Genomic DNA, 461373 nt, shown 5'->3' on the forward strand with positions numbered 1-461373 from the left:
GCCAAGGGGGACACGGTCACCCGGGGTCAGCCGGTGGTGCGCTGGGATCCGGCGGCCGTGGAGGAGAAGGGCAAGTCGCCCGTCTCTCCGGTCATCGCGCTCGAGGCAACCGCGGAGGCTCTCGGGGACGTACTGGAGGACGGGGACATCGAGCGCGGGCAGACGCTCTTCGGTTGGAGCTGACGTACGCGCCCGGCCCTTCTGTCGTGTCGTACCTCCACGCGTCGTCGGAAGTCCCTTCCCCGCGCGCGTGCGGGCCGGGTGGAAACCACTGCGGTGGCCTGAGGCCGCCGCCGAGCGGAGACGGGTGAGATGGACACAACGCTTCGAGGCGTGGGCGTGAGCCACGGGGTGGCGATCGGCGAGGCGCGGCACATGGGCACAGCCGTGCTGGAGCCCCCGGCCAAGCAGATCGCCGCCGATGAGGCGCCGCGTGAGCAGCAGCGCGCGAGGCAGGCCGTGGAGGCCGTCGCCGCCGATCTGGTCGCCCGGGGACATCTCGCCGGCGGCGAGGCGCAGGCCGTGCTGGAAGCACAGGCCATGATGGCGCAGGACCCTGAGCTGATGTCCGATGTGGAGCGGCGGATCACCGTCGGGAGCACGGCCGAGCGCGCGGTGTACGACGCATTCGCCGCCTATCGCGCGCTGCTGGCGCAGGCGGGCGACTACCTGGCCGGGCGGGTGGCGGACCTGGACGACGTGCGGAACCGTATCGTCGCCAGGCTGCTGGGCGTCCCCATGCCGGGGGTACCGGACAGCGACCGTCCCTACGTGCTGATCGCACGGGACCTGGCGCCTGCCGACACGGCGCTGCTGGACACCTCGCTGGTGCTGGGCTTCGTCACCGAGGAGGGCGGTCCGACCAGCCACAGTGCGATTCTGGCCCGCGCTCTCGGCGTGCCTGCCGTGGTGGCGCTCCCCGGCGCGGGTGAGCTGGCGGAGGGCACCGTCGTCGCGGTGGACGGGAGCACCGGTGAGGTCGCGGTGAATCCGACCGCCGAGGAGCGGGAGGAGTTGGCGCGTGCCGCCGAGGGCCGGAGGGCCGCCGTGGAGGCTGCCAAGGGTCCCGGCGCCACCTCGGACGGCCACAAGGTGCCGCTGCTGGCGAACGTGGGTGGCCCCGGTGACGTACCGGCCGCCGTGGAGGCGGGGGCCGAGGGCGTCGGTCTGTTCCGTACGGAGTTCCTCTTCCTGGACGACAGCGAGCAGGCGCCCGGCGAGGACAAGCAGGTCGAGGCGTACCGGCAGGTGCTGGAGGCGTTCCCGGAGGGGCGCGTCGTGGTGCGGGTGCTGGACGCGGGTGCCGACAAGCCGCTGAGTTTCCTGACGCCGGCCGACGAGCCGAACCCCGCTCTGGGGGTGCGTGGGCTGCGTACGCTGCTCGACCACCCGGAGGTCCTGCAGGGGCAGCTGCGGGCTCTCGCGAAGGCCGCCGAGGGGCTGCCGGTGTACCTGGAGGTCATGGCTCCGATGGTGGCGGACCGGACGGACGCGCGGGCGTTCGCCGCCGCCTGCCGGGAGGCCGGGCTGAGCGCGAAGTTCGGGGCGATGGTCGAGATCCCGTCCGCCGCGCTGCGGGCGCGTTCGGTGCTGCAGGAGGTGGAGTTCCTCTCGCTGGGCACCAACGATCTGGCGCAGTACACGTTCGCGGCCGACCGGCAGGTCGGTGCGGTCTCGCGGCTGCAGGATCCGTGGCAGCCCGCGCTGCTGGACCTGGTGGCCGTCTCGGCCGAGGCGGCGAAGGCGGAGGGCAAGAGCTGCGGGGTCTGCGGCGAGGCCGCTTCGGACCCGCTGCTGGCGTGCGTGCTGACCGGGCTCGGGGTGACCAGCCTGTCGATGGGCGCGTCGGCGATCCCGTTCGTGCGGGCGCAGCTGGCGAAGCACACGCTGGCGCAGTGTGAGCGTGCGGCCGCTGCGGCTCGGGCGGCGGACAGCGGTCCGGACGCGCGGGCCGCGGCGCAGGCGGTGCTCTCCGGCGAGTGACCGGGCGGGCGGCGCCGGGTCGTGCCGGGCCCGGCGCCGCCCGATTGACCGGTGCGCGGCGACTGTCGCAGAAGTGCGTGAGGGCCGTCCCGCTGATGCGCTGATGCGGGGCGGCCCGCACGCACACGTGGACGGCCTTCTGTCGCGGCCCGGCCGCGGTCGGGTCAGGCGGTGCGCTCGCGGCCGAGCTGTTCGTAGAAGCGGAGCAGTTCGGCGTTGTCGACCGAGCCGGGGTTGACGGCCTTCTCCATGGCGGTGCCCTGGAGGAGGCGTTTGACGGGGACCTCCAGGCGCTTGCCCGTGAGGGTGTGCGGGACGGCGGGGATCTCGATGATCTCGTCGGGTACGTGCCGGGGCGAGAGGCTCTGCCGGATGGTCTGCTTGACGCGGTCACGCAGTGCGTCGTCGAGTGCTGCGTTCTCCGCGAGGTGGACGAAGAGCGGCATCCAGTAGCCGCCGTCGGCCTGTTCGACGCCGATGACGAGGGACTCGCGGATCTCCGGGAGCCGTTCGACGGCTTCGTAGATGTCCGCTGAGCCCATCCGGACGCCCTGACGGTTGAGGGTGGAGTCGGAACGACCGTGGATGACGACGGTGTTGCGGCTGGTGAGGGTGATCCAGTCGCCGTGGCGCCAGACTCCGGGGTACATGTCGAAGTAGCTGTCGTGGTATCGCGCGCCGTCGGGGTCGTTCCAGAACCGGACGGGCATGGAGGGCATGGGCTGGGTGACGACCAGTTCGCCGACCTCGTCCACCAGCGGTCTGCCCTGCGGGTCCCAGGCGGCCAGATCGGTGGCGAGGGAGGGGGCCTGCAGCTCTCCGGTGTGGACGGGGAGTGTGGGGACCGCGCCGGCGAAGCAGCTGCACACGTCGGTGCCGCCGCTGACCGAGGCGATCCACATGTCGGCCGCGACCTCGTCGTGGATCCAGCGGAAGCCGTCGGGCGGGAGCGGCGACCCGGTGGTGGCCACACACTTGACCCGGGAGAGGTCGAAGTCCCGGCCCGGATGCACGTCCGCCTTGCGGCAGGCCATGATGTAGGCGGCCGAGGTGCCGTAGATCGTCGTACCGGTGCGCTCGGCGACGCGCCACTGGGCGGCCGTGTCGGGGTAGCCGGGGCTGCCGTCGTAGGTGACGACCGTGGCGCCGGTGAGGAGCCCGGAGACCAGCAGGTTCCACATCATCCAGCCGGTGGAGGTGAACCAGAAGAAGCGGTCGCCGGGTCCCATGTCGTTGTGCAGGGTGAGCTGTTTCAGATGTTCGAGCAGGATGCCGCCCTGGGACTGGACGATGGCCTTGGGCAGTCCCGTGGTGCCGGAGGAGTAGAGGACCCACAGCGGGTGGTCGAAGGGCACCTGCTCGTAGCGGGGTTCGGCGTCGAGGGAGGTGAGGTCGGCCCACTCCAGTGCCCCCTCGGGCGCCGGGGTGCCCAGCAGCGGCACATGGACGACCGCACGCAGGGTGGGCAGCGCGGAGCGGAGTTCGGCGACCGTCGTACGGCGGTCGTGCTCCTTGCCGCCGTAGCGGTAGCCGTCGACGGTGATCAGCACGACGGGCTCGACCTGCTGGAAGCGGTCCAGGACACTGCGCGCGCCGAAGTCGGGTGCGCAGGAGGTCCAGACGCCCCCGACCGCGGCGGTGGCCAGCAGGGCGACCGCCGCCTCGGGGATGTTGGGCAGATATCCGCTGATCCGGTCGCCGGGACGGACGCCCAGTCGGCGCAGTTCCTGGGCCAGCGAGGCGACCTGGGAGCGCAGTTGCGCCCAACTCACGGGGGTGGGCTCGTGCGATTCGTCGACGTGCAGCAGCGCGGGCCCGGCGGCGCGCTCGGGGTCCGCCGCCGGACGCAGCGCGTGCTCGGCGTAGTTGAGCCTGGCGCCGGGGAACCAGGTGGCTCCGGGCATGGCGGCGTCGGCGAGGACGGTCTCGTACGGGGTGCTGAAGCGGACGCCGGACCAGTCGGCGAAGGCTCCCCAGAAGGTGGCCAGGTGCTCGGTCGACCAGCGGTGCAGCGCGGCGTACGAGGCGACGGGGTCGCTCGGATCGGGCTCCGGGGCGCCGTGGTGCCGGGCCGCCCACTCCTGGAAGCGGGTGAGGCGGGCCGAGGAGAAGGCACCGGGGTCGGGCCGCCAGAGCGCCTCGGGCTGCGAGGTCCGGGCGGTCCTGTCGCTGTGTGCTGCGGTCATGGCGTGGCGGCTCCCTGACGTCCTGTACGCGTCGTCGCGTCCCTTCGCGCGGGACGATGCCATGTGGTCATCCGTTGTGCCAGGGCGGGTGTCACACACTGCGGCTGTGAGCGGTGTGGGGAGCACACGGCGCGCCGGGTGACCACCGGGTGAACGGCCACTGAACAGCCCTGACGTGGGCGGTCGCCGGTGGCAGGCTGAGCAGCATGGACGGGCGGGGCCTGGGGCGGTCGATGAGGGTGGTCGGTGCGGGGCAGGGGGCGCGGGCGCTGCGGGCGGCGTGGCGCCGGCGGCGGGCCGACGCGGCGGGGCTGCCCCGGCAGCGCGCGGAGCGGGCGCGCACCCCGGGCGAGGCCGCGGGGGCGGAGGCGGGGCCGGGCGGCGGGCGGGTGTGCTTCGCCCGGTCGGCCCTGGAGGTGCGGGTGACGGCGGGCGGTGCGGTGTTCCTCGGGTGGGACGGCGCGGAGCCCGAACCGTCGTACGCGCTGGCGGGTGCCTGCCCGGAGGCCGACCCGCGAGCGCGGCTGGAGCCGGACAAGGACGGCGGCTGGCGGGTGGTCTCGGAGCGGATGCTGGTGACGGTGTCGCGCCGCGGGGCGGTGGAGGTGCGCACGCCGGGCGGAGCGCTGCTGCGCCGGGACCTTCCGCCCCGCTGGTGGGAGTCGGACGGGGCTGTCGCGGGCGGTCCCCGCTGGATGCAGCGCTCGGAGCTGCCCGCCGACGCGCGCTTCTTCGGGTTGGGCGGCAGGAGCGCGGGCCCGCGGCTGCGGGAGGGTGCCTATCGGCTGTGGAACGGCGGCCCCGACACCCGCGGCCGGGGCGCGGGCCCGGTGCCGGTCGCCATGCCGGTGCTGGTGAGTGTGGCCGACGCGGGGACCCTGCTCGTCTTCCACGACAACTCCTGGGACGGCTGGGTGACGGTGCGGGAGGGCGCCGAGGGGTGTGGGTCGGGGCACGATCGGCCGGCGCGCTGCGAGGTGCGGATGGGCGGGGGCCCGATGCGGTACTGGGTGGTGGCGGGGGCGCCCTCCCGGGTGCTGCACGGCTGGGCGGCGCTGACCGGGGCGCCCGCCGTGCCGCCCCGCTGGGCACTGGGCCACCAGCATGTGCACCAGGGCCCGGCCGGGGAGCGCGAGCTGCGGCGGCTCGCGGAGGGCCATCGCGCGCACGGGCTGCCGCTGAGCGCACTGCAGCTGGATTCCGGCGCCGGGTGGGGCGGGCGCACCGCGGGCACGGACGGCTCGGCGGACAAGGCGGGTACGGGCCGGGCGGCGGGCGCGGACGGCGCGCCGGACGGGGGCGGCGCGGCGGGCCGGTCGGAGGCGGCGCGGCTGCGGCAGGACGGGGTGGAGCTGGTGTCGGTGGTGCGGCCGGGGGTGGTGGCCGAGCCGGGCTGCCCGGTGTTCGACAGCGGCACCGCTGCGGACGTGTTCGTCCGGGACGCGGCCGGCCGCACGGTGCTGGGCGGTGCGCGCCGGGGGGATGCGGCCTTCCCCGACTTCACGGACCGGCGGGCGCGCAAGTGGTGGGGCGCGCTGTTCGCGGAGCGGGTCGAGCAGGGCTTCACCGCGGTCTGGCACACCGGTGACGAGCCCACTTCGCTGTGCGCGTTCGGCGAGGCGACGCTGCCCCGCTCGGCACGGCACGCGCTGGAGGGCCGGGGCGGCGACCACCGGGAGGCGCACAATCTCTACGCGCTGTCGATGGCGGAGGCGGGCTGCGCCGGGATGCGGGAGCTGCACCCCGGGGAGCGCCCGTTCGTGGTCGCGGGCTCGGGGTGGGCGGGGATCCAGCGCTACGGCGGCATCGGCACCAGTGTGCCGGAGGCCGGGTGGGAGGGCCTGCGGACCGCGCTGTCGCTGGTGCTGGGTCTGGGGTTGTGCGGAGTGCCCTTCGCGGGGCCGGACGTCGCGGGGGCGACCCGGCGCTCCTCCCCCGAGCTGTATCTGCGCCGTCTTCAGTTGGCCGCGTATCTGACGCTGCTGCGCACCCGCACGACGGGACGCGCCGCCGGTGCGTCCTGGGAGGCCTCGGCGCCGTGGGGCGTCGGTGAGGAACTGCTGGGACACGTGCGTACGGCGCTGGCGGAGCGGGAGCGGCTGCTGCCGTATCTGATGACGCTGGCTCAACTGGCGCACCGTACGGGTACCCCCTGTGTGCGGCCGGTCTGGTGGCAGCATCCCCGGGACCGGGCGCTGCGCGACTGCGAGGACGCGTTCCTGCTGGGGGACGCGCTGCTGATCGCGCCGGTGCTGGAGCCGGGTGCGCGGGCGCGTGCGGTGCGGTTGCCGCCGGGCCGGTGGTATGACACCCGTACCGGGCGCTGTCACCGCGGCCCGGCGACGGTGCGGCTGCCGACGCCGTTGGCGGGGCTTCCGGTGCTGGCCCGGGCGGGCTCGGCGATACCGGTGCGGGGTGCCGACGGACGCACGGAGCTGGAGGTGTGGCCGCCGGTTCCGGGGCGTACCGGAGGCGGGCTGCTGATCCCCGATCCGGGTCTCGGAGGGCAGCGCCCGGCCGCCGAGAAATTCACGGTGCGCGACGGGCGGGGCGGGGCCGTCCTGGTGGAGGGGGAGGACGGTGCGGCGGTGGTGTACGCGGTGCGGCTGGGCCGCCCGCCCGGCCCGTCAGCCGGGTGAGCCGCCTGCCGTATCGCAGCCGCCGGGCCGGCGGCCTGCCGGAGCCGGCTCGGTGGGCGTGCCGGGCCAAGCCCCGTGGGCTCACGGCTTGCGGCCGACTCCTCCGTAGCAGGCGATATGGGGCGGCTGGCCGAACGGCAGTGCCTCAGGACGCCAGTGCGGGAGGGAGACGATGCCCGGTTCCAGCACTTCCAGTCCCTCGAAGAAGCCCGCCATCTGCTCGGGGGTGCGCGGCGTGTAGGGCACGGCTCCGCTCCCGGCGTTGAAGCGGCGGATGGCCTCGACGTAGGCGGGGTCGGTGGTGCTGCCGTCGTTGTAGCCCAGATAGCTGCCGGAGGGCAGTGCGTCCAGCAGTTCGCGGGTGACGGCCCGTGCCTCGTCCTCGTCCGGCACCAGGCCAAGGACGCCCATCAGCATCAGGCCGACGGGCCGGTCGAGGTCGAGGGTCTCGGCGGCGGCCGCGAGGATGCCGGCGGGGTCGCGCACGTCGGCGTGCAGGTAGCTGGTGGCGCCCTCGCGGGTGCTGGTGAGCAGGGCTTGTGCGTGGGCGAGGACGAGGGGATCGTTGTCGACGTAGACGATCCGGGACTCCGGTGCCACCCGCTGGGCGATCTCGTGGGTGTTGTCGACGGTGGGCAGGCCGGTGCCTATGTCGAGGAACTGGCGGATACCCGCCTCTCCCGCGAGGTGGCGTACGACGCGGCCGATGAAGGCCCGCGAGTGCCGGGTGATGTCGACCATTCCGGGGAATACCTCGCAGACCTTGTCACCTGCGGCACGGTCGACGGCGTAGTGGTCCTTGCCGCCCAGGAGGTAGTTCCAGATGCGCGCGGAGTGCGGGACCGTGGTGTCGATCTGCGTCGCGGGCCGTTGTGCCTTCGTCCGGTCGGTCATGGTGGGCTCCCCTGCTCGACGGTGCTGCTGCGGGTCCGGTGTCCGGCTGCCGCCTCAACCTAGCGTCAAAGGTGCGGCCACCGGAGCCACCCGGGCGCTTTCGTCCGGGTGGCTCGGGTGGCGGCGGCCTCAGTGGTGCGAGGTCAGCGAGCGGCGGGAGACGGGAAAGTCGAAGTAGGTGTCCGGGAAGGTCTCCGGCTCATGGGTGAAGTGCCACCACTCCTCCGGCAGGTTGGTGAAGCCCTCGTGCTCCAGGGTGCGCTTGAGCAGCAGCCGGTTAGCGCGCTGTTTCCCGGTGACGCGGGGGTCGTCGGTGTGCGCGAGGGTGTCGAAGCAGTCGAAGCCGGTGCCGGTGTCGACGGAATTGTCGGGGAACCGTTCCTGCTGGGGCGCGTGGCACGGCACCAGGGGTTCGCCGGGACGGTAGGGGCGGGTGGGCCGGGCGGGCAGCTCGGCGACGGTGATGTCGACGGTGCTGCCGCGGCTGTGTCCGGACTTCTCCGCGATGTAGCCGTCCTCGAAGAGCCGGTTCTTGGCCACGCGCGGGTAGAACTCGCGCTTCATCCGCTGGTCGTCCAGGTCCTTGGCCCAGCGCACGAAGTGGTCCACGGCCCGCTGCGGGCGGTAGCAGTCGTAGACCTTGAGCGTGTAGCCGCGCCGCAGGAGAGAGCGCTGGGCGCGGGCGAGGGCACGGCCGGTGTCCCGGGTGACGAGGCACATCGGCCGGCGGTAGCCGTCGATGCGCTCGCCGACGAAGTTGTGCCGGGTGAAGTAGCGGATGTCCTGGCGGATGGTCGGGGCCACGTCGTGCAGGGCGACGAACTCCTCGGGTGCCTTGGGCTCATGCCCCTGCCCCGATGCGGCTCGAGCTGCGGGGACGGGGGCGGCCGCGAGGACGAGGAGAGCAGCGGCTGCGGCGAGCGGGGCCCGGGGGGCGGTGCGGATGCGTCTCATGCCCCTCTCCTCTACCAGGGAACGGGGAAATGCGGAACGGTGGCTCGGGATCACCCCCGTCGGTCCCGTGCCACCGTTCCTGATTCGTGTGGACGCCGACCCTCGAGGAGCGGTTCACGTGAGGGGTGGGACGTGCGGGGACGTGAGGATCTGGTGACACCCTGGTGACAGTCGCGACAGGAGCGTCGCAGACTGGGCGCGTCGAGGCGGTCGTGCGCCCGGCCTTGACTGCCCCTCAGTCGCGCTGAACACTGCCGTCACGCTCATCGCGGGCACCGCCGTCAGCCGGGTGGAGCCGCCGATCGGCGGGGCCTGCGGGCTCTGCTCGGCGGGGCTGCGGCGTACCGCTCCGCAAGGCCGCATTCTGATCATGACGTCCGAACGCACCTATCGAGGGGTCGTCACAACATGACGGACAAGTACGTCGCTGCCATCGACCAGGGCACCACCTCCAGCCGCTGCATCGTCTTCGACCAACGGGGCGGAATCGTCGCCGTCGACCAGCAGGAGCACCGACAGATCTTCCCGAAGCCCGGCTGGGTGGAACATGACGCCGACGAGATCTGGACGAAGGTCCAGGCCGTGGTCGGGGGCGCGTTGGAGCGGGCAGGGCTGCGCGCCGACCAGCTCAGCGCCATCGGCATCACCAACCAGCGCGAGACCACGGTGCTGTGGGACCGCGCGACGGGCCGGCCGGTGCACAACGCGATCGTCTGGCAGGACACCCGGACCTCGGGACTCTGCACGGAGCTGGGCGGCGAGGTGGGCCAGGACCGCTTCCGGGACCGGACGGGGCTTCCGCTGGCCAGCTATTTCGCCGGGCCGAAAGTCGCCTGGCTGCTGGACAACGTACCCGGGCTGCGGCAGCGCGCAGTCGACGGGGAGATCGCCTTCGGCACCATGGACTCCTGGCTGATCTGGAACCTGACCGGCGGTGTCGACGGCGGACGGCACGTCACCGATGTCACCAACGCCTCCCGCACCATGCTGATGAACCTGGAGTCCCTGGAGTGGGACGCCTCGGTCCTGGAGGCGATGGATGTACCCGCCGCCGTGCTGCCGGAGATCAGGTCATCCTCGGAGGTGTACGGCACGGCCGTCGGGCAGCTGGCCGGGGTGCCGGTGGCCTCGGCGCTCGGCGACCAGCAGGCGGCCGTCTTCGGACAGACGTGCTACGGGGTGGGCGAGGCCAAGAACACCTACGGCACCGGTTCCTTCCTGTTGCTGAACACCGGCAACCGGCCGGTGCCCAGCAAGCACGGACTGCTGACGACGATGGGCTACCGGCTGGGCGACGAGGCGCCGGTCTACTGCCTGGAGGGCTCCATCGCGATCACCGGCGCACTGGTGCAGTGGTTCCGCGACCAGCTCGGCATCATCGACGACGCGGCGGAGATCGAGACGCTGGCCGCCAGTGTCGAGGACAACGGCGGGGCCTACATCGTGCCCGCGTTCTCCGGCCTGTTCGCGCCGTACTGGCGTTCGGACGCGCGCGGTGTCATCGCGGGGCTGACCCGGTACGTGACCAAGGCGCACCTGGCACGAGCCGTACTGGAGGCCACGAGCTGGCAGACCCGCGAGGTGGTCGACGCGATGTACCAGGACAGCGGCGTGGAGATCACCTCGCTGAAGGTGGACGGCGGCATGACCGCCAACAGCCTGCTGATGCAGCACCAGGCAGATGTGCTGGGGGTACCGGTGATCCGGCCGGTGATCGCCGAGACCACCTGTCTGGGCGCGGCGTACGCCGCGGGGCTGGCGACCGGCGTGTGGTCCGGCCTGGAGGAGTTGCGCGCCCACTGGAAGCGGGACGCCGAGTGGACTCCCTCGATGGGCGAGGAGGAGCGCGAGAAGGAGTACGCCAACTGGCACAAGGCCGTGGAGCGGAGCTTCGGCTGGGAGCAGTCCGGCTGAGGCCGAGCCGGGCGGGGCCGCGGCGGGCCCCGCCCGGGGCCCGCCGCGCCGCGCCCCCCGGGAGACGCCACGAGCGGCCCGCGGGGTCCGAGGCCGGTGCGCGGGGTCCGACGGAGGCCGCCCGGCCGGGAGAGGGGCCGGGCTGCGGCACAGCGCGCGGAGCTCCGCCTCAGGTGGCGGCTGTCGTCCGGGTGGCGAGATGCCTGGCGTGCTGGACCACCGAGACGAGGACGTCCCGCGCGGACTCGCGCTGCCGCGCGTCGCACAGCAGCACCGGTATCCCGCCGTCCAGGTCGAGGGCCTCGCGGACGTGCTCGACGGGGTATTGCTCGGCGTCGTCGAAACAGTTGACCGCCACCGTGAAGGGGATACCGCGGCGCTCGAAGTAGTCGACGGCGGCGAAACTGTTCTCCAGCCGCCGGGTGTCGGCGAGCACCACGGCACCCAGCGCACCGGTCGCCAGCTCGTCCCACAGGAACCAGAACCGGTCCTGGCCCGGGGTGCCGAACAGGTACAGCACCAGCTCTTCGTTGATGGTGATCCGGCCGAAGTCCATGGCGACGGTCGTGGTGGTCTTCGCCTCCACACCGCGAGTGCTGTCCACGGAACGGCTGGCCTCGGTCAGCAGTTCCTCGGTGCGCAGCGGTTTGATCTCGCTGACCGCCCCCACCAGTGTGGTCTTGCCGACCCCGAACCCGCCGGCCACCAGGATCTTCAGTGTGACCGGCTCGGCGGGGGCCTTGCTGCCGCGCCGCTCAGAGCGCCCGAAGACCATTGATCACCTCTCTGAGGATGCTCTCGTCCGGCAGTTCCGCCGGAGGAACGGGGCGGGTGACGCGCACCAGTGCGGCCGCCAGCAGGTCGCCGATCAGCACGCGCACCACCCCCACGGGAAGGTCGAGCTCCGCCGCCACTTCCGCCACCGACAGCGGCTGGCGGCGGCAGAGCACGACGATGTCGTGGTGCTCGGGGACGAAGGAGTGATCGGAGAGAAGCGGGTCCTCGGCCGCGGACACCGCGTCCGGCTCCGCCCCGCCCGGGTCGTCGACGATGACGAGGGCGATGAGGTCGAGCTGCGTGCCCGTGCCGCCGCTGCGGGTGCGGCCGCGCGTCATCGCATACGGCCGCACCACGGGTCCCGCCGCGTCATCGAACCACTGGTCCGCCATGGCCGGCCCGTCTCCTCCCGCTCCTCGTCCCGTCGCCTGTCATCCTCGCGGCGCCGTCACCCGGCTCCGGGCGTGCCGCTGTCGCCCGGGGTGCTGCGCGGTGCGGTGCCCAGATGCGCGCCGACGCGCTTGACCAGGAGCGTCATCTCGTAGGCGACCTGGCCGACATCGGCATCCTGGTCGGCCAGGACGGCGAGGCAGCTCCCGTCCCCGGCGGCCGTCACGAAGAGGAACGCTTCGTCCAGTTCGACCACGGTCTGCCGTACGCCGCCGACGCCGAAGTGGTGGCCCACCCCCTTGGCGAGGCTGTGGAACCCGGAGGCGACAGCCGCCAGGTGTTCGCTGTCCTCGCGGGACAGGCCCTGTGAGGCGCCTCTGGCGAGGCCGTCCCCGGAGAGCACGAGCGCCTTGCGAATACTGCCGACGCGTTGGACCAGCTCGTCGAGGAGCCAGTTGAGTTCACCGCTTCCGGCCTGGTGCGATGCGGTGTCTGGTGCGGTCATCGACCGTCCCTTTCCGGTGTTGTTCCTGGTGCTGACTCCCCCGCCTCGTGCGGCGGTTCGCTCTCGCGTCTGCCGCGTTCCCAGCCGCGCTGGAGGGATGCCATCTTGCTGCGCACTTCGTCGGCGTCGCGGTCGGCGACCTCCGGCGCGCTGGATCCTGGGGGGTCCGTCCGCGGCTGCGGCATACGGGTGTTGACCGTGGGCGCGTCCCCTTTGAGCTGCGGAGCGAGGCTGGCCTGTCGCACCCGGCGGGGCAGGCCGCCGGGGCGCCCGGGCCCGGTGCCCGACTCCCCGGACGGCGAGTCCTCGCCACGGGGGCCGTCCTCGCGTCCGGACGGGCCGCCGGCGCCGGCGGAATCCTCGGGGCTGTGCGGCCCGACGGCGGTGCCTCGGGGCCCGGTGGCCGCCGCCGGAGGCGCGGCGCCCTCCGGCTCGCCCGCGGAGGCCGTCCTGGAGGTGGCGTCGGACCCCTCAGCGGAGGACGCCTGCCCGGACGGAGCCTGCTCCTCCGCTCCGGTGTGCGGAGAGGTACGGGGCTTCTTGCGGCGGGGCAGCGGTGCGGGGCCGCTGCCCGCGGGGCGCTCCGCCGGGGGTTGCCGGTCCGGATCGACGGTGCGCCCGTTGTCGGAGACCAGGACCGGGGCGCCCGGCCGACGCCGGGGCAGAGGCTTGCGGCCGCCGTCCTCGGGGTCGGTTCCGCCGGTGCGGGAGTCCGCGTCCCCGCCGGGCGCCGGGGTGCCCTCGCAACCGTCGCGGGAGTCCGCGCGGGAGGCGGGAGCGGCCTCGTCGCGCGCCTGCTGGTGCTGCTCGCCCGCCGGGGCGATCGCGGGCGCCGGGCCGCGGGGCAGCTTGCGGGACCCGCTCTCCCGAGCGGACCGGCTCCCCTCCTCCAGCGGGGCCTCCAGCTCGACGGGGCCGTCCAGTGGCCGGGCCGGCCCCGTACCGGCCCCCGCGGCACCGCGCGGCTCGTCGTCGCGGCCGGGGGTCTCGGTGAGGACCGCGCCGGGGATGAGGACGACCGCTGTCGTGCCACCGTAGGGCGAGGGCTGCAGCGAGACCCGGACGCCCTGGCGCTGGGCCAGCCGCGAGACCACGAACAGGCCCAGCCGGTCGGTGTCGGACAGCTCGAACTCGGGGGTCTCGGCGAGCCGCAGATTGGCGTCCAGCATCGCTTCGGCCGTCATGCCCAGCCCGCGATCGTGGATCTCCAGCGTGAAACCGTTGGCGACCCGCTCACCCAGCACCTGCACGGCAGTGTGCGGCGGGGAGAAGACCGTGGCGTTCTCCAGCAGTTCGGCGATCAGGTGGGTCAGGTCGGCGACCGCGCTGCCGTCCACGGCGAGCCGCGGCAGCCTGCGCACCTCGATCCGCTCGTAGTCCTCGACCTCGGCGACGGCCGCCCGTACGACATCCATCAGCTGGACGGGCTTGCGCCACTGCCGCGACGGCGTCGCACCGGAGAGGATGACCAGGCCCTCGGCGTGCCGGCGCATCCGGGTCGTCATGTGATCGAGCCTGAAGAGGTCGGCGAGTTCGTCCGCGTCCTCGGTACGGCGCTCCATGGCGTCGAGCAGGGTGAGCTGGCGGTGCAGCAGCACCTGGTTGCGGCGGGCGAGGTTGACGAACACCTCGGAGACGCCGCGCCGCATGTCGGCCTGTTTGACGGCGGCTTCGACGGCCGCGCGCTGGAGGGTGTCGAGTGCCTGGCCCACCTGGCCGATCTCGTCCTGCGGATACTCCAGGCGAGGCGACTCGCTCTCGACGTCCACCCGTTCACCGGCGGCCAGCCGGCGCATCACGTTCGGCAGCCGCTCACCGGCGGCCTCGCCGGCCTCCTTGCGGAGTGTGTTCAGGTCGCGGACCAGACCGCGGCCGACGCGGATGGAGATGACGAGGGAGGCGAGCACCGCGAGGAAGCCCAGCACCCCGGCGGCGGCCGCCTGGACGAGCACCCGGGTGGCGACCGGGTCGACGCGTTCGTGGTAGCGCTGGTCGGTCTGCTTCGCCATCTTCCGGAGGTCCTGCATGACGGCGTTCATGGCGAACCGCCAGCGCTCCTCGCTGACCGGCCCCTCGGTGGTGCGCGGTCCGGCGGCGATGACGGCGTCCTCGTAGCTGCGCAGGGTGCGGCCGTCGCTGCTGTTCCAGTAGTTCTCGAACAACTGCCGGTCCTCGGCCGGCAGCGTGGGGAGGTTGCTCTCGTAGGCGATGTTGCGCTCGGCGACCCGGTCCGACAGTGCCCGCTGGTCGCCGCGGGTGAACTGCCCGGCCGCGTACGCGGCCGCCATCAGCGCATCCTCCCGGGAGAGGTACTCACGCGCGCGGTTCACACCGACCAGGGCCCGGCCCTGCTTCTCCAGGTCGATGTCGTCCACCGCGCTGAGCGAGTTGACCAGCGCATAGGCGGGATCGATCAGCTCGTTGTACGCCTGGAAGGCGCCGCCGCGGGTGATGGTGTCCTGCTCCACCCGCGTCCGCAGCGTCTTCAGCCCGCCGAGGGCCTCCAGAAAGTCGTCCAACCGGGCCTCGGAGTCGGGGCCGAGCTCGGCGCGCAAACCGCCGTCGTCCGCGTTGCGGCGTACCGCGGCGACCTCGCGGTCCGTGGTGCGCTGGAGTGCGTGCAGGGTCGACAGCTCCTTGTCGCCACGGGGCTCGGCCACATGGACCATGATCTGGCGGCGCTCCTGCTGGAGGGCGCGGACCGCGTCCTCGGACGGCTCACCGATCTTGTGGGTCACCTCGTCCAGGCGCAGCAGGCTGTTCGCCTCGGTGGCGGTGATGTAGGTCGCGAAGCCCCAGATGGACAGCAGGGAGACCAGCGGCACCAGCAGCAGCACCACGATCTTCCGGCGGATGGACTTCCCGCGAAAGCGCATGGCCTCCCCTACGTCTTCCCCAGCGCACGGGGGTGTGAACCGACAGCAAACGGCCTGAGCTTACTACCGGGGCACCGGCAACTCGTAGGCGTACGGGAGCGTTCGACCAGGCAATCCAGGGTGCCTCATCCTGAGTTGTCCGTCGATGCCCCTCCGGACGTTCGCAGTGTGTGGCACAGCCCACGTTTACGGAAGCGTGGGAGGATCGGGGGTAGTGAAGGGGGAGTGAAAGAGATGTATACGAAGCCCCGCCTACCGGACCCGGTACGGACGGCGGCGGTGCGTGCGGTGATCGTCGCGGCGCTGACGCTGGTGCAGCTCATGGTCGCGTTCTTCTGCTCGCTGGCCGCCGTCTGGCTGGCGTTCCCGATGGTGCTGTCGACCATCGGCAGCACCGTCGTGGCGACGTGGGCGGTCCTCGACGTGTGGATCACCCGGCAGGTGTGGGTGCAGCGGCACGGGGTGCTCTCCGAGCCCAGCAGCGCCGCCCGACGGCGGGCGCTGGCCGACCGCCACCGCTCGGCGGGCGCCGGGGCGGGACGGGGCGGCGCCGGCGCTGCGGGCGACGCCCCCGGAGTCAGCCGTGCGGGGAGTGTGCCGCATCCGACGCGTCACCCGGCTGCTGAGGCGCGGGAACGTCCGGCCGGGCGTCCGGCTCCTGCGGCCGTGCGGGCGGCTCGTCCTGACCGTCGGACGGATCCTGGCCGGGCCGGCGGAACATCCGTGTCGCGGTGATCTCCCCGTGCACCGCGGCCTCGTCCTCGTCGGCCTCCGGCCGGGGCACCCCGGGGCGCATGTGCTCCTCCACGCTGATGTACTTCAGCCCGGCGCGCAGGTCCGCGTCGTTGCGCAGCCGGATCACCAGCGGGAACTCCGCCAGCGCCGTGGTGTCGAACAGCCCGGTGGTGTACAGGAGTTGGACGCCCAGCGCGTCGGCGACCGCCCGCTGGAGTTCCAGCAGATAGGTGGCGTTGGCCCGTCCGATGGGGTTGTCCAGGAAGAGGGTGCCCGCGTGCCGGTGCTTGTCGTGCCCCCGGTCGTTGCTGCGCAGCGCCGCCATCGTGCAGTACAGGGCGATGGCGGCGGTCAGCAGTTGTCCGCCGGAGAAGACGTCGCCCATCTGCCCGACCGGTACGCGCTCGGCCCGCAGCACGGCGTCCGGCTTGAGGATCTCCACCGCGACACCCCGCGGCTGGAGCGCCGCATGCACTCCGCGCAGCAGCAGCGTCATGCCGTCCCGGCGCAGATCGGAGTTCTTGCGGACCGCCGCACGGGTGGCCTCGTCGATGACCTCGCCCAGCCGTTCGGTCAAGGTGGCCTGATCGGGATCGTCGAAGCGGATGCGCAGGAACTCCTGGCCGGACCACTCCCCCAGCCCCTCCGGCAGCCGCGAGAGCCGCTGCGCCGAGCGCAGCGTGGTCAGTGACGATTCGGCCAGGCCACGCAACCGGTCCACGATGCTGTCGCGGTTGCGCTCCAACTGGGCCAGCTCGTCGGTGAGGACCCGCAGCCGAGGGGCGAACGCCGTCGCCCACGCGGCCGCGTGGTCGGGCAGCGCGGCGGCCGGGAGTTCGCGGACCTGCTGCCGGGCCGGCGTGCGGACCTGCTCGTAGCGGCTGGAGTTGGCGTGCCGTACCAGCATCTCGCAGGCCTCCCGCACCGACTGCTCGGCCGTGCTGAGGTCGGCGGCGCAGCCGCGCAGCGACCTTCTGGCCTCGGCTGCCGCCTGCCGGGCCTCGGCCGGACCGCCCGCGTACGGCTCGGAGGCCTCCTCGCCGTCGCCGCCGGGGGCGGGGGCGGTCGGCTCGCGCAGCAGGTCGCGCAGGACGGCCGCGGTCTCGTCGAAGCCGCCGGCGGCGTCCTCCGCCGCGGAGTGGTCACGCTGGAGCGCGGTGTGGGCGGCCCGGGCGGCTTCCAGTTCGTCGCCGCGGGTTGCGAGTTCGGCGTTGGCGGTCCGCAGCAGGGTCTGGGCCTGCGCGGCGTCGGAGGGCACCAGTGTGTCCGGCAGTTCGGTGTGACGCTCGCCTTCGCTGGGCGAGAGGCGCTCGGCCTCGCCGCGGAACCTGCCGAGCTGCTCGCTGATGTCGGAGCCGCGCGCCTCCAGCCGCTGGACGAGCGCCTCGGCCCGGGCCGCCGCCGCCTGCCGGGAGGGACCGTCGGCGCCGTCCGGGCCCTCGAGCAGCTGGGCCGCGCGGGTGCGCACCTTGTTGCTGAGCCGGTCCAAGGCGGCCTTGGCAGCGGACTCGTCACCCTCCGAGCGGGCCTGTTCGGCGCGCAGGTCGGCACCGACACCCACCTTCTCGTAGAGCTGGGAGGCGGAGCGGTAGGCGGCACGCAGGTCCGGCAGGGACGACGTGCGCTCGGCCGCCGGGGTTCCGCCCTCCGCATCCGCATCCGGCTGCGCGGGAGCGTCGGGAACGCCGGCGATCTCGGCCCGTTCGGCGCGCAGGGTGCGCGCCGTGCGGCGCGCGTCGTCCGCGGCACGCTGCGCCTCGCGGCGGTCCGCGTCGGCCGCGCGTGCCCGTTCCAGGCACTGTTCGGCGCGCTCCCGCGCGGCGGCCACCTCATCCGTCAACTCGCGCAGCCTCGCCTGCCGGCCGGCGCGCTCCCGCAGCCGGAAGGCGAGCCCCGCGAGCGCGTCGGCGGCACGGCGCGCGCGCTGGGCCGCCTCCTGACGCTCGTCGCGGACCCGGGCGGTCTCGGCGGCCTGTTCGTCGGCCTCCGCGCGGTCCTCGCGGACCTGGGCGAGGTGCTGCCGGGCGGCCTCGGCGGCCTCGCGGGCCCGGGCCGCGGCCTCGGCGAGCTCGAGGAGGCGGCCTTCGGGGCAGCCCCCGCGCCAGGAGGCGAGCCGGGCGGCGAGCGCCCGGTCGGCGGAGAGCCGCGCGGCGAGGCAGCGGATCTCCTCGTCCCGGGTGGCGGCGCGCTCCCGCAGCCGGCCACGTTCACCGTCGGCCGCGTCCTCGTCGTGCATCGCCGGGTTGGGCGGTACGAGGAACACCTGCGCGGCGGCGGAACCCTCCCCGCCGCCGTCCGGCGCGGGGGCGGGGGCCAGCAGCGCGGCGGAGGTGCCGACGGCCACCGCCGAGCGGGGCAGCAGCACCGCGCCGGCCAGCACTTCGCGGGCGCGCGCGTGGCTCTGCGGGTCGGTGATGATGACACCGTCGACCAGTTCCGGCCGGGCCGCGAGCACCGCGGCGTGGTCGGCCGGGTCGACGGCCTGGGCGAGGTAGCGCCAGCCGGGCAGCGCGGGGACGCCGTGCTCGCCCAGGTACTCGACGGTGGCGGTCACATCGGGCCCGGGCGGCAGGAGGCCGCCGTCGCCGAGCGCGCCGAGCATCCTGGAGTCGTCCGCGGCCGCTGTCCGCAGCTCGAACAGCTGCCGCTCGGCCGCGGCCACGCCCTCGTCCAGCAGTTCTTGCAGCGTCTCGGCGCTGCGGTCCAGCTCCTCAGCCGAGAGCGGCACCTGGCCGGTGGGGGTGTCGCGGTCGGGCACCGCGCGGGGAGCGGGGCGCGCGCCGCGTCCCGCTCCGTCCTCCGGGGCGCCGCCCTGGCCCGGTACCGCGCCGGCGCCGGCCGCGGGTGCGGTGTCCGCCGCGGACGCCCGGGGGCCGCGGGCGCTGCCCGCGTCCCGCTGGCCCGGTACGGAGGGGCGGGAAGGCCCGGCGGCCCCCGCGTTCTCCGCGGCCGCCGGGTGGTCGGGCAGTCCGAGGAGTTCGGCCAGGCGCTCCTCGGCGCCGAGGGTTTCGGCGGCGGCACGCTCGGCGGTGTACGCCCCCTCGGCGGCCTCCGCTGCGTCCGCGGCCCGGGCGGCGGCGAGTTCGGCGCCCGCGTGCCCCTCGGCCAGCTCCCGGGCGCGCTCGCCGCTGCGGACCGCCGCCTCCCGGGCCGAGTCGAACGCGGCGACCGCGCTCTTCTCCGCGTCGCCGGCCGCCAGTGCGGCGCGTGCCGGGTCGGACTCGGGGTCGCTGTCGTCGAGCCAGCCGGCCCGGACCGCCTGCTCCATCTCCGCTTCCACCTCGGCGCGGCGCTGGCGCAGGTGTTCAGTCTCGCTGCGGGCGCGCTCCCCCTCGGTGGCCGCCGCGGTGGCGTCCTGGTGCGCGGCCTCGCTCTCGTGCTGCAGCGCGGCGGAGCGCTCCTCCTGCTCACCGGCGATGCGCTCGCTGTCCCGGGCCGCGGCGTTGAGGGCGCCGACCAGCGCTTCGGCGGCCCGGGCGCGGGCCTCCAGCGCGGGTGCGGCGTCCCGCTCGGCCTCCTGGATGGCGGCGGCCACCCGGGCCGAACGGTCGGCGGCAGTCCGGTGCGCGAGTACGGTTTCGGCCGCCTGCCACGCGGAGTGCAGGGTGCGGGCCTCGCTCAGTTCACGCTTGTGCGCCGCCGCCGACTTCTCCGCTGCGGCCAGCGCCAGCGAGGCGTGCCGGTAGGCCAGTTCGGCGGCGGTGCGGGAGGCGCGGGTGCGCGCGTCCTCCACGCCGGTCACCGACTCCTGCGCCTGCTGGAGCTGCTCGGCCAGTTCGGCGGCGCGGCCCCGCTCCCGGGAGCCGCGCGCCGCGAGGCGGCGGGCCAGCTGCCGGGTGCGGCGCTCGGCCCCGGCGTGGATCTCCCGGGCTCTGGCCCGGGTCTCGGCGGCCTCGGTGATGCGGTGCAGATGCTCCAGGGAACCGGCGGTGAAGTCGCGTTCGGCCGTCAGCTCGGCACGGCGGCCGAGCTTGTGCGCGAAGCCGTGCACGAGGTCGGCGAGTCCGTCGGTGTCCCGGGTGTCGGTGACGGCGCGCAGCAGCAGGTCGGTGAAGTCCGAGTCGTTCTTGACGGCGAACAGACCCGCGGCCTCGCCCTCGTCGGCGTTCATCTCGCGCTGGTAGCGGAAGAGTTCGGGATCGAGGCCGAGTGTGGTCAGGTGCTCGTTCCAGCGTTCGTGGATCTCCTCCCAGACCACGTCCAGGTTCGGGTACGCCTTGCCCGTCTCGGCCAGGACGTCGCGGAAGCCCTTCATGGTGCGTCGCCTGCCGCGTGCCGAGGACGCGCCCTCGGCACGCGGCCGCAGCGCCGCCGACTCGGCGACCGGGAGGGAGTCCAGGGACAGGCCGGGGCCCGGCCGGAAGGAGTACCACGCCTCGGCGAACTTGCGCGGGTCGCCGGAGACCTGGCGGCCGCGCCACTCGCTGACCTTGCCGACGACGATGGTCTCGCCGGTCCTGGTGTGCTGCCACTCCAGCGCGACGTGCCCGCAGTCGTCCGCGAGCAGGAACTTGCGCAGCACGCCCGAGCTGGCGCCGCCCAGGGTGTTGCGGTGGCCGGGCAGCATCACCGAAAAGATCAGCTTGAGCAGGACGGACTTGCCGCCGCCGTTCTCCAGGAAGAGCACCCCGGCGGGAGCGGGACGGCGCGGCGAGCCCTGCGGCTCCTCCTCGAAGAAGTCCGCCTGCTTCGGTGCGGGGCTGGGCACCGGCTCTCCCACCCCGCGCAGGTCCAGCACGGTGTCGGCGTAGCGCGCACCGGCGGGCCCGATCGAGTAGAGGCGGATCCGGGACAGCTCGTACATGGCGGCGGGGCTCTCGTTGGTGTGGCGGGCGGTGCCCGGAGGGGGCGGTCGGTCAGGGTCGGTCAGGAGTGGAAGGGCAGTCCGGCGTCCGGAACCAGTTCCGGATCGTCGTCCCGGGGCGGCAGCAGGCTGGCCGTGCCGTCCGAGACGGGTACGACGCCCAGTTCCAGCAATTCGGCCATGGCCGCGCTGCCCGCCATGTCGCGGACCTGCAACTGGTAGCGCGCGGTGGTGCGGTAGGTGCCGCCCGCGTCGTCCCCGGTGCGCTGGAGGAACCCGGAGTCGGCGAGGAAGGCGACGGCCTTGGCGATGATGCCGGTGGTGGAGCCGGCGAGGCGCCGCGCGTCCTTGGTGGCGCCGGTCGCGCTGCGCCGGGCGTAGACCCGCCAGGCGGCCTCCAGTCCGGGCGCGTCGGTCGCCGGGTCGGTGTTCTCGCCCTCGGCCTCGGCACGCTCCTCCAGCCTGCGGCATGCCTGCCGCACGAAGGAGTCCACGCCGTTGACGCTGATCCGGCCGATGTACCCGTCGTCGGCCAGGTCCTCCGGGCGCGGGAAGGCCATCGCGGCGCAGGCCAGATGGGCGAGGCCGTGCAGGAAACGGTCCGCAGAGTCGGCGCCGGCCCGGCGCGCGTAGTCGCCCATGCGGACCGCGAAGGCGGAATCCTCGGCGGCGGCCAGCGCCATACCGGCGCGGGTGGAGACCTCCAGCACGACCAGGCCCAGTCCGGTGGCGACGGCGTCGGCCAGCCGTGCGAAGGGCGGTTCGTCACGGTAGCGGCGCAGGAGTTCGGTGTACTCGGCGTCCCGGGCGGGCGCCAGCTTCGGTTGCAGGCCGAAGGAGACCAGGCGGGCCGCGTCGGCGGCGTCCGCGGGGGTCACCCGCGGCGCCGGGCCGGTGTCGGCGGGCCCCGCCGCGTGCTCGGGCTCCGGCGCGGGGTCAGTCATGGTCGCTCCAGTTCACAGTGGTGCCGGGCCGGACGGCTGCGGGCAACGGGCTCACGCGGCCTCCGTCCGGTCCGCGGCCATGCCCGCCGCGTCCAGCAGGGCCGTGCCCACGATCAGGTCGGCTCCGCCGAACTCGGGGTCTTCGAGCTGCTCTCCGTCGTCGACGGCGAACAGCAGCCGCTGTTCACCCTGCCGGTAGGCCGTGCCCACCGGTGGGCTCGCGGCGTGGATGGCGAGGAGGGCGATCAGATACGGCAGCTCCGGATCGCGTCGACGGGCGTCGGCCAGCAGTCCGGACAGCCGCCGGGGCGCGTCCGGCGGCAGCTCCAGCAGCTCGGTGGCCGCCGCGAACTGCTCCTCGCTGAAGCGGCTGTCGTCGGGGGTGGCGACCAGGTCGGGCTCGGGCATCTCGGCACCGAGGTGCTCGCGCGGCGCCGGCGGGGTCAGCAGCAGGTCGGTGAGGTCGCCCAGCCGTACGGTGCCGGGCGTGCGCAGCCCGGCGCCGCGGGCGAAGAAGGCGTCGGTCACCCGGCACGCATCCGACAGCGCCAGCGGCAGCACGGGCGCCAGGAGCTGGCCGTGCAGGTCGAGCCCGGCGCGGGCCGCGGGCGGCGCGAAGGACTGCCGGTCCTGTTCGGCGCGGAAGAGCGGTCCGGCCTCCAGCAGCCGGGACTGCAGCTGGGTGTGGCGGCGGATGCAGTCCTTGACGATGTCGACCAGTTCGGCGGCCCGGCGCTTGTGGTCCGGCCCCCGTTCGGCGGCGGCCTCGTCGCGGGCCTTGCGGATGTTGGTGAGGATGGCGTTCTCGTGTCGGTAGCGGTCGGCGACGTGGTCGAGGGCTTCGTTGATCATGTCGGGGACGGCGCTCAGCCAGTCGACGGCCCGTACGTCGCGCCGGGTGGCCTCCAGGGTGCGGCGCAGCGTCTCCGCGTACTGGACCGTGCGGTAGCGGGCCTGTTCCGCGGCGAGCTGGGCGTCGGCGAGGCGGCCGCGGCTGATGAGGACCTCCAGCTTGACCTCGGCGGCGATCTGGGCGCTGGTGACGTCCGTGTCCAGCGCACCGACCAGGACGTTGACGGCCTCGTCGGTGGTGCGCAGGTACACGCTGCCGCCGGGGCCGGGCACTTCTTCGACGAGTTTGAAGTCGTAGTCCCGGCGCACGTAGCTGCCGTCGGGGCCGAACGTGCCGTAGACGGCGCGGAAACCGCGGTCCACACTGCCGACGTTGATCATGTTCTCCAGCACCCAGCGGGCCACGCGTTCGTGTTCGGCGGTGGCGCGCTCGGGCGCCTGCGCCGCGACCCGCGGCAGCAGCTTGGCGACGACCTGGTCGTGGTCGGCGCCGGTGTCGAAGTCCATCTGGAGCGTGACCAGGTCGATGGCGGCCAGCGCCAGCTCGGCCATCTCATAGGCGCGGTACTCGCCCGCGAGGTTGGCCTTGCGGGTGTCGAGGTCGTGCAGCGGCGCGGTGCAGGCGAGCGCGCGCAGGCGGCGGGCCAGGCCCTCGTCGGCCGCGGGGCCCGGAGCCGGGGAGGATGCGGCCGCACCGGTCCGTACCGGGATGCTCGTCGTGGTGGCGCTCTCAGTCACGACGCACACATTATGCGGTCCCCCCGACAGGATCCGAAACGGCACGGTTGTCACGGTCCGGGCGGTTGCCGCACACCGCGCGGCAGCCCGGCCCGCACGACCACCTCGGTGCGGCGCGGCAGCAGCGGTGCACCGGGTCAGCCGAGCCGGCGGGCGTACGCCTGAGCGAGCTGGCGGCGGGAGTCGTCGAGGTAGTCGGCGAGCAGCAGCTCCGCACCCGGTCCGTCGCCGTCCCGGAGGGTACGCAGGATCTGCTCGTTGCGGGGCAGATAGGGCTCGTGGAAGCGGCGGGGGTCGTCCATCACCTGGAATACCAGCCGCAGTTCGGCCAGCACCCCGCGCATCATCTCATCGGCCCGCGGGCTGCCGGCGAGCTGCACGAGTCCCTCGTGGAAGCGCATGTTGGCGGTCCCCAGATCGCGCCAGCGGTGCGCGGCCGCCGCGGCCCGCCCCGCCGCGACCGCCGCCGCCATCGCCGCCACGGCCTGCTCCGGGCAGGGCGGCCCGGCCGGTTCGCGCAGCGCGGCGCACTCCAGAAGGCGGCGCACGCGGTAGAGGTCCTCCAGGTCCTCGACGGTGAGCTTGCGCACGAACATGCCCCGGTTGAGCTCGTGCACCAGCAGCCGCTCGTGGGTGAGCAGCCGGAACGCCTCACGCAGGGTGTTGCGCGAGACTCCGAGCGCGCTGCCGATCTCCTCCTCCGCGAGCCGCATGCCGGGCAGGAAGCCGCCCTCGATGATCCGGGCGCGCAGGATGCCCGCGACCCGCTCCGCGGTGCTGGTGCGCTCCAACGACGCTCGTTCGCCGCGGAGTTGTTCCAGCACGTGGTCGGTCATGGGTTGCAGTGAACCGCACCGGCCGAAAGGGGACAACACGGGGGTCCCGGACCGGTCGGTGCGCCCGTCCGCTCGCCCTCCGGGTGGCCGGCGCCGCGGGTCAGCCCGGCGGCGGGGTGCCGTAGCCGCCGCCACCGGGAGTGCGCAGCACCAGCACGTCGCCCGCCGCCACTTCCGCCACGTCGCGCCCGGCCAGCGGGGTGCGGGTGCCGTCGGCGCGCTCCACCGCGTTGTCCCCGAGCGCGCCCGGCGAGCCCCCCGCCATCCCGTAGGGCGGCACCCGCCGGTGGCTGGTCAGCAGTGCCACGGTGACCGGTTCCAGGAAGCGCAGCCGCCGCACCACGCCGTCGCCTCCGTGCCGGCGCCCGGCGCCTCCACTGCCGCGGCGGATGTGGAAGTCCTCCACCCGCACCGGACAGCAGGACTCCAGCACCTCGGGGTCGGTGAGCCGCGAGTTGGTCATGTGGGTCTGGACCGCGTCGGCGCCGTCGAAACCGTCCCCCGCACCCGCCCCGCTGGCGACGGTCTCGTAGTACTGGACGCGCGCGTTCCCGAAGGTGAGATTGTTCATCGTTCCCGAACCCTCCGCCTGCACGCCCAGCGCCGCGTAGAGCGCGCCGGTGACGGCCTGCGACGTCTCCACGTTGCCCGCGACGGTGGCGGCGGGCCGGACGGGCGCGAGCATCGACCCGGCCGGGAGGCGCACCTCCAGCGGGGCCAGGCAGCCGCTGTTGAGCGGGATGTCCTCGGCCACCAGCGTGCGCAGGACGTAGAGCACCGCGGCCCGCACCACGGAGCTGGGCGCGTTGAGGTTGTCCTCGCGCTGCGCCGAGGTGCCGGTGAAGTCGAGCAGTGCGGAGCGGCCGGCCCGGTCCACGGTGACGGCCAGCCGGATCACGGCACCGCTGTCGGTCTCGTACGCGCATGCGCCGTCGGGCAGTCCGGCGACGAGCCGACGCACGGATTCCTCCGCATGGTCGCGGACATGCCGCATGTAGGCCTGTGTCACGTCGAGGCCGTACTGTTCGATCGTCGCGCGCAGCTCCGCGATGCCCTTCTCGTTCGCCGCGATCTGGGCGCGCAGATCGGCGAGGTTGGCGTCCGGGTCCCGGGAGGGGTGGCGGGCCCCGGTGAGCAGTGCGCGGGTCTCCCCCGTGCGCAACCGCCCGCCGCGCACCAGCAGCCAGGTGTCGAACAGCACGCCCTCCTCCTCGACGGTGCGGCTGAAGGCCGGCATCGAGCCGGGTGTCAGGCCCCCGATCTCGGCGTGGTGGCCCCGCGAGGCGACCAGGAACAGCAGCCGGTCGCCTTCCTGGTCGAAGACGGGGGTCACCACCGTGATGTCCGGCAGGTGGGTGCCCCCGTGATACGGGTCGTTGACGGCGTAGACGTCCCCCGGGCGCATCCCGCCGGCCGTGCGCCGCAGCACCTCCTTGACGGTGTCACCCATGGAGCCCAGGTGCACCGGAATGTGCGGCGCGTTGGCGACGAGGTTGCCCTCCGGGTCGAAGAGCGCGCACGAGAAGTCGAGCCGCTCCTTGATGTTGACGGAATGCGCCGTCTTCTCCAGGCGCGCGCCCATCTGTTCGGCGATCGCCATGAAGAGGTTGTTGAAGACCTCCAGCCGCACCGGGTCGACCCCGGTACCCACCGCCGGCCCCGCCGCCCTGGCCCGGACCCGGGTCAGCACCAGATGCCCATGCGGGTCGGCCGCGGCCGCCCAGCCCGGTTCCACCACGGTGGTGGCGTCGGGCTCCACGACGACGGCCGGCCCGGCCACCCGCTGCCCGGGACGCAGTTCCTCCCGCCGGTGGAGCGGGGTGTCCTGCCATCGCCCGTCCGTGCACATCCGCACCACGTCGTGCGGCCGCGCGGCACTCCGTGCGGAGCCGGACACGGGCGCGGGCGCCGCGACCCGCCCAGCCCTGCCGGTCGCCTCCGCCACCGCGGTGGCGACCACCAGCGGCTTGTCCATGGTGAACCCGTAGCGCGACCGGTGCTCGGCCGCGAAGTCCCGGGCCATCCGCTCCGCGCCGCCCAGCGGGACGGTCAGCGCGGCGTCCGTTCCCGCGTACCGCAACTGGAGCCTTGCGGTGGTGCTGATGGCCTCGTCGGGGATGCCGTCGTCGCGCAGCTCCTCCCGCGTCTGCCGCTCCAGGCGAGCGCACAGGTCGCGCACCCGGGAGAGCCGCTCTTCGCCGAGCTCCTCCTCGACGGACTGCTCCCGCAGCACGGTGGCGTCGGCCACACCGATCCCGTACGCGGACAGCACTCCGGCCATCGGGGGCACCACCACGGTGCCGATGCCCAGTTCGTCGGCGACCGCGCAGGCGTGCTGCCCGCCCGCGCCGCCGAAGCCGGCGAGCGCGTAGCGGGTGACGTCGTGGCCGCGCTGGACGGAGATCTTCTTGACCGCGTTGGCCATGTTGAGGACGGCGATCTCCAGGAATCCGGCCGCGACCTGCTCGGGGGTGCGGCCGTCGCCGGTCTGCGCGGCGAGCCGCCCGAAGCCCGCGCGGACCTCCGCCACATCCGGCGGAAGGTCGCCGTCCGGGCCGAGGACGGCAGGGAAGTACGCGGGCTGGATGCGGCCCAGCATCACCTGCGCATCGGTGACGGTCAGCGGGCCGCCGCGGCGGTAGCAGGCGGGGCCGGGGACCGCACCCGCCGAATCGGGGCCGACGCGGTAGCGGGCGCCGTCGAAGTGCAGCACCGAGCCGCCACCGGCCGCCACTGTGTGGATGTCCATCATCGGGGCCCGCATCCGCACCCCGGCGACCTGCGTACCGAACACCCGCTCCAGCGCGCCCGCGTAGTGCGACACATCGGTGGAGGTGCCGCCCATGTCGAAGCCGATGACCCGCCCCTGGCCGATCTCCGCACAACTGCGGGCCATGCCCACCACACCGCCGGCCGGACCCGAGAGCACGGCGTCCTTGCCCCGGAAGTGCCGCGCCTCCCGCAGTCCGCCGTTCGACTGCATGAACATCAGCCGCACACCCTGCAACTCGTCCGCCACATCCGCCACGTAGCGGCGCAGCACGGGCGAGAGGTAGGCGTCGGCGACGGTCGTGTCGCCGCGCGGCACCAGTTTGATCAGCGGGCTGACCTCGTGCGAACAGCTCACCTGGGAAAAGCCCGCCGCACGGGCGAGACGGGCGATCTCACGCTCGTGCGCGGGATACCGGTAGGCGTGCAGCAGGACGACGGCGGCGCTGCGGAAACCCGCCTCCCGTGCCTCCTGGAGGGCGCGGGCCGCTGCTTCACGGTCCAGCGGCAGCACCACTGTGCCGTCCGCGCCCAACCGCTCCGGGATCTCCACGACGCGGTCGTGCAGCGCCTCGGGCAGCACGATCCGGCGGTCGAAGAGGCGGGGCCGGTTCTGATAGGCGATGGTGAGGGCGTCCCGAAAGCCCTGGGTGGTGACCAGAACCGTCGGCTCGCCCGTACGTTCCAGCAGCGCGTTGGTGGCGACCGTGGTGCCGATCTTGACGACGTCGATCCGGTCCGCCGGGACGGGCTCGTGCGGCGGCACCTCCAGCAGCGCGCGGATCCCGGCGACCGCGGCGTCCCGGCCGGGCCGGACCGGGTCATGGGAGAGCACCTTGCTGCTCACGAGCGTGCCGTCGGGCCGTCGGCCGACCACGTCCGTGAACGTTCCGCCCCTGTCCACCCAGAACTCCCAGCGGCCACCCACCTCTCCCATGGTGCCCGTGGCGCGCAGCGCCGCAAGGCGGGGAAGCCCGGCCGCACCCTCCCGCCGTACGGCGCCGAAGGAGGGCGGAAGAGTCAGGCGGCGGGCGGGGTGAGGCGGCCGCGCACGGCGATCTGGACTCCCGCCTCCTCGGCCGGATCGGCGGCCAGCCGGCGCAGCCGCTCCACGACTCGTGCGTCTCCGGTGGCGGCGTGCTCGGCGGCGACCTCCCGGGTGGACTCCTCGCAGTCCCACAGGCACTCGATGGCGAACCCCGCGGGGAAGGAGGGGTCGGTGGCGGCGAGGGAGCGGGCGGTGCGCCCGCGCAGCTGGGAGGAGGCGGTCTCCCGGTAGATGTGCCGCAGCACCGGTGCCGCGCAGCCGATGGACAGCCGCCCGGCGCCGTCCACCAGCGGCCACAGTGCCGGGCTGTCGGGTCCTTCCAGGCGGATGGTGCGGCGCAGCGCTGCGAGGACGGCCTCGGCATCCTGCTCACCGCCCCGGCAGGCCAGCATCTCGGCGGCGACAGTCGCGAGCCCGGGCGGCAGCGCCCCCTCGGGAGCGGCGGCCCACCGGCGGGCGCGCTCCAGCGCGGCCGGCGACCGCATGCGGGCGAAGGCGGAGGTGGCGGCGTCGGCGACGGTCTCGGCCGGGTCGGCGGCGGCTTCCTCGACGAGATCGAGGACCGCGGGGTCGTTGCGGTCGGTCAGGTGCCGCAGGGCGGCGGCTCGCGCGGCCTCGTGGGGTCCGCGCGCCGCGGCCAGCAGCAGCGGGCGGTCCTCGGGCCCGGCGACGGCGGACAGGCAGCGGGCGGCGGGGGCCTCGCGGTGCTGGCGGGGGTGCTGGTCGTGGCCGTCCTGTGCCCAGTGGAGGATCTCCCGCACGCTCCAGCCGGGCCGCGGTCCGGGGCTGCGGAGCTGGCGCTGCCAGCGGTCGAAGGAGCGGCACTCCCGGGCCCGGCGCAGCCGCTCGGCCTGCTCGGGATGCGCGGGGTCCTCCGCCCACAGCCGCCATGGGCGGGGTTCGAAGGCGTCACGCGCGGCTTCGGCGAGCTCGGCGTCGCCCTCCGGAGTGCGGGGGAAGCGGGCCAGCACGGCAGGGCCCAGGGGGCGCAGGCCGGCGTCGGTGTCGCGGACGGCGAGCTCGTCCAGCGCCCATTGCCAGTTCGCGCCGGTGGTGGCATAGCGGCGCAGCAGTTCCAGGGGTGCGTTGTCCTGGCTGCCGCCCCGGGCCGCCGCGTAGGAGGCGAGGTGGCCGAGCACGGAGAGGGCGAGCCCGGTGCGGCTCTCGGCCTCTTCGGGGGTGCAGAGCAGGTCCGCGGGGTCGAAGAGGTGCGCGGCGATGTCGTCGAGCCCGGCGTCCAGCTCGCTGTGCAGACGGGCGTAGTACAGGGAGCGGTGCTCGACCTGCCAGTCCCGCCTGGGGTCGTGCAGCACGCAGTGCCGTAGCGCGGCGAGCGCCTCGGCGCGCGGCGCGGCGAGCGCGTGCAGCGTTCCGTCGCCGCGGCCCCTCTGGAGGAGGCCGAGCAGCGTACCGCTGGGCGCTATGTCTGAATCGACGGAATCGACGAACATAAGAGTCAGCATCCGGTGCGGGGTATTCGACTGGCAACGGGATTTCCGTTGCCGGGCATTCTTGCCGGTGACCACGGTTCTACTCCTGGGTTTCACCTTTCGGAGCGAGGACACCCGGCCGGCAGCCGGAGCTTACCCGGAGTGACGCATTCCGCCGAGCCCGGCCGCCCGCGGCACCCGGACCGGGCCTCCCGCCCGGGCCCGGGCGGCCTACCGGGACATATGACGGCAGCACCACCGCATCGAGTGTGGCCGAATCCCTTACGGGGAGTCGTGGGCTGTGTCACAGTCGTAATCGACTCTCCCCCGTATCGGAGTTCTCCATGGCCTCCTACCTCCATGCGGACCGCTCGGCACCGCGGCCTCCGGACCGCGGCACGCTGGACGCTCTGATCACCCAGGCACGCACCCTGCGGGGGCGCCTCGACGCCGTGCGCCGGGGCGCGGACGAAGCGAGCGAGCCGGACCCGGGGGTCGCCGGTGCCGATCCGCGCACGCGGTGGCGGCGCGCGCTGTGCGAGCTGGCCGTGCACCAGCTCGACGACCTGGGCAGCCAGCTCGACCAGTTACGGGAGGGCATGCCCCCCGAGATGCCCCGGGCGTGGCCGACCGCCGACCAGCCGCCCGCGGAGGTGGCGGACATCCCGGGCACCGCCTACCCCGCGTCCCGGCCCCCCGAAGAGCCCGCGCCCTCCCGGCGCGACCGGGTGGGCAGCGCCGAGTGGAACCTGCTGACCGACGAGGTGTCCTGGTCACCGGAGCTGTACGGGATCTTCGGCAGGACCGACCGGGACGGCCCGCTCTCGCTGGACGAACTGCCCTCCTGGGTGGTCCCCGAGGACCAGCCCGCGCTCGCCACCGCATTCACCGACTGCCTGGTGGACGGCAGGGCCATCGACCAGGAGTTCCGGCTGGTACGGCCCGACGGCTCGGTGGGCACGGTCCACATGGTCGGCGAGCCGGTGCTGGACGGCGACGGGAGCACCGCCGCCATGTGGGCGGTGGTGCGGGACGTCAGCGCACTGCGCCGCAGCGAGCACACCGTGCGGGAGAGCCGGGACTCACTCCAGCGCGAGCGGCACCTCGCCCGGACCGAGCACCGGCTGGCCGTCGAACTCCAGGAGGCCGTGCTCCCTCCCTGGCGCGGCTCGCTGCGGTTCCCGCAGGGCGACGAACGGACCACCGGCGCACTCGATCTGGCGGCGCACTATCTGCCCTCCGCGTCCAGCTCGCTGATCGGCGGCGACTGGTACGACGCGATGGAACTGCCCGGCGGTGCGACGCTGCTGACGGCGGGTGACCTGACGGGGCACGGTGTCACCGCGACCTCGGGCATGGCCATGCTGCTGGGCGCCGTACGCGGAATGGCGCTGGCCGACGTCGGGCCGGGGGCGCTGATAGGGCATCTGAACCAGCTCCTGGACTCGACCGCCCAGCCGTCCCTGGGCAGCGCCCTGTGCTGCCGGTACGAACCGCGCGCCCGCACCCTCACCTGGGCGCAGGCCGGCCACCCGGCGCCGCTGCTCTTCCGCGGCGGCTCGGGCAGCGTGCTGCCGCGCCCGGAGGGCGTGCTGCTGGGCGTCACCTCGGGCGCCGCCTATGGACAGCGCACCGTGCAGCTGCAGCCCGGCGACCTGCTGGTGCTGCACACCGACGGGCTGGCGCCCGACGACACGCTCCGGCCCTCCGGCCCCGGCCACGGATCCCGGTCGGCCGCTCTGCACGCGGGCAGCGCCCGCCTCCTGGCCCTCGCCGACCGGTTCACCGCGGCCGGCTCCGCACAGGAGTGCGTCCGGGCCGTCGCCGAAGCGTTCGCCGACCGGGAGCGCGAGGACGACGCGTGCGTGCTGGTGGCCCGTGTGACGTCCTGACGGCGGCGGCCCCGGGATGGCGGCCGCCCGGGAGCGACCGCCGCGGTCCGCAGGGCCGGCCCCCGGAGGGTCCGGCACCCCCCGGCCGGTGACCGCGGAGTGCCGGTGCTCCGGACCGGTGCCGGCGAGCTGCCACCGAGGACGGCCCGGCCTCCCTCTCACACCGTCTCGGCCCCCTTCACTCCGCGTACTCTGCGGATGTCGCCGGGGGCCCGCCGCAGCTCCCCCGCGTCCTTGAGGCTCCTGCCGGTCCGCGACGGCTTCGGCGCCCGGGGAAGCGCCTCCTCGATCTCCGCGCGCAGCTCCCCGACCATGCTGTGACCGGCGTACTGCCCCGTGAGCCGGTACATCTCGCGCAGCCGGTCCCAGGTGCGGTGCGAGGAGTTCTCACTGATGGACAGCAGGGCCAGGCGGGCGTAGCGGTCCGCCTGTTCCGGGTCGTCGGAGATGTAGCAGGCCGAGGCCACCGAGAGGTAGTCGAAGATCTGGGAGCGCCGACGTCCCTCCTCGCGGAGCGCCAGTGCCCGCTTGGCGTGGTGTTCGGCGGTCCTGGCGGCGGCGGGTTCGTGGTCGGCGAGGGTGCGGAAGGCCAGCGCCTCCATGCCGTACAGGTCGGCCTCGTCGAACATCTGCATCCAGCCGGGCGGTGCGACGTCGCCCCTGTCCGAGGCGAACAGCTCTTCGGCCTGCCCCAGGGTGCGCCGCATCTCCCGCCCTCGGCCCATGGATGCCTGCGCCCACGCCTCGATCGTGCGGAACATGGCGCGGGTGCGGGGCAGGGCCTCGTCGCCGGCTCCGGAACGGGCCAGCTTCACCAGGTCGAGCGCATCGTCGGGGCGACCCAGGTGCACCATCTGGCGGGCGGCGCGGGAGAGTGCTTCTCCGGCCCGCGGCCGGTCGCCGCCCTCCCGCGCCGCGTGCGCGGCGATGACGAAGTACTTCTGGGCTGTGGGCTCCAGGCCGACGTCGTGCGACATCCAGCCGGCGAGCACCGCGAGGTTGGCGGCGACGCCCCACAGCCGTTGCTGCAGCTGCTGCGGGTGGTGGTAGGAGAGCATCCCGCCCACCTCGTTGAGCTGGCCCACCACGGCCTTGCGCTGGAGTCCGCCGCCGCGTTCGGCGTCCCAGGCGCGGAAGACCTCCACGGAGTGCTCCAGCGCCTCGACCTCCTGCCGCCCCACCGGAGCGGCCTCGTAGCGGTCGTGGGTCGAGTGGCCGGCGGGGGCCGCGTGGGCCACCCCTCCGGTGCCCTGTGCGCGGGACGTCACCGGGTCGCTGCCGAGCCAGTTGTGCATGGCACTGCTGAGTGCCGATCCTGCGGCGAGCGCGGCGCCCGCGCCCACCATGCCGCGTCGGTTGAGCATGAGGTCCATTCCCGTGAATTCGGTGAGGACCGCGGCGACCTGGCCGGACGGCAGGGGCAGCCCGTCGACGGGCTCCGCCTGCGCTGTCTGCCCCGGCCCGGTGAACCCGAGGTCCTCGATGGTCACGACACGGCCGAGTCGCTCGGTGAACAGGGACGCCAGCACCTTGGGCACCGGATCACGCGGAGTCTCCCCGGTGTCGATCCAGCGCCGCACCCGGGAGGTGTCCGTCGCCAACTGCGCGTACCCCATCGCTGCCGCCTGCCGGTTGACCAGCCGGGCGAGCTCGCCCTTCGACCATCCGGCAAGTGCGAAGAGGTCCGCGAGGCGCGCATTGGGTCCCTTTGTCACGTCAAGCCCCCAGGTTCTCGGCTGAGTTGACAGTAGCTCCCGTACGCACGAGTACGCCGGGCCCGAGAACATTCGCCAGGGTTCGCCAGGGTCCGCCAGATGGTGTGCCACCCGCGCCCGGGTGTCGTGTAGGAACGCGCCACCCCGGTCATCCGCCCGGCCCGCATTCCCCAGGGTGCTCAGGTCCGGACGGGCAGCCGGGGAGGCGCGGAAACCCCGTCGGCACACGAAGGGATCTCGCGCGCCCATGTATTCAGCATCATCCCCCGTGTCCGTGCAGCGTCGGCCGCGTGCGGCCCCGGTGCCCCCGCCCCGCGGAAGGGGACCGGCGGTGCTGGCCCCCGATCCGGCACGCGATCCCGCGCGGGCGCCGGGCCCGGTCGTCCCGCACCCCGGCGCCCGCATGGATCTCCGCGCGCCCAGCACCGTGTCCCCACCCGTCAGCGGGAGGCTGGACTTGTCCGGCCCGCAAGGCACCCGGCTCCGTGCCGCCATCTCCTCGATCCACCGGATCTGCCCGGAGTTCACCCCTGTCCAACTGCTCCGCAGGCGCGGGCGCTCGGTGCTGTTGGCCGGCACCGCCGGACGGAACACCGTCATCGCCAAGTGCCTGCTGGACCACTCCTCCGCTTGGGCCGAGCGCTTCCGGCACGAAATAGCGGCCTACCGTGCCTTCGTACGGCACCGTCCGCCGGTACGGACTCCGCGGCTGATCGCCGCCGACCCGGACGCCTGCACACTGGTGATCGAGCGGGTTCCGGGGCGGGTGGCGGCGGCTCAGCGACACCCGGTCGAGGCCCCGCCCCGGGCGGATCTGCGGGCGGTGATCGGCTGCTTCCGCCGGCTCAACGAGTGGGAGCCGCCACCATCGGCGTTCGAGCGCCCGCTCGACTACCCGGCGCGGCTGACCCGCTTCCACGAACAGGGCCTGCTGACCGACCGCGATCTGGGCGATCTGCAGAAGCTGCTGCACGGACTGGTGCAGTACCGCGGTCCGGGCGGCCGACGCGGGGTGCCCTGGCAGTTCTGCCACGGGGACGCCCTGCTGACCAACGTCATGCTGGGCCCGGCCGGCCCCTCGCTGGTCGACTGGGAGCACGCGGGCTGGTATCTGCCCGGCTACGACCTGGCCTCCCTGTGGGCGGCGCTGGGGGACGCGCCGCTGGCGCGCCGTCAGATCAGCCAGCTCGCCCAGGCAGCCGGTCCGGCGGCACGGGACGCCTTCCTGGTGAATCTGATGCTCATCCTCACCCGGGAGATCCGCACCTACGAGGCGGCCGTGCAGCGCACCATGCGGGCTCCCTCGCCGCAGGTCGCGGCGGAGGCTGCCGCGGCGGTCCGGGCGGGCGGCATTCCGACGGGCGAGGAACAGCGGCTGTTGCTGCGCAGGCTGCACGACGACTGCGCCACGGCGCGGCGGGCCGTGCGCGCGGCGGTCGGCACCCGCTGAACCGGCGGCCGAGGGGGCCGTTCGGGTCATCCGGCCGGAGCGGCGCCGGGACGCGGGGGCGCCCCGGGGCTTCACCGGTCTGCACCGGTGACACCCCGGGCGCGGACGCCCAGCCGGGCCCGGAACGACGGGCGAGGACGGGTTCGGTGGTGTGGCGTCGAACTGACAGCCGCGCGGAATGATTGACGGATCGTCGGCCAATGGGTACGTCTGAGGACTGCTCGCGTCCGTGACCTCACGGCGCACAGTCCGAGGAGGCGGCATTGCCACGATCCTTCCGTGACCCAGACAGCGCACCCGCCGACGACAGCAGTGCCGGACGCGGTCGCCGCGGCGAAAGACGCACCGGCCGCCGCGGCTCCCGCTCCGCGGTCGTCGCCGCGGCGGCGGCCGCGCTGGTCGTCCCGCTGTTGACGGCGGGCAGCCCGGCGACGGCTGACCAGCCCGACGGCGGAACGCTCCAGCAGCAGTTCGCCGCTGCCGCGGACCGCTACCACGTGCCCGAGAAGGTCCTGCTCGGCGTCTCGTACCTGCAGTCGCGCTGGAATGCGCACCAGGGGGCACCCAGTGTCTCCGGCGGGTACGGGCCGATGCATCTCACCGACGCGCGCACGGCCCTGGCCTCCTCCCGCACGCAGGGCCGCACCTCCGGCGAGGACGCCCGCGGTGACAGCGCCCGCCCGCTCCGCTCCACCGCGCTGCCCGCTCGTCCGCAGCCGACGGGAAAGCTCCCGGCGCGGCTGCGGACGCTGGCGCGTGCCGCCGAGCTGACCGGGCTCGACGCGGCCCGGCTGCGCTCCTCCACGGAAGCCAATCTGCGCGGCGGCGCCGCCCTTCTCGCGGACGCGCAGCGACGGCTCGGCCACCCGCTGAGCGCCGATCCGGAGGACTGGTACGAGGCCGTGGCCGCCTATCCGGGCGGCGGGCGTGGCGAGCCGAGCGCCACGGCGTTCGCCGACGACGTGTTCGACGTGCTGCGCACGGGTGAGAGCCGGACCACCGACACCGGCGCCGCCGTCACCCTCCGGGCCACACCCGAGCTGCGCTCCCCGCAGGCGTCCGACCGGGCACGCCGTCCCCGGGGCAGGGTGGAGTGCCCGCGGAGCGTGGACTGCGAGTGGTATCCGGCGGCGTACGAGAAGTGGACGGACGACTCCGGCACCGAGGACTACGGCAACCACGACAAGGCGCGGCGCCCCGGGTCGCAGAAGATCGACTACATCGTCGTCCACGACACCGAGGGGACGTACGAAACGACACTGGGCCTGGTGACCAACCCGAAGTACGTCTCGTGGAACTACACGCTCAGGTCGTCCGACGGGCACGTGGCGCAGCATGTGCGGGCCAAGGACGCCGCCTGGCACGCGGGCAACTGGTACGTGAACTCCAAGTCCGTCGGCCTGGAGCACGAGGGATTCCTGACCGACCCGGACGCCTGGTACACCGAGGCGATGTACCGCAGTTCGGCGCGCCTGGTGAAGTACCTCGCCAGGCGGTACGACATCCCGCTGGACCGCCAGCACATCCTCGGCCACGACAACGTGCCCGGTCCGACCGCCTCCAGCGTCCCCGGCATGCACACCGATCCCGGTCCCTACTGGGACTGGCAGCACTACTTCACGCTGATGGGCAAGCCCTTCACGCCCAAGGCCGGCCCGCGGTCGGGCGTGGTGACGATCCGGCCCGACTACGACGAGCACAAGCCGCTCTACACCGGCTGCGAGGGCGCGGCCAAGCCCTGCCCCGAGCACGGTTCGTCCGCGGTCCGGCTGCACCAGGCGCCGGACACGTCCTCGCCGCTGGTCGAGGACGTCGGGCTGCGGCCCGACGGCTCACCGTCGACCACCGGGGTCAACGACACCGGCGCCCGTGCCACCACAGGCCAGCAGTACGCGGTCGCCGGCCGGAAGGGCGACTGGACGGCCGTCTGGTATCTCGGCCAGAAGGCGTGGTTCCACGATCCCGCCGGCCGGCGCACCGCCGTACCCGGCCGGGGCACGGTGCTCACGCCCCGCGAAGGGCGTACGGAGATCCCGGTGTACGGCCGGGCCTACCCCGAGGCGGACGCCTTCCCTCAGGACGTACCGGTGCAGGCCCTCTCACCGCTGCCGTACAAGATCGCCGCGGGGCAGCGCTACGTCGCGGGGCTGAAGACTGCGGGCGAGTATCTGTACGCCGTCACCTATGACCCGGACGCGGAGAACTTCCAGGTGGTCCGGGGCAAGCAGCGGTACTACCAGATCCAGCTCGGCCACCGCGTCGCGTTCGTGAAGGCGGCGGACGTACGCGTGGTCCGCTGAGCGGACCACCCCGGAAGGCAGGCACCGTCTCCGGACCCGGAGGCGGTGCCGTCGGCCGCCGGGCCGGCGCCCGGGACGGCTACTGCTGGAACATCTCGGCGGGCAGCGGCTTGAGGAGCGCGTAGAGGTCGTTGGTGACGGGACGGTCCCAGCTCGCGATGGTGACCAGCACTCCGTCGCTGCGGTCGAACTGGACGCAGGAGATCCGGTCTTCGGAGAGCTTGACCCGGCGGACGATCAGCAGGTTGTCCTCGTGCATGACCGGGTCGTCCTCGGTGCTGACGACCTCGATGTGCTCGTCGTTCTCCAGCGCGGCCAGAAGCTGCACCACCTCGAAGGGTGCCTCGTTGTCGGCGACCTCACGCGCCGGGGAGCCCTCCGGGAGATTCCCGATGATCATCGCCGGGCCGCGGCCGCCGAACAGGTCGTACCGCAGGAAGACGCCCTGGCAGGTGCCGTCCGGGGCGGGCAGCAGTCCCGCGCCGAGATTCCCCGGCCAGTCGGACGGGTCCATGGCCAGGACATCGAAGTCCGGGCCCGCGGGCACGGCGGCGCTGCGGCGGCGGAGGAACGACATGCCGCAATAATACGTGTCCCTCGACGGTCGCCCTCGGTCAGTGCCCCGCCACCCGCATGGTGAGGGCATTCCCGGCGGCGGGGCGTCCGCACGAGGCGCTGCGCGGGCGGGCAGCAGGTCGGCAGGCACTTCCCGGTGCCGGAGACGGGCAAGGCGGGCGGGGCGGGCAGGGTGCAGGTGGTGGACGAGGGTCAGGTGCTCACCGTGTGCCCCTGTGCGCTCGCGCTCCGCGGTGCCCTGCCGCAGCGGCGGCCGGACATCCGGTCCGGCGCGGTGCAGCGGTCCGGGCGCGGGCGGAGGGGGACCGGGGAGCCGCACCCCCGCCGATCGTCGGCCCGGGCGCTCCGCCCGCTGCGCGCATCCGGGCAGCGCCCGCTGCCCTGTGCGGCGGCGCGGGCAGCGGTCCCGCGGCCGGGGCCTCACGTCAGGTCGAACTCGCCCTCGCGCGCCCCGCGGACGAAGGCGCGCCACTCCCCCGGGTCGAAGATGAGCGCGGGCTTGTCGGGCTGGCGGCCGTGCCGCATCGCCACGAACCCCTCGACGAAGGCGATCTCGACATCGCCGGTGCCCCGGCTGCTCGACTGCCACTGCGCCCGGCTGAGGTCGAGTTCGGGCTGCCTGATGGTGCTGTCGGCCACGCTGGTGCTCCTCCCGGTCGTCGTACCGCCGGCGTCACCCTAACCAGCGGCGCGGTCGCCGGGACAGGGCGCGGCAGCGGGAAATCGGAGGGCGGGCGACTCCTCCCGCGCCGGGGCGGCGGCGGACCCGGCGCGGCGAGACGGCGCCCTGCCCGCGAAGAGGGCGGTCTGGCCCGGTGGCTCCTGCGGAGGCGCACGCACCCGCGCGCCCCGGAACGGCTGAGCCGCACCGGCTGCCCGGAGGCGGGCGCTTCGGGCAGCTCAGGATTCGGCGAGGAAGTCCAGCACCGCCCTGGTGAACTCCATGGGGCGGGTCTCGTGGACGAGATGACCCGCGCCGTCGATGGTCACGACGCGTGCGTCGGGCATCCGGTCTGCCATCAGGTGCAGGTCCTGCTGCGGGAGATGGCTGCCGTTGCCGCCGCCCACCAGCAGGGTGGGGGCCGTGACGGCCGGGAGCCGGTCCCACCACCGCGGGTCGGGATCGTTGCGCTGCCGCGTCCACTGGACCACGACGTCCCAGTCGAAGAGCGCGGGCTCCTCCGGTGGTTCGGGCACCTCCCGCGGCGGCCGGACCGGCCGCATGGCGGTGGTCTCCTCCAGGACGAGGCGGTCCACGCGGGCGGGGTGTTCCTGCGCGAACAGGTAGGCGACCACAGAGCCGAAGGAGTGTCCGACGAGAATCACCCTGTCGATGCCCAGCACATCCAGGAACCCGCGCAGGTCGCCGACGAAGTCGTCCATCGCGTAGCTGCCGGGCCGGTCGCTCTCTCCGTGGCCGCGCAGGTCGAGCGCGTGGACCGGATGCTCGCCGGCCAGCCCCGGGACGAGCGGGCCGCGCCAGTCCTCACCGTCCTCACCGAGGCAGTGCAGCAGCACGACGGGGACACCCTTGCCGCTGCCCCAGGACCGATAGCCGAGCCGGACTCCGTCGGTGTGCACCGTCCGCGTTCCGTTGTCGCTCATACGGGGGACCGTACTCCGTCACTCGTCCCGCTTGTCGAAGGGGCCGCGCCGGGTGTCGCCGGGCCGTGCGGCCAACTCGGACTTCCGGTAGGAGTAGCCGAAGTAGACGATCAGGCCGATGACGAACCACACCAGGAAGCGCACCCAGGTCTGCCAGTCGAGATAGGTGGTCAGCCAGATCGAGAAGATGACGCCGAGCGCCGGTGTGACGGGCATGCCCGGGACCCGGAAGGTGCGCGGCAGGTCCGGGCGCCGGTAGCGCAGGACGATGACCGCGACGCAGACCACGACGAAGGCCAGCAGGATGCCGATGTTGGTCAGTTCGGCGGCCTCCTGGATCGGCAGCAGGCCCGCGATGACGGCGGAGACGACGCCCACGATCCAGGTGACGCGGACCGGCACGTGGTGGACGGCGTCGGTCTTGGCGAACCACTTGGGCAGCAGCCCGTCCCGGCTCATGGAGAACCACACCCGGGTGACGCCGAGCATGAAGGTGAACATGACGGTCAGGATGCCGATGATGGCGCCGACGGCGATGACGTCGGCGATGCCGCTCAGCCCCACGGACTTGAACGCGGTGGAGAAGCCGCTGTCGGGGTCGATGTCACGGTAGTTCTGCATACCGGTCAACACCAGGCTGACGGCCACGTACAGCACCATGGAGATGGCCAGCGAGTAGATGATCGCCTTGGGCATGTGTTTCTGAGCGTCGACCGACTCCTCGGCCGCCGTGCTCATCGCGTCGTAGCCGAAGACGGCGAAGAAGACCGTCGCCGCACCGGTGAAGGCACCCGAGACACCATAGGGGAAGAAGGGGTGCCAGTTGCCGGTCTTCACGTGGAAGACGCCGACGACGATCACCAGCAGCACCACCGCGACCTTGAGGCCCACGACGATCAGTTCGAAGCGGGCCGCGTTCTTGATGCCCCGGGTGAGCAGATAGGCGATCAGCAGACAGAGCACCGCTGCGAACAGATCGACGCGGTGCCCGGCACCGGTGCCGGGCGCCCCCAGCATCCACGCCGGCAGGTCGAGGCCCGTCTCGCCGAGCAGGAAGGAGAAGTACCCGGAGATGCCGATCGCCACCACCGCGACGATGGCCGTGTACTCCAGCAGCAGGTCCCAGCCGATGAACCAGCCGCCGAGTTCGCCCAGCACCGCGTAGCCGTAGGTGTAGGCGGAGCCCGCCTTCGGGATGAGCCCGGCGAACTCGGCGTAGGAGAGGGCCGCGCAGGCGCTGGCCAGCCCGGCCACCAGGAACGAGATCAGTACGGCGGGACCCGCCTTGCCGTTGGCGACCGTTCCGGCGAGGCTGAAGACGCCGGCCCCGATGATGCCGCCGACTCCGATCGCGGTCAGGTGCCGCAGGCCGAGGGTGCGGGAGAGCTGCTGTCCGGCTCCGCCCTCGGTCTGTTCGATGTGCTCGATCGGTTTACGGCGCAGTACGCCTTCGCCGCTCCAGAGCCCGGCCATGGGTCCTCCTGACATCGATGCGTGTGACGGCGGCCCCGCGGACGCTGCCCACGACGCCCCGTCAGCATCATGGCCGTGCCGGGAAGGGGGGAAAAGCGGCCACGAGGTCCGCGGAGGCCACCGCTCCCAGACGTACCCGTCTGGCCCTGCGCGGCAGCCGCCGGTCACGGCCGTCGCGTCCGGTCCGCCCGGTACGGCTCCCGCAGCCTGCGCGTGAAGTGCTTGCCGTTGGGGTCGCGGGGCAGCTCCTCGATGAAGTCCACCGCCGCGGGGCACTTGTAGCCCGCGAGCCGCCCGGCGCAGTGCGCCAGGATCGCGGCGGCCGTCTCCGGGCCGGGCCGGTGACCCGGTGCGGCCTCGCAGAACGGCCTTGACCTGCTCGCCCCGGACCTCGTACGGCACGCCGAAGGCGGTGGCGTCAGGTCCGGCCGCGGGCGCCGCCCGGTCACCGGCACCCGTACGCGGCCCCTTCGACGCCCGCACCGGTCAGCGTGCGCCCGCGGTCAGCACCCGCGCGCCAGTTCGCGGTAGACCTCGTCCGCCTCCGAGCGGCGGCCCAGCCGCTCCAGGCAGTGCGCCTCCTCGTTCCGGCTGGCCACCGTCGCCGGGTCGGCTGAGCCGAGCGCCTGTTCGCGCACAAAGGCGAGTTGCCGGTGCACCTCCAGCGCCTCCTCCCAGCGACCGAGCCGGCCCAGTGCGTGCCCGAGTTCGTGCCGGACGGCGAGCGTGTCCGGATGGTCGGGGCCCAGCACTCCGGCACAGTCGGCAGCGGTGCGGGCGTACTCCTCCAGCGCTTCCGGATGACGTCCCGACCGGGCCAGTGCGGTGCCGGTCTCGTGCCGGCTCGCGAGCGTGTCCGGGTGGTAGGACCCGAGCAGCAGCTCACGCTCGGCGGCGACCGCGCGGTGCACCTCGTACGCCTCCTCCCAACGACCGGCCCGGCCCAGCCGCAGTCCCGCGTCGCGCCTGTCCGCCAGGTCGGCGAGCCGCTCCCGCGGCGGAGCGCCCTGCGCGGGGATGCGCGCCGGAGCCGGGCGGGCGGCCGCGTGGGTGCGATCCGCGGCGGCGCACGCCTCGGGCGCCCGTGCGACGCCCCACGACGCCACCGGTTCCCGGAGAGCGGGCCCTGCGGGGGCGGCAAGCGCCCCGTCCGGCGGCGCGCCTGCCCGACGGCGGCCGGCGGCCGGCAGGCCGGCGTCCATCCCGCGCGTCCACGGCGGCATCCACAGCGGCGCGATCCCGGCGACCGCGGCCGGTGCGACCGCTGCGCCGGGGTAGGCCGCGCCCCACACCCCCGCCCGCGCAGCGGGCGGATGAGCGCGGGCGGCGGCGAGTTCGCCCGCCAGCCCGGCTGCGGCATCCGGCCGGTCGTCCGGCGCCTTGGCCAGCAGCCGCAGGATCGCGGTCGCCAGTGGCGGGGGCAGGTCGGGGCGGTGAGCGCGCGGCGGTACGGGCGGCGTGTCCCGGTGGCCGACGAGCACCGCCCAGGGGTCGCCGCCCTCGAACGGGGGCGAGCCGGTGGCGATCTCGTAGAGGACGCAGCCGAACGAGTAGAGGTCGCTGCGGTGGTCGACGGCGGAGTCCGCGATCTGCTCGGGTGACATGTAGTGCGGGGTGCCCATGGCCATGCCGGTGCCGGAGATCCGGGCGGTGAAACCGATGTCGTGTGCCAGCCGGGCGATACCGAAGTCGCAGATCTTCACGGTCCCGTCCTCGGACCGCATGACGTTGGCCGGTTTCAGGTCCCGGTGCACGACGCCCTGGGCATGGGTGTACGCGAGGGCCGCCGCGACCTGTTCGGCCACGTCGAGTACCTCCGCCAAAGGGAGCGGCTGCCCTTTGTTGTCCGCCAGCAGCTGGCTGAGGTTGCGGCCCTCCAGCAACTCCATGACGAGGTAGAGCAGTCCGTCGTCGTCCCCGAAGTCGTGCACGACCGTCACCCCGCGGTGCTGGAGCGAGGCGGCGACCCGCGCCTCCCGCCGGAAGCGTTCCCGCAGGACGCGCTGGAATCCCGCGTCCTCACGCCGCGCCGGCGGCTTCAGACACTTGACGGCCACGCGTCTGCCCAGCGACTCGTCGCGTGCCCGCCACACTTCGCCCATACCGCCGCGCCCCACAAGATCGAGCAGCCGGTACCGGCCATGGATCAGGGTGCTCTGCGCCATCCCCGTCTCTCGCCCCCGTCGTTGCCGCGTTCTTCCCTCCCCTGTCTGTCCAGTATGGCTGCCTCGTTCCTGCGTGTGTATGCCAACCGATGACGAGGTGTACGCGTTTGACTGGTTCGATGCGTTACTGATGTATACAGACGTTTTCGGTGTCGCGCCTGGGTCGGGGGTTTCCTGCCCCCCGTCGCCGCGCGGGGCACCGGACTCGGCGCGGGCGGCGGTCAGTCGGGCTTCGGACGCGGCGCCAGCCAGGCCAGCGCGGCGGTCACCAGGGCCCGTACCCCGGTGTCGAGGGTGGGCTGGACGACGGGAGCGAAGCGCGGACTGTGGTTGCCGGGGATGTCCTGGTCGACGGTTCCGGCACGCTCCGCCTTGCGGTAGGCGGCCGGGTCGGTGCCGCCCAGCCCCCAGTACGTGGCGGGACAGCCGAGACCTGCGGGCAGCTCACCGAAGTCCTCGCTGGCCGACAGCGGGCCCGTGGTCCGGGCACGCTCTCCGAAGTAGCCGCCGAAGGCGCTCGCGACCCGCTCGGTGGCCTCCACGTCGTTCTCGGTCACGGAGAACGCGCCGATCGTCTCGAACTCCGCGGCCTCCGCGCCCGATGCGGCGCACTCGCCCGCGATGATCCGGCGTACCGCGGCCAGCACCCGGGCGCGGGTCTCCTCGCCGAACGTGCGGATGTTGAGCTGGATCTCGGCGCGGTCGGGAATGATGTTCGGCCCGCTGCCCGCGTGGATCGCCCCGACGGTCACCACGGCGGGCGTGGTCGCAGCGGTCTCCCGGGCGACGACCGTCTGCAGCCGGAGCACGGTCGAGGCGGCCAGCACCACCGGGTCCACGGCCCGTTCGGGCATGGAGCCGTGCGCGCCCCGCCCGCGGAAGGTGACCCGCAGACTGTCGGACGCGGCCATCATGACGCCGGGCCGGGTCAGCAGCGTCCCCGCCGGCGCCGGAAGCACGTGCTGGCCCAGCGCGACGTCCGGACGGGGGATCCGCCGGGCGAGTCCGTCGTCGATCATCGCCCGCGCTCCGGAACCGTTCTCCTCGTTGGGCTGGAAGAGGACGACCAGGGTGCCGCGCCATGCGTCGGTCCCGGCCGCCATCAGGCGCGCCGCACCCAGCAGGCAGATGACATGGACGTCGTGGCCGCAGGCGTGCATCACCGGCTGCTCCGCGCCGTCCGGGCCGCGGGCGGTGTCGGTCGAGGCGTAGGGCAGCCCGGTCTGCTCGCGCACCGGCAGTGCGTCCATGTCGGCACGGAGGAGAACGGTGGGGCCCGCCCCGTTGTGCAGCACGCCGAGGACGCCGGTCCCGCCGATCCCTTCGGTGACCTCGTAGTCGCACTCGTTCAGGGCCTGGGCGGCGTGGCCGGCCGTGCGGCGCTCCTGGAAACCGAGTTCGGGGTGCTGGTGGAGGTCCTTGTAGCGGAATTCGAGGCTGTCGCGGATGTCGGGCAGCCCGGTGAGCACCGCGTCCGCGGCGACAGTCGTGGGATCTTTCTCGGTCATACGGTCCTGGTCCTCCGGCGGTGGGGCGGCGGTTCGGGGCGCGGGCTTCCGCGTCGGCACCGGCCCCGGGCGCGCTGGTCACCGGACCCGCGGGCGGGGCAGGCGGTGCTCCCGCATCCGACGGAGCGCGGCGTCCCACGAGGCGGCGGTGTCACCAGTGGGCGCTTCCACCGGGAGCAGGCCGTCGACACGACCCGTTCAGGGGCGTTAGCGGATGAATCACCCACTTGCCAGCTTCATACGATACGTCCTTTCTGTGAAGCTGGTGACACTCATGGTGATCGTCCCCTACATCAGGAGTACTGGTGATTCTCTCGATCTCGGGCGTCGTACTGCTTGGCTTGATCGTCTTCCTGTTCTTCCGCAAGGACAATCTCAAGGTCTCCCACGCGCTGGTGTGCGCACTCTTCGGCTTCTACCTGGCGGGCACCGCCATGGCGCCCAGCATCAAGGCGGGCGGCGAGAGCCTGGCCGGCCTGCTGGGCGGCCTCAAGTTCTAGTCGCCCGGCCACCGGTCGCACGGCGGCCGTGCCGAACGACGGCGGCCCGGGCGGCAGCAAGCCGGGCGTGGCGGAGGCCCGACGGTCCGGGAGGCCGACGGGCCTGAGCAGCAGTCAGCGGGCCGGGAGGAGCCGGGTGTGGGGCGGTGGGCGGTACCGTCACGGCGGCACGCACGCGAAGCCGTGCGTGCCGGTACCGACGGAGCGCTCGACGTGCTGCATCCGCTGCTCGTGCTCGGCAGGGGGGCCTGCCATCTGGCTGCGAAGGGCCGGAACTGGTGGCTGGGCACCCCACGGGAGCGGCGGGGCCCCACGATGCTGGCCGTCGCCGCGTGCGGGGTCCTGCTCTGGCTGCTGCCCTACGGGCCGTTCCTGGCCGGGTTCGCGCTGCTGGGCTCGACCGCCTGGTACGGGAGGCGGCAGGCGGGACCCGCACCGCCTCGTGCGGCTCCCACGGACACGCAGCGGGCGCGACTGCAGGCGCTGTACGAGGCACTGGTGCCGTACCTCGCGCCGCCGGGCGCCGCGCCGGGGGAGCCGCTGTACGCGTCCGACGGCGGATGGGAGCGCGCGTTCGAGGAGTTCGCCTTCCGGGACGGGCGGATCAGCGGCCTGCTGCTGCGCTATCCGACCTCGTTCCGCGACAGCGAACCCGCCGAGCGGCTGCGGCTCGAACGCCTGCTGGCCGCCAAGACGGGCCGCGGTCGCGAGTACCGCTTCTGCTGGGACGAGGAGTGCAACCTGCTGGAGATGACGGCACTGGAACCGCTGCCCGGCGGAATCCGCGCCCAGCCGTTCGAGACCGCACCCGACGAGGCCGTCCTCGGCTTCACGGACGGCGACGAGACCAGCCGGACGCTACCCGCCCACTTCCCGGGCGAGGACCGGGCCGACGAGGTACCGGCAGCGGTCTGGCGCACCGGGTCCCGCTCGACCGAGCCGCACCTGCTGGCCGTCGGCACGCCCGGGGCCGGCACCAGCACGCTGCTGCGCTCACTCGCTCTCCAGGCGCTCGGCCACGGCGAGGTGCTGCTGGTGGACGGCGACGGGGGCGGCGGGTTCGCCGCCTTCGCGGCACGGCGCGGGGTGCTGGGAGTGGAGTCCACCCTGCCGGGCGCGCTCGCGGCGCTGGAGTGGGCCGCGCGCGAGACGGAACGGCGGCTCCTGGCCGCGAGCCGCTCGCGGCAGCACGGTACGCGCTCCCCGGGGGAGGCGCCCCTGCCGCTGTGCGTGCTGGTGGACCGGCCCGCCCTGCTCAGCCACCTCGCCCGCTCCCGGGGCCTGGCCGACCCGCAGGAACTGCTGCGGACCCCGCTGCGCCACGGCCGCGCCGCGGGGGTGACCGTGGCGGTCGCCGAACAGTTCGACGGACTGGACGAGCTGACCGAAGCGGTCCTCGCCGGTACTCGCGCCCGGGTGGTGCTGGGCGCCGTCACCCCCGGACAGGCGGGAAGCGTGCTGGGGCGGGCACCGCAGACGGGACCGGCCGCCGAGGTGCCGCGGGGCCGGGGCTTCGCCCGGCTGGGCGACGGACCGGTGCTGCGGCTGCAGGTGCCCGCGACCCCCGACCCGGGGGACGAGAGCGCGGACGAGGCCGAGCGGACCGCCGTCCGGGAACTGCTCCCGGCCTCGGTGCGTAGCCCCCACCCCGCGGCGGCTGCCGAGGTGGCGGCCGCCGCGCACGACGCACCGCGGGGCCCCGCCGGGCCGGTACCGTAGCTCCGGCGGATCCCGGAGCACGGGAGGCAGCCTGCCGAGGGGTCGTCAGGCCACGTAGGAGCGCGGTACGTCGGAGGGGGTGGGCGCCCCGGAGCGCACCAGTTCGGCGGCGGCCGCCAGCCGCGAGGCCGCCTCCCGGGCCAGTGGTTCGGCAATGGTGAAGGGCAGCCGCACGAATCCCTCGAAGGCACCGTCCACCCCGAACCGCGGCCCGGAGGGCACCCGTACTCCGAGCCGTTCACCGACCTCGGCGATCCGGGACCCGGAGAGGCCGCCGGTACGCACCCACAGGGTGAGGCCCCCGTGCGGGACGGCGAACTCCCAGTCGGGCAGATGGTCGCGCAGGGCGGCCGTCAGCGACTCGCGGTTCTCCCGGGCCCGGGCCCGGCGCTCGGTGACCGCCTGCTCCCAGCCCGCACCGTTCAGCAGCTCGGCCACGGCGAGCTGTTCGAGGACGGGGCTGCCCAGGTCGACGTAGGCGCGCGCGGCGGTGAGGCCGCGGATCACCTCGGGTGCGGCCCGGATCCAGCCGATCCGCATCCCGGCCCAGATGGACTTGCTCACGGAGCCGACCGTGATGACGGCCGAGCCGCCCGGGTCGAAGGCAGCCATCGGCCGCGGCATCTCCAGACCCGGGGAGCCGGTGCTCGGCGTACCGGTGGCGCCGGGTGGACCCAGCGGCAGGTCGGCCATGGTCTCGTCGGCGATCAGCACCGTCCCCGAGGCGCGGGCCGCCGCGACCAGTTCGCGGCGCTGTTCGGTACCGGCCAGCGCCCCGGTGGGGTTGTGGAAGTCGGCGACGACGTACGCGAGCCGGGGTGCGGACTCCCGCAGTGTGCGGTGCCAGGCGGGCAGATCCCAGCCCGCCAGGTCGTCGGCCATGGGGACCGGGACGAGGCGGCCGCCGGTCTCGCGCAGGAGTTGCAGGACGTTGGCGTACGAGGGGTGCTCGACGGCGATGCGCTCGCCGCGCGGCACCAGCATCCGGGTCAGGGCACCGACCCCGCCCAGCGCGCCGGTGGTGACCATGATCTGCTGCGGCATCGTGGGCACGCCGAGTGCGGTGTAGCGCTCGGCGAGCGCCTCGCGGAGCACGGGCAGTCCGGCCGGGTAGTCGCCGTGGGTGTGCGCGTACGGCGGGAGCGCCTCCAGGGCGCTGCCGAACGCCTCGTTCATGACCGGCTGGGCGGGCAGCGCGGCACAGCCCAGGTCGATGACGGTGCCCTCGTTCTCCGGCGGCAGCGGGTGGAGGCCGCGGGTGGGCAGCGGGTTGCCCGCGGGGACGGTCGTCCAGCTGCCCGAGCCGCGGCGGGACTCCAGGAATCCGTCCGAGCGCAGCGCCTCGAAGGCGGCGGCCACGGTGGTGCGGCTGACCGAGAGGGCCGCGGCCAGTTCCCGCTCGGCGGGCAACCGGGTGGCGACGGGGATGCGCCCCTCCAGGACGAGCATCCGCAGTCCCTCGGCCAGGGATCGATAGGCGGGCAGCTTCCGGGCCGCGGGTGCCGGGTGCGCGCCGATGCCCCCGACCCGGACTCCGGCGGTGCCTGCCGGGTCCGCCGCGGCCGCGTGCGGCCGGGCCGCTCCGGGGCCCTCCTGTCGCACGCTGTGCTGCGAACCGAGGAGCCGCGCGAGCTGAGCGGCCCCCACAGCGGAGTTCCAGTGCGCCATCTTGCGGTCCACCTCTCCTGGATTGGCCGTTCAAATGGCCTGCTTCCATGCCACAGAGTGCCACGAGACGGTCCAATGACACGAGAAGGGGTAGTCCTTTGTCCCATTCGAGGGGTTCTGACAGGCATCTGGTCCGCCGGCTCACCCAGCTCTACGTGGGCCTGGTGCTGTACGGGGCGAGTGCGGCACTGATGGTGCGCGCCGGGCTGGGGCTGGACCCCTGGGACGTCCTCCACCAGGGCGTCGCCGAGCACACCGGACTGTCCATCGGCACCGTGGCGATCCTCGCCGGGGCGGCGGTGCTGCTGCTGTGGTGGCCCCTGCGCGAACGCCCGGGTCTGGGCACCGTCTCCAACGTCTTTCTGGTGGGCCTGTCCATGGACGCCACGCTCTGGCTCCTCCCGCACCCCGAGGCACTGGCCTACCGGATCCCGCTCCTGGTGGGCGGCGTGGTGCTGAACGGCGCCGCGACCGGCCTCTACATCTCGGCCCGGTTCGGACCGGGACCGCGCGACGGGCTGATGACCGGGCTGCACAAGGTGACCGGCCGCTCGATCCGGCTGGTGCGGACGGCGATCGAGAGCGTGGTCCTGGTTCTCGGTATCCTGCTGGGCGGCTCGGCCGGTGCGGGCACCGTGCTGTACGCGCTGGCGATCGGCCCCCTCGCGCAGTTCTTCCTGCGCCTCTTCGCCGTGCCGGGCGGCGCCGGAGGCTCGCACGTGGTGACCGGCGGCGGCCGGAAGGGAGCACGCGGCGGCGCACCGGTGGACCGCAGGCGGTGAACCGCCGACGACGGACGGGCGCGACTGCGGCGATACTGCCGGGGTGACGAGAGCGAGAGATCCCCGCGGCCGCCCCGGCCACCCCTTCCTGGACTCGGCAGTGCCGCTGGCCTTCGCGCACCGCGGCGGTGCGGCGGCCGGCCTGGAGAATACCCACGCGGCCTTCTCCCGCGCGGCGGAGCTGGGCTACCGCTACCTGGAGACGGACGTGCACACCACGGCGGACGGCGCCCTGGTGGCCTTCCACGACACCACCCTGGATCGCACCACCGGCAGCGGCGGCCGCCTCGCGGAGCTCAGCTGGGCCGAGGTGAGCCGGGCACGCGTGGCCGGGCGCGAGCCGGTCCCGCTCTTCGCCGACCTGCTGCGCTCGTTCCCCCGAGCACGCTGGAACATCGACGTGAAGTCCGACGACGCGCTCGTCCCGCTGCTGGAGCTGCTGGCTGCCGAGGACGCCTGGGACCGGGTGTGCGTGGGCGCGTTCGCCGAGGCGCGGGTGGCGCGGGCGCGGGCGCTGGCGGGGCCGCGGCTGCTGACCTCGCTGGGCACCGGCGGTGTGCTCGCGCTGCGGCTGCGCTCCCGTCGGCTGCCCTGGCGGCTGCCGTCCGGCGCAGGATGCGCACAGGTACCCGAACGGCACGGGCCGGTCCGCGTGGTGGACCGCGCCTTCGTACGCGCGGCGCACGCACGGGGACTGCGGGTGCACGTCTGGACGGTCAACGATCCCGTCCGGGCCGCGGCGCTGCTGGACCTGGGCGTGGACGGGATCATGACCGACGAACTGGAGATGCTGCGCGAGGTGCTGGACGCGCGGGGCTCCTGGCCCCCGGACTGAACCGCCACCCGGACGGCACCGGCCCGCCCCCCCTCCGGCGGCGCACCGGACCGCCGAGGGCGGGCTGTAGTCTCCCGGCACCGGCTGCGCAGGCGCTCGGCTCCGGCGCGGCCGGTCAGGAACCCGCGCAGCGGGCCGACGGGGAGGAACGGGGATGGGAACGGTCGCACCGGACGCGCCGCGGGCGCCGCAGGAGGGCGCGGGATCCGGGGAGCGGACCCCGCTCGGCGAGCGCCGCCGCGAACAGCGCGGCTGGTACTTCTACGACTGGGCGAACTCCGTCTTCTCCACGAGTGTGCTCACCGTCTTCCTCGGTCCGTATCTGACCTCGGTCACCGAGGCCGCCGCGGACGCGGACGGCTATGTGCACCCGCTGGGCATCCCGGTGCGGGCGGGGTCCTTCTTCCCCTACGCGGTCTCGGCCTCCGTACTGCTGTCGGTACTGGTGATGCCGCTGGCGGCGGCCTTCGCCGACCGCACGGGGCGCAAGAAGCCGCTGCTGGGCGTCGCGGCCTATCTGGGCGCCGGGGCGACCACCGGGATGTACTTCCTGGACGGCGACCGGTATCTGCTGGGCGGCGTGCTGCTGGTGGTGGCGAACGTCAGCTACGCGGTCTCCATCGTGCTCTACCACGCCTTCCTGCCGCAGATAGCCCCGCCCGAGGAACGCGACGCGGTCTCCTCGCGCGGCTGGGCCTTCGGTTACGGGTCGGGCGCGCTGGTCCTGGTCGCGAATCTCGGGCTGTTCCTGGGGCACGAGGCGCTGGGTGTCGCGGAGTCGACGGCGGTGCGGATCTGCCTGTCCTCGGCCGGAGTGTGGTGGGCCGTGTTCACGGTCGTACCGCTGCTGCGGCTGCGGGAGCGCCCGGCGGCTCGCCCGACGGCGGGATCCGGGCGACGCACCGGGCCCGGTCAGGGGTTCCGCCAGCTGGCCGGAACGTTCCGCCAGTTGCGCCGCTATCCGCTCACGCTGCTGTTCCTGCTGGCCTACCTGCTCTACAACGACGGCATCCAGACGGTGATCACCCAGGCGTCGGTCTACGGCTCGGAAGCGCTGGGCCTGGACCAGACGACGCTGATCGGCGCCATCCTGCTGGTGCAGGTCCTGGCGGTGGCGGGCGCGCTGCTGCTGGGCAGGCTCGCCGCCCGCTACGGGGCCAAGCGCACCATTCTGGGGTCCCTGGTGGCGTGGACCGCGACCGTGAGCGCGGGGTACTTCCTGCCGCGGGAGGATCCGCTGTGGTTCTACGCGCTGGCGGTGGGCATCGGCCTGGTGCTGGGCGGCAGCCAGGCACTGTCCCGCTCGCTCTTCTCGCACCTGGTACCGGCCGGCAAGGAGGCGGAGTACTTCGCGCTGTACGAGATCAGCGACCGCGGCACCAGTTGGCTGGGACCGCTGGTGTTCGGACTGGCCTACCAGCTCTCGGGGGATTACCGGAACGCGATCCTGTCGCTGGTGGTCTTCTTCGCACTCGGTTTCGTACTGCTGCTGCGGGTACCCGTACAGCGAGCGGCGGCGGCAGTGGGCAACGTCGCTCCGGATCGGATTTAGACGTGTGGGTGCCGGACCGGTAGTGTACGCCTTTGGCCCACCGGGATGGACCGATACTGCGCGCCGAAGAGATGCGAACAGTGGGTGACATCTTCTGCCAATTGTGACAAACCGGTCACCGACGGGTACCGCAGATCAACGAAGCGGCGGCACGAAGCAGCGGCGCGCAGCCTTCCCTCAGGTTGGAGGTGCGTGAAGGGTGGGCGATCTCCCGATTGCGGGAATCTTCACCAGCAGCCGGACGTTGACCGGATGACGACGACAGCGACACCTGTCCTGTGGGCGACCAGCCCGGGAGGCACGAATTCATGAGTGAGCGAGCTCTTCGCGGCACGCGACTCGTGGTGACCAGCTACGAGACCGACCGCGGCATCGACCTGGCCCCGCGCCAGGCCGTGGAGTACGCATGCCAGAACGGACATCGTTTCGAGATGCCGTTCTCGGTAGAGGCCGAGATTCCGTCCGAGTGGGAGTGCAAGGTGTGCGGTGCACAGGCGCTCCTGGTGGACGGCGAGGGTCCGGAGGAGAAGAAGGGCAAGCCCGCGCGCACGCACTGGGACATGCTCATGGAGCGGCGCACCCGTGAGGAACTCGAGGAAGTCCTCGCCGAGCGGCTCGCCGTACTGCGCTCCGGCACCATGAACCTCGCGGTGCACCCCCGCGACGACGGCGGAAACAAGCGCAAGTCCGCCTGACAACCCTGCGCTCCCGGCGTTACGGAGCGCAGCAGGAGGGCCCCGGCCACGCAGTTCACAGCGTGACCGGGGCCCTCTTGCGCGCTCACCGACTCCTCCGGGACAGCAGCCCGGGCGCCCCGCCCGTGCCACCGAGCTCTTCCGGCGTGCCCGGCAGTCGTGTCCCGCAAGCCCGCAAGCCACCGGCGCACGGCTCCGCGACCGGGGCCCGGCGAGCGGCGCTCAGCCTCCGCCCTGACCGCCCTCGCGCCCCTGCGGGTCGTCGTCGCGGACGACCTCGCCCTGGACGACCTTGCCGTCCGGGCGGTGCATCCGCACCTGCTGCTCGGCCGTGCGCGCCTGCTGGTAGGCGTCGCCCAGGGTGCCCGGCGCGAAGCCGCTGCGGCGGTCCAGGGAGCGCTGCACCGCGCCACGCAGCAGCCTTCCCGTCGGCGGGAGAATCAGCAGCAGCCCGGCCGCATCCGAGACCAGCCCGGGAATCATCAGCAGCAGCCCGCCCAGCATGGTCGTCCCGTTACCGCCGCGGCTCTCCGCAGCGTCTTCGCGGGAGGGCTCGGCTCCGGTGCGGGCCTGCTCCTGGGCGCGCTGAACCGTCTCGGCGAGGTTGCGCCAGGCGCGGCGCCCGGCTCGCTTGATCACCACGGCGCCGAGCACGAAGCCGCCGGCCAGCACCAGGAAGACCGTGAACCCGCCGGCGGCCTGGCCGAGCAGGGTCAGCAGCCAGATTTCCAGAACCGCCCACAGCGCGACCGCCAGCGGCAGCAGAGTGCGGGTCCTCGGCCGGTTCCGCCGGGACCGGTGGCCTCCCTCGGAGCCTGTCCCGGCACCCGGGCCGCCGGCCGCACCGCCCGGTTCCTGCGGAAGTCCGTGGGGAAAGGGTGCGCGCGTCGTCATGCCTCCAGTGTGCCTGCTACCGCGTAGGCCCGGGATCAGCTCGGCGGGCGGCCGTCCCCACCGCCGTCCCTGCGGTGCTCGGCGCGGCCGAGGACCTTCTTGACCCGTCCCTCGACCCCCCAGGCGGCGATCCGCCAGAGCGCCTCGGCCATGATGTCCCGGCTCATCTTGGAGTCGCCGCGCTCGCGCTCGACGAAAGTGATCGGAACCTCCACCACGTGGTAGCCGGCGTGCACCGTGCGGCGGGTGAGGTCGACCTGGAAGCAGTAGCCCTGGGAGGCGATGGAATCCAGGCCGATGCCCTCCAGGGTCTCCTTGCGGAAGGCCCGGAAGCCCGCCGTCACATCGCGTACGTCGACGTCCAGGAGCAGCCGCGAGTAGGTGCTGGCGCCGCGGGAGAGGAACTCCCGGGACTTGGGCCAGTTGACGATCCGGCCGCCCGGCACCCAGCGCGAGCCGATCACCAGGTCGGCGCCGCCCAGCGCGGTCAGCAGCCGGGGCAGTTCCTCGGGCGGGTGGGAGCCGTCCGCGTCCATCTCGACCAGGACGCCGTAGCCGTTGTCGATGCCCCACCGGAAGCCCGCCAGATAGGCCGCGCCGAGCCCTTCCTTGCCCTTGCGGTGCAGGACGTGGACGTGGTCGTCCTCGGCCGCCAGTTCGTCGGCGATCTTCCCGGTGCCGTCGGGGCTGTTGTCGTCCGCGACGAGGACGTGCGCCTCGGGCACCGCCTCGCGCACCCGGGAGACGATCGGCCGGATGTTGTCGGCCTCGTCATAGGTCGGGATGATGACCAGGGCCGTTCCCAGCGGGCCGTACCGCCGTTGTCCGCCGTCCGTCACTGGTGCTGCCCCTCCGCTTGAGCCTGTCGGTCCTGCCTGTCGGTCCCGTCCCCGTCACCCGCCGCGTCCGGCGCGGTACGGGCCCGGGCACCGGTGCCGCCGCGTCCGCGGCCCAGGATCCAGGCCCCGGCGCAGGCGAGCACGCCCACGATAGCGATCACCCATTCGGGAGCGGCACCGACGCGGTCGGCGAGGGTGATCTCGTCGCGCAGCGGGAGCTTCCCGGTGAGCACGTCCTGGGTGAACTCGTCCGTCTGCTGCCGCACGGTGCCGTCGGGCGCGACGATGGCGCTGATGCCGCTGGTCGCCGCGGTGACCACGGCGCGGCCGTGCTCGACCGCGCGCAGCTTGGACATCGCCAGCTGCTGCTCGGGCTGCCCGGTCCGGCCGTAGGTGGCGTTGTTGGTCTGGACGACGAGCGCGCGGGCTCCGTCCTTGACGGTGTCCCGGGGGATCTCGTCGTAGGCGACCTCGAAGCAGATCACGTCGCCGAGGCGTGCGGGGCCGGTCTGCAGGACACCGGTGTGGTCGCCCGGATAGAAGTCGCGCGGCACCTGCTGGAGGCGGGTGATGACCTTGCTCAGCTGGTCGCGGAAGGGGACGTATTCGCCGAAGGGGACCGGGTGCTGCTTGGTGTAGGACGCGCCGGGCCCCTTCTCCGGGTCCCAGACGATGCCCTGGTTCTCGACGTAGCCCTCCTTGGTCGGGTGGTCGACGAGGGCACCCACCAGGACGGGGACGCCGACGGCCTTGACGGCCCGGTCGATGCGGTCGCCCGCCTCCGCATACTTGTAGGGGTCCAGGTCGGAGGAGTTCTCCGGCCAGATCACCAGGTCGGGCCGGGGCTCCTTGCCCTGCTCGATCCGCTCGGCCAGGTCGAGGGTCGCCTCGACATGGTTGTTGAGGATCTGCATCGGGCGGCCCAGGAAGTGCATGCCGGGCTGCTGGACGTTCCCCTGCACGACGGCGACCCGCACCGTGTCGGCCGCCTTCGTCGGCACCGGTACCGCGAGACCGGCCGCGGTGGCGGCGCAGGCGAGCGCGAGCGCGCCGAAGCAGGTGGCGTAGGCGCGGCCGGTGCGGGCCCCGGCGGACCGCAACTGCAGGCCCCGCAACACGACCGCGGCCAGCAGGGTGCCGGTCAGAGCCACCGCGAAGGACACCAGCGGGGCTCCGCCGAGCGCGGCCAGCGGGGTGTAGGGGGAGTCGGTGTTGGCGAAGGCCAGTCGTCCCCAGGAGAAGCCGCCGAACGGCAGCCGGTCGCGCAGGAATTCCTCGGTCAGCCACAGGCACGCGCCCCACAGGGGCCAGAGCGGCAGCCGCGCGGTGAGCGCCAGCCCCGCTCCGAGCCCGAGGACGAACAGGCTCTGCAGAAACGCGAGTCCGATGACCGCGTCCCAGCCGACGACGTGCAGCCACTTGAGCAGCACGATGAAGAAGGGCCAGCCGAACGCGAATCCGAGCCAGGCGCCCTGGCGGCCGGTCCGCCCGCGGGTGAGCAGGCTGAGCGCGGCGACGGCCAGCAGCGAGAGCGGCCAGATCCCGTAGGGCGGGAAGGCGAACGCCAGGGCGACACCGCCGAGTGCGGCCAGCGCGGACCGGCCGGCCTCACGCCGCGCGAGCGCGGCCAGTCGGCGCATCCGGCCCGGGCGGCCCTCCGGCTCCGGGGCCGCGCAGACGCCGGTCGGAACGTCACTGCCCGGGTCGGCTCCGCTCGCGCGCGTCGGCCCCTCCGGGGTGCCAGGCTGCGCGGCGGGTGCCGCCTTCCGCTCCCGGGAGCCGTCCGGGGCGGAGGCGGAGGTGGTGTCGGGGCCCGATGCCAAGGTCGCGGCCTTCCTAGCAGGTCGTGCGGTGGTGTGTGGTGACGGTACAACGCGCGGGGGGCTGCGCGGAGCGCGGGACCGTAAAGCGGCGGAAAAGCAGGAGAACACGGCCCGTGGGTACCGGGTACAGCACGGGACGGTAGCCGCCGCGTCGCGGAGCGTCACCGGCGGGCATGCGCGCCCCGGTTCGGGGCGCTGTCTGCGGATCGGGGCCCGGTGCCCTTCGGGCCGACCTGGGACCCGCTGGCTGCGGATCGTCCGAAAGCCGTTGTCTACTGAGCGTCCGGGCCCCGTCCCGGGTCACACCCGCCGACCGGCGGAAACCATCTGTCCCCGTGCCGCGGGCGCTGGACCTGGCTCGCAGTGGTGGTGCGCCGGTGCGGTACACCACCCCGTGGCCCAGCGGCGTTCGACGACAGCGCGGAAGCTCCCCGGTCGGACGTCCTGTGGTGGACGCCGCCGAACCTACCGGGCTCCGGGCAATCATTGTCAACAGCCGAGTTACCTGGGGTGTTTCGGTGAAATCCCAGGTCAGTGCGGAGACGACGGCGTCCCGGTGACCGGCGGAGGGGGTCTCGTTCGGCCGTATCGCCCTCCTCTATGTCACTCGTCCGGCCGTGCGTAGACCTCGCGTCCACCCACCACCGTCCGCAGGCAGACGGGGACTTGACCGCCCGGCGTCAGGTCGGGCAGCCCCGGCGTGCCGGAGCGCGGGTCGGTGGACCAGTTCGCGACGCGGGTGTCGGGGGCCTGGACGACCAGCGGACCGGTGCGCCAGAGCGCGTAGTCCGCCGGGGCGCCGGGGACCAGCACTCCGGCGTCGTCCGTACCGAGCGCACGCCAGCCGCCGCGGGTGTGCGCGGTGAAGGCCCCGCGTACGGAGATCCGGTGGTCGTGGGTGCGGTGGAAGGCCGCGGCGCGGACCGCCTCCCAGGGGCCGAGCGAGGTGACCGGACTGTCGGAGCCGAGCGCGAGCGGGACCCCGGCCCGCAGCAGCGCCGCGTAGGGGTTGAGCGTGGCGGCGCGCTCGGCCCCCAGACGGCGCGCGTACATACCGTCCGCTCCTCCCCAGGCCGCGTCGAACCCGGGCTGCACCGAGGCGGTGAGCGCGAGGTCCGCGAAATCCTCGATGGTGCGGGCGGTGAGCATCTCGGCGTGCTCGACACGGTGCCGGGCCGCGCGGACCCGGGCGACGCCCACCTTGTCGGCGGCGCGCCGCACTCCGTCGGTGACGGCCTGGACGGCCGCGTCCCCGATGGCGTGGAACCCGGCCTGGACCCCCGCCTCGGTACAGGCGGCGACGTGGACCGCCACCGCTTCGGCGTCCAGCAGGGCGCTGCCGCTGGTGTCCGGCGCGTCCGCATAGGGGGCGCACAGCCGCGCCGTGTGCGAGCCGAGGGACCCGTCGGCGAACAGGTCACCCGCGGCACCGACGGCGCCGAGTTCCCGGACGCGGGCGGCCTCCTTTGCCGAAGTGACGAGTTCGGCCCAGTACCCGTGCACGCGGGGACCGGGTTCCTCGGCGGCCAGCGCGAGCAGCCCGCGCAGATCCTCCTCGCCGGAGATGTCCGGGCCCGCGCACTCGTGCAGCGAGCCGATGCCGAGGGACGCGGCGCGGGCGCGGGCCGCACGCTGGGCCTCGGTGCGCTGCCGGGCGGTGAGCGTGCCGTGCGCCGCCTCCCGCACGGCATGGTGCGCGGCACCGGTCAGCGGGGCGTCGGGCCGGTAGCCCTCGAGGGTGGTGATGCCGGGGACCAGGTCCAGCATGGCCGTGCCGGCGAGCGCGGAGTGCACGTCGACCCGGGTCAGATACAGCGGACGTCCGCCGCTCGCCTCGTCGAGTTCGGCGCGGCTCGGATGGCGCTGCTCGGGCCAGGCGTGCGCGTCCCAGCCGGTGCCCAGCAGCACCCGGTCGTCCGGTCGCGCCCGCGCGTACGCGCGCACCCGGGACAGCGCGTCGGCCAGCGTGGGCGCTCCCGACAGGTCGAGCCCGGTCAGCGCGAGACCGGTCGCGGTGGTGTGCACGTGCGCGTCGGTGAAGGCCGGGGTGACCAGTGCGCCGTCGAGGTGCACCACCTCGTCGACGCCCTCGGCGAACGAGTCGGCGGCCCCTTCCGAGCCGACCCAGGCGATGCGGTCACCCTCGACGACCATCGCGGTCGCGAACGGGTCGGCGGGGCTGTGCACCTCGCCCTCGCGCAGCAGGACGGTACGGGGCCGGGAGGGGGTCGTGCGCTCGGTCATGGGAACAGTCTCCCGCTTTCCGACGGCTGCCCGGCGCGCGGGGGCGGAGAGCGTCTCCGGAGTGCCTGCCGGAAGGGGCGGGGGCTGTCTCCGGCGGGGTTTCGGCGGGTGACCGCCGCCCTCGGTCCGCCCTCGGCGGATTGCGGACCGGGGGCGGGTCAGATGCGGGGTGGACGCGCCTCGTAGGGGGTGGACAGCACGACGGTGGTGCGGGTGGAGACTCCCGCGAGGCTCCGGATCCTGGCCAGCAGGTGTTCCAGCTCGATCGGCGTGGCCACCCGCACCTTGAGGATGTAGTTCTCGTCTCCCGCCACGCTGTGGCACGCCTCGATCTCGGGTACGTCGGCGAGCCGGTCCGCGATGTCGTCGGGGGCGCTGGGATCGAAGGGTTTGACCGAGATGAACGCCGTCATCGGCAGGCCGACCGCCTCGGAGTCCACCAGTGCGGCATAGCCGCGGATGACCCCGCGCTGTTCGAGACGGCGCACCCGCTGGTGCACGGCCGAAGTGGACAGGCCGGTGGCCTTGCCCAGGTCGGTATAGCTCATCCGCCCGTCCTTGACGAGCAGTTCCACGATCTGACGGTCGAGTTCCTCCACAGCGGATCACCGTACTGCCCTCGCGCGCCCGCCGCAGCGGAAATAGCTCCGGCGCGCGCATACGGCGCACCGGGCCCGGTGGACGCCCCGCGGCGAATCTCCGAATGCTAAGTATGTGACCAAGGCCACACTTATGCATCCGCGTGCTCCCGTGCAGAGTGATTATGCGCGCGGCACGACGGGAAGTGCTTGCTGTGGCCGGAGCCCTGTCGCCCGGCCGTTCCATCAAGGGGGATCACATGCGCACGACGAAATCCGCCCAGTCCGCCCGCCCGCGAACCGCTCTCCGGAGCGAGACGCACCGCGACGAGGCGCGACCCGACGAAGCGGCCGCTCCCCCGGACGGCCCCGATACCCCCACCGACCCGTCCGGACCGGTCGCCGAGGACGAGATGTACGAAGGTCTCCGCGTCAAGTGCCCCGAATGCCACCAGGCGATCGCGGTGTTCGCGCAGGAGGAGAAGCTGCCGCGGCACGGGCTGTGCGCCTCCCCCTGGGACCCGTTCGGCCTGACGGTGTGCCAGGGATCCGGCCGCCCGGTGGGCGAGGCCGCGCCCTGGGACAGCGAGACCCGCGGCCGCGCGGTCAGCGAACTGCTCACGCTTCCCGAGGGGTTGGACTGGCGCACCCAGCCCTTCTCGCACGCGGGGCGCCCGGACCGCCGGCCGGTTCCGGTCGGCGCCGACTGATCGGCCGGGCCACCGCGGCACGGGCCGGCCCGGCACACGCCGCGCGGCTCGCGGGGCACGCCGGCAGACCCCGCTGCCGGGGCGACTTGACTTCCCGCTGAACGGCCGGTACGCCGCCGGTCGTCGGCATCTCGGCTGTCGAGCGCGCGGCAGGTCTGCACGGACGCCGGACGCGAACTGCACCACACCACCCGAGCGGTGCGGCCCGCACGCGGCGCGGCAGGGCGGGCACGGCACGGCAGCGCCGCGGGTCTCCAGCCCGGACGCACGCGGGCCGCCGGAGACCGCACGGTCGGTGTTCCCCGGTGGTCGCGACACAACGGCACGGCCTACGCAACACGCCTGGCCGACCATGACCCTTCTCATCGCTCCCCGCCACTGGGCAGGCGCCGGGCGACCGGCGTCGCCCGGCCCGGCGCTTCACCCCACCGAGCCGAACGACGACGCAGCGTGACGCTCCGACGTACTGCTCCCGGCCGCACTCCGCGCCCCGGGCGCGCGCCCCGGGCCCGCGCCGGAATCCCTGTACGGGCCCGGCGTGGATCCCGCACGGCTGGGAACTTCGGGGGGCCGAGGAGGCATCATGGCGAACACGCGTACAAAGAACAGGACAACCGCGTCCACCCGTCGCAGCGAACGGGCCCAGCAGCAGGCCGTGGTGCGGGAACTGCTGCGACGGCACGGGAGCACCTACGCGGAAGACGCCGGCATCACGCTGCGTGACACCCCGCAGCCGCTGTACCGCCTTCTGGTGCTCTCCCTGCTGCTGAGCGCTCGCATCCGGGCGGACATCGCGGTCGCCGGCGCGCGGGCGCTGTCACGGGCCGGATTGCGGGACCCGCGGCGGATGGCGGAGGCCACCTGGCAGCAGCGGGTCGACGCACTCGGCGAGGGCGGCTACCGGCGGTACGACGAGCGCACCGCCACCCAGCTCGGCCGAGGAGCGGAACTGCTGCTGGAGGGGTGGGGCGGCGATCTGCGCAGGATGCGGCGGAGCGGCGACGTCGCGGCCGCGCTGCGCGAGATCCCCGGTATCGGCCCGCTGGGGGCGTCGATCTTCCTACGCGAGGCCCAGGCGGTGTGGCCCGAGTACCGGCCCTGGCTGGGCCAGAAGGCGTTGCAGGGCGCGGAGCGGCTGGGGCTGCCGGCGTCCGCGGAGACGCTGGCCGGCATGGTGCGCAAGGACGAGCTGGCGCCGCTGGCGGCCGGGCTGGTGCGGGTCGCGCTCAGCAAGGACGTCGCCGAGGACGTCTGGGACGCCGCGCGCGGATGAGGAACGCCACACCCGGCGGCGGTCGGCTCGGCGACCGCCGCCGCCGGTGACCGGCCCGCTGGTCACACCCCGTTCACCGCGGAGCCGGAACGGTTGCGGAGCCGCGGGCCGGACTCCCCGGGTCGGAGCGCGCCTCGACCCCGTTCGGTGCCCGCCCGCTCAGTCCGCTCGGCTCTTGCGCTCCGGCCCCGCCACGTGCCGGGCGATGACCATGCGCTGGATCTGGTTGGTCCCCTCCACGATCTGGAGGACCTTGGCCTCGCGCATGTACCGCTCGGCGGGGAAGTCCGTGGTGTAGCCGTATCCGCCGAGGAGTTGCACCGCGTCGGTGGTGACGGACATGGCGGCGTCGGTGCAGAACAGTTTGGCCATCGCCGCCTGCCGCGAGAACGGCTGCCCCGCGTCCCGCCGCCGGGCCGCCGCGAGGTAGAGGGCCCGCCCGGCCTCGATCCGGGTCGCCATGTCGGCGAGCATGAAGCGCAGCCCCTGGAAGTCCGCGAGGGGGCGGCCGAACTGCTCGCGTTCGGCGGTGTAGGCCAGCGCTTCGTCCAGTGCCGCCTGTGCGACGCCGACGGCGCAGGCCGCGATCCCCAGCCGGCCCGAGTCGAGGGAGGAGAGAGCGACCGCGAAGCCCTGGCCCTCGTCTCCGAGTCGGCGGGTGTCGGGAACCCGCACCTCGTCGAGGTGGAGCTGCGCCGTGGGAGAGCCGTTCAGCCCCATCTTGTGCTCGGGTGCCGCCGCGCTCAGCCCTTGGGCGTCGGCGGGGACGAGGAAGGCGGTGATACCGCCCGGCCCCTCGCCGCCGGTCCGGGCGAGCACGGTGTAGAAGTCGGCGACGCCGCCGTGGGTGATCCACGCCTTGGTGCCGTTCAGCACCCAGTCGTCCCCGTCGCGGACGGCCCGGGTGCGCAGTGCGGCGGCGTCCGAGCCGGAGGACGGTTCGGAGAGGCAGTAGGCGCCCAGCAGGCCGCCGCCGAGCATGTCGGGCAGCCACTCGGTGCGCTGCTCCTTGCTGCCGAAGTGCGCCAGGCCGTGGCAGGAGAGCGAGTGCACGCTGGTGCCGAGTCCCACGGTGAGACGCGCGGCGGCGAGCTCCTCGAGGACCTGGAGGTAGACCTGGTACGGCTGGCTCCCGCCGCCGTACTCCTCGGGGAAGGGCAGGCCCAGGAGCCCCGCGTCGGAGAGCAGTCGGAAGGTCTCGCGGGGGAAGACGCCCGCGGCCTCCTGCTCCGCGGCGACGGGCTTGATCTCCCGCTGCACCAGGTCGCGGACGAGGCCCAGCAGGTCGCGTGACTCGTCCGTGGGCAGTTCACGTTCCACCGGCTGCGGACCGTCCTTGGGCATGGCGCGCTCTCCTTCGGGTCAGGAATCGCGGCGACCGGCACCGGGGTGTGGCGGGTCGCCGAGGGACACCGGCCCGCTGGCGGACCGGGGGTGCCGCTGCCCCTGCCGTGATACTGCACCGTCGGGTCGCGAGGGTGGCTGACCAGCGGCTGCGGCGAGTTGGAGTATGCCCGATCGAGCGCCGGACGTCACCGGCGTAGGGGTGTGAACCGCTCGGTGATCGCTCAGGAGTGCCGGGTGCACGACCGGACGACGGGATTGGTCCGAACCATTGACGGACTGGTCTAGTCCATCTACATTCCCCGAACGTACGACCGGCGCCACCCCCCACACCCTCCGCACCCCACACGCGAGGTGACCATGCTCGGATCGGACAGCCAGCACTCCCCACGCATCGAACGCTCCCGCCTCCCCCGCCGCCGCGGACTCATCGCCCTCCTGGGCGCTCTGTGCGCGGCCGTACTGACCACGACGCTGCTCTCGGCCACGGCCTCCGCCGGTCCCCGTCCGGCAGCGGACGAGAACCGCCAGGGCTCCGTCGCCGCACCGTCGGCAGCCGGTGGAAAGACGGTCGGATACTTCACCAACTGGGGCGTCTACCAGCGCAATTACCACGTCAAGAACATCGAGACCTCCGGCTCGGCGGACAAGCTCACACACATCAACTACGCCTTCGGCAACGTCCAGGGCGGCAAGTGCACCGTCGGCGACAGCTACGCCGACTACGAGAAGTCCTACACCGCCGCCCAGAGCGTCGACGGCAAGGCCGACACCTGGGACCAGCCGCTGCGCGGCAACTTCAACCAACTGCTGAAGCTCAAGAAGAAGCACCCGGACCTGAAGGTGCTGTGGTCGTTCGGCGGCTGGACCTGGTCCGGCGGGTTCGGCCAGGCGGCCCGGAACCCGGCGGCCTTCGCCGAGTCCTGCTACAACCTGCTCAACGACTCCCGCTGGAAGGGGCTCTTCGACGGCATCGACATCGACTGGGAGTACCCCAACGCCTGCGGGCTGAGCTGCGACACCAGCGGCCGGAACGCCTTCGCGAACCTGATGCAGGCGCTGCGCGCCAAGTTCGGCGACAAGCTGGTGACCGCGGCGATCACCGCTGACGCGTCCCCCGGCGGCAAGCTGGAGGCAACGGACTACAAGACGGCCGCCCAATACGTCGACTGGTACATGCCGATGACCTACGACTACTTCGGCGCCTGGGACGCGAAGGGCCCCACGGCACCGCACTCGCCGCTGAGTGCCTACTCGGGCATCCCCAAGGAGGGCTTCAACACCCAGGCGACCATCGCCAAGCTCAAGGGCATGGGCATACCCGGCAGCAAGCTGCTGTACGGCCTCGGCTTCTACGGCCGCGGCTGGACCGGGGTGACGCAGTCGGAGCCCGGCGGCACCGCGACGGGCCCGGCCCCCGGCACCTACGAGCAGGGCATCGAGGACTACAAGGTCCTCAAGAGCAAGTGCCCGACCACCGGCACGGTCGGCGGTACCGCCTACGCCCACTGCGGCAACCAGTGGTGGAGCTACGACACTCCGCAGACGATCGGTGCCAAGGGCGACTGGGCCGCGCAGCAGGGTCTCGCCGGCTCCTTTTTCTGGGAGCTGAGCGGCGACACCGCGAACGGAGAGCTGATCAAGGCCATCCGGTAGCGCCCACGACGCTCGGCAGAGCGCCAGGGGCCCCGCGGCGCACCACCGCGGGGCCCCTGGCCGCGAAAGAGCTGATCAGCGGCGGTCACCGAGCGCTCGCGCACAGGCCGGGGAGGGCTCTTCCGGCATGCCGGGTCAGCTCCGTCCGCCCGTCCGGCAGGGCCGGCCCCGGGACTCCCTAACGCCGCACCCGTCCGCCCGCGCGTGCCCGCTCGAGCGCGCCGACGCCGACCGCGGCGAGGGCGACCTGGATGATCAGCTCGATCCAGTCGAATCCCCGGGTGTCGGCCACCCCCAGGCCGCTGGCGATTCCGGTGCCGACGAACGCCGCGGCGATGCCCACCACCACCGTCCACAGCAGGCCGACCCGCTGCCGGCCCGGCAGCACCAGCCGACCGAGCGCGCCGATGACGACGCCGACGACGAGCGCACTGATGATTCCGGAAATGTCCATGACCGCCTCCCGGGCCCGGGGACACTGCTACCGGAACGAGTGTCCCGGAACCACGCGGATCATGCGGAGCCCCGCACGGCAGCGGCCGCCGGCTGCGCGTGCAGCGGCTCCCGGCGGTCGGCACCCGGCGGGAGCGTGCTCTCGAACCGCGCGATGATCTCCAGCGTGCCCTGCAGCGTGCGGGTGAGCAGGTCGCACAGCACCTCGGGGGAGAACTCCTCCCCGCGCGCGAGCCAGTCCAGAGTGACGCCCTCCACCGAGGAGAGCCAGCCCACCAGGGCGGCCCGGGCGAGCGGCGGGACGCGGGTGCAGCCCCAGGAGCCCTCGGCGATCACGCCCAGCAACTGCTCGCGCACCCGGTCGCGGATCGCCAGTACCTGCGCGTCGTGGCCCACTCCCCCGGTGACGACCGTGCGGTACGCGGCCTGGTTCTGCTGTGCGTAGCGGAGATAGCCGTCGATGGTGCGCCGGACACGTTCGGCGCGGGGAAGCTCACGGCAGCTCGTCGCGCGGAGCACCAGTTCGGCGACGGCATCCTCGATGACGGCGAGGTAGTAGCCGCGTTTGCTGGTGAAGTAGTAGTAGATCAGCCCCTTGGCCACGCCCGCGCTGCGCGCGATGTCGTCCATGGACAGGGCGTCGTAGGACGTGTCGGCGAAGAGGGTGCGCCCCGTCGCCAGCAGTTCGGCGCGACGCGCCTGGGACCGCTCGGTACCACGGGGCCCGGGGAGCGGGCGCGCCTCGTGCGCCCGGCCGTCAGCCACCGCGCGCCCTTCTGTTCTCCAAGTGGGTCGGCATGGCGGGAGTATGACACTCCCTCATCTGTTCTCGCCGCCGGAATGCGCCGACCGGTGGCACCCTCCGGCTCCGCCTGCCGCCACTCGCGCGCGGACGGCGGTGGGCGCGGTCCGGCGGGCCTTGTCAGAGGTGGCTGGGAGACTCCCGGCATGGACGACGGGACGGGGGGCGCGGAGGACGGGCACCGCACGCGGGGGACACCGGACGGCAGGTGGGCGCTGGCACCGGCGGGCGGCACCCGGGTGCGGGTGTGCCCGCTGGACGCGCGCGGCCGGGCTGCGGGGCCCGTGCACACGGAGGAGTCGGCGGCGGCTGCCGTACGCGCCCGCCCGGAGGTGGCCCGATGGGTGTGGCGGGCCACCCCGCAGGTGCAGTCGGAGCTGCTGGCCGCCGGGGTCCGGGTGACGCGCTGCTATGACGTGGAGACGGCCGAGGCGCTGCTGCTCGCGCACGAGGGTTTTGCGGGCGATCCCCGCTCGCTGCCCGCCGCCTGGGCCCGGCTGCACGGGCGTCCGGTGCCCCCGGACCGGCCGCCGGAGCACCCGGAGTCCGACGTCCCGCCCTCGCTGTTCGAGACGGGTCCGGTACCGCTGCCGGACGGCGTGGATCCACTGGAGGCCCTGCTGGAGGTGTACGCGGCACAGCTGGACCGGACGGCACGGGTGCCGTATCCGGAGCGGATGCGGCTCCTGCTGGCCGGGGAGTCCGCGGGGACGCTGGTGGCCGGGGAGATGACTCAGGCGGGGCTGCCCTGGAGCGCGGAGATCCACCGGGAGCTGCTGGAGGAACTGCTGGGCGAACGATACGCGGGCAACGGGCTGCCGAGGCGCCTGGTGGAGCTGGAGGAGGAGATCTCGCAGGCGTTCGGTCCCGGCGAGCGGGTACGTCCCGACCTTGCCGCGGAGGTGCTGCAGGCGTTCGCCCGCGCGGGGGTCCGGTTGGAGTCCACGCGGGCCTGGGAGCTGCGGAAGGTGGACCATCCGGCGGTCGAGCCGCTGCTGCGCTACAAGAAGCTGTACCGCCTCTACACCGCGCACGGCTGGAGCTGGCTGCGCTCCTGGGTGCGGGACGGCCGCTTCCACGCCGCGTACGTGCCCGGCGGCGCGGCCTCCGGCCGCTGGACCACCAACGGAGGCGGTGCGCTGCAGATTCCGAAGGTGGTGCGAAGGGCCGTGGTCGCCGACCCGGGGCATCTGCTGGTGGTGGCCGACGCCGACCAGCTGGAGCCACGGGTGCTCGCGGCCGTCTCCCGGGACCCGGGGCTGATGGCGGTGGCGAGCAGCGGGCAGGACCTGTACTCGGCGCTGTCGCAGCGGGCCTTCGCGGGCGACCGCGACCGCGCCAAGCTCGCGGTGCTGGGCGCGGTCTACGGCCAGACCAGCGGTGACGGCCTGCGCAACCTCGCCGCGTTGCGGAAGCGGTTCCCCGCCGCGGTCTCCTATGTGGACGAGGCGGCCCGCGCGGGAGAGGAGGGCCGCCTCGTCCGCACCCATCTGGGCCGTACCTCCCCGCCCGTGGGCCGCGGCGGGGACGAGGACGCGGGCGGCACCGGGCCCGAGGCGGGCGCGGAGGCGTCCGGTCCACGGGAGGGTGCCCCCGGGAGCGCGGCGGGCGCCGCGCGGGCCCGGGGCCGCTTCACCCGGAACTTCGTGGTCCAGGGCAGTGCGGCGGACTGGGCGGTGCTGATGCTCGCGGCGCTGCGCCGGCGCCTCCTGCCCCTCGCCGCCGAACTGGTGTTCTTTCAGCACGACGAGGTCATCGTGCACTGTCCCGCCGAGGAGGCGCCCCGGGTGCGGGAGGCCATCACGGCGGCCGCCGAGGAGGCCGGCGTCGCCGCGTTCGGGCCGACTCCCGTACGTTTCGCCTTCACCACCGCCGCGGTGGAGTGCTACGCCGATGCCAAGTGACCGGGCAGAACCGGGCCCCGTGGCACGGCGGCGAGCGCCGGGGCGCGTGTCGGGGGACGATCGAGGGGTGCGGCCGGGCCGACCGGCGCGGGAGCCCCGCGCGGGCGCTCGCGGCGCACGGAAGCTTCCCCGTCCGAAAGGTGTGGCCATGACAGCGTCGGCGCGGATCGGTGTCACCGGATTGGCCGTCATGGGGCGCAACCTCGCCCGGAACTTCGCCCGGAACGGCTTCACGGTCGCCCTGCACAACCGCACCGAGGCGCGGACCACGGAGCTGATGGACGAGTTCGGCCACGAGGGCGACTTCGTACCGGCCGGCTCCGCACGGGAGTGCGTCGCGGCCCTGCGGCGGCCCCGCTGTCTGGTGGTGATGGTCAAGGCGGGCGAGCCCACGGACGCGGTCCTCGAGGAGTTCGCCGAGCTGCTGGAGCCCGGCGACATCCTCGTCGACGGAGGGAATGCGCACTTCGAGGACACCCGCAGGCGGGAGGCCGCGCTGCGGGAGCGCGGCATCCACTTCGTGGGCACGGGCATCTCCGGCGGCGAGGAAGGTGCCCTGCTGGGCCCGAGCATCATGCCGGGCGGCTCGGACGAGTCCTGGGAAGCACTGGGTCCGCTGCTGGAGCGGATCGCCGCGCGGGCTCCGGACGGCGCCCCGTGCACCGCGCACATGGGTCCGGACGGGGCCGGCCACTTCGTGAAAATGGTGCACAACGGCATCGAGTACGCGGACATGCAGCTCATCGCGGAGGCGTACGACCTGCTGCGGAAGGTCGCGGGCCGGTCCCCCGCCGAGATCGCCGAGATCTTCCGGCGCTGGAACCAGGGGCGGCTGGAGTCCTACCTGATCGAGATCACCGCACAGGTGCTCACCCACACCGACGCGGAGACCGGCCGGCCGTTCCTCGACGTCGTCGCCGACCGCGCGGAGCAGAAGGGCACCGGCCGCTGGACCGTGCAGACCGCCCTCGACCTGGGGGTTCCGGTCCCCGGCATCGCTGAGGCCGTCTTCGCCCGCTCGGTCTCCGGGCACGCGGAGCTGCGCGCCGCCTCCCGCCGGCTGGCGGGACCCGCCGCGCGCCCCCTCGGCGCAGAGGAGGCGGCCGCGTTCACCGACCGCGTCGAACAGGCCCTGTACGCGTCGAAGCTCGTCTCCTACACCCAGGGCTTCCACGAGATCGCCGCCGGCAGCGAGAAGTACGGCTGGCACATCGACCTCGGAGAGGTCGCCGCGATCTGGCGCGGCGGCTGCATCATCAGGGCCGCCTTCCTCGACCGGATCACCAGGGCCTACGCCGCACAGCCCGGACTGCCCAGCCTGCTCACCGACAAGGGGTTCGCGACCGAGATCGGCGCCGCGCAGGACGACTGGCGGGCGGTCGTCGCCACAGCCGCCGCTCAGGGCGTCCCCGTCCCGGGCTTCGCCTCCGCCCTCGCCTACTACGACTCCCTGCGCGCCGAACGCCTTCCGGCCGCACTCACCCAAGGGCAGCGCGACTACTTCGGAGCGCACACCTACCGCCGCACCGACCGCGACGGCGTCTTCCACACCCTCTGGGGCGGCGACCGGACCGAAGTCGAGAGCTGACCCCGCACCCCCTCCGGTCCGGAGGACCCGGCGCCCCCGGCGACGGTGTCCGCCGCTCGACGTGCCGCATCAACCGCTTGCCCGCGGCCGGATGGGTGCGGAGTGCCGGGGGGATCCGCGCCACGCACCACGATGCACGGACCGCGGCCCGCGGCCCGCTGTCACAGGCGCGTCCCCGGACCGTCGCGGCACGGTACCGGAGGCACCCGTGCGCGGCCCTGCTCACGTCCTTCCGGGCAGAACCACCGAACAGGACGAAGGCGAGGGATCCGCGATGGCCGGCGGCTGCCGGGACTGCGAGAGCTGCACCAAGTCGGGACTGGGAAAACTGCTGCAGGCGACGGGAGTCGGCCTGGTGTACGTGTGCACGGCGGGCATCGGGTACCTGCTCAAGCGGGCGCTGCGGCGCCACTGCCCGCTGTGCGGGCACCTGCTGGCTCGGCACGCGCGGCGGGCCGACGGCTCGTTCCGCGACTGAGTCCGTCGCGGCCGGCACCGGGGGCGGACCGCCGGGGGCGCATCCGACCCCCCGCGGGGCGCGCGCCGACTAGCGTGCGGGGATGGCTGAGGTACTGCACATCACCGAGCGAGTCCTGTGGGACGAAGCCCGCGCGCGGGGGACGTACGAGATGTCCACCCGCGGCCGGACGCTGAGCGAGGTCGGCTTCATCCACCTCTCGCTGCGGCACCAACTCCCCGCCGTGGCGGCCGCGCTCTACGGCGGCCGGGTGGCACCGGACCGGCTGGTCGTCCTCGTCGTCGACACCGAGCGGCTCTCCTCGCCGGTCCGCTACGAGCCGGCCGTGCCCGGCGGTGAGGACTTCCCGCACCTCTACGGCCCGCTTCCGGTGTCGGCGGTCGTGGCCACCGACCCCTGGGCCGACGGGGCCTGAGGGGCTGTACGGCCCGGCGGGGAACCGGCGCGGCGTGCCACCCGGCCGGTGAACGGCTCCGGATAGCGGACGTGAACGCACGGACAACGGACCGTTTCCGGCCAAACCCTTGATGCGCTCCTGACAGGAGCTTGCCCCGAGTGGCAGTCTGCGACTGGCCGCTCGTACCACTGCACGAACGACGAGCGGCAGTTCCCCACACGCGGTGCTGGTCGTTCCGGTCGCCGCACCAGCAACACCGTTCCACCAGCTCGCGTTTGCTCCGCCTTGCTCTGCCGAGATCCGCCGGACGGTCGTCCGCCGCCCGGTCTCCCAGGCCGCACAACCGTGCGGTCAGCAGAAGGAGCCAGTCTTGCGAAGATCAACCTCCCACAGAGGCACCACCGCCACCTCCCACAGACGCCTCCTGCCACCCAAGGCATCGGCGGGCGTCGCGCTCGGCGCCGTGGCCGCCCTGCTCTCGGTCGCCGTCCAGACCGGCCCGGCCGCCGCCGACGACCAGAGCCACGACACCGCGGCGGCAGCCGCCAAGGGCGCCGACACCGGAGCCCTGCCCGTCAAGCTCTCGCCCGCCCAACGCGACGCGCTGCTGCGGAAGGCGGACAGCAAGAAGGCCGCCACCGCCGACAAGCTCGGCCTGGGCGCCAAGGAGAAGCTGGTCGTCCGCGACGTGCTCAAGGACCGCGACGGCACCGTCCACACGCGCTACGAGCGCACCTACCGCGGAATGCCCGTGCTCGGCGGCGACCTCGTCGTGGAGACCACCGCGAAGGGCGCCACCAAGGAGGTCGGCCGGGCCTCCAAGCACGCGCTCAAGAACCTCTCCGCCAAGGCGGGTGTCCGCCCCGGCACGGCGGAACGGCAGGCCCTGAAGGCCGCCGACGCCGCGGGGTCGAAGAAGACCGACGCGGACCGCGGACCGCGCAAGGTCGTGTGGCTGGTCGAGGGGAAGCCCACCCTCGCCTTCGAGACGGTCGTCGGCGGACTGCAGCACGACGGCACGCCCAGCGAGCTGCACGTCGTCACGGACGCGCGCACCGGCAAGAAGATCAGCCAGTGGGAGGGCGTCCAGACCGGCATCGGCAACACCCAGTACAGCGGCCAGGTCACCCTCGGCACCGCGCAGTCGGGATCGAACTACACGCTGACCGACAACGCCCGCGGCGGCCACAAGACCTACAACCTCAACCACGGGACCTCCGGCACCGGCTCCCTCTTCTCCCAGTCCTCGGACACCTGGGGGAACGGCAGCCCGTCCGATCCCGCCACCGCGGGTGCGGACGCGCACTTCGGTGCCGCGGAGACCTGGGACTACTACAAGGAGGTCTACGGCCGCTCCGGCATCCGTGGTGACGGCCAGGCCGCCTACTCCCGGGTCCACTACGGCAACAGCTACGTCAACGCGTTCTGGAGCGACTCCTGCTTCTGCATGACGTACGGCGACGGCTCGGGCAACAGCAAGCCGCTGACCTCGCTGGACGTGGCGGGGCACGAGATGACCCACGGTGTCACCTCGGCCACCGCCGGCCTGATCTACAGCGGTGAGTCCGGCGGCCTCAACGAGGCGACCTCGGACATCTTCGGCACGGCCGTGGAGTTCCACGCCGCCAACTCGACCGACAAGGGCGACTACCTGATCGGCGAGAAGATCGACATCAACGGTGACGGCTCTCCGCTGCGCTACATGGACAAGCCCAGCCGGGACGGCGCCTCCAAGGACTACTGGTACTCGGGCATCGGGAACAGCGACGTGCACTACTCGTCGGGTCCCGCCAACCACTGGTTCTACCTGCTGAGCGAGGGCAGCGGCGCCAAGGTCATCAACGGCGTCAGCTACGACTCGCCCACCTCCGACGGTCTCCCGGTCACCGGGATCGGCCGCGAGAAGGCCGCGCTGATCTGGTACAAGGCGCTGACCACCAAGTTCACCTCCACCACCAACTACGCCGGGGCACGCGCCGGCACCCTCGCGGTGGCCGGTGACCTGTACGGCACCGACAGCGCCGAGTACAAGTCGGTGGCGGATGCCTGGGCCGGTGTCAACGTCGGCGAACGCCCCGGCGGCGACCCCGACCCCGGCGACGGCAAGACGTTCACCAACGACACGGACGTCTCCATCCCGGACTACCCCGGCTCCGCGGTGACCTCCAAGATCACCACCACCGGTCTGAGCGGCAAGGCGCCCAGCAACCTCAAGGTGGGCGTGAACATCGTGCACACCTACAGCGGTGACCTGCAGGTCGACCTGGTGGGCCCGAGCGGCAGGTCGTACCGCCTGCACAGCTCCTCCGGCGACTCGACGCCGAACATCGACACCACCTACACCGTCAACGCCTCGTCCGAGAACGCCAACGGTGTCTGGAAGCTGAAGGTCCGGGACAGGGGCTACTTCGACACCGGATACATCAACAGCTTCAAGCTCACCTTCCCGTAACCCTCCGCAGCACCGGTCCGGCGCGCTGCGCGCCGGACCGCCGCGCCCCGGACGTGCGCCGTGCCGGGAGCCATGGCTCCCGGCACGGCGCACGTCCGGGTCGCCGTACGCGTCCCTTCGGGTGTCCTTCCCGGTGCAGGGCCGGACCCCTCAGCCCTGCCGGGCGAAGTGTCCGTGCAGCATTCCGGTCGCCTGACCGACCTCGATCAGATAGCCGTCGGGATCGCGCAGGTAGCAGCGCAGTTCGGCCTCCCGGTCGATGGGCGGAGTGAGGAACTCGGCGCCCTTGGCCGTCCACTCCTCGTACACGGACTGGATGTCGGCCACCCGGAGGTTCATGAAGCTGGAGACCGTGTCCCGGGTCTCGGGGGGCTGCAGCGTCACCCCGGGTTTGTCAGGTGTGGGCCCGCCGCCGGGATTCATGATGACCCAGCTGTTGGCGAGCCGGATGGTGCAGGGGTTTTCCTCCAGGACGATCTCTCCGCCCAGCACCTCGCTGTAGAACCGGCGCGAGCGCGCCACATCGTCCACGGTGAGGAAGACGGTCACCACCATTCCCTCGCCGGGCGCGGGAAAGGCGTTGTCGCTCGACAGGCTCTCGGGCATGACGCGCGCTCCTTCACTGGGGGCAGCCGCACACCGGTGGAGAGCACCGGCAGGCTCCGTGGCCCGACGCGCACCCGGCCGGCGGCCGGGGCGGCCCGGCATGCTTCGAGCCTAGGCGACCGGGACGGCGAGGGCATCCCGGGAGCGGCGCAGCCGGCCCCGCGGCAGCGCCGCCCGACCCGCCGTTCCGGCACCGGACGGCGTGCAGGCGCACGCTCGCCACCCGGACACCCCGGACTCCCGGGCCCCCGCACGGCCCGGAACACGGAAAGCATGGCGGGGGTACTCCCGTTCAGTGAGAATTCCGACCGGTGCAGAATACGGGTCACCGGGAATTCACCGGCCGCACGGATAGCTTTCCGATGCGGGGACCCACTGCCTCTCCAGACGGCCGGCAATCGCCTGCGACCTTCAGAAACGCCTGACCGAGAGGGTAGGCTCACCACTTGTGCCGCACATCCGGTCGCCTCGCGCCATTCCGATCCGGATACCGGCCGGCACAATGATTCTTTTACACAGTCGACCGCCGAAATTCACTGCCAGTTCACCGCCCCGCCCACTTCACGCTATCCCCTGGACCGCATATGCCCAAACTCTCCGTCATCGTGCCGTGCCACAATGTGCAGGAATTCGCGGAAGACACCCTGAGAAGTCTCGCCAACAACGCGGGGCCGACAACGGAGTTCATCCTGGTCGACGACTGCTCCACGGACTCCACCCCGGAGATTCTGGACCGGTGGGAGCACCGCCTCCCCGGCTCCACCGTCATCCGGCACGAGGAGAACCGGGGTATCGCCCGCAGCCGCAACGCCGGGATCGAGGCGGCCAGCGGGGACTACCTGACCTTCCTGGACGGTGACGACTGGTACGGCCCCGGCCACCTCGACGAACTCGTCCGCGTCATCGAGCGGTCGGGCTGCGACTTCGTACGCACCGACCACGTCCAGAGCACCAGCACCAAGCGTGTCGTGCGCCGCGCCCCCGCGCCGGTACGCGACACGGTGCTGGACCCGCGCGATGTGATCGCTCCTCCGCAGGCGGAGACGATGGTGGACTACCCGTTCGTCTGGGCCGGCATCTACCGCCGCACCCTGTTCGAGGACGGGGCGCTGCGGTTCGCCGCCGATCTGCGCACCGCCGAGGACCGGCTGTGGACCTGGCGACTGCACCTGGCGGCCCGCTCGTTCGCGGTCACGGGCCTGCTCGGAGTGTTCTACCGGCGCGGGGTGACCACCTCGCTCACCCAGATCCGCGACGCCCGGCAGTTGGACTTCATCCCCGCCCACGACGCGCTCCTCGCCGACCTGGCCGCCGATCCGGAAGGGGACCGCTTCCTGCCCAAGGCGGTGCGGACGTACTGCGCGCTGATCGCCTTCCACCTGGCCAACATCCGGCGCTACCACGCCCCGGTGGCACGGCAGCTGAAGAAGAGGGTGGCCTCCGCGCTGCAGCGCATGCCCCAGGACGTGCTCGACCTGACACTGGCGGGGATGGACCACGCACGCGCCGACAGACTGCAGCGCATGCGCGCGGTCGGAAGGGCGGCCTGACCCATGCCGGATCCCCGTGGGCCGGCGCAGCAGCGCCGCGCCGACCAGCAGTCCGCCCGCCCAGTCCAGATCTTCGAGGTCTCCACGCTCTACGGAGCCGCGACCCTGGCCGCCTCCGTGGACGCGGGACAGTTCGGGCAGCCGGAGGCGGCCCGCCGTATCCTCCTGGTCTCCAACAACGCCGCCACTCCGGAGGCGGCCACCCGCCTCCCCGCGATGAACGGCTTCGAGCGGCTGGCGGCGCGGTTCGACGAGATCGTCGACTGGAACGAGGCCATCCAGCCGTACCACCCCAGCACCTGGACCCCGCTGCGGGACGAGGCACCGGTGTGGGAGCGGATGTTCCGGCACGCCTGGGGGCTGGGGAGCGCACCCGTGGAGCTGGTGGTGGAATCCGTCCACGTCAGCCCGGCCAAAGCGCTGGCCACCGTCTTCAGCGGCAGTGCGGTGCACGTCTACGCCGACGGTCTGATGAGCTACGGACCCACCCGGGAGCGGCTCCCGCAGTGGCTGGGCTGCCGCGTCCAGCGGCTGCTGCATCTCGATCTGGTGCCCGGACTGCGCCCTCTGCTGCTGGCGGAGCACACCGTCCCGCCCGAGGCCGTGCCCGACGCGGCGTTCCTGAAGGTGCTCGGCGAGCTGGGAGAGGCCGCCGCCGGGGAGCCGGAGCTGGCCCGCGTCGCACAGGACCGCCCGAGCGCCGTGCTGCTGGGGCAGTACCTCGCGGCGCTGGGCATCCTCACCCCCGAGGAGGAGGAAGAGCTGCACGCCCGGATGCTGCGCGGGGCGGTGGCCGCGGGCCACTCGGGTGTGGTGTTCAAGCCCCATCCCACAGCGCCGGCGCGCTACTCCCGCGTCCTGGAGCAGGAAGCCGCTCGGGCGGGAGTGCGGCTGCACGTCCTGGAAGGCCCCGTGCTGGCCGAGGCCGTGTACGACCGGTGCCGTCCCACGCTGGTCGTGGGCTGCTTCTCCACCGCCCTGCTGACTGCGGCCGCCTACTACGGCATCGCGATCGCCAGGGTGGGCACGGAGGCGCTGCTGGAGCGGCTGACGCCGTATCAGAACAGCAACCGCGTTCCCGTCACGATCGTCGACTACGCCGTGCCGGAGCTGTCCGACCGCCCGCAGGAGGCCCCCGGCATCGCGGAGCGGGCCGACGAACTCGGCGCGCTGGTGCGGACCGTGGGCTACTGCATGCAGGCCAAGCTCCATCCGGAGCTGCGCCAGGAGGCCGCCGCCTGGCTGGAGGAGCACCTCGGTGAAGCCACCGAACGCTACTTCAAGCGCCGCCGGCTGACCGCGCTCGCCCTTCCCGGAGGCGGTACGTCGGTCCGGGCCAGGCTGCTGCGGACCAGCCCCTCGGCGCGCTGGGCGGCCCGCCGGATCCGCGCGGCGCAGTCGGCGGTACGGGGATGAGCACGACGGGTGGGCCGGTGCCGGACAGCTGTTGTCCGGCACCGGCCCTCCCGTCGTCGGACCGCGGCCGGCGGCCACGGTGGCAGCTGCCTACCCGAGGTAGCGCCTCAGCTTGAACCGCCCCCACAGCATGCTCAGTCCGAAGGACGGCACCACCGTGACGACCGTCAGCGCGGCCGCGGCTCCCGCTGCCCCCAGCCATCCGCGGTCGGCGGAGAGAAACGCGGGCGCGATCGTCTTCAGCAGCAGCACATGGAACATGAACGCCCCCAGCCCGGCGTCCGTCAGCTTGGTCAGCGCGGGACGCATCCGCTCCGGGATCCGCACCCCGTTGGCGGCGAACAGCACGCAGACGCTGAGCGCGGCGACGAAGATGCTGGCGTTGGGGATCACGAAGTGGATGCGGTCCTGCGACCAGAGCACCGGGCCCATGGACGCCACGGCGCCCGCGAGCCACCAGCCGCGGTGCCTGCGCCGGGTGGCGGGCAGGCTGAGCAGCAGAGCTCCGATCACGGCGTAGACGAGTGAGTAGCTGCCGACCTGCCAGCCGAAGTGCGGTACGTCCCAGCCGGTCAGCCTCGCCAGATCACTGAAGGCCGTAGGACCCGCCGAGATGACCACGAGTGCGGCCACCACGCCCCAGGGACGCTTGCCCGCCTTGAGCAGCATCACGAAGCCCAGGATCAGGATGAGCGGCACGTGGGCGTAGAAATACCACAGGTGGAAGGCCGGTTGGACGGTGCCGAAGAGCGCGTCCAGGGCCAGCTTCGAGGTCGGACCGCCGTTCGTGTCCCGCAGCCGCCCCCACAGCAGGTAGACCGCCGACCAGATGCCCACCGGGATGATCATGCGCAGCGAACGCTTGCGCAGCGTCCCGCCGTTCCGCGGCGGCGCGCCCACCAGCACCGCCCAGCCGGCGATCGCGAAGTACATCGGAACGGCCCAGCTGGTCACCGAGTCGAGGAAGAGCCCCGTCCAGTAGACAGCGCGGCCGTTCTCCGCACTCTTGCCGACCGCGAGCATGCACTCGCCGCCGACGTGCCCGGTGATGACCGCGCAGGCACAGATCACCCGCAGCAGGTCGATGTCGAAGCGGTGTTCGCGACGCGCCGGCGGCGCGGCGGGCGCCTGCCCGGAAGCGGCCGGCCCGGGGCCGGGTCCGGTCTCGGTGACAGCGGTGGCCGCCGCCGGATCCGGGGAGGGAACCACCGGACTCGCGGGCGGAGTCACCGGGCCCGCGGAAACTTCATCAGTTGACATGCCCAGCCTTGTGAGGACGAGGATTTCCTGTACCACCTCGCCGGTCACCGGCGAGCAGACCCGCAAGAGCGTGCCAGCCGCCCGGGCCCGCAACCTGTACGGAAGGGGAACAGCAGCGGAACTCCTCCGCCGGGCCCGTGCCGCGGGCGCCGGATGCCGGCGTTGCCATGTTCGGGCAGCGGAGAGCCGGGTACAGGCGCAGGGGTCGTCGGCATCCTCCGCGCGAGTGGTGCGCGGTCGCCGGTGTCCGACGACAACCGGCTGTCCCGTTCCAGGAGGTTCCCGCAGGTGTCCGAGCCCACGTCCACGACCGCCCCCGCGCACGGCGGCGAACCCGGCCCGCGCCGGCTCGGAGGCGCGTCCCGGCCGTCGGGCCGGGAGGCGGCCTCGCGTCCGCTGACCGTGCAGATCGGCCACGAGGAGCTGGTGATCCGCCGGCGGTACGCCACCGCGAGCATCGTCAACGACATCCTCATCGCCCTCTGGTTCATCGTCGGCAGCGTGATGTTCTTCTCCGAGGCGTGGACCGAGCCGGGCACCTGGTGCTTTCTCCTGGGGAGCGTGGAACTCCTCGTCCGCCCGGTCATCCGGCTCGGCCGGCACATCCATCTCCGGCGCGTGGGCGGCAGCCCGGAGACGGCGCACATGGCGCCCTCGCAGGACTACTGAGACCTGTCGGGGTGTCGTCGCGGCCGGGTGAGCCAGCCCGGCCGCGGGACGGAACCGCTCCCCCCGATGCCCGGCGGCGGGCAGGCCGGTTCCGGAAGCGCGATCCGATCTCCCCCTTTAATCTGAAAATGGTGGATAAGACAGCGACCCCTGAGGTGCGGCATGCGGGATCACAGAGACGTCGATGCCGAATCGGACGAGCCGGACGAGGGCGAGGACGAACATGACGCCCCTCCCCCCGACGGCGGCGAAGGGGAGGCCGAGACGGAGTGGAGCGAGGAGGGGGACGGCGAAGAGCCACTGGAAGGCGAGCTTACCGAGGCCTCCTCCGCACAGCCGACAGAGAGGTCCGACGCCCCGGATGTCCTCCTCGACGTACCGCAACTCCGGGTCGAGGAGATCAATCTGCAGGTCGAGGACCTGCAGGCCCGGGTGTCCCTGCAGGCTGAGGTCCTGGACCTGCTCAAGCTCAACGTCGGCGCCGATGTGTCGCTCGGCCGCGTGGAGCTGGACATCAAGGGCGTGGAGGCACAGGCCCTGCTCAAGGTCCGGCTCGACAACGTCGCCGCGATCGTGGGCAGGGTGCTGTCCACCATCGACCGCAACCCGCAGATCCTGGAGCAGATCACCTCCGGTGTCGGCTCCGCGGCGGAAAGCCTGGGCGGCGGCGCCGGAAAGGCCGTCGGGGAGCTGGGGGAGGGCGCGGGCGAAGCCGTACAGGATGTCGGGCAGGGCGCGGGCCGGGCCGTGGAGAACGTCGGGGAAGGCGCGGGAGAGGCCGTCCAGGATGTCGGGGAAGGCGCGGGCCGGGCGGTGGAGGATGTCGGGGGAGGCGCGGGAAAGGCGGCGCAGGACGTCGGGGAAGGCGCGGGAAAGGCGGCCGGAGAGGTCGGCCAGGGAGCCGGAAGAGCGACCGAGAAAGTCGGCGGGGAAGCCGGGGAGGCGGTCGGAGAGGCGGGTACCGAAGCCGCCGAGACCGCCGGCTCGGCCGGACGTGCGGCGAAGCGGGCCACCGGTGGAGCGTCCGGCGCGGCCTCGAGCCGCGGCAACAGCCCCGGGACCGCTGGGCGGACGAAGAAGGCTTCGGGCTCCAGGAGCCGAGACGAGTCCGGGCGGACATCGCACAAGGACGGGTCTTCGTTCCGCAGCCGCGGGCGAGGGCGGCCGCCATGAACGCCCGATCCGGACATCGAGGCCACCTCGACCGTCGAGGCTGACCGCCCCGGCTCCGCCGAGTCCGGGCTCCGCGGGCCGGGCCAGCCGGACGGCCCGCACCGGAGGCGGATCTTCCGCTCGGTGCGCCGCCGTCTGTCTCTCGACCCGCCGACGTAAGACATGCCCCCGGTCGACGGAGGTCCGGCTCCCGCTCCCACCCCGCGGCCGTCGGAACACAAGCCGCGCCGGGACCGGCAGCCGTATGGCGTCGCTTGTCCGGCATGGTCGGCATGTCGATACCGACACCATCCCGCCCTGATTCCCGCCCTCTCGGCAGCAGTTGCTCTCAGCCGTTGTCCGGAGTTCCATCGAGCGCACCCCGGGAGAAGAGCACATCAGCCACGGCCAGGCGCAGCGCTTCGAGTGTGTCGATCTGCCCGAGAGCCCGCTCCAGCAGCGCGCTGAGCCGGGCCTCGTCCCATGCGCCTTCCTGCTGCGCCCTCCTCAGCAGGGTGCGCCAGAGCAGGCTCTTCCCCTCGACACCCAACCGCAGCGTCTCCAGGTCCATGAGAGTGCTCAGCCCGGAGGGGCCACGCAGAGCCCCGTTGGACCTCAGACGCGAAAGCCGCTCGGCGGCCCATCCGCCGCAGACCTTGTACCGGTGGGCGGGTATTCCCAGCCCGTCCATGAGGGTCAACAGGGCCTGCCGGTCGGCCGCGATCTGCTCGGCGAGGCGCTCCAGTTCGGCACGGTGCACCCCGCCGCGACCCCGGCGGGATATCCGGCGCGCGAGCGCGGTGCCGAACGTCGCGCCGGCCAGGTGGTCGTTGAGGTAGACCGAGAGTCTGTCGGCATGCATGGTGGCCCTTCCCCGGTTGGACCGGGACTTCCTCAGGGAGCGCCTCCGCACGCGGGGAGAGCTCCGGAACGGAGCGTCCCGCCCCGTCAGGAAGGCCCTACTTCCGCCGGTCCTCGCCTTCGACGGTCTCCTCGCCGTTCTGCTCCTCCTCGGCAGATCCTTCGTCATCGTGGTCGTGCTCCGCGCCTTCCTGTTCCTCGCGCTCCTCCCGCACGACCTCGTCATGGCTGCGGACGACCTCCCCGTCGCGGATCTCGCACCGCCGGCCCTCCACTTCTTCGGCCTGGAGAGTGACATAGCGCTGGAAGTGCTTGAGGTCGAGGCGAAGGCGCCGGCCCTGAGCCCGCCAGATGTTGCCGAGCTTCTCGAAGAAGCCGGAGGGGTAGTACTCCACGACCACCGTGACCCGTGTCAGCTTCTCGTCGAGCCAGTGGAAGCTGACCGCGCCGCGAGTAGTGCCCTTCGAGCCTTCCGACGTCCACACGATCCGCTCGTCCGGCACCATCTCCAGCGTGGTGGCCTGCCAACTGCGGGTGGACGGCCAGACGCGGACCTTCCAGTCGGTGGTGGTCTCGTCCTCGTCGTCCACCGACACGCTGCTGACGCCGTTGGTGAACGTGCCGAAGTCCTCGAACTGCGAGAAATGGTTGTAGACGACACGAAGCGGCCGGCCGATGTCCACATGCTCGATGATGTTGATGGCCTTGAGGTCCCCGGCTTCGCTGCCGCCGCCGTCCGCACCGACCGCTTCCTTGGCCTTCCCCACGGCTTTGTCCTTGGCACTCACGGCCTTCTCCTTGACGACAGCCTTGACCGGGTTCTCGCCCCTGGCCGCGGCTGCCGCAGCGCCTGCGACAGCTCCGCCGTCTCCGTCCGCCACACTTCCGAGCTTGTCCGTCACCTTGCCGACGGCCTGCTTGCCCACCGCGCCCAGGTACTCGAGGAACTGCTCACGAAGTTGGTCGAGAGGGGAGCCGCCCTCATCCGGCTTCGTCCTCTCCGGCTTTCCGGCCACGCCACTCACCTCCTACGGCTCGTGCGGGCGGCGGACCTTTTGCTCGACGTGCTGGAGCTCTTCTTGGCGGACGAGCCCTCCGTCGTCCGCCTGCTCGACCGGGCGGGCGCCGTCTTCCTGCCTCCGGCCGCGGCGCTCTTCGTCCGCTCGCGGGAGCTGCCCGCCGTCCTGGCCGACGCCCTCTCGGCAGGCTTGCGGCGCGGCTCCCCGTCTTCCTCCCGGGCCCCCTCCTCCGCTTCTTCCTCGCCCTCGCCGCCCTGGTCGCCCTCGTCGCCCTTCTCTCGAGAGCCCTCTTCGTCCTGCACCTCTCCCCTGGAGCCCAGGCGCTCGGTACGACCGCGGAGCGACTCGGTGACGGCCTCGATGCGCCGGTCGGTGACGGAGCTGAGCGCTGTGCGCGCGGCGCCCACCAGTTCCTCCTGCACCTGCTCGGTGAGGGCCGCGAACTGGGGAGTCCCGGAGAGCTTCCGGAGCCCCTTGCTCACCAGTTCCTGCGGATCGAGTCCCAGTCGGCGCCCGGCGACCGCGGTTCCCAGTACGAGCGCGAGCTTCGCCTTCCTCGTCCTGCCGAGCAGGTATCCGCCCGCGACTGCGGCGATGACCGCCTTCTTGCAGCTTTCTTCCATGGCCGTTTCCTTGGACTCGTCGGCGAATGCCTCAGTGCCGTCGCCGGATTCCGGGACGGTGTCGTCCCGCGTGGCGGGCCGGGTGGGCCGGACACAGCAGCGCAGTGCCACGCCGTGCTCCTGAAGAGGCGGCGCTCTCCCCGAGCCACCCGCCGGCTGGGGGCTCTCGGCGTCTGGAGCCGCGGGGCACACCGGGGCGGGGACGCTCCCGACGCCGGCACCCACCTCGGTGACATTGATACGACATGTAGATATTGTGAGCAGACGCCCCTGTATGTCGCACCCCGTGCCCGGCATACGCGGTACGCAGCCACTGGATCGGAAAGGGGGGCCGGCCGCACATCCGAAGTGCAGCCGTGCTGCCTCCGCGAGGCTCCGCGCGCGCCGGATGTCCGCCGCGACCAGCGCAGCGAACGCCCGCCCGCGGCGCCGGCGCCGCCCTTGTCGCCACCCTCGTCATCCTCCAGAAGCGCGACCCCGGGGACGACGCGTCCACCTCCACGACCTCGCTGAACTGCGGCGATCGCGGCTTCGACGGCTGCCGCACGGGGTGGCCCGCACAGCGCCGGGTGACCGGCCGCGGTGGTCGCCGAGCCGTCCCGTGCGGGCGGCACGGGACGGCTCGGGCAGCGGCGCGAAGGTGGCCGACCGCCGCCGGTGGATCAGGCCCCGCCGCGTCCGCTCACCGCTGTGCGGAGGGGCCACGGAGCTCCACGACTCCCCGCGGTGCGTTCAGCACTCGCCCCGCCACTCGACCTTCTGGATGACGAGCGTGCGGTAGGCGGTCCACTTGTACTGGCCGGGCCCGGGGTTGTAGTGGAAGCAGGAGGTCGTCGTCCCCTCCTACCAGTAGGTTGTGCTTCCGTGCCGGGTCCGGGCAGCGGCTTCCTCCCGTCGCCGCCGGACAGCGTCCCCGGCTGTCAGTCCGCCGGGTGGGAACCCGGGGTGTGCCCGAAGGTCCGCCGGAAGACGTCGATGAACGCGCTGGTCGAAGACCAGCCGCAGCGGTGGGCGACCGAGGTGACCGGCTCCTTCTCGGCCAGCAGGACCAGGGCGTGCTGGAGCCGCAGTTGGGTGCGCCACTGCGGGAAGGTCATGCCGAGGTCGTCGCGGAACAGCCGGGAGAGGGTGCGGTCGCTCGCGCCGACCTGGCGACCGAGGTCGCCGAGGGTGCGGCCGTCGGCCGGGTCGGCGCGCAGGATCCCGCACAGGGCACGCAGTGCGGGTGAGGCGGGGGCGGGCAGGTGCAGCGGCTGCTGTTGCGGGGAGGCGCGCAACTGGTCGAGCAGCACCGCGCGGAGCCGGGCGCGTTCGGGGCTCTCGTCGTCGGGTGCGCGGGTGTAGGCGATGATCAGCTCACGCAGCAGCGGGCCCACGGCGAGCACCGTGGGGGCGTCCAGGCGGAGCGGGTTGTCGGTCCCGGGCAGCCCCACCAGGTGCAGGTCGAGTTCCCCACGGGCCTCGTGGGCGTGCACGGTGCCGGCCGGCACCCAGATGGCGCGGTTCCCCGGGGCGACCCAGGAGCCGGAGCCGGTCGTGACGATCAGCACCCCGCGCCCGGCGTAGACGATCTGGTGGTCGTCGTGCCGGTGCGGGTCGATCGCGCCACCGGGGGCCAGTCGCCGGGTGTGCGTCGGAGCGATCGGAGTGTGGCGGTTCTCCGTCATCATCTGGCAGATTATCGGAAGCCCGACAGCGGCGCCGCCCCGGAGCATGGCGGTGTGCGAAGAAACCTCTCGATCACTCTGCTGTCCGTCGGGCACGCCTGCGTCGACGTGTACCAGGGCGCGGTGGCGTCCCTGGTCCCGTTCTTCGTCGCCGAGCGCGCCTACGGCTATGCCACCGTCTCCGGCCTGGTGCTGGCCGCCTCCCTGCTGTCCTCGGTGGTGCAACCGGCGTTCGGCGCCGTGACCGACCGCTGGTCGATGCCGTGGCTCCTGCCGGTCAGCACGCTGGTGGGCGGCGCGGGCATCGCGCTGAGCGGGACCGGCGGCTCCTACGGTGTGACCGTGCTGTTCGTGGCCGTCTCCGGGATCGGCGTGGCCGCCTATCATCCCGAGTCCGCCCGGATCGCCCGGATCGCGTCCCGTGGCAGCCACAGCGCCATGGGCTGGTTCTCCACGGGCGGCAACCTCGGCTTCGCCCTCGCCCCGCCGATGGTCGGCGCGGTGGTGGGCACCGGCGGACTGCGCCTGACTCCGCTGCTGGCGCTGCCCGCGCTCGTCGGGAGCGTGCTGTGCCTGCCGGTGCTGCGCGCGCTGGGACGGCGGCACGCCGCCGGGGTCTCCGCGGCGCGGACGGACGGAGGCGACGACCGGGCCGCGTTCGTGCGACTGTCGCTGGCCGTGGTGTGCCGCTCGATCGTCTTCGTCGGACTGAGTACGTTCCTCTCGCTGTACGCGCGGCAGCGGATGGGCGGCGGCCCCGCGACGGGCACGGCGGCCCTGTTCGTGCTCTACCTGGGCGGCGCGGTCGGCTCCGTGCTGGGCGGAACGCTGGCGGGCCGCTGGGGGCGGGTCGCGGTCGCCCGCCGGTCGTACCTGGTCGCGACCGGCGCGGTCGCGGGGGTGCTGGTCGCGCCGGGCCCGGCCCTGTACCTGTTCGTGGCGCTCACATCGGTCGGTCTCTACGTGCCCTTCTCGCTGCAGGTCACCCTCGGCCAGGACTATCTGCCCTCGCGGGTCGGCACCGCGGGCGGGATCACACTCGGGCTGGCCGTCAGCGTCGGCGGTCTGGCCGGCCCCCCGCTGGGCGTCCTCGCCGACGCGACCTCGCTGCGGACCGCGCTGGCCCCGCTCGTCCTGATGCCGGTGCTGTGCTGGCTGCTGTTCCGCACCCTGCCGGAACCGGCCGCACCGCTCCCGGCCCCCGGGCCGCCAGGGGGCCCGGCCGCCGCGGAGGCGGATTCGGGCACGACGGAAGCGGACGCGACGGCCGCGGGGCCCGGTCGGCAGTCCCGCCGGGGCTGAGCCGAGCCGCCCCCGTTCGCAGGGGCGCCGCGGACGAGCCACCTGAGCCTGAGCTGCCCGCCGCCGCGCTCAGCGACGGCGGGCGGGGCTCTCAGGGTCCCTACGACCGCGTCGGCCAGACCAGCGCCTGGGCGACGACGACGTTCTCCCCGTCGAAAGTGACGGCGGGGCCTTCGTGCAACTCGTAGCCCATGCCCATCACCTCGCTCACACGGTGGCAGAACGCGGCATCGTCCGGCCCGGTCAAGACCCGGTAGAGGGGCCATCCCTCAGGCGGTGTACTCATGGGCGAAGGATCTCACGCAGACTCCGGGTCCACCCCCAACTCCTTCGCCCCCCAGGTCGTGGGGCGACCGCGCGTCAGGCGTGGAGCCCGTCGTCCGGCGGGCGGTGCGGGCACGGACCGTGAGGAATCGGCTGCCGGGCGGACACTCCGTGGTGGGCACGGGCGGGCGGCCGACTGGTCAGTGACTGCCGTTCAGTTGCCCGGCCAACTGCGAGTGCATGGTGGCGCTGGGCTCGTTCAGGCCGATGATCGTGACCTGCTTGCCGCGCTCCGCGTACTTGGTCTCCACGGCGTCGAGAGCGGCGACGGAGGAGGCGTCCCAGATGTGGGCGTCGGACAGGTCGATGACGACGTCGTCCGGGTCGTCCTTGTAGTCGAACTGGTAGACGAGGTCGTTGGAGGAGGCGAAGAACAGCTCGCCGGTGACGGCGTAGACGACCTGCGTACCCTCGGGGTCGACGACGCCGGTGACTTCGGCGAGACGGGCCACCCGCTTGGCGAAGATCACCATGGCGGTGACCGAGCCGACGACGACGCCGATGGCGAGGTTGCCGGTGGCGACGACCACGATGACCGTGATGGCCATGACCGCGATCTCACCGGCCGGCATGCGCTTGAGGGTCTTGGGCCGGATCGAGTGCCAGTCGAAGGTGCCGACAGCCACCAGGACCATGACCGCGACGAGCGCTGCCATGGGGATGTCGGAGACCACGGGGCCGAAGGCGATGCACAGCACGAGCAGGAAGGCCCCGGCCAGAAAGGTGGACAGGCGGGTGCGCGCGCCGGACGTCTTCACGTTGATCATGGTCTGGCCGATCATGGCGCAGCCGCCCATCCCGCCGAAGAAGCCCGTGACGATGTTGGCGACGCCCTGGCCCACCGACTCGCGGGTCTTGTCGGAGTGGGTGTCGGTGATGTCGTCCACCAGCTTGGCCGTCATCAGGGATTCCATGAGACCGACCAGTGCGAGCGCGAGGGCGTAGGGGGCGATGACGGTGAGCGTGTGCAGGGTGAGGGGCACATCGGGCAGGCCGGGGACGGGAAGGGAACCGGGCAGCTTGCCCTTGTCGCCGACTGTGGGGACGGCGATACCCGCGGCAAGGGTGACCACCGTGAGAATGATGATGGACACCAGCGGTGCGGGCACCGTCTTGGTGAGCTTCGGGAAGAGGACCATCAGCAGCAGTCCCGCCGCGATCAGCGGGTAGACGGGCCATGGCACATGCGTCATCTCTGGCACCTGGGCCATGAAGATCATGACGGCCAGGGCGTTGACGAAGCCCACCATGACGCTGCGGGGGACGAACCGCATCAGCTTGGCGACGCCGAGAGCCCCGAGGATCATCTGGAAGACACCGCCGAGGATGACGGTGGCGATCAGGTAGTCCAGCCCGTACTCGTGGTTCAGCGGTGCGACAACGAGGGCGACGGCGCCGGTGGCGGCCGAGATCATCGCCTTGCGGCCGCCGACGAACGAGATGACCACGGCCATGACACAAGCGGCATACAGGCCGACCTTCGGGTCGACGCCGGCGATGATCGAGAAAGAGATCGCCTCGGGAATCAGCGCGAGGGCCACCACCAGACCGGCCAGCACCTCGGTGCGCAGCACCTTGGGGGAGGCGAGCCATTCGGGCTTGGACAGGCGCAGCTTGGCAGCCGCGGACAGCGGTGAGGACATGCAACCGTTTCTGTTCAGGCGCGCGTCCAGGCCGTGGACGCACACGCGTCGTACTGGCTCCGCAAGGAATGGGAACCCCCGGTGGCCCGGCCGCCTCAGCGGGGCCGGACCAGGGCGGCAACCGCGCGGTGGCCGATCGGGCATCATTGCCCGGAAGACTCGGGCGCCGCCGGGCCCCCACCGGGGCCTTCGCTACGGCGAGATCGCCTCTACCGTGTACGGACGGCGGAGGCGGACACTTCGAAACTCTACCCTGACGTGAGGGCAGAGTGCGACCCGTGGGCTGTGAAGCGCAGGTGAACCCTCTCAAGATCCTGTGATTCATCTCATGCGCACACGGAGCCGTCCGTCTTCGAAAACAGCGAATGACAGAAGGAGAAGACGCGGCCATGAGTGAGCGGCAGATGCAGATCGGTGAGGTCGCCGAACGGACCGGTTTGTCGCTGCGCACCATCCGCCACTACGAGGAAGTCGACCTCGTCATCCCGTCCGCCCGCAGCAAGGGCGGGTTCCGGCTCTACACCGAGGCCGATGTCGAGCGCCTGATGGTCATCCGCCGGATGAAGCCGCTGGACTTCTCCCTGGAGGAGATGCGGGACCTGCTGGAGATCACCGACCGGATCGCCGCCACGGACGACCCACCCGCCGACGAGGAGCGCGAGCGGCTCCGCGAAAGGCTCGACGCGTACCGCAAGGTGGCTGACGCGCGCTGCGAGACGCTGCGCGCCCGCCTGGAGATGGCCGAGGACTTCGCCTCCACCCTGCGCCACCGCCTGGGTTCGTAGAGCCGCGGCTGACCGGGCACGGCTGGTCCGGCCGGGGGGCATTGCCATGCGGAGCAGCCCGAACGGGAGCACCCGCCCCGGACGGAGCACATCCTCCAGCCGGACCGCAGCGGCAGGCATCTCCCGGCCTGCGGGCCCGCCTTCGCCCCGAGGAGTCTCGCGTGCGGGTGGGCCCGTGCCCGTCTGCTCGTCTCGCGCGCTCCGCACAGGTCCGCAGCGCCTCGCGGTCACCCGTGGGCGGGGTACGGCCGTCCGACGACGGACTGCAACGCGCTGCCGTCAGTGCACCTGAACAGCCGCCTCAGCACACCCCGTGCTTGCGCAGCATCCGCCGCTGGGCGCCGGTCAGCTTCGTCGGGAAGTAGAGGTAGCAGATACCGCCGGTGCCGCCGACGACCTTGCCGTCGGCGTTCTTGCGCTTGGTCCGCAGCCAGATGTTCTCGAACTGCCGCCGCTGGTAGACGTGCCGGACCGAGGAGTTGTCCGGTGAGTTGGGGTCGTTGGCGATGACGTCGCCGGAGGCGGTGAAGCCGATGACGGTCATCAGGTGACCGGAGGTGCCGTAGCCGGCGCCGTCCAGTTCGGACTCGAGGAAGGACTGGGAGGTGATCAGCGGGATGCCCGCCGCGACGAGTTCCTCGGCCTCGTTCAGCGAGTTCATGCGGGTGACGACCGCGTTCATGTCCCGGTAGGTACTGGCGTAGGCACCGTTGAAGGGCCAGTTGCCGCAGCCCTCGTACCGGTAGTCGAAGGTGTACCGGGCGGCATGGCAGATCTGCGGGTCGGCGTAGTCGGGGTTGACCCAGGCCAGGTCCTCGGCGCTGGGTCTGCGGCCCCAGTACTCGATGATCATCTGCGAGGAGGTGGGGCTGCACCACGCCTCTCCCCCGTTGTCGTACTCGGGGTACTGGCCCTTGTGGATCTCCTGCGAGTAGCGCGGCACCTTCAGCTCGACGGCCCGGCCGAGGCCGGGCTCGGAGGCGGGGACCTCGAAGCGGTCGGGTACGTCCGAGCACATCGCGCCGACGCGCCAGACGGTGGGGGTGGCGCGGCTGCCCGGGGCCCGGTACAGCGTCAGGCGGAGCCGATAGGACGTCAGGCGGAGCCCCGTGGAGGGGTCGTCGACGGCGAAGGTGTCGGTGTAGATGGTGCTCTTGCCGTCCTTCTGGCCGCCGACCGAGGTGCGGCGCGGTACGTCGTCGCCGTCGCCCGAGGTCCAGATGCCCATGGTGTACCAGGGGGTGTGCCCGCCGTCCGAGTAGCTGCCGCGCAGTTCGACGCGGATCCAGGTGCCCTCGGGGGTGTGGGCGTTCCAGGAGGCGATGGCCTCGCTCGCGGGGACGGTGCAGGTGTGGCGGGGCGAGGTCCAGGTGGCGTACTCCCAGTCGGCCGCCCTGCCGGTGTGCGGGTCGTTGTAGGTGGTGGTGCCCGCGGGGTGGCCGAGCACGAGTCCCGGGCGCCGGCCCGACCGCACCCGGGTGCCTTCGGTCTCGCCCCCGGCCCAGTCGCGCCGGGAGGCCCAGTCGTGGAACTCCACCCGCCCCGCCTTCCCCGGCCGGGGCGGGCGGCCGGTGTACGGCGCGCCGGTGGTTCCACCCGTCCGGGCGTCGGCTGCCAGAGCGGTGGGGACCGCGCCGGCCGAGGCGGCCACGGCGACCGCGGCGGCCAGGACGGTACGGCGGTTGGCGGATCTGCTGGTCATGCGGAGTGCCCCCAGTCGTGGGTCGGTGCGGTGGTGCCTCACGGTGGTGCGCGGCGTCGTACCCGGTCCTGCCCTGCGGTCCGGTCCGGGCCGTACGCGGAAGCCAACTATCGCGGCTCGGCGGGGCGTGTGCCAGGGCTTCGGCCGCCCGGCATGCCGCCGTCATTGGCTCAGACCGGTGACGCACCGTGGCTGTCCGTCAGGCGCGGGCCCGTTCCGCACATCTGTGTGAACCGGGACGTACGCTGGGAGGATGCCTGTTCCGCCCCCGCTCGACGCGCTTGCCGACCGGCTTGCCGCGCTGCCCCCCTCGTGTGGGCCGGTGCGCCTCGTCGGCGTGGACGGGCATGCCGGTTCGGGCAAGACGACCCTGGCCCGGGAGCTGTCGGAGCGGCTCGGCGGGGCACCGGTGCTGCACCTGGACGACCTGGCCTGCCACGAAGGACTGTTCGACTGGACGGAGCGGCTGACCCGGCAGGTCCTCGAACCGCTGGAGCGGGGGGTCCGCGCACGCTACGTGGTCTACGACTGGGTGGCACACGCTTTCACGGCGGAAGCGGGGCTGCCACCCGCGCCGGTCGTTCTCGTCGAGGGCGTGGGGGCCGGACGGGCAGCGCTGCGGCCCCGGCTGGCCTGCCTGCTGTGGCTCGAGATGGCGGCCGAGGACGCGTGGCGGCGCGGGCGCCGCCGCGACGGCCCGGCGCAGCGGGACTTCTGGGCACGGTGGGTCCCCGCGGAGCGCGCGCATTTCGCGGCCGACCCGTCGCGCCCGTTCGCGGACTTCCTGGTACGCGAAACGGGCTCGGGACGTTTGGGATACGAGGTGCGGGAGAGGCGTGACGAGACACCCGGCCCGCCGCTGAATATGACGCTCCGTATAAGCGACGGCCGTTGACGGCATGCTGTCGGTACGGTGTGCAACCGAGCGGCTTGACCATCGGCGCGGGACCGATTACTTTTCCAACAAGCGGCCTGCGCAGGCCGTCTTGGACGCGAAGCCCCCGGTTGTTCCCCCGTGACCGGGGGCTTCGTTCTGCCTCGGAACAGTCGAAGCGGAACAAGCGGCTCTAATTTTCCTCACCCTCCGTATCGGCTCTACGGGTACCCTCCCGTGCCGGATCCCCCTCGCATCCCACCGCGGCAGGTCGTTCCGCGCGCCCGGAAGCCGGGTAGACCGCCCTTCGACAGCGCCCTGAGCACGGGTACGATGCGGAACAGCGTGGGAACCCCGGGTGATAACCGGCAGATGACGGGGGACATTTCGTGGGGGACGTGATGAACTTCGGCACGCAGGACCCCCAGGGCCTGCACGCCCCGGCCGAACTCGCCTGGCTGCGCGGGGTGGACGCGTACACGATCGGTGGATACGCGCAGGCCGAGGAGGAGTTCCGCACGGCGGTGCGACTCGATCCGGGGATGGCCGACGCGTGGCTGGGCCTGCACGCCCTGCGCGCCGACACCGCGACCGCGCTGCTGCGGATGCACCACCACCGGGAACGCTTCGGCGAGCAGCGCGCCCGGCACGGGCGCACCCTCAACTCCTGGTACTGGCTGGGCTGGTGGGTGCAGCCGGTGCTGGAGTACGAACGGGACCTGCTGCTGGCGCACGCCTCGCACTGGCTGGACGGACGCCATGTCGCCGAACTCGACCGAGCCCTGGCGGGCTGTCCTCCGGTGGACGCCGACCCGCAGGTACGGTTCCTGCACGCGTGCCGGGCCTACCTGGCCAAGGACTGGGAGGGGCTGGTCGCACACACCGAGCCGCTGGTGGACGATCCCCTGCTGGGCATCGAGGCCGGGCTGTTCGCGGGCATGGCCCGGGTCCGGCTGGAGATGTACGGGCAGGCCGAACCGCTGCTCGCGGCCGCCCTGATGCGCTGCCGAAGCGAGCAGCCGCAGCGCAAGGAGCTGCGCTACTGGCTGGCGCGCGCCCGGGAGGGCACCGGGCGCAGCGCGGCGGCGCTGCCGCTCTACCGTGCGGTCCACCGGATCGACCCGACGTTCATGGACACGGCGGCCCGGCTGACGACGATCGCGGACAGCGACGGTGGCGGCGGCACGGCGGAGGACCTGGCAGCCGCCGTGCTCTCCGGCTCGCTGGGCGGCCCCGCCCCGGCCGCGGCCCCGGAGCTGTTCGACAGGGGTACCGAACCGCCCGGCGACCCGGCGGATCCCGCCGACTGCGCCGCAGCCGGGGACGGCCGCTCCCCCGGCAGCTCGGAGTTCCAGGAGGGTGGCGTGCGCCGCAAGGGCCCGGGCTCCCCGCCGCCGGGCACCACCGACGGCGGGGAGCCGGCGGACGACACCGGGACCGCCGACCCGCTGCTGGACCCGGAGGCGGACGCGCTGCGGCTGGAGGACTCCGGCGACCCGGCCGAACCCGTCCGCGTCGACACGGGCGTGCTGCGGGAGCGCGATACCACCGCCGGGGACGGCAGCATTCCGGCCGGGCCCTCGGATCCGGTGCTGCTGGCACAGGCGCTGGAGGAGCTGGAGCGAATGGTCGGACTCGAGCCGGTCAAGCGCCAGGTCCGGGCGCTCTCCGCGCAGTTGCACATGGCCCGGCTGCGAGCCGGCCAAGGGCTGCCCGTCCAGCCGCCGAAGCGGCACTTCGTCTTCTCCGGCCCTTCCGGCACGGGCAAGACCACGGTGGCCCGCATCCTGGGCCGGGCCTTCTACGCGCTCGGGCTGCTGGGCGGCGACCATCTGGTCGAGGCGCAGCGCGCCGACCTGGTCGGCGAATTCCTGGGGCAGACAGCGGTCAAGGCCAACGAGCTGATCGACTCGGCGCTGGGCGGGGTGCTGTTCGTCGACGAAGCGTACGCGCTCTCCAACTCCGGTTACACCAAGGGCGACGCGTACGGCGACGAGGCGCTGCAGGTGCTGCTCAAGCGCGCGGAGGACAACCGGGACCAGCTCGTGGTGATCCTGGCCGGCTACCCGGAGGGGATGGACCGGCTGCTGGCGGCCAACCCGGGGCTCTCCTCCCGTTTCACGACCCGGGTCGACTTCCCCAGCTACCGCCCGCTGGAACTGACGGCGATCGGCGAGGTGCTGGCCGCCGACAACGGCGATGTCTGGGACGAGGAGGCGCTGGAGGAGCTGCGCAGCATCAGCGGGCACGTCGTCGACCAGGGCTGGATCGACGAGTTGGGCAACGGCCGCTTCCTGCGCACCCTGTACGAGAAGAGCTGTGCCTACCGGGATCTGCGGCTGTCCGGGTACGCGGGCACACCGTCCCGCGACGACCTGGCGACGCTCCGGCTGCCCGACCTCATGCAGGCGTACGGCGAGGTGCTGTCGGGGCGGGGGCCGGACGGCTCTCCGCCGGGTCCGCAGCCGCCACCGGGTTAGCGCCCTCCGCGCCGCTGCCCCGGACGTCCGGCAGCCGCCGGGCGCCCGGTACGGCACCTCCGGCCCCGGCGGGCGGCACCGCGGCGGCGGCGCGTCCGGGCCCGGGGCCGCCCGGGTCGGTGTGGGCGGGATCGTGCACCTCGCCGACCAGGATCTCCAGCACGTCCTCCAGGGCGGCCACCCCCAGCACCCGCCCGGTGGCGTCGGCGACGGCGGCCAGGTGCGAGGCGCCGGCCCGCATGGCTGTCAGCGCGTCGTCCAGCGGCAGCTCGCCGCGGAGTGTGGCGATCGGACGCCACAGCCGCTGTGGTACGGCCCGGTCGGCTTCCTCCAGGTCGAGTACGTCCTTGACGTGCAGATACCCGAGGAAGCCGCCGTCCTCGGAACGCACCGGGAAGCGGGAGTAGCCGGTGCGCACCGTCAGCTCCTCCACCTGGCGAGGAGTGACGTCGGTGCCGACGGTGATCAGCTCGGTGCGGCCCAGCAGGACGTCGGTCAGCGGTCGGGAGCCGAGTTCCAGCGCGTCGGCCAGCCGCTCGTGTTCGTCCGGTGCCAGCAGGCCGGCCTGGCGGGAGTCGTCCACCAGCTGGTTGAGCTGTTCGCTGGTGAAGGCGGCCGCCACCTCGTCCTTGGGTTCGACACGGAAGAGCCGCAGGACGAGGGTGGCGCACGTCCCGAGTGCCGCGGTGACCGGCCGGGTCAGCCGCGCGAAGGCGACCAGCGCGGGGCCGAGCCACAGCGCGGTGCGCTCGGGTGCCGCCATCGCCAGGTTCTTGGGCACCATCTCGCCCACGACCAGGTGGAAGAAGACGACCACGGCCAGCGCGATCACATATCCCACCGGGTGCACGAGCGCCTCGGGCAGCCGGGCGGCGTGGAAGGCGGGCTCCAGCAGGTGGGCCAGCGTGGGTTCGGCCACCGCGCCCAGGGTCAACGAGCAGACGGTGATCCCGAACTGCGCGGCCGCCATCATCTGCGGCAGTGTCTCCAGCCCGCGCAGCACGCGCCGGGCGCGCGCCGATCCGCCGGCCGCGAGCGGCTCGATCTGGCTGCGGCGCACCGAGACCAGCGCGAACTCGGCACCGACGAAGAAGCCGTTGGCGAGCACGAGCAGTGCGGCGAAGAGGAGTTGCAGCAGGCTCATGATGCCACCGCCTCCACGCTGCGGGCCGACCGCGGGGACGCGCCGTCGGCCGGGTCGGCGAGAGCGGAGGGACGGGAGGCGGCGCGGGAGTCGGGCGCCACGATGCGGACGCGTTCGGCGCGGTGGTGTGCCACGTGCCGTACCCGCAGCTGCCACTCCGGACCGTCCTGGCCGGCCCGCGGGTGCGGCAGCCGCAGCCGGGCGGTGTCGCCCGGCGCCGGGATGCGGCCCAGCAGGTCGGCGACGAGTCCGGCGACGGTCTCGTAGGGGCCCTCGGGGACCTCCAGGCCGATGCCGCGCAGGGCGCCCACCCGGCACCCGCCGTCCGCCTCCCAGGCCGGGCGGCCCTCCGCCTCGGCCGGCGCCGGGGCCAGCTCGGGCAGTTCGTCGTAGAGCTGCCCGTCGTGTTCGTCGCGCACCTCGCCGACGATCTCCTCGACGATGTCCTCCAGCGTGACGACCCCGGCCGTACCGCCGTACTCGTCCACGACCACGGCGATGGGCTGTTCGCTGCGCAGCCGTGCCAGCAGCGGGCGGACGGGGAGCGTCTGGGGGACGAGCAGCGCCGGGACGGCGATCCGGGCGGCGGGGGTGTGCAGCCGCCGGTGCGCGGGCACGGCGAGCGCGTCCTTGAGGTGCACCATGCCCACGACCTCGTCCAGGGTGTCCTGATAGACGGGGAAGCGGGAGAGGCCGGTGGCGCGGGTGAGGTTGAGGATGTCTTCCGCGGTGGCCGCGGCCTGCAGCGCGCCGACGCGGACGCGGGGTGTCATCACGTGCTGGGCGGTCAACCCGCCCAGCGCCAGAGTGCGCACGAACAGGTCGGCGGTGTCCTGTTCGAGGGCCCCGGCCCGAGCCGAGTGGTGGGCGAGGGAGACGAGTTCACCGGGGGTGCGCGCCGAGGCGAGCTCCTCGGCCGGCTGGACTCCGAAGAGCCGCACCAGGCGGTTGGCCGCCGCGTTCAGGCCCGCGATCACCGGCCGGAACGTGCGGGAGAAGAGGCGCTGCGGACCGGCGACGAACCGGGCGACCGCCAGCGGCCGGGAGACGGCCCAGTTCTTGGGCACCAGTTCGCCGACGACCATCTGGACCGCGGAGGCGGTCAGCATCCCGGTGACGACGGCGACTCCCCCGACGGCGCCGGACGGTACCCCGAGCGCGCCCAGCGGTCCGCTCAGCAGCCGGGCCAGCGCGGGCTCGGCCAGCATGCCGGTGACCAGGGAGGTGAGGGTGATGCCGAGCTGGGTGCCGGAGAGCTGGAAGGAGAGCTCGCGCAGCGCGAGGACGACGCCGCGCGCCTTGCGGTCGCCCTGCGCGGCGGCGCGTTCGGCTTCGGGTCTCTCGACGGTGACCAGTCCGAACTCGGCCGCGACGAAGAAGCCGTTGGCGAGTACGAGCAGGAACGCCACGCCGAGCAGTACGAGCGGGAGGGTCATGCCGCGCCCCCGTGGAGACGGGACGCGGCGCATGTACTACAGGACGATCCGTCCATCGCTGGAGGGTCTCACTCCTCGGTTCGCAGGTGGCCGCGCGAGCGCGGGGCGGCTCACGCCGGTGTGCTCCAGAGTAGACACTGGGACGCACCTCGCGAAGACGCGCGGCGCCGCGCCGGGGTTGCCGCGGCGGGCGGCCGGGCCGCTACTTTCCGGCCTCGGGCCCCGTCCCGCCGGCGGCATCACCCGGTACTCCGTTCGGGGTGCCGTCCGGGACGCCCTTGAGGTCGACCAGCGCCCGCAGGGCCCGCGCGTCGGCGAGGGCCTGCTGCTTGGCGATGCCCGGCTGGATGCCCATCACGGGCAGGCTGGTGCCGTCGGCCAGATCGAGGGAGACCCAGGGGTCGCCGGGCCGCAGATGGACGGCGAGCACCTGCGCCCAGACGAGGCGCCGCTTGGTGGTGAGGTTGACGACCGTCACCGCGTCCTCGTCCGCGGTCACCCGGGGGCGGCTCAGCAGCACCAGCACGCCGAGGAAGAGCGCGGCGGTGAAGATGAAACTGGCCCGCTCGCCGCCGCCGAGCTGGAGCATCAGCGAGATCGTGGTGATGACGACGAACGCGGCGAGCCCCGCGCTCAGCAGCACCGCGCGGGTGCGGGTGGGCCGGAAGGTGACGGGAAGCGCGGGCACCCGGGGGCTGTCGGTCATGAGCGTGCTCCGGTGGCGGTCACAGGCGGCAGGCGTGGATGCCGGTGGTGAGGATGGCGCGCGCGCCCAGGTCGTAGAGGTCGTCCATGATCCGCTGCGCCTCGGTGGTGCGCACCATGGAGCGGACGGCCACCCAGCCCTGGTCGTGCAGCGGGGAGATCGTCGGGGACTCCAGTCCGGGGGTGAGCGCGACGGCCTGCTCCAGGTGCTCGGCCCGGATGTCGTAGTCCATCATCACGTAGCTGCGGGCCACCAGGACACCCTGGAGCCGGCGCAGGAACTGCTGCACCTTGGGCCCGTGCGGATCGGCTCCGGTCCGGCGGATCACGACGGCCTCGGACTCCAGGATCGGCTCCCCGGCGATCTCCAGGCCCGCGTTCCGCAGCGAGGTCCCCGTCTCCACCACATCGGCGATGACCTGGGCCACGCCCAGCTCGATGGCGGTCTCCACCGCGCCGTCCAGGTGGACGACCGAGGCGTCGATGCCCTTGTCCGCCAGGTGCTTGGCGACGATGCCCTCGTAGGAGGTGGCGACCGTCAGCCCGGCGAGGTCGTCGAGGGTGCTGACGGTGCCCGGCTTGGCCGCGTAGCGGAAGGTGGAGCGGGCGAAGCCGAGCGGGAGCACCTCCTCGGCCCGCGCACCCGAGTCCAGCAGCAGGTCGCGGCCGGTGATGCCGATGTCCAGCCGCCCGGAGCTGACGTAGATCGCGATGTCACGGGGGCGCAGGTAGAAGAACTCGACGTCGTTCTCCGGGTCCACCAGCACGAGTTCCTTGCTGGCCTTGCGCTGCTGGTACCCGGCCTCATGCAGCATCTCCCCCGCAGGTCCGGAGAGGGAACCCTTGTTGGGGACGGCGATGCGCAGCATGCGGGAGCTTCCTTTGTTCGTGCGGCGGCAGCAGTCGTGCCGGGTCTCAGAGGTGAGCGTATACGTCGTCGAGGGAGAGGCCCTTGGCGGCCATGAGCACCTGCAGATGGTAGAGGAGCTGCGAGATCTCCTCCGCCGTGCGCGCGTCGCCCTCGTACTCGGCGGCCATCCAGACCTCGGCGGCCTCCTCCACGATCTTCTTGCCGATGGCGTGCACGCCCTGCGCGGCGAGCTCGGCGGTGCGGGAGGTGCCGGGGTCGCCGGTGGCGGCCTTGTGCTGCAGCTCGGCGAAGAGCTGCTCGAATGTCTTGTTCGCCATGGTGCCTCTCACCCTACGCGGTGGCGGGGAGCGCTCAGCGCCAGGGCTCCGCGACCGTGCGCAGCGTCGCGGCGGTCGCCACGGCGGCCGTCACCGCCTCGTGCCCCTTGTCCTCGGTGGAGCCGGGAAGTCCCGCGCGGGCCACCGCCTGCTCCTCGTCGTCGCAGGTCAGCACGCCGAAGCCGATCGGGACGCCGGTGCGCACCGACACCTCGGTGAGCCCCTGGGTGACGCCCTGGCAGACATAGTCGAAGTGCGGGGTCCCGCCCCGGACGACGACGCCGAGCGCCACGATCGCGTCGTAGCCGCGGTCGGCCAGTACCTTGGCGACGACGGGCAGCTCGAAGCTGCCCGGGACGCGCAGCACGGTGGGCTCGTCGATGCCCAGTTCGCGCAGTGCGCGCAGGGCGCCGTCGACGAGGCCGTCCATGACCTGCTGGTGCCATTGCGCGGCGACCACGGCCACCCGCAGGTCCTGGCAGTTCTTGACGGTCAGTTCGGGTGCGCCCTTGCCGCTCACGGTGCTCCTCGTGCGTGTGTCGTGTGCTGTGTGGTGGTGCTGCCGGTGTCCCGGATGCGCGGACGAGCCGGCCGCTCGGAATGCCGCGCGGATCCGGACCCGCGCGGCTACTGGGTGCCGCAGGGTGAGCTGCGCTCGGCGTCCAGCCAGGGCAGGTCGTGGCCCATCCGGTCGCGCTTGGTGCGCAGGTAGCGCAGGTTGTGCTCGCCGGCCTGCACCGGCATCGGCTCCCGTCCGGTGACGCGCAGGCCGTGCCGCTCCATCGCGGCCGTCTTCTCCGGGTTGTTCGTCATCAGCCGCAGGGACCGCACCCCCAGATCGGCGAGGATCTGCGCGGCGGCCGCGTAGTCGCGCGCGTCGGCCGGAAGCCCCAGTTCGAGGTTGGCGTCGAGGGTGTCGCGGCCCCGCTCCTGCAGTTCGTAGGCGCGCAGCTTGGACAGCAGCCCGATGCCCCGGCCCTCGTGTCCGCGCAGGTAGAGCACCACGCCGTGGCCCTCCTGCTGGACGCGCTCCAGGGACGCCTCCAACTGGGGCCCGCAGTCGCATCGCTGGGAGCCGAAGACGTCGCCCGTCAGGCACTCGGAATGCACTCGTACGAGCACGTCCTCGCCGGCGGCGGGATGCCCGGGGTCCCCCGGGCCGGTGAGGTCACCGGCGACGAGCGCGATGTGCTCCACCCCGTCGACGACGGAGCGGTAGCCGTAGGCACGGAAGTCGCCGTGCCGGGTGGGCAGCCGGGTCGTCGCCTCACGCCGCACGGTGGGCTCGGCGGAGCGGCGGTAGGCGATCAGGTCCTCGATGGAGATGATCCGCAGCCCGTGCTTCCGTGCGAACGGCACCAGTTCGGGCAGCCGCAGCATGGTGCCGTCCTCGCCGGCGATCTCCACGATGGCGGCGGCGGGACGCAGCCCGGCCAGCCGGGCCAGGTCGACGCCCGCCTCGGTGTGCCCGGCGCGGGCGAGCACACCGCCGGGCCTGGCACGCAGCGGAAAGGCGTGCCCGGGCCGGACGAAGTCGGCCGGTGCCGTGCCGGGGTCGGCCAGCAGCCGGATGGTGGCGGCGCGGTCGGCGGCGGAGATACCGGTGGTGACGCCGTGCGCGCCGGTGGCGTCGACCGAGACGGTGAAGGCGGTGCCCATGGACTCGGTGTTCTCGGCGACCATCTGGGGCAGCGCGAGCCGGTCGAGGTCGGCCCCTTCCATGGGGGTGCAGATCAGGCCGCGGCACTCGCTCATCATGAAGGCGACGGTCTCGGGCGTGACCAGCTCGGCGGCGACCACCAGGTCGCCCTCGTTCTCCCGGCTCTCGTCGTCGACGACCACGACCGGGCGCCCCTCGGCGATGTCGCGGACCGCCTCCTCGACGGGGTCGAGCGCGAGCCCGAACACCGCCCCGGGGTCGGCCGGTTCCGCCTCGGACGAGGGTCGCGGGGCGGGGGGCGCGTCGTACCAGTTCGGCAGCGCGGTCATGAGCGTGCTCCTTCCTCGGGGTGCGCCTGGGCGGGACACGGCGCGTTCACAGCGTGGCTCCGGCCGAGTGCAGCGCGTGCTCGGGGCGGGCGGCGGCCCGCGCGCCCGCCTCCTCACGGGACCGCTGCCACCAGGCGCGCAGCCCCCACAGGACGAGGGCGAGATAGACGACGTAGACGAGGCCGGAGAAAGCCAGGCCGCTGCTGAAGGCGAGCGGCACCCCGACCACGTCCACCAGCAGCCAGGCGAGCCAGAACTCCACCAGCCCGCGGGCCTGGGCCACCATCGCGGCCAGGGTGCCGACGAAGATGTAGGCGTCGGCCCAGGGGCTCCAGGAGAGAGCGGGCACCAGGGTGAAGAGCGTGCCGACGGCGGCCGTGCCCAGCGCGGTGCCGAGGGCGAGCAGTCCCCGCTCCCGCCAGGTGGCGAACCGTACGGCGATGGATCCGTCCTGCGCCTGCCGCCGACCGCGTCCCCACTGCCGCCAGCCCCACAGTGCCACTCCGATGACCAGGAGCTGCTTGCCGACGCCGCCCGCCAACTGGGCTGAGGCGAAGGCGCCCACGAGGATCAGCCCGGACAGCAGCTGCACGGGCCAGGTGGCTATGGAGCGCCGCCAGCCCAGCGCGAGCCCGAGCAGCCCCATCAGGTTGCCGAGCATGTCGGACCAGATGACGTGCTGTCCGAAGGCGGCGAACGCCTCCTGGTTCAGCCAGTGCAGCCCGCTCATCGCGCCGCCCCGCTCTGCCGCGCCGTACCACCCTGCCGCGAGGGTGCCGCATCGCCGGGGCGCGGCGGCTGCGGGACGCCCCGCGCGGTCGGGCCCAGCAGCCGCTCCACGTACTTGGCGAGGACGTCGACCTCCAGGTTGACCGGGTCGCCCGGCTGCTTGGTGCCGAGCGTGGTGAGGGCGAGCGTGGTGGGGATGAGGGAGACCGTGAAGTACGCGTCGGTGGCCTCGACGACCGTCAGGCTGATGCCGTCGACGGTGATGGAGCCTTTCTCGACCAGGTAGCGGCCCAGCCCCTCGGGCAGCCCGATGGTGAGATCCGTGCCGCTGTCCGCGTCGTGCCGCGCGGTGACGGTGCCGGTGCCGTCGACGTGCCCCTGGACGAGGTGGCCGTCGAGCCGTCCGCCCAGCGCCATGGGCCGCTCCAGGTTGACGGGCGAGCCCGCGGTGAGGGCTCCGAGGCTGGAGCGCTCCAGCGTCTCGGCGATGACGTCGGCCGTGAACTCGCCGTCGCGGGTCTCCACGACGGTCAGGCACACACCGTTGACGGCGATCGAGTCGCCGTGCCGCGCGTCTGCGGTGACGCGCGGGCCGCGCAGCCGCAGCCGTGCGGAGCCGCCCAGGTCCTCTACGGCGACGACCTCGCCCAGTTCTTCCACGATTCCGGTGAACACTCAGGACTCCTCGGTCTGCTCGGGCTGCCCGGCGACGGCGGACGGGCGGGCGGGCGGGTGCGCGGTGCTGCCGACCGCGGTGACCCGCAGGTCGGGGCCGATGCGCAGGGTGTCGCTCACGGTGAGCCGCAACGCCTGCGCGATGGTGTTGATTCCGGCGTCCCCCAGGACGGGCGGCCCCGCGCCCAGCAGCACGGGGGCGAGATAGCCGACGACCCGGTCGACCAGTCCCTCGGCGACGAAAGCGGCGGCGAGGGTGGCGCCGCCCTCCAGCAGCACGGCGCGCACGTCGCGGGTGTGCAGGGCGGTCAGCAGCGCGTCCAGGTCGAGTCCGGCCCGGTCCCCGGCCGCCCGCGGCAGCCGCAGCACCTCGACCGGGCTGCCGTCGGCGGCGGCCTCCAGTCCGGCGGTGTCCGCGTCCCGGGCGACGGCGATCAGGGTGGGCGCGGCGCCGTCGAGGACACGGGCGCCCGCGCGTACGGCCGTGGCCTCGGTGTCGACGACGACGCGGAGCGGCTGGGTGGCGCCGGGTACTCCGCGCACGGCCAGGTGCGGGTCGTCGGCGCGGGCGGTTCCGGAACCGACGAGAACGGCGTCGGACTCGGCGCGCAGCCGGTGCACGTCGGCCCGGGCCTCGGCGGAGGTGATCCAGCGGCTGGAGCCGTCGGCGGCGGCGGTGCGGCCGTCGAGCGTGGCGGCGTACTTCCAGGTGACGTACGGGCGGCCGTGCAGGACGGAGGTCAGCCAAGCCGCGTTGCCCGCCGCGGCCTCGTCGGCCAGCAGCCCCCCTTCGACCTCGACACCGGCGGCGGCGAGTGTCGAGGCGCCGCCGGCCGAGCCGGGGCCGGGGTCGGGCACGGCGTAGACGACGCGGGAGATCCCGGCGTCGAGGAGGGCGCGGGAGCAGGGGCCGGTGCGCCCGGTGTGATCGCAGGGTTCGAGTGTGACGACGGCGGTGCCGCCGCGGGCGTCCTCACCCGCTTCGGCCAGCGCGTGGACCTCCGCGTGCGGTCCGCCGGCCCGCTGGTGCCAGCCCTCCCCCACCTGGCGTCCCACGTGGTCGAGGACGACGCAGCCGACGACGGGATTGGGGCTGGTGGAGCCGAGTCCCCGTGCGGCGAGAGCGATGGCACGGCGCATCGCGTCGCGCTCGGCCTGCGGCGCGAGCGGCGCCTGGGGGTGGGGGGCCACCGGGTCCTCCTGCCTCTTCGGGCACGGACTCCGGGGCTGTGGGACTGTGACGGACGCGGGAACGGGACGACCTGCCGGAACGGGAGGGTCCGCTCCGGACCGGCCGCAGCCTCCGGAACGGTACCGCCGGTCGGCGGCGCACCGATCACGTCCGCCGCGCACTGCCTCCCATCCGGACTTTCACCGTCGGTCCAGGAATCTCACCTGGTCAACCGACCGCTGGTGGCGGCCGGGTCGCGGACTGTAACCGCCGGTTCGGACTTTCACCGACCCCGGAGTGCGCTGACGTCACTGGTACTCCCCCAGCTGTCGGCCGGGGGTACTCCCCAGTCTGCCACGCGGGGAGGGGTGCCATGCGGGCGGCTGCTGTGCGGTGACTCACAGCAGCCCCGTGACGGCGCGTGCGCCACCGGTGTCCACGGCTGTTCGAGCGGGGTTCGAGCAGGGCACGATCTGCGTCGTGGGCCGCGCGGACCCGCCGCCGGGCGGTACGGACGCGCGCCGGAAGGCGGTGGTCGGAACGTGCGGCGGGGAGACGGGATGCGTACGGATGCACACGGCCCCGAGCCGGGTGCCGGGGCGGGGACCGGTGCGGGGGCGGGAATCGGTGCGCCGCCGGGAGCCGGGGCGGAGCCGGGATGCGGGGCGGAGGTGCCCGGTACCCGGACGGGCCGCCCTCGGATCGCGCCCGGGGCCCGGCCCGCGGAGTCCGCGCGGGCCGGGCGGGTGGCGGTCTCGGTGGTCTTCGCCGTGCACGGCACGGCCAGCGGCACGTTCGCCACCCGGATCCCCTGGCTGCGCGAACACCTCGGGCTGAGTCCCGGCTGGCTGGGGCTGGCGCTGGTCTTCATGACGGCGGGGGCCTCCGCGGCCATGCCGCTGGCCGCGCGCGCGGCGCACCGGTACGGTCCGCGCCGGGCGCTGGCCGCGGTCTCGCTGGCATGCTGCGCGGGACTGGTGCTGCCGCCGCTGGCCCCGGCTCTGGGATGGCTGTGCCTGGCGCTGTTCCTGTACGGCTGCGGGCTCGGTCTGATGGACGTGGCGATGAACGCCCAGGGGGTTCGGGTCGAGGCGGAGTACGGGCGGTCGGTGATGTCCTCGCTGCACGGGTTGTGGAGCGTGGGAACGCTGGTCGGCGGCGCAGGTGGCGTGCTGGCCGCGGATGCGGGGCTGGACGCGCGGCTGCATCTGGGGCCGGCGGCTCCGCTGCTGGCCGCGATCGCGGTGGTCGCGGCCCGGTGGACCCCGGACCGGGAGCGGTCCCGTCAACCGGACGGCGCCCGGGAGGACGCCCGGGAGGGCACCCAGGAGGACGAGGCACCTCCGCGCTTCGCGCTGCCCGCCCGCGGGGTCGTGGCGATCGGGCTGCTCGGCTTCTGCGCGGTGTTCGCCGAAGGCGCCTCGATGGACTGGTCCGGCATCTACCTCGCGGACGTGACGGGGGCCGGCCCCGGGCTGGCCGCCTCTGCCTACACGGCGTTCGCCTGCACCATGGCGCTGGCCCGGCTGTCGGGCGACGCCGTGGTGCGGCGGTTCGGACCGGTGGCCACCGTACGCGCGGGCGGGGCGCTGGCTGCGGCGGGCGGCGCGCTGGTGGTCGCGGCACGGACGCCGCCCGCGGCCGTGGTCGGCTTCGCGCTGATCGGGGTGGGGATCGCCGTGGTCGTCCCGCTGTGCTTCGCCGCCGCGGGCCGCACCGCGGCTGCCGCCCCAGGCCAGGCCATCGCGGGGGTGGCCACCCTGGCCTACGCGTCCGGCCTGGCGGCACCCGCCGCCGTCGGCTGGATCGCCGAGTCGACCACCCTGTCCGCCTCCTTCGGTGTCGTCACCTTCCTGCTGCTGGGGCTGGTGGCGGGGGCGCGGGTGCTCCGCGCCTGACGGCCGGGCATACCGGGCGGTGCTGGTGACCGGCCCGGAGCCGCGCAGGGAGCCGGACGGAGGCATCGTGCCGGTCGAACTAGTATGTGGGCCGATCAGAATCAGCCAGGCAGCGAGCGGGAGTGAAGACATGGGCGGCGGGCTCGGCGTGCGGTGGAAGGTGCACGGCGACGGTCGGGTCCCGGCGCCCGGCGCGGTGGTACGGCCCGACGAACGGCTCTCCTGGCCGCGGACGGCGGGCCTGGGCGCCCAGCACGTGGTGGCCATGTTCGGCGCCAGCTTCGTGGCACCGGTCCTCATGGGGCTGGACCCGAACCTGGCGATCATGATGTCCGGCCTGGCCACGATGCTCTTCCTGCTGGCCACCCGCGGCCGGGTACCGAGCTACCTGGGGTGCAGCCTCTCCTTCGTCGGGGTCACCGCCGCCATCCGCGGCCAGGGCGGCGGCAGCGCCACCGTGACCGGGGCGATCCTGGTGGTCGGAGCCGTGCTGCTGCTCGTCGGGCTGGCCGTGCAGAAGTTCGGCGCGCGGATCATCCACGCGGTGATGCCGCCCGTGGTGACCGGTGCGGTCGTCATGCTGATCGGCTTCAACCTGGCGCCCGTCACCGCCTCGACGTACTGGCCCCAGGACCAGTGGACGGCGCTGCTGACCATGCTGCTGACCGGACTCGCGGTGGTGTGCCTGCGCGGCTTCTGGTCCCGGATCGCGATCTTCCTGGGGCTGGTCGCCGGCTATCTGATGTCCTGGGCGTTCGACACGGTGTTCGGCCGGATCCACTCGCCGGACGCGAGCGGCAGGACGGTCGACCACTGGCGACTGGACCTGTCCGGCGTGGGCCGGGCCGACTGGTTCGGGCTGCCGTCCGTGCACGGCCCCGACTTCTCCTGGTCGCCGGTGCTGGTGGCGCTCCCGGTGGTGATCGCGCTGGTGGCCGAGAACGCGGGGCACGTCAAGGCGGTCGGCGAGATGACCGGCGATCCGCTGGACGACAAACTGGGCACGGCGATCGCCGCGGACGGCGCGGGCAGCGTCCTGTCGACGGCCTTCGGCGGCCCGGCCACGACGACATACTCGGAGAACATCGGCGTCATGGCCGCGACCCGGGTCTATTCCACGGCCGCGTACTGGGCCGCGGCGTGTTTCGCGCTGCTCTTCGGGCTGTGCCCCAAGTTCGGTGCCGTCGTCGCGGCGATCCCCGGCGGAGTGCTCGGCGGCATCACCGTGATCCTCTACGGCATGATCGGCCTGCTCGGGGCGCAGATCTGGATCAACAACGCCGTCGACATGCGCAATCCGCTCAACCTCGTACCGGTCGCGGCGGGCATCATCATCGGCGTCGGGGGCGTCACCCTGAAGGTCACCGACGACTTCGAACTCGGCGGCATCGCACTGGGCACCGTCGTCGTCCTCACCGGCTACCACGCGCTCAAGGCGCTGGCCCCGCCGCACCTCAAGGCCCAGCAGCCGCTGCTGGACGAGGGCACCAGCGGCTACGACGAACCGAGCTGACCCGCGCCGGGGGCCGTGCCGCGTTCGCCGGGGGCCGCCGCGCGGGCGGAGGGTGCCGTCGCCGTGAAGTACCGGACCCGGTGGTCCTCGCCCACCGGCCGCATTCCGGCCGCCGCCATCACGTGCTGCGAGGCCAGGTTGTCCAGGTCGGCGTCGGCCTCGACCCGGGCGACACCCTGGGACCAGGCGAAGGCCAGCAGCGCGCGCAGCGCCTCGGCGGCATATCCCCTGCCGCGTGCCGAGGCGTTGAGGCCGTACCCGACGGTCACGGTATCCGCCGTGCCGGACACCCGGTCGAGGCCGATACCGCCGATGGCGCGGCCGTCCTCACGACGCCGGATCTCGTAGTTGCCGGCCGGCTGTCGGCCGCCGTCGGCTCCGCACGCCGCCGGCAGGGCCCGGGCGCCCCGCACATCCATGGCGTCGGGATACTCGGGCCCCCAACGGTCCCCGGGTCCGGGCCTGCGCCGCACGACGCGTTCGGCCTCCTGACGTGTCATGGGGTGCAGCACGAGCCTCTCGGTGTGCAGATCGGCCCTACCGGTGGTCATGGCCGGAGTATCGCGGCATCCCGTCGGCCGCGCACCCGAATTGAACGAGAGAGGGGCACACGTCCTCCGTCCGGGGGCTGCCGGGGCGGCGCTGCCCGCAGCGCGGGCCGACGGCTGTCAGGCTGCCCGGCATGACCTCCATCGAGCAGGTGCCAGCGCAACGCGCGGCGACGGCCGTGCCCATCGCCGATGTGACGGCCCGGATGCGCGAGATCGGCGCCGTACTGCCCAGGCAGGACGGCGTGGCGGTCTTCGACCGGGTGTACCTGTCGGTGACCGAGGAACTCGAACGGCGTCTGGCCGCCGGGCACTTCCGGGACCGGGCAGCCACCGGGGAGCTGGGCAGCCGGTTCGCACAGCGCTTCCTGGACGCGGTGGACGCCGAGGCCGCCGGGTTGCGGATGCCCGCGTGCTGGCGGCCGCTCTTCCGCTTCCGGCGCCATCCCTCCGTCCATCCGCTGCAGTTCGCGCTGGCCGGCATCAACGCCCACATCGGCCACGACCTGCCACTGGCGCTGGTGGACACCTGCCGGGCACTGCGCGCCGTGCCCGCGGAGCTGGAGACGGACTTCGAGCGGATCGGCGAACTGCTGACGGGCCTGGAGGAGCGCATCCGGGAGGACCTGATGCCCGGCCCGGACCTGCTGGACGTGGCCGATCCGCTCACCCACCTGGTCGGTTCCTGGAGTCTGGAGAGGGCGCGGGCGGGTGCCTGGGCGTCGTTCCGGGCGCTGTGGGGGCTGCGGGACTGCGGGGAACTGCTGGAGGAGATGGCCGAGGGGCTGGACGCGACGGTCGGCTTGACGGGCCGCTGCCTGCTCACGCCGCTGTGGCACTGAGCGAAGAGGGACGAGGCGCGGCATTGCCTGGAGCGTGCTCGAAGGCGTAGGCAGGAGAAGAACGACACCCGTGCCGGCGACGAGACGTGACGGGTGGTCAGCTCGACGAGGCGCCGGAGGGTGAGATGGCACTGCGACTGGGTCTGGGGTTGCCGCAGACCGGAACGTACGACCTGAGCGGCGATGTGACAGCCGTGGCCCGCGCGGCCGACGAGATGGGCTACGACAGCGTCTGGGTGCTGGAGCGGATCATGCGGCCCGAACAGCCCGTGGACGACATGTACCTGGTGCCCGGGTTGCCGTGGTCGGAGTACTTCAGGTCGGTCGCCGACCCGCTGGTCACCCTGTCGCTGGCCGCAGCCGTCACCGAGCGGGTCCGGCTGGGCTCGGCCGTGCTCGTCGGCCCGCTGCACCAGCCGTTCCTGCTGGCCCGTGCGCTGGGTTCGCTCGATGCGGCCAGCGGCGGCCGGGTCGTCGCCGGGCTGGGCACGGGCTGGTCCCGCGACGAGTTCGCCGCGGCGGGCGTCGACTACGCCTCGCGCGGCGCGGCGCTGGACGAGCTGCTGGACGTGTGCGCCGCCGTCTGGGGCGCCGACCCGGCCGCCTACCAGGGCGAGCGCACCCGCTTCACCCCGTCCGCCGTCGGACCCAAGCCCGCGTCCCGGATCCCGGTGCTGCTGGCGGGCGGCAACGACCGTGCGCTGCGCCGGTTGGTGCGGCGCGGCGACGGGTGGCTGCCGTCGCTGGTCGCCGACGACCAGGTGGTCGCCACCCGCGCCCGCATCGCCGAGCTGGCCCACGAACACGGCCGGGACCCGGCGGAGCTCACCATCACCCTGCGGGCCTCCGTACGGCTCACCGACCGTCCCGTCGACGCAGCGCGCAGCCCCTACCAGGGCACCGTCGAGCAGATCGTCGAGGACCTGGCGGGTGCGGCGCAGGCCGGAGTGGACGAGGTGCTGCTGGACCAGCAGCTGGCGTGCCGGGACGCAGGGGAGCTGATCGAGTCCGCGAAGCTGCTGCGCGAGGCGGCGACGGACGCGGGGCTGTAGGCGCAGGCCCTTCGCGGGCTCTCCGCCTCCGTCACCGGTTGCTCAGTCCTCCGGAAGCCGCACCGGCTCGATCTCCTCGAACACGTCCCCCGGGCCGGGGTTGGCGGGGTCGGTGGTGCCGCCCAGATGGTGCATGACGCCCCACACGGCGTTCAGCGCTGTCTGCACGGCGCCCTCGGCCCAGCCCGCCGTCCAGGAGATGTCGTCCCCGGCGAGGAAGAGCCCGCGCCGGTCGGCGGGCAGCTCCTCCTGCATGAAGTGGGTGAACAGCCGCCGCTGGTAGCGGTAGTGGCCCGGCAGGTTGGCCTTGAAGGCGCCGAGGAAGTACGGCTCGTCCTCCCAGGAGACGGTGAGCGGGTTGCCGGTGATGTGCTTGCGGATGTCGACGCCGGGATAGATCTCGCCGAGCGACTTGAGCATCACCTCCATCCGCTCGTTGGCGTCCAGGGGCAGCCACTTGAGGCTGTCGTCGCACCACGTGTACGACAGGCAGATCACGGCCGGCTTGTCGGGGCCGTCGTCCAGCAGGTAGGTGCCGCGCGTCATCCGGTCGGTGAGGGTCATGCTCATCGTGTCCCGGCCGGTCTCGGGGTCCTTGTCGAGCCAGAACGGCCGGTCGACGGGCACGAACAGCTTGGAGGACTCCATGTAGTGGGTGCGCTCCACCGCCGTCCAGTGGTCGATGGGCAGCAGCGCGTCGTCGCAGTCGATCCGGCTCAGCAGCAGCCAGGACTGGGCGGTGAAGACCGCGGCGCGGTAGGTGCGGATGTCCCCGTCCGCGTCGGTGACCGTCACCCGGTTCCCGGCCGTGCGGTGCAGCCTGGTGACGGCGGGGCGGTGCACGCCGCCGGGGTGCAGCGAGCTGAGGCTGGTGCCCTGCGGCCAGTGGACGAGCTTGTCCGGCTGGTGCTCCCACAGCCGCAGCGGAAGCTGCTGGCAGCCGCCGACGATACCGCGGTGGTCGTCGTCCGCGCCGGTGTAGACGACGCGCAGGATCTCCAGGATGGAGTTGGGGAAGTCGGTGTCCCAGCCACCGGTGCCGAATCCGACCTGTCCGAAGATCTCCCGGTGCCGGAAGGAGGAGAAGGCCGCGGAGTCGCACAGGAAGCCGTAGAAGGTCTGGTTGTCCAGCTTCTCCACCAGGCGGGACCAGATCTCCCGGATCCGGGGGACGTCCCGCTCGCGAATCGCCTGCTGCATCGCGGAGAAGTCGGCTCCCTCCTCCAGGCACGCGTTCCACGCCTCCATCACCTGGTGGTAGACGGGCGGCAGATCCTCCAGGGTGCGCGCGTAGTGCGGCTCGCCCTTGAGGTCGACCACGGTGGAGGGGGTGTCGGGAGCCAGCGGGTTGGGGAACGGCTCGGTCTCCAGGCCCATCAGGTCGATGTAGTGCTGGAACGCGGTCGAGGACGGCGGGAAGCGCATGGCGCCCATCTCCGCCCGCAGCGACGGGTCGCCGCCGTCGAAGGTCGCCGTACGCAGTCGGCCGCCGAGCTGATCGGCCTCGTGGACGACCGGCTTGAGCCCCATCTTCATCAGCTCGTATGCCGCCACCAGGCCGGAGAGGCCGCCGCCGATGACCGCGACCTCGGTGCCGTGCTCGGTCGGCGGGACGGCGCCCAGGCCCGTCGGATGCGCGAGGAAGTCGTCGTAGGCGAACGGGAAGTCGGGACCGAACATGGTCAGCGGGCCCTGGGGCGGCTGCTGTGCGGGGTCGCGCTGCTCGTCGTGGTCGTGGGCGGCGGTGGGCACGGTGGAGGTCATGCGGGTGTCGCTCCTGGGAGTACGGGACGGCCGCGCAGGGGGCGCGGCCGGCCTGGAGGGGTCAGTGCGCGTAGAGCTCGGGGCGGCGGTCGGCCAGATACGGGTTGCGGTCGCGGGAGGCCCGCAGCACCTCGGGGTCGACCTCGCCGATCAGCAGCGCCGGCGCCCGGCCGTCGGCCCGCACCGGTACGGTGCCGTCGGGCGCGGCCAGACAGCTCAGCCCGGCGAAGTCGAACGCGCCCTCGGGGCCGACGCGGTCGGCGTAGGCGACATAGAGCTGGCTCTCCACGGCACGCGCCGGGACGAGAGTCGTGGCGACGGTGTCGTAGGGCCGCATCAGCGCGGTGGGCACCAGCAGCAGATCGGTACCCGCCAGGGCGTGGGCGCGGACGGCCTCCGGGAATTCCACGTCATAGCAGATCAGCAGACCCAGCCGGAGCCCGTCGAACTCGGTCTGGACGGGCAGCCGGGCGCCGGGGGTGTAGTGCTCGGCCTCGTAGGGGCCGTACAGGTGCGTCTTGCGGTAGTCGGCGAGTGCCGCACCGTCCGGACCGACCAGGCGGACCGCGTTGTGCACGGCACCGTCCCCGCCCGCCTCGGGGTACCCGTAGACGACGGCCACCCCGTGCTCGCGGGCGATGCGCGAGACGGCCGCGGCGGCGGGTCCGCCGGCCGGCTCCGCGACCTCGGCCGGGTTCTCCAGCGCGTAGCCGGTGAGTGAGAGTTCCGGCGTGACCAGCAGCCGGGCGCCGCGTGCCGCGGCGTCCCGCGCGGCGGCGTCGAGCGCGGCCGGCCCGCGGGAACCGGGCTGGTCCTGGGTCTGGAGGAGAGCGATACGCACGTACTCGAAGCTACGGGCGGGCCCGGTGCGCCACAAGCAGCGGATCTTGCGGAACGACCCGCACTCCGTTGCGTGCTTCCGCCTCAGGTCAGCGATGTGTTGCGTCGGGTGTCCTGGCTCACAGCCGGGATGCCCGGATCACAGCGGAGGCCCGGCGGTGTACCGCCGCAGCAGCGGGGAGAGCACCAGGACCGACTTCGTCCGCTCGACGAACGGCTCCCCCGCGATCCGCTCCAGCACGGCCTCGAAGTGCCGCATGTCCGCGGCGAACACCTGCACGAGCGCATCCGCCTCACCGGTGACGGTGGAGGCCGCCGCCACCTCGGAATAGTGCGCCAGCGCCCGGTGGATGTCCTCCGGCGAGGTGCGGGACCTGCAGTACATCTCGATGAATCCCTCTGTCTGCCAGCCCAGCGCCGAGGGGTCGACCCGCACCGTGAACCCGGTGATGGCACCCCGCTCCCGCAGCCGGTCCACCCGGCGCTTGACGGCGGGAGCCGACAGGCCGACCTCGGCCCCGATGTCGGCGTACGTACGGCGGGCATCCTCGGCGAGGGCGTGGACGATGCGTTCGTCGAGATCGTTCAGTGGCACGGCGACAGTAGAACACGGCGCGGGGACCCGTCCGGCGCGGCGGATACGCCGGGCGCCGCGCAGCCGTGCCGGGAGCGCCCGCCCCTGGTCACGGCGACCGGAGCGCGCCGGGTACGCGCCGTCCGCGTCCCCCCGCGCCGGACAGCCGGACCGGGGCGGGGGACACTGCCGGCGTCCGGCGGAGACGTGCGGGGTCACCAACTGGCGTGCAGGGGCTTGCCCTCCGCGTAGCCCGCGGCGCTCTGCACGCCGACGACGGCGTTCCCGGCGAATTCCTCCAGCGTCGCCGCGCCCGCGTAGGTGCACGCGGAGCGCAGGCCCGCGATGATCGAGTCGATCAGGTCCTCGACGCCGGGACGTGCCGGATCCAGGAACATCCGGGAGGTGGAGATGCCCTCCTCGAACAGGCCCTTGCGGGCCCGGTCGTAGGCGGACTCCTCGGCGGTCCGGTTGCGCACGGCACGGGCCGAGGCCATTCCGAACGATTCCTTGTAGAACCGCCCGTCGGCGGACTGCTGGAGGTCACCCGGGGACTCGTGGGTGCCCGCGAACCAGGAGCCGATCATCACGTTGGAGGCTCCGGCGGCCAGCGCCATCGCGACGTCGCGGGGGTGGCGTACTCCGCCGTCGGCCCAGACGTGCTTGCCGAACCTGCGGGCCTCGGCCGCGCACTCCAGGACGGCCGAGAACTGCGGCCTGCCGACGCCGGTCATCATGCGGGTGGTGCACATGGCGCCGGGGCCGACGCCGACCTTGACGATGTCGGCGCCCGCCTCGACGAGATCGCGCACCCCCTCGGCGGCCACCACGTTGCCGGCCGCGATCGGCACGGCCGGGTCCAGCGCGCGGACGGCCCGCAACGCCTCGAGCATGCCCTCCTGATGGCCGTGCGCCGTGTCCACCACCAGGGTGTCGACCCCCGCGGCGAGCAGGGCCTCGGCCCGGGCCGCGACCTCGCCGTTGATGCCGACGGCGGCGGCGATCCGCAGCGTTCCGCCGGAGTCGACGGCGGGGGTGTAGAGCGTGGCGCGCAGCGCGCCCTTGCGGGTGAGGATGCCCACGAGCCTGCCGTCGGCGTCGACGGCGGGCGCGAACTTGCGGTGGGCGGCGTCGAGCCTGTTGAACGCCTCGCGCGGGTCGATGTCAGCGTCGAGCACCATCGGCTCGGCCGTCATGACCTCGGAGAGCTGCGTGAAGCGGTCGACGCCGGTCAGGTCCGACTCGGTGACGACGCCGACGGGCCGCCCGTCACGGCAGACGACCCCCGCGCCGTGCGCCCGCTTGGGCAGCAGCGAGAGCGCGTCGGCCACGGTCTGGGTGGGCGCGAGGGTGATGGGGGTGTCGAGGACGTGGTGCCGCTGCTTGACCCAGCCGATGACCTCGGTGACGACGTCGATCGGGATGTCCTGGGGGATCGCCACGAGCCCGCCGCGGCGGGCCACGGTCTCGGCCATCCGGCGCCCGGCGATGGCGGTCATGTTGGCGACCACCAGCGGGATGGTGGTGCCCGTCCCGTCGGGCGAGGACAGGTCGACGGCCTGCCGGGAGCCGACCGCGGAGCGGTTGGGCACCATGAAGACGTCGTCGTACGTCAGGTCGTACGGGGGCCGCTGATCATTGAGAAAACGCACGTACTTCATACTCCCACGTCCGCACACCCATGCGAGGGGGGACGATCCACCGGAGTAGCGGGGGTCGGCTGGTGGGATCGTACGAGGGTGTGACCGGGAGCGCGGGGGCCGTGTACCAGGAGTGACCGCACCCGGGTCAGCCGGGGCGGTCCGCTCAGGACGGGTGCCCGGTACCGCCCACCGGGTCCGGTACCCCCTCGGTGTGCGGGAGCGCCGCCTCCTCGCGGCGCACCGCGTCGGTGCCGGTCGGGTCCCGGCGGGCGTCCACCAGCCGCTTGAGGCCGCGTACGGCCGGTTCGGTCCAACGGGCCGTCAGCGGACCGAAAATGACCATGATCATTACGTAGGAGGTGGCCAGCGGGGTGATCCGGGGATCCGTGCCCGCGGCGAGCCCCGCGATGACGATGGAGAACTCGCCGCGCGCCACCAGCGCCCCGCCGGCCCGCAGCCTGCCCCTGCTGCCCACACCGGCCCGGCCCGCCGCGTACCAACCGGTGAGCACCTTGGTCACGACGGTGACCGCGGCCAGCGCCAGCGCGGGCAGCAGCACCGGGGGGATCTCGGCGGGTGCGGTGTTGAGCCCGAAGAAGACGAAGAAGACGGCCGCGAACAGGTCACGCAGCGGGGTGAGCAGGCTGCGCGCGTTCTCCGCCGTCTCGCCGGAGAGCGCGATGCCCACCAGGAAGGCGCCGACGGCGGCCGAGACCTGGAGCTTCGCGGCGATCCCGGCGATCAGCAGGGTCAGTCCGAGGACGACGAGCAGCAGCATCTCGGGCGTGTCGGAGCTGACGGCGCGGCTGATGTGGCGGCCGAACCGCAGCGCCGCGAAGAGCACGATGCCCACGGTCCCGACCGCGACGATCATCGCGAGGCTGGTCCCGGCCAGGCCGAGCCCGGCCACCAGCGCCGTGAGCAGCGGCAGGTAGAGAGCCATGGACAGGTCCTCGATCACCAGTACGCCCAGGATCACCGGTGTCTCCCGGTTGCCGAGCCTGCCCAGGTCGGTGAGGACCTTGGCGATGACGCCCGAGGAGGAGATCCAGGTGACCCCCGCCAGCGCCACGGCCGCGACCGGCCCCCAGCCCAGCAGCAGGGCGGCCACGGCGCCCGGCACCGCGTTCAGCGCGAAATCCACCATCCCGGACGGGTACTGCGTCTTCAGGCTCGTCACCAGTTCCGAGGCGCTGTACTCCAGGCCGAGCAGCAGCAGGAGCAGGATCACCCCGATCTCCGCGCCGACCTCGATGAACTCCTCGCTGGCGGTCAGCGGGAACAGGCCGCCCTGCCCGAACGCCAGGCCGCCCAGCAGATACAGCGGGATCGGGGAGAGGCCGATGCGGCCCGCGAAGCGGCCGACCAGTCCCAGGCCCAGGATGACGGCGCCGAGTTCGATCAGCAGAACGGTGGTGTCGTGCACAGAGGGCCTTTCAGTCGTCCGGCGGCTGTCCGTGGTCGGGCGGCTGTCCGGGGCGGCTCACGGCCCCGGCGGGACCGGACCGCGGAGTCGGTGCTGCTCAGGTGCCGGCGATGATCCGGGTCAACTCGTCCACGCCCTCCCGGGTGCCGACCGCGACCAGGGTGTCGCCCGCCTCCAACCGGAAGTCGGGGGTCGGCGAGGGCACCGCACCGGTCCGCCGCAGCACCGCGACGATGGAGGCGCCGGTACGGGTCCGCGCCTGCGTCGCACCCAGCGGCTCCCCGCTGTAGGGGGACTGGCCCGACATCGGGATCCGGACGGTGACCAGGTCGATCTCCATCTCGCAGGTCCCCAGCCGCGGGCTCTCCCCCGGGGCGAGGATCTCCGCGAGGGAGGCGGCCTCCTCGTTGTCGAGCTGCACCGTGGCCTGGCAGGCGTCCGGATCGTCCTCGCGGTAGAAGCCGAGGAACCTGCGGCCGTCCTGGTGGGCCACCACGGAGATGTGCCGGCCGTTCCGGGTGGTGATGTCGTACTGCTTGCCCAGCCCCGGCAGCTTGGTGCTCTTGGTCGTCATGGCTGGCTGCCTTTCGCGAACCTACGGTGAAGCGGCGGTACTGTCCGGGTCCGTGCGTTCCAACGCGGGGCGCGGCCCTGGTTGTTCCTCGTTCAACAGCCAGTCGGCGGCCGCGGTGTCGGTGACCAGGCTGGTGACCAGTCCGGAGCGGAGCACGGCCCCGATGGCCGCCGCCTTGCGGTGCCCCCCGGCGATGGCGACGACCTCCGGGATCCGGCGCAGCCGCTCGGCCTCCACGGTGATGCAGCGCTCCCCCAGGTCCCGGCCGATCCGGCGGCCCTGCGCGTCGAAGAGGTGCGCCGACATCTCCGCCGCCACCCCCAGCGACGAGTAGTGGTCCCGCTCCTGCGCGCTGAGCATGTCGTGCACCGTGGAGATCCCCGGCTCCCAGGAACCGATGGAGACGGCGGCCACCGTGACCTTGTCGAAGTACTCGAAGGCCCGGGCGATACCGGTCTGGTTGCGCAGCGCGGCGGCGGTGGCGCTGTCCGGCAGCAGCATCGGCGCGTAGACCGGGTGCGCCTCGCCGCCGGCCACCTCGGCCGCCCGCCGTACGGCCTCCACCGAGCCGCGGTCGGCCGTACCGGCGTCGTAGACCCCGGTCAGCTGCACGACGGTGCAGGGCGGCAACTGGCGTAGCGCGGTCGCCATATGGATGGTGGAGCGCCCCCAGGCCAGCCCCAGCACATCGCCGTCGGTGACCAGTTCACCGAGCAGATCCGCGGCGACCTCGCCGAGATTCTCCGGATCCGCCGCGTCGTCCACGGCCTCGGTGGGCGACTCGACGACGACCGCGTGCCGCAGGCCGAAGCGGGCACGGAGCGCGTCCGAGCGCTCGGCGTCCAGCTCGGCCGGGACCCGGATCTCGATCCGTACCAGGTCACGTTCGAGCGCGGTCTCCAGGACCCGGGCCACCTTGAAGCGGCTCACCCCGAACTCGTCAGCAATCTGGATCTTGGATTTGCCCTCCAGGTAGAAGCGGCGCGCCATCGCCGCGGCCTGCATGAGTTCGGCGGGTCCCATTCGCGTGGATCGCCCCGACGACACCGCTCTCACCTCACTGTCTTGCTGTGTCCGCGCTGCCGGCGCTCACGCGCCGCGCGTTCATCCTTGCAGATCCCCGGCCCATGGTGACCGTCCTCACTCCCGGCCCTCCCCGGCCGGCCCCGCCGCCGCTGCCGCCTGCCGCCGCAGCGCCCGCACGGCCGCCGCCGGATCCTCGGCCCCGTAGACGGCCGAACCGGCGACGAACACATCGGCGCCCGCCTCCGCGCACCGCTCGATGGTGTCGGCCGAGACACCGCCGTCCACCTGCAGCCACATCTGCAGCCCGTGCTTGTCGATGAGCTGCCGGGTCCGGCGGATCTTCGGCAGCATGATGTCCAGGAACGCCTGCCCGCCGAAGCCCGGCTCCACCGTCATGACCAGCAGCATGTCCAGCTCCGGCAGCAGATCCTCGTACGGCTCGATCGGAGTGGCCGGCCTCAGCGCCATGGAGGCGCGGGCGCCCTTGGCCCGGATCTCGCGGGCCAGCCGCACCGGTGCCGCCGCGGCCTCCGCGTGGAAGGTGACCGAGCCGGCGCCGGCCTCCACGTAGGCGGGCGCCCAGCGGTCGGGCTCCTCGATCATCAGGTGGCAGTCCAGCGGGATGTCCGTGGCCCGGCCCAGCGACTCGACCACCGGCGTGCCCAGGGTCAGATTGGGCACGAAGTGGTTGTCCATCACGTCGACGTGCAGCCAGTCGGCGCCGTCCGCGCCTCCGACCCGCCGCGCCTCCTCGGCGAGGCGCGCGAAGTCTGCCGACAGGATGCTGGGGTTGATCTGAGCCATGACTACCAGTATTCCGTGTGTGCGTTCGAGGTGATCACGCGGTGCGGCGCAGCAGCGCCAGATACATCGCGTCGGTGCCGTGCAGATGCGGCCAGAGCTGGATGTCGGGGCCCGCGCCCAGATCCGGGACGCCGGGCAGCAGCGGGCGCGCGTCGAACTGCTCCGCGGCCGTCGCCTCCTCCTTGGCCAGCTCCCGCAGTACGTCGTCCACCACGGCACGGGTCTCGGCCAGGTGCGGCGAGCAGGTCACGTAGGCGACGACGCCTCCGACCCGGGCCGCCTCCAAGGCCTGGCGCAGCAGCGCGCGCTGCAGCGGTGCGAAGCCCGCCAGGTCCTCCGGGCGCCGCCGCCAACGCGCCTCGGGCCGTCGCCGCAGCGCGCCCAGCCCGGTGCAGGGCACGTCGACCAGCACCCGGTCGAAGCTGCCGGGCCGCCAGGCGGGGCGGGTGCCGTCCGCGGCGACCACGGCCCAGGGGCCCGGATTGCCCCGCAGGGCGCGCTCCACGAGCCGGGCCCGATGCGGCTGCTTCTCGGACGCGAGCAGCGCTGCGCCCCGCTCGGCCGCCAGCGCGCCCAGCAGCGCCGCCTTGCCGCCGGGCCCCGCGCACGAGTCCAGCCAGCGCGCGTCGGCGCCTTCCACGGGCGCCTCGGCCAGGGCCAGCGCCACGAGCTGGCTGCCCTCGTCCTGGACCCCGGCCCGGCCCTCCGCCACGGCCTCCAGCGCACCGGGCTCACCGCCCTCGGCCAGCCGTACGGCGTGCGGCGACCAGCGGCCGGGCACGGCCTCGCCGGTGGCCCGCGCAGCGCTGTGCAGCTCCTCGGTGGTGGCCCGTCCCGGCCGGGCCACCAGGGTGACCTCGGGCCGCTCGTTGTCCGCCTCCAGCAGCGCGGTGATCTCCTCGCGTCCGCCGCCCAGCGCGTCCCACAGCGCGGAGACCACCCAGCGGGGGTGCGCGTACCGCAGTGCGAGGTGCTCCTCCGGGTCCTCGTCGTAGGGCGGCGCGACGCGCTCCAGCCAGCCGTCGAGGTCGTGCGCGGTCAGGCGCCGCAGCACCGCGTTGACGAACTTCGCCCGCCCGTCGCCCAGCACCACCCGGGCCAGCTCCACCGTGGCGCTCACGGCCGCGTGCTGCGGGATGCGGGTGCCGAGCAGCTGATGGGCACCCAGGGAGAGGACGTCCAGCACCGGCGGGTCGACCTCGCGCAGCGGCCGGTCGACGCACTCGGCGATGATCGCGTCATAGGTGCCCTGCCGGCGCAGCGTGCCGTAGACCAGCTCGGTGGCCAGCGCGGCGTCCCGCGCGTCCAGTCCGCCCTGTGCCGGGTCCTTCTCCCGGGCCTTGCGCAGCAGCGGCGGCAGGACGAGATTCGCGTAGGCGTCCCGCTCGTCCACCGCGCGCAGCGCCTCGAAGGCGAGAATGCGGACGGGGTCCTTGCGGGGGCGCCGGTACCGGTTGCCGCCCCGGCGGGGTTGAGTGCTCACAGGTGAAGGTGCTCCGCAAGATCAGGGTGTCGAGACCTCCACCCTACGGCCCGGCCGGGGCGAGGCGGCGACGGGTCGCGCTCGGCCCCGGCTCGCCCGGCTCAGGAGTCCGGGGCGTCCGGGGCGTCGAAGCGGGCGCCCTGTTCGATGCGGGTGCCGCGGGCCCAGTCGGCGGCCCGCATGGGCTTCTTGCCCTGCGGCTGCACCCACTCCAACTCCACCGGGTGCGAGCCCGTCCCGACGTGCACGGCGTTCTTGCCGACCCGCAGTTCACCGGGGGCGGGCACGGCGCTTCCGGCACCGGCGCCGCTGTCGGGCAGCAGCGAACGGACCTTCAGCCGCTCGCCACGGAAGGCGGTCCAGGCGCCGGGCGCGGGCGAGCAGGCGCGCACCACCCGGTCGACGCGGAGCGCGGGTGCCGTCCAGTCGATCCGGGCGTCCTCCACGGAGATCTTCGGTGCCGGCGAGACGCCCTCCTGCGGCTGCGGCACCGCCTGCACCGTGCCGTCCTCGATCCCGTCCATGGTGGCGGCCAGCAGACCGGCGCCGGCGAAGGCGAGCCGGGTCAGCAGGTCGCCGCTGGTGTCCCGGGACCGCACCTCCTCGGTCACCACGCCGTAGACCGGCCCCGAGTCCAGTCCTTCCTCGATGAGGAAGGTGCTGGCGCCGCTCACCTCGTCCCCGGCGAGCAGCGCGTGCTGCACGGGTGCGGCGCCGCGCCAGGCGGGCAGCAGCGAGAAGTGCAGGTTGACCCAGCCGCGGGCGGGCACGTCCAGCGCCACCCGGGGCAGCAGCGCGCCGTAGGCGACGACGGGGCAGCAGTCGGGCCCGATCTCGCGCAGCCTGGCCAGGAATTCCTCGTCCCGGGGGCGCGCGGGCTTGAGTACCTCGATGCCCTCCTCCTCGGCTCGCCGGGCCACGGGGCTGGGCACCAGCTTCCGGCCCCGCCCCGCCCGCGCGTCGGGCCGGGTGACGACGGCGGCGACCTCGTGCCGTGCGGAGGCGATCAGGGTGTCGAGCGCGGGGACGGCGACCTCGGGAGTGCCGGCGAAGACGAGCCTCATCAGTGGCGAACTACCTCTCACATGGGGAAAGACAGCACAGTTTACGGTCAGCGCGAGTGTGGTGCCCTGGGGGGCGTACGGGCTTCCGCGCGCCCTGCCGGTACGACATCCGCGCCCCCGGAGCGTGACCAGAGAGCCCATCGCGGCGTTGGTCAAGTCAGATTGACCGAACCGAGGGCCGCCCCGCCACCGCGCCGCGGCCTCGCTCCCCCCCCTTTTCCGCACAGCAAGCCATCCTATCCAGCTCCGTAGCTGAACACCCCCATGTCAACAGGTCCGAGAGGCTTCTTCATGGCCGACCACGCAACCCACGACGCCCAGGCGCGGGCCAGCCTGCATCTTCTGGTGCGGGACATCGAGCGGGTCCGCCGGCAGGTGGACGCGCTGCGCACGCTCACCGCGCAGTTGGGCAACGTCTACCGCCCGCGGCGCACCGGCCCCGCCGCGGGCTTCGTCGTCTACGGCCGCGCACCCGCGCCGACCGTCCGACTCGCCCAGGAACTACGCGACAGCGTCGAGACCCTGGTGACGGCGGCGGTGGACTTCGACCGTTCACTCGGCTTCTCCTGGGACGCCGTGGGTTCGGCCCTGGGCGTCACCAAACAGGCCGTGCACCGCAGGTACGGCTCCTCCCGGCGTGGCCCCGCGGCCGGCGCCCCGGAGAACGCCGAGGCTCCCGGAGCGTCCCCGGCGTCTCCCTCGCCGGTGCCGCGGCAGTCCGAGGCCGTACCCGCCGCCGCCCGGTCACTCCCGACGGCGCCCGGTGCCTCTCCGGCGCACCGGCCGGCGCCGGTCCCCGCGGCCCGTTCGATCCCGCCGCAGCAGCCCCCCGCGCAACAGCCCTACGAAGCGCGGCACGAACCGCGGCACGACGGGCGCCAGGACGGCCGTCAGGACGCCTACCGCGAGGTGCGGCAGGAGCCGCGCACGGGAGCACTGCCCGCACCCCGCAACGGCTGACCCCTCGGCCGGCCGAGCCCGACGGCGCGCAGGGCCGCCGCCGGCCGCACCGGCCCGTAGGGCCGCGGCCCTACGGGCCGGTGTCACCCGATGTCCAGCGGATCGACCCGCACCTGCGCGACCGGTCCCTCCCTCCGGGTCAACCGGCCCACCTGCGCCGTCTTCAACGCCGCGGCCAGCGCTGCGCCGCTGCCGCGCGGCACCCGCACCAGCGCCCGCTCCCACTGCTCCCCCGGCGGCGGGTCACCCGGCTTGCGGGGCCTCCCCGGCTCCAGCACCGGAAGGGGCACCGGGCCGAGCACCTGGGCGCCCTCGGGCAACCCGGCGTCCTCGACCGCGGCCAGCAGCCCGGCGACGGCCTCGGGCGGGCCGGTGACCGCCGCCATCCGGGAAACCGGCGGAAAGCCCAGCTCCGCGCGGTCGGCCAGCTCTCGCAACGCATGTCCCGCCGGGTCCCATCGCACCAGTGCCTGCACCGGCCGCACCGACTCCTCCGCGACCACCACCACCGTGCCGCCCGCACCCTGCGGCCGGACCAGCGAGGCGGCACCCAGCCAGCGGCGCAGGGCCTCCTCGCCCGCACGGAGATCGGGTCGGCTCAGCAGCGCCCAGCCGTCGAGGAGCAGCGCGGCCGCATACCCCTCGCCGCCCTCCGGTACGGGCTCCGCGCCGGGAGTGGCGACGACCAGCGCGGGACGCCCCGGCACCGACTCCAGCACGTGGGTGCCGCCGGAGGTCCGCACCGGCACCGCGGGAAACGCGCGGCCCAGCTCCTCCGCCGTACGGCCGGCGCCGATCACGCTGCCGCGCAGCCGCGTCCCGGAACACATGGGACAGCGCCACTGCGGGGTCTCCCGCGCGCACCAGCCGCACCGCAGCGCCGTGCCCTCCGCGGCCGCCTCCAGCGGGCCCGAGCAGTGCGCGCACCGGGCCGGCTCGCGGCACCGCTCGCAGACCAGCCGCGGAACATAGCCGCGGCGCGGCACCTGCACCAGCACCGGGCCGCGCTCCAGCGCGTCCCGCGCCGCGCGCCAGGCCAGGCTCGGCAGCCGGGCGCTGCGCGCTGCCGGATCGCGGCCGGCGTCGCCCTCGGCCGCCGTACGGACCCGGGGCATGACCGCCCGGACGGTGTCCCGGTCGGCGGCCAGCGGCCGCGCGAAGCCCGATTCCACAAGCTGCGCGGCCTCCACCGTGCAGCTGTGCGCACCGAGCAGGAACGCCGCCTGCTCGGTCACCGCACGCTGGAGCAGCACCTCGCGGGCGTGCGGCTGCGGGGCCCGCTCCTCGCTGTGGTTGCTGTCGCCGTCCTCCCAGACGGCGGCGAGCCCCAGCCGGCGCACCGGAGCGAACATCGCCGCCCGGGTGCCGACGACGGCGCGCACGGCTCCGCGGCTGACCGCGAGCCACCGCCGGTAGCGCGGCTCGGGTCCGGCGTCCGCGGTCAGCAGCACATGCTGCCCCTCGCCCACGAGCGCGGTCAGCGCGGCGTCCACCCGTGCCGCCGACTTCCCGTCGGGCAGTACCGCGAGCGCCCCCCGGCCCGCGGCCAGCGCGGTGGCCATGGCGCGGGCCAACTCCTCCGCCCAGCTCTGCGGGCCGGGCAGCGCGGTCCACACCGCACGGGGCGCGGTCTTCTCGGCGACGGCCCGCAGGAACGCGGGCCCCTCGGGGTAGCGTGCCCATCCGCCGGGCTCCGGTACCGCGGGTTCGGCGGGGCGGCGCGGTGAGGGCTGCTTCTCCGCCCTGGCGCGGCGCGGCGGGACGGCGAGCTGCACCACGTCGGCGAGCGATCCCGCGTACCGGTCGGCCACCGCCCGGCACAGCCCGAGCAGTTCGGGCGTCAGCACCGGTTCGGGCGAGAGCACCTGGGCGATCGGGGCGAGCCGCCCGGTGAAGTCGGTGTCGGCCCGGCGCTCGACGATGAATCCGTTGATGAGGCCGCCCCCTTCGCGGCGGCCCTCCCGCTCCCCCGCGCCGAAGCGCACCCGGACCCGCACGCCGGGCCGGGCCTCCTCGTCCATCGCGGCGGGAACGGCGTAGTCGAAGAATCGGTCGAGATGCACCAGCCCCTTGTCGACCAGCACCCGTGCCACGGGCAGCCGCTCCGCCATCTCGGCACCCCGCCAGGTACGCGGTCTGGCCCTCGGCTGCCTGGCCTTGCGTTCCCGCACGGTCTCCCGGATCAGCGCGAGCTGCTCCGGCGCATGCGGCTGACGCTCCCCTTCATCGTTGCCGTCGCCCCTGCTCACAGCCTCAGTCTCGCAAACGGCTCGGACAGCCGCCGCCCACCGGGCCGGGCCCGCGCCGCCTCCGCCCGGTGGGGTCGGGGACCGGCCCCGCACCGGTCAGGTGCCCGGTCCCGGACCCGGACCGCCCGGACGGGTGAGTCGTCCTCCGGCAGGATCGCCCCGGCCCGCGGGCGTCCGGACGCGCCGGAGGCCCGGCACCCCGCCAGCATGGGGTGCCGGGCCTCCGACGGACGAACGGAGGGATCACTGACGTGACCGACGCGGCGGTGGGTCAGAGCCCGGCCGCCTTGCGCAGGGCGTCGACCCGGTCGGTGCGCTCCCAGGTGAAGTCGGGAAGCGCCCGGCCGAAGTGGCCGTAGGCGGCCGTCTGCGAGTAGATGGGGCGCAGCAGGTCGAGGTCGCGGATGATCGCGGCCGGACGGAGGTCGAAGACCTCGGAGATGGCCTGCTCGATCTTCTCGTGGTCCACCGCGGCGGTGCCGAAGGTCTCCACGAAGAGACCGACCGGCTCGGCCTTGCCGATGGCGTACGCGACCTGCACCTCGCAGCGGGTGGCGAGGCGGGCGGCCACCACGTTCTTGGCGACCCAGCGCATCGCGTAGGCGGCGGAGCGGTCGACCTTGGACGGGTCCTTGCCCGAGAAGGCGCCGCCACCGTGGCGGGCCATACCGCCGTAGGTGTCGATGATGATCTTCCGGCCGGTGAGTCCGGCGTCACCCATCGGGCCGCCGATCTCGAAGCGCCCGGTCGGGTTGACCAGCAGCCGGTAGCCCTCGGTCTCCAGCTTGATGCCCTCGTCCACCAGAGCCTTCAGCTCGGGCTCGACGACGAACTCGCGGATGTCGGGTGCGAGCAGCGAGTCGAGGTCGATGTCGGCGGCGTGCTGCGAGGAGACCACGACGGTGTCCAGCCGCACGGCCTTGTCGCCGTCGTACTCGATGGTCACCTGCGTCTTCCCGTCCGGGCGCAGGTAGGGGATCGTGCCGTTCTTTCGGACGGCGGAGAGCCGCTCCGAGAGCCGGTGCGCCAGGGTGATCGGCAGCGGCATGAACTCGGCGGTCTCGTCGCAGGCGTAGCCGAACATCAGGCCCTGGTCGCCGGCGCCCTGCTCGTCGAGTTCGTCCTCGTCGCCTTCGACGCGCTTCTCGTAGGCGGTGTCGACGCCCTGCGCGATGTCGGGCGACTGGGCGCCGATCGACTCCGAGACGCCGCAGGAGGCGCCGTCGAAGCCCTTCTTGGAGGAGTCGTAGCCGATCTCGAGGACCTTGTTGCGCACGAGCGTCGAAATCGGGGCGTAGGCCTTGGTCGTCACCTCTCCGGCCACGTGCACGAGGCCGGTGGTGATCAGTGTCTCGACGGCGACCCTGGAGTGCGGGTCTTCCTTGAGGAGGGCGTCGAGGATGGTGTCGCTGATCTGGTCAGCGATCTTGTCAGGGTGACCCTCGGTCACAGATTCCGAGGTGAACAAGCGGCGCGACACATCGCTCCCTGGGGTTGCAGCGGCTGCTGGCTGAGCATGGGCGGACCGGTCGGGGGCTGCGCCCAAGCACGGTCCGCGGCCAGTTTATCCATCTCCACCCGCATCCAATCACGGACTCTCGAACTACGAGACGACCATGACCTGCTCGATCCAAACTCCAGGAGCGCCGGAAGGGCGCGGGAGATCTGGATATGTCAGGGTGTGTCGGACAGCGAAGTCGCTGGTCAAGAGCGCCGTTCCAGCCGTGTTCGACGGCTTCCGGCCCACTCGGTCACCCTGTCGACTTTTCCGGTGCACCGCTGACGGAAGCAGTGATTCCGCGTCCACTCCTCGGGACGCCCGCCGGTCCGGGGCACCCCGGTCACTCCCGGGGCAGCCCCGGAAGCCGCTCGGCGATCAGGTCCCAGACCGTCTCCGCGAGCGCCTCCTTCGGCCCGTGCGGAACCGGCGTCTCGCTACCGTCGGTGCCCAGCACCACGGCCTCGTTCTCCTCCGAGCCGAAGGTCCTGCCCTCCCCCACCTCGTTGACGACCAGCAGGTCGCAGCCCTTGGCGGCGAGCTTGGCGCGGCCGTGCTCCAGCACCCGGTCCGTCTCGGCCGCGAAGCCGACCACCACCTGGCCGGGGCGGGGGCGGTGCGCGGCGAGCTCGGCGAGGATGTCGGGGTTGCGGGCGAGTGCCAGCGGCTCGGGCTCCTGACCGGCCTTCTTCTTGATCTTCCCGGTGGCGTAGGCGGCCGGGCGGAAGTCGGCGACCGCGGCGGCCATCACCACCGCGTCCGCGTCGGCGGCCGCCGCGGCCACGGCGGTGCGCAGTTCCTCCGCGCTGCCCACCCGTACCAGGTCCACGCCCGCCGGATCCGGCAGCGCGCTGTTGGCGGAGACGAGCGTCACCCGCGCCCCGCGCGCCGCGGCGGTACGGGCGAGCGCGTACCCCTGCTTGCCGGAGGAGCGGTTGCCCAGGAAACGCACCGGATCGAGCGGCTCGCGGGTGCCGCCCGCGCTGACGACGACATGGCGTCCCGCGAGGTCGGAGCCGGCTCCGGCCGCTCCGCGCAGCAGCACCCGCCGGCAGACCTCGAAGAGCGCATCCGGGTCCGGCAGCCGCCCCTTCCCGGTGTCCGTCCCGGTCAGCCGCCCGACGGCGGGCTCGACGACCAGCGCGCCGCGGCGCCGCAGCGTGGCGACGTTCTCCCGGGTGGCGGGGTGCTCCCACATCTCGGTGTGCATCGCGGGGGCGAAGACGACCGGGCAGCGTGCGGTGAGCAGGGTGTTGGTGAGCAGGTCGTCGGCGAGTCCGTGCGCCGCCTTGGCCAGCAGGTCCGCGGTCGCGGGGGCGACGACGACGAGGTCGGCGCCCTGGCCGATCCGCACGTGCGGCACCTCGTGCACCGCGTCCCACACCTCGGTGGCCACCGGGTGGCCGGTCAGCGCCGACCAGGTGGCGGCGCCGACGAAGTGCAGCGCAGAGGCGGTGGGCACCGCCCGCACGTCGTGCCCGCTCTCGGTGAGGCGCCGGGCCAGCTCGCACGCCTTGTAGGCCGCGATGCCGCCGCTCACTCCCAGCACGACCCTCGGCCTGCCGGCTGCCGCCCGGCCGTCCCGCTGCTGCGTCACTCGTCTCTCCCCACATGCCCGTACGCGTGCCGTTATGCCCTTATGACACACCAGGGGCCCGGCAGTCGCGCTGCCGGGCCCCTGGTGGAAGTGGTGCCGACCGGCTACGGGACGACCGGCGGAGCCTCCACGGGCTCGGAGGTGAGAAGTCCGGCGTTGATCTCGCGGAGTGCGATGGACAGCGGCTTCTCGTGCACGTGGGTGTCCACCAGCGGGCCGACGTACTCGAGAAGGCCCTCACCGAGCTGGGAGTAGTACGCGTTGATCTGACGCGCGCGCTTGGCGGCGTAGATGACGAGGCTGTACTTCGAGTCGGTGGCCTCGAGCAGCTCATCAATCGGCGGGTTGATGATGCCCTCGGGCGTGTTGATGGAAGAGGACACTCTCTGCCTTCCGAAGGGTGGATGGAGCGGGAATCGACGCACGGACAGCGCGCCGGGCGCGCTGGAGGTCAGCCGATACGCATCAAGGCTAGCAGCTCGGCGCTTACCTCCTCGACGGAGGTGTTGACCAGGGTCCGGTCGAACTCGGCCTCGGCCGCCAGCTCGGTGCGGGCCGCCTCCAGCCGCCGCTCGATGACCTCGGGCGCCTCGGTGCCCCGGCCGGTCAGCCGCCTGACCAGCTCCTCCCAGCTCGGAGGGGCCAGGAAGACGAGCTGCGCCTCGGGCATGGACTGCTGGACGAGCCGGGCGCCCTGCAGGTCGATCTCCAGCAGGACGGGCTCACCCCGTTCGAGGTGCTCCAGTACCGCTCCCCGGGGGGTGCCGTAGCGGTTGCCCGCGAACTCCGCCCATTCGAGCAGGTCGCCGTTGGCGATCAGCTTGTCGAACTCCTCGTCGTCCACGAAGAAGTACTGCACACCGTGCCGCTCGCCCGGGCGGGGCCTGCGGGTGGTGGCGGAGACGGAGAGCCATACCTCTGGGTGCGCCTTGCGCAGGTGCGCGACGACCGTGCTCTTGCCGACCCCCGAGGGGCCGGAGAGCACGGTCAGTCGCGATGTGCCGACCGGGGGTGCCGGGGTCTCCCCCCGGGGAACTGCAGAACTCATGCAGCGATTATCCCGGTTTACGGGAGTGCCCGGGACCTCAGGCGTTGGCGCCGCCGAACTCGCGCTCGAGCGCGGCGATCTGGTTGGACCCCAGACCGCGGACCCGGCGGCTCTCGGAGATCCCCAGCCGCTCCATGATCTGCTTGGCGCGGACCTTGCCGACGCCGGGCAGGGACTCCAGGAGCGCGGAGACCTTCATCTTGCCGATCACGTCGTTCTCCTGGCCCTGCTTGATGACCTCGTGCAGGGACGCGCCGGAGTGCTTGAGCCGGTTCTTGACCTCGGCGCGCTCCCGGCGAGCCGCGGCGGCCTTTTCGAGCGCGGCTGCGCGCTGTTCAGGGGTAAGGGGCGGAAGAGCCACGCCTGCGTCACCTCGGATGTCGAACTGTCGGATATGGATCGGTGAGGAACCTAGTAGGCCCGCACCTGCGGAGCAACGAGCAACGCGCCTGTTGGCGGTGCTCTGGACGGAGACTAGCGGGCATGAGCCCCGGAGTCAGCGAGAACAGACGAAAAGTCCAGGTCAGCCTCTGCCGACCCGGACTTTTCTGGACATAATGGTCGCGTTTTCAGCTCTCAGCGTGGGGATCTTGGAAGCTCCGCGGCCCGAACAGGGCCGGAGCCCGGAACGGAAAGCGCGGCGATCCGGCGCGCCGGCCGCTCCAAAACCACGACGGCGACCACGACGGCTCAGGTCACGACGGTGCGGACCGCGTCCGCGAACGCCGTCGCGGAATCTCTCAGTCCGGTTTCGTCGGGGCCGTGCCGGAGCACCCCCCGGCTGACGCTCGGCACCACGTTGCGGACCGCGTTTCCGAAGACCGCGGGCAGATCCGCCGGGGTCGCCCCCTGCGCCCCGATACCCGGCGCGAGCAGCGGCCCGTTCACCGCCAGGTCGAACGCCGACAGATCACCGAGCGTGGCGCCGACGACCGCGCCGAAGGAGCCCAGCGGCCCGGCGCCCGCGTTCAGGTCCGCCAGCCGGCGCAGCACCGTCGCCGCCACCGTGCAACCGCCCTCGCCGAGCGCGCGCTGCACCTCCCGTCCCTCCGGGTTGGAGGTGAGCGCCAGTACGAAGAGCCCCGCGCCGCTCGCCGCGGCCGCTTCGGCGGCCGGCGCGAGCGCGCCGAAGCCCAGATAGGGACTCACGGTGAGCGCGTCGGAGAAGAGCGGGCTGTCCGGGTCGAGGTAGGCCGCGGCGTAGGCGTCCATGGTGGAGCCGATGTCGCCGCGCTTGGCGTCCATCACGACCAGTGCCCCGGCCTCCCGGGCCTCGGACACCGTGCGTTCCAGCACGGCGACACCGCGCGAGCCGAAGCGCTCGTAGAACGCCGACTGCGGCTTGAGCACGGCCACCCGGTCGGCCAGCGCCGCCACGACCGTGCGGCTGAACCGCTCCAGCCCCGCGACGTCGTCCGCCAGACCCCAGGCGTGCAGCAGGGAGGCGTGCGGATCGATCCCCACGCACAGCGGCCCCCGGGTGTCCATGGCACGGCGCAGCCGCGCCCCGAAGGGCTCCGGGGTCTCGGCGCCCCCCGTAGTCGTCCCCTGAGCTGTCATGCGGTGCCCTCCCGGCGGCGGTGTTCGGCGCCGACGGCCTCGGCGAGGGTGGCGTACGGGCTGGCCGCCAGCAGCCGGGCCAGTCCCCGGTGCATCCGGCGCATCCAGAACGGGCCCTCGTACAGGAAGGCCGTGTACCCCTGCACCAGGGTGGCGCCCGCCAGAATGCGGCGCCAGGCGTCCTCGGCGGTCCCGACACCGCCGACACCGACCAGGACGAGCCGGTCACCGACCCGCGCGTACAGCCGCCGCAACACCTCCAGTGAGCGGTCGGCGACCGGCGCGCCGGACAGCCCGCCGGTCTCGGCAGCCAGCTCCGGCGCGCAGGTGAGGCCGAGCCCGTCCCGGGCGACGGTGGTGTTGGTCGCGATGATCCCGTCCAGGCCCAGCTCGACGGCCAGGTCGGCGACGGCGTCGACGTCCTCGTCCGCCAGGTCGGGCGCGATCTTGACCAGGAGCGGGACGCGCCGCCCGGGCACCGCCCGGTCGGCCGCCTCCCGTACGGCGGTCAGCAGGGGCCGCAGGTGCTCGGTGGCCTGCAGGTCGCGCAGGCCGGGGGTGTTGGGCGAGGAGACATTGACGACCAGGTAGTCGGCGTGCGGCGCCAGCGCCTCGGTGGAGGTGACGTAGTCGCCGACCGCCGCCGACTCCGGCACCGCCTTCGTCTTGCCGATGTTGATGCCCAGTGTCGGGCGGAAGACGGGCCGCCGGGCGGCCAGCCGCGCGGCGACGGCGGCCGCGCCCTCGTTGTTGAAACCCATCCGGTTGATCAGCGCACGGTCCTCGACCAGGCGGAACAGCCGCTTCTTCGGGTTGCCCGGCTGGCCGCTGCCGGTGACGGTACCGACCTCGACGTGGTCGAAGCCGAGCATGGCGAGCCCGTCGATCCCCTCGGCGTTCTTGTCGAACCCGGCGGCGAGGCCGAACGGGCCGTGCATGCGGCGGCCCAGCGCCTCGACGCGGAGGCTCCGGTCGCGCGGGGCGAGGGCCGCTGCCGCGAAGGTGCGGAGCACGGGAGTGGCCGCCGCCCTGCGGATCCAGGAGAAGGCCAGGTGGTGAGCCCGCTCGGGGTCCATCCGGCAGAAGACGGTACGGAAGAGGAGTCTGTACATGAGGGAGGGGTTCCTGTGAGGGGAGCCGCCCCGGCAGTCCGTTCCGCCTCCGGGGCGCCGTGGCGGTGCCCCGGAGGCGGAACGGACTGGGGCCGGGGGTCAGCTCCTGCGGGAGGCGACCAGGTGCCGGGCGTGCTCTTGCAGCGACCGCACGCTGACCTCGTCGCGGGCCATCGCGTCGATGCCCTGCACGGCGGCGGCCAGCGCCTGCACGGTCGTCAGGCAGGGAACGGCCCGCGCGACGGCCGCCGTACGGATGTCGTAGCCGTCCAGCCGGCCGCCCGTCCCGTACGGGGTGTTGACGATCAGGTCCACCTCACCGTCGTGGATGAGCTGCACGATGGTCGGTTCCCCGGCCGGGCCCGTGCCCTGGCTCTGCTTGCGGACGACGGTGGCGTTGATCCCGTTGCGCTTGAGAACCTCCGCGGTACCGGAGGTCGCCAGCAGCTCGAAGCCCATGGCCACCAGCTCCCGGGCCGGGAAGATCAGGGAGCGCTTGTCCCGGTTGGCGACCGAGACGAAGGCCCGGCCCTTGCCCGGCAGGGCCCCGTACGCGGCGGCCTGGGACTTGGCGTAGGCGGTGCCGAAGACCGAGTCGATGCCCATCACCTCGCCGGTCGAGCGCATCTCCGGGCCCAGCACCGTGTCCACGCCGCGGCCCTGCACATCGCGGAACCTGCTCCAGGGCATGACCGCCTCCTTGACGGAGATCGGCGCGTCCAGCGGCAGGTCGCCGCCGTCGCCCTCGGCGGGCAGCAGGCCCTCGGCGCGCAGCTCGGCGAGGGTGGCACCCAGCGACACCCGGGCCGCGGCCTTCGCGAGCGGAACGGCGGTGGCCTTGGAGGTGAACGGCACCGTGCGGGAGGCGCGCGGGTTGGCCTCCAGCACGTAGAGGATGTCGCCGGCCATCGCGAACTGGATGTTGATCAGACCCCGCACCCCGACGCCGCGGGCGATGGCCTCGGTGGAGGCGCGCAGCCGCTTGACGTCGTAGCCGCCGAGGGTGATCGGTGGCAGCGCGCAGGCGGAGTCGCCGGAGTGGATGCCGGCCTCCTCGATGTGCTCCATGACGCCGCCGAGGTAGAGCTCGTGACCGTCGTAGAGTGCGTCCACATCGATCTCGATGGCGTCGTCGAGGAACCGGTCGATGAGGACCGGATGCTGTTCGATCAGCCCGGCGTGCCGCTCCAGGTAGGACTCCAGCGACGCCTCGTCGTAGACGATCTCCATGCCGCGGCCGCCCAGCACGTAGGAGGGGCGGACCATGACGGGGTAGCCGATCTCGGCGGCGATGCCCTTGGCCTGCTCGAAGGAGAAGGCCGTGCCGTACTTGGGGGCGGGCAGCCCGGCCTCGGTGAGCACCCGGCCGAACGCGCCGCGCTCCTCGGCCAGCTCGATGGCCTCCGGCGAGGTGCCGACGATGGGCACGCCGTTGTCCTTGAGCGCCTGGGCGAGCCCCAGCGGGGTCTGGCCGCCCAGCTGGACGAGCACCCCGGCGACCGGGCCGGCCTGCTGCTCGGCGTGGACGATCTCCAGGACGTCCTCCAGGGTGAGCGGCTCGAAGTAGAGCCGGTCGGAGGTGTCGTAGTCGGTGGAGACGGTCTCCGGGTTGCAGTTGACCATCACGGTCTCGTACCCGGCGTCGCCCAGCGCGAAGGAGGCGTGGACGCAGGAGTAGTCGAACTCGATGCCCTGGCCGATGCGGTTGGGCCCGGAGCCGAGGATGATCACCGCGGGCTTCTCGCGGGGCGCTACCTCGCTCTCCTCGTCGTAGGAGGAGTAGAAGTACGGCGTGCGGGCGGCGAACTCGGCCGCGCAGGTGTCCACGGTCTTGTAGACCGGGCGGATGCCCAGTGCGTGGCGCACCTCGCGCACCACGTCCTCGCGCAGCGAGCGGACGGCGGCGATCTGCGCGTCCGAGAAACCGTGGCGCTTCGCTTCGGCGAACATCGCCGGGCTCAGCTCCGGGGCCGCGGCGATCTCGTCGGCGGTCTCCTTGACGAGGAAGAGCTGGTCGATGAACCAGGGGTCGATCTTCGTCGCGTCGAAGACCTCCTGCGGAGTGGCGCCGGCCCGGATGGCGGCCATCACCGTGTTGATCCGGCCGTCGGTGGGCCGCTCGGCCTCGACGAGCAGCTCGGCCTTGTCGCCCAGCTCGGAGACCGGGGTGGCGAAGTCGAACTGGCTGCCCTTCTTCTCCAGCGAGCGCAGCGCCTTGTTCAGGGCCTCGGTGAAGTTCCGGCCGATGGCCATGGCCTCGCCGACCGACTTCATGGTGGTGGTCAGCCGGGAGTCCGCGGCGGGGAACTTCTCGAAGGCGAACCGAGGGGCCTTGACCACGACGTAGTCGAGCGTGGGCTCGAAGGAGGCCGGGGTCTCCTCGGTGATGTCGTTGGGGATCTCGTCCAGCGTGTAGCCCACCGCGAGCTTCGCGGCGATCTTCGCGATGGGGAATCCGGTGGCCTTGGATGCGAGCGCCGAGGACCGGGAGACCCGCGGGTTCATCTCGATGACGACGATGCGGCCGTCGGCGGGGTTGACGGCGAACTGGATGTTGCAGCCACCGGTGTCGACCCCGACCTCGCGGATGACGGCGATGCCGATGTCCCGGAGCACCTGGTACTCGCGGTCGGTGAGGGTCATGGCGGGCGCGACGGTGATCGAGTCGCCGGTGTGCACACCCATCGGGTCGAAGTTCTCGATGGAGCAGACGACCACGACGTTGTCGTTGTGGTCGCGCATCAGCTCCAGCTCGTACTCCTTCCAGCCGAGGATGGACTCCTCCAGGAGCACCTCGGTGGTGGGCGAGAGGGTGAGGCCCTGTCCGGCGATACGGCGCAGCTCCTCCTCGTCGTGGGCGAAGCCGGAGCCGGCGCCGCCCATGGTGAAGGAGGGGCGCACGACGACGGGGTAGCCGCCGAGCTCCTCGACGCCGCGCAGCACGTCGTCCATGGAGTGGCAGATGTAGGAGCGCGCGGACTCGCCGTGCCCGATCTTGCCGCGGACGGCCTCGACGACCTCCTTGAACCGGTCGCGGTCCTCTCCCTTGTTGATGGCCTCGACGTTGGCGCCGATCAGCTCGACGCCGTAGGCGTCCAGGGTGCCCGCCTCGTGCAGGGAGATCGCGGTGTTGAGCGCCGTCTGGCCGCCGAGGGTGGGCAGCAGCGCGTCGGGGCGCTCCTTGGCGATGATCTTCTCGACGAAGTCGGGGGTGATCGGCTCGACGTAGGTGGCGTCGGCGATCTCCGGGTCGGTCATGATCGTGGCCGGGTTGGAGTTGACCAGGATCACGCGCAGGCCCTCGGCCTTGAGCACGCGGCACGCCTGGGTGCCGGAGTAGTCGAACTCGGCGGCCTGCCCGATGACGATCGGTCCTGAGCCGATGACCAGGACGGACTGGATATCGGTGCGCTTAGGCACGCTGGTCCTCCATGAGCTTGACGAAGCGGTCGAACAGGTAGGCGGCGTCGTGCGGTCCCGCTGCCGCTTCGGGGTGGTACTGGACGCTGAAGACGGGCCTGTCCAGGAGCCGCAGCCCCTCGACCACTCCGTCGTTCAGACAGACGTGCGAGACCTCGGCACGTCCGTAAGGGGTCTCGGTGACGCGGTCGAGCGGCGCGTCCACGGCGAAACCGTGGTTGTGCGCGGTGACCTCGACCTTGCCGGTCGTACGGTCCTGGACGGGCTGGTTGATCCCGCGGTGGCCGTACTTGAGCTTGAACGTGCCGAACCCGAGGGCGCGGCCGAGGATCTGGTTGCCGAAGCAGATGCCGAACAGCGGGGTGCCGCGGTCCAGGACCTCGCGCATCAGGGCCACCGGGTGCTCGGCGGCGGCCGGGTCGCCGGGGCCGTTGGAGAAGAAGACGCCGTCGGGTGCCACGGCGTAGACGTCCTCGGCGGTGGCGGTGGCGGGAAGCACATGCACCTCCGCCCCACGCTCGGCCATCCGCTGCGGGGTCATGCCCTTGATACCGAGGTCGACCGCCGCCACGGTGAAGCGCTTCTCACCGACCGCGGGGACGACATACGCCTGCCGAGTGGCGACCTCGCCCGCGAGGTCGGCGCCCTTCATCGCGGGTGCTTCCCGCACCCGGGCCAGCAGCTTCTCCTCGCCGCCGGCGCAGGCCCCGCCGGAGAAGATCCCGACGCGCATGGCGCCGCGCTCGCGCAGGTGGCGGGTGAGGGCGCGGGTGTCGACGCCGCTGATGCCCACCACGCCCTGGTCGCGCAGCTCCTGGTCCAGGGTGCGGGTGGCGCGCCAGTTGGAGGGGGTGCGCGCGGGGTCGCGGACGACGTAGCCGGCCACCCAGATGCGGGCCGACTCGGGGTCCTCGTCGTTGACGCCGGTGTTGCCGACGTGCGGGGCCGTCATGACGACGACCTGGCGGTGGTAGGAGGGGTCGGTGAGGGTCTCCTGGTACCCGGTCATCCCGGTGGAGAACACGGCTTCGCCGAAGGCCTCGCCCACGGCCCCGTAGGCGCGTCCGCGGAAGGTGCGGCCGTCCTCCAGGACGAGAAGGGCGGGTTCCGCCGTGGTTCCGGTCGCTCCCCTGGTGGAGGTCGTCATCATGCGCCTTCCTCGTGCTGCTGCATTGCCGCGACGCCGTTGTCGCCGCACATTGCGTTGATCTTCTCGACCCATCGGGTCTGGTCGGCGGAGTGGTCGAGGCGGAATCCGGAGTCCAGCCGTCGTCCGCCGTGCTCCCAGGTGACGACCAGCAGGCCGCCCTCGGTGAGCACCTTGCCGGCGATGCCGGTGTCGAGGCGGGCACCGCGCAGCCGGTCGGCGGGGACGAAGAAGTCCTGCGCCGCGGGCCGGTGTGCGTCCAGTCCCCGCGCGGTGAGCGTCAGCTCGGCGCGGCTGCGGGTGCCCAGGCCGTGCGCGACGATCCGGTCGAGCCACTGGCCCGCGCTCGTGGAGCCGTGATAGCGGCCGGTGGCGGTCAGCAGCGGCTCGTCGGGGTGCTCGGGCCGCTGCGGCAGCTCCGGCAGGTCGCCCTGGAGGGTGCCGCGCCACTTCCAGCCCTGCCGCATCAGCCAGTAGAGGAGCGCGATGAACAGGACGAGCCCCACGACCCAGCCGATCCGGGCGGCCCAGTCGGTGACCTGCTGTGACTTCTGCTCGGCGGCGAGGCCGAGCAGAGGGAGGTTGGTTGTTGCACTCACACCGCTCACACTGATCACACGAGTTTCCCGTCAACGACCGTCGGCCGACCCCGCAGCCAGCTGCGGATGACGCGGCCGGGCAGCTCACGACCCTGGTAGGGGGTGTTGGCGCTGCGGGAGGCGAAGCCCGCGGGGTCCACCTGTCCACGGTAGTCCGCGTCCAGAAGAACCAGGTTCGCCGGCTCACCGGGTGAGACGGGGCGGCCGTGCCCCGCCAGCCGGCCGATCGCGGCGGGCCGGTGGGACATCCGGTCGGCGACCTGCGCCCAGTCCAGCAGCCCGGTGTCGACCATGGTGTGCTGCACCACGGACAGCGCGGTCTCCAGGCCGACCATGCCCATGGCGGCCGCACCCCACTCGCAGTCCTTGTCCTCGTGCGGGTGCGGGGCGTGGTCGGTGGCGACGCAGTCGATGGTGCCGTCGGCCAGCGCCTCGCGGAGCGCGAGCACGTCGGCCTCGGTGCGCAGCGGCGGGTTGACCTTGTAGACCGGGTTGTAGGACCGGACGAGTTCGTCGGTGAGCAGCAAGTGGTGCGGGGTGACCTCCGCGGTCACGTCCCAGCCCTTGGACTTGGCCCAGCGCACGATCTCCACGGAGCCGGCGGTCGACAGGTGGCAGATGTGCACCCGCGAGCCGACGTGCGCGGCGAGCAGCACGTCCCGGGCGATGATCGACTCCTCGGCGACGGCGGGCCAGCCCTGCAGGCCCAGCTCGGCCGAGACGATGCCCTCGTTCATCTGGGCCCCGGCGGTCAGCCGCGGCTCCTGGGCGTGCTGGGCGACGACGCCGTCGAACGCCTTCACGTACTCCAGTGCGCGCCGCATGATCACCGCGTCGTCGACGCACTTGCCGTCGTCGGAGAAGACCCGCACTCCCGCGGCGGAGTCGTGCATGGCCCCCAGTTCGGCGAGCTGCTTGCCCTCCAGGCCGACGGTGACGGCTCCGACCGGGCGCACGTCGCAGTAGCCGTACTCCTTGCCCAGCCGCCACACCTGCTCGACCACGCCCGCCGTGTCGGCGACGGGGAAGGTGTTGGCCATGGCATGCACGGCGGTGTAGCCGCCCTTGGCGGCGGCCCGGGTGCCCGTCAGCACGGTCTCGGAGTCCTCGCGACCGGGCTCGCGCAGATGGGTGTGCAGGTCGACCAGGCCGGGCAGGAGCACGGCGCCGCCGGTCTCGACCACCTCGGCGTCGGCCGCCTCCAGCCCCGGTCCGACACCGGCGATCACCGTGCCCTCGATCAGGACGTCCTGCGGCTCGCCGCCGAGGACCTTGGCACCGCGCAGCAGCGTCTTCTTCTGCTCAGTCATCTCAGTTGTCCTCCTCGGTACGGGCCGCCCCGGTGCGGGCTGCCGCGGTGGATGCGGCCTCGGCGGGCACGTGCTCGGCACGGCTCTCCTCGGAGCGGGAGAGGGCCGGTTCGGCGCCGCCGAGCAGCAGATACATCACGGCCATCCGGATGCTGACACCGTTGGCGACCTGTTCGACCGCGGTACAGCGGGGCGAGTCGGCGACTTCAGCGGTGATCTCCATACCGCGGTTCATCGGTCCGGGGTGCATCACCACGGCGTGTTCGGGCATCCGCGCCATGCGCTCGCCGTCGAGGCCGTACCGGCGGGCGTACTCACGCTCGGTGGGGAAGAAGGCCGCGTTCATCCGCTCCCGCTGGACACGCAGCATCATCACGGCGTCGGACTTGGCCAGCACGGCGTCCAGGTCGTAGGAGACCTCGCACGGCCAGCGCTCCACACCGATGGGCAGCAGGGTGGGCGGCGCGACGAGCGTGACGTGGGCGCCCAGGGTGCTCAGCAGATGGACGTTGGAGCGGGCCACCCGGCTGTGCAGGATGTCGCCCACGATCGTGATCCGCCGGCCGTCGAGGGCGGCCCCCTCCCGGCCCACCAGCCGGCGGCGCACCGTGAAGGCGTCCAGCAGGGCCTGGGTGGGGTGCTCGTGGGTGCCGTCGCCCGCGTTGATCACGGAGCCGCCGATCCACTCGGAGGTCGCCAGCCGGTGCGGGGCCCCGGACTCGTGGTGCCGGATGACCACGGCGTCGGCCCCCATGGCCTCCAGGGTCAGCGCGGTGTCCTTGAGGGACTCGCCCTTGGAGACGGAGGAGCCCTTGGCGGAGAAGTTGATGACGTCGGCGGACAGCCGCTTGGCGGCCGCCTCGAAGGAGATCCGGGTGCGGGTGGAGTCCTCGAAGAAGAGGTTGACGATGGTGCGGCCGCGCAGGGTGGGCAGCTTCTTGATCGGCCGGTCGGCGAACCGGGCCATCTCCTCGGCGGTGTCGAGGATGAGGACGGCATCGTCGCGGGTGAGGTCGGCGGCCGAGATGAGGTGACGCTTCATCTGTTGCCTTGGGCCTTCCGTGGGTGGGATGTGAGGTCGTCGCGAGCAGCTCGCGCGCGGGCGCGCGCGCCGGGGCGGCGTGCGCGTGCGGGCGGACCGGGGAGCGTGGCGGGCGCGCGTGGTGGTGCCGCGCGCGGCATGCGCACCGCGCGGGCGCCTACGGCGTGCGTGTGTGGCGCGGTGGCGGCGGGCGCTAGCCCGCCGGGGCGGTGCCGGGGCGGGCGGCTGCCGCTCTCTCGGCGCCGGACGCCGCCTCCGACGTCGCGCCGGACGCCTCGGGTGCGGGAACCCGGGTGCCGAGCAGCACGCCGTCGTGCCCGTCCTCCTCGGTGAGCTGGACCTTGACGGTCTCGCGCTGCGAGGTGGGCAGGTTCTTGCCGACGTAGTCGGCGCGGATCGGAAGCTCGCGGTGACCGCGGTCCACGAGGACGGCGAGTTGAACCGCGCGCGGACGGCCGATGTCACCCAGGGCATCCAGAGCGGCACGAATGGTGCGGCCGGAATAGAGCACGTCGTCGACGAGCACGACGAGCCGTCCGTCGACCCCGTCGGCCGGGATCTCGGTGCGCGCGAGAGCCCGCGCGGGGCCGAGGCGGAGATCGTCCCGGTACATCGTGATGTCGAGCGAGCCGACCGGGATCGCGCTGCCGGTGATCTCCTGGAGCTTGGCGGCCAGCCGCCGGGCGAGGAAGACGCCGCGGGTGGGAATGCCGAGAAGTACCACGTCGTCGGCGCCCTTGGCGCGCTCGACGATCTCGTGGGCGATACGGGTGAGCACCCGCATGATGTCCGGGGCCTCCAGCACGGGGCGCGCCGGATGCAGGCTCGGAGTGTGGTCGTCCATGAAAGTCGGACCTCCTTCCCCGCCTCACGGGACGGGCCTTAAAGGACGTCTTGCTGTTGCCCGTCAACGCTACCAGGGCCCGCTCACCGGTCCGTGCGAGGGGGCGGAGCCAGCCGTTCGGCCCCCCTCGGCTTGACGCGGCACATTACGCTGCGTAACCTCACAGTGAGTTACGAAGCGCGCGGCGCAGCGAACCACATGGCGCAGCCGCTCAGCGAAACAGCGTCCGGGGAGCCATATGTCCAGCGAATACGCCAAACAGCTCGGAGCCAAGCTCCGCGCCATCCGCACCCAGCAGGGCCTCTCCCTCCACGGTGTCGAGGAGAAGTCCCAGGGCCGCTGGAAGGCGGTCGTGGTGGGCTCGTACGAGCGCGGCGACCGGGCCGTGACCGTGCAGCGCCTCGCCGAGCTGGCCGACTTCTACGGAGTGCCGGTGCAGGAGCTGCTGCCGGGCACCACTCCGGGCGGGGCCGCCGAGCCGCCGCCGAAGCTGGTGCTCGACCTGGAGCGCCTGGCCCACGTCCCGGCCGACAAGGCGGGCCCGCTCCAGCGGTACGCGGCGACGATCCAGTCGCAGCGCGGGGACTACAACGGCAAGGTCCTCTCCATCCGCCAGGACGACCTGCGGACCCTGGCCGTCATCTACGACCAGTCGCCCTCCGTGCTGACGGAGCAGCTCATCGGCTGGGGCGTGCTCGACGCGGACGCCCGCCGGGCCGTCTCGCACGAAGAGGTCTGACCCGTACGACAAGGTCCGACCCCCTTCACCGAGGAGGCACGTCCCCCGTCCCGTCGAGGGGTCGGCTCCTCGACGTCGGGCAGCACATCCGTCGGCGCCGGGCTCCCTGCCCGCCGCGCGGCGGCGATCCGCTCCGCGGCGCAGACCGGCGGTGCCGGACCGGCCCCACTCGTCCTCGGACGGGTCGTGCGTCGGCCGGCACCGCCGGTTCCGTTTCGTGCGGCCGCTCTGCCGGCGGTCGCAGCAGTTCTCCCCGGCCACCGGGCCGGACACCCCCTGCCGGCGGGAAGAGCGGAAACCTCTCCCCGTCGCGGCGGGCGGGTGTCAGCGCAGGAGCGTCGGCTTGAGCTCCTTCAAGCGGCCGAGCAGGCCGTTGATGAAGCCCGGCGACTCGTCCGTCGAGAACTCCTTGGCGAGCTGGACGGCCTCGTCGATGGCGACCGCGTCGGGCACGTCGTCCACCCACAGCAGCTCGTAGAGGCCCAGGCGCAGGATGCCCCGGTCCACGTCGGGCATCCGGTCCAGGGTCCAGTCGACCGCGTAGGTGGACAGCAGCTCGTCGATACGCGCGGCGTTGCCCGCGTAGCCCTCGACGAGGGTCATCGTGTACTCGGAGACCGGCGGCTGCCGGGAATCCGTCCGGGCGAGCCGCAACCAGTCCGCGAGCACGGTGCGCACGTCGGCACCACGCTGGTCGGCCTCGAAGAGGATCTGGAAGGCACGCTTGCGGGCCTTGTTGCGTGCGGCCACGGTTAGCTGTTCACCCGGCCGAGGTACTCGCCGGAGCGCGTGTCGACCTTGATCTTCTCATCGGTGGTGATGAAGAGCGGCACCTGGATGCTGTAGCCGGTCTCCAGCTCGGCAGGCTTGGAGCCGCCGGTGGAGCGGTCGCCCTGGACGCCCGGTTCGGTGTGCTTGATCTTGAGCTCGACGGCGGCCGGCAGCTCCACGTAGAGCACCTCGCCCTCGTGCTGCGCGACCGTGGCGTCGAAGCCCTCGATCAGGTAGTTGGCCGCGTCACCGACGGTCTTGCGGTCGATGTGGAGCTGGTCGAAGGTCTGCATGTCCATGAAGACGAAGTAGTCGCCGTCCATGTACGAGAACTGCATGTCCCGTCGGTCCACAGTGGCCGTCTCGACCTTGGTACCCGCGTTGAACGTCTTGTCGACGATCTTGCCGGAGAGGACGTTCTTCAGCTTCGTACGGACAAAAGCCGGCCCCTTGCCGGGCTTGACGTGCTGGAACTCGACAACGGACCAGAGCTGGCCGCCGTCGAGCTTGAGCACCATGCCGTTCTTGAGGTCGTTCGTGGATGCCACGGTTGCGGAATCTCCTGAGACTGCTGCGGAGACCAGGGCGACTGCCACGCCTCCGACGGCCCGTGGGCTGAGCCCCCGCGGGGGCTAGAGGGCGAGCAGCTCCTTGGTCGTGATGGTGAGTAGCTCGGGTCCGCCGTCCGCCTGCGGGCGGACGACGAGTGTGTCGTCGATCCGGACACCGCCCCGGCCCGGGAGATGGACCCCCGGTTCGACGGTGACCGGCACACAAGCGTCCAGTTTACCCACGGCCTCGGGCGACAGCCGAGGGTCCTCACCGATTTCCAGGCCGACCCCGTGCCCCGTCGACTCACCCAGCGCCGCCCCGTGCCCCGCCGCCGCCAGCACCTGGCGCGCGGCGCGGTCCACCTCACGGCACTCGGCACCCGGCCCCAGCGCCTCCCGGGCAGCCCGCTGAGCGGCGAAGACGGTGTCATAGAGCTCGATCTGCCACGGCTCGGGCGCGGTGCCGATGACGAAGGTGCGGCCGATCTGACAGCCGTATCCGTGGTAGCGGGCCCCCAGCCGGACGGAGAGAAAATCCCCCTCCTCCACCCGCCGGTCGGTCGGCCGGTGTCCGGGCAGTCCGGAGTTGGGGCCGGCCGCGACCGAGGTGGGCAGCGCGGCGCCCTCCGCGCCGTGGTCGATGAGCCGGCGCTCCAGCTCCAGCGCGAGATGCCGTTCGGTGCGCCCCACCAGGATCGACTCCAGCAGCTCGCCGAGGGCCTGATCGGTGATCTCCGCGGCGACCCGCAGCGCGGAGATCTCCTCCTCGTCCTTGATCACCCGCTGCTGTTCCACCGCCAGCCCGAGGTCCGCGAGCCGCACCGAGGGCGCGACGGCCGCCAGCGCCCGGTGCCGCGCGACGGTCAGATGGTGCTCCTCCACGGCCAGCGCACCGGCACCGCTCCGTTCGGCGATCCCGGCGGCGGCCACGGCCGCGTCGTACCCGGCCGCGCCGTGCGCCTCCGCGGAATCCGTCCCGCTGGGCACCTCAAGGGTGAGCTCACGCAGGTCGTCGGCCGGATGGGCACCGTTGGCCGGGCCCTCCCCCGGAGCCGACACCAGGGTGTCCGCGCCGTCCGGACCCAGCAGCAGGACGCTGCCGGGCGCGGCACGGCCGGTCAGATACCGGACATTGGCCGGACGGGAGACCAGCACCGCGTCTGCGGGACCGTCGTGGGCGGTGCTCGCCGCGCAGCGGTCACGCAGCCGGGCACGGCGGGACACATGCACCTCGGACATATGCCGAGGGTACGCAGCGCCAGGCCGGACGGCCGCCCGGACACGGCCGTGCGGGCGACCCGGGAGAGAGCGTCGACTCGCCCGCCGAACGACGGTGCGGCCGCCCGGGAGCGCCGGGGCGCTCCGGGGTCCGGCGGCCGCACGGGGAGCACCCGTGGGAGGGCCCGCGGCGCTGCCGTCGCCGGCTACCAGCTCACCGGGCTGGCCAGGCTGCGCGCGACCACATTGTCGAGCATGTGCGCGGTGCTGGCCACGTCCTGGCGCGAGTTGTCGATGATCGGCAGCCCGGAGCTGTACCAGCCCGCCATCCGGCCGTGGATGTGCGCCACCTCCTCGTCGGAGAGCCGCCTGTTGCCGGTGCGCTCCGCGTTCCGCTCCAGGACGATGTCCAGCCCGGGAAGCAGCACCACGGGGATGAGCCCGGGGCCCACGTGCCGCTTCCAGCCGCCGAGCCCGATGACGGGCCAGTCGGGGAAGACCGCGTCGTCCAGGATGCAGGAGATGCCGTTGGCCAGGAAGTTGCGGGCTGCGAAGCCGCAGGTCCGCCGGGCCAGACGGTACTGGGCCTCGGAGTTCTCGTTCCAGCCCGTCTGCGGATCGGCGAAGCCCGAGTGCACCCATTCGCGTACATCGTCGAGGCTGATGTGGGCCGTGGGGACCGCCCGGTGCCCGGCCCAGTAGCGGGCGACCGTGGTCTTGCCCGCACCGGCCGGACCGATCAGCAGCACGGCGACCGCCGCCCGGGTGGCGTCCAGCTGGGCCGGGGTGGCGCCGGGGGCCGGGACCTCGACCGGCGCGCCCGGCGGCAGCTTGACATGGCCCGTCGACTCTCCCCCGGGTGGAGCGCTGCCCGGCTGCGGAGGTGCGCCCGCGGGGGGCGCGGGCGGCGCGGATTCGGCCGGAGCGCGGTCCGGACCGGGACGCGGGTGCTGCTGGGGCGGCTGAGTCGGCTGCGGAGGCCGAGTCGGCTGGGAAGCCGGGGCGTGCGGGTGAGGAGGCTGCGGCGGAGGGGCCTGCGGGTGCGGGCGCGGCGGTGGCGCCTGCGGATGAGGGGGCTGCGGCGCCGGTTCCGGTGCCGAACGGGCACCGGGGGCCGGCGGGGGTGCGGACCACTGCGCCCCGAAGCCTCCGTAGGCGCCTCGGGCACCGTTGTGCTGCATCCGGACCCCAACTCCGTCCCGCGTGTGAAGGCGTTGCGGCGCAACGCCGAGTGTTGTGCGAATACTGACGGTACCTTCCCCGTCCGTGTCCGTGTGAACGGCCGGATCCGCTCCCGAGTGCCCGACGCGCGCGCCGACCGCTCCGGTTCCCGCGCCACCGGCTGCGCCGGGGGCAGGACCCGGCCCCCGGCTTCAGGCCGGGGACCGGTGCGGTGCCGGAGTCCGGACAGAGGTCAGGCAGCGATCTCGGCGTGCGCCGCCAGCAGCATCGCGGGGTCGGGGCTCTCCAGGACGGCCGGCTTGGCCAATCCTTCGAGCACGATGAAGCGCAGTCGGTCGCCGCGTGACTTCTTGTCGACCTTCATGGTCTCCAGAAGCTTGGGCCACTGGTCACCGCGGTAGCTGACGGGCAGCCCCACCGATTCCAGTACCGCGCGGTGCCGGTCGGCCGTCGCGTCGTCGAGACGACCGGCGATCCGGCCGAGTTCGGCGGCGAAGACCATGCCGACCGAGACGGCCGCACCGTGCCGCCAGTCGTAGCGCTCGTTCTTCTCGATCGCGTGGCCGAGGGTGTGCCCGTAGTTGAGGATCTCGCGGCGGCCCGACTCCCTCAGATCCTCGGAGACCACCTCCGCCTTCACCCTGATCGAGCGTTCGATCAGTTCGGCGGTGTGCGGGCCCTGCGGAGTCCGCGCGGCCGCCGGATCGGACTCGATCAGCTCCAGGATGGCCGGATCGGCGATGAAGCCCGCCTTGATGATCTCCGCGAGGCCGCTGACGTAGTCGTGCACCCCCAGCGATTCCAGCGCCGCGAGGTCGCACAGCACTCCGGCGGGCGGATGGAAGGCGCCCACCAGGTTCTTGCCCTCGGCGGTGTTGATACCGGTCTTGCCGCCCACCGCGGCGTCCACCATGCCCAGCACGGTGGTCGGCACCGCGACCCAGCGCACCCCGCGCAGCCAGGTGGCCGCGACGAAACCGGCCACGTCGGTGGTGGCCCCGCCGCCGACGCCGACGATCACGTCGGTGCGGGTGAATCCGGTCTGACCCAGCGCCTTCCAGCAGTAGGCCGCGACCTCCGCGGTCTTGGACTCCTCGGCGTTGGGCAGCTGGACGGCGACGGCCTCGTATCCCTGGTCCGCCAGGTCCTCGCGCAGCGCCTCCCCGGTCGAGGCCAGCGCCTCGGGGTGCAGGACGGCGACCCGCTGCGCGTCGCCGCCGATCAGACCGGGGAGTTCGCCGAGCAGTTGCCGCCCCACGAGCACCTCGTAGGGGGCGGTGCCCGCGGTGCCGCCGACGGCGATCCGGGTGAGGGCGGAGTCCTGGGTTGTCATTGCGGCTTCTCCGGCTGGGTGGACGGTAGCTGAAGGGCGGTGAGGATCTCGTCGGCGACCTGGTCGGGCGTGCGCTCCTCGGTGCTGACGACGACGCTGGCCACCTCGGTGTACAGCGGCCTGCGCTCCTCCATCAGCCTGCGCCACTGCTGCCGCGGGTTGATGACGAGCAGCGGGCGCGGAGCGTCCAGCCCGACGCGCTTGACCGCCTCCGTGAGTCCCATCTCCAGGAACACCACCGGCCGTCCGGCCAGCAGCGCCCTGGTCTCCTCGGCGAGGACGGCGCCGCCGCCGAGGGCGAGTACTCCGCGGTGCTCGCTCAGCGCGGTGGCCACCGCCGCCCGCTCCAGCTCGCGGAAGTGCGGCTCGCCCTCCTCCAGGAAGATGTCCGAGACGGACTTGCCCGCCCGCTCCGCGACGTCCTGGTCGGTGTCGCGGCAGGTCACACCGAGCCGCTCGGCGAGGATCGCACCGACGGTCGACTTGCCGACCCCCATCGGGCCGACGAGCACGAGGACGGGACCGGTCACCGGACCTCCAGATTGTCGAGGAAACCACGGACGTTGCGGCGGGTCTCGGTGACGCTGTCCCCGCCGAACTTCTCGGCCACCGCGTCCGCCAGCACCAGCGCCACCATGGCCTCCGCCACGATGCCCGCCGCGGGCACGGCACACACGTCGGACCGCTGGTGGTGCGCCTTGTCGGCCTCGCCGGTGCGCACGTCGACGGTGGCCAGGGCGCGCGGCACGGTCGCGATCGGCTTCATCGCGGCGCGTACGCGCAGCAGCTCACCGGTGGAGAGACCGCCCTCGGTCCCGCCGCTGCGCCCGGAGGAGCGGCGGATGCCGTCCGGGCCGGGGACGATCTCGTCGTGCGCCCGGGAGCCGGGCACCCGGGCCAGGGCGAAGCCGTCGCCCAGCTCGACGCCCTTGATGGCCTGGATCCCCATGAGCGCCCCGGCCAGCCGCGAGTCCAGTCGCCGGTCCCCGTGCACGTGCGAGCCCAGGCCGACGGGTACACCGTGCGCCACGACCTCGACGACTCCGCCGAGGGTGTCGCCGTCCTTGTGCGCCTGGTCGATCTGCGCGACCATCGCCTCGCTCGCCGCGGCGTCCAGGCAGCGCACCGGGTCGGCGTCCAGCCGGGCCACGTCACCGGGCTCCGGGACGGTGCCGTACGGCGCCTGCGCCGCGCCCAGTTCCACCACGTGCGAGACGATCTCGGCACCGGTGGTCTCCCGCAGGTACGAGCGTGCGACCGTGCCGAGCGCGACGCGGGCCGCGGTCTCGCGGGCCGAGGCACGCTCCAGGACCGGCCGGGCCTCGTCGAAGCCGTACTTCTGCATCCCCGCGAGATCCGCGTGGCCGGGCCGCGGCCGGGTGAGCGGGGCGTTGCGGGCCGACTGCTCCAGTTCCGCGGGGTCGACCGGATCGGCCGCCATCACCTGCTGCCACTTGGGCCACTCGGTGTTGCCCACCATGACGGCGACCGGGGAGCCGAGACTGAGCCCGTGGCGCACACCGCCGAGGAAGGTGACCTCGTCACGCTCGAACTTCATCCGGGCGCCGCGGCCGTAGCCCAGGCGACGCCGGGCCAGCTCGTCGGCGACCATGTCGGTGGTCACCGGGACACCGGAGGGCAGCCCCTCCAAGGTCGCCACGAGTGCGGGGCCGTGCGACTCCCCCGCGGTCAGCCAGCGCAACCTGCTCAACGGTGCTCCTCTCGGCCGCTTCGCGGCCCGTCCACGTTCCTGGGCACGATCCTCCCATGCCGTCGGAGAGGCGACTGCCCCAAGCCCGCACCGTCCCGCCATGTGGGCAGCGCCACCGTTCCCCCGGGCCGCCTCCCCCGGGGAACCGGGTCGGGTGCGTCCGGCGGCCGCCGGGTCACCCCGCGCGGGCCGCCAGCTCCGCCTCGCCGGCCGCCCGCATGGCGGCGAGCGGTGCGGGGCCCCGGCCGGTCATCAGCTCCACCTGGAGCACGGCCTGGTGCACCAGCAGGTCGAGACCGCCCAGTACCGGGCCGTGCCAGGCGGCGGCCAGCGCGGTCGGCCACGGGTCGTAGAGGACGTCGAAGAGGGTGCCGCCCGCGGCGGGCGCGGCGGCGGCCAGTCCGTCGGTGGCGCCCACGGGAGTGGTGGAGATGACCAGGGGCGCCCCCAGCCCTTCGGCGGCCCGCGCCCAGTCGGCGGTCCGCACGGCCACGCCGAGCCGCTCCCCCCAGCCCCGCATCTCACGGGCCCGCTCCGCGCTGCGCACATAGACGGTGATCTCGCCGCTTCCGCCCGCGCAGACCTGCGCGAGGGCGGCCAGTGCCGAGGACGCGGTGGCGCCCGCGCCCAGCACGGTGGCGCTCTCCACGGAGCGGATGCCCCGCTCCCGGAGTGCGGCGACCATGCCCGGCACGTCGGTGTTGTCCCCGGTGCGGCGCCCGTCCTCGGTGAAGAGCACGGTGTTGACGGCCTCCACGGAGGCGGCCGTCGGGCTGATCCCGTCGAGCAGCGGGATGACGGCCCGCTTCAGCGGCATGGTCAGGGACAGCCCCGCCCACCGGCCCGCCCGGTCGTCCAGGCGGGCGAGAAAGTCGCCGATGCCTTGCTCGTCCACCTGGTACCGGTCATAGGTCCAGTTGCCGAGGCCCAGCTCGGCGTAGGCGGCCCGGTGCAGCACGGGCGAGAGGGAGTGGGCGACCGGTGATCCGAGGACGGCGGCGCGCCTGACCTCCTGCCCGGTGGTGGCCGGCATCAGTCCCCGGCCTCCTTCTTCTTGCGCTGTTCCTTGTTGAAGTCTTCGACGTTCTTCTGGTGTTCCCGCGCGCTGTCGGTGAAGCGGGTGTCGCCGGGCTTGACCGTGACGAAGTACAGCCAGTCGCCCTCGGTCGGCTCGAGCGCCGCTTCGATCGCCTGGTGCCCGGGGTTGCCGATCGGGCCTGGCGGGAGCCCCTTGTGCAGGTAAGTGTTGTACGGCGAGGGGTACTTGGTGTCGGCGACCGAGGTGTTCAGGGTCGAGCGCCCCATCGCGTAGTTGATGGTGGAGTCGAAGCCCAGCCGCATGTCCTTCTCGAGGCGGTTGTGGATGACGCGGGAGACCTTGCCGAACTCGTGGTCCTGCTGGGCCTCCGCCTGCACGAGCGAAGCGATGGTGAGGACCTCCTTCGGCGTCTTGCCGCTCTTCTCGGCCTTCTCCTCCAGCCCGGTCCTGGCGTACTCGGACTCGGCCCGCTTGACCATCTTGCGCAGCACGTCCCGCGGCTTGCTCTCCTTGCCGATGCTGTACTTGGAGGGGAAGAGGAAACCTTCCGGCTTGCCGTCCGCCCAGTCGGGCAGGCCGATGTCGCCGGACTCGGCGGCCTTCTTCGTGGTCCCCTTCGACACGTCCAGCTTCTTGTCGATCTCGGCGTAGATCTTCGAGGCCCGCCAGCCCTCGACGACGATGAGGCCGTTCTGGCTGGCCGGGTCGAGCATCATCGCCACGGCCTCCGCACCGGACATCCGCTTGCGGAGGGTGTAGGTACCGGCCTGGATGCTCTGGGCCTTCTCGTTGCCGTCGGCAGCTTCCACGAAGGCACCGGGGCTCTTGACCACGCCCCCCTTCTCGAGGACCTGCCCCATCTCGGCGAGCGAGGCGCCCTCCGGGATGTCGACCATGACCTCGCCGGAACCGCTGCCCGAGTAGTCGGGAGCCGCCCCGAAGTGGCTCTGGTAGAAGTCGTGGCCGACATACCCGACGACTCCCACCCCCGCCACGAGGGCGGCGACGATGACCAGCCCGCAGCCGCGCCGGCGCTTGGGCCTGCCGCCGCGCTCCCGGCCCCTGCGTCCACGGTCGTCGTGCTCGCCGTAGTCGCCGCCGTCCTCGTCGTAGTCCTCGTCACGGTCCGCGAAGAAGGCATGCTCGCCCTGGTCCGGGCCCGGGTCCCAGCCCGTCTCCGGGTCCGGTTCCGGTGCCTCCCGGGGCCGGGGCACCGGCTGCTGCTGCGGGTCGGCGGGGGCGGGTGGGTAGCCGCCCTGCGCGCCGTAGTGGCCGGGGTTCGGTGGGGCGCCGTACTCGTCCGTCGGGTATTCACCGGTCGGATACTCGCCGGTGTGGTGGCCCCCGGGGTACGGGCCGGAGGGGTACTCACCGGTCGCGTACGGATCGCCGGGGTACTGCGGATGCGGGCCCCCGACGGGATGCTCACCCGTGCCGTGGCCGACGTCGGGGTAGGCACCGGCCGGATAGCTCCCGGCCGGGTATCCGGGCTGATACCCGCCGGTGGCGTACTCGCCGGTCGGGTATTCGCCCGTGGAGTGGCCCCCGGTGCGGTATCCGTCCGCGGCGTAGAGGTCCGGGTAGGGGCCGGCGTGCGGCGGCTCCGGGTACCCGGAGCCGTACCCGGGATTGCCGGCGGGGGGCTGCTGCCCGGTGCCGTCCCAGCCGCCGGGGGCGTACTGCTGCGGGTACTGCTGCTCGGCGTACGGGGACCCGGGGTGGCCGGAGTACTGCCCCTGCTGCTGGGGAACCTGCTGCCAGCCGCTCTGGTACCCGGCCTGCTGGGCCGTGTTCCACTCCTGGTCCCCGTAGAGGGGGTCGTCAGGGTGCCACGGTTGGGAGCCATGGCCCTGGTCGTACTCAGTCATCGATCCCCTTGCCACGCGGAAGCGGCAGCTGTGACGCACCGGAGCTGTCCCGGGGCCCCGTACGGACGCACTGCGCCCGGGGCGCGCCGGATGGGTGCAGCGGCGGCTGCCGTGTCGCGCGGAACGTTACCGCACAGCGATCAGACAACCACTTCGACGCACTGCCCCGGCGGCCGGCCGGAGGTCCGCTCGGTCTCCAGCGCGCTCTGCAGGATCACCACGGCGGCCGCCTGGTCGATACGTGAACGTCCCTTTTTGGCACCGACTCCGGAGGCCCGCATCCCCTGCGCGGCCGTGACCGTCGACAGCCGTTCGTCGACGAGGCGGACCGGAACAGGTGTGATGTTTTTCGCCAACTCCTGTGCGAAATCACGAACCTTGGCGGCCGCCGGACCCTCGCCGCCGTGCAGCGAACGCGGCAGCCCGACGACGACCTCCAGCGGCTCGTACTCCGCGACCAGCGCCGCCAGCCGCCGCCGGGCGGCCGGGACGTCCCGCCCGGGAACCGTCTCCACCGGGGTGGCCAGGACCCCGTCGGGGTCGCTGGAGGCGACCCCGATCCTGGCGTCCCCGACATCCACGGCGAGCCGCCGGCCGCGCCGGAAGGGCGCGGCCTCCTCGGACGGCGCGGCGCCGGGGACCATCAGGCGTTGCCCCCGGCCTCGGCGACCAGCCGCTCCACCGCGGCCACGGCCTCGTCCACGGCCTCCGGGTTCTGGCCGCCGCCCTGGGCCACGTCCGGCTTTCCGCCGCCACCGCCACCGAGTGTCCTGGCGGCCGCGCGCACCAGATCACCGGCGCGCAGCCCGGAATCCCTGGCCGCCTCGTTGGTGGCGATGACGGTGAGCGGGCGCCCGCCTGTGACGGCGAACAGCGCGACCACGGCGGGGCGGCTGCCGAGCCGCTGGCGGACATCCAGCACCAGGGTGCGCAGATCGTCGGCCGTGGTGCCGTCCGGCACCCGGGCCGCGGCCAGCGCGGTGCCCCGTACGTCCTTGGCGTCCCCGGCGATCCCCGCGGCGGCCTGCAGCACCTTCTCGGCGCGGAACCGCTCGATCTCCTTCTCGGCGTCCTTCAGCCGGCCCAGCATCCCGGAGACCCGCTCGGGCAGGTCCTCGGAGCGGCCCTTGAGCAACTCGGTCAGCTGCGAGACGACGGTGTGCTCGCGGGCGAGGAACTTGTAGGCGTCCACCCCGACCAGCGCCTCGACACGGCGCACCCCCGAGCCGATGGAGGACTCGCCGAGCAGCTTGACCAGGCCGAGCTGCGCGGTGTTGTGCACGTGCGTGCCGCCGCACAGCTCCTTGGAGAAGTCGCCGATGGTCACCACACGCACCGTCTGTCCGTACTTCTCGCCGAACTCGGCCAGCGCGCCCTGCTTCTTGGCGTCGTCGATGCCCATGTACTCGGCGTGCACGTCCAGTTCGCGGGCCAGCACCTCGTTGATCTTCTGCTCCACGTCGGTGAGCACCGTGCCGGGTACGGCGGCGGGCGAACCGAAGTCGAAGCGGAACCGGCCCGGGGCGTTCTCCGAACCGGCCTGCGCGGCCGTCGGACCGAGCGCGTCCCGCAGCGCCTGGTGGGTCAGGTGGGTGGCGCTGTGCGCACGGGCGATGGAGCGGCGCCGGTCCCCGTCGATCTCCGCGTAGGCGGACGAGCCCACGGTGACCTCGCCGACCTGCACGGAACCCTTGTGCACGCTGACACCGGGCACCGGCTGCTGGACGTCGCGCACCTGGACCACGGCGCCGCCCTCCAGCCGGATGCGGCCGGTGTCCGCGAGCTGGCCGCCGCCCTCGGCGTAGAACGGGGTGCGGTCGAGGACGACCTCGACCTCGTCGCCCTCGCCGGCGGCGGGTGCGGAGGCCCCGTCGACCAGCAGACCGACGACCGTGGCCTCGCCGGAGGTGCCGGCGTAGCCGGTGAAGTCGGTGGAGCCCGCCGTGTCGGCGATCTCCCGGTAGGCCGACAGGTCGGCGTGGCCGGTCTTCTTCGCCCTGGCGTCGGCCTTGGCGCGCTCCCGCTGCTCCTTCATCAGTCGGCGGAAGCCCTGTTCGTCCACCGACAGCCCCTGTTCGGCAGCCATCTCCAGGGTGAGGTCGATGGGGAAGCCCCAGGTGTCGTGGAGCTGGAAGGCCTTGTCGCCGGGCAGCACGGTGCTGCCCTGCTTCCGGGTCTCGGTGACGGCGGTGTCGAGGATGTTCGTACCGGCCTTCAGCGTCTTGAGGAAGGCGGCCTCCTCGGCGAGCGCGACGGCCTCGATACGCTTCCGGTCGGTGATCAGCTCCGGGTACTGCTGACCCATCGTCGTGATGACGACGTCGATCAGGTCCTCCGCCACCGGGCCGGTGGCGCCCAGGATGCGCATGTTGCGGATGGCGCGGCGCATGATGCGGCGCAGCACATAGCCGCGGCCCTCGTTGCCGGGGGTGACGCCGTCGCCGATGAGCATGACGGAGGTGCGGATGTGGTCGCAGACCACGCGCAGCGACACGTCGGTGTCCTCGGCGGCGCCGTAGGCGACCCCGGTCAGCGCGGTGGCCTTGTCGATGACGGCGCGCGAGGTGTCGATCTCGTACATGTTGTGCACGCCCTGCAGGACCATCGCCAGGCGTTCCAGGCCGAGCCCGGTGTCGATGTTCTTGCTGGGCAGCTCACCGAGGATCTCGAAGTCGGTCTTGGTGGTGCCCTCGCCGCGCTCGTACTGCATGAACACGAGGTTCCACAGCTCGACGTACCGCTCGTCGTTGACGGCGGGGCCGCCCTCGGGTCCGAACTCGGGGCCGCGGTCGTAGTTGATCTCCGAGCACGGCCCGCACGGGCCGGGTACGCCCATGGACCAGTAGTTCTCCTCCATGCCCAGGCGCTGGATGCGCTCGGGGGGCACGCCGACGACCTCGCGCCAGATCCGCTCGGCCTCGTCGTCCTGCTCGTAGACGGTGATCCACAGCCGCTCGGGGTCGAGTCCGTAGCCGCCCTGCTCCTGCGAGGAGGTCAGCAGCTCCCAGGCGAGCTTCGCGGCCCCCTCCTTGAAGTAGTCGCCGAAGGAGAAGTTGCCGCACATCTGGAAGAAGGTGCCGTGCCGGGTGGTCTTGCCGACCTCTTCGATGTCCGGCGTCCGCACGCACTTCTGCACGCTGGTGGCCCGCTGCCAGGGCGGGGTGACCTCGCCCAGGAAGTACGGCTTGAACGGCACCATGCCGGCGGGGACCAGCAGCAGCGTCGGGTCGTCCGCGATCAGCGACGCCGATGGCACCACATGGTGCCCCCGCTCCTCGAAGAAGCGCAGCCAGCGGCGGCGGATTTCAGCCGACTCCATCAGTGGTCCTCATTCCGGTCGTTCGGGTGGTTGGGGGTGGACTGGTGGTCCCGGTACTCATGGTGGGCGGGGAGTTCGCCGCCGGGCGGCCGGGCGGCCTGCCCGCGCAGCACCGCCCGCTCCGGCTGCCGCGGGAGGGGGGCGGACGTGGCGGCCGGGAGTTCCCGGTACCGGTCGGCCTCCTCGGGTTCCGACAGACCCAGTGCGTCCTTGAGTTCGCCCTCCCGCTGGGCCATGCCCGCGCGCACGTCGAGCGCGAACTCCTTCAGCCGGTGGCCGCCTTCGACGGCCTTGTCGGCGGCGCGCAGCGCCAGCGCGTCCGGCGCGAGGCTGCGGATCTTGCGCTGGACCTTGGTGGTGGCCCAGACACCGGCTGCGGCGCCGGTGGTGAACCAGAAGGCTCGGCGGATCATCCGGGTTCAGCCCCTTCCACGCTTGCGGCCGCCACGGCGGGCGGCGGGTACGGTGCGGCCGACGACCACGCCGCGGCCCGCGCGCGGCTCCCGCTCCGATCCGTCCTTGCGCCCCAGCGCGCGGCGTACGCCGTAGCCGAAGGCGGCGACCTTGACGAGCGGGCCGCCGAAGGTGGTCGAGACGGTGGAGGAGAGCGCGGAGGCGTTGGAGGTGACCTCCTGGACGTCCGTCGCGATGGCGTCGACGCGGTCGAGCTGGGTCTGCGCGGAACGGACGGTTGCCGACGCCTCTCCCAGGAGGGGGACCGCCTGTTCCGTCACACCTGTCACCAGCTTGGTCGCCGCCCTGAGCGTCTGCGCGAGCCTCACCAGCACGACGGCGAGGAACGACACCAGGATCGCCCAGAAGACGGCCACGAGGAGGCCGGCCACTTCTCCACCGGACACGCTGCACCGCTTCCCTTGAGGTCATGGGGGTCGGCCGCCGCTCGCCGGGTGGCCGACCGCGGCGGCGTACGCGGTACCGACCTTATCGCGCCGGACCGCCGCGTCCGTACCGCATTCCGGGGCGGCGCAAGCGCACCGCAGCGGCGCACCCGGGATTTCCGGGCGCCCGGAAACGCCGCAGCCCGCCGTGCCCGTACCGGGGGAACCGGCGCCGGGCAGGCGGGCTGGCGGGGCTGGGCCGCAGCGGACGGTCAGCGGGCGTAGTACTCGACCACGAGCTGCTCGTCGCAGATCACCGGGATCTCCTTGCGGTTGGGGTCCCGGTCCAGACGGAAGGCGAGCGCCTGCAGGTTGACCTGGAGGTAGCGCGGGGTCTCACCCTCGCCCGCGTAGCCGCCCTCGCGGGCGACCTGGAAGGGGTGCTTGCTGCGGCTGCGCTCGCGGACCATCACCACGTCGTCGGGACGGACGCGGAAGGAGGGCTTGTCGACCTTGCGGTCGTTGACCGCGATGTGGCCGTGCACCACCATCTGCCGGGCCTGGTAGATGGTGCGGGCCAGGCCGGAGCGGAGCACGAGCGCGTCCAGCCGCCGCTCCAGCTCGATGACCAGGGCCTCACCCGTCTTGACCTCGGTCTTGCGGGCGCGCTCGTAGGCGCGGCGCATCTGGCTCTCGCTGATGTCGTACTGGGCGCGCAGCCGCTGCTTCTCCAGCAGCCGGACCTTGTAGTCACTGTTCTGCTTGCGGCCCCGGCCGTGCTCCCCGGGCGGGTACGGGCGCTGTTCGAAGTACTTGACGGCCTTCGGGGTCAGCGCGACGCCCAGGGCACGCGACTTCTTGACCTTGGGACGCGACTGGTTCACGTTGAACGGACCTCCGTGTAAGTTAGGTGAGCCTTACCTTAGCCGAGGAGTACGTATGTTTCGACCTGGGATCCCCCTGCCCGGCACCGACGCCGAGGAGGAACAGCCGCGTCCCGTGGAAGACGCCCGGCAGCCGACCGCCGCCGAACGGGTACGAACCCTCGCACAATCCAGCGTATCCGCCCTGCTGACCATTCCCGGAGCCGAGCCCGACCTGCGGGAACCCGGCTCCGGCATCCCCCAGGTCCGCACCGTCACCCCGGAGGGCGATGTCCTGCTGCTGGTCGCCGCCGACTCGCCGGAGGCCCGGGTGAGCGCCTACGCGCAGGACGACGACCTCACCGCGGTGATGGAGATCACGGATGTGGCACCCGTCTCCGTACCGCACCGGGTCCGGGGCCGCGCCTGGATCGCCGGCTGGCTCACCCCGGTACGCGGTGAGGACCGCGCGGCCTGCGCCCGGCTGCTCGCCGAAGCGGCCCCCGCGGAGCCGGTCGCGGGGACCTCGCGGCGGATGCTGCGACTGGAGGTCGGCGAGTGCTGGATCGACGACCTGTGGGGCGCGGAGTCCGTGGAACCCGACGCCTTCGCCGCCGCCGCGCCCGACCCGCTCGCCGACCACGAGGCGGAGCTGCTGCAGCACCTGGCCGCCGCCCACCGGGAGCAGGTGCACGGGCTGTGCGCCTGTCAGGGGTGGGAGCAGGCGGTCCCGGTGGCCCTCGACCGGTTCGGGCTGCGGGTGCGGGGCTGGAGTGCGCGCGGAGCATGCGCGGACGCCCGCTTCGACTTCGCCGAGCCGGTCGGCACGGTGGCCGAGCTGCGCCGCGCGATGCACGGCCTGTTCGCCGCGGGCGGCTGACCGACCCGCTCGCGGGCAGCGGAGAGCGGCCGGCGGGAGGGGTGCGGCGCACCCCTCCCTCCCGCCGGCCTGTGGCTCAGTCCTCCTCGCCGCGCAGCCGGGCACGGACCCGGTCGGCGATGTCGGCGTAGCGGGCCTCGGCGCCGTAGCGGGTGGGTTCGTAGTACCGCCGCCCGTGCACCGCGTCGGGTGCGTACTGCTGCGCCGCGATCCCGCCCGGCAGGTCGTGCGGGTACTGGTAGCCCGCGCCGTGACCGAGCTGCTGCGAGCCCTGGTAGTGGCTGTCCCGCAGATGCGCCGGAACAGGTCCGGCCAGCCCCGCGCGGACGTCCGCCAGCGCCGCGTCGATCGCGAGGTAGGCCGCGTTCGACTTGGGTGCGAGGGCGAGCGCGACCGTGGCCTGGCCGAGGGTGATCCGCGCCTCGGGGAAGCCGATCAGGGCGACGGCCTGCGCCGCGGCGACCGCCGTCTGCAGCGCCGTCGGATCCGCCAGCCCGATGTCCTCGCTCGCGGAGATCATCAGGCGCCGTGCGATGAACCGGGGGTCCTCGCCGGCCTCGATCATCCGCGCGAGGTAGTGCAGCGCGGCGTCTACATCGGAGCCCCGGATGGACTTGATCAGCGCACTGGCCACGTCGTAGTGCTGGTCCCCGGCCCGGTCGTACTTCACCGCGGCCCGGTCGACCGCCTCCTCCACCGTGGCCAGCGAGATCGCGGACTCGCCCTTGGCGAGCGCCGCGCCCGCGCCGGCCTCCAGCGCCGTCAGCGCACGCCGGGCGTCGCCCCCCGCGATCCGCAGCAGGTGCCCCTCGGAGTCCTCGGGGAGCGTCACCCGGGCCGCCAGGCCCCGCTCCTCGGTCAGGGCGCGGCGCAGCAGCCCGCGGATGTCCTCGTCGGTCAGCGGCTCCAGCGTCAGCAGCAGCGAGCGGGACAGCAGCGGGGAGATCACCGAGAAGTAGGGGTTCTCGGTGGTGGCCGCGATCAGGGTCACCCAACGGTTCTCCACCGCGGGCAGCAGGGAGTCCTGCTGGGCCTTGCTGAAGCGGTGGATCTCGTCGAGGAAGAGGACGGTGTCCTTGCCGTAGGCGCCGGAGGCACGACGCGCGCCGTCGATGACACTGCGTACTTCCTTGACCCCGGCGGTGATCGCCGACAGTTCCACGAACCGCTTGTCGGTGGCCTGGCTGACCACGTAGGCCAGGGTCGTCTTCCCGGTGCCCGGCGGTCCCCACAGCAGCACGGACGAGGTTCCGGCCGGGCCGCCGCCACCCTCCCCCACCAGACGGCGCAGCGGAGATCCGGGGCGCAGCAGATGCTGCTGCCCCACGACCTCGTCCAGGGTGCGCGGGCGCATCCGGACCGCGAGGGGGCTGGCCGACGGGTCCTTCGCCTGGCGGTCCTCTGCTGCTGCGGTGAATAGGTCGGGTTCCACGACGGAAACCCTAAGTCAGCCCACCGACAGCCGCGGCCCCCAGCCGGCCGGGCCGCGCGGGCCCGGCCTCAGCCGGTCCAGAAGTCCCACCAGCGGGTCAGCACCAGGATGCCGATCACCCCGATGTGCAGCACCGGCACCACCCACGGGAACTCGTCCGCGAAGCCGCGCACCGCCGCGGGAGCCGGCAGGAAACCGCTGCGGACGTTGTGCGCGGTCACGTACCAGAACATGATGATCGTCGCGACCCACGCCAGGCAGCACCACAGGCACAGGTTCCCGATGGTGTACAGCGACTGGTACTGGAGCCAGGTCACGAAGCCGACGCCGAACAGACAGCCCGCGTTGAAGGTCAGCCAGTACCAGCGTGGGAAGGCGGCGCGGGTGAGCAGGGTGACGCCGACGCAGATGACGATTCCGTAGGCCACCAGCCCGATCATCGGGTTGGGCGCGCCGAAGGCCGAAGCCTGGTCGCTCTGCATGATGTTGCCGCAGGCGACGACCGGGTTGATGCTGCACGCCGGTTTGAAGTCCTTGTCCTCCAGAAGTTCGAACTTGTCGAGCGTGATCACCCAGGCCGCGAGCAGCCCCGCGGCTGCGGTGACGATGAGCATCCAGGCGAAGGCCCTGCTCGCTCCGACGGCACCCCCCTTCGGTGCGTTCGCGCCCGTGTGCGCCTCGTCGAGGGGTGCCGTCGTCGTCATAGCCGTTCTCGTCCCGTCATCAGGTCATGGCCGGTTGGGGCACATTCTGCCCCAACCGGCCCTCCGGTCACCGCAGCTCGGCTCGCACTTCGGCCACCACCCGGTCCAGCGGGAGGGCCTGCTGCTCGCCGCTGGCGAGGTCCTTGAGCTGGGCCACGCCCTCGGCGAGGTCGCGGTCCCCGAGCAGCAGCGCGAACCGGGCCCCGGAACGGTCGGCCGATTTCATGGCGTTCTTCATGCCCTTGCCGCCGTAGGCCAGGTCCGCCGCGACGCCCTCCCGGCGCAGCTCGGTGACCAGCCGGAAGAGCGCACGGCGTGCCTCGTCGCCCAGCGGTACGGCGAACAGCTCGGTGGCCGGGGCCAGTTCGAGCTCGACACCTTCGGCCTCCAGCGCCAGGACCGTGCGGTCCACGCCCAGGGCCCAGCCGACGGACGGCAGCGCGGGGCCGCCGATCATCTCGGAAAGACCGTCGTACCGGCCGCCGCCGCCGATGGCCGACTGCGCACCGAGGCCGTCGTGTACGAACTCGAAAGTGGTACGCGTGTAGTAGTCGAGCCCGCGCACCAGCCGGGGATCGTCCTCGAAGGGCACGCCCGCCTCGGTGAGCAGCGCCCGCACCTCCTCGTGGAACGCCTTGCACTCCGCGCACAGGTGGTCGCGCATCATCGGCGCGCCGGTCAGCTGCCGCCGTACGCTCTCCCGCTTGTCGTCCAGCACCCGCAGCGGATTGATGTCGATCCGGGCGCGGGTGTCCTCGTCCAGGTCGAGCCCGCGCAGGAAGTCCTGGAGCGCGGCCCGGTAGTCCGGGCGGCAGGTGCGGTCGCCGAGCGAGTTGAGGAGCAGCCGGAAGCCGGTCAGCCCCAGCGAGCGGTACGCGTCGCAGGCGAGGACGATCAGCTCGGCGTCGAGCGTGGGGTCCTCGGTACCCACCGCCTCGGCTCCCACCTGCGAGAAGTGGCGGTAGCGCCCCTTCTGCGGGCGCTCGTAGCGGTAGTAGGAGCCCGAATACCACAGCTTCACCGGGAGGTTGCCCGCCCGGTGCAGGTTGGCCTCCAGCGCGGCGCGCAGCACCGAGGCGGTGCCCTCGGGGCGCAGCGCCAGCTCGTCGCCGCCCTTGGTGGTGAGGGTGTACATCTCCTTGGTCACGATGTCGGTGGACTCGCCGACTCCGCGTGCGAACAGCTCGACGCTCTCGAACCCGGGCGTCTCCACGTATCCGTAGCCGGACCTGCGCAGCGGTGCGGCGATGGCCTCACGCACGGCGAGATACCTCGCGGAGTCGGGCGGCAGCAGATCGTAGGTGCCCTTGGGGGCCTTGAAGGTGCTCATGTGGCTTCTCGTCACATTCCTCGTCGCGGGGCGGCCGCGGCATCGCTGCCGCCGCCTCCCGGGCCGTGCTCCGCCACCTGTCGCAGGAAGGGGTTGGTGGCGCGCTCGCGGCCGATGGTCGTCTGGTGCATGTGCCCGGGCAGGACCACGGTCTCGTCCTCCAGCGGAAGGCACACGCGCGCCAGGGAGCGGAGGATCTCGTCCGGGTCGCCGCCGGGCAGATCGGTGCGTCCGATGGAGCCGGGGAACAGCAGGTCGCCCGAGAACAGCACCGGCGGGACATCCGCCTGTTCGGGCATCCGGAAGGTCACCGACCCCTGGGTATGGCCGGGCGCGTGCGCGACGCCCAGTTCCAGTCCCGCCAGGTTCAGGACCGCGCCGTCGGCCAGCTCCGCCACGTCGTCCGGCTCGCCGACCGTCAGCTCGCCCATCAGGGGCTGCCCGATCGTCATTCCCAGCGCCTTCTCCGGATCGCTCATCATGTAGCGGTCGTCCGGGTGGATCCAGGCGGGTACGCCGTGCGCGCCGCAGACCGGGACGACGGACGCCACATGATCGATGTGGCCGTGCGTGAGGATCACCGCGACCGGCTTGAGCCGGTGCTTGGCGACGACCTCCTCGACGCCCTGCGCGGCCTGGTGGCCCGGATCGATGATCACGCACTCCTCGCCGGCGGCGGGGGCGACCAGATAGCAGTTGGTCCCCCAGGCCCCGGCGGGGAACCCGGCAACGAGCACGATCGTCCTTCATTCGTCCGACAGCGGGAGCGGCGACGCGGCCGGGCAGGCCGTCCGCCGGTCAGGAGCTGCCAGCCTACCGGCGCGGGTGCCGGCGGAGCCAACCAGTAGCGGGCGGCGCGTACCCGTGAGGAGGGCGTATACGGTACGTGAGGTCCCGCAGGTGCGACGCCTCGAAGACGCCCTCGCCAGACGCCTCGAAGGAGACGAGACCGTGGTCAGCAGTGAGCAGCGCAGAAAGCAGCTCGCCCGTGAGAAGTACGCGCGACAGCTCAAGCGGCGGGAGGCAGCCCGCCGCAAGGCCCGAATACGCAACATCTCGATCACCCTCGGCCTGGTGATCGTCCTGGCCGCGGGCGGGGCCTACGCCGCCTCGGGCGGGCTGAACGGCGACAAGAAGAAGGACGAGTCCGACAGCGCCGCAGACCAGCCCTCCGCGCCGCCGACCAGCAAGGCACCGGACCCCTGCGACAAGCCGGCCAAGGGCAAGCCGACCGGCAAGCAGTGGAAGAAGGAGCCGGCGATGAAGGTGGACAAGTCGGCGTCCTACACCCTGCGGCTGAGCACCACCTGCGGCGAGATCGACATCGCCATGGACGCCGGAGAGGCTCCGCACACGGTCAACTCCTTCGACTTCCTGGCGGGCGAGAAGTTCTTCGACCACACCCCCTGCCACCGGATGACCGGCCCGCCCCAGCAGCTGTACGTGCTGCAGTGCGGCGACCCGACCGGCACCGGCAGCGGCGGGCCCGGCTACGAGCTGCCCGACGAGAATCTCAAGGGCGCCGAGTACCCCGCGGGTACCGTCGCGATGGCCAACAGCGGCCCCGACACCGGTGGCAGTCAGTTCTTCCTCGTCTACGAGGACAGCAAGTTGCCGGCCAAGTACACACCGTTCGGCAAGGTCTCCGACTCCGGCATGAAGGTGCTGAAGAAGATCGCCAAGGCCGGGCTGACCCCGATGCGGGCCCAGGGGGACGGACGGCCGAACGCCACCGTGGTGATCGACAAGGCCACGGTCCGCACGTCCTGACGCTTCCCCGGCCTCCGGCCGGGTGGAGCGCCCGCGGCCGTCGCCGCCCGCGCGGTACCGTGCCCGACCGGCAAATTCGCCGCTCGCCGGGTGCGGACAGCGCGGGCGCCGGTCGCCTATGTTGGCTGTGACGAGAACCGTGAACGATGCCGGGGGACCACAGTCCCTCCAGGCATCTTGTGGAGGAGGCGCTGTGAGCAGCGACCCGTGGGGCCGCGTCGACGACGCGGGGACTGTGTACGTGCGTACGGCGGAGGGCGAGAAGGTCGTCGGGTCCTGGCAGGCGGGTTCGCCGGACGAGGCCCTCGCCTACTTCGAGCGCAAGTACGACGGTCTGGTCGTGGAGATCGACCTGCTTGAGCGCCGGGTGAGGACCACGGATCTGGCGGCCAAGGACGCCGAAGCCGCGATCGCGCACCTGCGCGAACAGGTCGACGCGCACCACGCCGTCGGCGACCTGGACGCGCTGCGCACCAGACTCGACAAACTGACCGAGGGCGTCGAGAAGCGCCGTGAGGAGCGCCGGGCCCGCAAGGTGCAGCAGGCCGAGGAGGCGCGCCGGGCCAAGGAGGAGCTGGTCGCCGAGGCGGAGGAGCTGGCCGGCAGCGAGCAGTGGCGGGCCGCCGGGGAGCGGCTGCGTGCGCTGGTCGACACCTGGAAGGGCCTGCCGCGGCTGGACCGCAAGAGCGACGACGAACTGTGGCACCGCTTCTCGCACGCGCGCTCGGCGTTCTCCAAGCGCCGCAAGGCGCACTTCGCACAGCTGGACGCACAGCGCGAGGAGGCACGGCAGCGCAAGGAGAAGCTGGTCACGGAGGCCGAGGCACTCTCCGGCTCCCGGGACTGGGGACCCACAGCGGCCAAGTACCGCGACCTGATGCAGGAGTGGAAGGCCGCCGGGCGGGCGCAGCGGGAGCACGAGGACGATTTGTGGGCCCGGTTCCGCGGCGCCCAGGACATCTTCTTCCAGGCCCGCGGCGAGGTCTTCGCCGAGCGCGACAGCGAGCAGCGGGAGAACCTGGCGCGCAAGGAGGAGCTGGCCGCCGAGGCGGAGAAGCTGCTGCCGGTCACCGACCTGAAGTCCGCGCGGAACGCCTTCCGCGCGCTCAACGAGCGCTGGGACGCTGTCGGGCACGTGCCGCGGGACGCGCGGCCGAAGGTCGAGGGGCGGATGCACGCGGTCGAGCGGGCCATCCAGGAAGCCGAGGAGGCCGAGTGGCGGCGCAGCAATCCCGAGGCGCGGGCCCGCGCCGAGGGGCTGACCGGCCAGTTGCAGGACGCGGTGGACAAGCTGCGCGACCAGATCGACAAGGCCCGGGCCGCGGGGAACACCGCGAAGGTGGCCAAGCTGGAGCGCGAGCTGGAGGGCCGCCAGGCTCTCCTGGACCAGGCGCAGAAGGGCCTGCAGGAGTTCGGCGGCTGAGAGAGCTCCCGTGGGGCGGCGGGGCACCGGCCCCGCCGCCCCGGGGGTACCGCTGTCCCGGTTCGCCCGGCGGCCTGTGCCGGGCACGGCCCCCGGCCGCGCCGGAGAGCGCCCTGGCCGGCCGGAACCGCTGCCGGGCCCCGGGTCCGGGCCGCTGCGGGCCCCGGGCTACTGCGGGCGCCTCGCCGAGGTGACGCGGTAGACGTCGTAGACACCCTCGACACCGCGGACGGCCTTCAGCACGTGGCCGAGGTGCTTGGGGTCGCCCATCTCGAAGGTGAAGCGGGAGATCGCGACCCGGTCACGGGAGGTCTGCACCGCGGCCGAGAGGATGTTGACGTGCTGGTCGGACAGCACCCGGGTGACGTCCGAGAGCAGGCGGGAGCGGTCCAGCGCCTCGACCTGGATGGCGACCAGGAAGACCGAGGACTGGGTGGGCGCCCACTCGACCTCCAGGATCCGCTCGGGCTCCCGGGTGAGGGAATCGACGTTCACGCAGTCGGCACGGTGCACCGAGACGCCGTTGCCGCGGGTGACGAACCCGATGATCGGGTCGCCGGGCACGGGTGTGCAGCAGCGGGCCAGCTTGACCCACACGTCGGAGCCGGCGCCCTTGACGACGACACCCGGGTCGGCGTTGGAGCGGCGCCGGGTGCTGCGCGCGGGCATCGGCGGCGCGGTCTCGGCGATGTCCTCCTTGGCCTCGTCCTCGCCGCCCAGCGCCTGCACCAGTTTCTGGCAGACGTTCTGCGCCGAGACGTGCCCCTCGCCGATCGCGGCGTAGAGCGCGGAGATGTCCGGGTAACGCATCTCGTGCGCGAGGGTGACCAGTGAGTCGCCGGTGAGGATGCGCTGGATGGGCAGGTTCTGCTTGCGCATGGCCCGCGCTATGGCGTCCTTGCCGTGCTCGATCGCCTCGTCGCGGCGCTCCTTGGTGAACCAGGCGCGGATCTTGTTGCGGGCGCGGGGTGACTTGACGAAGCCGAGCCAGTCCCGCGAGGGCCCGGCACCGGCCGCCTTGGAGGTGAAGACCTCGACGGTGTCGCCGTTGTCGAGGGTGGACTCCAGCGGCACCAGACGGCCGTTGACGCGGGCGCCGATCGTCCGGTGGCCGACCTCGGTGTGGACGGCGTAGGCGAAGTCGACGGGGGTGGCGCTCGCCGGGAGCGCTATCACGTCGCCCTTGGGCGTGAAGACGAAGACCTCGTTGCGGGACAGGTCGAACCGCAGGGACTCCAGGAACTCGCCGGGGTCCTCGGTCTCCTTCTGCCAGTCGAGCAGCTGCCGCAGCCACGACATGTCGTTGACCGTCTCGTCCGCGGCACCGCCCTTGCCCGCGCCCTTGGGCGCGTCGGTGCGGACCTTGGAGGCGCCGGCGACCGCCTGCTGCTTGTACTTCCAGTGCGCGGCGATGCCGTACTCGGCGCGGCGGTGCATGTCGAAGGTGCGGATCTGCAGTTCGACGGGCTTGCCGCCGGGTCCTATGACCGTCGTGTGCAGCGACTGGTACATGTTGAACTTGGGCATCGCGATGTAGTCCTTGAACCGCCCCGGAACCGGGTTCCACCGGGCGTGGATGGTCCCCAGCGCGGCGTAGCAGTCGCGGACGGTGTCCACCAGGACGCGGATGCCCACCAGGTCGTAGATCTCCGCGAAGTCCCGGCCGCGGACGATCATCTTCTGGTAGACGCTGTAGTAGTGCTTCGGCCGCCCGGTGACGGTGGCCTTGATGCGCGCGGCCCGCAGGTCGGCCTGGACCTCGTCGGTGACGACGGCCAGATACTCGTCCCGCTTGGGGGCCCGCTCGGCGACCAGCCGGACGATCTCGTCGTACATCTTGGGGTAGAGGATCGCGAACGCGAGGTCCTCCAGCTCCCACTTGATGGTGTTCATGCCCAGCCGGTGGGCGAGCGGGGCGAAGATCTCCAGCGTCTCGCGGGCCTTCTGCTCCTGCTTGGAGCGCTTCAGATAGCGCATGGTGCGCATGTTGTGGAGCCGGTCGGCGAGCTTGATGACCAGGACGCGGGGGTCCTTGGCCATCGCGACGACCATCTTGCGCACCGTCTCGGCCTGGGCGGCCTCGCCGAACTTGACCTTGTCCAGCTTGGTGACGCCGTCGACCAGCAGCGCCACCTGGTCGCCGAAGTCCCGGCGCAGGGTGTCGAGCCCGTACTCGGTGTCCTCGACCGTGTCGTGCAGCAGCCCGGCCATCAGTGTGGCCGGGTCCATGCCCAGCTCGGCGAGGATCGTGGTGACGGCCAGCGGGTGGGTGATGTACGGGTCGCCGCTCTTGCGTTTCTGGCCGCGGTGCCAGCGCTCGGCCACCTGATAGGCGCGCTCGATCTGGCGCAGCGTGGAGGACTCGATCTTGGGGTCGTTGCTGCGCACGATCCGCAGCAGCGGCTCCAGCACCGGATTGAACGGGCTCGAGCGCTGCACGCCCAGACGCGCCAGACGGGCGCGTACGCGGTTGGAGGAGCCGGAACGGCCGGACACTCCGGAGACGGCGCGCGCGGGCGCCACGCGATCGCGAGCGCCGTTCTCGCCGTCCTTGGCGCGGTCGGCACCCTTGCCGCCGCGCGCCGGAGCGGCGGAGGTTCCGGACTGCTGTCCGGCGGCCCCGCCGTGGTTCTGTGCGCCGGAGCGGCCGCCGTCCCCGCTCTTCGAGGGCAGCCCGCCGTCGGCCGCGGCGCCGGACCGCTGCCGAGCCGCCTCGCCGGCGGCCTCCGCTTCCTGGCGCTGAGCGGCGGTGAGCTGCTGGGCCTCGTCTGGCAAGAGCACTCCTCGGTGGACCGCAGGTCGGACTGCCATGGTAGCCACCCCGGCCGGACCGGGCCCTCCCGGACGGCTAAGCGGTGGCCGCGCGGCCACCACCGGCCGCGCGGCCGGGCCCGCGAGGACGGCGCAGGCGGCCACCCTCCCCGGCTCGGCCCGGGTACTCCCGGGAGAACCGTATCGGGTGACCGCCTGGCGCTCGCACGGTCCGGGGCCGGGGTTCAGACGCGGACGAGGACCTCAAGGGGCGCACCGGCCAGGGCCCGCTCCACCCGCTCCCGCCCTTCGAGGAAGCCGAGCTCCAGCAGTATGGCCACGCCCGCGACCTCGGCACCGGTGCGCCTGATCAGCTCGACGGACGCCTCGGCGGTGCCGCCGGTGGCCAGTACGTCGTCGATCACCAGCACCCGGTCGCCCTCCGCGAGCCCCGAGGCGTGCACCTCGATCTGGGCGCTGCCGTACTCCAGGTCGTACGCCTGGGAGAGGGTGGCGCCGGGGAGCTTGCCGGACTTGCGCACCGGGACGAAACCGATGCCCGACCGGACGGCGGCGGGGGCGCCGAGGATGAACCCGCGCGCCTCGAGGCCGACGATCTTCGTCGCCCGGTGCCGCTCGGCGAGCCCGGCGAACGCGTCCGTGAGGACGGCGAACGCGCGGGCGTCGGCGAGCAGCGGGGTGATGTCCTTGAACATCACCCCGGGCTTGGGGTAGTCGGGCACGTCGTGGATCCGGCTGGTCAGCAGCTCCCGCACCTCGGCGGGATCCGGCAGGGCCGGCGAGGCAGGCGAGGAATCCGTGGCACTCATCGGCTCACCTGCGCTTTCCGGACGGCCTGCCGCGGCCTCGGCCGCGGGAGGCCGGCTGACGGCGCTGGCCCCCGACGCCCGCACCGGCCGCGGCCGGACCGCCACCGCGGCCGTTGTCCACGGAGACCGGCGGGCGGACGCCGCCCCCGCCTCCGCCGTCGCCCGGCTCGCCGCCCGGGTCATCGCCCTGCTCGTCGTCCGGCTCGTTCGCCTCGCGCTCGGCGGCCTTGAGGCGCTTGTTCCGCACGCGCTTCGCGAGGGCCTTCATCTCGGGCTGGCGCTCCTTGAAGTCGGCCACCAGCGGAGTCGCGATGAAGATCGAGGAGTAGGCGCCGGCGGCCAGACCGACGAACAGCGAGAGCGCGATGTCGTTGAGCATGCCGCCGCCGAGCATGCCGCCGCCGATGAACAGCAGGCCGGCCACCGGCAGCAGCGCGACGACGGTGGTGTTGATGGAGCGCACCAGCGTGCCGTTGATGCTGCGGTTGGCGATCTCGCTGTAGGTGTACTTGGTCTGCTTGGTGACGTTCTTGCTGCTCTCGCGCAGACCGTCGAAGACCACGACCGTGTCGTAGAGCGAATATCCGAGAATCGTCAGCAGGCCGATCACCGTGCCCGGTGTGACCTCGAACCCGACGAGCGAGTAGACGCCGACGGTGATCGTGATGTCGTGGATCAGCGCGATGAGCGCGGCGAGCGCCATCCGCCACTCGAAGGCGATGGCCAGATAGATCACCACCAGGATCATGAAGATCCCGAGCCCCTGCCACGCCTTGTTGGCGATCTGCTCGCCCCAGCTGGGGCCGACGAGCTGCGCGTCGATCTTCTCCGGGTCGACCTTCAGCTCCTCGGCCAGCTCCTCCTTGACCTTGGTGGAGGTCTTGGTGTCGACGGTGGCGACCTGCACGCGCTTACCGCCGTCACCCAGCTCCTGGACGATGGCCGTGTGCCCGGAGACCCGCTCGGCGGCCTCCGTGGTCTGCTGCACGGAGGCCGAGGTCTTGGGCGTGGTGAAGACGGCACCGCCCTCGAACTCGATCCCCATGTTCAGGCCGCGGACGACGAGCCCGACGATGGCCGTGATGGTGATCAGGATCGAGAGGCCGTACCAGAGCTTGCGGTGCCCGACGAAGTCGTAGCCGACCTCACCGCGGTACAGCCGGGCGCCGAGAGTGCCGAGACGGGACACCTCAGACCTCCTTCGGGTCGGTGCTGACGGTGCTGCGGCCGCGCCGCAGCGGGGGCCGGGCTCCGAGCCGCTTGGGGTCGAGACCGGACCAGGGGTGCCCGTCGGAGAAGAACGGCTTGCGGGCGAGCAGCGTCATGATCGGCTTGGTGAAGAAGAAGACGACGACGACGTCGAGCGCGGTGGTCAGACCGAGGGTGAAGGCGAAGCCCTGCACCTTCCCGACCGAGACGATGAACAGGACTGCCGCGGCCAGGAACGAGACGAAGTCGGAGACCAGGATGGTGCGGCGGGCGCGCGGCCAGGCGCGCTCGACCGCGGGCCGCAGCGTGCGGCCCTCCCGTACCTCGTCCCTGATGCGTTCGAAGTAGACGATGAACGAGTCGGCCGTGATGCCGATGGCGACGATGGCGCCGCAGACCGCCGGGAGGTTGAGCGCGAAGCTCATCGCCGGGCCCAGCAGCGTCATGATCGAGTACGTCATGGCCGCCGAGACGAGCAGGCTGAGGATGGCGATCAGCGAGAGGCCGCGGTAGTAGGCGACGAGGTAGACGATCACCAGCGCGAGCCCGATGGCGCCCGCGATGAGGCCCGCCTTGAGCTGGTCGCTGCCGAGCGCCGCGGTCACCGTGGTGACGTCCGACTCCTCGAAGGAGAGCGGAAGCGCACCGTAGGAGAGGATGTTGCCCAGCTCCTCGGCGGACTCCTGGGTGAAGCTGCCGGAGATCTCCGCGTTGTTCGTCAGCTTCTGGTTGACGGTCGGGGCCGACTGGACCTGGCCGTCGAGCGCGATGGCGAACTGGTTCTGCGGCTGCGGCTTCTTCATCAGCTCGCCGGTGATCTCACCGAACTGGTCGGAGCCCTTGTCGCTGAACGACATCTGGACGATCCACTGGCCGCGCTGCTGGTCGAAGACGGCCTTGGCCTTGCTGACGTTCTTGCCCTGCACGGCGACCGGTCCGAGCGCGTACTTGATCGGGTCGTTGGCGTCGCAGGCGACGATCGGCTCGGAGCCCTTGGTGCTCGCGGCCTTCTCGCTGGCCTTGGCGCGGGCCTCCTTCGTGGTGCAGTCGAGCGCGTTCAGCTGCTTGGCCAGCGCGGCCGGGACGCCGGGCTGCTGAGGCTGCTGGGGCGGCGCCGTGGGCTTCGGGCTCTTCTTGCCGCCGGACTCGCTCGCCGAGGGGGTGGGGCTCTTGTCCGTCGTGGCGGTCTTGGCCGTCAGCCCCTCGGTCACGGCCCGGCCCTGGCCGGGAGAGTCGGAGGAGTGGGAGGAGGGGTTCGCCTGGTCGCCCTGCTCCTTCTCGTCCTTCTGGTCCTTCTGGTCCTGGCTCTTGTCCTGCTTGCCGGAGCCGGAGGGCGAGGGAGACGAGGAGGGCTGGGGCTGCCGGGACTTGCCGACCTGGGCCAGCGTCAGCACGGGCCGGAACGCGAGCTGCGCCGTGGTGCCCACCTGCTCGCGCGCCTGCTTGGAGTTGGTGCCCTTGGGGATGTTGACGATGATGTGCCGGTCGCCCTGGGTCTGGACCTCGGCCTCCGTCACACCGAGACCGTTGACGCGCCGCTCGATGATGCCGACGGCGGTGTTCATGTTGGTCTTGTTGATCGCGTTGGGCTTGCCCGGCTGGTTCTTCGCCTCAAGGGTGATGCTGGTGCCACCCGCCAGGTCGATGCCCAGTCGGGGCGTCTTGTGGCCCGAGGCGAACATCCCCGCGACCAGCCCGGCCGTGATCACCAGAATCAGCCCTAGGGAGCGCCATGGCCTCCCCTTGGCGCCGGAGGCCCTGCGACCCCTTTTCGGTGCTGCCACCTTCTCGTCTCTCCCTGTCCAACCGCCCGTGCCGCCCCGCGAGTTCGGCCGGGCGCGGCACAGCGGCGCGCGAAGTGGTCTGTGGACGTGCTACGCCGCCGGACCCGGTCCTCTCCCCCAGCCCGGCGGCGCTGACCTTACTTGGAGTCGGCGTCCTCGTCCCGCTTGGCTTCCTCGGCCTCGGCGGTGTCGGCCTTCGCCGCGTCCGCGCCCTTCGGCTCGTCGGACGCGTCGGCGGACTCCTCGCCCTCCTGCTTCCCGGCCTCCCCGGCGGCGTCGCCGTCGGCGTCCTTCTTCCGCAGGTCGGGCTTCGCGTCGGAGGAGGCGTCGTCCTCGTCCCGGGTGAGCGAGGACGCGTCGTCCGGGACGACGGTGTCGACGTCGAACTCCTCGCCCTCGGGACCGTTCGTGATGCGGTCGAACTCCTCGTCGGAGAGCACGGCGCCGATGGCGTTCTTGGCGAAGAGCGCGTGCGTACCGGGCTCGATCTCCACGAGGACGCTGTCCTCACGGATCTCCTTGACGACGGCGTACATGCCCCCGATGGTGCGGATGCCCGTGCCAGGCTGCATCTGGTCACGCATCTCAGCGGCCTGACGCTGCTTCTTCTTGGCGGAGCGAGTCATCAGGAACATGGCCCCGATGATCACAATGAACGGGAGGAGAGCAATAGGATCCACGGCGGAAGATATTCCTTCGCATGGCCGCGTCTCAGCGGCCTGGGTATTCGGGGTGGGCAAGCCTCCGCGAGGGAGGGCGTCGGCGGAGTCTAAGCGAGCCTTCGCCGATGGAACAACGTCAAGCATGGCACCGAGGTTCCCTGCCCGACGAGTCTCCGCGCCGTCACGCTCCGAACAGGCCCTGTTGTCCCGGCCCTCCGGAGACCGGCCCCGAGGACTGCTGGGGCGGGGTGAGACCCAGGTGAGCCCATGCGGCCGGAGTGGCCACGCGGCCACGCGGAGTGCGGGCCAGCAGCCCCTCGCGCACGAGGAACGGCTCAGCCACTTCCTCCACTGTCTCACGCTCCTCGCCGACCGCGACGGCGAGCGTGGAGAGGCCGACGGGACCGCCTCCGAACAGCTTCAGCAGCGAGCCGAGCACGGCGCGGTCGAGCCGGTCGAGACCGCGCCCGTCCACCTCGTAGACCTCCAGCGCGGCGCCGGCCACCTCACGGGTGATGACGCCGTCCGCCTTGACCTGTGCGTAGTCCCGCACTCTGCGCAACAACCGGTTGGCGATCCGCGGCGTGCCCCGGGAGCGCCCGGCGATCTCGACCGCGCCCTCCGGGTCCGTACGCACCTCCAGCAGCTCGGCGGAGCGGTGTACGACCTGCTCCAGCTCGGCCGGCTCGTAGAACTCCATGTGCGCCGTGAAGCCGAAGCGGTCCCGCAGCGGCGGCGGCAGCAGCCCGGCCCGGGTGGTGGCGCCGACAAGCGTGAAGGGCGGCAGCTCCAGCGGGATGGCCGTCGCACCGGGCCCCTTGCCGACGATCACGTCGACCCGGAAGTCCTCCATGGCCATGTAGAGCATCTCCTCGGCCGGACGGGACATCCGGTGGATCTCGTCCAGGAAGAGCACCTCGCCCTCCTGGAGGGAGGAGAGGATCGCCGCGAGATCGCCCGCGTGCTGGATGGCCGGGCCGGAGGTGATGCGGATGGGGGCGCCCATCTCCGCCGCGATGATCATCGACAGCGTGGTCTTGCCGAGACCGGGCGCGCCGGACAGCAGGACGTGATCGGCGGTGCACCCGCGGGCGCGCGCGGCGCGCAACACCAGATCGAGCTGCTCGCGCACCTTGGGCTGCCCGATGAACTCGCCCAACTGCTTGGGTCGCAGCGCGGCTTCGACCGCCTGCTCGTCACCGTCGACCTCGGCGTCGACGAGCCGTTCCTCGGAGCTCATCGCGTCACCGTGCCCGGTTCAGGGACTGCAGGGCGGCCTTCAGCAGCACACCGACCTGGGGCTCGGCCCCCTTCGCGACCACCGCCTCGGCCTGCGGCGCGACGGCCGTGACGGCTTCCTCCGCCTCCTTGGCGGCGTACCCCAGCCCGACCAGCGCCGCGTGCAGTTGCTCCTGCCAGCCGGCGGCGGCCCCGGCCGCGGCGCGCGAGGCGGGCACCGCGCCCAGCGGCGCTCCGAGCCGGTCCTTCAGCTCCAGCAGCAACTTCTGCGCGCCCTTCTTCCCGATCCCCGGCACGGCGGTCAGCGTTTTCTCGTCCCCGCCGGAGACGGCCAGCCGCAGCGCGTCGGGGCTGTGCACCGCGAGCATCGCCTGGGCGAGCCGGGGCCCCACCCCGCTGGCGGTCTGCAGCAGTTCGAAGGTCTGCCGCTCGTCCTCGTCGGCGAACCCGTAGAGGGTCAGCGAGTCCTCCCGCACGACCAGCGAGGTGGCGAGCCTGGCCTGCTCGCCGGTGCGCAGCCCGGCGAGGGTGCCGGGGGTGCACTGGACCGCCATGCCGACCCCGCCGACCTCGATCACGGCGGAGTCGGGGCCGAGCGCGGCGACGGGTCCCGAGACGGAGGCGATCATCGGACTGTGCCTTTCGTGCGGTGCTGCGGACTGCCGGACTGCGGACGGCGGGCGCGTGCGGAAGGGGCCTGCAGCCGGGCGGCGAGCGCCTGCTGCAGCCGGTTCTGCGCGGGGCCCCGCCAGATGTGGCAGACCGCGAGGGCCAGCGCGTCCGCCGCGTCGGCGGGCTTCGGCGCGGCGGAGAGCCCCAGCAGGCGCGTCACCATCGCCCCGACCTGGGTCTTGTCGGCCCGCCCCGAGCCGGTCACCGCGGCCTTGACCTCGCTGGGCGTGTGCAGCGTCACGGGCAGCCCGCGCCGGGCCGCGCACAGCATGGCAACAGCGCTGGCCTGCGCGGTGCCCATGACCGTGCGGACGTTGTGCTGGCTGAACACCCGCTCCACGGCGACCGCTTCGGGGCGGAGCTCCTCCAGCCACTCCTCCAGCCCGCGCTCGATCAGCACCAGCCGGTCGGGGATCTCCGCCTCGGCGGGCGTGCGGACCACGCCGACACCCGCCATGGTCAGCCGCCGCCCGGCCTCACCGTCGACCACGCCGACACCGCAGCGGGTCAGCCCGGGATCGACCCCCAGCACACGCAATGCCCTCCCCCTCTCCGCACGCCCTGCGCAATCGTCCTTGTGTTCCCGCAGGTTATCGGGAAGCACCGACAGAACGCAGAACCGACGGCCCGGCGGAGGTGTCTCCGCCGGGCCGTCCGGAGCCGTTGCCGACGACCGTGGCGCGCCACCCGCGGGGCAGGCCGCTCCCGCAGCGCGGGATTCACCGCACGGGCGGGAGCACCGTGGTGTCGTCGCCCCGCGCACGCGGCAGCACCGTGTCGCCGCTTACGCGGCAGCACCGTGTCGCCGCTTACGCGTCGACCTTCGCCATCACATCGTCAGGCACGTCGAAGTTGGCGAAGACGTTCTGCACGTCGTCGCTGTCGTCCAGCGCGTCAATCAGCTTGAAGATCTTGCGTGCGCCCTCCTCGTCCAGCTCGACCTGCATGCTGGGGACGAAGCTGGCCTCGGCGGAGTCGTAGTCCATCCCGGCCTCGACGAGCGCGGTGCGCACCGCGACCAGGTCCGTGGCCTCGCTGATCACCTCGAAGTTCTCACCGAGGTCGTTGACCTCCTCGACCCCCGCCTCCAGGACGGCGGCGAGGACGTCGTCCTCGGAGCGGTCGCCCTTCGGGACGATGACGACGCCCTTGCGGTTGAACAGGTAGGAGACCGAACCCGGGTCGGCCATGGAGCCGCCGTTGCGGGTCATGGCGACCCGGACGTCGGACGCCGCGCGGTTGCGGTTGTCGGTCAGGCACTCGATCAGCACGGCGACACCGTTGGGACCGTAGCCCTCGTACATGATCGTCTCGTACTCGGCGCCGCCCGCCTCCAGGCCCGCGCCGCGCTTGACCGCGCTGTCGATGTTCTTGTTGGGGACCGACTGCTTCTTCGCCTTCTGGATGGCGTCGTAGAGGGTCGGATTGCCCTCCACGTCAGCACCGCCCATCCGGGCCGCGACCTCGATGTTCTTGATCAGCTTCGCGAAGAGCTTGCCGCGCTTGGCATCGATCACGGCCTTCTTGTGCTTGGTGGTAGCCCACTTAGAGTGGCCGGACACAGCCTCGCTCCTTCACAGTCCCAACTACTTCTCGACGCGGAGATCCTACCGCCAGCCACTCAGTGTGCCGACCGCACCATCTCCGTGAACAGCGCGTGCACCCGCTGGTCACCGGTGAGCTCCGGATGGAAGGCGGTGGCCAGCAGATGGCGCTGCCGGACGGCCACCGGGTGACCGTCGTAGGAGGCCAGCGTCTCAGCCGCCGCCCCCGTCGACTCCACCCAGGGGGCGCGGATGAAGACCCCCTCGACCGGGCCGCCGGGTACGGCCGGCATGTCGACCGCCGCCTCGAAGGACTCGTTCTGGCGCCCGAAAGCGTTACGTCGGACGATCATGTCGATGCCGCCGACAGTCTCCTGCCCGGAGCGGGGGTCGAGAATCTTGTCCGCGAGCATGATCATTCCGGCGCAGGAGCCGTAGGCGGGCATCCCCCGGGACACCCGCTCGCGCAACGGCTCCATGAGGCCGAACGTGACCGCGAGCTTGCTGATCGTGGTCGATTCGCCGCCCGGGATGACCAGGCCGTCGACGGCGGCGAGTTCCTCGGGGCGCCGGACCTGCACAGGGTCGGCACCCGACGCCCGGAGGGCGGCGAGATGCTCGCGGACGTCGCCCTGCAGGGCGAGCACGCCGATGGTCGGCGCTGACACGGTCACGGTGCGGTCCTTCTTCGTCGCTGGGCTGTTCACCGGGCGCGGCCCGGTCCTCGGGCGGTCGGCCGGGCGCCGCACCGGTGGGCACTGCAGCCTCCCGGCGCGGCGCCGGGCGGGTCACCAGCCGCGGCTGGCGTAGCGCTCCGTCTCCGGCAGGGTGTCGCAGTTGATGCCGACCATGGCCTCGCCCAGGCCCCGGGAGGCATCGGCGACGATCTTGGGGTCGTCGTAGAACGTGGTGGCCTTCACGATGGCCGCTGCGCGCTTGGCCGGGTCGCCGGACTTGAAGATCCCGGAGCCGACGAAGACGCCCTCGGCACCGAGCTGCCGCATCAGCGCCGCGTCGGCCGGGGTGGCGACACCGCCCGCCGAGAAGAGCACGACCGGCAGCTTACCCGCCACCGAGACCTCCTTGACCAGCTCGAACGGCGCCCGCAGCTCCTTGGCGGCCGCGTAGAGCTCGTTGTCGTCCAGCACGGTCAGCTTGCCGATCTCGTTCTTGATCTGCCGCATGTGCCGGACGGCCTCGACGACGTTGCCGGTGCCCGCCTCACCCTTGGAGCGGATCATGGCCGCGCCCTCGGCGATCCGGCGCAGGGCCTCGCCCAGGTTGGTGGCACCGCAGACGAACGGCGTGGTGAAGGCGAACTTGTCGCTGTGATTGACCTCGTCCGCCGGAGTCAGGACCTCCGACTCGTCGATGTAGTCGACCCCGAGCGCCTGGAGTACCTGCGCCTCGACGAGGTGCCCGATCCGGGACTTGGCCATCACCGGGATCGAGACGGCTTCGATGATGCCCTCGATCATGTCCGGGTCGGACATCCGGGCCACGCCGCCGTCCTTGCGGATGTCGGCGGGCACCCGCTCCAGGGCCATCACGGCGACGGCGCCGGAGTCCTCGGCGATCTTCGCCTGCTCCGGCGTGACGACGTCCATGATCACGCCGCCCTTGAGCTGCTCGGCCATGCCCCGCTTGACGCGGGCGGTGCCGGTCTCGGGACGCTGTACGGCGGAGTCGGTGGCGGTGGACGGAGTTGACACGTTCGACCTCGCTGAAGGGGTGATGTTCGAGGGACCGCTCAGGTCCGAGGGCCACCCTCTCGAACAGGGCGGCCTGCGAAAAGGGCCAATCGCGGGGTTGTGGCCTGTACTGGCTCGCGCGGCCCGCCGACGGACCCCGACCGCACCCGGGGCCGCTGTGGCGCACCGGGCGGGCCGGTCACTCCGCAGAGGGCTCCCGGCCCGGGCCGGCGGGGAGCGGCGGTGGCTCGTCGTCCATCTCGAACGCCAGTGGGAAGGGCGCGTGACCGGCCAGCCGGAACCAGCGGACCGTACGGTGCCGCCGCAGCGCCCGGGCCGCGCGCACCGCGTCGTTGTGGAACCGCCGCGCCATCGGCACCCTGCGCGCCGCCGTGCTCAGCTCGGCGGCCGTCTCCCGGCCGCCCGGAGCCGCCCGGACGGCCTCGAACTGGGCGCTCTCGGCGAAGACGGCGCGCAGCGCCTGACTCAGCTCGCTCTCCGCGACCTCTCGCTGGTCCTCGGCGGCCTGCCGGGCACCGTGCGCGGCCTGGTGCAGCACCATGGAGGCCGCCGGATCCAGGACGCCCGCGGTGGCGAGTTCCTGGGCGATGGAGGAACGGCGCAGCAGAGCGGCGTCCAGCGCGGCCCTGGCAGCGTCGATCCGCGCGTGCAGCCGGTCCAGCCGCCCGGCGGTCCAGCTCAGATAGACGCCCACGAGCAACAGCGCGACGACGATCCAGATGACGGTGGTGAGGTTGGGCATCTCGGTTCCGGGGCTCAGTCCCGCGCGAGACCGAACCGGGCCCGCAGCCCGGTGCGCTCGTCGGGGGCGACGGACGCGGCGCCGTCCGTGACCGTCTCGTAGACGGCGAGGATGTCGGCACCGACGGTGGACCAGTCGAACCGCCGCACATGCCGCGAGCCGCGCTCACGCAGGTCGGTGCGGCGTGCGGAGTCGGCCAGGAGGCGTACGGCGGAGTCGGCCAGCGCGTCGGCCCGGCCGACCGGGAACAGCTCTCCGGCCGCTCCGCCGTCGAGCACCTGCTCGAAGGCGTCCAGGTCGCCGGCGAGCACCGGGGCACCGGCCGACATGGCCTCCACCAGGATGATCCCGAAGGACTCGCCCCCCGTGTTGGGTGCGACGTAGAGGTCCACGCTGCGCAGCAGCCGCGCCTTGTCCTCGTCACTGACCATGCCGAGGAACTCCACGCTCCCGCGCATGGCTGCCGGGAGCTGCGCGACCGCCTCCTGCTCGTCCCCCCGTCCGGCGACCAGCAGCCGGGTGCCGGGAGCCGCCTCCAGGATGGCGGGCAGCGCCTTCATCAGCACCGGCAAGCCCTTGCGCGGCTCGTCGATCCGGCCGATGAACCCGATCGTGCGGCCCTCGGGGCCGCCCTGCCACGCGGGCTCGGGTTCGGCGCGGGAGAAGAAGCCGACGTCCACCCCGTTGGGGATGGTGACCGCGTCGCCGCCCAGGTGTTCGACCAGGGTGCGGCGCGCGTACTCGCTCACCGCGATCCGGGCGCTGATCTTCTCCAGCGCCGGCTGGAGAATCGGATACGCCGCGATCATCGCCCGGGAGCGCGGGTTGGAGGTGTGGAAGGTGGCGACGATGGGACCCTGCGCCGCCCAGCACGCCAGCAGGGACAGCGAGGGCGTGGCCGGTTCGTGGATGTGCAGCACGTCGAAGCCGCCCTCGTGCAGCCAGCGGCGGACTCGGGCCGCCGACAGGAAGCCGAAGTTCAGCCGCGCCACCGAACCGTTGTACGGCACGGGCACCGCACGTCCCGCCGAGACCACGTAGGAGGGCAGCGGCGTCTCGTCGTCCGAGGGCGCCAGCACGGACACCTCGTGCCCCAGCCGGATCAGATGCTCGGCCAGGTCGCGTACATGGAACTGGACGCCGCCGGGCACATCCCACGAATAGGGGCAGACGACTCCGATTCTCATCCGCGCCCCCGTTCCGCGGCCGGTCCTAGATCGGCGAGCCAGAAGCGCTGGAGCATGTGCCAGTCCTGCGGATGCGCGGCGATCCCCGCGGCGAAGGTGTCGGCCAGCGTCTGTGTCATGGCGGCGACCCGCTCCCGGCGCCCCTCGATCGGCGGAACCGGGATCGGCTGGTGGACCCTGGCCCGCATCCTGGGCGGCGCCTCGTACCAGAGCGTCACCGGCATCAGCAGGGCACCGGTCTGCTGGGCGAGCAGTGCGGGGCCGGCGGGCATCCGGGTGGCCTCGCCGAAGAAGTCGACCTCGATCCCGGCGGCGGACAGATCGCGGTCGGCGACCAGGCAGACGAAGCCGCCCGCGCGCAGCCTGCGCGCCAGCGTGCCGAACGCGGAGGCGCCACCGTGCGGCAGCACCTCCATGCCCAGGCTCTCGCGGTAGGCGACGAACCGGTCGTAGAGGGTCGCGGGCTCCAGGCGCTCGGCGACGGTGGTGAAGGGGGTGCGGGTCGCGGTCACGGCCCAGGCACCGGCCAGGTCCCAGTTGCCCATGTGCGGCAGCGCGAGCACGACCCCGCGCCCGGCGGCGAGCCCCTCGTGGAGCAGCTCCGCGTCCTCGACCTCGACGCTGTCCAGGATGTGCCGCTCGCTGTAGGCGGGCAGCCGGAAGGACTCCATCCAGTAGCGCAGATACGAGCGCATCCCGGCGCGGGAGAGCTGCCGCAGTTCGGCCGGGGAGGCTTCCGGGACCACCCGGGCGAGGTTCGCCTCCAGCCGGGCCACGCCCTTGCCGCGACGCCGCCACGCCGTGTCCGCCAGGCTGCGGCCGAGCCCGGCGGCCGCCGGCCCGGGCAGCTTCCGGACGCCCGCCCAGCCCAGTCCGTACAGCGCGTCGGTCAGCCGGCCGCGCAGCGCGCTCAAGCGGTCCTCCCGGGTTCCTCCGCCTCGTTCTGCGCGGCGCCCTCCGCGGCGTTCCCCGCGGCGGCCTTCCGCTCCTCGGCCTCGGCGACCTCGGCGGCCTCCCGCCGTACCGTCACCACGCGCTGGCCGAGTGTGACGGCGCTGCCGACGGCGACCACCCACAGCGCGATCGGCAGCAGCACACCCATGTAGGGGACGCCGAAAGTGGCCTCGAAGCCGGACAGGCCCGCGAGCACCAGCGTGATCACCAGCCGCTCGGCGCGCTCCACCAGGCCGTTCACGTCCACCGGCAGTCCGATGCTCTCGCCGCGCGCCTTGGTGTAGGAGACGACCTGCCCGCTGGCCAGACAGAACAGGGTCACGGCACACAGCACCAGGTCGTCGCCGCGGCCCGCGTACCACAGCGCGATTCCGCCGAAGACGGCCGCGTCGGCCACCCGGTCGAGCGTGGAGTCGAGGAAGGCGCCCCAGCGGCTGGAGCGGCCGAGCTGCCGCGCCATGTTGCCGTCCACCATGTCCGAGAAGACGAACAGGGTGATGACGACGGTGCCCCAGAAGAACGCGCCCTGCGGGTAGAAGACCAGGGCTCCCGCCATCACTCCCAGCGTGCCGACCAGGGTGACGGCATCGGGGCTCACACCTCGGCGCAGCAGCATCGCGGCGAACGGGGTGAGAACACGCGTGAAGAATGCACGCGCGTACTTGTTCAGCATGACCGTCCCTGGTACGTCGAGAGTGAGCCGGATGACGGTGTGGCCACCGGGTGGCCCATCGTAGTCACGCGGCGGCGGCGCCCGGCGCACACGGTCGGGTAGTGCCGTGTCCCACGTATGGACGCCCGCAGGCGGCGGTGCAAAGCTCGAAGGACCGCGGTCCTTCGCGACCGCTCGGTCCCCCCAGCGTGCTCCAGCAGGTGACGACCGGAAGGCGGGACACATGGCCGAGAAAGCGCACGGGCACCCCGGAGCCGCCGGCAGGGCGACGGCGGCCGACCATCCCGGCTCGATTCGGAACGTGGTGCTGGTCGGCCACAGCGGAGCAGGCAAGACGACGCTGGTGGAAGCCCTCGCCCTGGCCTCGGGCGCGATCGACCGGGCCGGCCGGGTGGAGGAGGGCACCTCGCTCTCCGACCACGACGAGATCGAGCAGCGGCGGCAGCGCTCCGTGCAGCTCTCGCTGGTGCCGCTGCGGTGGGACGGCATCCGGGTCAACCTCCTGGACACCCCGGGGTACGCGGATTTCGTCGGGGAGCTGCGGGCCGGGCTGCGCGCCGCGGACGCCGCTCTCTTCGTGGTCTCGGCCGCCGACGGGGTGGACGGGGCCACCCGGCTGGTGTGGCAGGAGTGCGCGGCCGTCGGCATGCCCCGGGCCATCGTCGTGACCCATCTGGACGCCGCCCGCGCCGACTTCGAGGAGATGACCGCGAGCTGCCGGCGGGAGCTGGGCGGTGACGATCCGGACACCGTCGTCCCGCTCTACCTGCCGGAGCCGGGCGCTCGGCGCTCCGACGGGACGGCCCCGGTGACCGGTCTGATCGGACTGCTCACCGGACGACTGTTCGACTACGCGGAGGGGAAGCGCACCGAGCGTGACCCGGACGAGGGACAGCTGCCGGTCGTCGCGGAGGCCAGGAACCGGCTGATCGAGGGGATCATCGCGCAGAGCGAGGACGAGTCCCTGATGGACCGCTACCTGGCCGGCGAGGACTGCGACACCAAGACGCTCGTCGAGGACCTGGAGAAAGCCGTGGCCCGGGGTACGTTCCACCCCGTGCTGGCCGCCGCCCCCGCCACCGGGAGCGCCCGGCAGGGGCTCGGCACCGTCGAACTGCTGGAGCTGATCACCGGTGGTTTCCCGACACCCGCGGAGCACGGGATCCCCGCCGTCACGGCGGCCGACGGCACGCCGCTCCCACCGCTCGGCTGCGATCCGGAGGGTCCGCTGGCCGCCGAGGTCGTCAAGACCTCCTCCGATCCCTACGTGGGCCGGATCTCCCTGGTCCGTGTCTTCTCCGGCACCCTGCGCCCGGACGAGACCGTGCACGTCGCCGGGCACGGCGCCACGGAACCGGACCGAGAGGGCCGTCCGCCGCACGAGGAGGACGAGCGGATCGGCGCACTGTCCGCGCCGTTCGGCAAGCAGCAGCGCACGCTGGACGCGGCCATCGCGGGCGACCTCGCCTGCGTGGCCAAGCTCAGCCGCGCCGAGACCGGCGACACCCTCTCCGCCAAGGACCGCCCGCTGCTGATGGCCCCCTGGCAGATGCCCGACCCGCTGCTCCCCGTCGCCGTCCAGGCCCACAGCAAGGCGGATGAGGACAAGCTCTCCCAGGGCCTGGCCCGGCTGGTGGCCGAGGACCCGACGATGCGGCTGGAGCAGAGCCCCGAGACCCACCAACTGGTGCTGTGGTGCGTGGGCGAGGCGCACCGGGATGTCGCGCTGGAGCGGCTGCGGTCCCGCTTCGGAGTGCGGGTGGACACCGTCGAGCACCGGGTGGCGCTGCGCGAGACGTTCGCCTCGGCCGCCCGGGGGCGTGGGCGGCATGTCAAGCAGTCCGGCGGACACGGCCAGTACGCCATCTGCGACATCACCGTCGAGCCGCTGCCCGCGGGTTCCGGCATCGAGTTCGTCGACAAGGTGGTGGGGGGCGCGGTACCGCGCCAGTTCATCCCTTCGGTGGAGAAGGGCGTCCGCGCGCAGGCGGCCAAGGGGGTGGTCGCCGACTGTCCGCTGGTGGACGTGCGGATCACCCTCGTCGACGGCAAGGCGCACTCCGTCGACTCCTCGGACGCGGCCTTCCAGACCGCGGGCGCGCTCGCGCTGCGCGAGTGCGCGGCCGGGGCGAGGGTCGCGCTGCTGGAGCCGGTGGCCGAGGTGGCGGTCGTGGTTCCCGACGACTACGTGGGTGCCGTGATGAGCGACCTCTCCTCCCGGCGCGGCCGGGTGCTCGGTACCGAACAGGCCGGTGCGGGCAGCACGGTGGTCCGCGCCTCGGTTCCCGAGATCGAGATCGGCAGGTACGCGGTCGACCTGCGGTCGATGTCGCACGGAACCGGCCGGTTCTCGCGCGCTTACGCGCGGCACGAGCCGATGCCGCAGCAGCATGCGGCACGCGTCCTCGAAGCGGAGGGCGGGCCCGGCGGCCGGTGAGACGCGAAGGCGCCGCCGGTGGCCGGAGCCGGGGAACCACTCATGCGGGCGGTCGCCGCCGGCGCCCTTCCTGAGGCAAGATGTGTGCCGACCACGGCAGTTGGGAAGCCGTCTGGCGTGGTCGGCGGCACCTCACCGGACCTGCGCCGGGTCGGCACCGGGTGCCGTGAGCCTGATCCGAGCGGAGTGGGGGCCCAGTGGCCGGATTCGACGATCTCAGCAGCCGGCCCGACGTGGCGGCGGAGTTCACCCCGGGTGCCCAGGTGCCCATCTCCGGGTCGGGCGGGCAGACGGCGGCGTCCCAGGCGCTGGCCTCGGCGGCCTACCGCGACGACGAGGTCGAGAAGCTGGTCGCGGCCAACCCGGACGCCGGTTTCAAGAAGCCGCGGCTCTCCCTGTTCGAGCCCAACCTCGGTGAGGCGTACTCCCGTGCGGTGCAGACCCGGCTGCTCGGCGGCGCCCGCGCCCCGCTCATCCAGTCCTTCGGCATCGAACCGCAGACCATCGTGGAGCACTGCCTGGCCGCCACCCGGGTGCGCAAGCAGCGCGACGCGCGGCTGACCGGTGTGATGGTGCTCTTCGGGCTGCTGTTCCTGCCCGGGGTGCTGCTGTGGCTGCTGGCCTTCCAGTTGCGCCGCATGATCGCCGGGTCCAAGGACAAGCGCGCCGGCGCTGTCGGCATGGTGGTGCTGGTCGCCGTCGGGGCGCTGGCCGTGCTCTTCGCGATCAAGCTCCCGGTCAGCGGCTTCTGGGGAATCTATCTGCGGGCGATGCTGATCGCGCCGGTGGTCGGCGGGATGTGGGCCAAGCAGATCTGCGAGCGGTACGCCAAGGATCTGCGCGCCCGGTGGCAGAGCCTGCTGGGCGGCACCGGGGTCGGCGCCAAGATCCCCGAAGCGGTGCCCCAGGACCCGGGCGACGCGGGCGCCGAACGCATCCGGCTGGGCCTGGCCAAGGTCGCCGCCGAGCAGGCCGGCAACCTGATCTACTACGCGGGCCCCAAGGGGATACTGGGCATGGGTACCCGGTGGGGCAGTTGGCAGCTCGCCGAGGAGCTGACGCCCGCGCGGGAGGGCGAGGAGATCAACCCGTTCCGCAGCTGGGACGTCATCCGCGCCATCCACGACCAGCTGCGCCTCCTGGAGCGCGGCCCGCTGCACACCGGCGGCTTCCCCACCCCCTCGGTACGGCACTGGGTGGTCTCCCCCATCGCCGAGGGCGCCAAGGCGGTCAAGCACCCCGAGGGCCAGGAGGTCGAGGGGTACCGCATCAAGGACTTCGAGATACAGCGCATCTGCAACGAGCAGCAGTTCGGGGCCGGCAACCGGCACTACCTCGGCGTCCAGTTCGTGCTGTGGGACGGCCAGTTGGTGATCACGCTGCTGATCAGCGTGACGGTGCTGCACCACACCCTGCGCATCGAAGTCACCGGCCACGCACTGGGGCCCGTCGACGGGCTGTTCACCAGCGGCCCGCAGGCCAAGACCAAGGAGGTCGCCAAGAGCGTCAAGTTCTGGGAGACCCGCACGGTCAACCTGCCCCTGGTGGAGACCAAGGAGGTGGTGCGCCTCGCCGCGCGGGCCCCGCTGACCTGGTTCCCACCCGTGCTGGACTTCCTCGGCGGCAAGCTCTCGCTGCCCGAACCGTTCGGTCTGCGGCACGCCTGGGCGAAGAAGCCGTGGCGGCACCGCTTCATGGCCGACGACGCGATGCGCGCGGCGACGCCGGTGCTGCGGGTCGTGCACGCGGCCGCCATCAAGGTGCTGGAGGAGAACGGCTGCGACGTCGAGCGGTTCGGCTCCCGTTCGCTCAATCTCAGCGCCGCCGTGCAGGACGCCAAGCCGTTCAAGGCCGACGTCTACGACGCCTGAACGGACATCCGGGGGATCACCAGGCCTCGGCCAGCATCGCGCGGGTGTCCGCCAGGAGCTGCGGCAGCACCCGGGTGTGGCCGACGACGGGCATGAAGTTGGTGTCGCCGCCCCAGCGTGGCACCACGTGCTGGTGCAGGTGGGCGGCGATACCGGCGCCCGCGACCGCGCCCTGGTTCATGCCGATGTTGAAGCCGTGCGCTCCGGAGACCCGCCGCAGCACGGTCATCGCGCGCTTGGTGAACTCCGCGATTTCCAGGGTCTCGGCCTCGTCCAGCTCGGTGTAGTCCGCCAGGTGCCGGAACGGCACGGTCATCAGATGGCCGCCGTTGTACGGGTAGAGGTTGAGCACCGCGTAGACCTTCTCGCCACGGGCGATGATCAGACCGTCCGCGTCGGACTTCTCCGGGATGGTGCAGAAGGGGCAGCCGTCCTCGGCGCCGGGGCCGCTCGGTTTGTTCTCACCCTGGATGTAGGCCATCCGGTGCGGTGTCCACAGGCGCTGGAACTGGTCCGGTGCCCCCACTCCGATCTGCTGCTCCGGCTCACTCGTCATGTCCGCCAGCTTATGCGCCGGACAGCGCGGGACACGAGGAGGGGGCGTACCAGCCGGACGGCCGCCTCCTCCCCGCGTCACAGTGGATTCATCGGGGGTCACACCTGGATACGGCGCTCCACGGCGTCGAGGATCTCCGCGATCGCCTCGTCCTGGGGGATGCCGTTCCGCTGCGAGCCGTCGCGGTAGCGGAAGGACACCGCGCCGTTGGCGACGTCCTCGTCACCGGCGATCACCATGAACGGCACCTTGGACTTCTGGGCGTTGCGGATCTTCTTCTGCATCCGGTCGGAGGAGGAGTCCACCTCCATCCGCAGGCCCCTGGCCTTGGCGGCGGCGGCGAACTCCGCCAGGTACGGAACGTGGTCGTCGCCGATCGGGATGCCGACCGCCTGCACCGGCGCGAGCCAGGCCGGGAAGGCGCCCGCGTAGTGCTCCAGGAGCACGGCGAAGAACCGCTCGATGGAGCCGAACAGCGCACGGTGGATCATCACGGGCTGCCGGCGGGAGCCGTCGGCAGCGGTGTACTCGAGGCCGAACCTGGCGGGCTGCTGGAAGTCGACCTGGATGGTGGACATCTGCCAGGTGCGGCCGATGGCGTCCCGGGCCTGGACGGAGATCTTGGGCCCGTAGAAGGCGGCGCCGCCCGGGTCCATGACCAGGTCGAGGCCCTGCTTGCCCGCGGCCTGCCGCAGCGCCTCGGTGGCCTCCTCCCACTCCTCGTCGGTGCCCATGAACTTGTCCGACTCGGGGTCGCGAGTGGACAGTTCCAGGTAGAAGTCGCTGAGGCCGTAGTCGCGCAGCAGGTTCAGGACGAAGGTGAGCAGGTTGTCCAGCTCGTCCGGCATCTGCTCCTTGGTGCAGTAGATGTGCGAGTCGTCCTGGGTGAAGCCGCGGGCGCGGGTGAGTCCGTGGACGACGCCGGACTTCTCGTACCGGTAGACGGTGCCGAACTCGAACAGCCGCAGCGGCAGCTCCCGGTAGGACCGGCCGCGGGCGCGGAAGATGAGGTTGTGCATCGGGCAGTTCATCGCCTTGAGGCGGTAGTTCTGCTCGTCGAACTCGAGCGGCGGGAACATGCCGTCCGCGTAGTGCGGCAGGTGCCCGGAGATCTCGAAGAGCCGCTCCTTGGTGATGTGCGGCGTGTTGACGAAGTCGTAGCCGGACTCCTCGTGCCGCCGGCGCGAGTAGTCCTCCATCACCTTGCGGACGACGCCGCCCTTGGGGTGGAAGACGGCGAGCCCCGAACCGAGTTCCTCGGGGATGGAGAAGAGGTCCAGCTCGGTGCCGAGCTTGCGGTGGTCGCGCTTCTCCGCCTCGGCGAGGAACTCCAGGTACTGCTTGAGCTCGTCCTTGGTGGGCCATGCGGTGCCGTAGATCCGCTGGAGCTGCGGGTTCTTCTCACTGCCCCGCCAGTAGGCGGCCGCGGACCGCATCAGCTTGAAGGCGGGGATCTGCCGGGTGGTGGGCAGGTGCGGACCGCGGCACAGGTCCTTCCAGCACAGTTCGCCGCTCTTGGCGTCGAGGTTGTCGTAGACGGTCAGCTCGCCGGACCCGACCTCGGCCGAGGCGCCCTCCGCGGCGTCGGCCGCCTTGCCCTTGAGGCCGATCAGCTCCAGTTTGTACGGCTCGTCCGCCAGCTCCTCGCGGGCGTCCTCGTCGGTGGTGACGCGGCGGGAGAAGCGCTGGCCCTGCTTCTGGATCTGCTGCATCTTCTTCTCGATGCGCTTGAGATCGTCGGGGGTGAAGGGCTCGGCCACGTCGAAGTCGTAGTAGAAGCCGTCCTTGACGGGCGGACCGATGCCGAGCTTCGCGTCCGGGAAGAGCTCCTGGACGGCCTGGGCCAGCACGTGCGCGGTGGAGTGGCGCAGCACGGCCAGCCCGTCCGCGCTGGTGATCTCGACGGGCTCCACCTCGTCGCCGTCGGCCAGCGGACGGGCGAGGTCCCGCAGCTCGCCGCCGATGCGCGCGGCGACGACGGATCGCTCCCCCTCGAAGAGCGCGGCGGCCGTAGTGCCCGTGGTCACCACGCGCTCTTCCCGCTCGGAATCGCGTTGGATGGTCACACGGACATCTGACACCGGTCTCTCCTGACTCTCACCTGGGATACGCGGCCCGCGCCGCGCCGTCGAATCGTACCGAGCCGCAGCGCCCGACCGCGAAACGGTCACGGCCCGCGACGGGAGTCGGCCGCGGCACCGGGCGGGACGGTTCGGCCGGCGGTCAGCCGCCCGTACCGGGCCGGTCATCCGCCCATACCGCGCTCGAAGTCGTCGAGGGCCTTGCGCAGCCGCTTCAGCAGGCGCTCCCGGGCTTCCTCGGGCACCGGGACAGGGGCGACGTCGTGCGCACCGCTCAGCCGCCGGAAGCCGCCCCGGCTCTCCAGCAGACCGGCGATCCGCAGCGGCAGCCCCGCCAGATGGGAGTGCACGGCGCGCAGGTAGCCCTCGTCGTCCAGCCGGGCCCGCACCTGGGTCACCTCGGCACCGGCCAGCACATCGAGGCGCACCGAGCCGGGTTCGCCGGGCCGGGCGCGGCGCAGCCGTACGACGGTTCCCGTGACCCGCACCGGGACCGAGGGCTCGACGCGCTCGTAGTGCCGCCCGGCCAGTTCGAGTGCGGGCAGGTCGGCCGGGGTGAAGACGAGCGCCGGTGGCCGGCGCGGGCAGCCCCGGGGCGCTCCGGCCGTGCGGGACCAGGCGAGGGTGATCCGTACTCCTTCGGTTCCGCGCACCAACTGGCAGAGTGATTCGGTGAGTTCGGCGCAGCAGCCGTCGGCCACGGCGGCGTCGAAGTGCTCGGTGGCACCGGTGGCGCGGTAGCGGCACACGGCCTGGGCGGTGGCCCGCAGCGCACGGCACAGCACGGCCAGCTCCCGGCCGCCGCCGCCCGGTGGCCCGGGCGCGGCCGAGGCGGTCAGCGTCCGTCCGGCCGCGCTCTCCTCGGGATCCTCCGCGTACCGCGCCCGCCGGGTGAAGGCGTCTGCCCGGCGGTCGCCCCGGGCGCCGTGGAATCCGGCGCTCCGCTGCGCTGCCAGGGCTCCGGCACGGAGCATCGCACGGGCCGCCGTGTCCAGTTTCCGGCGCGCCCGCCAGGCGGCTGCCGCGTTGCCCGCGGGCAGTTCGCGTCTCCAGTGGATCTCGTCGTCGTCGGCGACGCCTCGCATCACGCTCTCCGTGTCCCGGCCACTCCCTTCCTTCTCCTGACCGCGGAGTGGAGCCGCAAAACGGAGCGAACAGCGGCAGATCGGAGGGGCGCTGGACGGATATGCGAAAAGCCGCAGCGTCTGCTGACACTGCGGCTTCGGATGCTCCCGTACGGCTACCGGGTGGGCGATACTGGGTTCGAACCAGTGACCTCTTCGGTGTGAACGAAGCGCTCTCCCACTGAGCTAATCGCCCCGGGTGTTCCGCCGTTGACCCGGCGGCACGTGCAGAACAATACAGTGCGTCTCACTCTTCATCCAAACCCCTTTCCAGCAGGGTCCGCAGACCGTGCAGGCCGCCGCGCATCATCAGGCGGTGGTTGGCGACGAAGAGGGGCCGGGCGGGGACGGCCAGCAGGCGCAGCAGGCGCTTGCCGACCTCCACGTCCTGGGTGAAGAGCGCGACACTGCCGCCGTCGTCGGGGCGTACGCACCAGCGGGCCCAGCCGTCCAGGTCGCCGCTCATGCCGACCTCCAGGATCCCGGCCGCCTGGTCGCGGCGCCGTGCGTGGAGGGCGATCGAGAGCCGGTAGGGCAGCGAAGCCCGGATGCGCAGGAGACCGCTGTCCTGGCCGGTCCGGGCGAATTCGCGCACCTGGGGCCACCACGCGGGGTACGCGTCGAGCCGCTCCAAGGCGGTGTAGACCCGGCTCGGCGGGGCCGCGACCGGCCAGACGGCGCGGAAGCGGTAGTGGTTCGGACGCACGGGGCCGGCCCTCCCGGGAACGGGGATTCGACGACACAGGGCCCGGAAGCTGATCGCTTCCGGGCCCTGTGTATGGCGTGGGCGATACTGGGTTCGAACCAGTGACCTCTTCGGTGTGAACGAAGCGCTCTCCCACTGAGCTAATCGCCCGCCGGCGGGCACAACATTACCGCATGTCAGCGGGTGGTCATGACCATCAGGAGGACTGCCGGGCCGCCTTGCGCTCCTTACGGGCCGCGCGGCGGTCCTTGAGCCACCGGGTGCCCTCCCGGTACTTGCGCTTGGTCCACCGCAGCACGTGCTGCGCCCAGACGAACTCGGTGGCCCAGACCGCCATCCCGCCGAAGATCACGAGCCAGCCGGGCCCGGGAAGCGGAAGCATGATCACACCGCCGGTCACGATCGCCAGACCGACGATGAAGACCACCACGCGCCAGCTCAGGTGCAGTGGTCTGGACGCCTGGACGAATCTCGGCGCACGGGAGCCGAGGGGCTTCTCCTCCCGGACTTCAGGCGGCATCGCGTCACTCTCCGCAGTCATGACAGACAAGGTACCTGACTCTTTTCGGCCAGGGCCGGTTCACTGGAATGGCGGCACCTCCCAAACCTACAAGAGCCGTACGAAGGAATCGATTCCGTACAAAACAGTCAGAGGGGTTTACAACCGGCGCGTAGGTGGCATGTCGATTTCGCCGACGTGCGAACCCCCGAGCGCACACTGAGCGAAAGGCCCTGGCGCTTATGAACACAACGGTGAGCTGTGAGCTGCACCTGCGCCTCGTTGTTTCGAGCGAGTCCTCACTGCCTGTACCAGCGGGCCTGCGGTACGACACGGCGGACCCCTACGCCGTGCACGCCACCTTCCACACCGGTGCCGAGGAGACCGTGGAGTGGGTCTTCGCCCGCGACCTCCTCGCCGAGGGGCTGCACAGGCCCACGGGCACCGGGGACGTCCGAGTCTGGCCGTCCCGCAGCCACGGACAGTCCGTGGCCTGCATCGCCCTCAGTTCCCCGGAGGGCGAGGCCCTGCTCGAGGCCCCGGCGCGGGCACTGGAATCCTTCCTCAAGCGGACCGACGCGGCCGTACCGCCCGGTACCGAGCACCGCCACTTCGACCTCGACACCGAGCTCTCGCACATCCTCGCGGAGAGCTGAGACCGCCGGTCACCGCGGCCGTCCGACTCGGGGCGACGGCCGACGGTCCGGCAGCCGTGTGCCACGGCACCGCTTCGTGTAACGGCACACTGCGACGCCGCCGCCGCGTACTCGTACGCGGCGGCGGCGTCGCTGCGCGCGGCGACGGCCCGGCCACCGTCCGGAAACACCCGCCCTCGGGCCGGAGCATAGCGACTAGTCTTCCCCCTCAGGCCGGAGGATTTCCCGGACACGGCAGGAGCGGCCCGTGCAGATCAACCACGACACCCGGTGCGCGCTCGACCAGGCGGTCGAGCTGCTCAACACCATGGCGGACGGCGAGACCCCCGACACGCTGGTGTCCGTGGCAGACCTGCGCGCCTACGCGGAGCGCACCAACGTCAGCGGGGTCGGTGCGCTGTCCGAGGACGACGTGCGCGCCGTCCGCGCGGTGCGGGAGCGCTTCGCCGAGGTCTTCGCCACCGAGGACACCCGCACCGCGGCCGGGCTGCTCAACGCGCTGGTCGCCGAGGCGGGCACGACGCCCCAGCTCACCGACCACGACGACTACGACTGGCACGTGCACTACTTCGCGCCCGGCGCCTCCGTCGCCCAGCATCTGGCGGCCGACTGCGGCATGGCGCTGGCGTTCGTCCTCGTCGCGGGCGAGCGCGACCGGCTGCGGCGCTGTTCGGCACCCGACTGCCGACGGGTCTTCGTGGACCTGTCCCGCAACCGCTCCCGCCGCTACTGCGACAGCCGCACCTGCGGCAACCGGCTGCACGTCGCCGCCTACCGGGCGCGCCGGCGGGAGTCGACCGGGAGCGACGTCCCGCGCTGAACGCGCAGCGCCGTCCGCGGCGGCCGGCGCTGCCCCGCCCCGGTCGGCTCCGTCAGAGCAGCAGCAGGTCGTGCGCCCCGGCGGCACCGAGCAGTACCGCGATCACGGCGAGGAACAGCATCAGCGGCGGTTGGGAGAGTGCGTACAGGCACCCCTTGGGCTCGGAGGGCGGCAGCTCGTCGAGCTCGATCGCGGAGTTCGGCGTCGTGTCCATCTCGCCGCGATCATGTCGCAGCCCCGGCGGCACCGGACGACCACTCCACCCCATTCCCGGTGGTTTTGGCCGGAAAGCCGGTTGTGCCGTGAGCCCGCGTGCTAAGGCGCTTGGCACGCGGGGACAGCAGGAGCCCGGCTCGGACGGGCCGAACGGGGGGGGCTAGATGCCGTGCTTCTTGAGGATGGCCTCGATGTCGGAGAAATCCTCGCCCGGCTCGGCACCCTTGCCCTTGCCCTTGCCGGATGCGGGCCTGTCGGATGCGGGCCTGCCGGGCGCGGACTGCTGTCGGGTGGCGGGTGGCCCGGAGGCGCCGAGCGCGGGCGCTCCCGCGGCGGGCTCCGCGGCTCGAGTCTCCCGGCGGGACGCGGCCGACCCGCTGCGGGCCGCGGCCGCGCGGCCGATGATCCACAGCACGATGGCGCAGGCCAGCACGGCGAACCCGGCCCAGACCGTGGGCTTGAGGACCAGATCGGCCGCCCAGCTGCCGACCGCCCTGCCGATCTTGCCGCCGAGCCCCACCAGGCCGGACATCGCCAGCCCGACCGGCACCAGCGCGAGGGCGGCCAGCCGCGTCGCGGCGGCGAAGCGACGCCGCCACGCCGTGAGGAAGGCGATGGCCAGGCCGGCCGCGGAGAGCGCGGCGCAGACGGTGGTGGTGAGCATGTCTCCATGGTCGCACCGGCCGAGCGGTGGCGGCCATGGCCGGGGCCGCGGTTCAGGGAGATCTCCGGGTAGGACCCCTCCTGGGGGCTGAGAGACTGTCGCCATGGACAACCCCACCGACTCCGGCACCACCCTCCCGCAGCCCCGCGCCACCCTGGAGGTGTGGTGCGAGCTGCAGTGCCCGGACTGCCACCGCGCCCAGACCGATCTGCGGGCCCTGCGGGAGCGGTACGGCGACGCGCTGGAGATCCGGCTGCGGCATTTCCCGCTGGGGAAGCACAAGCACGCCTATGCGGCCGCCCAGGCGTTCGAGGAGGCGGTGGAGCAGGGCAAAGGCGAGGAGTACGCCGCTGCGGTGCTGGCACGCACCGCGGAACTGACCGAGCGGGGCGAGGCGCTGCTGGTCGAGGTGGCCCGCGGCCTGGGCCTGGACGCGGACGAGGTCGAGACGGCCCTGATCGACGGGCGGCATCTGCTGGTGGTCGACGCCGACCAGGCCGAGGGCAAGGCGATCGGGGTGACCGGCACCCCGACGTACGTCCTCGACGGGCGGCGGCTGGACGGCGGAAAGAGCCAGGAGGGGCTGCGCGAGCGGATCGAGGAGATCGCCGACCGGCTGCTGGGGCGCTGAGCGGCGGCCGCCACAGCAGCCCTGGGGGTCACAGCAGCGTCTTGAGGTAGTGACGCTCCACCGTCCGGTAGCCCAGCGAACCGTAGAGCCGCCGGGCCGGTGTGTTGCCGGCGAAGACGTTGAGTCCCAGGCGGTCGGCCCCGGCGTCCAGGCAGACGGTTTCCGCGGCCAGCATCAGGGCGCGCCCGTGGCCCTCGCGCCGCCTTCCGGGCTGCACCCGGACGTCGTAGACCCAGGCGCGGACGTCGCTGCGGGGCAGCCCGGTGAAGCCCAGCCAGAACGTGCCGACGGCGGTGCCCTCGCAGATGAGGACGCGCAGCGCGGCCCCGGCCGAGGCGGCGCCGTCCGGCAGGTGCGTGCCCCGCACGGCCGCGGACCGGGCGAGGGCCTGCTCCCGGGAGTGGCCGTGCTCGACCAGCCCGGCGACGAAGGTCGCCGTCCCCTCTTCCCACCAGGCGTCGAACTCGGCGTGGACCAGCGGACGCAGCGCGCGGCCCGGGGGCAGCGCGGGGCGCGTGTGCAGCGACTTGATCAGATGGCTGCTGCGCTCCGTGTAGCCGAGCGCGGCCAGCAGACGCACCCCGGCGGGCTGTCCGCCGCCCGTTCCGGCCCCGGCGGGCGCTTCGGCCCCGGCGGTCAGCGGAACACCCGCCTCGACTCGGGTGCAGCCCCAACCGCGCAGCACCTCCTCGGCGGCGAGTGCCGCCACGGCGCCCCGGCCCCGCCGCCGCTCCCCCGGCTCCACGTACAGCCGCAGCCGCCCCAGCGCCGGGCCGTCCTCCGGCGCCCGGCTGAGGTGCACGGTGCCCACGGGGCGGGAGTTGACCCGGATCTCGTAGGCACGCGCGCGTCCGCCCTCGGGCGGGCTGCTTTCCGGACCGGTGGGGCGCAGAGTGGTCGTCACGGTGCCGTTCTACCCGGGCGGCCCCCGGCGCCCACCTGCCGTGTGCCGGATCACGTGGGATCACCCGGACCGGGAAGCTCCTCGGCGGCGCCTCCCGGCGCCGCTACGGGTCGATGTCGGCCGCCGAACGCTCCTCGAAGATCCGCATGGCCTTGGCGGTGACCGGGCCCGGCGCACCGGGCAGGGCACGCCCGTCCAGCCGCGCCACGGCCTGCACGTCGCGCAGGCTGGAGGTCACGAAGACCTCCTCGGCCCGCTCCAGCGCTTCCATCGGGAGATCCGTCTCGTGCGCACCCGCCCACTCCAGGACCAGGGCCCGGGTGATCCCCGCCAGGCAGCCCGAGGCGAGCGGCGGCGTGTGCAGCTCGCCGTCGAGGACGACGAAGACGTTGGACCCGGTGCCTTCGCACAGCCGCCCGTGGGTGTTGGCGAACAGGGCCTCGGTGGCGGCATGTTGCCGGGCGCGGGCGAGCGCGACGACGTTCTCCGCGTACGAGGTGGTCTTCAGCCCGGTGACCGCGCCGCGCTCGTTCCGGGTCCAGGGGACGGTGACGACCGAGGTGGTGTCCGGGCGACGGGTCGCCTCTCCGAGGGCGACCACGAGGGTGGGGCCCGCCTCGCCGCGGTCCGAGCCGAGCGGCGAGACGCCCCCGGTGTAGGTGATCCGCAGCCTGCCGTAGGGCATCGGGTTGGCGGTGGTGACCGCGTCGCAGGCCCGCCGCGCCTCGTCCGCGTCGGGCTCGGGCAGGCCGAGGCCGCGCGCCGAGGAGGCGAGCCGCCGCAGATGCCGGGTGAGCGCGAACGGGGTGCCGTCCACGGTCCTGAGGGTCTCGAAGACCCCGTCCCCGACTGTCAGCCCGTGATCGAACACGGAGACGTTCGCGCTGTGCGCGTCCTGGAGTCCGCCGTCGAGCCAGATCTTCACTGCTGTTCACCTCGGGGAGCCGCTGGGGGCCGCTGTGTCACCGGACGGGCACCGGGCGCGGCCGACGCGCGCGCTGCGGTGGCCGCGGCGCTTCTGTCGTTCCCGGCGTTCTTGGAGTTCTCGTCGTACTCCCCCGACGCTACCGCGAGCAGCCGGGAAGCCTTCAGTTCCGTCTCCCGCCACTCCTGGTCCGGGTCGGAGTCCCAGATGATCCCCGCGCCCGTCCCGAAACGCAGCAGCGGGCGCGGGTGGTCCCGCTCGATCCAGAACGTACGTATGCCGACGGCCAGCGCGCCCGTTCCACGGTCGGCGTCCACCCAGCCTATGCCGCCGGTGTACGGGCCGCGCGGCGTCGTCTCCAGTGCGTCGATCAGCCGCAGCGCGGAGGACTTGGGCGCGCCGGTGATCGAGCCGGGCGGAAAGGTGCCGGCCAGCAGTCGCGCCCATCCGCCGGCTCCGCGGGCTGCGGACCCGGCGGCCTCCGGCAGCTCGCCGCGGACGGTGGAGACCAGGTGGACCAGATTCCGGTAGGGCTCGGGCGCGCACAGCGCGGGGACGGTGATGGAGCCGGGCACGCACACCCGGCCGAGGTCGTTGCGGACCAGGTCGGTGATCATCACGTTCTCGGCCCGCTCCTTCTCCCCCAGGTCGGCCGCGGAGCGGCCGGTGCCCTTGATGGGGCCGGACTCGACGGTGCGGTCCGCGCGCCTCAGGTACAGCTCCGGGGAGGCCGTGGCGATCTCCACGCCGTGCGCCGGCAGACGTACCGTGCCCGTGTAGGCCGCGGGAGTGCCGACGGCGAGCCGGGCGGTGAGCTGATCGATGTCGGCGGCCCCGGGGGCGGGGTCCGGCAGCGGCGCGGACAGCACGCGGCAGAGGTTGACCTGGTAGACGTCTCCGGTGCCGATGGCGGCGCGGATCCGCCGCACGCCCTCCGTGTAGGCGGCGCGGTCCAGCGAGCTGACCCAGGCGCCGGCTGCCGGGCCCCGCCAGCGGCCGGGCACCGGCGCGGGGAGCGGCGCCGGGCGCACGTCGCCGAACCGGGCGCACCACAGCCCGCCCTCGTAGTCGGCGACGACGGCCCACCACCCCGAGGAGTCGAGCGCCTCGGGGTCGCTGGTCACGTCGCGGAGGTCGGTGGCGAGGTGGCCGCCCAAGCGGGCGAGCGGGGTCAGATCGGACACGGTTTCGAGTCTATGAGGACGGCGGGGCGGGCACGCTGCGCAAACGGAATTTGAGCTGGCACGGGAATCCGCTAAAGTTCAACACGTCGCCGAGGTGCATGCGCCCCGGGGACGGCCTCCCGGGTGCGTCCCGGAAAAGGCACTGCGGACGTGGCTCAGTTGGTAGAGCATCACCTTGCCAAGGTGAGGGTCGCGAGTTCGAATCTCGTCGTCCGCTCGATGTGGGGACCTCCCGGGCCCCGCACCTGGTGGAGTGGCCGAGAGGCGAGGCAACGGCCTGCAAAGCCGTCTACACGGGTTCAAATCCCGTCTCCACCTCCAAGGACGATTAGCTCAGCGGGAGAGCGCTTCCCTGACACGGAAGAGGTCACTGGTTCAATCCCAGTATCGTCCACCGGGTCCGGCCACCACCGGACCTTCCGCGCGGTTAGCTCAGCGGGAGAGCGCTTCCCTGACACGGAAGAGGTCACTGGTTCAATCCCAGTACCGCGCACGGACGATTAGCTCAGCGGGAGAGCGCTTCCCTGACACGGAAGAGGTCACTGGTTCAATCCCAGTATCGTCCACACCTGATCGAGGGCCCCGGCGGTTTCGCCGGGGCCCTCGTCCGTGCTCCGGGCTCCCGTGCCGCGTCCTCACCCGTCGCGGGCTCCCATGCGGTGCGGCGGACCCGCGCTCAGGAGGAGAAGAGCATCCGCCCGAAGCCACGGTGCCCGTGGTGCCCGTGGTGGCCGTGGTGGCCGTGCGAGCCGTGTTGCGGCGCACCCCAGGCCGGTCCGGCGGAGTAGCCCTGCGGTCCGGGCGGCGGAGGGGCCGACTGCCCCCACTGCGCCTCCATCCTGGTGAGAGCCTCCAGCTCGCCGTAGTCGAGGAAGATTCCGCGGCAGCTGCCGCACTGCTCGATCTGCACACCGCTGCGGTTGTACGTGTGCATCGGCGCACCGCACTTGGGACACTGCATCATTCGTCGGATTCCTCTCCCTACCGGTTGCCCACCGGTTCCCTCACCGGTGACCGGACACCCCCGGTCCCGGTCGGCACTGTCCCAGCCTACGACCCCCGGGGCGCGGGGAGTTCGGCACCTGCGAAAGAGCCGCGATCCGGGCGCACGCGGCCACGCACGCCTCCTCCGCCTCGTCCAGGGAACGGCCCCCGGTAGCGGCCTTCGCGACACCGAGCGCCGCGCTCTGCACCGTCAACGCCCGGGCCGGCGCGTCGAGATACCGCCACGGGTCCGAACCGGCCAGGACGTGCGGGAGGCGCTCGTCCCCCACGGAACCGGCCGCCGCGGCGAAGTCGACGGTCCGGGTGTAGGCGCCGAGGAAGCACTCCCACTCCGCGGCCGCGAGGAGACCGGCCGCGAACCAGGCGGCGGGCCGCGCCAGGTCCCAGGCCGGGGCGCCCAGCCCGAGGTCGTCGATGTCGATGAGCTGCCAGGGCCCGTCGGGCCGCGGATGCCGGACGAGCTGGCCGAGGTGGAAGTCGCCGTGGCACAGGGTGCGGGGGGCCGGGCCCGGCTCCTCGCCCCGGCACCACGGCGGCAGCCCCGCCCATGCGCGCTCGACGACATCCGCCGACGCACCGTGCGCACCCCGGGGTGCGCGCCGCATCCGGTCCAGGGCCCGGGCCGCCTTGGCCGGGCCGCGCATCGGCGGCAGCGGACCGGTGAGCCGCTCGGACGCCGGGAGCGGCGCCGTGTGCAGCCGGGCCAGCAGCACACCCGCCGCTCCCCAGGGCGCTGCCGCCGCGTCGTCCGGGTCGACCGGGGCGCCGAGGGGCCAGACGCTGCCGACCCGGCCCCCGGGCAGCGGGGAGGGGGCGTCCTCGGAGGTGGGGGGCAGCAGCACCCCGCGGTACTCCGGGGCCGCGGCGACCCGGATCCGCACCTCCAGCGCGGGCACTTCCGCGTCGGGCGCGTGTGCCTTGGCGACCCGTTCGCCGACCCGCACGACGGCGGTGTCGGCGCGGTCGGCGAGCACGGCGCCCAGCCCTCCGGGGTCCCCGGTGAGCACGGCGAGGGCCTGGCGCAGCACGCGGCTGCCGCCGGGGCTCTCAGGATCGGCCACGAGCACTCCACAGGTTCGACGAGGGCACCGTACGGGGCCCCGTTGTTCCGAGCGCGGCGTCCGCCGCCGGATACGCGAGAGCCCGGGCAGCTCCCCAGCTGCCCGGGCCTCGTGCCGTCCGCCGCACCCCCGTCCCCACGGGGCTGTAGAGCCGGAAGTCCCCGACCCGGTCCGCTCCACCGGGCCCGGGGCCGCTCAGGACCCCAGCATTCCGACCACGGACGACGCCTGTGTCAGCACCATCCGGCCCCAGCCCGAGACGAGGCCGAGAAGGAGGGCGAGTGGCAGCACCATGGCGGCGGCCACCAGCGGGTGGCGACGGCCGCCGGGGCGGGTGCCGAGATCGGCGAGTGCCGCGAGCCGTCCCTTCCCCGCGGGCGCCGTGCGCCCGGCCGTGTACGCCATGATCCGCTCCTGATCGTTGTCTGGAGCGGCGGACGTCCGACCTCGGGGGACGAGTGCTGCGCCCGCCGCTCGACAACCACATTAGGCAGGGCTGCCGGCGGCGGCGTCATGCGCGCGTACCGACTCGGGGCCTCCCGCAGGATGACGTGCGGCGCAGCCGCCTACTCCCCAGGGTGGAGGGCGTCCCCGGCCCTCCCAGGGTCTTCCCCCAGGGGGTACCGCCGCCCGGTCCCCCGCGCGGTCCGAGGGGGTGAGTTCTCTCACTCCCCCGCCGCCTCCCGACTCTGGTCGAGCCGGTGCTTCCGGCCCGGCGGGGCGGACTGCACAGGCTGTTCCGCGCCGCTGTCCGCCGCGGCGCCCGTCGGATCCCTCGCCGCGTCAAACCCCGTGCGGCAAAGCCGGTTTGACGGCGCGACACCGGGGGCGCGGGGGTGTGCGGAACAGGCGCGTCCGGTGGAGTCCCCTTCGACCGCCGTGCTCTGACATCCCGTCTGGCGCCGCGTGCGCGGCCTATCGTCGGCTCGCCGCGGCAGTCCGTAAGCTGTGGTCGTCAGACGGACCGGACACCGGTGGGCTGCTCCGCCACCGGGTGCCGGAGGTGGGCCACCGCCCATCGGACACCGGAGGTAGGAACGGACATGGCGATGATGCGGCTCCGGCGCGAGGACCCGCGAGTCGTCGGCTCGTTCAGGCTCCACCGGCGCCTGGGAGCCGGCGGTATGGGCGTGGTCTACCTGGGCTCCGACCGGCGCGGCCAGCGGGTCGCGCTGAAGGTGATCCGGCCGGACCTGGCCGAGGACCAGGAGTTCCGCTCCCGTTTCGCACGCGAGGTGTCCGCCGCGCGGCGGATCCGCGGCGGCTGTACCGCCCGGCTGGTGGCCGCGGACCTGGAGGCCGACCGCCCCTGGTTCGCCACCCAGTACGTGCCGGGCCCCTCGCTGCACGACAAGGTGAACGAGAGCGGCCCGCTGCCCGCCGCGCAGGTCGCCTCGATCGGCGCCGCACTCGCCGAGGGCCTGGTGGCGGTGCACGAGGCGGGCGTGGTGCACCGCGATCTGAAGCCGTCGAACATCCTGCTGTCCCCCAAGGGCCCGCGCATCATCGACTTCGGTATCGCCTGGGCGACCGGGGCGAGCACACTGACGCACGTGGGAACCGCCGTCGGCTCTCCCGGGTTCCTGGCGCCCGAGCAGGTGCGGGGCGCGGCGGTCACCCCGGCGACGGACGTGTTCGCGCTGGGCGCCACGCTGGCGTACGCGGCCACCGCGGACTCCCCGTTCGGGCAGGGCAGTTCCGAAGTCATGCTCTACCGCGTGGTGCACGAGGAACCGCTGCTGGACACCGTGCACGCGGCGCTGGCCCCGCTCGTCCACGCCTGCCTCGTCAAGTCGCCGGAGGACCGGCCCAGCACGCTGCAGCTCTCGCTTCGGCTCAAGGAGATCGCGGCGCGGGAGGCCCGCGGCCTGTCCGACGGCGGGGATCCCGCGCCGCGCGCCCGGGCGGGGTGGCACGGTGAGCGGCCGGGGACGGCAGGGCGGTACGCATCCGGCGCGCGGCCCGCCGGGGAGCGCCGCCCCCGGGACCCGATGCAGCAGCGGACCCAGCGCGACACCGTCGGCTGGGAGCGGGAGCGGGCGGCGAGCGCCCCCCGGGCCTCGACCCCCCGCTCGGCACGTTCGACCGCGTCCGGCGCACGCGGCACCCCGCGGACCTCGCGGGCCGCGCGGGACGCCGCACATCCCACGGGCAACAGCCCGCGCAGGGGCGAGCGCCCGCCCCGCCGCCCGGCGGCGCCGCCGGCTCAGCGGGGCGGCGAGCGGACGGCGAACGGCAGGTCGACCGGGCCTCGGCCGACCGCCCGGCGCGGGCGCCCCGGAGGGCTCGGTCCGGCAGCCCGCAAGAGGAGACTGCTGCGGCAGCGACTCATCGTCTTCGTGACGGTGACCCTGCTCGTCGCCCTGGGCATCGCGGTCGCCCAGGGGTGCGAGGGTCCCGCCCGCGGGCTCGGCAGCAGCACCTCCGTGCAGGTGCCGTGACCCCGCGGCCGCGGGTGCCGTGGCCCGGCAGCCGGTCTCGGACCCACCGCCCCGGCGGCCCCGCCGACGTGCTCCGGGCCTCTCAGCCGGCCTGCCGCGCGACCGCGTAGAAGGCGACGGCCGCGGCGGCGCCCACGTTCAGCGAGTCGACGCCGTGCGCCATCGGGATGCGGACCCCTTGGTCGGCGGCGCGCAGCGCGCGGGTGGACAGCCCGCTGCCCTCCGCGCCCAGCAGCAGGGCCGCACGGTCCCCGCAGCGCCGGGTGGCGGTGTCGAGGGGGACGGCCTTCTCGTCCGGTGTGAGGGCGAGCAGCGGGAACCCCGCGTCGCGTACCGTCTCCAGGTCCTGCGGCCAGCTCTGCAGCCGGGCGTAGGGCACGGCGAACACGGCGCCCATCGAGACCTTGACCGAGCGGCGGTAGAGCGGGTCGGCGCAGTCGGGTGAGAGCAGCACGGCGTCCATGCCCAGCGCGGCGGCGCTGCGGAAGATGGCGCCGATGTTGGTGTGGTCGTTGACCGACTCCATGATCACGACACGGCGCGCGGTGGCCAGCAGGTCCTCCGGCTTCGGCAGCGGCTTGCGCTGCATGGAGGCCAGGGCGCCGCGGTGCACGTGGTAGCCGGTGACGCGCTCGGCCAGCTCCGGGCTGACGGCGTAGACCGGTGCGGGCACCTCGTCGATGACGTCGCGCATGACGTCGATCCACTTCGCGGACAGCAGCATCGAGCGCATCGCGTACCCCGCCTGCCGGGCCCGGCGGATCACCTTCTCGCCCTCGGCGATGAACAGCCCTTCGGCGGGCTCGCGCCTGCGCCGCAGTTCGACGTCGGTCAGGCCCGTGTAGTCGCTCAGCCGGGGATCGTCGGACTGCTCGACGGTGACGAGCCCGCCGGCCGGCCGGTCGCCGGGTGTGCCGGGGGAGGATGAGGTGGCCACAGACCGATACCGCCCTGTCTCACTCGAAGTGCCCATGCGTCGATACCGCCGCGTAGGGAGTGGTTGCCCGGGACATGCCCGGCGGGTCACGGTGCGCTCGGGCCCACCGCCACCACGTCGCCGATCACGATGACGGCCGGCGGCCGTATGCCCTGCGCCGCGGCGCGATCGGCCGCCGTCGCCAGGGTGGCGTCGACCCGCCGCTCGGTGGCCATGGTGCCCTCCTGGACGATGGCGACCGGGGTGTCGTCGGGACGGCCGTGGGCGCGGAGCGCCGCGGCGATGGCGCCGAGGTTCTCCACCGCCATCAGCAGCACGAGGGTGCCCCGCAGCCGGGCGAGCGCGGTCCAGTCGACCAGCGAACGCGGGTCCTCGGGCGCGACATGGCCGCTGACGACGGTGAACTCGTGGGCCACACCCCGGTGGGTGACGGGGATACCGGCCGCGCCGGGCACACTGATCGCGCTGGAGATACCCGGGACGACGGTCACCTGCACCCCTTCGGCGGCGAGTTGCTCGGCCTCCTCCATGCCGCGGCCGAAGACGAACGGGTCGCCGCCCTTGAGCCGCACCACGGACCGCCCGGCCTTGGCGTGCTCGACCAGGACCGTGTTGATGGCCTCCTGTGCCATCGCCCGGCCGTAGGGGATCTTGGCCGCGTCGATCACCTCGACGTGCGGCGGGAGTTCGTCCAGCAGGTCGCGGGGGCCCAGCCGGTCGGCGACGACCACGTCGGCCTGGGCCAGCAGCCGGCGGCCCCGCACCGTGATCAGGTCCGGGTCGCCGGGTCCGCCGCCGACGAGGGCGACGCCGGGGGTTCGGGGCCCGCGCTGTTCCGCGCCGAGCGTGCCGTCCCCGAGCCGGGCCACGACAGCGTCCCGGATGGCGGCCGCGCGGCGCGGGTCGCGTCCGGCCGCGCCGTGCTCCCCGCTGGTGAGGACGGCGACGGTGATGCCGTCGCTGCGGCCGGTCGCCGGGGTCCACGCGGTGCCCCGGTCCGCGTCGTCCGCGCGGACGCACCACACCCGGCGGGCCTCGGCCTCCGCGACGATGGCGGCGTTGACGGCGGCGTCGTCGGTGGCCGCCAGCGCGTACCAGGCGTCCGCGAGGTCGCCGTCCCGCCAGCCGCGGCGCTCCCAGGCGATCTCTCCGGCCGTCGCCATCGCTTCGACGGAGGGCGTGGCCTCGGGCGCGACGAGGGTGACCCGCGCACCCGCCGCCAGCAGCGCCGGGAGGCGGCGCTGCGCCACGGTGCCGCCGCCGACCAGTACGACGCGGCGGCCGTCCAGGCGGAGTCCTACGGGGTAGGCGGGCGTGGCGGAGGTTTCCGACATCTGGGACGGCATCCTTCTCGAGAGGGCGGGCCGGCTCGTCCACCGGGCCGAGGACGACGCCGCTGCGGCGGTGGAGCGGCGAGGACGGTGAGGAACAGCCTATGCGGGACCGCCGAGCAGCGCTGTCTCGCAGGTCACGGGGGCAGGTCGGCACCCCTCGTGGTACCGGGGTGCCGCCGACGCGCCGGACGGGCCGCGCGGCGGGACGCTCCGGTGGCTGCCGGAGGTGCCCGCCGCGCGGCACGGGAGCGTTCAGCTCTTCTCGGTGACGCCCGCCGCGTCGAACGTGGCGACCTCGTGCATCGCGCGGGCCGCGCTCTGCACCATGGGCAGGGCCAGCAGTGCGCCCGTCCCCTCACCGAGCCGCAGGTCGAGGTCGAGCAACGGTCGCAGCCCCAGCTTGGTGAGCGCGGCGACATGGCCGGGTTCGGCACTGCGGTGCCCCGCGATGCACGCAGCGAGCGCCTCGGGGGCCACGGCTCGCGCGACCAGCGCGGCGGCACCCGCACTGACACCGTCGAGAATGACGGGGGTGCGCAGCGAGGCACCGCCGAGGATCAGCCCGACCATCGCGGCGTGCTCCAGTCCGCCGAACGCCGAGAGCATGCCGAGAGGGTCGGCCGGGTCGGGCTGATGCAGCTCCAGCGCGCGGCGCACGACCTCGACCTTGCGGGCGTGCGTCTCGTCGTTGATGCCGGTACCGCGCCCGGTGATCTCGGCGGGGTCCGCGCCGGTACAGGCGGCGATCAGCGCCGCGGAGGCCGTCGTGTTGGCGATGCCCATCTCGCCGGTGAGCAGCGCTTTGTTGCCGGCCGCTACCAGATCGCGGGCGGTCTCGATGCCCACCTCCAGGGCCCGCTCGACTTCCTCCTGGGTCAGCGCGGGACCCGCGGTCATGTCCGCCGTCCCGGCCCGTACCTTCCGCGGCAGCAGGCCGGGGGTGGTGGGCAGTTCGGCGGCGACACCGACGTCCACGACGCACACCTCGGCGCCCACCTGGTTGGCGAACGCGTTGCAGACGGCGCCACCGCCCAGGAAGTTGGCCACCATCTGCGCGGTGACCTCCTGAGGCCAGGGGGTCACACCCTGCTGATGCACCCCGTGGTCCCCCGCGAAGACCGCGACGGCGGCCGGTTCGGGCACCGGGGGCGGGCACTTGCGGGAGAGGCCGCACAGCTGCGCCGAGATGATCTCCAGCATGCCGAGCGCACCGGACGGCTTCGTCATCCGCTTCTGCCGCTCCCACGCCTCGCCGAGCGCCTTGGCGTCCAGCGGGCGGATGGTGCTGAGCGTCTCGGCCAGCATGCCGGTCGGCTCGGCGCCGGGCAGCGCGCGCCGCCCGTAGGACTCCTCGTGGACCACCCACGACAGCGGGCGCCGCTTCGACCAGCCGGCCTGCATCAGCTCCGGCTCGCCCGGGAACTCGTCGACGTAGCCCACGCACAGGTATGCGACGACCTCCAGGTGTTCGGGCAGTTCCAGCGCGCGGACCATCTCGCGCTCGTCGAAGAAGCTGACCCAGCCCACGCCCAGCCCCTCGGCCCGCGCGGCGAGCCACAGGTTCTCCACGGCCAACGCCGAGGAATAGGGGGCCATCTGCGGCTGGGTGTGCCGCCCCAGTGTGTGCCGTCCGCCGCGCGTCGGGTCCGCGGTGACGACGATGTTGACGGGGGTGTCGAGGATCGCCTCGATCTTCATCTGCTTGAACTGCTTCGCCCGTGCCTTGGGCAGCGACTTGGCGTACGCCTGGCGCTGCCGCTCGGCCAGCTCGTGCATGGCGCGCCGGGTCTCCTCGGAGCGGATGACCACGAAGTCCCAGGGCTGCGAGTGCCCCACGCTGGGCGCGGTGTGCGCCGCCTCCAGAACGCGCAGCAGCACCTCGTGCGGGATCGGGTCGGGCCGGAAGCCGTTGCGGATGTCGCGCCGCTCGCGCATCAGCCGGTGTACGGCTTCCCGCTCGGCCTCGGCGAACCCGGGCGCGGGCTCGCCCGCGGGGGCGGCGGCCGCGGGCTCCTCGTGTGCGGCCCCGCCCTCGGGAGTCGCCTCGGCGGGGGGCCCGTCGGGGGTCTCGCTCCCGGAGCCCTCGCTCCCGGGCCGGTCGACGGTGGATTCACCGTCGGGGGCCGGGTCGACGGCGGCGGTGTCGGGGACCGGTTGCCCGGCGGCCTCCGGCGCCCCGACGGGGCCGGGGGCGGTGCCCGCGTCCGCGGCGGGCGCCTCGTCCGGGGTTCCGGCGGGAGCCTCGGGCTGGAATCCGGGAGCGGCTGCGGGCCCGGTACCGGCCGGAGCGGTCTCGGGAGCCGGGGCCGCCACCCCCGTAGTCCCGGCAGCGGCTTCGTCGGACGGCGGGGGCCCGGACGCAGCACCGCTGTCCGCGGCCTCGGCCGACGGGCCGTCGGCGGGCCCGGCGGCACCGTCGGAGAGGTCCGGGGACTCCGTGCCGGGCCCGGCCGGCGAAGTGCCGACGGCGTGCTGCCCGGCGGCGGCCGGGTCGGTCGCCGGGGCGCCGTCCTCGGGAACCGACTCCGCGGCGGCCCCTCCGCCGGCGGGGTCGGCGTCCCCGGCGGGCGGCCCGAGCGGCTCGGGTGCGGCGGACGGTGCGGGCTCCCCGGCCGGCTCCTGGTCGGGCTCCGCAGCGGTGGCGGAGTGGTCCACCACCGCGTCCGGGGCCTCGGCGGTGGGTTCGGCCGGAGGCTGCGGCTCCGCTCCCCCGGCTGCGGCCGCCGGTGCCGCCCCCGCGTCATGCGCTGCGACCTCCTCGGCCGCCGGTGCGGGGACGGTGGCTTCGTGGGCCGCGGCGGCGTTCTCGGCGGCGTCGGCGTGCGGGTCCGCCGCCGTCCCGGGAGCGGTGGCTTCGGGGGCTGGCATGGGCTCGGGCTCCTTACCGGGCTGCGCCTCGGACGCGACGGTGCCCGGGGAGTCTGGTGCTGTTGCCTGCTCGGGGATCACGGGGCTGTCCGGCCGGGGGCCGGCGGGCTCCGGGTCCTGGTTTATCGGCGGAGCGGTCGACGGCGGTACGGCCGCCTCCTGCTGCGGCACCGGTTCGCCGCCCTGTGCGGGAACGGTGGGCGCTTCGCCGGGCTGCGCCTCCCGGCGCGGTCCGGGCACGGTGTCGTTGACAGGGCTGTCCTGCCCGGGTGCCTCCCCTTCCGGTTCCGGTCCGGGGGCGACCGCGGCCGCGGGGGCCGGACCGCTCACGGCCGGCGCGCCATGGGGCGGGGCGGGGTGCTGCGCGGTGTCGTCCGCCTGCTCTTCCGGCGGCGTGGGCGCCCCGGCGTCGGCGACGGGCCCCTGAGCCGTCGGCGCCGCGGGGGCGCCGGGAGCGGACTCCTCGGCGGAGGCGGGAGCGGACTCGTCGGCGGAGGCGGGGGCGGCAGCCTCGGCGGGGACGGGCTGCTGCGGGGCCCGGTCGTCCTGCTGGGGCGGGAGCTGGCCCAACTGCGGTCCCGGCAGCGGTTCCTCGGGGGACGGTGCGGACTGGTCGGGCTGCGGCGCGGGGTCCTGCGCGGTGGCCGCCGGGGCGGCCGGCGCGCCGGCCTCTGGCACGGGCTGCTCGGCTCCGGACTGCTGGGGCTGCTGGGGCTCTGGTGAAGCCTGCGGTCCGGGCTGCGCCGCTGCCGGTGCGGCCGGACCGGACTGCGGTGCCGCGGACTGCTCGGGCGCCAGCGGAGCGGTGCTCTGCGGGTCCATGACAGCAGGTACTGCCTCCGGGAGCTCACCGGCCTGCTGCTCGGCCGCGGGGCGGCTCTCCCCGGCGGCGGACGGCTGCGGCGCGCCCTGCACCGGCGCGGCCTGCGGGGCCGAGGCGGCCGGCTGTGCGGCGGCGCGCTCGGAGAGCGGGCGCACTGTGCCGGACTGCTCGGGAACCGGCGGCCCGAGGTGCAGCGGGCGGCGCGGGCCGGATCCGGAAGTGCTCTGCGTCGCGGGGGGTGCGGGCTGCGGCTGCTGGGGAGCGCGCACGCCGCTCATGTCGTACGCGCCGGAGTCCCGGCCGTCGGCCTCGTGCGCTCCCTGCTCCGGCCCGCTCACCCCGGCCTGCTCCTCGGCCGGGACGGGCTGCGCAGCGGCCTGCGCTTCCTGCTGGTGCGGGGGCTCCTGCGGCCCGTACCCGTGCTGCGCGGCGTACGCGTCGGCACCGGTCGCGTCGTACGGTGCCGGGTTCCCGTCCGGTCCGTACTCCGTTCCGGACGGGAACCCGCCGTCCTGCGGCAGCGGGGCGGCGTCCTGCCGCGGCTGCCCGTACGGGTCGTACCCGTATCCGTAGCCGCTCTCCCGCTGGGGCTGCCCCGCCGGCTGCCCGGGAGCGGGCACCGGCTGCTCGTTCCAGGCGCCCTGCGCGGAGGGCATCAGCAGCAGGTCCTCTTCCTCGGAGGGCTCGTGGGTCTGATGGTTCGCATGAGGATCGTGGTGAACGTGCGCGGAGTGCGCCTGGGCCGCGTCCTGGACGTCACCGCTGCCGTCGGCGAAGGAGTAGCCGCCGGAGCCCGGGACGTCCGGCCGTCCCTCCGGCTGCTGCCCGCCTGCGTTCTCCGGCAGCCCCTCGCCCGGGATCTGACCGGTGTCAGTCATGCGTTCCCCTCGCCCATCGCTAGTGCTCCTTCCAACCGGCGGACGGACCGCCGCGCCCCGCAGATGAAGAACGAGCACGCACTCTGTGCGGCACGTGCCTCCGGCTACACCATTCGGACAACGGCGGACGAAGCGTCAACCCCGAACGGTGGCACAACAGTCCATCAGCCTACCCGGCACGGCGGACCCCGCCCGCCAGGGGTGGGAGAGAAAGCGCACTTCGTCGCGGTTCGTCACGCACGACGTCACAGAGGTTCAGTTCCGGACAGCGGACAGCAGGAAGACGACGGAGCGTTCGGTCTCCGTCCACCCCGCCGTCTCCAGCCGCACCGACTGCAGCAGGGCGCACTCGACGGCGTATCCCCGCTCCCCGAGGGCCCGTCCGGCCGCCTCGGCCTCGTCCCGGGTGGTGGCGTGCGTGACGATGCGGGCGGGGCGGCGATCCGCGACGGCGGTGACGGTGGCCGTGCCCCCGGCGCCGACCCGCACGACGTCGGGCTCGGGCAAGTCCTCCAGCACGTGCGGCGCGACGCCGTGCACGATCTCCAACTGGACGCCGAACCGCCGCGCGGCGGCGTAGCCGCGTCCGCAGGCGTCGGCGTCGCTGTCGACGGCGATGACCGCGGCCCCGAACCGCGCGGCCTCCACCGCGAAGGCACCGCTGCCCGCGCCGATGTCCCAGACGAGGTCACCCGTACGCGGTCCCAGCCAGGCCAGTTGGGCGGCGCGCAACTGCGCCGACCCGCCCGCCGCCGATCCGCCGCTCCCCTCCGCCGGCTCCCCGGCGTACTCGGCCGTCGGCAGGGCCCAGCCGCGGACCGCGGGCGGGTAGCCGACCTCGTGGCCCGCGAGCCATCCGGTGCCCTGGGTGGCGCCGCTGTCGGCGCCCGCCCCGCTGCCGCCGACGACGATCACCACGTTCGGGTCGCGCCAGGTGTGATCGGCGACCTTGTCCGAGGTGAGGACGGTGACCTGCTCGCGCTCGGTGCCCAGCGCCTCGCAGATCACGAAGGTGCGGTGGACACCGTTCAGCAGCAGGGCGAGTTCGGCGGGCCCGGCGCCGGGCGAGGTGAGCACGGCGACCTTGTTGTGCGCGCGGCAGACGTTGACCGCGCGGCGCAGCGTACGGCTGGTGGCGACCACGAGCTGGGCGTCGTCCCAGGGCATCCCGGCGCGGGCGAAGGCGGCGGCGACCGAGGAGACGGCGGGCACGACCTCGACCTCCAGGCCGTGCTCGGGGGCGCGCAGGGTCCGCACGACGCCGAAGAAGCCGGGGTCGCCGTCGGCCAGGACGACGGCCGTGCCGCGGTGGCGCGCGATGCGCCGCGCCGCGAGCGAGGTGCTGCCGAGCCGGATGCGCTCGGCGCGCGGCGGGACCTCGGGCAGCGCGAGATGGTGCGCGGCTCCGGCGACGAGGGTGGCCGCCGCGAGTGCCGAGCGGGCGGCGTCGGTCAGCGGCGAACCGTCCCACCCGATCACGGTGACGCGGTCGGCCATGGTGGGTGTCTCCTGGCTGGTCTGGGCACATCGCAGGTCGGGCCCACAGAGCGTACCCCCTGTCGCGGCGGGGCAGCGTCCGCGCGCCCCGCCGCATCCCGGCAGGCCGCGTCCCGTGCCCGGCGCGTCAGTGCCGCCGGGGCCAGCCGGGGTGCGGCGCGTAGCCGCCGGTTCCGGCGAACTGGTCGAAGCTGCCGTCCAGGTCCTCGGGCAGCAGGCTCCAGACGATGAGGTCGGTGCGGATCTCCGCCCAGCCGCCCTGGGCCCCGGTCCGTGAGGACCCGAAGTTCTCGGTGCGGGTGCGGGCTATCCACGCGTTGCGCAGCACCCCCTCGCTGATGCAGCCCAGCTTCTGGGCCACCTGCTGGGCGGCGGTGTTGTCGGCCGCCGTACGCAGTTCCAGGCGTTCGAACTTCTGGTCCTGGAAGAGCCAGTGGGCGACGGCCGCCAGCGACTCGGAGGCGTATCCCTCACCGCGGGCCCAGGAGGCGGTGGCGTAGAGCGCGTGGGCGGAGAGCACCCGCCAGTCCGCGCCGTGCAGCTCGACCAGACCGACGAGCCGCTGGGTGAGCAGTTCGGTCACGGCGAAGGCGATGCCGTCGCCGGAGGTGCGCCGGGCCGGGGCGCCGCGGGTGACGAAGTCCCGGGCCCGGTCCTCGTTGTAGGGCACGGGCGACGCCAGCCACGCGGTGATCTGGTCGTCGGCCATCATCGCGGTCAGCGCGGGGACGTCCGCTTCCTCGAACGGGCGCAGCACGAGCCGGTCCGTGCTGATCGAGATGTCCGGGAAGGTCGAGGTCATGCGCCGCTCCTACACGTCGGGGTGCACAGCATGCAGCATCGGCACCGGGATGCGCAGCGCCGGGCCCGCCCCGACAGGCGGACCCGGCGCTGATCAGAGACTTGTCGACACGGGGACTTTCCCCGGTTCAGGCCGTGGGGTCACGATCCCACAGGCCCGAAGACCGGTTCGATCGCCCCCTGGTACTTGTCCTCGATGAACTTCTTCACCTGGGGCGAGTTCAGCAGCTCGGCGAGCTTCCGGATCCGCGGGTCGTCCTGCTTCCCGTCCTTGACCGCGAGGAAGTTGGCGTACGGGTTGCCCTCGGCCTTCTCCGCCACCAGCGCGTCCGAAGCGGGGTTGAGCCCGGCGTCGACGGCGTAGTTGCCGTTGACGACGGCGGCGTCCACGTCGTCGAGAGCGCGGGGGACCGCCGCGGCCTCCAGTTCCTTGAACTTGAGGCCCTTGGCGTCGGCGATGTCGCCGAGGGTGGCCTCCGGTCCCGCGCCGGGCTTCAGCTCGATGAGCCCGTGTTCGTCCAGCAGGTGCAGGGAGCGGCCCTCGTTGGTGCTGTCGTTGGGGACGGCCACGGTGGCGCCGGATCCGATGCCCTTGAGGCTCTTCTCCTTCCTGGAGTACAGGCCCAGCGGCTCCAGTTCGACGTTGACGACCGGCCTGATGTGGGTGTGCTGCTTCTCGTTGAAGTCGTCGAGGTAGGGCTTGTGCTGGAAGAAGTTGGCGTCGACCTCACCGCTCTCGGTGGCGGTGTTGGGCACCACGTAGTCGTTGAACCTGCGGATGTCGAGCTTCAGCCCCTCCTTCTCCGCGAGGTGCTTCTCGACGTACTCCAGGATCTCGGCGTGCGGGGTGGGCGAGGCGGCGATCCTGAGAGTCTGCTCGTCCTCACCGCCCCGGCCGACGCCGTAGCCGATCAGGGCCAGCGGGACGACGACGGCCGCGGCCACCGCGGCGGTACGACCGCGCCCCAGCTTGGCGAGCCGCCGCCCGGCCCCTCCGTCGGCGCCGCCTCCGCCGCCGCGCGCCGTCAGCAGCCGCACGACGGCGTCGCCGACGAGCTGCACGGCGGTGACGACGACGATCAGCGCGACCACCGTGGCGACCATGACACCGGTCTCGAAGCGCTGGTACCCGTACTGCACGGCCACCGAGCCGAGTCCGCCGCCGCCGACGGTGCCCGCCATCGCCGAGTACCCGATCAGCACGATCACAGTGGTGGTCAGTCCGGCCACCAGGGACGGCAGCGCCTGCGGGAGCAGCGCCTTGAAGACGACGGTGGGGGTGCCGCCGCCCATCGCCTGTACCGCTTCGACCAGGCCCCGGTCGACCTCCCGGACGGCGGTCTCCACCAGCCGCGCGAAGAACGGGATCGCGCCGATGGCCAGCGGCACCACCGCGGCGGTGGAGCCGACCGACTGGCCCACGACGAAGCGGGTGAAGGGGATCAGCGCGATCAGCAGGATGATGAACGGCAGCGATCTGCCCACGTTCACCAGCGCGCCGAGCACGCGGTTCACGGGCGCGTTCCGCAGCATGCCGCCCTTGTCGGTGAGGACGAGCAGCAGCCCCAGGGGCAGGCCGCCGACCAGCGCGACGAGCGCCGAGCAGCCGACCATGTAGAGGGTGTCCCAGAAGCCCTGGAACAGCAGCGGCTGCATCTGTGACCAGCTCACTCGGCACCTCCCGCGACGCGTGCGGCCTGCCCTGCCGACGCCGTCACCGCTTCCGTGCTCCGGGCGCCGGACGGGTCGGCGGCGGTGCCGGCGACCGCGGCGACGTCGACGGTCAGGCCCTGCTCGCGCAGGAATCCGATCGGCACCACGTTCTCCTCGAATCCGCCGGGCAACTCGATCCGCATCCGGCCCACCTGCTTGCCGGCGACGGTGTCCATCGCGGCGCCCAGGATGGAGATGTCGATGTTGTAGGTCCGCGACAGCTTGGAGATCACCGGTTCGGTCGCCGTCTCGCCGTGGAAGGTGACGTCGACGACCGTGCGGCCGGGCGCCGAGGGCTCCCCGCCGACCGGGAAGAGTTCGCCGGCCAGCTCGGAGCCGGGCGTGGCCAGCAGCTCGGCCACGGTGCCGGACTCGGTGACGCGCCCGTTCCGCATCAGCGCCGCCGAGTCGCAGACCGCCTTGACGACGTCCATCTCGTGTGTGATCAGCAGCACCGTGAGGCCGAGCTGCTCCTTGAGGTCGCGCAGCAGTCGGAGGACCGAGCGGGTGGTCTCCGGGTCGAGCGCGGAGGTCGCCTCGTCGGAGAGCAGCACCTTGGGGTCGCCCGCGAGGGCACGCGCGATGCCGACCCGCTGCTTCTGGCCGCCGGAGAGCTGGCCGGGGTAGGACCCGGCCCGGTCGGCGAGTCCGACCAGGTCGAGCAGCTCGTGCGCCTTGCGGGTGCGCTGCTGTCCGGAGTGGCCGAGGATCTCCAGCGGCAGTTCGACGTTGCCGAGCACGGTGCGCGAGGACAGCAGGTTGAAGTGCTGGAAGACCATGCCGATCCGGGCGCGGGCCGCGCGGAGTTCCTTGCCGGCGCGGTTTCCGCTGCCGGAGCGGGCGGCCAGGGCCGTCAGGTCCTGGCCGTCGACGGTGACGGTGCCGGCGGTGGGGCGTTCGAGCAGGTTGACGCAGCGGATGAGCGAGGACTTCCCCGCGCCGCTGCGGCCGACGACGCCGAACACCTCGCCTTCTTCGACGTGGAGGTCGACGCCGTCCAGTGCGGTGACCTCGCGGTCCCGCGTGCGGTAGACCTTTGTGAGGTCCGTTGTGGTGATCACAGAATCGTCCGTGGTGTCGGTGGGATGAGCGCTTGCGATGCCGTCGGGGCGGGCGTGCGGCTGCGGTACGGGCAGAGCGGAGCCACGGCTGCGATGCGCGGGGCGCGTGGGTGGTGAGCTCCCCGCCTCCGGCCCGGTGGGCGGGGACGGTGGGAGCGGCTCTGCCCGCGGTGCTCGGCACGCGGGGGCTCGTGACTCGCTTCGGGGCGCGAGTCGCCTCGGTCAGCTCAGGCGGGGGCCCTCAGCGGGCACACATTCGCCCGGTGGGCGACGGCCAGGCGCGCACAGGCATACAACGAGCACCGGGCGCCATCGTCGCCTCGGTCGCCAGGGTGCGGCAGCTCGTCGTGTTCATGGGGCACAGTAAATCAGACGGGGCCGACCGCTCGGCGCGCTCCGTCCGCATCGCGGACAGCGGAATGGACACCGTGCAGCCGTTCCTGCCGCCTTCAGTCCTCCGCGACGACCGTCACGCCTGAGGCTGTGACCTGGGCCGTCACCGAGCCGAGGTGCTCGACGACGACATCGGCGCGCAACGCGTCGCGGGGGTGCGTTGTGGCCAACCCCACGGTGCCCATGCCCGCCCTGCGACCGGCCTCCAGTCCGGCGGGCGCGTCCTCGAAGACGACGCACCGCGCGGGGTCGGCGCCCAGCTTCCGCGCCGCCAGCAGGTAGGGCTCCGGGTCGGGCTTGCCGCGGGTGATGTCGTCGGCGGCCACGACGAGCGGCGCCTCGACACCCACCGCACGCAGCCGGGCCTCGGCCAGTTCGCGGGTGGCCGAGGTGACCACGGCCCAGCTCCCCTCGGGCAGCGCGGCCAGCAGATCGGCCGTGCCCGGCAGCGCGACGGCGCCGCCCCGCGCCACGTCCTCGAGCTCCAGCCGGCCGATCCGGGCGACGGCCTCGGGGACCCGTTCGGCGGACAGCAGATCGCCCACGATGTCCGCGGCGGGGCGCCCGTGCAGCTCGACGGCGGCGAAGTCCTCCGGGCTGATGCCGTACTCCCGCGCCCAGGCCGTCCAGCAGCGGAGCACCGAGTCCATGGAGGAGAGCAGGGTGCCGTCGTTGTCGAACAGCAAGGTCACGGGGGCTTCGAACTTCATGCCGGGCAGCGTACGCGGGTGTCCGGGGGCGCACGTCGACGGGGCCGGGCGCCCTTCTAGACTCCTTCACATGCTCACCCCGCTCACCGTCACGCTCGCCGTGGCCGCGCTCGTGCTGGCCGCGTGGTGCGGCTGGGCGGCGTACCGCGACCAGCCCACCAAGGACTGGCACTTCCTCGGCATGGCCGCGGTGACCCTGCTCGCGCTGGCCCAGCTCGTGGTCGGCATCGTGCAGACCGCGCGGGGCCACCCGGCCGCCGACGGCTCGGTGATCTTCTTCTCCTACCTGGTCGGCGTGGTGGCCTGCGTGCCGGTGGTGGGGCTGCTCTCGCTGACGGAACGCACCAAATGGGGCTCGCTGACGGTGGTGGCGGGCGCCGTCGTGCTGGCGGTGCTCCAGGTGCGGCTGTACGACATCTGGGGAGGCGGTACCGGTGGCTGAGGATTCGAGGGACGGGGCGGTCGGCATCCCGGCTGACGGCACGGCGGACACCGGAACCGGGCGGGCGGGGATCAACACCGGGCCCGGCAAGCTCCTGGTCACGCTGTACGGCATCTTCACGGTCGGCGCGGCCTCGCGCTCGGCCGTCCAGCTCTCCACCCGCTTCCACGAGGCGCCGCTGGCCTATCTGCTCTCGGCGGCCGCCGCGCTGGTGTACGCGTTCATCACGCTGTCCCTGGTCCGCGGCGGCGAAGGGGCCAGGAAGGCCGCCCTCGCCTGCTGTGCGCTGGAACTGTTCGGCGTGCTGGCGGTGGGCACCTGGACGCTGGTGGAGCCGTCCGCGTTCCCGGACGCCACGGTGTGGTCGGACTACGGCATGGGGTACCTGTTCATCCCGGTACTGCTGCCGGTGACGGGGCTGTGGTGGCTGCGACGCGGCCACCACAGCTCGGCGGCGGCCGGACGCTAGGCGCTGGCGGCGTACTCCGCGGCGTCCTTGGCGAGCGCCACCAACGTCACGCGGCGGTCGCGCTCGGTGCCGACCGGGGTGTAGCCCAGCCGCCGGTACAGGCGCAGATTGCCCTCGCTGCGGCTGCCGGTCACCAGGTGATAGCGCTTGGGCCCGAACGCGTCGGCCAGGTGGGACTCGACGGCGCCGAGCAGCCGCCCGCCCAGTCCGTGCCCCTGGAGGCGGGGGTGCACGCACAGCCTGCCGATCCGCGCCGTGCCCTCGGCGTCGACCCTGCCGCGTACGGTGCCCACGACCTCCTCGCCCAGCCGGGCCACCAGCACGCAGTCGGCGGTGAGCTCGGCCCGCAGTTCCTCCAGCGTCTGGACCAGCGGCTCGATGCGGTAGTCGCCGTAGAGCTCCGCCTCGGTCTGGAAGCAGAGGTACTGCAGCTTCAGTATCTGTTCGGCGTCGTGCTCGTCCGCCGCAGAGATGGTCACGCTCATGCCCATGTGCGCATGCCTCCCCAAGTTGTGTGCGCACGGGCACGGGAGAGTGAGGGTTCCGTGTCCGCGCTGCCTGCCCTGGTGACGCCGGTTGCCTCTCCCACCCTTCCCCTGGGTCCGGGTGGTGGAACCTGTGCCGCGAGCATTCTGCGCAGGCATTCCAGGCAGCGGGAACGCAGCGGCCCCAGCGCACCCTGTGACATTCCCAACTCGCGGGCGATTTGGGGGTATGTGGGCTCTTCCGGGGACAGCAGGGCACCCAGCAGGGCGGGGCAGCGCCCCGGGAGCCGGGCGACGGCCGCGGCCAGTTCGCGGCGGCGCTCGGCGGCCAGCAGCGGTGCCTCGGTGTCGCTGGCCGGATCGGCGGTGCCGTCGGCCGCGGTGATCCGCTGTGGCCAGTCCGGGTGGGGCGGCGGCCCGGCGGCCTCCGGCGACCCGCACAACGCGCGGGAGGTCTCGCGGGCCTCGGCGCGCACCGCGGCGGCCAGCCAGGCGGCGGGGTCGGCGGGCGGCCCGGACGCGCGCAGCCGCTCCAACCAGCGCAACAGGACGCCCTGCAGCAGATCCTCGGCGTCGGTACCGGGCAGCGCCGCGGCCTCGGCGGCGCACTCGGCCCACAGCAGTGCCCGCGGTTCCGGCTCCCGCGAGGAGGGCCACGGCTCGTGGGGTTCGTTCATACGCGGCTGCACGCGCGCCGCCCGTCCGCGGTTGCGGAACGGACGGCGCCTCACTCGTACGGGTGAGATCGGCCGGGCCCCGGGGGGCGCGGGCCGGCGGGCAGCGCGACGGACGGCCCGGGGCGGGTCAGCGGCGGTCGCGGAAGTCCGCCGCGGCCAGCAGCGCGGTGTCGCAGTTGTCGGAGAAGATGCCGTCGATCCCCGTCTCGAACCAGCGCTTGAAGGCGCCGAACGCGTCGCCGTACGCGTTCGGGTCGTCTCCCTTGCGGAAGTCGGCCGGCAGGAAGGTGTTCTCGTTGCGCATCGTGTACGGGTGCAGCACCAGCTTCCGGGCGTGCGCGTCGCGCACCAGGGTCGTCTCCTCGCCGAGCGAGCCGTCCTCCTCGCGGGGGATGATCAGGTCGAGGGTGGGGCCGATGCCCTGGGCGAAGCCGGCGATCCACTCCAGCCCCTCGGGCTTCACCAGATCCGCGACGGTACGCGGGTCGCCCGACTCGACGAAGTCCCAGGGGCGCGAGGTGGGGCCGGAGAGCAGGACGACGCGGGGGCAGTCCACCAGCTTGTCCAGCCGCTGGATGCTGCTCGGCTCGAAGGACTGCAGGAAGTTGGGCGCGTGCGCCTTGTGCCGCCCGTACCGCCGCAGCAGGGTGACCAGCCGCTCCTCCAGGCCGAGGCCCAGCTTGCGGAAGTAGGTGGGGTGCTTGGTCTCGATGTGCAGCCACACCGGGCGTCCGCGCCGCCTGCCCTGCTTCTCCGCCCACTCCAGGACTTCGGCGAAGCCGGGCACCTCCCAGCGGCCGTCGTAGAGGGTGTTGCGCTGCCGCTGCTGCGGGATCCGCTCCTTGGCGCGCAGCGTCTTCAACTCCCGGAGGGTGAAGTCCTCGGTGAACCAGCCGGTGAGCTCCCTCCCGTCGACCGTCTTGGTGGTCCGGCGGGAGGCGAACTCGGGGTGGTCGGAGACGTCGGTGGTGGCGGTGATGTCGTTCTCGTGCCGGCACACCAGGTGGCCGTCCTTGGTGGGGACGAGATCCTGCTCGATGACGTCGGCACCCATGTCCAGGGCGAGTTGGTAGGAGCCGAAGGTGTGCTCGGGGCGGTAGCCGCTGGTGCCCCGGTGCCCGATGACGGCCGGGGTCGGCAGCCGCCGGTGGCCGTGTCCGTGCCCGTCGGTGCGGGCCGCCGCGGCCTGCGCGGTGCCACCTCCGAGCGCGACCGCGCCCGTGCCTGCCGCGCCCAGCACCGCCGCGGCACCGAGCACTGTTCTACGGCCCGGCTGCTGCTCCTGTCCCATGCGCTCTCCTCAGTCCCGGTGGCACCGATGTCCGGCCCTGCCACATGTCGGGCTGATCGTAGGACCGGCCGGGCGGCGGCGGGGAGACGTCTGTGCGAACACGGCTGAAACACCGGCCGGGCGGCGCACGAGCACCCGAGCAATACGGACGCAATCCACGTCAATTCCCCGTAACGGTGCAAGGAACCCGGTGTGCCGGGTACCCGGAGCGGCGAGTATCGTCCTCATCTGCGCTTCCGTGCGCATCGACCACGCGCACGGCCATACCGACTGGGCGGAGGGTCCGTTGTCCCGTTTCCGGCTGATCAAGGCAGTGCTCGGCCCGCTCCTGCGCGTGCTGTTCCGGCCGCGGGTCGAAGGGGCCGACCGCATCCCCGGCTCGGGTCCGGTGATCCTGGCCGGCAACCACCTCACGTTCATCGACTCGATGATCCTCCCCCTGGTGACCTCGCGGCAGGTCTTCTTCATCGGCAAGGACGAGTACGTCACCGGCAGGAGCCTCAAGGGCCGGCTGATGGCGTGGTTCTTCACCGGCGTCGGCATGATCCCCGTCGACCGGGACGGCGGACGCGGCGGCGTGGCCGCGCTGATGACCGGCCGCCGGGTGCTGGAGGAGGGCAACGTCTTCGCCATCTACCCCGAGGGCACCCGCTCCCCCGACGGCCGGCTCTACCGCGGCCGTACGGGCATCGCCCGGCTGGCCCTGATGACCGGCGCGCCGGTGGTGCCGTTCGCCATGATCGGCACGGACGAGGTGCAGCCGGGCGGCAACGGCCTCCCCCGGATCGGCGGCGGCCGGATCACCGTGCGGTTCGGCGATCCGCTGGACTTCTCCCGGTACGAGGGCATGGACCGGGACCGCTATGTGCTCCGCGCGGTGACCGACGAGGTGATGAGCGAGGTGATGGACCTCTCGGGCCAGGAGTACGTGGACGTCTACGCCACGAAGGCGAAGGCGGCCTGAGCGCACGGGCCGCGGCGCGTCGTCCACGGCCCGCGGCACCGTCCGGGGGGGCGCCTCCGGCACCCGGGCTCGGCGGCGGGCGCCCGTCCGCCGCCGCTCAGCTCTCCTCCAGCCGCTGCCCGCGCAGCAGCCGCCAGGCCAGGAGCGCGGCGGCGAGCAGGACGACGGCCCCGGCACCGGCCCCGTACCGCAGTCCTTCGGTGAAGCTGTCCCGGGCGGCGTCCAGCAGTCCGGTGCCCGCGGCGGCCGGCAGCGAATCCGCGGTCCGTACCGCCTCGCCCAGCGACTGCCGGGCGTGCTCGGCCGCTTCCGGGGGAACGCCCTGCGGGGTGCCGAAGGAGCGGTAGACGCCGGTCACCACCGAACCCAGCAGGGCGATGCCGAGCGCGGCGCCCAGTTCGTAGGCGGTCTCGGAGACCGCCGAGGCCGAACCGGCCTCCTCCTTGGGAACGGTCGAGAGGATGACGTCCGCGGTCACCGTGAATGCCAGGCCCGCGCCCACCCCCACCACCAGCAGCACGCCGCCCAGCAGCAGATAGCTCGTCGTCGGCTGGAGCCACAGGCAGCCGCCGAGGGCGGCTCCCACCGCGGCCAGCCCGCCGGAGACGACCCCCCGCACGGACGTACGGCGGGCGACCCGACCCGCGAACAGGCCCGCGACGACGGAGCCGATGGCGGCGGGCAGTTCGGCCAGGCCGGCCTGGAACGGGGAGCGGCCCTGCACCATCTGGAGGAACTGGGAGAGGAAGAAGACCAGTCCCGACAGTCCGAGGATGGTCAGCAGATCGGCGAGGACGGCTCCGCTGAAGCCGCGGTGGGCGAACAGCCGCATGTCCAGCAGCGGCGCGGGCAGCCTCAACTGGCGCCGCACGAACGCGTACAGCGCGCCCGCGCCGACCACCGCAGCGCCTACGGCGTCCCAGCGGAAGCCGTAGGCGGCGGTCTCCTTGACGGCGTAGACGAGTGCGATGAGGCCCACCATCGACAGCCCGACGCTGGGCAGGTCCCAGGGGCCCGGGGCCGGGTTCCTGGACTCCGGCAGCAGCCTGGCTCCGACCAGTACCAGCACCGCCATCACCGGCAGGTTGATCAGGAAGACCGAGCCCCACCAGTAGTGCTCCAGCAGGAACCCGCCGACGACGGGGCCGACCGCGGTGCCCGCGGCCGTCATGGCGCCCCAGATGCCCACGGCCAGGCTGCGCTCCCGCGGGTCGGGGAAGATGTTGCGGATCAGCGCGAGGGTGGCGGGCATCAGGGTGGCGCCCGCCACGCCCATCAGCGCCCGCCACAGGATCATCGCCTCGGGGCTGTGCGCGTAGGCGGTGAGCACGGACAGTGCGCCGAACGCCACCGACCCCGTCAGCAGCAGCTTCTTGCGGCCGATCCGGTCGCCGAGGCTGCCCATGGAGACCAGCATTCCGGCGATGACGAACGAGTAGACGTCGCCGATCCACAGCAGTTGGGTGCTGGAGGGCCGCAGGTCCTCGCTGAGGAAGGGCGCCGCCAGGCCGAGCACGGTGACGTCGATGCCGACCAGCAGCACGGCGAGGACCAGCACGGCCAGCGCCACCCAGCGCAGCCGGGAGGGGCCGGTGTCCGCCGGGGTGCTGCCGGGGCCGGCGGCAGGGGTGCGGCCGCTCATCACTCCACGCTCCGCCGTGCACCGCCGAGCAGCAGCTCCGCGGTCATCCGTACCGAGTCGCGGGCCGCGACCCTGCCGTCCTGGACCGCCCAGGCCGAGGCGGTGATCAGCGCGTAGAGCGCTTCGGTCAGCCAGGCCGGGGACAGCTCGATCCGGAAGGCCCCCTGGCGCTGTCCGCGCTGGAAGAGTGCGCTGATGCGCTCGTCGATCCTGGTCCAGCCCGGGTGCTGCTCGCCGGGTTCGAAGAGCTGGTTCTCGGTGACGAGGAAGCCGAGGAAGCCGGCCAGCGGCTCGGTCTCGGCGATGACCCGCCGCACCGCGTCGGCCGCGTCCCCCTCGTCCGTCCGGGCGGCGTCCAGTGCCGCGTCGAGGCGTCGGAGGCCGAGTTGTTCGAGCGCGCGGATGAGCGCTTCCCGCCCGGCGAAGTGCCGGTGCAGTGTCGCGCGGCTGATCCCGGCCGCCTTGGCGATCTCGTCCATGGAGGACGTCGGCCGCCGGGTCAGGACATCGGCGGCGGTGCTCAGCAACTCTTCCCGGTCCACACTCATGAGACAACGGTACTCCATGTGAGACATTCATGTCGCATGTGAGGCATGCAAAGCGCCCCGCCGCATGAGGGCGGCGGGGCGTGGCGGCCGGGCCGGCCCGGCTCAGGAGCTGCTCACCGAGGACGGCGCGCCCGCCCCGGCGGCGGGCGGCCCCCGTACGGCGGACGCCGCCCGCCGCGGGCCCGGCGGGCGCGGTCAGCGCCAGGCGCAGCTCCCCAGGGTGGCGCCCTTTCTCAGGGCCCGTTCGGCGGCCTTCTCCGGCAGCACCCGGGTCCTGCTGCCGCTCCCCTTGCCGGTGCAGACGGCCGTGCGGTCCGCGTAACCGGCGACATCCAGCAGGATCTGGTCCCAGTGGCGGTACTGCACGTCGTGGCCGCTGTCGTCGTAGCGGCGGGTGACCGGCTCGCGGGGCAGCGCGTCGGCCCAGCGGGCCTGCGTCGCGGGCGGGACGGTGGTGTCCTTCGCACCCGTGTACACGAAGGCCGGCGCCCGGAGTCCGGACAGGTCGGGGCCGGGGCGCTCGCAGTACAGCCGCTGCTCGTGGACCTGCGCCTCGGGGTCGCCCAGCTGGCCGCGCAGGTAGTAGGAGCGGGCGCCGTCCTCCTCGGCCCGGTCGGTGAAGCCGGGGATCTTCCGCACCGGGCTGTCCTCGGGGAAGGCCCACCACGCACGCGGGTCGCGGATCTGTTCCCGGACGGCCGCCGCCAGTTCCTCGTCGCTCTTGCCGCAGTATCCGGGCTTCTCACCGTAGGGCGGGAGCGCCGCCGCCAGGTGCAGTGAGGAGACCCGTCCGGGCGCGGCCGCGGCGAAGTGCGCCGCGTAGGGGCCGCCCCCGGAGATCGCGACCACGGGCGCCTTGCGGATGCCGAGCTCGTCGAGGACGGCGCGCACGTCGGAGGTGTAGTCCGCGAAGCCCAGCTTCGGGTCGAACTCCGTGTCGCCGAGACCGTTCCGCTCCACGGAGATCATCCGCAGGTCCAGTTTCTGCCGGGTGGTGCGCAGGAACTCCGTCATGCCCGAGGCGCGGGCCGTGGTGCCGGTACCGCCCATGAAGAGCACGGGGGTGCCGCCGCTCTCCCCGGTGTCGGCGTAGTGCACGGTGCGGCCCTCGTGCCGCAGCTGGTGCATCGGCGGGCCGAGCGGGTCGAACCGGTCCTGGACCACGGGCTCGGGCTTCCTGGAGGCTTCGGCCTGCGAGGCTCCGGCGGTGAAGCCGATCCCGCCGGCCACCGCGGCCACGGAGAGGGTGAGCGCCAGCGCGGCTCTCGATGCCTTTTTCATTTCTCGGTCTCCCAGTGTCTCAATGTGCGGGAGACCACCTGCCCCAGAGTCCGTTTAACATGCAACGAAATCCGTGTCTCTGCCGCTCCGCCACCGGGGTGACCTGCGACGTCACTCCCAGGGCAGCTCCGCGCGGCGCCGCCAGTAGACCTCCGGCTCCTCCACCAGGTCGCCCGGCAGGGCCAGTTGGGTCTCGTCCAGGTCGACCGCGGTGGCCAGCAGGTTGGAGTGCAGCGCGCCCACGGTGGCGGCACCGGAGAGCACGACCCCGGCCCACGGCTGCCGCAGGACGGCGGCCAGCGCGACGGCATCCGGAGTGGAGTCCGCGGCCTCGGCCGCCAGATGCAGGTCCCGGGGCTCCTGGCCGCCCGCCAGCCGGCCATTGGCCAGGGCTTCCTTGACCAGTACCGTCAGACCCGCCTCGTGCGCCTCGGCCAGTGCGTCGGCGGCGGAGGTCTCCAGCAGGTTGTAGGTGCTCTGGACGGTGCGGAAGAGCGGCTCGCCGTCCACGGTGACCGCCAGTGCGGCGCGGATGGCGTCGGCCTGCGCCGGGCCGCTGGTGCTGAAGCCGACCGTGACGCCCTCGGTGGCCAGTTCGGCCAGCCGCTGATGCAGCGCGGCGTCCGTCAGCGCGGGGCTGTCCGGGGTCACCGAGTGGATCTGGTACAGGTCGAGCCGGTCCCCCAGCAGCTCCCGGGTCTCCGCGAGCTGCCGCTCGAACGCCGCCAGGGAATGGTCTTTGACCTCGTGCACCTCGGCGTCCGTGCGCCACTCGCCCACATAGGTGTAGCCCCACTTGCTGCCGACGACGACGTCGGCCTCCGGGTGCTCGCGCAGCCAGTCCGCCAGGAACTCCTCGGCCCGCCCGTAGGAGCGGGCCACGTCGAGATAGCGCACGCCCTGCGCGTAGGCGGCGTCCAGGAGTTCGTACGTCCGGGCCCGCATCGCCTCCGGGGTGCGCTCCGCGGGCAGGTCCGCCTCCCGGCCGAGCGTGAGGTAGGCGGGACGGCCGACGGCGGCCAGCCCGAGGCCGAGGTGGGCCGTCGGTGTGGTGGCAGAGGCGAGACGGGCGAAGGACATCGGCTGCTCCCGGCCTTGCGGTTTCGACGGTGGCGACTCCGGTCGCTCCACCGTACCCGGCACACGCCTCCGGACCCCGCACCCGGTGCGGGGCCCGTAAGTGTCGCCGGGCGCGCTCATCCACGCACCGGCCGGCCCCCGGGGCGGGGACGGGCGCGCGCGGACGGACGGCAGGACCGGCGGGCAGGCGCGGGCGGGCGGTCAGCGCTTGGCGTCCGCCCAGGCGCGCTGCTCGTCGAGGTCGGCGCGGAAGTCGGCGAGCTGCGCGGCCACCGCCAAGGGCGCGGTGCCGCCCTTGGCGTCCCGGGCCGCCAGCGCGCCCGGCACGTTCAGCACCTCGCGCACCTGGGGGGTGAGGTGCGGCGAGAGCGCGGCGAACTGCGCGTCGGTCAGCTCGTCCAGCTCGATGCCCGTACGCTCGCACTCCTGCACGCAGGCGCCCGCCACCTCGTGCGCCACCCGGAACGGGACGCCCCGTTTGACCAGCCACTCGGCGATGTCCGTGGCCAGCGAGAATCCGGCGGGTGCCAGCTCGGCCATCCGGTCGCCGTGCACCGTCAGCGTCCCCATCATGCCGGTGAACGCGGGCAGCAGCAGCTCCAGTTGGTCGATGGAGTCGAAGACCGGCTCCTTGTCCTCCTGGAGGTCCCGGTTGTAGGCCAGCGGCAGGGCCTTGAGCGTCGCCATCAGCCCGGTCAGATTGCCGATCAGCCGACCGGACTTGCCGCGCGCCAGCTCGGCGATGTCCGGGTTCTTCTTCTGCGGCATGATCGAGGAACCGGTCGAGAAGGCGTCGTGCAGCGTCACGAAGGAGAACTCCTTCGTGTTCCAGAGGATGACCTCCTCGGCGATCTTGGAGACATCGACGCCGATCATCGCGGTGACGAACGCGAACTCCGCGACGAAGTCGCGGGAGGCCGTGCCGTCGATCGAGTTCGCCGCGCTGCCACCCTCGAAGCCGAGGTCGGCGGCGACGGCCTCCGGGTCGAGGCCGAGCGACGAGCCCGCCAGCGCTCCCGAGCCGTAGGGGGAGACCGCGGTGCGGGTGTCCCACTGCCGCAGCCGCTCCGCGTCCCGGGCGATCGCCTGGGCGTGCGCCAGGACGTGGTGCGCGAAGAGGACGGGCTGGGCGTGCTGGAGATGGGTGCGGCCCGGCATCGCCACGTCCGGGTGCGCCTCGGCGAGACCGACGAGCGCGCCCTGCAGATCGGCCAGCAGGCCGCCGAGGACCCGGGCGTGGTCCCGCAGGTACATCCGGAAGAGGGTGGCGACCTGGTCGTTGCGGGACCGGCCCGCACGGAGCTTGCCGCCGAGCTCCTTGCCCAGCCGCTCCAGGAGGCCGCGCTCCAGGGCCGTGTGCACGTCCTCGTCGGCGATCGTGCCCTGGAAGTCGCCGGAGGCGACATCCCGTTCGAGCGCGTCGAGGCCGTCGAGCATCCGCTCCAGCTCGTCGCCGGTGAGCAGCCCGGCCGTGCGCAGGACTCGGGCGTGGGCGCGGGAGCCCGCGATGTCGTACGGCGCCAGGCGCCAGTCGAAGTGGACCGATGCGGAGAGCTTCTCGAGGGCCTCCGCCGGGCCGTCCGCGAAGCGCCCGCCCCAGAGGCGGACGTCCCCGTTGTCGGCGCTGTCGCTGTTCTCGCTGCTCACTGGTGGGTGCCTGTCCGTGTGGTGGTGGAGAGAGTGGCCCTGCCCCGCCCTTCCCGACGAACGGAAGGGCGGGGCAGGGCCGACGAGCTTACGCCTGCTGGTCGCGCTTGGCGGCCATCTTGCTGCTGAGGCCGAAGATCTCGATGAACCCCTTCGACATCGACTGGTCGAAGGTGTCCCCGGTGTCGTAGGTGGCCAGGTTGAAGTCGTACAGCGACTGGTCGGACCGGCGGCCGGTGACCACCGCGCGCCCGCCGTGCAGCGTCATCCGGATGTCGCCCGAGACGTGCTCATTGGCCTCGTCGATGAAGCCGTCCAGGGCCCGCTTGAGCGGGGAGAACCACATGCCGTCGTAGACCAGTTCGGTCCACCGCTGCTCGACCTGCCGCTTGTAGCGGGCCAGCTCGCGCTCGACCGTGACGTTCTCCAGCTCCTGGTGGGCGGTGATCAGCGCGATGCCGCCCGGGGACTCGTAGACTTCGCGGGACTTGATGCCCACCAGCCGGTCCTCGACCATGTCGATCCGGCCGATGCCCTGGGCCCCGGCCCGCTCGTTGAGCTGCTGGACGGCCTGCAGGACGGTGACGGGCTTGCCGTCCAGGGCGACGGGCACGCCCTTCTCGAACGTGATGACGACCTCGTCGGCCTCCCGCGGGGTGGCGGGGTTGGAGGTGTACTCGTACACGTCCTCGATCGGCGCGTTCCAGATGTCCTCGAGGAAGCCGGTCTCCACCGCGCGGCCGAAGACGTTCTGGTCGATGGAGTAGGGCGACTTCTTGGACGTCGCGATGGGCAGGCCCTTCTCCTCGCAGAAGGCGATGGCCTTGTCCCGGGTCATGGCGTAGTCGCGGACCGGCGCGATGCACTTCAGCTCGGGGGCTAGGGAGGAGATGCCGGCCTCGAACCGCACCTGGTCGTTGCCCTTGCCGGTGCAGCCGTGGGCGACCGTGCCGGCGCCATGCTTCCGGGCGGCGCTCACCAGGTGCTTGACGATGGTGGGCCGGGAGAGGGCGGAGACCAGCGGGTAGCGGTCCATGTAGAGCGCGTTGGCCTTGATCGCCGGAAGGCAGTAGTCCTCGGCGAACTCGTCCTTGGCGTCGGCGACCTCGGCCTCGACGGCACCGCAGGCCAGCGCGCGCTTGCGGATGACATCCAGGTCCTCGCCGCCCTGCCCGACATCGACGGCGACGGCGACGACCTCGGCACCGGTCTCCTCGGCGATCCAGCCGATGCAGACTGAGGTGTCCAGGCCGCCTGAGTAGGCGAGTACGACGCGCTCGGTCACTGGCTTCTCCTTACGTGCATGCGCTGACTAGTATAAGTATGCACTCCTCCGTATGATTCGTCAACGCGTGCCTGACCTGCGACGCAGCCGCTGCGGTACCGTCGGCCGCCGGACCGGCCGCTCTGCCGCCGGAGGCGCCGGAGGGGAGGTCGAATCCGAGGTGGTCCTTGACGATGCGGGTCGGGAGGCGGTCGGCCCTGTCCGCGCCGAGGGTCGTTCGGCCTGTCATGGCCTCCATGGCGCACGCCACGGGACCACCCCTTCTGTGGCGTCCGGCGTGCGGTCGCACGCCGGACGCGGTTGGCCTTGCCCCTCGGTGACCGACGCGCGTTGCATGGGACCCCCGTGCACGACGGTCCACCTGGGTGGGGTCAGGTGGCGTGCAGCAGCCGCGCCCCGGCGTGCTTCTCCTGCCAGTGGAGGTGCAGGACGTCGTGGAGGACGGCCTCCAGCTTCGGCTCCTCCTGGTGCTGGGCGCGGGTGATCTGGGCCCGGTACTGGGCGCAGTAGACGCACGGCAGGTGCTCGCGGTCCGGCGAGTCCGGGTCGAGGTTGGTCGCGGTCATGGCGTGTCGTGCGGTTCGGCGATCTCGACAGGGAGCGCCGCGCTGCGGTCCGGGCAGGCGGCGAGGAGGGACAGGGCGGCCTCCATCTGCTGGCCGCAGTCCTCGGGCATGCTGTCCAGCGGCACCTCGAACGCGGCGAGATCGCCGTGAAGACGGGCGGCCTGTTGCAGGTCCGCCGCGTAGCAGGTCCCGCGGCTGGTCGGCCAGGTCAGTGTCTGGTGCCGGGCGTGCCAGGCGAGGCGCCGCAGGCAGTCGGCGCGGGGGCCGGGCCCGGTGAGGTTCCATAGGGCGTGGAGGAAGGGGGAGCCGAGGCTGCGGCGGCCGTGCCGGTGCAGGTGCTCGCGCAACTGGCGGCGCAGGGACTGGAGGGGGCTGTCGGGGTTGTCAGACACGGGGGGGTGTCCTTCTGGGAGTCGCACTCGCGGCAGCGGATGCTGACGACGCGGCCCTTCTCGTCGCTGCCGGACGCGGGGCTGAGCGGCTTCTTGCAGCGCGGGCAGGTGCCGTACCAGGTGCCGCGGCGGGCCGTGGACGTTGCGGGTTCAGTCGGCATGGCGGGCGTCCCCTGGTCGGCAGCGCGGACATGCGCAGGGCGGCCACGTCGAGCTGACGGGGGTGCGTCCGCCGCCGCGGAGTGTGCGCCGTGGGGTCCAGGTGCGGCCGCCGTCGCGGGAGACGCGCAGGCGCAGCCGGCTCACCGCCGGGCTCCCACGCGGTGGGGGACGGCGGCGTCGTAGGCGGCCCGCTGGGATGCCTCGGCCTCGGTCAGGTTCTCGACCCGGGCCGTCCACTCCGCGCCGTGCGGGGTGACGAGCCGGACGTGCCCGGCGTCCAGGACGGTCTGCACCCGGCCCACCCACGCGGGCTCCGGCGGCATCCTCTGCCGGGTGGCCTCGTCCACCACATAGTCACCGCGCTTGAAGGGGGCCCCGCTGGTGGCCGTCATGACGCCCTCTTTCGTGGCCGAGTTCGCACGTTCCCGTGTACGCGTTCTTGTCACGCTTGGATGATGGTCGGGCGGGACACACGCCAACCAGGCCGAACGGTGGCCGCTTAGCGGCCACTTAGCGGCCACGCTCGGGAGCGCGACCGATGACACCTCACACTGCATCCGCAGGCGGCAACGACGCTCTGCGGGCAGCCCGGCTCAAACGTGGCTGGCGCTCGCAGGAAGCAGCGGCGAAAGGGGTTTCGGCGGCAGGTCGCGAGGCATTGGACGACCTGCACTTCGAGGTGGCGCCCCGCACTTGGCGTCGCTGGGAATCCGCCCGACCGGGCTGGCCGCGGGACGACTACGCCGTCGCCCTTCATGCCGCCTTCGGGCGCTGGCCCGAAGACCTCGGCTTCGAAGCGCCGGAGGACTGGCATCGCGAGGAACGCCACGCCACGGGCGATGACGTGAAGCGGCACGCGTTCGTCTCGGTCACGGCGGCAGCGCTCACGGCCGGCCCGACACCCTCCCGGCACGTCGACCCCGCACTGATCACCTACTTCCAGGAGCAGTTGGAAGGCCACTACCGGGCCGACATGCTCTTGGGGCCGCACGACTTGATCGGCACGGTCTCAGCCCAGTACGAACTGATCGACCGCCTGGTACGCGTTGCTCAGGGAGAGGCCCGTCGCGGACTGCTACGGGTAGGTGCCGCCTACGCCGCCCTGGTCGGCTGGCTCTACCAAGATGCCGGCGACATGGGGGCTGCGGCGTTCTGGCGGGGAATGACACAGGAGATCGCGCTGCGATCCCGCGATCCGCACTTGGTCGGCTACTCCCTCGTCAACCAGGCACAGGTGCGCACCGACCTGCTCGACGGTCACGGAGTCGTGGACCTGTGTGAGACCGCGCTGGAGAACCAGCGCGCCTTGGCACCGAAGGTGCGGGTCATGGCCCTTCAGCAGCAGGCCCACGGGGCCAGCCTCACCGGCGATCGGCAAGCCGTCGACACGCTGATCGACCAGGCGTCCGGCCTGCTCTCCCGTGTGGACGACGACTTGCCCTGGGGGAACGCCTGTCGCCGCACACCTAACTACCTGGAGGTCCAGCGCGCCACTTGCTACGGCCGGCTCGGGCTCGGCCGGGAAGCGGGGGCATTGTGGAGGCAGGTGCTGGACGAAGTTCCGGCCACGGCGCGACGCGACCGAGGCGTCTACCTCGCCCGGCAGGCAACAGCCGCCGCTGCGGCGCAGGACCCGGACCAGGCCGTCGAGGTGGCCCGGGAGGCGGCGCGGATCGCGATGGACACGCGCTCGGTGCGGATGCGCCGGGAGTTGGACACCCTTCAGCGTGCCATGAAGCCGTGGCAGGATGCGCCCACCGGCCAGGATCTAGCCGAAGCCCTGGCTCCCGTGGACGAGAGGGGATGACGTGGGCGACATGCCGCAGGTGCTGTCCGAACAGGAGATCACTGAGCACCTGGAAGAGCTACCGGGCTGGCAGCGTTCCGGCGACGAGATCACCCGTAGCTACGGCATCCGCTACCACGGCGGCGTCGCGATGATCGTGCATGTTGCTGACGTTGAACGGCTGATCGGCCATCACGCGGACATCGATCTGCGCTGGGATCATGTGCGTTTCGCCATCACCACGCATGACGCCGGTCACAAGCTGACCTCGTCCGATTTCGGTCTCGCCGCGCGGATCGATCGGATCGCGGCAGCTCACGACGCCCAGCCGCGGTAAGCCCTGGGGCCGGGCGAGGCAGCTCTCGTCGAGTGGAGCCATGGCGACGCCTGGGAATGGGGCGGGGCAGGAGCGACCGGGCGGCCCCGCCGCGTCCGCCCCGATGCGCTGCCCGCGGGCACGAATTTCGCCTCGTCGGCACCCCCTCGCTCAGCCTGACTCGCCCAGCACCTCCTCCAGTACCCGGGTGTGGGCGAGCGAGAGGTCCTTCGAAGCCGTCAGCAGGGTGAGCACCCGGGCGCCGGAGGCCGCCCGGAGGAGTTCGTCGAGGCCCTCGGCGCCCGCATCCGTGGCCAGCTCGGCGCGGTAGCGCTCGGCGAACCCCGCGAAGCGCTCCGGGGTGTGTCCGTACCACTTGCGCAGCTCGGCGCTGGGGGCGACCTGTTTGCACCAGGCGTCCAGTGCGGCCTCCTCCTTGCGCAGCCCGCGCGGCCAGAGGCGGTCCACGAGGACGCGGGCGCCGTCCGCGGCGGGCTCGGGCGCCTCGTAGACGCGGCGGACCCGGATCTTCGGCTTCTTCTCGGCAGCCATGGGGCCAGGGTGCGGCCGGTCACCCGGCTCCCGCATGTTAACGATGTTCACATTGTTGATTCCGGGTTCCCGCCCTGACCGCCGGGCCGGACCGTGGGCGAGGCGGGCTGCGCACGGGCGCGGGAGCTGAACCGGCCCGTCCTCTCGGCGTGATCGCCTCCGGACTGCTGCCCACACAGTCCACGCAGTCCACGCTGGGCATCCTCACCGTCCGCGCGCCCGGGCCGCGGTGAACCGGGCCGGGTGAGCGTGTCCCGGGCACCGCTCCCCCGGTCGCCTCCCCGGCGGCGGCGTCCGGAGCGCGCCGGAATGCCCCGGCGTTCGCGATCACATCGCGAGACAGCTCTTGCCAACCGGCCCCACCAGGGCGTTCTCTCTGCGGGTGCGAACCGGACAGCAGAACACCCCGCCCGACTCCGACGACTCCCCCGAGACGGCCGCCGAGCAACGCGGAGCGCGCCGTGCAGTGACGCTCTTCCCGCTCCTGGTCCTGCTCGCGGGCGCGCTCGGCCTGCTCAGCCCCGGCAGCTTCACGGGCGGCGCCGAGGCGGTGCCCTACCTGCTCGGGGTCGTGATGTTCTGCATGGGGCTGACGATGACGATGCCGGACTTCCGGAGCGTCGTCCGCCGCCCCTGGGCGGTCGCGCTGGGACTGGCCGCCCAGTACCTCGTGATGCCGGGACTGGGCTGGCTGGTCGCCCAGGGCCTGGGCCTGTCCCCGCAGCTCGCCGCCGGGCTGATCCTGGTCGGCTGCTCACCGGGCGGGACGGCGTCGAACGTCGTGACGTATCTGGCGCGCGGCGACGTGGCACTCTCGGTCTCGGTCACCTCGGTCTCCACCTTCGTCGCGCCACTGCTGACCCCGCCGCTCACGCTGTTCCTCGCGGGCGAGTTCCTGCCCGTGGACACCGGCTCGATGGTCGGCGACATCGTCAAGACGGTGCTGCTGCCGGTCCTCGGCGGGCTGCTGGTCCGGCTGCTCGCCGGGCGCGCCGTCGAACGGGCGCTGCCCGCGCTGCCCTGGCTGTCGACGGCGACCATCGCGGTCATCGTCACCATCGTGGTGGCGGGCAGCGCGGGCACCATCAAGTCGGCGGCGGCGCTGGTGTTCCTGGCGGTGGTGTTGCACAACGGCCTGGGCCTGGCGCTCGGTTACGCCGTGGGGCGGCTGTCCCGGCTCGGCGAACCGGCCGGGCGCGCGCTGGCCTTCGAGGTCGGCATGCAGAACTCGGGGCTCGCCGCCTCGCTGGCCGCGGCCCACTTCAGTCCGCTCGCGGCGCTGCCGGCCGCCGTCTTCTCCGTGTGGCACAACGTCTCGGGCGCGCTGGCCGCCGCCTGGTTCGCCCACCGCGACCGGAGCGCCACGGCCCGGAGCGCATCGCCGGAGAGCACCGGCGCGGGCCGCCCGGCAGACTCCGGAGCGACGGACCCGGGCGGCCCGGCGGATGCCGTCCCGGCGGATCCAGCGGACGGAGCCGACGGCCCGGAGCCGGCCGCCGGGCCGCGCACCGCGGACTGAACGCGCCGCCCCGGCACCCCCGAGGCCCGGTGTTCAGCGCTCCTTCTGCGCCAGCGCCAGCAGATGGTCGGCCAGCGCCTGGCCGCCCTCGGCGTCCCGGCTGATCAGCAGCAGGGTGTCGTCACCGGCGATGGTGCCGATGATCTCGTGCACCCCGGCCTGGTCGATGGCCGAGGCGAGGAACTGCGCGGCGCCCGGCGGGGTGCGCAGGACGACGAGGTTGGCGGACGCCTCGGCGGAGATGAGGAGTTCGCCGGCCAGCCGGGCCATCCGGGCCTCGGTGGCCGACTCGCCCAGCGGAGCCCGCGGGGTGGGGTCCCCGCCCTCGGCGGGGACCGCGTAGATCAGCTCGCCCCCGGTGTTGCGGATCTTGACGGCGCCCAGCTCGTCGAGGTCCCGGGAGAGGGTGGCCTGGGTGACCGTGAGCCCGTCGTCGGCCAGAAGCTTGGCGAGCTGGCTCTGCGAGCGGACCGGCTGCCTGCTGAGAATGTCGACGATGCGGCGGTGCCGGGCCGTCCGGGTCTGCGGGACGGCCTGTCCCCCGTGCTGCTCCTCGGTCATCGTGCGCGTACCCCTCTGGTTCGTCTGCTTCGGATCATCCTCTGCCGGCCGTGGCGCCGGACGCTGCCGCGTCGAGGACGGCGGGCAGCGCGCTGACGAGCGCGTCCACCTCCTCCTCGCCGACGATCAGCGGCGGAGCGAGCCGGAGGACGTCCGGAGCGACCGCGTTCACCAGGAAGCCCGCGTCCTGCGCCGCCTGCTGCGCGCGCGGCGCGACCGGCTCGGTGAGCACGATACCCAGCAGCAGCCCCGCACCGCGGACCTGCGCGACCATGGGATGGCCCAGCCCGGCGACGCCCTCGCGCAGCCGCGCGGCGACCCGCTTGACGTGGTCGAGCAGCCCCTCGGCCGCGATGGTCTCCAGTACGGCGAGCCCGGCGGCGCAGGCGATGGGGTTGCCGCCGAAGGTGGAGCCGTGCTGGCCGGGCTCCAGCAGTTCGGCCGCGGCTCCGAAGGCCAGCACGGCGCCGAGCGGCAGCCCGCCGCCCAGCCCCTTGGCGAGCGTGATCACGTCCGGCTCGACGCCCTCGGCCTGGCAGGCCAGCCAGTGTCCCGTCCGGCCGATGCCGGTCTGGATCTCGTCCAGCACCAGCAGCGTGCCGGTGGCCGCGGTGATCTCGCGGGCCGCGGCCAGATAGCCCTCGGGCGGGACGACGACGCCGTTCTCGCCCTGGACCGGCTCGATGATCACGAAGGCCGTGTCCTCGGTGACCGCCGCGCGCAGCGCCTCCGCGTCGCCGTAGGGCACGTGGGTGACCTCACCGGGCAGCGGCCGGAAAGGATCCTGCTTGCCGGGCTGGCCGGTCAACGCGAGGGCCCCCATGGTGCGGCCGTGGAAGCCGCCGTGAGTGGCGACCATCCCCGAGCGGCCGGTGCGCCGTCCGATCTTGAAGGCGGCTTCGACGGCCTCGGCCCCGGAGTTGGCGAAGTAGACCCGCCCCGGCCGGCCCGCGACCTCCAGCAGCTTCTCGGCGAGCAGCACCGGCGGCTCGGCGATGAAGAGGTTGGAGACGTGGCCGAGCGTGGCGACCTGATCGGAGACGGCCCGTACGACCGCGGGGTGGGCGGTGCCGAGCGCGTTGACGGCGATGCCGCCGACGAAGTCGAGGTACTGCTTGCCCTCGGCGTCCCACAGCCTGCTGCCCTCGCCGTGGGTGAGGGGGATGCGTGGGGTGCCGTAGTTGTTCATCAGGGCGCCCTGCCACCGGCCGGTGAGGGCGGAGTTGTCGTGCGTGATGGTCATGCGGGGCCCTCCGCGTCGTCGTCCACGGTCAGCGGCGCGCCGGGCGGAGTGTGCCGCGGCGCGGGAACGGCGTCGGGCACGACCATCGTGCCGATGCCCTCGTCGGTGAAGATCTCCAGCAGGATGGAGTGCGGCACCCGGCCGTCCAGCACCCGGGCGGTGTGCACTCCGTTGCGTACGGCGTGCAGGCAGCCCTCCATCTTGGGCACCATCCCGCTCGCCAGGTCCGGCAGCAGCTTCTCCAGCTCCGCGGCGGTCAACTCGCTGATCACGTCGTCGCTGTTCGGCCAGTCCGCGTACAGGCCCTCCACGTCGGTGAGGACCATCAGCGTCTCGGCCCCCAGCGCCGCGGCGAGCGCGGCGGCGGCGGTGTCGGCGTTGACGTTGTAGACGTGGTCGTCGTCCGCGCTGCGGGCGATCGAGGAGATCACCGGGATCCGGCCGTCCGCCAGCAGCGCCTCGATCGCCCCCGTCTCCACGGAGCTGATCCGGCCCACCCGGCCGAGGTCGACGGGCTCGCCATCGACCTCGGCCAGATGCTTGGTCGCCGCCATGATGCGGGCGTCCTCGCCGGTCATCCCGACGGCCAGCGGGCCGTGCTGGTTGAGCAGGTTGACCAGCTCGCGCTGGACCTGGCCCGCCAGCACCATCCGTACGACGTCCATGGTCTCGGGCGTGGTCACCCGCAGACCGGCGCGGAACTGCGACTCCAGTCCGAGCCGGTCGAGCTGCCTGCTGATCTGCGGGCCCCCGCCGTGCACGACCACGGGGCGCAGCCCGGCGTGCCGCAGGAAGACGACGTCCTGCGCGAAGGCCGCCTTCAGCTCCTCGTCCACCATCGCGTTCCCGCCGAACTTGATGACGACGGTCTTTCCGTGGTGCCGGGTCAGCCAGGGCAGCGCCTCGACGAGGGTCTGCGCCTTGGGCAGCGCGGTGTGCTTGCGGGTGCTCGGCTTCCGGGTGCTCATGACGAGTACGCGCTGTTCTCGTGGACGTAGTCGGCCGTCAGATCGTTGGTCCAGATGACGGCGGACGCGGCTCCGGCGTGCAGGTCGGCGGTGATGCGGACCTCGCGGAAGCGCATGTCGACCTTGTTCCGGTCCTCGCCGACCGAGCCGCCGCGGCAGACCCGCACCCCGTTGATGGACACGTCCAGCGCGTCGGGGTCGAAGACCGCGTCGGTGGTACCGATGGCGGCCAGCACCCGGCCCCAGTTGGGGTCCTCACCGTGCACGGCGCACTTGAGGAGGTTGTTGCGCGCGATGGTGCGGCCCACCGTGACGGCCTCGTCCTCGTCGGCCGCGCCGACCACCTCGATCCGGATGTCCTTGGAGGCGCCCTCGGCGTCCCGGATGAGCTGCTGCCCCAGGTCGGCGCAGACCGCGCGGACCGCCTCGGCGAACCCGGCCGCCTCCGGCCGCACGCCGCTCGCGCCGGAGGCGAGCAGCAGCACCGTGTCGTTGGTGGACATGGCGCCGTCGGAGTCGATCCGGTCGAAGGTGGTGCGGGTGGCGGCGCGCAGCGCCGCGTCCAGTTCCGCCGCCGGCAGGTCGGCGTCGGTGGTCAGCACGACGAGCATGGTGGCCAGGCCCGGCGCGAGCATGCCCGCGCCCTTGGCCATCCCGCCCACCGTCCAGCCCGCGGGGTCGGAGACGACCGCGGTCTTGTGCACGGTGTCGGTCGTCTTGATGGCGAGGGCGGCCTTCTCGCCGCCGTGCGCGGAGAGCGCGGCGGTGGCGGCCTCGACTCCGGGCAGCAGCGCGTCCATCGGCAGCCGCTCCCCGATCAGCCCGGTGGAGGCGACGGCGATCTCGGCGGCGCTGTGCTCGGTGCCGGTGGCGGAGGTCAGCGCCGCGGCGGTCTTCTCCGCGGTGGCGTGGGTGTCCTGGAAGCCGGGTGCGCCCGTGCAGGCGTTGGCGCCGCCGGAGTTGAGGATGACGGCGGAGACCCGGCCGCCCTTGAGCACCTGCTCGGACCAGAGCACCGGCGCCGCCTTGACGCGGTTGGCGGTGAAGACTCCGGCCGCGGCCTGGCGCGGTCCGGTGTTGACGACGAGCGCGAGGTCGGGGGTCCCGCTCTGCTTGATTCCGGCGGCGATGCCCGCGGCCGTGAATCCGCCGGCCGCTGTGACGCTCATGGTGCGACTCCGATCGTGGAAAGTCCCAGTCCCTCGTCCAGGCCGAGGGCGATGTTCATGCTCTGCACGGCACCCCCCGCGGTGCCCTTGGTGAGGTTGTCGATCGCGCTGACGACGACGATCCGGTCCGCCTCCGGGTCCAGGGCGACCTGGAGGTGTACCGCGTTGGAGCCCTGGACGGAGGCGGTGGCGGGCCACTGCCCTTCCGGGAGCAGGGTGACGAAGGGCTCGTCCTGGTACGCCTTCTCGTAGGCGGCCCGCACCTGCTCGGCGGTGGCGCCGGGGGCGGCCTTGGCGGAGCAGGTGGCGAGGATGCCGCGCGGCATCGGGGCGAGCGTCGGGGTGAAGGAGACGGTGACCCGGCGTCCGGCGGCCGCCGAGAGGTTCTGGACCATCTCGGGGGTGTGCCGGTGGGTGCCGCCGACCCCGTACGGGCTCATGGAGCCCATGACCTCGCTGCCGAGCAGGTGCGGTTTGAGTGCCTTGCCCGCGCCGGAGGTGCCGGTCGCCGCGACGACCACGGCCTCCGGTTCGGCGAGGCCGGCCGTGTAGGCGGGCGCGAGCGCGAGGGAGACGGCGGTGGGGTAGCAGCCGGGGACGGCGATCCGCCGGGTGCCGCGCAGCGCCGCACGCGCTCCGGGGAGTTCCGGCAGGCCGTAGGGCCAGGTGCCGGCGTGCGGGGTGCCGTAGAAGCGCTCCCAGGCGGCGGCGTCGGCGAGCCGGAAGTCCGCGCCGCAGTCGACGATCAGCGTCTCGTCGCCGAGCTGTTCGGCGACGGCCGCCGACTGCCCGTGCGGGAGGGCGAGGAAGACCACGTCGTGGCCGCGCAGCAGCTCCGCCGTGGTCTCCTCCAGTACCCGGTCGGTGTACGGGCCCAGGTGCGGCTGGAGTGCGCCGAACCGCTGCCCGGCGTTGCTGTTCCCGGTCAGGGCCCCGACCTCGACCTGCGGATGCCCGGCGAGCAGGCGCAGCACCTCGCCCCCCGCGTACCCGCTCGCTCCCGCCACTGCCGTGCGCACTGCCATGAGACCTCCTCCTCGAAGGCATGACTATACGCAGCACAGCAGTTTTATGCAATGAATCGTGTGATCAACCATCCGGGACGGTGTGACTGAGCACTTCAGATGGCCCCTGAATGTTGCACCTGGCCCGACTGAGCGTGATGGTCGACCCAGGCCGTTTCCTCGTCACTCCACAGCGCGCCCGATGAGTTTGTTGCTCCCGGACGGTCCAAGCTCGCGACACCCCACGAAAGGACACCGCCATGTCGGAGCTTCTCGTCGACTTCATCACCTCCCTCGACGGCCATGCATCGGGACAGGGATGGCCCGGCTTCTGGGGCCTCGAGGGCCCGGAGTACCTCACCTGGCTCGGCGAGCAGCCCGCGGCCACCTACCTGATGGGAGCGAACACCTACCGCCTGATGTCGGGCTTCGCCGCAGGCGGGGTCCCGAACGGCCAAGACGAGTTCAGACCCGAAGAAGAGGCGTCCGTCGACGAGCTCACGCAAGCGTCCAAGGTGGTGTTCTCCTCCTCGCTCAAGGAGCCACTGACGTGGGCCAACTCGACGCTCGTCCGCGACGACGCCGTCGAGGCGGTCCGCGCCATGAAGTCGAGTGGCTCGGGGCTCCTCAGCACGATCGGCAGCCTCGGCCTGTGCCGGTCCCTGCTACGTGCCGGACTCGTCGACCGCTTCCGGGTCGTGATGTTCCCGGTGATCACCGGGGTCACAGGCGAAGAACGCATCTACGACGGCTATCCGGACGTTGCCCTCGAGATGATCGAACACCGCACCTTCGACGGCCGCATCCAGCTGGTCGAGTACAAGCCCCGCGTGCTCGAGCACCCGCCGCTCGGCGTCCCTGCGTGACGTCGCCCCGTCCGCCGGTCTGGACGATACCGGGCCGGCGCCGACGGGGAGCAAGACCTCAGTAGGGGGCGAACGGCCAACGTCAGGACGCCCGGCCCACCTGGCCCTCTCGTCGCCGCCTGCCCGCCCACAGACTCTGACGCGATCGAAACTAGCCATGTACATAATAGCCATGTACTTTATTGCCCATGAGCAACGGCGCACCGGGGCCCACGCCCGGTTTTCTGGTATGGCGGCTCGCCAACAAGTGGCGGGTCGCAGTTGATCGCGCGGTGGCTCCGCTGGGTCTCACCCACGCGCAGTACTGCCTGGTCGCGTCGCTGTACGGCATGCAGCGGACCGGCGAGCGGCCCAGTCAACGCCGGCTCGCCGACCACACCGGCCTGGAGGCACTGTACGTCTCGAAGCTGGCGCGGGCCCTGGGGTCGGCCGGGCTGATCAAGCGCACCCGCGATCCCCGCGACCCCCGCGCCGTACAGCTCTCCCTCACCGAGCAGGGCCGAGACGTCACCCGGGAGGCCATCGCGGTGGTCCAGCAACTGCTTCAACAGCTGCTGGAGCCGCTCGGCGGCCTCGGCGGCCCGCGAACGGAAGCGTTCACCGACGAGCTGACGACCCTGCTCGACGTACCTCTCGCACCACCCGCGCCGGACGACGTCGCCCCTCGGAGCGACGGCACCACACAGAGGAGAGCACCATGACCACCACGGCACCCGCGGCCGACGCCCGCATGCTCGGCCTGGCCCACCACGCCGCCCGCGGCGTCCTGGAACATGTCCTGGCCCGGCACGGCCTCACGTTCGAGCAGCAGGTGACCCTGCGCACCCTCGTCACCGCCGGTACTCCGCTGACGGCGGACGACGTCGTCGCCCGGGTCCGGGACTCTCTCAAGGCCGATCCGGTCGGCATCCACGCCACTCTCGACGAACTGCTGGCCGAACAGTCGATCGTCGCGGACGGCGCACACCTTCTCCCCACGGATGCGGGGCGGGAGGTGCTCGCCGCCGTCGGAGCGGAAACCGCCCCCCTCTCCGCCCGCATCTGGGACGGGATATCCGCCGAGGATCTGGCGGCCGCCGGCCGCGTCCTCACTCTGGTCACCGAGCGGGCCGACGCGCAGCTCGCAAAGCTGACGGCCTGAGCGCACGACCGCCGAACGGAGCGCTGCGGTGGTCCGGAGTTGCTTCAGTCGGCGTGCACACGCGGACTGAAGCAACTCCGTCACAGGCGGCGGCGAGGCCCGTCGGCCGCGCCGGGACCGCGCAGCGCCCGGCCCGCTACCGCTGCCGGGTGGCCGGCAGCCGCTGCCTCACTTCAGGTGGCGGGTGAAGAACCGGGCCGCGGCCTCCCCGGCGAACTCCGGGACGCCGGTGTGGCCGCCCATGTTGGCGTGCAGGGACTTCTCCTCGGAGCCGAAGGCGTCGAACAGGTCCAGGGCCGCCTGGCGGTCGTTGCCCTCGTCGTCCCACTGCAACAGGACGTGCAGCGGAACGGTGACCCGCCGGGCCTCCTCGAACATGACGCGCGGAATGAGGCTCCCGGCGAAGAGGCCGGCTGCGGCGATGCGCGGCTCGACGGCGGCGAGGCGGATGCCGATGGAGATCACTCCCCCCGAATACCCGACCGGGCCGCCGATCCCGGGCAGCGCCAGCAGGGCGTCCAGGGCGGCCCGCCATTCCGGGACGGCCTCCTCGACGAGCGGGAGGACGAGGGCGTCGATGATCTCCTCGTCGACCGGACTACCGGCCTCCTTGGCCCGGCGCAGGCCGGCGCGGGCCTGTTCGAGGACGGGCAGGCGGGGCCGGTCGCCGCTGCCGGGGAGTTCGACGGTGGCCGTGGCGAATCCGTCCGCCGCGGCGTGCCGGGCCCGCGCCGCCAACCGCGGGTACATCCTGCGCAGTCCGAGCGTGGGGTGGCCCAGCAGGATCAGCGGGACCGGTGCGGGGGCGGCGGCGGTGGCCGGGGTCCACAGGATGCCGGGGATCCCGTCGAGGGTGAATTCGCGTTCGAGGACGCCGTCACCGAGGGGCTGTTCGGAAGTGAAACGCATGGTCGTGCCTTTCGGGAGTGCGCGTGATCGGCGCTCCCGGACGACCTATCGCCCGGCCGTGACCTCGAAGAGGAGCACCCATGTCGAAACGTTCACGGGTACCACCTCCTCGCTCCTCGCACGGCCTGCGGAAACGTAGCAGCCGCCGCGGCGGGACCGCCAAGGGTTTTCCGGGCCGGTGTCACGCGGGCGGCTGCGGGAGCTTGGCGGCCACAGCGTCCAGGACCCACTCCAGGCCGTCCGCGAAGGAGGTCCCGGCGTCCACCTCCGTACCGTCGTGCACGGCCTTGGCGAGCGCGGGGAAGCGGCCGGTGGCCAGCATCCTCGTCACGTGCGGCCCGTGGGCGCGCTGCCATTCCCGGTCGGACAGGCCCGTGGCGCGCTCGGCCCGCAGGTTCGCGACCTCGCGCCTGATCGCGCCGGTGGTGTAGGCGCCGACGGTCTCGACGGCCCGTATGACGGTGTCGAGGCCGGCGAGGCCGTCGAGCGCCGACAGTCTGGCCTCGGTCACGGCGAGTCCGTTCGGCCCCAGGGTGGGGCGGCCGCCGAGCAGGTCGGCCAGCCATTCGTGGCGGAGCGCCGCCCGCCTGGTGCGGTGGGCGAGCACGCGCAGCGCCTCACGCCAGTCGCCGGGCTGCTCGGCGGGGAGGATCTCGCCCTGGACCTCGTCCACCATGAGGTCGAACAGCTCCTCCTTGGTGGAGATGTAGCGGTACAGCCGCATCGGACCGGCGTCCAGCCGGGCGGCGACCTTGCGCAACGACACCGCTTCCAGCCCGCCCTCGTCGGCCAGCGCGACGGCGGCGGCGACGATCCGCTCGCGGTCGAGCGGCACGGGGCGAGTCGGCGGTTCCGGCCGGTCCCACACAGTCATGGGGACACCCTACTGTTGCGATACGCCGTATCCTGGCAATACAGTGTATCGGCATGAGACACCGCATCGCAGTGGTCGGAGGCGGCCCTGCCGGTCTGACCTTCGCCCGCGTCCTGCACGGCCGCGGCCACCCGGTCACCGTCCTCGAACGCGACCCCGGCCTCGACGCGCGTCCCCCGGGCGGCACGCTGGACCTGCACGAAGGTCTGGGCCAGCGCGCGCTGGAGAAGGCGGGACTCCTCGCGGAGTTCCAGCAGGTGTCCCGCCCCGAGGGGCAGGCCATGCGCATCCTGGCCCCCGACGGGACAGTGCTGCGCGACTGGCAGCCCCGCCCCGAGGAGCGGGCCAATCCCGAGATCGACCGCAGGCAGCTCCGCGACCTGCTGCTCGGCCCGCTCGACGTCCGGTGGGGGCAGGGCGTGAGGCAGGTGGTACCCGGGGCCCGGGACGGTGTACTCGTCCGCTTCGAGGACGGGCGGGAGGAGACCTTCGACCTCGTGATCGGCGCGGACGGCGCCTGGTCCCGGACCCGCACGGCGGTCTCCCCGGTGACACCGCGCTACACCGGCGTCACCTTCGTCGAGACCTCCCTGGACGACGTCGAGACCCGCCTCCCCGACCTCGCCCGGCTGGTAGGCGATGGTTCCGTGGCCGTCTACGGCGCGAACCGGGCTCTCGTCGCCCAGCGCAACAGCGGCGGACACGTCAAGGTGTACGCCCAGTTCCGCGCACCGCTGGACTGGCACACGGACCTGGACCTCGCCGACGGAGCGGCGGTACGGGCGCGTCTGCTGGCCCTGTTCGACGGCTGGGCCGCTCCCGTCCTCGACCTCCTCCACCACGGCACCGTTTTCACCCACCGCCCCCTGTATGTCCTGCCGGTGTCCCACACCTGGACGCACGTCCCCGGGGTGACGCTGCTGGGCGACGCCGCCCATCTGATGCCCCCGCTGGGGGCGGGCGCGAACCTCGCGATGCTGGAGGGCGCCGAACTCGCCGAGTCCCTCGCCACCGGTTCCGGGGATCCGGACGAGGCCGTCCGCGACCACGAGGAACGCATGTGGGCCCGGGCCGGCAGATGGGCGGAGCTGACCGCGGCCGGTCTGGAACGTCTCGTGAGTCCGGACCCCACCCAGGCCCTCGCCCTCTTCGACGAAGTCCAGCCGTCCTGACCGGCGTGGGCGGTCACACCGTCGCGCCGACGCCCGGCCCCGCTCCGCGGGGCCCGGAAAATGCCTGGCCCGGCCGGCCGCCCCGCCGTGATACTCGCCCGCATGCCTTCCTTCTCCGACTTCGACACCCGCGGCTACCGCACCGTGGATGTGGCCACCGGCTACGGCCGGTGGGTCAGCACGTACGAGGACACCGTCGAGGACGTGATGGACCTCGCGCTGCTGGCCGAACTGACCGTGCCCACCTGGAGCGGGGTGCGGCGCACGGCCGATCTGGGCTGCGGCACCGGGCGGACCGGCGCGTGGCTGCGGCAACAGGGCGTCACCGGCACGCTCGACGGGGTCGACCTCACCCCGCAGATGCTGGAGCGGGCCCGTGCCAGGGGCGCACACGACCGGCTGCTGGAGGGCGATGTACGCGGCACCGGACTGGAGTCGGGCGCCTACGACCTGGTGATCTCCTCGCTGATCGACGAGCACCTGCCCGATCTGCGGCCGTACTACCGGGAGGCCCGGCGGCTGGCCGCCCCGGGCGCGCACTGCGTGGTCGTCGCCTTCCACCCGCACTTCATCATGGCCACCGGCATGCCCACCCACTTCACCGACGCCTCCGGCGAGGACATCGCCATCGAGACCCACGTCCACCTGCTCAGCGACCACGTGGCGGCGGGGCTGGACGCCGGGTGGCGGCTCGTGGAGATGCGCGAGGGCGTCGTCGACGAGCAGTGGCTGGCCCGCAAACCGAAGTGGGCGAGGTTCCGCAACCACCCCGTGTCGGCCGCGCTGGTGTGGGAGCGGGAAGACGGCTGACCATCACGCGGACGGTAAGCCGAACGGCGGGCGCGGCGGGGTTTGCCTTGGAGCACGCTCCAGCGCCTAGCGTCCCTGGCGGATCGCACGGAGCACCCGGCCCGGTATCCGTTCACCGCGTTTCTCTTTCCCCTTCAGGAGGTACCGACATGACCCTTCCCACCCGCCACCTCGGCGATCTGGCCGTCTCCGCGCAGGGCCTCGGCTGCATGGGGATGAGCCACGCCTACGGCCAGTCCGACGAGGCCACCTCCGTGGCCACCCTCCACCGGGCACTCGACCTGGGCGTGAACCTGCTGGACACCGCCGACTTCTACGGTGAGGGCGCCAACGAGGAACTTGTCGGTCGCACCATCGCGGGCCGCCGCGACGAGGTGGTGCTGGCGACCAAGTTCGGCTTCGCCAACAAGCTGGGCGAGCCCACTGTCATCCGGGGCGACGCGGCCTACGTGCGCCAGGCGTGCGAGGCGTCGCTGCGCCGGCTGGGCACCGACCACATCGACTTGTACTACCAGCACCGCGTGGACCCCGAGGTGCCCATCGAGGAGACGGTCGGGGCGATGGCGGAGCTGGTGGCCGAGGGCAAGGTGCGCCACCTGGGGCTGTCCGAGGCGAGTGCGGAGACGGTCCGGCGCGCCCACGCGGTGCATCCGATCAGCGCCCTGCAGAGCGAGTGGTCGCTGTGGACCCGCGACCTGGAGGACGGCACGGCCCAGGTCTGCCGCGAACTGGGCATCGGGGTGGTGCCCTTCTCGCCGCTCGGCCGCGGCTTCCTGACCGGCCGCTACACCTCGGTCGACGCCATGGAGGAGTCGGACGCCAGGCGCGGCATGCCGCGCTTCGCCGGGGAGAACTTCGACCGCAACCTGGCGATCGTCGAGCGGCTGAACGGGCTGGCCGAGCGGCGCGGCGTCACGGCGGGGCAGCTCGCCCTGGCGTGGGTGCAGCACCGCGGCGAGACGGTGGTGCCGATTCCCGGCACCCGGCGGCAGAAGTACCTGGAGGAGAACGTGGCGGCGCTCTCGATCTCGCTGACCGAACAGGAGTTGGCCGACATCGAGGCGGCGGCTCCGCGGGACCGGATCGCCGGCGCCCGCTACGACGACGGCGGCCTGGCCTTCGTCAACGGCTGAGCGGCCGCCGGCCGGTGGTCGCTCACGGTCCGGCGGACGGGGCCGGCGCCGGAGGGGCCGCGGCTGCGGACGGGCCCCGGGGCGGCGCGGTTCACGGCAGGTCGAGGTGCCAGGCGCCGGCGCCGCCCGCGAGGGCGAGGGTGGCGAGCGGATGCGCCTCGACCTGCCAGTAGGCGTGCGGCGGGGCCTTGAGCACGTAGCAGAGTGCCGCGCGCAGGACGGACGGTTCGGTGACGGCCACCGCCTGGTCGCCGTCGCCCACCGGACGGGTGTCGAGCCAGCCGCCGATCCGGCGGATGAAGGACAGCAGGGACTCCCCGCCGTGCGGAGCGGAGCACGGGTCGGCGTACCAGCGGTGCACGGCCTCCGGCTCCCGTGCCGCCACCTCGGCGAGGGTGGCGCCGCGCCAGCGGCCCATGTCGCAGTCGAGCAGCGCCGGCTGGGCGAGCGGCGCGAGGCCGAGCACGGCGCCGGTCTCCCGGCAGCGCGCCGAGGGCGAGCAGTAGCGCAGTTCGGCAGCGGCGAGGTGGGAGAGCGCGGGGGCCCTGCGCACGACCTCCTCCCAGCCGGCGGCGTCCAGGGAACGCTCGTCGTCGAAGCGCACGTTCACCGCGGAAGAACTGCGGCCCGCGGCGAGTAACGTCATTCGCACGTGCATGCGCCGAGAGTAAGGCCGGACGGCCCGGTGTTCGAGAGGCGGACGTCCGGCAGTTGTCCGCACAGCTCGTGTACGGGCTGCGCCGTTCGCGAAGTGGACGGCGCCGTGGCCGGAGGGGCGACGACCTCCGCAGTGGGCCGACGGAGGTCGGGCGGGACGTGCGGACGCAGGCTCTCGGCGGGTGAGCAGGCCCTCGGCGTGCTCAGCGATGCGGCGCCGCCCAGGCCCCCTCCTGCGCGGTGAGGATGCGCACTCGGTACGGGAGGGCCTTCCGGGTGGTGCGAGCGAAGTCCATCGCCTGGACGAAATCGGGCCCGACCTTGTCCCGTGGTACCGCTCCTCCTGGCGAACCGGATCGCGTCCGGCTCCCTGGAGCGCCGCTCTGGAGACAGAGGCGGCGGCCGGGCGTACTCGTATCGTCTTTCCGATATCGCAGTTCGTCACGTCAGCGGCTGTGCCGCCGAGGGAGTGGACATGGGCAAGCCACCGACCGCCGCCGGGATGCCGGACGAACTGAGTCGTCGGCTCGGAGTGCTGGATGCCGTGGTGATCGGTCTCGGGTCGATGATCGGTGCGGGAATCTTCGCCGCGCTCGCCCCCGCCGCGCGGTCGGCCGGCTCCGGGCTGCTGATCGGCCTGGCGCTCGCCGGGGTGGTCGCCTACTGCAACGCCACGTCTTCGGCGCGACTCGCGGCCCGCTATCCGGCATCGGGCGGAACGTACGTCTACGGCCGGATGCGCCTCGGCGACTTCTGGGGCTACCTGGCGGGCTGGGGGTTCGTGGTGGGCAAGACCGCCTCCTGCGCGGCGATGGCGCTCACCGCCGGCTCGTATCTGTGGCCGGGTCAGGCCCACGCGGTGGCGGTCGCGGCGGTGGTGGCGTTGACCGCGGTGAACTACACCGGTGTGCAGAAGTCCGCCCTGCTGACCCGGGTCGCCGTGGCCGTGGTCCTGGCGGTGCTCGCCGCCGTGGTGGTCGCCGCTCTCACCTCCTCGGCCTCGGACGCGGCCCGGCTCGACGTCGGGGACGACGCGACCTTCGGCGGCGTGCTCCAGGCGGCGGGCCTGCTGTTCTTCGCCTTCGCGGGCTACGCGCGGATCGCGACCCTGGGCGAGGAGGTCCGCGACCCCGCCCGCACCATCCCCCGGGCCATCCCGATCGCGCTGGGCATCGCCCTGGTCGTCTACGCCCTCGTTGCTGTCTGCGTCCTGACGGTGCTGGGTCCCGAGGGGCTGGCGGAGGCTGCCGCTCCGCTGTCGGACGCGGCCGGGGCGGCAGGCGACGACTGGCTCGTACCGGTCGTGCGCGTCGGTGCGGCCGTGGCCGCGCTCGGCTCACTGCTCGCCCTGATCCTGGGCGTCTCACGCACCACGTTGGCCATGGCCCGCGACCGGCACCTGCCGCATCCCTTGGCGGTGATCCACTCGAAGTTCAAGGTGCCGCACCGAGCCGAACTTGTCGTCGGCGCGGTGGTGGCGGTGGCCGCGGCGACAGCCGATGTGCGCGGGGCGATCGGGTTCTCCTCCTTCGGGGTCCTGGTCTACTACGCCGTCGCCAACGCCTCCGCCTGGGCCCTCACCCCCGCCGGGGGCTGCCAGGCGAGAGTCGTCCCGGTCGTCGGGCTGGCCGGCTGCCTTGTCCTGGCCTTCGCCCTGCCGCTCTCCTCGGTCGTCTCCGGGGCCACGGTGATCGCGCTGGGCGCCGCCGTCTACGCGGTACGCCGCGCCCTTACCGCGCGGGGCTGATCGCTTCGGGCTGTTCTCCCGCCCGGGGGGTACGGCCAGACCCCGGAATCGTCGGACGATGTCCGCGCCCGATACCCAGGCCGGGGTGAGCGGCGAGTTCCGTGATCCGGTTCCAGCAGTGACCGATCCGGCTGACCAGCACGAGCGGTCGGCTGCGGCGTCCTCGCCGGTTCGTGGTCACCGACCAACTCCGCGCCCACGACCTGCTGTGCATATTCGGCCCCGACGGGCTCCCTGCCCCGCAGGGTGCGGCGTTCACCGGGTACGGGCGGATCACCAGGAACGAACACCCGCTGTGCCACCCGGACGCCCCAAGCCGGACGCCCCAAGCCGGACGCGGACGACGACGGCGGGCAGGAGTGAGTGTCAGGAGCCGATCGGATCAATCCGTGACGGGCAGGCACTCGGCGAGCAGGTCGACGATGTCACGCCAGGCTCGCTGTGCGTGCTGTGGGTGGTAGCCGACACCGGGGACCGTGGGGTGGTCGACCGGTGGGTGATGGAAGGCGTGCAGGGCTCCTCCGTAGACCACCAGGCGCCAGTCGACGCCCGCGGCCTGCATCTCCTCGGTGAACGCCTCCCGTTGCGCGGGCGACATGATCGGGTCCTCCGAACCGACCCCGGCCCATACCGGGCAGCGAATGCGTGCCGCCTCGCCCGGCCGGCCCGTGGTCAGACCGTTGACTGTCCCGATCGCGCGCAGATCGACGCCATCGCGACCGAGTTCCAGTGCGACCGCGCCCCCGGTGCCGTAGCCGACGGCGGCGATCCGGTCCGGGTCGACCCGTGATTCGGCACGCAACACATCGAGCGCGGCGTGACCGATTCCGCGCATACGGTCGGGAGCGGAGAGCAGCGGCATGCAGCGGGCCAACATGTCCTCCGGATCTCCCAGATAGCGTCCGCCGTGGAGGTCGAAGGCCAGTGCCACGTACCCCGACTCGGCCAGATCCTCGGCCCGTCGGCGCTCGACATCGCTGAGCCCCATCCCCTCGGGTCCGATCAGGACTGCGGGCCGGCGCTCGGCACCGGCCGGGAGCGCGAGGTATCCGATCATCGTCAGGTCATCGGCCGGGTATTCGACCGTACGGGTTGTCAGCGTCGTCATACGACTGGAGCGTAATGACCATTGCGCCCGCTCGGGATGCTGTTCACCGATGGCAGAGAGCAGCCTGTCCCGACCACCTCCCCAAAACCAGTGCATCCGGGGGGTCGCGGCGGCTCGCATCCTTTGGATCCGTACTGACAGGGTGTGACGACAGACAGCGGCCGACCCTCCATACCGAAGGGCCCCGGTGGCGAACCTGGACCACAAGCGGGTCCCGACCGGTCAGCCCGGGGTGGGTGCCGAGCAAGCCCGCCCCTGGGTGCCTCCCTGGGAACCGTGCTGACACCGTGGGAGTCATGCGAGCGGGAGGAACGACACCAGAACCGGAACCCTCTGTGCGGAGTGGACTCGCCTCTCTGGGTGAGGTGGCGTGCCGCTATCAGGCGGACGAGATACGCCCGGGGGATCTGCCGATGATCGCTGCCGAGGCGCTCGCAGCCGGGCTGGACACTCCGACACTGTGCGAGCTCGCCGGTTGGCCTCGCACCGCGGATGCCCGCGATATTCGGGACGCGTTCGAGCAAGCGCTTGCCGAGGCCGGGGTCGGGATGCCGGATCGGGGCCTGGCGCGGCGCCACGCTCTGCGCCGGATGGCGGCGAGGCTCATCGATGGAGAGATAGCTCCCGCCGACCTGGCGACGGACGACTGGTGGGAGACGGAGGTCGAGACCCCGGCGGAGCAGTCGTTCGTGGCGCTGATCCCGCCATGCGAATGCTGCATCGCGTACACGTTGGGGCTCGATCAGCAGACGTGGGCAGCCCGGCTGCGGATCGCTGCCCTCGACCTGGTGTCGTCTCCGCCGGTCGGCCCTGGATGCTGACCCTGCCTCGTCTGCTCGTCCTCAGCGAGGCGTGGACCGGTCAAGCCGACCTCACTGATCTGGCTGTTCAGCGGCGCCCCGTGGCCGTATCCGGGGCACCCGCCCGGCGTCCACCCACCGCGCGGCCTCGGCTCAGCTCCGCGTGAGCACTTCGGCGCAGGCCGCGCCCAGCCGGCGTACCCCCTCGACGATGTCGCCCTCGGCCGCCGCGGGGGCGAAGGTGAGCCGGATGTGCGGGGCCGGGGACTCGGCGGCGAAATAGGGGCTGCCGGGCGCGACGGCGACACCGGCGCGGAGGGCGGCTGCGGTCAGCACGGCCTCGTCGGTGCCGTCGGGCAGCCGCAGCCACAGGTGGTAGCCGCCGCGCGGGGCGTGCGCCAGGCCCAGCGCGGGCACCTGGTCGGCGAGCGCGGCGAGGGTGAGGTCGCGGCGGGTGCGCAACTCGGCGGCGACGGTGCGCAGATGGCGGGGCCAGGCGGGGGCGCCGACGAGTTCGAGGGCGGCCTCCTGGAGCGGCCGCGGCACGAAGAAGGTGTCGACGACCTGGATGGCGCGCAGCCGCTCCAGCACCGGCCCGCGGGCGGCCAGCGCACCCACCCGCAGACTCGGCGAGGTGGCCTTGGTCAGCGAGCAGATGTGCACGACGACGCCGTCCGGGTCCTCGGCGCGCAGCGCGGGCGGCAGCGGCCCGGCGTCCTCGTGGGCGAGGTGCCGGGCGAAGTCGTCCTCGACGAGGAAGGCGCCCGCCTCGCGTACCACGCGCAGCACTTCGCGGCGGCGGCCGGGCGCGAGGACGGCGCCGGTCGGGTTCTGGAACAGCGGCTGGCAGACGAACACCCGCGCGCCGCTGGCCCGGAACGCGTCCGCCAGCAGGTCGGGGCGCACCCCCTGGGAGTCCATCGGGACCGGCACGGGGCGCAGCCCCGAGGCGCGGGCCGCGGCGAGCATGCCCGGGTAGGTGGGGGATTCCACGAGCACGGCGGCGCCCGGGGGCGCGAGGGCGCGCAGCGCGGTGGTGAGTGCGGACTGGCCGCCCGCGGTGATCAGTACGTCCGCGGCCGCGACCGTGCCGCGGGGGCCACCGATCTCCCGCGCGAACCAGCCGCGCAGCTCTTCGAGTCCCTCCAGGGGTGGCCGAAGCCAGGCCCCCGGGCGGCGTCCGGCGCGGGCGAGCGCGGCGGCGAGCGCCTGCGTGGGCTGCAGGCCGGGCGGCAGATAGCCGCCGTTGAGTTCGAGCACGCCGGGCGGGGGCACGTCCAGCGTCGTGGTGACGCCGGCCGCGTCGACGCTGCGGGGCACCTGGTCGCCGGAGGCGTCCGCGCTCAGCGCCACCTCCTGCCACGAGGTGTCACCTTGTTGGAGCAGCGCGCGCTCCGGGCGCCGCGAAGGGGCGCGGAAGGCGCCGACGCCGGGCCGGGTGACCACCAGCCCCTCGGCCACGAGCACCCCGAGAGCCCGAGAGACGGTGACCGGCCCGGCCCGGAACCGCTCGACCAGCGACCGACTGGACGGGAGCTTTTCACCCGGAGAGTAGCGGTCCAGTTCCCCACGAAGGGAAGCGGCCATTTCAGCAACACTGCTACGCTCGACCATGAGAGATAACGATAGCGCTATCCAAGCTGCGCGGATAGCGGATCCGGCTCCGGACCGAACGGCGCCGACGGCGCCGACGGCGCCGACAGCGGCCCCGCATCCCGCTCCCGCGACCACCCCCGCGCCGAAGCGACCAGGCCCGGCACCCGGGCCCGGCACCCCGGCGACCGGCATCGGCGCGGTCTTCGCCGTCCTCGGGGTCGTGTTCTTCTCCCTCACCTTTCCCGCGACGAGCTGGGCGCTGGACGGGTTCGGCCCGTGGACGGCCGCCGCGCTGCGCGCCCTGATCGCGGGGGTGGTCGCCGCGGGGGTGCTCACGGTGCGACGGGTACCGGTCCCGCACCGGCGGCACTGGGGCGGGCTCGCGGTCGCCGCCTCTGGCGTCGTCATCGGATTCCCGTTGCTGACCACGCTCGCCCTGGAGACCTCGACCACCTCGCACGCCGCCGTGATCGTGGGCCTGTTGCCCCTCACGACCGCGCTGTACTCGACCGTACGGACCGGATCCCGCCCCGCTCCGCTGTTCTGGGTGGCCGCGCTGACCGGCGCCGCGGTGGTGGTGGCCTTCGCGGTGCAGCAGAGCGGCGGCGCGCTCGCCGTCGGCGACCTGTTCCTGTGCGGGGCGCTGCTGGTCTGCGCCGCGGGCTACGCCGAGGGCGGCAAGCTGGCCCGGGAGCTGCCCGCGCTGGAGGTGATCGGGTGGGCGCTGGTGGCCTGCCTGCCGGTGGCCGCGGTCGGCTCCGCCTTCGCCCTGGCCCACGAGCCGGTGGCGCTGACCTCGCATTCCGTGCCGGGCCTGGTGTGGGGCGCGGTCGCCTCCCAGTTCGTCGGCATGCTCCTGTGGTACCGCGCGATGGGCCTCGCCGGGGTGGCCAGAACCAGCCAGGTGCAACTCGCCCAGCCGCTGCTTACGCTGGTATGGGCGGTGCTGCTACTCGGTGAGCGCCTGTCCCCCGCCGCACCAGCGGCGGCGCTCGCCGTGCTGGTGTGCATCGTGGTCGTACAGCGCAGCCGCGCCTGACCACCGGTAGCAGGAGGTTGAGTTCATGCGAGCCAAAACGGGCGACGAACTGCTGATGCACGGGCGGACCGTGGGGCAGCACGACCGTACAGCGGAGATCCTGGAGGTGCTGGGCACCAGGGGTGAACCTCCGTACCGGGTGCGTTTCGACGACGGCCACGAGGCCGTGGTCTCCCCCGGCCCGGACTCGGTCGTGAGGGGCCACCGGGAGCCGCACGGTCAGCAGCGCTGACCGCCGCCGGAAGGACCCCCGCGGGACGGCCACCGCTCCGGCCCCCACACCGGAGACGGCTGCCCGTGTCCGGCCGGGCCGGGGCCCTCGCCCCGGCGCCCACCCTCGGCAGGAGCACCCCACTCCGCACATAGGTGACCTTTCGCACCCGCCCCACCCCACCTGTGCCGGCACAGGTAACGTCGGGCGGCGGAGCAACGTGTCCCGGCGGCCCTCACGACACTCGGGACGGGTTCGCTGCGGACCGTGAAGTTCAGCGAAAGGCACGAGGTGACGGAGTCTGTAGCCGGCGTAGCACGCGTCGGAGTGGTGGGCTGTGGGCAGATGGGTGCGGGTATCGCGGAGGTGTGTGCGCGGTCCGGCCTCGAGGTGATGGTCGCGGAGACCACCGGTGAGGCCCTGGAGCTCGGCCGCACCCGGCTGGTCAACTCGCTCGGCAAGGCCGCCGACCGCGGCAAGATCAGTCGTCAGGAGTGCGACGAGACGCTGGAGCGGCTCTCCTTCACCACCGACCTGGGCGACTTCGCCGACCGCGATCTGGTCATCGAGGCCGTGATCGAGAACGAGCAGGTCAAGACGGAGATCTTCCAGGTGCTGGACCAGGTGGTGACCCGCAGCGACGCCATCCTGGCCTCCAACACCTCCTCGATCCCGCTGGTGAAGCTCGCCGTGGCCACCTCGCGGCCCGACCAGGTCATCGGCATCCACTTCTTCAACCCGGCGCCGGTACAGCAGCTCGTCGAGCTGATTCCCGCCCTGACCACCGGCGAGGAGACCGTCAAGCGGGCCGAGTCCGTGGTCGGCCAGGTGCTGGGCAAGCACACCATCCGGGCGCAGGACCGCTCCGGCTTCGTCGTCAACGCGCTCCTGATCCCCTATCTCCTCTCGGCCATCCGGATGTTCGAGTCGGGGATCGCCAGCCGCGAGGACATCGACAACGGCATGGAGCTGGGCTGCGCCCACCCGATGGGTCCGCTCAAGCTCACCGACCTGATCGGCCTCGACACCGTCGCCTCGGTCGCCGACTCCATGTACGCCGAGTTCAAGGAGCCGCTGTACGCCGCTCCCCCGCTCCTCCAGCGCATGGTCGACGCGGGCCGCCTGGGCCGGAAGGCCGGCGCGGGCTTCTACACCTACTCCTGACAGGGGTTCCGCCGCCACGTGGTGCGGGGTGCCGTCCGGTCCCGGACGGCACCCCGCGCTGCTGTCCGCGGAGTTCCTCGCCGGGAGAACCCGAGCCGAGGCATGCCGGACCTCAACAGCCCCTGCGGCCAAGGGAGACGGCGGCGAAGGATCGCCCCCCGGGCCCCGCGCGGCGTACCGTTCTGAGTGTCCAGGTCAGAACGAGGAGTCCCGTATGCCCGAGCAGACTGACAGCAGCGAGACATTCGGCCAGAGGGTCCGCCGAGCGCGCATCCGCAACGGACAGACCAGAGCAGTTGTCGGCGGACTCGTCGGCCGCAGCACCGAATGGGTCAAGGCCATCGAGACCGGCCGCCTCAAATGCCCCCGGCTTCCCCTACTCCTGCACTTGGCCGACGTACTCGGCGTCACCGATCTCGCCGAACTGACCGGCGACGACCGCGTGACAGCCGCAGCCCATGCCAAGTCGGCACACGAAGCTCTTCCGGGCGTCCGCGCGGCCCTCACCTCCTATCGGCTCTCAGGCCATGACGAGGAACCCGAGAGCGCCGACGAACTGGCACGCAGGGTCTCCCTCGCCTGGCACTTGTGGCACGCCCCAGGCGAGCACCGCACACGCGTCGCCGTGGTCCTGCCCGACCTGCTCGCTGACGCCCAGCACTCCGCACGAGCTCTCGACGGAGTCGACCGGCGCCGCGCCCTGGTCGCGCTGGCGGAGACGTACCACCTCGCCCAGCTCTTCCTCTCGTTTCAGCCCGCACCCGAGCTGGTGATGCTCACCGGAGACAGGTCGATGGCGGCAGCCCAGGACGCGGACAGCCCCAGGGCGATGGCTGCCGCGGCCTGGTATATGAACCACGTCTTCCGGGACGCGGGAGAGCGGCACGAAGCCCGCGTCGATCTCGCGATGAAGGCCGCCGACCTCTTGCGCCCCGAGGCGTCACGGGACGAGTTGGCCCGGTGGGGACTCCTGCATCTGGCTGCGGCCCTGTCGTATGCGAAGGTCGGCCGCCGCGGTGATGCCGACCGGTTCTGGGACCGTGCCGACGAGGCGGCCCGGCGGCTGGGACCTGACTACTCGCACCCGTACCTGATCTTCGGCCGGGGCATGGTGGACGCCTACGCGATCACGATGCAGAACGACTTGGTCCGGCCCGGCGCCGCGGTGGAGGCCGCTCACGCCATTGAGATCGAAGGGACGCCGTCGGCTACACGACGCGCATTCCATCAGATCGAGTCGGCTCGGGCCTACGCGCTGCAAGGTGAGACCGTGGCGGTGGTGCACCTGCTGAAGCGCGCGTTCGAGACCTCGCCGGAAACCGTGCGGTACAACCTGTTCGCCCACTCGACCTTGCGGGAGACACCCGATCGCGGATTGGTGCGCGACGATGTGAGGTATCTCCGCGCCAAACTGAGGGTGTCCGCGTAGGTACAATCCGTACCTGCCGAGAGGGGGGTACAGACCTTACCTGTGGCCCCCTGTTCACCTTCTTACCGTCTGTGCATTGCCCACTACAGAGGAACTGGCGATGACACAGACGACGGAAAGCGCACCCTTCAAGCGCGGTGACTACCTGGTGGACGAGGCCACGCGGCAGACCGTGCCGCCCGAGCCCGGTTGGGTGGGCCGCGTACAGCAGGTCCTCGGCGGGCCGCCGCTGCGGTACGTCCTGGTGACCCCGACCGGCTACGCGTGGCGTGCCCGTCCCGAGCACGTGCGTGCCGGCACCGCGGAGGAACGCGCGGACTACGACGCCGCAGCGGAACGCAGGCGCCGCGAGCTGCGGGAGCTCGGCCGTCGGCTCGCCGGGAGCCGCCGCGCATGAGCACCCTGAGGATCCGCGTCTCCCGCGACGGCGGCCGGACCTGGAGCCGGTGGCGCACGCTGCGCGGCGGCAAGCGCTGTGCCACGAGTGCCGACTGGGGGCCCTGCCGGTGCCCGCGCTGCCGGGAGGGACGTGGCCGGGATGCCGCCTGAACCCGCGACGACCACGCCCCGGGGCGGCACCTGGTACGGGGCCTGCCCCCGCTGCAAGCGGCCCTTGGAGCTGACCAGCGGACGCGACGCCACGGGGCGCGTCGTCAGCGTCCGCTGCCGCCACTGCCCGCCCGCTCAGACGTTCACCTTCCCGCAGGAGGACCGCTGATGCCCGGGACCGCCGAACAGGGCGGCACACCATGACCGGCCGGGACGCGCCGAGCGAGCTGCTGGAGATCGTGTCCGGCGGACTCGGGTGGTACTGGGACGGCACCGCCGTGACCGCGCCCGCCGCCTGGACGAACGCAGCGCTCCCCGACCGGGCCGCGGCCCTCACGCACCTGGCCTGGCAGGCTCGCGGTGCGGAGAGCGCCCACCCGGCCACCCACGCCGCCAGCCGGCTGGCTCTCGCCGCCGCGCAGGAGGCGTGGGCCTGGGGAGTGGCTCTCGCCGCGGGCGCGGACATCCCCACCTTCCGGCTACTCCCCCGCTGGCTCGCGCACGACCCGCCGGACGTGCAACTGGAGGCGTGCGTCCGGCTTCTGGCAGCCGCCCGCACGGGCGTACTGCCCGCGGCCCCCTACCGCTGCGCGGTCTGCCCCGCGGACCAGAACCTTCACCTGGTCGTCCACGTCCGCTGCACCGGGCCCGGCCTCCAGGAGTGGCGCTGCGGCCTGTGCGTCCGGCTGCCCACCGATCCGGACACCGTCCCCGAGCCCGTCGATCTCCTGTACCGCCCGCACCTGCGCCGGGACGGCGACCAGCCGTGACCCCACGCCGTATGTCCCGGCGGCTCCCGCCTCACACCGCGGGGGTGTCGGCGTGCGGCTCGCCGCCCGGCTGGTCCGGGTCGTCGTCGGAGGAGCTGCCCGACGCGTTGGGCGTTCCGGAGGAGCCGCTCGGCGTTCCGAGCGGCTTGTCGGGCTTGCTGCCGGAGGGGGCGGGCGCGGTCCGGTCCGGCAGCTCCGGCGCCGGATCCGGCGCGCCTCCCGGTGCCTCCGGCGTGCCGTCCGGCGGGGCCGCGGGCGGGTCGCCGGGCTTCTTGAGCTTCTCGACCGTCCGGCGGCGGGCCGCGTCGACCGAGGTCCGCACCACCGAGAGCGGCATGGCGACCGCCTCCAGGGACTTGCGCTCGGCGTCCACGCCGAGGAAGGTCTCGGCCAGTCCTCCGATGATCATGATGACGGCGCCGACCAGGAAGCCGATGTAGAGCCTGCTGCGTTCGGTGCCGTCGCCGATGAGCCAGCCGTAGAAGTAGGGGCCGGTGGCTCCGGCGGCCTGGCCGATGGCGAAGAAGAGCGCGATGGCCTTGCCGCGCACCTCCAGCGGGAAGATCTCGCCCGCCGTCAGGTAGCCGGAGGAGGCGCCCGCGGAGGCGAAGAAGAAGATGATGCACCAGGCGGCGGTCTGGGTGGTCGCGGTCAGCACGTCGGCGACGAAGAGCGTCGCGGTGACGCCCAGCGCGCATCCGGAGAAGAGATAGGTTCCGGCGATCATCCAGCGCCGTCCCACGATGTCGAAGAGCGGCCCCAGAATGATCGGACCCAGCAGGTTCCCCGCGGCGAACGCGAGCAGGTACATCGGCGCGTCCTTGTCGGAGACGCCGTAGAACTTCGTCAGCACCAGGGTGTACGTGAAGAAGATCGCGTTGTAGAGGAACGACTGCGTGATCATCAGCGTGGAGGCGAGCACGGCCCGCTTGGGGTACCTCCGGAAGAGCACCCGCAGCAGCGTGACGTAGGTGCTGTGCGCCGACTCGCTGATCTCGATGGCGTCCTTGTCCTCGACCGGCGGCAGCTTCTTGCCGTGGCTGCGCACGGCGGACTCGATCCGGGCGATGGCGGCCTCGGCCTCGGCCTCCCGCCCGTTCATGATCAGCCAGCGGGGGCTCTCGGGCAGATGGCGCCGGACGAACAGCACGGAGAAGCCCAGCACCGGGCCGAGCAGGAAGCCGATCCGCCAGCCGACCGCGTCGTCGAAGGAGCTGAGGATCACCAGTTCGGCGACGGTGCCGACCATGGCGCCGGCCCAGTAGGTGCCGTTGACCAGCAGATCGACCCGGCCCCGGAAGCGGGCGGGCATCATCTCCTGGATCGCCGAGTTGATGGCCGCGTACTCGCCGCCGATACCGGTTCCGGCGATGAAGCGGGTCAGGTACAGGAAGGCGTCCCAGCCGGGCCCCTGCCCGTAGGTGAGGGCGGTCAGTCCACTGCCGAACAGATAGACGCCGAACGTCAGCAGGAAGAGCTTCCGCCGCCCGAAGCGGTCGGCCATCCGGCCGAAGAAGAGCGCACCGGTGACCTGGCCGACCAGGTAGACGGTCGCGATCAGCCCCGCCTCGCTGGAGGAGAGCCCCAGGGTGTCCGAGCGGGTGAGGACCGGGGTGATCGAGCTGGCGACCGTGATCTCCAGGCCGTCCAGGATCCACGCACAGCCCAGCGCCGCGATCATCTTCGTGTGGAAGCCGGACCAGGGCATCCGGTCGATACGAGCAGGGATCAGGCTGCGGAGCGGTGAGTCCGCCGGACGGGATGATGAGTTCGCTGCTGCCACGACGTCACCCGTAACCGCCGCCGACCGTCCATCAGAAGATCGTCCGGGCTTCTCACCCGAAAAGATGAGGGGACATCCGCCGGTGACGGATGTCCCCTCGAACGCCGGGGCGAGATTCGGTCAGGCGCCCCGCAGCACCGCGCCCGTGCGCTCGACCGCCTCGGCGACGGCCGCGTCCCGCGCGGCGGACGCCTCCTCGGCCTTGAGCGTGCGGTCCGGAGCCCGGAAGCGCAGCGCGTAGGCCAGCGACTTACGCCCCGCACCCAGCTGCTCGCCGGTGAAGACGTCGAACAGCCGCAGCGACTCCAGCAGCTCCCCGGCGCCGGCCCGCAGCGCGCTCTCCACCGCGGCGGCCGGGACCGCCGCGTCCACGACCAGGGCCACGTCCTGCGTGGCCACCGGGAACGTGGACACGTGCGGAGCACGCACCGGGGTGCCTCCGGCCCGCTCGACCAGGTCGAGGTCCAGCTCCATGGCGCAGGTGCGCTCCGGCAGACCCAGGGCCTTCAGCACCCGCGGATGCAGCTCCCCGGCGTGCCCGGCCCGTACCTGCGCGCCGTCCAGCAGCACGTGCAGCGCGGCACAGCGTCCCGGATGCCAGGGCGCGAAAGCAGCGCTCTCCGCGGTGAGCCGCACGCCCGCCTCGGCGGCCACGGTGCGCGCCGCCTCGACGGCGTCGGCCCAGGTGGCGGGGCGGCCCGCGCCCCACCATCCGGCGCGCTCCCGGGAGCCGGCCAGGACGGCGGCCACATGCCGCGGCTGCTCGGGCAGCGCGGCGTCCAGCGACTCCAGCTCCTCCCGAGTGGGCCGCCGGGTGACCGGGGGCCGTCCGGCCGCGTTGCCGGCGCCGGTGGGCAGGAAGACCAGGCCCGTCTCGAACAGCGCCAGGTCATGGCTGCCGCGCCCGTCGTTGCGGCGCAGGGTGGCCAGCAGGCCGGGCAGCAGCGTGGTGCGCAGCCCGGGCTCCTCGTCCGAGAGCGGATTGACGAGCTGCACGGTGCGCCTGCGCGGGTCGCCCGCCTCCAGGCCCAGCCCGTCGAAGGCCGCGGCCCCGACGAACGGGTACGACGGTGCCTCCACGTAGCCCGCGCCCGCGAGCGCGCGGCCGACACGGCGGTGCAGCCGCTGGCGCTCGGTCAGTCCGCGGCCCGGCAGCGGCCTGGGCAGCGTGGACGGGAGGTTCTCATAGCCCTCCAGCCGGGCGACCTCTTCGGCCAGGTCGTTCGGGTCCGTGAGGTCGGGCCGCCAGGACGGCACGGTGACCGTCAGCTCGTCCGGCGCGCCAGGGGTGCCGGACGGCGCCGTGTTCCCGTAGACGTCGCAGCCGACCTGCTGGAGCCGGCGCACGACCGTCTCCCGGCCGTAGCCGACGCCCGCGACGCGCTCGGGGTGGTCGGCGGCCATCCGGACCGTACGCGGCCCGGAGGGAGTGGTGATCTCGGTGACGCCCGGGTCTGCTGTGCCGCCCGCGAGGAGCTTGAGCAGGTCGACGGTGCGCTGCGCCGCCGCTGCCGCCGCCTGCGGATCGACGCCGCGCTCGAAGCGGCGCGACGCCTCCGAGGAGAGCTTGTGGCGGCGTGCGCTGCGGGCGACGGAGACCGGGTCGAAGTGCGCGGCCTCGATCACCACGTCCGTCGTACCGGCGGCGGGGGCGCCGTCCGGGCCGGCGGCCGCGTCGGCGATCTCGGTGTCGGCGCCGCCCATCACACCCGCCAGGCCGATGGGCCCGCGGTCGTCGGTGATGACCAGGTCACCGGGGTCGAGCGTGCGCTTGACCCCGTCGAGGGTGATCAGCTTCTCGCCGCTCTCGGCGCGGCGCACCCCGATGGTGCCCTGGACGCGGGAGCGGTCATAGGCGTGCAGCGGCTGGCCCAGTTCCAGCATCACGTAGTTGGTGATGTCGACGGGCAGCGAGACCGGGCGCATCCCGGCCTTCTGCAGCCTGCGCTGCAGCCAGATCGGGGACCGGGCCCCGGGCCGCAGTCCGGAGACGGTGCGCGCGGTGAACCGGTCGCAGCCCAGCGGGTCGGCGACCCGCACCGGGTAGCCGTCCGCGGTCGGCGGGGGCACGTCCAGCAGTGCCGGGTCGCGCAGCGGCAGCCCGTAGGCGGTCGCCGTCTCCCGGGCCAGGCCGCGCAGCGAGAGGCAGTAGCCGCGGTCGGGCGTCACCGCGATGTCGAGGACCTCGTCCACGAGTTCGAGCAGCTCGATCGCGTCGGTGCCGGCCTCGTGCTCCGGCGACAGCACCAGGATCCCGCCGTGGTCCTCGCCCAGGCCCAGCTCCCGCTCGGAGCAGATCATGCCCTCCGAGACGTGCCCGTAGGTCTTCCGGGCACTGATCTCGAACCCGCCGGGCAGCACGGCGCCCGGCAGCACGACGACGACCTTGTCGCCGACGGCGAAGTTGGTGGCCCCGCAGATGAGGTTCTGCGGCTCCCCGGTGCCGTTCGCCCCGCCCACGTCCACCTGGCAGTAGCGGATCGGCTTCTTGAACCCGGACAGCTCCTCGATGGCCAGAACCCGGCCCACCACCAGCGGGCCCTTGAGCCCGGCACCGGTCCGCTCCACCGTCTCGACCTCGAGCCCGGCCGCGATCAGCCTGGCCGCGACGTCCCGCCCGGTCTCGGAGGCCGGCAGGTCGACGTACTCCCGCAGCCACGAAAGCGGCGCCCGCATCAGATCTCCATCCCGAACGGCAGGGTGAAGCGCACGTCACCCTCGACCATGTCTCGCATGTCCTCGACGTTGTGGCGGAACATCAGCATCCGCTCGATGCCGAACCCGAAGGCGAACCCGCTGTAGCGCTCCGGGTCGACACCGCAGGCCGTCAGCACCCGCGGGTTGACCATGCCGCAGCCGCCCAGCTCGATCCAGCCCTCGCTGCTGCACGTACGGCAGGGGTTGTCCGGGTCGCCCACGGAGGTGCCCCGGCACACGAAGCACACCATGTCCATCTCGGCGGAGGGCTCGGTGAACGGGAAGTAGGACGGCCGCAGCCGGGTGCCCAGCCCCTCCCCGAAGAGCGCCGAGACCATGTGGTCCAGGGTGCCCTTGAGGTCGGCCATGGTCAGCCCCTCGTCGACGGCCAGCAGCTCGACCTGGCCGAAGACGGGGGTGTGCGTGGCATCCAGCTCGTCGGTGCGGTAGACCCGGCCGGGGCAGATGACGTAGACGGGCAGTTCGCGCTCCAGCAGCGAGCGGATCTGCACCGGCGAGGTGTGGGTGCGCAGCACCACGCCGGAGTCCTCGGCGCCGCCGGGACCCCGCACGAAGAAGGTGTCCTGCATGGTGCGGGCCGGGTGGTCGGGGCCCAGGTTGAGCGCGTCGAAGTTGAACCACTCGGCCTCGACCTCGGGGCCCTCGGCGACCTCGTAGCCCATCGCCACGAAGACGTCCTCGATCCGCTCGGACAGCGTGGTCAGCGGGTGCCGCGCGCCGGCCGGACGGCGGTCGTGGGGCAGCGTGACGTCCACGGCCTCCTCGACCAGCACACGCTCGTCGCGCTCCCGCTCCAGCTCCTCCTGCCGGGCCTTGAGGGCCTTGTTGACGGCCCCGCGGGCCTGTCCGACCCGCTTGCCCGCTTCCGCCTTCGCCTGCGGCGGCAGCGCGCCGATCTCGCGGTTGGCCAGCGCCAGCGGGGAGCGGTCCCCCGCGTGCGCCGCCTTGACCTCGCGCAGCGCCTCCAGATCCCCGGCGGCGGCGACGGCGTCGAGCGCCTCGTCCCTGGCCCGGTCGATCGCTTCCGGTTTCAGTGCCTCGACCTCGACTGGGTCGTACGACTTGTTGGGTGCCGACATCTCTTCCCGTGTTTCCGATTGGTGGCTGCGCCCCGCCGTGCCCGGTGACTGTGCCGGGGCCCGAGTCTAAGGGGGGCCGCCCGGTGGCGGACACGCGGAGGCCGCCGGGCCTGCGGTGCCTGGTTGCGGAGTCGGCCCGTGCGCGCCGGTGGAGCTTCGGGGTCAGGCCAGGAAGGCCGGGGCGCCCACGGGCAGGATAAATCGGAACCGGGCCCCGCTCGCGCCCGCGCTCTCGGATCCCGCACCGGCCTGAGGCCGCGCGGCGGCCCCGGAGCGGTCGGCGCCCTGCGCCCGTTCGACGGTGATGACACCGCCGTGCGCCTCCACGATGCCCTTGACGATGTAGAGGCCCAGGCCCGTACCGCCGCGCCTGCTGCCGCGCCAGAAGCGGGTGAACACGCGGCTCATGGACTCCTCCGGGATACCTGGCCCCTCGTCGCTGACCGTGACGGCCGTCCCGGCGGTGCCGGGCTCCCGCGGGGACGACGCGGGACGTACCTCGATGGTGACAGTTCCCTCGCCGTGCCGCACCGCGTTTTCCAGCAGGTTGGCGAGCACCTGCTCGATCTTGTCGGGATCGGCCCACAGGTCGGGGAGCGAGTCGGCGATCTCCGTGCGGAAGCGGGAGGCGGGCTCGCCCGCGGCGATGTGGGCCTCCACATGCCGCCGCACCACGGCCGGCAGGTCGAGCCGCTGGCGGCGCACCTCCAGCCGCCCGGAGTCGATGCGGGAGATGTCCAGCAGTTCGGCGATGAGCCGTGTGACGCGGTTGGCGTCCGCGTTGACAGTCTCCAGCATCAGCCGCTTCTGGTCGTCGGTGAAACGCTCCCACTTGGCCAGCAGCGTCGCGGTGAACCCTTTGACTGAGGTGAGCGGCGAGCGCAGCTCGTGCGCGACGGTGGCGATCAGCTCCGCGTGACTGCGCTCGGTGCGCCGTCTGGCCTCGGTGCCGCGCAGCGTGACGACGACCCGCTCGACCGGCCCGCGCGGGCGGTCCCGCACATAGCGCGCCGCGACCAGCACCTCGTGGCCGCCGGGCAGCAGCAGGTTCCGCTCGGGCTGCGCGCTGCGGATCACGAGTCCGCCGTACGGGTCGGTCAGCTGCCACCAGCGGCGCCCGTCCAGGTCCTCCAGCGGGAGCGCGATGTGCAGCGGGCTCCCCAGCACCTCCTCCCGGGACCGCCCGGTGATGCGGACCGCCGCGGCGTTGAAGCAGACGACCCGCCCGGCGCCGTCGGCGATCACGAGTCCGTCAGGCAGGTCGTCGGGCTGCACGTCCATGCCGTTCCGCCCCTCCTCCGGCGCCCTCGGTACCCGGCGCCCGGGGGCGACACCCTACTAGCTCTGGGTGACCGCGTGGCACCTCAGCGGGCACGGCGGCAGCTCAGCGGGCACGCTGGGCGCGCGCCGAGGCGTAGAGGCAGACCGCGGCGGCCGTCGCGAGGTTGAGGCTTTCCGCGCGGCCGTGCAGCGGCACCCGCACCACCGCGTCCGCCAGCGCCCGCGTCGCCTCCGGCAGCCCCCACGCCTCGTTGCCGAACACCCAGGCGGTGGGCCCGGCCATCGCCCCGGCGTCCAGCTCCTCGTCCAGGTCCCGCTCCCCGGTGCCGTCGGCGGCCACCACCCGCACCCCGGCCCCGGACAGGGCCCGGGCCGCCTCCTCGACGGGAACACCGACGGCGACGGGCAGGTGGAAGAGCGAACCGGCGGAGGACCGCACCGCCTTGGGGTTGTACAGGTCCACCGAGGCGTCGGTCAGCACCACCGCGTCGGCTCCGGCGGCGTCGGCGCAGCGCAGCACGGTGCCCGCGTTCCCGGGATCGCGCACATGCGCGAGAACGGCGACCAGCCGGGGGCGGGCCGCCACGATCTCGGCGAAAGGCCGGTCGACGAAGCGGCAGAGCCCCACGACGCCCTGCGGGGTGACGGTGTCGGACATCTCCGCGACCACCTCGTCGGAGGCGGTGAGCACCGGGACGCGGGCCGCTCGGGCGGCGTCCAGCAGGTCCGCGTGCCGGGCGGCGGCCTCCGGCGTCGCGTAGACCTCGACCAGGTGCTCCAGCGCCTCCCGCACCGCCTGCGGCCCCTCGGCCAGGAACCGCCGCTCCTTGCCGCGGAAGCTCCGCTTGCCGAGCTTGCGGGCGGTGACGACGCGGGGCGACCGCAGCGAGGTCAACTCGGGGGGCATGGAGGGTGCTCGCTCACTTTCGGGGAGGGGCGGGCAGCAGTCGCCGCACACAGTTCTCGCCGCCGCGGCGAAGCCACGGCGGCGAGGGTCCGGCGACAGGGGCCGAAGGGGCGGCGCGAAGCCGTCAGCCGGAGGTTCAGGCTGCCTTCGGGGCGTTGACGTCGCTCGGCAGCGCCTTCTGCGCGACCTCGACCAGCGCGGTGAAGGCCGCGGCGTCGTTGACCGCGAGGTCGGCCAGCATCTTGCGGTCGACCTCGACGGAGGCGGCCTTCAGACCCTGGATGAAGCGGTTGTAGGTGATGCCGTTGGCGCGGGCAGCGGCGTTGATCCGCTGGATCCACAGCTGCCGGAAGTCGCCCTTGCGCTTCTTGCGGTCGTTGTAGTTGTAGACGTAGGAGTGGGTGACCTGCTCCTTCGCCTTGCGGTACAGGCGCGACCGCTGGCCGCGGTAGCCGCTGGCCTGGTCCAGGATCGCCCGGCGCTTCTTCTGAGCGTTGACCGCCCGCTTGACGCGTGCCACGTGATTACTCCTTGTTGGCGGGTCCGGGAAGGGGCTTCACTGCCCGGCCCGAGTCGATGGGGTCCCGGTCGTGCGGGGACTTACTTGCCGAGAAGCTTCTTGATCTTCTTGGCGTCGGCCGGGGCCGCTTCGGTCTTGCCGGCAAGGCGGCGCGTCAGCGTGGACGGCTTGTGCTCGAGAAGGTGGCGGCGGCCGGCGCGCTGGCGCATCACCTTGCCGGAGCCGGTGACCTTGAAGCGCTTGCGGGCACCACTGTGCGTCTTGTTCTTCGGCATGTCGCCGTTTCACTCCTCGTCGAGACGCTCCCGGTGCCCGGCGGGCAGGCGGAAGCGCCGTTCGTTCGTTTCGGGTTCCAGGGCGGGTGCCCCGGGAGAACTCACGCCTCGGCAGGCTCCTCGGCGGACTCCTCAGCGGGTGCGGCCCCCTGCTGGCGCTCCGCCTTGCGGGCGGCCTGCGCCTCACGGGCCTCGGCCATGGCCTCGGTCTTCTTCTTGTGCGGACCGAGAACCATGATCATGTTGCGGCCGTCCTGCTTCGGGTTGGACTCCACGAAGCCCAGGTCCGCCACGTCGTCCGCGAGCCGCTGCAGCAGTCGGAAGCCCAGCTCGGGGCGGGACTGCTCACGACCGCGGAACATGATCGTGATCTTGACCTTGTCACCCTGCTTGAGGAACCGGACGACGTGACCCTTCTTGGTGTCGTAGTCGTGCGGATCGATCTTCGGCCGGAGCTTCATCTCCTTGATGACCGTGTGCGCCTGGTTCTTGCGCGCTTCACGGGCCTTCATGGCCGACTCGTACTTGAACTTGCCGTAGTCCATGAGCTTGCACACCGGCGGACGGGCGTTCGCCGCGACCTCGACCAGGTCGAGGTCGTACTCCTGGGCGAGCTCCAGGGCCTTGGCAAGCGGCACGATGCCGACCTGCTCGCCGCTGGGACCGACGAGTCGCACCTCGGGGACGCGAATGCGGTCGTTGATGCGGGGCTCGGCGCTGATGGGGCCTCCTCGGGTACACCGCGCGAGCGTCTGGCGGACGGCCGCGCATGAGTCTGTAATCAGTTGGTGACCACCGCACGCGGACGCGAAAAACGCCCCGGACGGGTCACAGGCGGGGCTCCTCACAGACCGGGAGCACCGCCGCGGAAACCGCGGGGCGCAGCCTGACCTTTGACCCGCGGCCCGGAGGGCCACCAGGTGGGAGAGCGGAGCCTCCACTTGCGGGCTGGAGGCGGTCCCTGTCGCTGGCGGCGGGGACGGACTTCAGCCGGTCGATTTCCCAGCATAGCAGCAGGGGGCCGGGAACGCCGCCCGGCACCCGCCGCGACGCGGCCGGACCCGCCGGCCTTCGCGGCTGTCGCGCCGGGGCCGGGGCCGGGGCCCCGCCGCCGCTGCGGGCCGCGCGGACCGTACGACAATACGGGAGCGGCGGGGGCTTAGGGTGATCCGCATGAGTGACGCCGCAGCCGCCGGGGAGCCCTCCGGTCAGACCCCCGACTTCGACAACCTGACCCGCGACATCGCGGACGTGCCGGCCGTCGAGGTGATCACCACCGTCGCGGTGCACCTGATGAGCTCCGCCGCCGTCAACCTCGGCCTGGCCGAGGAGGGCGCCCAGCACAAGGACCTGGACGAGGCACGCAAGCTGATCCAGGCACTGGCCGGACTGGTCACCGCGAGCGCCACCGAGATCGGCTCGTACCACGCCGCGCCGCTGCGCGACGGCCTCAAGTCGCTCCAGCTCGCCTTCCGCGAGGCGTCCGCCGTCCCGGACGAGCCGGGGCAGGGGCCCGGCGAGAAGTACACCGGGCCCGTGCACGGCTGAGCAGCGGGACCGCTGCCGCGCGGGGCCGTCCGGGACCGTGCGCATCTCAGTCGATCCGCGCCTCGCGGCGCGGCCTGCGGTTGGGCTGCGGGTGCGTGACCACATGCACGTAGGCCGCCACGGCTCCGCCCACCAGCGGCGCGACGATGAACATCCACAGCTGGGTGAGGGCTGCTCCGCCCGCGAAGAGGGCGGGCCCCAGGCTCCGGGCCGGGTTCACCGAGGTTCCGGTCAGCGGGATGCCGACCAGGTGGACGACGGCCAGCGCGATACCGATGGGCAGCCCGTCGAAGCCGACCACCGCCACCTTGTGGGTGACCGCGAGCACGGTGTAGACGAACAGGAACGTCAGCACCACCTCGGCGACGAAGGCGCCGCCGGTGTTGATGTGCACCGCCGAGCGGTCACCGAAGCCGTTGCTGCCGAAGCTTCCGCTCGTCTCCAGGCCGGGCACCTGCTTGGCGACGAGGAACAGCAGCGCGGCGCCCGCGATCCCGCCGACGAGCTGCGAGACCCAGTACTTGACCGCCAGCTCCAGATCGAGCCGCCCGGCCAGGAACATCCCCAGCGTCACCGCGGGGTTGAGGTGGGAGCCGGAGATCGGGCCGATGGCGTATGCCATCGCCAGCATCACGAAGCCGAACGTGAGCGCGATACCCAGCGAGCCGACGTACTCGGCCGCCAGCACGGCGGCGCCCACGCCGAAGAACACCAGCAGCAGAGTGCCCAGGAACTCCGCGGCGATCGGCTGTGGCTTGTCTTCCAGGTCTCTGAGCTGTTCCGGACTGGCCTGGAGCGACTTGACCTGCATGTCGACCTCCCGTGGGGGTCGTCGGAGACGGCCGGGGGTCGGACATTCCCGGCATTCCTCCCGAGTGTCCGACGCGGCCGCCCGGCTCGCACGTCGGGACGGCCCGCCCGGACACCGCCCGGACGGCGCCGGACGCGCCCGTCAGGCCCGGTCGGCGGGGCCGGCGCCGTCCGCGGGCCCGGTCCGGTCGGCGCGGTAGAAGGCCGCCTCGGGCAGCGGGCTGCCCGGTGGCAGGAACGCCAGGTCGAGACCCCGGGTCAGCCGGGCGCGCAGCGTCTCGTCGGCCGCCAGCGCACCGGCCACCCGCCGGGCGACGGCCTGCAACTCGGAGCCGGGAGCCGGGGCGAGGGCGAGAACGCCGTCCCCGGAGCCGTCGGCACTCCCGGGGGTCAGATGGGCGCCGAGCACCGCGGGCTCGGCCGCCAGCACCGCACGCAGCGCTTCGGTGACGGCGGGGTCCGCCGAGACCGACGAGGGGACGCGCCCCTCGGCCAGCGCGTGCAGCGCCGCCCCGGTCAACTCGTAGGACACCGGACCGGCCAGATCGAGGAGCAGCGTGTCCGCCCGCTCGTGGGCGACCGCCTGGAGCGCCTGGCCCAGCGGTACGGCCACCGGGCGCGCGTCGGACCGCCAGCGGGAGAGCGCCTCGATGGAGGTGAAGGCGGGCAGCGCCCGCCGCCCGCCGGGCGCGTTCAGCGTGGGGACGGCCATCTCGCTGGTCTTGTCGCGGCGCAGCCCGTCCTCGCCGGTCTCGGCCTCGGTGAGGACGGCGACTACGGGAACCAGGAGCCGCGCCTCGCGCAGCGCTTCGAGGATCCGGGGCTCGGCCCCCGGCGCCCGGCGGTCGGCCTGCCAGGCGGCGAGCGCTTCGGCCAGCGCCACGTCGGCGGTGCCGTCGTCACGGGAGAAGGCCGATGCGGGAATGTTCTTGAGCGCCACGCACCGAGCGTAACGGGTCCGGGAACCGCTGAGCTGCGGCAGGGGGCGGGCGCCGGTAGCGTCGGCGGGATGAACGCGCGAGGAGGGACGGGGGGCGGGGCGCCCGACGGAGCACGGCCGGCGCCGGAACCCGCGGGAACGGTGCCGACGGACGCGGCGCGGCTTCCCGGGCCCGCTCCCCCGGCGCGGCTGTCCGTGGCGGCCCAGCCGCTGGAGGGCGCACCGGAGAGGGTGGCACGCGGCGCGGACGAGGTGTTCGTCGCGGCGAGCGTGATGAAGGTGCACCTCCTCGCGGCGCTGGCGCTGCGGGTGCAGGGCGCCCTCGGGCACCGGGCGCGGGAGGTGACGGCTCAGGAGCGGGCGTGGGCCGCCGCGATGATCGAGCGCAGCGACAACGCCGCGGCGAACGCGCTGTGGCAGGCCACCGGAGGCGCCCCGGGCGTCACCGCGGCCGGACGGCTGCTGGGAACCGTCCGCACCCGCGCGGCCCCGGACGGGCGCTGGGGCCTGAGCACGACCACGGCCGGGGACCAACTCGCGCTGCTGCGCGCTGTGCACGGCCGCGGACCGCACGGGGAAGTGCTCGCGCCGTGGGCCCGACTGTGGGTGCGGCACCTGATGAGCCGCGTCGTGACCGAACAGCGCTGGGGTGTCACCGCGGCCGCCGATCCCGGTGACGAGACGCCCGGGGTGCCGCAGAGCGAGGTCAAGAACGGCTGGCTGCCGCGCACGGCGACCGGTCTGTGGGTGATCAGCAGCGTGGGGCGGGTGACCGCGGCGGGCCGTCCCTGGCTGCTGGCGGTCCTCTCGGACGGGCACCCCACCCGGCAGGAGGGCGTCGCCGCGGTGGAGCGGGCCGCCCGCGCCGCGGTGCGTGGGCTCACGGGCCGGGCGGGCGGGGGCCGGGAACCGGCGGCCCGGAGCGGCGGAGCAGCCGGCCCGGGATCCGGGGGGTGAACCCGCGGTGCACGGCGACAGCGGTGCCGGTCAGCACGGCCCCCACCGAGCCCGCCAGGATCGCGAACCAGCCGGGTCCCCCCTCGTCCCCGGGCCGTGCGGAGCCGAAGTACTCCTTGCGGTACGTGCCCACGGGAGGCCGCTGGACGCGCGGCTCGATGTGGGAACCCACCTCGATGGCCGCCGCCGGATCCACCACGCCGGTGCCGACCGCGTCGCTGCGTCCGCCCTCCGGGGTGCGCCCGGCGGTGTCCGAGATCAGCTCCTTGATCTGCGCCGGGCTCAGCTCCGGGTGGGCGGCCCGCACCAGCGCGACGGCGCCGGAGGTGAAGGCAGCGGCGGCGCTGGTCCCCCAGCCCTGGTAGTAGCTGCGGTCGGGGTCGGCGATGAGGATGTCCTTGCCCGGCGCGGCGACGGTGGCGTACCAGCGGCGGGTGGAGAAGGAGGCCCGCGCGCCGTTGCGGTCGACCGCGGCCACGGCGATCACTCCGGGGTAGGCGGCGGGGTAGGAGATGTGGTCGCCGTCCTCCCCTCCGTTGCCGGCCGAGGCGACGACGACGGCGCCCTTGCGCAGCGCGTAGCGCACGGCGGCGTCCTCGCGGGCGTCGGGGTGCGCGGAGTCGCTGTCGTCGCCGAGCGAGAGGTTGATGACGTCGGCGCCGTGGTCGGCGGCCCAGCGGATGCCGTCGGCCAGCGCGGTCTCGCGCCGGTCGCGGGCCTCGGCGCGCTGCGGGTCCTTCTCCTCCAGCAGCACCCGGACCGGCAGGATGCGGGCCTCGGGTGCGATGCCGAGCACCCCGTCCTTGCCGTCCTCGCCGTGGCCGTGCCCGGCGATGATCCCGGCCATGGCGGTACCGTGCCGGGCCCAGGCACGGTCGCCCTCCGCAGCGCCCATCCCGACCATGTCCTTGCCGGAGCGGACGTTGCGGTGCAGGTCGGGGTGGTCGGCGTCGACGCCGGTGTCCAGTACGGCGACGGTGACGCCGCGGCCCTTGGTGGTCTTCCACGCCTCGCGGGCGTGCAGCGCGTCCAGCGCCCACTCCCGCTCCTGGAGGCCGGCACCCCGCGCGTGGGCCGATCCCGCTGTGAGGGGGCCGAGCGCCAGCACGGTGCAGAGCAGGGGCAACAGCGTACGCAGAAGAGACTTCATCGGCTCCCGTCCCCGCCGCTCTCGTCCCCGCCGTGGCCGTCGGCGGCCTGCCTGCCCGCCCGGTCCCGGTCCCCGGTGCCCCGGCCGCCCTTCGCCGCCGGGTCGGCGTCGCCGGACTCCCGCCGGACGGTGGCCTCGCGCAGCCGCCGCTCGATCCGGTCGGCGATGCCCTGGGCCTCGTGGCCGAGTCCGGCCTGTGCCGCCGCCGAGGTCTCGGCCTTGCGGGTGGCGTCGTTCGCCGACTGCGGGTCGGTGACGACACGGCCGTCGGCGAAGCCGGAGACGGAGTAGACCACGACAGGCGCGTCGCGGAGCACCCGCACCGTCCAACTGGCGCGCTGCGCGTCGCCGAAGTCGGCGGCGACCGTGCCGCGGGCGGCGTACGGACGGGGCATCAGATCGGTACGCCGGCCGAGGTTCTGGGCGGCGAACCGCTGCCGCAGGTCCCGCATGGCGGCCGGGTCGGCCTTGGTGAACATCAGTCCGACCGTGGTGATGCTGCTGGAGGTCTCGTCGGCGTAGGTGGCCCGCACCAGCCGGGCGCAGCCGACCGGGGCGAGCGCCTTGGCCAGCAGCGGGTCGAAGGCGTGCGCGCAGCCGCTGTCGGGGGCCACCGCGACGCGGGTCCAGCGCCGGTCGGCACCGCCGGGCCCGGCTCCCTTCCCCTCCAGGGTGCGCGGGAACAGGTCGTCGACCGGGATCTGGTGCCAGGCGGCGCGGGCCCCGTCGAACCCGGCGGCCACCGAGTGGCGTCCCGCCTCGTCGCCGGACAGCAGCGTCCCGGCGGCCGCGCCGCCCAGCAGCCCGACGCCGAGCACGAGGCAGACCGCGACGACGAGCGAACGCACCGTCAGCGGGGAGTGCCCGAAAGGCGCGGGGGACAGCATCGGGCGCAGCCTGCCGGGGCCCGCCGACGCGCGCGGCGGGCCGGCCGGCGCGGCGGGCCGCCGGGCCGGTACGAACGCGGCGGTGCGCTGCTGCCCCGTGCCGCTGCCCGGCTCGCGGCCCGTACCGGGAGCCGGGTCGGCGGTCGTGGTCTCCTGCCCCGCGGCGGCACCGGCCCCGGATGCCGCAGGCGGAGCGGCGGGAGGCGGCGGAGCGCTCGGTTGCGGCGGAGCCGCGGGCCGGGGCGGGGCGGCGGGGGGCTGGGGGACGGCAGCGCGGTCGGCGTCGGTGCTCATGTGCGCCCCCTCCGTGCGATACCGCCCCGCACGAACGCCGGTTCGAGCGGGCGTGTTCGTCGTGGCCCCGGTGAACTGTTCGCCGCGTGCCTGCCGTCGCAGCGTGCGGCGTCACTCTACGGTGCGCACCGGGAGGGACGGCAACCCGGCCGAGCTGTGACGACGCCCCCGACACGACGGGAGAGGCGAGGCGTTGCGGCGCTCCGGGGCTGTGCGGGCGCGGGCACCTCTGGCAAGCTGCGAGAGTGTTCGATACGACTGCCGCTCCCGTCGCCGACCGCGCCCGGTACGACCGTGCGACCGCCCATCTCGACGCGCCCCTGGCTCTCGTGGACCTGGCGGCGTTCGACGCCAACGCGGACGATCTCGTACGGCGGGCCGGCGGCAAGCCGCTGCGCGTGGCCAGCAAATCGGTCCGCTGCCGGGCCCTGTTGGAACGGGTGCTGGCCAAGGACGGATTCCGCGGGGTGATGAGCTACACCCTCGCCGAGTCGCTGTGGCTGGCCAGGTCGGGCGTCGAGGACGTGCTGCTGGCCTACCCGTCGGCCGACCGCGCCGGCTACGCGGAGCTGGCCTCGGACCCGAAGCTGGCCGCCGCGGTGACCGTGACGGTGGACGACCCCGCGCAGCTCGCCCTGATCGACGCGGCACGGGACGGCGGTGGCGAGCCGATCCGGGTCTGCCTCGAACTGGACACCTCGTTGCGGCTGCTGGGCGGCCGGATCCGGGTCGGAGCCCGCCGCTCCCCGCTGCACTCCCCCGCCGAGCTGACCGAACTCGCGCGCGCCGTGCAGCGGCGCCCCGGCTTCCGGTTGGTCGGCCTGATGGCGTACGAGGGGCATGTGGCGGGCGTCGGCGACGCGGTGCCCGGTGCCGCGCTGCGCTCGCGCGCGGTGCGGCTGATGCAGCGCACGGCCCGCCGAGAGCTGGCGGCGCGCCGCTCGGCGGCGGTACGGGCGGTCCGCGCGGTGGCTCCGGACCTGGAGTTCGTCAACGGCGGCGGTACGGGCAGCGTGCAGCACACCGCTGCCGAGGAGGCGATCACGGAGATCGCGGCCGGCTCGGGACTGTACGTGCCGCGGCTGTTCGACAACTTCACCTCCTTCACCGGCCGCCCCGCCACGCTGTTCGCCATGCCGGTGGTGCGCAGGCCGGGCGTGGGCGTGGTCACCGTGCTCGGTGGCGGCTATCCCGCCTCCGGTGCGGCCGGGCGCGACCGGCTGCCCGAGGTGTACCTCCCGGCGGGGCTGCGCTACGACCCGCAGGAGGGGCCCGGCGAGGTGCAGACCCCGCTGCTGGGCCCGCCCGCCGACGACCTGCTGATCGGGGACAAGGTGTGGTTCCGGCACGCCAAGGCCGGTGAGCTGTGCGAGCGGTTCGCGACGCTGCACCTGGTGGAGGGCGACCGGGTGACGGACGCGGTACCCACCTACCGGGGCGAGGGCATGACGTTCCTGTGAGGGAGGTGGGGCGGCAGGGGACCCGGCACCGGACGGCCGCCCGCATCCCGCCGTCAGACGGCCTCGCGGTTGCCGTCGTCGGCACCCTCGCCCAGGCCGGTGCGGACCACGCCCTTGCGCAGCTCGTCCAGATCGGAGGCGGGAGGCGCCTCGGAGGCGATGTCGACGCTGCTCCACAGGGCCAGAAGCCCGCCCTTGACGTGCGGTGAACGGAAGACCACGGCCTCGACGTAGGCGTCCGGCTCCAGCTTGTTCTCCACCCGCCAGCGGACGCGGTATCCCGGTTGGCCGGCGACCGTGACCGCGCCGGACTCGACGACCTTGTGCTCGGTGATGCCGCCGTACGCCTTCTTGGAGTACGACTGCTTCGCGTTCTTGGCCACCTGCAGTTCGGCGGCCTCCTTCAGCGCCTTCTCGCCCTCCCAGCCGCTGGAGACGGGCAGCAGCTTGGCGCCGCCGCGCACACAGGTCGTCTCCTGCCCGGGGCAGCGGTACGCGGTCCGGTGGGCGACGAAGCCGGCTTCGGGGTCGGGCCGCTCCCATCCGTCGGGCACGGTCAGCCCGACGCCGAGCCCGGGTTCGGGAACGACGTCACCGGGTGAGCTCTCCGGCGCCGGGGACTCCCGGTCGTCGTGGTCACCGGGAGGGTCGTCCTTGCCGTCGGGGCCGGTGGACTTCGGCGGAGGGGAGGAACCGGCGGCCGCCTTGGGCTCCTCGTCGTCCGAACCGCCCGCCACCAGCACTCCGCCCACGGCGAGGGCGGCGACCAGCACGAGCGCTCCGACGATGCCCGCGATGAGCGGACCGCGCCCGGCCTTCCCGCCACCCGGTCGGGCGGCGCCGGCGGCGGGCCGGGTGTGCTGGGTCCAGGTGCTGCCGTCCCACCAGCGCTGCTGGGGCGGCAGTGAGGGCGTCTGCCCGGGATCGGGGTACCAGCCGGGTGGGGTCGTCATGCTCACGCCCGCACCCTAGGGCACAGGTGTACGAGGCCGCCGGGCGCCCCCGAGGGTGCGGGCCCGCGGACCCGCACCCCTGTGGGCCTATGCCGCGCCGTGGGCGGTGTCGAGCTGGTCCCGGATGATCGAGCCGTCGTTCCTGCGCACCGGACCGAGCGACCCGTCGGGGCGGGTGAAGCCCTCGGTGGAGCAGGGGTAGGGCTCCCGCTTGCGGGGCAGCGGTTCGATGAACATCGGGTTCACCGCCCACCGGCCGTCGGCGTCGTCGTAGCCGCGGCACATGATCTCCGGCTTGTTGCGGTTGAGCACCAGATGGGTGCCCGTCGCATCGCCGACGAAGGTGACGTCGGTGTCCGCGTCACCGCCGCCGATCGCGATCCGGTGCCGCCGGTCCTGCTTCTGCCAGGCCCGCGGCCCGTGGATGCCGAAGATCTCCTGGTTGATCACGCACCGCTTGCCCTCGATGTAGGGGATCATCTCCCCCTTGCTGCGGGGCATACCGCCGCAGCCCTCGGTCCAGGTGGTGATCCGGCCGTGCTCGACCACGCTGCGGATGGCGAAGGTGTGCCGGCGGTCGATGCCGACACCGCGCGCCCACTCCTCGGCCACCGGCTCGGAACCCGCCGAGACGATGTAGACCTCGAAACCGGCCTTCTTCAGCGTACGGACCAGGTCCTGCTGCTGCTCGTAGTAGCGGCTGTAGGCCGGCACCGTGTGGGTGCCCACCCGCTGCGTGCTGCCGACGGGGGCCGCCAGGGCCTCGTCGCGCGCCGCCCTCGCGTAGGAGCGCAGCTCCGGCACGGTGTGGCCCGCGAAGAGCTGCGGCACCCAGGCGTACTGGGGAACCGTGCGCCGGTGGTTCCAGTTCCCGGTGAACGCGTCCTCACCGGCCATCGTCTCGGCCTCGCCGCGCACCTGCAGGATCTCGTCGGCGCACGCGTCGTCCGTCGAGGTGGGCAGCGGGTGCCCCGCCGGTACGTCGGTGCCGCACGCCTCGGTGAGCGCCCGGTCGGCGTCGGGGGTCAGCCACTTGCTGGTGTCGGACCAGCGCTCGGGGCGCAGGATCTTGTCGTGCCGCAGGGCCCAGGCGATGGTGGCGTCCGTCGAGTCGTTCTTGACGATGGTGTTGTCCCAGTCGAACGCGGCGACGGGACGGCGGGAGCCGCCACGCAGCCGCCCCGAGCAGGTGCCGCGCTCGTCGATGGTGCGCTGCAGCTTGGCCCGGTTGGCGCCGTGCCAGGGGAGTTCGGTGGAGAGCTGGGGGCAGTGGCGGCCGCCGCCGTGTCCGGCTGCTGCCTGCACCGGGACGGGCGTGAGGGTTACAGCGAGGGCCGCGGCCGTGGTGAGGCCGGTCAGGACGGATCTGCTGCGCATGTGGCGCCCCTCCTGGGCTGTCGACGGTGACTCTTGCACGCTACATCGATAACGGGCGCGCTCCGCTCCGGCCCGCCCGTCGCGCCGCGTCGCCCGTGCCGGCGCTGCGGGCGGGCCGGAGCCGGCCGCTACTGCGGGGTGACGTAGGCGCCCGCGATACCGCCGTCGACCAGGAACTCCGCCGCGTTCACGAACGAGGAGTCGTCGCTGGCGAGGAAGGCGACCGCCGAGGCGATCTCCTCCGCCTCGGCGAACCGGCCCGCCGGCACGTGCACCAGCCGCCGCTGCGCCCGCTCCGGGTCCTTGGCGAACAGCTCCTTGAGCAGCGGGGTGTTCACCGGGCCGGGGCACAGCGCGTTCACCCGGATGCCCTCGCGGGCGAACTGGACGCCCAGCTCGCGGGACATCGCCAGCACCCCGCCCTTGGAGGCGGTGTAGCTGATCTGCGAGGTGGCGGCGCCCATCACCGCGACGAAGGAGGCGGTGTTGATGATGGAGCCCCGGCCCTGGGCGCGCATGTACGGCAGCACGGCCTTGCAGCACAGGTACACCGAGGTGAGGTTGACGTGCTGGACGCGCTGCCACGCCTCCAGCCCGGTCTCCAGGATCGAGTCGTCGTCGGGCGGCGAGATGCCCGCGTTGTTGAAGGCGATGTCGACCGAGCCGTAGGTCTCGTCCGCGGTCCGGAACAGCGCCTCGACCTGATCGGGGTCGGTGACGTCCGCTGCGACGTACCGGCCGCCGACCTCCCGGGCCGCGGCTTCGCCGCGCTCGGCGTCCACGTCGGCGCAGACGACGTTCGCCCCCTCGGAGGCGAGGCGGCGGGCGGCGGCGAGGCCGATGCCGCTGCCCGCGCCGGTGACCACGGCCGTACGCCCGACCAGGCGGCGGCACACGGCGGTCTCGTTCTCGGTGGCGCTCACTGGCCCTCCTCGGTGCTGATGAAGACGTTCTTGGTCTCGGTGAAGGCGGCGAGCGCGTCGGGGCCGAGTTCCCGGCCGAGTCCGGACTGCTTGTAGCCGCCGAACGGAGTGGAGTAGCGCACGCTGCTGTGCGAGTTGACGGACAGGTTGCCGGCCGCGACGCCGCGCGAGACGCGCAGCGCGCGGCCGCTGTCGCGGGTCCAGACCGAGCCGGAGAGCCCGTAGTCGGTGTCGTTGGCCAGCCGCACCGCCTCGTCCTCGTCGTCGAAGGGGATGACGACGGCGACGGGCCCGAAGACCTCCTCCACCGTGGCGCGCCGCCCCTCGGTGTGCGCCAGCACCGTGGCCGGGTACCAGTAGCCGGGGCCGTCGGGGACGCTGCCGCGGATGAGTGCGGGCGTCTCCTCGGGGACGTATCCGCGCACCCGCTCCCGTTGGCGGGCCGAGATGAGCGGGCCCATGGCGGTGACCCGGTCGGCGGGGTCACCGGCCCGGAAGGCGTGTACGGCGGGCTCGAGGAGTTCCAGGAACCGGTCGTGCACGGTGCGCTGGACCAGGATGCGGCTGCGTGCGCAGCAGTCCTGGCCGGTGTTGTCGAGGAAGGAGCCGGGTGCGGCGGCCGCGGCGTGCTCCAGGTCGGCGTCGGCGAAGACGATGTTGGGGCTCTTGCCGCCGAGTTCGAGCGTGACGCGCTTCACGGACTGCGCGCAGCGGGCCATGACGCTCTTGCCGACGGCGGTGGAGCCGGTGAAGACGACCTTGGCCACCCGCGGATGGTCGACCAGCGCCGTGCCGGTGACGGCCCCCTCCCCCGGCAGCACCTGGAAGAGCCCTTCGGGCAGTCCGGCCTCCAGCGCCAGCTCGGCCAGCCGCAGCGCGGTCAGCGGAGTGTCCTCGGCGGGTTTGAGGAGCACCGCGTTCCCGGCGGCCAGCGCGGGCGCGCTGCCCCAGGCGGCGATCGGCATCGGGAAGTTCCACGGGGCGATCACGGCGACCACGCCCAGCGGTTCCGCGAAGGTGAGGTTCACACCGCCCGCGACCGGGATCTGCTGCCCTGTCAGGCGCTCGACCCCGCCCGCGGCGTAGTCGAGCAGGTCGCGGACGTTGGCCGCCTCACCGCAGGCGTTGCCCAGCGGGTGTCCGGCCTCGCGCATCTCAAGGACGCCGAGCTCCTCGATGCGCCCGTCGACGGCGGACGCGAACCGGCGCAGCAGCCGGGCCCGGTCGGCGGGTGCCAGTGCCGCCCAGACGGCCTGCGCGGCGCACGCGCGTTCGACCGCACGGTCGACCTCCTCGGGGGTGGTGACGGGGACGGTGGAGAGCACCTCCTCCGTCGCGGGATTGACGATGTCGAGCTGCTCGGCTCGGGGCGGGGTGGTTTCTTGCTGCTCGTGCTGCACTCGGTCGGTTCCTTACATGCGCTCGAAGGAGCGGTAGCGCTCCCAGTCCGTCACGGCGGTGTCGAAGGCCCGCTGTTCCACCCGGGCCATGGTGAGGTAGTGGTCGACCACTTCGCGTCCGAACGCCTCCCGCGCCGGTGCGCTCCCTTCCCACAGGTCGGCGGCCTCGCGCAGGGTGGTGGGCACGTGTGCGGCGTCGCCGGTGTAGGCGTTGCCCGTGCAGGCGGCCGGAAGCTCCAGTGCGTTGTCGATGCCGTGCAGCCCCGCCGCGATCATCCCGGCGACGGCCAGGTAGGGGTTGACGTCGCCGCCCGGCACCCGGTTCTCCAGCCGGTGCCCCGCGCCGTGGCCGATGACGCGCAGCGCACAGGTGCGGTTGTCGGGCCCCCAGGCGACGGCGGTGGGCGCGAAGGAGCCGGGCTGGAACCGCTTGTAGGAGTTGATGTTCGGCGCGTACAGCAGCGTGAAGTCCCGCAGGACCGCGAGCTGTCCGGCCAGGAAGTGCCGCATCAGGGGCGACATGCCGTGCTCACCCTGCTCGTCGGCGAGGAGGGGCCGCCCGTCCGCGTCGCGCAGCGAGAGGTGGATGTGGCAGGAGTTGCCCTCGCGCTCGTCGTACTTGGCCATGAAGGTGAGCGCGTGGCCCTGCTGGGCGGCGATCTCCTTGGCGCCCGTTTTGTAGATGACGTGCTGGTCGCAGGTGGTGAGCGCGTCCGCGTAGCGGAAGGCGATCTCGTGCTGGCCCAGGTTGCACTCACCCTTGGCCGACTCGACGACCATGCCCGCGGTCGCCATCTCGTTGCGGATGCGGCGCAGCAGCGGCTCGACGCGTCCGGTACCGAGGATGGAGTAGTCGACGTTGTACTGGTTGGCGGGGGTCAGCCCGCGGTAGGCGCCGTCCCACGCCTGCTCGTAGGTGTCCTGGAAGACCATGAACTCCAGTTCGGTGCCCACGTACGCCTGCCAGCCGCGCTCGGCGAGCCGGTCGAGCTGCCGCTGCAGGATCTGCCGGGGCGAGGCGACGACGGGGCTGCCGTCGTGCCAGGCGAGGTCGGCGGTGAGCAGCGCGGTGCCGGGGTTCCAGGGGACGCGGCGCAGCGTGCCGGTGTCGCCGTGCATGGCGAAGTCCCCGTAGCCGCGCTCCCAGGAGGACATCTCGTAGCCGTCCACGGTGTTCAGCTCGACGTCGACGGCGAGCAGGTAGTTGCAGCCCTCGCTGCCACCCTCGAGGACGTGCTCGAGGAAGTAGGGGGCGGCGAACCGCTTTCCCTGGAGGCGGCCTTGCATATCGGTGAAGGCCAGGACGACGGTGTCGATCTCGCCCGCTTCGACGAGCCTCCTCAGCTCGGAGACGGCGAGCGGTGGTGTGCGGTCTGCCACGGGTGGGCCTCCTGTCGGTCCGCGGAAGCCATAAGGTAGCCGTGCATACCTTTGAAACGGAAGAGGGTCACCGGAAAGGAAGAGGGTGCGATGCCGGAGGACGACAGACTCGCCACGGTGCTGCGTACCGTACACGCGGGCAACGGGTTCGAAGAGGCGCTGGAGCAGATCCTCCAGATCGTCCGCCTGGGCCTGGTCGCCGAGGGCGAACGGCTGCCCGCCGAACGCGAACTGGCCGAGCGGCTCGGGATCAGCCGCGTCACCCTGCGCGAGGTGCTGAAGGTGCTCGCGGAGCAGGGCGTGGTGGCCAGTCGGCGCGGCCGGTACGGCGGCACCTTCGTCCTCCCGCAGCCGGCCGCCGAGGAGAGCGGCGCCGGGCCGGGCGAGGTGCGGCTGCCCGCCGGGGCGCCGGAGCTGGCGGACACCCTCGTCTTCCGCGAGGTACTGGAGACGGGCGCCGCGGAGGTGTGCGCCACCCGCGGGCTGTCCGCGGCGGAGGCGGCCCGGCTGCGGGAGGCACTGGACGCCACCCGCGAGGCGGCGCTCCAGGACTACCGGCGGCAGGACACGCTGCTGCACCTGACTCTCGTGGAGCTGGCCGGCTCCCCGTCGCTGACCGCCCGTTACGCCGCCGTGCGGGCCAAGCTCAACGAGCTGCTCAACCACATCCCGCTGCTGGTGCGGAACCTGGAGCACGCCCAGCAGCAGCACGCGGCACTGGTCGCAGCCGTCCTGGAGGGGGACGGCGAGGGCGCCCGCGCCATCGCCCGCGAGCACTGCGCGGGGACGGCCTCGCTGCTGCGGGGGTTCCTGACCTGAGACACCGGGGGGCGCGGAGGGGACGCGGGGACGCAGAGGGGAAAGCGGAATGCCCGGTGTGCCCCGGGGTGCCGGGTGCGGTTACCGCCCCTTCACGCACGGGGGTTGCGCCCGGCCCCCTCCGACCACAAAGGTATGCCAGCACACCAATGGCTCACCGCGGGAGTGTGGCACATGACCCAACAGTCCGAGTCCCCCGACCGGGACCGCGCCCCGGCGGCGCGGCCCGACCCGGACGCGGCGTACCTCGAACGCCGTACGCTGCGGCGCGGCAGCGCCGGCCCGCTGCTGCTGACCGGGCTCGGTGTCGCCTACGTCGTCTCCGGCGACTACTCCGGCTGGAACGCCGGCCTGGCCGAGGGCGGCTTCGGCGGCCTGGCCGTCGCCGCGGTCCTGATGGGGCTGATGTACACCTGCATGGTCTTCGCCCTGGCCGAGCTGTCCGCCATCCTGCCCACGGCGGGCGGCGGCTACGGCTTCGCACGGCGCGCCCTGGGCCCCTGGGGCGGCTTCCTGACCGGCACGGCCATCCTGATCGAGTACGTCCTCGCACCGGCCGCCATCGTCTGCTTCATCGGCGACTACATCGAGTCCCTCGGCCTGTTCGGGCTCGAGTCCGGCTGGCCCGTCTACCTCGCCTGCTTCGTCCTGTTCATCGGCGTCCACCTGTGGGGCGTCGGCGAGGCGCTGCGCTTCTCACTCGTCGTGACCGCCGTCGCGGTCGCCGCGCTGCTGGTGTTCGTCCTCGGCGCCCTCACCGACTTCCACACCAGCGCGCTCGACGACATCCCGGTGGACCACGGCGCCTTCGGCTCCGGCTCCTGGCTGCCGTTCGGGGTGCTGGGCATCTGGGCGGCCTTCCCCTTCGGCATGTGGTTCTTCCTCGGCGTGGAGGGCGTGCCGCTGGCCGCCGAGGAGACCAAGGACCCGGCCCGCACCCTGCCCAAGGCCATGGCCTGGTCGATGGGCATCCTGCTGCTGCTCGCGCTGCTGACCTTCGTGACCGCGACCGGCGCCCGCGGCTCGGCGGCCATCCAGGACGTCGGCAACCCGCTGGTGGAGGCCCTGCAACCGGACGGTGAGGCCACGGCACTCTCCCGCGTCGTGAACTACGCGGGCCTGGCGGGACTGGTGGCCTCCTTCTTCTCCCTCATCTTCGCGGGCTCCCGCCAGCTCTTCGCCCTCTCCCGGGCCGGCTACCTGCCCCGCTTCCTCTCCCTCACCAGCCGCCGCAAGGCCCCCTACCTCGGCCTGCTGCTGCCCGGGGCGCTGGGCTTCGGGCTGGCGGCGAGCAGCGGTGACGGCGCCACGATGCTCAACATCGCCGTCTTCGGCGCCACCATCTCCTACGCGCTGATGTCGCTCTCGCACATCGTGCTGCGCAAGCGCGAGCCCCATTTGGAGCGCCCGTACCGCACCCCCGGCGGCGTGCTGACCTCCTCCGTCGCCCTCGTCCTGGCCCTCGCGGCCCTGGTGGCCACCTTCCTGGTCGACAAACAGGCAGCATTGATCGCGCTGGCCGTCTACGCGGTGGCGGTCGGCTACTTCGCCTGCTACTCCCGGCACCGCCTGGTGGCGGCGGCCCCCGAGGAGGAGTTCGCGGCCCTGGCCGAGGCGGAGGAGGAACTGCGCGACTGACCCGCCGCGGGCCGCGCGTCGCGCCCGTCCGGTGCGCTCCGGTCCACGGCCGGACCGCGCCGGGCGGGCGCGGCCCCAGTCCGCACCCGCCCTCGTACGGGCATCCGGTATCCGGAGGCCCGGAACACGCCGCCCGGCCGAAGAACGCAGTGACAGGAGAGACCCCGTGGCACCACCCCTCATCGGCATCACGACCTATCTGGAGCCGGCCGCACGCTGGGGCGACTGGCGGCTGCCCGCCGCGCTGCTGCCCGCCTCCTACCACCGGATGGCGCAACGCGCCGGAGCCCGTGCCGTACTGCTCCCGCCCGACGCGGACCCGGACGCGGCGGCCGGCACACTCTCCCGGCTGGACGGACTGGTCACCGCGGGCGGTCCGGATGTCGACCCGGCCCGCTACGGCGCCGCCCGCGAACCGCACACCGGCCCCGGGTATCCCGAGCGCGACGCCTGGGAACTCGCCCTCACCCGGGGGGCACTGGCCCGGCGCGTGCCGCTGCTGGCGATCTGCCGGGGCATGCAGATCCTCAACGTGGCCCGGGGCGGCACCCTCGTCCAGCACCTGCCGACCACGGCGGCGCACCGCGGCGCGCCCGGGGTCTTCACCCCCCATGAGATCGCGCCGGTCCCCGGCACGCTGCTCGCCAAGGTGCTGGAGGAGGAGGCGGCCGTCGCCGTGCCGACCTACCATCACCAGGCGGTGGACACTCTCGGCGAAGGTCTGGTGGGCACCGCGCACGCCCTGCACGACGGCACCGTCGAGGCCCTCGAACTCCTGGACGCCGACCACTTCGTACTCGGCGTCCAGTGGCATCCGGAGGCCGGTGACGACCTCCGGCTGATGGCGGCGCTCGTCGCGGCGGCCGCGGGCGGCCTCAGCCGGTGAGGGCCAGCAGCTGACGAGCCGGCCCGGCCGGTCGGGCGCCGCGCGGCCAGACCGCCCGCAGCGCCCGGCTCAGCCCGGGCCCCTCCACCACGACCTCGCTCAGCCGCCGCGCGGCCAGCTCCTCCCGCACCGCCAGCTCGCTGAGCACCGCCGGGCCCGCGCCGCTGACGGCGGCGGCCTTGACGGCCGTGGTGGAGGCCAGCTCCAGCAGCGGCGGGCCCAGCCCGCCGTGTGCGGCCAGCGCGGCGTCCAGGACCTGCCGGGTACCGGAGCCGGGCTCACGCAGCACCAGTCCGGTGGCGGCCAGTTCGCGGAGCGGGACCGGCTTGCGGCGCCGGGTCCAGGGATGTCCGGGGGCCGCGACGACCAGCAGGCGGTCGTGCCCGATGACGGTGCCGTCCAGGCCCGGCGGCACCCCCAGTCCCTCCACGAAGCCCAGGTCCGCCTCCGCGTCCAGGACGGTGCGGGCCACGGCCGCGCTGTTGCCGGCGCGCAGCCGCACCGCGGTGTCCGGCCGCTGGGCGCGCAGCGCGATCAGCCAACCGGGCAGCAGATACTCGGCGATCGTCATGGAAGCTGCGACGGTGAGTCGGGAGTCGCGCCGGTCGCGCAGGGCGCCGACGCCCGCGTCGAAGGACTCGGCGGACTCCACGATGCGCCGCGCCCAGTCGGTGACCAGCACGCCGGCCGCCGTCAGCCGCGAGCCCCGGGGCGAGCGCTCCAGCAGGGTGACGCCGAGCATCCGCTCCATGGAGCGCAGCCGGGCGCTGGCGGCCGGCTGGCTGACCCCCGTCTCGCGCGCCGCGCGGCCCACGCTGCCCAGCCGGGCGACGGCCAGCAGCAGCTCCAGCGCGCCCAGATCCGGGACCCGGCCGGCCAGACCGCCGGACGCACCCTCCCGCTCACTCATAGGCACAGCTTATGCCCCCATAGGGGCGCAGCCCCTTCTGCCCGCCCCCGCTCCGGAGGAGCGTGGCCGCATGACCGCATCCGCGCACGCCACCGCCGAGACCGACTCCCCCGGCTCCGCACCGCCGGCAGCGGCCGAGCACCCGCCCGGACCGCGGCTGCGCGCCCTGGGCCCGAACTGGTACGCGGCAGTGATGGGGACCGCCATCGTGGCCACCGCCGGAACAGTGCTGCCGCTGCATCCGCCACGCGCCCTGCTGGACGGTGTCTGGGCGCTGGCCGCGGCAGCGCTGGCGGTACTGCTGGCGGCCCGCGGAGCGCACTGGCTGCGCCACCGCGACCGGGCCCGCGCCCACCTGCTCGACCCCGCGATCGCCCCGTTCTACGGCTGCCTGGCGATGGCCCTGCTGGCGGTCGGCGGCAGCGCCCTGGCACTGGACGTACCGGGGGCCGCCGGTCTCGACGCGGCACTGTGGACGTCCGGGACGGCGGTCGGGCTGGCCACCGCGGTGACCGTGCCCTATCTGATGATCACCCGGCACCGGGTGGAGCAGGGCAGCGCCGCCCCGGCCTGGCTGCTGCCGGTGGTGGCCCCGATGGTCTCCGCCGCGCTCGGCCCGCCGCTGGCCGCACACCTGCCCGCGGGCCCGGCGCGGCAGACGCTGCTGCTGGGCTCCTTCGCGCTCTTCGGAACGAGCCTGCTGGCGACGCTGCTGCTCCTGCCGCTGATCCTCTCCCGGCTGCTGCACCACGGCCCGCTGCCGGCGGCACTGACGCCCTCGCTGTTCCTGGTGCTCGGGCCGCTGGGGCAGTCGACGACCGCGCTCGGCAACCTCGCGGACGCGCAGCCGGGCACGTTCGGGGCGCTGTCGGTGCTCTACGGCGTACCGGTGCTCGGCTTCGCTCTGCTGTGGCTCGCGCTGTCGTCGGCGCTGGTGGTGCGCGCCGCACGCCGGGGCATGGCCTTCTCACTGACCTGGTGGGCGTTCACCTTCCCGGTCGGCACCTGTGTCACGGGGGCCGCGGCGGTGTGGCGGCACACCGGAGCGGCCGCGTTCGGCTGGCTGGCGGTGGGCCTCTACACGCTGCTGGTGGCCGCCTGGGCGGCCGCCGCCACCGGGACGGTGCGCGGACTCCTCAGCGGAGCGCTGCTCGCAGCGCCGCACCGAGCACCTGCGGCGCCCGCACCAGCGACGGCCCGTACCAGGTGAGGTGGCGGCCGCTGCACAGCGCGGCCGGCGTCCCCGGAAAGGCCTCGGGCCCGTCCTCGAGGGTGAACCGGTAGGGCTCGTCCGGCAGGACGACCACCTCGGCCCGCCCCGGCTCGGACAGTTCCGCGAGCGGCACCCGCGGATAGCGCTCCTCGTGCCCCGCGTAGCGATTGCGCACCCCGAGGTGGGCCAGCAGATCACCGGCGAAGGTGTCCCGGCCCAGCACCATCCACGGTTTGCGCCACACCGGTACGACCGCCCGGACGTCGAACTCGGCCCGCGCCCGGGCCCAGGCCTCCTCGGCCTCGTCGAGCCAGGCCGGACGGGAGAGCCCGCAGCCCCGGGTGAGTACCCGGTCCAGTTCCGCGAAGCCCTGCTCCAGCGTCCGCACTTCGGTCACCAGGACCCGCAGCCCGGCCTCCCGCAGGGCCCGCAGATCCGCGGGGCGGTTCTCCTCCTCGTTGGCGAGCACCAGGTCCGGAGCCAGCCCCGCGATGGCCGGGACGTCCGGGTTCTTGGTGCCGCGCACCCGGGTGACCGCCAGGTCCCCGGGGTGCGAGCACCAGTCGGTGGCCCCGACCAGGAGTTCGGGAGCGGTGGCCGCCACCGCCTCGGTGAGGGAGGGCACGAGCGAGACAACGGACCTGCACGGCATGTGCAGCACCCTATGCCGCCGCTCCGGCCGGCCCCACCCCTCCGGGCCCGCCCGCTTCTCCTGCGGACGGCAGCTTCCCGCCGCCGGCCCTCGCACCCGCACGCCGGGCCGGCCGACACCCAGCGGTGCCGGTCGGGACGGGCGGCCGCTCAGCGGACGGGCGCCAGCTCGTCCTCCAGCCCCGGGTGGGCGTCCAGCCAGCTGCGGGCGGACTCCTTCTCCTTGCCGTCGCCGCCCTTCTGGATGGCGGCCTCCAGGGAGCCGAGGTCCTGCTCGGACATCGTGAAGTCCTTCAGCCAGCCGTACAGCTCGGGGAAGTCCTCCTTGAACCCCTTCCGCGCGGTGACGTGGATGTGGTCGCCCTTGCCCCAGGCGCCCTTGGGGTCCTTGAGCTTCTTCATCGGGTACGTGCTGTAGACCCAGTGCGGAGTCCAGGTGGTGGCCAGCACCGGCTTCTTCCGCGCCACAGCGCGGTCCACGGCCGAGAGCATGGAGGAGGTGCTGGAGGAGACCACCTTGTACTCGCCCTCCAGCCCGTACGCCTTGAGGACCTTGTCCTTGAGGATCTTCATCTCGCCCGCACTGGCCTCGATCCCGATGATCTTCCCACCGAACTCCTTGCCGCGGCCCTTGAGGTCGGCCAGCGAGTCGACGCCCTCGACGTAGGAGGGCACGGACAGCTCCAGCGAGGTGGGGCCGTACCAGGAGCCGACGTCGGTGAGCCTGTCCCGGTACTTGCGCCAGTACTGCTCGTGGGTCGTGGGCAGCCAGGCGTCCGTCTGGAAGTCGACCTGGCCCTGCGCCATGGCGGTGAACAGCGGACCGGGGTCGAGCTGCTCGACCTTCGGCTTGTAGCCGCGGTCCTCCAGGATGTTGTCCCACAGGTAGGTGGTCGCGACCGCCTCGTCCCAGGGGAAGTAGGCCATGCTGACCGACTTGCCCGCGTCCTTGCCCCGCTTCTTCTCACCGCCGGGCACCGGCACCATCTTGTCCAGGAATCCGGGACGGGCGTCCAGCCACTCGGCGACGGCCTGCTGCTCCTGGCCCTTGGGGGCGTCCTGGATCGCCGTCTCCAGCGAGGTGAGCTGCTGCTCCGTCAGGTGGAAGTTCTTCAGCCAGCGGGCCACGACCGGTTCGTCCCGGGCGAAGCCCTTGCGGGCGACGTTGTAGAGCTTCTCCCCCTTGCCGAAGGCGCCCTTGGGATCCTTGAGCTTGGTCAGGTCGTACTTGTCATACGCCCAGTGCGGGGACCAGAGCGTGACGACGACCGGCTGCTTCTGCTGGATGGAGCGCTTCAGCTCCGCCAGCATGGAGGAGGTGCTGGAGGAGACCACCTTGTACTCGCCCTCCAGGCCGTATGCCTTGAGGACCTTGTCCTTGAGGATCTTCATCTCGCCCGCACTGGCCTCGATCCCGATGATCTTCCCGTCGAACGTGCCGCTCTTGCCCTTGAGGTCCTCCAGGGACCGCACACCCTTGACGTAGGACGGTACGGCCAGCTCCAGCGAGGTGGGGCCGTACCACGCGCCCAGCTTCTCCAGCTCGGAGCCGTACTTGTCCCAGTACTGCTGGTGCGTGGTGGGCAGCCAGGCGTCCGTCTGGAAATCGGTCTCGCCCTGTGCGAGGGAGGTGTAGAGCGGACCCGGGTCGAGCTGTTTGAGCTGAGGCCGGTAGCCGCGCTTCTCCAGCGCCTCCTTCCACAGGTAGGAGGTGGCGATGGCCTCGTCCCACGGGATGTACCCCATCTTCAGCTGCTTGCCCTTGCCCACGTCGGTGCCACCGGCGGCCGGCGCGGAGGAGCCGGACTCGGCCAGGCTCAGCCCGCCCGCCGCCAAGGCCAGTGCCAGGACGCCCGCGAGCGCGGCAAGCGTGCTGGGCCGGTAGCGGACGAACCGCATCCGGCCCATCATGGCGGTGGTCCGGGCCGCGGCACGGCGGCCGAGCGGGGAGACACGCATGTTGAGGGCGCCGGTCATCCGGTCCAGGTAGATGGCGAGGATGACGACAGCGATACCGGCCTCGACGCCGAGGCCGATCTGGACCTGGGTGACGGCGGCGTAGACGCGCTCGCCGAGGCCCGGCGCTCCGGCCATACCGGCGATGACGACCATCGACAGGGCCAGCATGATGACCTGGTTGATCCCGGCCATGACGGTGGGCAGTGCGAGCGGGAACTGCACCCGGGTGAGGGTCTGCCGGGGACCGGTGCCGAACGCGTCGGCGGCCTCCACCAGCTCGCTGTCGACCTGCCGGATGCCCAGCTCGGTCATCCGGACGCCCGGCGGCATCGCGAAGATGATCGTCGCCAGCAGGCCGGGGGTGGTGCCGACGGAGAAGAAGATCACGCCGGGGATGAGGTAGACGAATGCGGGCATCGTCTGCATCACGTCGAGCACCGGGCGCACCGCGGCACTGACCGCCTTCTTGCGCGCTGCCAGGATGCCGATCGGTACCGCGAAGAAGATGGTGATGACCGCGGCGGCCAGGACGAGCGACAGCGTGGACATCGCGTCGTCCCACAGCCCGAAGGAGTCGATCAGCACGAAACCGGCGAAGGCCACGACGCCCGCGAGGAGTCCGCGCAGCCAGAAGGCGATGACGGCGAAGATCCCGGCCAGCAGCAGCGGCTCGACGCTGCTGAGGATCATGTTGATGCCGTCGTAGAGGCCGGTCAGCACCGTGTTGATGACGTCGAACAGCCAGCTCAGATGGGTCTGCAGCCAGTCGACCGCGCTCTCGGCCCAGTTGCCGGGATGGAATTCAGGCATCCGCGCTCACCCCGTTCCCGTCCTCCTCGGCGTGGGCCGGCTCCACCCGCGGCTCCTCGGCCAGTGCGGCGAGCAGCCGCTCGCGGTCGACGACACCCACGGGGGTGCCGGACCCGTCCGTGACGGTCAGCGGGTGCTCGCTGGTGGAGAACGGGGTGAACAGTTCGGCCAGCGGCGTCTCGACCGTGACGGTCGGGACGACGGCGCTCGGGGGGCTGCCGTCGGGCGGGACCGCCGCGCCCCCGTCCGCCTCCCGCATGATCGCGCCCGCGGTCAGCACCCGGGAGCGGTCCACGTCCTGGGTGAAGGAGGCGACGTACTCGGTGGCGGGCCGCAGCAGGATGTCCTCCGCGGTGCCGATCTGCACGATCCGGCCGTCGCGCATCATCGCGATGCGGTCGCCGACGCGCATGGCCTCGTTCAGATCGTGGGTGATGAAGACGATGGTCTTGTGCAGCGACTGCTGCAGCTGCAGCAGCTGATCCTGCATGTCGCGGCGGATCAGCGGGTCCAGCGCGCTGAAGGACTCGTCCATGAGCAGCAGGTCGGCGTCGGTGGCCAGTGCGCGGGCGAGCCCGACGCGCTGCTGCATGCCGCCGGACAGCTCGTCGGGCCAGGAGTGCTCCCACCCCTGGAGCCCGGCCAGCCGCAGGGCCTCTGTGGCGCGCTGTTCGAGTTCCTCGCCCGGGACGCCCTGTACCCGCAGACCGTAGGCGGCGTTCTCCAGCACGCTGCGGTGCGGGAAGAGCGCGAAGTGCTGGAAGACCATGCTGATCCGGTGGGAGCGCAGCCCGCGCAGTTCGCGCGGGCCGAGCGCCGTCAGGTCCTCGCCGTCGAACAGGACCCGTCCCGAGGTGGGGACCAGCAGGCCGTTGAGCATCCGCAGCAGCGTCGACTTGCCCGAGCCGGAGAGGCCCATGACGACGAATACCTGCCCTTCCGCCACCTCGAAGGAGGCGTCGATCACCGCGGCGACCGTGCCTTCGGCGCGCAGCTCCTCGCGGTCCGCGCCGGCGCGCAGCCGGGCCACGGCCTCATCCGCTCGTCTCCCGAACACCTTGTACAGGTGTTCGGCTCTCAGCCTGGACACATTCACCCTCTTGACTGCGACAACAGTTACCCCGGCCTGCCATCCGTCTCGCCATGGAGCGCTGTAGATCGCTGCAACCGACGCACACCAGAAAGATGAATCACGCATGAAACTTTTGTCGGACTCGTCCTGCTCCATGAGCGTGACCCCGAATCGGGCCTCCCGCTCCCCACGGCGGCCAAAGGGGTGGAAAAGCGACCCGAGTGACACTCGGGAGCAGCACGCGACCACCCGGCGTCACGTGTCGGCCCGGTACGGCATCATCGGCTCGTGACCACCACAGCGAACGCAGCGCACACCGGGACAGGACATACCGCGCACGGCCGTCGGCTGATGCTCCTGGACACCGCCTCGCTCTACTTCCGCGCGTACTTCGGCGTCCCGGACACCGTCCGCGCGCCGGACGGAACCCCCGTCAACGCGGTACGCGGTCTGCTCGACTTCATCGCCAGACTCGTCCAGGACCACCGCCCCGCCGCGCTGGCCGCCTGCATGGACGCCGACTGGCGCCCCGCGTGGCGGGTCGAGCTGATCCCCTCGTACAAGGCGCACCGCGTCGCCGAGGAGGTCCCGGGCGGGCCGGACGAGGAGGAGACCCCCGACACCCTGGGCCCGCAGGTGCCGGTGATCGAGCAGGTACTGGACGCGATCGGAGTGGCCCGGCTCGGCGCCGCGGGGTACGAGGCGGACGATGTGATCGGCACCCTCGCCACCCGTGCCACCGGCCCCGTCGACGTCGTCACCGGTGACCGCGACCTCTTCCAGCTCGTCGACGACGAGCGCGCCGTGCGGGTGCTCTACCCCGTCAAGGGCGTCGGCAGCCTGGACGCCTACGACGACGCGGCCCTGCGCGCCAAGTACGGGGTCGACGGCACGGGGTACGCCGACCTGGCGGTGCTGCGCGGCGACCCCAGCGACGGACTGCCCGGAGTCCGCGGCGTCGGCGAGAAGACCGCCGCCAAACTGCTGGCCCGGTACGGCGACCTGGCGGGCATCCGCGCCGCGGCGGCCGACCCTGTCTCCCGGCTCACCCCCGCCCAGCGCACCAAGTTCGCGGAGGCCGCCGACTATCTGGACGTCGCGCCCACCGTGGTGCGGGTGGCGCGGGACGTCACCCTCCCGGACGCCGACCTCACCCTGCCGCGCGGCCCGCGCGACCCCGAGCTGCTGGACCGACTGGCCGAGCGCTGGGGGCTGGGCGGCTCGCTGCGGCGGCTGCTGGAGGTTCTGGCGGACTGATCCACCCCGGAGACCGATCTGTTAGCTTAGGTATACCTAAGTTGCTCTGTGTCCAGGGAGGCTCCGTGCCCGCAAGCCCGGCCCGTCCAGCCCGCAAGAAGCCGCAACTCCACCACGCGCGCGTGATCCGCACCGAGCGACTGACGCCGCACATGGTGCGCGTGGTACTCGGCGGCGAGTCCCTTGCGGGTTTCCCGGCCGGTGAGTACACCGACCACTACATCAAACTGCTGTTCCCGGTCCCCGGCGTGCACTACCCGGAGCCCTTCGACATCGCGCAGATCCGCGCCGAACTGCCGCGCTCCCAGTGGCCCACGATGCGCACCTACACCGTGCGCGCCTGGGACCCGGCAGCGCGGGAGATGACCGTCGACTTCGTCGTGCACGGCGACGAAGGGCTGGCCGGCCCGTGGGCCGCCTCCGCCGCCGCCGGCGACGAGATCCGCTTCCTGGGGCCCGGCGGCGCCTACGCGCCCGCACCGGAGGCCGACTGGCACCTGCTGGCCGGTGACGAGAGCGCGCTGCCCGCCATCGCCGCCGCCCTCGCCCGGATGCCGTCCGGCGTCCCGGTCAGAGCGTTCATCGAGGTCGCCGGAGCCCAGGAGGAGCAGCCGCTGGAGGCACCGCCCGGCGCCCGGGTGCACTGGCTGCACCGCGGCTCGGCGCCCGTGGGTGAACAACTCGTCGCAGCCGTCCGCGCCCTGGAGTTCCCACCGGGCCAGGTGCAGGCGTTCGTCCACGGAGAGGCCGGGTTCGTGAAGGAACTCCGCGGCCATCTGCGGCTGGAGCGGGGCGTCGCGCGCGAGCAGCTCTCCATCTCCGGCTACTGGCGGCTCGGCGCCGACGAGGACAACTGGCAGGCGTCGAAGAAGGAGTGGAACGCCGGCGTCGAGGCCGAACAGGAACAGCGTCCCGCCGCCTGAGGGCGGCCACGCGCGCGTGACGCCCCCGCCGCGCCGCCGCACAGCGGAGCCGCGCGCGGGCGGGGGCCATCAGGCCATCAGCGCGGCTCCAGCGGCCTCCTGGGGCAGTGCCGCGGCGCCGTCACGGGATTGCACCGCACGGCGCGGTCCCGCGGCCCCGGCAGCTCGGCCACGTAGTCGGACCCGTACCGGGCGGCCAGACCGGGGACCGGGAAATCGGTGCTCACCATCTGCGCGCCCGACGAGAGCGCGTCGCGCAGCATCCCGGTGCTGCCGCTGCGCGCCTGCTCCAGCGGCACGTCCGAGCGGGTCCGGACATAGAACCCGCGCCGCACCAGGTCGCGGATGACGGCCTTGCCCCTGCCGGTGGGGTCGTTCACTTTCATGAAGGCGGCGTCGGCCCGGCCCGGCTCGGAGTCGGTGAACAGCACCCGCCCCTGCAGGCTCTCGCGCCCTCCGGCCCGGTAGGCGTCCTGGATCTCGCGGTCGTCGTTGTCCATGAAGAACATGACCTGCCCCCGGGTGTCACGCACCTTGGGCCAACCGTGCCGGAGCACCGACTGCTCCAGCGTGCTCCCGGGGCGCCGGATGTCGTCCGGCGTCAGCGTCGCCTCGTCGGGGAAGACGGACCGGATATCCTCGTCCAACGCGTCGAGCATCGCCGTGTCCCAGGGCGGGCTCTCGGCGCCCCCCTGCTCCTCCAGCCGCGGGTCGGTCTGCTTCAGCTCCAGCAGGATCGGCACCGCGACATGGCCGGGACGGCTGTCGGACCACCGCTTGACCTGGCGCAGGCAGCTGCGCAGGGTGGCGCAGGTCGAGCGGTAGTCGAAGTCCGCCCAGTGCAGCACCTTGAAGCCGGGCTCGTGCAGGTCCGGGTCCTCCAGCGGCGGCAGTCCGGCCCGCTTGCGCAGTAGCGGATCGGCGTAGAGGCCGCCCTCGGGGTCGGGGAAGACGTCGAGTTCGATACCGCGGGCACGCTGCCGGGCGAACTGCTCGGGCAGCGAGGAGTGGCTGTAGAGCAGGTTCTGCCAGTTGGGGTCGTAGCGGGACATCAGGTTCTGCTCGGCGAGCGAGGCCGTCTCGCGGTGATAGCTGTTGTGCGTGGCCATCGCCTGGAGCTGGGTCAGCCTCAGGTTCCCAGCCGGATCGCGGTGACCGCCCCGCCCCGCCGCGGTCTCCGGCTGGGCCGCGGCGGAGGTGGAGGTGAGCGCCGCGACGGCGGCCACGGCGGTCATGGCGCAGATCCAGCGGCGGATCGCGGATCCGGCTCGGGATCGGATGCTGCTCGTACGCACTGGGCCCCCTGTCGGGTACGGGAAGCGCGCGGACACGCGCACCGGACGGAGCCTGCCGGGCCCGTGCGGCCGCCCGGTGCCCGCCGGTTGACGCACGCCTGAACATCCCGCCCCCGGGCGCGGCCCGTCAACACCGCCTCGTCCGGGCGCGGTTCGGCGGAGCGGCCGGACCGTGACGGCGCTCCGCGGAGGCACGGACCCCGCCGGGGCACCCCGCGAAAGCGTGGCACCCCTGGGAAGGGCACTCCCGTGTGTCCGCGGGCAGCGCAGCCGGCCGGTCCCGGGGTCCGGGCTCGCGGCGAGCGGTCAGCCGTCAGCGCACGCTGGTGTACGCCACCACACCGCGCAGCATGCCCTCGATCGCCCTGCGCGCGTTCCGGGGCACCGTGCCGCCCTCCGGCGCCGCGGCGGCCAACTGGCCCAGGACGTCGATGACCTGCTTGCACCAGCGCACGAAGTCACCGGCGGGCATGTCGGCCTCCCGCAGGACGTCGTCGAGTCCGTAGCCGTCCGCCCAGCGGAAGGCCGCCCAGGCGAATCCGAGGTCGGGCTCGCGTTGGCCGACGCCCTCGGTGGCGGTGATCCGGTGCTCCTCCTCGAGCGCGTCCAGCCGCCCCCAGATCCGCACCATCTCCCCCAGCGCGGCACGGGCCCGGCCGCCGGGGAGCTTGGGAGGCAGCGCGTCGTCGTTGCTGCGAGCCTCGAACACCAGCGCGGAGACGCAGGCGGCCAGCTCGGCAGGAGGCAGCCCCTCCCACACGCCCTCGCGCAAGCACTCCGACGCGAGCAGGTCGAGCTCGCCGTAGAGCCGGGCCAGCACCCGGCCGTCGTCGGTGACCTGGTCGCCGGAGAGGTAACCGAGCTCGGAGAGCAGCGCGTACACCCGGTCGAAGGTGCGGGCGATGGTGTTCGTACGGCCCTCGATGCGGCGCTCCAGCTGGCGGGTGTCGCGGCGCAGCCGGGTGTAGCGCTCGGCCCACCGGGCGTGGTCCTCGCGCTCGTCGCAGCCATGGCAGGGATGCCGGCGGATCGCCGTGCGCAGCCGCTCGATCTCCGGATCGTCGGCGGCGGCCGAGCGCTGCTTGCGGTGCCGCTCGGGGACGTAGTGACCCGCCTTGCTGCGCAGCGCCGAGGCCAGGTCCCGGCGGGACTGCGGGCTGCGCGCGTTGAAGGACTTGGGGATGCGCATCCGCTCCAGCGGCTCGACGGGCACCGGGAAGTCGATCGGACCGAGCCGTTTGACCTGCCGCTGCGCCGTCAGGACGAGCGGACGCGGCCCTTCCTGGCCGGTGCTCCCGTCGTACCCCCTGCGCGCGCCCGACCCGCGGCCGCCACTCACCCCGGCGTCCAGCACCAGCGCCAGCCCCGCGTACTTCCCGGTGGGCACATGGATGACGTCACCCGGCCTCAGCTTCTCCAGGGCCGCCGCGGCCTGCGCCCGGCGCTGGTTGGCGCCCTGCTTGGCCAGCTCCGTCTCGCGGTCCTTCAGATCCCGGCGCAGCCGCGCGTACTCCTCGAAGTCCCCCAGATGGCAGGTCATGGAGGCGCGGTAGCCCGCCATGCCCTCCTCGTTCTTCTGCACCTGCCGGGAGATGCCGACCACCGAGCGGTCGGCCTGGAACTGCGCGAAGGACGTCTCCAGCAGCTCGCGCGAACGGTGCCTGCCGAACTGCGCGACGAGATTGACGGCCATGTTGTACGACGGCTTGAACGACGAGCGCAGCGGATAGGTGCGCGCACCGGCCAGACCCGCCAGTGCGGCGGGGTCCATGCCGCGCTGCCACAGCACGACCGCGTGCCCCTCGATGTCGATGCCGCGCCGCCCCGCACGCCCGGTGAGCTGGGTGAACTCACCGGGGGTGATGTCGGCGTGCTGCTCGCCGTTCCACTTGACCAGCTTCTCCAGCACCACCGAGCGGGCCGGCATGTTGATGCCCAGGGCGAGTGTCTCGGTGGCGAAGACGGCCTTGACCAGACCGCGCACGAACAGCTCCTCGACCACTTCCTTGAAGGTGGGCAGCATGCCCGCATGGTGCGCCGCGATGCCCCGCTCCAGGCCCTCCAGCCACTCGAAGTAGCCCAGGACGTGCAGATCCTTGTCCGGGATGTCGGCGGTGCGCTCCTCGACGATCTCCCGGACCCGGCCGCGCGCCGCGTTGTCGTTCAGCCGCAGGCCCGAGTAGAGACACTGCTGGACGGCGGCCTCGCATCCCGCCCGGCTGAAGATGAAGGTGATGGCCGGGAGCAGCCCTTCCGAATCCAGCCGGTCGATCACCTCGGGCCGGCCCGGCGTCCAGATCCGGGCCCGCTGCCGGCGCTCCCGCTCGCGGTCGGCCTCCCGCTGGGGGCGGCCGCCCCGGCGCCGGTCGCGGCCGCCTCCCACCCGGCTGTTCTCCATCCGGGCCATCCGCATCAGGTCGGGATTGACCTCACGCTTGTCGCCGGACTCCTCGAACAGGTCGTACATCCGGCGGCCGGCCAGCACGTGCTGCCACAGCGGCACCGGGCGCTCCTCGGAGACGATCACCTGGGTGTCGCCGCGCACGGTGTCCAGCCAGTCACCGAACTCCTCCGCGTTGGAGACGGTGGCCGAGAGCGAGACCAGGGTGACCGACTCGGGGAGATGGATGATCACCTCTTCCCAGACGGCGCCCCGGAAGCGGTCCGAGAGGTAGTGCACCTCGTCCATGACCACATAGCCCAGGCCGAGCAGGGACTTCGAGCCCGCGTAGAGCATGTTCCGCAGCACCTCGGTCGTCATCACGACGATCGGCGCCTCGGAGTTGACGCTGTTGTCACCGGTCAGCAGTCCGACCTTGGCGGCTCCGTACCGCTTGACCAGGTCGTTGAACTTCTGGTTCGACAGCGCCTTGATGGGAGTCGTGTAGAAGCACTTGCGGCCCTGGGTGAGGGCCAGGTGGACGGCGAACTCGCCCACGATGGTCTTGCCGGAGCCGGTCGGCGCTGCGACCAGCACACCCTTTCCCGCTTCGAGGGCTTGGCACGCCTCGATCTGGAAGGGATCCAGAGCGAAGTCGTACAGGTCACGGAAGGGCGCGAGAGCGGTGGCCTGCTCGGCGGCACGCTCGCGCGCCGCCGCGTACCGCTCCGCGGGGGACAGATCCTCGGTCATCGTGTCTACGAGCCTACCGGCCGACTCCGACAGACTCACGATCTTTACCGGCCCCCGCGATGAATCCCGTGGTCAGCGAGGTGTGGGCACCCGCGTGCCAGGGTGTGCGGGCGGGGCCGGGCCTCGGCGCAGGGCCCGCTCAGGTGGCGTCGTCGAAGCCGCCGGGCGCGTGCCCGCCGCCGTCCCGGCGATCGTCGCCGTCGTGGCGCGGCCCGGGCAGCCCCTCGGCGGCGCCGACGGCCTCCGGCGTCAGGTCCAGCGGGGCCGCCTCCTCGTCGTCGAGCCCGGCGTCGGGGTCGCGGCGGGCGCGGCGGCGGTCGTTGAAGAGGCAGATGCCCACGGCGCTGAAGTAGAGCAGCACGATGGGGGCCGCCAGCGCACACATCGTCAGCGGGTCACCGGTCGGGGTGGCGACCGCCGCGAAGACGGTGATGCCCACGACCATCCCCCGCCACCAGCCCAGCAGCCGCTTGCCGGTCAGCACCCCGCCGAAGTTGAGCAGGACGAGCAGCAATGGCAGCTCGAAGGCGAAGCCGAAGACGATGACCAGCCGGGTGATGATGTCGAGGAACTTGTCCAGCGGGACGAGGTTGCCGGCGCCGTCCGGGGTGAAGTCCACCAGCGTCTTGGCTGCCTTCGGCAGGATCCGGTAGGCAAGGTAGGCCCCCGCCAGGAAGAGCGGCACACCGGCGCCGACGAAGGCGCGCGCGTACCGCTTCTCGTGTCTGTGCAGGCCGGGGGCGAGGAAGCCCCACAGCTGATACAGCCAGATCGGAGAAGCGATCACGACGCCGGCGGTCAGCGACACCTTCAACATGATCGTGAATGGTTCGATCAGACCGCTGATGACGATCTCGGCGCAGTTCTCGCCTTCCTTGGCGGCCTCGCCGAACCCCTTGCTGCAGCCGACCGACTCCCGCACCGGGTGCATCAGGAAGTCGGCGATCTGCTTGTAATACACCATCGCCACGATGGTGACGACGAGAATCGCCAGCACCGACTTCATCAGGCGGTTGCGCAGCTCCCGCAGGTGGTCCGCGAGAGGCATCCGCCCCTCGGGGTCCTTCTCCTGTTTACCCTGCTTGCGGGCGGACTTGAGCAACCCTCGTCCTCAGTCTCGAAGTCGGATACGACTGGCTCCGCCACTCCGCGGTCCCTGCCCTCGGAGTGGGCGGCGGATACGGCCGGCGCGGGGCCGGTCCCGGTTCAGCTCTGCTTGGGCTGATCCGCCGGCTCGGTCACCGGACGCGACGTCGAGACATCGCCGGGGGCGGCCTGGATCGTCCGGGGGGCCGACTGCTGCGCCTCACCGGACTTGTCCGCCTCGGCGTCGGAGCCGCCTTCCTTCTTCATCTGCTTGGCTTCACTCTTGAGGATCCGGGCCGACTTGCCGAGCGAACGGGCCATGTCCGGCAGCTTCTTGGCGCCGAACAGCAGCAGGATGACAAGGAGGATCAGAACGATCTCCATGGGCCTCAAACCTGCGATCATGTGCCACTACCTTCTCGCCGGGGCGGCGTGTTCCGTGCCTGCCGGATGAATCGGACTGGCTGCATCGTGCGGACGTGCCGACATCGATCGTAACCCTGCGGAGTGAACGCCAGGCAATCCCCGTGCATCCGCCCGCTTGCGTACTCCGGCGCTCGACGACGCGGCACCTGGCAGCCTACCGCTCCCGGATCCGGAGCCGGAGACCGGCCGTACGTCGGCTATGTCTCGTTCTGCCCTTGTGTACCGCCGGGGGTGCGACCGGCCCCGGCCTCCCGGCCGGTGCGCGCGGCCAGCGGCACCGCCGCCCGCTCCAGGCTCTCGGCCGCCCGCGTGATCCGTTCGGAGCTGTCGCCGACCGCTCGCGAGAAGCGCCGCACCTCCAGCCCCACCCGTACGGCGAGCACCCCGAGCACGGCGATCCCGCAGAAGGCGAGCGCCAGGAAGAACATCGGCCAGAGCATGCGCTCAGCCTAGTGCCCCGTAGCCACCCGCTCAGCCCGGTGCCCTCGGGCGCCGGGGCGGACTACGCGCCGGCCGGGTAGGCCGCCAGCGCCTCTCGCGCCGCCTCCCGTGCGCTGCGGGCGAGCTCCTCCGGGGCCGTGATCCGGCCGTCCGCACCCAGGCGGAGCGCCAGCCGCCGCAGCGAGGCGGGGTCGGGAGTGCGCAGCGTGATGCGCAGGCCACCGTCGGCCAGCTCCTCGGCGCTGTCGTGCGGGTAGTATTCCGCGACCCAGCGCCCACCGGGGCCGACCTCGACGACGACCTCCGGATCGGTGGCCGCGGGCTGCACCAGACCGGCGCTCAGGTCCCGTGGCTCTATCGGCGGCGGATCGGAGCGCTCGTCCAGCAGCTTGATCTCGGCGACCCGGTCCAGCCGGAAGGTGCGCCGCGCCTCGGAGAGCCGGCACCACGCCTCGACATAGGTGTGGCCGACGGCGAACAGCCGGATCGGGTCCACCTCGCGCTCGGTCAGCTCGTCCCGGGCAGGCGAGTAGTACCGGATCCACAGCCGGCGGCGCTCGGCGATGGCCCGGTCCACGTCGGCGAAGACACCGCCCTCCGACTCGAAGGTGACCGAGAGCCGCGAGCTGGCGCCCGCGCTCTCCCCCGCCGCCGTCTCCAGCTTGGCGGTGGCGCGCTGCAGCGCCTCCCGGTCGCTCTCCCGCAGCCCCGGCAGCGTGGCCACGGCACGAGCCGCGACCAGCAGTGCCGTCGCCTCGTCGGCGGCGAGCCGGAGGGGCTGCGCCGTGTCGCTGCCCAGCGCCTCGGAGTTGCGCCACCAGATGCGCTCCCCGTCGGTGTCGATCTCCAGCAGGTCCCCGCCGCGGAAGCTGGTGCCGCACATGGGCAGCACGTTCAGGTCGGAGATCAGCTCGTCGTCGGAGATCCCGAAGGCGCGAGCCACCTCCTCCACCCGGGCGCCCGGCCGGTCCCTGAGGTAGGTGACCAGCGAGAGCATCCTGCGGGTCTGATCGATGGCGTTGACCGCCATGTTCGGCTCCTCCCTCAGCCCTGCGCCACGGCGCGCAGCCGGTCGATCACGTCCGCGCGCAGCTCGGCGGGCTCCAGCACGACCACGTCCGGTCCGAACTCCACCAGCCAGGCGTCCAGCCCGTGCCCGTACGGGATCTCCAACTCGTCCCAGCCGTCGCCGAGTTCCCGGGTGTGCAGGGCGCGGGAGCGCAGCGGATAGCCCGCGCCGGCGCGCAGCCTGACGCGCGCCGTGCTGGTGGCGCCCTCCCCCGCCCAGCGCTCGACGGTCTCGCGCACCGTCACCTGATCGGGTACCGGCGCGGTGAAGGCCCCGGTCCGGGAGCGGACCGGGCCGGTGATCCGCGAGAGCCGGAAGACCCGCTCGGCCTGCCGCTCCCGGTCCCAGCCGGCCAGATACCAGTGCCCGCGCCAGCACTCCAGAGTCCAGGGCTCGACCTGGCGCTTCTCGGACCTGGCGGCGTTGGACTTGCGGTAGTCGAAGACGACGGGACGGCGGTCGCGGCACGCCAGCATCAGTGGCTCGAACGCGGCCTCCCGCGCGGGAATGTGCGGCTCCAGGGTGCTGAGCTGCCGCTCCCCGCCCTGCTCGGGCAGGGCGCCGGGCGGCATACCGCCGGCGGCGTGCAGCTTCTGCAGGGCCCCGCTGGCCGCGGCGGCGAGCCGGGCCTGCTGCCAGACCCGGGCGGCGAGACCGAGCGCGGTGGCCTCGGCGGCGTCCAGGATGATGGGCGGCAGCCGGTTGCTGTCCCGGCGGGCGACATAGCCGGTCTCCCCGTCGAGATTGTCGACGGTGTCGATGACCAGGCCCAGCTCGCGCAGATCGTCCTTGTCGCGCTCGAACATCCGGCTGAAGGACTCCTCGGTCCCGGTGGCCCCCTCCCCGGGGCCGGAAGCCGAACCCGATCCGAACGCCTCGACGTAGGCCTCGATGGAAGCGCGCAGCTCGCGCTTGGTGAGTGGGCGGCGGGCCCCCAGCAGGCACAGCGCCAGATTCATCAGCCGCTCGGCCTTGGCAATCGCCATGGGTTCCTCGTGCCCTCTCTGATGCTGTTCTGGACCCTCGACCGTACCGCCGGCGCGGCGCGAGGCAAAAGCCGGGAGCCCCGCGGTCGGCGGGGCTCCCGTCGGATGTGCCGGGCGTCGTCAGACCGACACGAGGTCGCAGACGAAGATCAGCGTTTCGCCCGGCTTGATCCGTCCGCCGCCCGCGCCGCGCTCGCCGTAGGCGAGGTGCGCGGGAATGGTCAGCCGGCGGCGACCGCCGACCTTCATGCCCTGGACGCCCTTGTCCCAGCCGTCGATGACCTGGCCGGCACCGAGCTCGAACTGGAGCGGCTTGCCGCGGTTCCAGCTCGCGTCGAACTCCTCACCGGTGGAGAAGGAGACGCCCACGTAGTGCACGGAGACGTTGTCCCCGGCCTTGGCCTCCGGGCCGTCGCCCTCCCACAGGTCCTGGATCTCCAGGTCGGAGGGCGGCTCACCCTCGGGGAAGTCGACCTCGGGCTTGTCGATGCTCACGAAATTGCTCCTACGAACGTAACTGCGGGACAACCGCGCCAGTCTGCCACGGACCCGGTCACTTCACGTCGAGCACGTCCACCGAGAAGACGACCCCGTCCTTGAACTGCTTGCGCTGCTCCTTGGGGAACTCGTCCTGCGGCACCGAGATCACCACGCGGCTGCCCGCCTTGACGCCCTTGAGCCCTTCCTTCCAACCGGGGATCTGGGCGACGGGGATCTCCTGCGGCGCACCGTTCTGCGCCCAGGTGTCGTCCAGCTGCTTGCCGCCCTTCCACGCCTTTGCCGTGAAGTGGGTCAGGATCGTGCTGTCCGCACCGACCTCCTTGCCGCTGCCCTGCACGATGGTCTCGCTGACCAGCTTGTCCGGCGCCGCGTCCTTGCCCTCGGGCATCTTGATCGAGGGGGCCTTGTTCTTCTCGATCTTGGTGCTCACCTCGGGAAGCTGCGGGTTCTGCGGCTTGTCCACCGGCTTGCCGTCGATCTCGCTGGGCGCGATCTTCTCCAGGTCGACGACGAAGACCAGCGTGGAGTTGCCGGGGATCGTCGGCGGCTGCCCCTTCTTGCCGTACGCCTTGTCCGGCGGGGCGACGATCTCGACACGACTGCCGGTCTTCTTGCCGACCAGCGCCTCGTCCCAGCCCTTGATGACCTTGCCGGTACCGATCTGGAAGGTGGCGGGCGCCTTCCGCTTCCAACTGCTGTCGAACTCGTCGCCGTTCCACAGCTGGCCCACGTAGTGCGCACTGACGGCGTCGCCCTTGCGCACCTTCTGCCCGTCGCCGCTCTTGAGCACCTTCGTCTTCAGGTCGGAGGGCGGGTCGCCCTCCCCCTTGTCGATCTTGGGCTTCTTCCCCCAGGACCCGCTCACCGCCGGCGGGCTGCCCTTGGAGTCGGAGGAGCTGTCGTCACTCCCGCAGGCCGCCGCCGAGACGGCCAGCAGCGGAACGACCAGGAGAGCGGCGGTACGACGCGCGGCGCGCCCGCGCGGGGTCCGGAAGGCTCGCGGGGTTCGGGGGGTCGAGCCCCCGGAGAAATACAACATGAGTCCCACTCACGGGTATAGGGATGGTCCTGCGGAGATGACAGCCTACGACCCAGCAACGAGGGTGCCACCGCCCACGACACGGCACCGCACACCGGTGGTCAACGCACGCTGACACACGCCAGGGCGGCCCCGTCGCACGGGACCGCCCTCGGCGACACTCCCGGCCGCCGCACCGGGCAACCGTCACATGCCCGCGATCAGCTTCTCCACCCTCTCGTCCACCGACCTGAACGGGTCCTTGCACAGCACCGTGCGCTGCGCCTGGTCGTTCAGCTTGAGATGCACCCAGTCGACGGTGAAGTCCCGGCGCTGCTCCTGAGCCCTGCGGATGAAGTCGCCACGCAGCCGGGCGCGGGTGGTCTGCGGCGGCACCGACTTGCCCTCGAAAATCTTGACGTCGTCACAGATCCGGGCGGCCCGGCCGCTCCGCTCCAGCAGGTAGTAGAGGCCGCGGCGGCGGTGGATGTCGTGGTACGCGAGATCTATCTGCGCGATCCGCGGGTGCGACATGGTGATGTTGTTCTTGTTCCGGTACCGCTCGATGAGCTGGTACTTCATCACCCAGTCGATCTCAGTGTTGATCTTGTCCAGCTCCTGGGTGCGCACCGCCTCCAGGGCCCGCCCCCACAGCTCCAGCACCTGCTCGACCCGGCCGGTGCGGATACCGCGCCGGTCGCAGAAGTCCAGCGCCTTGTCGAAGTACTCCTGCTGGACCTCCAGCGCGGACGCCTCCCGGCCGCTGGCCAGCCGCACCTTGCGCTGGCCCGTGATGTCGTGGCTGACCTCCCGGATCGCCCGGATCGGGTTCTCCAGCGTCAGGTCCCGCATCACCGTGCCCGCTTCGATCATGCGCAGCACCAGATCGGTGGCGCCGACCTTGAGCAGCATCGTGGTCTCCGACATGTTGGAGTCGCCGACGATCACGTGCAGCCTGCGGTACCGCTCGGCGTCCGCGTGCGGCTCGTCCCGGGTGTTGATGATCGGTCGCGAGCGGGTGGTCGCCGAGCTGACGCCCTCCCAGATGTGCTCGGCACGCTGGCTGACGCAGTACACCGCGCCGCGCGGGGTCTGCAGCACCTTGCCCGCGCCGCACACCAGCTGCCGCGTCACCAGGAACGGGATGAGCACGTCCGCGAGCCGGGAGAACTCTCCGTGCCGGGCCACCAGATAGTTCTCGTGGCACCCGTAGGAGTTGCCGGCCGAGTCGGTGTTGTTCTTGAAGAGATAGACGTCGCCCGCGATCCCCTCCTCGTGCAGCCGGCGCTCGGCATCGACGAGGAGGCCCTCGAGAATGCGCTCACCCGACTTGTCGTGCGTGACCAGCTCGGTCACGTTGTCGCACTCCGGAGTGGCGTACTCCGGGTGCGAACCCACGTCCAGGTAGAGGCGCGCGCCGTTCCGCAGAAACACATTGCTGCTGCGGCCCCATGACACAACACGGCGGAAGAGGTACCGCGCCACCTCGTCGGGGGACAGCCGGCGCTGGCCCCGGAACGTACACGTGACGCCGTACTCGTTCTCCAGCCCGAAGATTCGGCGGTCCATGCCTGAACATTACGCCTGCGGGAAGGATCTGAAACCGGGTTCGCCGCAGCCGTTCCGATCAGTTTCCGCACCTGGCAGGCGCTCCGGGGGCGCGCCCGCGGTACCCGACTCCCCCGTCCGGGCCCGGCTGTGCGGGTCCGCGCCCAGCGGTGCCGCTGCGGGCACCGCGTCGGCCGGCTGCGCCGCCGCGGGGGCGGTGGGCGCCCCGCCGGACGCCACCGCACCGGCGGACGCCACCCCCTCCGGAGGCGCCAGGAACCGCCGCGCGGCCACGACGACGGCCAGCGCCGCCACCCCGCCGGCCCCGGCCAACGCGAAACCCGTCCCCGTGCCGCCCCGCTCGATGACCGGGCCGACCGCGGCCGTGCCCGCCGCGGCGCCCACCCCGAACGTCGTCACCAGCCAGGAGAACGCCTCGGTCACCGTCCCCGACGGAGCGTGCCGGTCCACCACCACGAAGGCGCACGCCAGGGACGGGGCCAGGAAGAGCCCGGAGAGCGCGCCCAGCACCACCATCACCGGAATGCCCGGCACCAGCGCCAGCGGCAGGTTGCCCAGCGCGAAGAGTCCGACCAGTACCCGCAGCCGCCCCTCGTGGCTGCCCGGCCAGCCGCGGGCGCCGTAGCCGATCCCGCCCACCAGCGCTCCCGCGCCCTGAGCCGCCAGCAGATAGGTGGAGACCAGCTTGTCGGAGTGGTCGTCGGCGTAGGAGACCGCGGCCAGCGCGAATGTCCCCAGCGCCAGCCCCACGAAGAAGAACGAGGCCAGCAGCACCTTCAGCCCCGGTGAGCGCAGCGCCCCCAGCCAGTGCGGCTTGCGCGGTGCGGAGCGCCACCGGCGGGACGGCGGTGAGATGACCACCGAGACGGCGCCCAGCAGCCCCAGGCCGTTGACCACGAGCAGCGCCGCCGCCTCGCTCCACCCGGCGACCAGCAGTGTCACCAGCAGTGGGCCCACCGCGAACATCACCTCCTGGGCGACCGCGTCCAGCGCGTAGGCGGTGTGCACCTGCTCCTCGCGCCGCAGCACGCCGGGCCACAGCGCCCGCAGCCCGCCTTCCAGCGGCGGGGTGAACAGGCCGAAGACCAGCACGCACCCGAGGGCGAGCGGCAGCGAGCCGATACCCGCCAGCGCCAGCGTGCCGGCGCCTGCGGCGGACGCCGCCGCGGCGGGCAGCATCACGCGCGGCTGCCCGAACAGGTCCACCAGCCGCCCCAGCAGCGGCTGCCCGAAGGCGGTGGCGAGCCCGTAGCCGGCCGACAGCGCCCCGGCGAGGGCCATGCTGCCGCCCTCGGCGCGGACGAACAGCGCGATGGCGATCGGCCCCGTGGCGTTCGGGAGCCTGCCCACCAGCGTCCCCGCCAGCAGTCGCATCGCGTGTCTGGCCCGCAGCAAATCGGCGTAACCGGTCGCCATCCGCCCCCACCCCTCCACTCAAGTTTTACGTATAACTGCCGCGCTATACGTACCATGCCCAGGCAGCAGCGGTGAAGGAGTTTTCCGTGCCAGGACAGCAGTCGGCAGCCGGCCGCGAGCGCGGCACCGGAGGGCGGCCCGCCGCGGACCGGCGCCGCGGCCGGAACCGGCCCACCGGGCACGACGTCGCCGGTGCGGCAGGCGTCTCACAGGCCACGGTCTCGCTGGTGCTCGGCGGTAAGTGGGAGGGCAGGGTGTCCGCCCGAACCGCCGAGGCCGTCCGGGCCGCAGCCCGCGAACTCGGCTACCGCCCCAACCTGGCAGCCCGCACCCTGCGCCTCGGCCGCACCCGCACCGCGCTCCTGGTGGTACCGGCGTTGACCAACGAGTTCTTCGCCACCGTGCACCGCGGGGCGGCCGAAGTCGCCGGCGCACACGACTTCGGCATCGTCCTCTACCCCTCCCCCGAGGGGGTCGACGCCGCCCCCGACCCCTTCGCCTCGGCCCGCACCGCACTCGACGGCGTCATCGCCTCCTCCATGGCCCCCGAGGCCCTCGCGGCACTGCGCGGCGAAGGACTGCCCGTGGTGATGCTGGACAGCGACGAGCGGACCTGCGACGCCACCGTCAACGTCGACCTCGCCGACGGCATGCGGCAGGTGGTGACCCACCTGCTCGGACTCGGCCACCGCAGGATCGCCCACATCGCCGCCGACGTGGACTCCTGGACCTTCGCGGAACGGGCGCGGGCGCTGCGCGCGGAGCTGACCGCGGGCGGCGCCGCCCTGGTGCGCACGGAGCGCGGGCCACTCTGCGTGCCGGGCGGGCTGGAGGCGGCGACCCGGGCGCTGACGGCACACCCGGGCGGCGCGACGGACGCGAGCGGCGCCCGTCGGCACGCCGCGAACGCGTCCGGGCCGGCAGACGAGAGCGCCGTCGACGGGCCGCCGACGGCACTGGTGTGCGACGACGATCTGCTGGCCGCCGGGGCGCTGAAGGCCGCGCGGCGGCTCGGACTGCGGGTGCCGGACGACGTCTCGGTGACCGGGTTCGACGACCTGGCCCTGGCGACCGCCGTGGAACCGGAGCTGACGACCGTCCGGTTGCCCGCCGAACGGGTGGGAGCCGCGGGCATGCGGACCCTGCTGGACATTCTGGAGGGGCGGGAGCCGGCACCCGTGCGGCTTCCGGTGCGGCTGGTGGAACGCGGATCCACCGGCCCCGCGCCCGCCCCGGACGTCGCGCGCCCGCCCCGGACCCGGTCGCGTTAGGCCCGCCCCCGCCCGCACGGCCCCGCTCCGCGCCGTGGTCACCCTTCCGGGCGGACCACGGCGCGGAACAGGGCCCGGGACTACTCCTCCTCGCCGCCCTCGGCCTCGGCCTCGCCCGTCGCCTTGCCGGTGGCCTCCGGGGCCGGGGTCTCCTCCAGGAGACGGGCCACCTGCCCCGCCGGGACACGCTTGAACTTGCGCCGCTGGGAGCGCTCGCGATCCAGGACGGCGACCTCCAGCTGCTCGGCGGTCAGCGTCCGCTCGCTGCCGTTGCTGTCCCGCTTGAGCGCCTCGACAGCGAGCTTGAGGGCCTCGCCCAGCGACATTCCCTCCCGGTGCCGCTGGTCCATGTAGCTGCCGATCTGGTCCGAGTTGCCGCCGACCGCGACCGAGCCGTGCTCGTCGACGATCGACCCGTCGTGCGGCAGCCGGTAGATCTGGTCGTCCTCGGGGGCGGCGCCCACCTCGGCGACGATCAGCTCGACCTCGTAGGGCTTCTCCGCGTTCGCCGAGAAGATCGTGCCCAGGGTCTGGGCATACACATTGGCCAGCCCGCGCGCTGTGACGTCCTGGCGGTCGTAGGTGTAGCCGCGCAGGTCGGCGTAGCGGACACCACCGATCCGCAGGTTCTCGAACTCGTTGTACTTGCCGACCGCGGCGAAGGCGATCCGGTCGTAGATCTCACTGACCTTGTGCAGCGCGCGGGAGGGGTTCTCGGCGACGAAGACGATGCCGTCCGCGTACTGCAAAACGACCACGCTGCGTCCGCGCGCGATGCCTTTGCGGGCGTACTCGGCGCGGTCCGCCATCGCCTGCTGGGGTGACACATAGAACGGCGTCGACACCGGCTATCCGTCCCTTCCTGTCCGAATGAGTGCTCTAGGAGACGGGGGCCTGCGGCCCGTTGGGCAACCGGAGGCGGCCGTCGTGCACCGTCTGCACCAGCCCGGAGACCTCCTCCTCGCCCAGCCTGCGGTATCCGTCCTCCGTGATGGTCACCACCACCGGGTAGATGCGGCGCGTCATGTCCGGACCACCGGTGGCCGAGTCGTCGTCGGCGGCGTCGTACAGCGCCTGCAGGACCACGGTGGCGGCCTGCTCCTGGGTCATCTCGTCCCGGTAGAGCTTCTTGAGCGAGCCGCGGGCGAAGACCGAGCCGGAGCCGACACCGGCGAAGCCCAGCTCTTCGGAGCGGCCACCCGTCACGTCGTAGGAGAAGATCCGGCCCGCACCGCGGTCCAGATCGAAGCCGGCGAACAGCGGCACCACGGCCAGCCCCTGCATCGCCATGCCCAGGTTGCCGCGGATCATCGTGGAGAGCCGGTTGGCCTTGCCCTCCAGCGAGAGGGTGGAGCCCTCCACCTTCTCGAAGTGTTCCAGCTCGAGCTGGAAGAGCTTCACCATCTCCACCGCCAGCCCCGCGGTTCCCGCGATTCCCACGGCGGAGTGCTCGTCGGCGGGAAAGACCTTCTCGATGTCCCGCTGCGCGATGACATTGCCCATCGTCGCCCGCCGGTCCCCGGCCAGCACCACACCGCCGGCGAACGTCGCGGCCACGATCGTGGTGCCGTGCGGCGCCTGTACGGCACCCTCCACGGGAGGCAGCGGCCGGCTTCCCGGCAACTGCTCCGGCGCGTGGTCGGACAGGAAATCCATGAACGACGACGACCCTGGCGTCAGGAAGGCAGCAGGTAGACGCCCGGTGCTACGAATTTCGGCTTCCACACGTTTCCTTCCACATAGGCAGCCGCACGCCGCATGACGTCCGGCCGATCCCTGAACTGCCCCAGTGCGGCATTGCAGCTGAAGCACAGTACGCCCCGGACCCTACCCGTCCCGTGATCGTGATCCACATGCTCAGGAACAGGCCTGGGACGGATCGGGCAGCGGCCGAACCGGCCGTCCGGCAGACTCCGGCGCTGCTCCACGGCCATACCGTGGGTGCGTTCGAGGTGTCCGGGCCGTCCGTCAATTGTCCGGCACTTCTTGCACCGAGTGGAGAGACCATCCGAAGCAGCCGCATTGCGGTGACATTCGCCGAACGACTTCACCTCCCCATATGAACGGCACAGTTTGGAACCAGTCGGCACCGGGGGGTACTTCAGCATTCGCCGCCCGCGCCGCTTCCGCCGGCCCCACCGCTTCGCGTACGCACGAGCGCACGGTCGGCAGCAGTCCTGCAAACCGTCGACCCGCCCCCGGTGACGCCCGAACGCCGCCGGGAACAGGCAACGCTCACAACGCGGACAGATCTTGGATTCCTCTTCCTTTACGAGGATCACCCTTCATCTTGAAGGGGATTTCATTGCCCGCCCTTTTGAACAAAGGAACGCACAAAGTCTTCCGCGTTCTCCTCGAGCACGTCGTCGATTTCGTCCAGTACCGAGTCCACGTCGTCGGAGAGTGCCTCCTGGCGCTCCTTGAGGTCCTCGGAGACCTGTGCGTCCTGGGTCTCCTCCTCGGTCTCCTCGGTGTGACGCGTGGACTTCTGCTGTCCGCCGCCGCTGTCCTTGGTCGCCATATCCCTCACCCCGCTCGGTTCGGTGGTGTACGCGGAACGTACAAGATCAGACCCTACAAGCCCGGACCGGCTTCGGCTCCTTCGTTGTGACAACGTCCGGCAACCACCTCGATGATTCCCGGACCGGGCACCGAATAGCCACGATTCAGCCGCCCGAAAGCACCTTCACCAGCTCTTCCGCGGTGCGGCAGCGGTCCAGCAGCTCCTTGACGTGGTTACGGGTGCCCCGCAGCGGCTCCAGGGTAGGCACCCGCTGCAGAGAGTCACGGCCGGGGAGGTCGAAGATGACCGAGTCCCAGGAGGCCGCGGCCACATCGTCGGCGTACTGCTCCAGACAGCGGCCGCGGAAGTAGGCCCGGGTGTCCTCAGGGGGCTTGAAGGCGGCCTCCTTGACCTCCTCCTCGGACAGCAGGCGCTGCATGCTCCCGCGGGACACCAGGCGGTTGTAGAGGCCCTTGTCGGGGCGCACGTCCGCGTACTGGAGATCCACGAGATGCAGCCGGGGCGCGTCCCAGTCGAGGCTGTCGCGCCGCCGGTAGCCCTCCATCAGCTCCCGCTTGGCGACCCAGTCCAGCTCGCCGGCCAGGCTCATCGGGTCCCGCTCGAGCCGCCCGAGCACGTCCTCCCAGCGGGCCAGCACATCGCGGGTCTGCTCGTCCGCGTCGGTGCCCCAGCGCTCCTCGACGTACTTGCGGGCCAGCTCGTAGTACTCCATCTGGAGCTGCACCGCGGTCAGCGTCCGGCCGTTGCGGAGAGTGATCAGTCGCTCGAGTGTCGGATCGTGCGAGACCTGGTGCAGGGTGCGGACGGGCTGGTCGACGGCGAGGTCCACGGCGATGAACCCGTCCTCGACCATGGACAGCACCAGGGAGGTCATGCCCAGCTTGAGGTAGGTGGAGATCTCCGAGAGGTTGGCGTCCCCGATGATCACATGCAGCCGCCGGTACTTCTCCGCGTCGGCGTGCGGCTCGTCCCGGGTGTTGATGATCGGCCGCTTGAGTGTCGTCTCCAGCCCGACCTCGACCTCGAAGTAGTCGGCGCGCTGGCTGAGCTGGAAGCCGTGCTCGCTGCCGTCCTGGCCCAGCCCCACCCGTCCCGCACCGCACACGACCTGCCGGGACACGAAGAAGGGCGTCAGATGGCGGACGATCTCCGAGAACGGGGTCTCCCGCTTCATCAGGTAGTTCTCGTGCGTGCCGTAGGAGGCGCCCTTGTTGTCGGTGTTGTTCTTGTAGAGGTGGATCGGATGGGTCCCGGGAACCTCGGCCGCCCGCTCGGCGGCCTCCGCCATCACCCGCTCGCCCGCCTTGTCCCACAGCACCGCGTCCCGCGGGTTGGTGACCTCGGGAGCGCTGTACTCGGGGTGGGCGTGGTCGACGTAGAGGCGGGCGCCGTTGGTGAGGATGACGTTGGCCAGCCCGATGTCCTCGTCCGTGAGCTGGCTGGCGTCGGCCGACTCGCGGGCCAGGTCGAAGCCGCGGGCGTCCCGCAGCGGGTTCTCCTCCTCGAAGTCCCAGCGGGCGCGCCGCGCCCGGTGCATCGCCGCCGCGTAGGCGTTGACGACCTGGGACGAGGTGAGCATGGCATTGGCGTTGGGGTGCCCGGGCACGGAAATGCCGTACTCGGTCTCGATGCCCATTACGCGCCGTACGGTCATGCTTCCCTCCTTGCCTGACGGCGGCCCGCCGGTGGACAGCCGTTCAAGTCCCGCTGCGCATCCGTCCCGTGTGCGGCCCCCTCCTGCGCACTGCGCGTCGCGGCGGTGGGCAAAGCCTATGCCGCACGGAGAGGAGTGGGGAGATCACTCTGCGGACTTCCTGGTCGCTGCGGGAAACAATCCGGCTGCGGGTACCCCGGGCGGGGACCCGCAGCCGGAACCGGATCTCGCTACAGGTACTGACCGGTATTGGCGACGGTGTCGATGGACCGGCCGGTGTCCGCGCCCTGCTTGCCGGTGACGAGGGTGCGGATGTAGACGATCCGCTCCCCCTTCTTGCCGGAGATGCGGGCCCAGTCGTCCGGGTTGGTGGTGTTTGGCAGGTCCTCGTTCTCCTTGAACTCGTCCACACAGGCCGACAGGAGATGGGAGACGCGCAGGCCCTTCTGGTTGTGGTCCAGATACGCCTTGATCGCCATCTTCTTGGCCCGGCCGACGATGTTCTCGATCATCGCGCCGGAGTTGAAGTCCTTGAAGTACAGGACCTCCTTGTCACCGTTGGCATAGGTGACCTCGAGGAAGCGGTTCTCCTCCGACTCCGCGTACATCTGCTCCACGACCGACTGGATCATCGCGGCGCAGGCGGCCTCCACGTTGCCGCCGTGCTCCGCGACGTCGTCCGCGTGGAGCGGCAGGTTCGAGGTGAGGTACTTGGAGAAGATGTCCTTGGCGGCCTCGGCGTCCGGACGCTCGATCTTGATCTTCACGTCCAGCCGGCCGGGGCGCAGGATCGCCGGGTCGATCATGTCCTCGCGGTTCGAGGCGCCGATGACGATGACGTTCTCCAGCCCCTCCACGCCGTCGATCTCGGAGAGGAGCTGCGGGACGATGGTGTTCTCCACGTCCGAGCTCACCCCCGAGCCGCGGGTGCGGAAGAGGGAGTCCATCTCGTCGAAGAAGACGATGACGGGGGTGCCCTCGCCGGCCTTCTCCCGGGCCCGCTGGAAGACGAGGCGGATGTGCCGCTCCGTCTCGCCCACGTACTTGTTGAGCAGCTCGGGGCCCTTGATGTTGAGGAAGTAGCTCTTGCCCTGGGGTTTGCCCGTCACCTCGGCGACCTTCTTGGCCAGGGAATTGGCCACCGCCTTGGCGATGAGCGTCTTGCCGCAGCCGGGCGGTCCGTAGAGCAGGACGCCCTTGGGCGGACGCAGTTCGTGCTCGCGGAAGAGGTCCGGGTACAGGTAGGGGAGCTCGACCGCGTCCCTGATCTGCTCGATCTGGCCGCCGAGGCCACCGATCTTGGTGTAGTCGATGTCCGGGACCTCTTCGAGGACCAGTTCCTCGACCTCGCTCTTGGGCACGACCTCGAAGACGTAGCCGGAGCGGCTCTCCAGCAGCAGAGCGTCGCCGGCCCGCAGCGTGGCGTTCAGCAGCGGCTCGGCGAGGCGCACCACGCGCTCCTCGTCCGTGTGGCCGACGACCAGGGCGCGCTCTCCGTCTTCCAGGACTTCCTTCAGGGTGACGATGTCACCCGCGCGCTCGAACTCCATGGCCTCGACCACGTTGAGCGCCTCGTTCAGCATGAGCTCCTGGCCGCGCCGGAGCGACTGGAGGTCGACGCTCGGGCTGACGTTCACCCGCAGCTTGCGGCCGCCGGTGAAGATGTCGGCCGTGTCGTCCTCGTTGGCCTGCAGGAAGACGCCGAAGCCCGCGGGTGGCTGGGCGAGCCGGTCGACCTCTTCCTTGAGGGCCACGATCTGGTCACGCGCCTCGCGGAGCGTGGTGGAGAGCCGCTCGTTCTGGGCGGACACGCCGGCCAGGTTGGTCTGCAGCTCGACGATCCGCTCCTCGAGAATACGAGTGTGCCGCGGAGAGTCGGCGAGCTTGCGGCGCAGGACGGCGATCTCCTGCTCAAGGTAGGCGACCTGGCCGGACGGGTCTTCGGAACCCCGACCGGGCCGGGCGCCGCGGTTGGTGTCGTCGTCGTGGGCTGCCACGGTCCTCACCTCCTCCAGGGGGAGCTGGACGCTTCGACCCTACCTGGGCCGGTGCGGGTTGAAACCCCTAGATCACAAAGACGGTCGGGGTGTGTCCGATCTTCACCCTTGCGCACTCCCTCAGGACTGGGAATACCCACCCACAACCATCTGAAAGCGACCGGTTGCGGTGTCGAGACGTTCAACACCCGTCCAGCGCGGCGCTGTTTCGGCTCGAGCGGGGTTCGAGGCGGCGGCCCCGGCCGACGGTGCGGAGGGCCCCTCAGACGCGGACGCCGCCGCCCGCCACGGGGCCGGGGCGGAGGGCGAACTTCCCCTCGTCCCATTCCCACTTGACCTTGCGGTGCCGGTCGGGGCAGCAGCGCGGCACCTCGGCGGAGGAGTAGCCGAGGAGGGTGGCGGAGACGGTGGTGCCGCGCACTCCCAGGTCCTGGACCGACATGCCTTCCCGCTGCTCGACGAGGGTGGCGGCGAGCCGCGGGGACCGGTCGGCGGTGGAGCCGGCGAGTACGTAGACGGCGCTGGGCGGGGTGCCTCCGTGTGCGCGGCAGCGGACCACGGCGACGGTCTCGGTGGCGCCGTCGGCGTCGAAGTCGGCGGAGGCGCTGTCCAGCACCTCGGGCTTCGTCGCGCCCCGGCCGCAGTCCAGCGGGTAGTGGGCGCGGGCCGGGTCGGGTGCCCGGTCGGTGCCGGCGGGGGCGGGGGTGGCGGTCGCGGGTCGCAGGAGCGCCGTGCCGCCGAGGACCGCGGCGAGCGCTGCGGCGGTGGCGAGCCAGTGGGCCGTGCGGGTACGGGTGTGCGGCAGTTCCGTCACTCGGGGTGACTCCTGGGGCGGTGCGAGGCGGACGCGGGGAGGACGCGTAGAGGAGGTGTCTCGCATGGTGCCACAGGTCACACTGTCGCGGAACGGCTGGGTCCCCTTCATCCTGCCGCGCCGCTCAACGCGGCTGCCCCGCACCCGGGTTCGGTCCGGGTGCGGGGCAGCGGGCGTGTCGCGGGGGGCCGCCGGAGTGGCGGGCGGGGGCTAGGAGGTGCGGCCGCCGGACTGGCTGCCGGGGCCGGTGTAGTCCTCACCGTAGGCGCCCTTGGCGGGGCGGCGGCGGCGCAGCGGGGGTTCGACCCCGTCGGCCAGTCGGCGGGCGGTGAGCAGGAAGCCGGTGTGGCCGATCATGCGGTGGTCGGGCCGGACGGCGAGGCCCTCGATGTGCCAGTTGCGCACCATCGTCTCCCACGCCTGGGGTTCGTTGAAGGTGCCGAATTCGCGGATGGACTCGACCATCCGCGCCATCTGCGTGGTGGTGGCGACGTAGGCGCACAGGATGCCGCCGGGCACCAGGGCCTTGGACACGGCCTCGAGGCACTCCCAGGGGGCGAGCATGTCGAGGATGACCCGGTCCACGTCGGCGTCGGCGAGGTTGTCCTGGAGATCGCCGACGGTCAGCGTCCAGGCGGGGTGGGGGCTGCCGAAGTAGCGCTCGACGTTCTGCCGGGCGATCTCGGCGAAGTCGGCTCGCCGCTCGTATGAGTGGAGCATCCCCTGGTCGCCGATGGCGCGGAGCAGGAAGGTGCTCAGCGAGCCGGAGCCGACTCCCGCCTCGACGATGCGGGCGCCGGGGAAGATGTCGGCCATGGCGAGCACCTGGCCGGCGTCCTTGGGGTAGACGACGGCGGCTCCCCGGGGCATGGACAGGACATAGTCGGGGAGCAGGGGGCGCAGCGCGAGGTAGGCGACGTTTCCGGTGGTACGGACGACACTCCCCTCGGGCGCACCGATCAGCTCGTCGTGGGGAAAGGCTCCCTTGTGGGTGTGGAAGCTCTTCCCCTCTTCGAGGGTGATCGTGTAGTGGCGTCCCTTGGGGTCGGTGAGCTGGACCTGGTCCCCGACCTTGAAGGGCCCGCGACGGCGGGCGGCACCGGTCGGTTCGGACATGCCCACAGCCTAGCCGGTCCGCGGAGTGCGGCCGGGGGGAGGGCTGGGGGTCAGCCGGGCGGTCCGGCCGCGGTGTGGTCGGGGCGCTTGGACATGGCCTCCACGAAGGCGCGCTCGACGTCGGCGGTGGAGAGCACGCCGTAGATCTCGCCGGTCTCCTCCACGACCAGGTACTCGGTGGCCGGGGTGGCGCGGAGCCATTCCAGCAGGTCTTCGCCGGCGAGCTCGGCGGGGACCCGCATGCCCTCCTTGAGGTCCTGCGCGAGGGTGCTGACCGCGACCCAGGGGCGGCGGTGCTCGGGGACGGAGCCGATGGCGGCCTCCCGCACCAGGGCGAGCGGGTCGCCCCGGCCGCCGACGACGACCAGGGCGCGGGCGCCGGCGTCGTTGGCGCGGCGGAGGGCCTCGGAGAGCGGGGTGTCGGTCTCGACGGGGACGGCCCGCCGGGTGAGGGTGCGGGCGCGGAGCCGGGGGAGGCGCTCGCGCAGCCGGGCCATCCGCAGGCTGTTGCCGGCTCCGGTCCAGATGATGGCGGCGAGGATGGCGGCCAGCAGCGCGTCGGTGAGGGAGTCGAGGCCGCTGACGCTGCCCCGGGACAGGCCGCCCGCGTGGGTGGCCAGCGGCAGGCCGATCAGGACGGTGACGGCGAGTGCGCGGCCGACCCATGCGGCGGCGACGGTGCCGGTCATCGGCTTGCCGCTGATCTTCCAGACGACGGCTCGCAGCATCCGGCCGCCGTCCAGGGGGAGGCCGGGCAGCAGGTTGAAGACGGCGACCAGGAGGTTGGAGATCATCAGGCCGGCCAGCAGTACGCCGGGCACGGTGCGGGGCTCCACGGCGCGCATCGCGGCGTAGAAGACGCCGGCCAGCACGAGGGAGAGCAGGGGTCCCACGAAGGCGAGGACGAATTCCCGGCCGGGGGTCTCGGATTCCTTCTCGATCTCCGAGACGCCGCCGAAGAACTGGAGCTGGATGCGGCGGACGGGGAGCTTGAAGCGGAGTGCGGCGACGGTGTGGGCGAGCTCGTGGACCAGGACCGACGTGTAGAAGGCGACCGCGAAGAAGAGCGCGATCAGGTAGCGCACGGCGCCGAGCTGGGGCAGCACCCGGTCGAGCTGGCCGCCGAAGACCCAGGTGATCAGGATGGCGACGAGGAACCAGGAGGGGGCGACGTAGACGGGGACACCGAAGGGGCGGCCCATCAGGATGCCGCCGCCCGGCGCATCGGGGCGCACAGGTGTGCGAGGGAGCGCCCGGCGGGACTCCGGCCCCTCGGGACCGCTCCCCTCGCCGGAGCCGCCGTACCGCGGCTTCCCGTCGTTGTCCTCGTCCGCCACGGGTTCCCCTCTGCTGCTTCCCTCGCCCCGCGCCTGCGGCTGCCGCAGCGTTCTCGGTGCGGCGGTCATCCGGCGCGAGGGGTCTGCCGTCGATGGTAAGTGTCCGGTGTCGGTGGTGGGCCGTAGGGTCGTACCCCATGAGAACCAGCGCGGCCACACCGCCGACCTCGCTGTCGCCCTCCCGGGCGGGGGACTTCATGCAGTGCCCGCTGCTCTACCGCTTCCGGGTGATCGACAAACTGCCGGAGAAGCCTTCCGCCGCCGCCACCCGGGGGACAGTGGTGCACGCGGTGCTGGAGCGGCTCTTCGACGCCCCGGCGCCGGAGCGCAGCGCGCGGCGGGCCCGCTCCCTGGTGCCCGGAGAGTGGGAGCGGCTGCTGGCCAAGCGGCCCGAGCTGGCCGAGCTGTTCGCTGAGGACACCTCCGACGGGGCCCGGTTGGCGGAGTGGCTGACCGAGGTCGAGTCGCTGGTGGAGCGGTGGTTCACGCTGGAGGACCCCACCCGGTTGGAGCCCGCCGAGCGGGAGCTGTTCGTGGAGGCCCGGCTGGATTCGGGGCTGCGGCTGCGCGGGATCATCGACCGGGTGGACGTGGCGCCCACCGGCGAGGTGCGGATCGTCGACTACAAGACGGGCAAGGCGCCGCGCCCGGAGTACGCGGAGGGCCCGCTGTTCCAGATGAAGTTCTACGCCCTGGTGCTGTGGCGGCTGCGCGGCGTGGTGCCGCGGCGGCTGCAGCTGGTCTTCCTGGGCAGCGGCGACGTGCTGACCTACGACCCGGGCGAGAGCGATCTGCAGGCCACCGAGCGCAAGCTGCTGGCGCTGTGGGACGCGATCGGACGGGCGACGGAGACGGGCGACTGGCGGCCGCGGCCGAGCAAGCTGTGCGGCTGGTGCGACCATCAGGCGCACTGCCCGGAGTTCGGCGGCACTCCCCCGCCCTATCCGCTGACGATCCAGCCTCGGCTGCCGGAGCCCCGCCCGTCCGCCGAGGAGGGCGGCGCCGACGGGCCGGCGCCCGTCGGCGGTGCGGCGCCCGGCCCGGGCGGGATGGAGGCCGCGGGGCCTGCGGAGGGGCCGCGGGACGGCTGAGCGAGAATGGGGCGACCGCTGCCGTCCTGTTGAGGAGTTCCTGTGGCAATCCGCGTACTGCTGGTCGACGACCAGCCGCTGCTGCGTACCGGCTTCCGGATGATTCTGGAGGCCGAGCAGGACATAGCGGTGGTCGGTGAGGCAGGGGACGGTCTGCAGGCGCTGGACCAGGTACGGGCCCTGCAGCCGGATGTGGTCCTGATGGACATCCGGATGCCCCGGATGGACGGGGTGGAGGCCACCCGCCGGATCACCGGACCGGCCAAGGACGGCCCGGCGAAAGTTCTGGTGCTCACCACCTTCGACCTGGACGAGTACGTGGTGGAGGCGCTGCGGGCCGGTGCCAGCGGATTCCTCCTGAAGGACGCACCCGCCGGTGAGCTGGTGCAGGCCATCCGGGTGGTGGCGGCGGGAGAGGCGATGCTGGCGCCGAGCATCACCCGCCGGCTGCTGGACAAGTACGCGGGGAAGCTGCCCTCGGGCGAGGAGCCGGTGCCGGACACCCTGCACCAGTTGACCGAGCGCGAGGTGGAGGTGCTGAAGCTGGTGGCGCGGGGACTGTCGAACGCGGAGATCGCGGCGGATCTGTTCGTGAGCGAGACGACGGTCAAGACGCATGTCGGCCATGTGCTCACCAAGCTGGGGCTGCGGGACCGGGTGCAGGCCGCGGTGTACGCCTACGAGAGCGGTCTGGTCCGCCCCGGGTCGGCCTGACGGCCGCGCCGGGGTTCCGCGCCCGGCCCGAGCGGCCGGGCGCGGGCAGCGGCGCTCCGGCGGGGTCCGGCGGCCCACCGCCCGTGCCGCCGTGCGCCCGTGCCGCCGCGCTCCCGGCTGCCGGGGGCGGTCGGGGTCAGGAGTCGCGGCCGCGGCCCAGCTCCCACAGCTGGAGCACGGAGGAGGAGTTGAGGGCCCATTCGACGCCGGTGATGTCGTCGCGGGCCGCGAGGTACTGCTTGCCCTGCCAGAGCGGGAGCAGCGGCACGTCCTTGGCGACGATGTCCTGGACACGGCCGAAGGTGGCGGTGGTGGCGGAGCGTTCGGTCTGGCGGCGGCTCCTGGGCACGAGCTTGTCGCGGATCTCGTGGTTGGTGTAGGGCGAGCCGAGGAAGTTGTCCTTCTCGAAGAAGGGGGCGACGAAATTGTCGGCGTCCGGGAAGTCCGGGTACCAGCCGTAGCCCCACACCTGGTACTTGCCGTTCGTCGCCGCGGGGCGGAAGGTGTCCCACTTGACGCCCTTAGTCCGCACGTCGAACAGTCCGCTGCTGTTGAGCTGCTTCTTGAGGACGGCGAACTCGTCGGCTGTGGCGCCGCCGTAGTGGTCGGTGGTGTAGGTGAGGGTGAGCTTGACGGGCTTGTCGATGCCCGCGTCGCGCAGGGTTCGTTCGGCCGCGGCCTTGCTGGGTTCGCCGTAGGCGCTGAAGAACGAGTTCCGGTGCGCCGGGAGTCCGGCGGGCACGATGCTGTAGAGCGGCTCGGTGCTGCGGTCGTAGGCGTCCCGCACGATCTTCTTGCGGTCGACGAGCTGGGCCATGGCCTTGCGGACGGCCTTCTTGCCCGCGGTCCGGTCGTCGGTGTCGAAGGCGAGGTAGCGGATCTCCTGGCCGGGCTGCTCGACGAGTTCGACACCCTTGTCCCGGGCGTCGTCGAGCCGGCCGACCTGGTCGGGCGAGATGGTCCGGCCCATGACATCGATGTCGCCGGCCTTGAGGGCCTTCTCCATGCCTTGTGCGGCGTCGAAGAAGCGCATCTCGATCCGGCTGTTCTGCAGCTTCAGGTTCCCGCTGTAGTGCGGGTTCTTCGCCAGCACGGCCGACTCGGCGTCGATGTGCTCGAGCGCGTAGGGACCCGAACCGACCAGCGCGTCGCCCTTGGTGAGGGCGTCGGCCGGGTAGGTCCGGCTGTCCACGATGGCGGCGGCCGGGGTGGTCAGCTTGTACGGGAAGGTCGCGTCGGGCCGCTTGAGGTGGAAGACGACGTGGCTCTTGCCGTCGGCCTCGACGCGGTCGAGGTTGCTGAAGAGAACGGCGGGGCCGCCCTTGTGGTTGATGCGCTTCACCCGCCGCAGTGAGAACTCGACGTCCTCGGCGTCCAGTGTGTGCCCGTTGGAGAACGTCTGACCCTTGCGCATCGTGCAGCGGTAGACCTTGTTCGCCGCGTCGGTGAAGCCGCACTTGGCGGCGGCGTCCATCACCGGCGAGGTGCCGGTGCGCGGGAAGCGCAGCAGCGTCTGGAAGGTGTTGCGCATGACGCCCCAGGCCGCGACGTCGTAGGCCGCCGCGGGGTCGAAGGGGGCCGGCGCGTCCTTGCCGACCGCGAAGTGGTCCGTCGTGCCGACGACGATGCCGTCGCCGCCTGCGCTCCCGCCCTTCTCGGACCCGCATCCGGCGAGCAGCGGCGTGAGCATTCCCGCGGCAAGCACGGGCAGCACCACAGTTTTACGGTTCATGGTCGACGATCTCCTCGGCCGGCCGGGGTTTGCTGCAGGGAGGAATGGCCGGTACACCGACATTAATCGTCCGCTCCGGCAACTTTCGAAGCGCAGCCCGCGGAAGGGGTTTCACGCACCGGAACCAGCACCTTCCTGTCCGCTATCCGAACGCTGGAACTTTTTCCGCGTCACTCCATCAATACGGACACAAGGGAAGGACATTTTCCCCTCTCGCCCCAGCGGCACCACAGCCTCGACCGCGGGTCGAGGGGTTCACGCGTGATGAACGTCACTGGACCAATCTGCGCACCGGACACCGGAGTTCGACATTCTGCAGAGTCCGGGGCCATGGATTCCGCAGGCGCGCGGGGGCACATTCTCCACCCGGTACGGAATGGTGCTGCCGCGGAATGATCGACTCAGCGCGCGACCATGATCCGCGAACGGAGGAATTCGAGATCGACTTCTTCGAGGGAACTCACAATGCTGCGACCGGACTTGGGCTCGATCGGCGCGATGGACGGCACGGCCACCACATGGCAGCCGGCGGCCTCCGCCGCGGCGACCCCCGTCGCGGTGTCCTCCAGCACCGCACAGCGCCCGGGGTCGGCCCCCAGCCGGCGCGCGGCGGTCAGATACGGGTCGGGGTGCGGCTTGGTCCGGGCCAGCTCGTCCCCGGCGACCGTGAAGGCGAAGTGCTCGTGCCCGATCCAGGTGAGCATCCGGTCCACGACCCTGCGGTGCGAGGCGGAGACCAGCGCCGCGGGGATCCGGTGCGCGGACAGCTCCGCGAGGAGTCTGCGAGCACCGGGCATCAGCGGGACGCCGCGCTCCAGCCGCTCGGTGAACCTGGCGTTCAGCAGCACACTGAGCTCCTCCAGGCCGATGTCGGCGGCGGTCGCCTCGATCAGGAAGCCGGCGCTGCGCGACATGGGACCGCCGACGACGACGCTGCGCCACTCCTCGCGCAGCTCGTGCCCCAGCTCGGCGAAGACCGCGACCTCCGCGTCCCACCAGAAGTCCTCGGTGTCGACCAGGGTGCCGTCCATGTCCAGCAGTACGGCCTGCAGCTCGGGCTCCTCACCCGTGAGCGTGGTGACAGCGGGGGATGGACCGGCCATCCGCGAACACCTCCCGAAAGCGACGACTGCACAGACGACTGCACAAGGGACGACAAGGCCGGCCGTCCCCTCCGCCGGAACCCCGGAGGGCTCCGGATTCCGGCGGAAGCGGACGACCGGCCTGTACCGGACCGGTCAGTATATGACCTGTGCCCTCATCGGGCGTTGAAATACTTCGCCTCGGGGTGGTGCAGCACGATGGCGTCGGTCGACTGCTCGGGGTGGAGCTGGAACTCCTCGGAGAGCTCGACCCCGATCCGCTCCGGCCGCAGCAGCTCGGCGATCTTGGCGCGGTCCTCCAGGTTCGGGCAGGCGCCGTAGCCCAGCGAGAACCGCGCTCCCCGGTACTTCAGGTCGAACATGCCCTGCATCTGGTCGGGGTCCTCGCCCGAGAAGCCCAGCTCGCTGCGGACCCGGGCGTGCCAGTACTCGGCGAGCGCCTCGGCGAGCTGCACGGAGAGGCCGTGCAGCTCCAGGTAGTCGCGGTAGGCGTCGCCCGCGAACAGCTCGGCGGTCTTCTCGCCGATCCTGGAACCGACGGTGACCACCTGCAGCCCGACCACGTCGGTCTCGCCGGAGTCCTCCGGACGGAAGAAGTCCGCCAGGCACAGCCGGCGGCCGCGCCGCTGCCGGGGGAAGGTGAAGCGGGTGCGCTCGTTGCCCTGCTCGTCCAGCAGGATCAGGTCGTCGCCCTTGGAGTAGCAGGGGAAGTAGCCGTAGACGGCCGACGCCTCCAGCAGGTTCTCCGTCTGGAGCCGCTCCAGCCAGCCCCGCAGCCGGGGACGGCCCTCGGTCTCCACCAGCTCCTCGTAGGACGGCCCGTCGCCCTTGCGGGACTCCTTCAGCCCCCACTGGCCCTTGAAGAGGGCGCCCTCGTCCAGCCAGGACGCGTAGTCCTGCTGCCGCAGGCCCTTGATCACCCGGGTGCCCCAGAAGGGCGGCTCGGGGACGGGATTGTCGACGGCCACGTCGGAGCGGACGGAGCCGTCGTTCTCCTCCGGCTCCGGGATGTCGAGGTCCCGCTTGGGCACCCTGCGCTGCTTGAGCGCGGGCAGCTCGGCACCGGGCACGCCGCGCTTGACGTCCATCAGGGCGTCCATGAGGCTCAGCCCCTCGAAGGCGTCCTTGGCATAGCGGACCTCGCCCTCGTAGATCTCGTGCAGGTCCTGCTCGACGTAGGCCCGGGTGAGCGCGGCGCCGCCGAGGATGACGGGGAAGTCGGAGGACATCTTGCGCTGGTTGAGCTCCTCCAGGTTCTCCTTCATGATCACCGTGGACTTCACCAGCAGCCCGGACATGCCGATCACGTCGGCACGGTGTTCGGCCGCGGCGTCCAGGATGGCGCTCACCGGCTGCTTGATGCCCAGGTTGACCACCTGGTAGCCGTTGTTGGACAGGATGATGTCGACGAGGTTCTTGCCGATGTCGTGGACGTCGCCGCGGACCGTGGCCAGCACGATCGTCCCCTTGCCCGCCTCGTCCTCGGACTTCTCCATGTGCGGTTCGAGGTGGGCGACGGCGGCCTTCATCACCTCGGCCGACTGCAGCACGAACGGCAACTGCATCTGCCCGGAGCCGAACAGCTCACCGACGACCTTCATGCCCGCCAGCAGCGTGTCATTGACGATGTCGAGCGCCGGGCGCTCCTCCAGGGCGGCATCCAGGTCGGCCTCCAGCCCGTTGCGCTCGCCGTCGATGATGCGCCGCTGAAGGCGCTCCTCCAGCGGGAGAGCGGCCAGTTCCTCGGCCTTCCCGGCCTTCATCGACTTGGCCGTGGCGCCCTCGAACAGCTCCATCAGCTTCTGCAGCGGGTCGTAGCCCTCGCTGCGCCGGTCGTAGACCAGGTCGCGGGCAACGGTCACCTGCTCGTCGTCGAAGCGGGCGATCGGCAGGATCTTGCTGGCGTGCACGATCGCGGAGTCCAGTCCCGCCTTGACGCACTCGTCGAGGAAGACGGAGTTGAGCACGATCCGGGCGGCCGGGTTCAGGCCGAAGGAGATGTTCGACAGGCCCAGCACGGTCTGCACGTCGGGATGCTTCTGCTTGAGCAGCCGGATGGCCTCGATGGTGTTGATGCCGTCCTTGCGGGACTCCTCCTGGCCCGTGCAGATGGTGAAGGTGAGGACGTCGATGAGGATGTCCGACTCGTGGATGCCGTAGTTGCCGGTCAGGTCCGCGATGAGGCGTTCGGCGATGGCGACCTTGTGCTCGGCGGTGCGGGCCTGGCCCTCCTCGTCGATGGTCAGCGCGATCAGCGCCGCCCCGTGCTCGGCGGCGAGCTTGGTGACCTTCGCGAAGCGGGACTCGGGGCCGTCGCCGTCCTCGTAGTTGACGGAGTTGATGACGGCGCGGCCGCCCAGCTTCTCCAGACCGGCCTGGATGACGTCGATCTCCGTCGAGTCCAGCACGATCGGCAGCGTGGAGGCGGTGGCCAGCCGTCCCGCCAGCTCGGTCATGTCGGCGACACCGTCCCGGCCGACGTAGTCGACGCACAGGTCGAGCATGTGGGCGCCCTCACGGATCTGCTCCCGGGCCAGCTCGACGCAGTCGTCCCAGCGCGCCTCCAGCATCGCCTCGCGGAACTTCTTCGAACCGTTGGCGTTGGTCCGCTCCCCGATGGCCATGTACGAGGTGTCCTGGCGGAAGGGGACCGCCTGGTAGAGCGAGGCCGCGGCCGGCTCCGGCTGCGGGGTGCGCGCGGCGGGCTCGCGGCCGCGCACCCGCTCCACCAGTTGGCGCAGGTGCTCGGGCGTGGTGCCGCAGCAGCCGCCCACCAGGGACAGGCCGTAGTCGCCCACGAAGGTGTCGTGCGCGTCCGCCAGCTCCTCGGGAGTGAGCGGATAGCTGGCGCCGTCCTTGCCCAGCACCGGCAGGCCGGCGTTCGGCATGCAGGAGAGCGGGACGCGGGAGTGCTGGGCCAGATAGCGCAGATGCTCGCTCATCTCGGCGGGGCCGGTGGCACAGTTCAGCCCGATCATGTCGATGCCCAGTGGCTCCAGGGCCGCGAGGGCCGCGGCGATCTCGGAGCCGAGCAGCATCGTGCCGGTCGTCTCCACCGTGACCGAGCACAGCAGCGGCAGGTCGGCGCCGACCGCCTCCATGCCGCGGCGGGCGCCGATGACGGCGGCCTTGGTCTGCAGCAGGTCCTGGGTCGTCTCCACCAGCAGCGCGTCGGCGCCACCGGCGATCATGCCCTCCGCGTTCTGCTGGTAGGCGTCCCGCAGAGTGGTGTAGGGGGCGTGGCCGAGGGTCGGCAGTTTGGTGCCCGGGCCCATGGAGCCCAGGACCCAGCGCATCCGCCCGTCTCCGGACTCGAACTCCTCGGCGACGTCGCGGGCGATGCGTACGCCGGTCTCGGACAGTTCGAAGATGCGTTCGGTGATGTCGTATTCCCCCAGCGCCGCGTGGTTGGCGCCGAAGGTGTTGGTCTCCACGCAGTCCACGCCCGCGGCGAAGTACTCCTGGTGGACCGCGCGGATGATGTCGGGGCGGGTCACGTTCAAGATCTCGTTGCAGCCCTCGAGCTGTTCGAAATCCTCCAGCGTCGGATCCTGCGCCTGGATCATCGTCCCCATCGCTCCGTCGGCGACGACCACGCGTGAGGCCAGTGCGCTGCGGAGCGCCTCGGCCCGGGTGGGGGACGGAGTTGCGGACGTGCTGCTCGGCGACGAGGCCATGGAAGAGGCTCCCTGGGTTGCGACGGCTGTCGGCTTTGCGCGCCGGTGAGGCAGCGCACCCGGTCAGCGTAGCGGGCGGACGCAAGAGCGCAGGTCGACATTCCGACCATCGGACACTCCGGCACTCGATCCGGGCTCGATCCCGACTACCGTCGCGTCGACATCAAGCGATACCGTTCGACATTGTCGAATCGACGTTGAATCGACGTCGAATCGGCATGTCGAATCTCAAGGCAGCAGGTCAGGGAGGACCGATGGCCCGGACCATCCAGTCGCTGGAACGAGCGGCGGCCGTACTGCGGCTGCTGGCGGGCGGCGAGCGGCGGCTCGGACTCTCCGAGATCGCCTCGGCGCTCGACCTGGCCAAGGGTACGGCGCACGGGCTGCTGCGCACCCTCCAGCAGGAGGGCTTCGTGGAACAGGAGGCGGTCACGGGCCGCTACCAGCTCGGGGCCGAACTGCTCCGCCTCGGCAACAGCTACCTGGACGTGCACGAGCTGCGGGCCCGCGCCCTGGTGTGGACGGACGACCTGGCCCGCTCCAGCGGGGAGAGCGTCTATCTGGGCGTGCTCCACCAGCAGGGCGTGCTCATCGTGCACCACGTCTTCCGGCCGGACGACAGCCGCCAGGTGCTGGAGGTCGGCGCCATGCAGCCGCTGCACAGCACGGCCCTGGGCAAGGTGCTGTGCGCGTTCGACCCGGTGGCGCACAGCGAGGCGCTGGACGGGCGGCGGACGGACTTCACCGAGCGCACGGTCACCGGCGAGGATCGGTTCGAGACGCTGCTGGAGACCGTCCGGGCGCGCGGCTGGGCGGCGGACGTGGAGGAGACCTGGGACGGCCTCGCCTCGGTGGCCGCGCCGATCCACGACCGGCGCCGGATGCCGGTGGGCGCGGTGGGCATCACCGGGGCCGTGGAGCGGGTGTGCGAGGGCGAGGAGTTGCTTCCGCGACTGGTGGCGGCCGTGCGGGACACGGCCCGGGCGGTCTCCCGGGACCTGGGTGCGCGGCGGTTCTGAGCCCCGGCAGGGGCCCGGAAGGATTCCGGCAGGAGAGCCCCCGGGAGAGTCCCCGGAAAGGACTCGGAAAGGCCTCGGCGCCGGCAGCCCTGAGCCGCCCGGAGCGCCTCGCGCACCGTCTGGCTCTCCCGAGGTGCTGCCATCGCTGCGTGGCCGCAGGATGACAGCCAGGAGTCATCGGTCACAGCCCCTTGACGGGACTCTTACGAAGGAGAAAAGTTGCCGTTCGGCGGTCGACATTGTCGAACACCGGACGATCATCAACCGGTCCGCCCATCCCCTCGGCCTCCGGCCGGGAGGTGCCCCCATGGACAAGGACAAAGGAGTCGCGGGTGTCCAGCCTCGACATCTTCACGAGTGAGGTCACCGGCACGATGGTGCTGATCCTCCTCGGTGGCGGCGTGGTCGCCGCAGTCAATCTCAAGCGCTCGAAGGCGTTCGCGGCCGGCTGGGTCGCCATCGCCTTCGGCTGGGGCTTCGGGGTGCTCACCGGTGCCTACATCGCCCAGCCGTCCGGCGCCCACCTCAACCCGGCGGTCACCCTGGCGCTCGCCATCAAGGGCGACACCCCCTGGAGCGACGTCCCGCTCTACATGGGCAGCGAACTGCTGGGCGCCATCCTGGGCGCCGTGCTGGTCTGGGTGGCCTACTACAGCCAGTTCCAGGCCACGCTCCGCGAGCCGGACATGGTCGAGATGAAGCACGCGAACCCCGGCCCCGTGCACGGCGTCTTCTTCACCTCCCCCGAGGTGCGCAACGGCCTGCTGAACTTCCTCACCGAGGTCATCGCCACCTTCGTGCTGATCTTCGCGATCCTCACCCAGGGCCTGGTCCAGGACCCCGACGGCCACCCGGGTCTCGGCAGGATGGGCGCCTTGATCACCGCGCTGGTCGTCGTCGGTATCGGTCTCTCGCTCGGCGGACCCACGGGCTACGCCATCAACCCGGCCCGTGACCTCGGTCCCCGGCTGGCCCACGCGGTGCTGCCGCTGCCGAACAAGGGCGGCAGCGACTGGAGCTACGCCTGGGTCCCGGTGGTGGGCCCGCTGGCCGGCGCCGCCATCGCGGCGGGGCTCTACAACCTCGCATGGGCCTAGCGCGCCCGGCCGACCGCTGAGACGACCCGATGACGCAAGGGAGCACACACACCATGAGCGAGACCCACAGCACCCACGCCTCCGCACACGGCGGCGGGCCCTTCATAGCCGCGATCGACCAGGGCACCACCTCCAGCCGCTGCATCGTCTTCGACAAGGACGGCCGCATCGTCGCGGTCGACCAGAAGGAGCACGAGCAGATCCTGCCCAAGCCGGGCTGGGTCGAACACGACGCGGCCGAGATCTGGACCAACGTCCAGCAGGTGGTCACCGGAGCGCTGGAGAAGGCCGGAGTCACCCGGGAGGACGTGCTGGCCCTGGGCATCACCAACCAGCGCGAGACGACCGTCCTGTGGGAGAAGGCGACCGGCCGTCCGGTGCACAACGCCATCGTCTGGCAGGACACCCGCACCGACGCGCTCTGCAAGGAGCTGGGCCGCAACGTCGGCCAGGACCGGTTCCGCCGCGAGACCGGGCTGCCGCTGGCGTCCTACTTCGCCGGGCCGAAGATCCGCTGGCTGCTGGACAACGTCGAGGGGCTGCGCGAGCGCGCCGAGAACGGCGAGATCCTCTTCGGCACCATGGACTCCTGGGTCATCTGGAACCTCACCGGCGGCCCGGACGGCGGCAAGCACGTCACCGACGTCACCAACGCCTCCCGCACCATGCTGATGAACCTGCACACCATGGCCTGGGACGAGAAGATCTGCGCGTCCATCGGCATCCCGATGGCGGTGCTGCCCGAGATCCGCTCGTCCTCCGAGGTGTACGGCGAGGCCACCGGCGAGCTGGCGGGGCTGCCGGTCGCCTCCGCACTGGGCGACCAGCAGGCGGCACTGTTCGGCCAGACCTGCTTCGAGCAGGGCGAGGCCAAGTCGACCTACGGCACCGGCACCTTCCTGCTGATGAACACCGGGCACGAGCCGGTCAACTCCTACAACGGTCTGCTCACCACGGTCGGCTACCGCATCGGCGACCAGCAGCCGGTCTTCGCGCTGGAGGGCTCCATCGCGGTCACCGGTTCGCTGGTGCAATGGATGCGCGACCAGATGGGGCTGATCAACAGCGCGGCGGAGATCGAGACCCTGGCCAGCTCCGTCGAGGACAACGGCGGCGCCTACTTCGTCCCGGCGTTCTCCGGCCTGTTCGCCCCGTACTGGCGCTCCGACGCGCGCGGTGTCATCGCGGGCCTGACCCGCTACGTCACCAAGGCGCACCTGGCCCGCGCGGTGCTGGAGGCGACGGCCTGGCAGACCCGGGAGATCGTCGACGCGATGCAGAAGGACTCCGAGGTCGAGCTGGCCGCGCTGAAGGTGGACGGCGGCATGACCGCCAACAACCTGCTGATGCAGACCATCTCGGACGTCCTGGACGCGCCCGTCGTGCGCCCGATGGTCGCCGAGACCACCTGCCTCGGCGCGGCGTACGCGGCCGGTCTGGCCGTCGGCTTCTGGTCGGGCACCGACGAGCTGCGGGCCAACTGGAAGCGCGCCGCGGAATGGACCCCCCGCATGGACGCAGAGACGCGTGAGCGGGAATACCGGAACTGGCTCAAGGCCGTGGAGCGGACCATGGGCTGGATCGAAGAGGAGAACTGAGAGCGATGAACACCTCGCAGAGCGTCCCCACCCTCGGGACGCACCCGACTGCCGGCAGCAACCCTGGCCGCGCAGAGACCAGAGGGCTGCTCGCGAACGCGACGTACGACCTCCTGGTCATCGGCGGCGGCATCCTGGGCACCTCGGTCGCCTGGCATGCGGCGCAGTCGGGACTGCGGGTGGCGATGGTGGACGCCGGCGACTTCGCCGGCGCCACCTCCTCCGCGTCCTCGAAGCTGGTGCACGGCGGTCTGCGCTACCTGCAGACCGGCGCCGTCAAGCTCGTCGCGGAGAACCACCACGAGCGGCGGGTACTGGCCAAGGACGTGGCCCCGCACCTGGTCAACCCGCTCACCTTCTACCTGCCCGTCTACAAGGGCGGCCCGCACGGCGCCACCAAGCTCGGCGCGGGCGTCTTCGCCTACTCGGCACTGTCCGCCTTCGGCGACGGAGTCGGCCGGGTGATCTCCCCGGCGAAGGCCGCCGCCGACAACCCGGCGCTGCGCACCGACAATCTCAAGGCGGTCGCGGTCTACGGCGACCACCAGATGAACGACTCGCGGATGGCGGTGATGACCGTCCGAGCGGCCGTGGAGTCGGGCGCCGTGGTTCTCAACCACGCGGAGGTCACCGGGCTGCGCTTCACCCGCGGCCGGGTCACCGGAGCCGAGCTGCGGGACCGCACCGACGGTGCCGAGTTCGGCGTGAACGCGCGGCTGGTGCTGAACGCGACCGGCCCGTGGGTTGACCACCTCAGGACGATGGAGGACAGCGGCGCGGCGCCCTCGATCAGGCTGTCCAAGGGCGCGCACCTGGTCCTCAAGCGGAAGTCGCCGTGGGGCGCGGCGATGGCCACCCCCATCGACAAGTACCGCATCACCTTCGCGCTGCCGTGGGAGGACCAGCTGCTGCTGGGCACCACGGACGAGGAGTACACCGGCGACCCGGCCGACGTGCGGGCCACCGAGGCCGACATCCAGCAGATCCTGGACGAGGCCGCCTTCTCGGTGCGGGACACCGATCTGGACCGCGACCTGATGACCTACGCCTTCGCAGGACTGCGGGTGCTGCCCGGCGGCCCCGGCGGCGTGGAGTCGGCCAAGCGGGAGACCGTCGTCACCGAGGGCCGGGGCGGGATGCTGTCGGTCGCGGGCGGCAAGTGGACCACCTACCGGCACATCGGCCGCACGGTGATGGACAAGCTGGAGAAGCTGCCCGGCGGGGCGCTCGCGGCGTCCATGGAGAGCGCGGTCCCGGTCAAGGACCTGGTGCGGCGGACGCCGCTGCCGGGAATCGCCAACCCGAACGCGGTCGCGCACCGGCTGCTGGTGGACCGGGAGCCGGGCGTGCGGATGGACCCGCTGACCGTCCGTCAGCTCGCCACGCACTACGGTTCCCTCTCCTTCGACATCGCCCGGCTGGTCAACGAGGACCCGTCGCTGGGCGAGCGCATCCATCCCGACGGTCCGGAGATCTGGGCTCAGGTGGTCTACGCACGCGACCACGAGTGGGCCGAGACGGTGGACGACGTGGCGCGCCGCCGCACCACCCTGACCATCCGCGGCCTGGACGACGAGAAGGTACGCGGCCGGATCGAGGAGCTGCTCGAGCAGCGCGGCTGACACCGCGCCGAGCGCGACGAAGGGGCGTACGCCGATTCGCCGGCGTGCGCCCCTTACTGCTGTCCGGGCACGTTCCGCCCCCGCGTGCCGTGACGTTGTGCGTATGGGATCACCAGTTCGGCAAGTTCGTAACGAGCGGGTTCCCACCGCCCGGTCGGGCGGCGCGGCGTGGCACTGTCCTCCGCATGAACGGCGAGACGAACGCGGGCAACGGGACGCCCGCGGCAAGACCCGCGCGCCGCCGCCTGCGGATGCCGGGACGCACCCGGGCACGGCGGGCAGCGGGGTGGACGGTGCTGGCGCTCGTGGTCCTCCTCGTCCTGCCGAGCGCCGGCGCGGCTGCGGCCCTTCGCGCCAGCTACGCGGGAGAGGTGTCCGCCGAAGCACGCTCCCGGGGTCGCGACGCGCTGTGGCTGGGGCACGCCTGGGTGGACGGGCGCCGGGACGAGGCGGACCTCGCAGCCCTCGAGCGGCGGATCGCGGGTACCGGCATCCGCGACCTGTACGTCCACACCGGGCCGCTGTCCCACGACGGCTCGCTGCCGAAGAAGCGGTACCCGCGGGCGCAGTGGCTGCTGAAGGCCGTCGAGCGGGAGCTGCCCGGAGTGCGGGTCCAGGCATGGCTCGGGGACCGGCTCGCCTACGGCCCGGACGCGGACGGCGGACTGCGCACCGCCGACCCGGAGACGCGGCGCGCCGTGGTGGCGAGCGCCCGGCAGGTGCTGACGGCGGGCTTCGACGGGGTGCACTTCGACCTGGAGCCGCTGCGCTCGGACGACGCCGGCTATCTGCGGCTGCTGGACCGGCTGCGCCCGGCGGTCCGGGCGCACCACGGGGTGCTGTCGGTCGCCGCGCACCAGATCGACCCGCTGCCGGGGCTGCACCACGTCTCGGGCAGCGTCTTCGGACACGGCAAGTGGTGGTCGCAGGAGTACTTCGGCAAGGTCGCGCGGCGGGTGGACCAGATCGCGGTGATGTCCTACGACACGGCGCTGCCCGCCGAGAGCCTGTACGGCGGCTATGTGGCGCAGCAGACGGCACTCGCGCTGGAGGCGGCGCCCGCCCGGGTGGACGTGCTGATGGGGCTGCCCTTCTACCACACGGACGACCTGGGCCATCATGCCGCTGCCGAGACCGCGGCCGCGGCGGTGCGCGGGGTACGGCTCGGGCTCGGCCGCGAGGATGGCGACCGGGCGCGGTTCGGCGTCGCGCTCTACGTCGACTTCGCGGCGACGGAACAGGACTGGCGCGCCTACCGGCGCGGCTGGGGCGCACCGGCCGCACCGGCCGGAGCACGGCACACACAGACTTCGGACGCCCAGGGGAGGCAGCGTTGACCGTCACGGACGAGGCGATCGAGAAGATCAAGGGGATGATCGTCTCGGGGACGCTGGGCCCCGGCGACCGGCTGCCCAGGGAGAGCGAACTGGCCACCGAACTGGGCCTGTCGCGCAACTCGCTGCGGGAGGCGGTCCGCGCGCTGGCGCTGATCCGCGTACTCGACGTACGCCAGGGCGACGGCACGTATGTGACCAGCCTGGATCCGCAGGTGCTGCTGGCGGCGATGAGCTTCGTGGTGGACTTCCACCGCGACGACACCGTCCTGGAACTCCTGGCCGTACGCCGCATCCTGGAGCCGGCGGCCACCGCCCTGGCGGGCACCCGGATCGCCGTGGCCGAGCTGGACGCGCTGGAATCCGAGCTGGACGCGCTGGAATCCGAGCTGGCCGCGTCGGCTCCGGAACCGTCCGTGGGGCAACTGGTCGCCGCGGACCTGGAGTTCCACCGGCGCATCGCGGCCGCCTCCGGCAACTCCGTACTGGGTTCGCTGCTGGACGGCCTCTCCGGCCCGCACACCCGCGCCCGGGTCTGGCAGGGGCTCAGCCGGCAGGACGCGGTCAGCCGCACCCTGCACGAGCACCGGCAGATCCTCGCGGCCCTGCGAACCGGCGACGCGGAGGCGGCGCGCTCCTGGTCGACCGTGCACATCGCGGGCGTGGAGCAGTGGCTGCGCTCGGCGCTGTGACGCCGGACACCACCGCCTCCCCGGGACCGGCGCGGTCGCGGGACCTGCCGGGTCCGGTGAGCGCGGGTGCGGATCGGGGGCGTGCGGGGGCTGCGGGACGCGTGCCGGCACGCCGTAGGCTGGACCTCGCACGAAACGGCCGGCGGCGGTCCGGGGAACGGGGTCCGCAGCGGTATCGCCGGCCGCAGGCGACAGCGAGCTGAGGAGGCACTGGGTGATCGAGCTGGAGGGGGTTCCCGAGCTGGTCGACCCAGTCATGGTGGCCGCGTTCGAGGGGTGGAACGACGCGGGTGACGCCGCGTCCGGCGCGGTCGCGCACCTGGAACGGGAGTGGAAGGGCGAGGTGTTCGCCGCGCTGGACGCGGAGGACTACTACGACTTCCAGGTGAACCGCCCGCAGGTCTTCCTCGAGGACGGCGTACGCAAGGTCACCTGGCCCACCACGCGGCTGTCCGTCGTCCGGGTCGAGGACGCGGACGGCAAGGGCAGGCGGCGCGATCTGGTCCTGGTGCGCGGCATCGAACCGAGCATGCGGTGGCGCTCCTTCTGCAACGAGATCCTGGGGTTCGCGCACGAGCTGGGAGTCGAACTGGTGGTGGTGCTGGGCTCGCTGCTCGGTGACACTCCGCACACCCGGCCGGTCCCGGTGACCGGCGTGACCTCGGACTCCGATCTGGCCCGCACGATGAACCTGGAGGAGTCCCGCTACGAGGGGGCGACCGGGATCGTCGGCATCCTCCAGGAAGCCTGCACCCATGCGGGCGTTCCGGCGGCCAGCCTGTGGGCGGCCGTACCGCACTACGTCTCCCAGCCGCCCAACCCCAAGGCGACGCTCGCCCTGCTCAACCGGCTGGAGGACCTGCTCGGCGTGCGCGTTCCGATGGGTGAGCTGACCGAGGACGCCCGGGCCTGGCAGATCGGCGTCGACCAGCTCGCGGCGGAGGACAGCGAGGTGGCCGAGTACGTCCAGTCACTGGAGGAGGCCCGGGACACCGCCGAACTGCCGGAAGCCTCGGGAGAGGCCATCGCCAAGGAGTTCGAACGCTACCTGCGGCACCGCGACGGTTCCGGCTCCGCAGACGGCGGCTCGGCGCCCGGCACATCCCCCTCGCTGCGGGACCCGGGACATCAGCCCCCTCCCCCGCCGCCCAAGCCCGGTGGCGAGCCGCCGCGACCCGGTGAGCCGGACGAGGACGAGTGACCGGCGGACCGCCTCGGCGGAGCGCGCTCCCCTGCCGCTAAACCGGCGCCGCACGCCGGACCGGAGTACGGCGGTGACGGCCGGGGTACGGCGTGACGGGCCTCCCGGCCGCGGGGCGGCCGGGAGGCGGGAAGCAGGGGACGGTTACAGCGCGACGCCCAGCAGCGCATCGACGGTGCGGGAGACCAGTCCGGGCGCGCCCTCGTCGGTGCCGCCCTGCTCGGCCTGCTGCTCGGCCCAGGTGTCGACGGCGGCCAGCGCGGCGGGGGTGTCGAGATCGTCCGCGAGCGCGGTCCGCACCGCCTCCAGCATGGCCTCGGCGGGCGGGCCGTCCGGCCGCGAGACAGCCGAACGCCAGCGGTCGAGCCGCTGCTGCGCCGCCTCCAGCACCGCGTCGGTGTACTCCCAGTCGGCGCGGTAGTGGTGCGCCAGCAGGGTGAGCCGGATGGCGGCCGGATCGACGCCGTCCTTCCGCAGCTGCGAGACGAAGACGAGGTTGCCCTTCGACTTGGACATCTTCTCGCCGTTCAGACCGACCATCCCCGCGTGCACATAGCTGCGCGCGAAGGGGTACTCGCCGGTCAGCGCCTGCGCGTGGGAGGCGCCCATCTCGTGGTGCGGGAAGGCCAGATCGGACCCGCCGCCCTGGATGTCGAAGCCCATGCCCAGGTGTTCGAGCGCGATCGCCACGCACTCGATGTGCCAGCCGGGGCGTCCGGGCCCCAACGTGCCGCCGTCCCAGTGGGGTTCGCCCTCGCGGGCCGCCGTCCACAGCTGCGGGTCGAGCGGGTTCTTCTTGCCGGGGCGCTCGGGGTCGCCGCCGCGCTCGGCGGACAGCAGCCGCATCGTTTCCGCGTCGTAGTGCGAGACGGCCCCGAAGTGGGCGTCGGACTCGACCGAGAAGTAGATGTCCCCGTCGAGTTCGTAGGCGGCTCCCATGTCCCGCAGCCGCTCGACCAGCGGCACGATGTGGGGAATGGACTCCACGGCGCCGATGTAGTGCTTCGGCGGCAGCATCCGCAGGGCCGTCATGTCCTCGCGGAACAGCGCGGTCTCGCGCTCCGCGAGCGCCGTCCAGTCGATGTTCGTCGCGGTCGCCCGCTCCAGGAGTGGATCGTCCACGTCGGTGACGTTCTGTATGTAGTGCACCTGGCGCTTGGTGTCGAGCCACACGCGCTGCACGAGGTCGAACGCGTTGTAGGTCGCCGCGTGTCCGAGGTGGGTGGCGTCGTAGGGGGTGATGCCACACACGTAGAGGCGGGCGACAGGACCGGGGGTGAGGGTCACTCGGCCACCGGTCGCGGTGTCGTGGATGTCGAGGTCGCGGCCCTGTCCAGGCAGGACGGGGACCTCGGTAGCGGGCCAGGCATGCATGCCTTGAGCCTAACCCGGACTGGTGTTCCGTATCCGTCCGGATGGACGCCGTTCGAGGTCCACGGTCCGTTCGGGACTCGCCCGACCGGCCGGGGCCGGTCGGCGGGGCTCGGACGGGTGGCAGGGGGTCAGACCGGCGGCCAGGGGATGGCGGGCCACTCGCCACTCGGCAACGGATGCCGCCCGGAGCTCAGCAGGGCCTCCACCCGCTTGCCCATGGCCTGCACCTCGGCCTCGGTGAGCAGCTCGGCCAGCCGCGCCGCCAGCGGAGCCTCCGCGCCGTCCGCGGGGCCGCCCGGGTCGGCGCAGAGCGCGGTGGAGAGCCTGCGCAGCGCCTCGACGGCCTCGCCGGTCAGCTCCTCGCCCGCCCAGCCCCACAGCAGGGTGCGCAGCTTGTCGTCCACATGGAAGGTGACGCCGTGGTCGATGGCGTACAGCGCGCCGTCGGGCCGGGGCAGCAGATGGCCGCCCTTGCGGTCGCCGTTGTTCAGCACGGCGTCGAGCACCGCCAGCCGGCGCAGCCGGGGGTCGTCGGCGTGCACGAGCAGCGCTGTCCGCCCGCCGCCGACGTCCGCGAAGCCGACCGCCTTCCAGCCCTCGCCCGGCTCCTCGGCGTCGACCAGCGCGAGCAGCGGTGCCGGCTCCTCCTCCGGTCCGCTCTCCGGCTCGTCGTCCGACGCGGCCTCGGCCGTCTCCCCGGGCGGCGCGTCCTCGTCGTCATCGGCGGCGTCCGGGGGCTCGCCCACCCACGCCTGGCACATACCCACGCCGTAGGGGCCGTCGCGCAGCACGGTGGCGGGTATCAGATCCCAGCCGGTGGCGCGGGAGACCTCGTAGGCCGCGACCTCGCGCTGGGCGAGGTTGCCGTCGGGGAAGTCCCACAGCGGCCGCTCACCGGCGACGGGTTTGTAGACGCAGGGCAGGCTGCTGCCGGCGTGCTCGACCGTGCCGAACAGCACGGTGTTGGACGCGGCGGTGATCTGTCCCCGGACGGTGAGCGTGCCCTGCCGGAGCAGCTCGCGGGTGGCCTCGGCGGCCGGTGCCGTACCGCTCATTCGCCCCGGCGGTACCCGTTCTGGCGCGGGCATACGTGTCCCTCCGGATCGAGCGGCAGGCTGCACAGCGGACACGGCGGCCGGCCCGCGTTGACGACCTCCATCGCCCGCTTGGCGAAGGCGCGGGCCATGTTCCCGCTGATCCGCACCCGGAGCATCGGGGGCCCGTTCTCGTCGTCCTGGAGCAGCCGCTCCTCCGCGTCGGCCAGGTCCTCGTCCTCGCCGGGCTCCAGCTCCACGATGGCCTGCGCCTCGACGACCATCCGCTCGCCGTCGCCGTCCCAGGCCAGGGCCATGGTGCCGACCCGGAACTCCTCCTCGACCGGGCTCTCCAGAGGGCCGGTGTCATCGACCTCGGAGGGGGCGACGGCGGGCACGGGCGCGCTGCCGCCGGAGCGGCGCACCACCTCGTCCAGCAGCTCGTCGATCCGTTCGGCGAGCGCTTCGACCTGCGCCTTCTCCAGGGCCACGCTGGTGGTGCGGCCCCCCGCACTGGCTTGGAGGAAGAAGGTGCGGCGGCCAGGCAGACCGACGGTACCGGCGACGAACCGGTCCGGCGGATCGTACAGAAATACCTGACGGGACACGTTCTGCTCCGTTGGGTTCGACAGCTTGAGTGGCTTCGGACATCCGCACCCTACTGTGCGTTCCGATCATCGTGCTCATGCGCTTCCGCCAACCGTCGCGTCGCCCTCCCCCGCGCTCGTTGCGCCGCCCTGCTCGCCCGTCTTCTCCGCTGGCGCGAGCGAGGCCAGTTCCCCGGTGTCGCCGAGCCGCAGCACGAAGGGGCGCAGCGGGGTGTAGGTGAGGACCGTGGCCGAGCAGGGGGAGACGGATATCCGCTGGAAGAGGTCGAGGTGCATGCCCAGCGCGTCCGCGACGACCGACTTGATGATGTCGCCGTGCGAGCACATCAGATAGACGGCGTCCGCGCCGTGCTCGGCCTCGATGCGGGCATTCCAGGCGCGGACCGCGTCCACGGCCCGTGCCTGCATCGCGCGCAGCGACTCGCCGCCGGGGAAGGCGGCGGCTGACGGGTGGCCCTGGACGGTGGCCATGAGGGGTTCGTCGGCCAGTTCGGCGAGCTTGCGGCCCGACCAGTCGCCGTAGTCGCACTCGGTGATGCGGTCCTCGGTGTGCACGGGCAGACCGGGGCGGGCCGCGGCCAGCGGCGCGAGGGTCTCCTGGCAGCGGCGCAGCGGGCTGCTGACTGCGGCGGCCAGCGGGATGTCGCGGAGCCGGTCGGGCAGACCGGCGGCCTGCCGCTGGCCGTGTCCGTCCAGGGCGACTCCGGGAGTGCGGCCGGCCAGCAGTCCGTCGGTGTTCGCTGTGGACCTGCCGTGGCGTACGAGGATCAGCGTCGGCATGCCGCAACCCTAAGCGAGGCGCCGTCGAAGGCGCTGTGTGGTTCGCGCGGCGGCTTCTTGGCTCACCTGGCGGCCTCCGGTTGTGCGACGGTCCGGGCACGGCAGAATGCGAGAAGTGATCGTCGACTGCGCGCTCTACCGGCAGGGGCGCCGAGCCGAGCGCCCGGAGGACTTCTCGGCGGCGCTGCGGGAGGCCCGGTCCGCGGCCGAGACGTTCCTGTGGATCGGCCTGCACGAGCCGACGGAAGCCGAGTTCGACCGCGTGACCCGGGATTTCGGGCTGCATCCGCTGGCCGTCGAGGACTCGCTGCACGCGCATCAGCGGCCGAAGCTGGAGATCTACGCGGACTCGCTCTTCCTGGTGCTCAAGCCCGTGGACTACGACGAGAGGGACAGCACGCTCAGCAGCGGTGAGCTGATGGTGTTCGTGGGCGACTCGTTCGTGCTGACCGTCCGGCACGGCCGGACCAACCCGCTCGGATCGGTGCGCGCCCGGCTGGAGAGCGATCCGGAGGTGTTGCGGCACGGTCCGACGGCTGTGATGTACGCGGTCAGCGACACCGTGGTCGACCACTATCTCGAGGTCGCGGCAGCGCTGCACACCGATCTGGAGGAACTGGAGGCCGCGGTCTTCGCCAGGAACGCCCGGGCGGGCAGCCGGGACACGGCGAGCCGGATCTACGAGTTCAAGCGGCGGGCGCTGGAGTTCCGCCGGGCGACGACGCCGCTGACCGACCCCATCACCCGGCTGACGGGCGCCCGGGTCCCCTTCGTGCACAAGGACGCGCGGGTGTTCTTCCGGGATGTGGCCGACCACCTCTCACGGGTGAACGAGCAGGTGGAGTCCATCGACCGGCTGCTGACGGACATCCTGTCGGCGTACCTGGCACAGATGGGGGTGCGGCAGAACGACGACATGCGCAAGATCTCCGCCTGGGCCGCGATGTTCGCGGTGCCCACGGCCCTCGCGGGGGTGTACGGGATGAACTTCACGCACATGCCGGAACTGCACCAGGTATGGGGCTACCCGGTGACCCTGCTGCTGATGGTGACCATCTGCGTGGTGCTCTTCTGGATCTTCAAACGCCGCGACTGGTTCTAGGGTCAGCGGGCCGGGGGCAGCGGGCGTGCGGGCGTGCGGGCGTGCGGGCGTGCGGGACACCGTTCCTGCTTCCCGCGGCCCCGACCTCCGGCCCCGGGCGGCCGCTCCCCTGGGCGGCGTGCGCGGGCTGCGGCCGGTGCGGGGCTCAGGCGTACTCGGCCGCCGCGTCCGCCTGACCGGTGCCCAGCGCGTCGCGCCGCTCGGGCATCCGGAGGGCGACCAGCCGGCGCCAGCCGCCCAGCCGCTCCCACACGTACCGGCCGTGGATGCCCAGCGCGACGAGCCCGTACCGGACCCCGGACCAGCCCAGGATGCGCGCCATCCGGCTCATGACGGCCAGGCTGACGTCCCGGTAGACCTTGATCTCGGCGAGCGCGCTCTCCCGCAGCAGGGCCCGGATGGTGCGGGCATGCCCGGCGCGAGCCAGCCGCAGCAGTTCCTCATGGCAGTAGGCGAGGTGATTGTCCTCGTCGCGGGAGATCATCCGTACCGCCCGGCCGAGCTCCGGGTGGTCGCCGACCGCCTTGGTGAGCAGGGCCATCTCCTCGGAGGCCCGCTGCTCGGTGACCCGGCTGTGGGCCAGGTAGGCGAGCACGTCGTGCTCGGTCAGCGGCTCCTCCCGACGCAGCTTCTCGTGCGCCAGGCCGATCCCGAGACCCTCCAGGATCATCGTGTAGTCGGTGTCGTCGGGGATCTCGGCCGCCTCCAGGCCGCGCTTGTTCAGCAGCGCGAGGAAGATACGACCGTGCTTGTCCTCGTCGGCCCCGTGCCGGACGATCTTGGGCGCGAGGTGGCGGGCGCCGTCGGGGACGAGCGCGGCGATGCGGGCGTTCTCCCAGCCGCCCTGTGCCTCGCCGCTGGCCGCGATCGAGCAGAAGAGCCGGAAGGACTCGTCGTTGTCGAGGATTTCCTGGAACAGACTCCTGGCCGAGAGCATCGCCGCCACCTCCGTGCACGAGTTCCCATACAGCACGACATCCGCGAAGAACGAGTCAAATGCCGCGTACGCGAACAGGCAACATGTGAGCGGTCCGGCTGCGCCGAACGCAGGAGCCCCGCGGCCCGCCCGCGTAACCGCACCGGCCGGGCCGCGTTGTGCTCCATGACGGCCGTGGCGGGGCCGCCCCCCGAGCCCCCACCACGGCCGCAGAATACTTCGGGCGCGTTACGCCTTCGGGCTGTACCGCACCCCTGCACCCGGCCGCGCGGTCGGGTGCCGACGGGATCCGGCGGCGCGGCCCGTGCGGGATTCCGGCCCACCGCTCCTAGTCGGCGACCCCGGCCTGCTCCAACGCGTCGACCCCGGCGCGCAGCCCGGCCAGCCGCTCCTCGAGCGAGAACCCGGCCGGGGCCAGCGAGAGCGTCGTCACCCCGGCGTCCGCGTAGGCCCGCATCCGCTCGGCGATCCGCTCCACGGGGCCGATCAGCGTGGTGGAGTCGATCAGCTCGCGCGGGATCGCCGCCGCGGCCCCCTCCTTGTCTCCGGCCAGATACTTCTCCTGGACCTCCGCGGCCTCCTTCTCGTAGCCCATGCGCTGGGCGAGCTTGTTGTAGAAGTTCTGCTTGCGGCTGCCCATGCCGCCCACGTAGAGCGCGGTGTAGGGGCGGAAGAGGTCGGCGAGCGCGTCGATGTCGTCGCCGACGGCCATCGGGACGGTCGGGCACACGTCGAAGCCCTCCATGGTCCGGCCCGCGGCCTCCCGGCCCGCCCGCAGGTGCTGGAGCGTGGTCTCCTCGGCGTGCTCCGGGGAGAAGAAGACCAGCAGCACCCCGTTGGCGATCTCGCCGGTCTGCTCCAGGTTCTTGGGACCGATCGCCGCGATGTAGAGCGGGATCTCCGCACGCTCCGGGTGGACTGTCAGCTTGATCGGCTTGCCGGGTCCGCCGGGCAGCGGGAGCGTCCAGTGCTGCCCCTCGTAGGACAGCCGCTCCCGGGACATCGCTCGCCGGATGATCTCGACGTACTCGCGGGTGCGGGCCAGCGGCTTGTCGAACTTCACCCCGTACCACCCCTCGGACACCTGCGGGCCCGAGACGCCCAGGCCGAGCCGGAAGCGGCCGCCGGAGAGCGAGTCGAGCGTGGCGGCCGTCATGGCCGTCATGGCGGGTGCCCGCGCCGGGATCTGGAAGATCCCGGAGGCCACGTCGATCTGTTCGGTGTGGGCCGCCACCCAGGTGAGCACCGTGGCGGCGTCCGAACCGTACGCCTCGGCCGCCCAGCACACGTCGTAGCCGAGCCGGTCGGCCTCCTGTGCGACGGCGAGGTTGTCCGCATCCATCCCGGCACCCCAGTAGCCGAGGTTGATGCCCAGTCGCATCCCCATCCCGCACCCACTTCCCTTACTGACCAGTAATGTCCCTGACCCCCGGACTCTAACGCCTGCCACAACTACGCTCAACGCCCATGGAGCGAAGGCACCTCGGCCGCACTGGCCTGCGCGTATCCCGGATCGGACTGGGCACTCTGGGCTGGGCGCGCGGCGGCGGGAGCGACCGCGCGGATCCCGGCGCGGGGCACGAGGCGCACCCGCCGCACGACCAGCACGTACGCAACGCCGCCGACCAGCTCAAGACGTTCTGGGAAGCGGGCGGCACGCTCGTGGACACCGCGGACGTGTACGGCGACGGCGAGGCCGAGTATCTCCTGGGGCGGCTGATGCAGGACCTGGTGCCGCGCCGCGACCTGGTGATCGCCACCAAAGCGGGGGGCGTACCCGACCCCGACCGTCCCTTCGACTGCTCGCGCGGCCACCTCCTGAGCGCCCTCGACGCCTCCCTCGAGCGGCTGGGCACCGACCACGTGGACCTGTGGCAGGTGCACGCCTGGGACCCGTACACGCCGCTGGAGGAGACACTCCACGCACTCGACACCGCCGTCGGCAGCGGGCGCGCCCGCTACGCCGGGGTGTGCGACGTCTCCGGCTGGCAGCTCGCCAAGGCGGGCACCTGGCAACGGGCCGCGCCCGGAGTGCGGCACCCGCTGGCCGCCACCCAGATGGAGTACTCGCTGCTGCAGCGCGGCGTCGAGCGGGAGGTGCTGCCCGCCGCGCAGGACCTCGGCATCGGGCTGCTGCCCTCCTCGCCCCTGGGACGCGGCGTACTGACCGGCAAATACCGGGCCCCCGGCCCGCCGCCGGCCGGATCGCGCGGCGCCTGTGAGCGGCTGGCCGCGTTCGTCGAGCCGTATCTGGACGGGACCGCGGCCCGGATCACCGACGCGGTGGCCACCGCGGCCGACGGGCTCGCGCTGCCGCCGCTCCAGGTGGCCCTGGCCTGGGTACGCGATCGGCCCGGGGTGGCCGCACCGATCGTCGGCGCACGGACAGCGGAGCAGTTGGCGCAAGCGCTGTCGGTGGAGGGCCTTAGTCTTCCAGACGAGATCCGCGCGGCCCTGGACGACGTCTCGGCCCCCGTGCACCGCTACCCCGACCATGACTGGAGCGAGCTGTGAGCAACGAGAAGGCAGCCGAACTCCTCGCGGCCGTCCGCGCGGTGGAGAGCGGCGAACGCTCCGCCACCTCCTTCTTCAACGAACCCGCCGCCGGGCCGCCCTCCCGCAGCGTGCTCCGGGCGCAGCCGGGTGGCCCGGAGACCGGCCCCGCCGGCGGCGCCCGCCCCGCCGCGGTGCCCCCGCCGGGGCGTACGGAGCGCCCGGGACGGCAGGACGGCCCGGTCACCGTCCCGGAGGGGGTGCGCGCCCTGCTGGCGGAGGGCGGGGCTCCGGAGGGGCTGGCCCGGCGGGTCGCCGAGACGCTCGGGGAAGGCGCGGAGAGCGTGCTGCGCGCCGACCCCTGGCAGCTCCTCGCGGTTCCCGGGGTGCTCCCCGAGCAGGCCGACGGCTTCGCCCGGGCGCTGCTGGGGGACGAGGCGGGGCCGGGCGACCCGCGGCGGGCGGTGGCGCTGGTGGTCCGGCTGCTGGAGCGCGCGGCGCTGCGGGGCGACACGGTGCTGCCCCCGGACGCCCTGGGCAGGGGCCTGGCCGGGCACGCGGTACCGGACCCGGAGGAGGCCGTGCGGCAGGCCGTGGACGCGGGGGCCGTCCTGGTCTTCGAGGACGCGCTGGACGCGGGGCCGGTCGCCTCGGCCATGAGCGAGAGCGACGTCGAGGAGGAGGAGCGCCCGGTCACCCTCCTGGTGGGCCTGGACCGGTACGCGCTCGCGGAGGAGAGCCTCGCCGACGGGCTCGCCCGCATCGCGGGGACCTTCGCGTCCGCGGAGACGGCCGGCGCCTCGGCGGACGGTCCGGGGAGCACGGCGGACCCCGCAGAACCGGCGAACCGGGCGGACCGCGCTCCGGCCGGAGCCGCGGGGGCCGACGAGGACTGGGCGACGGCCGCCGAGAGCGCCCCCACCTCCTCGGCGCGCGAGCTGATCCGTGCGGTGGCCGGAAGCGGACTGGTCACCCATACGGGTGGTGAGGCGTCCCGTGCCGAGGTCGCCGCCGTGGTGGTCGCGGCGCGGGCGCTCGGGCTGCGTACCGCGGTCCTCACCCATACGGACGAGGGCCGGGAGCGCATGGCCCGCCTCCTCGCCGAGTATCCGGCCCCCAGCCCGGACAACGACCCGGACCGCGCCCCGGACAGCGGTGACCCGGACGGCGGCGATCCGGCCCCGGCCCCGGGCTGCGCCACCGTCGCCGGGGTTCTCGCGGGCACGGACGGGCCGGAGCGGGATGCGGAAGGAGGGCTCCGCGTCGACCTGCTGGCCGTCTGCGACGCGCCGCAGTTGGACGCGGAGACGGCCGCGGCACTGCTGGAGGCGCTCCCGGACGGGGCACGTCTGCTGCTCAGCGGAGACCCGGGCGTGCTGGGCGCCGCGGGCCCCGGGCAGGTGTTCGGGGACCTGATGGCGGCCCGGTACTGCCCGCACGTCGCCTCCCGCACCCCGGACCCCGGACCGATCGGCGAGCTGGTCTCGGGCATCGGCATCGGAGAGCTGAACCAGGTGGCGGCGCCCGGCAAGGAGGTGGTGATCGTCCCTGTCGCCGACCCCGGCGAGGCCGTCCACCGCACGGTCCAGCTGGTCAAGGACTCGGTGCCCCGGGCACTCGGCGTCCCGGCCGCCGGAACCCAGGTGATCACCCCGGGGCACGGCGGCTCCGCCGGCACCCGCGCGCTCAACGCCGCCCTCAAGGAACAGCTCAACCCGGGCCCGGGCCGCTTCGGCGGCTTCGACCCCGGCGACCGGGTCGCCCACTCCCCCGCGCCGGGCCGCACCCGCATCGGCACGGTCGCCGCGGCCGACACGGACGGCCTCCAGCTGGCCTGCGGGGACCACCAGGTGACGGTCCCGCCGGAGCGGGTGCCCGAAACGGTGCGGCACGGCTGGGCCGTGACGGCCCACCAGGCCGCCGGGATCCGCTGGCCCGCCGCCGTCGTGGTGCTGCCCGGGGACGCCACGGAGGCATTGACCCGGGAGTGGGTCTACACGGCCTTCGGCCGGGGCGAGCGCCATCTGTCGGTCGTGCACGGAGCGGGCGACGCGCTTCCCCGCGCGGTGGCCTCGGCCGCGTCCCGGGAGCGGACGACCCGGCTGCGGACCCTGCTGACCGAGTCGGCCCGCGCCGCCGAGGCGGCGCGGGCGGCGGAGACGGCGGAGGCGACCCCAGCGGCGGGGACGGCCGACGGCTGAGCCGGAGCGGCCGCGACGCGGGGGCGATCCGCCGTGCTGCCCGCGCTACCTGCGGCGGGCGGCGGACACCCCGACGCCATCACCGTCCTCGTCGTAGCCCTCCTCCTCGTAGCCGTCCTCGTCGTCGTCCGCTTCCTCGCCTTCGCTGCGGGCCTCGAGGACCAGGTCCTCCTCGTCCTCGTCGAAGACGGAGGAGACGTCGAAGCGGCAGACCACGCGCTGCGAGTCCGCCTGGTCGAACGGGGCGGACAGCCACTCGCCGGGCTCGGCGGGCTCGTCGACCGCCGTGACCCAGAGGGTGGAGTCGCCCTCCTCCAAGCCGAACTCCTTGTGGCGAGTGGCGATCTCGTCCGGCTCGAACTCGCCGAAGAGGACCCCGAGCGCGGCGTGCACGCTGTTGCCCGGTGCCGCGCCCTCGAGGCGCTCGTCCTCGGCGGAGTCCGGGTCCAGCTCGGTGATGCGCTCGGCCTGAGCCTGCAGCCGGTGCGGCTCGGAGATGACATAGTCCCGCCGGATCAGGACACTCAGCGCGGTGGGCACATCGGGTCCCGTGTAGGCCGGGAGGCTCTCGCTGCTGGGGATCTCGAACGGGGTGACCTCGTCGTAGACCTCGTACAGCAGCTCGTCGTAGGTCTCCCCGGCGGCGGCCAGCGCGTCGAAGGCGGCATAGACGGCGGAGTCGAGTTCGGCGGCGTACTGCTCAGCCGACGACGCGTCCCGCTCACCCGCACCACCCGCTCCGGCAGGCACCCGGGATTCCCCCGCGCGGCGCTCGACGGCTTCGAGGTGCCGGTCCAGCGCGGCTTTGACCGCTTCGGCGGCGGCGCGTACGTCGGCAGCGGTGGGCTGCGCAGCATCAGACATAGTGCAGACGCTATCGGCATACGGGGTCCGCACGCACAATAGAGACGATGCCGGAATACGAATTTCGCGATGTGTACGTCCCTCGGGACGTCTCCCGTAAGGCCGCGACCCAACTGCTGACCGACCAGGCGGAGTACGGGCATTGGGAGCTGGCCCGTACCCGGCTGTATCCCGACGGCAGCCGCCGGGTGCGGCTGCGCCGCCGCATCATCCGCCAGCTTCGCCCGACCTGGTGACCGCCGGTCGCGGGTGACCCCACCATGCGGGGTGGCCGTCGCCGCGGAGCGGGAGCGCCGAGAGAGGAAGCCGGTGGGAAGCCGAGAGGGAGCGGGCCCGGCGGTGCGGAGCCCGCTCCCTCGGCTTGCCCGGCGCGGCAGCTGCGGCTGCGGCGCCGGAGCACCGGCCCGCGCGTCAGGTCGCGGGATGCCGGTCGATCACAGCACCGGAGTCGGCGCTGCGTGCCATCAGCGCTTGGCGGCGGGCCGGGAGCGCCGGTAGAGCACGTATCCCCCGGCGAGCATGCCCAGGCTGACCGGCGCGGCGATGCCGAGCTGCGAGCCGGCACCGGTGTGCGCCAGCTCCCCGCCGTCTTCCGGAGCGCCGGAGACCTGGGCCGCGGCAACAGTTTCCGGCGTGGACGGAGCGTGCACCTCGCCCGAGCTTCCGGGCTGGGTGGGCGTCTGCGGAGTGGACGGCTCACCTGGCTCGTCGGGCGTGGTGGGCTGCTCGGGCTCGTCCGGGTTCCCCGGCTCGTCGGGGTTGCCGGGCTCCTCCGGGTTCCCCGGCTCCTCCGGATTACCGGGCTCCTCCGGGTTCCCCGGCTCCTCCGGATTACCGGGCTCCTCCGGGTTCCCCGGCTCCTCCGGATTACCGGGCTCCTCCGGGTAGCCGGGGTCGGTGGGCCCCGGGTGCGACGGATTGGCGCAACCGTTGCCGTGCGCCGGGTTGAGCGCGCCGACCACGTCCACGGTGTTGCCGCAGACGTTCACCGGCACATCCACCGGCGCCTGGACGTTGTTGCCCGAACCGACGCCGGGCGAGTCGTGCGCGGTGCCCTGCGCGTGGGCCCCGCTTCCGCCCTGCTGGCTGCCGCCACCGTTTCCGGTGCCGTTGCCGCCGCAGCTGTTGCCGGACGCCGGGTTGAGCAACCCGACGACGTTGACGGTGTTGCCGCAGATGTTCACCGTGACGTTCACGGGCGCCTGGGCGGTGTTGCCGGAGAGTACTCCCGGCGAGTTCGCGCCGGCGCCCTGGGCGCCCGCGTCGGCGAACGCGGTCCCCCCGGAGACCGCGAGGAGGCCGCCTGCGGCGGCCATGGTGATCAGGCCCTTTCTGGTGCCCTGACGCATGATGTTGGAATCCCCTGCCTAGTGGTGGCTGTTGGTAACCGGCCAGGGGGAGGCGCACCTGCGCACCCTCCCACCCCCCGAGACCCGAGGGCCCCGGAGCGCGTGGCGCGTGCTCCGGGGCCGCTCAGATGCGCATGCCTCACCGATCGCGTCGGATGAGGCGGGACGTCACTGGTTGACGCAGGTGTTGCCGAAGGCCGGGTTCAGCAGCCCGATCACGGAGATCGTGTTGCCGCAGGCGTTCACCGGCACGTGGACCGGGACCTGGACGGTGTTGCCGGAAACGACGCCGGGGGAGTTCACGGCGGCGCCCTGCGCACCGGAGTCGGCAACGGCCATACCCGCACCAGCCAGCACAAGACCGCTGGTGACAGCCGCGGCGGCGATGACCTTCTTGATCATTATTCCTCCTAGTTGGCAATACGACCCCAGCAGGGGGTCGCACTCCCTGTAACGAGGATGGAGGAATGAGGCTACGAACTGACTAGATCATTCACCCGTCCCGGTTACTTCAGCACAGGCTGTCGATTCCAGGCCCCGCCGCACCACTCCTTCGAAGGAGACACCTCGGGGAACGGTGCGAGGATCCGGACGCTGATCGGAAAAGCGCCGGTCACAGCAGCCGATCAACGCCACCCACCAGGGCCCCGATGGACATCACGCCTGATCCAGGAACCGATCCAGCACACGGACACCGAACTGGAGTCCGTCGACCGGGACCCGCTCGTCCACTCCGTGGAACATGCCCGCGAAGTCGAGCTCCGGCGGCAGCTTCAGCGGCGCGAAGCCGAAGCAGCGGATTCCCAGGTCGTCGAAGGACTTGGCGTCGGTACCGCCCGACAGCATGTACGGCACGGCGCGCGCGATCGGGTCCTCCGCCCGCAACGACGTCTGCATGGCGTCCACCAGCGCACCGTCGAAGGTCGTCTCCAGCGCCCGGTCGGCGTGCACGTCCTCGCGCCGCACCCGCGGCCCCAGCAGCCGGTCCAGATCGGCCAGGAACTCCTCCTCGTGCCCGGGCAGGAACCGCCCGTCCACATGTGCGGTCGCCTGCCCGGGAATGACGTTGACCTTGTAGCCGGCCCCGAGCTGGGTGGGCGCGGCGGTGTTCTGCAGCGTCGCACCGATGATCTTCGCGATGCCGCCGAGCCGGGCGAGCGTCTCCTCCATGTCCTCCGGGTCCAGCTCGACGCCGAGCGCGTCGGAAAGCTCGTCCAAGAAGGAACGGACCGTCTTGGTCACCCGCACCGGAAACTTGTGCCGGCCCAGCCGTCCCACGGCCTCGCACAGCTCGGTGATCGCGTTGTCGTCGTTGGTCATGGACCCGTGGCCGGCCGTGCCGTCCACGGTGAGCCGCATCCAGTGCATGCCCTTCTGCGCCGTCTCGACCAGATACAGCCGCAGGTCCTCGTTGACCGTGAAGGAGAACCCGCCGACCTCCCCGATGGCCTCGGTGACCCCCTCGAAGAGGTCGGCGTGGTTGTCGACCAGGTGCCGCGCCCCGTAGACCCCGCCCGCCTCCTCGTCCGCGAGGAAAGCCAGCACGACGTCCCGGGGCGGCTTGCGCCCGGCCCGCATCCGCTCCCGGACCACCGCCAGCGTCATCGCGTCCATGTCCTTCATGTCGACGGCGCCGCGCCCCCACACGCAGCCGTCCGCGATCTCCCCCGAGAAGGGGTGCCGCGTCCAGTCGTCGGCGTTGGCGGGCACCACGTCGGTGTGCCCGTGGATGAGCAGAGCCGGGCGGGACGGATCCTCGCCCGTGATCCGCGCCACGGTCGAGGCCCGGCCCGGGCTGGACTCGATGATCTGCGGCTCCAGACCGACCTCGGCCAGCTTCTCGGCGACGTACTCGGCCGCCGCCCGCTCCCCGGGACCCTCGTTGTTGCCGTAGTTACTGGTGTCGATCCGGATCAGCTCGCGGCAGAGGTCGACGACCTCGCTCTCGGCACTAGCGGCACTCGCGGTCGCGGCACTGTCGGCACTCACGCTGCCTCCTCTTCTCGCAGGTAGACCCCCATCCTCCCGCCCGCACCGCGGTGTCCCAAGAGCCGGGTGATCGCAGTCCTCATCGGGTGCTAAGGTTTAACCCGTCGCAAGGCCGCTCACCGGCCCGGCGACACACCCGGTCGGGGTGGCGGAATGGCAGACGCGCTAGCTTGAGGTGCTAGTGCCCTTTACAGGGCGTGGGGGTTCAAGTCCCCCTCCCGACACGTACCATACGCACACGCGGCGGCTGGACGTGACTCAACAGTCACGGTCAGTCGCCGTTCGTCGTATGTGAGGAACAGACCGAACGCTTCGTAGATCGGCCGCTTCTGTGTGGGGTCAGCTGCGAGGAGCCGGTCTTTCATGTCACCGAGCGTGCGGATCATGGTTTCCAGCTCAGCTTCGGAAGCGATGTCTTGTGGGCGCCTCCGCTGAGCGCTGCGGAGCCGCTGCTCGACAGCGCTCTTGTCCTGCTGAGTCTCGTTGATCCACTGACCAACCAGGGCTGGGTCCGACCCGGCGTCGAGAGCGGCTCGGTACCCGGCGAGACGTCGCTCACAGTCGGCAAGCTTTTGACGCGCCTCGGCAAGGTCCGGAGATGCCTGTTGTTTCTGCTGGGCGGCGTGCAGCTTACGCAGCGTGTCAGGGAGACGGTCGGGACTGCTGCACGTATAGGTGACAGTCGGTTTTCATGCGGCGAGGGCGGCGGGCTTCATGGTGGTCTCGTACTCGATGGGGGTCAAACGGCCCAGGCGTAGTTGTCTGCGGCGTCGGTGGTAGGTCCGCTCGATCCAGGTGACGATCGCGGTGCGGAGGTCCTGCCGGGTGGCCCAGGTGCGGCGGTCGAGGACGTTGTTCTGCAGCAGAGCGAAGAAGGATTCCATGGCGGCGTTGTCGCCGGCCGAGCCGACTCTTCCCATGGATCCGGCCAGGCCGTGGCGGTGCAGAGCGTGGACGTACTTTCTTGATCGGAATTGCGATCCGCGGTCGGAATGGACTGTGCAGCCGGCCACGTCCCCTCTTCTGGCGGCCGCGTTGTCCAGGGCGTTCACCGCGAGGCGGGCCTTCATCCGGTTGTCGATGGAGTAGCCGACGATCCGGCCGCAGAAGGCGTCCTTGACCGCGCACAGGTACAGCTTGCCCTGGCTCGTGGGGTGTTCGGTGATGTCGGTCAGCCACAGCTGGTTCGGGGCATCGGCGGTGAAGTCGCGTTGGACGAGATCATCGTGCACGGCCGGACCCGGTCTCTTGCCGTTCTTCGATCGCTTCTTCCCGAAGGCCGACCACCAGGCGTTGTCCCGGCAGATCCGCCACGCGGTCCGCTCGCTCATGCGCTCCCCGGCCGTCTCGGCCTCCCCGGCGAGAAAGCGGTAGCCGAACTCGGGGTCGTCGCGGTGGGCGTCGAACAGCGCATTCGCGCGGTAGGCCACGGTGACCTCGGCATCGGTCACGGGCTGAGACAGCCAGCGGTAGTAGTGCTGGCGGGAGAGCTTGAGCATCCGGCACGCGACCGCGACGGGGACTCCGTCGGCGGCGAGCTCTCTCACGAGCGGGTAGAGCCTTTTCCCGGCAAGTTCGCCTGCGACAGATACGCGGCAGCTCGGCGCAGGACCTCGTTCTCCTGCTCCAGCAGCCGGACCCGCTTCTTCAGCTCAGTGTTCTCCGCCGACTCAGACCTGGTGACACCGGGCTTCTCGCCGTCCTCGACCGCGGCCTGGCGCATCCACTTCGACAGCGTCATCTCATGGACGCCGAAGTCCTTCGCGATCTGCGCGAGGGTGACGCCCTTCTCGCGGTTGAGCGCGACGCGGACCACGTCGTCACGGAACTCTTGAGGATAGGGAACTGGCACGGCTACATCCTTCCAGGCCGCCCTACGGGCAAGCCAGAGCAGATGTCACCCGACCATGCAGCAGACCCGGGGGTGAGTTCACGTAATTCCCCAGGTGATGGAACGAGCGCATGGGCTGGAGCGCTGCATGCCACGGCTGTGAGCCTTCGCGTCTCCCGGCATGGTCGGTAGCAATTACGGAAAGGGCCTGAGAGGCTGCCTGAAGGCAGCGTCGGCGATTCGTCAGGGGACGTCGAGGTGCGCGATCAGCCAGTCAGCGTTCCAGGCGTGCTGCCGCCGGAGCGGGCCGCGGAGATCGGCGAGGTCATCGACCGGACCACACGTTGGGCGAGCGAACGCGAAGACGTCGTCGGGTTGTTGCTGGTCGGATCATGCGCTCGCGGTGCCGCGGAACCCGACTCCGACATCGACTTCGTCCTGCTCACCACGGACGAATCCCGATACCTCCTGAACGATGGCTGGCCTGCTGAGCTTGGGCGGGGCGAGCTGATCCGGACCAGGTCATGGGGGCCGATCACCGAACGACGTTACTCCACGGCCTCCGGACTGAAAGTCGAGATGAACATTGGCTCTCCGAACTGGGCAAAGACGGATCCCGTCGACCCCGGGACGCATCGCGTCATCACCGACGGTGTCCGCGTGCTGTATGACCCAGCAGGCGTCTGTGCCGACCTTCTCGGTGCCTGCTAGCCGATCAGCGGTGGGGCTCGCGCTTCCCCGGGGCTGAGAAGCGGTAGTCGTACCGATCTTGCTGGGTGCCAGTTCGAGTGCGGTGACTCGGTCGCGTGATCTTCGGCTTCTGCGTGCATGAAGGCAGGGCCTCCTGTCCAGCTCGGGTTTGTCGAAGTCCGAACGACCTGGTCAGGAGGCAGATCCCCTACGGAAACGGGGCATGAGCAGCTGTGCTGCGAATATCAGCAGTTGATGACCATCTGGCGCCACAGCCTGACTCGCTGCGGCGCCAGTAGGCATCGGGCCTACGTCACAGGATGCTCCACTGCATGCCGCTGTCCCTGCGACGAAGTCCTTCCACCCGTCTCCGTACTTCTGCCAGGCTCGCAGGCGCGTGGCGTACCTTGCGGGCATTTGTCGTGATCATGCGTAGCTCACGGATGGCGGCCAAGGTCGGGTAGCCCGGCCAGCGCGTAACGTCCCAACCGTAGGTGTCGGCGAAAGCCTGGTAGTGGCCTGGGCCGTAGCCGAACCGTCGGCAGTGGACTTCAACTGTCACCAGATCCCACTCGGGCTGACCGTACGCAACCGTATCCCAGTCGCACAGGACAGCGCCGCCATCGCCTGTGTGCAACGCGTTCCGGTGCTGCGGGTCGCCCTGGATCAGCCCCCTGATCATGGCGAATTCCACCTGGCTGAGGTCCTTCTCTAGGCGATCAGCCTCCTCCGAGAGGAACTGGACGGAGTCGGGCGGCAGACACGTGATGGCGGACAGTGAGCGTCGGATCGCCCTGATGTTGTCGTGCTGAGGGAGGGAGAGCTCGGGCGAGGGCAGGGAGTGCAGTGTGTGGAGGGGCCTGGCCAGCTGTTGCGCTTCTACAGGCTGCTCGGGCTGGGGTAGATACGTCCAGAAGGTGATGCCGTGCCCATCGACGACAACAGGCTGGGCCACGTGGTGCAAAGGGACGCCAGGGAAGCCGACATCCATGAGCCAACGGGCGAAGGATACAGTGCGTGCGACGTCGTCGAGGCAGGATCCCCGACGAGCGATCTTGACAACAACCTGCTCCTTCTCGAGTAGGACGACCGCGTTTGTGTGTCCACGCAAAAGGCGTGCGTCGCGGCTATCAAGCCCAGCAACCGCGCACCCTTGCTCCAGGACCTGATACAGCTCGGACTCGTCGTACCCGCCGGGGGTCGGCGCAGGTTCTGTCATGTGCTCCAGGCTCGCCGACCACCCACCTTGCTGTCACATCTGTCCTGGAGGCAGGGCAAGGATTTCCCGCAGCTCACGTGCTGCCCGACGCCCCCGTATAGCGGGCGGAATAGCATCAATGACGTTGCGGGCGCGCTCTTCCACGATCGGCGTACGGTGAGCCGGATCGACCTCCAGGAACGTCGCTCCGGCCAGTTGGCAGGCTTCTGTCGGGCTGCGGTCCAGTGCAAGGCATAGAGCTGCCTCAAGGCGAAGGAGGGTCGGATCGATGCCGGTCCGCCTGGGATATAGACGCAGGGCTTCTTCCTGCACACGTCGTGTCTGGCTGGTTCGGCCGAGAGCCGTCAGTGTCCCACTCTTGTAGAGCAGAAGTCGCCGTTCCGGGAACGCGAAGGCATCGTTGTCGGTGTCGACGCCAGCGCAACTCTTCTCGAACACGAGTAGTGCATGCCGGAGCGCCGACTCCGCATTCTCTGAGTCGCCCAGTTGCGCGAGGGCTCGCGCCTCCGCCGCTGCCGCGAAAGCGGCGGTCGCGCTGGGACGGCTCCTGCTGAGAATCCGAGCCTCCCTGGCGAGTGAGACAGCCGACTCCACGGGACCGTAGTAAAAGGGAAGCATCGCAGCCTGTGCTCTCACCCGCGCCCGGAGCTCCGCGTTGCCACTGTCGTCCGCGGCATTGCGAGCTGTCGCGAACCAGGTCTGCGACCTGGTCAGCTCACCGAGCTTCATCAGCGCGTCGGCGATCAGCGTCGCCAGCATGGCCGTGAGTTCGGACAACCGCGCCTGCATCGAGGCCGGCTGCCGTTCCGCGGCCAGCCGTCCCACCTCTGCCAACTGGTCGAGAAGGACCTTCAGCATCGGCGCGGGTGGCATGGAAACGTACTCCTTCCGCGCCCAAAGCACCTGTTCATCCAGAAGGTCCAGCTGGGGCGTGCTGACAGTTCCAGCAGCAAGGGTCCGGTCGATCGACCGTCGAGCAGCATCGACACGCTGCTCGAGCGTCTCGCCCGCACCGGTCTCTGAGAGGGTCCGCGAGGAAGACAGTGCAGGCTCAGCCGGCACCGGATCACGAGACGGGAGCGGGACAACAGTATTCACCGCGAGGTCGAACCCAAGATCCTGAGACTCGCACTCGTAGAAAGTGCAGAGCAATCGGATCGTGTTGGAGTGTGGCCGACGGTCCGTCTCCCAGTGCCCCAGTGCGGCCGTGTCCACTCCAGGCCCTCGAGGAGGCCCCTCCGTCAGCTCGTTCAGGCCGTCAACCGCCTGCTTGAGGGTGAGACCTCGAGCCAGACGATGAGCACGCAGTAGAGACACAAGGCAGTGGTCATGGATCGCCAATGCGATCTCGCTGACGGACTGACCTCGGCCAGCGGCTTCCCTTCGCAACCGGTGCGCGCATGACGGGCGATGCGAGCGGCGCTCCATCTTCCCTCCCCTCACCAGGCTCACCTCGCTGCCAGTCCAGTGACAGCTCACCTACTCTGCGTCAGAACCGTCGCGACCTCAATGCGTAATCACGAATTCGTGAATGTAGCGGTAGGCGAGTCACGAATTCGTGATCAGCGGCTGTTGCCCGTCCGGGGCATGAGAACGAATCTTGCTCCCTCGGAAGCCCACAGCACTCGCCGGCCAGGAGAACTGACGCCCCGTCCGTCGAGCTTGCAGGCGCCGTCCTCTTGGTCAACAGGCCAGGCCCGGCGGCACCCGTCAGACCTGAGAGGCAGGCGTGATGACGAGCATGATGGACCGGCAGCTCCTAGCGATGGCCACCGACGGTGTCGGAGCCGAACACGCCACGCTTGCGGTCGAGTGCGAAGCGGAGGCTGTCCACAAGGCGCGAGACTTCGCTCGAGGGCAGCTTGCGACATGGGGCTTCCTCAAGTGCAGCGATCTCAGCGAGCGGGTCGTTCTCGTCATGAGCGAACTGGTGACCAATGCAGTACAGCACGCCAGGACCAGGCCGCCGGGTGAGAACGAGTCAATCGACATCGCGACGGTTCTCATGCCGGATCACATCGTCGGAGTTTTGGTGGCCGACAACTCCCCCAGAGCGCCGTTGTGCAGTGCCAAGGACTCGGCAGAGGCCACTCACGGGCGCGGTCTGCTCCTCGTCAGTGCGCTCGCGGACGGTTGGGCTGCGGTACCCCGACCGTTCCCGGACGGAGCTCAGGGGAAGGGGATCTGGGCCTTCTTCCAGTCCCCCACGGCCCACGCCCTGCCTCAGTCGGCGTGACAAGGGCGCTGGTGTCGAACCGATACCTCAGGTTTTTCCTACCTATGTCTCATCGCCTCGGAGTCTCTCGTGATGCAGGTGCAGTGGAGTCGTTACCCATGGCACGTCCAGAGGGGAGCCACTCGTGCTGGCGACGTGTCGCTGCTCGTGCCAGAGCGCGACAGTGTAGAGACCAGTACTGCTTTGGGCATGACGGCTCTGGAGCGGCTGTTGGAGGAGCCGTCGCCAGTGGGGCCTGTCTTGGAGTGCCTTGCGCACACGCGGGTGCTCATCCCGGTGCCGACTGGCACCGCCGTGTGGTGGACGGCAGCCCACTCCACGTGCCGCCGCGGCATGTGGCAGTGCAGCGGCGCCCCCTACGCACCACGCTGTGTTCTTCAATGGCGTGCGCCTGGGCCCGGGACTGTGGTGACGGAGCCGCGGCGTCTGCACGATCTCCTGAGCGAGTGCCGCTCCCAGCTGCGTCAATCAGCTGCGTGACCGACATGGCCGCCCATCGTGATCGTTCACACCCCCTTCGCATTCGCACTGCTGGTCATCCCGGTAGTGCTGTGTCGCACTTCCGGACTGTATGCCGGACACGCCGTGGTGTGCGTACTGCTGGGCTTCTACCTGGCCTCCACTTCGCTGGCGCCGACGATCGGCCACGTGGTGGCGGCTGTCCTCGACAGTCTCGGCCACATCCGCTTCTAGACCAGTCGTTGAGGCGCAGCACCGGTCCGCTCCCCCCTGCATGTTGCGGCCGGGAGGCCGCACCTCGGCAGCCCTCCAGCTCGCCCACCTCCACCCGACGACTGTCTGAGGCTCCATGACGACGAAATTCCGACGTTCCCACCGCGCCCCGAGGACCGGGCGACGACGGCTCACGGTGCGCTCGCGCCTCACGCTAGTCGCAGCTGTGGCGATCGCCGCCCTGCTGGGGCTGGTCATCGTCAACGCGGTGCCGGACTGGGAGCAGCAGACCAACCTGCGTAACGACTCGGCGACCGGCCGCTTGGGCGGCGAGGCAAGCCTGCCGCTGTTCACCGGAGCGCAGAAGGAGCGGAAGCTGACCGCCGCCTATCTGGCCCGTCCCACAGCGAAGGCGAAGGCCGCACTGGAGAAGCAGCGGGTGGCGACCGACGCGGGGCTGAAGTCGTTCCGTCGCCTGTCGGGGACCGAGCTGCACAGCGACCAGCGGCATCGCTGGGAGTACGTCGAGGCGATCTACTCCCACCTCCACACGCTCCCGGCGGTCCGCAAGAAGGTGAACGCGAGGACCAGCAGTGCGGACGCGGCGACGGACTACTACACGAAGTTGATCATCAAGATGATCCGGTTCTACCAGGCCCTCTCCGCGATGGACGATCCCGATCTCACCTTGGAGACCAGGCCGCTGGTCGGGCTCTTCTACGCCTCGGACGCCTTGTCCCAGCAGGACATGCTGATCACGCAGGCCCGCGCCGCCGGGCACATGACCCCCGCCCATCGCGCCGACTTCGCCGAGGCGTACGGGACCGGGAAGGTCATGTACGAGCGGTGGATCGCCCCTTACCTACCGCGCAAGGAGAGGGCGCTCTACGACCAGATCACCACCAGCCGCGAGTGGAAGGCCCTGCAGGCCGCACAGCGCTCGGTGATCACCCCGCCCACTGATGAGGCCGGAAACCCCCAAATCGGCGACGGGTCGGCTCTGGCCCGCTGGGACTCCTCCCATGGACAGGTGAGCGGGCAGATCGCAAAGCTTAACCTGGCACGCACCCAGGGGCTCCTCGCCCACGGTTTCCAGCGCGCCGACGAGGTCCGCAACCGCGCCCTCCTCCAGGTCTTCGCCAGCATCGCCGCGATCATCGCGATCGCCGGGTTGATCATCTGGCTCACCCGGTCCATCTCCGCGCGGCTGCGTCAGCTGCGCACTCAGACGGAAGACGGGGCGCAGCGCCTGCCGACGGTCGTCGCCCGCCTGCGCCGAGGCGAAAAGGTGAACCCCGAGGCAGAATTCCCCTCCCCCGACGAAGCGGACGAGTTCGGGCACGTGCGGAAGGCCCTGGTCGACGCCCAGCGCCGAACCGTGGGCCTGGCCGCCGAGCAGGCCGCTGACCGCCGGGGGCTGGACGGGTTCGTCGCGGCCACCACCGACCGCACCCTCGGGCAGATCGGCCGGTCCCTCGATCTGATGCAGAAGGTCATGAACCGGCCTGATGCCGATCCGCTGCTCGATGACCTGATCACCACCGACGGCGCCATCGCCGCCAGCCGCCGCCACCAGGAGAACCTCAGCGCTCTGACCAGCAGCACACAGCAGTTCCTCTACAACCAGCCCAAGGCTCTGCTGGATCTGGTCAACGATGCCGCGGTGGAGACCGGCGAGCCCAAGCGGGTCCGCAACGAAGTGGACCTCCACTTCCACGTCGCGCCCCAGCATGTGGGCGGCGTCCTGCAGGTCGTGGCCGCTCTGCTCGACAACGGTCTCCGCTTCTCCAACGACCACGTCACCGTGCGCAGCCGCACGGTCGTCAACGGCGCTGCCTTGGATATCGAGGACGCGGGCGGCGGCATGAGCCAACCGGACTTGGACGCCGCGAACAAGGCCCTCTCCCAGCCCGAGCACGCCACCTTCGAGGCCATGGCCGCCGGCCGCGGGCGTCTGGGCCACTTCGTCGTCGCCCGGCTCGCGATGCGCCACCACCTGAGCGTGGAGCTGCGGCGCTCCGCCTACGGCGGGGTCACAGCGGCCGTGATGATCGATAATAAGGCATCCGCTCCGGCCCCCGCCGCACAGCCGCTCCCTGCCGAGGCTCCGCCGACTTCCCTGCCCGGGCCGGTCGTGGGGCAACAGGTGCCCTTGCCTCGCCGCGCCGCGTCCGTCCCCCAGGCGGCCGCGGCCGGCCAAGGGGTCTCGCCGCGCCGCGCGTCCACCGAGACGCCACGGCCGACCCCGGTGCAGCCCGCCGCCGGGCTGCCGGAGCATACCGACACCGACGCACCTGCGCTACCGCGCCGCGCGGCCGGTGAGCACGTCCACCCCGCCCTTCGCGATTCAGCTCCCGCTCCCGCCGCCCCGCCGCCGTCCGCAGCGGACGCGAGTGACGTAGCGGAGGCGTGGTCCGGCTACCAGGCCGCCACGCATCAGGCCGCCCAGTACCTCACTCAGCAGTCGACCGATCTGAAGGATGGCACCCCGTGACGAACCCCGAGATCCAGGCGATCCTCGACCGGCGCGTACAGGAAATCGCCCACGTGACAGGCGCGGTCGTCGTCTCCGACGACGGGATCTTCCAGTACATGAGCGGCTGGCCCGAGCCCACCGGTGATCCCGACAAGGACCCCGCCACGGCCCGCCGGGATCGCGGAGAACGTCGCGGCGCCTTGGCCAGCGGGCTAAAGAACCTCGCACAACGCGTCGCAGCGACCGAGGACGACGACGCTGAGCGCATCATCGTGGAAATGAAGAGCGGCTGGTGTGTGACCAGCCGCTCCGGCAAATGCAGCGTGATCGCCCTGTACGCGGGCAAGGACGCCGCCCTGGGGCAGCTCGGGTACGAACTGACCCTGCTGGCTGACCAGCTCGGCCCCCTGCTGGATGTTGAGCGGCGCGCAGTCTTCGCCCCGGGGAACACGTGGTGACCGCGACATCGGGCGGCCGCCGGTCACGGCCCTACGCCGCGACCGGCGGCCGGACTCGCGCCCCCGACGCCGCCCTTGGGATCGCCACCCAGATCACCGTGTGCGCCAAGGCGGGCCGTGAGCCGCTGAGCGAGCAGCACCACCAGGTCCTGCGCCTGTGCCCCACGCCCCGGGCCGTCTCAGAACTGGCCGGACATATGGAACTGCCCGTCGGTGTCACGACCGTGCTCATTGCCGACCTGCAAGCCCACGGGCTGGTGGAAGCCCGGGAGCCGCTGGACATGTCACGCAACGACAACGTCTCGCACGCCCTGATGGAGCGCGTACTGCACGGCCTGCGCCGCAACTACGAGAACGAGATCGAGGGGAGTCAGCGTGCCAACTGAGGCCGACGCGATGAAGGTGGTCATCGCCGGGGGATTCGGGGTCGGCAAGACCACATTCGTCGGCTCGGTCAGCGAGATCGACCCGCTCAACACCGAAGCCACCATCACCGAGGCCAGCAGCGGCATCGACGACATGACGAACGTGCCGATGAAGACGACAACCACCGTCGCTTTCGACTTCGGGCGCCGGACCGTGGACGGCATCACCCTCTACCTGTTCGGCACCCCCGGCCAGGACCGGTTTTGGTACATGTGGGAGGACATGGCCCGAGGCGCGCTCGGTGCCATCATCCTGACCGACACCCGGCGCCTGGACGACTGCTTCGCCAGCATCGACTTCTTCGAACGCCGCCACGTGCCGTTCATCGTCGCCGTCAACGCCTTCGACGCCGCTCCCTCCTACAGCGGCAGCGACCTGCGCGAAGCGATCGGCCTGCCTCGTGGCGTCCCCTTACTCCAGCTCGACGCCCGTGAAGCGGGTTCCAGCACCCATGCCCTCATCGAGCTGCTCGAATACCGCCTTCGCCAGCCCATCACCGCCTGATCAGGAGGACCGCCATGCCTGCCGCCCCCAGCAGCGACGTCCCGCTGTTCGACGACCGCGCCCTGGCCGACCCCTACCCCCTCTACGCACAGCTCCGCGAGACAGGTCCCGCGGTCTACCTCACGCGGTACGGGGTCTGGGCGATCCCCCGCCACCGCGAGGCGGAGGCCATCCTGCACACCCCGGACACCTACGGCTCCGAGGGCGGCGTCGCCCTGACCGAACCGGCCAACACCCGGATCCTCGCCGGCACCGTCCTCGCCTCCGACGCCGAACAGCACATCCGGCTGCGCCGTGTGCTGTCCGCGCAGCTTGCCCCGCGCACCATGCGGCGCCTGGTCGCTGTCGTCACCGCGCGCGCCGAAAGGCTGGTCGAGGAGCATGTCGCAGACGGCGGCTTCGACGCCACGGCGCTGGCCCGGCACATGGTGTGCGACACCGTGATGGAGCTGATGGGGCTCCCAGAGGAGACCCGCGCGTACTTGCTGAACGGCGCCGCCGCCACGTTCGACGTGTTCGGCCCCGACAACGAGCGATACCAGCGTGCACTTCCCGTCGCCAGCCGGATGGTCGCCTTCCTCCACGAAGCCGTCACCCGCGACACCGTCGCACCCGAATCGTGGATGGGGGCGATCTTCCAGGCCGTCGATGACGGCAGGATCGAGGAGAAGGACGCGATCCCTCTCGCCTCCGCCTACACAGCGGCGAGCATGGACACCACCATCCTCGGCATCACCGAAGCCATTGCACAACTCGCCCGCCATCCGCAGCAGTTCGCATGGCTTCGCCAGGATCCCACCTGCGCGACCCCCGCCTTCCACGAGGCTCTGCGCCTAGAAGCTCCCATACAAGGCTTCGGCCGGATGGTGACCGAGACCGCCGATGTCGACGACACACGGCTGGAGGCGGGCGAACAGGTCTGGCTGCTGTACGGCTCGGCAGGTCGCGACCGCCTCGCGTGGGGACCGGACGCCGACGTCTTCAACGTCCGCCGCCGTCGCGCCGACCGCCACCTCGCCTTCGGCGGCGGACCGCACCTGTGCGCGGGCATCCCCCTGGCCGAGTTGCAAGCCCGCGCCGTGCTGCGGGCGCTGGCCGCACAATGCACCAACCTGACCACCGCCGGAGAGCCGGACCGCGTGCTGAACAACCTCCTGCGCGGCTGGGAGCGCATGCCCCTCGCTGTGAAGCGCGCCTCCGCCACGCCCGCCATGCGCGCCCAAGCGGACCACCCGTGAACGGGAGGCACTCTCGTGATCACCGGTCTCCTCATGATCACCGGTCTCGGCGTGCCTGCCGCCCGGTGCTCAGCCCCTGGCTTGCCGTCCGAGGAACGATCCGATTCGCTGTGGGAGCGGCCTGTGGGAGGCGGCTGATACGCCCCTTTCCCCTGGTACGACATGCCGTGACGCTCCTGGTCGAGCAGGGATCGCTCGAGTGGGCGGGCAACTGGTGGCTCCGGGTGCCCGCGCCCGTTGCGCCACCAAGGTGGTCGACAGGGCCCTCGCCGATCTACGGGCCAAGCGACTCGTCGCCAGGACCCGAGGCTGGCCGAACATGGCCATCGCCCCCTCACCCACCTGCTCGGCAACCGGGAGCGCGGCTGAGCTGGAGGGAGGGTGAAGCCCTTGTCGCCAAAGGCGTGATCGCGACTCCTGAACCGCCCCGCCATTCCGCTGAGCACACGCAGCCAGCCGCCTAGAAGGACCACATCGTGCAAAAGCGCGCACAAACGCTCACCGTGCAGGCTGAGAATCTGCTGCGCTCCTGCCTGTCCGACGGCTGCTATCCGCCGGGCAGGAGGCTGGGCCTGGTCCAGCTCTCCGCGGACTTGGGGGTGTCCCAGACGGTGGTCCAAAAGATCACCGGCCCCCTGATCGAAGCGGGACTGCTGGAAAAGGAGCAGACCAGCGGGTCCGTCACCAGCCCCCACAGAACCGCCCCCGGTTGAGGGGGGCCACTTTCCTGTCGACACTCCCCCTCACCCGGCTACCCGGAGCACGTCGCCGAGGAAGCCGCACCCATGACTCGATCTTGCCAACAGAATGCGGCCCCCATCGGGTCAGCATCCGCGGAGTGGTCTCCGCGACCGACAGCACGATGGATGGTGTGATGGCACGCTCCGGCCCGGAAGAGAACTGTGAGGGTGTCTGTAACCAATTCTTATGCAGACACCTGGAGCTGCTGGGTTGGTCGATTCGTGGCTTCGCCCGGCGGGTTCGCGCACGATGTGCTGAGGTAGGGCTGCCCTACACGGTCTGTCCCAGCACGGTTTCGCGATGGTGCAGCGGGGCGGTGCCCAGTCCTGAGCTCGCGGCGGCCGCCTGTCATGTGCTGTCCTCGGCGCTGCGCCGGCACGTGTCTCCGGCGAGTCTTGGCTGGCCGGCGGACACAGCGGACGTCGCCGCAGAGTCCCTTGAGTACAGGGACCTTCCCCACGCCGTGCGCATGCTGTCCAAGCTCTGGGAGCTTGATGCCATGCGGCGCCGCAGCGCTGTGAAGAGCGCCTTCATTCCCGGCGTCTTCGGCTCTGCTTCACGCGAAGCGCTCGTCATGCCGCCTGACAGGAACATCGCAGGACCGGGCAGCTATGAGGTGAGAGTCGCCGACATGGAGCTGTTGGAGGACCACACAGCCCTCTACGGAAGGCTGGATGCGCAGCATGGCGGAGGCAAGTTTCGCGGCGTCTTCGCGTCCTTCCTCAACGCTCATGCCATCCAGCTGCTGAACGGCGCATTCTCCGCGCGGACAGGAAAGCGGCTCTACGGTGGTGTGGCAGACGCGGTCCTCGCGATGGCGAGCATGGCCTACGACGACCAGCTTCCGGGGCTCGCACAGCGGTACGATCTTCAGGCCATGAGGTTGGCCCAGGCGATCGGTGATCGCGGCCGCATCGCGCGTGTGCACATCCACCAGGCCCGGCTGGCCGCGTCTCAAGGAGACAGGAAGGACGTGCTCACGCATGCCCGCAGCGCCGTCCTCGCCTCTGACGGCACGCGGCCGCTCGTGAAGGCGTACGCCGCAATCACCGAGGCCAGAGCCTGGGCGTTCAACGGCAGGCCCGAGCAAGTGCCGAAAGCGGTCGCTCAGGCCCGGGAAGCATTCAGCAGAGCCCGGCACGGATCGCAGCAGCCACTCTGGCTCACCTGGTTCGACCAGTACGAGCTGGAGGCACAGGCGGCGTGGGCTCTGGCGGTGGCCGGCCTGGCGGACCCTGGGACTCAGGCGCTGAAGACGGCCGGAGGCATGTCGAGCGCCCGCACACGTGATCACATCGAGCTGCTCATTACCGCAGCAGAGCTGGCGCGCCTTCGCGGAGACCTGCTGGAGCACAGCGAGCTAACAGCACGCGCGGCGGATGCTTCACGCCACCTGATGAGCAAGAGGCTGACGGCGCGCATCGACCGGCTCAGCTCTGGCCAGCAGCTCCACGAGTTCTAGGGTCCGCGCAGTGGCATGCCTCGCGCGGCCCGGCAGCGGCGTTCAGCTCCGCAACAGAGGCAGGGTGGTGCAGCGCAGCGCTCCGGGGAGCTTGGTCACCTCGGAGTAGTCGACGGCAAGGACCTCGATGTCCCGTGCGGCCAGCTGCCGGGCGATGCGGTCGCTGCCGCGGGCGACGACGACCGCCCGTGGCGCGATCGCCAGGACATTGCCGTGCACGGCCAGGGCCTCGTCATCGGTGATGTCGATCAGCTCGAAGTGCTGCTCGAACCAGCGAACTTGCGCCGGAAGAAAGACGGCACGGTGGATGAGTGCGGTGCGCGGGGCGACGATGGCGAAGTGGTCGTCGAGGTGGACGATGCCCTCGACCGCGAAGCGAACAGGGATCACCTCGCGGTCGATGCAGAGCTGACTCAAGGCCCACTGCAGGGCTTCGGCGCCGGCGGGCGAGGTCTCCTCGCTCAGGCCGACGAGGACCGAGCCGTCGTGGAGCATGACGTCGCCACCCTCGATGGTCCCCTCCGGCAGGCGTGCGACCTTCGGCATCGCGGAGGCGAGCCGGGTGAGCGCGGCGGCTTCCGGGAGCCGGTGCGCGGAGTTCAGCCGGGCGAGGAAGAGGACGTCATCGATGACGAAGCCGAGATCGCGCGGGTAATGCTGGGCTGAGCAGCCCGGGGCGGCATCGAGAAGGACGACCTCAGCGCCGTGGCGGCGCAGGAGGGTGATCAGGGCGTTCTGCTGCGTATGGACGCGGGCCGTGTCGTACGGGGCCCAGGTGCTGGTGGTCTGCTGCCGGGCAAGGACTGGGTGCACCCCGGGCCCCTCCAGGGGGCGGGTGAAGTTGCCGGCGTAGCGCATGGCGACCCGCCGCAGGGTGCCGTATTCGCTGGTGGCGTGCGGGGCGAGCACAGGCGGCCTCCGTGGTGGTGCCGACGGGAGGACCGGCTCGGGGTCCGGTCGCGGGAAGAGGGCACGGCACGGCGGCGGTAGTGCTGTCGTCCCGGCCGTGCTCGGGTGGTGAGGGCGCCTCGCCACCCGAGCGACCGGTTCGGTTCAGCCCGCGACGGTGCTGTGCTGGGTGTCGGGAACCGAAGGCAGCCAGTGCACCGCGCTGTCCCGGAAGCTCTGGTTGACGGGGACGAGGTCGGCACCGCTGGTGTCGTCCAGGGCCGTGACGTTGATGCCGATGTCTGGGATGTCACTGTCGAGGGCCGCGATGCGGCTGCCGCAGTCGGGGCAGAAGGCCCGCTTGGCCTGGCCCGGGAACGTCTCGAACCACTTCGGCTCGCCACCCTCGCCGGTCCAGGACAGACCGTCCGTGGCGAAGCCGGCCCACCACATCACCGGAGCGCCGCCCAGCCGCTGACAGTGGGGGCAACTACAGGTGTGCGGGTAGTCGGCCTTGCCCTTCACGACGAAGCGGATCTTTCCGCACAGGCAGCCGCCGGTGCGCTCGTCGGTCTCGGCGGGGGTGGCGTTCATCGGTTCATCTCCTGTGCGCGGTGGTTGAGTTGAGTCCACCATGCTGTCATCGCCTCCAGGATCTGCAGGAACCCATCCAGGGCCTGCGGCAGGTCGATGTGGAAGAGATCAGCCTTCCGGATGAACTGCGCGAGGCCCTCGATGTGCGCGGCCTCCACGCTCATGCCCTTTACCTGCGCGGCGTGGTGGTCGTCGTCCAGGTGGAGTCGGTAGTAGTAGTCCAAGTTCTTCAGCTCGCTGCCGCTGGCGTCGACGGTCAGCTCGCCGTACCGGTTGGTGATGTCGCGCAGGATCTCGGTCTCGGCGATGGCCACGGCCTCGGTGGCGTAGTACGCCCCGGCGATCAGGCTGGGCATGTGCGAGCCGACCATCCACTGATGCAGGTCGACCAGCAGGGCCGTCTCGGGAGCAGGGACGTGCCCGTTGACGAGGAGGCCGAGGTCGGCGAGCAGGGCGCCTGAGTAAAGCACGTAGTGCGCGGGGACCTTGCCGCGCTCGCCGCCCTCCTCCAGATGGTTGCGGCGCAGCTCGTGGGCGAGCTCCGGGCAGAAGCCCTCCACGCTCGTGGCGGCTTGCTTGAGGAACTGCGCGTTGTAGCGGGCGAAGACGGACAGTTCCTCGATGTACATCCGCGCCTGGGGCTCGGTGAGCTCGCTCGCGGTGACCCGGTCGGCGATCCTCCCGTACACCCAGTCGATCATCGGGGCGAGGTGCTTGTCGACGAGGTCGTTGCCCGAGGTGAAGTTGCCCAGCAGGATGCCGTTGACGGCGCTGCGAGTCTCGGGGAAGGCCGCGAGGTAGGCGTGGACCAGCGAGTTTTCAGGGTTCATGCGGTGGGGTCCTCCGAAGCGGTGGAGCGGGTGGTTACCTTCAGGCCGCCGGTGGCGCCGAGGGCGCGGACCGCGGCCAGGACGTTGTCGTCGTGGGGCAGGGGGACGCTGGCGCCGGCGTTGAGGGCCGAGACCATGTCCGCCTCCAGCACGTGGGCGTCGATGGCGATCTGGAAGCCACGCAGGAAAACACGCTCCCCGGCCACGCGCAGCCGGTAGGGCGGGACGAGGGAGGCGGTGGCGCCGGGCTTCACATCCCGCGCGTCGAAAGCCGCGGCGGCCAGCGAGCGGGACAGGTCGTCCTCGGCCAGCTCCCAGCCGCCGTTGCTGAGCACCGTCTCCCACCGCTGCCGCACATGCTGCTCAACTGCCTCCTCGGCCTGCTCGGCAGCCGTGGTGAGCGTCGTACGGGCGAGGTGGGCCAGGCGCTGCGCGACAGGGCCATCTCCCTCGGCCTGAGAGGCCATCGGCGAGGGCTGGCTGCGCTCGTCGTCGCGGCCGCGGTCGGCCAACAGGGAGTCGAGCAGCTCGGGAAGGATCGCCTGGCGCATCAGCCCGGCGTCCGGGTAGGTGTAGAGCGGAACGGCCACCGAGACGGAGAACTCGTTCTGCCTGCCGACGTGGAAGACCCGGCGCGGCAGGAACAGGGCGTCCCCCGGCTCCAGAACGAAGTGCCGGCCGTGCTTCAGCAGCCAGCGGTAGTCGCCGTAGAGCGGGCCCGTGCCGCCGGTGAGCTTCTCGTACTCGCCCCCGGGCCAGGTATAGAAATTCTTCGTGCCCGGGCCGAGGTGGATGAGGAACGCGTCCTCGTAGCCCTCGTGGACGCCGAAGGCGGTCCCGGCATAGTTGCCGGCGAAGGCGACCTGCTCGGCGCCGCCGAGCGGGACGCCCCACCCGTCGAAGAGGGAGGCGAGGAAGGTGCCCAGGCCCTTGGCCAGCGGCGGGCTGACGGTCTCCAGGTTGTTGATCACCAGGCTGAAGCGTTCGGCGTCCACGACGGACTGCATCCACTCGACGAAGCCCCCCTCGGGCCAGGCGGATGCGGTCAGGACCTCGGGCAGGAGGTCATCGCGCCGCTCCTCGCCGACGTAGACGCGGGCCTTCGCCTTGGTCTGGGTGTCGGCGGCGTAGGCGTGGCGGATCGCGGTGAAGCCGCCCAGCACATCGCTGGGGCTCGCCGCACTCGACGGGATGAGGCCCTTGAACAGGTGCGGCGCGGTCCTCGCGTCGGTCTTGGCGGGGAACTCGTCGTTCCAGAATTCTCGGCTCGGAGGCCAGGCGTAGGTCACTCGATCTCCTGGTGAACAGGGGCCGCGGAGCGCGGCCGGGACAGGGGTGCGGCCGACGCGGGCGGTGCCCGGCGCCGGGTCAGTCCAGGTAGTCCTCGCAGCCGCCGGAGCGGACGGTGTCCAACGTGAAGCAGTGGAAGCCGCCGCCGAAGAGCCGCCGGTGCCGGTGCCGGACGGGGACGACGGTGAAGCCGCGGCGTTCCAGAACGGTGATCAGCTCCGGATACAGGGAGTTGACGATGACGGTGTTTTCGTCGACCGACAGGACGTTGATGTCCATGTAGCGGCTGCCGATGGGGATGACGAAACCGAGGTCGCTGTAATCCGGGAAGTTCCGGTCGTCGGTCTGAGGGGCGTAGATCACCTCCCAGGAGTGCAGGGCCTGGGGCAGGTACTTCAGGTACTCCGGGGAGCGCAGCAGCATCAGCCCGGGACGCAACGGCACGATGACACTGTCAATGTGGTTGTCGGCGATGCCATCGAGGCGGTGGAAACGCAGGTGCGGGAGGTTGTCCCGCAGCCAGCGCAGCGCCAGCTCGTGGTTGTCGTTGGCGACGTTGACCAGGACGTCCCGGCCCAGACGCATGCACTGCGCGCCGTCGAAAACCATCTCCAGGCCGAGCCCGTCGATGTCCAGGGCCGTCTCGGAATCGGTGGCGCGGGAGACGTCGATGCCTTGGCGGCGGAAGAAGGCGTCGTCCAGGGAACCGCGGGCCAGCGCGGGCCGCGGCATGCTCACCCAGTTCGACCCGGCGCCGTAGTAGCGGTAGAAGATCGGCTTGAGCAGGTCGTTCTCGAAGACGCGGGCGCGCACGTGGGGCGCGGTCTCGACGATGGTGTCCCCGAGGACGATCGTCTGGTCCCGGACGTTGAGGGGCGGGGTGGCCCGGGCCTCCCAGTGCGGGGAGCTGATGTCGACGTCCTTGCCGGGGGCCGCGGGCCGGTGCACGCGCACCCCGCAGCTGGCCAGGGCGTCGACCAGGCCGACGATGTCCTCGTTCAGCTCCTCGACGAGCCGGTCGGGGATCGGCAGAAGGTCCTGCACGGCGGCTTCGCCGGTTAGGGCGGGGGCCACGTTGTCGAAGAAGAACAAGTGCCAGGAGGCGTCGACGTGGTGCGCGGTGTAGTGCTCGGCGCGGCCCACGACGACCTCGCGGAGCTGGGTCCATTCGTCGAAGCTGCTTACGGCGAGAGCGGGATCGGTCATGGCGTGCCGCCTCCTCGGCGGCCGGTGCCGACGCTGCGCAGACCGGCCGCGCCGCTCACGCGGCGGAGCGCTGGGCACAGCGGTGTCGGCTGCTCGGTGGACGGTGCGGTGAAGGCGGGTCAGGCGGCGGCGCCGCGGGCGCGCGGCGGATAGTGCGCAGGGGTGGCGCTGAGGCGGGCGATGATGTCCTCGATCACGCACGGCGTCTCGGACGTGGAGCGCCGTCGGGCGAAGTAGCCGCTGCACCAGGGCACTTCGTCCCAGCGCTCCAACTGCTGCGCGGCCAGGTCTTTCGCTTCGGGAAGGCGCCGCCAGGGGATCTGCGGGCACCAGTGGTGCACCGGGTGGTACATGTCGTCGAGGTGGCCGCCGAGCAGGTGCCGGGTGAGCCAGTGGGAGGACCAGCCGCGGGTTTGCAGCAGTACGTCCTCGTTGAGGATGAGGCCCGCGTGGTTGCCCAGGTCGGTGATCCATGTGACGACGGGCCGGACGAAGACCAGCGGCACCAGCCAGTAGAGGAGGAAGGCGCCGACCGCGTCGAAGGGCCAGCACGTGGCGACGGCAGTCGTCCACAGCACGGCCCGGGCGGCCAGGGCCCGCCATGTCTCCTCCGGCGCCTTGGTGACCAGGGTGCGCGCCGCGGTCGTCGGCAGACGCCACAGGGCGGCGCGCACGATGAAGCGCAGCACGAAGGAGAGGCGGCCTCGCGCCGTACGGGCGGCCCAGATGTTGCCGGCCTTGTAGGACTGGAACATCGGGTCGTCGTCGGAGCCGAGCTTGGCGTGGTGGACGGCGTGGGTGCTGCGGTAGGGCAGGAACCCTTCGCCGAGGAGCGCGGTCAGCGCGTACCCGACGAGCCGGTTGGCCCCGCGCGTGGCAATCAGCTTGGAGTGCACGCACTCGTGCGCCAGGTTCGACAGGTGCCGCTGCCGCACGCCGATGTAGACCACGGCCAGCAGGGTGCCGACGACGTGTCCGACGAGGTGCCCGGCCCAAGCCGCCAGCGCAACGGCCGCGAGGTCCTTGGCCACGTCGAACAGCCCGATCGTGGGGCGGCCGCACAGCTTCTCCAGGTCGGCGATGAGCTGCGGGCCAAGAGCCCTGCGTACGGGGCCCGAGGCGCCGGTCCCGTTGCGCGTTCTGCCTCGTGGCGCCGAGTGCTGCACCGGGCGCGCGGCGGGGCTGCCCATCACTTCCTCCAGGCGTAGGGGATCTCGAGGGCGTACATCACGACGGTGCGAGCTGCGCACCGCGCCCGGGCGCGGGCTGTCCAGGACCGCGCCCGGGGCGGGAGGCACGTCAGATCAGGCAGCCGCAGCGTCCGGGCGCATGCCGAGCTTCAGCCCGGCGGCGTCGGGACGCATACCGTCCTTCAGGGCGGCGTCGGGGCGCATGCCGAGCTTGAGGCCGGCGTCGGGACGCATCCCCGTCTTCAGCTCGCCGGCGTCGGGACGCATGCCGTCCTTGAGCGTCGTGATGACCGTGGTGCCGAGCTTCAGGCTGCTGCCGGAGTGCAGTCCGGTGGTCGCAGTGGTCATAGGGGGCTCTCCCTTCGTCGCGGAAGTTCCGCGAGTCCGTGGTGATCGGGCGGTGAGTGTGCTGCCGGGCCGCGGCAGGGTGATCTGTGAGTGCCGTCGCCCCGAGGCGCCCGGTGATACGGGCGGCACGCCGCCCCCATCACGCCAGGAGCGGATGCCTCCCTGCCAGAAGGTGAGGGCGTGACGCAGTCGCGCCGGGTGCCTGAGCAATCACGCTATGGCCGCCCGGATGGCCGCGGCAACGCTCTGTGGCGTTGCTCCGGGCGCGCCCGGCTGTTGCGTGAATGTTGCACGCACACCCCATTTGACCTGCGCAAACATGCTGCATGGGGGCTCGTGGCGAGCGCTTTCGGCTTCAGCGAGGAGGTCGGTGTCCGACGGCGGGGTTCTGCCGCGCGCACGGCTGCGGCTAGCTTGTGGCCCGCCGACGAGCCGGTCCGCGAACGCGGCCACGGCGACGTCAACAGGCCCACTAAGCACTGGACTTGAGGAGAGCTGCATGCTCGACCCGATCACCATGAAGTCCGACGTGCTCTACGCCCTGCGCGACACCTTGCGCGCGGACTCCTTCGTCGAGGTCGTCACCCCCGTTGCCCGGCGCGCGGACCTCGGCCCGGGGCGCCGGGCTGCGGCCGACCTGGACGGCGGCCGATCCTTGCGCATGATGATCGGGCCCGCGCTGCGGGTGAACCTGGAGCACCACCCGCGGATCTTCGAGATCGGCCCGTGCTTCCGCCCGGAGAAGCCGGACGAGCTCCACGCCTGCGAGTTCACGATGCTCGACCTGTACGCCGCGGGCGAGGACTTCGCGTTCCTCTTCTCCCTGGCCGAGCGGCTGGTCGCCCCGCACATCCCCCACGCCCCCGTGCGGATCTCCGTGGCGGAGCACATCCGGGACCAGTTCGGCATCGACCTGCGCCGCGAAGGACTCGGCGACCTCCCTGCACAGATGGCCGCCCACCTCCGCCTCCCCCCTACGGTGCCGTTCAAGGACGTGCTCGGGCAGTACGTGGAACGCGAGCTGGAGCCGCGCAGCGCGGGCACCGCGGTGTTCCTCACCGACTACCCGCTCGGCGGGGACGAGCCGTGCGCCCGCCTCACCTCCGGCGCCACCGCCACCATCAACCGGTTCGAGCTCATCGTGGACGGCCTTGAGATCGTCCACGGATACGAAGACGAGCCCGACGGCGAGGCGTTCGCCGAGCGCGCCCGCGCGGTGGACCTCTACGACGAGGAACAGCGCCTGGCGTGGGAGGCGATCGAGGACGGCCGGGTGCCGGCCGCCAGCGTCGGCCTGGGCGTCGGCATCGAGCGGCTGTGCATGGCCGCCTCCGGCATCAAGGACATCCGCCGCTTCCTGCAATCACCCCAGTACTGAGCAGCCCCCGCCGCCACACCTCGCCAGGAGGATTCGCGATGCCCCTCACCCTGCGCCCGCTTCCGGGCGGGCTCGGAGCCGAAGTCGACTGCGACTTGAGCCAGCCCCGGGAGCTGCCACTCGCTCCCGAGCTGGCGAATGCGCTGGCACACCACCGGCTGCTCGTCTTCCCCCAGCAGCACCTCAACCATGCCGATCTCCACGCCGTCAGCGCCTACTTCGGCACCGTGGACACTGACGTCGACCGCCGGTACGCCGTCGCGGGCTTCCCCGGGATCACCTGCGTCAGCAACATCGTCGAGGACGGGGGGCACGTCGGCATCTACGACGGCGACGACGAAGAGGAGTGGCACGCCGATAACTCCTTCAAGCCCGAGCTCACCCGGGCGACGCTGCTGTACTCGGTCATCACCCCCGAGCAGGGCGGGCAGACCCGGTTCGCCGACGCCACCCGCGCCTACGCGGAACTGCCGCCTGAGCTCAAGGAGCAGATCGAGGGGCTGCGCGCCTGCCACTCCATCCAGCAGCTCGGCACACTGCAGGCCCAGGCCAGCGGCGGCACCTCCTCGGCCGCAGCCGGCAGCCTCGCCGGACAGCCCGAAGCCCAGCACCCGCTCGTGCTGACCCATCCCGTCACCGGCGCCCGCTCGCTCCTGCTCGGCCCCATGGTCATCCGCGGAATCGTCGGCATGACCGCGGAGGAAAGCAGCAGTCTGCTGTCGAAACTGACCGAGCACACGACCAGCCCCCCGTATATCTACAGCCACCCGTGGTGCCAGGGCGACCTCGTGGTGTGGGACAACCTCGCTACCCTCCACACCGCCTCCCCCTGCGACAGTGCCCGCCATCACCGGCTGCTGTACCGCGCCTCCGTCCGCTGACTTCGTCCCGCCGCCCCTCCGGATGACTCGCGGCGCGATCGCGAGGCCCGGTCTGTCTCCGTCACTAGGGTTTGCGCATGACCGTGAAGGTTCCACTGAAAGAGACCGCTCTCAACGCCGAGCGCATCGCTCGCATCGGCCGCGAAGTCCAGACGGCCTGCCCCGAGTTCGATGCCGACAGCTTCGTGACGTCGGTGATGGCCGACCTTCCCCGGCTGGAACTCAGCGCCCGGATCGCCCGCACCAGCGAGGGCCTGTACGCCCACCTTCCGGTCACCGGCCCTGCCGCGCTCGACATCCTGCTGCGCTCCCTCCCGCCGACCCCCGAGGCGGCCGGCGTAACCAACGACTTCGGCCTGCACCTCTACTCCTCGCACTCCGACTACGTCGCCCGCTACTGCGCCGCCGCCGAGCACCTGGACCCGGCGCTCGGCGCGCTGGCCCGCATGACCGGATACTTCTCCTCCGAGCTCCCGGTGCGGCACTTCCTGGCCGACTTTCCCGACCAAACGATGCGTGCCCTCACCACCTGGGCTCGCGACGACGACCACCGGGTGCGCCGCCTCGCGAGCGAAGCCACCCGACCCCGCCTCCCCTGGGCCCCGCGCATCCCGCTGCCGACCGACGCGGGCCTGCCCGTCCTGGAAGAGCTGTATGCCGACTCCAACGCGTACGTGCGCCGCTCCGTCGCCAACCACCTGCACGACATCGCCGTCGACCAGCCCGAGCTGGTCGTGGCCACCCTCCAACGCTGGCGGGACGCCGGCCGCGCCGCCGAAAGGCACTTCACCACCCTCGCCCGGGACGCGCTGCGCAGCAGGCTGAAGAACGGCTGGCCACCCGCCTACACCTTCCTCGGATACCAGCACGACGCCCCCATCAACGTGAGTCCCCCGGCGCTGGAGCGCGCCGAACTGCACGAGGGCGACACCCTCGACTTCTCCGCCGAGCTGACCACCACGGCGACCGCTGCGGTGCACGTGATGTACGTGATCTCCTCGACGACGCCCACCGGCAAGCCGCGGGAGAAGACGTACTTCCTCCTGCGCGACACCGCCGAACCGGGCCGGGGGCTCTGCCTCGCCAAGAGCCACACACTGCGCTCCACCTCCACCTCGAAGCTCACCCCCGGCCCGCACTCGATCGCCCTCCAGGTCAACGGACGCCGCTTCCCAGCAGCGGACTTCCGTCTCCTGGAGGCATGACGACCTGCCCACCCCGTTGAACTGAACCGGTCCACCCGCAGGTCGTGGCGACAGACGCCGCCACGACCCGGCGCATCCATGCCCGAACCACCTCCGGCATCAGGACACAAGCCCCCGAACGAGCACCCCCGTCCGATCGAACGAGTTTGATCCCCGCCCGCCCCGGCCCGCACGACCAGACCCCGGCAATAGAACTCACGTTCACGAAATGCCCGCGAACACGCAGTGACGAGACCGGATCCGGCGCGTTCTTAGAGCACCAGTGCCACTTCGCCGCCCAGATGGAGGACGCCATGCATCCTGCTCCCGCTCCCGCGCATCAGCCCCCAGGAATCGAACGGCACCTCTCCTCGGCCGTGCACAGCGTTGACACCAGCGGTATCAGCACCGCACGTCCGGATACGGGGTGGGCGGCGTGAGCGAGCCCACCGATGCATCAGCCGACAGCGTCCCGGGCCCGCGCACCGCCCCGCCCAGTTCCGACGCTCCCCCTGCCGAATCGCAGATGCGGTTCGTCGACGTCACCGGCAGCCGCGAAGCGGCCGGCCGCTCGATCCGGATGCGCGACATGGCCCGGCGCCTGCCGCAGTTGGTACGCCGCTCGCTGTCGCTGGCCTGGCGAGTCGACCGGCGCGCCACCGTCGGCCTCCTGCTGTGCCAGACAGCCTCCGGGGTGACGCAGGCCCTGGGGCTGGTCGCGATCAGCGGCACTCTCACCGCGTTGCTGCGCAGTGGGGACGTCTACCAGCGGATTCTGGAGGCGTGGCCCTCGGTGGCCCTGCTCGCCGGTGCCGCCGGCGTACGCGCGCTGCTGGGGATCACCGTCAACTGGCTTTCCTCCCGGCTCGGCCCGCTCATGACCCGCGAGGCCGAGCAGATGCTGCTGGCCGGCTGCGCCGAGGCGGAGCTGCGGGCCTACGATGATCCCGACTTCAACCGCGACCGCGAAGCAGCCGACCGCGGCGCCCAGGTCACCGGGGACCTGATCAACGAGGGGCAGGACCTGATCGCCTCCTCCGCGTCCTTCGTCGCCGGGGCCGTGGTGCTGGCCGGGGTGCACTGGGTGCTGCTTCCGCTCCTGGTGGCGGCCAGCCTCCCGCAGGCCATTGCCCAGATCAGCGCCGCCCGGGTGCGGTATCTGGCCAACCTCCGCTCCAACGGGGACTACCGGATGCTGGGCGTGCTGCGCTGGCACATCTACACCAAGCACGCCGCCGACCAGATTCGCGCAGGCACCATGGCCGGCTTCCTCACCGGCCGCTACCGGCAGACCGTCGCCCGCATCAACCGCGAAGACCGCGCCGCGGCCGACAAAGGCGCCCGCATGTCCGTGCTCGGCGCCATGTGTGGAGGTCTCGGGTCAGCCCTCGTATGGGCGGCCGTCGTGGTGCTGCTGGCCACCGGCCGTATCAGCGTCGGGCACGCCGGAACGGCCGTCTTCGCCCTGCAGACGGTGGGGCAGTCGGTCCGCGGCCTGGTGAGCGTCGGGGCCCGCGCCGTGCGCACCGGGCTGTACATGGACGACTGGAGCAACTTCCTGACGAAGGCCGGCGGATTCCGCATGCGCCGGGGCAAGCACCGGCCCGAGCCACCGAAGACGATCGAGATCAAAGCCGTCACCCACCGCTATGCGGGCAAGGGCAGCGACGCGCTGTCCGATGTCTCGCTCACCCTTCGCCGGGGCGAAGTCACCGCGCTGGTCGGCTTCAATGGCTCGGGCAAGTCCACGCTCTCGAACCTGGCCTGCGGCCTTTATCTGCCCACCGACGGCGAGGTGCTGTGGGACGGCACCCCGACCGGCGAGGCCGACCCGCAGGCGCTGTGGCAGCGGGTCGCCCTGGTGCCGCAGGACTACGCGCAGTGGCCGCTCACCGCGCGCGAGAACATCACCCTCGGCCAGCCCTCGCCGCGCGGCGACGAGGCAGTTCACCGGGCGTGCGCGGCCGCCGGTGCCGACGAGGTCGTCGACAAGCTCGGCGCCGGCCTGGACACCCTCCTCGCCCGCGAGTGGCTCAACGGAGAGGAACTCAGCGGCGGCCAGTGGCAACGAATCGCGCTGGCCCGGGCGTTCTTCCGCCCAGGCGGGCTGCTGGTCCTCGACGAGCCGACCGCGAACCTCGACCCGCGCGCCGAATTCCAGGTCTTTCAGCGGCTGCGGGACCTCGCCAAGGACCGGGCCGTACTGCTGGTCACCCACCGCATCGCCAACGTCGCCGTGGCCGACCGCATCGTGGTGCTCGACGAAGGCCGGATCATCCAGGAGGGCACCTACCGGGAGCTCGCCCACCAGGAGGGCCTGTTCCGGGAACTGCTCTCCTACCAAGTCACCTCAGAACCCGACGGCAAAGAGCCCGACTGGCACCCATGAGCCACCTTCGCTCCGAAACCGACCCGCGCCCCACCCCCATAACCTCCCAGGTGATGACGTGCCCCTCACACGACCCCACATCCGCGCGACCCTCGAGGCGTATCTGACCCGGCACCCGCAGGAGCAGGAGTCCCGGGGGTGTTCCGTCCTTTGCTAATGGCCAGAAGAACATCAACACGTGGTCCCCGCGCGCGGGGTCGACCAACGCACGCGTGGGCTGGGTACTCGTTGCGCCGGAACATCCCCGCGGGCGCGGGGTCGACCAAGGTGATCGTGGATCAAGGGCCGGATCGTCGGGAACATCCCCGCGGGCGCGGGGTCGACCAGCGCACCTGCGTCTGCGTCGTGCGCGGAGGCGGAGCATCCCCGCGGGCGCGGGGTCGACACCGCGCCGGACTCGACCAGCGACCGGACCGCCGGAACATCCCCGCGGGCGCGGGGTCGACGAGGTGCCCGCCAGCCGCAGCGTGAGGCGGCTCGGAACATCCCCGCGGGCGCGGGGTCGACCTGTGTAGGGGTCCGCATGACGCAAAGTCGCAGGGAACATCCCCGCGGGCGCGGGGTCGACCTGCCGGTTTGTCACCGTCCGGGTCTCCACCCAGGAACATCCCCGCGGGCGCGGGGTCGACAGGCCGCAGCCCGGCTCCCACCGCGCCAGCCCCGGAACATCCCCGCGGGCGCGGGGTCGACATGCAGATCGTCCCGCCCATCCACCCCGAACAGGGAACATCCCCGCGGGCGCGGGGTCGACCGCCGACGGAGGAGTCGCTAGCTCTACGAGTGCGGAACATCCCCGCGGGCGCGGGGTCGACTTGTACGCCGTCGGGCAGGCCGACCCGGTGAGCGGAACATCCCCGCGGGCGCGGGGTCGACCCATGGCGTCCCACTCGTCATGGCGGGCAATCCAGGAACATCCCCGCGGGCGCGGGGTCGACGGTCGCCGGAGTACCAGGCGTCGTCGACGCTGAGGAACATCCCCGCGGGCGCGGGGTCGACTGGGCGCGTGGCTGCAAGGCGTTCGCGAAGATCGGAACATACCCGCGGGCGCGGGGTCGACCTTGAGCTTGCGGAACACGGCGTGCAGCCCCTCGGAACATCCCCGCGGGCGCGGGGTCGACGCGGCGGCGTCGAACTGGCGGGTCAGTTCGTTGGGAACATCCCCGCGGGCGCGGGGTCGACACGGCGACGGCGGTCGCGAGTCTGCAGACCGGAGGAACATCCCCGCGGGCGCGGGGTCGACGCGCAAGCGGCGGTACGGGTCGCGGCTGATCTTGGAACATCCCCGCGGGCGCGGGGTCGACGGTGAAGGATGCCAGGGCGCCCAGGGAAGCAAAGGAACATCCCCGCGGGCGCGGGGTCGACAACCCGTTGGTGTCGCCGCCGCTCACGTCGCCGGGAACATCCCCGCGGGCGCGGGGTCGACCAGCAGATGCGCCCCCTCAGCCACGTCCAGGCGGGAACATCCCCGCGGGCGCGGGGTCGACGACGCGCTGCGGGTCGGCCCCTCCCATAGCCACGGAACATCCCCGCGGGCGCGGGGTCGACACCGGGGCCCTGGCGGAGTTCTCAGAAGTGATCGGAACATCCCCGCGGGCGCGGGGTCGACCAACCGGTCGTAGGTCAGTCGCTCAGCAAGTACGGAACATCCCCGCGGGCGCGGGGTCGACGAACCACCCGCAGCCTCCCCCACCCTCTACGCAGGAACATCCCCGCGGGCGCGGGGTCGACGCCTGACGCCCCTACGGGAGCCGCACCTGAACCCGGAACATCCCCGCGGGCGCGGGGTCGACGTTGGTGCGGCCCGAGCTGGAGCCGACCGACGAGGAACATCCCCGCGGGCGCGGGGTCGACGAAGCCCGCCAGCAGTGCGGCCGCCGTCCAGGCGGAACATCCCCGCGGGCGCGGGGTCGACCGCACTGGGGGACGCCGCGTGACCGGCCGCCCCGGAACATCCCCGCGGGCGCGGGGTCGACCGACGCCCCGGACTCGCGCGCTGCCCCCGCAGCGGAACATCCCCGCGGGCGCGGGGTCGACTTTTGGTGGGGAGCTGCGGGGCGTCGGGGACGTCGGAACATCCCCGCGGGCGCGGGGTCGACCGCCCCGCTTATGCGTCCGGCGACTGTCCCCGGGGAACATCCCCGCGGGCGCGGGGTCGACGTCGTAGAGACGTGGACAGGGCAGGAAGCCTGCGGAACATCCCCGCGGGCGCGGGGTCGACGTGGTGCGGCGGCCGGTGCTCGACCAGGTGCGCGGAACATCCCCGCGGGCGCGGGGTCGACCGATCCCCGTTGAGGATCGTGACGCGGTCTTCCGGAACATCCCCGCGGGCGCGGGGTCGACGTCGCGGTCACCGGCGGCGTGTCCTCCTCCGTGGGAACATCCCCGCGGGCGCGGGGTCGACCTGCGCGGACTTGGCCAGCTCCTCCATCACGGCGGAACATCCCCGCGGGCGCGGGGTCGACATGCTGCGGCGGATGGTGCTGAACAGTGAGCAGGGAACATCCCCGCGGGCGCGGGGTCGACCCCGGTACCGGGACCAGGCTCACAATGGCAGCCGGAACATCCCCGCGGGCGCGGGGTCGACACCACAGGACACAGCGCTGAGGGCCGTACCGGAGGAACATCCCCGCGGGCGCGGGGTCGACAGCTCGGCACGCTGGGCGTCCTCGGCCAGCAGAGGAACATCCCCGCGGGCGCGGGGTCGACGACGCACCGGAGGTTCCGGCCGCGCTCGCCGAGGGAACATCCCCGCGGGCGCGGGGTCGACCCTCGATGGCCAGCCGGGTACCGGCAAGCTCGCCGGAACATCCCCGCGGGCGCGGGGTCGACGCGGGCGGCCAACTCAGCGCCGTCCGGAGCCGGGGAACATCCCCGCGGGCGCGGGGTCGACAACGGCCTGGACAAGCGCGGCGGCGGGGCTCAGGGAACATCCCCGCGGGCGCGGGGTCGACTCGCGACCGGTGCCGGAAGTAAGGCATGGGATCGGAACATCCCCGCGGGCGCGGGGTCGACGCCTGCGTCTGCGGCGTGGCAGTACTGCGGGGCGGAACATCCCCGCGGGCGCGGGGTCGACAGGCGGCTCCCCAAGTCGGCGGACGCCCCCGGGGGAACATCCCCGCGGGCGCGGGGTCGACAAGAACTGACCGCGTGTGACGGTCCGGTCGGAACGGAACATCCCCGCGGGCGCGGGGTCGACCGGTTCTTCACCTTCCTGGAACAGGCCCGGGCCGGAACATCCCCGCGGGCGCGGGGTCGACGCGCTCCGCGTCCGCCCTCTGCTGGCGCTCCTGGGAACATCCCCGCGGGCGCGGGGTCGACATTGCGCTGATCGTGGACAACGGTCCGGACGGCGGAACATCCCCGCGGGCGCGGGGTCGACATGCCGGAGGACGAGCGTATGACCCCGGCCGAGGGAACATCCCCGCGGGCGCGGGGTCGACGCATATCTACGCTCCTTGCGTACGTCGGCGGTGGGAACATCCCCGCGGGCGCGGGGTCGACTCCGGCGGCCTGTACCTGACGAAGGCCGACAAGGGAACATCCCCGCGGGCGCGGGGTCGACTGCAGCTCGTCGGCGTACGTCATCTCGGAGACGGGAACATCCCCGCGGGCGCGGGGTCGACGCGGGTTTCCAGCCGGAAACCGCAACCGCTGGTGGAACATCCCCGCGGGCGCGGGGTCGACGGGCGATGCGTCAGGGTCCAGGGCGAGCACCGCGGAACATCCCCGCGGGCGCGGGGTCGACCGCCGTGACCAGCGGGTTTCCGGTTTCCTCAGTGGAACATCCCCGCGGGCGCGGGGTCGACCCGCCGCATGACCACCGTCGGGGCGCCTGCCGGGGAACATCCCCGCGGGCGCGGGGTCGACATTGCGGCGAATGCCAGCGCGCCGAACCCAGCGGGAACATCCCCGCGGGCGCGGGGTCGACGGCCCGCTTCCTACGGCCCGGCCGCCGCCCCACGGAACATCCCCGCGGGCGCGGGGTCGACCGTTTGACGGGGTCGATGTCGACCACGACGGCAGGAACATCCCCGCGGGCGCGGGGTCGACTCGGCCGCCGGTTCCGCGTCCGGCTGCCAGATGGGAACATCCCCGCGGGCGCGGGGTCGACACTTGCTGAGCAGCGGGTTTATCGCGGTGTGGGGGTGTTTTCGTTCGGTTGGATTCGGGGGCGGGCGGAGAGGATGAGGCCGTCGAAGTCGATGGGGCGCCAGCGGTCGCGACCTGCGGTACGGGTGGCCCAGCCCTGTTCGTTGGCGGCTGGTTCGACCATGACTGCTTGGCCGTCTCCGATGCGGGTGGCCAGCAGTTCCCATAGTCGGTCGCGGATGCGGCGGCTGGGGTTGCCGACGAAGACTCCGGCGTTGACTTCTACCATCCAGCGAGTGAGGTGGCCGCGCAGTCCTTCGGGGGCGGCGATGAGGAGTATGACCGTCATCGGGCGGGTCCGCTCTCGTCGATTTCGGGGCCGATGACGGCGATGTGGGTGTCCTCGGCGGACCAGTCGGTGCCTCCGGGGACGGTGCCGAGGTGCTCGTCCCACAACAGATGTGCTTCGGCGTCGTCGATGTCGGTGCCGTCTGGTGTGAGGAGGGTCTTGACGTCTTCGATGATGCGGTTGAGCAGTTTGTCCCGGGCGATGTGGTCACGTAGGCCGAGGCGTGCATCACGTTCGTCCGTGAGGCCGTCGGCGGCCAGATCGAAGGCAAGAGGGATGGTGTAGTCGGCTTTGTAGAGGTCGGCGATGTCGAGGACGAAGGAGAGGGCGGAGCCGGTGTGGACGAAGCCGAGGCCGGGGCTGGCGCCGAGCCCGGTGATGACGGCGTGGCAGATGCCGTAGAGGGCGGCGTTGGCTGCGGACAGCAGGCGGTTGAGGTCGTCTCCGGCAGCGTGGGGGTCGCCGGGTTTGTAGATGCGGCCGTTCCATGGCACGCCGGTGCGCTGTGACTGGGTCCGGTAAATCTTGCGGACGCGGGCTCCTTCCCGGCCGCGGAGTTGCTGCATGGTCAGGCCGGAGACGTCTTCGCCGGGAAAGCGCTGGCCGTACATGGCGCGGGCGACGGCGAGGCGTTGCTTGGGTCGGGTGACGAGCCATGCCTGGCGTTGCAGGAGTCCGGCTCCGCGGCTGGAGCCAAGGCCGGCGGCGTACATGCGGACGCCTTGTTCGCCGACCCAGCAGATGGCGGTGCCGGAGTCGGCGAGCAGGCGGATTGCGCCGTGGGTGACGCGTGTGCCGGGGCCGAGGAGCATGACGGCGACCATGGCTGCTGGGACGCGGACGGTTTGCTGTTTGTTGATGATGACGACGGCGTTTTCGTCGCGGTCCAGGTGGCTGCGTTCGACGTACACGCTGGAGACGCGGTCGGCGAGCCGGTGCAGGTCTTGTGGGTCGGCCTTCCACCAGATGTCGGGCACGGCTCAGTTCCTTGTGGCGAGGGGGGCGAGGGTGAGGAGACCGCAGCCGTATGCCTTGGAGGGGCCGATGCCGCCCAGGAGTTTTTCGGTGAACGTGGCGGCGTCGGTGATGCGTAGTCGTCCTTCGAAGGTGACGGCGTGCATGACGACCCGGGCTTCTTTCGATGAGGGTTCTTTGCGGAAGGAGCGGCGGTCTCTGGCGATGATCCGTACGTCGTGGGGTGCTTCGCCCTCGGTGTTGTGGGTGTCTTCGAGGGCAGGTGCTTGGGGGATTTCGAAGCCCCAGCGGTGTGTGCGGGTCAGGAACCAGGCGAGCTGGGTGGTGGCGGTGCGGTGGCCGAGGCGGAAGCTGCGCCGTTCGCCGGCGGCCAGGCGCTCGGCCTGGCGGGGGGTGGGTTTGGCGGGGCGGTTGGTGTTCTGGACGGGGTTCGCGGTCAGCCGGAAGGCGAACTCGCGGCCGAGGGCGAGTTGGTCCAGCAGCGGTTTGTAGTCGCGTATGGCGTGGTGCTCGCCGTCCGCGTCGGGCCAGCCGGCGGCCTCGACGAGGTGGGTCCAGTCCGGGCGGGAGCTGGTGAGGACGAATAGGTGGGGGCGGTGGGGGTTGTCGTCGTCCAGCCGCCAGAGCGTGCGTTCTTCGTCGGGTGTGCCGGGGAGTCCTCCTTGGACGGCGGCGTGCATGGCGCGGGGGCTGGTCAGCAGTTTGCGGCTCTCTGCGCGCAGGGGGTTGATGCGGATGCGGGAGAGGAAGGGCATGTCGGTCACCAGCCCAGGAGGGCGAAGGGGTCGTGGCCGCCGTTGGCGGTCGGCGGTGCGGTGGGGTCGGGGATGAGTCCGGTGGGTGCGCTGAGGTAGGCGTGTCGTACGTGACGGGTGGTGTAGGCCCGGTTCTTCGGGGCGAAGGAGACCGGTACGTCGTCCCGTACGTCCTCTCCCGTCGGGTCGTCGAGGGTCGCGGGGAGGTCGATGCGGTCGGCGTTGCCGTGCTCGCGGCCCCATCGCTTGATGATCCGGCGGGGTGCCTGCCAGGGCGCTTCTCGTAGTGCCTCCTCCAGCGTGCCGGTGCGCAGGCCCAGGTTCATGGGCTGGGCCGGGGTGCAGGAGCGGCGTCCGAGCGCGAGGGGGAAGGCTGGGTGGCGCAGGGCGTGGTCGAGTGCGGTCACCAGTGGCTCGGGGCCGGTGACGGCGGCGAGGAAGACTGCGTCCTGAAGGTAGTAGCGCTGGGTGATGTGGGTGTGCTTGGCGGGTGAGGTGGGTTTCTGGCGTCCTTTGGCGGTGACTGCGGCAGAGGGCAGCGGACGTCCTCGGTAGTCGCTGACGGTGTGGTAATCACGCAGCAGGCTGCCCGGCCGGTCGATGCGAATGCCCAGGTCCAGGCCGGCCAGGTCGTCGAGGTTCGCCTGGCGCGGGCGGCCGGCTGCGGCTGCGAGCAGGCCGATGATGCCGGACTTGGTGGGCTCGGGGCGGGTTTCGCGTCGGTTGTAGGCGCTGCGGTCGCCCCAGGACTGCAGGGGCCCGGCGAGCCGTAGCAGCAGGACGGGGCCGGGCTCGCGGGAGGTCACGCCGTCTCCCTTGCCTGTGTGAGGCGGGCGCGGAGACCGGACAGGAGTTCGGGGAAGGCGACCGGTGTGCCGAACGCCTGGGTGAGGGCCTCTGCGGTGTCCTTGGTGCGGGGATCGCCTGTGGTGAAGGTGTGGGTGATGGCGGTGTGGAGAGGCTCGTCGCCCCACATGCGCACCGCTGTGGTGTGCTCCTCGGCGAGACGGCGGGCGGATGCGGCCTGGATACCGGACTCGGCCGGGACGGGTTCTTCGAAGGCGGAGACGAGGTTGACGGGCTGGTCGGTGCGCACGACCACGGCGACGAGGCTGGGGCGGGTGCGGTGGGCGAAGGCGTTCTGGTAGCCGGTCGGGGCGGATCGGGCGAAGCTGTCGACGAACCGGTCGAGTGCGTCGAACGCGGCGTCGTTGTCGCCTCCGAGGTTGGCGGTCAGCTGGTCAAGGCCGACGGTGGCGTACCGGTAGAGGGTGGCGGAGTTGAACCCGATGGAGTCGATGTGCCCGGCGCCGGTCTCTTCCTTTTCGTTCTCGTCGTCGACCGCAGTGAAGTAGTCGAATTCGAGTTGTGTTTCGTGGGTTGAGAGGGCGTGGGCGACCTGTACGGAAGCATCAACGTTCAGCGCGGGAATGTCGGCGACCATCCGGCCGAACAGTGCGACGCCCATCGGATGCCCGGCCTGCAGTGCCGCGGTGACCGGAAGCTCTGTGGCAGCCTCGGCCAGGCCCTTGTCGTCGAGAGCGGCGAGCTCGGCCGCACGCCCGGTGACCAGGGCGGCGATGGCGTCGAGTTGAGCTTGGCCGTAGAAGAGAAGGTAGGCCGTGTCGCCCGCCTTCTTGCCCTGGCTCAGGCCGAGCTGGCCGAGCACCGCGGTGGCGATCCGTGCCGCGGGCTCTGTCTCCAGCCCATTGTTTCGGGCGATGCGTTCGGTGAGCTGGCCCAGGATGCGCTTGGTACGTGTGGCCCGTTCGATCTCGGGGGCCTGGGCGTCGAAGTGCAGCCGCGTGGCACGCTTCCATGCCTGGGAGGAGACACGCGAGCGGCGCACCCCGCCGTAGACGGCCTCCTTGGGATTTCCCTGATCATCGCGGTTCAGGTTGGCCGGGGGCACGGTCTGTACGACGTGCACGTCGACGAAGCAGTGCGGTGCCATGAAGCTCTCCATGTTGGTCAGGACGGCGGATGAAGGTGGAAAGTGCCGGTCAAGAAGGGGCGGTGGTGGGAGATCCGGCAGGAGCGGTCTCGGTCTTGCCACTCCGGGCCTGGGTCCAGCCGTAGTAGTCCAGGCCCCAGCGCCGGCGTACACGGGAGCGGGAAGGCGGACGCCGCCAGGCATAGAGGTCCTCGCAGAGCCGGTCGTAGTCGAGCGGCTGATCGATGCCCTTGAGCTGCGTGATCAGGCCCCGCAGCCGGTAGTGCAGGGTCTCGGGCGCGGTCGCCGAGAATGCTTGCTCGAAGCGTGAGTCGACGGCCTCCGAACTGGAGCGGTCGTGATGACGCAGCGCGCGCATGGCACGGCCGAGGGAGACGCCGCCGCGGTGCATGGGACGCTCTTTGCTCTGCTGATGCAGGCCGAACAGTGCCAGGGCTGCGTGTTCGGCCTCCTGCTCGGCCGAGACCTCGCCGCGCCGTGCGGCGAAGTCGTCGACGGGGCAGGTGTAGAAGGCGAACATGGGCAGCACTGTGCCGGCGGGACGGCTCAAGCCCCGGCGCAGGAGGGCCAGATCTTCGCCTGGTGGGCGCTTCTCGGCGGCCGTACCCTCTTTGCGGTGCCACGTGCCGTCCGTAGCGATGTACTTGTTCCAGATGCGCTGCGTGCGGTGGTCGGTCTCAGACATCGTCATCTCCCGGCGTATGCGGGCGGCTCGCCTCTCGGCGGTCTTCGGTGGCCCGGTGGAGGATCTCGTTGCAGCGATTGGTGAAGGACGCTTCGGCCAACGAGGCGCGGTACGTGCGGTCCTGCCGGCCTTCGCCCTGGGAGATGGTGCGGCCCGCGTAGGCCGCCAGGGGTACGGTCTGCAGCAGGCGATCGGCGATCTCCCAGGCCCGTCGAAGGGCCAGTTGTTCCCACGCGAGCTGCCCGGCCTCGATCGCATCGATGTCTGCGCCCACACGGCGCAGTCCTGCCAGGAGGCGGCGCACCAGCGGGTCCAGGGCGTGCAGGAGAAGTTCACCGGGGCGCTGGCCTTTGTCCCAGGGGATGGGTTCCGCGCCCATGGCGCGCCGCAGATCTGCTGAGAGACGGTTGACGGCCTGGGCCAGTTCTTCGGCCTGTTCTGCTACCTCCAGCACAGCGGCGTGTGCGAAAGTGTCGGCCCCCAGCGCAGCGAGCGGCAGGGGCAGCGCGTCGAACATGACGTCCTCGACGACGGCGGACTGATTGCCGTAGGCCATGCCCGTCAGCTCGACCCGAAGGGGGAAGTCGTCCCCGAGGTCGGCCCGGACCGCACCGGCCTGGTCCAGGAGGATGCTGGTGGCGAACCCTGCCGTGTTCTCACGGGCGTCCCTCGCCTGGCGCTCAGGAGCCAGGAGTGCATCCAGGCCCCGCCAGGCCGCCTTGCCCGGTTGCATGCGCAGCGGCCGGCGTGGCGGTACGGTCTTCCCTTTACGTGACGTGCCGGCACGCGGCTTGCCGGTGGGTTCGAGCCGCCACATGGTGTGCGGGTCGAGTTCAGGTGTGTGTGGCATCCGGTCGCCGGCCGCGACGACGACCCTGGTCACCCGGACCCCCTCGGCTGTCTCTTCGGGGATCAGGCGGATGCGGCGGGACTGCCAGGTCCACACCTCCAGCAGGCCGGCGGGCAGGCGCTCCTGCCACTGAGGTGTGAACACGTCAGCGCGTTTCCACTGCGGCAGGTCATCCGAGCGCAGCGGCGGGCCGACGGGAATGTTCAACAGCAGCGTCTCGTAGAGGGTGCGGCCGGTCGGCAGCGTGACGCCCATCTGCCCCAACGGGCCCGTGGGATTGCCTGTGGTCTTCCCTGCTTTTACCTTCGGGTCCCCTACTGCGCCGGTCTTGATGGCGGCGGTGTCCCAGCAGTGCGCGTGCAGCAGCCAGAGAGCGGCCTGGGAAGGGCTCAGTTTCGGGGGCTCGCCCTCCGTGCGGGCAGCGAAGAGCGGCACGTTATTGCCGGTGGCTTCGGTCGCGACAAGCAGGCCCGCCCCCTTCGTCTCGTTCTTCGCCGTACGCAGGCCCGGCACCTGGGCGAAAGGACGCTGGGGGTGAAAGAGATCGAATGCGTGCTCGTCGAGATAGGCATCGAGGCACCTGCGCTGTTCCTCGGACCACCGGCCGGCCTCGAACCAGCGCACCCACTCTCGCTCATCAGCGGGACGCCCCAAGGCATCGACAACCACCGGAAGCAGCAACTGGCGCAGGGCTGCCGACCGTTGCGTGGGCGAACTGACCACCAGTTCGCCCAAGGCGTGGGCCTCCAACAGTGTGTGGCGCAGACCGTGCTCGGCCGCCGGGCCACCCGATGCTGGGGGCAGCGACAGCCATGGGGAGTCGGCTAACGGGAACGAAGAAGGCATGGCTTCCCCTCTAGGCAATTCGTTCTGTCTAGCTCTTCCAGGAGGCTAGCCACAGCAGTGGCCGCCGTGCGGGGAGTTCCGAAAACTGATACGCATCTCCTTGCTGACCTCGCGTTGAGGACGAGCTTCATCTCGCACGCGGGGATGACCCGTCGTTGTGTCTGGTCAGCACGTCGACCCCGCGCGTCGCGGGGATGGGGAAGCTGTGCGATCAGCTGCCCACCTGCTCCTCGTACAGGCCCAGCAGATCGTCGTAGCGCAGGTTCGCCGCGCCCAGCCGGGCGCGGCGAACCCCGTCGAGGACCAGCGCGCGGCTGTGCCGCAGCCAGGGGTGGCCGTGCCAGGCCGGAAGAGGTGTGAGCGTCAAGGCGTCTCGGGTGAGCTTCGGCGGAAGACGCACGGCGGAGCCGAGGACCTCATCCAACAGCTCCGGTGCCACATCCCCGTTGATGCTCAGCGAGCGGCCTCTGAGCGTCCGGAACGACTCCCCCTCGGTGTCCTGCACAACAAGGACGACCTCGACGGACTCCTCACCATCGCGCACCGCCGCCTGCAGCCTCTCCTCACGGCTTCCGGTCGAGACCCCTCCGTAGTGCACACCGGCCAGGGTCGGCTTCTCGTGCTCGCCGCGCCTCGTCAGGAGGAACTCGCGTGCGGACTCCGCACGCCGCCGATCCGCCTCGGCTTGTTCCTCGGCCGCCTGAGCACCTGCCGAACGCCAGGTCCCGGGCAGCAGCTCGGCATGCGTCCCGTAGACCTTCTCCACCAATGCAGGCACGTCTCCCGGCACTGACCACGATCCGCCGTTTCCAGGCAGCAGGGCCGCAGTGCGCAACAGGAGGTGACGGCCGTAGATCTTCTCACTCGCGTAGACGAACGCAGGCTCACGGTCCTCTCGTGCTTGAAAGCCCGTGACGTAGACGCGCGGGAGGTGCAGCCGCGCGGGGCGGAGGGTGTCTGCGTGGCGATGGATGCGCCCCATGCGCTGCAGCAGCAGGTCCACGGGGGCCAGGTCGGTGACCAGCAGGTCGGCATCCACGTCAAACGACTGTTCTGCCAGCTGCGTGGCGACCAGAACGAGCCGCTCACCCCCGGAGCGGCTCTGGCGCTCCGGGCCGAGCAGTTCCAGGCATTCCTCTGTCAGCTCGGCACGGCGCGTGACGGTGAATCGAGCGTGCAGCAGTCGCACTTCTTCCTCGTCGAACCGGCTCCGGAGTTCTTCGTAGGCGCTCTGCGCGCGGGCCACGGAGTTGCGGATGACCAGCGCTGTCCCGCCGTCTGCCAGTTCGTCTTCAAGCAGATCCCCCACAGCCTTGTCGGCAGCCGCCTGGAACGCGTCACGCTCGCCGCTGGTGGCCCGAGGCCCCGGTATGGCCTCCGGCAGCGGCACCACCGCAACCGGAAGATCGTCGCGCCACCCCGGGGAAGCGGCCATATGAAAGAGCGGCATGGCATCCTCGCCGAGCCAGGCAGCAGTCACGCGTGGGTATCCGGCCGCCTCGGGAACCTCGACCGGGTATTCCTCCCGCGATGCGGCACCGGCCATGTAGGAGGTGGCCAAGGCCCGGCGCTGCGCGGGCGGAAGCGTCGCTGACAGCAGCACCACCGGCACCCTTGCCTGCCCCAACCAGCGCAAGGCCTCCAAGAGGAACTGGTTCATGTACACGTCGCACGCGTGGACCTCGTCCAGAACCACGACCTTGCCTGCCAAGCCCGCCATGCGGAGCATGACATGGCGGGTGCGCGTGGCCGCATACAGCAATTGATCCACCGTGCCCACGACGAACGGTGCCAGCAGACCGCGCTTGCCACCCAAGAACCACTCAGCAGGTGCCTGCCGTTCGGCGGAGCATTCTGAGGTGGTGGCCGGCATCCCGTAGGGATCGTCGCCGAGGCCGTACTCATCAACGCCGCAAAAGAGGCCGTCCGGATCTGCGCCGCCTTCGTCCAGGAGACGCTTCCACTCGCTGTTGAAGGCACGCTTACCGTGCAGCAACGCGACCTGGGCAGCAAGACGGGGATCGAGGGCTTCCAGCCAGTTGCGCACACGAGTGAACATCGGATCGCTTGTCGCCTGGGTCGGCATTCCGACGAACACGCCATCCGCACCGAACCGCGCGGCCAGAACCTCGGCCGCCGCCAGAGCCGCCTCGGTCTTGCCCTCACCCATCGGAGCCTCGATGACCAGTATCCCCGGCGCCCCCATTCGCCGGGCTGCCTCGACCACCATCGTCTGCGACGCCCGCGGCGAACACCCGAAACGATCCTGGAACGCCTCCGGGCCGGGAACAGCGATGGTCCCCCAGCCACCACGCAGCCCCAGAGCCTCCCACGCCCTCCGCGCCCGCCGACGGGCTCCGTTCACGGAGAGCGCCCCGAAGTCATCGATGCCCGTGAAGTGACGCTCATCGCTTGCGATCCAGTCCGCCATCACCACCAACCCGCTCAACTGCATCTGCAGCGCGCGCGAGGGGACGACCTCCGGCTGCACCTCGCGAAGATCAGCGAACCCCAGCTCGCGGGTGAGGGCCTCCAGCACCGCTTGCTGAACCTCCGGCCACCGTCCCGTGCCCTTCAACTGACCCTTTGCCTTGGAAGGCTCTCGAAGGTCACGCAGTGTAGGAAACGCGCCGTGATGGCCGGCAACCAATGGCCACACCCAGTCGATCTGCTGGGGGGCCCACCGGGCCGCACTCAGCATCTCCCGGATCAGCAGCCCACCGGCCCAGTCATGACGCCACCGGCTGCGCTTTGCCGCTGCCGCAGCCAGTGGCTCTCGCCACCCCATGCCTGCCGCCTGCACAAGGTCTGCGCCCTCGGGCCACAGCCGCTGGTGGGCCGGAGTGGCCTTCCCGCAATCATGCACACCGCACAACCAGGCCAGGAACAGACGCCCCCGTCCCACACCCCCCGCCACATCGTCCAGAACCTCCCGCGTCGAAGGGGCCAGAAAGCGGTCCCACATCAACTCGGCCACTGCACTCGTATCGAGAAGGTGCGACATCAGCAGGTTCATCCGCCCGCCGGCACGCTCCTTCGACTTGCCCCATAACACCCCCAGCTCGGCGGCGTACCCCCATCGCTCCACAGCCAACCACTCCTCCCCTAACTCGTCGACATGGAGCGTAAATGCCAGCACTGACAATCGAGGTTGCTTCAGCCCGACGCCGCCGGAACCCCACCACCACCGGTCCACTCCCTCTTCCCCGCGGGCGCGGGATCGACTCAGCGAGCGTCCGCGTCATCCGAGCCCGGCTCGGAGCATCCCCGCGGACGCGGGGTCGACGTCCCACACGAACATCGGCCCGATCGCGGTCTCGGAGCATCCCCGCGGGCGCGGGGTCGACGACGAGCTCGGCCGCGCCGTCACGCTCGACGTGGGAGCATCCCCGCGGGCGCGGGGTCGACGACGAAGTCGCTGGTGGTCGCGCGGTCGACCAGGGAGCATCCCCGCGGGCGCGGGGTCGACACGAGGTAGACCTCGGTACCGTGTGTGGTCTCCGGAGCATCCCCGCGGGCGCGGGGTCGACTCCGATTTCGATGCCCAGCCGGACCTCCTGTCCGGAGCATCCCCGCGGGCGCGGGGTCGACCCTGTCTCGTCCTGGACCGCGAAGGTAATCGGGGGAGCATCCCCGCGGGCGCGGGGTCGACGGCTGGGGATGATCCCCAAGGGTCAGGACACGCGGAGCATCCCCGCGGGCGCGGGGTCGACCACAGGCCGCCCGCCATGCGCTTCTTGACGGCCGGAGCATCCCCGCGGGCGCGGGGTCGACGCCTCCACCGTCCGGTAATGGAACGTGATCACCGGAGCATCCCCGCGGGCGCGGGGTCGACAGACCCGCGGAGTACGAGCGTCAATCACGGGTGGGAGCATCCCCGCGGGCGCGGGGTCGACGCGGCGAGCTTCCGGCCGGTGCGGCGGCCCTTCGGAGCATCCCCGCGGGCGCGGGGTCGACCGATACGAGGACGGCGACCCCGAGCAGTACTGGGGAGCATCCCCGCGGGCGCGGGGTCGACAACTCCGGGCAGAAGCGCGCGTACGTCGTCAGCGGAGCATCCCCGCGGGCGCGGGGTCGACGCCTGCGGGATCGCCTACGGCACCGGCCTCGGGGGAGCATCCCCGCGGGCGCGGGGTCGACTTCACGGGGCTCTCCGGTCGCTATCGCCACCGGGGAGCATCCCCGCGGGCGCGGGGTCGACGTGCAGGAGTCCCCGGTCCTTGACCGGCTGCCCGGAGCATCCCCGCGGGCGCGGGGTCGACCTCGATGAGTGCTCTATCGCAGTGGCGCCGAACGGAGCATCCCCGCGGGCGCGGGGTCGACGTGATGTCACGCAGCACCGCTGGCCTCCCGCCGGGAGCATCCCCGCGGGCGCGGGGTCGACAGACCCCAGTAACCCCAGAACCGGCCCGGCCCCGGAGCATCCCCGCGGGCGCGGGGTCGACGATGATCGGGGCGCGGCCCATGCGCGCGAGGGAGGAGCATCCCCGCGGGCGCGGGGTCGACCGACTCCTGCGGCGCGGTCATGGCGGCCGCCAGGGAGCATCCCCGCGGGCGCGGGGTCGACCCGCGGGCACCCACGAGGGCACCGATGAGGGCGGGAGCATCCCCGCGGGCGCGGGGTCGACGTCGGGCAGCGGAGGACCGCCGCGTGAAGGCCGGGAGCATCCCCGCGGGCGCGGGGTCGACGATGGCACGACGGAACAGCTACCGCACGGGCGGGGAGCATCCCCGCGGGCGCGGGGTCGACCCACCTCCCTGTCCGACGGCGACGCCGCCACGGGGAGCATCCCCGCGGGCGCGGGGTCGACACACGACGCTCTGACTCAGCCGACTCACTCGAAGGAGCATCCCCGCGGGCGCGGGGTCGACTGCCAGGGAGCCGGCCACGGTGCCCGGCAGTGAGGAGCATCCCCGCGGGCGCGGGGTCGACCTATACAAGGAGAGATCATGGCACTGTACGAGGGGAGCATCCCCGCGGGCGCGGGGTCGACCCATTAGGGACCTGCGATGTGAAGGGCACAAGGGGAGCATCCCCGCGGGCGCGGGGTCGACAGCAACAACGAGGTCGCGATCTTCGATGTCGACGGAGCATCCCCGCGGGCGCGGGGTCGACGCTGAGCTGGAGTGCGCACCACTGCGCACCGGAGGAGCATCCCCGCGGGCGCGGGGTCGACATCAAGGCGCCCGCGATGCTGTCGATGAACCCGGGAGCATCCCCGCGGGCGCGGGGTCGACCCCGGGAGACGGGACGGGCGGCAGCATGGACAGGGAGCATCCCCGCGGGCGCGGGGTCGACGGATGCCTGGGAGGTCGAGCTGACCGATCTCGGGGAGCATCCCCGCGGGCGCGGGGTCGACACTTGCTGACCATAGCGTTTGCGCAGTGGCCTAGCCTATTTCATTCAGTTGCTTCTCCACAGTGAGGCTGCTCCGGAGCGCCGGACTCGGCGGAGGCCGCGAGACGCGGACGATCCGAAGAGCCGACGCAAGACCCGCGGCACCGCCACGCTGGTCACTCAGGCCGCACGTCCAGTGCCCCGAACGCCACCAGCGTGTGCGTATGGTCGGATACGCCCTCCCGTCACCAGGCAGGGATGGTCTTGTTAGGGTGAGACCGGAGCCTGATCCGGCCGGCACTCGAAGCCGCCAGCTTCACGGCACGGTCCTTGCGACGTCGCACCGAGCGGGCCGGGCGGCGGAAGGCGGACAGCAGCGACGGATCGGCCGCCCTCTCGTGCGGGCCCAATCGCGGAACAGCTCCGTTCCGAAGGTGGTCGGCACGCCTTCCATCGCGGCGGCCTCCTTGACCGTGCACGGCCGGAGGCACGCAAGCGCTTCTTCACCAAGCTGCCGCTGCGCAAGCGTGTGGACGCCGTCGTCGATTCTTGACACGCCTCAACGGATGCGGCCTCGGCTCGAGGCGCCCGACCCCGCGGTGTTCCACGCTTCGGTGAGGGCGGGCCCTCGCGTTCAGCGGACAAGGATTCCGGGCCGGTCGCGGCCCCCTGCCCGGAGCGTGGGCCAGCGATCGTCGTGCACCAGCGGGCGGACGCCGCCGGACCGTACCAGCGAGGTGTCCTCGACTTTCCAGCCACCGCCGCTGGGATTCCACGCCACGACGCTGCCCTCGGCGAGGAACTCGCCGGACGTGCCGTAGGCAGGGAACTCGCGGGGCTGCGTGCCGGAGAAGCCCCCCTGGTGGTGGCGGTGCCACTCGTCGGCCGGGAAACCGTTCTGCGCATAGGCGGCCACTCCGGCGCTGAAGACCGCACCGAGCCGGGCCCCGGGAACGGACGCGTCCAGGAACGCCCGCTCGACTTCCAGCAACCGGGCGTAGTCCCGCTGCTCGGCGCCGGTGAGCGGGCCGAACGACACGAGCCGGGTGACGCTCGCGATGAGCCCGTGCCGACGGCCGCAGGCGACGAGCATCATCCGTCCGGAGGCCACCCGGTCCGTGGGCAGCGGGTGGCGGTGCATCGCGATGCGTTCGTCGGCGGCCACCAGCAGCACCACGGGGTCCAGGCCGCGCTCCAGCAGGGCATGTGCCAGGGCGGCCGCCGCCTCCCGTTCGGAGCAGCCGGGCGCCAGCCGGTGAGCGGTGTCGGTCGCTGCCGCCGCCGTGTCCTTGGCCACGTCGGTCAACAGGAGCTGTTGATGCCCGGTCAGCACCCGGCGGATGCGTGCGATCTCAGCTGTCAGTCCCAGTTCTCCCGGCCGGGGGCGGTCCGACCCGAGGCGCCCGGAGGGCAGCGCCTGCTCCCGGTCCGCCCACCAGGGCACGGTCTGCCAGTGTGCGGCCAGCCCGGCGAGTTCGGTGTCCTGGAGCCGGGGTGCCTCGATGGCGTTGGCCACCACGGTCGGTTCCTCGGCGGCCGGGGACAGGACGACGGTGAGGCACGCGCTCTCCAGCGTCTGCGGGACGTGGCAGCGGGCGGACAGCAGCCAGTTGAGCGTGGCCGGTTCGCGCAGCACGAGTGCGTCCAGGTCGTGTCGGGCAGCGAGGTCACGCAGCCGGTCGCGCTTCTCGGCGAAGTCCGGCACGCCCGGGAACGTGGTGCTCATCGGGGCCCTCCGTGGCGTACGGCACGGTCCATCAGCCGCAGGCCGCCCTCGGCACGCACCGAGTCCCCCTCGAGGTGCACCGCAGAGCGTGTGCCGTCGAAGCCCGTCAGTTCGCGGGTACCGGTCTCGGTGCCGTACACATGGAGCTGCCAAGGGCGCTCCAGCAGATCGTCGGTCGAGCGCACGGTCTCGTCCACGGTCAGCCGCGGCAGCCAGCAGCCGTCCCGTACCAGGACGGGCATGCTCTCGAGATCGACGGTGCGTTCGACATGACCGGGCCCGGTGCAGCGCTCGCCGGTGAGCAGGTCCGTCCAGCCGCCCTCCGGTACCCAGAAGCGGCGGCGGACCGGTCCGGGACCGTCGTCGAAGACGGGAACGACGAGCAGATCCGGCCCCAGCAGGAAGGCGTCGTCCACGGAGGCGGCCACCGGGTCGTCGGGATACTCCAGGGCCAGTGGCCGCAGCACGGGCCAGCCCTCGTTCGCGGCCTGCTGCGCCACCTGCCACAGGTACGGCAGCAGTGCGTAGCGCAGTCGGATCCAGCGGCGCGCGATCTCCAGAGCGCGGTCGCCGAACGCCCAGGGCTCGCGAGGACGCAGCCCGTGCGCGCGCATCAGCGGGGACAGCGCCCCCAGTTGTGTCCAGCGCACATACAGCTCGGGAGTCAGTTCCGGCCCGTAGAACCCGCCGATGTCGTGGCTCCAGAGGCCCGGCGCGCTGAGCGCGTACGAGAGGCCCCCACGCACGGTGGAGCGCATCCCGGCGACCGTCGACTCCGCGTCGCCGCCCCACTGTCCGGGGTAGCGCTGTGAGCCCGCCCATCCCGAGCGGCCCCAGACGAGGGCGGGACGGCCGGTGCGAGCGGCGATCGCGGAGGAGACCGCGCCGTTGTACCGCAGTGGGTAGAGGTTGTGCGCATGATGGCCCGGGGTGCCGTCCGCGGGAAGCGTGTCCTCGGGCAGACCTTCGCCGAAGTCGGTCTTGAAGACCGCCACGCCGTCGGCCAGGAAGTCGGTGTGCAGCTCCTGCCACCAGGCGCGAGCCTGGGGGTTGGTGAAGTCCAGCAGGGCACGCGGCCGACCGTCGGGGGACGGGGTTCCGGCCACCTCGGCCGGCTCGCCGGCCGGGCCGCGCACCAGGAAGCCGCGCTCGCGGGCCTCGGCGTGGCGCGGGGAGGCGGGGTCGAGGTAGGGCAGTTCCCACAGCGAGAGCCGCAGTCCGCGCTCGCGCAGCCCGGCGATGAACGAGGCCCGGTCACCGAAGCGTTCGGTGTTCCAGATGAAGTCGCAGTTCAGCCGGTCCACCACCAGCCAGTCCGGGTCCAGGTGCAGTACGTCGCAGGGCACGGCGTGCCGGCGCATGGTGTCGCCGACCTCGTTCATCTCCGCGGCGCTGTGATAGCGGCAGCGGCCCATCCAGTAGCCGAAGGCCCACGGCGGGGGCACCGTGGCGCGGCCGGTGAGCTGCGTGTAGCGGGACAGCCGCTCCTTGGGGGACGGCGATCCGATCACCCACAGGTCCAGGGCTTCGTCGTCGACGGTCAGGCCGAGGACGTCCGGGCGCCGGTGTCCGACGTCCGCGGTGACCACCGCACCGGTGTTGAGGAAGCCCAGATAGCCGTTGGTGGAGTGCCAGACCGGCACCGGCTTGTAGGCCATGCCGGTGCCGGTGCCGAGTGCGTCCTCCACGCGCAGCCGCAGCCGTTGGCCGTTCTTCACCAGTGGTCCGAACTGCTCGCCGAAGCCGGTGATCTGTTCGTCGGGGCCCAGTTCCAGGTTGAGGACCGTCCCGGAGTCCGTCGCGAGCACGGGCGGGGCCATCGGGAATCCGGCCACCTGGCGCAGCCGCTCCCCGGTGCGCAGCAGTGTGCGTCCGGTGGCGGTGTCCTCGACGCGGAGCGCGAACGGGCTCCTGGTGAGGCGCACCCGCATCCGGCCGGTGTGCACGACGGTCTGCGCGGTGCCTGGGGTCCCGGCCCCGGCGGTGCCCGGTCCGGTGGGCCGGCCCGGGACGTCCTCGGTGGTCCGCACGCGGGGCGTGGGCGCGTGTGCTCCGTCGAGCACGATGCCCAGCCAGCCGGGCTGCTCGTCCAGTACCCGCGCACCCCGGGGAGCGAGGGTGATCCGGACCGAGTCCTCGCGGTCGAAGGACACGCGCAGTACGAACTCGCGCGGGTCCAGCGGGGGAACGGGCAGTCGGGGCAGGTTGGGCATGGTCGTCTCGATGCCCTGGTCGGGGAGGGGTTCGCCGGTCAGACAGCCGGGTGTGCCGGGCAGTTCGATGCCGCGGACGGCGCGGACGGCGCACTCCAGGCCACCCTCGTGGTGGCGCACTGCGGTGATCTCACGGAGCAGGTACAAGCGTCACTCCTTGACCGAGCCGGCGGTCATCCCGGCGATGAAGAATCTCTGGAGGAAGATGTAACCGACGACGAGGGGCAGGGAGGCCACGACGACACCGGTGAAGAGCAGCGGGTAGTTGGTGAGGAATTCGCCCTGGAAGTTCAGCAGGGCCAGCGGCAGGGTGCGCTTGTCCGGGTCGTTGATGAACAGCAGTGGGTACAGCAGTTCGTTCCAGTGGATGACGAGCAGGAAGATCGCCGTGGCGGCCAGGGACGGCAGGGACAGCGGCAGCGCGATCGACCGGTAGGTCCGCCATGGGCCGACGCCGTCCAGTGCCGCGGCTTCGTAGATCTCGCGGGGCAGCGTCCGCATGAAGCCGGCCAGGATGAACACCGCGACGGGCAGTGTGCTGACGATGTTGATCAGGACCAGGCCGGCCAGGCTGTCGGTGAGTCCGAGTACGTCGAAGAGCACGAACTGGGGGATCATGTTGGCCTGCGCGGGCACGGACATGCCCAGTACGAGGAATCCGTAGAGGACCCAGCCGGGCCAGCCCGGTATCCGGGCCAGCCCGTAGGCGGCCAGGCTCGCCAGCAGCAGCGTCAGCGTCACCGAGCACGCGGTGACCAGGGCGCTGTTGGTGAAGGCGGTGCCCATGTCCGCACTGCCCAGTACTTCGCCGTAGTTGCCGAACTGCCACTCCTCGGGCAGCGAGAAGGGGTTGCTGAACAGGTCGGAGGTGGTTTTGAAACTGCCGGCGAACATCACCAGCAGCGGAATGAGGACGAGCGCCGTGTACACGCCCAGCAGCGCACGCCGTCCGATACGGGAGCCCATGTCACGCTCCTGACTGGGTGAGCTTGACGGTGCGCCGCTGGATCAGTGTGACCAGGGCGATCACCGCCATGAAGACGATCGACTCCGCGGCGGCGTAGCCGAACCTGGAATCGGCGAACGAGGTGTAGATGCGGGTCGACAGAATGTCCAGCGAGCCCTGCGGTGGGTTGCCGCCCAGCCCCAGCACCAGATCGAACGCCTTGAACGACTGGATGGTGGTGTAGGCGATCACGATGCCGGTCGCCGGGGCGATCATCGGCCATGTCACGTGCCGGAACCGCTGCCACCTGCCGACTCCGTCGATCGCGGCGGCTTCGTACAGCTCCCGGGGGATCTGCTGAAGACCGGCGATGAAGATGACCATCATCTGACCGGTGTGGAACCAGACCTGGGTGATCGCCAGAAAGTAGATGGCCTTGCCCTCGTCACCGAGGAAGGAACTGGTCAGGGAGTCGAGCCCGACCGACTTCAGTGCGCTGTTGGCCAGCCCGAAGTTCGGGTCGTAGATGAACTTCCACACGAAGGCGACGGACACGCTGGAGAGGATCGTCGGCAGGAAGAAGACCGCGCGCAGCAGTGTGGAGGAACGGCTGTTGCGGAGCAGCATGGACGCCAGCACCAGCGAGAAGAGGGTCTGGAAGACGACGACGACCAGCATGAACTTCAGGCTGTTGGTCATGGCGTTGACGAACAGGTCGTCCCCGCGCGCCAACTGCTCGAAGTTGTCCAGGCCGACGGAGCGGTAGCCGGCGCTGTAGCCGTCCCAGTCGGTGACCGCGTACTGGAACGCCTGCACCGTCGGGACGGCGAAGAAGATCACGTACACCACGAGTGCGGGCAGCGGGAACAGGTAGAACGCCGGGTGCCCGAACCGCTGTCTCCACCCGCGGTGCTTCCGGGGCCGCCCGGCGGATGTGCCACGGGCGGGGGTCGGGGCGGGGCCGGTCCTGACCGTGCTGGGCGCGCTCATCCGGGCCGCCGCTGGTCGACGACCCGCTGGGCGGCCTCGGCCGCCTTCCCCGCGGACGTGCCGGTCAGGACCTTCGCACAGGCGCCCTCGACGGCGTTGAGCATGTCGATGTCCTCGATCTGGTAGCGCGGGGCGAGCATCGTGCGCCGCTCCAGCCAGTGCTGGGTGTCCCGCAGATCCTTGTCCTTGTACGTGACGCCGGCGACGGTCAGATGCTGCGCCGTGCCGTTGGCGTACCGGCCGGCCACCGCGGGGTCGGACAGGTACTCGATGAAGCGCAGCGCGGTCGTGGAGTGCTTGCCGGCCGCGTTCACGCCGAGGATGAAGGTGGCGTTGTGCGTCCCGACGTAGCGCGGCCGCTCCCCTTTGTCCACGGTGATCGGGGGTACCAGCTCGATCGGGAACTTCGCACCCAGCTGCCGGACGGCCGCCATGTGGTAGGAGCCGGTGGCCAGCATCGCCGCGGTCCCCTTGGCGAACATCTGCTGGGCGGGTTCGACCTGGGTGCCGCCCGCCTTCTGCTGCACGAAGGGCCGCAGCTGCGCGTACTGGTCGAGGACCTTGAGGAACCAGTCGTCGGTGACCTTGGCCTTGCCGGAGGCGATACGCGCGCAGGCGTCGTCGCCGGGGGCGTTGTTCATGACCATCGCGTTGAAGAGCTGGCCCGCGTTGCCGGGCTCGGCACCGGGCCACGCCAACGGCACCTTGCCGCGGGACTTGAGCTTGTCGCACAGGTCCAGATAGGCGTCCCAGTTCTGCGGCGCCTTGTCGTAGCCCGCCTTCTCCAGGAGGTCCCGGTTGGCCAGCGGCATCGGGAACACCAGCTGGTAGGGGAGCCCGAACAGCCGCCCGGCCTCGTCCCGGCCACCGCGGCTGTAGTGCGGCAGATACTCGTCCGCGAACGTCTGCGCCGACAGCTCCGTGAACAACCCGGCCTTGAGCATGTCGGCGAACTGCGCGCCCCTGAAGGCGGTCAGTACATCTCCGATGGACCCGTTCTTGAGCCGTTGCAGAGCGTTGGCCTGGTAGTCCTGCGCCGGGGAGATGTCCTGCCGGACCTTGCTGCCCGGGTTGCGCCTGGTGAAGTCGTCGATCAGTTCGCCGAGGATCTTCTTGTCCTCCGCCCGCCAGTGGGCGAACGATATGTGGTCCGTCGCCCGGCCGCTGACCGGCGGCGGAACGTCGGAAGGCGCGCCCGTGCCGGGTCGCGGCCCGCGGGTGGTGCCCGGACCGGCGCAGGCGGCGGCGGTGGCCACGGTCCCGCCCGCGACAGCGGCCCGGAGCAGCCGCCGGCGGCTCGGCCCGCTCGGCCGTGAGTGTTCGGTCATGCGTCCTTCTCCCTCCTGAGAGGCTGACGGGCTCGGTCACCACTCGGTGACGGGAATGCCGAGCAGGTCGGCGGCAGTGCGCAGGGCGGGCCGCACATCAGTCCAAGCCAGCACGGTGTGGTGCGGAAATCCACCGGTGACCAAGGACTGGACAAGATCGGCGGCTGGGCGGTCGACCCGCACCTCGGCGGTGTTGCCCTGGAAACGGTTCTCGGCGGGCAACGACTCACCCGCGGAGATCAGCAGACGCAGGGCTCCGGGCCGTCCGGGGTCCTCGGTCAGCCTGGCGAGGATCACCGGCCCGGTGCGCAGCGGGAAGTCTCCGGCCACGCCGAGCTTGCGGTTGCAGTGCACGGACTGGGTGGCGTTGGCGGGGTCGGCGGCCAGGGCGGTCGCCGCGGCGCCGCAGTGCCACAGCCGCAGCACGTTGCGGTCGCTGTCCACGTCGACCGTGTCCACCAGGTAGGTGGGACCCGCGCCCAGCGATTCGAGCAGCAGCATGGTCACCGCCCCGTACACGTCCCGCTCGCAGGCGGTGGGGGTGCCTTCGTCCGCCAGTCGGGAGAGGGCGGAGCAGGGGCAGGCGCCCAGCCGGGTGGGGAACTCCGGCCAGCAGCGGATCGCGGCGGCGGCCAGTCCGTTGTCCTCGGTCCAGGTGCGCAGGGAAGTGGTGACGGCCGCTGCGAGTTCGGCCTGTTCCCGGTCCACCTGGGCCAGGCTCGGCTGCGCGGCGACGGCGGAGGCCCGCTCGGCGCTGCGTACGGCCGGCTCGACGCGCGTGGCCGCGTCGATGGCGCTGTCCACCGGCAGGGTCTCCACGGCGACGCCGAAGAGCTCCTGGAGCAGTTCGGCGTCGTACTCGCTGGGGGTGAAGCCGGGGGGCGCCTCTCCCACGAGGCCGATCCGGCGCCCGCGCAGTCGCTCCAGCGAGGCCCGTACGGGCCCGGGGCCGGCCCGCTCGCCGGGGACGGTCTCCAGGGTGCCGGGCTCGGGCAGGTCGCCGGTGAGCGCGCGGGCCAGTGCCTCGCGGACGCCGGGCTCGTCCGGGTCGCCGTGGAGCAGGCGGACGGAGCCGCCGCCGCGTACCACCGCGTGGGCGAAGAGGTTGGCGCCGCACAGCGAGTTCAGCCACAGTCGGTCGCCGGTCTCGCCGGGTTCCCGGAAGGCCCACAGCAGCAGGGGCCGGTCCAGATCCGTGTAGAGGCGCTGGGCGGGGGTGGCGTCGGAGAACGAGGCGCAGACGTTGATCACCAGGTCGGCGCCTTCCAGGGCCGGTGCCGCCGTCTCCACGTCTTCGGGGGTCATGACGAGTTCGGGTGGCCCGGCGATCTCCGCGCCGAGGCCGGCCAGCAGCTCGCGGGCGGCGTCGGCGCGTACCTGTGCCTGGTCGGTGGCGAATGTCGGCCTGGCCGTGGGGATGAGTGCGACACGCGGCATTGCGGGCCTTCCTGACGTGCGGAGCGGTCCGGCGGGTGGCAAGGAAGGGGGCCTCGCCCCACCATCTGTTAGAAATCCAACATAAGATGTTGGGACTGTAACGCCGCCTGTGGTGATGTCAAGAGCCTCGTCAAGAGAGAACAGCCGGATACAGCGCGTGAGTAAGGTGGCGCTGAACGGGTTGCGACAGACGCGACAGACATCGCGCCGTGGGCATCACACCGAGGAGGACGGATGAACGACGCCACTCGGCGTCACGAAACGGCTGCGGACCGCCGCGAGGCTATTCTCAGCCGACTCCAGGTCAACGGCTTCCTGTCGATCAGCGACCTCAGCGACAGCCTTCAGGTCTCCGACATGACCGTGCGACGTGACCTGCGACTGCTGGAGCAGGACGGCCTCGTCCGAGTGGTCCGGGGCGGAGTCAGCCTGCCCATCGGCAGCCGGGCACCGGCGTTCTCCGGCCGTGCCGACGCACACCACGAGGCGAAGGCGCGGATCGGGGCCCGTGCCGCTCAGCTGGTCGGGCCGGCCGACGCCATCGCGATCGACGCCGGGACCACACCGTGCGAGCTGGCCACCGCACTGCCGCAGTCGTTCACCGGCTCGGTGGTGACCCATTCGGTGCCCGTGCTCCAGCAGATGCTCGGCCGCCCGACGACCCGGGTCGTCGGGCTCGGTGGCGATCTCAACCCGGAGAGCAGGGCGTTCGTCGGCCCGATGACCGTGGAAGGGGTGGCCCGGCTGCGGGTGCGGCTCTTCTTTCTGGGCGCGGCGGCCCTGGACGAGCGCGGCATCTACGTCAGCACCGACCTGGAGCGCCCCACCAAGCAGGCGCTGATGGGCATAGCCGACGAGGTCGTGCTGCTGGTGGACCACTCCAAGGTCGAGGCGTCGGCACCGGTGCTGCTGTGCCCGTTGCAGGCGGTGAACACGCTGGTCACCGACGCGCACCCGGCCGCCGGGCTGGCCGCCGCCCTGGACCGGGCGGGCGTGCGGGTATGTGTCGCCGAAGGCGCGTCGGCGGCCTCCGGCACGGGCGGCTGACCAGCCTTCCGGTGCCTTTCGATGACCGAAGGGCCGCGGCGGGGGATCGACCTCGCCCGGCGGCCCGTTGCCGTACCCCGGTCACGCTGAGCTATTTCCAACAATCAATGTTGACAATAGAACATCGCGTTGTGAGACTCCCGCCATGACACTTGTGGAAACGAACGGGCGGTGACCATGGCACGCGTTGTCTTCGTCGGTGTCGCCACCGCCGACGCCATCGCCGTTGTGGACCACCACCCCACACCCGACGAGCGGATCATCGCGGACGATCTGGTGCACAGCGGTGGAGGCCCGGCCGCCACCGCCGCGGTGACAGCGGCCCGACTGGGCCTGCCGGTGGAACTGGTGTGCACCGTCGGGGACGATGCCCAGGGCCGCGGAATCGCGAGCGACCTCGCCGCCGAGGGCGTGGGGCTCCGTCACCTCCGGGTCGACCCCGACCTCCGTACGCCCGCCAGCGTGGTGCTCTCCAGCCGCCGGGAGACGGCACGGGCGATCTGCACCCTCCCCGTCCCCCCGTTGCAGCTGCAGCCCGAGGCCCGGGCCGCCGTACTGAAGGCCGACTGGGTACACGTGGACCACCTGGGCTGGCCGGCCGTCGCGGAACTGCTCGCCGACGTCCCGCCCGCGAAACGCCCCCGGCTCTCGGTGGACGACGGCAACCCCACCCCCAGCCTGTGCCGTCCCGCCGACGTACAGCTGTACGTACCGACAGTCGCGCGGCTCACCGACCGGTTCCCGGACACCACCGGCAGTGTCCCGGAGTCGGGTGCGCCCGCGGGCACCTCCCCCGTCACCGCACACGAAGCCGCACTGCTCGCCGCACCCGGCGCCGAGCGCGTGGTCGCCACCGACGGAGCGCGAGGTTCCATCGGCCGGGACAGCGACGGCTCCCTGCACCGGGCCGACGCCGTACCCGTCGACGTGGTCAGCACGCTCGGCGCCGGAGACGTCTTCCACGGCGCCCTGCTCACCGCCGTCGTCCGCGGCCTGCCGCTCCCCCGGGCGATGGCGTTCGCGGGCGAAGCCGCCGCCCGGTCCTGCCGTGCAGTCGACGGTCGCTCCGCGATCCCCAGCCGCCACGAGCTCACCGCACCGTGCGGTGAGGTGAAGGAGTCCGAGTGAACCTCCCTCCCTACGATCTCGCCACGCTCGCCCGCCCCTCCGGTGCGCTGGCCATGCTCGCCGTCGACCAACGCGAGGCGATGCGCCTGATGTTCGCCGAGGATTCCGCCCCCCAGCCCGACGGCTCGGTCCCCGGCCCGGTTCTGCGGTCGGTACCGGACCGGACCCTGACCGAGTTCAAGACGGCCGCTGCCCGCGCGCTCACCCCCTACGCCTCCGGCGTGCTGGCCGACCGCCAGTTCTGCTTCGACGCCCTGGTCCAGCAGCAGGCGGTCGCCCCCGGCTGCGGACTGATCGCGGCGGCCGACCGCTTCGTCCCCGGAAACGGCGAAGTGGTCACCGACGCGGTGATCGACGAGGAGGTGGATCCGCACACTGTCCGGGCACAGGGTGCGGTCGCCATGAAACTGCTGGTCATCTGGCGTCCGGACGGCTCTGCGAAGGACCGCAGGGGCATGGTGCGCCGCTTCGTGCGGCGCTGCCGGGAGGCCGGACTGGTGAGCATCATCGAGCCCGTCTCCCGCGCCCCGCGCTCCGGCCAGGACTGGGACCACAGCGCCGGCATCCTGGCCGCCGCGCGAGAACTGGGCGACCTGGGCGCCGACCTGTACAAGGGCGAGGTCCCGCTCGGCGGCCGGGGCTCCGACGAGGAGATCCGCTCGCGGTGCGCCGAACTCGGCGCCGCGCTCGCCTCCCCCTGGGTGGTGCTCTCCTCCGGCGTCCCCGCGGACGAGTTCCCGCGTGCCGTACGACTGGCCTGCGAGGCCGGCGCATCCGGCTTCCTGGCCGGGCGGGCCGTATGGCGCGGCTGCATAGGCGCTCCGGACCTGGAGCGGGCCCTGCGCGAGGACGCGGTCCCCCGACTGCGGCGGCTGGTGGACGTGGTGGACGAGACAGTCGCCGCGAAGGCGGGCTGACCGGTGTCCGCGACCGACAAGGAGACGGAGGAGAGACTGTCGATGAGTGCCCCCTACAGCGCTCCCACGGTCCTGATCGACGGGAAGTGGCGCAGCCGGGACGAACAGCTGGCCGTGCACGCCCCCGGCACCGGGGAATCGGTGGGCCACGTCGACTACCCGGACGCGGCCCAGGCCGTACGCGACGCCACCGCCGCCGGCGACGCGGCGGCCCGCGCGTTCGCCGACTGGTCGGCGAGCACCGCCAGGTACCGGGCGGACATCCTGTTGGAAGCAGCCCGGCTGATCCGGCAGCGGTCCGGCCGGCTGGCCCCGCTCCTCGCCGCGGAGGCGGGCAAACGGCTGCCGGAAGCCGAAGGCGAGATCGCCTTCTCCGCGGAGTACTTCCGCTGGTTCGCCGAGGAGGCCCGCCGCCCGGACGGCGCTGTGCTGCAGCACGAGGCCACGGGACGCCGCCACGTCGTGCTGAGGCGGCCGTCGGGCGTCGTCGCCAGCCTCACTCCGTGGAACTTCCCCTGCTCCATCCAGGCCCGGAAGCTGGCCCCGGCCCTCGCCGCCGGCTGCACCGTGGTGGCACGGGTATCGGAGAAGGCGCCGCTGGCCGTGACCGAGTTGCTGCGCTGCCTCACGGACGCCGGGATACCCGAGGGCGTCCTCAACCTGGTGCACGGCCCCGCCGCGCCCACCACCGAGGCCGTGCTCGACCACCCCGCGGTACGCGTCGCGAGCTTCACCGGCTCGACCGCCGTGGGGAAGCTGATCATGGAGCGGTGCGCCCGCCGCATCGTACGGCCCCTGCTCGAACTGGGCGGTGCGGCGCCGTTCGTCGTACTCGCCGACGCCGACGTGGACGCTGCGGTGGAAGGCGCTCTGCTCGCCAAGTTTCGCAACACCGGGCAGTCCTGCATCGCGGCCAACCGGTTCATCGTGCACACGTCCGTGTACGACACGTTCGTCGGCGAGTTCGTCCGCCGTGCCGACGCCCTGACCATCGGTGACGGCCTCGCCGCCCGCTGCCCCGACCTGGGGCCGCTGGCGGACGCGGACCGCGTCGCAGCCGTCCGCGGAATGGTGGACGGAGCACGGGAGCAGGGCGCCACGCTGCTCACCGCCGAACGCCCGGTACCGCGGACCGGCTGCTTCCTGGCGCCCGCGCTGCTGGCAGATGTTCCACCCGGCGCCGCGCTGGCCCGGGAGGAGGTCTTCGGTCCGGCGGCTGCCGTCTTCCGGGCACCGGACGAGGCAGCGGCGCTACGGCTCGCCAACGGCGCCGAGACGGGGCTGGCCGCCTACGTCTACTCCCGCGATGTCGGACGCTGCTGGACGTTCGCCGAGCGGTTGGAAGCAGGCATCGTCGGGGTCAACGAGGCGCTGCCCAGCGTGGCCTTCGCCCCGTTGGGAGGGATCAAGCAGTCCGGACTCGGGCGGGAGGGAGCCGCGGAGGGGCTGGCCGAGTTCACCGAATCGCGGTACCTCTCGCTGGGACTCTGACCCGTGGGCTCCCTCGTGCTGCCGGCGCTCGCCGGGGTCGGCGTGCTGGCCGGGGCGGCCACCCAGCGGGCCACCGGACTGGGCTTCGCGCTGGTTGCCGCTCCCTTCCTGGTCCAGGTGCTGGGCGCACGGGCCGGGGTCGGGCTGGCGAACCTGCTGTCGGCCACCCTGTGCGCGCTGGTGCTCCTGCGGACCTGGCGCGCGGTGGACTGGCGCCGGATGGCCTGGTTGTCGGTGCCGGGCCTGGCGGCCGTGCCCCTCGGGGCCCTCGTCGTCCGCACGCTGCCCGAGCCACCGCTGCTGGTCATGGTCGGCACCCTGGCGGTGGGCGCGATGCTGCTCGTGCAGTTCAACGAGCGGGCCGCCGCGCTGCGCGGCCGATCCGGGGCGGTGGTCGCCGGCGCCACGTCGGGCTTCATGAACGTCACCGCCGGGCTCGGCGGACCGATGATCACCGTGCACGCCCTCTCCGAGGGCTGGGACATGCGCCGCTTCGTGGCGACCGCCCAGGGATGTCTGCTCCTCACCAACTGCGTCTCCCTCACCACCAAGGGGCTCCCCGACATCCCGCCCACGGCGCTGACCGCCGCGGCCGCACTGGTGCTGACGGGGGCGGCGGCCGGCGAGTGGCTGGCCGCCCGGGTCGATCCGGCCCTGGTGCGACGCCTCGTGATCTCCGTCGCCCTGCTGGGCGGTCTCGCCGCCGTGCTGCGCGGCGCACTGCTGTGGTGACCGCCCAGGGCCGAGGTATGAGGCAGCCGAAGGGGGCGGGCGGCCGGACCGGTCGCGGTCCGGGGTCCGGGGTCCGGGGTCCGGGGTCCGGGGTCCGGGGTCCGGGAGCCCTGGGATCAGCCCTCCGGCGGGAAGCGGAGGACCGCGCCGACGCCGTCCGGCAAACCCGTGCCCGGCTGTACGACGGCCACCGAGGCACTTGTCTGCGCACCGGTCTTCAGCAGGAGAGCCTCGCGCTTGGCGTCCGTGCCCTGTTCGAAGAGCAGGGTGTCGACGGCGCCGTTCTCGGCGGCCTTCATCACCTCCGGGTCGCCCTTGGCCGCGAGCCGGTTCGCGCCGGCTTCCGCCAGGCGGCCGGCGTGCCGGGCCTCCGCCTCGGTGGAGTGCTGCGCGGCGATCCGCAGCACCTCGTCGAGGAGGACGGTCTCGGCACCGGAGTCACCGCGTCCGCCGCGGTCCGTCTCCTCCAGCAGCCCGGAGAAGTCGCCGGTGAGCTGTTCGCGAACGGCTGTACGGCCCTGTACCTCGCCGGCGAGCACGAGGATGTCCGGGTGGAACTCGGCGACAGCCGCGCCGACGGCCGCCGAGATCTCCTTGGCGTTCTGCCGCACGGCCTCGTCGGCACGCCGCTGGATCCGCCGGTGTGCGAGCGCACCCTCCCGTACGTGGTGCGGGCTCTCGACGGCGCCGCCCCGCACCTCCTCACGAGCCACCTCGTCCGGTTCGTGTTCGGCCGCGACGACCAGCCGCCGCAACTCGGCGTCCTCCTGGCCGGTGACGACCAGCAGCACCCGCACGGCCTGCGCCGCTTCCCGTACATGCGCACCGAGCTCCGGAAGCACGCCCGCGTAGGCCGTGTCGCCGCCCCCGAGGGCCGCGTCCCACGGCTCGTCGAGAACGACGCCGTCGCCCGCCGCGGCCACCAGGACCCGGCCGTTCGTCTGCGCTTCACCGAACTGGCCCGACTCCAGCGCCGCCTCCACGGCGTCCAGCGCCGAGGGGTCGGCGTGCTCGCTCTCGAGCCGCTCACGGAGGTTCTGCCAGCGGAGACGCACCTGCTTCTCCGCATCCTCGCCCGGAGCACGGCCCTCCAGGTAGACCGTCACGAACGGCCCCTCGTGCGTGTAGACGGATTTCAGCTCCTCGAGCTCCATGGTGTGCCCCAAAACAGTCTCCGTTGCTCGGTGTGTCCCGCGGGACCGGTGTACCCGCGGCTGACCTCGGCAGCTTCATGAGCCGCCGTCCGGCCTCCCTGTGTACCCTGCGGGCGCTGTGTAAACGTGCTGGTGAGAAGCGAGCTTCCGGATTCGTCCGTTCGCGGGTGGCATCCGCCCGATCAGCGGCTACCTCTCCGCCGCGGCCTCGCGACGCACGTCGCCCCCCTTCGCCTTCCCGGACATCCCGTCCATCCTGGGGAGAGCCACGGGGGAGGGCCGAAGGGGATGTCATGACGTCAGCACACGCTGCCGGTCGTGCACCGCGACCTCAAGCCGGCGAACGTCATGACCGGAGCCGATGGCGCCGTCGCAGTGATCGACTTCGGCATCGCCAAACCTCTGCTCGCCGACGCCACCCGCTATACGGCACACGGCTCCACTCTGGGCACCCACGGCTATCTCGCCCCCGAGCAAACACCTGGAGCGGACCCCCACCGCGCGCACCGACGTGTACTGCTTCGGCTGCCTCTTCTCCGAACTCCTCACGGGCCCCGTTCCCCCTGGGCGAGGAATCCGGCCTGACCGAGAAGCACCTCAGCGAAACTCCCCTGCCTCCGAGCCTGTACCGCCCGGCATCCCCGACCCACTCGACGACCTGGTCCTGGACATGCTGGCCAGGCAGCCCGGCCAGCGCCCGACAAGGGCGCAGGCCCTGGCTGTTCTCGCTCCGCTCGCGCCTCGCCCGGGTGACGCGGAGCCCCAGCCGCGGACCCACCCGGACCCCACTGCTCCCCTGCGCCTACGGGAGGGAGAGGCCGCGGCAGCGGTGCGAAGCGACTGCGTGCGGGCGAGGAAGAGCGCATCTCGCCGCAGCCGGTTACCAGTCCTCAGGCAGCGAGCACCGTGATCTGCTGCTCCTCGGTCGTCCACCCGGCCGCAGGGTTCGGGGTTCATCACGGCGCGGTCGTGCTGTCGCAGAGGGCCTGATACCCCTGGAAGATGTCCGCGAACCCCACCGTGGTGATCTCTTCGCGCGTAGGGGTGCTGGCACTTCCATGGAGTTCGTCCAGCCGCAGGTCGCGGAACCCGGCGGCCTTGCGGCAGAGTTCACGGGCGAAGCGGCCGTTCCCCAACTGATCCACGAGATCACCGGCCACGGCCTGCTTGCAACAGGCTTCGAGTGCGCTGGCGGCGTCCTCGTCCAGGACGTCGCCCTGGGACTCCAGGACGCCGGAGGCGATCTGCACGAGCTCATCGGCGGAGTAGGAAGGAAATTCGACCCGCGTGGTGAACCTGGAGGCCAGCCCCGGATTGCTCGCGATCAGGTCGGCCATTTCCTGCGGGTAGCCTGCCAGGACCACGACGAGCCGGTCTCGATCGTCCTCGGCGCGCTTGAGGAGGACTTGGAGTGCTTCCGCTCCGAAGGCGTCGCCCCCCAAGTAGCCGCTGTTGGACAGCGCATATGCCTCGTCGATGAACAAGACCCCGTCGAGGGCCGAGTCGATCACCTTGCTCGTCTTGATGGCCGTCTCCCCGAGGACTTGACCCACCAGATCGACCCGCTGTGCTTCGACCACCAGGCCCTTCTCGAGCAGCCCAAGTCCGGCGAACGCCTTGCCGATCACTCGGGCCACCGTGGTCTTCCCCGTGCCCGGAGGTCCCGCGAACACGAAATGCTGCGGAGCCGAGGACGAGGGAAGTCCCTGTTCTCGCCGGACGGCGGCCATGCGCAACTGTGCGACGAGCGTGCGTAGTTGTTTCTTGATGGAGTCGAGGCCCACCATGCCGTCCAGCAGGGTCATGGCTTCCGCCAGCAACAGCTCACGTGCCTGAGCGTCGGCCGGATGCCCGGCGTCGGGGACAGCGTCAGGCGCCGCCGCCTGCCGACTCGGGGCTGCCTTGGCCTGTACGGGGACAGCCTGTGCACGAGCGGCCACATCGGCGAAGTCGGGGAAGCAGCGGAAGGCATACTGGAATTGGCGCAGCGCCTCTTCCTTCTGCCCCAGCCCTTCGTGTGCCAGCCCTCGGAAGTAGGCGACCTCGCCGGCGAACCGCCCCTCCTTGCCCAATACCTTCGGGAGCGGGGCAAGCGCGTTGAGTGCCTCATGGAAGACGTGCTGCTCGACCAGCGCTCTCGCCACGTACAGCTGGGCTTCCTCGCGGAAGAACCTGTCGGCGATCCCCCGTGAGAAATCCAGCACGAGCGGCCAGTTCTGATCGAGGAAGGCGTACCGTGTGGCCGCGAACCGTGTCTCGTCGCAGTCGAGATGTGCGGTCGAAAGTGACTGCCACGCCTGCTCCAGACAACCCGCGTCCAGGAGTCTGGTGACGACGGCCAGCCAGAGGTCGCGAGCTGTCTGAAGCCGGAAGGTCACGTAGGCGCCGAGGTCGAAGCGGGACTCCAGCGGCATTCTGTGCTTCCTGCGCAGGGCGCCGAAGGAACTGTGGTTCCGCGACATGGCGTCGACCGCTTCGGCCTGACGATGCCCGGTGGCGTGCAGACCCAACCAGGCATCAGCGGCCGAGGGATCGTGCTCGATCGCCTCTTCGAAGCGAATCGCCGCCCAGTCCGGACGCCCTTGGCGCAGGAACCCGATGGCCTCCGTCCACCGGCGCTCGCACTTCCGGGCAGAATGCCGCGGCGACGCCGCTCCCTGCATTGCTTCTCCTCTTCGCGAAAGCAGTTGGACTGTCGTTCCCGGGCGAAGTATTTCACCCATGGAGCATCTTCCACGGCCCGCTGCCGGTGGACCACTGGCCGCCCCGACGTTGAGCCGTCCCTCCGAGGTCGAGCCGCCCGCGGCGTCGGGCGGCTCGGTCCCGCCCGCTCAGTCGGCGCCGATGCGATTCCAGAACTGGTGGGTGAGGCCGCTCGCCGAGGTCACGGATTCGACGGTGAAGCGGTCCTCGACTCCGGCGAGCCCGTCCCACATCGAGACCCCGGCGCCGAGGACGACGGGCACGGTGACCAGGTGCATGAAGTCGATCAGGTCGGCTGCCAGGAACTGCCGGACGGTGGTGGGGCCGCCGCCGATCCGGATGTCCCGGTCGCCGGCCAGGTCCCGGGCGTGGGCGAGGGCGTCCTCAGGGGTGGCGTCGAGGAAGTGGAAACTCGTCCCGTTGTCGAAGGAGATGGGGGCACGCCGGTGGTGGGTGAGCACCACCACGGGCGTGTGGAAGGGGGGCGCGTCGCCCCACCAGCCTCGCCAGTCCTCGTCGGTCCACTCGCCGATCTGCGGGCCGAACTTGCCCCGGCCCATGATCTCCGCGCCGATGCCCTGGCCCCAGGTGCTCGTGAGAGCGCGGTCGAGGGTGATCGGCGCGTCCACGGTGTCCACACCGTGGATGAACCGTCCGTCGAAACGTGCGAACAGTGCTCCGGCCTCCCCGATGGGCTTGTCGAGCGTGATCGTCTCACCTGCGCTGTAGCCGTCGAGCGAGACGTTGAAGTTGTGCACGCGGACCCTGGCCATGCGACCCTCCGAATAGTGCTTGCTAAATGCAACTGGACGAGGGAAGCCTATGATGCAGGAGTTGCATGTCGCAATCGCTCAGGAGGTACGTGTTGCGCGAGAAGCCGCGTTCGGGGTGCGCGATCAACGCCGCACTGGAGGTCCTGGGAGACCCCTGGACGCTGATCGTGCTGCGTGACGTGATCTTCGGCGGACGGCGGCACTTCCGGGATCTGCAACTCCGGAACGAGGAGGGGATCGCGTCCAACATCCTCGCCGGACGCCTGCGGAAGCTCGTCGAGACGGGGCTGCTCACCCGCGACGACGCCACGCGTGGCCAGAAGGCGACCTACACCCTCACCGAAGCCGGTATCCAGACCCTCCCGGTGATGGCCGCGCTCGGGACGTGGGGGGTACAGCACCGGCCCACGACCCCGGAGCTCGCGGTGCGCGCCCGCATTCTCGCGGACGGTTCCCCGGAACTCGTGGAGGACCTCATGGACGAACTGCGCGAGATCCATCTCGGCATCGCCCGCGAGAACCCGAAGAGCCCCAGTGCTTCCGAACGCTTGCAACAGGCCTACGAAGCCGTGCGGTCACAGGAGTCCCAGGCCGGCTGACCGCCGCCCCGGGCGTCGCCGGGTGACCACTGGCCTGTCGGCGCCATCGGGTTCACGCTGGAGAGGAGAGGAGGCTGTCATGCCGGCAACTCCGCAACTCGACGACGAGCTCGTCAGGGAACTGATCGGCGACGCGGTCGCCGCCCCCTCCATGCACAACGCCCAGCCGTGGCGCTTCGTCTACCACCGCACCGCGCACGTGGTCGACCTCTACGCGGACAGGCTGCGGGCCATGCCGACGGCGGATCCGGAGAACAGGGCCCTGCACATCGGATGCGGTGCGGCGCTGCTCAACCTCCGGGTGTCGGCATGGCACGCGGCCCTGCGGCCGGTGGCGACCGTGCACAGCGCGGCCGACACGGCCGAGCCGCTGGCCACGGTGCGCCTGGAACGTGCCGCTCCGCAGGAGATCGACTACGACCTCGCCGGACTCCAGGGGGCCGTCTCCCTACGTCACACCAGCCGCTACCCCTACGCCGAGACCCCCCTCCCGGACCCGCTGCGACAGCGTCTGGCCGACCAGGCGCGGAGCGAGGGCGCGATGCTGAGCTTTCCTTCCGGCTGGCATCTGGAACTGGTACTCGACGTGATCGAGGACGCCGAGTCGGAGTCGCGCTTCACCGGTGACCCCGACGAGCAGAAGTGGGTGCGCACCGGCGCCGACGCCTCGGACACCACACGGGACGGGATCCCCGAGTACAGCCTCGGCGCACGCAGGCGGGAGGGCAGGGCGCCGGTCCGGGACTTCGCCCGCGGCCACGCCGAGACCGACCGCGGGTCGGCGGCCTTCGAGCGGATGCCGCAGCTCGCGGTCGTCTCCACCCGCGAGGACCGGCCGCTGGACTGGGTGGCCGCCGGGCAGGCCATGGAGCGCGTGCTGCTGCTGGCCACGCGGGAAGGTGTGGTCGGCTCGTTCGCCACCCAGGCCCTGGAACGGCAGGAGCTGCGCTGGCTGCTGCGGGATCCGGTGGCGGGTGCGGGCCCGGTCCAGATGATCATGCGGCTGGGGTATGGGCCGATGGGGGCGCACACTCCCCGGCGTTCCGTCCGGGACGTCCTGGACACAGTTCCCTGAGCGATTCGAGGGATATGGCCATGAGCACCATGAGGGCCCCGGCCGGCCGGGCTTCGCCGTCCGGGCGCTGCACGCAGCCTTCGCCGCGCACCGTCGGTGACGTGATGACGCACACCGTCGTCGCCGTGGGAAGCACCGCGGGTTTCAAGCAGATCGTCAGGACGCTGCGCGAGTGGCGGGTCGGTGCCGTGCCCGTACTCGAAGGCGACGGCCGGGTGATCGGCGTGGTCTCCGAGGGTGATCTGCTTCCCGCACCGGACGCGGCGCGCGCGCGTCCGCCTCCGGGAGCGGACGCCGGGGTGCACGGCGCGGCGAACCGGCAGCGCGGCTCGGCGGCGGATCTGATGACGAGCCCCGCGGTGACGGTGCGGAGCGGTACCCGGGTGGGCGAGGCCGCCCGCACCATGGCGGGCAGGAAGCTGAAGAGTCTCCCGGTGATCGACGGAGACGGCAGGCTGATCGGCATCGTGAGCCGCGCGGACGTGCTCAGCGTCTATCTCCGTTCCGACGAACAGATCGCGCAGGCGGTGCGGGAGGAGATCCTCGCACCGCTGTCCGGCGCCGTGGGCGAACTGCGGGCCGAGGTGCACGACGGCGTCGTCACCCTGTCGGGTCAGGCGTCGGATCCCGAACTGGTTCCGCTGGTGGTCCGCACGGTGCTGGCCCTCGAAGGGGTCGTGGACGTGCGGGTCAGCGGAGGCTGAGCCCCCGGGTGCCCGGTGACCTCGCGCGGACCGCGAACGTGCCGGTGCTCTTGCACCCCCGCCGATTCGTGCGGAGCGAGGCACGGACGGCCGACGTACCCCGGTGCACGCGCACCCGGTGAGACAAGGAGGCCGGAGCAGATGAGGCACAGGACAGTACGCGACCTGATGACCCGCCCCGCGGTGTGTGTCAACCCCGGTACCGGGCTGAAGGAGACCGCCCGGCTCATGGCCGAGCACGACATCAGCGCGGTGCCCGTCGTCGACGAGAACGAGAAGCCGGTCGGGATGGTGTCGGAGGGCGTCGTACGGGTGCGGGGGCGGATCGGCGCACACGACTCGCCGGAACTCCTGGAGCGGCTGTGCCGGGCCGTCGACGGGGTGGTCGATGTCCGACTCGACCTCGGCGGGCCGGAACAGGCACCGGCGGCGGCCTGACCCGCACGACCGGTCTGCTCGTCGGTCTCGGGTGACCACGCCGTCCCGGCAGAACGGCACCGGTGGACAGGGTCCGGACCGGGCGCGAAGCTGGCGATGAGCCCCCTGCCCGGAATGAAGGGCATGGCGGTCATACCGGTCTTGGTGAAAGAGGGTGCGGAATGGGCCCGAGCTTCACGGTGGGCCTCGACGGCTCACCCGAGAGCGCGGCGGCTGCCCGGTGGGCAGCGGGTACCGCGCAGCGCTGGGAGTCGGCCCTGCGCCTGGTGGCGGTCCGGACGGGGCCGGACGGCGCCGCTCCGGACCGGGAACCGGAGGAGCGGGCGGAGGCGGCACGGGAGCCGGAGGGACAGGCGGAGGCGGCGCCGAAGCTCGGCGCCCGGGCGGAAGCGTCCGACGTACTGCCGACCGTCGCGGCCCAGCTGCGCGCCGAACACCCGGCCCTGCAGATCAGCACCTCGGTGCTGGAGGGGGCCGCAGCGCGGGTCCTGACGGAGCTGTCGGGCGACACCGAGTTGCTGGTGCTCGGCTCGCGCGGGCCGGGCGCCGTGCACGGCTTCCTCGTCGGCTCGGTCGCCCTCCCGGTGGCCGCCCACGCCCGGTGCCCCCTCGTCCTCGTCCGGGACTCCTCCCGTGCGGACGAGAGCGCCGGGCCGCGGACCGCCGAGCCCACGGAGCGGGCCTCCACACCCCCGGCACCCGGCGTGGTCGCGGGCTTCGACGTGCGGGAACCGGCCGCGGATCTGCTGGAATTCGCCTTCGCGGCAGCTCGGAGGTGGAGCGTACCGCTGACGGTCCTGCACGGGTGGGAGCCGCCGCCCGTCTACGGGGCGCGACCGCTGCCGCTGGCCGCGTCGGCGCTGGAGGACGTGCTGGGCGAACGCGCGGCGCTGCTGAAGCAGGCGGTGGAGCCGTGGGCCGAGCGCTATCCCGAGGTGGCGGTGGACGCACGCGCCGTCCTGGAGCAGCCGACGGTGCTGCTGACGCGGGCCGCCGCCCAGGCCCGGCTGCTGGTCGTGGGGCGGCGGGTCCGCACCGCCCGGCTGGGCACGCACATCGGCCCCGTGACCCACGGGGTCATGCACCACGCGTCCGCTCCGGTCGCCGTGGTACCGCATCCCTGAGGCCCGTGTCCTCGGCGTCCTCGGCGTCCGCGGGCGCCCTGCCGAGGCGGCGTGGGAAGGCGGGCGCGGCGCGGCGACCGCGCGGGTCAGGGCTCCCGGTCCGGGCCGGGGACCACGGCGACCGGGCAGGGGGCGTACTGCAGCATCGCGCTGCTGACCGACCCCAGCCGCAGCCCGGGGAAGCCGCCTCTCCCCCGCGAGCCCACGACCAGGAGTCCCGCACCGGCGGCCGCGTCGAGCAGGGTCTGCCGGATGCGCCCGTTCACGCTCCGCCGCTCGACGGACACTTCCGGGCAGCGCTCGGCCCAACCGGCCAGCGCCTCGGCGAGCAGGCGCTCCTCGCCGTCCCGCAGCTCCTCCACGACCTCCGCGATGGATCTGGTGGGGTCGGTGTGCGGAAGCGTGGGCACGCTCCACTCCGTCCACGCGTGCAGCGCGAGCAGGTCCGTCTCGTGCACGGCCGCCTCCTGGAAGGCGAAGGCGGTCGCCGCTTCGGCGGCGGGCGAACCGTCCACTCCGAGCACCACCGGGCCGGTCGGCGGCCGCGAGGAGCGGGCCACCAGCACCGGGGTCCGGGCGACGGCGGTCAGATGGCGGGTGACCGAGCCGAGCAGTCCGCTCGCGACCCGGCCGTGTCCGCGGCTGCCGACCACCGTCAAAAACGCCTCCGCTCCGAGTTCCGCCAGCAGGGAGCGGGCGTCGTCCGTCGAGAGCGCGGTCTCGACCGCGATGCCCGGTGCCAGGTCCTCGGCCCGGGTCCGTGCTTCGCGCAGGATGCTCTCGCCGCGCTCGCGCAGCGCGGGTGGACTGCTCTCGTGGAGCAGCATGGCCGGGCCCGGTGGCGGCGGCCGGTCCACGGCGTGGGCGATCACCAGTCGCCGGCCGTGCGCCGCGGCTTCCCCGGCGGCCAGTGCCAGCGCCGCTCCGGCCGGCTCGGAACCGTCCGTGCCGACGACGACCGGGGCGCCGTTCACCACGACGCTCCGCGGCGCGGGTACGGGGTCCGACTGGTCATGCTGGCTCCCTGCTGTCGTGGCGCCGGGCAGCTGGCCGGGGCGCCGAACACGTCGCCGGGACGCCGGACGCGCCACACGGAGAGCGGGCGGCTCACCGGCCCGGCCTCCCGGCGGTGGAGGCCCGGGAGCCCTGCCGTCGCCCGTCGTACCCCGGAACGGCCCTGGTCCCGGAGAGCCGGGCTGGACGGGGCCCGGATCGCCCGGCTCCTGGACGGAACGTTCCCGTCCCGGGCGGCCGGCGGCAACCGGACCGGTGCCTGTCGCCCAGCGCTCACCCGTCCGGGTCAACACCGGGCTGTCCGTCCGCGCCCGGATCCGGTGGCCCGCGCCTGCCGGAGGCAGCATCCCCGCGTCTCCCCGCGTGCCGTCCGCGCGGGGCGGGGCGAGGATGGCGGGGCGGAGGGGAATCGACCGTCCGGGGGTCTCGGACGGCAGCGGACCGACGCGGCGGGAGGCCCCGCATGAACGAGGTCGTGGTCGGGGTGGACGGCTCGGAGGAGAGCACACGGGCCGCCCGGTGGGCGGGGCGGGAGGCCGAGGCGCGCGGGGCCGTGCTGCGCATCGTGACGGCTGCCGGGCCCTGGGCGACGCCGGCGCCCGAAGGCGGCCCGGCGGCGGGTCCGTCGTGGCCGCGGGAGAACACCCGCGCGGCGGCGCAGGCGGCGCAGGACGCGGCCGCCGGGCTCACCGTACGGGAAGAGGTGGTCGGTGAGCGGCCGGTGAAGGCGCTGCTGACCGCCGCGCGGGAAGCGGACATGCTGGTGCTCGGCTCCCGGGCACTCGGGCCCGTGACCGGGTTCGTCCTGGGGTCGGTCGGACTGTCGGTGGTGGCCCACGCGACGCTGCCGGTGGTGGCGGTCCGGGACGGCGAGGCGGGCGCCTCGGCCCCGGTGCTGGTCGGGGTGGATGTCACGCACGACTGCGACCCGGTGCTCGGCTTCGCCTACGAGACGGCCCGGCAGCACGGTGTGGGGGTCCGGGTGCTGCACGCCTGGAGCGTCCAGCACCAGTACGCCTATCCCTCGGCGTTGCCGGACCCGACGGCTGTCGACCGGGCCGAAGCCGCGGCGGGGCGCGCGGTGGAGGAGGTGCTGGAGCCGTGGCGGCAGCGGTGCCCGGACGTCGAGACGCGCACCATCCTGGCCCTCGGCGCTGCCGCGCCGTTCCTCCTGGACGAGAGCAGCAGCGCCGCGCTCCTGGTGACGGGACGCCGGACCCGGGGGCACCCGTTCCCCACCCGGATCGGGCCCGTCACGCACGCGGCGCTGCACCACGCGGCCTGCCCCGTGGCAGTCGTCCCGCACCGCTGATCCGCATCCGCTCCCGCGCTCCCGCGCGGGCGTGTGGTCCGGCCCGCCGGGGTCCCGGTGCGCGTCACCGCGGGCGCCGGCACGGTGGCCGCCTCCCGGCCGCTCTGTTTACCTGGAACCGGGCCGGGTCGCCGGGCCGGGCCGGTGGCGGGATCCCGCGGTACTGCACGGAGGCTGGGACCATGCCGGGGAACGAACCTCCGCACGACGAGTGGACCTGGAGCTACGAGGGGTACTCGCCGGAGCAGGAACGGCTCAGGGAGGCCCTGTGCACCCTGGGCAACGGCTACTTCGCCACCCGGGGCGCCGCGCCCGAGGCCGAGGCCGACGCGCACCACTACCCGGGGACGTACGCCGCCGGCTGCTACGACCGGCTCACCTCGCGCGTCTCGGGCCGGCAGGTCGAGAACGTCGAGAACGTCGAGAACGAGGACATGGTCAACCTGCCCAACTGGCTGCCGCTCCGCTTCCGCGCCCGCCCGGACGGCGACGGGACCGAGCCGCCCTGGTGGGCGCCGGACCGGCCCGGGCTCCTGGAGCACCGGCAACTCCTCGACCTGCGGGGCGGAGTCCTCTCCCGGCAGGTGCGGTACCAGGATCCGGCTTCCGGGCACCGGCTGCGGGTGGAGCAGGAGCGCATCGTCCACATGGGGGAACCGCACCGGGCCGCGCTGCGGACGACGTTCACCGCGGAGAACTGGTCCGGGGAGCTGGAGGTGGAGGCCGGGCTGGACGCGACGGTGACCAACAGCGGCGTCGAGCGGTACCGGAACCTCTCCGGTGCGCATCTGACCGCGGCGGAGGCGGGTTCCGCCGGGGAGCACACCGTCTGGGTGCACTGCCGCACCCGTACCTCCCACCACACGATCGCGGTCGCCGCGCGCCTGGGGTGCTCGGCCGGCGACGGCCGCATCGGGGTGACCGCGCTGGAGGACGGCCGCGCCCGGCAGCGGCTCGTCCTGACTCTGCGTCCGGGCGAGAGCGTGCACGTCGACAAGACCGCGGCCCTCTACCGCAGCGGGGACCGGGGGATCAGCGCCCCCCCTACCGCGGCGCTCGAGGCGGTCGCGTGCGCCCCCGCGTTCCCGCGACTGCTGGAGTCGCACCGGCTCGCCTGGCGGCACCTGTGGGAGCGGGCGCATCTGGAGGTGCCCGGGGAGACAGGGCGCATCCTGCGGCTGCACCACTTCCACGTGCTGCAGACCCTCTCCCCGCACACCGCCCAGCTGGATGTGGGGGTGCCCGCCCGCGGACTGCACGGTGAGGCGTATCGCGGGCACGTCTTCTGGGACGAGCTCTTCGTGCTCCCCTACCTGAACCTGCACTTCCCCGAGGTCTCCCGCGCCCTGCTCGCCTACCGGCACCGCCGGCTGCCCGCGGCCTGCCGGAACGCCGGGGCGGCCGGGTACGCGGGGGCGATGTATCCGTGGCAGAGCGGCAGCGACGGACGCGAGGAGGCCCAGACCCTGCACCTCAACCCGGAGTCCCGGCGCTGGCTGCCGGACCACTCCAGGCTGCAGCGTCACGTGGGAGCGGCCGTCGCCTACAACGTCTGGCGTTACGCGGAGGCCACCGGGGACCGGGAGTTCCTGCACACGCAGGGCGCCGAGATCCTGCTGCAGATCGCGCGCTTCTGGTGCAGCGCCGCCGGGTACGAGGCGGCCGACGGGCGCTACCACATCCGGGGCGTACTGGGCCCGGACGAGTACCACGACGCGTATCCCGGCAGCGAACGGCCGGGGATCGACGACAACGCCTACACCAACGCGGCCGCCTCCTGGGTGCTCACCCGGGCGCTGGAACTCGTCCGCGGTCTCCCCCACCCGCGGCGGGACCACCTGCTGGCCGAACTGGGGCTCACCGCGGCGGAGCTGGACCGCTGGGAGGAGGTCTCGCGGCGGCTGTGCATCCCCTTCCACGGCGGGGTGATCGACCAGTTCGACGGCTACCACGCGTTGGCGGAGCTCGACTGGCAGCGCTACCGCGACCGGTACGGCGACATCCGGCGGCTCGACCGCATCCTGGAGGCGGAGGGGGACTCCGTCAACCGCTACCAGGCGTCCAAGCAGGCCGACGTCCTCATGCTGGGCTATCTCTTCCCGCCGCGGGAACTGGCCGCCCTCTTCCGGCACCTGGGGTACCGCGTCGACGAGGAGACCTGGGACCGCAGCGTCGACCACTACCTCTCCCGTACCAGTCACGGCTCCACGCTCAGCGGACTGGTCCACGGCTGGCTGCTGTCCAGGGAGCAGCGGCCCGAGGCGTGGCGCTATATGCAGGAGGCGCTGCAGGGTGATGTGTGCGACCTGCAGGGCGGTACCACCCCGGAGGGCGTCCACCTGGGCGCCATGGCCGGCACCCTCGACCTGGTCCAGCGGGGCCTGACCGGGCTGGAGGCACGGAACGGCACGCTCCACCTGGCGCCTGCCTCCGTCCCCGAACTGTGCAGCTACGGCTTCACCATCCGCTTCGGCGAGCACTGGGGCGTACGCATCCGGCTGCGGAAGGACTTCCTGGAGGTGAGCCTCCCGTCGGCGGAGCGGTCTGCGCTGCGGGTCGCCCTCGGCGGGCACACCGTCCTCGTCGCCCCCGGCGAGAGCCGCACCATCAGCCTGACGGAGCCACCACGCCCTTGAGCAGCGTGCGGCCGAGGGGCGCCGGGCCCCGCCGGGCGTACCGTTCGGGGCCGGTGGATGCGGGGCGCCGGGGCCGGGTCGCGGGTGTCAGTCCCGGTAGTCGGGGGCGATGCGCTCGACCAGCCGGAGCAGCGCGGACCAGGCGAGGGCGTAGCCCTGCTCGTCCTGGAGGTCGGACTCGTCGTCCTCGCCGGAGAGCTGGCGCGCGGTGCGTTCGCAGACATCGGAGGGCGGCAGGGTGAGCCGGGCTCCGCCGGACCGGGCCGAGAGCTGGATCTCGCACGCCTTGTCCAGGTAGTACATGCGCAGAAACGCCTGGGCGGGGGTTTCGCCGACGGTGAGCAGGCCGTGGTTGCGCAGGATCATGGCCGGGTGGCCGCCGAGGTCGGCGACCAGGCGCTGCTGCTCGGCGAGGTTGAGGGCGACGCCTTCGTAGTCGTGGTAGCCGATCCGGCCGTGGAACTCCATGGAGATCTGGTTCACCGGCAGCAGGCCCTGTTCCTGGGCGGCGACGGCGCATCCTGCCCTGGTGTGGGTGTGCAGCACGCAGTGCGCGTCCGGGCGGGCGGCGTGCACGGCGCTGTGGATGACGAATCCGGCCGGGTTGACCGGGTGGGGGGACTCCTCGACGGCACGGCCGGACAGGTCGATCTTGACGAGGTTCGAGGCGGTGATCTCCTCGAAGAGCAGGCCGTAGGGGTTGATCAGGAAGTGCTGTTCGGGTCCGGGGAGGCGCACCGATATGTGCGTGAAGATCAGGTCGGTCATCCGGAAGTGCGCCACCAGCCGGTAGACCGCGGCGAGTTCGCGGCGCAGCCGCAGCTCCTCCGCGGAGACGGTGCGGGCGGCCTGGTCGGGGCGGGTCGTCGGGGCGGTCACAGGGTGCCTCCTTCGGGGGCGGGATCGATAACGCGGGTGACAGGGGCGGCGGGCGTGGCGGGCGTGACGACGGGGGTGAGGGGCTGTCCCGTGCGGTGCCAGGCGACGACGTTCTCGGCCGGGCGCTCGACGTAGGTGCGGCGCGCGGCGTCGGAGAGGAAGGCCATGTGCGGGGAGAGCAGCAGCCGCGGATGGGTGCGCAGCGGGTCGTCCGGCGCGGGAGGTTCGGTGGGGAGGACGTCGAGGGCGGCCCCGGCGAGTCGTCCGCCGTCGAGCGCTGCCAGCACCGCGGTGTGGTCGAGCAGGCCGCCGCGTGCGACGTTGACCAGGAAGCTGCCCTCCGGCAGCCGGTCGAGCTCGGCGCTGCCGATGAGGCCACGGGTGGCGTCGGTGAGCGGGGCGTGCAGGGACAGCACGTCGCTGGCGGCCAGCAGGGTGGCCAGGTCGGTCCGCCGGAAGGCGGCGGGCCCGCGCGGGGGGCGGTCCAGCGGATCGTGGGCGAGGACGCGGCCGAAGAGCGGCGCGGCCAGTTCGGCGAGCCGGGTGGCGATGCGGCCGGTGCCCACCAGGCCGAGGGTCAGCTCGCCGGGCCGCCGGGGCAGCCGCGGCAGGTCGCCGGTCCAGCCGCCGCGCCGCACCGTCGCGTCGGCCTGCGGAAGCTCCCGGATCAGCGACAGGGCGGCGGCGAGCGCGTGGACGGCGACCTCCTCGGTGGCCGCGCCGGGGAGGTTGCACACCCACACGCCGCGGGCGCGGGCCGCCTCGGTGTCGACCATGTCGTAGCCGGCCGAGCAGGTGGCCACGATGCGCAGCGCCGGGAGCCGGTCGAGGAGGTGGGCGTCGATGCGGGCGTATCCGACGAGCAGGGCGACCGCGTCCGCCGCCGCCCGGGCGATGGCGTCCGGGGCCGGGCTGTCGGCGATCCGCACCTCGAAGCCCGCCTCGGTCAGCTTCGCCACCCCGGGGGCCGGGTCCAGATCGTCGGGGTCGGTGAAGACGGCGAGCGGCGGGCCGGTCATGTCGTGCTCCTGGTCGGTGTGTCGGTCGGGTGCGGTCGATAGGCGACGGCGGTCGGTCCGTCGCGAGCGGTCGAGGCCGGTCGCCGGCTCGGGCCGGCGGCGCGGCCTCAGACGCCGGCGGCCGCCGGGCTGCCGGCCGCGGGGCGCTCCGCGGTCGCCGGGCGGTCCGGGTGCTCGCCCGCCAGGCGCCGGCGCCACGCGTCGACGACGGCTTCCTCGGTCGGCCTGGTGGCGAGGCTGACGACCACGTAGGCGACCAGGCCGGCGAGCAGGCCGTAGTAGATCGGCTCGTTGGCGAGAAGCCCGTCGGACACCATAAAGGCGATCACCGTGCCGCCGCCCGCGACCATCGAGGCGAGGGCGCCCTGGAGGTTGCCGCGCCGCCAGACCAGGCCGCCGAGCACGGGTATCAGCAGACCACCGACGAGCAGGTCGTAGGCCACGGTGAGGGCCGCGATGACGTCGCCGAGGAGGCAGGCGAGGGCCATGGACACCACGCCGAGGACGGCGACGGCGACCCGGTCGGCGGCGACGCCGCCGGACTCCTCGCCCGGTGCGGGGTCGCCGCTCCGGGGGCGGACCAGACGGCGCAGCCGGACCCAGACGTCGTGGTGCGCGACCGTGGCGGAGGCGATCAGCGCACCGCTGGCCGTGGACATCATCGCGGAGAGGGCGGCGGCCAGGACCAGTCCCTTGACCCCGGCGGGCAGGGCGTGCTGGACGATGGCGGCGAACGCCTGGTCGGCATCGGCGAGCCGCGGGTGGAGCGTCTTGGTGGCCATGCCGATGACGGCGCCGGCCACGGCGTAGACCAGGCAGTAGGCGCCCGCTGCGGTGCCTCCCCAGGCGGCGACCCGGTCGCTGCGCGCGGTGAAGACCCGCTGCCAGATGTCCTGACCGATGAGCATGCCGAAGCTGTAGATCAGCACGTAGGTGAGGATGGTCTGGCCGCCGATGGAGGCCGGGGAGAGGTAGCCGTGCGGCAGCCGGTCGGCCATGGCGGCGAAGCCGCCGGCCTTGACGACGGCGATGGGCAGCAGCAGGAGGAGCACACCCACGCTCTGGACGACGAACTGCACCATGTCGGTGAGCGTGATGGACCACATACCGCCGAGGACGGAGTAGCCGACGACGATCGTGCCGCCGATGACGATCGCGGCCCACCGCGGTACGTCGAACAGCACGTCGAAGACGCTGGCGTAGGCGATGGTCGAGGTCACGACCAGCATGAGCGTGTACATCCACATCACCACGCCGGAGATGACGCTGGCGGCGTCCCCGTACCGCAGCGAGAGCATCTCGGCGACGGTGTACACGCGCAGTCGGGCGATCCGGGCGGAGAAGAAGATGCTCAGCGCCAGCAGCCCCAGCCCGATGGCCAGCACCATGGCGGCGCCGGAGATGCCGTAGCTGTAGCCCAGGGCCACCCCGCCGACGGTCGAGGCGCCGCCGAGCACGATGGCGGCCATCGTGCCCGTGTACATCAGCGGCCCGAGCCGCCGCCCGGCCACCAGGAACTCGCTTCTGGACGCTGCGCGCCTCCTGCCCCACCAGCCGGCGCCGACCAGGCCCAGCAGGTATGCGGTCATGACGAGGTAGTCGACGGCCATCAGGTCCTCCGATTCGCTGCGGCGCACGCCGGGGAGCGGCGCCGAGTGGCTGCTGTGCGGGGGGCAGCGGCTGCGCGCCGGGCCGGGAGCGGGCGGACACGGCAGTGCTGACGGGGGGGATGCCGGGGCGGGGGTGATGCCCTGCTGGTGGGAGAACCTATCGGCGGTCCGCACGGCGCTGAAGTGTAGGATCTGTCCAAGATGAGCTCGCCCATTGGAGGAATCCCGCACTTCCGGGCGCCGCGGGGCTGGGAGGAGCACTGCTCATGGCCGGGACCGAGCAGTTCGCCGTTCCCCTCAGCACGCTGCTCGGCGACCCCGCGCTGGGCCTGACCCGGATCGCCGGTCCGGCCGAGGACCGCCTCATCAGCACGGTCGGCACCACCGAGGTCGAGGACCCGGTACCCTACCTCGTCGGCGGTGAGCTCCTCCTCACCGCCGGGGTGCGGCTGCCGTCCGGGCCGGACGGCATCGAGGAGTACGTGTCCCGCGTCGCCGCCGCCGGAGTCGCCGCGCTGGGCTTCGGTGTGGCGCCGGTCCACCAGGAGGTTCCCGCCGAGCTCGCCGCCGCCTGCGACCGCCACGGGCTGCCGTTGCTGCGGCTGCCGCCCCGCACCCCCTTCGTGGCCGTCGGCCAGGCTGTGTACGACGCCATCGCCGAGGTACGCAACAGCACGCTGCGGCGGATCTCCACGGCGCAGTCCACGCTCGCTTCGGCCGCCGCCCGCCCGGACGCGCTCCGCGCCGTACTCCAGCAGCTCAGCGCGCACACCGAGGCCGCCTCGGTACTCTTCGACGCCCAGGGAAACGAGTTGTTCGCCGCGGGCCGCCGCCCGCCCGACCCCGGCCCGCGGCTGCTGCGCGAGCTCGCCGTGCGCACTCTCGCCCGCTCCAAGGGCACTTCGGCGCAGGGCAGACCGGCGCCCCCCGCCGCCGCGGCCCACCACCACGCCGGTGTCCACCTCACCGTGCACACCCTGCCCGGCGCCGACGGCGCCGCCCCGCTGGCTCTCGGCCAGGCCGCCGACGCGGCCCCCACGCCGGTCCACCGCCAGGTGACCGGCACGGCGACCGTACTGCTGTCCCTGCTCACCAGCCCCAGCCACGCCCTCGGCGCCGACACCCGTGGGGTCGGGGCCCTGGTGCGGCTCATGCTCGGGGCCGCACCGGCCGAGGTCGCGCACGCGCTGCTCCCCGACGACGGGCCGGGCGGAGCCGACCACTGGGTCGTGGTGCACGGCCGACGGCAGCGGTCCCGGCCCGGCGCCGAGGGCCGGGCGTCCACCGACCCGGCTCAACTCGCCGCACTGGGCACCGCGCTCGGCACTCCCTATCTGCACCTCGACCGGGCGCGGCTGCGGGCTCTGGTCCCGAGCGCGCCGGACGCCCCGCCGAGCCCGCCCGCGCGGGCCGCCGCCCTCGGGTGGACCCTCGGCTTCAGCTCACCGGTACCGGCGGCCGAGCTGCCCGGCGCCGACGCGCAGGCCGAGCGGGCGCTGGAGCGGGCCGTCGCCAGCGAGGCTTCCGCGGTGGTGCACAGCGCGGCGCACACCCTCCACTCGCTGGTGTCCGCGCACGAGGCGCGCGAGCACGCCCGGGCCCGGTTCGCGCCGCTCTCCCGGGCCCCGGCCCCCGGTGCCGCCGTCCTGCTGGGCACCCTGCGCACCTGGCTGGCCTTCCACGGCACCTGGGACCGCACTGCGGCCGAGCTGCGGGTGCACCGCAACACCGTGCGGCACCGCCTGGCGCGCGTCGCCGAACTCCTCGACGTCGACCTGCACGATCCCGAGGTCCGCATGGAGCTCTGGTTCGCCCTGCGCTGGCTGCCGGACGACCCGGCCGCGGGAACGCGGGGCTCCGGCTGACGGGCTCAGGACGGGGGCTTGCGCCCCCAGATGCGGACGGTGTCCCCGACCCGCATCCAGTTCCAGAGGCGCTCCGCGTCGTCGTGGCGGAGGTTGACGCAACCGTGCGAGCCGGGCGGGCTGTAGATGTTCTTGCGGGTGCCGTGCAGGGCCTGGCCACCGCTGAAGTACTGGCTGAACGGCATCGGCTGGTGGTAGAGGGTCGAGTAGTCGTCCCGCACCCGCCGCTGGATGGAGAACCGTCCGGTGCGCGTCTCGTACCCCGGCGCGCCGCTGCGCAGGGGCACCGCCCGGACGACGACCTTGCGGCCCTTGAGCAGCCACATCACCTGGTGGGTCAGATCGAGGCAGGCGACACGCCCGCGTTCGGCCGGGCAGTGCGCGTCCGCCAGCAGCTGCTCGGGGTGCCCGGCCGCCCAGCGTGCGTACAGGGCCCGGTAGGTGGCGGGCGAGGCGAGGCCGTCCGCGGGGAGCACGCCCTCCCGTTCCTGGAAGTCGCGGATGGCGGCGCAGTCCTGTGGCGATTGCGTACCGTCCACCGGGAGCCCCAGGTATCCCTCGACCTCGCGCTGCCGGGGGCCTGTTCCGGTGGTGCACTCGGGTTGCGGTTCGGGCTCCTGCGGTTCGGACTCCTGCCGTGCGGGGTCCTGCGGTTCGGGCTCCTGCGGTTCGGACTCCTGCCGTGCGGGGTCCTGCGGTTCGGACCCCTGCGGTTCGGATCCCTGCGGTGCGGATCCCTGCGGTGCGGGCTGCTGTTCGGCGGGACGGCCCGTTCCGGAGCGCGGGTGCCCGGCCGCGGTGCCGCCCAGGGGCGGGACGAGCGCCTGCGCGGGCACGGCTTCGGCGAGCCCGAGCAGCAACAGCAGCGCGAGGGCGGGAGTGTGTGCTTTTCGTACGGACCGCGGGAATGTGTTCGCTGGCATGCACGGGGCTGTGCCCTGCCGACCGGGCAGGCGCAGCACGGAATCCGCCGAATCACCTGACCGCCGCACTCCGGCTCCCGGCTGCCGGCCGGTGGCGCCCCAGCGGTGCGGTCCCGCTGCGGCCCGCGCTCCGGCCCGGGTCGGGTACCGGGCCGGGTGCGCGGACGGGGGAACGCGGCTGTCAGTCGGTCAGCGTGGCCGGGTCGCTGACGCCTGCCTCGCCGGTCTCGACGTGGCCGGCGAGGCGGCGCTGCCAGGCGGGGTCGGCCTCGCAGGTGACCGTGAGGTCGTACCAGCGCTTGCTCTGCCCCAGCGGCACCGTGCGTACGACCTTGCCGCCCGGGCGCACCGTGTGCGTCTGCTCGGCGCCGCCGTAGGCGTTGCTCACCGTCAGCGTGCGGTCGGCGTCCGCCGCGTTGGTGAGGGTCAGCTCGATGTCGCCGCTGTGGGCGAGGTGGCGCGCGGTCACCTCGCAGCCCGCCTGCCCGTTGGGGCCCTTGAAGGTGCGCAGGAAGCCGTTCGGGCCGTGCGCCGTCAGGTCGTAGCTGCCGCCGGAGTAGGCGCTGTTCCAGGTGTCGGACAGCTCCTTGCCCGCCTCGGTGCTGTAGGTCCAGGGGCCGTCGGTGCGGTTCGCTGAGGTGACGAGGAAGAAGGCGCCCGCCGACTCACCGCCGCTGAAGGTGAGGGTGAACCTGCCCTCCGAGGTCCGGGCCGCGCCGTCCACCAGCGGGGCGTACGGCAGCGGGCGCGTGTGCCGCGAACCGGACTCCTGGCGGGGCAGCACCGGCTTTGCCGGCGGCTTGGGCACATAGCTGTCGTGTCGTTCCCGGTCCGGGGGCTCGTAGGCGGCGGTGCTCGGCAGGTCCGCGGGGTCGGTGTCCTTGAGGGTGAAGTCGAACGCCGAGGTCAGGTCGCCGCACAGGGACCGGCGCCACGGTGAGATGTGCGGCTCGTGCACCCCGAAGCGGCGTTCCATGAAGCGGAGGATGGAGGTGTGGTCGAACAGTTCGGAGCACACGTAACCGCCGGTGCTCCAGGGCGAGACGACGAGCATCGGCACCCGCTGGCCGAAGCCGTAGGGCCCGGGTGCGTATCCGGAGAGCCCGCCGGTGTACTGGTCGAGGGTGGTGTCCGCGGTGGCACGGCCCTGGGCTGCGGAGGCCGGCGGGTAGGGCGGTACGACGTGGTCGAAGTAGCCGTCGTTCTCGTCATAGGTGATGAACAGCGCCGTCTTCGCCCAGACCTCCGGGGTGGCGGTCAGCGCGTCCAGCACCTGGGAGATGTACCAGGCCCCGTAGTTGGCGGGGAAGTTCGGGTGCTCGGTGAACGCCTCGGGTGCGGCGATCCAGGAGATCTTCGGGAGCCTGTCAGCCTGGACGTCGGCCTTGAGGTGGTCGAAGAAGCCGTCGCCCTGCTGGGCGTCGGTGCCGGTGCGGGCCTTGTCGTGGAGCGGGTCGCCGGGCCGGGCGTTGCGGTACGCGTCGAAGTAGAGCAGCGAGTTGTCACCGTAGTTGCCGCGGTAGGCGTCCTCGATCCAGCCCCAGTGGCCGTCCGCGTCGAGGCCGTCGCCGATGTCCTGGTAGATCTTCCAGGAGACACCGGCCTCCTCCAGGCGTTCGGGGTAGGTGGTCCAGCCGTAGCCGGCCTCCTCGTTGCCCAGGACGGGGCCGCCTCCCTTGCCGTCGTTTCCGGCGTACCCGCTCCACATGTAGTAGCGGTTGGGGTCGGTGGCGCCGATCATCGAGCAGTGGTAGGCGTCGCAGACGGTGAAGGCGTCGGCGAGCGCGTAGTGGAAGGGGATGTCCTTCCGGGTCAGGTACGCCATGGTGCCGGTGCCCTTGGCGGGGATCCACTGGTCGTACCGGCCGTCGTTCCACGCCTGGTGGCCGCCGGCCCAGTCGTGGTTGAGGCCCGCGATGAACTGCATGCCCAGGTTCTCGGCGTCGGGGTGGTAGGGCAGTACGTCCTTGTGTCCGTCGGACTGCTGCCAGACGGTCCGCTTCCCGGTAGGTGCCGCCGGACGCGGGTCGCCGAAGCCGCGTACTCCGCTGAGGGTGCCGAAGTAGTGGTCGAAGGAGCGGTTCTCCTGCATCAGCACGACGATGTGCTCGACGTCGTCGATCGTGCCGGAACGGCGGGCCGCGGGGATGGCGGCGGCCCGCTCGATGCTGCCGGAGAGGGCCGAGAAGCCCGCGGTCGCGCCGGCTATCTGGAGGAACCGGCGCCGGTTGAGTTCTGGCATGGGTCTGCTGACCTCACAGGGCGAATCGGAATCGTCGGACCGGCAGAGTCTGTCAACAACAGCGACGCCAGGGAAGGTCACCTGTATGAACAAGTTGGCAACATCTGGAGATGAGGTGCGCAATGCCACCCTCTACCACCAGCAAAGACATGGAATGACGGCGGGTCGACAACCACTGGGCTGCGTTCCCTTACCGTCGGAAGCCGCTCTCGTGACCACCGCCACACACCAGCGGCCGAAATACGGGGCACCCCGACACCCGCACGAACGGGCGGACCTGATGCCCGTGCGGGACGCACCATGAGGCGGTGGGTGCGGGACGCACCACGGGGCGACGGATGCGGGACGCACGGCGAGGCCGTGGACGCGGAACGCGGGATGAAGAAGTGAAGGAGGACATTGATGGCCGAAGAGCGGGAGGAGTCCCCGGAGGGCGGCCGCCCGATGGCGGAGTCCAGCAGGCGCGCGCGGGCGAGGCAGTGGCTGGAGCGGGCGAAGGGGTCGGCCGGGTACGAGCGGCAGACCCTGGAACTCATCGGCAAGAGCGCGCTGGCGGCCACCGCGGCCTGGTACGTCGCACACAACGTGCTGGCCGCGCAGAGCCCCGCCTTCGCACCCTTCTCCGCGGTCCTCATCATGCAGGTGACCATCTATCAGTCGCTGGTGCAGGCCCTGCGGTACGTCGCCGCGGTCTCGGCCGGAGTGATGGTGCAGGCCGCGCTGGGCTATCTGGCAGGGCCCGACCTGCTGACCTTCGTACTGGTCGCGCTCATCGCGATGGCCATCGGCCGATGGCGGCGACTGGGATCCCAGGGCTCCCAGGTGGCGACGGCCGCGTTCTTCGCCTTCTCCACCTATGCCGCCGCCTCCGGAAACCTCGAACGCATCGAGGAACTGGGCCAGATCCTGCTGCTCGTCGGTATCGGCTGCGGGATCGGCGTGCTGATCAACGTCACCGTCGTACCGCCGATGCGCTACCGGAGCGCCGAGTACGGCATCCGCGTCCTCGCCCACTCGCTGTGCGACCTGATCAGCGACATCGCCCCCGCGCTGCGCGAAGGCGACCTGAACGACGAGCGCACCTCCCACTGGCGGCAGCGCGCCGCGACCCTGGGGTCGCAGGTGACACAGGCACGCTCGGCGCTGAACACCGCCGTGGAAAGTAAGTACTACAACCCCCGGCAACTGCTGCCCGGGCACCGCACGCAGCACGACTTCACCGGCTACCAGGAACTGGTCGACGCACTGGAGCGCGTCACCCACCAGCTCACCTCGCTGACCCGGGCCCTGCACCAGTGGCCCGAGGACGAGCACGGCGAGGACTGCCGCGCGTTCCTGACGGACTACGCGGGGCTGCTGGAGGCGCTCTCCCGGATCACCCGGCTGTTCAGCGAGATCGAAGAACAGCACCTGCCACGGCAGGCGAAGGGGCTGTGCCGCGCGGCGGAGGCGGCACAGGAGAAGCGGACGGCCCTGGTCGAGAGCGTCCGGGAGACCTCGCTGCCGACCGACGACCCGTCCCGCCCCTACGGCATCCTCCTCGCGGAGGCGACCCGGCTGATGGAGGAGGCCCAGCACTCCTGCGACATACTCCAGCACACCGTCGACGAGGCGGCGCAGACCGGCGAACTCCAGGAGCGGACGGAGGGGTGAGAGCGCACCGCCCCGCGCCCCTCTCCCGGCGCCGGCCGGCGCCGCGGCGGCCACGTCGCGCGTGCCCCCGGCGGCCGCGCCCCGGAGGGGGTGGGGACCGACGTCGGAACAGTGCCCGGGACTGCATCCGGGTGGTGACCCCCCGGCTCCGCCGTCGCGGCGTCCCGGCCCGGCGTTGCCGGACCCGCAGACTGAGCGCGACCGAACGGGCATGAAGCGGACGGACGACGGAACCTGGTGGAGTACGAGACGGATGTCGCCATCGTCGGGGCGGGCGCCGCGGGACTGTCGCTGGCCTGGCGGCTGGCCGCCCTCCCGGCAGCGGGCGGCGGCCCCCGCGTCGTCCTCCTGGACGCGCCCCCCGGCCCCGTCCGGCCCCCCGAACGCACCTGGTGCTACTGGGAGGGCCCGGTGGGCGAGTACGACGGGGCGCTGGCGGCCCGCTGGGACCGGCTGCGGGTGCACGGCCCGGACGGCGAGGTGGTGGCGGGCAGCACCGCGCCGCTCTGTTACAAGATGCTGCGCTCGGGCTCCTTCGAGGAGTTCGTCCGCGGCAGGCTGGACTCCGCAGCGGGTGTGCGCCGGGCGGAGGCACTGGTGCACGACGTGGTGGACGTGCCCGGGGGCGCCGAGGTGCGCGGAGTCGCGGCGGACGGCGGCGCGCTCACCGTCCGGGCCCGCTGGGCCTTCGACTCCCGGCCACCGCCGCGGCTGCCGCCCGCCCGGACGACACTGCTGCAGCACTTCCGCGGCTGGCTGGTGCGCACCCGGCGGCCGGTCTTCGACCCGGCGGCGGCCGAACTGATGGACTTCCGCACCCCGCAGCCGGACCGCGGCCTCGCGTTCGGCTACGTGCTGCCGGTCGGCCCACACCGGGCACTGGTGGAATACACCGAGTTCTCCCCCGCCGTGCTGGACGACGCCGGGTACGACCGGGCACTGCGCGACTACGCCGACCGGGTGCTGGGGCTGGGGGACTTCGAGGTGACCGGCACGGAGCAGGGCGTCATCCCCATGACCGACGGGCGGTTCGGGCGGCGGGCCGGCGCCTCGGTGTTCCGGATCGGCACCGCGGGCGGCGCGACCCGGCCCGCGACCGGCTACACCTTCGCGGCGGTGCAGCGCCAGACCCGGCGGATCGCCGCGGCGCTGCGTGCGGGCCGCACACCGCTGCCGCCGCGCGCCTACCCGCGCCGCGCACTCGCCATGGACGCGGTGCTGCTGCGGGCGCTGGAGCGCGGCAGGGTGGACGGCGCCGCCTTCTTCACCGGGCTGTTCCGGCACCTCCCCCCGGGCTGCCTGCTCCGCTTCCTGGACGGGGCGAGCGGACCCGCCCAGGCGCTCGCCGTCGGACTCCGCACTCCGGTGGGGCCGATGCTGCGTACCGCGGCGGAGCTGCCCCGCCTGCCCCGCACCGCCCCTCCGGCCCCCGGACTCCCGCCGGTCGCGCCCGTTCCGCCGCGAAGGCCACCCCTGCGAGGTACCCCATGACGCTGCTGCGCGCCGAGGCGCTGTCCACCGCGTTCGACCACGCTGCCGCCTCCTACGACCGACTGGTCGCGGCGAATCCGGGCTACCACACGCACCTGCGGCGCTCGGCCCGGCGGCTGGTGCCGGCGCACGAGGGGCGCGGCCTGCGCCTGCTCGACCTGGGGTGCGGCACCGGCGCGTCGACTGCGGCGCTGGTCCGGGCCGCGCCGCAGGCCCGGATCGTGGCGGTGGACGCCTCGGCGGGGATGCTGGCACGAGCGCGGGCCAAATCCTGGAGCGGCCGGGTCTCCTTCGTGCACGCCCCGGCCGAGCAGCTGGCCGGGGCCGGGGTGACGGGGCCGTTCGACGCGGTGTTCGCCGCCTACCTGTTCCGCAACGTCGGCGATCCGGACGCCCTGCTGCGTGCCGTGCACCGGCTGCTGGCTCCCGGCGGCCGGCTGGGGGTGCACGAGTACACGCTGAGCGGCCGTACGGCCCACCGCGCGGTATGGCGGCTGGTGTCCTGCGGGCTGGTGCGGCCCGCCGGAACGCTGTGCGGCGACCGCAGCCTGTACCGGCACCTGGCGGACTCGGTCGCCGCGTTCGACACGGCGGAACAGTTCGCCCGGCGGATGGCGCGGCAGGGTTTCACCGGCGTCCGGACGCTGCCGGTACCGGGCTGGCAGACCGGCATCGTGCACACCTTCCTCGCCTCGGCCGGACCGGTTCGGGCCGAAGCCCGCCGCGGGGCGGCGCGATGAGCCGCGCACGGCACGCGCACGACCGCAGGGCACTGGTGCTGCCGCCCGCGCCGGGGCGGCCCGCGTTCGACCGGGCCGGTCCGGGCGGCGGCGCCGGTCCGCGGGTCGCGGTGGTCGGTGGCGGGATCGCCGGACTCGCCGCCGCTGCCGGGCTGGCCGAACGGGGCGTAGGGGTCACGGTCTACGAGCGCGAGCCGCAGTTGGGCGGGCGGCTGGCCGGATGGCCGGTACGGCTGCGGGACGGTTCCCCCGCGACGATGAGCCGCGGCTTCCACGCCTTCTTCCGTCAGTACTACAACCTGCGCGGCCTGCTGCGGCGTGTCGACCCACTGCTGGCCGGGCTGCGCGGGCTGCCCGACTACCCGCTGCAGCACGGCGGCGGCGCACGCGACAGCTTCGCGCACGTGCCCCGCACCCCTCCGTGGAGCGCCCTGGGCTTCGCCGCGCTCAGCCCCACCTTCGGGCTGCGGGACCTGGCGGGCATGGCGCCACGGGCCGCGCTGCCGCTGCTGGACGTGCGGGTCCCGCAGGTCTACGAGCGGTGGGACGAGACCTCGGCGGAGGAGCTGCTGACGGCGATCCGGTTCCCCGAGGCGGCGCGCGACCTGGCCTTCGAAGTGTTCTCGCGGAGCTTCTTCGCCGACCCCGGCGAACTGTCGGCCGCGGAGATGGCGCTGATGTTCCACATCTACTTCCTCGGTTCGAGCGAGGGGCTGCTCTTCGACGTCCCCGCCGAGCCGTATCCGCGTGCGCTGTGGGAGCCGCTGGGCGACTACCTGGTCAAGCACGGGGTCCGGCTGCGCACCGGGGAGCCCGTGCTCGGGATCCGGCCGGAGGGCGGGACCCGGATCGTGTCCACAGCCGCCGGCGAAGAGCACTACGCGGCCGTCGTGCTGGCACTGGACACCGCCGGCCTGCGCGGCGTGGTCGGCGCCTCCCCGCAGGCAGCCGACGCGGCGTGGCGGGAGCGGGTGGCCCGGCTGCGCACCGCACCGCCGTTCCTGGTCTCCCGGCTGTGGCTGGACCGCCCGGTGGCCCGGCGGCGGCCCGGGTTTCTGGGGACGAGCGGCTACGGGCCGCTGGACAACGTGAGCGTACTGGAGCGCTGGGAGACGGAGGCGGCGCGCTGGGCGGCCCGCTCCGGCGGCTCGGTCGTCGAACTGCACGCCTACGCCGTGGACCCCGCGACAGCGCGGCAGCCGCGGGCGCGGGAGCGGATGCAGGACCGGCTGCGCGGCGAACTGGCCCGGGTCTACCCGGAGACGGCCGCGGCCCGGGTCCTGGACTCCTGCCACGAATGGCGCGCCGACTGCCCGCTCTTCCCGGTCGGCGGCTACCGCGACCGGCCGACGGTGCGCACGCCCGACCCCCGCCTGGTGGTGGCCGGGGACCTGGTGCGCACCGGGCTGCCGGTCGCCCTCATGGAGCGTGCGGCCACCAGCGGGCTCCTCGCCGCGAACGTGCTGCTGGCCCGCTGGCGGGTGCGGGGGCACCCGCTGGGTACGGTGCCGGACCGGGGCAGGTCGGCGCTGCTGCGGTCGCTGGCCCGGCTGGGATGAGCCGGCGTCAGCCGGGGAAGTGTCGGGTGCTGCGCAGTTGCCAGCGGCGCTCGGCGTAGGCGAGGTCGTCCCGCCACAGCCGGCCGGCACCGGCCCGCAGCAGCGCGCGGACCAGCGGCGCCCCGGCGCGCGCGAGGGCGAATCCGGGCCGCGGCGAGTGTGCCACGATCGCCTCGGTCACCAGAGTGCGGGGCTCGCCCGCGGTGTGGGCGGCCAGCGGGGTGGCGTGGGTCTCCACCACGGAACCGCGCCCCTCCCCGTCGGTGAGGTGCATGACGACCGTGCGCGGTTCGGGCGCGGTGAAGACGGCCCGTACCGGCACCACGACCCGGCCGGCGACCTTGAACGAGACGTCGACCTCGAAGCCGTCCGCAGCCCCGCCGGGCGCCGCCTCGTCCGCGACGGCCTCCGGGGCGCTCACCACCGTCAGGTCGACGAAGGAATAGGGGTGGTACCAGGCGCCGTGCCACGGGTCGAGGCGGTTGGCGACGACGTCGTCGGGGGCGCAGCGGCCGACGACGGTGTAGACGGCGTCCACCGAACGGGCGGGACGCGGCCGGGTCGGCACCACGGGCCGCTCGGTGGGCTCCTCACCGCCGGCGTCGTCGAGCCGGACCCAGGCCAGCACCCCGTCGTCGTAGGCCGGGTAGGGCGTCCAGCCCGCCGTCGGGCCCCCGTCGAAGGCCATCCCGTGCCAGTGGCAGACCAGCCGTCCGCACCGCACCCGGCTGTCCTTGAGCGGCGCGCCCAGATGCGGGCAGGCGCCCGCGCCCGCGCGGATCCGCCCCTGCGCGTCGTACCAGGCCACGACCTCCACGCCGGCGACGGTGCGGCCCAGTGGGCGTCCCCGGGTCATCTCCCGGGCCGCGCCGAGCACGTACCAGTTGCCGGAGGGCCGCTTCTGCGCGCGTCGCAGCGCGTCCTCGATGAGGCCGGGACGGGCGGCGCGCCAGGTGGGCCGCTGCCGTTCCCAGGGGACGACGCGGCGGCGCAGGGTGAGGGGGAGGCGGCCGCGCGGGGACGCACCCTCGGTCATGACAACTCCCTCTGTCGGGGCCGGTACGTACGTACGCGGGCGGCGGAGCTCCGGGCCAGTCCGTCGAGCGCCAGAGCCGCCCGGTGGCGGCGCGGGACGACGGCGCGGCGGTGCAGCACGTCGAAGCCGCTGTCGACGACGGCCTCCAGAATGGCGCTGTAGAGCACGAAGGCGGTGCGGATGCAGGGCCGGGCGCGCGGATCGAGCATGGCGAGTCCGGGCCGGGCCTCGCGGTAGACCTGCCGGGTGAGGTCGAGGGCCGCGCGCAGCGCCGCGGTGATGCGGGGGTCGCGCTGCCCGGTGGCCCTGCTCCAGCGCAGCAGTTCGCGGTCGACGCCGTGCGCCGCCAGCAGGTCCTCGGGCAGGTAGACGCGGCCGCGGTCGAGGTCCTCGCCGACGTCGCGCACGAAGTTGGTCAGCTGGAAAGCCACGCCCAGCGCCGCCGCGTGCGGCGCCGCCTCCGCCGGGGGGACGACGGTGCCGAGCACCGGGAGCATCTGCAGTCCGATGACGGCGGCGGATCCGTGCATGTAGTGGCGCAGGTCGGCGTAGGTCGGATAGCCCGTCACCACCAGGTCGCTGCGCATGGAGGCCATGAAGTCGGTGAAGTGGCCCGGGCTGATGCGGTAGGTGGCGGCGGTGTGCGCGAGGGCGCGGACGACCGGCCGGCTGCTCTCGCCCGTTCGCAGCGCGCCGGCCAGGTGGGCCTCCAGGGCGTCGAGGACCGCGGCGCGTTCGGCGGGGGTGGCGGCGCTGCCCTGGTCGTCCACGATGTCGTCGGCCCAGCGGGCGAAGCCGTAGAGCGCGTGCACAGCGGGGCGCCGCTCCGGGGGCAGCAGCCGGGTGGCGAGGAAGTAGGTCTTGCCGTGCCGGGCGTTGAGCCGGCGGGAGAGCCGGTAGGCCTCCCGCAGGTCCGGATCGCGGATGCCCGCTGCGTCGAGTTCACGTTCCGTCATGCGCGGGTGTCCTTAGCGGGGGTCCGTCGCGGGAGGGTGGGAGCGGGGCGGGGGCTGCGCGCCGGGCCCGGCGCCGGGCCGGTGAGGCGGGCGGCGGCAAGCTTTCCGGACAGCAGCACGGTCGGTACGCCGACTCCCGGAGTGGTGCCGCAGCCGGCCAGCACCGCGTTCCGGGTACCCCGCACGAGGTTGCGGGGCCGGAAGGGACCGGTCTGGGCTGCGGTGTGCGCGGCCGAGAACGGCGTACCGGCGGCGAGCCCCTGCGCGCTCCAGTCGGCGGGCGTGACCAGCAGCTCCTCCTGCACCGCTGCGGCGATTCCGGTCAGTCCGCGCCGTTCCAGGTGGTCCAGCAGCGTGTCGCGGTACCGGGGGGCGAGGTCACGCCACTGGCGGGCGTCGGGGCCGATGTCGGTGTTGGGGCAGGGCGCCAGCACGTAGTGCACCTGCCGGCCGGGCGGTGCCAGCCCCGGGTCCGTGGCGGTGGGCCGGGTGATCAGCAGCGAGGGGTCGGTCATCAGGCGGCCGTCCCGGGTGAGTTCGCGGAACGTGCGCCGCCACGCGCTGCCGAAGGAGAGCGTGTGGTGTCCCAGTCCGGGCCAGGTGCGGTCGGTGCCCACGTGCAGGACGACCGCGGACGGCGCGTGCCGCAGCCGCAGCGCACGGCGCGGCCGATGGCCGAGCAGCGCGTAGGACAGTGGCAGGTCGGGGGTGAGGACGACGGCGTCGCAGGAGAGGCGCTCGGTTGCGGTGACGACAGCGGTGACGCGTTCACCCGCACGCTCCAGCCGGGTGACCGGCTGCCCGTAGCGCAGCTCGGCCCCGGCGTCGCGGGCCGCGGCCGCCATGGCGAGGGGCAGCGCGTGCATACCGCCACGGGGGAACCAGACCCCCGCCACCGTGTCCATATAGGCGATCACGGCATACGCGGCCAGTGCCCGCTGGGGCGGCACGCCCGCGTACAGGGACTGGAAGGAGAAGACCCGGCGCAGCCGTTCGTCGGGCAGGAACCGGGCGATCCGCGCGTCCAGCCTGCCGAACCCGCCCAGTGCGGCGAGCCGGGCGAGGTCGGGGTGCAGGAGCCGGTGGGGTGAGTCGAAGTTGACGTCGATGAACCGCCGCATCTGCAGCCGGTAGAGCTCCCCCAGCCAGGCGCGCAGCCGCCGGTAGCCGTGCGCGGCGCCGGCGCCGGCGAAGCGCTCCACCTCGGCCTCCATCGCGTCGGCGTCACTGTGCACGTCCAACCGGCTGCCGTCGGCGAACCGCGCCCGGTAGGCGGGGTGCAGGGGCATCAGCTCCAGCCGGTCGCGGAGCGATTCGCCGACCGCGGCGAACGCCTCCTCGACCAGGTCGGGCATGGTCAGCACGGTGGGGCCGGTGTCGAACCGGTAGCCGGACCGCTCCACCCGGCCGGCCCGGCCGCCCGGCTGGAGGCCGCTCTCCACCACGGTCACCCGGCGCCCGGCACCGAGCAGATGGAGCGCCGCGGAGAGCCCCGCCAGCCCGGCGCCGACCACGACCACGTGGTCGGCGCGCCCCGGTGCGGCCGTGCGCGTCACCGGACGCCCGGGAAGCGGAGGGCGGCGCCCGCCGACCGCGGTGCGGCACCGGGGTGCACGAGGGGCTGAGGCCGGGTCACGGGGTCCTCCCTGGCTGTTCGTCGGCGGGCCCGGAAGCCGGCCGGGGCCCGGCGGAACACGGGTCCGCAGCACAGCGGCGCCCCGGGTACGCGACCGGTGCCGTCACCTCAGTCGAGCACGGCACCCGTGCGGCGCCCGTACGACCGCGCCGCGCCGCGCTCCGTCACCGGGCGGGATCACCCGGGCAGCGGCGGGCGGTGCTCCCGGTGGCGGTATCCGTGCCGCGCGCTGCGGAGCGGTCGCCGGCAGGCGCGACCGGTCCGGCCGTGTGCTAGAAGAAGGCTTTGTCGCCGCCGATCCGCACCCCGGTGTAGTAGGTGTCGGCCGCGCGGCGGCAGTTGCGGTGACGCCCCGCGGCCGAGTACCGGTCGTCGCAGATCCGCCGCATCTCGGTGCGGAACCGGCTGTCGATCCAGTTCTTCGTGGCGCGGGTGGGGTCCAGCCCGAGTTCGTGGTTGCCGCCGTAGTTGCGGTACCCGAAGTCGTGCTGGACGCAGGCGGGGCGGAAGACCTCGCTGTAGGGGAACAGGCCGGTCGGGACGGAGCAGCCGTCGGTGGTCCAGTTGAACGGGGGCGAGTGGCGGACCGCCGCGAACTCCCGGTAGGTGAGCTTCATCAGCCGGTCGGCCTCGGCCCGGATTGCGGGGTCGGCCGGGGCCTCGCGGACCGCCGGAGTGGCCCTACGGACCACGCGGGCGGGCGCGGCGAGGACTTCCGCCGGTGCCCCGGTCGGCAGCGGCCGGACCGCCGAGCCGCCGACGGCGGGCCGCGCGGGGGCGGCGGCCGCGGCGGTGCCCGGCGCGACGAGGGCACCCAGCAGCGCGGACGCTGTGAGCACTCCCGTCGGGACGGCGGACAGCATCCTTGCGCGCATCGTGACTCCCGGGCTCGGCTCTCGGCTCTCCGTCCTGGGAACGAGCCGATCGGCGGACCGTGCGGCTGCTTCCCTCCCGCGAGTGACTGCGCCCCGCCGTTCGCCTGCGGCAGGGCCGTCCGTCGCGCGGGCCGGTGGCGGAGACCGGTGAGGTGCGGCGGGATGCGGGCGGGAAGCATCACACGACCTGCGAGGGCACGCTCCCGAGCGCCCGGCGGGGTACTCGCGGGCCCGGACCGACGAGGTGCCGGGAGCGCGGTCCCGGCACGACCGAACCGCTCGCCCCTCGGGCGAGCGGTTCGGTGCGGGGCAGGCGTCAGAGGAGGCCGAGCAGTCCGAGCCCCAGGAGGCCCTCACGGTCGCCGAGCTTCACCAGCCGGGGCCCTCCCTGGTCGCGGGAGTCCTGGCGGTCGGCGCTCGAGGCCGGCGCTGCCGCGGTGGTTCCGCGGTTGTCGGCCGGGGCCGCCTGGGCCACTCCGCACAGCGGGACCAGGGCGGTCACGGTGAGCGCTGCGAGGGTGGTCGCGGTGCGGGGCAGGCGGGGAATGCGGTGCATGGGGACTCCTTCTGTTCGGCCGGACCGTATCCGGCGCATCGGGGGCGCGGGCGGTCGTCGGGGGGCGGTCTCTTCGGCGGCCGAGGCCAGAGGCGCCGGGTCGCACTCGCGAGGACGGCCTGGCAGCGGTCGCTGACTCCCACGCTGCACCGGGCAGACGCACCGTGCGCGCGGTGTTGAGCCGGACAGGGCACGAGACGGCCTCTGCGGGTCACTCCCCCGCCGCGGACGCATCGGATTGCGGGCGGCCCTCCGGAGCGCGGGCGGTGCCCGGCGGTTCAGTCGGCGGGGCCGGAGGGGAAGCGCGGGATCTCTCCGGGCGCGGCGTCGCGGAGCAGCCGGCGGACCCGTACCGGGTGGCGCCAGCGGCCCTCGTCGAAGGCGACGTCCGCCTCGAACTCGACGACCAGTTCGGGGGCGACGCAGCGGTGCGCGAGGATGTCCCGGGTGCCCCAGCCGGACCGGAACCGGGCGTGCTCCCAGGGGTGGCCGGGGGCCGCGGGGGCGAGCAGCGGGCCGATCTCGCGGCGCAGCGCGGAGGTGACCGGGGTGCTCTGCGCCACCATCCGCAGCACCCCGTCCGGGTCGTTGCGGCCCAGCAGCAGCATGTCCGGCGCGGTCTCGGGGCCGGTGACCGCGCCGATCACGGCCTCGGTGGTGGCGCGTGCCCGCAGCTTGCGCCAGCCGCGCTCGCCGGGGCGGTAGGGCTGTCCCAGCCCCTTGACGACCATGCCCTCGACGCCGACCGCGCCCCAGGCCGGGTCGAGCCACTCGCGGGCCCGGTCCGGGTCGGTGGTCATCGGGCACAGCGCCCAGGGCGGCTGCAGGTCGAGGCGGGTGAAGATCTCCTCCAGCAGGGCGCGGCGCTCCCGGTAGGGGCGGCCCATGGTCACCTCGTCGCCGAGCTGCAGCAGGTCGAAGGCGATGAAGTGGGCCGGGTGCGCGGCGGCCGCGGCCTCGGCACGGGGCCCGGTACGCCGGGCCCGGGACTGGAGCACGCCGAAGTCGACCGCGCCGTCCTCGATCACCACCAGTTCCCCGTCCATGACCGCCTCCTCGCCGAGGTCGGCGGCGGCCCGCAGGATGTCCGGGAACCCGGCACCGAGGTCGTTGCCGCGGCGGGACTGGAGGCGGGGCGTCTCGGCTCGGGCGAACAGCAGCACCCGGTAGCCGTCCCACTTGGCCTCGTAGGCGAGGCCCCCGGCGCGGGGCACCGCCTCCACCGTGCGGGCCGTCATCGGGGCCAGGGGCGGGACGAGGCGCATGTCACCGGGTGAGCGGCGGGCGGGGCTCGGGGTTGTCGGCCATGAGCCACGTATATCCCGGGCGCCCGGGCGCCGCGACCGCGCGGGCCGGGCGGGCGGGCGGGCGGCCTCCAGGATTCCCGGCGGCCCTGCGGGGAGCGGCACGGATCGCCGGAGGGGTGTGAAGGCGAGCTGCGGGTGCGGTTAAGAAATCCTCGATGGACCCCGGGGCCGCTGTACGGCACATTCGTCCCGGCGGTGCGTGCAGCGGCACCGCTTTCCACCCCCACTCCAGGGCACAGGGCCGGCGGGCCCCGCTTCGCCCTGCCGTGGCGCGAGACGACAGGAGCCGTGGCGTGAAGGCGCTGGTCAAGGAGAAGGCCGAACCGGGACTGTGGCTGGCCGACGTGCCGGAGCCGGAGACCGGACCCGGCGAGGTGCTGATCCAGGTGGAGCGCACCGGGATCTGCGGCACCGATCTGCACATCCGCGCCTGGGACGGCTGGGCCCGGCAGGCGGTGTCCGCGCCGCTGGTGGTGGGACACGAGTTCACCGGTGAGGTCGTGGAGACCGGCCGGGACGTGACCGGCATCAAGCCCGGTGACCGGGTGAGCGGGGAGGGCCATCTGGTCTGCGGCACCTGCCGTAACTGCCTGGCCGGCCGGCGGCATCTGTGCCGGGCCACGGTCGGGCTCGGCGTGGGCCGCGACGGCGCCTTCGCCCAGTATGTGGCGCTGCCCGCGGAGAACGTGTGGGTGCACCGCACGCCGGTGGACCCGGACATCGCGGCGATCTTCGACCCGTTCGGCAACGCCGTGCACACCGCGCTGTCCTTCCCGCTGGTCGGCGAGGACGTGCTGATCACGGGCGCGGGGCCGATCGGTCTGATGGCGGTGGCCGTCGCCCGGCACGCGGGAGCGCGGAACGTCGTGGTCACGGACGTCAGCGAGGAGCGCCTGGAGCTGGCCCGCACGGTGGGTGCCTCGCTGGCGCTGAACGTCTCCGATGCGGGCATCGCCGACGGTCAGCGGGCGCTGGGGCTGCGCGAGGGATTCGACGTGGGCCTGGAGATGTCGGGCAACCCGGTGGCGCTGCGCGACATGCTGGCCAACATGACCCACGGCGGGAAGATCGCGATGCTCGGTCTGCCGGCCGAGGAGTTCGCGGTGGACTGGGCCCGGATCGTCACCTCCATGATCACGCTGAAGGGCATCTACGGCCGGGAGATGTTCGAGACCTGGTATGCGATGTCGGTGCTGCTGGAGGGCGGCCTCGACCTCGCTCCGGTGATCACCGGCCGGTACGGCTACCGCGACCACGAGGCCGCCTTCGACGACGCGGGGCGGGGGCGCGGCGGCAAGGTCATCCTCGACTGGACGACCTGAGTCACCGCCCTCTCCGGCCCGCACCCGTCCGTCCCCCGGACCTGTCCTCCCCGGTCCCTCCCCGTCCCGTTTCCTGCGCCGGGCGCCGCGGTGCCACCGTGCACCGCCCCCGGCCCCGTCCCACGCCGACCCTTGGAGAAGCTGGAATGTTCGACTCCGTACGCGACCAGTTGCGCGCCACCCTCGAAGAGATCACCGCCGCCGGACTGCACAAGCCGGAGCGGGTCATCGGCACGCCTCAGTCGGCCGACGTCCGGGTCACCGGCGGTGGAGCCGAGGAGCGGGAGGGAGAGGCGGTCCTCAACTTCTGCGCGAACAACTACCTGGGCCTGGCCGACCATCCCGAGGTGATCGCCGCCGCGCACGCGGCGCTGGACCGGTGGGGCTACGGGATGGCCTCGGTGCGCTTCATCTGCGGCACCCAGGAGGTGCACAAGGAGCTGGAGGAGCGGCTCTCGGCCTTCCTGGGCCAGGAGGACACCATCCTCTACTCGTCCTGCTTCGACGCGAACGGCGGCGTGTTCGAGACGCTGCTCGGCGCGGAGGACGCCGTCATCTCCGACGCGCTCAACCACGCCTCCATCATCGACGGCATCCGGCTCTCCAAGGCCCGGCGCTTCCGCTACGCCAACCGCGACATGGCGGATCTGGAGCAGCAGCTCAAGCAGGCGCAGGACGCGCGGCGGCGGCTGATCGTCACCGACGGCGTCTTCTCGATGGACGGCTATCTGGCACCGCTGCCGGAGATCTGCGACCTGGCCGAGCGCTACGACGCGATGGTGATGGTCGACGACTCGCACGCGGTCGGGTTCGTCGGGGCCGGGGGGCGCGGCACGCCCGAGCTGCACGGCGTGATGGACCGGGTGGACCTCATCACCGGCACTCTCGGTAAGGCGCTGGGCGGCGCTTCGGGCGGGTATGTGGCGGCTCGCGCGGAGATCGTCGCGCTGCTGCGCCAGCGTTCACGCCCCTACCTGTTCTCCAACAGCCTGGCCCCGGTGATCACGGCGGCCTCCCTGAAGGTCCTCGACCTGCTGGAGTCCGCCGGTGACCTGCGGGAGAAGCTGGACGCCAACACCGAGCTGTTCCGCCGCCGGATGACCGAACAGGGCTTCGAGATCCTCCCGGGCTCGCACGCGATCGTGCCCGTCATGATCGGCGACGCGGCCGAGGCTGCCCGGATGGCCGAGCTGCTCCTGGAGCGCGGCGTGTACGTGATCGGCTTCTCCTATCCGGTGGTGCCGCAGGGGCAGGCCCGGATCCGGGTGCAGCTCTCCGCGGCGCACTCCACCGAGGACGTCGAGCGGGCGGTTGCCGCGTTTGCCGCATCCCGGGCAGAGCTCACCGGTGCGGCTGGGGGACAATCACTCACGTGATCGAAGCGCGGCGGCTGCACATCCTCCGTGCGGTGGCCGACCATCGCACGGTGACCGCCGCTGCCGCCGCGCTCTATCTGACCCCCTCCGCGGTGTCCCAGCAGCTCAGCGCACTGGAGCAGGAGACCGGCCACCGACTGGTCGAGCGCGGCACCAAGGGGGTACGGCTCACCCCGGCCGGGGAGATCCTCCTCGCGCACACGCATCGGGTGCTGGCCCAGCTGGAGCGCGCCGAGGCGGAACTGGCCGCCTACGGTTCGGGCGCGGCCGGCCGAGTGGACCTGGCCTCCTTCGCCACCGGTATCGGGCTGGTCGTGGCGCCCGCGCTCGCCCGGCTGGCCGGCACGGCGCCGGGCATCCGGGTGCGGGTCCAGGACGCGGAGGGGGACGCCAGCCTGCCGATGGTGCTGGACCGGGAGACGGACGTGGCGGTGGCCGTCGAGTACCGGGGCGCGCCGAGCGCGGACGACCCGCGGCTCACCCGGGTGCCGCTGTACGCGGAACCCTTCGACGCCGTCGTACCGCGCGGGCACCGGCTGGCCGGCGCCGAGCGGGTGCCGCTGGGCGAACTGGCCAAGGACACCTGGATCGGCCCGTTCCCCGGCAACCCGTGCCACGACGTGGTCGTGCTCGCCTGCGAGAACGCGGGCTTCGAACCCGCCATGGAGCACTACTCCGACGACTTCAGCGCGGTCGTGGCGCTGGCCTCCGCCGGGGCCGGGGTGGCCCTGGTGCCGCGGTCGGCACTGCTGGGCACCCCGGCGAGCGGGGTCGCGGTGCATCCGGTGGACGACAGCGCGCCCACCCGGCGGGTGTTCGCCGCCGTACGCCGGGGCGCGGAGGAGCACCCGCTGATCAGCCCGGTACTGGCGGCACTGACCGAAGCGGCGGGGTAGCCGGACCGTCCCTGCCCCGCCGCCGGGCCCGGTCCGTCCCCGGGCACGGTCCGGCGCACCGTCCGGTCAGGAGGACTGCTTCGCCCCCTTGGCCGCCTGGTCGGTCATATCAGCGGTCTTCCCGGAGGGCGGCGGCTGCACGTCCACCTCGGTACCGAAGTCGGAGAGCTCCACGACCGTCTTGACCTTCTGCTTCTTGCCGCCCTCGGCGCCGGAGGGCTGCACCTGCAGTTCGATCTCCTGGCGGCGGGTCATCCCCTTGTCGTCGATCCACAGCTCCATCGGCACTTCGTCGCCGAGCTGCTCGCGCAGCTTCTTCTGCTGTGCCGCGTCGCCCTTCGCCATCTTGGCGAGGTCGAGACGCACCCGGTAGTGCGTGGTCTTCGTCCCGCCGACCTTCTCCGTGCCGAGCTTCTCGACGTTCTTCTCGGAGAGGGACTTCGTGTACGCGAGAGAGCCCGCCGGGTCGTTGAGTCCCTTGTTCCCGCCGCCCCGGGTCTGCAGTTCCCCGAGGTCGACCTTCATCCAGGTCTTGCCGTCCGGAAGCTGCTCCGCCGCCTTCTTCGGCAGCTTCTGGTAGAGGACCTGATCGACGACCCGCTGCTCGATGGTGTTCGGCCCCTGGTCCAGCGTCAGCTTGCTGGTGCCGTCCTGCAGATCCATGACGCCGTCGCCGGTGACCTTCTTCCCCTGGGCCTGGCCCCCGGAGGTCGTCACGGTCATCGCGATCTTCGCGGTCTCGGCCTGGGTGGTCTTCTCGTTGGTGGCCTGCACCGCCTCGGCCGGGGACTGCGCCTGCGCCGAGTCGGAGGACCCGGCCTTGTCCGAGTCCTTTGAGCCGCCCTCGTCGCCGCTCCCGCAGCCACTGAGCAGCGCCACACCGACGAGCAGCCCGGCCGAGCCGAACACCGCGCCGCGCGTGGTTCTCGAGGACCCGTTCATCTGCGATCACCTCTGCCTTTCATGTGATGGTCGATCAAGTGACGGGCCGTGTACCACGGTTGGCCGATCCCAATCTCATAGATGACCGCCGCGCGGAGGAACGGTGAACCCCGGACCGCACTGGGGCGACGATGCAGACTTATCGCAACGAAAGGACAGGTGGCTGGGATGACTGAGCAGGCCGACGGCGCAGCGGCCTCCGAACACCATGGCAAGGCGGTGGGGATCTCCGTCGCCGCCGCGGTCGGCGGCTTCCTCTTCGGCTTCGACTCCTCCGTCATCAACGGCGCCGTCGACGCGCTCTCGGACCACTTCCGGCTGGGCGCCTTCCTGTCCGGATTCGTCGTCTCCATCGCCCTGCTGGGCTGCGCGGTCGGCGCCTGGTACGCGGGGCGGCTCGCGGACGGGTGGGGACGGCGGAAGGTGATGCTGCTCGGCTCGGGCATGTTCGTCATCAGCTCCGCGGGCTCGGCCTTCGCCTTCTCGGTACCCGACCTGCTGCTGTGGCGGGTGATCGGCGGACTGGGCATCGGTATCGCGTCGGTGATCGCGCCCGCCTACATCTCCGAGGTGGCACCCGCCTCCGGGCGCGGCGCGCTCGGCTCGCTCCAGCAACTGGCCATCACCATCGGGCAACTGGTGGTGCTCAGTTCCAACAAGGGGCTGGCCGGCGCCGCCGGTGGCGCCGCGAACGACCTGTGGTGGGGGCTGCCGGCCTGGCGGTGGATGTTCCTGGTCGGCGTCCTCCCGGCCGCCGTCTACGGAGTGCTGGCTCTGCTGATTCCCGAGTCATCGCGCTATCTGGTGCTCACCGGCCGGGATGATCAGGCGGCTTCGGTACTGGCCCGGGTCAGTGGTGAACGCGACCCACGGGCGAAGATCACCGAGATCCGCGCCACCCTGCGCAAACAGCACCGCAGCAGCCTCGCGGACATCCGCGGCACCCGGTTCGGGCTGCATCCGCTGGTCTGGGTGGGCATCATCATGGCCGCCTTCCAGCAACTGGTCGGCATCAACGCGATCTTCTACTACTCGACCACGCTGTGGAAGTCGGTCGGCTTCAGCGAGTCGAACTCCTTCACCACCTCGGTGATCACCGCGGGCGTCAATGTGGTCATGACGGTCGTGGCCATGCTGTTCATCGACCGGGCCGGGCGGCGCAGGCTGCTGAGCATCGGGTCCGTGGGGATGTTCTGCGCCCTGGCGCTGACCGCCGTCGCCTTCTCGCATCAGCGGGGCAGCGGGGACGACGTGTCCCTCCCGTCCCCGTACGGGCCCCTGGCGCTGATCGGTGCCAACGCCTTCGTGGTGTTCTTCGCCCTCTCCTGGGGCCCGATCATGTGGGTGATGCTGGCGGAGATGTTCCCCAACCGGATGCGGGCGATGGCCCTGGCCATCGGTACCGCCTCCAACTGGATCTTCAACTTCCTGGTCACCTTCTCCTTCGAACCCATGACCCGCAAGGTGGGACTGACCTGGCTGTACGGTGCGTTCGCCACCTTCGCGCTGCTGTCCTTCGTCTTCGTCCGCACGAAACTGCCGGAGACCAAGCGCCTCGAGTTGGAGGAGATGACGGGCGAGACCCACCAGCGCCCCCGTCGCACCCCGTCGTCGTAGCGGCCGGGCCCGGCGGTGGACGACGGGACGGACCGTCAGCGGGTGTACTCGGCCAGATACCGCCGGACGCGCTCCACGTGCGGGCGCACCCGCGCCGGAACGCCGCCCGCCTCGACGACGGTGCGGGAACTGGTGCGGTAGCCGGCCGCCATCAGCGCGGGCAGCTCCTTCTCCATGCCGTTCTTCTTGTACTGCCGATCCAGCCAGCACACGTAAGCGGACATCGCCGCGATGGCGTCGGGAGGTGACATGTAGCTCTTGTCCCCGTCGTGGTCACCGTCCCTGGCCCACCCCTTGAAGACCGACGGTGTCCACATGGCGATCCCGTACTCGTCACTCCCGGGCCGCCTGGCATCCGCGTCGAAACCACTCTCCGCCTTCAGCATGGCCGCGAGGAAGGCGGGGGTGACCTCGTCCTCGGAACACTGGAGCGCCGCCCTGGTGATGACCGGACGCAGCGCGCGGGGCACGTCGGAGTCCGCGGGGACGGCCCCGGAGACCCGCGCCGAGGGGGCACCGGCCTCGGCTGCTGCCGGGTCCTCGCCGGTCCGCAGCAGCGCGAACGCCCCCGCCGCGAGCGGCACGACGGCGACCGCCGCTACGAGAAGGGCGAGCCGGCGCCGCGAGCGGCCCGCACCCGGCCCGCCGGGGCCACGGTCCGGATCGCCGGGGCCCGGCGCCGCTTCCCGGGCCCGTGCGGCGAGTTCGGTGGCGCCGAGTACGGACCGGGCGGCGTGGTCAGGGGCGAGGCAGGCGGTGATCAGTGCCCGCCAGTCCTCCGGGACGCCGTTGTGCAGCCGCAGTTCGGCGCCACCGCGTGCGTACGCCTGGGCGGAGAGCGCGCGGGCCCGCGGAGTGCCGCCCGGGAAGGGGTGCAACCCGCCGGTGAGCACCTGGTGGGCCAGCACCCCGAAGGCCCAGATGTCCGCCGTGGGGCGCAGCACGCTGCTGCCGCCCTCGCGCTCCGACCACCACTCGGGCGGTACGTGATCGAGGGAACCCAGCGGCGGCACGTAGGCGTGGGTGCCGTCGAGTTCGGCCGTCAGCCCGAAGTCGCCCAGCCACACCTCGCCCTCCGGCCCCAGCAGCACGTTGCCGGGCTTGAGGTCGCCGTGCACCCAGCCACGCTCGTGGATGTGTGCCAGTCCGGCGCCGACAGCGGCCAGAACGCGGGCGGCGTCCGGCAGCGGGCCGGCCTCCGCCCCACGGCTCTCCAGCCGCTCCTGAAGGCTGAGTTCGGCCCGGTCCATGACGAGGGCCGTGGCACCGTCCAGGCCGGGCCGCTCGGGATCGTGGACGGTGCGGACCTCGCGGATCCGCACCAGGTTCGGGTGGCGGGTCTCCAGGCCGAAGCGCGCCTCGCGGCGCACCGCCTCGGCCATGGACGCGCGCTGCCCGGGTGGCAGCAACTGGGTCGGCAGGAGCTTCACAGCGGCCGGTGCGCCGTCGCCGGCCCGCTGGGCCGCGTGGACGACGCCCCAACTGCCCGCGCCGAGCCGACCGGCCAGCTCCCACTCCCCCACCCGGTAGCCGGCCGGCACATCGAGCCGCTCCCGCGCCTGGTCAGTCATCCGCGGCGCGCTGCTGCCCGGCGGGGCGCAGCAGCGAGAGGTGCTCCTCGCGCACCAGGTCGAAACGGAGTGCGAGGGCGACGAGTTCGGCGCGCTTGTGGTGGTTGCCGGTGCCGCCCTCCTCCTCGCCGCGCAACCGGAGTTTGACCGTCGCCAGGTACTCGATGTGGTAGTTGACCGCCGAGCGGGTCAGTTCCCGGCAGCTCTCCAGCGGGCGCAGTCGCTCCAGGATCTCGCTGACGCCGGGCAGGGCACCGCTGGAGGGGTCACGCAGTCGGGGTTCGCACAGGGCGAGCAGCACCAGAAAGTACTTGGCGGTCCGGTCCAGCGCGAAGGGGCTCTGCGTCGGTTCACCGGCACCGGTTCCGGAGCCCCCGTCCTGGTAGGCGTGTTCGGGCGCGAACACCTTGAAACGCACCTCGCCGTCCCGGGAGGGCAGCACCACCCGGGAGAACTCGAAGGGCACCGGCGCGCCCAGTCTGCCGGGCGCGACCTTCACATGCTCCCCCGCTCCCTCCATGTTCTCCACCACGTAGGTGACGTGCCCGCTGTAGTTGGAGAGCCGCCAGTAGTCCTCGGCCGCGGTGATCCGTCCCGCGAGCCGGGACACCCCCGGATCCGGCAGCGCCACCTGGACCGGGATGCCCGGACCGCCGCGGCCGAAGTCCGCCGTCTCGCCGGGACCGAGACGCAGCAGGCACGGCCGGTCGGCGGACCCGGCGGCACCTTCCCGCCGGTCCGGCAGTTGCACGATGACCGTCTCCATCCTCTGCCTCCCCCTCCGGCCGCGGGCATCCTAGTCGACCCTGACATCCGTCAGGGTCGACGCTGAACGCTCACCTGCCAGTATGGGAGGTTTTCAGCCCCGGACCGGGCACGCGCCACTCCTGCGGGTGACGGCGTCGGTGGAGCGGAGCCGCCCTCCGGGCCCCCGCGGCACCGCACGGCACCGGGGCCCGGTGGGCGCGGTGTCAGATTTCGAACCGGTCCAGGTGGCGGGGCGACAGGACGCGGCTGCCGGAGCCCGCGGCCCTGCGGAGCCGGTCGACGGCGGCCCGGTCGACCGTACCGTGCACCGCGGGGTCGTCCAGCGGCGTGACCAGGTCGTCGTGGTGGCTGGGCACGATGACGCGGGGCCCGCCCAGTGTTTCGAGGGCGCGCTCGACGTAGTCGTGCACGGCGGCGTGCCCGCTGGCGCCGAGCACCAGGACGTCGGGCCGGGCGCCGGAGACCTCTCGGGCCGCGAAGTTGGCCGTACCGCTCAGGAACAAGACCGTCAGCCGGTCGCCGACGGTCACCTGATAGCCGAGCGTGCCGCCCTCGACCAGGTCGTTCAGGGTCCGGGGCCGGGCCGGTGGCGCGGTCAGGGTGCCGTAGGGGTCGAAGCCGTAGCCGCCGACCTGGCTGTGCAGACTGCGCACCACCTCGACGGTGTAGTCGGGACGGGAACGCCTGCCGGACTGCTGCAGGGGGTGGCGCAGCACCTCACCGCCGGAGACCACCGCGGGCCGGTGCTTGCGCCCCTTGCCGGGGACTCCCATGGCGGTGAGCAGGTGCAGATGGGTCTCCGAGCCGAGCACGGTGATCTCCGCGTCCCGCCAGGCCGGGTGCTCAAGCAGATAGGGGACGTCGGCGAGGTGGTCCCAGTGGCCGTGGGTGAGCAGCAGGAACTCAGGTGCCGCGGTGAGGTGTTCGCGCAGCACCCGGTCGATGATGCGGTGGTCCACCTCCAGCTTCCTGGTCATGTCGGGCTTGCCGTCGGCGCCCGTGAAGCGCTGGCGGGTCAGGTAGGGATCGATCACCACCCGGTGTCCGTCGAAGGTCATCTCCCAGCCCGCGATGCCCAGCCAGCGCAGCCGGACCCCGCTGTTCCCGGGGCGGCCGCGGCGGGTGGCGGGGCGGGCGTCGGTCGCCCCGAGGCCGGGGAGTGCGCCGGCCGCGGAGGCTGTGGCGATCCCCGTGGCGCCGACGGCTCCGGCGGCGAGGCCGGTGCGCAGCACACCCCGGCGGCTCGGGCGCTGCGGGACGACTGCGGACTGCTGGTCCGGCATGGGTGACTCCTCGGTCCGGGGCTGTGCGGGCTTCCCGCGCCGCGGTGGCCGGACCGGGCTCGGGAGCAGGGAGTCAAACCCAGGGGAACCTCGATGTCGAATACACTCTCGATTGGAAAACGATTCGCTCGGCATATCGCCGCAGACCACGGGGGGGCGCATGCTGACGGAGCGGCATCTGGAGATCTTCGTCGCGCTCGCGGAAGAGGGACACTTCGGCGACGCCGCACAGCGCGTGGGCATCACCCAGCCGCCGCTTTCGCAGGCTCTGCGACGACTGGAGGCGCTGCTGGGAGTGCGGCTCTTCGACCGGGGGCGCGCGGTGTCCCTGACCCCGGAAGGCGCGCTGCTGCTCCCGCACGCGCGCCGCGCCCTGACCGCACTGGCCGAACTGCGGGAGAACGGGGCGCGGGAGCACGCGGACGGGCAGCGCCTCCGGCTCGGTCTGCCGCCCGAACTGCCGCCCCCGCTCGGCGCCGCGCTCGCCGCGGCCCCGGTCCGGGCCGGTGTCAGCGGCCGGGTCTCGGTGCTGACCGCGCCGACGGCCGCCCTGCTGGCGGACGTCTCCGCGGGACGGCTGGATCTGGCCGTGGTGCGCCACCCCGCCGTTCTGCACGGGCCGGCCGCGGGACCGGTGGCGCTGCTGCCGACCTGGCTGCTGGCCCCCGGCGGTACCGACGGCCCGGGGGTCCGGCAGTTGCCGTACGCCGTCCGTCCGCGGGCTGAAGCGCCCGCCGCACACGACCTGTTCCTGGACACGCTGGCGGGGCGGGGGCGGCGGGTGGAGACGGTGGTCGTCTCGGACGAACGGGCCGGACTCGCCCTGGCAGCCGCCGGGCAGGCCGTACTGGTCACCGCGGACTCCGAACTGCGGGCCGACGGTGTCGTGCGGCAGCCGACCACCGCTCCGGCGCTGCCGCTGCGGCTGCGTGTGGTGTGGGACGCGCGGCGGCTGGCGGCGGCCGGCGCGGACGCGGCGGCCGAAGTGCTGGTGGAGGCGTTGGCCGCCGGGCGAACGGTTCGGGAGGGCGGGCGATGAGCCCGGCCTCGGGCAAGGGCGTGGAGCGCACGCTGCGGGGGATGTTCGAGGACGCCGGGGTGCGCGGCTGGCTGCATGTGGCCGAACTGCGCCGCCCCTCGGCCCGGGTGACGGTCGACGCGGACGGCTTCGCGCTGATGGGCTCGGTCTACAAGGTGCCGCTCATGGTGGCCTACTGCCGGCAGGTGGACGCGGGCGCACTCGACCCGCGGCAGCGCCTCACGCTGCCCCCCGGGGACCGGCTTCCCGGGCCGACCGGTCTCTCCCTGCTGCGGGACGAGGTGTCGATGTCCCTGCGCGATCTGGTCGTCATGATGATGAGCATCTCGGACAACGCGGCGGCCGACGCCGTGCTGCGGCAGGTCGGTACCGCGGCGGTCGAGGAGACCTGCGCGGCGCTCGGGCTCTCCCGCACCCGGTTGGACGGCGGCGCCGCCGGATCCCTGGCGCGGCTGCTCGCGGAGACCGGCGCGGAGTCGGTGGAGGCGGCCCTGGCCCGGATCGCCGACAACGACCGGGCGGTGCCGCCGGGCGTCTACGACCCCGCGTGGGCGGCCGCGACCACCCCGGCGGAGCTCGCCGCACTGCTGCGCGCCGTCTGGCTGGACGAGGCCGCCTCCCCCGGCAGTTGCGCCTTCATGCGCGCCACGATGGGGCTCCAGCCCTGGCAGCACCGGCTCGCGGCAGGCTTCCCCTACGACGAGGTGGCGGTGTACGGCAAGACGGGGACGTTCGGCGCGATGCGGCATGAGGCCGGCGTGGTCGAACTGGCCGACGGGCGCGGATACACGGCTGTCGTCTTCACGCAGGCCGCGCGCGCGGACCGCAGGCTGCCCCGCGCGGACGCGGTCATCGGTGCCGCCGCCCGCACCGCTGTCGAGCACTTGCGCGGCGACGAGTAGCGCCCTGCCCGGGGCGCACGGAGGGCCGGTCGGATCGGCGGCGGGTCCCGCGCCTACCGGGTCGGCGCGGCCAGAGCCCGCCTCCGGGGACCCGGGAGCGGGGGAGTTCGGCCCGGGGCCGTTCAGGCGGCGGCGCGCGGCGGGCGGGCGTTGCTGTCCTCGTCCTCCCGCTCCTCGATCTCCTCGCGCACCCGCCGGCAGGCCGCCGCGAGCAGGCGGGAGACGTGCATCTGCGAGACGCCCAGCCGACGGGCTATCTGCGACTGGGTGAGCTCGCGGAAGAAGCGCAGATACAGCAGGCGCTGCTCGCGCTCGGGGAGGCGGCACAGGCAGGAGCGGACCGCCTCACGGTCGACGACGTGGTCGTAGCCGCCCTCGTCGGAGCTGAGGGTGTCCATCAGGCAGATCGCCCCGTCTCCGCCGTCGCCTCCGCCACCGGCCTCGGAGGCGACCGGTGCGTCCAGGGAGAGCGAGTTGAAGCACTGGAGGGCTTCCATCCCGGTGAGGATGTCCTCCTCGGAGAGGCCGCTGTGGGCCGCCAGCTCGGCGACGGTCGGGGAGCGCCCGGACGAGGTCAGCTCCAGCTCCCGCAGGCTCGCGCGGACGCGGTTGCGCAGGTCCTGGACGCGGCGCGGGACGTGGATCTCCCACATGTTGTCCCGGAAATGGCGCTTGAGCTCGCCGTAGATGGTGGGGATGGCGAAGGTCTCGAAGGCGTTGCCCCGGGCGGGGTCGTAGCGCTCGACGGACTTGACCAGCGCGAGCGCGGCCACCTGCTCGAGGTCTTCGAGCGACTCGCCGCGGTTGCGGAACTTGCGGGCCAGCCGGTGTGCCATCGGCAGCCACGCCGTGACCACGCAGTCCTGGAGCCGACGGCGCTCGGGGCAGTCTTCGGGCAGTTTCGCCAGCGCGGCGAAGTCGGCCGCGGTGTCGGGCGCGTCGTGATGGGTACGACGGGGGGTGCGGGCCGAGGTGGACGGGTCGGCCTCGTCGGAGGTGACTCCGCCCCGAGGGCTGTGGGACGCCGCGGCGTCCTCGGCCGGGAAGGGGTCGCTGCCGCCCTGGTCCGGGGCGACGATGGGGCTGTCGTCCTCGGTGGTGCGAATCTGCGTGGTCTTCATGGACTGCTCACTCCCACGTCTCACATGGGTGCTGCGCAAGACAGGCGGGAAGCGACCCCCAGTCCGCTTCCGGGCAGAATCTGTGCCGGCGCCGCCGTGTTTCAACGGCTCGATTTCACCGTGACACACACCACGCCGCACGGCATCTTCGCAGGTCATCCTCGAATGCGCGGGGTGGGCGCCGGTCGACGCACGGTGGCCGCGCAACCGGGCGAGCGGTCGGCCCGGAGCGCGGGGCACAGCAGCCATCGCACACGGCCGCGGCGGAGAGAGCGGGCTACTGCAACTCGACCAGGTAGCCCACGAAGAACAGCAGCACGGCGACGACGACGAGGGTGATGAGCACGACCGGCACGACGCTCCAGCCGGTGGCGGGGTTGTGCTTCTCGAAGGGACCGGACTCCGATGTGCTGCCCTCCGCCGGCGGTGTCTCGCCGGGCGGCACCTCGCCACCGGCCTCCAGACCGGTGGTGGTGTCCGGATCGGGGTCAGGGTTGGTGTAGCTCATGACTCCCGAGTGGACCGGCGCACCCCCTCGTACACCTCCACCGCGCCCGCTAGGATGTTCGGAGAGGCGATCGCTCTTCGATATGTCGAACAGGAGGAGCCATGGGACGGCTCGTGCCCGCGGTGACCAGGGCGCTGGACATTCTGGAGCTGTTCCTGGAGCGGGACGGCCCGCTGTCGGCACCCGACATCGTGCGCGGGCTGGGCCTGCCCCGCACCACCGTGCACGAGCTGGTCGGCACCCTGACAGCCCGCTCCTACCTGGAGCCGGTGCCCGGCCGAGCGGGCCACTACCGGCTGGGCGTGCGGGCCTACCAGCTCGGCAGCCGGTACGCCGAGCAGCTCGACCTGGCGGCCGAGGGGCAGCAGGTGGCCCGCGCGGTGGCCGAGAGCTGCCAGGAGACGGTGCATGTGGCGATCCTGGAGGACACCGACGTCATCTACGTCGCGAAGGTGGACTCGACCCAGGCCGTGCGCATGGTCTCGGCCGCGGGCCGCCGACTGCCCGCGCACTGCACCGCCGTCGGCAAGATGCTGCTCGCCTCCCTGCCCGCCGAGGAGCTCGCCGCGCGGCTGCCCGACGGGGCCGGACTGCGTGCCATGACGCCCAGCAGCGTCACCGACGTGGCGGCGCTGCGGAAAGAACTGGAGCAGGTCGCCGAGCGCGGGTTCGCCGTCGAGGAGAGCGAGTCGAACACCGACGTGAGCTGCGTGGCCGCGCCCGTCCGCGACCGCTCCGGCCGGGTGGTGGCGGCGCTGTCGGTCTCCGTGCCGCTGATCCGCTGGAACCGGGAGCGCGGGGACGAGCTCGCGGAACTGGCCCGGCGCGGCGCCGGGCGGCTGTCGGAGCGGCTGGGGCACCCGGGGCGGTGACCGGGATGCGAGCCGAGACCGCCGTGCCCGCGACTGCCGTGCTCGGCGAGGGCCCCACCTGGGACGCGGCCGCCGGGCGGCTGATCTGGGTGGACATTCTCGCCTCCCGGGTGCACACCTTCGACCCCGTGACGGGCGGGCGCACCGTGCTGGCCACCGAGCAGCACGTGGGCGCGGCCAAGCCGCGCGCGGGCGGTGGGCTGGTCGTCAACCTGCGGGACGGGATCGGGCTGTACGACGCGGCGGGCCGCTTCCGCTGGCTGCGTCACGAGGCGGTGCCCGGCCGCCGGGGCAACGACGCGGCCGTCGCCCCCGACGGCGCGCTGTGGGCGGGCACGATGCGCTACGACGAGGCGCCGGGCGGCGGCGCCCTCGCGCGGTTCGCGCCGGACGGCCGGGCCGGCACCGTGCTGGCGGGCGTCACCGTCTCCAACGGAACCGGCTGGAGCCCCGACGGGCGGCGGTTGTACTACGTCGACAGCCCCACCCGGCGCCTGGACGTGTTCGACATCCGGGAGGACGGGCTGCCCACCGGACGGCGCCCGCTGGCGGAGGTCGAGCCGGGCGCGGGCTACCCCGACGGACTGACCGTGGACGCGGACGGATGCGTGTGGGTGGCGCTGTGGGACGGGGGCGCGGTGCGGCGCTACACGCCCGGAGGCGCGCTGGACCGGGTGGTGGAGCTGCCGGTGCGGCGGCCCACCGCCTGCGCCTTCGGCGGCGCCGGGCTGCGCGATCTGTACATCACCACGGCCCGCGCCGGGCTCGCCGCACCCCGGCAGCCGGCCGGTTCGCTGCTGGTCCTCCGCGACGCGGGGCGGGGGCTGTGCGGGCCGCCCTTCGCCGGGTGACGCCCACCGGGTGAGCCTTCGCCGGCCCCGGGCCTGCTCGCCGTGGGCGCACAGCGGCGGCAGCCCGCGGCGCGGGCGACCGGACCGGAGGCCCGGCACCGTATGGTGCCGGGCCTCCGGTCCGGTTCCGCCGCCGCTCTCAGCGGCCGGCCCGGCGCTTGTTCCAGACGTCGAACCCGACCGCGGCCAGCAGCACCAGCCCCTTGATGACCTGCTGGTAGTCGGTGCCGATCCCGACCAGGGACATGCCGTTGTTGAGCACGCCGAGGACGAGTCCGCCGATGACCGCGCCCACCACGGTACCGACGCCGCCGCTCATGGAGGCGCCGCCGATGAAGGACGCGGCGATGGCCTCCAGTTCGAAGTTGAGGCCGGCCTGCGGGGTGCCGGAGTTGAGCCGGGCGGCGTAGACGCACCCGGCCAGCGCGGCGAGGACGCCCATGTTGACGAAGACGAGGAAGGTGACGCGCTGGTCCTTGACGCCGGAGAGTTTGGCGGCGGCCTTGTTTCCGCCGAGCGCGTAGACGTGCCGGCCGACGACGGCGTTGCGCATCACGTAGCCGAGCCCGATCAGCAGCGCGCACATCACCAGCATCACCACGGGCACCCCGTGGAAGCTGGCGAGCGTCAGGGTGAAGGCGAGCACGGCGGCGACCAGGGCCACGCACTTGGCGACCCACAGCGTGGTGGGCAGCACCTCCAGCTCGTACCGCAGTTGCCGCCTGCGGTCGCGCCGCTCGCGCAGCAGCAGCAGGACGATGGCGATCAGCCCGATCACCAGCGTGGGGTTGTGGTACTGGGTGTAGGGGCCCATCTCCGGGATGAAGCCCTTGGCGAGGTTCTGGAAGCCGGTGGGGAAGGGCGAGAGGGACTGGCCGCCCAGCACGATCTGGGTCAGTCCGCGGAAGAGCAGCATCCCGGCGAGCGTCACGATGAAGGAGGGGATGCCGACATAGGCGATGAAGAATCCCTGCCACGCCCCGGCGACGGCGCCGATCAGCAGCGAAAGGATCAGCGCCGGAACCCACGGCATGCCGTGCTCGACCATCATCACCGCGGCCATGGCGCCGACGAAGGCCACCAGCGAGCCGACGGAGAGGTCGATGTGACCGGCGATGATGACGATCATCATGCCCATGGCCAGGATGAGGATGTAGCCGTTCTGCTGGATCAGGTTGGAGACGTTGTTCGGCAGCAGCAGCGTGCCGTCCGTCCATATCTGGAACAGCACGATGATGAAGACGAGCGCCGTGAGCATGCCGTACTGCCGCATGTGGCCGCGTACGTTCTCCAACAGCAGGGAAGCCGCCGACCGGGCGGTCCCCTGCGCGGAGGGCGGGGCGTCGGTGGGTTCGGTCGTGGTGGTCATGGCGGGCCTCAGCTTCTGTTCCGGGTCATGTGGCGCATCAGGACCTCCTGGGTGGCGTCCGCGCGGGCGACCTCGGCCGTGAGCCGGCCCTCGGCCATGGTGTAGACGCGGTCGCACATCCCCAGCAGTTCGGGCAGCTCGGAGGAGATGAAGAGCACCGCCTTGCCCTGCGCGGCGAGTTCGTCGATGACGGTGTAGATCTCGTACTTGGCGCCCACGTCGATCCCCCGGGTCGGCTCGTCGAGGATCAGCACCTCGGGGTCGGCGTGGATCCACTTGCCGAGCACGACCTTCTGCTGGTTGCCGCCGGAGAGCCGGCCGACCTGCTCGTGCACGGTGGGCGCCTTGATGTTCATGGAGGTGCGGTAGCGCTCCGCGACGGAACTCTCGCGGTGCTCGTCGACCACACCGTGCCGGGCCAGCCCGCTCAACGAGGCCAGCGAGATGTTGCGGTTGATGGTGTCGATGAGGTTGAGGCCGTACTGCTTGCGGTCCTCGGTGACATACGCCAGGCCCGCACCGATCGCGGCGGGGACGGTCCTGGTGCGCACCTCGCGGCCGTCGATCCGCACCGTGCCGGACTCGTAGCGCCCGTAGGAGCGGCCGAAGACGGACATCGCCAGCTCGGTTCGGCCCGCGCCCATCAGCCCGGCCAGCCCGACGATCTCACCGCGGCGCACCGTCAGCGACACATCGTCGACGACCTTGCGCTGCTGGTCGACGGGGTGCCGCACGGTCCACCCGGACACCTCCAGCGCGGTGCTGTGCTCGCCGCGGTACCGGGTGCGGTCCGGGAAACGGTGGTCGAGATCGCGGCCGACCATGCCCCGGATGATGCGGTCCTCGGACAGTTCCGGGGCGTCGCCCGGGTGCGCCCGGACCGGAAGCGTCTCGATCGTACGGCCGTCGCGCAGGATGGTGACGGTGTCGGCGATCCGGCGGATCTCGCCCAGCTTGTGCGAGATGACGATGCTGGCGATGCCCTGCTCGCGCAGCTCCCGGATGAGGGCGAGCAGGGTGGCGCTGTCCTCGTCGTTGAGCGCGGCGGTGGGCTCGTCCAGGATGAGCAGCTCCACCTGCTTGGACAGCGCCTTGGCGATCTCGACCAGTTGCTGCTTGCCGACGCCGAGATCGGCGACGGGGGTCTGCGGGTTCTCCCGCAGACCCACTCGGCGCAGCAGTCCGGCCGCCTGCCGCATGGTGGCGCCCCAGTCCACGAACCCGCGCCCGGCGCGCTGCTCGTTGCCGAGGAAGATGTTCTCGGCGATGGACAGGAACGGCACCAGCGCCAGCTCCTGGTGGATGATGACGATGCCGCACTGCTCGCTGGCGCGGACGTCCTTGAAGGCGACCGGCTCGCCCCGGAAGCTGATCCGGCCCTGGTAGCTGCCGTGCGGGTGGACCCCGCTGAGCACCTTCATCAGCGTCGACTTGCCCGCACCGTTCTCCCCGCAGACGGCGTGGATCTCCCCGGGGCGCACGGTCAGGTTGACCTCGCTGAGTGCCGTGACGCCGGGGAAGGTCTTGGTGATCCCCCGCATCTCCAGGACCGGGCGTCCCTGCCCGGTGTCACCGTCGGCCGCGCTCACTTGAGCTGCCCCTCGGTGAAGTAGCCCTCGTCGACCAGGAGCTGGGTGTTCGACTTGTCGACGGAGACCGGTTTGAGCAGGTAGGCGGGCACGACCTTCTTGCCGTTGTCGTAGTCGGTGGTGTTGTTGACCTCGACCTTCTTGTCGTTGAGCAGCGCGTCGCCCATCCGCACGGCCTGCTTGGCCAGCTTGCGGGTGTCCTTGAAGACGGTCTGGGTCTGCTCCCCGGCCACGATGGACTTCACCGAGGCCAGCTCGGCGTCCTGACCGGTGACCACGGGCAGCGGATGGCGTTTGCTGCCGTAGCCGGCGCTCTTGAGCGCGGAGATGATGCCGATGGAGATGCCGTCGTAGGGCGAGAGGACCGCGTCCACGTCGGTGCTGCCGTAGTTCTTGCTGATCAGGTCGTCCATCCGCTTCTGCGCTTTTCCGCCGTCCCAGCGCAGGGTGGTCGCCTGGTTCATCTTCGTCTGCTTGCTGCGCACCACCAGTTGTCCGGTCTTCAGGAAGGGCCGCAGTTTCTTCAGCGCGCCGTTCCAGAAGTACTTGGTGTTGTTGTCGTCCGGGGAGCCGGCGAACAGCTCGATGGTGTAGTGCTCGTCGGCGTCCTCGTCCGGTTTCTCCAGTCCGAGCCGGTCGAGAATGTACTGGCCCTGGAGTTCGCCGACGCGCTCGTTGTCGAAGGACGCGTAGTAGTCGACGTTCTTCGTGCCGAGGATGAGCCGGTCGTAGGAGATGACCGGGATGTGGGCGTCGGCGGCCCGCCTGAGGACGTTGGTGAGTGCCGAGCCGTCGATGGCGGCGACGACCAGCAGCCGGTGGCCCTTGGTGATCATGTTCTCGATCTGGGCGACCTGGTTCTCGACCTTGTCGTCCCCGTACTGCAGGTCGGTCTTGTACCCGGCCTTGCGGAACTGCTCGGCCATGTTCCTGCCGTCGGCTATCCACCGCTCGGACGACTTGGTGGGCATGGCCAGGCCGATCGTGCCGCCCTTGCCCTTGTCCGGCTGGTAGCGGCTGCCGCCGCGCGCTTCCTGGCCGCAGGAGGCCAGTGCGGCGACGAGCGTGGCGGCCAGTACCGCGGAGACGGCGGTACGGCGTCTGCGGGTGCGCATCGTCATTTCCCTTCGGACTCGGTGTGTGCGAAGCGGTGCAGTGGGCCCGGCAGCCGGGCGCCGAGCGGGGACATCCCGTCCTCGGCGCCGTGCCGGGCCAGCAGGTCCAGGGCGAGCCGGCCGCGGCGCACCCGCTCGCGCGCCGTGTCCAGCACGGCAGCGCGCAGCTGCCGCCCGGAGGGGTAGACGCCGGGCGCCTTGGCCAGCCCGAACTTCAGATAGAGCGGGGCGCCGCGCCGGATGAGCTCGGCCAGTTCGTACATCCGCACATAGCCGCCGAGGTCGTCGGGAGCCTCGATGTACATGTCCATGGGCGCCGCGCTGACCCGCCGGATCTCGGTGAGGTGGTCGGGCGTCAGATCGCTGGGCACATTCAGCGAGTCGGCACCGAGCCGCTCGTAGACCGCGTACGAGGCGGGATTGACCGGCCCGATCAGCGCGGAGACCTTCAGCGTGGTACCGGCGGGCAGGATGCCGGCGGCGCGGGCCCGGTGCAGCGTCCACAACACCCCCTCGTCGGCGACGAGCAGGCAGCGCACCCCCAGCCCGGTGGCGCGCACCGCGTCCTCCACGCACCCGGCGAGTGCGCTGTGGCCGCGGGCCCGCAGCCCTGCGCCGCCGGAATCGGTACGGGTGGCGGCTCCGGTGTCCCAGGTGCCGCGCGGGCCGGTGAACAGGCACAGCTCGATATCCCGTTCGGCGCACGCCTGGACCATCTCGGTGATCTCGGCGTCGGTGAGCATCCAGATGCCGCTGCCCTGGCTGATGCGGTGCAGCGGCACCTCGAGCCGGGCCGACTCGGCCAGGACGACGGCCAGCGCCTCGGGTCCCTCGCAGGAGGGCACCTCGGTGCGCCAGCGGCCGCCGTCGGGGAAGGCGTGCGGGGAGGTGTCGGCGGGTTCGGGCGGGGAAGGGGGCAGTTCCAGGGCGGTGAGGGCGGGTTCACCCGGCAGCCGGGGTGCGGTGCTGGTGGTCACGGGGCTCCTTCGGTACGGGGCGGGTGGCCGTGCGGGAGTGCGGGCGTCAGGGGCGCAGCAGCACCTTGCCCACCGCGGGATCGCCGTCGGCCACGAGGGCGACGGCCTGCTCGAACTCCGTCACCGGCAGCCGGTGGGTGACCAGCGGCAGCGGATCCAGCAGTCCGCGGGCGAAGGCGCGCACCGCGTGCGCCCAGGCGGCGGGCGGGGCGCCGAAGACGGTGTCCACCCGCAACGCGCCCAGGACGAGGGCGGCGGGGTCGAGTTCCGCAGCGCCGGCGGGCGGGATACCGGTGAGCACCAGCCGTCCGCCGCGCCGCAGCAGCCCGGCCGCCTGCCGGGCGGCACCGGGCACCCCCGCCGCCTCGACCACGGTGTCGTAGCCGCCGAGCCCCGCGGTCTCCCGGTGGTGCCGGTAGCCGGTGGCGCCGAACCCGGCTGCGAGCTCCGCGCGCCCGGGGCGGGCACCGGTCACCAGCAACTCCGCGGGCGAGCCGGCGGCCAGCAGCCGGACCGCGAGCATCCCCAGGGTGCCGTCCCCGACGACGGCCACCCGGTCCCCGGCGCGGACGCGGGCACGCAGCGCGGCGGCCGCTGCGCAGGCGGCGGGTTCCAGGAGGGCCGCCGCGGTCAGATCGGCGTCGTCCGGCAGCGGGTGCAGCAGCCGGGCCGGGAGGGTGAGGGTGGGAGCCATGGCGCCGGGCTCGGTGAAGCCGGTCTCGGCGTACCCGGCGGTGCACAGCGTGGTCTCACCGGTGCGGCAGCGGTCGCACAGCTGGCAGTTGCGGAACCCCTCCCCCACCACCTTGCGGCCCACCAGTTCGCCGGGCACCCCGTCGCCGACCGCCTCGACGGTGCCCGACCACTCGTGACCGGGCGTCACCGGATAGCGCGCGTACGGCGCGGGGCGGTTGCCCTGGTGCAGCTCGCGGTCGCTGCCGCAGATCCCGGCGGCGTGCACGCGGACCTGTGCCTCGCCGGGGCCGGGCGGCCGCGGGGTGTGCGGGACGAGGCGGACGGTGCCGGGGGCCTCCAGGACGACGGCGCGGCCGTCGACGGCTCCGGTGGTCGCGGCGGTCACCGGCCGGCGCCGCTCGGGTCGCGGGTCTCCCAGCCCTCGGCCCACAGGTCGAAGTGGGCGCGCTGCTGGGGGAACTCCGCTGCGGCGTCGGTGTCCAGCTCCACGCCCAGGCCCGGTTCCCGGGAGAGCGGGAAGCAGCCGGTCGCGGGGTCCACCTCGGGCGCGCCCCTGACCACCTTCCTGATCTCGGCGTCGGCGAAGTCGTTGAAGTGTTCCAGCACCTTGAAGTTGGGCGTGGCGAAGCCGACCTGGAGGCTGGCGGCGGTCAGCACCGGGCCGCCGACGTTGTGCGGCGCCACCAGCGTGTAGTGGGTCTCGGCCGTGGCCGCCAGCTTGCGGGTCTCGCCGATGCCGCCGAGGTGTCCGAGGTCGGGCTGGACGATGTCGGCGGCCTGGCTCTCGAACAGCTCCCGGAACTCGATCCGGTCGTGGATGCGTTCGCCCGTCGCCACCGGCATGTCCACCTTGTCCGCGACCTTAGCGAGCGCCTTGAGGTTCTCGGGTGGCACCGGCTCCTCCAGCCACGCGGGCCGGAACGGCGCCATCTCGCGGGCGAGTCGGACGGCGGTGGCGGGCGCGAACCGGCCGTGCATCTCCAGCATGAGTTCCGCCTCGGGGCCGATGGCGTCACGCACCGCCTCGATGAGCGAGACGGCGTACCGCGTCTCGGCGTACGAGAGTTCCAGGTGGCCGGTGCCGAACGGATCGATTTTCAGGGCGCGGTAGCCGCGCGCCATGACGTCCCGGGCCGCCCGGTGGTAGGCGTCGGGTGTGCGTTCGGTGGTGTACCAGCCGTTGGCGTACGCGGGGACGGCCTCGGTGAGGTTCCCGCCCAGCAGTTGCCACACGGGCACGCCGAGTGCCTTGCCCTTGATGTCCCAGCAGGCGGTCTCCACGCAGGCGATGCCGGACATCACGATCTCGCCGGCGCGCCCGTAGTCCCCGTATTTCATCCGCCGGACCAGGTCCTCCGTGCGGAAGGGGTCGGAGCCGGCGATGTGGTTGACCTCGGCCTCCCGCAGATAGCCGAGCAGGGCTTCGGTACGGCCCAGCATCCGGGTCTCGCCGACCCCGGTGAGTCCTTCGTCGGTGTGGACCTGGACATAGGTCAGGTTCCGCCAAGGCGTCCCGACCACGTGGGTACTGATACCGGTGATGCGCACGAGAGCCGCTCCTGAGGTCGTCCGCCATGTTCGAGATTTCGACACATGTTCGAAATAGCGATGTGACACTAAGGAGGGCTCAGAGGGGTGTCAATGGCCGGAACGAGCCTTTCTGCGCGATCTGCTGAGCGGGCGTGATCGGCTCTGTTTTTTGCTGTGCGGAGTCCCCCGTGCGCGCGGTCAGGGGCGCGGGGTGGCGCGGGGTGAGGGTCAGGGACGCGGGGTGATACTGCTGTGCACCCGGTAGCGCGGCGGATCCTGCCCAGCGCGCGGCGGACACAGCCGGACGGCGACCGGCCCCGCGAAGCTGAAGCGCCGCTCGGCGGCGTGCCGCCGCACCTCGGACGCGAGCCGCTCACCGACCGGTTCTGCCTGGCCGGCCAGCCGCGCGTAGCTCTCGGAGGGCAGTTCCAGCTCGAAGACGTTGGGCACCACCGTGCGGCCCCGGCCCACGATGACCGCCTTCGCCTCGCACTCGCGGCGCAGCACCTCCAGCACCTCGACCTGCTCCTCGGCGCCGCGCACGAACAGCCGCCACAAGGAGTCGGAGAAGCGCTCCATTCTGCTCTCGACTTCACGGAAGAACGTCATCGCTGCCCGATTCCCTCTTCGCGCCCGAGCATGTTCCCCCGATCAGGTGGCCCGGGGCAGCTTGAAAGGAACGCGCGTGCGAGCCGGGCGGCATCCGGCGGCGCGCCGGTCCCCGCGACCCGTCCGGGATGCACCGCGCCGTCCGCTTCCGCCTCGCCGCGGGGCCGGCCCCGGCGCCGCGCAATCAGGCGGACAGACCGGCGGCCCGCCCCATCCCGCGGGATCGGACGGGCCGCCCCCTGTTCCGGACGAGCGCGACGCGCTCGGAACCGGGCCGACCCGGGCCGGGCCGGGCCGGGCGGCTCAGCCGCGGCGCGACTCGGTGTGCAGACCGAGCGCCTGGGCCAGCTCCTGCACGTTGGTGAAGCGGGCGTCGGCGGGAAGCCCCGCGGCCATGTCCACAAGCCGGTCCGGGGCGTGCTCGGCACGCAGCGCGTCCAGCACCTCCGCGCGCCCGGTCGGGTACAGGTGCCGTCCCAGGTACTGGGCGATCTCCGAGCGCAGCTCGACATCGCGGGGCGTCATCCCGGCAGGGGTGCCGCCGGTCCGCAGGGCCTGCGGGTCCCGGAAGGGCTCGGGCTGGTCCTCGCCCGAGGGCTCCATCTCCCGCCCTTCCTCGCGGTTGGAACGCAGGTCGCCGTGGAGCCGCTTCTTGGCCTCGTCGTCCTGGATCGGTCCGTTCTTGTCGTTCTCCTGCATGGTGTGCTCCTTACACGCTGAGCAGACAGAAGGAGGCTCCCTTGGGATCACGGAGCGTCGCGGTCCGCCCCAGGGGGCCGACCCGGGGCGGGGTGGCGACGGCGCCGCCTTCCCGTTCCGCGGCACTCAGCGCCGCGTCCAGGTCGGGTACCCGGAAGTACGGCTCCCATCGCGCCCGGATACCCGGATCCGGCGGCGCCTCCGGCGCGCCGCCGCGCAGCCCGGCCACCGCGGCGCCGTCGACCCGCACGACGATTTCGTCGTACTGCTCCTCGTAGGTGACCCCGTGGCTCGGGTCGGCCATCCAGTCGAAGATCTCGCCGTAGAAGACGGCGGCGGCGAAGGCGTCGGAAGTGTGCAACTGAAGCCAGGCGGGCGCGGGACCGGAGCCCACCCACCAGGAGGCGGGCCCGTCGCCCTGCCACAGGCCGAACGGCGCGCCCCACCGGTCGGCCGCGATGACGGCACGGCCGCCTCCGGCGCGCAGCGGGCCGACCGCGACGGTCGCTCCCCGCTCGGCGATGCGTTCGGCGACCACGTCGGCGTCCTCGACCTGGAAGTAGACGGTCCAGCGCTCGGCCTCCGGGCCGGCCCCGGGGCCGAGCTGGTTGATCCCGGCGACCGGCTGACCGGCCACCGTGGCGATCCGCCGGTCGGGGCCCGCGTCCGAGGTGACGAACGTCCAGCTCAGCACCGGTCCGTAGAACTCCTCGGCGGCCCGTTGATCCGGGGTCATCAGACTCACCCAGCAGGGCACTCCGCCGACCGCAGCCATGTGTCCGCCTTCCCGCCGCGTGGGGCATCGGGTGTGCTCCACTCAGGGTACATTCGGCTATGTACCAGGCATAACAGACTCTTCGCCGCAGACGCACCCGCTGCGCCACGTTCCGCGGGAGAGGTCGACCCCCACCTCGGACCCGCCCCCGGGCAGGGTTCCGTACACACCGGTACGTACAGAACCGCGACTCCGCCGCGCCACGCGAAGAGCACGGACGGTGCACCCAGGGGAGGGGGCGGGCCTCCTCGGCATCACGGCAGCGTCAGGATGCGGGGACCCTGGTCGGTGACGGCGACGGTGTGTTCGGCATGGGCGGCCCGGCTGGCGTCGGTGGTCAGCAGCGTCCAGCCGTCGGCGCCGGCGCGGTAGGCGTTCCGCCCACCCGCCATGAACATGGGTTCGATGGCGAGCACCAGACCGTGGCGGAGCGGGAAGCCGCGGCCGGGACGGCCCCTGTTGGGCACACGGGGGTCCTCGTGCATGCTCCGGCCGATGCCGTGGCCGCCGAAGTCGGCGGGCATGCCGCAGCCGGCCTGCCGGGCGACGGTGTCGACCGCGTGCGAGATGTCGCCGAGGCGTCCGCCGGGCTGCGCTGCGGCGATACCGGCGTCCAGGGCCAGCCGGGTGGCGTCGATCAGCTCGCGGTCCGCGGGGCGCGGGGTCCCGACGGTGAAGCTGACGGCCGCGTCCCCGGTCCAGCCGTCGAGCCGGGCACCGCAGTCGAGACTCACCAGATCGCCGTCGCGCAACCGGTAGTCGGTGGGGACGCCGTGCACGACGGCGTCGTTCACGGAGGTGCAGAGCACGGCCGGGAAGGGGGTCGGCGCGAAGGAGGGCCGGTACCCCAGGAACGGGGACTCGGCCCCCGCCTCGGCCAGCACCGCACGGGCCACCTCGTCGAGCTCCCGCAGGGACACCCCGATCCCGGCCGCCTCCCGGGCCGCGGCCAGGGCGCGAGCCACCACCCGCCCGGCCTCCCGCATCGCGTCCAGCGCGGCATCGGTCTTGATCTCCACCATGTACTGCGTCTCCCCGCCTCACCACTACCCAATACTTATACCGGTATTAGTATCACAGTCATGGTGAGGACTCCTTTGACCCCGGAGGAACGGGAACGCGGCGAGCGGTTCGGCCTGCTGCTGCGTCAGGCGCGCGGCAGCAGGAGCATGACGGAGGTGGCCGCCGCCGCGGGCGTCTCCGCGGAGACACTGCGCAAGATCGAGACCGGCAGGGCACCCACCCCGGCCTTCTTCACCATCGCGGCCCTGGCCTCGGCGCTGCACGTGTCCCTGGACGCGCTGGCGGCGGGCTGCGCCCAGGACCCGGAACGGCAGGAGCCGGCGCTCTCGGCCTGACGGCAGGCATCGAGGCGCTCGGCCGCGCCAGGGAGAGCACCGTCCACGCGGGCGACAGCGGCGACAGCGGCGACAGCGGCGACAGCGGCGACAGCGGCGACAGCGGCGACAGCGGCGACAGCGGATCGTAAACGAATGGCCCGGGACGGCAAGGGGCCGCGATCATGAACCGACCGCCGCCTCCGTCGAAGGACCACGCCCATGCCTGTGCCCCCGGACCCGACAGTGCTCCACCCGATGCCCGGGCAGCCACGGGTGGTGCTGCTCAAACCGCTCGTGAAGTCCCCGCTGATCGAGGTCGGCGCGTACACCTACTACGACGATCCGGACGATCCGACCGCGTTCGAGACACGCAACGTGCTGTACCACTACGGCCCGGAGAAGCTCGTCATCGGCAAGTTCTGCGCGCTGGGCACCGGCGTGCGGTTCCTGATGAACGGTGCCAACCACCGCGTGGACGGCCCCTCGACCTTCCCCTTCCCCTCCATGGGCGGCGCATGGGCGGAGCACTTCGACCTGCTCACCGGACTGCCCAGCCGGGGCGACACGGTCGTCGGCAACGACGTCTGGTTCGGCCACGGCACGACAGTGCTGCCCGGTGTACGGATCGGACACGGCGCGATCCTCGGCTCCGGCGCGGTGGTCACCAAGGACGTACCCGACTACGGGATCGTGGGCGGCAACCCGGCACGGCTCCTCCGCTCCCGGTACGGCCCGGAGGACGTCGCCCGGCTGCTCGCGGTGGCCTGGTGGGACTGGCCCGCGGAACACCTCACCGACCAGGTGCGGACGGTCATGTCGGGCAGCGTCGCCGAACTGGAGGCCGCAGCCCCGCGGACCTGACGCTCCCGCAGCTCCGGCGCCCCGCCCGGCCCCTCGGCTCCCGGCGGGACGCCGAGGGACGCCGAGGGACGGTACCGGCGGGAAAAGGGAGTGCCCGCGAGCCGGGGCCGGGGCTAAAGTCGCGGGCATGTACTTCTGCACTCAGCTCTACGGCTGACACGGCCGGGGCAACGCCCCGCCGCTCTCCGGCACGCCCCTGTGCGCGCCCCGTCCGGTACTGCCGGGCAGGCCGGCGCCCGGGCCTGCCGTGCCCTGTTCGCCGCAGACCTGAAGTGAGTGATCACCCTTGTCCCGTCGCCGTGCCCATATCGCGATGGTCGGCATCCCCGCCGTCAGCCACGTCCTGCCCAGCCTCGAGGTCATCCGCGAACTGGTGGCCCGCGGCCACCGGGTGACCTACGCCAACGACCCGGCGGTGGCCGACCTGACCGCGGGCACCGGAGCCGAACCCGTCGCCTGCACCTCCACGCTGCCGGTCGCCGACAACAACTGGCCCGAGGATCCCGTCGCCGCGATGGACCTCTTCCTCGACAACGCCGCCCAGGCGCTGCCCCAGTTGCACGCCGCCTACCGCAGCGACCCGGCGGACCTGTACCTGTACGACATCGGCGGCTACGCCGCACGCGCGCTGGCCGAAGCACAGAACCGGCCGCTCATGCAGCTCTCCCCGACCTTCGTGGCCTGGGACGGCTACGAGCAGGAGATCGGGGCGCAGCTGCGGCAGCTGCCGGGCGCGGAAGCGCACCGGGCCAAGTTCGCCCGGTGGCTGGCCGGCTGCGGGGCGACCACCACCGACGTGGACGCCTTCTGCGGCTCGCCCGCGCGGGCCCTGGCCCTGATCACCCGGGCGATGCAGCCGCACGCCGACCGGGTCGATTCCGGCCGGGTGGCCTTCGTCGGGCCCTGCTTCGGCACAGCCGCGTCCGCCGACCGGTGGACCCGCCCGGCGGACGCGGAGAACGTGCTGCTGGTCTCCCTGGGCTCGGCCTACACCCGGCAGCCCGACTTCTACCGGCGATGCCTGGCGGCCTACGGCGAACTGCCCGGGTGGCATGTCGTCCTCCAGATCGGCAAGTACACCGACCCGGGGGAACTCGGCACCGTCCCCGCCAACGTCGAAGTGCGGTCCTGGGTGCCGCAGCGGGCGATCCTGGCGCAGGCGGACGCCTTCGTCACCCACGCCGGGATGGGCGGCTGCGGAGAGGGGCTGCTGGCGGGCGTCCCGATGATCGCCGTGCCGCAGGCCGCCGACCAGTTCATGAACGCCGACCGGCTGGTGGAACTGGGCGTGGCCCGCCGGCTGGACACTCCGGAGGCGACCGCCGAAGCGCTGCGCGCGGCACTGCGCGAACTGGTCACCGACCCGGAGGTCGCCCGCCGTTCCGAGCTGCTGCGCGCTCGGGCCCGGGACGAGGGCGGCACCGCGCGCGCCGCCGATCTCGTCGAGGAGATGCTGGCCTGATCCCGCCTGCGGCGGGGCACCGGGGCGCGCCCGGTGCCCGGCCGCTCCCCGGCTCAGCGCTCCAGCAGGAAGGTGGCGATCTCCCAGGGCCGCAGCCGTACGGCGACGGACTCGTCCTCCACGGACAGTTCTCCCTGCCCGGCCGGGCGGCCGAGCAGATCGCAGCGCCGCGCGGACCGCAGCCCCGGCAGCGCGAGCCGGGCCGGCACCGGGTGCGGGACCTCGGCGACGACGCGGACCTCCAGCCGCCCCTCGCGCTCCCGCACCGCGCTCAGCACCACGCCCTCACCGGCGAGGGTGAGCCCGTGCCCCGCGCCGGGCAGCGGGGTGGCGGCGGTCGCGGTGCCGGGCAGCGCGGTGAAGGGGTGCCGGAAGGACTCGGCGGCGGCGTGCACCCCCGACTCGTGCCACTCCCCCGGGTACGGCAGCACGCCGAAGGTCACCGTCCGCGGTCCCCGGCACTGCGCCTGCGGGGTGGCGAACTCGCCGCCCGCGGGCTCGTCCCGCCACACATGGCGGTTGCGGGACATCATGCCGGTCGGCCGCAGGAGGGTCAGCGCCAGCTCGCCGCCCTCCGCGACCAGTTCGTACTCGGTGGCGTGCTCCAGCAGCACCGCCGCACCGCCCGCCGCGACGAACGCGGCGGCCGGGAAGGTCGGCAGCGGTTCCTCGCCGAAGCCGCCCTCCGCGGTGAGGCCCCGCTCGACCACGGCGAACTGCCCCTCCGCGTGCGAGGTCCCGGCGCGGCGGGGCAGCGGGACATGCAGCCGCACGCGGTGGTCCTCGCTGCGGTTGTCGAAGGAGACGTGCAGCCGCACGAACCGCTCGCCGGCCCGCAGCTCGACCCGGGTGAGCACCGTCGTCGGCTCGGTGGCGGCGGTACGGCCGTCGGCGGCGACGTCACCGGCCGCGGGCCAGGCGTAGCGGCGCTCGATCTCGTACGCGCCGAGCAGCGGGCCCTCCGCGAGGCGGCGGACGGTGACCCCGGTGGGCCGGTCCACCAGCACGTCGTGCCGGGGCGGTGCGTAGTTGTAGGTGTCTCCGAGGTCGCCGCCGTCCACCACCCGTCCCACACCGGTCAGTTCGAGGCCGTCCGCGGTCCGCATGGTGCAGGTGCCGTCCTCGGCGGGCTCCACGGTGAGCAGGCCGTTGGTGAGCGCGCCGTCCGCAGCGCGCACCGGGTGCGCGGGCTCGGGCGCCGCGCCCGGTGCGGCGCGCACCGCCGTGTGGCCCAGCGCCGGTGCCGGGACCGCCGCGACGATCCGCTGCCGGGGCTCGGCCTCGATGACGACCCGCCAGTCGCCCTCCGGCCGCGCGGCGGACAGCGCGTCCCGGACCTCGGCGACGTCGAATCCGGCCTCGCTCCTCCGGGCGACGGTGAAGTGCAGCAGCCGCTCGGCGGGGTCGAGGTGCCAGGAGGTGATCTCCTGCCCGTACAGCTCGTTGCCGTGCACCCGCGCCAGCACGGTGGGCAGCCGGCCGGCCGGAACGGTGTCGTCGGCCAGCAGCGTGGGCGCGGGGGTCGTCCGCTGAGCGGGGAGGACGGTGCCGTCCGCGGTGGCCAGGTGCACGGGTCCGTCGCCCGCCACCTCCAGCTCCACCAGGTCGGTGCGGAGGGCGGGCGTCGGGTTGCACAGCAGGTGCGCGTCGTGCGGGACCTGCGCGGCCAGCCGCTTGCCGACCATGTCCCGTACGGCCAGGCCCAGTTGTTCGGCCTCCGCGATGCGTGCCGCGACCTGCTGCGCGGTCTCGTCGCAGCCGCAGCCGGTGACGGAGTCGTGGCAGGAGACCTCGATCAGGCGGTGCCAGGCCATCTCCAGGAAACGCTGTGCCGCGTCGTCGAGCCACAGCGCGGCCGACGGCTCGGCGTACCGCTCCACGGCGCGTTCGGCGCGGGCCATGGCCTGCTTGAGCGGGGCGCGCGCGGAGAGGACGCCGGGCAGGATGTTGGCCCGCGCGTGGCTGCGCAGTTCGCCGTGCACGGCCCGCAGTCCCGCCGTGTCGGTGGGCTGTGCCGCGAAGTACTCGGCCAGGGTCGCCAGCCGCAGCCGGGTCCCGCCCTCGGGCGGCTGCCGCCGGTTGTGCCGCTCCAGCAGATCGGCCAGGTCCGCGGCGGGTGCGGTGTGGTCCGAGCCGTACATCGCCAGCATCGGGGAGCCGTCCGGCCGCCAGGCACGGAGCGCCTCGGCGATGGCGCCGGCCCGCTCGGCGACCCGCTCCGGGTCGTCGAACAGACCTGCCGCGCTGCCGTATCCGCCCGCCGCCAGGTACTCGGTGCGGACGGCCGTGCCGTCGGGCGCGGTCCAGGCGAAGACGTGGCTGTCCACGGAGGCCGGGACTCCGCGCCACACGCAGGCGTGTTCGAGTCCGGCTCCGCGCAGGATCTGCGGCATCTGGGCGCAGTGCCCGAACATGTCGGGCAGGTAGCCGACCGGGAGCGAACCGCCCAGCTGCCGACTGCGGCGCAGGCCGAGTTCGAGATTGCGGACGATGTTCTCGCCGGAGCAGAGGAACTCGTCCAGCAGGATCTGCCACGGCCCCACCGCCAGCCGGCCCGCGGCGACCAGCGCCGCCAACTGCTCGCGCCTGTCGGGCCGGACCTCCAGGTAGTCGTCCACCGCGACGGCCTGCCCGTCCAGGGTGAAGCGCTGGCGCGAGTCGTTCCCCATGCGTTCCAGCACCTCGTCCAGCAGCCCGATGAGCTGGAGGCGGAACTGCTGGAAGGGCAGATACCACTCCCGGTCCCAGTGGGTGTGCGGCACGATGACGAGTTCTTCCGTGCCCGGCTGTGTGACGCTCATGCGGTTGCTGCCTCTCCTTCGCAGGGGAGCCGGTGGTGGGCCGCGTACGCCGCGACGGCGCGCTGCGCGGTGATCAGGTCGTCCAGCGCGCCCTCGGCGCCGGTCTGCGGCGGGGTGCCCTCGGTGACCATCGCGTGGAAGGCGGCCAGCTCCTCCTCGAACGCCTCGGCCACCGAACGGTGTTCGGCACGGCGCTCGGTGTGCGGCCCCTCCCCCGGGGCCCTGGAGGTCTCGGTCAGCACGGTGGGCGCGTTCATCAGATACGGGGAAGGGAAGGCCAGTTCCAGGGTGCCGCTCTCGTGGTGGACGGCGAAGGTCTCCCGGTAGGCGGCGTGACCGGGCAGGAAGTGCCAGCGGATCGCGTAGCGGGCGCCGCCGGGCAGCCTTCCGGACAGTTCGACGGAGCCGGGGCCCTCGGCGGAGGCGCCCCACATGGCGGCCAGGTCGACGGTCTCGGGGGCGCCGGCCGCGGTCCGCAGCAGCGACAGGTCGTGGCTGATGGAGCCGATGACGATGTGGTAGAGCGAGCGCATTTCCGGGGTGGCGCCGCTGCCGAGCGCGTCGTCCGTCAGCGCGTCGTCGCGTGCCGTGAGCGCGGCCAGTTCCGCCGCGTCCACGTCGCCGCCGGGTGCGGGCAGCCGGGCGAAGGCGAGCTGGTCGGGTCCGGTGGGGTGCAGGACGCACACCTCGGCTGACCGGACGCGGGAGGGGCCGCCCGTGTCCGCGAGCAGCGCCGCCAGCCTCCGGGTGGCCGGGTCGTACTGCTTCATGTAGCCGACCATCAGCCGCGGGCCGCGCTGCTGGGCGCGTTCGGCATCCCCGATGCGGGCCGCCTCGGCCCGGGTGAAGGCGAGCGGCTTCTCGCACAGGACGGCGTGCCCGGCGCGCAGCGCGGCCTCGGCGGCCGGCCCGTGCGAGCCGGAGGTCAGCAGCATGACGGCGTCGAAGCCGCCGTCGGCGAGCAGCGACTCGGTGCTCGTGTGCCGGTGCTCGGGCGGTACGCCGTACCGGGCGCCGAGCTCCGCGAGGGCGCTCGGGGACAGGTCGCACAGCGCGGTGATCTCGAACAGCTCGCGGCGGCGTTCCAGCAGCGGCAGATGCGCGGTGCGTGCGATGGCCCCGAGCCCCGCGACGGCGATGCGCAGGCGCCGGCCGGCCGGCGTGGCGGTGGCGGGGGTCATGGGTGCGGCCTTTCCTGGAGGAGCGGTTCGGACGGTGTCCCGTGCGGTCCCACGGGGGGCGGATCATGCAGCAGGCGGTGCAGGAGTGCGCGGTTCGCCTTCTGCTGCGCGGCGATGCGGCTCTGGTCCGGGTCCGTCTTCCGGTCCTGGTCCTGGGGAGAGGCGTCCTGCTCGACGACCAGCCAGCCGCCGTAGTCCGCTTCCCGCAGGGCTGCCAGGACGGCGGGGAGGTCGAGGTCGCCCTCGCCCAAAGCGGGGAACCCGCCGGCGGCGACCACCGCCCACAGGTCCCCGCCGGCGCGGCGGACCCGTGCGTGCACGGCGCGGTCCGCGTCCTTGAGGTGCACCTGGCGGATCCGGGGCCCGAACTCGGCCACCGCCGCCACCGGATCGCCGCCGGCCAGCCACCAGTGCCCGGTGTCCAGGCACAGCGAGACATCGGTGCGGGAGAGCAGCCGGCGGGTCTCCTCGGGGGTTTCCACCACGGTCCCCAGATGCGGGTGGAAGACCGGCTCCAGCCCGCGCTCCCGGCACCGGTCAGCGGCCCGCTGGACGTCCGCGGCGAAGTCCTCCCACTCCCGGTCAGGACGGTCCGGACCGTCCGAGGGCAGCCGGCCCGGACCGTAGGGCGGGCCCGGGGCCGCGAAGCGCTCCGGGTCGGCGGGGCAGGCCAGCGTGGGGCGCGGCGCGAAGAGCGCGTCGTCGACCGGGACGGCGGTGAAAGTGTCCAGGGTCCGGTCGAGGGCGCGCAGGTCGGCGGCGAACGCGGCGGGCTCCGCGCCGTAGCGCAGATCGGCCCAGCCGCCCGCCAGGGAGAGGTCGTGCCGGGCGAGGCGGCGGGCCAGCGCCTCGCCTTCTCCGAGGTAGCCGAGCGGGCCGCTGTCGGTTCCCCGGTAGCCGTGGTCGCGGAAGGCGGCCAGCAGGCGGTCCGGCGGGAGCGGGTGGTCGGGGCGGTATATCCCGTACGAGACAGGGGCGTTGGCGATACGGACGCGCATGGATCCCTTTCGTGGCGCCGGGTGGGCGCCCGGACGGTTCAGCTGCACAGGGCCACCACCTCGCAGGTGTGCGTCTCCAGCCGGTGGAGCCCTTCGGCGGCCGGCAGGCGGACGGTGTCGCCGCGCACCACGGTGCGCCGTCCGTCGGGTCGCACGAGCACGGTCCCGTCGGCGTCGAGGGCGAGCAGCTCGTCCCCGTACCGCAGCAGCACGGCGGCGTCGGGGCCGGCCGAGACGGCGGTGCGGCCCGCCACGAGACCGGCCAGGACGTCGCCGTCCGGGCACAGCACCCAGGTGGTCGGCGTGCCGAGCGGACGGCCCTGCTCGGGTCGGTGGAAGTCGCTGCCGCCGAGCGGTGCGACCTCTTCGCGCCAGGCCCGCGCCCAGGCGAGGGGTGCCGAGTGCCGCCGGTCGGTCCAGGTGTGGTGCCAGAGTTCGGCGTGCCGGGGCCGCCGCGCGGCGAAGGGCAGTTCCCAGCCGCAGTCGTCGGCCAGCGGGTGGTTGACGGACAGCACGCCGCCTGCGGTCTCGGCCTGCTCCAGCCACTCTCCGGCGGGGCGGCGGAAGTCGATCCACCCGGTGTCGCCGAAGACGTTGGCGTGCCCGAGGTCGGTGGTGACCTCCTGGCCGGGCAGCAGCCGGATACCCTGCCGGCGGGCGACGGCCGGCAGCCAGGGGTGGTGGCTGACGGTGTTGTGGTCGGTGACGGCGAGGAAGTCCAGGCCCTCGGCGGCCGCGGCGCGGGCCAGCTCGTCCGGGGTGAGGGAGCCGTCGCTGTGCACCGTGTGCGCGTGCAGGTCGCCGGCCAGCCACTCCGCGCCGTCCTGCCGGGGGACGCGGCGCCGCGGGCGGCTGTCCGCTGCCGGGTGCGGGGGCGGGGTGGTGGCCGGCGGCGCGGCGGGCGCACGGGTGCCGAGCCGGGCCCGCACCGTCCAGGGCAGGCCCTGCGGCGGGATGCGGTGCAGCCGCAGCAGCACGTGCCAGGTCCCGGGTTCCAGCGGGCCGGGCAGATAGCCGGGGGTGGCCCACTCGCCGGTGACGGTGAAGGTGTCGCGGGCGCCGCCCGACCAGCCGCGGAACTCTCCGTGCGGGCCGAGGAGTCCCAGGTCGAGCACGCCCGCGGCGCGCGGGTAGGAAAGAGTCACGGTGAG

395 protein-coding genes, 8 tRNA genes, 2 pseudogenes, 2 CRISPR repeat arrays and 1 riboswitch (2 of these 408 cut by a window edge) are annotated in these 461373 nt (G+C 72.5%); of the genes and pseudogenes, 138 read left to right on the plus strand and 267 right to left on the minus strand.

Features of this window, described 5'->3' with window-relative positions:
* Positions 1-183 carry the 3' end of a PTS glucose transporter subunit IIA gene (locus P2424_RS02620; RefSeq protein ID WP_276474181.1) on the plus strand. Its footprint begins 267 nt before the window's first position, so 183 of the gene's 450 nt are visible here — the last part of the coding sequence; its start codon lies beyond the left edge, outside the window; it ends in the stop codon at positions 181-183.
* A gap of 129 nt (positions 184-312) precedes the next feature.
* Positions 313-1983, plus strand: coding sequence for a phosphoenolpyruvate--protein phosphotransferase (gene ptsP / locus P2424_RS02625; protein WP_276474182.1), 1671 nt, complete (start codon positions 313-315; stop codon positions 1981-1983).
* Between the two features lie 164 nt (positions 1984-2147).
* Here the strand turns inward: ptsP and P2424_RS02630 are convergent, their stop codons facing one another.
* Positions 2148-4169 (minus strand): acetoacetate--CoA ligase, encoded by a 2022-nt coding sequence (locus tag P2424_RS02630; protein WP_276474183.1) that lies wholly within the window; start codon positions 4167-4169, stop codon positions 2148-2150.
* A 206-nt stretch (positions 4170-4375) separates the two neighbouring features.
* Here P2424_RS02630 and P2424_RS02635 point away from each other — a divergent pair, with 206 nt between their 5' ends.
* Positions 4376-6808, plus strand: coding sequence for a glycoside hydrolase family 31 protein (locus tag P2424_RS02635; RefSeq protein ID WP_276474184.1), 2433 nt, complete (start codon positions 4376-4378; stop codon positions 6806-6808).
* A gap of 81 nt (positions 6809-6889) precedes the next feature.
* Here P2424_RS02635 and P2424_RS02640 read toward each other — a convergent pair whose 3' ends face one another.
* Positions 6890-7702, minus strand: a complete 813-nt coding sequence (locus tag P2424_RS02640) for an SAM-dependent methyltransferase (protein ID WP_276474185.1) — start codon at positions 7700-7702, stop codon at positions 6890-6892.
* Positions 7703-7831: 129 nt separating this feature from the next.
* A complete protein-coding gene (locus tag P2424_RS02645) occupies positions 7832-8656 on the minus strand; it encodes a M15 family metallopeptidase (protein WP_276474186.1) in 825 nt (274 codons plus the stop codon).
* A gap of 408 nt (positions 8657-9064) precedes the next feature.
* Between P2424_RS02645 and glpK (P2424_RS02650) the strand changes: the two genes are divergently transcribed.
* The gene (glpK, locus tag P2424_RS02650; RefSeq protein ID WP_276474187.1) at positions 9065-10570 is read left to right on the plus strand and encodes a glycerol kinase GlpK; all 1506 of its coding nucleotides are present in this window, start codon (positions 9065-9067) and stop codon (positions 10568-10570) included.
* A 169-nt stretch (positions 10571-10739) separates the two neighbouring features.
* On the opposite strand, the gene P2424_RS02655 is transcribed toward glpK (P2424_RS02650), so the two are convergent.
* The 10 genes from P2424_RS02655 to P2424_RS02700 form a co-directional block, all read right to left on the minus strand.
* Entirely contained in the window at positions 10740-11345 is a 606-nt protein-coding gene (locus P2424_RS02655) for an ATP/GTP-binding protein (protein WP_276474188.1), read from the minus strand.
* Positions 11326-11739 (minus strand): DUF742 domain-containing protein, encoded by a 414-nt coding sequence (locus tag P2424_RS02660; protein ID WP_276474189.1) that lies wholly within the window; start codon positions 11737-11739, stop codon positions 11326-11328. Before P2424_RS02660 ends, P2424_RS02655 begins: the two co-directional genes overlap by 20 nt.
* Before the next feature lie 56 nt (positions 11740-11795).
* Positions 11796-12242, minus strand: a complete 447-nt coding sequence (locus P2424_RS02665; RefSeq protein ID WP_276474190.1) for a roadblock/LC7 domain-containing protein — start codon at positions 12240-12242, stop codon at positions 11796-11798.
* Positions 12239-15118, minus strand: a complete 2880-nt coding sequence (locus P2424_RS02670; RefSeq protein ID WP_276474191.1) for a nitrate- and nitrite sensing domain-containing protein — start codon at positions 15116-15118, stop codon at positions 12239-12241. The genes P2424_RS02665 and P2424_RS02670 overlap by 4 nt, the downstream gene beginning before the upstream one ends.
* A gap of 577 nt (positions 15119-15695) precedes the next feature.
* The gene (locus tag P2424_RS02675; RefSeq protein ID WP_276474192.1) at positions 15696-20657 is read right to left on the minus strand and encodes a hypothetical protein; all 4962 of its coding nucleotides are present in this window, start codon (positions 20655-20657) and stop codon (positions 15696-15698) included.
* Between the two features lie 62 nt (positions 20658-20719).
* The gene (locus tag P2424_RS02680) at positions 20720-21601 is read right to left on the minus strand and encodes a hypothetical protein (RefSeq protein WP_276474193.1); all 882 of its coding nucleotides are present in this window, start codon (positions 21599-21601) and stop codon (positions 20720-20722) included.
* A 51-nt stretch (positions 21602-21652) separates the two neighbouring features.
* On the minus strand, positions 21653-23191 hold the full coding sequence (locus P2424_RS02685; protein ID WP_276474194.1) for a hypothetical protein: 1539 nt from the start codon (positions 23189-23191) through the stop codon (positions 21653-21655).
* A gap of 137 nt (positions 23192-23328) precedes the next feature.
* Positions 23329-24027, minus strand: a complete 699-nt coding sequence (locus P2424_RS02690; protein ID WP_276474195.1) for a GntR family transcriptional regulator — start codon at positions 24025-24027, stop codon at positions 23329-23331.
* A gap of 100 nt (positions 24028-24127) precedes the next feature.
* On the minus strand, positions 24128-27724 hold the full coding sequence (locus P2424_RS02695; protein WP_276474196.1) for a hydantoinase B/oxoprolinase family protein: 3597 nt from the start codon (positions 27722-27724) through the stop codon (positions 24128-24130).
* A 92-nt stretch (positions 27725-27816) separates the two neighbouring features.
* Positions 27817-29295, minus strand: coding sequence for a HEAT repeat domain-containing protein (locus tag P2424_RS02700; RefSeq protein WP_276478797.1), 1479 nt, complete (start codon positions 29293-29295; stop codon positions 27817-27819).
* 323 nt (positions 29296-29618) lie between these two features.
* Here P2424_RS02700 and P2424_RS02705 point away from each other — a divergent pair, with 323 nt between their 5' ends.
* A complete protein-coding gene (locus P2424_RS02705; protein WP_276474197.1) occupies positions 29619-31166 on the plus strand; it encodes a SpoIIE family protein phosphatase in 1548 nt (515 codons plus the stop codon).
* A gap of 158 nt (positions 31167-31324) precedes the next feature.
* On the opposite strand, the gene P2424_RS02710 is transcribed toward P2424_RS02705, so the two are convergent.
* Positions 31325-32881 carry a hypothetical protein gene (locus P2424_RS02710; protein WP_276474198.1) on the minus strand — a complete coding sequence of 519 codons (1557 nt, stop codon included), beginning with the start codon at positions 32879-32881 and terminating at the stop codon, positions 31325-31327.
* Positions 32882-33128: 247 nt separating this feature from the next.
* Here P2424_RS02710 and P2424_RS02715 point away from each other — a divergent pair, with 247 nt between their 5' ends.
* Together P2424_RS02715 and P2424_RS02720 are read left to right on the plus strand one after the other, a co-directional pair.
* Positions 33129-34331, plus strand: a complete 1203-nt coding sequence (locus P2424_RS02715; RefSeq protein WP_276474199.1) for an aminoglycoside phosphotransferase family protein — start codon at positions 33129-33131, stop codon at positions 34329-34331.
* Between the two features lie 263 nt (positions 34332-34594).
* Complete coding sequence (locus P2424_RS02720; protein WP_276474200.1) at positions 34595-36631, plus strand: N-acetylmuramoyl-L-alanine amidase; 2037 nt, start codon at positions 34595-34597, stop codon at positions 36629-36631.
* Positions 36632-36710: 79 nt separating this feature from the next.
* On the opposite strand, the gene P2424_RS02725 is transcribed toward P2424_RS02720, so the two are convergent.
* The 7 genes and pseudogenes from P2424_RS02725 to P2424_RS02755 all read right to left on the minus strand — a co-directional run bounded on the left by P2424_RS02725 (position 36711) and on the right by P2424_RS02755 (position 43958).
* Positions 36711-37208, minus strand: coding sequence for a hypothetical protein (locus P2424_RS02725; protein ID WP_276474201.1), 498 nt, complete (start codon positions 37206-37208; stop codon positions 36711-36713).
* Positions 37209-37627: 419 nt separating this feature from the next.
* A complete protein-coding gene (locus P2424_RS02730) occupies positions 37628-37846 on the minus strand; it encodes a DUF397 domain-containing protein (RefSeq protein ID WP_276474202.1) in 219 nt (72 codons plus the stop codon).
* A 261-nt stretch (positions 37847-38107) separates the two neighbouring features.
* Complete coding sequence (locus P2424_RS02735) at positions 38108-38812, minus strand: alpha/beta hydrolase (protein ID WP_276474203.1); 705 nt, start codon at positions 38810-38812, stop codon at positions 38108-38110.
* 18 nt (positions 38813-38830) lie between these two features.
* Positions 38831-40285 (minus strand): amino acid permease, encoded by a 1455-nt coding sequence (locus P2424_RS02740; RefSeq protein ID WP_276474204.1) that lies wholly within the window; start codon positions 40283-40285, stop codon positions 38831-38833.
* 164 nt (positions 40286-40449) lie between these two features.
* A pseudogene (locus P2424_RS02745) lies at positions 40450-40705 on the minus strand (acyl-CoA synthetase); the annotation flags it as partial.
* A gap of 83 nt (positions 40706-40788) precedes the next feature.
* Positions 40789-42450: a serine/threonine-protein kinase gene (locus P2424_RS02750; protein ID WP_276474205.1), complete on the minus strand. Its 1662-nt coding sequence runs from the start codon at positions 42448-42450 to the stop codon at positions 40789-40791.
* A gap of 221 nt (positions 42451-42671) precedes the next feature.
* On the minus strand, positions 42672-43958 hold the full coding sequence (locus tag P2424_RS02755) for an amidohydrolase (protein ID WP_276474206.1): 1287 nt from the start codon (positions 43956-43958) through the stop codon (positions 42672-42674).
* A 305-nt stretch (positions 43959-44263) separates the two neighbouring features.
* On the opposite strand from P2424_RS02755, the gene P2424_RS02760 reads away from it, so the two are divergent.
* Together P2424_RS02760 and P2424_RS02765 are read left to right on the plus strand one after the other, a co-directional pair.
* Positions 44264-44458 carry a hypothetical protein gene (locus P2424_RS02760; RefSeq protein ID WP_019356234.1) on the plus strand — a complete coding sequence of 65 codons (195 nt, stop codon included), beginning with the start codon at positions 44264-44266 and terminating at the stop codon, positions 44456-44458.
* Positions 44459-44641: 183 nt separating this feature from the next.
* Entirely contained in the window at positions 44642-46177 is a 1536-nt protein-coding gene (locus P2424_RS02765; RefSeq protein ID WP_276474207.1) for a hypothetical protein, read from the plus strand.
* 45 nt (positions 46178-46222) lie between these two features.
* Here P2424_RS02765 and P2424_RS02770 read toward each other — a convergent pair whose 3' ends face one another.
* Complete coding sequence (locus P2424_RS02770; RefSeq protein WP_276478798.1) at positions 46223-47626, minus strand: PLP-dependent aminotransferase family protein; 1404 nt, start codon at positions 47624-47626, stop codon at positions 46223-46225.
* A gap of 317 nt (positions 47627-47943) precedes the next feature.
* Between P2424_RS02770 and P2424_RS02775 the strand changes: the two genes are divergently transcribed.
* The 4 genes from P2424_RS02775 to P2424_RS02790 all read left to right on the plus strand — a co-directional run bounded on the left by P2424_RS02775 (position 47944) and on the right by P2424_RS02790 (position 51709).
* A complete protein-coding gene (locus tag P2424_RS02775) occupies positions 47944-48627 on the plus strand; it encodes a hypothetical protein (protein ID WP_276474208.1) in 684 nt (227 codons plus the stop codon).
* Positions 48628-48670: 43 nt separating this feature from the next.
* Positions 48671-49462 carry a glycerophosphodiester phosphodiesterase family protein gene (locus P2424_RS02780; protein ID WP_276474209.1) on the plus strand — a complete coding sequence of 264 codons (792 nt, stop codon included), beginning with the start codon at positions 48671-48673 and terminating at the stop codon, positions 49460-49462.
* Positions 49463-49616: 154 nt separating this feature from the next.
* On the plus strand, positions 49617-51014 hold the full coding sequence (locus P2424_RS02785) for an MFS transporter (protein WP_276474210.1): 1398 nt from the start codon (positions 49617-49619) through the stop codon (positions 51012-51014).
* A gap of 308 nt (positions 51015-51322) precedes the next feature.
* Complete coding sequence (locus P2424_RS02790) at positions 51323-51709, plus strand: RNA polymerase-binding protein RbpA (protein ID WP_075002979.1); 387 nt, start codon at positions 51323-51325, stop codon at positions 51707-51709.
* A 222-nt stretch (positions 51710-51931) separates the two neighbouring features.
* On the opposite strand, the gene fxsA is transcribed toward P2424_RS02790, so the two are convergent.
* The 5 genes from fxsA to P2424_RS02815 form a co-directional block, all read right to left on the minus strand.
* Positions 51932-52603: an FxsA family membrane protein gene (gene fxsA / locus P2424_RS02795; protein WP_276474211.1), complete on the minus strand. Its 672-nt coding sequence runs from the start codon at positions 52601-52603 to the stop codon at positions 51932-51934.
* A gap of 35 nt (positions 52604-52638) precedes the next feature.
* The gene (locus P2424_RS02800; RefSeq protein ID WP_276474212.1) at positions 52639-53442 is read right to left on the minus strand and encodes a polyprenol monophosphomannose synthase; all 804 of its coding nucleotides are present in this window, start codon (positions 53440-53442) and stop codon (positions 52639-52641) included.
* Positions 53439-55265 carry an apolipoprotein N-acyltransferase gene (gene lnt / locus P2424_RS02805; protein WP_276474213.1) on the minus strand — a complete coding sequence of 609 codons (1827 nt, stop codon included), beginning with the start codon at positions 55263-55265 and terminating at the stop codon, positions 53439-53441. Before lnt ends, P2424_RS02800 begins: the two co-directional genes overlap by 4 nt.
* A 603-nt stretch (positions 55266-55868) precedes the next feature.
* Positions 55869-57509 carry an amidohydrolase gene (locus P2424_RS02810; RefSeq protein ID WP_276474214.1) on the minus strand — a complete coding sequence of 547 codons (1641 nt, stop codon included), beginning with the start codon at positions 57507-57509 and terminating at the stop codon, positions 55869-55871.
* A 158-nt stretch (positions 57510-57667) separates the two neighbouring features.
* Positions 57668-58108 carry an Lrp/AsnC family transcriptional regulator gene (locus P2424_RS02815; RefSeq protein WP_019356223.1) on the minus strand — a complete coding sequence of 147 codons (441 nt, stop codon included), beginning with the start codon at positions 58106-58108 and terminating at the stop codon, positions 57668-57670.
* Positions 58109-58347: 239 nt separating this feature from the next.
* On the opposite strand from P2424_RS02815, the gene P2424_RS02820 reads away from it, so the two are divergent.
* Together P2424_RS02820 and P2424_RS02825 are read left to right on the plus strand one after the other, a co-directional pair.
* Positions 58348-58797: a hypothetical protein gene (locus tag P2424_RS02820; protein ID WP_276474215.1), complete on the plus strand. Its 450-nt coding sequence runs from the start codon at positions 58348-58350 to the stop codon at positions 58795-58797.
* Between the two features lie 583 nt (positions 58798-59380).
* Positions 59381-60070, plus strand: coding sequence for a hypothetical protein (locus tag P2424_RS02825; RefSeq protein ID WP_276474216.1), 690 nt, complete (start codon positions 59381-59383; stop codon positions 60068-60070).
* A gap of 159 nt (positions 60071-60229) precedes the next feature.
* On the opposite strand, the gene P2424_RS02830 is transcribed toward P2424_RS02825, so the two are convergent.
* On the minus strand, positions 60230-61414 hold the full coding sequence (locus tag P2424_RS02830) for an acyl-CoA dehydrogenase (RefSeq protein WP_276474217.1): 1185 nt from the start codon (positions 61412-61414) through the stop codon (positions 60230-60232).
* A 360-nt stretch (positions 61415-61774) separates the two neighbouring features.
* Here P2424_RS02830 and P2424_RS02835 point away from each other — a divergent pair, with 360 nt between their 5' ends.
* Entirely contained in the window at positions 61775-63070 is a 1296-nt protein-coding gene (locus P2424_RS02835) for a glycoside hydrolase family 18 protein (protein ID WP_276474218.1), read from the plus strand.
* A 178-nt stretch (positions 63071-63248) separates the two neighbouring features.
* Here the strand turns inward: P2424_RS02835 and P2424_RS02840 are convergent, their stop codons facing one another.
* Positions 63249-63524, minus strand: coding sequence for a GlsB/YeaQ/YmgE family stress response membrane protein (locus tag P2424_RS02840; RefSeq protein ID WP_276474219.1), 276 nt, complete (start codon positions 63522-63524; stop codon positions 63249-63251).
* 59 nt (positions 63525-63583) lie between these two features.
* Complete coding sequence (locus P2424_RS02845) at positions 63584-64288, minus strand: TetR/AcrR family transcriptional regulator (protein ID WP_276474220.1); 705 nt, start codon at positions 64286-64288, stop codon at positions 63584-63586.
* A 183-nt stretch (positions 64289-64471) separates the two neighbouring features.
* Here P2424_RS02845 and P2424_RS02850 point away from each other — a divergent pair, with 183 nt between their 5' ends.
* The 5 genes from P2424_RS02850 (at position 64472) to P2424_RS02870 (ending at position 71144) form a co-directional block, all read left to right on the plus strand.
* Positions 64472-66229: a bifunctional 3'-5' exonuclease/DNA polymerase gene (locus P2424_RS02850; RefSeq protein WP_276474221.1), complete on the plus strand. Its 1758-nt coding sequence runs from the start codon at positions 64472-64474 to the stop codon at positions 66227-66229.
* Positions 66230-66377: 148 nt separating this feature from the next.
* A complete protein-coding gene (gene gndA / locus P2424_RS02855) occupies positions 66378-67817 on the plus strand; it encodes an NADP-dependent phosphogluconate dehydrogenase (RefSeq protein WP_276474222.1) in 1440 nt (479 codons plus the stop codon).
* A gap of 208 nt (positions 67818-68025) precedes the next feature.
* Complete coding sequence (locus P2424_RS02860; protein WP_276474223.1) at positions 68026-68295, plus strand: hypothetical protein; 270 nt, start codon at positions 68026-68028, stop codon at positions 68293-68295.
* A gap of 82 nt (positions 68296-68377) precedes the next feature.
* Positions 68378-68710 carry a DUF952 domain-containing protein gene (locus P2424_RS02865; protein WP_276474224.1) on the plus strand — a complete coding sequence of 111 codons (333 nt, stop codon included), beginning with the start codon at positions 68378-68380 and terminating at the stop codon, positions 68708-68710.
* Between the two features lie 352 nt (positions 68711-69062).
* Positions 69063-71144: a M4 family metallopeptidase gene (locus tag P2424_RS02870; RefSeq protein WP_276474225.1), complete on the plus strand. Its 2082-nt coding sequence runs from the start codon at positions 69063-69065 to the stop codon at positions 71142-71144.
* A 150-nt stretch (positions 71145-71294) separates the two neighbouring features.
* On the opposite strand, the gene P2424_RS02875 is transcribed toward P2424_RS02870, so the two are convergent.
* On the minus strand, positions 71295-71750 hold the full coding sequence (locus P2424_RS02875; RefSeq protein WP_276474226.1) for a VOC family protein: 456 nt from the start codon (positions 71748-71750) through the stop codon (positions 71295-71297).
* A gap of 584 nt (positions 71751-72334) precedes the next feature.
* Between P2424_RS02875 and P2424_RS02880 the strand changes: the two genes are divergently transcribed.
* On the plus strand, positions 72335-73300 hold the full coding sequence (locus tag P2424_RS02880) for a glycosyltransferase family 2 protein (RefSeq protein WP_276474227.1): 966 nt from the start codon (positions 72335-72337) through the stop codon (positions 73298-73300).
* 3 nt (positions 73301-73303) lie between these two features.
* Positions 73304-74716 (plus strand): polysialyltransferase family glycosyltransferase, encoded by a 1413-nt coding sequence (locus tag P2424_RS02885; RefSeq protein ID WP_276474228.1) that lies wholly within the window; start codon positions 73304-73306, stop codon positions 74714-74716.
* Positions 74717-74806: 90 nt separating this feature from the next.
* Here the strand turns inward: P2424_RS02885 and P2424_RS02890 are convergent, their stop codons facing one another.
* The gene (locus P2424_RS02890) at positions 74807-75976 is read right to left on the minus strand and encodes an acyltransferase (protein WP_276474229.1); all 1170 of its coding nucleotides are present in this window, start codon (positions 75974-75976) and stop codon (positions 74807-74809) included.
* 288 nt (positions 75977-76264) lie between these two features.
* Between P2424_RS02890 and P2424_RS02895 the strand changes: the two genes are divergently transcribed.
* Together P2424_RS02895 and P2424_RS02900 are read left to right on the plus strand one after the other, a co-directional pair.
* A complete protein-coding gene (locus tag P2424_RS02895) occupies positions 76265-76645 on the plus strand; it encodes a YrhK family protein (protein WP_276474230.1) in 381 nt (126 codons plus the stop codon).
* A 162-nt stretch (positions 76646-76807) separates the two neighbouring features.
* On the plus strand, positions 76808-77818 hold the full coding sequence (locus P2424_RS02900) for a hypothetical protein (RefSeq protein WP_276474231.1): 1011 nt from the start codon (positions 76808-76810) through the stop codon (positions 77816-77818).
* Positions 77819-78146: 328 nt separating this feature from the next.
* Here the strand turns inward: P2424_RS02900 and P2424_RS02905 are convergent, their stop codons facing one another.
* From P2424_RS02905 to P2424_RS02920, 4 genes are all read right to left on the minus strand, one after another.
* Positions 78147-78659 (minus strand): hypothetical protein, encoded by a 513-nt coding sequence (locus tag P2424_RS02905; RefSeq protein ID WP_276474232.1) that lies wholly within the window; start codon positions 78657-78659, stop codon positions 78147-78149.
* Between the two features lie 97 nt (positions 78660-78756).
* The gene (locus P2424_RS02910; protein ID WP_276474233.1) at positions 78757-79674 is read right to left on the minus strand and encodes an SRPBCC family protein; all 918 of its coding nucleotides are present in this window, start codon (positions 79672-79674) and stop codon (positions 78757-78759) included.
* Positions 79675-79679: 5 nt separating this feature from the next.
* On the minus strand, positions 79680-80411 hold the full coding sequence (locus P2424_RS02915; RefSeq protein ID WP_276474234.1) for a hypothetical protein: 732 nt from the start codon (positions 80409-80411) through the stop codon (positions 79680-79682).
* Positions 80412-81220: 809 nt separating this feature from the next.
* A complete protein-coding gene (locus P2424_RS02920) occupies positions 81221-81967 on the minus strand; it encodes a helix-turn-helix transcriptional regulator (protein WP_276478799.1) in 747 nt (248 codons plus the stop codon).
* 54 nt (positions 81968-82021) lie between these two features.
* Here P2424_RS02920 and P2424_RS02925 point away from each other — a divergent pair, with 54 nt between their 5' ends.
* Entirely contained in the window at positions 82022-83269 is a 1248-nt protein-coding gene (locus P2424_RS02925; RefSeq protein WP_276474235.1) for an MFS transporter, read from the plus strand.
* 100 nt (positions 83270-83369) lie between these two features.
* Here the strand turns inward: P2424_RS02925 and P2424_RS02930 are convergent, their stop codons facing one another.
* Together P2424_RS02930 and P2424_RS02935 are read right to left on the minus strand one after the other, a co-directional pair.
* The gene (locus tag P2424_RS02930; protein WP_276474236.1) at positions 83370-83555 is read right to left on the minus strand and encodes a DUF1737 domain-containing protein; all 186 of its coding nucleotides are present in this window, start codon (positions 83553-83555) and stop codon (positions 83370-83372) included.
* A gap of 178 nt (positions 83556-83733) precedes the next feature.
* The gene (locus P2424_RS02935; protein WP_276474237.1) at positions 83734-85236 is read right to left on the minus strand and encodes a SulP family inorganic anion transporter; all 1503 of its coding nucleotides are present in this window, start codon (positions 85234-85236) and stop codon (positions 83734-83736) included.
* A gap of 389 nt (positions 85237-85625) precedes the next feature.
* Between P2424_RS02935 and P2424_RS02940 the strand changes: the two genes are divergently transcribed.
* A complete protein-coding gene (locus tag P2424_RS02940; protein WP_276474238.1) occupies positions 85626-86021 on the plus strand; it encodes a MerR family transcriptional regulator in 396 nt (131 codons plus the stop codon).
* 301 nt (positions 86022-86322) lie between these two features.
* On the opposite strand, the gene P2424_RS02945 is transcribed toward P2424_RS02940, so the two are convergent.
* Positions 86323-87723 carry a peptidase C39 family protein gene (locus P2424_RS02945; protein ID WP_276474239.1) on the minus strand — a complete coding sequence of 467 codons (1401 nt, stop codon included), beginning with the start codon at positions 87721-87723 and terminating at the stop codon, positions 86323-86325.
* 253 nt (positions 87724-87976) lie between these two features.
* Between P2424_RS02945 and P2424_RS02950 the strand changes: the two genes are divergently transcribed.
* Positions 87977-88618 (plus strand): hypothetical protein, encoded by a 642-nt coding sequence (locus P2424_RS02950; protein ID WP_276474240.1) that lies wholly within the window; start codon positions 87977-87979, stop codon positions 88616-88618.
* 380 nt (positions 88619-88998) lie between these two features.
* Entirely contained in the window at positions 88999-91077 is a 2079-nt protein-coding gene (locus P2424_RS02955; protein WP_276478800.1) for an AAA family ATPase, read from the plus strand.
* On the opposite strand, the gene P2424_RS02960 is transcribed toward P2424_RS02955, so the two are convergent.
* From P2424_RS02960 to ribD, 10 genes are all read right to left on the minus strand, one after another.
* Positions 90998-92221, minus strand: coding sequence for a hemolysin family protein (locus tag P2424_RS02960; RefSeq protein ID WP_276474241.1), 1224 nt, complete (start codon positions 92219-92221; stop codon positions 90998-91000). The genes P2424_RS02955 and P2424_RS02960 overlap by 80 nt on opposite strands.
* Positions 92218-93657, minus strand: a complete 1440-nt coding sequence (locus tag P2424_RS02965; RefSeq protein WP_276474242.1) for a hemolysin family protein — start codon at positions 93655-93657, stop codon at positions 92218-92220. Before P2424_RS02965 ends, P2424_RS02960 begins: the two co-directional genes overlap by 4 nt.
* A gap of 202 nt (positions 93658-93859) precedes the next feature.
* On the minus strand, positions 93860-94363 hold the full coding sequence (locus P2424_RS02970; RefSeq protein ID WP_276474243.1) for a PH domain-containing protein: 504 nt from the start codon (positions 94361-94363) through the stop codon (positions 93860-93862).
* A 19-nt stretch (positions 94364-94382) separates the two neighbouring features.
* Complete coding sequence (gene hisG / locus P2424_RS02975) at positions 94383-95231, minus strand: ATP phosphoribosyltransferase (protein WP_075002948.1); 849 nt, start codon at positions 95229-95231, stop codon at positions 94383-94385.
* Between the two features lie 46 nt (positions 95232-95277).
* A complete protein-coding gene (locus P2424_RS02980) occupies positions 95278-95550 on the minus strand; it encodes a phosphoribosyl-ATP diphosphatase (protein WP_276474244.1) in 273 nt (90 codons plus the stop codon).
* A 34-nt stretch (positions 95551-95584) separates the two neighbouring features.
* Complete coding sequence (ribH, locus tag P2424_RS02985) at positions 95585-96070, minus strand: 6,7-dimethyl-8-ribityllumazine synthase (protein WP_276474245.1); 486 nt, start codon at positions 96068-96070, stop codon at positions 95585-95587.
* 107 nt (positions 96071-96177) lie between these two features.
* The gene (locus P2424_RS02990) at positions 96178-97539 is read right to left on the minus strand and encodes a bifunctional 3,4-dihydroxy-2-butanone-4-phosphate synthase/GTP cyclohydrolase II (RefSeq protein WP_276474246.1); all 1362 of its coding nucleotides are present in this window, start codon (positions 97537-97539) and stop codon (positions 96178-96180) included.
* Between the two features lie 46 nt (positions 97540-97585).
* On the minus strand, positions 97586-98269 hold the full coding sequence (locus P2424_RS02995; RefSeq protein ID WP_276474247.1) for a nicotinamide mononucleotide transporter family protein: 684 nt from the start codon (positions 98267-98269) through the stop codon (positions 97586-97588).
* Positions 98266-98943, minus strand: a complete 678-nt coding sequence (locus P2424_RS03000; RefSeq protein WP_276474248.1) for a riboflavin synthase — start codon at positions 98941-98943, stop codon at positions 98266-98268. Before P2424_RS03000 ends, P2424_RS02995 begins: the two co-directional genes overlap by 4 nt.
* On the minus strand, positions 98944-100083 hold the full coding sequence (ribD, locus tag P2424_RS03005) for a bifunctional diaminohydroxyphosphoribosylaminopyrimidine deaminase/5-amino-6-(5-phosphoribosylamino)uracil reductase RibD (protein WP_276478801.1): 1140 nt from the start codon (positions 100081-100083) through the stop codon (positions 98944-98946).
* A gap of 205 nt (positions 100084-100288) precedes the next feature.
* Positions 100289-100419: riboswitch (FMN riboswitch) on the minus strand.
* A 255-nt stretch (positions 100420-100674) separates the two neighbouring features.
* Between ribD and P2424_RS03010 the strand changes: the two genes are divergently transcribed.
* On the plus strand, positions 100675-102012 hold the full coding sequence (locus P2424_RS03010) for an MFS transporter (RefSeq protein ID WP_276474249.1): 1338 nt from the start codon (positions 100675-100677) through the stop codon (positions 102010-102012).
* Positions 102013-102142: 130 nt separating this feature from the next.
* Positions 102143-103525 (plus strand): solute carrier family 23 protein, encoded by a 1383-nt coding sequence (locus tag P2424_RS03015; protein ID WP_276474250.1) that lies wholly within the window; start codon positions 102143-102145, stop codon positions 103523-103525.
* On the opposite strand, the gene P2424_RS03020 is transcribed toward P2424_RS03015, so the two are convergent.
* On the minus strand, positions 103507-104076 hold the full coding sequence (locus P2424_RS03020; protein WP_276474251.1) for a GNAT family N-acetyltransferase: 570 nt from the start codon (positions 104074-104076) through the stop codon (positions 103507-103509). The two genes, P2424_RS03015 and P2424_RS03020, sit on opposite strands and share 19 nt — an antisense overlap.
* 131 nt (positions 104077-104207) lie before the next feature.
* On the opposite strand from P2424_RS03020, the gene P2424_RS03025 reads away from it, so the two are divergent.
* Both P2424_RS03025 and P2424_RS03030 read left to right on the plus strand, forming a co-directional pair.
* Positions 104208-104915 (plus strand): DUF5995 family protein, encoded by a 708-nt coding sequence (locus tag P2424_RS03025; protein ID WP_276474252.1) that lies wholly within the window; start codon positions 104208-104210, stop codon positions 104913-104915.
* A gap of 125 nt (positions 104916-105040) precedes the next feature.
* Complete coding sequence (locus P2424_RS03030; RefSeq protein ID WP_276474253.1) at positions 105041-105967, plus strand: LLM class F420-dependent oxidoreductase; 927 nt, start codon at positions 105041-105043, stop codon at positions 105965-105967.
* Between the two features lie 42 nt (positions 105968-106009).
* Here the strand turns inward: P2424_RS03030 and P2424_RS03035 are convergent, their stop codons facing one another.
* The 10 genes from P2424_RS03035 to fmt all read right to left on the minus strand — a co-directional run bounded on the left by P2424_RS03035 (position 106010) and on the right by fmt (position 117165).
* On the minus strand, positions 106010-107731 hold the full coding sequence (locus tag P2424_RS03035; RefSeq protein WP_276474254.1) for an NAD(P)/FAD-dependent oxidoreductase: 1722 nt from the start codon (positions 107729-107731) through the stop codon (positions 106010-106012).
* Positions 107732-107792: 61 nt separating this feature from the next.
* Complete coding sequence (locus P2424_RS03040; protein WP_276474255.1) at positions 107793-108572, minus strand: carbon-nitrogen hydrolase family protein; 780 nt, start codon at positions 108570-108572, stop codon at positions 107793-107795.
* A gap of 138 nt (positions 108573-108710) precedes the next feature.
* Positions 108711-109166, minus strand: coding sequence for an Lrp/AsnC family transcriptional regulator (locus tag P2424_RS03045; RefSeq protein ID WP_019356172.1), 456 nt, complete (start codon positions 109164-109166; stop codon positions 108711-108713).
* Between the two features lie 194 nt (positions 109167-109360).
* A complete protein-coding gene (locus P2424_RS03050; protein ID WP_276474256.1) occupies positions 109361-110797 on the minus strand; it encodes a GuaB1 family IMP dehydrogenase-related protein in 1437 nt (478 codons plus the stop codon).
* Between the two features lie 154 nt (positions 110798-110951).
* Positions 110952-112214, minus strand: a complete 1263-nt coding sequence (locus tag P2424_RS03055; protein ID WP_276474257.1) for a cation:proton antiporter — start codon at positions 112212-112214, stop codon at positions 110952-110954.
* A 97-nt stretch (positions 112215-112311) separates the two neighbouring features.
* Positions 112312-112788, minus strand: coding sequence for a TrkA C-terminal domain-containing protein (locus tag P2424_RS03060; RefSeq protein ID WP_276474258.1), 477 nt, complete (start codon positions 112786-112788; stop codon positions 112312-112314).
* A gap of 21 nt (positions 112789-112809) precedes the next feature.
* Positions 112810-113811, minus strand: coding sequence for a sugar-binding domain-containing protein (locus P2424_RS03065; RefSeq protein ID WP_276474259.1), 1002 nt, complete (start codon positions 113809-113811; stop codon positions 112810-112812).
* A gap of 117 nt (positions 113812-113928) precedes the next feature.
* On the minus strand, positions 113929-114618 hold the full coding sequence (gene rpe, locus P2424_RS03070) for a ribulose-phosphate 3-epimerase (RefSeq protein ID WP_276474260.1): 690 nt from the start codon (positions 114616-114618) through the stop codon (positions 113929-113931).
* 34 nt (positions 114619-114652) lie between these two features.
* A complete protein-coding gene (locus P2424_RS03075; protein ID WP_276474261.1) occupies positions 114653-116101 on the minus strand; it encodes a transcription antitermination factor NusB in 1449 nt (482 codons plus the stop codon).
* A 101-nt stretch (positions 116102-116202) separates the two neighbouring features.
* A complete protein-coding gene (gene fmt / locus P2424_RS03080) occupies positions 116203-117165 on the minus strand; it encodes a methionyl-tRNA formyltransferase (protein WP_276474262.1) in 963 nt (320 codons plus the stop codon).
* 291 nt (positions 117166-117456) lie between these two features.
* Here fmt and P2424_RS03085 point away from each other — a divergent pair, with 291 nt between their 5' ends.
* A complete protein-coding gene (locus P2424_RS03085; RefSeq protein ID WP_276474263.1) occupies positions 117457-118125 on the plus strand; it encodes a hypothetical protein in 669 nt (222 codons plus the stop codon).
* An 83-nt stretch (positions 118126-118208) separates the two neighbouring features.
* On the opposite strand, the gene P2424_RS03090 is transcribed toward P2424_RS03085, so the two are convergent.
* From P2424_RS03090 to pyrR, 14 genes are all read right to left on the minus strand, one after another.
* Positions 118209-120374 (minus strand): primosomal protein N', encoded by a 2166-nt coding sequence (locus P2424_RS03090; RefSeq protein ID WP_276474264.1) that lies wholly within the window; start codon positions 120372-120374, stop codon positions 118209-118211.
* Between the two features lie 271 nt (positions 120375-120645).
* The gene (gene metK, locus P2424_RS03095) at positions 120646-121854 is read right to left on the minus strand and encodes a methionine adenosyltransferase (RefSeq protein WP_026004561.1); all 1209 of its coding nucleotides are present in this window, start codon (positions 121852-121854) and stop codon (positions 120646-120648) included.
* 361 nt (positions 121855-122215) lie between these two features.
* Positions 122216-123469, minus strand: coding sequence for a bifunctional phosphopantothenoylcysteine decarboxylase/phosphopantothenate--cysteine ligase CoaBC (gene coaBC, locus P2424_RS03100; protein ID WP_276474265.1), 1254 nt, complete (start codon positions 123467-123469; stop codon positions 122216-122218).
* Positions 123470-123573: 104 nt separating this feature from the next.
* Positions 123574-123852, minus strand: a complete 279-nt coding sequence (gene rpoZ / locus P2424_RS03105) for a DNA-directed RNA polymerase subunit omega (RefSeq protein WP_276474266.1) — start codon at positions 123850-123852, stop codon at positions 123574-123576.
* A gap of 68 nt (positions 123853-123920) precedes the next feature.
* On the minus strand, positions 123921-124517 hold the full coding sequence (gene gmk, locus P2424_RS03110; RefSeq protein ID WP_037706156.1) for a guanylate kinase: 597 nt from the start codon (positions 124515-124517) through the stop codon (positions 123921-123923).
* A 37-nt stretch (positions 124518-124554) separates the two neighbouring features.
* Positions 124555-124878 carry an integration host factor gene (locus P2424_RS03115; protein ID WP_019356158.1) on the minus strand — a complete coding sequence of 108 codons (324 nt, stop codon included), beginning with the start codon at positions 124876-124878 and terminating at the stop codon, positions 124555-124557.
* A 329-nt stretch (positions 124879-125207) separates the two neighbouring features.
* Positions 125208-126077 (minus strand): orotidine-5'-phosphate decarboxylase, encoded by an 870-nt coding sequence (gene pyrF, locus P2424_RS03120; protein WP_276474267.1) that lies wholly within the window; start codon positions 126075-126077, stop codon positions 125208-125210.
* Positions 126074-127189 carry a quinone-dependent dihydroorotate dehydrogenase gene (locus P2424_RS03125; protein WP_276474268.1) on the minus strand — a complete coding sequence of 372 codons (1116 nt, stop codon included), beginning with the start codon at positions 127187-127189 and terminating at the stop codon, positions 126074-126076. The genes pyrF and P2424_RS03125 overlap by 4 nt, the downstream gene beginning before the upstream one ends.
* 99 nt (positions 127190-127288) lie before the next feature.
* Positions 127289-130609, minus strand: a complete 3321-nt coding sequence (carB, locus tag P2424_RS03130; protein WP_276474269.1) for a carbamoyl-phosphate synthase large subunit — start codon at positions 130607-130609, stop codon at positions 127289-127291.
* On the minus strand, positions 130602-131756 hold the full coding sequence (gene carA / locus P2424_RS03135; RefSeq protein WP_276478802.1) for a glutamine-hydrolyzing carbamoyl-phosphate synthase small subunit: 1155 nt from the start codon (positions 131754-131756) through the stop codon (positions 130602-130604). Before carA ends, carB begins: the two co-directional genes overlap by 8 nt.
* On the minus strand, positions 131756-132355 hold the full coding sequence (locus P2424_RS03140; RefSeq protein ID WP_276474270.1) for a hypothetical protein: 600 nt from the start codon (positions 132353-132355) through the stop codon (positions 131756-131758). Before P2424_RS03140 ends, carA begins: the two co-directional genes overlap by 1 nt.
* A gap of 14 nt (positions 132356-132369) precedes the next feature.
* Positions 132370-133665 carry a dihydroorotase gene (locus P2424_RS03145; RefSeq protein WP_276474271.1) on the minus strand — a complete coding sequence of 432 codons (1296 nt, stop codon included), beginning with the start codon at positions 133663-133665 and terminating at the stop codon, positions 132370-132372.
* Position 133666: 1 nt separating this feature from the next.
* Positions 133667-134707, minus strand: a complete 1041-nt coding sequence (locus P2424_RS03150) for an aspartate carbamoyltransferase catalytic subunit (protein ID WP_276474272.1) — start codon at positions 134705-134707, stop codon at positions 133667-133669.
* Between the two features lie 193 nt (positions 134708-134900).
* Entirely contained in the window at positions 134901-135551 is a 651-nt protein-coding gene (pyrR, locus tag P2424_RS03155; RefSeq protein ID WP_276474273.1) for a bifunctional pyr operon transcriptional regulator/uracil phosphoribosyltransferase PyrR, read from the minus strand.
* 238 nt (positions 135552-135789) lie between these two features.
* Here pyrR and bldD point away from each other — a divergent pair, with 238 nt between their 5' ends.
* On the plus strand, positions 135790-136290 hold the full coding sequence (gene bldD / locus P2424_RS03160) for a transcriptional regulator BldD (protein ID WP_019356149.1): 501 nt from the start codon (positions 135790-135792) through the stop codon (positions 136288-136290).
* A gap of 324 nt (positions 136291-136614) precedes the next feature.
* Here the strand turns inward: bldD and nusB are convergent, their stop codons facing one another.
* The 14 genes from nusB to rpsD all read right to left on the minus strand — a co-directional run bounded on the left by nusB (position 136615) and on the right by rpsD (position 151005).
* Positions 136615-137040 carry a transcription antitermination factor NusB gene (gene nusB, locus P2424_RS03165; protein ID WP_276474274.1) on the minus strand — a complete coding sequence of 142 codons (426 nt, stop codon included), beginning with the start codon at positions 137038-137040 and terminating at the stop codon, positions 136615-136617.
* A 2-nt stretch (positions 137041-137042) separates the two neighbouring features.
* Positions 137043-137609 carry an elongation factor P gene (efp, locus tag P2424_RS03170; protein ID WP_075002913.1) on the minus strand — a complete coding sequence of 189 codons (567 nt, stop codon included), beginning with the start codon at positions 137607-137609 and terminating at the stop codon, positions 137043-137045.
* Positions 137610-137693: 84 nt separating this feature from the next.
* Positions 137694-138851: an aminopeptidase P family protein gene (locus P2424_RS03175; protein ID WP_276474275.1), complete on the minus strand. Its 1158-nt coding sequence runs from the start codon at positions 138849-138851 to the stop codon at positions 137694-137696.
* A 185-nt stretch (positions 138852-139036) separates the two neighbouring features.
* Positions 139037-140011, minus strand: a complete 975-nt coding sequence (locus tag P2424_RS03180) for an AAA family ATPase (protein ID WP_276474276.1) — start codon at positions 140009-140011, stop codon at positions 139037-139039.
* Between the two features lie 233 nt (positions 140012-140244).
* Positions 140245-141345, minus strand: a complete 1101-nt coding sequence (aroB, locus tag P2424_RS03185) for a 3-dehydroquinate synthase (RefSeq protein WP_276474277.1) — start codon at positions 141343-141345, stop codon at positions 140245-140247.
* On the minus strand, positions 141342-141875 hold the full coding sequence (locus tag P2424_RS03190; RefSeq protein ID WP_276474278.1) for a shikimate kinase: 534 nt from the start codon (positions 141873-141875) through the stop codon (positions 141342-141344). The genes aroB and P2424_RS03190 overlap by 4 nt, the downstream gene beginning before the upstream one ends.
* Positions 141872-143056: a chorismate synthase gene (aroC, locus tag P2424_RS03195; protein WP_276474279.1), complete on the minus strand. Its 1185-nt coding sequence runs from the start codon at positions 143054-143056 to the stop codon at positions 141872-141874. The genes P2424_RS03190 and aroC overlap by 4 nt, the downstream gene beginning before the upstream one ends.
* Before the next feature lie 175 nt (positions 143057-143231).
* Positions 143232-144089 carry a shikimate dehydrogenase gene (locus P2424_RS03200; RefSeq protein ID WP_276474280.1) on the minus strand — a complete coding sequence of 286 codons (858 nt, stop codon included), beginning with the start codon at positions 144087-144089 and terminating at the stop codon, positions 143232-143234.
* Positions 144089-145963, minus strand: coding sequence for an endolytic transglycosylase MltG (gene mltG, locus P2424_RS03205; protein ID WP_276474281.1), 1875 nt, complete (start codon positions 145961-145963; stop codon positions 144089-144091). Before mltG ends, P2424_RS03200 begins: the two co-directional genes overlap by 1 nt.
* Before the next feature lie 140 nt (positions 145964-146103).
* On the minus strand, positions 146104-146607 hold the full coding sequence (gene ruvX / locus P2424_RS03210) for a Holliday junction resolvase RuvX (protein WP_276474282.1): 504 nt from the start codon (positions 146605-146607) through the stop codon (positions 146104-146106).
* Positions 146607-149282, minus strand: a complete 2676-nt coding sequence (alaS, locus tag P2424_RS03215) for an alanine--tRNA ligase (protein ID WP_276474283.1) — start codon at positions 149280-149282, stop codon at positions 146607-146609. The genes ruvX and alaS overlap by 1 nt, the downstream gene beginning before the upstream one ends.
* Complete coding sequence (locus P2424_RS03220) at positions 149282-149695, minus strand: DUF6167 family protein (protein WP_276474284.1); 414 nt, start codon at positions 149693-149695, stop codon at positions 149282-149284. The genes alaS and P2424_RS03220 overlap by 1 nt, the downstream gene beginning before the upstream one ends.
* Before the next feature lie 6 nt (positions 149696-149701).
* Positions 149702-150142 (minus strand): DUF948 domain-containing protein, encoded by a 441-nt coding sequence (locus P2424_RS03225; RefSeq protein ID WP_276474285.1) that lies wholly within the window; start codon positions 150140-150142, stop codon positions 149702-149704.
* A 251-nt stretch (positions 150143-150393) separates the two neighbouring features.
* On the minus strand, positions 150394-151005 hold the full coding sequence (gene rpsD / locus P2424_RS03230) for a 30S ribosomal protein S4 (protein ID WP_075002901.1): 612 nt from the start codon (positions 151003-151005) through the stop codon (positions 150394-150396).
* Between the two features lie 55 nt (positions 151006-151060).
* Between rpsD and P2424_RS03235 the strand changes: the two genes are divergently transcribed.
* On the plus strand, positions 151061-151864 hold the full coding sequence (locus P2424_RS03235) for a DUF2470 domain-containing protein (RefSeq protein WP_276474286.1): 804 nt from the start codon (positions 151061-151063) through the stop codon (positions 151862-151864).
* A gap of 76 nt (positions 151865-151940) precedes the next feature.
* Here P2424_RS03235 and P2424_RS03240 read toward each other — a convergent pair whose 3' ends face one another.
* From P2424_RS03240 to P2424_RS03255, 4 genes are all read right to left on the minus strand, one after another.
* The gene (locus tag P2424_RS03240; protein ID WP_276474287.1) at positions 151941-153296 is read right to left on the minus strand and encodes a replication-associated recombination protein A; all 1356 of its coding nucleotides are present in this window, start codon (positions 153294-153296) and stop codon (positions 151941-151943) included.
* Positions 153297-153364: 68 nt separating this feature from the next.
* Positions 153365-154000: a vitamin K epoxide reductase family protein gene (locus tag P2424_RS03245; protein ID WP_276474288.1), complete on the minus strand. Its 636-nt coding sequence runs from the start codon at positions 153998-154000 to the stop codon at positions 153365-153367.
* 67 nt (positions 154001-154067) lie between these two features.
* On the minus strand, positions 154068-155330 hold the full coding sequence (gene hisS, locus P2424_RS03250; protein ID WP_276474289.1) for a histidine--tRNA ligase: 1263 nt from the start codon (positions 155328-155330) through the stop codon (positions 154068-154070).
* 11 nt (positions 155331-155341) lie between these two features.
* Positions 155342-156067: an MBL fold metallo-hydrolase gene (locus tag P2424_RS03255; RefSeq protein ID WP_276474290.1), complete on the minus strand. Its 726-nt coding sequence runs from the start codon at positions 156065-156067 to the stop codon at positions 155342-155344.
* Positions 156068-156281: 214 nt separating this feature from the next.
* On the opposite strand from P2424_RS03255, the gene P2424_RS03260 reads away from it, so the two are divergent.
* Entirely contained in the window at positions 156282-157100 is an 819-nt protein-coding gene (locus P2424_RS03260; RefSeq protein WP_276478803.1) for a peptidylprolyl isomerase, read from the plus strand.
* Between the two features lie 193 nt (positions 157101-157293).
* Positions 157294-158523: a DUF349 domain-containing protein gene (locus tag P2424_RS03265; protein ID WP_276474291.1), complete on the plus strand. Its 1230-nt coding sequence runs from the start codon at positions 157294-157296 to the stop codon at positions 158521-158523.
* A 168-nt stretch (positions 158524-158691) separates the two neighbouring features.
* Here the strand turns inward: P2424_RS03265 and P2424_RS03270 are convergent, their stop codons facing one another.
* The 15 genes from P2424_RS03270 to pgsA all read right to left on the minus strand — a co-directional run bounded on the left by P2424_RS03270 (position 158692) and on the right by pgsA (position 174482).
* Complete coding sequence (locus tag P2424_RS03270) at positions 158692-161298, minus strand: bifunctional (p)ppGpp synthetase/guanosine-3',5'-bis(diphosphate) 3'-pyrophosphohydrolase (protein WP_276474292.1); 2607 nt, start codon at positions 161296-161298, stop codon at positions 158692-158694.
* A 221-nt stretch (positions 161299-161519) separates the two neighbouring features.
* Positions 161520-162104 carry an adenine phosphoribosyltransferase gene (locus tag P2424_RS03275; RefSeq protein ID WP_276474293.1) on the minus strand — a complete coding sequence of 195 codons (585 nt, stop codon included), beginning with the start codon at positions 162102-162104 and terminating at the stop codon, positions 161520-161522.
* A gap of 4 nt (positions 162105-162108) precedes the next feature.
* Positions 162109-163293 carry a protein translocase subunit SecF gene (secF, locus tag P2424_RS03280; protein WP_276474294.1) on the minus strand — a complete coding sequence of 395 codons (1185 nt, stop codon included), beginning with the start codon at positions 163291-163293 and terminating at the stop codon, positions 162109-162111.
* A 1-nt stretch (position 163294) separates the two neighbouring features.
* Positions 163295-165097 (minus strand): protein translocase subunit SecD, encoded by a 1803-nt coding sequence (secD, locus tag P2424_RS03285; RefSeq protein WP_276474295.1) that lies wholly within the window; start codon positions 165095-165097, stop codon positions 163295-163297.
* A gap of 137 nt (positions 165098-165234) precedes the next feature.
* Positions 165235-165777, minus strand: a complete 543-nt coding sequence (yajC, locus tag P2424_RS03290) for a preprotein translocase subunit YajC (RefSeq protein ID WP_276474296.1) — start codon at positions 165775-165777, stop codon at positions 165235-165237.
* 163 nt (positions 165778-165940) lie between these two features.
* Positions 165941-166999: a Holliday junction branch migration DNA helicase RuvB gene (gene ruvB, locus P2424_RS03295; RefSeq protein ID WP_276474297.1), complete on the minus strand. Its 1059-nt coding sequence runs from the start codon at positions 166997-166999 to the stop codon at positions 165941-165943.
* A gap of 4 nt (positions 167000-167003) precedes the next feature.
* Positions 167004-167627, minus strand: coding sequence for a Holliday junction branch migration protein RuvA (gene ruvA, locus P2424_RS03300; RefSeq protein ID WP_276474298.1), 624 nt, complete (start codon positions 167625-167627; stop codon positions 167004-167006).
* Entirely contained in the window at positions 167624-168208 is a 585-nt protein-coding gene (gene ruvC, locus P2424_RS03305; protein WP_276474299.1) for a crossover junction endodeoxyribonuclease RuvC, read from the minus strand. The genes ruvA and ruvC overlap by 4 nt, the downstream gene beginning before the upstream one ends.
* A gap of 271 nt (positions 168209-168479) precedes the next feature.
* Positions 168480-169232 (minus strand): YebC/PmpR family DNA-binding transcriptional regulator, encoded by a 753-nt coding sequence (locus P2424_RS03310; RefSeq protein WP_276474300.1) that lies wholly within the window; start codon positions 169230-169232, stop codon positions 168480-168482.
* A 59-nt stretch (positions 169233-169291) separates the two neighbouring features.
* Positions 169292-169882 carry a pyridoxal 5'-phosphate synthase glutaminase subunit PdxT gene (gene pdxT / locus P2424_RS03315; RefSeq protein ID WP_276478804.1) on the minus strand — a complete coding sequence of 197 codons (591 nt, stop codon included), beginning with the start codon at positions 169880-169882 and terminating at the stop codon, positions 169292-169294.
* Positions 169883-170002: 120 nt separating this feature from the next.
* A complete protein-coding gene (gene pdxS, locus P2424_RS03320) occupies positions 170003-170926 on the minus strand; it encodes a pyridoxal 5'-phosphate synthase lyase subunit PdxS (protein ID WP_276474301.1) in 924 nt (307 codons plus the stop codon).
* A gap of 178 nt (positions 170927-171104) precedes the next feature.
* Positions 171105-171668, minus strand: a complete 564-nt coding sequence (locus P2424_RS03325) for a hypothetical protein (RefSeq protein ID WP_276474302.1) — start codon at positions 171666-171668, stop codon at positions 171105-171107.
* A gap of 14 nt (positions 171669-171682) precedes the next feature.
* Complete coding sequence (locus P2424_RS03330; protein ID WP_276474303.1) at positions 171683-172855, minus strand: glycosyltransferase family 4 protein; 1173 nt, start codon at positions 172853-172855, stop codon at positions 171683-171685.
* Positions 172852-173769, minus strand: a complete 918-nt coding sequence (locus tag P2424_RS03335; protein ID WP_276474304.1) for a phosphatidylinositol mannoside acyltransferase — start codon at positions 173767-173769, stop codon at positions 172852-172854. The genes P2424_RS03330 and P2424_RS03335 overlap by 4 nt, the downstream gene beginning before the upstream one ends.
* A complete protein-coding gene (gene pgsA, locus P2424_RS03340; protein ID WP_276474305.1) occupies positions 173766-174482 on the minus strand; it encodes a phosphatidylinositol phosphate synthase in 717 nt (238 codons plus the stop codon). The genes P2424_RS03335 and pgsA overlap by 4 nt, the downstream gene beginning before the upstream one ends.
* Positions 174483-174705: 223 nt before the next feature.
* Between pgsA and P2424_RS03345 the strand changes: the two genes are divergently transcribed.
* Positions 174706-176919: an elongation factor G-like protein EF-G2 gene (locus P2424_RS03345; protein ID WP_276474306.1), complete on the plus strand. Its 2214-nt coding sequence runs from the start codon at positions 174706-174708 to the stop codon at positions 176917-176919.
* A gap of 197 nt (positions 176920-177116) precedes the next feature.
* Entirely contained in the window at positions 177117-178790 is a 1674-nt protein-coding gene (locus tag P2424_RS03350) for a hypothetical protein (protein WP_276474307.1), read from the plus strand.
* 16 nt (positions 178791-178806) lie between these two features.
* Here P2424_RS03350 and P2424_RS03355 read toward each other — a convergent pair whose 3' ends face one another.
* The 7 genes from P2424_RS03355 to P2424_RS03385 all read right to left on the minus strand — a co-directional run bounded on the left by P2424_RS03355 (position 178807) and on the right by P2424_RS03385 (position 183798).
* Positions 178807-179346 (minus strand): HIT domain-containing protein, encoded by a 540-nt coding sequence (locus P2424_RS03355; RefSeq protein ID WP_276474308.1) that lies wholly within the window; start codon positions 179344-179346, stop codon positions 178807-178809.
* 98 nt (positions 179347-179444) lie between these two features.
* A complete protein-coding gene (thrS, locus tag P2424_RS03360; protein WP_276474309.1) occupies positions 179445-181427 on the minus strand; it encodes a threonine--tRNA ligase in 1983 nt (660 codons plus the stop codon).
* Between the two features lie 164 nt (positions 181428-181591).
* On the minus strand, positions 181592-182512 hold the full coding sequence (locus tag P2424_RS03365; RefSeq protein WP_276474310.1) for a hypothetical protein: 921 nt from the start codon (positions 182510-182512) through the stop codon (positions 181592-181594).
* A 163-nt stretch (positions 182513-182675) separates the two neighbouring features.
* A tRNA-Val gene (locus P2424_RS03370) sits at positions 182676-182747 on the minus strand.
* A 51-nt stretch (positions 182748-182798) separates the two neighbouring features.
* On the minus strand, positions 182799-183257 hold the full coding sequence (locus P2424_RS03375) for an SRPBCC family protein (protein WP_276474311.1): 459 nt from the start codon (positions 183255-183257) through the stop codon (positions 182799-182801).
* A gap of 78 nt (positions 183258-183335) precedes the next feature.
* Positions 183336-183407: transfer RNA gene (locus P2424_RS03380), tRNA-Val, on the minus strand.
* Positions 183408-183453: 46 nt separating this feature from the next.
* On the minus strand, positions 183454-183798 hold the full coding sequence (locus P2424_RS03385) for a TIGR02611 family protein (protein ID WP_276474312.1): 345 nt from the start codon (positions 183796-183798) through the stop codon (positions 183454-183456).
* A gap of 200 nt (positions 183799-183998) precedes the next feature.
* Here P2424_RS03385 and P2424_RS03390 point away from each other — a divergent pair, with 200 nt between their 5' ends.
* Both P2424_RS03390 and P2424_RS03395 read left to right on the plus strand, forming a co-directional pair.
* Positions 183999-184412, plus strand: a complete 414-nt coding sequence (locus tag P2424_RS03390; protein ID WP_026005227.1) for an SsgA family sporulation/cell division regulator — start codon at positions 183999-184001, stop codon at positions 184410-184412.
* Between the two features lie 247 nt (positions 184413-184659).
* Positions 184660-185232, plus strand: a complete 573-nt coding sequence (locus tag P2424_RS03395; protein WP_276474313.1) for a CGNR zinc finger domain-containing protein — start codon at positions 184660-184662, stop codon at positions 185230-185232.
* Positions 185233-185284: 52 nt separating this feature from the next.
* Here P2424_RS03395 and P2424_RS03400 read toward each other — a convergent pair whose 3' ends face one another.
* Entirely contained in the window at positions 185285-185446 is a 162-nt protein-coding gene (locus P2424_RS03400) for a hypothetical protein (protein WP_276474314.1), read from the minus strand.
* Between the two features lie 162 nt (positions 185447-185608).
* Entirely contained in the window at positions 185609-186112 is a 504-nt protein-coding gene (locus P2424_RS03405; protein WP_276474315.1) for a hypothetical protein, read from the minus strand.
* Between the two features lie 103 nt (positions 186113-186215).
* Here P2424_RS03405 and P2424_RS03410 point away from each other — a divergent pair, with 103 nt between their 5' ends.
* Positions 186216-186743, plus strand: coding sequence for a DsbA family protein (locus P2424_RS03410; RefSeq protein ID WP_276474316.1), 528 nt, complete (start codon positions 186216-186218; stop codon positions 186741-186743).
* Positions 186744-186771: 28 nt separating this feature from the next.
* Here P2424_RS03410 and P2424_RS03415 read toward each other — a convergent pair whose 3' ends face one another.
* The 3 genes from P2424_RS03415 to P2424_RS03425 all read right to left on the minus strand — a co-directional run bounded on the left by P2424_RS03415 (position 186772) and on the right by P2424_RS03425 (position 189756).
* The gene (locus P2424_RS03415; protein WP_276474317.1) at positions 186772-187647 is read right to left on the minus strand and encodes a GNAT family N-acetyltransferase; all 876 of its coding nucleotides are present in this window, start codon (positions 187645-187647) and stop codon (positions 186772-186774) included.
* Positions 187648-187750: 103 nt separating this feature from the next.
* Positions 187751-188572 carry an aminodeoxychorismate lyase gene (locus P2424_RS03420; RefSeq protein WP_276474318.1) on the minus strand — a complete coding sequence of 274 codons (822 nt, stop codon included), beginning with the start codon at positions 188570-188572 and terminating at the stop codon, positions 187751-187753.
* Complete coding sequence (locus P2424_RS03425) at positions 188569-189756, minus strand: chorismate-binding protein (protein WP_276474319.1); 1188 nt, start codon at positions 189754-189756, stop codon at positions 188569-188571. Before P2424_RS03425 ends, P2424_RS03420 begins: the two co-directional genes overlap by 4 nt.
* Positions 189757-189900: 144 nt before the next feature.
* On the opposite strand from P2424_RS03425, the gene P2424_RS03430 reads away from it, so the two are divergent.
* The 5 genes from P2424_RS03430 to P2424_RS03450 all read left to right on the plus strand — a co-directional run bounded on the left by P2424_RS03430 (position 189901) and on the right by P2424_RS03450 (position 190322).
* Positions 189901-189973: transfer RNA gene (locus P2424_RS03430), tRNA-Gly, on the plus strand.
* Positions 189974-190003: 30 nt separating this feature from the next.
* Positions 190004-190077: transfer RNA gene (locus P2424_RS03435), tRNA-Cys, on the plus strand.
* Position 190078: 1 nt separating this feature from the next.
* Positions 190079-190150: transfer RNA gene (locus P2424_RS03440), tRNA-Val, on the plus strand.
* 27 nt (positions 190151-190177) lie between these two features.
* Positions 190178-190249: transfer RNA gene (locus P2424_RS03445), tRNA-Val, on the plus strand.
* 1 nt (position 190250) lies between these two features.
* A tRNA-Val gene (locus P2424_RS03450) sits at positions 190251-190322 on the plus strand.
* Positions 190323-190432: 110 nt separating this feature from the next.
* On the opposite strand, the gene P2424_RS03455 is transcribed toward P2424_RS03450, so the two are convergent.
* From P2424_RS03455 to P2424_RS03465, 3 genes are all read right to left on the minus strand, one after another.
* Positions 190433-190717 carry a zf-TFIIB domain-containing protein gene (locus P2424_RS03455; protein ID WP_276478805.1) on the minus strand — a complete coding sequence of 95 codons (285 nt, stop codon included), beginning with the start codon at positions 190715-190717 and terminating at the stop codon, positions 190433-190435.
* Between the two features lie 43 nt (positions 190718-190760).
* Positions 190761-191789: a phosphotransferase gene (locus P2424_RS03460; protein ID WP_276478806.1), complete on the minus strand. Its 1029-nt coding sequence runs from the start codon at positions 191787-191789 to the stop codon at positions 190761-190763.
* A gap of 228 nt (positions 191790-192017) precedes the next feature.
* Entirely contained in the window at positions 192018-192227 is a 210-nt protein-coding gene (locus tag P2424_RS03465) for a hypothetical protein (protein ID WP_276474320.1), read from the minus strand.
* A gap of 638 nt (positions 192228-192865) precedes the next feature.
* Here P2424_RS03465 and P2424_RS03470 point away from each other — a divergent pair.
* Complete coding sequence (locus P2424_RS03470; RefSeq protein WP_276474321.1) at positions 192866-194263, plus strand: serine/threonine protein kinase; 1398 nt, start codon at positions 192866-192868, stop codon at positions 194261-194263.
* A gap of 82 nt (positions 194264-194345) precedes the next feature.
* Here the strand turns inward: P2424_RS03470 and P2424_RS03475 are convergent, their stop codons facing one another.
* From P2424_RS03475 to P2424_RS03515, 9 genes and pseudogenes are all read right to left on the minus strand, one after another.
* Positions 194346-195200 (minus strand): RNA methyltransferase, encoded by an 855-nt coding sequence (locus P2424_RS03475; protein WP_276474322.1) that lies wholly within the window; start codon positions 195198-195200, stop codon positions 194346-194348.
* An 86-nt stretch (positions 195201-195286) separates the two neighbouring features.
* Entirely contained in the window at positions 195287-196534 is a 1248-nt protein-coding gene (gene cobA, locus P2424_RS03480) for a uroporphyrinogen-III C-methyltransferase (protein ID WP_276474323.1), read from the minus strand.
* Positions 196535-196786: 252 nt separating this feature from the next.
* Positions 196787-201103, minus strand: a complete 4317-nt coding sequence (cobT, locus tag P2424_RS03485; RefSeq protein WP_276474324.1) for a nicotinate-nucleotide--dimethylbenzimidazole phosphoribosyltransferase — start codon at positions 201101-201103, stop codon at positions 196787-196789.
* A 255-nt stretch (positions 201104-201358) separates the two neighbouring features.
* Entirely contained in the window at positions 201359-202600 is a 1242-nt protein-coding gene (gene cbiE / locus P2424_RS03490; RefSeq protein WP_276474325.1) for a precorrin-6y C5,15-methyltransferase (decarboxylating) subunit CbiE, read from the minus strand.
* 127 nt (positions 202601-202727) lie between these two features.
* Positions 202728-203402 carry a GNAT family N-acetyltransferase gene (locus P2424_RS03495; RefSeq protein ID WP_276474326.1) on the minus strand — a complete coding sequence of 225 codons (675 nt, stop codon included), beginning with the start codon at positions 203400-203402 and terminating at the stop codon, positions 202728-202730.
* Positions 203403-203542: 140 nt separating this feature from the next.
* Positions 203543-204322 (minus strand): MetQ/NlpA family ABC transporter substrate-binding protein, encoded by a 780-nt coding sequence (locus P2424_RS03500; protein ID WP_276478807.1) that lies wholly within the window; start codon positions 204320-204322, stop codon positions 203543-203545.
* Positions 204323-204415: 93 nt separating this feature from the next.
* Positions 204416-205072, minus strand: a pseudogene (locus P2424_RS03505) (methionine ABC transporter permease); the annotation flags it as partial.
* Complete coding sequence (locus tag P2424_RS03510; RefSeq protein WP_276474327.1) at positions 205069-206175, minus strand: ATP-binding cassette domain-containing protein; 1107 nt, start codon at positions 206173-206175, stop codon at positions 205069-205071. The pseudogene P2424_RS03505 and the gene P2424_RS03510, both read right to left, overlap by 4 nt.
* 449 nt (positions 206176-206624) lie before the next feature.
* The gene (locus P2424_RS03515) at positions 206625-207278 is read right to left on the minus strand and encodes an HAD-IA family hydrolase (RefSeq protein WP_276474328.1); all 654 of its coding nucleotides are present in this window, start codon (positions 207276-207278) and stop codon (positions 206625-206627) included.
* Between the two features lie 70 nt (positions 207279-207348).
* On the opposite strand from P2424_RS03515, the gene P2424_RS03520 reads away from it, so the two are divergent.
* Together P2424_RS03520 and P2424_RS03525 are read left to right on the plus strand one after the other, a co-directional pair.
* Complete coding sequence (locus P2424_RS03520) at positions 207349-207720, plus strand: hypothetical protein (protein ID WP_276474329.1); 372 nt, start codon at positions 207349-207351, stop codon at positions 207718-207720.
* A gap of 25 nt (positions 207721-207745) precedes the next feature.
* Entirely contained in the window at positions 207746-208189 is a 444-nt protein-coding gene (locus tag P2424_RS03525; protein WP_276478808.1) for a hypothetical protein, read from the plus strand.
* Here the strand turns inward: P2424_RS03525 and P2424_RS03530 are convergent.
* The 3 genes from P2424_RS03530 to P2424_RS03540 all read right to left on the minus strand — a co-directional run bounded on the left by P2424_RS03530 (position 208186) and on the right by P2424_RS03540 (position 210642).
* Positions 208186-208680, minus strand: a complete 495-nt coding sequence (locus tag P2424_RS03530; protein WP_276474330.1) for a GNAT family N-acetyltransferase — start codon at positions 208678-208680, stop codon at positions 208186-208188. The genes P2424_RS03525 and P2424_RS03530 overlap by 4 nt on opposite strands.
* Positions 208671-209351 (minus strand): sigma-70 family RNA polymerase sigma factor, encoded by a 681-nt coding sequence (locus tag P2424_RS03535; protein WP_346660060.1) that lies wholly within the window; start codon positions 209349-209351, stop codon positions 208671-208673. Before P2424_RS03535 ends, P2424_RS03530 begins: the two co-directional genes overlap by 10 nt.
* A gap of 127 nt (positions 209352-209478) precedes the next feature.
* Complete coding sequence (locus P2424_RS03540; RefSeq protein ID WP_276474331.1) at positions 209479-210642, minus strand: glycerophosphodiester phosphodiesterase; 1164 nt, start codon at positions 210640-210642, stop codon at positions 209479-209481.
* 286 nt (positions 210643-210928) lie between these two features.
* On the opposite strand from P2424_RS03540, the gene P2424_RS03545 reads away from it, so the two are divergent.
* The gene (locus tag P2424_RS03545; protein ID WP_276478809.1) at positions 210929-211606 is read left to right on the plus strand and encodes a lysophospholipid acyltransferase family protein; all 678 of its coding nucleotides are present in this window, start codon (positions 210929-210931) and stop codon (positions 211604-211606) included.
* A 97-nt stretch (positions 211607-211703) separates the two neighbouring features.
* On the opposite strand, the gene P2424_RS03550 is transcribed toward P2424_RS03545, so the two are convergent.
* The 9 genes from P2424_RS03550 to P2424_RS03590 form a co-directional block, all read right to left on the minus strand.
* The gene (locus P2424_RS03550) at positions 211704-213248 is read right to left on the minus strand and encodes an MFS transporter (protein ID WP_276474332.1); all 1545 of its coding nucleotides are present in this window, start codon (positions 213246-213248) and stop codon (positions 211704-211706) included.
* The gene (locus tag P2424_RS03555; RefSeq protein ID WP_276474333.1) at positions 213248-213796 is read right to left on the minus strand and encodes a TetR/AcrR family transcriptional regulator; all 549 of its coding nucleotides are present in this window, start codon (positions 213794-213796) and stop codon (positions 213248-213250) included. The genes P2424_RS03550 and P2424_RS03555 overlap by 1 nt, the downstream gene beginning before the upstream one ends.
* Before the next feature lie 195 nt (positions 213797-213991).
* Positions 213992-215077: an alpha/beta hydrolase gene (locus P2424_RS03560; protein ID WP_276474334.1), complete on the minus strand. Its 1086-nt coding sequence runs from the start codon at positions 215075-215077 to the stop codon at positions 213992-213994.
* Between the two features lie 111 nt (positions 215078-215188).
* Positions 215189-216157 carry an aldo/keto reductase gene (locus tag P2424_RS03565; protein ID WP_276474335.1) on the minus strand — a complete coding sequence of 323 codons (969 nt, stop codon included), beginning with the start codon at positions 216155-216157 and terminating at the stop codon, positions 215189-215191.
* A gap of 201 nt (positions 216158-216358) precedes the next feature.
* Positions 216359-217804, minus strand: a complete 1446-nt coding sequence (argH, locus tag P2424_RS03570; protein WP_276474336.1) for an argininosuccinate lyase — start codon at positions 217802-217804, stop codon at positions 216359-216361.
* An 88-nt stretch (positions 217805-217892) separates the two neighbouring features.
* Positions 217893-219089 (minus strand): argininosuccinate synthase, encoded by a 1197-nt coding sequence (locus P2424_RS03575; protein WP_276474337.1) that lies wholly within the window; start codon positions 219087-219089, stop codon positions 217893-217895.
* A 371-nt stretch (positions 219090-219460) separates the two neighbouring features.
* Positions 219461-219655: a hypothetical protein gene (locus P2424_RS03580; RefSeq protein WP_276474338.1), complete on the minus strand. Its 195-nt coding sequence runs from the start codon at positions 219653-219655 to the stop codon at positions 219461-219463.
* Positions 219652-220047, minus strand: coding sequence for a hypothetical protein (locus P2424_RS03585; RefSeq protein WP_276474339.1), 396 nt, complete (start codon positions 220045-220047; stop codon positions 219652-219654). Before P2424_RS03585 ends, P2424_RS03580 begins: the two co-directional genes overlap by 4 nt.
* A gap of 302 nt (positions 220048-220349) precedes the next feature.
* Positions 220350-220601: a hypothetical protein gene (locus P2424_RS03590; RefSeq protein ID WP_276474340.1), complete on the minus strand. Its 252-nt coding sequence runs from the start codon at positions 220599-220601 to the stop codon at positions 220350-220352.
* Positions 220602-220747: 146 nt separating this feature from the next.
* On the opposite strand from P2424_RS03590, the gene P2424_RS03595 reads away from it, so the two are divergent.
* Both P2424_RS03595 and P2424_RS03600 read left to right on the plus strand, forming a co-directional pair.
* A complete protein-coding gene (locus tag P2424_RS03595; protein ID WP_276474341.1) occupies positions 220748-222016 on the plus strand; it encodes a Twin-arginine translocation pathway signal in 1269 nt (422 codons plus the stop codon).
* A gap of 10 nt (positions 222017-222026) precedes the next feature.
* Positions 222027-222332 carry a 4a-hydroxytetrahydrobiopterin dehydratase gene (locus P2424_RS03600; RefSeq protein ID WP_037785744.1) on the plus strand — a complete coding sequence of 102 codons (306 nt, stop codon included), beginning with the start codon at positions 222027-222029 and terminating at the stop codon, positions 222330-222332.
* 150 nt (positions 222333-222482) lie between these two features.
* Here the strand turns inward: P2424_RS03600 and P2424_RS03605 are convergent, their stop codons facing one another.
* A complete protein-coding gene (locus P2424_RS03605; RefSeq protein ID WP_027760486.1) occupies positions 222483-222863 on the minus strand; it encodes a DUF488 family protein in 381 nt (126 codons plus the stop codon).
* 382 nt (positions 222864-223245) lie between these two features.
* Here P2424_RS03605 and P2424_RS03610 point away from each other — a divergent pair, with 382 nt between their 5' ends.
* A complete protein-coding gene (locus P2424_RS03610; protein WP_276474342.1) occupies positions 223246-224382 on the plus strand; it encodes a bile acid:sodium symporter family protein in 1137 nt (378 codons plus the stop codon).
* A 33-nt stretch (positions 224383-224415) separates the two neighbouring features.
* Here P2424_RS03610 and P2424_RS03615 read toward each other — a convergent pair whose 3' ends face one another.
* From P2424_RS03615 to argC, 5 genes are read right to left on the minus strand one after another with little or no spacing between them, the layout of a single operon-like run.
* Positions 224416-224943 (minus strand): arginine repressor, encoded by a 528-nt coding sequence (locus tag P2424_RS03615; protein WP_019360065.1) that lies wholly within the window; start codon positions 224941-224943, stop codon positions 224416-224418.
* Positions 224944-224977: 34 nt separating this feature from the next.
* Complete coding sequence (locus P2424_RS03620) at positions 224978-226186, minus strand: acetylornithine transaminase (protein WP_276474343.1); 1209 nt, start codon at positions 226184-226186, stop codon at positions 224978-224980.
* Positions 226183-227154 carry an acetylglutamate kinase gene (gene argB / locus P2424_RS03625; RefSeq protein WP_276474344.1) on the minus strand — a complete coding sequence of 324 codons (972 nt, stop codon included), beginning with the start codon at positions 227152-227154 and terminating at the stop codon, positions 226183-226185. The genes P2424_RS03620 and argB overlap by 4 nt, the downstream gene beginning before the upstream one ends.
* Positions 227151-228323, minus strand: a complete 1173-nt coding sequence (gene argJ / locus P2424_RS03630; RefSeq protein ID WP_276474345.1) for a bifunctional glutamate N-acetyltransferase/amino-acid acetyltransferase ArgJ — start codon at positions 228321-228323, stop codon at positions 227151-227153. The genes argB and argJ overlap by 4 nt, the downstream gene beginning before the upstream one ends.
* Positions 228320-229348, minus strand: a complete 1029-nt coding sequence (argC, locus tag P2424_RS03635) for an N-acetyl-gamma-glutamyl-phosphate reductase (RefSeq protein WP_276474346.1) — start codon at positions 229346-229348, stop codon at positions 228320-228322. Before argC ends, argJ begins: the two co-directional genes overlap by 4 nt.
* A gap of 239 nt (positions 229349-229587) precedes the next feature.
* Here argC and P2424_RS03640 point away from each other — a divergent pair, with 239 nt between their 5' ends.
* From P2424_RS03640 to P2424_RS03650, 3 genes are all read left to right on the plus strand, one after another.
* On the plus strand, positions 229588-230193 hold the full coding sequence (locus P2424_RS03640; protein ID WP_276474347.1) for a dihydrofolate reductase family protein: 606 nt from the start codon (positions 229588-229590) through the stop codon (positions 230191-230193).
* A gap of 188 nt (positions 230194-230381) precedes the next feature.
* Positions 230382-230894 carry a winged helix DNA-binding protein gene (locus P2424_RS03645; protein WP_276474348.1) on the plus strand — a complete coding sequence of 171 codons (513 nt, stop codon included), beginning with the start codon at positions 230382-230384 and terminating at the stop codon, positions 230892-230894.
* A complete protein-coding gene (locus P2424_RS03650) occupies positions 230891-231334 on the plus strand; it encodes a MarR family transcriptional regulator (RefSeq protein WP_276474349.1) in 444 nt (147 codons plus the stop codon). The genes P2424_RS03645 and P2424_RS03650 overlap by 4 nt, the downstream gene beginning before the upstream one ends.
* 168 nt (positions 231335-231502) lie before the next feature.
* Here P2424_RS03650 and P2424_RS03655 read toward each other — a convergent pair whose 3' ends face one another.
* Together P2424_RS03655 and P2424_RS03660 are read right to left on the minus strand one after the other, a co-directional pair.
* Entirely contained in the window at positions 231503-232243 is a 741-nt protein-coding gene (locus tag P2424_RS03655; RefSeq protein WP_276474350.1) for an alpha/beta hydrolase, read from the minus strand.
* Positions 232244-232424: 181 nt separating this feature from the next.
* On the minus strand, positions 232425-233117 hold the full coding sequence (locus tag P2424_RS03660) for a TetR/AcrR family transcriptional regulator (RefSeq protein ID WP_276474351.1): 693 nt from the start codon (positions 233115-233117) through the stop codon (positions 232425-232427).
* Positions 233118-233170: 53 nt separating this feature from the next.
* On the opposite strand from P2424_RS03660, the gene P2424_RS03665 reads away from it, so the two are divergent.
* The 3 genes from P2424_RS03665 to P2424_RS03675 all read left to right on the plus strand — a co-directional run bounded on the left by P2424_RS03665 (position 233171) and on the right by P2424_RS03675 (position 236232).
* A complete protein-coding gene (locus P2424_RS03665) occupies positions 233171-234289 on the plus strand; it encodes an NAD(P)/FAD-dependent oxidoreductase (protein ID WP_276474352.1) in 1119 nt (372 codons plus the stop codon).
* Positions 234290-234391: 102 nt separating this feature from the next.
* On the plus strand, positions 234392-235099 hold the full coding sequence (locus P2424_RS03670) for a class I SAM-dependent methyltransferase (RefSeq protein ID WP_276474353.1): 708 nt from the start codon (positions 234392-234394) through the stop codon (positions 235097-235099).
* 149 nt (positions 235100-235248) lie between these two features.
* Positions 235249-236232 (plus strand): aldo/keto reductase, encoded by a 984-nt coding sequence (locus P2424_RS03675; RefSeq protein ID WP_276474354.1) that lies wholly within the window; start codon positions 235249-235251, stop codon positions 236230-236232.
* Positions 236233-236323: 91 nt separating this feature from the next.
* Here the strand turns inward: P2424_RS03675 and P2424_RS03680 are convergent, their stop codons facing one another.
* Entirely contained in the window at positions 236324-236890 is a 567-nt protein-coding gene (locus P2424_RS03680; protein ID WP_276474355.1) for a histidine phosphatase family protein, read from the minus strand.
* Between the two features lie 474 nt (positions 236891-237364).
* On the opposite strand from P2424_RS03680, the gene P2424_RS03685 reads away from it, so the two are divergent.
* The gene (locus P2424_RS03685; protein ID WP_276474356.1) at positions 237365-238636 is read left to right on the plus strand and encodes an APC family permease; all 1272 of its coding nucleotides are present in this window, start codon (positions 237365-237367) and stop codon (positions 238634-238636) included.
* A gap of 382 nt (positions 238637-239018) precedes the next feature.
* Here the strand turns inward: P2424_RS03685 and P2424_RS03690 are convergent, their stop codons facing one another.
* Positions 239019-239744 (minus strand): dienelactone hydrolase family protein, encoded by a 726-nt coding sequence (locus tag P2424_RS03690; RefSeq protein WP_276474357.1) that lies wholly within the window; start codon positions 239742-239744, stop codon positions 239019-239021.
* A gap of 413 nt (positions 239745-240157) precedes the next feature.
* Here P2424_RS03690 and P2424_RS03695 point away from each other — a divergent pair, with 413 nt between their 5' ends.
* Positions 240158-240565, plus strand: coding sequence for a hypothetical protein (locus P2424_RS03695; protein WP_276474358.1), 408 nt, complete (start codon positions 240158-240160; stop codon positions 240563-240565).
* Between the two features lie 132 nt (positions 240566-240697).
* Here P2424_RS03695 and P2424_RS03700 read toward each other — a convergent pair whose 3' ends face one another.
* The gene (locus P2424_RS03700) at positions 240698-242158 is read right to left on the minus strand and encodes a PLP-dependent aminotransferase family protein (RefSeq protein ID WP_276474359.1); all 1461 of its coding nucleotides are present in this window, start codon (positions 242156-242158) and stop codon (positions 240698-240700) included.
* On the opposite strand from P2424_RS03700, the gene P2424_RS03705 reads away from it, so the two are divergent.
* The 8 genes from P2424_RS03705 to P2424_RS03740 all read left to right on the plus strand — a co-directional run bounded on the left by P2424_RS03705 (position 242157) and on the right by P2424_RS03740 (position 247302).
* Positions 242157-243179: a DMT family transporter gene (locus P2424_RS03705; protein WP_276474360.1), complete on the plus strand. Its 1023-nt coding sequence runs from the start codon at positions 242157-242159 to the stop codon at positions 243177-243179. The two genes, P2424_RS03700 and P2424_RS03705, sit on opposite strands and share 2 nt — an antisense overlap.
* A gap of 25 nt (positions 243180-243204) precedes the next feature.
* Positions 243205-243411 carry a DUF1918 domain-containing protein gene (locus P2424_RS03710; protein WP_276474361.1) on the plus strand — a complete coding sequence of 69 codons (207 nt, stop codon included), beginning with the start codon at positions 243205-243207 and terminating at the stop codon, positions 243409-243411.
* A 270-nt stretch (positions 243412-243681) separates the two neighbouring features.
* Positions 243682-244554, plus strand: a complete 873-nt coding sequence (locus P2424_RS03715; RefSeq protein ID WP_276478810.1) for a 3-hydroxybutyryl-CoA dehydrogenase — start codon at positions 243682-243684, stop codon at positions 244552-244554.
* Between the two features lie 214 nt (positions 244555-244768).
* Positions 244769-245983, plus strand: coding sequence for a helix-turn-helix transcriptional regulator (locus P2424_RS03720; protein WP_276474362.1), 1215 nt, complete (start codon positions 244769-244771; stop codon positions 245981-245983).
* Between the two features lie 100 nt (positions 245984-246083).
* Positions 246084-246380, plus strand: coding sequence for a hypothetical protein (locus P2424_RS03725; RefSeq protein ID WP_276474363.1), 297 nt, complete (start codon positions 246084-246086; stop codon positions 246378-246380).
* The gene (locus P2424_RS03730; RefSeq protein ID WP_276474364.1) at positions 246377-246532 is read left to right on the plus strand and encodes a hypothetical protein; all 156 of its coding nucleotides are present in this window, start codon (positions 246377-246379) and stop codon (positions 246530-246532) included. The genes P2424_RS03725 and P2424_RS03730 overlap by 4 nt, the downstream gene beginning before the upstream one ends.
* Positions 246522-246701: a hypothetical protein gene (locus tag P2424_RS03735; RefSeq protein ID WP_276474365.1), complete on the plus strand. Its 180-nt coding sequence runs from the start codon at positions 246522-246524 to the stop codon at positions 246699-246701. The genes P2424_RS03730 and P2424_RS03735 overlap by 11 nt, the downstream gene beginning before the upstream one ends.
* Before the next feature lie 31 nt (positions 246702-246732).
* Positions 246733-247302: a hypothetical protein gene (locus tag P2424_RS03740; RefSeq protein ID WP_276474366.1), complete on the plus strand. Its 570-nt coding sequence runs from the start codon at positions 246733-246735 to the stop codon at positions 247300-247302.
* Positions 247303-247333: 31 nt separating this feature from the next.
* Here the strand turns inward: P2424_RS03740 and P2424_RS03745 are convergent, their stop codons facing one another.
* The 8 genes from P2424_RS03745 to infC all read right to left on the minus strand — a co-directional run bounded on the left by P2424_RS03745 (position 247334) and on the right by infC (position 256650).
* Positions 247334-249010, minus strand: a complete 1677-nt coding sequence (locus P2424_RS03745) for an MFS transporter (RefSeq protein ID WP_276474367.1) — start codon at positions 249008-249010, stop codon at positions 247334-247336.
* A gap of 195 nt (positions 249011-249205) precedes the next feature.
* A complete protein-coding gene (pheT, locus tag P2424_RS03750) occupies positions 249206-251761 on the minus strand; it encodes a phenylalanine--tRNA ligase subunit beta (protein ID WP_276474368.1) in 2556 nt (851 codons plus the stop codon).
* Positions 251761-252882, minus strand: a complete 1122-nt coding sequence (gene pheS, locus P2424_RS03755) for a phenylalanine--tRNA ligase subunit alpha (RefSeq protein WP_276474369.1) — start codon at positions 252880-252882, stop codon at positions 251761-251763. The genes pheT and pheS overlap by 1 nt, the downstream gene beginning before the upstream one ends.
* Positions 252883-253044: 162 nt before the next feature.
* The gene (locus P2424_RS03760; protein WP_276474370.1) at positions 253045-254163 is read right to left on the minus strand and encodes an ATP-binding protein; all 1119 of its coding nucleotides are present in this window, start codon (positions 254161-254163) and stop codon (positions 253045-253047) included.
* 103 nt (positions 254164-254266) lie between these two features.
* On the minus strand, positions 254267-255070 hold the full coding sequence (locus P2424_RS03765) for an RNA methyltransferase (RefSeq protein WP_276474371.1): 804 nt from the start codon (positions 255068-255070) through the stop codon (positions 254267-254269).
* A gap of 136 nt (positions 255071-255206) precedes the next feature.
* Entirely contained in the window at positions 255207-255590 is a 384-nt protein-coding gene (gene rplT / locus P2424_RS03770; RefSeq protein ID WP_019360089.1) for a 50S ribosomal protein L20, read from the minus strand.
* Positions 255591-255670: 80 nt separating this feature from the next.
* The gene (rpmI, locus tag P2424_RS03775; RefSeq protein ID WP_019360090.1) at positions 255671-255865 is read right to left on the minus strand and encodes a 50S ribosomal protein L35; all 195 of its coding nucleotides are present in this window, start codon (positions 255863-255865) and stop codon (positions 255671-255673) included.
* A gap of 101 nt (positions 255866-255966) precedes the next feature.
* The gene (infC, locus tag P2424_RS03780; protein WP_075000632.1) at positions 255967-256650 is read right to left on the minus strand and encodes a translation initiation factor IF-3; all 684 of its coding nucleotides are present in this window, start codon (positions 256648-256650) and stop codon (positions 255967-255969) included.
* Positions 256651-257038: 388 nt separating this feature from the next.
* Here infC and P2424_RS03785 point away from each other — a divergent pair, with 388 nt between their 5' ends.
* Complete coding sequence (locus P2424_RS03785) at positions 257039-257413, plus strand: DUF1844 domain-containing protein (RefSeq protein ID WP_276474372.1); 375 nt, start codon at positions 257039-257041, stop codon at positions 257411-257413.
* 46 nt (positions 257414-257459) lie between these two features.
* Here the strand turns inward: P2424_RS03785 and P2424_RS03790 are convergent, their stop codons facing one another.
* Positions 257460-258224, minus strand: coding sequence for an MIP family channel protein (locus tag P2424_RS03790; protein WP_276474373.1), 765 nt, complete (start codon positions 258222-258224; stop codon positions 257460-257462).
* A 141-nt stretch (positions 258225-258365) separates the two neighbouring features.
* Positions 258366-259163: an SseB family protein gene (locus P2424_RS03795; protein WP_276474374.1), complete on the minus strand. Its 798-nt coding sequence runs from the start codon at positions 259161-259163 to the stop codon at positions 258366-258368.
* Positions 259164-259232: 69 nt separating this feature from the next.
* Between P2424_RS03795 and P2424_RS03800 the strand changes: the two genes are divergently transcribed.
* On the plus strand, positions 259233-260120 hold the full coding sequence (locus P2424_RS03800; protein ID WP_276474375.1) for a serine hydrolase: 888 nt from the start codon (positions 259233-259235) through the stop codon (positions 260118-260120).
* On the opposite strand, the gene mycP is transcribed toward P2424_RS03800, so the two are convergent.
* Positions 260044-261270 carry a type VII secretion-associated serine protease mycosin gene (mycP, locus tag P2424_RS03805; RefSeq protein WP_276474376.1) on the minus strand — a complete coding sequence of 409 codons (1227 nt, stop codon included), beginning with the start codon at positions 261268-261270 and terminating at the stop codon, positions 260044-260046. The genes P2424_RS03800 and mycP overlap by 77 nt on opposite strands.
* Positions 261267-262451 carry a hypothetical protein gene (locus P2424_RS03810; protein ID WP_276474377.1) on the minus strand — a complete coding sequence of 395 codons (1185 nt, stop codon included), beginning with the start codon at positions 262449-262451 and terminating at the stop codon, positions 261267-261269. The genes mycP and P2424_RS03810 overlap by 4 nt, the downstream gene beginning before the upstream one ends.
* Positions 262452-262696: 245 nt before the next feature.
* On the opposite strand from P2424_RS03810, the gene P2424_RS03815 reads away from it, so the two are divergent.
* Entirely contained in the window at positions 262697-263911 is a 1215-nt protein-coding gene (locus P2424_RS03815) for an amino acid deaminase/aldolase (protein ID WP_276474378.1), read from the plus strand.
* A gap of 53 nt (positions 263912-263964) precedes the next feature.
* Here the strand turns inward: P2424_RS03815 and P2424_RS03820 are convergent, their stop codons facing one another.
* From P2424_RS03820 to P2424_RS03840, 5 genes are all read right to left on the minus strand, one after another.
* Positions 263965-264864 (minus strand): DUF2510 domain-containing protein, encoded by a 900-nt coding sequence (locus P2424_RS03820; protein WP_276478811.1) that lies wholly within the window; start codon positions 264862-264864, stop codon positions 263965-263967.
* An 87-nt stretch (positions 264865-264951) separates the two neighbouring features.
* Entirely contained in the window at positions 264952-266241 is a 1290-nt protein-coding gene (locus P2424_RS03825) for a haloacid dehalogenase-like hydrolase (protein ID WP_276474379.1), read from the minus strand.
* Between the two features lie 128 nt (positions 266242-266369).
* A complete protein-coding gene (locus P2424_RS03830; protein WP_276474380.1) occupies positions 266370-267164 on the minus strand; it encodes a 3-oxoacyl-ACP reductase in 795 nt (264 codons plus the stop codon).
* Positions 267161-268564, minus strand: coding sequence for an aldehyde dehydrogenase family protein (locus tag P2424_RS03835; RefSeq protein WP_276474381.1), 1404 nt, complete (start codon positions 268562-268564; stop codon positions 267161-267163). The genes P2424_RS03830 and P2424_RS03835 overlap by 4 nt, the downstream gene beginning before the upstream one ends.
* Before the next feature lie 12 nt (positions 268565-268576).
* Positions 268577-269944, minus strand: coding sequence for a glutamine synthetase family protein (locus P2424_RS03840; protein ID WP_276474382.1), 1368 nt, complete (start codon positions 269942-269944; stop codon positions 268577-268579).
* Between the two features lie 90 nt (positions 269945-270034).
* Here P2424_RS03840 and P2424_RS03845 point away from each other — a divergent pair, with 90 nt between their 5' ends.
* The 3 genes from P2424_RS03845 to P2424_RS03855 all read left to right on the plus strand — a co-directional run bounded on the left by P2424_RS03845 (position 270035) and on the right by P2424_RS03855 (position 273287).
* Complete coding sequence (locus tag P2424_RS03845) at positions 270035-270763, plus strand: FCD domain-containing protein (RefSeq protein WP_276474383.1); 729 nt, start codon at positions 270035-270037, stop codon at positions 270761-270763.
* A gap of 174 nt (positions 270764-270937) precedes the next feature.
* Complete coding sequence (gene eat, locus P2424_RS03850; RefSeq protein WP_276474384.1) at positions 270938-272401, plus strand: ethanolamine permease; 1464 nt, start codon at positions 270938-270940, stop codon at positions 272399-272401.
* 166 nt (positions 272402-272567) lie between these two features.
* Entirely contained in the window at positions 272568-273287 is a 720-nt protein-coding gene (locus P2424_RS03855) for a gamma-glutamyl-gamma-aminobutyrate hydrolase family protein (RefSeq protein WP_276474385.1), read from the plus strand.
* Here the strand turns inward: P2424_RS03855 and P2424_RS03860 are convergent.
* Positions 273277-274197: a LysR family transcriptional regulator gene (locus P2424_RS03860; protein ID WP_276474386.1), complete on the minus strand. Its 921-nt coding sequence runs from the start codon at positions 274195-274197 to the stop codon at positions 273277-273279. The genes P2424_RS03855 and P2424_RS03860 overlap by 11 nt on opposite strands.
* 70 nt (positions 274198-274267) lie before the next feature.
* Here P2424_RS03860 and P2424_RS03865 point away from each other — a divergent pair, with 70 nt between their 5' ends.
* Positions 274268-275407, plus strand: coding sequence for a C4-dicarboxylate ABC transporter (locus P2424_RS03865; RefSeq protein WP_276474387.1), 1140 nt, complete (start codon positions 274268-274270; stop codon positions 275405-275407).
* Here P2424_RS03865 and P2424_RS03870 read toward each other — a convergent pair.
* The 3 genes from P2424_RS03870 to P2424_RS03880 all read right to left on the minus strand — a co-directional run bounded on the left by P2424_RS03870 (position 275334) and on the right by P2424_RS03880 (position 279920).
* Complete coding sequence (locus P2424_RS03870) at positions 275334-276062, minus strand: helical backbone metal receptor (protein WP_276474388.1); 729 nt, start codon at positions 276060-276062, stop codon at positions 275334-275336. The genes P2424_RS03865 and P2424_RS03870 overlap by 74 nt on opposite strands.
* Before the next feature lie 149 nt (positions 276063-276211).
* Positions 276212-278830 carry an ABC transporter permease/substrate binding protein gene (locus P2424_RS03875; protein ID WP_276474389.1) on the minus strand — a complete coding sequence of 873 codons (2619 nt, stop codon included), beginning with the start codon at positions 278828-278830 and terminating at the stop codon, positions 276212-276214.
* Positions 278823-279920, minus strand: a complete 1098-nt coding sequence (locus P2424_RS03880) for a betaine/proline/choline family ABC transporter ATP-binding protein (protein ID WP_276474390.1) — start codon at positions 279918-279920, stop codon at positions 278823-278825. Before P2424_RS03880 ends, P2424_RS03875 begins: the two co-directional genes overlap by 8 nt.
* Before the next feature lie 333 nt (positions 279921-280253).
* Between P2424_RS03880 and P2424_RS03885 the strand changes: the two genes are divergently transcribed.
* Both P2424_RS03885 and P2424_RS03890 read left to right on the plus strand, forming a co-directional pair.
* Positions 280254-281159 carry a 5'-3' exonuclease gene (locus tag P2424_RS03885; protein WP_276478812.1) on the plus strand — a complete coding sequence of 302 codons (906 nt, stop codon included), beginning with the start codon at positions 280254-280256 and terminating at the stop codon, positions 281157-281159.
* Positions 281160-281224: 65 nt separating this feature from the next.
* Positions 281225-282082, plus strand: coding sequence for a siderophore-interacting protein (locus P2424_RS03890; protein ID WP_276474391.1), 858 nt, complete (start codon positions 281225-281227; stop codon positions 282080-282082).
* Positions 282083-282159: 77 nt separating this feature from the next.
* On the opposite strand, the gene P2424_RS03895 is transcribed toward P2424_RS03890, so the two are convergent.
* The 11 genes from P2424_RS03895 to P2424_RS03945 form a co-directional block, all read right to left on the minus strand.
* On the minus strand, positions 282160-283317 hold the full coding sequence (locus P2424_RS03895) for a phosphatidylinositol-specific phospholipase C1-like protein (protein WP_276474392.1): 1158 nt from the start codon (positions 283315-283317) through the stop codon (positions 282160-282162).
* Positions 283318-283690: 373 nt separating this feature from the next.
* Entirely contained in the window at positions 283691-286510 is a 2820-nt protein-coding gene (locus tag P2424_RS03900; protein ID WP_276474393.1) for a DEAD/DEAH box helicase, read from the minus strand.
* Positions 286511-286649: 139 nt separating this feature from the next.
* Entirely contained in the window at positions 286650-287612 is a 963-nt protein-coding gene (tatC, locus tag P2424_RS03905; protein ID WP_276474394.1) for a twin-arginine translocase subunit TatC, read from the minus strand.
* A 104-nt stretch (positions 287613-287716) separates the two neighbouring features.
* Complete coding sequence (gene tatA, locus P2424_RS03910) at positions 287717-288001, minus strand: Sec-independent protein translocase subunit TatA (protein ID WP_075000430.1); 285 nt, start codon at positions 287999-288001, stop codon at positions 287717-287719.
* Positions 288002-288219: 218 nt separating this feature from the next.
* A complete protein-coding gene (locus P2424_RS03915; RefSeq protein ID WP_276474395.1) occupies positions 288220-288462 on the minus strand; it encodes a hypothetical protein in 243 nt (80 codons plus the stop codon).
* A gap of 62 nt (positions 288463-288524) precedes the next feature.
* Entirely contained in the window at positions 288525-289493 is a 969-nt protein-coding gene (locus tag P2424_RS03920; RefSeq protein WP_276474396.1) for a WYL domain-containing protein, read from the minus strand.
* 14 nt (positions 289494-289507) lie between these two features.
* Positions 289508-290518 carry a WYL domain-containing protein gene (locus P2424_RS03925; RefSeq protein ID WP_276474397.1) on the minus strand — a complete coding sequence of 337 codons (1011 nt, stop codon included), beginning with the start codon at positions 290516-290518 and terminating at the stop codon, positions 289508-289510.
* Positions 290519-290638: 120 nt separating this feature from the next.
* Complete coding sequence (locus tag P2424_RS03930) at positions 290639-291013, minus strand: FKBP-type peptidyl-prolyl cis-trans isomerase (protein WP_276474398.1); 375 nt, start codon at positions 291011-291013, stop codon at positions 290639-290641.
* Between the two features lie 58 nt (positions 291014-291071).
* A complete protein-coding gene (locus tag P2424_RS03935; protein WP_276474399.1) occupies positions 291072-292058 on the minus strand; it encodes an FKBP-type peptidyl-prolyl cis-trans isomerase in 987 nt (328 codons plus the stop codon).
* A gap of 186 nt (positions 292059-292244) precedes the next feature.
* Entirely contained in the window at positions 292245-293606 is a 1362-nt protein-coding gene (pafA, locus tag P2424_RS03940) for a Pup--protein ligase (protein WP_019356392.1), read from the minus strand.
* A gap of 9 nt (positions 293607-293615) precedes the next feature.
* Complete coding sequence (locus P2424_RS03945) at positions 293616-295022, minus strand: MFS transporter (RefSeq protein ID WP_276474400.1); 1407 nt, start codon at positions 295020-295022, stop codon at positions 293616-293618.
* Positions 295023-295108: 86 nt separating this feature from the next.
* Here P2424_RS03945 and P2424_RS03950 point away from each other — a divergent pair, with 86 nt between their 5' ends.
* A complete protein-coding gene (locus tag P2424_RS03950; protein WP_276474401.1) occupies positions 295109-296293 on the plus strand; it encodes a LacI family DNA-binding transcriptional regulator in 1185 nt (394 codons plus the stop codon).
* Between the two features lie 80 nt (positions 296294-296373).
* On the opposite strand, the gene prcA is transcribed toward P2424_RS03950, so the two are convergent.
* From prcA to P2424_RS03995, 9 genes are all read right to left on the minus strand, one after another.
* The gene (gene prcA / locus P2424_RS03955; RefSeq protein ID WP_276474402.1) at positions 296374-297138 is read right to left on the minus strand and encodes a proteasome subunit alpha; all 765 of its coding nucleotides are present in this window, start codon (positions 297136-297138) and stop codon (positions 296374-296376) included.
* Between the two features lie 34 nt (positions 297139-297172).
* Positions 297173-298018, minus strand: coding sequence for a proteasome subunit beta (gene prcB, locus P2424_RS03960; RefSeq protein ID WP_276474403.1), 846 nt, complete (start codon positions 298016-298018; stop codon positions 297173-297175).
* The gene (locus tag P2424_RS30945; protein ID WP_346660061.1) at positions 297970-298401 is read right to left on the minus strand and encodes an endonuclease VII domain-containing protein; all 432 of its coding nucleotides are present in this window, start codon (positions 298399-298401) and stop codon (positions 297970-297972) included. The genes prcB and P2424_RS30945 overlap by 49 nt, the downstream gene beginning before the upstream one ends.
* 194 nt (positions 298402-298595) lie before the next feature.
* Entirely contained in the window at positions 298596-298814 is a 219-nt protein-coding gene (locus P2424_RS03970; protein WP_019356397.1) for a ubiquitin-like protein Pup, read from the minus strand.
* A 145-nt stretch (positions 298815-298959) separates the two neighbouring features.
* A complete protein-coding gene (gene dop / locus P2424_RS03975) occupies positions 298960-300471 on the minus strand; it encodes a depupylase/deamidase Dop (protein ID WP_276474404.1) in 1512 nt (503 codons plus the stop codon).
* Between the two features lie 230 nt (positions 300472-300701).
* Positions 300702-302468 (minus strand): proteasome ATPase, encoded by a 1767-nt coding sequence (gene arc / locus P2424_RS03980; RefSeq protein WP_276474405.1) that lies wholly within the window; start codon positions 302466-302468, stop codon positions 300702-300704.
* Between the two features lie 262 nt (positions 302469-302730).
* Entirely contained in the window at positions 302731-303282 is a 552-nt protein-coding gene (locus P2424_RS03985; protein WP_276474406.1) for a hypothetical protein, read from the minus strand.
* Positions 303283-303492: 210 nt separating this feature from the next.
* Complete coding sequence (locus P2424_RS03990; protein ID WP_276474407.1) at positions 303493-304398, minus strand: tRNA (adenine-N1)-methyltransferase; 906 nt, start codon at positions 304396-304398, stop codon at positions 303493-303495.
* A 50-nt stretch (positions 304399-304448) separates the two neighbouring features.
* Positions 304449-305735, minus strand: coding sequence for a site-2 protease family protein (locus P2424_RS03995; protein ID WP_276474408.1), 1287 nt, complete (start codon positions 305733-305735; stop codon positions 304449-304451).
* Between the two features lie 137 nt (positions 305736-305872).
* Here P2424_RS03995 and P2424_RS04000 point away from each other — a divergent pair, with 137 nt between their 5' ends.
* Positions 305873-306826: a RecB family exonuclease gene (locus P2424_RS04000; RefSeq protein WP_276474409.1), complete on the plus strand. Its 954-nt coding sequence runs from the start codon at positions 305873-305875 to the stop codon at positions 306824-306826.
* 42 nt (positions 306827-306868) lie between these two features.
* Positions 306869-307540, plus strand: coding sequence for a response regulator transcription factor (locus tag P2424_RS04005; RefSeq protein WP_019356404.1), 672 nt, complete (start codon positions 306869-306871; stop codon positions 307538-307540).
* A 136-nt stretch (positions 307541-307676) separates the two neighbouring features.
* Here P2424_RS04005 and P2424_RS04010 read toward each other — a convergent pair whose 3' ends face one another.
* The 3 genes from P2424_RS04010 to metH all read right to left on the minus strand — a co-directional run bounded on the left by P2424_RS04010 (position 307677) and on the right by metH (position 314052).
* The gene (locus P2424_RS04010) at positions 307677-309272 is read right to left on the minus strand and encodes an ABC transporter substrate-binding protein (RefSeq protein WP_276474410.1); all 1596 of its coding nucleotides are present in this window, start codon (positions 309270-309272) and stop codon (positions 307677-307679) included.
* Between the two features lie 401 nt (positions 309273-309673).
* Positions 309674-310375, minus strand: a complete 702-nt coding sequence (locus P2424_RS04015; protein WP_276474411.1) for an HAD family phosphatase — start codon at positions 310373-310375, stop codon at positions 309674-309676.
* A gap of 155 nt (positions 310376-310530) precedes the next feature.
* The gene (gene metH / locus P2424_RS04020) at positions 310531-314052 is read right to left on the minus strand and encodes a methionine synthase (RefSeq protein WP_276474412.1); all 3522 of its coding nucleotides are present in this window, start codon (positions 314050-314052) and stop codon (positions 310531-310533) included.
* Positions 314053-314306: 254 nt separating this feature from the next.
* Here metH and P2424_RS04025 point away from each other — a divergent pair, with 254 nt between their 5' ends.
* The 7 genes from P2424_RS04025 (at position 314307) to P2424_RS04055 (ending at position 322615) form a co-directional block, all read left to right on the plus strand.
* Positions 314307-315071: an IclR family transcriptional regulator gene (locus P2424_RS04025; RefSeq protein ID WP_276474413.1), complete on the plus strand. Its 765-nt coding sequence runs from the start codon at positions 314307-314309 to the stop codon at positions 315069-315071.
* A 332-nt stretch (positions 315072-315403) separates the two neighbouring features.
* Positions 315404-316168, plus strand: coding sequence for an MIP/aquaporin family protein (locus P2424_RS04030; protein ID WP_276474414.1), 765 nt, complete (start codon positions 315404-315406; stop codon positions 316166-316168).
* Between the two features lie 53 nt (positions 316169-316221).
* Positions 316222-317766, plus strand: coding sequence for a glycerol kinase GlpK (gene glpK, locus P2424_RS04035; RefSeq protein WP_276474415.1), 1545 nt, complete (start codon positions 316222-316224; stop codon positions 317764-317766).
* Positions 317767-317771: 5 nt separating this feature from the next.
* Positions 317772-319388: a glycerol-3-phosphate dehydrogenase/oxidase gene (locus P2424_RS04040; RefSeq protein WP_276474416.1), complete on the plus strand. Its 1617-nt coding sequence runs from the start codon at positions 317772-317774 to the stop codon at positions 319386-319388.
* Between the two features lie 185 nt (positions 319389-319573).
* Positions 319574-320725, plus strand: coding sequence for a glycosyl hydrolase family 18 protein (locus P2424_RS04045; protein WP_276474417.1), 1152 nt, complete (start codon positions 319574-319576; stop codon positions 320723-320725).
* Positions 320722-321414, plus strand: a complete 693-nt coding sequence (locus tag P2424_RS04050; RefSeq protein WP_276474418.1) for a FadR/GntR family transcriptional regulator — start codon at positions 320722-320724, stop codon at positions 321412-321414. The genes P2424_RS04045 and P2424_RS04050 overlap by 4 nt, the downstream gene beginning before the upstream one ends.
* A 214-nt stretch (positions 321415-321628) precedes the next feature.
* Entirely contained in the window at positions 321629-322615 is a 987-nt protein-coding gene (locus tag P2424_RS04055) for a PAC2 family protein (RefSeq protein WP_276474419.1), read from the plus strand.
* Between the two features lie 144 nt (positions 322616-322759).
* On the opposite strand, the gene mshC is transcribed toward P2424_RS04055, so the two are convergent.
* From mshC to P2424_RS04075, 4 genes are all read right to left on the minus strand, one after another.
* Positions 322760-323989: a cysteine--1-D-myo-inosityl 2-amino-2-deoxy-alpha-D-glucopyranoside ligase gene (gene mshC, locus P2424_RS04060; RefSeq protein ID WP_276474420.1), complete on the minus strand. Its 1230-nt coding sequence runs from the start codon at positions 323987-323989 to the stop codon at positions 322760-322762.
* 128 nt (positions 323990-324117) lie between these two features.
* Positions 324118-325077, minus strand: a complete 960-nt coding sequence (locus P2424_RS04065) for an SCO1664 family protein (RefSeq protein WP_276474421.1) — start codon at positions 325075-325077, stop codon at positions 324118-324120.
* Complete coding sequence (locus P2424_RS04070) at positions 325041-325631, minus strand: DUF3090 domain-containing protein (protein WP_019356417.1); 591 nt, start codon at positions 325629-325631, stop codon at positions 325041-325043. Before P2424_RS04070 ends, P2424_RS04065 begins: the two co-directional genes overlap by 37 nt.
* Positions 325632-325706: 75 nt before the next feature.
* On the minus strand, positions 325707-326411 hold the full coding sequence (locus tag P2424_RS04075; protein ID WP_276474422.1) for a histidine phosphatase family protein: 705 nt from the start codon (positions 326409-326411) through the stop codon (positions 325707-325709).
* A 106-nt stretch (positions 326412-326517) separates the two neighbouring features.
* Here P2424_RS04075 and corA point away from each other — a divergent pair, with 106 nt between their 5' ends.
* Positions 326518-327513 carry a magnesium/cobalt transporter CorA gene (gene corA, locus P2424_RS04080; RefSeq protein WP_276474423.1) on the plus strand — a complete coding sequence of 332 codons (996 nt, stop codon included), beginning with the start codon at positions 326518-326520 and terminating at the stop codon, positions 327511-327513.
* 145 nt (positions 327514-327658) lie between these two features.
* On the opposite strand, the gene P2424_RS04085 is transcribed toward corA, so the two are convergent.
* Both P2424_RS04085 and P2424_RS04090 read right to left on the minus strand, forming a co-directional pair.
* Positions 327659-328450, minus strand: a complete 792-nt coding sequence (locus tag P2424_RS04085) for a ferritin-like domain-containing protein (protein ID WP_276474424.1) — start codon at positions 328448-328450, stop codon at positions 327659-327661.
* 328 nt (positions 328451-328778) lie between these two features.
* Entirely contained in the window at positions 328779-329831 is a 1053-nt protein-coding gene (locus tag P2424_RS04090) for an LLM class F420-dependent oxidoreductase (RefSeq protein ID WP_276478814.1), read from the minus strand.
* Between the two features lie 86 nt (positions 329832-329917).
* Between P2424_RS04090 and P2424_RS04095 the strand changes: the two genes are divergently transcribed.
* Both P2424_RS04095 and P2424_RS04100 read left to right on the plus strand, forming a co-directional pair.
* The gene (locus tag P2424_RS04095; RefSeq protein ID WP_276474425.1) at positions 329918-330964 is read left to right on the plus strand and encodes an aldo/keto reductase; all 1047 of its coding nucleotides are present in this window, start codon (positions 329918-329920) and stop codon (positions 330962-330964) included.
* The gene (locus P2424_RS04100) at positions 330961-333144 is read left to right on the plus strand and encodes a helix-hairpin-helix domain-containing protein (RefSeq protein ID WP_276474426.1); all 2184 of its coding nucleotides are present in this window, start codon (positions 330961-330963) and stop codon (positions 333142-333144) included. The genes P2424_RS04095 and P2424_RS04100 overlap by 4 nt, the downstream gene beginning before the upstream one ends.
* A gap of 45 nt (positions 333145-333189) precedes the next feature.
* Here P2424_RS04100 and P2424_RS04105 read toward each other — a convergent pair whose 3' ends face one another.
* Positions 333190-334008, minus strand: a complete 819-nt coding sequence (locus tag P2424_RS04105; RefSeq protein ID WP_276474427.1) for a hypothetical protein — start codon at positions 334006-334008, stop codon at positions 333190-333192.
* A gap of 47 nt (positions 334009-334055) precedes the next feature.
* Between P2424_RS04105 and P2424_RS04110 the strand changes: the two genes are divergently transcribed.
* Positions 334056-334244, plus strand: coding sequence for a DUF5703 family protein (locus P2424_RS04110; protein ID WP_276474428.1), 189 nt, complete (start codon positions 334056-334058; stop codon positions 334242-334244).
* Positions 334245-334472: 228 nt separating this feature from the next.
* Here the strand turns inward: P2424_RS04110 and P2424_RS04115 are convergent, their stop codons facing one another.
* From P2424_RS04115 to P2424_RS04125, 3 genes are all read right to left on the minus strand, one after another.
* Positions 334473-335357, minus strand: coding sequence for a chaplin family protein (locus P2424_RS04115; RefSeq protein WP_276474429.1), 885 nt, complete (start codon positions 335355-335357; stop codon positions 334473-334475).
* Between the two features lie 168 nt (positions 335358-335525).
* Positions 335526-335759, minus strand: a complete 234-nt coding sequence (gene chpH, locus P2424_RS04120; protein ID WP_019356427.1) for a chaplin ChpH — start codon at positions 335757-335759, stop codon at positions 335526-335528.
* A 255-nt stretch (positions 335760-336014) separates the two neighbouring features.
* Positions 336015-337346 (minus strand): M20/M25/M40 family metallo-hydrolase, encoded by a 1332-nt coding sequence (locus tag P2424_RS04125; RefSeq protein ID WP_276474430.1) that lies wholly within the window; start codon positions 337344-337346, stop codon positions 336015-336017.
* A gap of 139 nt (positions 337347-337485) precedes the next feature.
* On the opposite strand from P2424_RS04125, the gene P2424_RS04130 reads away from it, so the two are divergent.
* Positions 337486-337570: transfer RNA gene (locus P2424_RS04130), tRNA-Leu, on the plus strand.
* 465 nt (positions 337571-338035) lie between these two features.
* On the opposite strand, the gene P2424_RS04135 is transcribed toward P2424_RS04130, so the two are convergent.
* Positions 338036-339198, minus strand: a protein-coding gene (locus P2424_RS04135; RefSeq protein WP_276474431.1) for an IS3 family transposase whose coding sequence is annotated in 2 segments (ribosomal slippage) — positions 338036-338911 and positions 338914-339198 — 1161 coding nt in all. Because the reading frame shifts where the segments join, the coding sequence is not laid out codon by codon here.
* A gap of 237 nt (positions 339199-339435) precedes the next feature.
* Here P2424_RS04135 and P2424_RS04140 point away from each other — a divergent pair.
* Positions 339436-339888 carry a nucleotidyltransferase domain-containing protein gene (locus P2424_RS04140; protein WP_237735816.1) on the plus strand — a complete coding sequence of 151 codons (453 nt, stop codon included), beginning with the start codon at positions 339436-339438 and terminating at the stop codon, positions 339886-339888.
* 292 nt (positions 339889-340180) lie between these two features.
* Here P2424_RS04140 and P2424_RS04145 read toward each other — a convergent pair whose 3' ends face one another.
* Both P2424_RS04145 and P2424_RS04150 read right to left on the minus strand, forming a co-directional pair.
* Positions 340181-341086 (minus strand): phosphotransferase, encoded by a 906-nt coding sequence (locus tag P2424_RS04145; RefSeq protein WP_276474432.1) that lies wholly within the window; start codon positions 341084-341086, stop codon positions 340181-340183.
* A 33-nt stretch (positions 341087-341119) separates the two neighbouring features.
* Positions 341120-342148, minus strand: a complete 1029-nt coding sequence (locus P2424_RS04150; protein WP_276474433.1) for an XRE family transcriptional regulator — start codon at positions 342146-342148, stop codon at positions 341120-341122.
* 670 nt (positions 342149-342818) lie between these two features.
* Here P2424_RS04150 and P2424_RS04155 point away from each other — a divergent pair.
* The 9 genes from P2424_RS04155 (at position 342819) to P2424_RS04195 (ending at position 351299) form a co-directional block, all read left to right on the plus strand.
* Positions 342819-343322, plus strand: a complete 504-nt coding sequence (locus P2424_RS04155) for an ATP-binding protein (protein ID WP_276474434.1) — start codon at positions 342819-342821, stop codon at positions 343320-343322.
* A 498-nt stretch (positions 343323-343820) separates the two neighbouring features.
* Positions 343821-344015, plus strand: coding sequence for a hypothetical protein (locus tag P2424_RS04160; RefSeq protein ID WP_276474435.1), 195 nt, complete (start codon positions 343821-343823; stop codon positions 344013-344015).
* Between the two features lie 205 nt (positions 344016-344220).
* Positions 344221-346488, plus strand: a complete 2268-nt coding sequence (locus tag P2424_RS04165; protein WP_276474436.1) for a nitrate- and nitrite sensing domain-containing protein — start codon at positions 344221-344223, stop codon at positions 346486-346488.
* Complete coding sequence (locus tag P2424_RS04170; protein ID WP_019356468.1) at positions 346485-346928, plus strand: roadblock/LC7 domain-containing protein; 444 nt, start codon at positions 346485-346487, stop codon at positions 346926-346928. The genes P2424_RS04165 and P2424_RS04170 overlap by 4 nt, the downstream gene beginning before the upstream one ends.
* A complete protein-coding gene (locus P2424_RS04175) occupies positions 346925-347314 on the plus strand; it encodes a DUF742 domain-containing protein (RefSeq protein ID WP_276474437.1) in 390 nt (129 codons plus the stop codon). Before P2424_RS04170 ends, P2424_RS04175 begins: the two co-directional genes overlap by 4 nt.
* Before the next feature lie 10 nt (positions 347315-347324).
* Positions 347325-347858 carry an ATP/GTP-binding protein gene (locus P2424_RS04180; protein ID WP_276478815.1) on the plus strand — a complete coding sequence of 178 codons (534 nt, stop codon included), beginning with the start codon at positions 347325-347327 and terminating at the stop codon, positions 347856-347858.
* 14 nt (positions 347859-347872) lie between these two features.
* On the plus strand, positions 347873-349096 hold the full coding sequence (locus P2424_RS04185; protein ID WP_276474438.1) for a cytochrome P450: 1224 nt from the start codon (positions 347873-347875) through the stop codon (positions 349094-349096).
* 476 nt (positions 349097-349572) lie between these two features.
* Positions 349573-349809 (plus strand): GntR family transcriptional regulator, encoded by a 237-nt coding sequence (locus P2424_RS04190; RefSeq protein ID WP_276474439.1) that lies wholly within the window; start codon positions 349573-349575, stop codon positions 349807-349809.
* Between the two features lie 497 nt (positions 349810-350306).
* Positions 350307-351299, plus strand: coding sequence for a transcriptional regulator (locus P2424_RS04195; RefSeq protein WP_276474440.1), 993 nt, complete (start codon positions 350307-350309; stop codon positions 351297-351299).
* 42 nt (positions 351300-351341) lie between these two features.
* Here the strand turns inward: P2424_RS04195 and P2424_RS04200 are convergent, their stop codons facing one another.
* The 7 genes from P2424_RS04200 to P2424_RS04230 form a co-directional block, all read right to left on the minus strand.
* Positions 351342-352208 (minus strand): arginine deiminase family protein, encoded by an 867-nt coding sequence (locus P2424_RS04200; RefSeq protein ID WP_276474441.1) that lies wholly within the window; start codon positions 352206-352208, stop codon positions 351342-351344.
* 144 nt (positions 352209-352352) lie between these two features.
* Complete coding sequence (locus P2424_RS04205) at positions 352353-352781, minus strand: GFA family protein (RefSeq protein ID WP_019356475.1); 429 nt, start codon at positions 352779-352781, stop codon at positions 352353-352355.
* On the minus strand, positions 352778-353611 hold the full coding sequence (locus P2424_RS04210; RefSeq protein ID WP_276474442.1) for a DUF3865 domain-containing protein: 834 nt from the start codon (positions 353609-353611) through the stop codon (positions 352778-352780). The genes P2424_RS04205 and P2424_RS04210 overlap by 4 nt, the downstream gene beginning before the upstream one ends.
* Positions 353608-354900, minus strand: coding sequence for a cupin domain-containing protein (locus tag P2424_RS04215; protein ID WP_276474443.1), 1293 nt, complete (start codon positions 354898-354900; stop codon positions 353608-353610). The genes P2424_RS04210 and P2424_RS04215 overlap by 4 nt, the downstream gene beginning before the upstream one ends.
* Positions 354901-354979: 79 nt before the next feature.
* On the minus strand, positions 354980-356107 hold the full coding sequence (locus tag P2424_RS04220) for an inosamine-phosphate amidinotransferase 1 (RefSeq protein ID WP_276474444.1): 1128 nt from the start codon (positions 356105-356107) through the stop codon (positions 354980-354982).
* Between the two features lie 119 nt (positions 356108-356226).
* A complete protein-coding gene (locus P2424_RS04225; protein ID WP_276474445.1) occupies positions 356227-357297 on the minus strand; it encodes a fatty acid desaturase in 1071 nt (356 codons plus the stop codon).
* A gap of 114 nt (positions 357298-357411) precedes the next feature.
* Entirely contained in the window at positions 357412-357645 is a 234-nt protein-coding gene (locus P2424_RS04230; RefSeq protein ID WP_276474446.1) for a hypothetical protein, read from the minus strand.
* A gap of 499 nt (positions 357646-358144) precedes the next feature.
* Between P2424_RS04230 and P2424_RS04235 the strand changes: the two genes are divergently transcribed.
* The 4 genes from P2424_RS04235 to P2424_RS04250 all read left to right on the plus strand — a co-directional run bounded on the left by P2424_RS04235 (position 358145) and on the right by P2424_RS04250 (position 363477).
* Positions 358145-359023: an amino acid--tRNA ligase-related protein gene (locus P2424_RS04235; RefSeq protein WP_276474447.1), complete on the plus strand. Its 879-nt coding sequence runs from the start codon at positions 358145-358147 to the stop codon at positions 359021-359023.
* 38 nt (positions 359024-359061) lie between these two features.
* Entirely contained in the window at positions 359062-359904 is an 843-nt protein-coding gene (locus tag P2424_RS04240; RefSeq protein ID WP_276474448.1) for a TauD/TfdA family dioxygenase, read from the plus strand.
* 77 nt (positions 359905-359981) lie between these two features.
* Entirely contained in the window at positions 359982-361109 is a 1128-nt protein-coding gene (locus P2424_RS04245; RefSeq protein WP_276474449.1) for a hypothetical protein, read from the plus strand.
* Between the two features lie 505 nt (positions 361110-361614).
* Positions 361615-363477 (plus strand): ABC transporter ATP-binding protein, encoded by a 1863-nt coding sequence (locus P2424_RS04250; protein ID WP_276478816.1) that lies wholly within the window; start codon positions 361615-361617, stop codon positions 363475-363477.
* A 174-nt stretch (positions 363478-363651) separates the two neighbouring features.
* Positions 363652-367588: direct repeats of the CRISPR family, unit length 28 nt; unit sequence GGAACATCCCCGCGGGCGCGGGGTCGAC.
* 18 nt (positions 367589-367606) lie between these two features.
* Here P2424_RS04250 and cas2e read toward each other — a convergent pair.
* From cas2e to P2424_RS04320, 14 genes are all read right to left on the minus strand, one after another.
* Positions 367607-367915, minus strand: a complete 309-nt coding sequence (gene cas2e, locus P2424_RS04255; RefSeq protein WP_276474450.1) for a type I-E CRISPR-associated endoribonuclease Cas2e — start codon at positions 367913-367915, stop codon at positions 367607-367609.
* Positions 367912-368892 carry a type I-E CRISPR-associated endonuclease Cas1e gene (gene cas1e, locus P2424_RS04260; RefSeq protein WP_276474451.1) on the minus strand — a complete coding sequence of 327 codons (981 nt, stop codon included), beginning with the start codon at positions 368890-368892 and terminating at the stop codon, positions 367912-367914. Before cas1e ends, cas2e begins: the two co-directional genes overlap by 4 nt.
* A 3-nt stretch (positions 368893-368895) precedes the next feature.
* On the minus strand, positions 368896-369645 hold the full coding sequence (gene cas6e / locus P2424_RS04265) for a type I-E CRISPR-associated protein Cas6/Cse3/CasE (RefSeq protein WP_075000640.1): 750 nt from the start codon (positions 369643-369645) through the stop codon (positions 368896-368898).
* 5 nt (positions 369646-369650) lie between these two features.
* A complete protein-coding gene (cas5e, locus tag P2424_RS04270) occupies positions 369651-370451 on the minus strand; it encodes a type I-E CRISPR-associated protein Cas5/CasD (protein ID WP_276474452.1) in 801 nt (266 codons plus the stop codon).
* On the minus strand, positions 370448-371599 hold the full coding sequence (gene cas7e / locus P2424_RS04275) for a type I-E CRISPR-associated protein Cas7/Cse4/CasC (protein ID WP_276474453.1): 1152 nt from the start codon (positions 371597-371599) through the stop codon (positions 370448-370450). The genes cas5e and cas7e overlap by 4 nt, the downstream gene beginning before the upstream one ends.
* Positions 371600-371648: 49 nt before the next feature.
* Positions 371649-372284, minus strand: coding sequence for a type I-E CRISPR-associated protein Cse2/CasB (gene casB / locus P2424_RS04280; RefSeq protein WP_276474454.1), 636 nt, complete (start codon positions 372282-372284; stop codon positions 371649-371651).
* Positions 372277-373980 (minus strand): type I-E CRISPR-associated protein Cse1/CasA, encoded by a 1704-nt coding sequence (gene casA, locus P2424_RS04285; protein WP_276474455.1) that lies wholly within the window; start codon positions 373978-373980, stop codon positions 372277-372279. The genes casB and casA overlap by 8 nt, the downstream gene beginning before the upstream one ends.
* Positions 373981-374191: 211 nt before the next feature.
* Positions 374192-377176 carry a CRISPR-associated helicase Cas3' gene (gene cas3 / locus P2424_RS04290; protein ID WP_276474456.1) on the minus strand — a complete coding sequence of 995 codons (2985 nt, stop codon included), beginning with the start codon at positions 377174-377176 and terminating at the stop codon, positions 374192-374194.
* Between the two features lies 1 nt (position 377177).
* Positions 377178-379340: direct repeats of the CRISPR family, unit length 28 nt; unit sequence GGAGCATCCCCGCGGGCGCGGGGTCGAC.
* A gap of 612 nt (positions 379341-379952) precedes the next feature.
* Complete coding sequence (locus P2424_RS04295; RefSeq protein ID WP_276474457.1) at positions 379953-381044, minus strand: M24 family metallopeptidase; 1092 nt, start codon at positions 381042-381044, stop codon at positions 379953-379955.
* Positions 381041-383404, minus strand: coding sequence for a TIM-barrel domain-containing protein (locus tag P2424_RS04300; protein WP_276474458.1), 2364 nt, complete (start codon positions 383402-383404; stop codon positions 381041-381043). The genes P2424_RS04295 and P2424_RS04300 overlap by 4 nt, the downstream gene beginning before the upstream one ends.
* A gap of 3 nt (positions 383405-383407) precedes the next feature.
* Positions 383408-384223: a carbohydrate ABC transporter permease gene (locus P2424_RS04305; RefSeq protein WP_276474459.1), complete on the minus strand. Its 816-nt coding sequence runs from the start codon at positions 384221-384223 to the stop codon at positions 383408-383410.
* 1 nt (position 384224) lies between these two features.
* Positions 384225-385193: a sugar ABC transporter permease gene (locus P2424_RS04310; protein ID WP_276474460.1), complete on the minus strand. Its 969-nt coding sequence runs from the start codon at positions 385191-385193 to the stop codon at positions 384225-384227.
* A complete protein-coding gene (locus tag P2424_RS04315) occupies positions 385190-386521 on the minus strand; it encodes an extracellular solute-binding protein (RefSeq protein ID WP_276474461.1) in 1332 nt (443 codons plus the stop codon). The genes P2424_RS04310 and P2424_RS04315 overlap by 4 nt, the downstream gene beginning before the upstream one ends.
* Before the next feature lie 36 nt (positions 386522-386557).
* Positions 386558-387958 carry a hypothetical protein gene (locus P2424_RS04320; RefSeq protein ID WP_276474462.1) on the minus strand — a complete coding sequence of 467 codons (1401 nt, stop codon included), beginning with the start codon at positions 387956-387958 and terminating at the stop codon, positions 386558-386560.
* 234 nt (positions 387959-388192) lie between these two features.
* On the opposite strand from P2424_RS04320, the gene P2424_RS04325 reads away from it, so the two are divergent.
* The 5 genes from P2424_RS04325 to P2424_RS04345 all read left to right on the plus strand — a co-directional run bounded on the left by P2424_RS04325 (position 388193) and on the right by P2424_RS04345 (position 393273).
* Complete coding sequence (locus tag P2424_RS04325; RefSeq protein WP_276474463.1) at positions 388193-389005, plus strand: DeoR/GlpR family DNA-binding transcription regulator; 813 nt, start codon at positions 388193-388195, stop codon at positions 389003-389005.
* Positions 389006-389182: 177 nt separating this feature from the next.
* Positions 389183-390133, plus strand: coding sequence for a PfkB family carbohydrate kinase (locus P2424_RS04330; RefSeq protein ID WP_276474464.1), 951 nt, complete (start codon positions 389183-389185; stop codon positions 390131-390133).
* Positions 390130-391050 (plus strand): hypothetical protein, encoded by a 921-nt coding sequence (locus tag P2424_RS04335; RefSeq protein WP_276474465.1) that lies wholly within the window; start codon positions 390130-390132, stop codon positions 391048-391050. Before P2424_RS04330 ends, P2424_RS04335 begins: the two co-directional genes overlap by 4 nt.
* 42 nt (positions 391051-391092) lie before the next feature.
* A complete protein-coding gene (locus P2424_RS04340; RefSeq protein ID WP_276474466.1) occupies positions 391093-392541 on the plus strand; it encodes an NAD-dependent succinate-semialdehyde dehydrogenase in 1449 nt (482 codons plus the stop codon).
* Positions 392542-392544: 3 nt separating this feature from the next.
* Positions 392545-393273: a sulfite exporter TauE/SafE family protein gene (locus tag P2424_RS04345; RefSeq protein WP_276474467.1), complete on the plus strand. Its 729-nt coding sequence runs from the start codon at positions 392545-392547 to the stop codon at positions 393271-393273.
* Positions 393274-393389: 116 nt separating this feature from the next.
* Here P2424_RS04345 and P2424_RS04350 read toward each other — a convergent pair whose 3' ends face one another.
* Positions 393390-394439, minus strand: a complete 1050-nt coding sequence (locus P2424_RS04350) for a hypothetical protein (protein WP_276474468.1) — start codon at positions 394437-394439, stop codon at positions 393390-393392.
* Positions 394440-394775: 336 nt separating this feature from the next.
* On the opposite strand from P2424_RS04350, the gene P2424_RS04355 reads away from it, so the two are divergent.
* A complete protein-coding gene (locus tag P2424_RS04355; protein ID WP_276478817.1) occupies positions 394776-395012 on the plus strand; it encodes a hypothetical protein in 237 nt (78 codons plus the stop codon).
* 371 nt (positions 395013-395383) lie between these two features.
* Here the strand turns inward: P2424_RS04355 and P2424_RS04360 are convergent, their stop codons facing one another.
* On the minus strand, positions 395384-397090 hold the full coding sequence (locus tag P2424_RS04360) for an AAA family ATPase (RefSeq protein ID WP_276474469.1): 1707 nt from the start codon (positions 397088-397090) through the stop codon (positions 395384-395386).
* Between the two features lie 168 nt (positions 397091-397258).
* On the minus strand, positions 397259-397903 hold the full coding sequence (locus P2424_RS04365) for a dihydrofolate reductase family protein (RefSeq protein WP_276474470.1): 645 nt from the start codon (positions 397901-397903) through the stop codon (positions 397259-397261).
* A gap of 92 nt (positions 397904-397995) precedes the next feature.
* On the opposite strand from P2424_RS04365, the gene P2424_RS04370 reads away from it, so the two are divergent.
* From P2424_RS04370 to P2424_RS04390, 5 genes are all read left to right on the plus strand, one after another.
* Entirely contained in the window at positions 397996-398502 is a 507-nt protein-coding gene (locus P2424_RS04370; RefSeq protein WP_276478818.1) for a helix-turn-helix domain-containing protein, read from the plus strand.
* A 79-nt stretch (positions 398503-398581) separates the two neighbouring features.
* Positions 398582-399577, plus strand: a complete 996-nt coding sequence (locus P2424_RS04375) for a nitroreductase family protein (RefSeq protein WP_276474471.1) — start codon at positions 398582-398584, stop codon at positions 399575-399577.
* A gap of 20 nt (positions 399578-399597) precedes the next feature.
* Positions 399598-400281 carry a CBS domain-containing protein gene (locus P2424_RS04380; protein WP_346660062.1) on the plus strand — a complete coding sequence of 228 codons (684 nt, stop codon included), beginning with the start codon at positions 399598-399600 and terminating at the stop codon, positions 400279-400281.
* A 141-nt stretch (positions 400282-400422) separates the two neighbouring features.
* The gene (locus P2424_RS30950; RefSeq protein ID WP_346660063.1) at positions 400423-400719 is read left to right on the plus strand and encodes a CBS domain-containing protein; all 297 of its coding nucleotides are present in this window, start codon (positions 400423-400425) and stop codon (positions 400717-400719) included.
* 161 nt (positions 400720-400880) lie between these two features.
* Complete coding sequence (locus P2424_RS04390; protein WP_276474472.1) at positions 400881-401843, plus strand: universal stress protein; 963 nt, start codon at positions 400881-400883, stop codon at positions 401841-401843.
* A gap of 86 nt (positions 401844-401929) precedes the next feature.
* Here P2424_RS04390 and P2424_RS04395 read toward each other — a convergent pair whose 3' ends face one another.
* Positions 401930-402817, minus strand: coding sequence for a universal stress protein (locus P2424_RS04395; RefSeq protein WP_276474473.1), 888 nt, complete (start codon positions 402815-402817; stop codon positions 401930-401932).
* A gap of 503 nt (positions 402818-403320) precedes the next feature.
* Here P2424_RS04395 and P2424_RS04400 point away from each other — a divergent pair.
* Both P2424_RS04400 and P2424_RS04405 read left to right on the plus strand, forming a co-directional pair.
* The gene (locus tag P2424_RS04400) at positions 403321-404169 is read left to right on the plus strand and encodes a universal stress protein (RefSeq protein WP_276474474.1); all 849 of its coding nucleotides are present in this window, start codon (positions 403321-403323) and stop codon (positions 404167-404169) included.
* Positions 404170-404351: 182 nt separating this feature from the next.
* The gene (locus P2424_RS04405) at positions 404352-406805 is read left to right on the plus strand and encodes a glycosyl hydrolase family 65 protein (RefSeq protein ID WP_276474475.1); all 2454 of its coding nucleotides are present in this window, start codon (positions 404352-404354) and stop codon (positions 406803-406805) included.
* Between the two features lie 87 nt (positions 406806-406892).
* Here the strand turns inward: P2424_RS04405 and P2424_RS04410 are convergent, their stop codons facing one another.
* From P2424_RS04410 to P2424_RS04420, 3 genes are all read right to left on the minus strand, one after another.
* The gene (locus tag P2424_RS04410) at positions 406893-407684 is read right to left on the minus strand and encodes a class II aldolase/adducin family protein (protein WP_276474476.1); all 792 of its coding nucleotides are present in this window, start codon (positions 407682-407684) and stop codon (positions 406893-406895) included.
* Positions 407681-408703, minus strand: coding sequence for a C-terminal binding protein (locus P2424_RS04415; RefSeq protein ID WP_276474477.1), 1023 nt, complete (start codon positions 408701-408703; stop codon positions 407681-407683). The genes P2424_RS04410 and P2424_RS04415 overlap by 4 nt, the downstream gene beginning before the upstream one ends.
* Before the next feature lie 107 nt (positions 408704-408810).
* Positions 408811-410313 carry a sodium:solute symporter gene (locus tag P2424_RS04420; RefSeq protein WP_276478820.1) on the minus strand — a complete coding sequence of 501 codons (1503 nt, stop codon included), beginning with the start codon at positions 410311-410313 and terminating at the stop codon, positions 408811-408813.
* Positions 410314-410579: 266 nt separating this feature from the next.
* Between P2424_RS04420 and P2424_RS04425 the strand changes: the two genes are divergently transcribed.
* Positions 410580-412178, plus strand: coding sequence for a PucR family transcriptional regulator (locus P2424_RS04425; protein ID WP_276474478.1), 1599 nt, complete (start codon positions 410580-410582; stop codon positions 412176-412178).
* Between the two features lie 5 nt (positions 412179-412183).
* Here the strand turns inward: P2424_RS04425 and P2424_RS04430 are convergent, their stop codons facing one another.
* Both P2424_RS04430 and P2424_RS04435 read right to left on the minus strand, forming a co-directional pair.
* On the minus strand, positions 412184-413101 hold the full coding sequence (locus tag P2424_RS04430) for a L,D-transpeptidase family protein (protein WP_276474479.1): 918 nt from the start codon (positions 413099-413101) through the stop codon (positions 412184-412186).
* 181 nt (positions 413102-413282) lie between these two features.
* Entirely contained in the window at positions 413283-415343 is a 2061-nt protein-coding gene (locus P2424_RS04435) for a phospholipase C, phosphocholine-specific (protein WP_276474480.1), read from the minus strand.
* Between the two features lie 402 nt (positions 415344-415745).
* Here P2424_RS04435 and P2424_RS04440 point away from each other — a divergent pair, with 402 nt between their 5' ends.
* The 4 genes from P2424_RS04440 (at position 415746) to P2424_RS04455 (ending at position 420786) form a co-directional block, all read left to right on the plus strand.
* Positions 415746-416996, plus strand: a complete 1251-nt coding sequence (locus P2424_RS04440) for an aromatic acid exporter family protein (RefSeq protein WP_276474481.1) — start codon at positions 415746-415748, stop codon at positions 416994-416996.
* Between the two features lie 237 nt (positions 416997-417233).
* Entirely contained in the window at positions 417234-418487 is a 1254-nt protein-coding gene (locus tag P2424_RS04445; protein WP_276474482.1) for a lycopene cyclase family protein, read from the plus strand.
* A complete protein-coding gene (locus P2424_RS04450; protein WP_276474483.1) occupies positions 418484-419227 on the plus strand; it encodes a class I SAM-dependent methyltransferase in 744 nt (247 codons plus the stop codon). The genes P2424_RS04445 and P2424_RS04450 overlap by 4 nt, the downstream gene beginning before the upstream one ends.
* Positions 419224-420786: an FAD-dependent oxidoreductase gene (locus P2424_RS04455; RefSeq protein ID WP_276474484.1), complete on the plus strand. Its 1563-nt coding sequence runs from the start codon at positions 419224-419226 to the stop codon at positions 420784-420786. Before P2424_RS04450 ends, P2424_RS04455 begins: the two co-directional genes overlap by 4 nt.
* A 7-nt stretch (positions 420787-420793) precedes the next feature.
* Here the strand turns inward: P2424_RS04455 and P2424_RS04460 are convergent, their stop codons facing one another.
* The 6 genes from P2424_RS04460 to P2424_RS04485 all read right to left on the minus strand — a co-directional run bounded on the left by P2424_RS04460 (position 420794) and on the right by P2424_RS04485 (position 427110).
* Positions 420794-421822: a DUF5914 domain-containing protein gene (locus P2424_RS04460; protein WP_276474485.1), complete on the minus strand. Its 1029-nt coding sequence runs from the start codon at positions 421820-421822 to the stop codon at positions 420794-420796.
* The gene (locus P2424_RS04465) at positions 421819-422778 is read right to left on the minus strand and encodes a phytoene/squalene synthase family protein (RefSeq protein ID WP_276474486.1); all 960 of its coding nucleotides are present in this window, start codon (positions 422776-422778) and stop codon (positions 421819-421821) included. The genes P2424_RS04460 and P2424_RS04465 overlap by 4 nt, the downstream gene beginning before the upstream one ends.
* Positions 422775-424334, minus strand: a complete 1560-nt coding sequence (gene crtI / locus P2424_RS04470) for a phytoene desaturase family protein (RefSeq protein ID WP_276474487.1) — start codon at positions 424332-424334, stop codon at positions 422775-422777. The genes P2424_RS04465 and crtI overlap by 4 nt, the downstream gene beginning before the upstream one ends.
* Before the next feature lie 352 nt (positions 424335-424686).
* Positions 424687-425289: a phospholipase A2 gene (locus P2424_RS04475; protein WP_276474488.1), complete on the minus strand. Its 603-nt coding sequence runs from the start codon at positions 425287-425289 to the stop codon at positions 424687-424689.
* A 316-nt stretch (positions 425290-425605) separates the two neighbouring features.
* Complete coding sequence (locus P2424_RS04480) at positions 425606-425845, minus strand: hypothetical protein (protein ID WP_276474489.1); 240 nt, start codon at positions 425843-425845, stop codon at positions 425606-425608.
* A 278-nt stretch (positions 425846-426123) separates the two neighbouring features.
* Positions 426124-427110, minus strand: coding sequence for an ATP-dependent DNA ligase (locus P2424_RS04485; protein WP_346660064.1), 987 nt, complete (start codon positions 427108-427110; stop codon positions 426124-426126).
* 335 nt (positions 427111-427445) lie between these two features.
* On the opposite strand from P2424_RS04485, the gene tdh reads away from it, so the two are divergent.
* The 3 genes from tdh (at position 427446) to P2424_RS04500 (ending at position 430746) form a co-directional block, all read left to right on the plus strand.
* Positions 427446-428474 (plus strand): L-threonine 3-dehydrogenase, encoded by a 1029-nt coding sequence (gene tdh / locus P2424_RS04490; RefSeq protein ID WP_276474491.1) that lies wholly within the window; start codon positions 427446-427448, stop codon positions 428472-428474.
* A gap of 146 nt (positions 428475-428620) precedes the next feature.
* A complete protein-coding gene (locus P2424_RS04495; protein ID WP_276474492.1) occupies positions 428621-429850 on the plus strand; it encodes a glycine C-acetyltransferase in 1230 nt (409 codons plus the stop codon).
* Positions 429847-430746 carry a LysR family transcriptional regulator gene (locus P2424_RS04500; protein ID WP_276474493.1) on the plus strand — a complete coding sequence of 300 codons (900 nt, stop codon included), beginning with the start codon at positions 429847-429849 and terminating at the stop codon, positions 430744-430746. Before P2424_RS04495 ends, P2424_RS04500 begins: the two co-directional genes overlap by 4 nt.
* Before the next feature lie 66 nt (positions 430747-430812).
* Here the strand turns inward: P2424_RS04500 and P2424_RS04505 are convergent, their stop codons facing one another.
* Positions 430813-431688: an LppX_LprAFG lipoprotein gene (locus P2424_RS04505; RefSeq protein WP_276474494.1), complete on the minus strand. Its 876-nt coding sequence runs from the start codon at positions 431686-431688 to the stop codon at positions 430813-430815.
* 168 nt (positions 431689-431856) lie between these two features.
* Between P2424_RS04505 and P2424_RS04510 the strand changes: the two genes are divergently transcribed.
* A complete protein-coding gene (locus P2424_RS04510) occupies positions 431857-433305 on the plus strand; it encodes a sugar porter family MFS transporter (protein WP_276474495.1) in 1449 nt (482 codons plus the stop codon).
* 35 nt (positions 433306-433340) lie between these two features.
* Here P2424_RS04510 and P2424_RS04515 read toward each other — a convergent pair whose 3' ends face one another.
* From P2424_RS04515 to P2424_RS04525, 3 genes are all read right to left on the minus strand, one after another.
* Positions 433341-434876 (minus strand): serine/threonine-protein kinase, encoded by a 1536-nt coding sequence (locus P2424_RS04515; RefSeq protein ID WP_276474496.1) that lies wholly within the window; start codon positions 434874-434876, stop codon positions 433341-433343.
* Entirely contained in the window at positions 434869-435642 is a 774-nt protein-coding gene (locus P2424_RS04520) for a serine/threonine protein kinase (RefSeq protein WP_276474497.1), read from the minus strand. Before P2424_RS04520 ends, P2424_RS04515 begins: the two co-directional genes overlap by 8 nt.
* A gap of 205 nt (positions 435643-435847) precedes the next feature.
* Entirely contained in the window at positions 435848-436927 is a 1080-nt protein-coding gene (locus P2424_RS04525; protein WP_276474498.1) for an MBL fold metallo-hydrolase, read from the minus strand.
* Positions 436928-437087: 160 nt separating this feature from the next.
* On the opposite strand from P2424_RS04525, the gene P2424_RS04530 reads away from it, so the two are divergent.
* Complete coding sequence (locus P2424_RS04530) at positions 437088-437966, plus strand: LysR family transcriptional regulator (RefSeq protein ID WP_276474499.1); 879 nt, start codon at positions 437088-437090, stop codon at positions 437964-437966.
* A complete protein-coding gene (locus P2424_RS04535; RefSeq protein ID WP_276474500.1) occupies positions 437963-438868 on the plus strand; it encodes a serine hydrolase in 906 nt (301 codons plus the stop codon). Before P2424_RS04530 ends, P2424_RS04535 begins: the two co-directional genes overlap by 4 nt.
* 122 nt (positions 438869-438990) lie before the next feature.
* Here P2424_RS04535 and P2424_RS04540 read toward each other — a convergent pair whose 3' ends face one another.
* A complete protein-coding gene (locus P2424_RS04540; protein WP_276474501.1) occupies positions 438991-439989 on the minus strand; it encodes a SigB/SigF/SigG family RNA polymerase sigma factor in 999 nt (332 codons plus the stop codon).
* A gap of 277 nt (positions 439990-440266) precedes the next feature.
* Entirely contained in the window at positions 440267-440497 is a 231-nt protein-coding gene (locus P2424_RS04545; RefSeq protein ID WP_276474502.1) for a DUF6480 family protein, read from the minus strand.
* A 101-nt stretch (positions 440498-440598) separates the two neighbouring features.
* On the opposite strand from P2424_RS04545, the gene P2424_RS04550 reads away from it, so the two are divergent.
* Both P2424_RS04550 and P2424_RS04555 read left to right on the plus strand, forming a co-directional pair.
* Complete coding sequence (locus tag P2424_RS04550; protein WP_276474503.1) at positions 440599-441369, plus strand: IclR family transcriptional regulator; 771 nt, start codon at positions 440599-440601, stop codon at positions 441367-441369.
* Between the two features lie 5 nt (positions 441370-441374).
* A complete protein-coding gene (locus P2424_RS04555; RefSeq protein ID WP_276474504.1) occupies positions 441375-442220 on the plus strand; it encodes an SMP-30/gluconolactonase/LRE family protein in 846 nt (281 codons plus the stop codon).
* Between the two features lie 139 nt (positions 442221-442359).
* Here the strand turns inward: P2424_RS04555 and mmsB are convergent, their stop codons facing one another.
* From mmsB to map, 10 genes are all read right to left on the minus strand, one after another.
* Positions 442360-443589 (minus strand): multiple monosaccharide ABC transporter permease, encoded by a 1230-nt coding sequence (gene mmsB, locus P2424_RS04560; protein ID WP_276474505.1) that lies wholly within the window; start codon positions 443587-443589, stop codon positions 442360-442362.
* Positions 443590-443597: 8 nt separating this feature from the next.
* Positions 443598-445130, minus strand: a complete 1533-nt coding sequence (mmsA, locus tag P2424_RS04565; protein WP_276478821.1) for a multiple monosaccharide ABC transporter ATP-binding protein — start codon at positions 445128-445130, stop codon at positions 443598-443600.
* A 44-nt stretch (positions 445131-445174) separates the two neighbouring features.
* Positions 445175-446293 (minus strand): multiple monosaccharide ABC transporter substrate-binding protein, encoded by a 1119-nt coding sequence (gene chvE / locus P2424_RS04570; RefSeq protein WP_276474506.1) that lies wholly within the window; start codon positions 446291-446293, stop codon positions 445175-445177.
* Between the two features lie 2 nt (positions 446294-446295).
* A complete protein-coding gene (locus tag P2424_RS04575) occupies positions 446296-447270 on the minus strand; it encodes a hypothetical protein (RefSeq protein WP_276474507.1) in 975 nt (324 codons plus the stop codon).
* A gap of 46 nt (positions 447271-447316) precedes the next feature.
* Positions 447317-448351 (minus strand): alcohol dehydrogenase catalytic domain-containing protein, encoded by a 1035-nt coding sequence (locus P2424_RS04580; protein ID WP_276474508.1) that lies wholly within the window; start codon positions 448349-448351, stop codon positions 447317-447319.
* Positions 448348-449514 carry a mandelate racemase/muconate lactonizing enzyme family protein gene (locus P2424_RS04585; protein WP_276474509.1) on the minus strand — a complete coding sequence of 389 codons (1167 nt, stop codon included), beginning with the start codon at positions 449512-449514 and terminating at the stop codon, positions 448348-448350. Before P2424_RS04585 ends, P2424_RS04580 begins: the two co-directional genes overlap by 4 nt.
* A 210-nt stretch (positions 449515-449724) precedes the next feature.
* Positions 449725-450105, minus strand: coding sequence for a DUF3662 domain-containing protein (locus P2424_RS04590; RefSeq protein ID WP_276474510.1), 381 nt, complete (start codon positions 450103-450105; stop codon positions 449725-449727).
* A 303-nt stretch (positions 450106-450408) separates the two neighbouring features.
* Positions 450409-450804 carry a DUF2795 domain-containing protein gene (locus tag P2424_RS04595; RefSeq protein ID WP_276474511.1) on the minus strand — a complete coding sequence of 132 codons (396 nt, stop codon included), beginning with the start codon at positions 450802-450804 and terminating at the stop codon, positions 450409-450411.
* Between the two features lie 10 nt (positions 450805-450814).
* Positions 450815-451540 (minus strand): VOC family protein, encoded by a 726-nt coding sequence (locus P2424_RS04600; protein ID WP_346660065.1) that lies wholly within the window; start codon positions 451538-451540, stop codon positions 450815-450817.
* A gap of 293 nt (positions 451541-451833) precedes the next feature.
* Positions 451834-452601 carry a type I methionyl aminopeptidase gene (gene map / locus P2424_RS04605; protein ID WP_276474513.1) on the minus strand — a complete coding sequence of 256 codons (768 nt, stop codon included), beginning with the start codon at positions 452599-452601 and terminating at the stop codon, positions 451834-451836.
* Positions 452602-452661: 60 nt separating this feature from the next.
* Here map and P2424_RS04610 point away from each other — a divergent pair, with 60 nt between their 5' ends.
* The 3 genes from P2424_RS04610 to P2424_RS04620 all read left to right on the plus strand — a co-directional run bounded on the left by P2424_RS04610 (position 452662) and on the right by P2424_RS04620 (position 455242).
* Positions 452662-452937, plus strand: coding sequence for a helix-turn-helix transcriptional regulator (locus P2424_RS04610; RefSeq protein WP_276474514.1), 276 nt, complete (start codon positions 452662-452664; stop codon positions 452935-452937).
* A gap of 201 nt (positions 452938-453138) precedes the next feature.
* Positions 453139-453780, plus strand: a complete 642-nt coding sequence (locus P2424_RS04615) for a CatB-related O-acetyltransferase (RefSeq protein ID WP_276474515.1) — start codon at positions 453139-453141, stop codon at positions 453778-453780.
* Positions 453781-454066: 286 nt separating this feature from the next.
* Positions 454067-455242, plus strand: a complete 1176-nt coding sequence (locus P2424_RS04620) for a macrolide family glycosyltransferase (RefSeq protein WP_276474516.1) — start codon at positions 454067-454069, stop codon at positions 455240-455242.
* 53 nt (positions 455243-455295) lie between these two features.
* On the opposite strand, the gene P2424_RS04625 is transcribed toward P2424_RS04620, so the two are convergent.
* The 4 genes in view from P2424_RS04625 to P2424_RS04640 are tightly spaced (at most 38 nt apart) and all read right to left on the minus strand, a layout consistent with a single transcriptional unit that may run on beyond the window.
* Positions 455296-458043: a glycoside hydrolase family 38 C-terminal domain-containing protein gene (locus P2424_RS04625; RefSeq protein WP_276474517.1), complete on the minus strand. Its 2748-nt coding sequence runs from the start codon at positions 458041-458043 to the stop codon at positions 455296-455298.
* Positions 458040-459224, minus strand: coding sequence for a Gfo/Idh/MocA family oxidoreductase (locus P2424_RS04630; protein ID WP_276474518.1), 1185 nt, complete (start codon positions 459222-459224; stop codon positions 458040-458042). Before P2424_RS04630 ends, P2424_RS04625 begins: the two co-directional genes overlap by 4 nt.
* Positions 459221-460222: a sugar phosphate isomerase/epimerase gene (locus P2424_RS04635; protein WP_276474519.1), complete on the minus strand. Its 1002-nt coding sequence runs from the start codon at positions 460220-460222 to the stop codon at positions 459221-459223. Before P2424_RS04635 ends, P2424_RS04630 begins: the two co-directional genes overlap by 4 nt.
* 38 nt (positions 460223-460260) lie before the next feature.
* Positions 460261-461373, minus strand: the 3' portion of a protein-coding gene (locus tag P2424_RS04640; protein ID WP_276474520.1) for a CehA/McbA family metallohydrolase. Its footprint extends 105 nt past the window's final position; 1113 of the gene's 1218 nt are visible here — the last part of the coding sequence; its start codon lies beyond the right edge, outside the window — the gene reads right to left on this strand; its stop codon occupies positions 460261-460263.

Source organism: Streptomyces sp. WMMB303 (assembly GCF_029351045.1).
Lineage (GTDB): Bacteria > Actinomycetota > Actinomycetes > Streptomycetales > Streptomycetaceae > Streptomyces.

Bases quoted from the DNA above. Each gene is read 5' to 3' on its own strand.
- P2424_RS03565 (WP_276474335.1), bottom strand. From the start codon at position 216,157: ATGTCCTTCGCCCGTCTCGCCTCTGCCACCACACCGACGGCCCACCTC.
- P2424_RS03020 (WP_276474251.1), bottom strand. From the start codon at position 104,076: ATGACCACCGGTAGGGCCGATCTGCACACCGAGAGGCTCGTGCTGCAC.
- P2424_RS02785 (WP_276474210.1), top strand. From the start codon at position 49,617: ATGGGAACGGTCGCACCGGACGCGCCGCGGGCGCCGCAGGAGGGCGCG.
- P2424_RS03555 (WP_276474333.1), bottom strand. From the start codon at position 213,796: ATGAGTGTGGACCGGGAAGAGTTGCTGAGCACCGCCGCCGATGTCCTG.
- P2424_RS02850 (WP_276474221.1), top strand. From the start codon at position 64,472: ATGGACGACGGGACGGGGGGCGCGGAGGACGGGCACCGCACGCGGGGG.
- P2424_RS02645 (WP_276474186.1), bottom strand. From the start codon at position 8,656: ATGAGACGCATCCGCACCGCCCCCCGGGCCCCGCTCGCCGCAGCCGCT.
- P2424_RS04460 (WP_276474485.1), bottom strand. From the start codon at position 421,822: ATGACCGAGGGTGCGTCCCCGCGCGGCCGCCTCCCCCTCACCCTGCGC.
- P2424_RS02970 (WP_276474243.1), bottom strand. From the start codon at position 94,363: ATGACCGACAGCCCCCGGGTGCCCGCGCTTCCCGTCACCTTCCGGCCC.
- P2424_RS03790 (WP_276474373.1), bottom strand. From the start codon at position 258,224: ATGCAGGTCAAGTCGCTCCAGGCCAGTCCGGAACAGCTCAGAGACCTG.
- P2424_RS04475 (WP_276474488.1), bottom strand. From the start codon at position 425,289: ATGCGCGCAAGGATGCTGTCCGCCGTCCCGACGGGAGTGCTCACAGCG.
- cas2e (WP_276474450.1), bottom strand. From the start codon at position 367,915: ATGACGGTCATACTCCTCATCGCCGCCCCCGAAGGACTGCGCGGCCAC.
- P2424_RS03550 (WP_276474332.1), bottom strand. From the start codon at position 213,248: ATGAGCGGCCGCACCCCTGCCGCCGGCCCCGGCAGCACCCCGGCGGAC.
- casA (WP_276474455.1), bottom strand. From the start codon at position 373,980: ATGCCTTCTTCGTTCCCGTTAGCCGACTCCCCATGGCTGTCGCTGCCC.
- P2424_RS03900 (WP_276474393.1), bottom strand. From the start codon at position 286,510: ATGACCGAGGATCTGTCCCCCGCGGAGCGGTACGCGGCGGCGCGCGAG.
- P2424_RS03180 (WP_276474276.1), bottom strand. From the start codon at position 140,011: ATGCAGCACAACGGTGCCCGAGGCGCCTACGGAGGCTTCGGGGCGCAG.
- argC (WP_276474346.1), bottom strand. From the start codon at position 229,348: ATGGCAGTGCGCACGGCAGTGGCGGGAGCGAGCGGGTACGCGGGGGGC.
- P2424_RS03065 (WP_276474259.1), bottom strand. From the start codon at position 113,811: ATGGGACCCGCCGAACTCATGCAGGCCGCGGCGATGGCGCGCCGCTTC.
- P2424_RS02690 (WP_276474195.1), bottom strand. From the start codon at position 24,027: ATGACCGACCACGTGCTGGAACAACTCCGCGGCGAACGAGCGTCGTTG.
- P2424_RS03865 (WP_276474387.1), top strand. From the start codon at position 274,268: ATGACCGCATCCGCGCACGCCACCGCCGAGACCGACTCCCCCGGCTCC.
- P2424_RS03495 (WP_276474326.1), bottom strand. From the start codon at position 203,402: ATGACCTCGACCTTCCCGGACATCTCGATCAGCACGGACCGGCTCGTG.
- P2424_RS04045 (WP_276474417.1), top strand. From the start codon at position 319,574: ATGAACGGCGAGACGAACGCGGGCAACGGGACGCCCGCGGCAAGACCC.
- P2424_RS04085 (WP_276474424.1), bottom strand. From the start codon at position 328,450: ATGCTCTCGGCCAGGAGTCTGTTCCAGGAAATCCTCGACAACGACGAG.
- tatA (WP_075000430.1), bottom strand. From the start codon at position 288,001: ATGATCGCAGGTTTGAGGCCCATGGAGATCGTTCTGATCCTCCTTGTC.
- P2424_RS03085 (WP_276474263.1), top strand. From the start codon at position 117,457: ATGGCCGACCACGCAACCCACGACGCCCAGGCGCGGGCCAGCCTGCAT.
- P2424_RS02965 (WP_276474242.1), bottom strand. From the start codon at position 93,657: ATGACCCTCCCGCTCGTACTGCTCGGCGTGGCGTTCCTGCTCGTACTC.
- P2424_RS02830 (WP_276474217.1), bottom strand. From the start codon at position 61,414: ATGCCCAAGGACGGTCCGCAGCCGGTGGAACGTGAACTGCCCACGGAC.
- P2424_RS04365 (WP_276474470.1), bottom strand. From the start codon at position 397,903: ATGGCCAGGGTCCGCGTGCACAACTTCAACGTCTCGCTCGACGGCTAC.
- P2424_RS04010 (WP_276474410.1), bottom strand. From the start codon at position 309,272: ATGAACCGTAAAACTGTGGTGCTGCCCGTGCTTGCCGCGGGAATGCTC.
- P2424_RS03720 (WP_276474362.1), top strand. From the start codon at position 244,769: ATGCCCGAGCAGACTGACAGCAGCGAGACATTCGGCCAGAGGGTCCGC.
- P2424_RS03400 (WP_276474314.1), bottom strand. From the start codon at position 185,446: ATGGACACGACGCCGAACTCCGCGATCGAGCTCGACGAGCTGCCGCCC.
- P2424_RS03520 (WP_276474329.1), top strand. From the start codon at position 207,349: ATGCTCACCCCGCTCACCGTCACGCTCGCCGTGGCCGCGCTCGTGCTG.
- P2424_RS04095 (WP_276474425.1), top strand. From the start codon at position 329,918: ATGGAGCGAAGGCACCTCGGCCGCACTGGCCTGCGCGTATCCCGGATC.
- mycP (WP_276474376.1), bottom strand. From the start codon at position 261,270: ATGAAGTCTCTTCTGCGTACGCTGTTGCCCCTGCTCTGCACCGTGCTG.
- P2424_RS03645 (WP_276474348.1), top strand. From the start codon at position 230,382: ATGAGCAACGGCGCACCGGGGCCCACGCCCGGTTTTCTGGTATGGCGG.
- P2424_RS02700 (WP_276478797.1), bottom strand. From the start codon at position 29,295: ATGTTCGTCGATTCCGTCGATTCAGACATAGCGCCCAGCGGTACGCTG.
- P2424_RS04390 (WP_276474472.1), top strand. From the start codon at position 400,881: ATGGGCCCGAGCTTCACGGTGGGCCTCGACGGCTCACCCGAGAGCGCG.
- P2424_RS03915 (WP_276474395.1), bottom strand. From the start codon at position 288,462: ATGCTCTGGCCGATGTTCTTCCTGGCGCTCGCCTTCTGCGGGATCGCC.
- P2424_RS02990 (WP_276474246.1), bottom strand. From the start codon at position 97,539: ATGACCGCGCTGCCGAACTGGTACGACGCGCCCCCCGCCCCGCGACCC.
- P2424_RS03665 (WP_276474352.1), top strand. From the start codon at position 233,171: ATGAGACACCGCATCGCAGTGGTCGGAGGCGGCCCTGCCGGTCTGACC.
- P2424_RS03595 (WP_276474341.1), top strand. From the start codon at position 220,748: ATGACACCTCACACTGCATCCGCAGGCGGCAACGACGCTCTGCGGGCA.
- argB (WP_276474344.1), bottom strand. From the start codon at position 227,154: ATGAGCACCCGGAAGCCGAGCACCCGCAAGCACACCGCGCTGCCCAAG.
- P2424_RS02665 (WP_276474190.1), bottom strand. From the start codon at position 12,242: ATGACCGCACCAGACACCGCATCGCACCAGGCCGGAAGCGGTGAACTC.
- P2424_RS04360 (WP_276474469.1), bottom strand. From the start codon at position 397,090: ATGCAGGGAGCGGCGTCGCCGCGGCATTCTGCCCGGAAGTGCGAGCGC.
- P2424_RS02890 (WP_276474229.1), bottom strand. From the start codon at position 75,976: ATGTCAACTGATGAAGTTTCCGCGGGCCCGGTGACTCCGCCCGCGAGT.
- P2424_RS02945 (WP_276474239.1), bottom strand. From the start codon at position 87,723: ATGACCAGCAGATCCGCCAACCGCCGTACCGTCCTGGCCGCCGCGGTC.
- P2424_RS04195 (WP_276474440.1), top strand. From the start codon at position 350,307: ATGCTGTCCAAGCTCTGGGAGCTTGATGCCATGCGGCGCCGCAGCGCT.
- P2424_RS04295 (WP_276474457.1), bottom strand. From the start codon at position 381,044: ATGAGCACCACGTTCCCGGGCGTGCCGGACTTCGCCGAGAAGCGCGAC.
- P2424_RS02715 (WP_276474199.1), top strand. From the start codon at position 33,129: ATGTATTCAGCATCATCCCCCGTGTCCGTGCAGCGTCGGCCGCGTGCG.
- P2424_RS03365 (WP_276474310.1), bottom strand. From the start codon at position 182,512: ATGCGAGGCGTCGCCGACGACGACGAGATCCACTGGAGACGCGAACTG.
- mmsA (WP_276478821.1), bottom strand. From the start codon at position 445,130: ATGCGGGGGATCACCAAGACCTTCCCCGGCGTCACGGCACTCAGCGAG.
- P2424_RS03560 (WP_276474334.1), bottom strand. From the start codon at position 215,077: ATGAAAAAGGCATCGAGAGCCGCGCTGGCGCTCACCCTCTCCGTGGCC.
- P2424_RS03025 (WP_276474252.1), top strand. From the start codon at position 104,208: ATGACCTCCATCGAGCAGGTGCCAGCGCAACGCGCGGCGACGGCCGTG.
- P2424_RS04145 (WP_276474432.1), bottom strand. From the start codon at position 341,086: ATGACAGAACCTGCGCCGACCCCCGGCGGGTACGACGAGTCCGAGCTG.
- P2424_RS03580 (WP_276474338.1), bottom strand. From the start codon at position 219,655: ATGACCGCGACCAACCTCGACCCGGACTCGCCGGACCGCGAGCACCTG.
- P2424_RS04595 (WP_276474511.1), bottom strand. From the start codon at position 450,804: ATGCAGGAGAACGACAAGAACGGACCGATCCAGGACGACGAGGCCAAG.
- P2424_RS04015 (WP_276474411.1), bottom strand. From the start codon at position 310,375: ATGGCCGGTCCATCCCCCGCTGTCACCACGCTCACGGGTGAGGAGCCC.
- P2424_RS03735 (WP_276474365.1), top strand. From the start codon at position 246,522: ATGCCGCCTGAACCCGCGACGACCACGCCCCGGGGCGGCACCTGGTAC.
- P2424_RS03810 (WP_276474377.1), bottom strand. From the start codon at position 262,451: ATGAGCACCGACGCCGACCGCGCTGCCGTCCCCCAGCCCCCCGCCGCC.
- P2424_RS03685 (WP_276474356.1), top strand. From the start codon at position 237,365: ATGGGCAAGCCACCGACCGCCGCCGGGATGCCGGACGAACTGAGTCGT.
- P2424_RS02825 (WP_276474216.1), top strand. From the start codon at position 59,381: ATGGCGAACACGCGTACAAAGAACAGGACAACCGCGTCCACCCGTCGC.
- P2424_RS03845 (WP_276474383.1), top strand. From the start codon at position 270,035: ATGCCGGAGGACGACAGACTCGCCACGGTGCTGCGTACCGTACACGCG.
- P2424_RS04520 (WP_276474497.1), bottom strand. From the start codon at position 435,642: ATGGAGACGGTCATCGTGCAACTGCCGGACCGGCGGGAAGGTGCCGCC.
- P2424_RS03935 (WP_276474399.1), bottom strand. From the start codon at position 292,058: ATGTTGTATTTCTCCGGGGGCTCGACCCCCCGAACCCCGCGAGCCTTC.
- P2424_RS30945 (WP_346660061.1), bottom strand. From the start codon at position 298,401: ATGCTGAAGTACCCCCCGGTGCCGACTGGTTCCAAACTGTGCCGTTCA.
- P2424_RS02840 (WP_276474219.1), bottom strand. From the start codon at position 63,524: ATGGACATTTCCGGAATCATCAGTGCGCTCGTCGTCGGCGTCGTCATC.
- P2424_RS04590 (WP_276474510.1), bottom strand. From the start codon at position 450,105: ATGACGTTCTTCCGTGAAGTCGAGAGCAGAATGGAGCGCTTCTCCGAC.
- P2424_RS03275 (WP_276474293.1), bottom strand. From the start codon at position 162,104: ATGAGTGCCACGGATTCCTCGCCTGCCTCGCCGGCCCTGCCGGATCCC.
- P2424_RS03015 (WP_276474250.1), top strand. From the start codon at position 102,143: ATGGGCGGCGGGCTCGGCGTGCGGTGGAAGGTGCACGGCGACGGTCGG.
- P2424_RS04545 (WP_276474502.1), bottom strand. From the start codon at position 440,497: ATGAGCTACACCAACCCTGACCCCGATCCGGACACCACCACCGGTCTG.
- P2424_RS03535 (WP_346660060.1), bottom strand. From the start codon at position 209,351: ATGAACGAACCCCACGAGCCGTGGCCCTCCTCGCGGGAGCCGGAACCG.
- mltG (WP_276474281.1), bottom strand. From the start codon at position 145,963: ATGACTGAGTACGACCAGGGCCATGGCTCCCAACCGTGGCACCCTGAC.
- glpK (WP_276474187.1), top strand. From the start codon at position 9,065: ATGACGGACAAGTACGTCGCTGCCATCGACCAGGGCACCACCTCCAGC.
- P2424_RS04210 (WP_276474442.1), bottom strand. From the start codon at position 353,611: ATGAACCCTGAAAACTCGCTGGTCCACGCCTACCTCGCGGCCTTCCCC.
- rpmI (WP_019360090.1), bottom strand. From the start codon at position 255,865: ATGCCGAAGAACAAGACGCACAGTGGTGCCCGCAAGCGCTTCAAGGTC.
- P2424_RS02820 (WP_276474215.1), top strand. From the start codon at position 58,348: ATGCGCACGACGAAATCCGCCCAGTCCGCCCGCCCGCGAACCGCTCTC.
- P2424_RS03515 (WP_276474328.1), bottom strand. From the start codon at position 207,278: ATGAAGTTCGAAGCCCCCGTGACCTTGCTGTTCGACAACGACGGCACC.
- P2424_RS02955 (WP_276478800.1), top strand. From the start codon at position 88,999: ATGAACTTCGGCACGCAGGACCCCCAGGGCCTGCACGCCCCGGCCGAA.
- P2424_RS04205 (WP_019356475.1), bottom strand. From the start codon at position 352,781: ATGAACGCCACCCCCGCCGAGACCGACGAGCGCACCGGCGGCTGCCTG.
- P2424_RS03030 (WP_276474253.1), top strand. From the start codon at position 105,041: ATGGCACTGCGACTGGGTCTGGGGTTGCCGCAGACCGGAACGTACGAC.
- P2424_RS02640 (WP_276474185.1), bottom strand. From the start codon at position 7,702: ATGACCGACCGGACGAAGGCACAACGGCCCGCGACGCAGATCGACACC.
- P2424_RS04550 (WP_276474503.1), top strand. From the start codon at position 440,599: ATGGGACGGCTCGTGCCCGCGGTGACCAGGGCGCTGGACATTCTGGAG.
- P2424_RS04325 (WP_276474463.1), top strand. From the start codon at position 388,193: ATGAACGACGCCACTCGGCGTCACGAAACGGCTGCGGACCGCCGCGAG.
- P2424_RS03150 (WP_276474272.1), bottom strand. From the start codon at position 134,707: ATGAAGCGTCACCTCATCTCGGCCGCCGACCTCACCCGCGACGATGCC.
- P2424_RS03615 (WP_019360065.1), bottom strand. From the start codon at position 224,943: ATGACCGAGGAGCAGCACGGGGGACAGGCCGTCCCGCAGACCCGGACG.
- P2424_RS03675 (WP_276474354.1), top strand. From the start codon at position 235,249: ATGACCCTTCCCACCCGCCACCTCGGCGATCTGGCCGTCTCCGCGCAG.
- P2424_RS03745 (WP_276474367.1), bottom strand. From the start codon at position 249,010: ATGCCCTGGTCCGGCTTCCACACGAAGATGATCGCGGCGCTGGGCTGT.
- P2424_RS02660 (WP_276474189.1), bottom strand. From the start codon at position 11,739: ATGGCGGACCAGTGGTTCGATGACGCGGCGGGACCCGTGGTGCGGCCG.
- fmt (WP_276474262.1), bottom strand. From the start codon at position 117,165: ATGAGGCTCGTCTTCGCCGGCACTCCCGAGGTCGCCGTCCCCGCGCTC.
- P2424_RS04000 (WP_276474409.1), top strand. From the start codon at position 305,873: ATGAGAACCAGCGCGGCCACACCGCCGACCTCGCTGTCGCCCTCCCGG.
- P2424_RS04525 (WP_276474498.1), bottom strand. From the start codon at position 436,927: ATGCCGGACCAGCAGTCCGCAGTCGTCCCGCAGCGCCCGAGCCGCCGG.
- P2424_RS02905 (WP_276474232.1), bottom strand. From the start codon at position 78,659: ATGCATGCCGACAGACTCTCGGTCTACCTCAACGACCACCTGGCCGGC.
- P2424_RS03125 (WP_276474268.1), bottom strand. From the start codon at position 127,189: ATGTACAGACTCCTCTTCCGTACCGTCTTCTGCCGGATGGACCCCGAG.
- P2424_RS04115 (WP_276474429.1), bottom strand. From the start codon at position 335,357: ATGCGTCAGGGCACCAGAAAGGGCCTGATCACCATGGCCGCCGCAGGC.
- cas6e (WP_075000640.1), bottom strand. From the start codon at position 369,645: ATGCCCTTCCTCTCCCGCATCCGCATCAACCCCCTGCGCGCAGAGAGC.
- P2424_RS04530 (WP_276474499.1), top strand. From the start codon at position 437,088: ATGCTGACGGAGCGGCATCTGGAGATCTTCGTCGCGCTCGCGGAAGAG.
- P2424_RS03405 (WP_276474315.1), bottom strand. From the start codon at position 186,112: ATGCTCACCACCACCGTCTGCGCCGCGCTCTCCGCGGCCGGCCTGGCC.
- hisS (WP_276474289.1), bottom strand. From the start codon at position 155,330: ATGAGCACCTTCAAGGCCCCCAAGGGCACCTACGATCTGCTGCCGCCC.
- P2424_RS04420 (WP_276478820.1), bottom strand. From the start codon at position 410,313: ATGGCCGTCGACTACCTCGTCATGACCGCATACCTGCTGGGCCTGGTC.
- P2424_RS02810 (WP_276474214.1), bottom strand. From the start codon at position 57,509: ATGACCGAGCGCACGACCCCCTCCCGGCCCCGTACCGTCCTGCTGCGC.
- P2424_RS03895 (WP_276474392.1), bottom strand. From the start codon at position 283,317: ATGACCGCCGTGGCCGCCGTCGCGGCGCTCACCTCCACCTCCGCCGCG.
- P2424_RS04320 (WP_276474462.1), bottom strand. From the start codon at position 387,958: ATGCCGCGTGTCGCACTCATCCCCACGGCCAGGCCGACATTCGCCACC.
- P2424_RS03600 (WP_037785744.1), top strand. From the start codon at position 222,027: ATGCCGCAGGTGCTGTCCGAACAGGAGATCACTGAGCACCTGGAAGAG.
- P2424_RS03670 (WP_276474353.1), top strand. From the start codon at position 234,392: ATGCCTTCCTTCTCCGACTTCGACACCCGCGGCTACCGCACCGTGGAT.
- P2424_RS03355 (WP_276474308.1), bottom strand. From the start codon at position 179,346: ATGACGAGTGAGCCGGAGCAGCAGATCGGAGTGGGGGCACCGGACCAG.
- P2424_RS04110 (WP_276474428.1), top strand. From the start codon at position 334,056: ATGCCGGAATACGAATTTCGCGATGTGTACGTCCCTCGGGACGTCTCC.
- P2424_RS03655 (WP_276474350.1), bottom strand. From the start codon at position 232,243: ATGCGTTTCACTTCCGAACAGCCCCTCGGTGACGGCGTCCTCGAACGC.
- P2424_RS30950 (WP_346660063.1), top strand. From the start codon at position 400,423: ATGAGGCACAGGACAGTACGCGACCTGATGACCCGCCCCGCGGTGTGT.
- P2424_RS03925 (WP_276474397.1), bottom strand. From the start codon at position 290,518: ATGGCGATTGCCAAGGCCGAGCGGCTGATGAATCTGGCGCTGTGCCTG.
- P2424_RS02930 (WP_276474236.1), bottom strand. From the start codon at position 83,555: ATGAGTACACCGCCTGAGGGATGGCCCCTCTACCGGGTCTTGACCGGG.
- P2424_RS03010 (WP_276474249.1), top strand. From the start codon at position 100,675: ATGCGTACGGATGCACACGGCCCCGAGCCGGGTGCCGGGGCGGGGACC.
- P2424_RS04425 (WP_276474478.1), top strand. From the start codon at position 410,580: ATGGCCGGGACCGAGCAGTTCGCCGTTCCCCTCAGCACGCTGCTCGGC.
- chpH (WP_019356427.1), bottom strand. From the start codon at position 335,759: ATGATCAAGAAGGTCATCGCCGCCGCGGCTGTCACCAGCGGTCTTGTG.
- pyrR (WP_276474273.1), bottom strand. From the start codon at position 135,551: ATGGACGACCACACTCCGAGCCTGCATCCGGCGCGCCCCGTGCTGGAG.
- cas7e (WP_276474453.1), bottom strand. From the start codon at position 371,599: ATGGCACCGCACTGCTTCGTCGACGTGCACGTCGTACAGACCGTGCCC.
- chvE (WP_276474506.1), bottom strand. From the start codon at position 446,293: ATGCGCACCCGCAGACGCCGTACCGCCGTCTCCGCGGTACTGGCCGCC.
- P2424_RS04610 (WP_276474514.1), top strand. From the start codon at position 452,662: ATGGTGAGGACTCCTTTGACCCCGGAGGAACGGGAACGCGGCGAGCGG.
- P2424_RS03060 (WP_276474258.1), bottom strand. From the start codon at position 112,788: ATGACGACCAAGAGCACCAAGCTGCCGGGGCTGGGCAAGCAGTACGAC.
- hisG (WP_075002948.1), bottom strand. From the start codon at position 95,231: ATGCTGCGCATCGCCGTCCCCAACAAGGGTTCCCTCTCCGGACCTGCG.
- aroB (WP_276474277.1), bottom strand. From the start codon at position 141,345: ATGACAACCCAGGACTCCGCCCTCACCCGGATCGCCGTCGGCGGCACC.
- P2424_RS02940 (WP_276474238.1), top strand. From the start codon at position 85,626: ATGAGTGAGCGGCAGATGCAGATCGGTGAGGTCGCCGAACGGACCGGT.
- P2424_RS04540 (WP_276474501.1), bottom strand. From the start codon at position 439,989: ATGAAGACCACGCAGATTCGCACCACCGAGGACGACAGCCCCATCGTC.
- pafA (WP_019356392.1), bottom strand. From the start codon at position 293,606: ATGGACCGCCGAATCTTCGGGCTGGAGAACGAGTACGGCGTCACGTGT.
- P2424_RS02735 (WP_276474203.1), bottom strand. From the start codon at position 38,812: ATGAGCGACAACGGAACGCGGACGGTGCACACCGACGGAGTCCGGCTC.
- P2424_RS02680 (WP_276474193.1), bottom strand. From the start codon at position 21,601: ATGACTGACCCCGCGCCGGAGCCCGAGCACGCGGCGGGGCCCGCCGAC.
- P2424_RS03695 (WP_276474358.1), top strand. From the start codon at position 240,158: ATGATCGCTGCCGAGGCGCTCGCAGCCGGGCTGGACACTCCGACACTG.
- P2424_RS03245 (WP_276474288.1), bottom strand. From the start codon at position 154,000: ATGACGACGACGGCACCCCTCGACGAGGCGCACACGGGCGCGAACGCA.
- pheT (WP_276474368.1), bottom strand. From the start codon at position 251,761: ATGCGGGCGCCGCTTTCGTGGCTGCGGGAGTACGTCGACCTGCCGGCC.
- P2424_RS03730 (WP_276474364.1), top strand. From the start codon at position 246,377: ATGAGCACCCTGAGGATCCGCGTCTCCCGCGACGGCGGCCGGACCTGG.
- mshC (WP_276474420.1), bottom strand. From the start codon at position 323,989: ATGCATGCCTGGCCCGCTACCGAGGTCCCCGTCCTGCCTGGACAGGGC.
- P2424_RS03825 (WP_276474379.1), bottom strand. From the start codon at position 266,241: ATGCGCAGCAGATCCGTCCTGACCGGCCTCACCACGGCCGCGGCCCTC.
- pgsA (WP_276474305.1), bottom strand. From the start codon at position 174,482: ATGCTGAACAAGTACGCGCGTGCATTCTTCACGCGTGTTCTCACCCCG.
- P2424_RS02740 (WP_276474204.1), bottom strand. From the start codon at position 40,285: ATGGCCGGGCTCTGGAGCGGCGAAGGCGTACTGCGCCGTAAACCGATC.
- mmsB (WP_276474505.1), bottom strand. From the start codon at position 443,589: ATGACCACCACGACCGAACCCACCGACGCCCCGCCCTCCGCGCAGGGG.
- corA (WP_276474423.1), top strand. From the start codon at position 326,518: ATGCGAGAAGTGATCGTCGACTGCGCGCTCTACCGGCAGGGGCGCCGA.
- P2424_RS03590 (WP_276474340.1), bottom strand. From the start codon at position 220,601: ATGACGGCCACCAGCGGGGCCCCCTTCAAGCGCGGTGACTATGTGGTG.
- P2424_RS02630 (WP_276474183.1), bottom strand. From the start codon at position 4,169: ATGACCGCAGCACACAGCGACAGGACCGCCCGGACCTCGCAGCCCGAG.
- pyrF (WP_276474267.1), bottom strand. From the start codon at position 126,077: ATGACAGCTCAGGGGACGACTACGGGGGGCGCCGAGACCCCGGAGCCC.
- P2424_RS03470 (WP_276474321.1), top strand. From the start codon at position 192,866: ATGGCGATGATGCGGCTCCGGCGCGAGGACCCGCGAGTCGTCGGCTCG.
- gndA (WP_276474222.1), top strand. From the start codon at position 66,378: ATGACAGCGTCGGCGCGGATCGGTGTCACCGGATTGGCCGTCATGGGG.
- P2424_RS03765 (WP_276474371.1), bottom strand. From the start codon at position 255,070: ATGCCCCCCGAGTTGACCTCGCTGCGGTCGCCCCGCGTCGTCACCGCC.
- P2424_RS04630 (WP_276474518.1), bottom strand. From the start codon at position 459,224: ATGACCCCCGCCACCGCCACGCCGGCCGGCCGGCGCCTGCGCATCGCC.
- P2424_RS03660 (WP_276474351.1), bottom strand. From the start codon at position 233,117: ATGACTGTGTGGGACCGGCCGGAACCGCCGACTCGCCCCGTGCCGCTC.
- P2424_RS04355 (WP_276478817.1), top strand. From the start codon at position 394,776: ATGACCGGAGCCGATGGCGCCGTCGCAGTGATCGACTTCGGCATCGCC.
- bldD (WP_019356149.1), top strand. From the start codon at position 135,790: ATGTCCAGCGAATACGCCAAACAGCTCGGAGCCAAGCTCCGCGCCATC.
- rpe (WP_276474260.1), bottom strand. From the start codon at position 114,618: ATGGCTCAGATCAACCCCAGCATCCTGTCGGCAGACTTCGCGCGCCTC.
- P2424_RS04375 (WP_276474471.1), top strand. From the start codon at position 398,582: ATGCCGGCAACTCCGCAACTCGACGACGAGCTCGTCAGGGAACTGATC.
- P2424_RS04185 (WP_276474438.1), top strand. From the start codon at position 347,873: ATGCCTGCCGCCCCCAGCAGCGACGTCCCGCTGTTCGACGACCGCGCC.
- cobT (WP_276474324.1), bottom strand. From the start codon at position 201,103: ATGACTGACACCGGTCAGATCCCGGGCGAGGGGCTGCCGGAGAACGCA.
- P2424_RS04555 (WP_276474504.1), top strand. From the start codon at position 441,375: ATGCGAGCCGAGACCGCCGTGCCCGCGACTGCCGTGCTCGGCGAGGGC.
- P2424_RS03945 (WP_276474400.1), bottom strand. From the start codon at position 295,022: ATGGCGACCGGTTACGCCGATTTGCTGCGGGCCAGACACGCGATGCGA.
- P2424_RS02675 (WP_276474192.1), bottom strand. From the start codon at position 20,657: ATGTACGAGCTGTCCCGGATCCGCCTCTACTCGATCGGGCCCGCCGGT.
- ruvB (WP_276474297.1), bottom strand. From the start codon at position 166,999: ATGAGCTCCGAGGAACGGCTCGTCGACGCCGAGGTCGACGGTGACGAG.
- P2424_RS02935 (WP_276474237.1), bottom strand. From the start codon at position 85,236: ATGTCCTCACCGCTGTCCGCGGCTGCCAAGCTGCGCCTGTCCAAGCCC.
- P2424_RS04180 (WP_276478815.1), top strand. From the start codon at position 347,325: ATGAAGGTGGTCATCGCCGGGGGATTCGGGGTCGGCAAGACCACATTC.
- P2424_RS04600 (WP_346660065.1), bottom strand. From the start codon at position 451,540: ATGACCCCGGATCAACGGGCCGCCGAGGAGTTCTACGGACCGGTGCTG.
- P2424_RS03920 (WP_276474396.1), bottom strand. From the start codon at position 289,493: ATGGCGGTCAACGCCATCGATCAGACCCGCAGGATGCTCTCGCTGGTC.
- P2424_RS04415 (WP_276474477.1), bottom strand. From the start codon at position 408,703: ATGACCGGCCCGCCGCTCGCCGTCTTCACCGACCCCGACGATCTGGAC.
- P2424_RS02960 (WP_276474241.1), bottom strand. From the start codon at position 92,221: ATGAGCCTGCTGCAACTCCTCTTCGCCGCACTGCTCGTGCTCGCCAAC.
- P2424_RS03385 (WP_276474312.1), bottom strand. From the start codon at position 183,798: ATGACTGCGGAGAGTGACGCGATGCCGCCTGAAGTCCGGGAGGAGAAG.
- P2424_RS03220 (WP_276474284.1), bottom strand. From the start codon at position 149,695: ATGATCCGCCGAGCCTTCTGGTTCACCACCGGCGCCGCAGCCGGTGTC.
- P2424_RS02705 (WP_276474197.1), top strand. From the start codon at position 29,619: ATGGCCTCCTACCTCCATGCGGACCGCTCGGCACCGCGGCCTCCGGAC.
- P2424_RS04330 (WP_276474464.1), top strand. From the start codon at position 389,183: ATGGCACGCGTTGTCTTCGTCGGTGTCGCCACCGCCGACGCCATCGCC.
- P2424_RS03885 (WP_276478812.1), top strand. From the start codon at position 280,254: ATGCTCCTGGACACCGCCTCGCTCTACTTCCGCGCGTACTTCGGCGTC.
- P2424_RS04535 (WP_276474500.1), top strand. From the start codon at position 437,963: ATGAGCCCGGCCTCGGGCAAGGGCGTGGAGCGCACGCTGCGGGGGATG.
- P2424_RS03680 (WP_276474355.1), bottom strand. From the start codon at position 236,890: ATGCACGTGCGAATGACGTTACTCGCCGCGGGCCGCAGTTCTTCCGCG.
- P2424_RS02885 (WP_276474228.1), top strand. From the start codon at position 73,304: ATGCCGGATCCCCGTGGGCCGGCGCAGCAGCGCCGCGCCGACCAGCAG.
- P2424_RS04315 (WP_276474461.1), bottom strand. From the start codon at position 386,521: ATGACCGAACACTCACGGCCGAGCGGGCCGAGCCGCCGGCGGCTGCTC.
- P2424_RS03605 (WP_027760486.1), bottom strand. From the start codon at position 222,863: ATGGCTGCCGAGAAGAAGCCGAAGATCCGGGTCCGCCGCGTCTACGAG.
- P2424_RS03640 (WP_276474347.1), top strand. From the start codon at position 229,588: ATGTCGGAGCTTCTCGTCGACTTCATCACCTCCCTCGACGGCCATGCA.
- P2424_RS04230 (WP_276474446.1), bottom strand. From the start codon at position 357,645: ATGACCACTGCGACCACCGGACTGCACTCCGGCAGCAGCCTGAAGCTC.
- gmk (WP_037706156.1), bottom strand. From the start codon at position 124,517: ATGAGTTCTGCAGTTCCCCGGGGGGAGACCCCGGCACCCCCGGTCGGC.
- P2424_RS03740 (WP_276474366.1), top strand. From the start codon at position 246,733: ATGACCGGCCGGGACGCGCCGAGCGAGCTGCTGGAGATCGTGTCCGGC.
- P2424_RS03410 (WP_276474316.1), top strand. From the start codon at position 186,216: ATGGACAACCCCACCGACTCCGGCACCACCCTCCCGCAGCCCCGCGCC.
- P2424_RS04435 (WP_276474480.1), bottom strand. From the start codon at position 415,343: ATGCCAGAACTCAACCGGCGCCGGTTCCTCCAGATAGCCGGCGCGACC.
- P2424_RS04235 (WP_276474447.1), top strand. From the start codon at position 358,145: ATGCTCGACCCGATCACCATGAAGTCCGACGTGCTCTACGCCCTGCGC.
- P2424_RS03200 (WP_276474280.1), bottom strand. From the start codon at position 144,089: ATGCCGGCCACCACCGGGCAGGAGGTCAGGCGCGCCGCCGTCCTCGGA.
- P2424_RS03530 (WP_276474330.1), bottom strand. From the start codon at position 208,680: ATGGGCATGAGCGTGACCATCTCTGCGGCGGACGAGCACGACGCCGAA.
- P2424_RS04220 (WP_276474444.1), bottom strand. From the start codon at position 356,107: ATGACCGATCCCGCTCTCGCCGTAAGCAGCTTCGACGAATGGACCCAG.
- P2424_RS02725 (WP_276474201.1), bottom strand. From the start codon at position 37,208: ATGTCGTTCCTCCGCCGCCGCAGCGCCGCCGTGCCCGCGGGCCCGGAC.
- P2424_RS03690 (WP_276474357.1), bottom strand. From the start codon at position 239,744: ATGACGACGCTGACAACCCGTACGGTCGAATACCCGGCCGATGACCTG.
- P2424_RS02750 (WP_276474205.1), bottom strand. From the start codon at position 42,450: ATGGCGCAGAGCACCCTGATCCATGGCCGGTACCGGCTGCTCGATCTT.
- P2424_RS04480 (WP_276474489.1), bottom strand. From the start codon at position 425,845: ATGCACCGCATTCCCCGCCTGCCCCGCACCGCGACCACCCTCGCAGCG.
- P2424_RS04465 (WP_276474486.1), bottom strand. From the start codon at position 422,778: ATGACGGAACGTGAACTCGACGCAGCGGGCATCCGCGATCCGGACCTG.
- P2424_RS03875 (WP_276474389.1), bottom strand. From the start codon at position 278,830: ATGCCTGAATTCCATCCCGGCAACTGGGCCGAGAGCGCGGTCGACTGG.
- P2424_RS02755 (WP_276474206.1), bottom strand. From the start codon at position 43,958: ATGACCGAGAAAGATCCCACGACTGTCGCCGCGGACGCGGTGCTCACC.
- glpK (WP_276474415.1), top strand. From the start codon at position 316,222: ATGAGCGAGACCCACAGCACCCACGCCTCCGCACACGGCGGCGGGCCC.
- P2424_RS03620 (WP_276474343.1), bottom strand. From the start codon at position 226,186: ATGACCATCACGCACGACAACTCCGCCCTCACCGGCCGGTGGCAGGGC.
- P2424_RS03870 (WP_276474388.1), bottom strand. From the start codon at position 276,062: ATGCCGTGCAGGTCCGTTGTCTCGCTCGTGCCCTCCCTCACCGAGGCG.
- P2424_RS02980 (WP_276474244.1), bottom strand. From the start codon at position 95,550: ATGGCGAACAAGACATTCGAGCAGCTCTTCGCCGAGCTGCAGCACAAG.
- P2424_RS04495 (WP_276474492.1), top strand. From the start codon at position 428,621: ATGTTCGACTCCGTACGCGACCAGTTGCGCGCCACCCTCGAAGAGATC.
- P2424_RS03540 (WP_276474331.1), bottom strand. From the start codon at position 210,642: ATGGGACAGGAGCAGCAGCCGGGCCGTAGAACAGTGCTCGGTGCCGCG.
- ruvX (WP_276474282.1), bottom strand. From the start codon at position 146,607: ATGGTCCCCGGCGCCGCGCCGTCCGAGGAGGCCGCGCCCTTCCGGCGC.
- P2424_RS04485 (WP_346660064.1), bottom strand. From the start codon at position 427,110: ATGCGCCTCGTCCCGCCCCTGGCCCCGATGACGGCCCGCACGGTGGAG.
- alaS (WP_276474283.1), bottom strand. From the start codon at position 149,282: ATGGAGTCGGCTGAAATCCGCCGCCGCTGGCTGCGCTTCTTCGAGGAG.
- cobA (WP_276474323.1), bottom strand. From the start codon at position 196,534: ATGTCGGAAACCTCCGCCACGCCCGCCTACCCCGTAGGACTCCGCCTG.
- carA (WP_276478802.1), bottom strand. From the start codon at position 131,756: ATGACGACCTCCACCAGGGGAGCGACCGGAACCACGGCGGAACCCGCC.
- P2424_RS03145 (WP_276474271.1), bottom strand. From the start codon at position 133,665: ATGACTGAGCAGAAGAAGACGCTGCTGCGCGGTGCCAAGGTCCTCGGC.
- P2424_RS03035 (WP_276474254.1), bottom strand. From the start codon at position 107,731: ATGACCTCCACCGTGCCCACCGCCGCCCACGACCACGACGAGCAGCGC.
- P2424_RS02880 (WP_276474227.1), top strand. From the start codon at position 72,335: ATGCCCAAACTCTCCGTCATCGTGCCGTGCCACAATGTGCAGGAATTC.
- P2424_RS04625 (WP_276474517.1), bottom strand. From the start codon at position 458,043: ATGAGCGTCACACAGCCGGGCACGGAAGAACTCGTCATCGTGCCGCAC.
- P2424_RS03760 (WP_276474370.1), bottom strand. From the start codon at position 254,163: ATGGACGTGCAGCCCGACGACCTGCCTGACGGACTCGTGATCGCCGAC.
- cbiE (WP_276474325.1), bottom strand. From the start codon at position 202,600: ATGGCCGACCGCGTCACCGTGATCGGGTGGGACGGTTCGCCGCTGACC.
- P2424_RS04635 (WP_276474519.1), bottom strand. From the start codon at position 460,222: ATGCGCGTCCGTATCGCCAACGCCCCTGTCTCGTACGGGATATACCGC.
- P2424_RS03705 (WP_276474360.1), top strand. From the start codon at position 242,157: ATGAGAGATAACGATAGCGCTATCCAAGCTGCGCGGATAGCGGATCCG.
- metH (WP_276474412.1), bottom strand. From the start codon at position 314,052: ATGGCCTCGTCGCCGAGCAGCACGTCCGCAACTCCGTCCCCCACCCGG.
- P2424_RS04025 (WP_276474413.1), top strand. From the start codon at position 314,307: ATGGCCCGGACCATCCAGTCGCTGGAACGAGCGGCGGCCGTACTGCGG.
- P2424_RS04310 (WP_276474460.1), bottom strand. From the start codon at position 385,193: ATGAGCGCGCCCAGCACGGTCAGGACCGGCCCCGCCCCGACCCCCGCC.
- P2424_RS04105 (WP_276474427.1), bottom strand. From the start codon at position 334,008: ATGTCTGATGCTGCGCAGCCCACCGCTGCCGACGTACGCGCCGCCGCC.
- P2424_RS03785 (WP_276474372.1), top strand. From the start codon at position 257,039: ATGAGTGACGCCGCAGCCGCCGGGGAGCCCTCCGGTCAGACCCCCGAC.
- P2424_RS04405 (WP_276474475.1), top strand. From the start codon at position 404,352: ATGCCGGGGAACGAACCTCCGCACGACGAGTGGACCTGGAGCTACGAG.
- P2424_RS04505 (WP_276474494.1), bottom strand. From the start codon at position 431,688: ATGAACGGGTCCTCGAGAACCACGCGCGGCGCGGTGTTCGGCTCGGCC.
- pheS (WP_276474369.1), bottom strand. From the start codon at position 252,882: ATGTCGGCACCCAACAAGTCGTACGACCCAGTCGAGGTCGAGGCACTG.
- ribD (WP_276478801.1), bottom strand. From the start codon at position 100,083: ATGCGCCGTGCCATCGCTCTCGCCGCACGGGGACTCGGCTCCACCAGC.
- P2424_RS02835 (WP_276474218.1), top strand. From the start codon at position 61,775: ATGCTCGGATCGGACAGCCAGCACTCCCCACGCATCGAACGCTCCCGC.
- P2424_RS02875 (WP_276474226.1), bottom strand. From the start codon at position 71,750: ATGCCCGAGAGCCTGTCGAGCGACAACGCCTTTCCCGCGCCCGGCGAG.
- P2424_RS03235 (WP_276474286.1), top strand. From the start codon at position 151,061: ATGTTTCGACCTGGGATCCCCCTGCCCGGCACCGACGCCGAGGAGGAA.
- P2424_RS04225 (WP_276474445.1), bottom strand. From the start codon at position 357,297: ATGGGCAGCCCCGCCGCGCGCCCGGTGCAGCACTCGGCGCCACGAGGC.
- P2424_RS04515 (WP_276474496.1), bottom strand. From the start codon at position 434,876: ATGACTGACCAGGCGCGGGAGCGGCTCGATGTGCCGGCCGGCTACCGG.
- P2424_RS03650 (WP_276474349.1), top strand. From the start codon at position 230,891: ATGACCACCACGGCACCCGCGGCCGACGCCCGCATGCTCGGCCTGGCC.
- P2424_RS03800 (WP_276474375.1), top strand. From the start codon at position 259,233: ATGAACGCGCGAGGAGGGACGGGGGGCGGGGCGCCCGACGGAGCACGG.
- P2424_RS04400 (WP_276474474.1), top strand. From the start codon at position 403,321: ATGAACGAGGTCGTGGTCGGGGTGGACGGCTCGGAGGAGAGCACACGG.
- map (WP_276474513.1), bottom strand. From the start codon at position 452,601: ATGGTGGAGATCAAGACCGATGCCGCGCTGGACGCGATGCGGGAGGCC.
- P2424_RS02995 (WP_276474247.1), bottom strand. From the start codon at position 98,269: ATGAGCGGGCTGCACTGGCTGAACCAGGAGGCGTTCGCCGCCTTCGGA.
- P2424_RS03860 (WP_276474386.1), bottom strand. From the start codon at position 274,197: ATGAGTGAGCGGGAGGGTGCGTCCGGCGGTCTGGCCGGCCGGGTCCCG.
- P2424_RS02900 (WP_276474231.1), top strand. From the start codon at position 76,808: ATGCGGGATCACAGAGACGTCGATGCCGAATCGGACGAGCCGGACGAG.
- P2424_RS03390 (WP_026005227.1), top strand. From the start codon at position 183,999: ATGAACACAACGGTGAGCTGTGAGCTGCACCTGCGCCTCGTTGTTTCG.
- P2424_RS04245 (WP_276474449.1), top strand. From the start codon at position 359,982: ATGACCGTGAAGGTTCCACTGAAAGAGACCGCTCTCAACGCCGAGCGC.
- P2424_RS04430 (WP_276474479.1), bottom strand. From the start codon at position 413,101: ATGCCAGCGAACACATTCCCGCGGTCCGTACGAAAAGCACACACTCCC.
- P2424_RS02950 (WP_276474240.1), top strand. From the start codon at position 87,977: ATGCCTGTTCCGCCCCCGCTCGACGCGCTTGCCGACCGGCTTGCCGCG.
- eat (WP_276474384.1), top strand. From the start codon at position 270,938: ATGACCCAACAGTCCGAGTCCCCCGACCGGGACCGCGCCCCGGCGGCG.
- P2424_RS03345 (WP_276474306.1), top strand. From the start codon at position 174,706: ATGGCCGAGAAAGCGCACGGGCACCCCGGAGCCGCCGGCAGGGCGACG.
- dop (WP_276474404.1), bottom strand. From the start codon at position 300,471: ATGACCGTACGGCGCGTAATGGGCATCGAGACCGAGTACGGCATTTCC.
- P2424_RS03820 (WP_276478811.1), bottom strand. From the start codon at position 264,864: ATGACGACCCCACCCGGCTGGTACCCCGATCCCGGGCAGACGCCCTCA.
- P2424_RS03725 (WP_276474363.1), top strand. From the start codon at position 246,084: ATGACACAGACGACGGAAAGCGCACCCTTCAAGCGCGGTGACTACCTG.
- P2424_RS04040 (WP_276474416.1), top strand. From the start codon at position 317,772: ATGAACACCTCGCAGAGCGTCCCCACCCTCGGGACGCACCCGACTGCC.
- P2424_RS04250 (WP_276478816.1), top strand. From the start codon at position 361,615: ATGCGGTTCGTCGACGTCACCGGCAGCCGCGAAGCGGCCGGCCGCTCG.
- P2424_RS02865 (WP_276474224.1), top strand. From the start codon at position 68,378: ATGGCTGAGGTACTGCACATCACCGAGCGAGTCCTGTGGGACGAAGCC.
- P2424_RS03990 (WP_276474407.1), bottom strand. From the start codon at position 304,398: ATGTCCGAACCGACCGGTGCCGCCCGCCGTCGCGGGCCCTTCAAGGTC.
- P2424_RS03970 (WP_019356397.1), bottom strand. From the start codon at position 298,814: ATGGCGACCAAGGACAGCGGCGGCGGACAGCAGAAGTCCACGCGTCAC.
- P2424_RS02670 (WP_276474191.1), bottom strand. From the start codon at position 15,118: ATGCGCTTTCGCGGGAAGTCCATCCGCCGGAAGATCGTGGTGCTGCTG.
- ruvA (WP_276474298.1), bottom strand. From the start codon at position 167,627: ATGATCGCCTCCGTCTCGGGACCCGTCGCCGCGCTCGGCCCCGACTCC.
- P2424_RS04510 (WP_276474495.1), top strand. From the start codon at position 431,857: ATGACTGAGCAGGCCGACGGCGCAGCGGCCTCCGAACACCATGGCAAG.
- P2424_RS03700 (WP_276474359.1), bottom strand. From the start codon at position 242,158: ATGGTCGAGCGTAGCAGTGTTGCTGAAATGGCCGCTTCCCTTCGTGGG.
- P2424_RS03330 (WP_276474303.1), bottom strand. From the start codon at position 172,855: ATGAGAATCGGAGTCGTCTGCCCCTATTCGTGGGATGTGCCCGGCGGC.
- P2424_RS04075 (WP_276474422.1), bottom strand. From the start codon at position 326,411: ATGCCGACGCTGATCCTCGTACGCCACGGCAGGTCCACAGCGAACACC.
- P2424_RS02655 (WP_276474188.1), bottom strand. From the start codon at position 11,345: ATGGTCTTCGGGCGCTCTGAGCGGCGCGGCAGCAAGGCCCCCGCCGAG.
- P2424_RS02920 (WP_276478799.1), bottom strand. From the start codon at position 81,967: ATGACGGAGAACCGCCACACTCCGATCGCTCCGACGCACACCCGGCGA.
- P2424_RS03455 (WP_276478805.1), bottom strand. From the start codon at position 190,717: ATGCAGTGTCCCAAGTGCGGTGCGCCGATGCACACGTACAACCGCAGC.
- P2424_RS04155 (WP_276474434.1), top strand. From the start codon at position 342,819: ATGACGAGCATGATGGACCGGCAGCTCCTAGCGATGGCCACCGACGGT.
- P2424_RS04455 (WP_276474484.1), top strand. From the start codon at position 419,224: ATGAGCCGCGCACGGCACGCGCACGACCGCAGGGCACTGGTGCTGCCG.
- P2424_RS04240 (WP_276474448.1), top strand. From the start codon at position 359,062: ATGCCCCTCACCCTGCGCCCGCTTCCGGGCGGGCTCGGAGCCGAAGTC.
- P2424_RS04450 (WP_276474483.1), top strand. From the start codon at position 418,484: ATGACGCTGCTGCGCGCCGAGGCGCTGTCCACCGCGTTCGACCACGCT.
- argJ (WP_276474345.1), bottom strand. From the start codon at position 228,323: ATGAGCGTCACAGCGGCCGGCGGATTCACGGCCGCGGGCATCGCCGCC.
- ptsP (WP_276474182.1), top strand. From the start codon at position 313: ATGGACACAACGCTTCGAGGCGTGGGCGTGAGCCACGGGGTGGCGATC.
- P2424_RS03175 (WP_276474275.1), bottom strand. From the start codon at position 138,851: ATGTCCGAGGTGCATGTGTCCCGCCGTGCCCGGCTGCGTGACCGCTGC.
- P2424_RS04440 (WP_276474481.1), top strand. From the start codon at position 415,746: ATGGCCGAAGAGCGGGAGGAGTCCCCGGAGGGCGGCCGCCCGATGGCG.
- P2424_RS04065 (WP_276474421.1), bottom strand. From the start codon at position 325,077: ATGCCCGCGCCAGAACGGGTACCGCCGGGGCGAATGAGCGGTACGGCA.
- P2424_RS02790 (WP_075002979.1), top strand. From the start codon at position 51,323: ATGAGTGAGCGAGCTCTTCGCGGCACGCGACTCGTGGTGACCAGCTAC.
- P2424_RS04615 (WP_276474515.1), top strand. From the start codon at position 453,139: ATGCCTGTGCCCCCGGACCCGACAGTGCTCCACCCGATGCCCGGGCAG.
- casB (WP_276474454.1), bottom strand. From the start codon at position 372,284: ATGTCTGAGACCGACCACCGCACGCAGCGCATCTGGAACAAGTACATC.
- P2424_RS04340 (WP_276474466.1), top strand. From the start codon at position 391,093: ATGAGTGCCCCCTACAGCGCTCCCACGGTCCTGATCGACGGGAAGTGG.
- P2424_RS04380 (WP_346660062.1), top strand. From the start codon at position 399,598: ATGAGCACCATGAGGGCCCCGGCCGGCCGGGCTTCGCCGTCCGGGCGC.
- P2424_RS04305 (WP_276474459.1), bottom strand. From the start codon at position 384,223: ATGGGCTCCCGTATCGGACGGCGTGCGCTGCTGGGCGTGTACACGGCG.
- P2424_RS03710 (WP_276474361.1), top strand. From the start codon at position 243,205: ATGCGAGCCAAAACGGGCGACGAACTGCTGATGCACGGGCGGACCGTG.
- P2424_RS02635 (WP_276474184.1), top strand. From the start codon at position 4,376: ATGGACGGGCGGGGCCTGGGGCGGTCGATGAGGGTGGTCGGTGCGGGG.
- P2424_RS03325 (WP_276474302.1), bottom strand. From the start codon at position 171,668: ATGCCCAACCTCACCACCGTCATCTGGATCGTCGTCGCGCTGTTGCTC.
- P2424_RS02770 (WP_276478798.1), bottom strand. From the start codon at position 47,626: ATGCTCGTCCTGGAGGGGCGCATCCCCGTCGCCACCCGGTTGCCCGCC.
- P2424_RS03465 (WP_276474320.1), bottom strand. From the start codon at position 192,227: ATGGCGTACACGGCCGGGCGCACGGCGCCCGCGGGGAAGGGACGGCTC.
- fxsA (WP_276474211.1), bottom strand. From the start codon at position 52,603: ATGACGACGCGCGCACCCTTTCCCCACGGACTTCCGCAGGAACCGGGC.
- P2424_RS04090 (WP_276478814.1), bottom strand. From the start codon at position 329,831: ATGCGACTGGGCATCAACCTCGGCTACTGGGGTGCCGGGATGGATGCG.